Genomic DNA, 408,206 nt, shown 5'->3' with positions numbered 1-408,206 from the left:
CTGCGGTCAGCGTCGTTTTACCATGGTCAACGTGGCCAATCGTGCCGATGTTGACGTGCGGTTTTGTACGCTCAAACTTTTCCTTTGCCATGATGGCCTCCTTTGTCGGTAATGACAGGAGCCCGCTAACCGGGCTCCCTCAAATCTTCGCTTACGCGTATTTCGCCTGGATCTCGTCCGAGATGTTCTGCGGAACCGGATCGTAGTGGTCGAACTGCATGGTGAACTGGGCACGGCCAGACGACATCGAACGCAGAGTGTTGATGTAGCCGAACATGTTCGCCAGCGGAACGAACGCGTCGATCGCGATGGCGTTGCCGCGTGGTTCCTGACCAGAGACCTGGCCACGACGCGAGGTCAGGTCGCCGATGATACCGCCGGTATATTCTTCCGGGGTGATCACTTCGACCTTCATGATCGGTTCCAGCAGCTTGGCGCCAGCTTTGCGCATGCCTTCACGCATACACATCCGCGATGCGATTTCGAACGCCAGAACGCTCGAGTCAACGTCGTGGAACTTACCGTCCAGCAGGGCAACCTTGAAGTCGATCACGGGGAAGCCAGCCAGCGGGCCGCTGTCCATGACCGAGTTGATGCCCTTTTCAACACCCGGGATGTATTCCTTCGGAACGGCACCACCAACGATGCGGCTTTCGAACGAGTAACCTTCGCCCGGCTCGGTCGGCTGAATCTCAAGCTTGACTTCCGCGAACTGACCCGAACCACCCGACTGTTTCTTGTGGGTGTAGGTGTGCTCGACCGGCATCGAGATGGTTTCACGATAGGCCACCTGCGGTGCACCAATGTTCGCTTCAACCTTGAACTCGCGCTTCAGGCGGTCAACCAGGATGTCCAGGTGAAGTTCGCCCATGCCCTTCATGATGGTCTGACCGGATTCCAGATCAGTTTCCACACGGAAGGACGGATCTTCGGCGGCCAGACGGGCCAGACCCTGGGACATCTTCTCTTGGTCGCCCTTGGTTTTGGGCTCAACCGCGATCTCGATCACCGGATCGGGGAAGGTCATGGTTTCCAGAACCACCGGATCCTTCGCGTCACACAGGGTGTCACCGGTGGTGGTGTCTTTCAGACCCGCCAGCGCGATGATGTCGCCTGCAAACGCTTCTTCGATCTCTTCCCGGTTGTTCGAGTGCATCATCATCATACGACCGATGCGCTCTTTTTTACCTTTGGTCGAGTTCAGGATCGAGTCACCCTTGTTCATGGTGCCCGAGTAGATCCGGGTGAAGGTCAGCGAGCCAACGAAGGGGTCGTTCATGATTTTGAACGCCAGACCCGAGAAGGCCATGTCGTCGTCTGCGCGACGTGCGATGTCACGAACTTCTTCCTCGTCGCCGGGTTTGAAGCCCATGTAATCAACAACGTCCAGCGGGCTGGGCAGATAGTCGATCACAGCGTTGAGCAGGGGCTGAACGCCTTTGTTCTTGAACGCAGACCCACCCAGAACCGGAACGAACGCGATGTCCAGAGTGCCTTTGCGCAGCAGGGCGCGCAGGGTCGGAACGTCGGGCTCATTGCCTTCCAGGTATTCCATCATCGCGTCGTCGTCCATTTCGACGGCCGCTTCGATCATCTTGCCGCGCCATTCGTCAGCCATGTCTTTCAGGCTGTCGCGGATCGGAGCTTTGATCCAGCTTGCGCCCAGGTCTTCGCCCTGCCACAGCCATTCTTCCATGGTGACCAGGTCAACCAGGCCTTCCAGCTCGGACTCGGCGCCGATCGGAATACCAACCGGAACAGCACGTGCGCCGGTGCGGTCTTCGATCATGTTGACGCAGTTGAAGAAGTCTGCGCCGATCTTGTCCATCTTGTTGACGAAAACCATCCGCGGAACCTTGTAGCGGTCAGCCTGACGCCACACGGTTTCGGTCTGGGGCTCAACACCGGCGTTTGCGTCCAGAACGCAGACGGCACCGTCGAGAACCGCCAGCGAGCGTTCGACTTCGATGGTGAAGTCAACGTGGCCGGGGGTGTCGATGATGTTCAGGCGGTGCTTGGGGGTATCGGCGGTCTGACCGTCCTCGGTGCGCTCCCAGAAAGTGGTGGTCGCAGCCGAAGTGATGGTGATGCCGCGTTCCTGCTCCTGCTCCATCCAGTCCATGGTGGCTGCACCATCGTGCACCTCACCGATGTTGTGGGATTTACCAGTATAATACAGGATACGCTCCGAGCAGGTGGTCTTACCTGCGTCGATGTGCGCCATGATACCGAAGTTACGGTATAGTTCGAGCGGATATTCGCGTGCCATTTTTGATAAGCCTCTGAATTACCAGCGGTAGTGGCTGAAGGCCTTGTTCGCCTCGGCCATCTTGTGGGTGTCTTCGCGCTTCTTCACGGCGGTACCGCGGGACTGTACAGCGTCCAGCAGTTCACCGGCGAGGCGTTCTTCCATGGTGTTTTCGTTGCGGCCGCGCGCAGCAGTGATCAGCCAGCGGATGGCCAGTGCTTCGCGGCGCTCGGGGCGAACCTCGACCGGAACCTGATAAGTTGCACCACCAACCCGGCGCGAGCGAACCTCGACCGACGGTTTGATGTTGTCGAGCGCTTCGTGGAACACTTCGACCGGTGCGCGCTTGATCTTGTTCTCAACGCGGTCAAAGGCGTTGTAGACGATGCGCTCTGCGACCGACTTCTTGCCGTCGATCATCAGGTTGTTCATGAATTTGGTCAGAACCTTGTCGCCAAATTTGGCGTCAGGCAGGACTTCGCGTTTTTCGGCGGCGTGACGACGTGACATATCAGCCTCTCCTTCTTACTTGGGACGCTTCGCGCCGTATTTCGAACGGCGTTGCTTACGATCTTTGACGCCCTGAGTATCCAGAACACCGCGCAGGATGTGGTAACGCACACCGGGAAGGTCTTTCACACGGCCGCCACGGATCAGAACAACCGAGTGTTCCTGCAGGTTGTGGCTTTCACCGGGGATGTACGAGATGACCTCGAACCCGTTGGTCAGGCGCACCTTGGCAACCTTACGCATCGCCGAGTTCGGCTTTTTCGGTGTGGTGGTATATACACGGGTGCAGACGCCGCGTTTCTGCGGGCACTGCTCCAGGTGCATGGACTTCGAGCGTTTTACTTTGGGCTGCCGCGGTTTGCGGATCAGCTGTTGAATAGTTGGCATTCCGGTTTCTTCCCCGTTTTGCAACACACATGACATGCACGCGGGCTGCGTGCGGTTAAACTTCGCTGCACTCATGCGTCCACAAGCGCAAAACCCGCGAGCGTTCCCATTCCGAGGTGAACGTCGCGGTTTGTTATCAGAGGGCGCGAACTGCAAAATTGTCCGGGCCTTGACCAGTTCATTACTGAAATCGGTTATGGGGCGGCCCCCGGTACCGAGATGTCGCGCGTAATAGGGGGAGTCGGCGCGCGTGTCAACAGCACTTGGCACCGTGTGCCCCCTGGGCCGGATTGCGCTGATTTATCAAAGCCTGCAGGCCCCTTCCACCGTTGCGGGTTCCGGGCCGCCCCGGCATAGTGCGCGCAGACTTCGGACATTGGATGACGCATGCAAGTGATAGGGCTCTGCCGGTTTTCCTTTCCGGCCCTTGGCAGCTTTCAGACCGAACATGAAACGCTGAAGGACCGGCGGAGGTTTCTTTACAGCCCTGAGCGGCTGGAAGAGCGATTCCGCCTGTTTGAATCCTCGACCCTGCCCTGCTTTCGCGAACATACGGACGAGGATTTTGAGCTGCTGGTCGTGGTCGGCCACTGCCTGCCCAAACCGGCCTTTGACCGGCTGCAAGACCTGACCACAGACGTGAAACAGGTGCGGATTGTGCAAAGATCATCGGATACAGACAAACGCCACCGGCATGTCATGAAAGACATCCTGAACGAGGCCCGTACCCGTCCCGACCAGCCTTGCCTGCAATTCCGGCATGATGACGATGATGCCGTGTCCGTCGATTTTGTGGAACGCCTGCGCGAGGCAGCGCGGGACAGCAAGGCACTGATGGATCGGCATCGACTGGTCGGGATAGACTTCAACAAAGGGTTTTTCGCCCGCCTGAACGCCGAGGGGATTTTGGCGACCGAGACGTTCAAACCGCTACTCGGGGTCGGCCTCGGTATGCATGTCCGGGGGGGCTGCAAACAGACGATCATGAGCTTCACCCACCACAGGGTCGGTCGCTTCATGCCCGTTGTCAGCTACCCGGATGCGCCGATGTGGGTACGATCCCTGAACGGCTTCAACGACTCCAGAGGCGCGCGGAACAACACCAAGGAATTGCTGCCCCTGACCCCCGAGCAGGAGGGCGAGTTCATCGCTCGCTTCGCCATTGATCAGAACGTGGTCCGACAGGTTCACTCTGCCGCCTGATGTGAGCGTTCGCGGAACAGGGTGAACACCCCAGCGGCCACGACCAAGGCGGCCCCGAGCATGGTGATCACATCCGGCCACTCTCCGAAAACGGCCCAACCCAGCCCCAGCGCCCAAAGCAGGCTGGAATACCGGAAAGGGGCAATAAACCCAACGTCGCCTTCGCGCATGACCATGACGCTGCACAGATAAGCCACCAGAACAAACACCGCCGCCGAGGCCACAAGCACGCCGCCGCCGGGCGATACAGGTGACCACCCCTCGAAGACCGAGACGAAGCCGGCGGTTAGCGTGATCGACAATGATGCGGCCAGCGTAACGACCATCGAAGGCACCTGCGCCGACATCCGACGCGTGATCAGATCGCGCACTGTCACCGAAATCACCGCCGCCAGCGCGTAGGCGGCATAAAGGCTGAACCCGTCCGGCCCCGGGCGTACGATCAGCAGCATCCCGGCAAAGCCGACGCCAATGGCCAGTATCCGCCGCCAGCCGATCTGTTCCGAGAAAAACAGCGCCGCCCCCAGCGTGACCGTCAGCGGCAGGGCCTGCAAAACCGCCGTCACATTCGCCAGCGGCATGTTCTTCAGAGCGGTCAGAAAAAAGAAGGTGGCCGCCAGTTCGGCAACACAGCGGATGGCGATCAACCACTTGTCATGACTCGGAAAATTCAGATGCAGCGCACCAAGGTACCGAGCGAGAAAAAAGATCAACCCAGTGGCCAGAACCCCACGCATCGCAACCAGTTGGAACAGCGGCAATTCCTGCAGCGCCACCTTCACGAACGTGTCGTTCACGGTAAACGCGGCCATGCTGCCCATCATCAACAGGGCACCTTTGACGTTGGGGGTCATTCCGGTTTGGTCCGATCGCAAGTGAACAGGACCATTGGCCTGTCGGGTCGGCCTAATGTCAACTTATTAATGATCGCCCGCCCGACACAGCCTTTTCCAGCAAAGGGTGCCGCGCTCGGACATCAAAGCCAGGTCAGCTTTACGGGCTAAAGCTGCAGTTTGATCTTGAACGAATGCGTGTAAATTCAAGGATAATGGAGGCCGTTTTGATCCACATCTCGAAAACATCCGCCGCATCGACAATCACGCACCCTAAAAACTAACGCCACAGCCCCGGAGGACGACATGACAAAGATGACCAAGCTGGCCCTGGCTGCCTTACCCTTTTTGGCCATGAGCGGGCCGAGCCATGCACAAGATGTCACAATCACACTGCAATCGGCTTTTCCGACCAGCCTTCCGGTCGTCGACACGATCCGGCAGTTTGAAGCAGATGTCGAGGCAGCCTCCGGCGGGACGATCCAGATCGAGCTGGCGGAACCTGGCGCGATTGTCCCACCGTTCGACATTCAACAGGCGGTCTCTTACGGCGAGATCCAAGCGGGCTATACCGCTGCGGCCTACCTTCATGGGTCCTTGCCCGTCGCGTCGTTTTTCACGTCGATGCCGTTCGGGCCGCAGGCGCTCGATTATATGGCATGGTTCTACGAAGGCGGCGGGATCGAGCTCAATCAGCGCATGTATGACGATGCGGGCTTTGACCTCGTGACTATGCCAATCACCTTCACCGGCATGGAATCGGGCGGCTGGTTCAACACACCCATCCATGGGGCCAACGATTTTGCCGGGCTCAAGCTGCGCTGGACGGGGCTGGCCTCGGAAGTGCTGGCGAGCCTTGGGGCGGATACCGTGCTGAGCGCTGGCGGAGAGATCTTTCCATCGCTTGAAAGTGGCGACATCGACGGGACCGAGTTCAGCTTTCCCCAGGTGGATCTTGCGCTGAACTTTCCACAAGTGGCTTCGTACTACTATTTCCCCGGCTGGCACCAACCCTCGACCATGATTGAGTTGGTCATCAACCGCGACGTTTGGGACGGCCTGACAGACAGTCAACGCACGATCATCGACATGGCGGCCAGAACCAACGCAATGCGTTCGGTCTTGAAGATGGAATACTCACAAGCCGCTGCCGTCGCGCAAATGGCGGAACAGGGCGTGGAGGTCCGACTTTACAGCCCCGAGACCCTGGACAGCCTCCGGGTTGCCTGGGACGCGCTTGTCTCCGAGATGGCCGCGGCCGACCCCTTTGTGGCAGAGGTTTGGGACAGCTTGCAGGCCGCGCGAACGCAGGAAGACGCCTGGGACGCGTTAACCGAAACACCTATGCAGCGCCCATGATCTGCCGTCTTAGCGCGATTCTTGGGCTTCTGCGCCTCGGGGACTGAGTCGAACCTCTGCTCAACATGAGCCGGGCCACAATGGGCTCAGTGCCATCATTCGCTCTGCTTGGCGTGAACGGTCGCAATGCGAGCGAAGCAGTCGCTCGTGCTTACGGACAAATCTGCACTTCGCCCTCGATTTCCATCGCGAAACCCAACGGCAGCCCCGAAACACCAATTGCCGATCGCGCATGTCGGCCCACCTCTGGTCCAAACACTTCCACTACGAGATCGCTGAATCCATTTACCACCAAATGTTGCTCGGTGTAGCCGGGACTCGAGCTGACCATTCCGAAAACTCGTGTCCAGCCGACAATCCGGGACAGGTCACCAATTTCAGCTTTAATGTTTGCCAACACCGAAAGTGCAATTTCGCGAGCTGCATCATAGGCTTGTTCAGTTGTTAGCTCAGCACCGACCATGCCATATGGACCTGCAATACTGCCGTCCATTGCGGTCTTGGGGCTTCCAGAAAACAGGAGACGGTCACCCCGAATGTTAACGAATGCGAACGGCAGGTGCACGCCTACAGGCGGCTTGGCAGCGGCGGGCAAGCTCAATCCGAGTTCACGCAGTCTTTCTTCTGGCGCTGCCATCTCAATCCTCATGAGGTCAGCATCTCGGAAGCACCATATCAGACACCGGAGCACCTGTCTGCTTTGGGCTCGAAGTCGTTAATCACATTGAATCCATAGCCCGCAGCAAATCCCCTGCCGGCATCCTTCCAAATAAGAAAAGGCCCCACAAAACTGCGGGGCCCTTTGATCCGTTTGTGCCGCTGCGGTTATTCGCGGCTTTCCGGGGTTTCCACCAGAACGTCCAGCTCATCCCCGACCATATCGTCGTCCATGACCGGCGCAGCCAGAGCAGCGGCCGCTTCGGCCTCTTCCCGGCGGGCTTCGATGACCACATTGTCACGCGACTGCGCGATGTGGCGGACGGCTTGCGTGGCCCCACCGGTCCCGGCGGGGATCAGGCGACCAACGATGACGTTCTCTTTCAGGCCAACCAGCTTGTCCTTCTTGCCCTGTACTGACGCTTCGGTCAGCACGCGGGTGGTTTCCTGGAACGACGCCGCCGAGATGAACGAACGCGTCTGCAGCGAGGCCTTGGTGATCCCCAAGAGGATCGGCTCACCCTGTGCCGGGCGACCGCCACGGTCGAGGGTCTTCTCGTTGGCCGCGTCGAACTCTTGCTTGTCGACGTGTTCGCCTTTCAGCAGGGTGGTGTCGCCTGAATCCAGGATCTCCCACTTCTGCAGCATCTGGCGCACGATGACCTCGATGTGCTTGTCGTTGATCTTCACACCCTGCAGACGATACACGTCCTGCACCTCGTCGATCATGTAATCCGCCAGCGCTTCGACACCCATGATGGACAGGATGTCATGCGGAGCCGGGTTACCGTCCATCAGGTATTCACCCTTCTGGATGAAGTCCCCTTCGGCGACCGGGATGTGCTTGCCCTTGGGCACCATGTACTCGATGGTCTCCATGGACTCGTCCGCCGGTTCGATGCTGATGCGACGCTTGTTCTTGTAGTCGCGGCCAAAGCGCACGTAACCATCGGCTTCTGCGATGATCGCGTGATCTTTCGGGCGACGGGCTTCGAACAGTTCGGCCACACGCGGCAGACCACCAGTGATGTCCTTGGTCTTGGCGCCTTCACGCGGGATACGCGCGACAACGTCACCGGCTTCGATGGTTTGGCCATCTTCAACCGACAGGATCGCATCCACCGACATCGGATAGTGAACCGGGTTGCCCGCATCGTTGCGGACCGGCTCGCCATCTTCGCCGACCAGAATGATCTCGGGCTTGAGGTCGCTGCCTTTGGGGGCGGCGCGCCAGTCGATCACGATCTTCTGGGTCATACCGGTTGCATCGTCGGTCTCATCCCGGACGGCAAGGCCCGAAACAAGGTCAACGTATTTCGCGGTACCGGCTTTCTCGGCGATGATCGGCAGGGTGTAGGGATCCCATTCGAACAGCTTGTCGCCACGGGCCACTTTCGCGCCGTCCTTGACGAACAGCTTGGAGCCGTAGCCCAGCTTGAAGCTGGCGCGTTCCTCGCCGTGTTCGTCGTTGATCACCAGCTTCATGTTCCGGCCCATGACCAGGCTTTCGCCTGCGGCATTCACCAGGATCTGCGGGTTCTCGAACGCGACAACACCTTCCTGGTTTGCTTCCTGGAACGACTGCTGACCACCTTGCGCAACACCACCGATGTGGAAGGTCCGCATCGTCAGCTGCGTACCGGGTTCACCGATGGACTGCGCGGCGATAATGCCGACAGCCTCGCCTGTGTTCACCATGGTGCCGCGTGCAAGGTCACGACCGTAGCAGGTTGCACAAACGCCTTCCTCGGACTCACAGGTCAGAGGCGAGCGGATGCGCATCGACGCAACACCGGCTTCGTCGATGGTGTCAGCCATACGCTCGTCGATCAGCTGACCTGCAGCCACGATCACCTCATCGGTGCCCGGACGCAGAACATCGTCAGCGGCCACACGACCCAGCACACGTTCGGCCAGCGAGGCAACAACCTCACCGTCGTTTACGGCTGCTTCGGCAGTGATCGCACGCTCGGTGCCACAGTCGATCTCACGAACGATACAGTCTTGCGCCACGTCCACCAGACGACGGGTCAGGTAACCCGAGTTCGCCGTCTTCAGAGCGGTATCCGACAGACCCTTACGGGCACCGTGGGTCGAGTTGAAGTACTCGAGAACGGTCAGACCTTCTTTAAAGTTCGAGATGATCGGCGTCTCGATGATGTCACCGTTCGGCTTGGCCATCAGGCCGCGCATACCGCCCAGCTGTTTCATCTGAGTGACCGAGCCACGCGCGCCCGAGTGGGCCATCATGTAGACCGAGTTCGGTTCCTGCTCGGACCCGTCCTCTGCCCGATCCGACGACGAGATCGTCGACATCATCGCCTCGGTGACGCGGTCGTTACACTTCGACCAGGCATCGACAACTTTGTTGTACTTTTCGCCCTGAGTGATCAGGCCGTCCATGTACTGCTGTTCAAAGTCCTTCACCTGACCGCGGGTGTCATCAACGATGCCCCACTTGTCGTCGGGAATGACCATGTCGTCCTTACCGAACGAGATGCCCGCCTTGAACGCTTCTTTGAAGCCCATCGACATGATCTGGTCGCAGAAGATGACCGACTCTTTCTGACCGCAGTAACGGTAGACGGTGTCGATCACCTGCTGCACTTCTTTCTTCCGCAGCAGGCGGTTGACCAGCTCGAACGGCGCCTTGTTGTTCATCGGCAGCAACGCACCCAGCCGCAGACGGCCCGGCGTGGTTTCATAGCGCTTCTGAACTTCGTTGCCTTCGTCGTCGATCTGCGTGATCCGCGCGGTGATTTTCGAGTGCAGATGTACTTCACCCGCGTCCAGCGCGTGCTGAACTTCTTCGATCGAACCAAAGACCTTGCCTTCGCCAGGCATGCCTTCGCGTTCCAGCGTCACATAGTACAGACCCAGGATCATATCCTGCGACGGAACGATGATCGGCGCGCCGTTTGCTGGCGACAGAACGTTGTTCGTCGACATCATCAGAACACGGGCTTCCAGCTGCGCCTCAAGGCTCAGGGGCACGTGAACGGCCATCTGGTCACCGTCAAAGTCGGCGTTAAAGGCCGAACAGACCAGCGGGTGCAGCTGGATGGCTTTACCTTCGATCAGGACCGGCTCGAACGCCTGAATGCCAAGACGGTGCAGCGTCGGCGCACGGTTCAGCATGACAGGGTGTTCGCGGATCACCTCGTCGAGGATATCCCACACTTCGGGACGCTCTTTCTCGACCAGTTTCTTCGCCTGCTTAACAGTCGAAGACAAACCCTTGGCTTCAAGGCGCGAGTAGATGAACGGCTTGAACAGCTCCAACGCCATCTTCTTGGGCAGACCACACTGGTGCAGCTTGAGTTCCGGCCCGGTTACAATGACCGAACGGCCCGAGAAGTCGACGCGTTTCCCCAGAAGGTTCTGACGGAAGCGACCCTGCTTGCCTTTCAGCATGTCCGACAGCGATTTCAACGGACGCTTGTTGGCACCGGTGATCACGCGGCCACGACGGCCGTTGTCGAACAGAGCATCCACGGATTCCTGCAGCATCCGCTTTTCGTTGCGGACGATGATATCCGGCGCGCGCAGTTCGATCAGACGTTTCAGACGGTTGTTCCGGTTGATGACGCGGCGATACAGATCGTTCAGATCCGACGTTGCAAAACGGCCACCATCCAGCGGAACCAGCGGACGCAGTTCCGGCGGAATGACCGGGATCACGGTCATCACCATCCATTCGGGCCGGTTGCCCGACTCGAGGAAGGATTCAACAACCTTCAGACGCTTGATGATCTTCTTGGGCTTCAGCTCGCCGGTTGCTTCGGCCAGATCAGCGCGCAGCTGCTCGGCTTCGGCTTCCAGATCGATCTGGGCAAGCATTTCGCGGATGGCTTCGGCACCGATATTGGCGGTGAACGCGTCCATGCCATAGGCATCCTGCGCGTCCATGTACTCTTCTTCGGTCAGCATCTGGCCGTAGGTCAGGTCAGTCAGGCCGGGCTCGATGACGACGTAGTTTTCAAAGTACAGAACGCGTTCCAGATCGCGCAGCGTCATGTCCAGCATCAGACCGATACGGGACGGCAGCGATTTCAGGAACCAGATATGTGCGACGGGCGCGGCCAGTTCGATGTGGCCCATACGCTCGCGGCGGACTTTCTGCAGGGTGACTTCCACACCGCACTTTTCGCAGACAACGCCGCGATACTTCATCCGCTTATATTTGCCACACAGACATTCGTAGTCTTTGATCGGGCCAAAGATACGCGCGCAGAACAGACCGTCACGCTCGGGCTTGAACGTCCGGTAGTTGATGGTTTCGGGTTTCTTGATCTCGCCATAGGACCAAGACAGAATCCGCTCAGGGCTGGCCAGCGAGACCTTGATCTCGTCGAAAACCTTCGGGGGCGTCAGCGGGTTGAACGGGTTGTTGGTGATTTCCTGGTTCATTTGTTACCTCAAATCTTGCGGAAGGGGGGAGAGGGGAGCGGAAACTTTAAAAGTTTCCGCCCAAGAATTTTTTCAAAATTCTTATTCCTCAACCTCCGCATCCAGGAGTTCCATATTCAGGCCGAGGCCACGGACTTCTTTCACCAGAACGTTGAACGATTCCGGTACGCCCGCTTCAAAGTTATCCTCGCCCTTGACGATCGACTCATAGACCTTGGTCCGGCCCGCGACGTCATCCGATTTCACGGTGAGCATCTCCTGCAGGGTGTAGGCGGCGCCGTAAGCTTCCAAGGCCCAGACTTCCATCTCACCAAAGCGCTGACCACCGAACTGCGCCTTACCACCCAGCGGCTGCTGGGTGACCAGCGAGTACGGGCCAGTCGAACGCGCGTGGATCTTGTCATCCACCAGGTGGTGCAGTTTCAGCAGGTACTTGATGCCTACGGTCACCGGACGGGCGAATTGCTCACCGGTACGACCGTCGAACAGAACCGACTGACCGCTTTCCGAGAAGCCCGCACGCACCAGCGCATCGTTGACGTCAGCTTCTTTGGCACCATCAAAGACCGGGGTAGCGATCGGAACACCGCGGGTCACGTTGCCCGCAGCCTCGATCAGGCCATCCTCGTCCAGACCGGTGATGCCTTCTTCGTAGACATCTTCGCCATAGGCCAGCTTCATCGCTTCGCGTACCGGGGTCAGATCGCCGGAACGGCGGTATTCACCCAGCGCGTCGTCGATGTTCAGACCCAGACCGCGTGCGGCCCAACCCATGTGGGTTTCAAGGATCTGACCAACGTTCATACGCGACGGCACGCCCAACGGGTTCAGACAGAAGTCAACCGGAGTACCATCGGCCAGGAACGGCATGTCTTCCATCGGAACAACCTTGGAGATCACACCCTTGTTCCCGTGACGACCGGCCATCTTGTCACCCGGCTGCAGCTTGCGCTTCACGGCGATGAAGACTTTGACCATCTTCATCACACCCGGCGGCAGGTCGTCGCCACGACGGACCTTCTCAACCTTGTCCTCGAAACGGGCATCCAGAGCACGCTTCTGCACTTCGTACTGCTCGTTCAGAGCTTCGACGATCTGTGCGTCCTGCTCGCCTTCCAGCGCCAGCTGCCACCACTGACCACGGGTCAGGGTTTCCAGCAGGTCCTCGGTGATCACCGACCCTGCCTTGACGCCTTTCGGGCCTTTGACAGCGGTTTTACCCAGGATCAGGCCCTGCAGACGCGCATAGATGTTGCGGTCAAGGATCGCCAGCTCGTCGTCCCGGTCACGGGCCAGACGTTCGACTTCCTCACGCTCGATCTGCAACGCACGCTCGTCTTTCTCGACGCCGTGACGGTTGAAGACGCGAACCTCAACGACCGTACCGTAATCGCCCGGCTTCACGCGTAGCGATGTGTCGCGCACGTCAGATGCTTTTTCACCAAAGATGGCGCGCAGCAGCTTTTCTTCCGGGGTCATCGGGCTTTCGCCCTTCGGAGTGATCTTGCCGACCAGAATATCGCCCGGCTCAACATCCGCGCCGATGTAAACGATGCCCGCCTCGTCGAGGTTGCGCAGCGCTTCTTCACCGACATTCGGGATGTCGCGGGTGATCTCTTCCGGGCCCAGCTTGGTGTCACGGGCGGCGACTTCGAATTCCTCGATATGGACCGAGGTAAAGACGTCATCGCGCGCGATACGTTCCGAGATCAGGATCGAGTCTTCGTAGTTGTAACCGTTCCACGGCATGAACGCGACGACCACGTTCTTACCAAGGGCCAGTTCACCCATATCGGTCGACGGACCATCGGCAATGACCTCGCCCTTCTGGACGGTGTCACCCACCTTGATCAGCGGACGCTGGTTGATGCAGGTGTTCTGGTTCGAACGCTGGAATTTGCGCAGACGATAGATGTCAACGCCGGCATCGCCCAGTTCCAGATCTTCGGTGGCGCGGATAACGATACGCTGGGCATCGACCTGGTCGATGATACCGGCGCGTTTCGCCTGGATCGCAGCGCCCGAGTCGATCGCAACCTTTTCCTCGATCCCGGTGCCAACCAGCGGCGCTTCGGCGCGCAGCAGCGGAACCGCTTGACGTTGCATGTTCGAGCCCATCAGAGCACGGTTGGCGTCGTCATTTTCAAGGAACGGGATCAGCGATGCAGCGACCGAGACCAGCTGCTTCGGCGACACGTCGATCAGGTCCACATTCTCACGCGGGGCAAGGGTGTAGTCACCGGCCTGACGAGTCGAAACCAGATCGTTGATGAACTTGCCATCAGCATCCAAGGTCGCGTTCGCCTGCGCCACGGTGTGACGCATTTCCTCGGTCGCGGACATGTAGTGAACCTCATCGGTCACCTCGGCGTCTTTGACAACGCGATAGGGTGTTTCGATGAAGCCATACTTGTTCACACGGGCAAAGGTGGCCAGCGAGTTGATCAGACCGATGTTCGGACCTTCGGGCGTTTCAATCGGGCACATCCGGCCATAGTGGGTCGGGTGTACGTCGCGCACCTCAAAGCCCGCACGTTCACGCGTCAGACCACCGGGGCCAAGCGCCGAGAGGCGGCGTTTGTGGGTGACTTCCGACAGCGGGTTGGTCTGGTCCATGAACTGCGACAGCTGCGACGAGCCGAAGAATTCTCGAACAGCAGCCGCAGCCGGTTTCGCGTTGATCAGATCCTGAGGCATGACGGTGTCGATTTCGACCGACGACATACGCTCTTTGATCGCGCGCTCCATGCGCAGCAGGCCAACGCGGTACTGGTTTTCCATCAGTTCGCCGACCGAACGCACACGACGGTTGCCGAGGTGGTCGATATCGTCCACGTCGCCTTTGCCGTCACGCAGTTCAACCAGCGCCTTGATGCAGGCCACGATGTCTTCGCGGCGCAGCGTGCGCAGGGTGTCCGGCGCGTCCAGAGCCAGACGCATGTTCATCTTCACGCGACCAACGGCGGACAGGTCATAACGCTCGCTGTCGAAGAACAGCGTGTCGAACAGGGCCGAGGCCGCTTCGACGGTGGGCGGCTCACCCGGACGCATGACGCGGTAGATGTCCATCAGCGCGCTTTCACGGTTCAGGTTCTTGTCCTGAGCCATGGTGTTGCGCATGTAGGGGCCAACATTGACGTTGTCGATGTCCAGAACCGGGATGTCGGTGATGCCCGCATCCATCAGATCCTTGACGGTGCCACCGATCAGGTCGCCGTCTTTGTCATACTCAAGGGTCAGCTCATCACCGGCTTCGACATAGATCGCGCCGTTTTCTTCGTTGATGATGTCCTTGGCGACGTACTTGCCGACAATGTTATCGAAGGGCACCAGCAGGTCGGTGACAGCACCTTCGTCGATCAGCTTTTTAACTGCGCGCGGGGTGACTTTCTTGCCTGCTTCGGCAATCACTTCGCCCGACTTGGCGTCAATCAGATCATAGGTCGGACGGGTGCCGCGCACACGCTCGGGGAAGAAGGGCGTGACCCAGCCTTTCTTCTTGTCCAGCTTATAGGACACGGTGTTGTAATACGCGTCCATGATCGCTTCCTGATCCAGACCCAGCGCATACAGCAGGGTCGTCACAGGCAGTTTGCGGCGACGGTCGATACGGGCGAAGACGATGTCTTTGGCGTCGAACTCGAAGTCCAGCCAGCTGCCGCGATACGGGATGATGCGGCAGGCAAACAGCAGCTTGCCCGAAGAATGGGTCTTGCCCTTGTCGTGGTCAAAGAACACACCGGGCGAGCGGTGCATCTGGCTGACGATCACACGCTCGGTGCCGTTCACGATGAAGGTACCATTCGGCGTCATCAGGGGCATGTCGCCCATGAACACGTCCTGTTCCTTGATGTCTTTGACCGATTTCGCGCCGGTGTCCTCATCGACATCAAACACGATCAGACGCAGAGTGACCTTCAGCGGTGCGCTGTAGGTCATGTCGCGTTGCATGCACTCTTCGACGTCGTATTTGGGTTTTTCCAGATCGTATTTCACGAACTCCAGAACGGAGGTTTCGTTGAAATCCTTGATCGGGAAAACCGACTGGAACACACCTTTGATGCCTTCGCCGTCCGTGGGCTGTTCTGCATCGCCGGAGCGCAGGAAAAGATCATAAGAAGATTTCTGCACCTCAATGAGGTTCGGCATTTCCAAAACTTCGCGGATTTTGCCGTAATATTTACGAAGACGTTTCTGGCCAAGGAACGTTTGAGCCATGTCAGATGTCACCTTTCGATGTTCTCAGCGGGCAAAGACACCGTCGGGCCCCGGCATCTTGCACAATCGAGACAACACGTCCGGATCAATTCGTGGCCACCGTCCCGAAGGCGGCCTCCCGATCCGAAAACCGTGTCTTAGAAAACGCCCCCGGATTGAGGCCCTTTCTAAGACAGGTTCGGCTGGACCCGGATTTCTCCGGACCCAGCCTGAACTTTTGGGCACCAACCGGAGTTCGATACGAACTCCGGACCGCTTTCTTTGAAAGAAAGCGGGTCCCTGAGCAAAAGCGCTTAGGCCAGTTCGACCTCGGCGCCAGCTGCTTCCAGCTTGCCTTTGACTTCTTCGGCTTCGTCTTTCGACACGCCTTCTTTGATCTTGCCGCCAGCTTCGACCAGTTCCTTGGCTTCTTTCAGGCCCAGACCGGTGATGCCGCGAACTTCTTTGATCACGTTGATTTTCGAAGCGCCGGCGTTCTTCAGAACGACGTCGAATTCGGTTTTTTCTTCCTCAGCTGCGCCACCGGCGTCGCCACCGGCTGCGACCATTACGGCGCCACCAGCTGCGGGCTCGATGCCGTATTCGTCTTTGAGGATGGTTTTCAGTTCTTGTGCTTCCAGCAGGGTCAGACCCACGATGCTTTCTGCGAGTGCTTTCAGATCAGCCATTTTATCAGCTCTTTCCGTTTACAGTGTGTGTTCCAACGTCAGGGAGTGTTCCCTACGCAGATCATTCAGTGCCAACCGCTTACGCAGCTTCCGCCTTCTCTTCGATGGTGGAAAGGATGCTTGCGATGTTGCTTGCAGGTGCGCCAATCGCGCCGGCGATGTTCGAAGCAGGTGCGCCAATGCAGCCCACGATCGAAGCAATAAGCTCTTCACGAGACGGCATTTTCGAAACGGCTTCAACGCCTTTGCGGTCCAGAGCGTTCTCGCCCATTGCACCGCCAAGGATTTCGAACTTCTTGTTCTCCTTGGCGAAGTCCTCGGCCACCTTGGCTGCTGCCACGGGATCCTCGGAATAGGTCAGAACGGTCATACCCGTCAGCAGGTCAGCGATGCTTGCACAAGGCTTTCCGTCGAGGGCGATTTTGGCGAGCCTGTTCTTGGCAACACGCACGGCACCACCCGCGTCACGAGCACGTGCGCGAAGGTCCTGCATCTCGGCAACTGTCAGACCGGCGTAGTGCGATACCACTACGACGCCAGAGCTTTCGAAGATTTGGCCGAGTTCCTCGACCACTTTCTCTTTCTGGGCTCTATCCACAGTTCTCTCCAAGTTAGGGGCGATATCTCACCCCGGCTCATATTTGCCGAGGGGTTAACCCCGGCGTTCAGGTCCGTTGTTACGGGATTAGCCAAAATGCGCCCGAGGATCGTGACCCTCAGAATTCTTTGGTCTTACCCGTCTCAGGCAGGGAATTAAGGGGCCGGATGGCACCACCCACCGTCTTGGACGAAACAAAATAAAGCGCACGACGAATCGCACGCTTTATTCCGCAGGTCTTATTAGGGCAGATGGCAGGGGTTTCCAAGGGGTAAAATCACCGGTCGCGCCGATGTTTCTACCCCCGAATTTGAATGTCCTGACACCATAACACGTTCGCCTTGGCGCCAATAGAAAAAATTGCCCTGAACAACCGTATCGGATGCAGCCGCAATTGACTTGGGCATCGTCGTACAGTCCATTCAGGGCCACAGGATCCACAACACAGACACGCGTATTTCCCAAGATGCAGGCCCTGACCAAAGACGAGCACGCCCTGGCCGCGGCCTGCGCGAGAGAATTCGCGCAAAACGGCATCCACGGGGCCGTTCCCGGGTTCGAATGCGTCTACCGGTCTCACGATTTTCCGGAAACCCGCTTCCTGCTGCGGGTGACGACGGAGTCGCAGTACTATGCAATCAAGATCGACACCACATCTGCCGAGACCGGCAGGCTGCAAAAGGAATTCGCGCTTCTGCAGGAGCTGAGCACCTATTTCGAGCGCAACCAGACTTCGCGGGTCATTCGACCTGTTTACCTGTCACAGGACGGGACATTCTTTGCCTCGGAATTCATCGACCGACCGACCGCCGTCGATCTGATCTACAACAGCACCGACGCCGATCAGGTCGCCCAGATCTACCGCCGCGCCGGGGCCTGGCTGCACGATTTCCACAGCTTCCGCCCGCCAACGCAATACGGCTTTCGGCCAAGATGGATGACCGCCAGCTTTCAGGAGCTTGCCGCGTCCCTGCCCCACCCCCTCGCCCGCAAAAGCGAGGTCATGATCAACGTCATGCGGTCCGAGGCGGACCGGCTGAAAGGCCAGCCCGACCTGCGGGTCTTTGCCCATGGCGATTTCCACGGCCTGAACCTGATCGTAGGCCATGGCAAAACCATTGGCCTGGATTTCACCGAAACGCGCGAGAAACTCGCGGCTTATGACATCGTCGACTTCCTGAAGGCGGATATCTTCCTCGATGGCCCGGCCTCCGAGGTCGACCGCAGCGGCATCCTGAAAAGACACAAAGAGATGTTCTTTCGCCGCTATCGCCATCCGATCAACATCGACATTCTGGATTTCTGCATCCGGGGGCGGTTGCTGAAAGACTGGCTGTTTCTCAGCCGCAGCGACTATGCCTGCAGCCCGCAGGAAGACCACCGCCGCGCGCGGCTTGAGCTGAGGCTGCAACAGGCGTTCCGGCAGGCCGCCGACTAGTGCCAAAAATGAAAAACCCGGGCAGTTCGCACCGCCCGGGTCTGTTCTGTCTGACAGCTCAGAGCTTATTCGCCCGAAGCAGCCGCCACATCCAGCGTCACGCCCGGGCCCATGGTCGAGCTCAGCGCGATTTTTTTCATGTAGGTACCCTTGGCACCCGACGGTTTCGCCTTGGCCACGGCCGAGACAAAGGCACGGACGTTTTCAACCAGTTTGGCTTCGTCAAACGACGCTTTGCCAACACCAGCGTGCACAACGCCGCCTTTTTCCGCCTTGAACTGAACTTCGCCGCCCTTGGCTGCTTCCACGGCCGCTTTCACGTCCATGGTCACGGTGCCGACCTTGGGGTTCGGCATCAGGTTGCGGGGGCCCAGAACCTTACCCAGACGGCCAACGATGGGCATCATGTCCGGGGTGGCAATGCAGCGATCGAATTCGATGGTGCCGCCCTGAATGGTTTCCATCAGGTCCTCTGCGCCAACGATATCCGCGCCAGCTTCTTTTGCTTCGTCAGCCTTGGGGCCACGAGCGAACACAGCGACGCGCATCGCTTTGCCGGTGCCGTTGGGCAGGCCGACAACGCCGCGCACCATCTGGTCCGCGTGACGGGTGTCAACGCCCAGGTTCATCGCGATTTCGATGGTCTCGTCGAATTTCGAGGTCGCATTGCCCTTGACCAGAGCAACCGCTTCTTCAACCGACAGGTTTTCCTTGCCGGCGACAGCTTCGCGCGCAGCGCGGGTACGTTTACCGAGTTTTGCCATCTTACTTCACCTCGATGCCCATAGAGCGGGCCGAGCCCAGGATGATCTGCATTGCGCCTTCGACGTCGTTGGCGTTCAGATCTTTCATTTTGGCTTCGGCGATTTCGCGAACCTGCTTGGTGGTCACGGTGGCCACGGTCTCACGACCGGGGTTCTCGGCACCACGGGGGCGGTTCCGCTTGCCAACCGGCTTCAGGCCAGCTGCTTTTTTCAGGTAATAAGACGCGGGCGGCGTCTTGATGTCCATGGTGAAGGACTTGTCCTGATAATAGGTGATCACGGTCGGGCAAGGGGCACCCTGCTCCATATCTGCGGTCTTGGCGTTGAACGCCTTGCAGAATTCCATGATATTGATGCCGCGCTGACCCAGAGCGGGGCCAACTGGAGGCGACGGGTTCGCCTGACCTGCAGGAACCTGCAGTTTCATTGTACCAGCAAGCTTCTTGGCCATTTGGTTTTCCTTTCAACTCGGGCGAAACGCGTTTCGCCCAGACTATGTTGCGTGGTCCGGCCCGGGATCGCGATCCCGGCAACCTCCCACGAGAGAATCTCGCCCGAAGACGATAGAGGCGGCGTTTATAGGGGAATGTGGGGGTTGGCAAGGGGGCGGCTTGCAGTTTCGAAAGCTGAGTTATGCCCACTCCTGACAGCTTGTGTCACAAAACCGTCCAGATGGGTCTGCGGCGCGGCGGGCACCACAGACCGTTGGTTTCGCGCTTATGCTGCCGCGTTGTGCAAACGGTGCGTAAAGATGCCCCGGTCGGTCAAGGTCCGCAGGCCTTTCGCGCCAGCCAGAACGGCCAGGTCGGCCAGCGGCTCGATCAGGATCACCAGCAAGTACGCCATGCCAAAGCTTGTCACCGCCGAGATGTTCTCGGCCCCAACGCCTTGCCCGTAGATTGCCCAGAAGGCTACCCAGGCAACCACGCCACCCTGATACACAGCGGACAGTTTCAGCACGTCCGAATAGCGCAAATCGACATAGCTGATGGTTTGCGGGATGATTTTTCTGGCCAGCGCGTCCACTGCAAAAAGCGGAAAAAGCAGGGTCGAGATGTTGACGAAGTACATTGGTACATCAGACGGTGCAAACAAGAAACCCTGAATTGCCAGACCGCCCGCTAGACCAAGGGCTGCCGGACCGGCCCCGAGCAGCAGAAACAGGGTTGTACCAAGTATGAAATGCACCTCTGAGATGCCGACAGCAAAGTGCGGAAAGACTTCGAAGAAGATAAAAACGCCGATAGCGGCCACAACCGAGCGCACGCAAAATGACGCTATGGAATGAGTTTTCAAATCATCGCCAATCAACTTCAAAGAATAGCCAGCAGCGGCTGCAGCCGTACCATAGGCGAGGACCATTTTCGCGCCGTCGACGACGCCAGGTTCGATGTGCATTATAGAGTTCCTTTCGCGTCCACCCGACGCATATAGAAGGGCCGGATTTCCGGCGGTTGCATTAAGATGGCAGGTATCCTGACTCGTAGCTCTGATAGTTCGGCTACTTACAGTTGCGGGGGCAGTCCGGGCATCTCACCCGGTTCCCAATTAAGACCTCCTCTCGAAGGCCACCATCAACGCGACACTACATGACCGCAGGCTGCGGGCAAGCTCTGTCTGCGACATGTAAGCGTACGCCCGCGAATCTTAAAAAACATTTGGCGTGAACGTCTCGGGCAACGTAATTCCGTAACGCTGCCGACAAAAAAAGCCGCGATGCCCTAAACATCGCGGCCGAAAGCAATTCCTTGCGGGGCGCCTCAGCCCTGCTTCGTAACCTGCGTAAAGTCCAGTTCCACCGGCGTCTCGCGGCCAAAGATCGAAACCGAGACTTTCAGCTTCTGCGCCTCGTCGTCCACGCCTTCGACCATGCCGTCGAAATCCTCGAACGGGCCGTCGTTGACCTTGACCTTTTCGCCCACCTCGAAGGTGATCATCAGCTTGGGCGCTTCTTCGCCTTCCTGAACGCGGTTCAGGATCTGGTTCACCTCGGCATCGCGCATCGGCATCGGGCGACCCTGCGGGCCCAGGAAACCGGTGACGCGGTTGATCGAGTTGATCAGGTGGTAGCCCTGATCCGACATTTCCATATGCACCAGCACATAGCCCGGCATAAAGCGGCGCTCGGTGGTGACCTTCTTGCCCCGGCGCACTTCGATCACCTCTTCGGTGGGCACCAGAACCTCGTCGATATCGTCCTCAAGGCCCTGCTCGGCCACCGACGTGCGGATCTGCTCTGCGATCTTCTTTTCGAAATTCGAAAGAACGCTGACCGAGTACCACCGTTTCGCCATGAACCTGTCGTCCTTGTTTGCCTTCGGTCGCATCCTGTTGGCCGGATGCACCGGTATTGAAATCCTATCGCGTGACCCGGAATAAAAAGCGGCGCGCGGTCCGAATCGCCGCACGCCCATTCCGAATAGTCCCGCGTCACCTACTAGCACATTGCGCGGGGCGCAAGGGGGCAGTGGTGTTTGGGCGCTTAGCTGAATGCGCCCAGAATAAGCTGCAGACCGCCGCGAATGCCCAGATCGACCAGAGCGAAGAACACAGCCGTCAGCGCGGCCATGATGAACACCATAACCGTGGTCAACAGCACCTCGCGCCGGGTCGGCCAGACGACCTTGGAAACTTCGGCACGGACCTGCTGAATGAACTGGATCGGGTTGGTGGTAGCCATTTGGCGTATTCTCTCTGCTAGCGGATGGGCCGGACATAACCGGGCATTGCGGCAATTTCAAGGGCAGTCGGGACAACTGTGAAGTTCGGGCATGGCCCGGTTACGGCTTGGGCTTGTCGTCCCATTCATCGCTCAGAATCCGGCGGGCATCGCCCTCGGGGTCTTCGTACTGGTTCGAGCGCACTGTGTAGATGAACGCAACCAGTCCAACACCGCCCAGAAACAGGGAAATCGGGATCAGGTAGGCCAGCACTTCCATCGTTCACCTCAGCCGCAATGCGTTCAGGGATACGGTAATAGACGAGGTCGACATCGCCAATGCGGCAATCAGCGGGGTCGCCAGCCCGATCACCGCCAAAGGCACGGCGATCACGTTATAGACGGTGGCAATCTGAAAGTTCTCGCGAATCCGTTTGGTAGCTTTGACTGCCGTATCGCAGGCCTCCGCAATCGGGGACAGATCATTGCCCAGCAGCACAATGTCCGAGGCCACCCGCGCCGCATCCAGCGCCGAGGCCGGAGAGATCGACACATGCGCCGCCGCCAGCGCCGCCGTGTCGTTCAGGCCATCGCCGACCATCAGAACGCGGTGGCCCTGATCGGTAAGGTTTTGGATATGCCCGGCCTTGTCCTGCGGCAACGCCTCGGCAATCCAGTTGGTGATGCCCAACTTGTCGGCCAGCGCCTCGACGGCTCCGCGTGTGTCACCTGAGATCAGGATCACCTGCTTGCCGGACTTGGCAAATGCGGCGACCGCCTCAGCCGCGCCGGGGCGCAGGGCGTCGGTGAATTTGAAGGCGACAGGCGCGTTTTGCCCCACGGCTAGCCAGGCAGAGGTTTCAGCCCCCTGCTCACCACCCACCCAAGCCGCGCGGCCCAGACGTACGCGTTGACCGCGATAGGTGCCTTCGGTACCATATCCCGGCACTTCGGCAATATCGCGCAGGTTGGCTGGTTTGATCCCGGCGGCCCGCGCGGCAGAGGCCAGCGAGACCGACAGCGGGTGCGCAGAGGCCTCGGCCAAGGCCAGCGCGATTTCCAGATCGGCGCGGGAATGGTCGCTCAGGTTGGTCAATTCCGGCGTGCCCGAGGTCAGCGTACCGGTCTTGTCGAACACGACCGTGTCCACCTCGGCCAGACGTTCAAGCGCGGTGGCGTGTTTGATCAGCATCCCCTTGCGGAACAACCGGCCCGAGGCCGCTGTGGTCACCGCTGGCACGGCCAGACCCAGCGCGCAGGGGCAGGTGATGATCAGCACCGCCGCCGCGATGTTCAGGGCCGTCCTCAGATCACCGGAATAGATGTACCAGCCCACAAAGCTGAGCGCTGACAGGATATGCACGCCGGGCGCGTAAAGCTTGGCGGCCTTGTCGGCCAGCGAGGTATAGCGCGAGCGCCCGGATTCCGCGATCGCCACCAGATCGGCCATGCGGTGCAGCGAGGTATCTTCACCCACCGCCGTGGCGCGAATGGTCAGGGGGCCGGTCAGGTTCACCTCACCGGCGCTGACCGCCTGACCGGTTTCAACGAAGACCGGCAGGGTTTCCCCGGTCAGCAGCGACCGGTCCAGTTCGGATTGGCCTTGGACCACTTCACCATCCACAGGCATCCGCCCGCCGGGGCGCACAAGGATCAGGTCGCCGACAGACAGCGCCGACACCGCGACCTCTTCTTCATGGCCTTGAGTGACGCGAATGGCGCGGGGCACTTCCAATGCGGTCAGTTCCTCAGCCGCGGATCGGGCCGCAGCGCGGGTGCGGTAGTCCAGATAACGGCCCGCCAACAGGAAGAAGGTCAGGGTCAGGGCGGCGTCGAAATAGGCATGCTCGCCGCTCAGCGCGGTTTCCCACAGCGAGGTGGCCAGCGCCAGAAGGATCGCCAGCACAATCGGCACGTCCATGTTCAGACGGCGAACGCGCAGGGCACTCCAGGCGTTGGCGAAAAAGGGCTGGGCAGAAAACGCAATCGCCGGCAAGGCGATGGCTGCAGAGATCCAGTGGAACATGTCCCGCGTCGCATCCGACGCGCCGGACCAGACCGACACCGACAGCAGCATCACATTCATCGAGGCGAATCCGGCCACAGCCAGCCGCATTAGCAGATCGCGCCCCGCCTTGTCGGCGCTGGTGGCGGACAGGGCACCGGGGTCAAGCTCGTGCGCCTCAAAGCCTGCGCGTTCCAGAACCGGGATCAGGTCAGCGGCGCGCGTCTCGGGCGCGGCTTTGATCATGGCGCGTTTCAGGGTCAGGTTGACCCGCGCATCTTCGACACCGGGATGGGCGTTCAACTCGCGCTCGACAGTCGCGATACAGGCCGAGCAATGGATTCCCGGTAAAGACAGCGCAATCTGGACGTCCTGCGGGATAGGCCGCGCCGGTTCCGCCGGGGCCGCGATGCACCCCGGACAGGCCGCCGTGCCAGATGAAATCCGCGCCGTCACACCCCTAGCCTTTCACAAACAGGGGCACGCGCTGCGCAAATTCGGCCCCTTCGCTGTCGCGGGCCACAAGGCGGATGTTCCAGTTGCCCTTGCCCAGCGTGGCGGGTGTCGCATAAGCGGTGCCGTCAAAGGTGAAATCGGGCGAGAAATCCTCGCGCACATGGGTTGCACGGCCCACCACGGCCTGCAGGTCAGCGACCCGAACCGGGTCGCCGCTGGCATCGGTGATGTGCAGGATCAGCAACCCGCCTTTGGATTCGGCGCGCACCTCCCACCCCAGGGCCTGATGTTCCTGCAGGCGTTCATTGAACTCCTGACTGGCGACATACGAGTTCTTGACCTCCAGCCCCGGAAAGGTTTTGACCGCGCTGTAAGCCAACACCAGATTCACCGCGATGATCACGCCGAAAGCGCCCACAAACACCGCCAAGGCGTGTTTTCCCGTGAATTTACGTTCCGCCATAATCAGTTCCCCCGCCCGTTGAACGTGGTGTCCTTCGACGCGCGCTCACCACTGCTGAGGTCCTCGACCCAGATTCGTACCGGGGTCGTATCCGCCCCGGCAGGTACCGTGTCTCCGGAGGCCACGATGTAAACGCGGGTCAATTGTGCCGTATCTGCGGTGACATTCACAGTATCAATATCGGTGCCCTCAATCTCGATCCGCAGCGCCGGATCACCGGCCAGAGACAGTTTGAACAGCCGGTCTTCACCATGTTTGTTGCGCAGACGCACATCGTAAGTGTTGCGGATCGTACCATCCGACAGGGTCACGAAAGTCGGGTTGCGCACCGGCGCGACCGTCAGATCAATATCCGAGCGGATGAACAGGGCAAACAACAGGGCAATTCCCACCAGCGACCACAGGGCCGTGTACATGATCGTGCGCGGACGCAGGATATGCGTCCACACGTTTTTGGGCGATTTGCCCGCGCGTTCGTTGGCCTCATCGCTGAGCGCCATATAGTCGATCAGGCCGCGGGGCTTGCCGATCTTGGCCATCATGTCATCGCAGGCGTCGATACACAGGGCACAAGTGATGCATTCCAGTTGTTGGCCATCCCGAATGTCGATCCCCACGGGACAGACATTCACACAGGCCATACAGTCGATGCAGTCCCCAAGCTCGGAATCAGCCGTGCGCTTGCCCTTGCCGCGCGGTTCCCCCCGCCACTCGCGATAGCCGACGACCAGAGTGTCCTCGTCCATCATCGCCGCCTGAATGCGGGGCCAAGGGCAGGCATAGATGCAGATCTGCTCGCGGGCGAAGCCGCCGAAAAGGAACGTTGTGCCCGTCAGGATCAGCATCGTGGTATAAGCCACCGGATGCGCGTTGCCTGTCACCAGATCGCGCGCCAGCGTGGGCGCGTCGGCAAAGTAAAATACCCAGGCCCCGCCGGTGGCGAGGCCGATCAGAAACCAGGCGGTCCATTTGGTGACGCGTAGCCGGGCTTTGCGGAAGTCCAGTTTCTTTTGCCGGTGCAGCCGCAGACGGGCGTTTCTGTCGCCTTCGATCCAGCGCTCGACCAGAATGAACAGATCGGTCCAGACGGTCTGCGGGCAGGCATAGCCACACCACACCCGGCCCAAAGCCGAGGTGAAGAGGAACAGCCCCAGACCGGCCATGATCAGAAGACCGGCGACAAAGTAGAACTCGTGCGGCCAGATTTCGATCCAGAGAAAGTAGAACCGACGGTTTGCCATATCCAGCAGCACCGCCTGATCCGGCAGGCTGGGGCCGCGATCCCATCTGAACCACGGGGTTACGTAGTAGATGCCCAGCGTCACCACGAGGATGATCCATTTCAGGTTACGAAACGGGCCTGATACGCGCCTGGGGAAGATCGGTTCGCGGGCGGCATATAAGCTGGGGGCGGGGTCGGAATCGCTCACTGGCTGGCTCCAATACAGGGTCTTCTGAAAGCGAGTTGTTCCAGATCACGCCCGTTCGAACTTTGACATGGGTCAAAACGCGCATCGAGCAAACATCTTTTGTCAATCGCGCGCCAATTGCCTGAGCCATCCGACAAAGGCTTTAACCGCCGGTCTGAGCGGAGTTTTAGCGGTTACAATATGATAGCCGCGTGTATCGGGCTCGGCATACAGCTCGACAATGCGCCCGGCTTTGATATCCGCCTCGACGAAATGTCGCACGGTGACGGTGACGCCCTGCCCCGCCCGCAACCCGTCCAGCACCAAATTGCCCGGCAATTCCGTGCGCCCTGCCCCGCGCGCAGGCCCCGCGTCATGTTGGGCCAGCCAGGTGGTACCCTCAGTGGTGCCGATCTCTTCTAGCCAGGGCAATTGGGCCAGTTCGGCTGGCGTCCATGTGGTTTTGCCGCCCAGCAGCTGCGGGGCCGCGACGATCACCATGGGCGTTTGCAACAGCATATCGGCCTCAACCCCGGGCCAGCCGCCCGCGCCATACCGGATCGCGACATCGACGCCGCCGGGGCGCAACTCAACCATGTCCGGTGACGGGTCCAGCACCAGATCGATGTCCGGGTGCGCTGCCCGGAACATCGGCAGGCGTGGCATCAGCCACGAGGCCGCAAAGGACGGTGTCAGGGATACGTGCACCGGCCGCTCGGTCCCCGAGCGCGCGATGTCCCGAACTGCCGTGTCGATCGCGCCAAACCCCAGATGCAGGGCGCGGGCCAGATGTTCGCCATCCGCCGTCATGGTCAGGGCCTTGCCCGACCGATCCAGAAGCGCCACGCCAAGGTGCTTTTCCAGCGCCCGCAATTGCTGGCTGATCGCAGCGTGACTGACATTCAGCGCCGCGCCCGCCTCGACCACATTGCGGTGTTCGGCAAAGGCTGCAAACGCCCGGAGGGATGCCAAGGGGGGCAGTGCCAGCCAATTCATATGTAACCTCAGATTACATGACGGAATTCCAATTGAGTCGCATTCACCGCCGCAAAGGTCAATCCTGATGTCAGTGATTTCAGCGTATTGGAGACTGACGATGCTGAACGTTTTTGCACGATCCTTCATGACCGCAACCCGGATCGACGCCCCGCACATCCGGGACATGCCCAAGGCAAAACCCCGCAAGGCCCGCTGGTTGCCCGAAAGCCATTGGTGGAGACAGCCGCGCCGCGATGTCGATCTGAACAATCTGTGAAGCGTCGCAAACCGGTTCTGGACCGATCGGTGCCGGAACTCTAGTTTGGCAAAATCAGCACCGGCTGTTCAGGAAACGCGCGAACAGATGGAACAGCCGGTGCCTGGGCCTTCGGGCGGCGAACCGCCCGGAGGTTTTCTTTGACCCTTACTGACCGCCACCCAACTGGTGGACATAGGCCGTGACAGCACGGATCTGTGCGTCGGTCAGACGGTTTTCCCATGCGGGCATCACGCCAAAGCGGCTGTAGGTGATGGTCTCGGTCAGCGTCTCTTCGCTGCCACCGTAAAGCCAGATCGCGTCGGTCAGGTTCGGTGCGCCCTGGGCCAGATCACCCTTGCCATCTTCGCCGTGACAGGCCGCACAGTTGTCTTCGAACACGACCTTGCCCGCCTGGGCTGCCGCATCGTCAGTCTGCGCATTAGTCAGCGACATGACATACTGAACCACTTGCGTGATCTCATCATGCTCAAGGATTTCGCCGAAAGCCGGCATTTCGGAATAGCGCGCGTCGTCGCTTTCTTCGTTCCGAATACCGTGGGCAATTGTATATTCGATATCCTCAAGCGAACCGCCCCACAGCCATGCATCGTCCAGCAGGTTGGGGAAGCCCGGCGCACCCTGCGCGCCGGACCCATGGCACTGCGCACACCAGGTACGGAACACGGCGCTGCCTGCGTTCACTGCGTATTGCTGTAGATCGGCATCGGCAGAGACTTCCTCCAACGGAGTTTCCACCAGCTTGGCATTCCAGGGCGCGTTGGCTTCTTCGAAGGCCACCAGTTCCTGTTGCACTTCCCCACGCGAGGACCATCCGGTCACACCCGCCGTTGCGGATTGAACCAGCGGCCACGCAGGATACATGATCGTATAGATCACGCCCCAGAAGATCGTGACGTAGAAGGTCCATAGCCACCAGCGCGGCATCGGGTTGTCGAACTCTTCCAGACCGTCCCAGCTGTGTCCGGTTGTCTCAGGATCGCCCGGCAGTTTTTCAGGTGTATTGCTCATTGCCGCGCCTCCTTGGATGTGGCGGGTTTGTCGTCGCCCCCGAGGGGCGCTGGGGCATCAACGTGCCGAAACGGGATGTTGGCGGTGTCCTTGTATTCCTTGCTGGCACCGGGGCGGAACACCCAGATCACGATACCAACGAAGAAGGCAAAGAGCAGAAGCAGCATCCAGCTATCCGCGAACTGCCTTAGGAGTGTATATTCTTCCATCACACCCTCCTTAGCGGCTTGCGTCCGGGGTGAAGGTCGAGAAATCGACCAGCGTGCCCAGCATCTGCAGATAGGCGATCAGCGCGTCAGCTTCGGTCAGATCAGACTGACCATCGAAGTTGCGTATGTTGACCTTGTCGCCATAGCGTTCCAACAGCCCGTCATAGTCGCTGTCCGGATCGGCCTGCGCCCGGAAGTCGGCTTCGGCATTGGCCAGCATCTCTTCGGTATAGGGCGTGCCCACAACCGCGTTTGCCGCCATGATGTCGCCGATATACTTGCCGTCCAGCTTGCGGTGTTCGAGGAAGCCATATTTAGGCATCACCGATTCAGGCACCACGGATTGAGCATCGCGCAGGTGGCGCACATGCCAGTCATCCGAATAGCGGCCACCGACACGGGCCAGATCAGGCCCCGTGCGTTTGGACCCCCACTGGAACGGGTGATCATACATCGATTCAGCCGCCAGCGAGTAGTGGCCGTACCGTTCGACCTCATCCCGCATCGGGCGGATCATCTGACTGTGGCAGACATAGCAGCCTTCGCGCAGATAGATCTCACGGCCCGCCATCTCCAAGGGGGTGTAGGGGCGCATCCCCTCCACCTTTTCGATGGTGTTCTCAAGATAGAACAGCGGGGTGATCTGAACCAGGCCACCGATGGTCACGACCAGAAAGCTGAAGATCAGCAGGAGGGTCGCGTTGGTCTCGAGGATCTTATGTTTGTCGAGAATTGCCATTGCTCCGGCCCTCCCTCTATTCAGCCGGGACCGCGACGGACAGGCTGGCCTCTTTGGCCGGTGCCTTCCGCACAGTCATCCACAGGTTGTAGCACATGATCACCGAGCCTGCGACGAACAGGACACCGCCCAGCGCACGTACCACGTACATCGGGAACTTGGCGGCCACGGTGTCGGCGAACGAGTTCACCAGGAAGCCATTGGCATCCACTTCGCGCCACATCAGGCCCTCCATGATACCGGTGACCCACATCGACGCCGCGTAGAGCACGATGCCGATGGTGGCGAGCCAGAAGTGCCAGCTGACCAGCTGCAGCGAATACAGGCGTTCCCGCTTCCACAGGACCGGCACCAGGAAGTACAGCGCACCAAAGGTGATCATGCCGTTCCAGCCCAGCGCGCCCGAGTGCACGTGGCCAATGGTCCAGTCGGTGTAGTGGCTCAGCGAGTTCACCGCGCGGATCGACATCATCGGACCTTCGAAGGTGGACATGCCGTAGAAGCCGACCGAGATCACCATCATCCGGATCACCGGGTCAGTGCGCAGCTTGTCCCATGCGCCCGACAGGGTCATCAGACCGTTGATCATACCACCCCAGGACGGCATCCACAGAATGACCGAGAACACCATGCCCAGCGTCGAGGCCCAATCAGGCAGCGCGGTATAGTGCAGGTGGTGCGGACCGGCCCAGATATACAGGAAGATCAGCGCCCAGAAGTGGATGATCGACAGCTTGTAGCTGAAAACCGGACGTTCCGCCTGTTTCGGGATGAAGTAGTACATCATGCCCAGGAAGCCCGCGGTCAGGAAGAAGCCCACAGCGTTGTGGCCGTACCACCACTGGATCATGGCGTCTTGCACGCCCGACCAGACGATTACTGATTTCGAACCCCAGATGCTGACCGGGATGGTCATGTTGTTGACCAGGTGCAGCATGGCGACGGTGACGATAAAGGCCAGATAGAACCAGTTTGCCACGTAGATGTGGGGTTCTTTCCGCTTGATGATCGTGCCCAGATAGACGGCTAGGTAAGCTACCCAGACAACGGTCAACCAAAGGTCAACATACCATTCCGGCTCGGCGTATTCCTTGGACTGCGTTCCGCCCAGAATGTAACCGGTTGCTGCCAGCACGATGAACAACTGATAGCCCCAGAACACGAACCATGCGAGGTTTCCACCCCACAGGCGCGCCGCACTGGTGCGCTGAACAACGTAGAACGATGTCGCGATCAAGGCGTTGCCCCCAAAGGCAAAAATCACCGCCGAGGTGTGTAGCGGACGCAAACGCCCGAAATTCATGTACCCCTGTGCCCATTCGAAGTTCAGCACCGGAAAGGCCAACTGGAACGCAATGAAGGTTCCCGCCAGGAACCCGACCACACCCCAAAAGGCGGTTGCGATCACGCCATACCGGATCACGCTATCCATATACTCGCCAGAGCGATCAACAAGGATATCTGGCTCATCTGTGTTTCGCAGCGTCCAGATGAACAAACCACCGGCGATAAGCATCACCAGCAGAGCATGCACCTGATACGCCAAATCGCGTGCATAATTGGTCCCGATCGCTGCGAACAGCACAACGAGACCAAGCACGATCAGCTTGATATAATTCGACATATTGCGTCCCTTTGCCGTGCTCCGCGCAATTTCAATGTCGCGCGAAACCTTTTTGCCTGTGTGCTGTAATGAAGAAGAGCACGGAACCCTGCTTTGATCTGAGTCAAGACGACAATCCGTTTTCTATGACACGCATAGAATGAAGACAGAGGCCAAACGGACATCGCGAACCAGAGGCCCGAACCACGAGGTCGAAATGGCGTACAAATCTCTTCTCTCGATCATGACCGAAAGTCAGGGCACCCAGGCGGCGCTTGGCCAGATGGCGGCGCTGGCTAACGCGCAGGATGCCCATGCCGAGGTGCTGTGCCTGGGCGTCGACCGAAGCCAGACCGGCTATTATTATGCCGGGGCCAATGCCCTGATCCTTCAGGAAACGCTGAGCCGGGCCAATGCCGAAGCGGATGAGCTTTTGGGCTTTGCCAAGGACTATCTGGGCAAGACCGGCATCCGCTGGTCGGCCGAAAACGGGGTAGCTCAGATCGCGGATCTTGGCCGCCATGTTGCCCATCGCGCACGGTTCTCGGATCTGGTGATCCTGCCGCATCCCTATGGCGAGGATCGCGGGGCCGAGGCCGAACCCATCCTCGAGGCCGCCATGTTCGAAGGTCACGCGCCGGTACTGGTTGTTCCCAACGACAGCCGACCGTTTTCGGTGCCGCAAAATGTCATCGTTGCCTGGAACGAGAGCGTCGAGGCCATGCGGGCCGTGCGCCGCGCCCTTCCGTTCCTGCAACAGGCCGATCTGGTGCGTATCGTGGTGATCGACCCGCCGCGCCACGGCCCTGACCGCTCGGACCCCGGCGGGATGCTGTCGCAGATGCTGGCCCGGCACGGGGTGAAATGCGAGATTGATGTTCTCAGCAAGACCATGAGCCGCGTTTCGGACATTCTGAACCGTCACGCCACTGACACGGAATCGGACCTGATCGTGATGGGGGCCTATGGGCACTCGCGCTTTCGCGAAGCCATACTGGGCGGCGCGACCCGCAATATGCTGGAACAATCCGCAGTTCCGGTTTTCCTGACCCACTGATCGGTCAGGTACGACGGAAAAGCCGCCCCGCTCGGGCGGCTTTTTGCACTCAGCCTTTTCGGATCAATCCGATCACGAACAACAGGATGATCGCCCCAACAGTTGCGAAGAAGATCGAGGACAACAAACCGCCGCCCACTGCAAACCCGAGGGCCGGGAATATCAGCCCGGCCAGAAATGCTCCGACAATGCCGACGATGATATTGCCAAACAGGCCAAAACCACGGCCTTCCATGATCTTGCCCGACAGCCAACCGGCAATCGCGCCGATAAACAACATCGCCAAAAGGCTACTGAATTCCATGGCTTGCTCCTGCAGCTCGGTGTCTCAGTAACAGTAGATCACGATTGCAGCTTGGGGTCACGCAGGAAGGTGATCAGACCAGGAAACCACCATCCGAGTCGTCGCCTGCCTCTTCCATCAGCCGTCGCATATCCGGGATCGTGACGTGGCGCTTGCCCTCAAGTGCGATCACGCCTTCTTTCTTCAGGGCCGAAATCTGACGGCTGACGGTTTCCAGCGTCAGGCCTAGGTAATCCGCCATCGCCTCGCGCGTCAGCGGCAGGTCGAACACGATAGGGCCGGACAGGCCTTTCTGCCCGATCGTGGCATCCCGGCGCGCGATAATGGACAACAGGCTGGCAATCTTCTCGCGCGCGGTCTTGCGACCCAGCACCAGCATCCATTCCCGCGCTGCGTCCAGTTCGTCCAGCGTCATCTGCAACAAACGGTGCGCGATGTGGGGGGTCGAGCTCATCATCTCTTCGAACGGCTTCTTGCGGAAGCAGCACATCACCACGTCAGTGGTTGCCTGCACGTCATAGGGGGCCGATTCGCGCCCGGGGCGACCGACAAAGTCGCTGGGCAGCAGCAGGCCCACCATCTGGGTCCGTCCGTCCTCCATCGTCTGGGTCAGTGACGCGATGCCGGAAACGACCGAGCCCACAAAGTTCATCTGATCGCCTGACCAGATGATCGTCTGTCCCGCCTCGAAGCTGCGATAATACTTAATCTCTTCAAGGACTTCGAGCTCATCCGCATCACAACGGGCACAGACCGCCCGATGGCGTATCGGACAGTCTTCGCAGTTGGAATGATCGAAATGTGCTTTAACAATCATGCGCGTTTCCACTTGATCTCTGTCAATGCAGCCAAGTTACCCAATGCCTAAAGGTTTCTGTATGATAGTGAAACCTCAATTGGCACGGCTTGGACTATTTGACGCGAAAGTACCGCGTTATACAAGCTATCCCACCGCCCCCCACTTCAGCAATGACGTGGGGGCCGATTTGTTTGGCGATTGGATTTCGGGAATCAAACCCGGCAGCGCCATCTCGCTGTATATCCACGTTCCGTTCTGCCGCAGGCTGTGCTGGTTCTGCGCCTGCCGGACGCAAGGCACGCAAACCGACAACCCGGTGATCGCCTATGCGGACGTGCTGAAGACCGAGCTGGATCTGCTGGCCGCGCGCCTGCCCAAGGGCGTGGTTCTGTCCCGTCTGCATTGGGGCGGCGGCACCCCGACCCTGCTGCAACCGGACCTGATGCGGGATCTGGCGGGCCATATCCTTGGGATCGTGCCCTTGGGACAGGATGCCGAATTTTCGGTCGAGATTGACCCCAACGAGATTGACGAGGCCCGTCTGGATGCGCTGGCCGAGGCCGGGATGAACCGGGCCTCGATCGGGGTACAGGATTTCGACGACGAGATTCAAAAGACAATCGGGCGCATCCAGAGCTATGACACAACCCGCGATGCGGTGGATATGATTCGTGCCCGCGGCATCACCAGCCTGAACGCCGATATCCTCTATGGCCTGCCGCACCAGACCAAGACCCGGATGACCGAAAGCGTGCAAAAGCTGCTGTCGCTCAGCCCCGACCGGGTGGCGCTTTATGGCTATGCGCATGTGCCGTGGATGGCGAAACGCCAGCAATTGATCCCATCTGAGGCGCTGCCCACGCCCGAACAACGGCTGGACCTGTTCGATACCGCCCGCCGTCTGTTCATGTGGGACAACTACGCCGAGATCGGCATCGACCACTTTGCCACGCAGGATGACGGACTGACCCGCGCGCTGCGTGAGGGTCGGCTGAAACGGAACTTCCAAGGCTACACCGACGATCAGGCCCAGGTTCTGATCGGCATTGGCGCCAGTTCGATTTCGCGGTTCCCGCAGGGTTACGCGCAGAACGCGCCCGCAACCTCGGCGCATACCAAGGCAATCCGCGACGGCAGCTTCTCAACCTCGCGCGGGCATCTGTTCAAAGGTCAGGACATCCTGCGCGCGCGCCTGATCGAGGCGTTGATGTGTGATTTTCAGATCAACTCGGTTGAAATCCTGCGCGACTATGATGTGACGGCGGCAGAGCTGAACGCGATGTACCAGAGCGTAAACAACGCATTTGACGGGTTGCTGCGCGTCACCGATGACGGTTTGTTCATTCCGCACGAAGCGCGCCCGCTGACCCGCATGATCGCACGCCGTTTCGATGCCTATGACCTCAGCAAGGCCGGGCACAGTTCCGCAATTTGACCTCTTATCGGCGGGCCTGTTTTCCGGCCCGCCCTTCTCATACCGGCACAGGGGCTTGACGCAGGCCTCTGGTTTTCTCCACACTCGGGACGTGCCATTCGCACCCTGAGGCAGGCGAATTCGCAGACAGTTCTTGCCAGCGCATCCGTGCGCGGCAGCCCTTTTCGTGCAGGTATATCTGCAACCTGAAAGAGGGACAGCACTCATGCGCGTTTTCACCGTCCTCGGCCCCAGCCAATCGGGCAAAACCACTCTGGTCGAGGCTATCAGCCGCCTCGACGGGCGGCCCACCACATTCGATGTTTCCGGAACCGTGCATTTGCACGGTTTTTCTTACTTGGACGAGCCATGGTGCGCGATTGACGTGGATGGCGGCGGCGATGCACTGGCCTATGTCGGCCCGGCCATGGCGATCTCGGACGCCGCTGTCGTCGTCGTGCCGCCCGACCCGGACGCCGCCGTTCTGTGCGCGCCATATCTGCGGCTGGTCGAAGAGGCTGGCATTCCCTGTTTCCTGTTCATCAACCGGATGGACAGCCCCAACGGGCGAATCCGCGATATCATCGCCGCGCTGCAGACCTATTGCACCCATCACATCGCCCTGCGTCAGGTTCCGATCCGCGACGGCGACACGATCATCGGCGCGGTTGATCTGATCTCGGAGCGGGCATGGAAGTATCAGGAAGGGCAACCCTCGGCCCTGATCGAACTGCCGCAGTCGGTTGAGGATCGTGAACAGGAAGCGCGCACCGAGTTGTTGGAGACGCTGTCGGATTTCGACGATAACCTGCTGGAGCAACTGATCGAAGACAAACAGCCCCCCAGCGCCGAGGTCTATGATCTGGCCGCGCAGGTGCTGCAGAATCACCAGCTGATCCCGGCCTGTCTGGGTGCGGCGAGCCATGGCAACGGCCTGACCCGCCTGATGAAGGCCCTGCGGCACGAAGCACCCGAGTTCAACATCGCCGCAGATCGCGACGAGGCCGCCGAAAGCGCCCGCGCCATTGCCGGGTTTGCGGATGTCAAAAAGCACATCGGCAAGATCATCGTCCTGCGCGGTCTGGGCGACGGGGTGAAAGCGCATGAAAGCCTCGGCGGAGAAACCGTCGGCAACCTGAGCACGCTGGACGCCAAAACCCAGATCGGCGCGCTGGAGGCGGGCCAGATCGGGCTGGCGGTGAAGTCGGATCACCTGAACCCCGGTTTCCTCTATGACAGCAGTTCGGCAACGCCTCTGCCGGAATGGGCGGCCTCGCACCCAGTGGCGCATCGGCAGGTGGTGTCCCCGGCCCATGAACGCGACGATGTGCGCCTGTCGAACGCGCTGTCCCGGCTGGTCGAGATCGACCCGGGCTTGCATCTGGAACAGGACGAACTCAGCGGTCATGCGGTGCTGGGCTCGCAAGGGCCCCAGCACATGCGCCGCGTGACCGCCAAGCTGGACGAGGATTTCGGGATCGAGATCGAGGCCGCACCGGTCGAAACCGCCTATCGCGAAACCATTCGCTCGACCATCGAACACCGCCACCGGCACCGCAAGCAATCCGGCGGCGCGGGGCAGTTCGCGGATGTCGTGATCTCGATCGCGCCGATGCCGCGCGGGTCGGGGTTTCAGTTCGACGAAGTGGTCAAGGGCGGAGCGGTTCCCAGAAACTACATCCCCTCGGTCGAACATGGCGCAAAGGACGCGCTGGTCGAAGGCCCCGAGGGCTTCCCGGTCGTGGACGTCAAAGTCACGCTGAGCGACGGCAAGCACCACAATGTCGACAGTTCGGACTATGCCTTCCGAACCGCAGGCAAAAACGCCGTGCGCGAGGCGCTGCCGCAGGCCAAGCCGGTTGTGCTGCAACCGGTTCTAAACGCCGAGATTCACCTGCCCTCGGACTTCGTGGGCGATCTGGTGCCCACGATCAGTTCGCTGCAGGGTCAAGTTCTTGGGTTCGAGGGCAACCCCAACGCCTCGGGCTGGGAAATCTTCAACGCCCAGCTGCCCGCTGTGGCCGAGGATGAACTGCACCGAACGCTGGCCAGCGCCACTCGCGGCACCGGCTGGGTCAAGCTGACCTTCGATCATTATGAGGAATTGCGCGGACCAGTTCCCACATCGGCCAGAAACAAGGAAATGGCCTAAGTTCCAAGGCGCGGGCTGTTCTCAGCCCGCTGCCGCAATCAGTTCGCGGGTGTAGTCCGTCTGGGCATTCTCGAACAGGTCTTCGGCGGCCCCCATTTCAATCACATCGCCGTTCCGCATGACGATGACGTTGTGCGACATGGCCCGAACGACTTTCAGGTCATGGCTGATGAACAGATAGGCCAGCCCGTATTTCCGCTGCAGTTCACGCAGCAGATCGACGATCTGCACCTGGACCGTCATATCCAGCGCGCTGGTGGGTTCGTCCAGCACCAGCAGTTTGGGCCGCAGCACCATGGCGCGCGCGATGGCGATGCGTTGCCGCTGACCGCCCGAAAACTCGTGCGGATACCGGTCCATTGATGCGGGGTCGAGACCCACTTCGGTCATCACCTCGGCCACCAGTTCTCGGGGCGCGCGGTGGGGGTCCACCTTATGAATCGCCAACCCCTCGGCAATGATCTGCATACAAGTCATGCGCGGGCTGAGGCTGCCGAACGGATCCTGAAACACGATCTGCATATCCTTGCGCAACCGCCTGAGTTCGCGCGTCGACCAGCGGCGCACGTCCTTGTCGCGGAAGGTGATGCCGCCCTCGGACGCAATCAGCCGCATGATCGCCAGCGCCAGAGTCGTCTTGCCTGACCCGCTTTCGCCCACAATCCCCAGCGTCTCACCCGCGCGCACGCTGAGCGTCGCGTCGTTGACGGCCTTCACGTGGCCGACGGTCCGTTTCAGGAACCCGCGCTGGATCGGGAACCAGACTTTCAGGTGATCGGTGCGGGCGACTTCTTCGGCATCTGGCTGCACTGGATCGGGATGGCCCGAGGGTTCAGCCGCCAGCAGCTTGCGCGTATAAGGGTGCTTCGGGTTGTCGAAGATTTCGGTCGTCACGCCGGTTTCGACAATCTCGCCATCCTTCATCACACAGACCCGGTCGGCAATGCGGCGCACGATACCAAGGTCATGGGTGATGAACAGCATCCCCATATTCTCGGATTTCTGCAGCTCGGCCAGCAGTTCGAGAATCTGCGCCTGAATGGTGACGTCCAGCGCTGTTGTCGGCTCATCCGCGATCAGGATATCGGGCTTGTTCGCCAGCGCCATGGCGATCATCACCCGCTGCCGTTGTCCACCCGACAATTGGTGCGGATAGCTGTCCAGACGTTCTTTGGGGTCACGAATACCGACCTTGGTCAACAGTTCCACAATCCGGTCCCGCGCCGCGTCCCCGGTCAGCCCCTGGTGCAGGGCCAACGATTCAGCCATCTGTTTCTGGATCGTGTGCAGTGGGTTGAGCGAGGTCATCGGCTCCTGAAAGATAAAGCTGATATCGTTGCCGCGCACATCCATCAGACGCTGCTCGGATGCGCCGATCATTTCCTGCCCGTCATAGGTGACGGACCCTTCGACAATCGCGCTGTCGCCCAGCAACGACACGGTGGACAGCGCGGTGACGGATTTGCCCGACCCGGATTCGCCCACCAAAGCCACCGTCTCACCCCGATCCACGGTGAAGGACACGCCCTTGACCGCCGCCGACACCTGCCCATCCTGCCGGAACGAGACCTTCAGGTTGTTCACATCCAGCAGGCTCATGAGAAGGTCTTTCTGGGATCAAATGCATCGCGCACGCCCTCAAAAATGAAGACCAGAAGCGACAGCATGATGGCAAAGGTGAAAAACGCGGTGAAGGCCAGCCACGGAGCCTGCAGGTTTTGTTTCGCCTGCAAGGTCAACTCTCCCAAAGACGGGGCCGAGGAGGGCAGGCCAAAGCCAAGGAAATCCAGCGAGGCCAGCCCGCCAATGGTCCCGGTGACGATGAAGGGCATGAAGGTCAGCGTCGCAACCATCGCGTTGGGCAGCATATGGCGGAACATGATGGTCATGTTACCGACGCCCAGCGCCCGCGCGGCGCGCACATATTCAAGGTTGCGCGCCCGCAGGAATTCGGCCCGCACGACGCCGACCAAACCGGTCCAACTGAACAAGATCATCAGCGCCACCAGCAGCCAGAAACTTCGCCCCAGAATGGCGAACATGATGATGATCACGTAAAGCGATGGCGTCGCCGACCAGATTTCGATGATGCGTTGGAAGATCAGATCCAGCCAGCCGCCGAAAAAGCCCTGAATGGCCCCGGCGAAGATGCCGATCAGGCTGGCGGCCCCGGTGACGATCAGCGTGAACAGGATCGACAGGCGGAAGCCATAGATCACCCGCGCCAGCACATCGCGCTTGGTGTCATCCGTGCCCAGCAGGTTCTGCCCGTTTGGCGGCAGAGGGGCGGCTCCGGGGCGGTCCACGCTGGTATTGAAGGAATAGGGGATCAGCGGCCAGATCGCCCAGCCGCGTTCATATCCTTCGGCCTCGAACGTGCCTGCCTTGATCTCGTCGATGATGCCTTCGGGGTCGTCGAAACAGTCTTCCAGACCTCCGCTGTCGATCAGGCACATCACCTCGGGGTCTCGATAGATCGCTTCGGTCTGGAAATCACCGCCGAACTCGGTCTCAGCATAGAAGTTGAAGATCGGCGTGTAGAACTCACCCCGGTATTTGACGAGGATCGGTTTGTCATTGGCGATGAACTCGGCAAACAGAGACAGGCCGAACAGAACCGAGAAGATGATCAGCGACCAGAACGCCCGGCCATTGCGCCGGAAATTGCGCCAGCGGCGCTGGTTGAGGGGGGAAAGCGCCATCTACCCCTCCCGCTTTTCGAAGTCGATGCGGGGGTCGACCAGCACATACATCAGGTCGCTGATGATGCCGACGACCAGCCCCATCAGGCCAAAGATGAAGAGCGTGCCGAAGATCACCGGATAATCGCGCGCCACGGCGGCCTCGAACCCGAGACGGCCCAGACCGTCGAGCGAGAAGATGGTCTCGATAATGATCGAGCCACCGAAGAACACGCCGATGAACACCGCAGGAAAACCTGCGATCACGATCAGCATGGCATTGCGGAACACATGGCCATACAGCACCTTGCCCTCGCTCAGACCCTTGGCGCGGGCAGTCATGACGTATTGCTTCTTGATCTCATCCAGAAACGAGTTCTTGGTCAGCAGCGTCAGCGTCGCAAAGGCCGAGATCGTCAGCGCAATAATCGGCAGCGCGATGTGCCAGAAATAGTCGGCGACTTTACCAAACAGGCTCAGGCTGTCCCAATTGTCCGAGGTCAGCCCCCGCAGCGGGAAGATCTGCCAGTAGGATCCACCCGCGAACAACACCAGCAGAAGGATCGCGAACAGGAAACCGGGGATGGCATAGGCCACGATGATCGTGCCGCTGGTCCAGGTGTCAAAGGTCGACCCGTCCTTCACCGCCTTGCGAATACCAAGCGGGATCGACACCAGATAGGCGATCAGAGTCGACCACAGACCCAATGAGATCGACACGGGCATCTTTTCAAGCACCAGATCAATCACGCTGATCGAACGAAAATAGCTCTCACCAAAATCCAGCGTCAGGTAGTTGCCCATCATCTCAAAGAACCGCTGGACCGGAGGTTTGTCGAAGCCGAATTCTTTCTCGAGTTCCTCGATGAATTCGGGCGGCAGACCCCGGGCACCGATATAGCGGTCAGTGACGCCGCCGGTTTGCTGTTCGATATCACTGCCGCCTCCGGCGATGCCTTCGAACACGTCACCGCCGCCTTCCATCTGGGCGATGATCTGCTCAATCGGGCCGCCGGGGACGAACTGAACCAGCGTGAAGTTGACGATCATGATCCCAAGCAACGTTGGAATGATCAGTAACAGACGTCTTAGAATATAGGCTCCCATGAGGGCGGATTACCTCAACGCGCCCGAGGACTTCAACTCGGCTTCTTTCTCGGCATTGATCCACCACAGGTCTTCGACACCCAGCGCATAAGGCGGCAGGTTTTCGGGATGTTCGTACATGTCCCAATAGGCGACCCAGTATTTGCCCAGATACCATGTCGGCACCATGATCCGCTTGGCACGCAGCACGCGATCAAGGGCGCGGACATTGGCATAGAGTTCCTCGCTTTCGGTTGCGGCGACGATGTTGTCGATCAGCGGTTCAATATCGGGGCCATGCGCGCCCGAGGGGTTGAACACCGAATACGAGGCCGCCTCGGTCCCGAATTGCTGATACAGGCCGGTCGAAGGCTGCAGCGAGGTCGGGTATCCGCCAACGATCATGTCAAAATCGCGGTCGCGACGGCGCAGGGTAAACTGGGCATTATCCACCCGGTTGTATTTCGCGTCGATGCCCATGGCGCGCAGATTGTCTACGAAGGGCTGGATGATCCGATCCAGAGTCGGCTGATCCGACAGGAACTCAATCGACAGCACTTCGCCGCTTGCGTTGCGGCGTATGCCGTCATCGCCAACCAGCCAGCCGGCCTCATCCAGCAGTTTCATGGCGACCCGCAGGTTGCGGCGGTCGTTTTGCCGGCCCGGTCGGGATTCATGGGCCCTGACGGGTTCATCGGTCAGAACAGCCGGGTCCACCGCATCGCCGAGGGCCTGCAGCACCTCAAGCTCGCGCCCTTCCGGCAGGCCGGTCGCCTCAAGATGCGTGCCTTCCCAGAACGAGCTGCGCTGCTGGAACAACCCGTATTGCAGGCTTTCGTTGGTCCATTCGAAATTATAAGCAAGCTGAACCGCTTCGCGCACGCGGGGGTCCTGAAACTGCGGGCGGTCCAGGTTCATCACAAAGCCAGATGCTGTCGGGACGCTTCCATCCTCAAGCTCGGCGCGGATCACAAATCCATCCGACAGCGCCGGAAAATCATAAGCGGTGGCCCAGCTTTTCGAGTTGTTTTCCTGACGCAGAGTGAATGTCCCGGCCTTGAACCCCTCCATCGCGGCGATCGAGTCGCTGAAATACTCGATGCGGATGGTGTCATAGTTGTTTCGCCCGACATTTACGTTGATGTCATCGCCCCAATAGTCGGGGTTGCGCTTGTACACGATGCGTCGGTTGATGTCATAGCTGTCCAGAAGATACGGGGCCGATCCGATCCCCGGCACCAGACGGGATTTATCCAGACGGCGGTTTTCCGGGTCGGCTTCGAACCACGCTTTGGAAAACACCGGTGTACCGCCCACCTGCGAGATCAGCGCCCGGCGCGGAATGTCCGGGGCAAAGTAGAATTTCACCCGATGCTCATCCAACGCTTCGGCGCGGGGAATGCGCTTGCGCACGGCATCCGCGTAAGATTTCAGCCCCTGATCAAGCAAAAGGTCATGCGAGAACACAACATCCTCGGCAGTCACCGGTGTGCCGTCTGAAAACCGCGCCTCGGGGCGCATGTTGAAGATCACCCAATCCTGACTTTCCGGGTATTCCAGGCTTTCCGCCAACAGCCCGTAATAGGATGCGGGTTCGTCATAAGACGGAACCAGCAGGGATTCGTACTGATCCGCCGACCGCGCCCCGGCCCGGCCCTGCCGTGTGAAAGGGTTGAAGCTGTCAAACGTGCCCTGTGCGGCATAAGACAGCTCTCCGCCCCGTGGGGCGTCAGGGTTCACATAGTCGAAATGGGCGAAACCCTCGGGGTATTTCAGATCGCCAAATTCCGAGAAACCGTGACTTTTTATGATCTTTTCTTCGGCAAACACCTGCGTTGCAGCCAGCAAGACCAGGATCAGCCCAATCACCGATGCATGAGCCACCCTTCTGAAATCCAATACGCGCGCCTGTACGGAAACTCTGTCGGATCTCATGGTGCTCATCCCCTGCTTCGCCTTTGCCTTTAATCTTATAAGCGCCAGCTAAATGACCAGCACTGTCAGGTTCAAGTTTAGAATGCGTGAACGCTTTGTGAAGATGTGTAACAGACAAAAAAAGCCGCTGCACAAGGCAGCGGCTTAAAAACTTTCAAGCTCGGTCGCGCAATCAGTTGCCGATTGTCTGCAGATAAGCAATCAGATCGGCGCGCTCTTCCGGCTTTCTCAGACCGGCAAAGCTCATGGATGTGCCCGAGATATAGGCGCTTGGGCGTTCCAGGAAGGCGTCCAGTGCTTCGGGTGTCCAGTTGCCGCCATGCGCCTGCATCGCTGCCGAATAGCCGGTGAAGCCTTTGGCAGAGGCAACCGGGCGGTCCACGATGCCGAACAGGTAGGGGCCCGTGCCGTTGGCGCCGTCTTCCAGCTTGTGGCAAGCGGTGCATTTGCGGAACACGCGCGCGCCTTTTTCCGGGTCCGCTGCGGCCAGCATATCCTCGAACACCACTTCTTCGCCGTCAGCGCTTTCACCCGCGCTTTCGGTTTCGATAATGTAAGCGGCTTCGGCATCGCCATGACCACCGCCATGATAGAGGATGTCTGCCCCCCATTTGGCCAGAAGCAACACCAGGAAGGTGCCAAACAGGCCTGCGGCGGCCTTGGTAACTGTCATCGTGTCGAACATTGATCGCGAGTCCATTTCAGCTGTCTGCGGGGTGTCTAAGGCTTCCCCTGACAAGAGGCAAGGTATAGACACCGCGACTAAACGCCCAATTCAAGAACTTGTTGCACGGAATCGACCAAATGACCAAACGTATAGCCTTTCAGGGGGAACCCGGCGCCTATAGTCACGAGGCCTGCCGCAACGCACGTCCCGACATGGAGGCCCTGCCCTGCCGTACGTTCGAGGATGTGATCGAATCGGTCCGCTCGGGTCAGGCCGATCTGGCGATGCTGCCGGTCGAGAACACGACCTATGGCCGGGTGGCCGATATCCACCGGCTGCTGCCCCACAGCGGGCTGCACATTATCGACGAGGCTTTTGTGCGGGTTCACATCAACCTGCTGGCCGTGCCGGGCGCAAAACTGTCGGATATTACCGAGGCGCATTCTCACCTCGTCCTGCTGCCGCAATGCGCCGGGTTCCTGACCGAACACGGCATTCGCGGCCGGGTCAGCCCCGACAACGCCCGCGCCGCGCGCGAGGTGTCCGAGGCGGGCGACATCCACTCGGGCGCATTGGCCAGCGAATTGGCGGGTGAGATCTATGGGCTGAACGTTCTGGCACGCCATATCGAGGACCATGACGACAACACGACCCGCTTTCTGGTGATGTCGCGGCAGGCGAATCTGACGCGCCGGGGCGATCACGGCATGATCACCAGCTTCGTGTTTCAGGTGCGCAACATTCCGGCGGCGCTGTACAAGGCGATGGGCGGGTTTGCGACCAACGGTGTGAACATGACCAAGCTTGAAAGCTACATGCTGGATGGCTCGTTTACCGCGACCCAGTTCTATGCTGACATCGTCGGCCACCCGGATGATCGCAATGTGCAACTGGCGATGGATGAGCTGGCGCACTTCACGACAAATGTTGAGATTCTGGGGGTTTACCCGGCGGCGCAGCCGCGGGGGTGACAGCGTTTTTGTGCGTGCCAAAGCAAAGCCAGATCGACCCGCCAAACCGAAAATCCGGGTTGGGTCCAAATCATTAACCAGGCAGTTGACGGCGGGGCTGGAAGCAACGCTCTAGTCCTGAAGTCGAAAGGCCTTTGAAACCGTTCCCGCGCCCAGACGGTATTGCCTGAACCCCATTGCTTCGTAGTAAGCCAGCCCCTCGGCGTTACCCGCGCCAATTGTCGCGTCAATTGCAGGTAATCCCTGCTGCCGGGCTACCTCTAAGGTTCTTGCAAACAAAGCGCGCCCAACACCGCGTCGGGCTGCAGAAGGTCGGATATGTGTCCCGATCACACCCCAGCCGACCGGCGCACCATACGGGTTGTTCTCGGTCGCGTTCTTCATGGACTGAAATCCGAGGACGACCCCGCTTGCATCCGTTGCTACCGTGCATTGGATTTGGTCATCGTGACCAATGTAATGGGTCCGAGCGAACTCTGTCGTACTTGGCTTGTGACGTTTACCGGCTGTTACCAGTTCCTGAAGAACGTCAGCGATCCCTGCCGCGTCTTCCAAACTGGCTTGTCTTATGATCACGCGGTCCAAATGAATTTCCGTCCCGACTGAGGGCCTCAAGACCCATAAAGATGCCGCTGCTCCAGTTCCCTCGCAAACTCACTGAGCCGCACCTGAAACTGCTTGCGAAAGCGCGCCTGCCCCAGTTTCAGAGATTGCAGCAACAGCCGCGCGGGCAGGGATTTGGCGGCCAGGGACATCTCGACATTCAGCCGTGTTCTGCGCTGCGACAGGGCAAGGAAATCCACGGTCGTGACCCCGGCCATGCCTTTACTGTTGGCCTCGAACCGCATCTGGGTGGGCCGGTCGCAATCGGTCATCAGGACCGACATTTGCCGGGGTTTGCCGCGCAGTTTGAACTCGGTATGCCAGGCGGTTCCGGTGTCGAACGGCGCGCCGCCTGCCGTCCGCCGCACCTCGATCCCCCGGCGCATGGCCAGACGTTCGAACCGTTCGAAATCAGAAACCATCTCGAACACTGAATTGATCGGGGCCTCGATATCTTCGCGCGCTGAAAACTGCATGTTGTCCTTTGCCGCCCGTGCATTGGGGCCAGTTTTTCCTCAGTCCAGCGTATCTGCAAGCCAGTTTTGCAAAAGGAAATGCGCAATCGCGCCTTTGCGGGCGGGCAGCAGACTGGGATGCTCGCCCGCGAAGGCCTGCATCATCTCGGTTTTGCTGACCCACATCGCCTGTTCGATCTCGACCGGATCAATCTCGATCTCGCGCGACAGCGCTTCACCCGCGCAGCCGAACATCAGCGAGGCCGGGAACGGCCAGGGCTGGCTGGACAGGTACGACACCGCACCGACGGGCACGCCCGCCTCTTCCATCACTTCACGGCGCACGGCGGCTTCGAGCGTTTCACCGGGTTCCACAAACCCCGCCAGCAGGGAAAACATCCCCTCGGGCCAGCCGGGGGACCGCCCCATCAGGACGCAATCGCCATGGGTGATCAGCATGATCACAACCGGATCGGTGCGGGGAAAATGCTGACCGCCGCAGGACGGGCAACTGCGCTGCCATCCGGCCTGAGACAGCTCGCTTGGCGCACCGCAGCGGGCGCAAAAGCGATGCGTCTGATGCCAGCCGATCACGGCTTTGGCGGTCGCCGCCAGTTCCGCGTCGCGCGCGGACAGGCGGGTCATGATCCGGCGCAACTCGGCAAACACATACCCTTCGGGCAGGTCCGGGTGCTGCTGTTCGGACTTATCGACGAATTCGCCCAGCCCAGTCAGATCAAGCCCTTCCGCCGCCCAATCCGAGATATCGGCGGCAAAAACCGGCGCGCCCGCCTCGGTGCATCCCAGAAAAATTGGTGCTTCCACCACCCCGCCCGGACCATTGCAAATCAGATCATGGCTCATCGGGATCAGTGCAAGCTGATCCAGCCCTTCCCCCCGCACCAAAAGCTTTCCGCGCCAGACCAGCGCGCATCTGGCCATCGGATCACGACGCGCTGCATCCAGCTTGTCACCATCACCGCGAAGATGTGCCGCCCGGTTTAGGCCCGAGCCGCCAAATGTCACCAGTTCCGCGTTTTTCATTGAACGTCCTTTGGGTCTTGCGCACAGGGCTGCCACGTCTCACCCGGCGTTGCAATGGCAATTCACGGCCCCGAAGCCTCGGTATTGCCACGGAAAGGTCGCAAGGCAGCCCCGGAAAATTCATCTATTATACTTCCTAGTGAATTTGATTAAGAAACAGCATCCAAAAGTAGAAAATTGATATTAAACAAATCTTTAACTGGGCGAGAGCTCGAAAAAAAACTTCGGGCCAAAATCCGTATTCTTGCGACCACCGACCTGCATATGAACCTGACCGGCTTTGATTACTACGCCGACCGGCCCGATCCGGCGATTGGTTTCACGCGAACGGCCACGCTGATCCAGCAGGCCCGGGCGCAAGCGGGCGATGCCCTAACCCTGCTGTTCGACAATGGCGATTCCCTGCAAGGAACACCGCTGGGTGAATGGGCAGTGACCGAGGCGGAACGCCATCCGTTGATGCAGGCATTCGCGGTGCTAGGCTATGATGCAATCGGGCTTGGAAACCACGACTTTGAGTTTGGGTTGCCGGTACTCGACCACATTCTCGCGCAGGCCCCCTTCCCGGTGGTCTGCAGCAACATGCACCGCCGGGGCGCTCGGCAGGGTTGGGCAGACAGCACAAGTCTTGAGCGCACGGTATCCCTGAACGGAAAGCCTGCAACCATCCGGATCGGAGTGGTGTCCGTTCTGCCGCCGCAAACCACCCGCTGGGCCTCTCACTTGTTGCTGGACGAGGTTGTCGCCGAGGACATTCTGGAAGCAGCACGGAAGCAGGTGCAACTGCTGCGTGCTGAGGGTTGCGATCTGGTCATTGCGCTGTCGCATTCCGGCCTCGGCGGGTCAGAGGCCACGCCCGGATTGGAAAACGCCACCATCCCTCTGGCCGCGATTGACGGTATTGATGCGGTCATTGCCGGTCATACGCATCTCACCCTGCCCGGCCCGGCGCATGACGGGCTTGCGCATGTGGAACCTCTGGCCGGGCGCATCTATGGCAAACCTGCCGTCATGGCCGGATCGGCGGGCTCTTATTTGGGAGTGATCGATTTGTCGCTGTCTCAGGACCACCGGGGCATCTGGCGGGTTGAAGAAAGCCACGCCGACTTGCACCCGGTCTTGCCCGACACCGACCCCGTTCCCGAACACCCCGATTTGGTCCGGCTTTTTGCACCAGCGCATGAGGGGACGCGGGCCATGGTCGCCGAACCGGTCGCCCGAATTGCCGATGATCTACACAGCTATTTCAGCCTCTGCGCACCGGATCGGGGGCTGGCGTTACTGGCGGCGGCGCAGGCTGCAGCGTTGCGCCCGCACCTGATTGGCCCCGATCTGGCCTGCCTGCCGGTCCTGTCGGCTGTTGCGCCCTGCAAAAGCGGCGGGCGATCCGGCCCGCGCTGGTACAGTGACGTCCCCGCCGGGGAAATCTGCCTGCGCCACATCGCGGATCTGCATTTGTTTCCCAACGAATTGCGGGGGATCATCGCGACGGGCGCTCAGGTGCAGGAGTGGCTTGAGATGTCGGCGAGCGTCTTCAACCAACAGGCCCCCGGTCAAACCCGTGATCTGATCGATTCCCGGCGCGTGGGATACAATTTTGACGTTCTTTTTGGCCTCAGCTACCGGATCGACCTGTCCCAACCCGCGCGTTTCGATGCCGAGGGGGCCTTGACGGACCTCACCCACCAACGGGTCAGAGAGGTTGAGTTCCAAGGCAAGCCAATCGATCCGGACCAGAGATTTGTCGTCGCGCTGAACAATTTTCGCGCCAGCGGAGGCGGGAATGTCCGGGCGCTGTTAAATGCGCGACTCCTTGACCTGCCCAAGGTGGACATAAAAGAGGTTCTGCGGGCTTACCTGTCCAAAAACCTGCCGCAGGACCCGCTTGAAAATGCTCGGCACCCTTTCTCGTTTTCCCCTATTTCAGGAGCCTCTGCCATCCTCAGAACCGGTCCCGGCGCGATCAAGTATCTGGACGAGCTGGACATCTTTGCCCCTGAACAACTGGGGCGCGACGGGGACGGGTTCGAGCAGATACGCCTGACACTCTGACGGGTTGTCTTTTGCCCGGCACCTGCCTATACCGGGGATTGAGAGGTTGGCGCGGGCGAGCGCCTCGCCAACCTGGTCAGGTCCGGAAGGAAGCAGCCACAACGAGCCCCGCTTGGGTCGATGTCCAACCTCTCACTTATTCAAACCCGAGCCGCAGGAGGGCTTTTATGAGTGTAGCAAAGACCCTTCGGGCAGAGCGGTTCTGAACCCTATCCACGCGACTGCCTGAACCCATGACCGACGGATGCGCGCCCGCCATCTGTGGGTTTTGCTGTACCTGAACACAGGCAGACCAATGACTTTGACGCTTACGGATCTTGGATGGTCCTCTCACTTTGCCGCGCAGCACGCGGCCAATCCTTCGTGCAATCCCTATCGCATCACCGCCGTTCACCGCGACCGGCTGATCGGAGTGAATGCGGAGGGCGAAGCGCCTCTGCTGTCCCCGGATCGGCCCACGGGCGATTTCGCCGTTGGCGACTGGGTGCTTAGCGACGACCATAACCGAATCCGCCACCTGCTGGAGCGGCGTAGCACCCTGCAACGCCGCGCCGCAGGCACCGAGGCCGAGGCGCAGCTTATCGCCGCCAATGTGGACGTGCTGTTCATCGTCAGCTCGTGCAACGCCGATTTCAACCTGCCCCGGCTGGAGCGATATCTGGCTCTTGCCTATCAATCCGGCTGCTACCCAGTTGTGGTTCTGACCAAGGCAGACACCTGCGCCGATCCTTCGGACTATGCCGCCAAGGCACAGGGGTTGGCACCGTTTCTGACGGTTCTGACGGTGAATGCGCTGGAGGCTGATGACATGCAGCAGGTTCTGTCTTGGTGTCCAAAGGGACAAACAGCCGCGCTGGTCGGGTCGTCGGGCGTGGGTAAGACCACGTTAGCAAACGGGATGACCGGGCGACAGGACGGTACTGCCGACATTCGCGAGGACGACGCGCGGGGGCGGCACACCACTACCGCGCGCGCCCTGCACCGGATGCAAAACGGCGGTTGGCTGATCGACACGCCGGGCATGCGCGCCCTGCGCCTGCTGGACGCGCATGAGGGCGTGGATGAGGTGTTCTCGGACATCCTCGAACGTGCCGCCTTATGCCGGTTTTCGGACTGTCAGCACGAGGCCGAGCCCGGTTGCGCCGTGCAAGCGGCCATTGCAGACGGCACGCTGGATGCCGACCGGCTGGAGCGTTGGCGGAAGCTGCGGCGCGAGGATCAGAGGAACTCGGAAACCGTGGCGCAATCGCGGGCTCGCGACAAGGCGTTTGGCAAAATGGTGCGGTCCGTGATGCAGGACAAGAAATCCCGCAAAGGGCTATGACTGCAGGGGCACTGGGTTCCCGGTGCCCTTTCTCAGCCAATCAGGCGCGGCCAGACAGCTGCGTTACGCCGCGCAAAAACGCCGATATGGCCGATCTCGCGCAGTCCGAAATCCTGCGGGGACAGCAGATGCCGTTTTGCCTCAGGCCCGTACAGATCGGCCAGCCGCCAGACGGCTTGCGGCGGCACCATCTGATCGTCTTCAAATGTGAACAGATCCACCGGCACGCCTGAGCCGGCCCATTTGGCCTCTGGCAGCCCCTTGCCAATCTCGGGCACGTAGTTCAGCGGCGCCGTGCACCACCGACGCCACTGCCAATACACAGGCGCAGGTAAATCCGAACCAAACCCCAGCGCCTTGCCCGGCAGATAGCCCATCATCCGCACCGCCAACGGCGCGTGGCCGTACCAGAACAGCCCCGCCAGCGCCCGATAGGGCCAGGGGTGATCGGTCAGCGTGACCAGCCCAGAGCACACGCAGATCATGCGGTCGATCCGGTCGATATCCGGCTGCACCGGCCCCAGCATCGCGCCGACCGAATGGCCAATGGTCCAGTGCTGCGCGTTGGGAAAACGCCGCCGCATCTCGGCGCGGGCAGCGGGCATGTCGGTCAGAGCCCAATCCGCCATCGTGACCGTCGAGTGCTTCAGTGACCCCGACGCGGACGTCCCGAAATCGCGATAGTCATAGGTCAGGCAGGCCATGCCCCGCTCAGATGCCAGCCACTGCGCGAAATGCCGGTAATAGTCGCGCGGAACGCCGGTGGCGCTGTTCAGCGCGACAACCGTTTCCGGCTCGGTCACAGGCTGGTACAACCGCGCCGACAGCATCGCCGGGCCGGAGGGAAACTGAAAATCTTCGGTCAACACCGTCTGCTGCGCGTCCAACATGGCACCCTCGGAATCAATCTGAACCAATCGGTTCATTTTCTGATCAGGCGCTGAACGGCGCGCGCAAGTCAACAGCGAACCCGCATGACCAAACGTCCGCTTCGGGCGATCAGCGCAAAACTCGGATCAAGATCAGCTTGACTCGGGCCCCGGCCAACCGCTAGCGATTGTGTGATGGTTTCCGGCCCCCACAAGGGGTCGGGATGAAAAGGGAACTCGGTGCGGTTCTGCCCGGCTTTGCCGGAACGAACCAAGGCCGCGACTGCCCCCGCAACTGTAAGCGGTGAGCACTGCCGGAACACCACTGGCCGAAAGGCTGGGAAGGTCGGCAACGCTTTGACCCGCAAGTCAGGAGACCTGCCATCAAAAACTGAAACCGAAACTCGGGCGGGGTGTCCGGGCAGGTCCTGACAGCTTCGCGCAGTCCCGCCTGATCCGCATCCCCCGTCCGCCGCGCGGAGGGCGCAGGATGATCTGGAAGACGAAGACACATCAATTCACTGCAACCGTATGCCAGCGGACCGGCAAAACCTGCCCGGCGCTGGCCCAAATGGCGCGGGCGCTGACGCAAGCGGTTGCGCAGGCCGGGCCCGTAACCACCGATGAATTCGAAATCGAAGGCAGCAGCGAATTGAGTTTCTGTTCCGGCGGCTGCACCGCCTGGTTTCGGGCGCGCCCGGATCAGGTCCGGGTGTTTTGCGGCAAGGCGGCCGGGGATGATCTGGAAGCGCTGGACCGCTATGCCGACATGATCTTTGGCACCGGCTTGACCGCTTTGCCCTCAAGCGCAATCACCAGCCCGCCCTGCGCCATGCTTGAAGTCACCGCAATTGCCCCGCGCGAAGTGCCAGCGCAGGTTCATCAGGTTTCGGTCTGATTCACGCGTCACTCACCACCTGTGCCGTCCCGACGGCCCAGGCCATCTGCCCCTCGGTCTCGACCGCGCAGGCCCGGATGGCCCGCAACCGTGACAGTGCCTTGTCCGGGGCCTCTCCGCTTTCGACCATCAACCGCAGGACAACCATGCCCGACCGGCCACAGCCACCCCGGCAGTGAACCAGCACCCGCCCGCCACCGGACAGCGCTTGCCGCACCGTTGCGCTGACCGAGGGCCACGCGTCGACGACCTCCTGTGGCGGCGCACCAAAATCTTCAACCGGCAGATGCACCCAACGGCTGGCGCGGCCCTGAATATCGCTGCCAAAATCCTGCGCACCGTGCTGCAACAACTCAACCGCAGTAGTCATCGAAATCACCAGCCCCGGTTTCCAGTCCGAAATCAGGTCCAGATCGCCGGAATAATCCCCGCTGCAGCCTGGAATCGGCGTCAAAGCCAGCGTACCGCCCCCAACCTGCAGGGCATAGATTGCCATCTGAGACATAAACCGAGCCCCCTCGTACAATAATCGCCAAAAATACAGTCTCTGAAATAGGCTGAACCAGTTTACGCAAGGACCGGCGTTTTCCAAAACAAAAATCCTGACGACACGCTGTGGACGCGGGCGGCGGCGACCTCTACGCTGCGGCAGACCTCGAATCCGCGAAAGCAGACATGACCGACACGCCCAGCCCCGCCTATCAGGTTCTCGCCCGCAAATACCGCCCGGAAACTTTCGCCGATCTTGTGGGACAGGACGCGATGGTGCGCACGCTGAAAAACGCGTTCGAGGCCGATCGGATCGCGCAAGCCTTTGTCATGACAGGCATTCGTGGCACCGGCAAAACCACCACGGCCCGGATCATCGCCAAGGGGATGAACTGCATCGGGCCGGATGGTCAGGGCGGCCCCACGACAGAACCTTGCGGCCAGTGCGAGCATTGCCTAGCGATCATGGAAGGCCGCCATGTCGACGTGATGGAGATGGACGCCGCCAGTCGCACCGGCGTGAATGATATCCGCGAGATCATCGACAGCGTGCGCTATCGCGCGGCCTCGGCCCGTTACAAGATCTACATCATCGACGAGGTCCACATGCTCTCGACCAGCGCTTTTAACGCGCTGCTCAAGACGTTGGAAGAACCGCCCGAGCATGTGAAATTCATCTTCGCCACCACCGAGATTCGCAAGGTGCCGGTCACAGTCCTGTCCCGCTGCCAGCGCTTCGACCTGCGCCGGATCGAGCCCGAGGACATGATCGGCCTGCTGCGCAAGATCGCCGACGCCGAAGGTGCTCAGATCGCCGAGGACGCGCTGGCGCTGATCACCCGCGCCGCCGAGGGCTCGGCCCGTGACGCGACCTCGCTGCTGGATCAGGCGATCAGCCACGGCGCGGGTGAGACCAGCGCCGATCAGGTGCGCGCGATGCTGGGTCTGGCTGACCGGGGTCGCGTGCTGGACCTGATCGACATGATCCTGCGCGGCGATGCGGCGGGCGCGCTGACCGAACTCAGCGCGCAGTATGCCGAAGGGGCCGACCCGCTGGCCGTCCTGCGCGATCTGGCCGAAATCACGCATTGGGTGTCGGTGGTGAAAATCACGCCCGACGCCGCCGAAGACCCGACCGTTTCCCCCGACGAACGCGCCCGGGGCCAGCAAATGGCCGAGGCGCTGCCGATGCGCGTCCTGACCCGCATGTGGCAGATGCTGCTGAAAGCGCTGGACGAGGTCTCGGCCGCCCCAAATGCCATGATGGCCGCCGAGATGGCGGTGATCCGCCTGACCCATGTGGCCGACCTGCCCAGCCCCGAAGAGCTGATCAAACGCCTGCAGGACGCCCCGCCTCCGCCAAATGGCCCCGGTGGCGGTGTCCCTCTGTCCAACAATGGCGCACCGCCGGTTCAGGCCAGCGCCGCGCCTGCCACCTACACCCCTGCCCCGCGCGGATCGGGCAGCGCACCCGTGGCAGCGCTGGCGCAGGAGACACAAGCCGCGCTCGCCCGCTATCCGACCTTTGACCACGTGGTCGAACTGATCCGCGCCAACCGGGACGTGAAGCTGCTGGTCGAGGTCGAAACCGGCCTGCGTCTGGTGTCCTACCAGCCGGGCCGCATCGAATTCACCCCTGCCGCGCAGGCTCCAACGGACCTCGCCCCCCGGCTCGGCTCTGCCCTGCAACGCTGGACCGGCAACCGCTGGGCAGTGTCGATCGTCTCCGACGGCGACGCGCCAACCATTGCCGAAGTGCGGGACAAGGCCGAACTTGCCCTGAAAGCCGAGGCCGAGCAGCATCCGCTGGTGCAGGCCGTGCTGGCCCAGTTCCCCAAGGCAAAGATCGCCCGAATCGAAACTCCCGAAGAACGCGCGGCCAAGGTCGAAACCGAAGCCCTGCCCGAGGTCGAAGACGAATGGGACCCGTTCGAGGAGGATTAATTCTTTCGCTCGCGGCTTCAGAGGCGATGGCAGAAGTCTGCGACAAAGAGCGCGCACGTTGGGATCCTGCCTCTGGCCCGGCATCTATACTTGACGAGTTCCTAGCGCTTACCCTGAACCCAATCATTCTAGGTCTGTTAACACTGTCCGTCCTCGCAGCCTTTTCAAAGTGGCGCATTCCAAAGTGGATTTTCGCGTTTGTCTGGATTTTGCTCACCTTCATGATTGGAATAGATCATTATGGCCCTGTTCTGGACGATGTTCGTTGGGCAGCAATGCAAGAAGGCTGTATTGGATCACCCCTCTTGTTCCTCGCCCTCGCAATTGCGATATGTGCGAAACTCATACACGGCGCGCTGCGCCCCCGCATATAGGAGAATACCGATGCTCAAAGGACTAGGCGGTCTGGGCGATATGGCCAAGATGATGAAATCCGCGCAGGACCTGCAAACCAAGATGACCGAGATGCAGGAGGAACTGAACAATCTGATGGTTGTCGGCGAATCCGGTGCGGGCCTGGTCAAAGCCACCGCCACCGCCAAGGGCGAGCTCAAGGGTCTGGACATCGACCCATCGATCTTCAACGGCGACGACAAGGAAGTGGTCGAAGACCTGATCCTCGCCGCCATCAAGGACGCCCAGACTAAGGCCACCGAGCGCGCGCAGGCCGAGATGGCCAAGCTGACCGAAAGCATGGGCCTGCCTGCAGACATCAAGCTGCCGTTCTGATCTTTATCTTTTCAAAAATACTCCCGCCGGAGGCTCCCTCCGGCGTCACACAGGACAGCCCGTGAGTTCGAACAGCGACATCGACAATCTGATCGACCTGATGGCCAAGCTGCCCGGCCTCGGCCCCCGCTCGGCCCGCCGGGCGGTGCTGCACCTGATCCGCAAACGTGCCCTGCTGCTGACGCCCCTGTCCGACGCCATGCAGCAGGTCGCCATCACCGCCCGCGAATGTCTGAACTGCGGTAATGTGGGCACCACCGACATATGTGACATCTGCGATGCCGAGGCCCGCGCGACCGGCGAGCTCTGCGTGGTCGAAGACGTCGCCGACCTCTGGGCGATGGAGCGCGCAGGCGTATTCAAAGGCCGCTACCACGTGCTCGGCGGCACGCTCTCTGCGCTGGACGGCGTCGGCCCCGACGAATTGCGCATTCCCCGCCTCAAGGACCGGGTCACAGCCGAAGGCATCACCGAGGTCATCCTCGCCCTAAACGCCACCGTCGATGGCCAGACCACCGCCCATTATATCGCCGACCAACTGGAAGGTCAGGTCCGACTGACCTCACTGGCGCAAGGCGTACCGATTGGGGGCGAGTTGGACTATCTGGATGACGGGACGATTACGGCGGCGCTCAGGGCGCGGAAAGAACTCTGAACCTTTCAGAGGTTCCTTTCATTAATGCACGATCTAGGTTCTGGTAATATTGCAGCGTAGCAGCCATTCGCCAGGCAAAACGTTAACGGCCACGTTGTTCGGTAGTCTGTAAAATGACATGGTGCGATAGCTCCAAGCGTATGGAACGCATTCTTTTAGTGCCGCCGCATGCAAAAAGAACTGAAACTCCCTTGGAGCATTTCGTAGTGTATCAAAGAATGAGTTTCGAAACTCTGCCTCCGCACCAAATGCACTGATTTCTCTGTTGCGCAGGATGGTTGCGTAAGCGCCGACAAATACAGCCGACAGGACCATGGTCAAGACAACAAACATAGGCAAGATCACTGGGGATTTGAATGCAAGCCTTTGCAAAAACGCGCTGACCAAAAACCCAAGAAGACCGCCAAGTAACACGAAGACTGGCCAAAAAGGGGCACCCAATCGACCGTTCCAAAACGTAAGAAGAGCGATGGGCTGAAACACACCTCCGAAAAGGACGATTGCAGTTACGGAGTAAGCTAAAACGCCGAGCAGAGCGGTGAATAGTAGCTTCATTGGCTCCCTATCATCCTAATATTTCATTAAAATTACAGCTTTGTAATTCAAGAAAAGATCACTAACGTCAATAGATCGATATTAGTTTCAGAGTAGTTCAATGCACCGCCTTCTCGCCTTCACCCTCGCCGCTTTCACCGCAACCGCTGCCCTGTCGCAACAGCTCATCGACAAAGGCTTCGTCGAGGGCTGGAACATCATGATGGATCCCGCGCTTGGCAACGGGTGTCTTATCCAGACGGTGTATCAGGACCTCTCGGTGGTGCGCATAGGCTATGACGCGCTGGACAATCGTGGGTATTTCGCCGTTTACAACAAGGCCTGGGGCGACATTAAGCAGGGCGTGAGCTATCCGATCCGGTTTGACCTCGACGGGAAAAGCTTCGACGCCACCGCCATCGGGTTCAATGAACGCGACGTGCCGGGGGCGACTGTGTTCTTCACCGACCGCAATTTCGTCACTGCGATTGCGCAGAACAAGACCCTGACCGTTTACAACCCGGCAGGTGAGACCGTCATGGCGATTGATCTGAAAGGCACGGCCAAGGCGCTGGAATACGCGCGGGAATGCCAAAGCGGCGAGCTTTAACGAATCGGATCGAACAGCGCGTCCGTCGCAGTGCAGTCGCGGATCACGTCCCGGCCACAAGGCACTGGACCAAGCGCGCGGGACAGGCACAGGCGGACCTCTTCGATATAGCCCTGTTTGCAGGTGATGGTGATCATGTCGGGTTCAAGCGTCGGGTTCGCCTTCAGAAACGCCTCTTCCACTACCGAGGCGGGCAGTTTGACCGACTGGTCCAGCTTGCGGAACACCGGCGGGCGCTGGACGCCCTCATAGGCCCGCCGGGACAGCGCGAAATAGTCGGACGCAGAAAGCCCCGTGCACGTCCCGTGTTTCTTCCACTGATGCCACGCTAGGCCGGAAGACCCCTGAATATCCTCCATTTCGCGGGTCATGGCCCGCGATGGCGGGGCCTTTGGCGTGGGGCAGTACGAAGGCCAGCCCTGATGATATTGCGGCCAGAGCCCATGCAGGACCCAGCCGTGATCATGCCGGGCATCGCACTGGTCCGAGCCACGCGCATCGCCTGTCCGGGCACACCAATTGGGCGACCAGCTGAGCGACAGGATGTAGTAGTCGAATTCCCCGGCCTTCTCGCCCTCGGCCAGCGCCGCTACGGCGCTCAGCACCCACAACAAAACCCAGCGCATTCGCCTCTTCCCTTCTTACCCTGACGAGACTATATAGGCCCCAAGTTCCCCGACAACGGAAACCTGCCCCAAGACCTCGGGGCCGCCGAATTCCGGCGACGGGACAGATGTATTCATAGGAGACGGGCTGATGGCAAAACCCCTGATGGCCAAGGCAACCGCCGTATGGCTGGTGGACAACACCACGATCAGCTTCAAGCAGATCGCGGATTTCGTAGGCATGCACGAGTTGGAAGTGCAGGGCATAGCAGACGGCGACGTGGCCGCTGGCGTGAAAGGGTTCGACCCGATTGCCAACAACCAGCTGACTCAAGAAGAGATCGACACTGCGCAAAACAACCCGCTACACAAGCTGAAGCTCAAGTTCAATCCGTCTGCCGCTGGTGAAGAAAAGCGCCGTGGCCCGCGCTACACGCCCCTGTCCAAGCGTCAGGACCGCCCGAACTCGATCCTGTGGCTGGTCAAGTTCCACCCGGAACTCAGCGACGGCCAGATCGCCAAGTTGGTCGGCACCACCAAGCCGACGATCCAGTCGATCCGCGAGCGCACGCACTGGAACATCTCGAACATGCAGCCCATCGATCCTGTCGCTCTGGGCCTGTGCAAACAGTCGGAACTGGATGCCGTCGTTCAAAAGGCCGCCGCGAAGAAAGCCGCCGAGGGCGGTGTCATGAGCGATGATGAGCGCCGCAAGCTGGTTTCGACCGAGCAGTCGCTGGAAATGGACACCGCGCCCAAGATCCCGACCGCCATCGAAGGCCTAGAGACCTTCTCGCTGTCCGACGATTCCGAGGATGAGAAAGAAGACGAACCGATGGTCGACGCGGACAGCTTCTTCAACCTGCCCAAAGGCGGCGGTGAGGAAGAAGACGAAGAGACCCCGCGTTTCTGATGCTCTGACAGCCCCGGCCTGAACGGTCCGGGGCTTTTCTTACGGAAAACCCATGCTGAACGTTCTGTCCGCTGTTTTTGGCCCGCACCGCGCCGTTTCGATCTATGCCTTTTTGAAAACCTGGGGGCTGGGTCTGGCCGGAGGCGTGGTCATGATTGTCATCGTCACCAGCCTTTTTGTACTGGGCGATGACGGCGAGCACGAGCATCACTCCTTCATGACCGTCCCGGTCCTGTCGGCCACTGCAATCAACGGAGACCTGCGGAACGGCGTCATCGCCTCGGTCCGGTTGCCGGATGGTTCCGCTGCCTCGATCACCTCGACCGAGGCACCGGTGTCCCAGACCGTCGGCACCAGCGCCTGTGTGGAAAAGCGGGTTTACGTGGAAAGCGGCGAAGCGCGCTATCGGTTCAAGCTTCCACGCTTCTGCGAAGCGGGTTGAGTTATTGAATGTCTAAGAAAATACCGCCCGGCGACAGTGCCGGGCGGTTTTTTTTGTTTTCAGATCATCTGGAACAGGATGCCAGCGACGATTGCGCCGCCGACCCCCAGGCCCAGATAGGTGGCAAACACGCGTGGTTTGACCAGTGACCAGACCGCCGCCATGGCCGGTATCGAACTGACCGCCCCGGCGACCATAAAGGCCATCGCGGCACCTGCGCTCATGCCCTGTTCCATCAGGCCCGCCAACAGGGGCGGCGCGACGTAGGAGTTCAGGTAGGCGGGCATTCCGACCAGCGCGGCGGTGACGATAGGCAACACGCCTTCGCCTCCGACAACGCGGGCGATCAGATCGGCGGGCACGTAGCTGACCAGCAACGCCTCCAGAACATAGGCCAGCGCCAGCCATTTCAGCAGGAACAGACCGTTGTGGATGAATTCAGATTTGAAGCGCTGGATACGCTCGGGCTCTTGCCAAAACTTCCACACCGGTTTGTCATCCTGTTTTGGACCACAGCCGCAACATCCTGCAGGTTTGTAGACGCGCAAGGGCTGCGCAAAGGCCCCCTGCTTCATCAGCAGACGCACGGCGAAGCCTCCGAACAGGCCCAGCGCGACAGCTGCGACCGCTTTGCCAATGGCAAACGGCCAGCCCAACGCGCCTGCGGTGATCAGCAGGGTCGGCGGGTCGATCAGCGGTGAACTCAGCCAGAACGCCATGACAGCGGACAACGGAGCGCCTAGGGCCAGCAATCCGGCGATGAAGGGAATGACCTCGCAGGAACAGAACGGGGCCAGGCCGCCGAAGAGTGCGGCCAGAAAGATCATCCGCGTTTCGCGCCCTTCAAAGGCGCGCGCCACCATTACCTCGGCCCCGGTGGCCTTGAGGTAGGACAGCAGAAGAACGGCGAACAGGATGTACTGGCCGGTATGCGCCAGCGCTTTGGCAGCAAAGGTGATAACCTCGGTCCAGTTGCCCGGGTCCAGAACGGCCACCGCAGCAAGGATCGCGACGATCAGCGCCCAGGGGGTCTTGATCAGATCGACCAGAGCCTTTGCCGAGGCTTTGGGGTTTTGCGTCAACTCAGCCATCGTTCGCGGCCTTTCCCACTTCGTCAGCGCAGCATTCACTGAGGATGAACTGCGCTAGATTTCTAAGCTCGTCATAGCAGGCGCGGTTGATCGTGCTGCGCCCGTTTTTCTCTTGCTCGACAACGCCCCCGGCCGCGAGGAACCGCAGGTGATGCGCCAGCGTGGACGGCGCAATACCCGTCCGGTTTTGGATTTCTCCGACGGTCAGTCCGGCCTCACCAGCGCGGACCAGCGTTTTCAGAACCTTCAGCCGGGCCTCGGACCCCATGGCTGAAAAGCCTGCTGCGGCGGTTTCCCACATCTGATCTCTCCATAAAACTAATTTTCTGGTTATTTAGTTTAATGGTTCAAAGGCGTCAACCTGAATTCTTCGCCAGATGGAAAAATTACGTTAAGTCCAGATTGCCCAATGCATAAGTCCAACTTATAAGAAAGCTATGGGAATATCGGTCGATACCTTCTTTCTTGAGCTCAACGGACAAGGCACGCTGCAGGCGCAGATCCAGCAGATGATTGCCGAGGGCATCCTGTCGGGGCGCTTCCACGTGGGGGAAAAGCTGCCGTCGTCACGCAAACTCGCCGCGCATCTGGGCGTCAGCCGGATCACCGTCACGCTGGCTTATACCGAATTGCTGGCAAACGACTACCTGACCGCAAAGGGCCGATCGGGCTATTACGTTTCGCAAAACGCGCCGGTGCCACCCAAATACACCCCCGTCCAACGCGGGGATGAGACCGTGGACTGGGACAAAGCGCTGGCCCGCACCTATTCGGGCGGGGATGTTCTGCCGAAACCCACCGATTGGCGCAGCTATCGCTACCCGTTCATCTACGGTCAGGCGGATCGCACCCTGTTTGACCACGCCAACTGGCGGCTCTGCGCGGTGCGGGCGCTGGGGCACAAGGATTTCGACTCGCTGACGGCGGACTATGTGGATCAGGACGACCCGCTGCTGGTCGAATTCATCGCCCGCCACACCCTGCCCCGCCGGGGCATCGCCGCACGACCCGAAGAGATTCTGATCACGATGGGCGCACAGAATGCGCTGTGGCTGGCCTCGCGCATTCTTTTGAACAATGGGCGCAAGGCGGCGATTGAAGACCCGTGTTACTACGCGCTGCGCGATCTGCTGAACCATTGGGACTGCACGGTTGCGCCGTTGAAGGTGGATCGGGACGGGTTGCCACCGGATGCAATCCCGGACGATGTCGACGTCATTTTCACCACCCCCAGCCATCAAAGCCCGACAACCGCGACCATGCCGGTGGATCGGCGCACAGCGCTGCTTGACCGGGCCCGCGATCTGGATGCGATGATCGTGGAAGACGATTATGAGTTCGAGATGGCCTTTCTCGGCGCGCCCTCACCCGCGCTGAAATCCATGGATCGCGACGGACGGGTGATCTATGTGGGCAGTTTCTCAAAATCCCTGTTTCCGGGCCTTAGGCTTGGCTACATGGTCGGGTCCGAGCGGTTCATTCGCGAGGCGCGCGCCCTGCGATCGCTGGTCCTGCGCCACCCGCCCGGTCATATTCAGCGCACGGCGGCCTATTTCCTGTCGCTTGGCCATTACGACGCGCAGATCAGGCGCATGTCCAACGCGCTGGCGGACCGGCGCCGGGCGCTAGACGCCGCCATTGATCAGCACGGCCTGACGGTTGCCGGGCGCGGCATTCTGGGCGGTTCGTCCATCTGGATGGCCGCACCCGACAGCACTGACACAAGGCAGCTTGCGCGAGCCCTGCAAAGCCAGAGCGTTCACATCGAACCCGGAGAGCCGTTCTTTTCCGGCCCCGACAGGCCAAGCAACTTCTATCGGCTGGGCTATTCCTCGATTGCCACGGACCGGATCGAGCCCGGAATCAAGCTGATCGCCAAGGCCATTCGGGCGGGGTAAAACCTCCTCTGGATATAATCCGCCCCGCGTTCTGGCCCTAACGCCGCTCCGCCCCATGGGTCACAACCATATGCAACGGCGGGGCGGGGTGCCCGGCCTTTCCACATATGCGCGGAGAACACTCAGATGAAAATGACCACTGAAGAGGCTTTTGTTAAGGTTCTGCAAATGCACGGGATCGAGCATGCCTTCGGCATCATCGGTTCGGCCTTCATGCCCATTTCCGACATTTTCCCCAAGGCCGGTATCACCTTCTGGGACTGCGCGCACGAAGGTTCGGGCGGGATGATGGCGGATGGCTATACCCGCGCCACCGGCAAAATCTCGATGATGATCGCGCAAAACGGGCCCGGTATCTCGAACTTCGTGACCGCTGTGAAAACCGCTTACTGGAACCACACACCGCTGCTGCTGGTGACGCCCCAGGCCGCGAACAAGACCGTGGGTCAGGGCGGGTTCCAGGAAATCGAGCAGATGAACATGTTCGCCGACTGCGTCTGCTATCAGGAAGAGGTCCGCGATCCGTCGCGCATGGCCGAGGTTCTCAGCCGCGTGATCCAGAACGCAAAACGTTACAGCGCGCCAGCACAAATCAACGTGCCGCGCGATTACTTCACGCAGGTTGTCGACATTGAACTGCCCCGCATCGTCGATTTCGAACTGCCCTCGGGTGGCGAGGCCGCGCTGGATCAGGCCGCCGAACTGCTGTCGAACGCCCGCTTCCCGGTGATCCTCAACGGCGCGGGCGTGGTGCTGGCGGGCGCGATCCCATCCACCGTTGCGCTGGCCGAACGTCTGGATGCCCCGGTCTGCTGCGGTTACCAGCACAATGACGCCTTCCCCGGCTCGCACCCGCTACATGCTGGCCCCTTGGGCTATAACGGCTCGAAAGCCGGGATGCAGTTGATCTCGAAAGCCGACGTCGTTCTGGCGCTGGGCACCCGGCTGAACCCGTTCTCGACCCTGCCGGGCTATAGCATCGACTACTGGCCAACTGACGCGAAGATCATTCAGGTTGACGTAAAACCCGAGCGGATCGGCCTGACCAAGCCCGTCACCGTGGGCATCGTTGGTGACGCCAAAAAGGTCGCCGATACACTGCTTGCGAAACTCTCCGGTACCGCTGGTGACGAAGGCCGTCAGGCGCGCAAGGATCTGATCGCCACCACCAAATCGGCCTGGGCACAGGAACTGTCCTCGATGGATCACGAGCAGGACGATCCCGGCACCACATGGAACGAGCGCGCGCGCTCGGCCAAACCGGACTGGATGAGCCCCCGCATGGCGTGGCGCGCGATTCAGTCGGCCCTGCCGAAAGAGGCGATCATCTCGTCCGATATCGGCAACAACTGCGCCATCGGCAACGCCTATCCGTCCTTTGAAGAAGGCCGCAAGTATCTGGCGCCCGGCCTGTTCGGCCCCTGTGGCTATGGCCTGCCGTCGGTGATCGGTGCCAAGATCGGCTGCCCGGATACGCCTGTGGTTGGTTTCTCGGGCGACGGTGCTTTCGGAATCGCCGTGACCGAACTGACCGCGATTGGCCGCGAGGAATGGCCCGCGATCACCCAGATCGTCTTCCGCAACTACCAGTGGGGCGCGGAAAAGCGGAACTCGACCCTGTGGTATGACGACAATTTTGTCGGCACCGAGCTGGACACTCAGGTCTCTTACGCCGGCATCGCAAAAGCCTGTGGCCTGAAAGGTGTGGTCGCCCGCACGATGGACGAACTGACCGCCGCGCTGAATCAGGCGATCGAGGATCAGAAGAACGGCATCACCACCCTGATCGAAGCGATGATCAATCAGGAACTGGGCGAGCCCTTCCGCCGCGACGCCATGAAGAAACCGGTCGAGGTTGCCGGGATCAGCGCGGCGGACATGACCCCGCAGGCCGGGGCGTAACGGCTTGAAACCCCTGCGCGCAATACTCGGGGTTGCGACCAGCTCTGACAAGATCATCGCCCTGTCCGAGGGCGATGATCCGCGCGTTGTAGAGGGGGCAGTGAAAGCCATCAAAGAAGGCGTCGCACGCATTATTCTTGTGGGCGACATGGCCAGTGTCTCGGCCCTGTTGGAGGCGCATGACGGCTACGACCGGGACCGGATCGAGATTCACGACCCTCAGACCTCGACCCACGCTCCGGCCTTGGCACAGGTCTTGTATGAGTTGCGCCGCCACAAAGGCATGACGCCCGAGGACGCGCGCGAACAGGTGTCCAACCGCCTGGTCTATGCGGCATTGCTGGTGCAGCAGGGCCTGGCCGACGGCACGGTCGGCGGCGCGGTCGAGACCACTTCGGACACCGTGCGCGCGGCCCTGCAGATCATCGGCACCGCGCCCGATGCTGCCATGGTGTCCAGCTTCTTTCTGATGTTGTTCTGTCAGGATCATCACGAGGTCAAAGGCGCGCGCATCTTTGCCGATTGCGGCCTGATCGTGGACCCGGACGCGCAGGAAATGGCGGAAATCGCCCGGGCCTCGGCCGCGTCCTACACCGCCCTTACCGGTGGTACAGCGCGGGTGGCGATGCTGTCCTTTTCCACATCAGGCAGCGCGGACCACCCCAAAGTATCCAAGGTGGTCGAGGCCACGCAGATCGCGCGCGCCGCCGACCCGACCCTTCTGATCGACGGAGAGCTGCAGTTCGACGCCGCCTTCGTCCCCGAGGTCGCGGCCACAAAAGCAACCGATTCCCCGCTGAAGGGCGAGGCGAATGTCTTTGTCTTCCCCAGCCTGAACGCGGGCAATCTTGGCTACAAGATCGCGCAGCGGATCGGCGGGGTCGAAGCCATCGGTCCGGTGCTGCAGGGGCTGGCCAAGCCAGCGAACGATCTGTCGCGCGGTTGCTCCTCCGAGGATATCCTGCACATCATCGCAGTAACGGCGGTGCAGGCTCAGCAAGCGGGTCGATAAGAAAAAGCCGGACAAACCAAGCTCGCAAAATTGTTCTGATCCGGGCGAGATGCTGTAATGATCAGACCGACAGCCAAAGAGACGTATATGAACCAGCCAGTTATCGACACATCGCCAAAGGTCTCGGACGAGGTCCGCAAGACCACCTGCTACATGTGCGCCTGTCGGTGCGGCATCAATGTTCACATGAAAGACGGCAAGGTTGCGTACATCGAGGGCAACCGGGACCACCCGGTGAACAAGGGTGTTCTGTGCGCCAAGGGCAGTGCGGGCATCATGCAGGTCAACGCGCCCTCGCGCCTGCGCAAGCCTCTGCGGCGCGTCGGTCCGCGTGGGTCCGGAGAATTCCGCGAGATCGAATGGGACGAAGCGATCAGCACCGCCGTCGGCTGGCTGAACGAGCTGCACGAAACCGCCCCCCAGAAACTGGCCTTCTTCACCGGTCGCGATCAGAGCCAGAGCTTTACCTCGTTCTGGGCGCAGAATTTCGGCACCCCGAACTATGCAGCCCATGGCGGGTTCTGCTCGGTCAATATGGCGGCGGGTGGAATCTACACGATGGGTGGCGCGTTCTGGGAATTCGGCCAGCCTGATTGGGAGCATACCAAGCTGTTCATGCTGTTCGGCGTGGCCGAGGATCACGACAGCAACCCGATCAAGATGGGCATCGGCAAGATCAAGGCGCGCGGCGCGCGGGTGATCGGGGTAAACCCGATCCGTTCCGGCTATAACGCTGTGGCCGACGATTGGGTTGGCATCACGCCCGGCACCGACGGGCTGTTCATCCTGTCGCTGATCCATGTGCTAATGAAAGCCGGCAAGATCGACCTCGACTACCTTGCCCGCTACACCAACGCGCCGGTTTTGGTGAACGCCGCAGAAGGCCCCGAGAAAGGCCTGTTCCTGCGCGACACCGATGGCAAACCACTGGTGATCGACCGCATGACGGGCGAGCCAACCGCCTTCGACAAATCCGGCGTGCGCCCGGACCTGTCAGCCACCTACGACAAAGACGGCGTCACCCATCGCCCGGTCTTCCACCAGATGGCCGAGAAGTACCTCTCGGAGGATTACGCCCCCGAAAACGTGGCCGCGCGCTGCGGTGTCCCGGCAAAGAAAATCCGTGCCATCGCCGCCGAAATCGCCCGGGTCGCCTTTGACGAGGCCATCGAGCTGGATCACGAATGGACCGACTTCCGAGGCGAAAAGCACTCCAAAATGACAGGCCGCCCGGTCAGCTTCCACGCCATGCGCGGCATCTCGGCACATGCCAATGGCTTTCAGACCTGCCGCGCGCTGCATGTGCTGCAAATCCTGCTGGGCACGGTCGAGGTTCCCGGCGGCTTCCGCTTCAAGCCGCCCTACCCCAAACCGGTCGAGGCCCACCCCACCCCGCACGGAGACCGCCGCCCGGGCCGCCCGCTGGAAGGCCCCCACCTTGGCTTCCCACGTGGCCCCGAGGACCTGCTGCTGGACGAGAACGGCAACGCCCAACGCATCGACAAGGCGTTCACCTGGGAAAACCCGATGTCGGCCCACGGTCTGATGCATATGGTGATCTCGAACGCCGCCGCCGGTGATCCCTACAAGATCGATACGCTGTTCATGTACATGGCGAATATGTCGTGGAACTCCTCCATGAACACCAAGGGCGTGATGGAGATGCTGTCGGCCCGCAACGAAGACGGCAAATACGTCATTCCAAAGATCATCTATTCCGACGCCTATTCCTCGGAAATGGTCGCCTATGCCGACCTGATCCTGCCCGACACCACCTATCTGGAGCGCCACGACTGTATCTCACTGCTGGATCGCCCGATCTGCGAGGCTGACGCCGCCGCCGACGCCATCCGCTGGCCCGTCGTCGAACCCGACCGCGACGTGCGAGGGTTCCAATCCGTGCTGATCCAACTCGCCAACCGCATGAGCTTGCCCGGTTTCACCAACGACGACGGCACGCCAAAGTGGAAGGACTACGCCGACTACATCGTCAACCACCAGCGCAAGCCCGGCATCGGCCCGCTCGCCGGATTCCGTGGCGAAAACGGCGACAAGGAAGGGCGCGGAGAGGTCAATCCCGACCAACTCAACCGCTACGTCGAAAACGGCGGCTTCTACGTCGCCCATATTCCCGAAGGCGCGGATTACTACAAACCTTGGAACGCGGCCTATCAGGATTGGGCCGTTGGAATGGGCCTCTATGACAGCCCCCAACCCTACCTGTTCCAGCTATATTCCGAGCCGATGCGCAAATTTCAACTGGCCGCAGAAGGGCATGGCGACCGCCAGCCGCCCGACCACCTGCGCCAGCGCCTCAAAGACACGATGGACCCGCTGCCCATCTGGTACGAGACCGACCAGCAGGGGAACGACGGCTTCACGGTCAACGCCCTGACCCAGCGCCCGATGGCGATGTATCACAGTTGGGGCACCCAGAACGCATGGCTGCGCCAGCTACATGGGCGCAACCCGCTCTACGTGCCGACCAAACTCATGCGACAGCACAACCTGCAGGACGGCGGCTGGGCCAAAGTCACCTCTCCGCACGGAGAAATCACAGTGCCGGTCATGGAAATGGCCGCGCTGAATGAAAACACAGTCTGGACCTGGAACGCCATCGGCAAACGCAAAGGCGCTTGGGCTTTGCAGGAAGACGCCCCCGAGGCCACCAAGGGCTTCCTGCTCAACCACCTGATCCACGAGCTTCTGCCCCCAAAAGGCGACGGCATGCGCTGGGCCAACTCGGACCCCGTGACCGGGCAAGCCGCATGGTTCGACCTGAAAGTGAAGATCGAAAAGGCCCCCCCTCCGGCAGATGCCGAAAGCCAGCCCGAATTCGCCCCCATCAAATCCCCGGTAGGCACCGGCCCAAGGGACCTTGCATGGAAAGTCGGTAAATGACCCGATCCGCACTTCATCTGTCCAAAAATATCCCGGGGTCTGGGGCAGAGCCCCAGTCCGCCCTGACCACCCGCACAGATAGAAGGCAGCCATGACCCAGATTCCCCAATCCACTGACCGCAAAATGGGTCTGGTCATCGACCTGGACACCTGCGTCGGCTGCCACGCCTGCGTGATCTCCTGCAAAGGCTGGAACACCGAGAATTACGGCGTGCCGCTCAGCGATCAGGATGCCTACGGGGCCAACCCCTCGGGCACCTTCCTCAACCGGGTGCACTCCTACGAGGTGCAGCCAGAAAATGGCCACGCGCAACTGATCCATTTCCCGAAATCCTGCCTCCATTGCGAGGACGCGCCTTGCGTCACGGTCTGCCCCACCGGGGCCAGCTACAAAAGGGTCGAGGACGGCATCGTGCTGGTCAATGAAAGCGACTGCATAGGCTGTGGCCTCTGCGCCTGGTCCTGCCCCTATGGCGCGCGCGAGATGGATATGGCCGAGGGCGTGATGAAGAAATGCACCCTCTGCGTTGACCGGATTTACAACGAAAACCTACCGGAGGAAGACCGTGTGCCCTCATGCGTGCGCACCTGCCCCGCTGGTGCCCGGCATTTTGGCGATCTGGGCGACCCCGACAGCGATGTCAGCAAACTGGTGGTCGAGCGCGAAGGCATGGACCTGATGCCCGAAATGGGCACCAAACCGGTCAACAAATACCTGCCGCCCCGGCCCAAGGATCAGGTTGAGGATCAGATCGACATTCTGGCCCCCCTGCTGGCCCCGGTTGCCGAGGACCCCAAGGGCTTTCTCGGCTGGCTCGACAAAACTCTGGAGAAGCTCTGATGCACCCGTCCCCTTCTGTCATCATCTTCACAACCTTCTCCGGTCTGGGGTTCGGGCTGCTGTTTTTTCTGGGCCTCGGTCAACCTGCGGTGACCGGCTTTGTCGCGTTCGTCTTCTACGCCATCGCCTATGCGCTAGCAGTGGGAGGGCTTTTGGCATCGACCTTCCATCTGGGGCATCCCGAACGCGCCTGGAAAGCCTTTAGCCAGTGGAAATCAAGCTGGCTCAGCCGCGAAGGGGTCTGCGCCGTTGCGGCGCTTGTCTTTATGGGGCTGTACGCGCTGGGAGCGGTGTTTCTAGGCAGCCATTGGGCGCTGTTGGGGTGCATCGGGGCACTGCTTAGCCTTGCAACGGTGTTTACAACCTCGATGATCTACACCCAGCTCAAGACCATTCCCCGCTGGAACATGAGCCTGACGCCAGCAATGTTCCTGTCGTTCAGCCTTGCAGGCGGAGCTTTGCTGGCCGGGGCAGAGGCGCTGGCCCCTTGGCTGTTGGTCCTCGCCGGGGCCGTTCAGCTTGCATACTGGGCCAAGGGCGACGGCGCACTGGCACGCTCTGGCACCACGTTGGGCACCGCCACCGGGTTGGGGGGCCGGGGCACTGTCCGTGCCTTTGAGCCGCCACATACGGGCACCAACTACCTGCTGCGCGAATTCGTGCACGTGGTCGGTCGCAAACATGCGCAGAAGTTGCGGGTAATGTCTTTTGGTCTGGCTTTTGCCCTGCCCTTGCTGCTGATCCTGCTCCCGGTCGCAGGAGTTGCGATCAAGCATGTCTTTGCTCTGCTCGCCGTGTTGTCGCATCTGACCGGCGTCGTGATCTCACGCTGGTTGTTCTTTGCGCAGGCGGAACATGTGGTGGGGCTCTATTACGGCAAACGATGAGGGAGGGGGCCAGCCCCCTCCTTGGCCTTTCAGGCCAATTCCTCCCCCGGGATATTTTCGGCCAGATGAAGAGCGGATCCGGTTTGGGGCCGCGGTTTACAGCAGGCCCGCATGCGCCATGGCGGCGTCGATGGTGGATTTGGTGCCGTCCTCAAGCTCTGTCAGGGGCGAGCGGACTTCAGCACTGCAGCGGCCCAGTTTGCTGAGCGCGTATTTCGCGCCGACGAGACCGGGTTCGATGAAGATCGCCTCGTGCAGGGGCATCAGGCGGTCCTGATAGGCCAGCGCTTTGGCATAATCGCCCTCCAGCGTGGCCTGCTGGAATTCGGCGCAAAGTTTGGGTGCGACATTGGCCGTGACCGAGATGCAGCCGACCCCGCCATGGGCATTGAAGCCCAGCGCAGTGGCGTCCTCGCCGGAGAGTTGGCAGAACTCGGGCCCGCAGGCAGCACGCTGCTGGCTGACGCGCGCCAGATCGCCGGTTGCGTCCTTGACGCCGATGATGCGCGGCAGTTTCGACAGCTCTCCCATCGTCTCGGGCGTCATGTCGATGACCGAACGACCGGGGATGTTGTAGATGACGATCGGGATATCGGCGCAGTCGTGCAGGGTACGGTAATGGGCCAGCAGACCTTTCTGCGTCGGCTTGTTGTAGTAGGGCGTCACCACCAGCGCCGCATCTGCGCCGACTTTCTTCGCAAACTGGACAAAGCGAACCGCCTCGACCGTGTTGTTCGAGCCCGCACCGGCGATGACCGGAACCCGGCCCGCAGCGGCCTTCACAACTTCTGCCACAACGGTTTCGTGCTCTTCATGGCTCAGCGTCGGGCTTTCGCCGGTCGTGCCCACTGGCACCAAACCGGTCGAGCCTTCCTCTACGTGCCATTCTACCAGGTGTTTGAGCGTATCCAGGTCCAACTCGCCGTTTCTGAACGGGGTGACGAGGGCTGGCATCGAGCCTTTGAACATGACACGCTCCTTAAGGTGCAGTTTGTGGTTTTCACGCCCCGGTCCGCCTCGTTTGAAGGTTTGTGAGTTGATCCCGGCAGCGCACGCATTATCCTGCATGGCTGTATCCTCGGTTGGTTGGGAAATGCAAGGGATGACACGCGTTCTGGCTGCTGTGATGGCGGTGATTCTGACTTTGGCGCTGCCGCCGCAGCGGGCATCTGCCGATGCGGCGGGCGATTTGCGGGCCGGGCTGGCCGAAATGCGCAAGGGCGACTGGAACGAGGCGTTGCGGGTGTCGGGCGCACGCGGTTCGGTTTCGCGCGATATCATCGTCTGGCATTGGCTGCGCGAAGGGTTCGGCAGTTCCGGCGATGTGCTGGTGTTTCTGGACCGTCGCCCGGACTGGCCTGGGCTGGCCTGGCTGCGCCGGAAAAGCGAGCCGTCCTTTAGCGGTTCTGATGCGGACCGGGCATTGACCTTCTACGCCGATCAGCCACCGCAAACGGCGGAAGGTGCCCTGAACTACGCGATTGCCCTGATGGCGAAGGGCCGGCATGGCGAGGCCGAAGCCGATATCGTGACCGCCTGGCGCACCATGCCGATGGGGTCGGGGCTGCAGAAGGACTACATCGAAAACTTTTCAAAAGTGTTGAAACCGCACCACGCGGCGCGGCTGGACCGGATGCTGTGGGACGGCCATCTGGTCAGCGCCGGTCGCATGTTGCCCCTGGTCAGTGCCGACCAACGCAAACTGGCCGAGGCGCGGATTGCCCTGCAAAAGCGCGAACCGGGGGTGGACGGGAAGATCTCTGCGGTGCCGAAAGCGCTGGCGAATGCGCCGGGGCTGGCCTTTGACCGTTTTGTCTGGCGGGACAAGAAGGAACTGGATGACAGCGCTATTGATCTGATGCTGGCCCGGTCCACCGACCCCGATGCGCTGGGGGAACCGGACAAATGGGCCGAAGGGCGGCGCAGGCTGGCGCGGCTGGCGATGCGGCAGGGCGATGCGAACAGGGCCTATGATATCGCTGCGAACCATCACATGACACCGGAAATGGGCTATGGTTATGCGGATCTGGAGTGGCTGGCAGGCTTTCTTGCCCTGCGAAAGCTGGATGATCCGGCCACCGCGATCCGGCATTTCCAGAATTTCTCGACCGCCGTGCAGTCGCCTATTTCCAAGGGGCGCGGCGGCTATTGGCTGGGCCGGGCCTATGCCGCGCATGGCGATGCGGACAAGGCATATGAGGCCTATGCGATGGGCGCGGATTACCAGACCTCATTCTATGGCCTGCTGGCGGCGGAACAGATCGGACGGCCCTTTGACAGCGAACTCGCCAGCCCGCGCCGCGCACCGCATTGGAAAGAGGCCGAGTTTGCCGATTCCAGCGTGCTGGAGGCCGGGTTGCTGTTGCTGAAAGCGGGCGAGGACAATCTGGCCGAGCGGTTTTTGACCCATCTGGTCGAAAGCCTCGACCCGGTGCAGGCGACGCAACTGGGTGATCTGGTGATCGAGTTGAAAGAGCCGCATCTGGCGGTGATGATTGCCAAACGCGCGGCCACGACCGGAACCGTGCTGCCTGCCGCCTATTACCCAGTGCATCCGGTTGCCGATATGGGCCTGCCGATGGCCAAGGAGATGACGCTTGCCATCGCGCGGCGTGAAAGCGAATTCGATCCTGTCGTGATCAGTGGTGCAGGCGCGCGCGGGTTGATGCAGGTGATGCCAGCCACCGCCAAGCTGGTGGCGCAGGAACTGGGCATCCTCAGCGGGCATAAGACCGTGCGGCTGACCTCGGACTGGAAGTATAATGCCAAGTTAGGGGCCAACTACCTGTCGGGGCTAGCTGCAGACTTCAACGGCAATATCGTGATGATGGCTGCCGGGTATAATGCGGGGCCCAGACGCCCGATCTCGTGGATGCAGCGCTATGGCGATCCGCGCGCCGGTCAGGTGGATATGGTGGACTGGATTGAGACCATCCCGTTCAAGGAAACCCGCAATTACGTGATGCGCGTGGCCGAAAGCCTGCCGGTGTACCGCGCCCGTCTGGGCCAGCCTGCACTGCCGGTCCCGTTCTCGCAGGAACTGACGGGCTCAACGCTGGCGGCGTTCGCGCCATAGGGTAAAAAGGCCCGCACCCACCACCAGTGCTGCGCCTGCGACGACCTCGGGGCGCAGGGTTTCTCCGAAAACTGAGATGCCGAGGATCGCGCTCCAGATCAGATGGAAATAGGCAAAGGGCTGCACGGCGCTGGCCTCGGCCATTTCGTAGCATTTGATCAGCAGCCAGTGGCCCAGCACCCCGGACACGCACAACAGTCCCATCCAAAGCCAGTCGGCACGGGCCATCGGTTCCCAGAACCAAATGCCGACCAGTGTCATCGCCACCGCCCCGGCAACGCCGGTCCAGAAGAAACTGGTCAGAGACGTATCGCGGCGGGCGGCATAGCGGGTTAACAGGCCGTAGATGGCGAACAGCAGCGCCGAGATCAGCGGGATGATCGCCCACGGGTTGAAGACCCCGGCCCCCGGCTGCAGGATGATCAGAACCCCCACGCAACCGACCCCAATCGCTGACCAGCGCCGCCAACCCACTTGTTCTCCAAGGACCGGACCGCTGAGGGCCGCAACCAGCAGCGGGTAGCAGATGAACACGGCCTGACTTTCGATCAGGCCCAGAATGGTAAAGGCGTAGACCGCGACGCAGACCTCGGTGGCCAGAATGACGCCTCGGGAAATCTGCAGGCCAAGTTGGCTGGTTTGGGCCGTTGCCTTTAGCCCTCCGGGTGCGCGGGCGGCCAAGGCGATGACGAAGGCCGCGAAGAACCAATAGCGGACCATCACAACCATGTAAGTGTTATACGCCCCCGCCAGATGGCGCGAGATGCCGTCTTGCAGCGCGAATACAACGGTCGCGCCGATCATAAGCGCGATACCCGCGCTGATATTGTTTGTCTGGGTCACGTCTTCACCGCGCGGGTCATGTGGCGCTTGCGGCCATAGCCAGGGGTGCGGGTGACGGTGAACCCCGCGTTCTGCAGCCCGCGCCGCACAAAGCCTGCGGCGGTATAGGTGGCGGCAGTGCCGTTTGGCGCGGTGTGATCCGCGACCTGTTGCATCAGGTCCGCGCCCCAAAGTTCGGGGTTTTTGGCGGGTGAGAACCCGTCCAGAAACCATGCATCGGCAACGCCATCCCATGTGGGCAGGGTCTTACGGGCATCGCCGTGAATGACCCTCAGCGACAGCGTGTCCAGATCGCAGTTTTGCCCCGTCCACTGCGCAAGGAATCGATCTGTCCAAAGTTTCAACTCCGGAAACGCCGCCAGCGCACGCGCCATGTCCTCGGCCCCCATCGGGAAGGCTTCGAAACTGGTGAACTGCAACGGCCCGGTCTGGCCAGAGCTCTCCCACTCGGACCAGACGGTCAGCATGTTCAGCCCGGTGCCAAAGCCCAGTTCAGCGATGTGAAATCCCGGCGCAAAGCGCGCGGGCAGGTCATTGCCTACCAGAAACACATGACGCGTCTCTTCCAGCCCGTTCTGCAACGAGTAATAGGGATCGTCGAACCGGTCCGAGACCGGAATCCGATCCTCGGTCCAGGTCAGTTTGGCGCGCTGGTCTGCCATCGGGGAATCCTGTAGCTAAGCGGCGCGACACTGAACAAGGAAAAGGGGATTGGCAATGGTCGATGTGACGGTGCGGGGCGCGGGGATTTTCGGCCTGTCCATCGCCTGGACCTGCGCCCGACGCGGCGCGAAGGTTCAGATCGTCGATCCCTTTGGTCCCGGTACGGGCTCCAGCGGCGGGCTGGTGGGCGCTTTGGCCCCGCATGTACCGGAAAACTGGAACGCCAAGAAGGCGTTTCAGTTCGACAGTCTGATCATGGCCGAACCGTTCTGGGCACAGGTCGAGGCAACAGGCGGCGTGTCGGCAGGCTACGGGCGTCTGGGGCGCATTCAGCCGATCCCGGACCAGCGTGGGCTCGATTTGGCGCGACAGCGGCGGGAGACGGCGCGTGATCTGTGGCAGGGGCGTGCCGAATGGCGGGTGATCGAAACCGCCGAGGCTGGCGCGTGGTGCCCGCCCAGCCCGACGGGCTATGTCATTCACGACACCCTGACCGCGCGCTTGCACCCACGGCGCGCCTGCGCGGCGTTGGTTGCGGCGCTGGCGGTGAAGGGCATTGAAGTGGTTCCCGAAGCGCCCGACGCGGGGAGCATCATCCACGCAACCGGGCTGGCCGGTCTGCTGGACCTGAACGCGGCCTTTGGCAAAACTGTTGGCAACGGCGTCAAAGGACAGGCAGCCTTGCTGCGTTTCGATGCCGGTGACGCGCCACAGCTATTTGCCGACGCCATCCATATCGTGCCGCATGCGGACGGAACGCTGGCCATCGGTTCAACCTCCGAGCGGGAGTATGACGACCCAACCAGCACCGACGCCGCGCTTGATGACGTTCTGGACCGCGCCACCCGCGCGGTGCCGCTTCTGCACGGAGCCGAGGTGATCGAGCGTTGGGCGGGCGTCCGCCCCCGCAGCAAAAGCCGCGCGCCGATGCTGGGGGCGCATCCCCTGCACCAAGGCCAGTTTATCGCCAATGGCGGGTTCAAGATCGGCTTTGGCATGGCCCCGAAAGTGGCCGAGGTCATGGCCGATCTGGTCCTTGAAGACCGCGATACGATCCCCGAGGATTTCCGGGCCGAGGCGTCACTCTGACCGGGCCACGGCCTGCATGCATTGGCGGCCATCGGGGCCACGCACCCACAGGTTCGGGCCGTTTCTGCACGGTTCCGACGTTTCAAAATGCATCAAGGGCGCGGTGGCGCGGAAGGAAAACGCTGTCAAAGGCCCTGCCAGGTCCTCGGCAAACAACATCAGGAGCTGCGCCAGCAACGGTCCGTGCACGACCAGCCCGTCATAGCCTTCGACATCGCGGGCATAATCCAAATCGTAGTGGATCCGGTGCCCGTTGAACGTAAGCGCCGAATAGCGGAAGAGCAGGGTGGTGTCGAACCTGAGCTCTCGCCGGTCTGTCTCGTCCGTTCTGGCCACCGGAGGGGTCGGTTTGGCCGCGTTCTCGGACGGGTCGTCGCGATACACAAGGTCCTGCCATTCGGTCAGACGCAAGTTACCCGCCTGCCAGATTTCGTGCCGCAGGGTGACAAAGCCAAGCGGGCCGGACCGCCCGACCTTGGTGCTTTGGCTGTCCAGCACCGACCGCCGTTCAGCCGGAACCCCTGCGATCAGCGGGGCACGAAACTCCAACCTGCCCCCGGCCCACATCCGGCGGGGCAGGCCCATATCGGGGATCAACGCATCGCCGACACGGGGGTGGCCATCTCGGCCCAACTGTTCCGGCGCGCGGGCCGTCCAAAAATACAGGTGGTGGAAGAAGGGCGGCAGTGCAGACCCTTCGGTGATCACGCCATCCCGGCCCAGCGCCGCTTGCAGGGCGGCAGCCCGCGCCGGGTCCATCACATCGGTTTGCGCGTCACGAGGCATCGGGGCAGTTTTGACTCATGTCCCGCAGCTTCTCCATCAGCTTGTGCAGCGCTGTTTCGTAGCGATGGTTGGTCAGCCTGCCCTGCTCGTCAAACTCGTTCGAACTGCTGGCCAGATGAATCTCGGGCCCCTGCAGGATACGCGGCTGGAACGGCACCATATAGGCGCGCAGGATCATCTGCGCCCGTTCGCCCCCGGCCCGGCCCGCGGCGGCGGACATTACGGCTACCGGCTTATCGACCCACGGGTTGCCCTTGGTCCGGCTGACCCAGTCCAACGCGTTCTTCAGAACCCCGGACGGCCCTTTGTTGTATTCCGGCGTTGAGATAATCACCGCATCGGCCTGCACGATCTGGTCGGCCAGTGTCTGAACGGCGGCGGGGATGCCCTCGCCTTCCTCCAGATCGCCGTCATAGAGCGGCAGGTTCAAATCCGCCTCGATGAAGCTGGCAGGGTCGAACAGCCGCGCGGCTTCGCGCAGCAGTTTGCGGTTGGTGGCGTTTTGGCGCAAAGACCCGGACAGGCCAAGCAGGACCGGTTTGGACATCAGGGGAAACTCCGTTTCAGTGTTTCCCCATAGTAAACCGCGAACCGCCGGAACCAAACCCTGTTTGATACACAACCCCTGCGCAGGATCAGGCGTTGCCACTTGGAACCACGATGATCTCGACCCGGCGGTTCTGCGCCTTTCCAGCAGGCGTCAGGTTCGAGGCAATCGGATTGTTCTCGCCCTGACCGATGGTCGAGATACGGTTAAAGCTCACGCCATTTGCTTGCAGAATGTCTGCCACCGCATTGGCGCGGCGCACCGACAGGCCCTGATTATAGGACGCATCGCCGTCGCTGTCGGTATGGCCGATGATCTGCACGTTCGAGTTGGGGTAGTTCACCAGGTTCTGCCCCACCTTCACCAGATCGGACCGCAGCGCCGGACGCACGGTCGCGCTGTCGGTGTCAAAGGTGATGTCGTTGGGCACGGTCACGATCAGCCGATCACCTGCGTTTACGATGGTGATGCCGTCATTGGCCAGCTGCTGGCGCAGTTCTGCCGCCTGTTTGTCCAGTTGATTACCGATCAGGCCGCCTCCGGCAGCACCGATGGCCCCTCCGGCCAGCGCCCCCAGCAACGGGTCCGAGCCGTTTGCGATGGCCCCAACACCGGCCCCCACGAGGCCACCCAGAATCGCGCCTTGCTTGGTGTTCTGGTTGGGATCGCTCGGCACGCTCAGCGTTCCGGGATCGGTACATGCGGTCAGGGCCATGGCCGAGCACAGCCCGGTGGCCAGAAAAAACTTGGAAATCGTCATGATATCACCTTCTGCTCCTGTACCCGTTTGCCGGGTTTGGTTCGTTTGACCCAGTATATCACGCTGCGCTACGTCAGGCTCAAGCAACAATACGGTGAAATCGGCAAATACCTGCCAAATGGTTAGAAATCGGCAGAGGCGCGGAATTTCATCGAAATACCGCCCTCGGGGTGTTTCAGGCGCAATTCCTCGGAATGCAGCATCAGCCGGGGGAACTCCAGCGCCGGTCCGGTGGCATAGAACGGATCGCCAAGGATGGGATGCCCCAGCGCCTGCATGTGGACCCGTAACTGGTGGGACCTGCCGGTCTTGGGAAACAGACGCAAACGCGTGCTGTCGTCCTCATGCTTCACGACGTGCCAGTCGGTGACGGCGGGTTTGCCGGTGTCATGACACACCATCTGCCGCGGGCGATTGGGCCAGTCCACGATCAGAGGCAGGTCCACAGTCCCGGTCTTGGGCGCGACCTTTCCCCAGACGCGGGCAACATAGGTTTTACGTGTCTGGCGCTTTTCGAACTGAAGGCCAAGGTGCCGCTGCGCATGGGGTGTCTGGGCAAACACCATAATCCCCGAAGTATCGCGATCCAGCCGGTGCACCAGCAGCGCCTGCGGAAAGCTCGCCTGAACGCGGGTCAGCAGGCAATCGGCCAGATGGTCCCCTCGCCCCGGTACCGACAACAGGCCCGAGGGTTTGTTCACCACGATCAGCTGCGCATCTTCATGCAGCACGTCCAGCGGCGTTGTCGGGGGATCATAGGTCTCGGTCATGCGGGCCTGCCTATCGCAGCGCGCCGCTTCCCGCAACGTCGTCCTTGTCTGCGCGGCGGCCATCGGCAAATCTTGCGTTAAGGATAACGGAGGTGACATGCACCCAACAATCAAACGCTTGCAAGAAGTGGTCGCCAAGGGCGATGAAACCCTGATCCACGCGCTTCTGGCCGAGGATGTCCGGTTCCTGCCGCCAACCTATTACAGCACCTGGACAGGCCGCGCGCCGGTGGCGGCGGTGCTGGGCCATGTGGGTCAGGTCTTCTCGGACTTCCGCTATCGTCGCATTATGGGCGACGGCACCGACTGGGCGCTAGAGTTTCAGTGCAAGGTCGGCGATCTGGATGCGATTGGCGTCGACCTGATCACCCTGAACGACGAAGGCCTTGTTCAGACCTTCGAGGTCGTCATGCGCCCCTACAAGACCATCGGTGCCCTGCGCGAGGCGATGATGGCGCGGGTGATGAAAGACCCCCGCTTTCTGGAATACAAAGACGCGCTGAGTTGATCATGCCCGGACCGATTGCCGCCGACCAAATTCTCAGGGTGCCGCTGCTGCCGGTGCTAGCGGCCCAGGGCCTTTCCGTGCGCCGCAAAGCGCAGATGCTGCCGGAACCTTCGGGCCCGCGCGAAGGGCGCTCAGGCCGAGGTCCGCGCCTGCGTCTGCTGATCACCGGCGACAGCTCGGCCGCAGGGGTTGGGGCGGGCACGCAGGCGCAGGCCTTGTCGGGCCATCTGGTCGCACAACTGGGCCGCCACTATTCGGTCGAATGGCGGCTGGAGGCGACAACAGGGCACACCACGCAGGACGTTCTGAATCGGTTGGAGAAACTGGACGGTTCGTATGATGCGGTGGTGACAGCCCTTGGTGTAAACGATGTAACACGCGGCGTGACCCGTAACAGGTTCATCGCGCGGCAAACCCGTCTGATGGACCTGCTCACCGACGGATTCGGCGCGCGCAAGGTGGTTCTGACCGCCGTGCCGCAGATGAGCCGCTTCCCTGCCCTGCCTCATCCTTTGGCCTGGGTTCTAGGACGGCAGGCCGCGCGTCTGGATCAAGGCTTGCAGCAGGTCGTCGCGCGCTATCCGCAAGCCCGCCACTTGACGCTGGACTTGCCCGACGATCCGGCCTTGGCCGCGCCAGACGGCTATCACCCCAGCCCCAAAACCTATGAAATTTGGGCCAAAGAGGCGGCCCGGCTTCTGCATCAGGCCTGAGCCCGCGCCTGCCGGATCATCGGGATTGAGTAGACCACCAAAGCGGCCCAGATCAGCGGAAACGCAATCAAGCGGCCCCGGTCGATCTGCTCGCCAAACACGGTGACGGCGGTGATGAAGATCATCGTCGGTGCGATGTATTGCAGGATGCCCATGGTGGACAGGCGTACCAGCTTGGCCCCATTGGCATAGACCAGCAACGGAACCGCCGTCACGATCCCTGCCCCTGCCAGCAGCATGGTGTCACTCGCAGCGGCCCCGAAATGGCCCGTCCCTTTTGCGCCCAGCCAAGTCACATAGGTCAGCGCCGGGATCAGCAGGATCAGTACCTCAAGCAAAAACCCCTGATTGGGGCCGATTGGCAGCGAGCGCTTGAAGAAGGCGTAGAACCCCCAACTGACCATCAGTCCCAGCGCCGCCCAGGGCAGTTGTCCGGCCTCAACCACCAGAACAAGTACCCCCATCGCGGCCAGCCCAACGGCCACCAGTTGCGTCCGGTTCAGCGGCTCGCGCAGCAGGATCGCGCCCAACGCAATACTGAACAGAGGGTTGATGTAATACCCAAGCGCCGCATCCAGCGCATTGCCCGAGGAAATCGCCCAGACATAAATCGCCCAGTTCACCGAGATCAGCGCTGCCGTCAAAGCTGCCATCGCCAGCATCTTCGGATTGCCCAGCGCCGCCCGGATATCTCGCGTCCGCCCCAGCGCGACCAGAAGCAGGCCAGCCACCGGCACCGACCAGATGATGCGGTGCGCCACAATCTCGACCGGCCCGATATGCGCCATGGCTTTCATGTAAAGCGGCAGAAACCCCCAAAGGACATAGGCCGTCACGGCCAGCGCCAGCCCTTTCGGCGTGTCGGCATTGTTCGGTGGGACAGGTGCGTCAGCCACAGGTGGTCTCCGGTTGATACCGCGCCTGTTTAGGGCAGATCAGGGTGGGTTGGGAACTGCGAAAACCGTGAAGACCCACATCAAAATTTGTGAACTGTCACGCGCGTGGCTATGCGATCGCTTTGCGAGGCTCTGCCTCGCGCTCCGGGATATTTAGAGACAGATGAAGGAAGGATCCCCTGTTCATCTGTCTAAAAATATCCCGGGGGAGTCGCCCGGAACGGGCGGCGGGGGCAGAGCCCCCAACCACATGTCAAACCTTCACCCGTTCAGATTTGGGATCGTACATAGGCCTAAGCGATGCCTCGGCCTTGACCTTCACCCCACAGACATCAATCTCGTAGCCTGAGGCCAGAACGTCAGCCGCCTTTTCACCCTCGCACGGCACATAGCCCAGACCGATGGCGCCGCCCAGCGTGTAGCCGTAGTTGCCCGAGCTGAGGTAGCCTACATATTCGCCATCCCGTACAATCGGTTCGTTGTGGAATAGTAGCGGTTCTGGATCGCTAAGTTTGAACTGGACCAGGCGGCTCTTGGGGCCGCTTTCCTTGCGTGCGATCACCGCCTCGCGCCCGATGAAGTCACTGCCCTTGTCGGTTTTGACAGCAAAGCCGAGGCCCGCATCTACCACATGATCCTCGCAGGTGATGTCATGGCCGAAATGGCGGAAGCCTTTTTCGATCCGGCAGCTATCCATCATATGCATGCCGCACAGCTTCAGGCCCATGTCCTGCCCCGCCGCGTACAGGGTTTCGAACACATGCCCGGCCATGTCGGACGAGACGTAAATCTCCCAGCCCAATTCGCCCACATAGGTCACGCGATGCGCGCGGGCGAGGCCCATGCCGATCTCGATCTCCTGCGCGGTGCCAAAGGGATTTGTGGCGTTCGAGAAATCACTGGGTGAGACCTTTTCCAATAGCGCGCGCGCGTTGGGGCCCATGACGGCCAGAACACCCTCGCCTGCCGTGACATCCGTGATCACCACGTTGAAGCTGCCCTTGTGGCGCATCATCCAGGTTTGATCGGCCAGACGGGTGGCGGCGGGGGTGACAACCAGATAGGTGGTCTCGGACAGGCGGGTGACGGTGACGTCCGCTTCGATCCCACCCGTGCGGTTCAGGAACTGGGTGTAGACGATTTTGCCAGCAGGCACGGCATAATCACCGCCGCCGATATAGTTCATGAACTTTTCAGCATCCGGGCCTTCGACACGGATTTTGCCGAATGAGGACATGTCGTACATGCCCACATTCTCGCGCACGGCGCGGTGTTCGGCGGCCGAGTTTTCGAACCAGTTCTGACGTCTCCAGCTATACTGGTATTCGCGCTCCTGTCCTTCATTGGCAAACCAGTTGGCGCGCTCCCAACCGGCCAGTTCACCCATCACCGCGCCCTGTTCCAGCAGGTGTTGGTGGAACGGCGTCCGCCGCACCCCGCGCGCAGTGGCTTTCTGGCGATAGGGGTAGTGGTCGGCGTAGAGCAGGCCCAGCGTCTCTTTCGACCGTTCGAACAGATACTGCTTGTTGCCCTGAAACGGCTGCATCCGGCTGATGTCCACATCGCCCAGATCGAAGGGCTTCTCACCCGTATCCATCCATTCGGCCAACGCCATGCCCGCACCACCACCTGACTGGATACCGATCGAGTTGAAACCGGCCGCGACCCAGTAATTGTCCATCTCGGGCGCGAGGCCCAGATGGTAGGCATCGTCGGGCGTGAACGATTCCGGGCCGTTGAAGAAAGTGTGAATACCAGCCTCGGCCAGCATCGGCATGCGGTTGACCGCGGCTTCGAGGATCGGTTCGAAATGATCGAAATCTTCCGGTAGCTGATCAAATTCGAAACTGTCCGGGATGCCGTTCATCGCCCAGGGCTTGGCGTTGGGTTCGAACGCGCCCAGCAGGATTTTGCCTGCGTCCTCTTTGTAGTAAGCACATTCGTCCGGCACGCGCAGCACCGGGAGTTGCGACAGGCCGTCGATGGCCTCGGTCACGATATAGAAATGCTCGCAGGCATGGAGGGGCACGTTCACGCCAGCCATCCGACCAACTTCATGCCCCCACATGCCCGAGCAGTTCACCACCATGTCGCATTCGATATGGCCCGAGGCGCTGCCATCGTCCGCCACCCAATCCACGCCGGTCACGGTGCGGCCCTGTTTGGCGATGTCGGTGACCTTCACACGTTCCTTGATAATCCCGCCGCGCTGCCGCGCGCCTTTGGCTAGTGCCAGGGCGATATTGGCCGGGTCACCCTGCCCGTCCAGCGGCAGGTAAACGGCACCTTTGACACCGTCGACATTCAGATGCGGGTACATCTCTTTGACACGCTCGTTCGAGATTTCCTCGACCTCGACCCCAAAGGCGCGCGCCATCGCCGCCTGACGGTAAATCTCTTCCTTCCGCTCTTCGGTCAGCGCAACGGTGATGGACCCGCAGCGCTTGAACCCCGTCGCCACGCCGGTTTCTTCCTCAAGCGAATTGTAAAGTTCCTGAGTGTACTTTGCCAGTTTGGTCATGTTGGCCGTCGCCCGTAACTGCGCGATCAGGCCAGCTGCATGCCAGGTGGTGCCGCTGGTCAGTTGCTTGCGCTCCAACAGCACAACATCGCTCCAGCCCTTTTTGGTCAGGTGATAGGCCACCGAGCATCCGATGACACCGCCGCCGATGATGACCACGCGGGCCTTGCTGGGAAGATCGACCATCCTGATGCCTCCGCCGTTTCAGGTTTTTCCCTGAATGGCACGAAAGATCGGCAGGAAATCCATCAAAAACGTCAGAAAATGCGTAAAAATCACCCCTGCGCTGCCTGCCGCTTGCCGCGCCGCATGACAAACGGAGTGACGCCAAAGAAGCTTTTGTAGACCGAGGAAAACCCGTTCGGAAAACCGCAGGCCAGCCCGATCTCCCGCACGCTCATCGTGGTGTTGAGCAGCAGGTTGTTGGCCTTGGCCAGCCGCATTTCGCGATAGAAACCGTTGGGGGTCGTCCCAAAAAACGTCCTGAACTTGCGTTCCAGAGACCGGTTCGACAGATGCAACGTATCCACGATCTGCTGAATCGGCAGAGGGTCCTCGATATTGGCCTGCATCAGTTTGATGCACTGATCCAGCTTGGCGTCGCCAGTGACGGTGGTTTTGACCCCAGAGAACGGTTGCATCGACGAAAAGTCGCGGATGTTTTCGTGCAGCATGATATCGGCGACGGTCATCTTGGCGGGCCCCGAGACGTGCCGCCCGATCACCGCCAGAGCAACATCCGTTGTCGCCTCCATCCCGGCGCAGGTCACGACCGCGCCGTGTTCGGTGGCGATGGACAGCTTGGCCTCGAACCGCGCGCCGCGTTCGCGCAGGAATGAGGCGTTTTCCCAATGGGTCGCCAGATCAGCGGTGCCCTGTTCATCGATATACCGGCTGGCGGCTTCGGCCAGCAAAAACACCTGCGCGCCACGATAGGTGTAATCCGACACGATCCGGCCCAGCGACAGGTCGGGCTGGTCGGGATCTGAATTGCCGATGACGAACAGATAATCAGCCTTGGGCTGGGGCAGGATGGCTTGGGTCGAAACTGTCGCTTCACTGCTGCTGGTCACCGATCCGCCGCGCAGCGACCGGTAGGTGAAGCTGAACGGAGGGGTTGGGCACACCCGGTTGGCAACGCGCAACACCTCGACCAGAGACGCCAGTTCCAGCAGGACAAACCCGGGTGCGACCAGTATGTCGAAATGGCGGGTGCGGGGCTCGGGTGGGCTCATCGGTGCCCCTCAGACAACCCGATGCCCGGCAGACCGAAGCGCCTCGGCCAAGGCACCGATATGATCCGGGCCGATTTCGCAGCATCCGCCCACAATCGTCGCCCCTTGCGCAACCCAACGCATGACATGTTCCGTATAGGCCGCCGGGCCAAGGTCGATCCTCTGGTCTAGAGTGTCCACAGTGGGTGCATCCTGCAGGAACCCGTCAGAGATATGGGTGAAGCCATTGGCATAGGCCCCGAAGGGCAGCCCCATCCCCGACAGGATCTGCAACGCGGCCGGGATCGCCTCGGGGCGTGAGCAGTTGATCAGCAGGGCGTCGGGCCGGTACCGCTCTATCAACGGGGTGATATCGCCAAGCGCCTCGCCCGACCGCAGCCGGGTGCCGTCATCGTCCATGACCGACAGGGCCAGCCAGACCGGTTTGCCCCCGCCCTGAGTGCCACGCAGGGCTCCTTCCGCTTCGAGCACCGAGGATACGGTTTCGATCAGAAACAGGTCCACGCGATCCGACATGAGGCCAACCAGTTCGGCGAATTTCACGGCGGCCTCTGCCGGGTCGGGCTGCAGATCAGGGCGGTAGCTGGCCAGCAAAGGGCCAAGCGCCCCGGCGATCCGGCCTTGCGTACCCTGCCGCGCGGCCTGCGCTTGGGCCAGGGCGGCGTCGATCAGGGTGGCCAGTTGATCCTCCATCCCCGCACGCACAAGGCGCGAGCGGTGGATGGCATAGGTGTTGGTGGTGGCAACTGTCGCACCGCGGCGGAAGTATTCGGCGTGGACCTGAGCGACCAGTTCGGGATGGTCGATCATCACTCGAGTCGACCAAAGCGGTGTCGGCGTTTGCCCGCTGAGCTTAACCAGTTCCTGCCCGATTGAGCCGTCCAGAAGCGTGATATCTGCCATGTTAACTCTTTCTCATGGGATCAGGACAAGCTTTCCCGGAAACGCCTTGGATTGGAAGTCTTCCTGTGCGGTTACGATATCCCTCAGCGGATAGGTTTTGGAAACCAGGGGTTTGATCCGCCCCTGATTGATCAACTCGACCAGACGGCCAAACACTTCGGGCGACTGATGGGTGCAGCCATGGATGGTGATGTCGCGCAGGTAGATGTCGCGCAGATCGGCCTGAACGATCGGCCCGGCAATCGCACCCGAAACGGCATAGGCCCCGCCCGGTTTCAGGGACAGAACCAAATCCGGCCAGACGGGCCCGCCAACCACGTCGATGACCACATCGAAAATGTCCTGCGGCAGCGGCGCGCCCCGGTCGAACGTGTCAACAGCGCCTTGTTCCTTGACCACATCCGCCTTGGCAGCCCCCGTCACGCCCCAGACCGACGCCCCCCGCAACCGGGCCAGTTGCACAGCGGCCAGACCGACGCCGCCCGAGGCCCCGGTGATCAGCACCTTATGCCCGGCGGTCACGCCTGCGCGGGTCAGCAGGTTCTCGGCAGTGCCGAATGCGCAGGGAATGGCGGCGATTTCGACGTCTGAAAGCGGTGAGGCGGTCACATCATACAGGTCATCCGCCTGAACCAGACAGTATTGGGCAAACGCCCCGTCCATCTCGGACCCCAGAGCGATAAACCCGAACGGGTTACCGGGGCGCGGGCGTGGCAGGTTGATCGGGCAGGTCACGCGCTGACCGGGTTGGAACCCGGTCTCGGGGCCAGCCACCTCGACGATGCCGCACAGATCGCCGCCCTGAATGCGCGGGAAGTGTAGGGCCCCGCCCCAGCCCCCGGCCTCGACCTCTTGATCGACCGCATCGGTGGCCCCGGTCACGTCCGAGGAATACCAGCCAACCCGTGTGTTGATATCGGTGTTGTTGACCCCGGCGGCGGCCACCCGGACCAGCACCTGACCGGGCTCCGGTTTCGGCACCGGAATATCCGCGCGCCAGTCCAGCGCATCGGGGCCGCCGTGGTGGGTCAAATAAACGCCAGACATGGTGGTCGGGATCGTCATGCGTTAGCCCTCATCATCAGGATGGGGCGGGACGGGGCCCAAGGGGATGATGTCATAGCGGGCGTTCAGTTCGGCCATTTTGGCCTCTTCGGCGAAATCCGCCTCGGTCATCGTTGCCAGTTCCGCCAGAAAGCCGTCGAAGCCCGAAGGCTGAAAGATCATCAGCATCTTTGCTGGTGCATTTTCCGCAACGCGGCAGGCATGTGGCACACCCGCAGGGACATGCATCGTTGTACCAGCCGTGCAGCGGTGCCAGTCGCCATCGACGTAGAAATCCACCGCGCCATCCAGAAAATAGAATGTCTCGGCATGGTTGTCATGGCGATGAAGGCCAAGCGCGAAGCTGACCTTCAGATTATCTTCCATGAGCGTATAGGCCCCGCCCGTGTCATCGCCCGAGACCTTGACGAAGGTGTGGTCATTTTCCCAGTCGTAGTTGGGACCCTCACCGGGCCCCAGCATGGCGTATCGTTTGCTCATGGCCTTCCCTTTTGGGTGTTATGCGCGCAGCCGCTCGTTTGTGGGATCCCAGAGCGGCTGATCCTCCTGTACCACAGCGCGGCATTTTTGGCCGTAGATTTCAACCTCGAGCTCGGTTCCCGGGTTCGCCAGTTCCGCCCTGATCATCCCCAACGCGATGGATTTGCCGACGCGATAGCCCCATGCGCCCGAGGTGGTCTCACCAACGATCTGATCACCCTGCCAGATGCAGGACATATAGGGCGCATCGCACTCCCCCGCATCCACGGTCAGGGTGACGAAGGATTTCTTCACCCCCTGCTGCTTTTCGTTCAGGATCGCGGCCTTGCCGGGGAAGTCCTGCGGTTTGTCTAGCTTGACGAAGCGTTCCAGCCCGCCTTCGAGCAGAGAGTAATCGGTCGACAGATCACCCTTCCACGCACGGTATCCTTTTTCGATGCGTAGCGAGTTCAGGGCGTACATGCCGAACGGCTTGGCCCCAGCCTTAAGAATTGCGTCATAGATCGAGGGCATGTCTTCGTTCAGCGCGTGCACCTCCCAGCCCAGTTCCCCGGCAAAGGACACACGGATCAGATGGGCAGGCTGTCCGGCCACGGTCGCAAACTGATGGGTCAGCCAGCCGGAGGACAAATCGGCATCCGTCAGCCCCGACAGAACCTCACGCGATTTCGGGCCAGTGACGATCAAGGTGTCACGCGTGGTGGTGACATCCTCGACGCTGACACCTGCGGGCATGGCGTTCACAAGAATATCCCGGTCATGCCATTGTGCGGTGGCGGCGGTGATCATGACGAACACGTCCTCGTCCAGACGCAGGCAGGACATCTCGGTCAGAATCCGGCCGCGAACATCCGAGATATAGACCAGGTTGATGCGCCCGACCTTGGGCAAGCCACCGGTCACCAGACCGCGCAGAGCCTCGGCCGCACCATCGCCCTTGACCATGAAGCGCGAGAAGCCGGGCAGGTCCAGCACGCCGCAATGGTCGCGCACGGCCTCGCATTCCTCTTTCACCCGCCGCTCCCACGGACCCGAGCGGCCCCATGTATGCGTGGCCTCAAGCGAGATATCGTCGCCGGGTTTGGCGAACCAGTTGGCCCGCTCCCAGCCGTTATAGGCGCCCATGACGCCGCCCAGTTCCCTGACCTTGGCATGCACGGGCGAGACTTTCTTGTCCCGCGCCGCAGGCCATTCATGATGCGGGAAGTGCATGGCGTATTCGTTGCCATAGACCTCAATGCCTTTCTGGTTGCAGTAGTCCTGATCGGTGTAATCAGTGTAACGGCGCGGATCGACGGCCCACATGTCCCACTCGGTCACGCCATCGACGATCCATTCGGCCAGCACCTTGCCTGCGCCTCCGCCTTGCGCGATGCCGAAGGTAAAGCTGTGCGCCTCAAACGCGTTTTTCACGCCCGGCATCGGGCCGATCAACGGCAGACCATCGGGCGCATAGGGGATCGGGCCATTGATCACACGCCCCACGCCCGAGGTCGCCATCAGCGGCACCCGCTCCATCGCGTCGGTAACGATGTCTTCGATGCGGTCCAGATCATCGTTCCACAGCTGGAAGCTGAAATCCTCGGGCATCGGATCATCTTCGGTCATCCAATGACCCTTGCAGTTGGGCTCGTAAGGCCCAAGGTTGAAGCCGTTCTTCTCCTGCCGCAGGTAGTACGAGATATCCACGTCACGCAGCAGCGGCAGCTTGCCGCCGTGTTCCTTTGACCAAGCTTCGAGCTCGGGCACTTCGTCGGTCAGCAGATATTGGTGGCTCATGACCATGGCCGGAACGGTGCGCCCACCGAAGGGTTTGAACATCTCCCCCACGCGCTGCGCGTAGTAGCCAGCGGCGTTGACAACATAGTCGCAGGCGATATCGCCCTTGTCGGTGTGCACAGTCCATGTGCCATCGTCATGCTGGGTCACGCCCGTCGCCGGGCAGAAGCGGATGATCTTCTGGCCCATATCGCGCGCGCCTTTGGCCAACGCCTGCGTCAGCTGCGCCGGGTCGATATCCCCATCGGTCGGGTCGTACAGCACACCCTCAAGGTCATGGGTTTCAAGGAACGGATAGCGCTCTTTCGCCTGCTCCGGGGTCCACATCTCCATCGGGATGCCCTGATAACGGCCCATGGACATGGCGTGCTCGAACTCCTGCATCCGCTCTTTGCTGTGCGCCAGACGGATGGAGCCCGAGACGTGGTAGTTCATCGGGTAATCGACCTCATCCGCCAAACGCGAATACAGCTCGGTTGAATAGCGCTGCATATTCATGATCGCCCAGGAGTTCGAGAAGGTCGGCACGTTGCCCGCCGCATGCCAAGTGGACCCTGCCGTCAACTCGTTCTTTTCCAGCAGAACGCAGTCGGTCCAGCCCTTCTTGGCCAGATGATAAAGCGACGAGCAGCCGACAACGCCGCCGCCGATGATGACCACACGGGCCTTGGTTGGAAAATCACTCATGCGCTTGGTTCCCTGTCAATGTGCCCGCTGGGGCAGGTCGTCCTGAATGTCGTAGTAATCGCCCTTGTCGGCGACAAAGATGTGCTGGGCGAGTTTCAACCCGGTGGGCTCGTCCAGAGACCCCACAGAGATCGCGATCGTGTCCTCGTCATTGTGCTGCCAGAACAGGAACGAACCGCACGCGCTGCAGAACCCGCGCTTGGCGATATCCGAGGCGCGATGCCAGCCCAGCGTGTCGCTGGCGGTGAAGCTCAAGTTGTCCTGATGCGTCACGGTCGAGGCCCACAGATGCCCCGACTGCCTGCGGCACTGTCCGCAATGGCAGGCATTGGGCGGGGTGAGGTCTCCGTCAATGGTGAATGCGACCTTGCCGCACAGGCAGGAACCAGTGTGCATGTCTTTACCCCTTTGCACTGGGCGTTGTGCTGGTGCCCAGCAACACGCCGTAGATGATGAAACAGGCCGCCATCACGCGGCGGACCCAGATGTTGAACACGGCCCCCAGCGCCGCCTTGCCCATCAGCGCACCCAGAAGGGTGAACCCGGTGTAGCTGAGCGTTGTGATGACCAGCGCGGTCGGCATTATGACTGACATCTGCTGCCAGATCGGCACCTCGGGCTGTACGAATTGCGAGAAGGCCGCGAGGTATCCGGCGACGCTTTTGGGGTTGATCGTCGCCACCGCCAGAGCGTGTAAATAGACATGGCGTGCGGGGCGTTCCGAGGCGGGTGCGGGTTTCGACGCATTCGTCCAGCCGCGGATGCCCATCCAGATCAGAAAGCCCGCCCCGATCAGCTTGGCCATGAAAAACCCGGTGGGAGAGGCCGCAATCAGCGCCGTGATCCCCAGCGCCGACAGGATCAGAAACGCGCTGGCCTGTGTCAGAATCGCCAGAACGCCCAGCATGGCCTTGCCAAAGGGCAGGCTCATCCCGTTCGAGATACAGTTCACGGCATTCGGCCCCGGCGTGGTGACAAACACCACCCAGAACAGCGCGAATATGGTCCAGGCCTCAAAACTCATTCAATACACCGGCGGGGCGATGACCCAGATGGCCACGGCGGGTTCGTCATAAGGGTTGGCCCAGTGATAGGGCTCGTGCCGGATGCGGAAACTATCGCCAGGACCGACCGAGAACTGCCGTCCTCCGATCGTCAGGTCCAGCCGGCCCGAGACCAGATAACCGACCTCTTGCGTCGGGCGGTCGGCGGGGGTTTGCATGCGCGAGCGGGGTTTGAAGGTGGAATGCACCATCTCGAAATCATCGGTCAGATCAGGCGAGAGCAGTTCTTCGATCAGCCCTTCCTCGCCCGAGCCCATCGGTCGGCGCGAGCCTGCGCGCACCACATAACCCTGCTCCTCGGCCGGGGCGGCGGAATGGGCGAACAGCATCGACATCGGCACACCCAGACAATCCGCGATCTGCCGCAGATCCGAGATCGAGGGATCGGACTTGTCCCGCTCGACCTGGCTGAGCCATCCGACCGAGCGGTTCAGCTTTTCCGCAATCTCGGTCAGCGTCAAACCCCGCGCCTTGCGCAGGGCCCGGATATCCGCACCCAGGGTTGCGCTGTTGGGGGCTTGGGCGTTCACGGGGACTCCGACTCTTGTGAAAATTTCGTCACGATTTTCACGATGGGGCGAATCGGTGAAATTTCCAAGTGTTTTTTCATTTGCCGCCTGAAACCGGCTTGGCTATGGGTTTAGCATGTGGATTGCCGTGATGTACCTTTGGGCCATTAATGCCGTGACTTTGATCGCATTTGGCTGGGACAAAGCCCGCGCGGGACGACGCAAGCGCAGGATTGCCGAACGCAGGCTGCTGTGGTTGGCCGCGCTGGGGGGCAGCCCCGGCGCAGTGCTTGGGCGGTGGATGTTCCGGCACAAGACACGCAAGCGCGGATTTTCCACGTGGCTCTTCGTTATTCTGGGGTTTCAGGCCGTGCTATGTGCAGTGGTTGCGGACCCCACGTTGATTCAATGAACCGCGCAAGACTGCCTGTCTACGGAATGTGACCCGACGCAGAACCGGATATGCCCTTGAGGGCCATCAAGGCAATACTCCTGATGCCTGATCGGCGAGCAGGTCGGCCAGTCTCAGCGGGTCAAGCCCCGAAGACCTGCGCCAGAATAATGCTCAGTCGCTCTGCGTCCTCGTGTGTGAACGCATCCGGCTGGTCGCTGTCGATATCGAAAACAGCGATGATGTTTCCCGTCGCATCGCGCACCGGCAGAACCAGTTCGGACCGGGTTGAAGTGGCGCAGGCGATATGGCCCGGAAACGCGTCCACGTCCGGGACCAGCTGAACCTCGCCCGTTCGCGCCGCCGCGCCGCAGACGCCGCGATCAAAGGGGATGACGAGGCATCCGTGGCCGCCCTGATAGGGGCCGATCTTGAGCAGGTTGGGCTCGGTCACGCGGTAGAACCCGGTCCAGTTGAAGCGGTCATCGGCGTGGTGAACCTCGCAGGTGATTGTCGCCATCAGGGCGATCTGGTCGGTTTCGCCTTCGGTCAGAGCAGCGATGGTTTTGGTCAGCGTGTCGTAGTCAACGTTCATGGCAGGGTTTCTTGGTATCCGAGGGGTGGGGGCGCTGCCCCCTCTTGAGCCTACGGCTCAATTCACCCCCGCCGTATTTGAAACAAGAAGAAGGGTCAAATGCGTTCTATGGCGATGGCCGTGCCTTCGCCGCCGCCGATGCAGATGGCGGCGACGCCGCGTTTGAGGCCTCGTTTCTCCAGCGCGTTCAGCAGAGTGACCATGATCCGTGCGCCGGATGCGCCGATCGGGTGCCCAAGCGCGCAGGCCCCGCCGTTCACGTTCACCTTCTCGCGCGGCAGGCCCATTTCCTGCATGAAGGCCATGGGGACAACGGCGAAGGCTTCATTAACCTCCCACAAATCCACGTCGTCTTTTGTCCAGCCGATACGTTGCAGCAGTTTTTGTGCGGCCGGAATCGGGGCAGTGGTGAAGAGGCCCGGTGCCTGGGCGTGGGTTGCATGACCCAGAATGCGGGCGCGGATGGTCAGGCCCTGCGCCTGAGCGGTGTCGGCCGAGGCCAGAACCAGCGCTGCCGCGCCATCGGAGATCGACGAGGAGTTGGCTGCCGTGACCGTTCCGTCCTTGCGGAAGGCGGGTTTCAGGGTCGGAATTTTCTCGGGCCGGGCGGATTTCGGCTGTTCGTCGGCGTCCTGTGTAACCTCTCCCTTTCGGGTCTTAATGAGGACCGGCGTGATTTCATCGCCGAACGCGCCGCTTTCCTGCGCGGCAAGGGCGTTTGACAGGGATTTCAGGGCGTATTCATCCTGCGCCTCGCGGGTGAACTGATAGGTTTCGGCGCAGTCTTCGGCAAAGGTGCCCATCAGGCGGCCCTTGTCATAGGCATCCTCGAGCCCGTCGAGGAACATGTGATCGACCACCTGACCATGGCCGATGCGGGCCCCGCCGCGCATTTTGGGCAACAGGTAGGGCGCGTTGGTCATGCTCTCCATCCCGCCCGCGACCATCGTGTCCACGTGGCCCAGCGCGATCTGGTCAAAGGCGATCATCGCCGCCTTCATGCCCGAGCCGCACATCTTGTTGAGCGTCGTTGCGGGCACCTCTTCGCCAAGCCCCGCCGCAAAACCGGCCTGCCGCGCGGGGGCCTGGCCCTGACCGGCGGGCAGGACGCAGCCCATCAGCACCTCATCCACCGTTTGCGTTCCGGCCTGCTGCAGCGCTGCGCGGATTGCGGTGCCGCCCAGATCGGCGGCGGCGACCCCGTCGAACATGCCCTGAAACCCGCCCATCGGTGTGCGGGCCGCCCCTGCGATTACGACGTCTTTCATCCCGATTTTCCTCCTGCTTGTTCGGGCATGAATACCGAATGGTAAGATTTGCCGTCTAGCGTATTTCTACGACGCAAATTCAGATTGGGGGCGGTTGAACATGGGATTGACCAGCACAACGACCGGCACAACACAGATTATCAAGGTTCATACCGACCGAATTGATGCGGCGATGGCCATTCAATTCAAGGAAGACATGCGCAGCGAGACCGAAGCAGATGCGACACGGGTTGTGCTGGACCTGTCGGGGGTGGAATTCATCGATTCCAGCGGGTTGGGTGCGATTGTCGCCTCGATGAAGCAACTGGGACAAGATCGCAGGCTGGATCTGGCGGGCCTGCAGCCGGTTGTTGAGAAAGTGTTTCGCTTGACGCGCATGGACACGGTGTTCCGGCTGTTCGCCACATTAGACGACGCGGTGTCAGACCCTGTGGATTGATCTCGACAGGAGTGAGCGCGTGAAACCCATCTGTGACGAAACCTGCATGGAATTGACCTTTCCCGCCACAGCGGCAGAGGCCAGCGCCGGGATTGCGCAGCTCAGCGCCGGGCTGGCAAAGCATGGTCTGCCCGCGCATAAGGCCGGGGATGTCAGAATTGCACTGGCCGAGGCGATCAACAACGTTGTCGAACATGCCTATGCCGGAATCGCGGCGGCGAATGTGCAGGTGTCGTGCCGGCTGGACCAGGATCAGCTGGACATTCTGATCACCGACACCGGGAATCCACTGCCGGGGGGCCAGTTGCCGGATGGGGTTCCGGCGCGTATCGGGTCGTCTGTTCAGGACCTGCCGGAAGGCGGGTTTGGCTGGTTTCTGATTCACCAACTGACCAGCGATATCCGGTATGAGCGGCGTCAGGGATGCAACCTGTTGTCGATGCGTTTTGACTTCGACTGCCATGATTGACCGCAAATGGCCACAATAAGGCCTCTTTCGAACCATTGTAGCGCCCAAAACGAGCATCATACCTAGTCTTGTAGCTCAGATAGCTTCCCTCGGCGCCACTAATCACAGCCCCCACCCAGTGACCGGCGCCGAGGAACTTCTCCCCCCCCTGAAATTGCTGGACAATACCGGATCAGGTTTTACCCTCGCTCCGTTGCAGGTGACAGGAGGGGTAACATGCGGGATTTGCACAAACCGGGTCGGTCCGAAGTTCTGGCGACTGAGGGGATGTGTGCCACGTCTCATCCTGTTGCGGCAAAAGTTGCGCTCGACATTCTGGGGCAAGGTGGCAACGCGATGGATGCGGCGATTGCCGGGGCGGTAGTGCTGGGCATTTGCGAACCGCAGATGACCGGGTTGGGCGGTGATTGTTTTGTGCTGTTCAACCGTGCTGGCGAAAGCGATGTGCGCGCATTGAACGGCTCGGGCCGCGCACCGGCGGCGGCCAGTGCCGACAAGTTGCGGAACAGGGACTTGTCCGCCATACCCTTGAACAGCCCCGATGCCGTGACCATACCCGGCGCGGTTGATGCGTTTTGTCGGTTGTCCGAAACCGAGGGGCGTTTGGGGCTGGATGCGATTCTGCGGCCTGCCATTCGCTATGCGGAACAGGGTGTGCCAGTTGCCCCGCGCGTGGCGTTCGACTGGCAAAGCGGTGCCGATACACTGCAAGGAGCCGCGCGGCGGCACTATCTGATCGACGGCAAGGTACCGGGCACCGGTCAGATTTTCCGCGCCCCCGGTCAGGCCGAGGTTCTGCGCCAGATCGCCCGGCACGGGCGCGACGCGTTCTATTCGGGCGAGATTGCGCAGGACATGATCTCTGCCGTGACCGAACTAGGTGGCGAACACACGGCGGAAGATTTTCAGAACACCCGGTGCACTCCGACTGAACCGCTGAGCGGGGATTATCAAGGCATCGACCTAGTCGAGCATCCGCCCAACGGGCAAGGCGCGACGGCCATTTTGTTGCTGAATATCCTCAAACATTTCGACCTGTCCGGCATGGACCCGCTGGGCGCGGAACGGGTCCATATCGAAGCCGAGGCCACCAAGCTGGCCTATGATGCCCGCAACCGGTTCATTGCCGACCCCGATCATATGTCTCGGACTGAGCATTTCCTTGACCGCGATGTCGCTGCGCAATTGGCGGCCTTGATCGACCCGAAAAAGGCGATGCCCGCCGCCGCTCCGCTGACCGAAGCGATCCACAAGGACACGGTCTATATCACCGTGGTCGACCGGGAGAGAATGGCCGTGTCACTGATCTATTCGATCTTCCACAGTTTCGGATCAGGCATTGCCTCGGAGAAATTCGGCATTCTGCTGCAGAACCGGGGGGCGGGGTTCAATTTGCAGCCGGGTCATCCGAATGAGTTGGGCGGCGACAAGCGCCCCATGCACACGATCATCCCCGGCCTGCTGAAAAAAGGCGGGCGCGTACTGATGCCGTTTGGCGTCATGGGCGGGGCCTATCAGCCGACCGGCCATGCGCGGTTTGTCTCGAACCTCACGGATTTCGGGATGGACCTGCAGGAGGCAATCGATGCCCCCCGTGCCTTTGCCGACGGGCCGGTCCTAAAGCTCGAACGCGGTTTCCCGGAACAGGTCGCGAAACAATTATCGGACATGGGCCATACTATTGAGCAACCGGAAACCCCGCTGGGCGGCGCACAGGCGATCCGAATCCGCGAGGACGGCGTTCTTGAGGGGGCAAGCGACCCAAGAAAAGACGGCTGCGCGTTGGGATACTGAGAATCTGCCCGCCTAAAGGCGGAAGCCGGGATGAATCAATTCAGATGGAAATGCAGCGGGTAAGACCCGTCCTCGAACGGGCCGAACATATTGGGGATATCCGGGTGCTCGACCGGCTCGCCGGAATAGTCGGCGACCAGATTTTGTTCTGAAACATAAGCCACATAGAAGGATTGGTCGTTTTCCGCCAACAGGTGGTAAAACGGCTGTTCCTTGATGGGCCGGCTGTCTTCGGGAATAGCTTCGTACCATTCTTCGGTATTCGAAAACTCGGGGTCCACGTCAAAAATCACCCCTCGAAAGGGATGTTTCTTATGACGGACCACCTGTCCCAGGCCGTACTTGGCGCGTGTCTTTAGCATTTGTTTATGCCCCCAAAGCATTTACTACCTGTTTTCGGGCAGAAAATCCAATCATTGATCCGAAATTCGGGGAAACAGTCTGTGAACCTTCTACTGACAGTGTTCGAAATTGCGGCCCCAGTCTTTCTTTTGGCGGGCGTCGGGTTTGCCTGGGTCCGGCTGGGATTCGAGTATCGTCTTCAATTCGTTACGCGCTTCGGCATGACCCTCGCCCTGCCCAGCCTGATCTTCGTCGCCCTGATGCAATCCGAGATTTCGGGTGGCGATCTGTCGCGCTTCACGGTCGCAACCCTTGTCGCCAACCTGGCTTTGGTAGCCGTGTTCTGGGTGATCGTCCGGGTCCTGAAACTGGATCAGCGCACCTATCTGTCACCGCTGATTTTCGGCAATACCGGCAATCTTGGCCTGCCGCTATGCCTGTTTGCCTTTGGGCAGGCCGGGCTGGGTTATGCGGTGCTGTTTCTGGCCGTATCCATCCTGTTTTCATTCACTTACGGGATCTACCTTGTCGCCGGCAAAGGCGCGTTCGGGCAGGTTATGCGCCAGCCGATGGTCTGGGCGACCATCCTGGGGGCGCTGTTTCTGTGGCGCGGGTGGGAGACGCCTTTGTTCCTGACCAATACGCTTGATCTGCTGGGGCAAATGGCCGTGCCGCTGATGCTGGTGACGGTCGGCGTTGCGGTTGCGAGGCTCAGCACGCGCAGCCTGGGGCGGGCCGTTTGGCTGTCCCTGCTTAAACTGGCGGTGTGTTTCGGGCTAGGCTGGGCCGTCGCGGCAGCATTCGATCTGGACGCCATCGCCTTTGGCGTTCTGGTTCTGCAAATGTGTACCCCGGTCGCGGTGACCTCGTATCTGCTGGCCGAGCGGTTCGGAGCGGATGCCGACGCTGTGGCGGGGATGGTCATGGTCTCGACCCTGCTGTCCGTGGCGGCGCTGCCGATGGTTCTGGCTATGGTTCTGTAGCGATTGTGATTTCCTCAGCGCTCAATCTGCGCTAGAATGCGAAAAAAAAGGCACGAGGCACATGAGCAGAATTCTTATCGTACTCTTCGGGGTGCTGCTTTTGGCATCCTGTGGGGGTGGTTCGAAGCAGCCGCCCAGCAAGTTGAATGACGCGTGCAGCATTGCGCGCGAAAAGCCCGATTACATCAGGGCGTTCAAGAACACCGAGCGCAAATGGGGCGTTCCCGTCCACGTTCAGATGGCCACGATCTATCAGGAAAGCCGCTATCGCCACGATGCGCGCACGCCGCACCGCTATGTGCTGGGCGTCATTCCGATGGGCCGCCAAAGCAGCGCCTATGGCTATGGTCAGGCGCTGGACGGCACATGGGATGAATACCGCCGGGAAACCGGCAAACGCCGGGCCAAGCGAGATCGCATCCGGGATGCCTCGGATTTCATCGGCTGGTACATGAACAAAAGCTACGAGCGGAACGGAATCCATCCCGCCGACACTCGCAACCAGTATCTGGCTTACCACGAAGGCCACACAGGTTACGCGCGCGGCAGCCATAACGGCAAGTCTTGGCTTCTGAACGTCGCAAGTGATGTGGATGCGCGCGCGAACCTGTATCAGGCGCAGTTGGCGACCTGTCGGCACTAAGCCCGAAGGCGGGTCAGCGGTTGCCTGACCCGCTTCGTGCCCTGCTGGAAAACAGGCTCTGATCCAGAGAACCGCCTTCGTTCAGCGCGCCCAAAAGCACGGTTGTCTGGCTGCCCGCGTTGTCATGGATCACCCATTTGCGCAGTTCGACCGGGTTGTCGGTGAACATCAACTCGATCCGGCCCGAGTCGGGGTTCTTGGGGTCCTGCGCAGTCACGATAGTGGCGGTGCCGTCAAAATCGTGGCCCACAACCATATTCGCCTGCCCCAGATTCACATTCCGCGCCAGCACCAGCGACAGCGGGGTCCGTCTCAGCGGGTATTGCTCGGGCGGCTGGTTTGATTTGGGATCGAAGATTTTGACGCTTCCGGACCGCGCCAGAACCACCGCGCTGTTGGGCGGGTCGTATTCGAACCGCATCTTGCCCGGACGTTCCAGCCACAGCTTTCCGGTACTCAGCGAGCCATCGTCATTGACCTGAGTGAACGTCGTCTGAACGGTTTTCAACTCGTTCAGATAGTTGGATATCTGCGACAAGGGCAGTTTTTCAGCGGCCCAAGCGGCGGGCGCGGCCAGTGTCAAAGCAAGGGCAAAAGCAATCTGTTTCATGGCTCACAGATAGGCGCTCTGCCCTTGTTATTAAATATCCTATTGCTCGGGGACCAGGATTTCGCGTTTGCCGACGTGATTTGCCGCAGAAACAACGCCTTCGTCCTCCATCTGCTCCACCAGCCGAGCGGCCTTGTTGTATCCGATGGCGAGTTTCCGCTGAATGTACGAGGTCGAGCATTTGCGATCCTTGATCACAATCGCCACGGCCTGATCGTACAGCGCATCCTCGCCATTGGTGTTGCCACCGGTATTCAGACCCAGAACGGCGTCGATAATGTCGGCTTTTTCCTCAGCCGGGCCATCGACCACGCCGCTCATGTAATCTGGCGGGCCGAACTGTTTCAGGTGGTTGACGATTTCCTCGACCTCTTCATCCGACACGAACGGGCCGTGACAGCGGGTGATCTTGGCCCCGCCTGCCATATAGAGCATGTCGCCCTGCCCCAGCAGTTGCTCGGCGCCCATCTCACCCAGAATGGTGCGGCTGTCGACTTTCGAGGTCACTTGGAACGAAATCCGGGTCGGGAAGTTCGCCTTGATCGTGCCGGTGATCACGTCGACCGAGGGGCGCTGTGTGGCCATGATCAGGTGAATACCCGAGGCCCGCGCCATCTGTGCCAGACGCTGGATGCAAGCTTCGATTTCCTTGCCCGCGACCATCATCAGGTCGGCCATCTCGTCAACGATGACGACGATGTAAGGCATCGACTCGGGCGCGAATTCTTCCGTCTCGAACATCGGCTCGCCGGTTTCATCATCAAACCCGGTCTGGACGGTGCGGCTGAACATCTCGCCCTTGGCCAGCGCATCTTTCACGCGCCCATTGTAGCCTGCGATGTTGCGCACGCCCATCTTGGACATCTTGCGATAGCGGTCCTCCATCTCGCCCACGACCCATTTCAGGGCGACAACCGCCTTTTTCGGGTCGGTCACCACGGGCGAGAGCAGATGCGGGATGCCGTCATAGACCGACAGTTCCAGCATCTTGGGGTCGATCATGATCAGGCGGCATTCGTCCGGCGTCAGCTTATACAGCAGCGACAGGATCATGGTATTGATCGCCACCGACTTACCGGAACCGGTCGTCCCCGCGATCAGTAGGTGGGGCATTTTCGCCAAGTTGGCTACAACAGACTCGCCGCCGATATCCTTGCCCAACGCCAAGGGCAGCGCATGGTTGCCATCGCCAAAATCACGGCTGGCAAGGATTTCGCGCAGCACCACCATCTCGCGGTTTTCATTGGGCAGTTCGATCCCGATGACCGAGCGCCCTGGCAGGGTCGAAACACGCGCCGACAGCGCCGACATCGAGCGTGCGATATCGTCGGCCAGACCAATCACGCGGCTGGCCTTCAGGCCGGGGGCCGGTTCCAGCTCATACATGGTGACCACGGGGCCGGGGCGGACACTGACGATCTCACCCTTCACGCCGTAGTCGTCCAGAACGTTCTCCAGCATCCGCGCGTTTTCCTCCAGCGCCTCATCGCTCAGGTGATGACGCTGAATGGTGGCCGGGTTCGACAGCAAGCCCAGAGGGGGCAGTTCGAAATCGCTATGCTTGTCCTCGAATGACAGCGCGGGCTGCGCCTCGGCCTGTGCGCGGCGCGAGGGCGGCGGGGTGCGGCGCGCGGGCTGCGCGACCACCGGCTTGCGCGGCTCGGCCACCGGGATCTTCATCGCCGGGCGCTGCTGCGGCGCGGGTTCGTCGTCGAACACCGCGTCGTCGTCATAGTCGGGCTCGTAATCATCCTGCTCCGGCTCCTGCCATGCAGGGGCGAAATCTGCCGACAGCACCGGCTCGGGCGGCAAACCGTCAGAGGTCATCGGCGGTTCCGGCGGCAAGCCGTCTTCCACGCCCCGGTTCAGGATCAGCGGGTCCGGCCCCCTGCCCCGGCCTTTGGTCAGAGGCAGGTTCGGATCGGGTTCCGCGGCCATCTCACCCGTTGCAACCTTACGATTGCGTACGGCGGCAGAGATCTTGGACCGGATGCGATCCTCGCCCGGCATTTCGTCAAAGCCGTGCACCGGCTCGGGGTCGATCAATTCGGGTTCGGGCATCGGATCGGGGCGGCGGATCAGGCCCGGCATTCGGGCCAGCAGACCCATTTTGGGGGCGGGTTCCGGATCCTCATCTTCGGCGTCTTCAAACAGCGGGTCGGCATAGGTCATGTCGTCGCCAAACGCGGGCTCAAGACGCGCGGCACGGCGGTCCTCCCATTGGGCACGACGATCCCGCGCCGCCTGCGCGGTGGCCGAGGCCCCACGCCCCAAAGCCCTCATCAACAGATCGTAGGCCATGACAAGACCCAGCAGGAACGCGCGCAGCCCTTTGCGCACATCCGCTTTGCTAAAGCCCAAAACAAACACGCCCAGCGCCAGCATCCCAAACGCCATGGCCAGCGACATCAGCTTGACCAGAAAATGCGAGGAGATCGGCAACAGCGTCAGCAAAGCGCCCATAACCGTGTCACCAAACAACCCGCCCAACCCATAGCTGTGGGTCGCGCGCCAGGCATCGCCGGGCACCAGCGTTGCGGCATAGACGGAAACAACGGCGATCCAGATCGGCGCAAAGATCAACCGCGCTATGGCGCGATCTTCACCGAAATGACCCGCAAAGCGCAGGCCCCAGCCGATCAGAACCAGCGCGATGCCCCAGCTTCCCCAACCGACGATCATGAACAATGGCGCGGCGATCGAGGCCCCGATCCGGCCCATCCAGTTCTGTACGGCTGCGTCGGTCGACACCATCCAGTTCGGATCGTCCGGCGTGTAGGACCAGATCATCGCGGCGGCGGCCAGCCCCAGCAGGATCAGGGCAATCCCGATCAGTTCCTTGCTGCGCCGTTCGATGGCGGCCTGCGTGGTGCTGTCCAGCAACGGGTCGCGGTTGCGCGCGTTCAATGATGCCATTTTGCCCTCGTACCTCACGAATAGATGCAGTCACGAAGCTTGATCAGCCCCTGCTGCAACTCTTTTTTTGGAGCCACCAAAGCGGCCCGGATAAATTGCTCGCCCGGGTTCTGCCCCGGATCACCTTGAGAAAGATATGCGCCCGGCAGAACCCGAACACCGGTCTGCTGCCACAGCCGCAACGCGGTTTCTTCGCCGTTTTCCACCGGCAGCCACAGGAAGAACCCGGCCTCTGGCGGCATATAGCCTTGCACATTGGCAAAGACCTGATCCGCGATAGCGTATTTCTCCTGATAGAGCGCGCGGTTTTCCGCAACATGGGCTTCGTCCGCCCAAACCCTGGCCGCCGCAGCCTGTAACGGCAGAGGCAAGGGCGCACCCGCATAACTGCGCAACTGTTTGACACGCTTGATCGTTTCCGGCCCGCCCGCAATCAGGCCCGAGCGCAGCCCGGCCAGATTGGACCGTTTCGACAGCGAGTTGAACAGGGTGATCCGCTCCGGGTCGGCCCCAAGCTCTTGCGCCACGGTCAGCGCGCCTGTGGGAGCCTCATCCCGGTAAATCTCAGAGTAACATTCATCCGCGAAGATGCGGAAATCGTAGGTCTCGGCCAGACGGATCAGTTCCGCCCAATACTCGCGCGAGGCGACAGCCCCCTGCGGGTTGGCCGGTGAGCAGATATAGGCTACGGCGGTGCGGTTCAGCACCTCGGCGGGCAGTCCGGCATAGTCGGGCAGATGATCGGTCGCGGCGGTTGCGGGCACAAAAACCGGCTCGGCCCCGACCGAGATCGAGGCGACCATGTAGACCTGGTAAAACGGGTTCGGGCACAGAACGACCGGCTTTTGCCCGTTCTTCTGTTCAGGGCACAGCGCCATCGCGGCGTTATACAGCCCCTCACGCGTGCCGTTCAGGGCCATCACGTTGGTGTCGGGATCCATCGCCACGCCATAGCGGCGCTTGATCCAGTCTGTGATCGCGCCGCGCAGCTCGGGCGAGCCCTCGTTGGGCGGATAGCCCTGAAACCCGGCGGCATTTTCAGCGATGACATCCGGGACCCAAGCCGGGAAATCATGCATCGGCGCGCCGATGGTCATATGAATCACATCACCGCCCGGCTGGTGATGGTCCAACAGGGTGCGCAGACGCGGGAATGCATATTCCGGTAGGTCCGAAAACCGCTCGGGAAAATTCATAACAACTGCCTCAATATCGGGGTCATTATCGCCCCGTTTTTTTGGAAGATTACAGCCCAAGCCCCCCTTCGTCCAGACAAAGAGGTTCCGAATCAGGGGATTGTGGCATTCAGGCCAGTGCGGATTCCGCAGCTGAACCCAACCGCAAAAGCGCCTCTTCCGAGCCGGGGTAGCCCAGCATCATCAAGCCACAACCAGGGGTTCCGGTGGGCAAAGTCAGGGCGGCCAGGCCCATCAAATTGCCGATCCGGGTGTTGCGCAGGGACAGCAGGTTTTCGGTCACATAATAGTCGTGATCGCTCATCAGACGCTCGAGATTGGGCGGCAGAATCGGGGCGGTCGGGGCCAGGACCGCATCAAACCCGGCGGTGGCCGCATCCCAGGCGGTGCGGCAGGCCTTGAGCTTTGACCAGGCGGCCACGTAATCCGGCCCCGAAAACCCCTTGCCGATGCGGAACCGTTCGAGGATTTCGGGATACATCGCCTCGGGGTTCGCCTCGATCACGTCGCGCCATAGTCCATAGGCCTCGGTGGTGTAGAGAACCCCGGTCAGGCTCATCGCCTCAGCCAGTTCCGGTACTTCCAACGGGACGATTTCGGCCCCTTCGTCCTTGAGGCGGGTAAGAGCGCCCTCATAGGCCCGACCCGGCACGTCGCGCAGATCGTCTTTGACCACGTTTTGAAGATCGGCAAACCGACGGCCTTTCAGCGTTGCGCCCCGCAGATCCCCCGGGCTGCCGCCTTCGAGCGCCGCCAGCATATGGGCCGCATCTTCGACCGAGCGGGCAATCGGGCCCACGGTGTCAAACCGCAGGCACAGCGGCACGGTGCCTTCCAGACTGACCCGCCCGGCAGTGGTTTTCAAACCGACCAGATTGTTCCACGCCGCCGGTATGCGCACCGACCCACCCGTGTCCGAGCCGATGCCGCAGGCGGCCAGCCCCCACGCGACCGAGGCCGCAGCGCCGGAAGACGACCCCCCGGGCACCGCATCCTCATCATCAATACAGGGCGGGGTTTCAGTGATCGGGTTCAAGCCGAGCCCCGAGAATGCCAGTTCGCTCATATGCGTTTTGCCCAAACACACCGTGCCCATCGCCGTGGCGTTGTGCAGAACCACCGCATCTGCATCCGGAACACGGCCCTTCAGCAGGGTCGAACCGGCCTCGGTCCCGGCCCCGGCGGTGTCGAACAAATCCTTCCAACTTATCGGGACCCCATCCAGCAGGGACCGGCGCAGGCCCAGACCCGCCCTTTCTTTGGCGGCTTTGGCTTCGGCCCGTGCCCGATCATGAGTCACGAGGGCGTAGATGCGGTCGCGGTGGGGGTGGGCGTCAATCGCGGTCAGATAGGTCTCGGTCAGTTCGACCGGGTCGATCTGGCCCATGCCGATGCCGCGCCCCAGATCGCATGCTGTCATGGTCAGCCAATCCTGCATCTCGCCCCCCTTTCGGATTTTCCGTCTGATCCGGACGGTAGCGACAGGACCGCACATGGACAATCCCGAAAGGGCGCGCATAGTGCGGGGCATGACTAAGGCTTCGGATATCTTGATCGTTGGCGGTGGCCTGAACGGACCCGCACTGGCTCTGGCTTTGACGCAGACGGGGCATTCCGTCACCGTGATTGATTCTCTGGCCGAGAAAGTGCGCAAGAACGCCGCCTTTGACGGGCGGGCCTATGCGCTGGCGCTGGCCTCGCAAAGGTTGCTGGATGCGATTGGCGTGTGGGAGCGCGTCGCCAATCACGCCCAGCCGATGCTTGAGATCAAGGTGACCGACGGTCATGCAGGCACGGGCCCGTCGCCGTTTTTCATGCATTTCGACCATGCCGAGATCGAAGAAGGCCCGATGGGTTACATGGTCGAGGATCGCCACCTGCGCCGCGCCTTTCTGGACGCGATGGGGGAAGAAAAGCGCATCACCCAGCTCAGCGGCAAGACGGTTGTGTCGCAACAAACCGATGCAACAGGCGTGTCGCTGACCCTTGATGACGGGTCTACCGTTTTGGGCCAGTTGGTGATCGGCTGCGACGGACGGCGCAGCGGCACCGCCGCGCGGGCGAGGATCAAGCGCACCGGCTGGGATTACGGCCAGACCGCCCTTGTCTGCGCCATCGAACACGACCTGCCCCACCACAGCGTCGCGCATCAGTTCTTCATGCCGCCGGGGCCCTTGGCCATTCTGCCGCTGACCGGCAACCGCAGTTCCATTGTCTGGAGCGAACGGACCGAGACCGCGCAGCGCATCAATGCCCTGTCCGAGGCCGACTATCTGCAAGTCCTGCGCCCCCGCTTCGGCGATTTTCTGGGCGAGATCCGCTTGCAGGGCGACCGCTTCACCTATCCGCTGAACCTGACGATTGCCAATTCCTTCATCGCGGATCACCTCGCGCTGGTCGGCGACGCCGCTCACGGGATGCACCCCATCGCGGGGCAAGGCCTGAACGCGGGCCTGCGCGATGTGGGCGCGCTGGCCGAGGTTCTGACCCTTGCCGGACGGCGCGGCGAAGACATCGGATCAGCGCTGGTGCTGGAGCGCTATCAGGAGTGGCGGCGCTTCGACACCGCCTCGCTGGCGATGGCGACGGATGTGTTCAACCGACTGTTTTCCAACGACAATCCGCTTCTGCGGATGGGTCGCGACATCGGGATGGGGATCGTTGGATCATTGCCCGGATTGCGCCGTGGCTTCGTGCGCGAGGCCGCAGGGCTGACCGGAGACCTCCCGAAACTGCTGCAAGGCCGCCGGATTTAGTCCAACTCGCGCGCCTCATCTACCAGCATCACCGGAATTCCGTTGCGGATCGGAAAGGCCAGACCGGCAGCTTTGGACACCAGTTCCTGCTTGTCGGCATCGTAGTGCAAAGTTGTATGCGTCTGAGGGCAGATCAGCGCCTCGAGCATGTGGCGGTCAAAGGCGTGTTCGGGCGTGCTCATTGCAATGTTTCCTCGTTTGAGCCGCCGCGCAGGGCAAACTCGATCAGTGTTACCAAAGTCTCGCGCCGCGTGCGCAGGCACGGGGCCTCCAGCAGGGCCTGTTTGTCCTCGGGTTCGAAATCCAGCAGCATCGACAGCGAGTTAACCAGCAATTCGTCATCGGCATCCTTCAGCGAATCCCAATCGGTGTTCAGGTGGCGCGAGGAAAAGAAGCGTTCCAATAGGGTCAAGAACCGGGTGCGGTTGAAATTGTCGTCCTTCTCGGCCTTGCCCAGATCGCGGTCGAACCCGTCCCATACAACCTCGCAGCGACGATAGGGGGTGAACCCGTCCGACTCGGCCTTGATGCGGAATCGGGATACGCCGGTCAGGGTGATCAGATACCGCCCGTCTTCGGTTTCGGAAAACTGGGTGACACGCCCCGCGCAGCCAATCTGGTGCAGTTTACTGTCATCGCTGATCGACGGGTTGGGCTGGACCATGCCGATCAGACGCTCTTTGGTCCTGAGCGCATCGTCCAGCATCTGCAGGTAGCGCGGCTCGAAGATATGCAGCGGCAGGCGCGAACGGGGCAGCAACAGCGCCCCGGGCAATGGAAAAACGGATACCGTTTCCGGCAGGTCAGCGGGATGCATCATGTATCCGAGTGTAGCTCTGATCAGAAATTAGGCAAATATCATCGAGCTGAGCTTGCGCCGCCCGTTCAGAACAATCGGGTCATTGGGCTTGAGCGCGTCGAAGATCGTGAACAGCTGCGCCTTGGCTGCGCCATCATTCCATTCGCGGTCCCGGCGGAACAGTTCCAGCAACTGCGCCACGGAGTCCTCGACATCACCATTGGCGTGCAGCGCCTGCGCCAGATCGAAGCGCGCCTGATGGTTGTTAGGCTCGGCCTCGACCGCTGCGGTCAACTCGGCCACGGGGCCTGCATCGGCGGCCTGTTTCGCCAGTTCAAGCTGCGCATGAGCCGCCTCAAGTTCAGGCGCATCTGAAATTTCAGCCGGAGCACCGTTCAGAATTGCTTCGGCCTGATCCAGATCGCCCGCCGCGATATGCGCGCGCACCAGACCGCCATAGGCAGCAGCATGGTTCGGGTCCTCGCCGAGGATGGCCGAGAAGGTCTGCGCCGCGTCCACCGCCGCCCCTTCGGCCAGCATTTCCTCGGCGGCCTGCACCGCATCCTCTAACTGGCCACCAGGGCTTTCGCCGCCCGCCGCTTCGATCACGCGGTCGACAAAGGCCTTGATCTCGGACCCTGGCAAAGCGCCCTGAAACCCGTCCACTGGCTGGCCTTTGAAAAAAGCATACACGGTCGGGATCGACTGGATGCGCATTTGCGAGGAGATCATCTGCGCCTCATCCACGTTGATCTTGACCATCTTCACCGCGCCCTTGGCGGCGGTTACGGCCTCTTCCAGCATAGGACCCAGCGTCTTGCACGGGCCGCACCATGGGGCCCAGAAATCGACGATAACCGGCGTTTCCTGCGAGGTTTCCACGACGTCGGCCATAAAGGTGGCCTCGGACCCATCCTTGATCAGATCGGCGGTCTCAGGTCCGGCTGCGGGGTTCAGAAGGTCCATGGCAATCACTCTTTCGTTCGAATTTGGGCCCTATATGCAACCGCGTGGGGCAGAAACCAAGGGAAGAGTTGCACAATCACAGGTCGAATGTTGCAAAGACCGGGGCGTGATCGCTGGGTTTCTCCCATCCGCGCGCGTCGCGCAGGATGCGGCTGGAGTGACCGGCGTTCGAAACATCGGGCGTGGCCCAGACGTGATCCAGCCGCCGCCCCTTGTCAGCGGCATCCCAGTCGCGCGCGCGATAGGACCACCAGCTATATAACTGACCCTCGGGAATATCCTTGCGCGTGATATCGACCCAACCGCCCGCATCCTGCGTCTCGGCCAGCGTTTCGACCTCGATCGGAGTATGCGAGACCACTTTGAGCAATTGTTTGTGCGACCACACATCTTCTTCACGCGGGGCGATGTTCAAGTCGCCGACCAGGATCGATTTCTCGGGCTTTTCCGCATGGAACCAGTCGCGCATGTCGGTGAGGTAGTCCAGTTTCTGGCCGAACTTCTCATTCTTTTCACGGTCCGGGATATCGCCGCCTGCGGGGACATAGAAATTATGGATCGTTACACCGTTTTCCAACCGGCCCGCAATGTGCCGCGCGTGGCCAAGATCGGCGAAATCCTTATCACCCACCTCCTCCATCGGCAGGCGCGACAGGATCGCGACGCCGTTATACCCCTTTTGCCCCCGCGCGATCATGTGGGTGTAACCCAGCGCGGCAAACCCCTCGGTCGGGATCTTCTCGACCGGAGACTTGCATTCTTGCAGGCACAGGACGTCAGGGGCTTCTTCCTGAAGCAATTTCAACACGATAGGCTCGCGCAGGCGGACCGAGTTGATGTTCCATGTGGCAAGGGTGAACGGCATGTGCGGAATCCTCTGTCGCGGGTTGGCGCGAGGTTAGCGCGGGACGGATGGGGGTGCCATCGAAAAGCACCCGTTCAGTTCAAAGCCGCGACGCCCCCGATTGCAGCACCGCTTGGGCATCACTGAAAATCTCCTTCACGATCTCGGCAGCGGGCATGACCTTGCGCACCAAAGACACCCCCTGACCTGACCAAAGCGACATCGCTTCGATATCGCCATCGGTGCCTTGCAAAGGGGTATAGCTTTGATATCGCAGCAAAGCCTCTCCGTCAGGTCGGTGGCCGATCACCTGCTCTTCGTCCGGACGGTGACCGGGGCCCGCAGAACCCGCGGCCTTCCACGTTCGGGATGTCGAGTTTTGCAGCGCGCGATGTGGCGCTTGCGGCCATTTCACATCATAGAGGTTGTGATACCATTCCGTCTGCGCCTCGGTCGCGGTCAGGATGCGGCTGCGATAGTCGTCATGGATAGTCGCCTCGGCACTGGCCAGAAATCGGGTTCCGATCCAGACGGCGGACGCCCCCAACATCAAGGCCGCCGCCATGCCGCGCCCATCGGCAATGCCACCTGCCGCGACGACGGGGATCGAAACGGCGTCGACCACAGCCGGAATCAGCGCCATGGTCGAGACCTGCCCCCAGACATGGCCGCCGGCCTCCCAACCTTGCGCGACGATTATGTCCGCGCCAGCATCCTGCGCGATCCGGGCCTCGTCAGCGGTCCCGATGCTGGCCATCACAACCAAACCGGCCTGCTTGGCCTTGGCGATGGCAGATGGCTCCATGCCCCAGAACAGGGATACCGCATGAACCTGCTTGTCGATACAGACCTGCAGCTGATCGTCATATGGAAAGGCCAGGTTCAGGTTGACGGCAAAATTGCGGTCGGTCAGCGCACGGGTCTGATCAATTCCCGCCGCGACCTGTTCGGAGGGTTTACCCCAAAGGGGAATGACCCCATAGCCGCCCGCATTGCAGACCGCCGCAACAAGCGCGGGCCCAGCGGCCCCGCCCATCGGGGCCGAAAGGATGGGTTTCTCAATATTCAATAAGGTGCAGATATCGCCTACCATTTTCTGATCCTCCCCAAGTGCAGGAATGCATAGGCGCTGGTTCCTATGGACAAGTCAAGTCACCCGACCCGCGCCGCAAGTCTTGGCAAGAAGTGCCCGAAACGGGGTTCAAAAACAAAAAAAAGGCCGGGCCATCAGGCCCGGCAGTCCAACAGGGAGGTGCATGTCATAACCCGGACATGCGCGGGTTGGGAGTACCCTAAATATGTCTACAGAGTATCACTTTGATCCAGGTCAATCTACCGCTGATCAAGAGACAAGGCGATATCCGCCGGATTCTGTGACCAAAAGGCGTGCATTCGACGGATCGGGCTCGATCTTCTGCCGCAGTCGATAGATGTGGGTTTCAAGCGTATGGGTCGTGACCCCCGCGTTATAGCCCCAGACCTCGTGCAGCAGCACATCGCGGGCGACCACGCCGTCGGTGGACCGGTACAGGAACTTGAGGATATTCGTTTCCTTCTCGGTCAGGCGAATCTTGCGGTCTTCTTCGGTGATCAGCATCTTCATCGACGGTTTGAACGTGTAGGGGCCAAGCACAAAGACCGCGTCCTCGGACTGTTCGTGCTGACGCAGCTGAGCACGGATGCGGGCCAGCAGAACCGGGAATTTGAACGGCTTCGAGACATAATCATTCGCGCCCGCATCCAAGCCAAGGATCGTGTCGGCGTCACTGTCATGGCCAGTCAACATCAGGATCGGGCTTTTGACGCCTTGTTTGCGCATCAGGCGGCACAGCTCGCGCCCGTCGGTGTCGGGCAGGCCCACGTCGAGGATGACCAGATCGTAGATCGCCTCGCGCGCGCGTTCCATCGCGGATTGACCGTCTGATGCTTCGAACACGTCGAAATCCTCGGTCATAACAAGCTGTTCGCTGAGCGCTTCGCGCAGGTCTTCGTCGTCATCCACCAGCAGGATTTTCTTGAGCTGAGCCATTTCCCGGTCCTCCTAAGCCTTTTCCATCACTTGCGCGTCGAACATGCAATCAGCAAGATATGCTGCAATCGCCTCACGCCTTCGTGTCAGACCCGGAGGAATTGTTTCACATTTCCGTTTGAAAGCAGTACCAGTGGCGGTGGACGTTATAGGGTAACATAGATGAGTCTCATCCCCGATATAACTGAACTGCTTGCGCGCGCGCGCGCGGACCTGCGCATGGGCGTTCCGGTGGTTCTGACCGACGACGGCGGCGGCAGCGTGCTTGCGGTTCCGACCGAGACGCTCGCGGCCCAGCGATTGGCCGATCTGCGGGGTCTGGGCGGCGAGCCGGTGGTGGCGATCACCGGACGGCGGGCGGAAACGCTGAAGGCACGCGCCTATGACGGCGATCTGGCGCGGGTGCTGATCCCCTCGGACGCGGATATCGGCTGGGTGCAGGCGGTGGCCGACCCCTCGGACGATCTGAGCACCCCGATGAAGGGCCCGCTGATGACGGAACGGCAGGGCAATGCCAATCTGCACCGGCTGGCCATTGCGCTGACCAAATCCGCACGGTTGCTGCCTGCGGTGGTCGTGGTGCCGGTTGAAGCTGGCCGGACCTTTGCGTTGGACAATGGGCTGACATGTATCGATCACAGCCGCGCCGCGCCGCATCTGGCGGCGCGCAGCGCGTTGCACCCGGTGGTCGCCGCCCGGCTTCCAATGGAGGTGTCCGAGGCCGGGCGATTGCACGTTTTCCGCCCCGAAGACGGCGGAGAAGAACACTACGCCGTCGAGATCGGCCGCCCGGATCGCGACAAACCGGTTCTGGCACGGCTACATTCGGCTTGTTTCACCGGCGATCTGATGGGCAGTCTGAAATGCGACTGCGGCCCGCAATTGCGCGGGGCGCTGGCGCAGATGGGCACCGAAGGAGCCGGCGTTCTGCTGTATCTGAACCAGGAAGGGCGCGGCATCGGGCTGGCAAACAAGATGCGCGCTTATTTCCTGCAGGATCAGGGCTTTGACACGGTCGAGGCAAATCACCGGCTAGGGTTCGAGGATGATGAGCGGGATTTTCGGCTGGGCTCGGACATCCTGAAATCTCTGGGTTTCACATCAGTGAGACTGCTGACCAACAACCCCGCCAAGATCGCGATGATGGAGCGCACAGGCATCGCCGTGACCGAACGCGTGCCACTGAAAGTCGGGGAAACCGCCCATAACCGCGGGTATCTGGCGACGAAGGCAGCGAAATCCGGGCATTTGCTGTGACGCCTTATGATCTGGTTCTGACCTCCCAAGGGGCGCGGTTCCAGGGCCGTGTATATCCCTGCTCGATCGGGAAAGGCGGGTTGAGCAACTCCAAACGCGAAGGCGATCGCGCGACCCCAACAGGGGTGCATCGCATTGTCGGCATGCTCTACCGGCCCGATCGGATCGCGGCACCCGCCTACTGGGCCAGACCAATCGGACCGCGGGACCTATGGTCTGATGACGTGGCCGACCGGGACTATAATCAACTGGTCAGCGCGCCCTATCCTTGCAGTCATGAAAAGCTGCGCCGAGCAGACCCGCTTTATGATCTGGTGCTGATCACCGACTGGAACTGGCCAAATGCGGTGCCCGGCATGGGCTCGGCTATTTTTCTGCACCAATGGCGGCGTCCGGGCTATCCGACCGAGGGCTGTGTGGCATTCAGGCGCGAACATCTGCGCTGGATTGCAGGCCGGATTTCGCCGGGCACGCGCCTGATCATTCCTGCGGTTTAACCCGTTCTCCGAAGATGGCGGACCCGACCCGCACATGAGTTGCACCCAGGGCAATGGCCTGTTCGAAATCGCTGCTCATTCCCATCGACAGGCCCTTTAGCCCGTTGCGCGCAGCGATCTTGGCCAGCAGGGCGAAGTGCAGCGACGGTTCCTCTTCGACCGGAGGGATGCACATCAAACCGCGCACCGGCAGATCAAGGCCCTGACACTCGGCAATGAACCCATCCGCGTCTGCAGGCATGACGCCAGCCTTCTGATCCTCTTCGCCCGTGTTGACCTGAATGAACAGATCCGGACAGGCGCCGATCTCCTGCGCCAGTCGGGCCAGCGTTTTTGCCAGCTTTGGCCGATCGACCGAGTGGATCGCGTTACACAGCTCCATCGCCTGACGGGCCTTGTTGGTTTGCAAGGGGCCGATGAGATGCAGATCAATGCCCTCGAATTGCTCTTTGAAAGCGGGCCACTTACCAGCGGCTTCCTGCACCCGGTTCTCGCCGAAACAGCGATGGCCCTGTTCCAGAACTGCCTGCACCCTTTCATTGGGCTGCACTTTGGACACAGCGATCAGCCTGACGGACCCCGCAACCCGTCCGGCGCTGGCTTCGGCATTGGCGATACGGGCGGAGATGTCTTGCAGCGACATGGCTTTCCTCACTCAGTCTTGCGCGCAGGAAAACACCATGTTGGCGCAAAAGAAAAGGGCGGGTCCGAAGACCCGCCCCTGAACTCTGTGGTTCAGATCAACTTAGAAGTTGAACTGAGCACCGAAGTCAGCAACGATCTGGTCGCTCGAGCAGATGTCGCAGTCGTTGCGGCCAATACCGCCACGCAGCGATGCGCCGCCGCCCAGGTCGTAGGTTGCACCGATAGCAATCTGCTGCAGGTCAGCATCTGCCGAACCGTCACCGTAGGTGAACAGCAGGGTGGTTGCGGCGCCCAGGTTGTAGGCAGCCGACAGACCGTATGCGGTGCCGTCAGTTGCAGACACTTCGGTCTGGTCGTCAGCAACGAACAGAGTACCCGAGAAGTCGCCGAATTCTGCACCCAGGGTCAGAACAGCCAGGCTCGGGTTGCTGCCGAAGCCGCTCGGCAGGTCGGTTTGACCGTAAGCAACAGCTGCGGTGATGTTGTTGAAGGTGTAGGTCGCGCTGATGTCCCAGCGGTCAGCGTCGGTCGGAGCACCGTTCACACCAACGGTCAGCTGGTCATAGGATGCGCCGAAGGCGAAATCGCCAACTGCGTACTGGAAGAACACAGCGTTCGAGCCGGCACCGGTCGACGAGTAGGCCAGGAAGTCATAGTCAACACCCGAGTACTGACCAGCGAACAGTTCCAGACCGACTTCGTTACCGTAGTAGTTTGCCAGGTTGTCGAAGGCACCTGCAACGTTGCCCGCGTCAACACGCAGACCGCCGAAGATGACCGAGAAGCGTGCGCCGTTCAGGCCTGCTTCGTTGGCTTCGCCGTTGCCGCTGTCTTCGTCGGCTTGCAGACGAACACGACCTTCAAAGCGTACGCCACCGTCAGTTTCAACGATGCCGTCGATGTTCAGACGGAAGCGCGAGACCAGGATGGTGTCGTCGGTGTCAACAACTGCAGTGTTGGTGGCTGTTACAACGCCACCCGAAGTGGAGAAGTTGGTTACAGTACCGGAGCGGTCTTCTGCGTAACCCAGACCAAAACGGCCGTAACCGCTGAAGCGAACTTCAGCTGCTGCAACGCTTGCGGTCGCGATCAGCGCCGTCGTTGCGAAGAGAACTTTTTTCATCTTGTTTCCCTCGGTTTCAAAATTTCTACTCGACACATGCCTCTGCACATGTCTCAGCACGGACACCGTTTCGCTCTTTTTGCCCCCTTCACGCAAGCTTGGCATAAGTGCATTGGCTTCATTGGGAATAAATTGGTGCAAGGATGCCACAGTCCTTTTCCGCCCCGTTATCCGGTTGGGATGCGTATATTTCCTAAGAATAGGGTTGTTGCGCCATGGGTCCTTGTCTAGGAGTATCACCCGAACCACGCGTAAACAGCGAAACAGGACTGACAGACCATGCGCATGCCGAAGATTCTGGGTTTGATCGTGCTGACGGCGACAGTCTCGGCCTGCGGGCAGAATCGCCCTTCTCCGTCGGCCTACAATCCCAACCTGATCACAGGCGGCAATACGGACGAGCAGGAACTGAACGACCCGAACCGCTCGACCATCTGGGATGTTTTCGACCGCAGCAACGCGGAACAGACGACAAATGTGAACCGCTATCTCTGGTCCGCATCGCTGGATGTGCTGAGTTTCCTGCCCGTGCAAGAGGTCGATCCGTTTACCGGCGTAATTGTAACGGGTTACGGCACACCTCCGGGTGGGGGCCGATCCTATCGGGCGACCGTACACATCAGCGACCCGGCCCTTGCGGCGCGCTCTTTGTCGGTTGCGCTCCAGACCAGCGGCGGTGCCCCGGTCAGCGCCGCAACCACCCGCGCGGTCGAGGATGCCATCCTGTCGCGGGCGCGCCAGCTACGCATTGCAGACAGTAAGTTCTAGCAACCCGACGAAATTCACTCTAAGACCACGCCGGGCTCTGTCCCGGCGTTTTCATTCACGAAGGACCGCATGATGTCGCGCTACTCGGCCACCGAAATCGAAGCAAAATGGCAAGAGGCCTGGGACAAGGCCGGGCTCTTCACCGCCAACCACAAGGCGGACAAGCCGAAATACTATGTGCTTGAGATGTTCCCCTACCCGTCCGGCCGAATCCATATGGGGCATGTGCGCAATTATACTATGGGCGACGTGATCGCGCGGCACAAACTGGCGACCGGGCATAACGTGCTACACCCGATGGGGTGGGATGCATTCGGGATGCCTGCAGAAAACGCCGCGATGGCGATTGGTGGCCATCCAAAAGACTGGACCTATGGCAACATCGCTGACATGCGCGGGCAGATGAAGCCTTTGGGCCTGTCGATTGATTGGTCGCGCGAATTTGCCACCTGTGATCCCGAGTATTATGGCCAGCAACAGGCGCTGTTTCTGGATATGCTTGAGGCCGGCTTGGTCTATCGCAAGAACGCCGTGGTGAACTGGGACCCGGTCGACATGACCGTTCTGGCCAACGAACAGGTTGAAAACGGGCGCGGTTGGCGTTCGGGGGCTTTGGTGGAACGGCGCGAGCTGACTCAGTGGTTCTTCAAGATTTCGGAATATTCCGAGGAACTTCTGGACGCGCTGGATACTCTGGACAACTGGCCCGCCAAGGTGCGGCTGATGCAGGAAAACTGGATCGGCAAGTCACGCGGGCTTCAGTTTTCCTTTGACCGCACCGATGGTGGAGAGCCGATCACCGTCTATACGACTCGCCCCGATACACTGCTGGGCGCGTCTTTTGTCGGCATTTCTCCGGATCACCCGATTGCCAAGCAGCTTGAGGCCGAGAGCCCCGAAGTCGCTGAATTTGTTGCCGAATGCCGCAAGGGCGGCACCACCGAGGAGGCCATCGAAACTGCTGAAAAGCTGGGCTATGACACCGGCATCAAGGTCAAGCATCCGCTGGATCCGAATTGGGAACTGCCGGTCTGGATCGCCAACTTCATCCTGATGGATTACGGCACCGGCGCGATCTTTGCCTGCCCGGCGCATGACCAGCGCGATTTGGATTTCTGCCGCAAATATGGGTTGCCGGTTGTTGATACCTTCTTCGCACTCGACAATGACACGCCGGTCGACAAGATCGCATTCGTCCCGCCGAAAACCGAAAAAGTCCGCTGGGTGAACCATTTTGCGGGCCTGACCGAGGCCACCGGCGACGAGGCCATCAACACCACCGTCGATTTCGCCGAGAAAGCCGGTTGGGGTGAAGGCGTCACCAAATACCGCCTGCGCGACTGGGGCCTTTCCCGCCAGCGCTATTGGGGCTGCCCGATTCCCGTTGTGCATTGCGAAACCTGCGGCGTGGTGCCTGAGAAGAAAGAGAACCTGCCGGTCCGCCTGCCCGATGATGTGACCTTTGACAAACCCGGCAACCCGCTGGACCGTCACCCGACCTGGCGCGATTGCACCTGCCCGTCCTGCGGGGCTCCGGCCAAGCGCGAGACAGACACGATGGACACCTTCGTCGATTCGTCCTGGTATTTCGCCCGCTTCACCGCTCCACGCGCAGAAACGCCCACCGATTTGGCCGAAGCTGAATACTGGATGAATGTCGACCAGTATATCGGCGGGATCGAGCACGCGATTCTGCACCTGCTCTATTCCCGCTTCTTCGCGCGGGCGATGAACATCACCGGCCACCTGCCGAAAAAGGCCATCGAACCGTTCGATGCCCTGTTCACCCAAGGCATGGTGACGCATGAGATCTACCAGACCCGCGACGCCAATGACCGCCCGGTCTATCACCTGCCAGAGGACGTGACCGACGGCAAACTGGCCGACGGCACCGAGGTCGAGATCATCCCCTCGGCCAAAATGTCGAAATCCAAGAAAAATGTGGTCGATCCTGTCAGTATCATCTCGGCCTTTGGCGCAGATACCGCGCGGTGGTTCGTCCTGTCCGATTCGCCGCCCGAGCGCGACGTGGAATGGACCGCATCCGGCGCCGAAGCCGCATTCAAACACCTCAGCCGCGTTCATCGCATCGCGTCCGAGATTGCCGAATCGGACGCCCCGTCCAATGCCGAGGATGAAACTCTGCTGCGCGAGATGCACAAAGCCATCCACGATGTCTCGGGTGGGGTTGAATCCTTCGGCTTCAACGCCTCCATCGCAAAGCTTTATGCCTTTACCAACACGCTGGCGAAGTCCAAGGCGGGCTCTGCCGCGAAGCGTGAGGCCGCCAAGACGCTGGCGCAACTCATGTCGCCAATGACACCGCACCTGTCCGAGGAACTCTGGCACTTGCTGGGCGGCGAAGGTCTGGTCGCCACCGCCCCTTGGCCGGTCGCGGATGAGGCGATGCTGGTCGATGACACTGTCACCCTACCCATCCAGATCAATGGCAAGCGCCGTGCGGAAATCAGCGTGGCGAAAGACATGGCCAAGGACGAGGTTGAAAAAATCGCGCTCAGCACCGAAGCTGTGCAAAAGGCGCTGGATGGCGCTGCACCCAAGAAAGTAATCGTAGTCCCGGGCCGGATCGTGAATGTCGTCGTTTGAGCGCAGAACCCTATTGCTGATGCCCTTCGCGCTGGCCGCCTGCGGGTTCCAGCCAGTCTATGCTCCGGGCGGATCGGGATCAGAGCTTTATGGCAAAGTTGCCGTTTCGGCCCCGAATACAGTCGACAGCTTTCTTCTGGTGCAGAATCTGGAACAGCAACTGGGCCGCAGCGCGACTTCGGGCGGGACCTATAAACTGGACGTGAAGGTCTCGACCCAAATCCGCGCCGCCGCGATCACCACGACCAACGAAACCAACCGCTATTCCATCGACGGGCAGGCGCAATATGCGTTGCGGTCGAATGAAACCGGCCAGATCGTGGCGTCGGGCACTGTTTCCGACTTTGTCGGCTATTCCGCCGCAGGGTCCACCGTGTCGACACTGGCGGATGAGCGGGACGCGAAAGAACGGCTGATGGTGATTCTGTCGAGCCAGATCATGAATCGCCTCTACGCCACGCCGGGCCTGACCGCATGAAGCTGAGCCCGCGCGAGGCGGATGGCTATTTCGCCAAACCGGACGCGGACAAAACCGGCCTGCTGATCTATGGCGTGGATGCGATGCGCGTGGCCCTGAAACGCCAGCAAGTCCTCGCCGCGCTTCTCGGGGCCGGTGCCGAAGAGGAAATGCGCCTGACCCACCTGCCCGGCAGTGACCTGCGCGGTGATCCGGCTTTGTTGCTGGATGCAGTCAAGGCGGTTGGGTTCTTCCCCGGCCCCCGCGCGGTGTTTGTCGAGGACACGACCGATTCCGCCGCGCCGTCGATTCTTGCTGCGCTCGAGGATTGGGTGCCCGGTGATGCCCAGATTATCGTGACGGCGGGGCAGCTGAAGCCAAGTTCCAAGATTCGCAAGGCGTTTGAAGCACATGCCAACGCTTATGCCGTAGGCGTCTACGACGATCCGCCCTCGCGCGCCGAGGTCGAGCGGGTTCTGGCGCAGGCCGGGTTGCAGAACATCCCGCGCGACTCGATGTCGGCGCTGAGCGAGTTGGCCACCAGCCTCAGCCCCGGCGATTTCGGCCAGACGGTTGAGAAACTGTCGCTCTACAAACGCGGCGATTCTACGGAGCTGAACATCGAGGATATCGAAGCCTGCGCCCCCCGCTCGACCGAGGCCGCGCTGGACGATGTGCTGAACGTGGTCGCCGAGGGCCGCGCCGGTGAGATCGGGCCGTTGATCCGCCGTCTGCAGGCGCAGGGCACCAACGGAGTCACATTGTGCATCGGTGCCACCCGGCACTTTCGGACGCTCTACGCCTGCGCGTCGGACCCGGGCGGGGCGGCGCAGGGAATCGGCAAGCTGCGCCCGCCGGTCTATGGCAAGCGGCGCGACCGTATCCTGCGACAGGCGCAGGGCTGGGGCGCGCCCAAACTGCAGACCGCGCTGACGGTGCTGACCGATACCGACCTGTCGCTGCGATCTGCCGGGCAAACCGCGCCAGCCATGGCACTGGTAGAGAGGGCGATGATCCGATTAGCGATGCTGGCGCGGTCGCGCTGATCACCGGCCTTTGGGATTGGCCTGCACCCATTCCGCCGCTGCCCGGCTCGCCCATCGACCCGTCGCAAAACAGGCTGTCAGCAAGTAGCCGCCAGTCGGGGCCTCCCAATCCAGCATCTCTCCGGCGCAGAACACGCCCGGTCTGGCGGTTAGCATCAGGCCATCATCCACCGCATCGCGCCGCACGCCACCCGTCGTCGAGATCGCCTCATCGATCTGGCGCAGGCGCGCGCCAAGGATCGGAAGCCGTTTCAGCACCGCAATCTCCTGCCCCTTGGGCAAGGCCATTTGCTTGGACATCTCGTGAAACAGAGCGATCTTCTGCGGCGGCAGGTTCAGCGACTTTTTCATCCATTGCGTCAATGTGGTCTTGGGGCTCTTGGCCGCGAATCGCGCCTGCAGCGTCTGATTGTCCAGATCGGGCAGCAAATCGACGCATAAATCCGCACCAATGCGCATTGCCGGAGTCAGGGAATAAAGACCTCCCCCCTCCAACCCGGTCTCAGAGATCGTGGCCTCACCCCGGCTGTCGAACTCGCCCGCCATCCAACGCACCGATTTCAGCGCGGCCCCGAAATGCGGCCGCATATGGGCGCTCCAGTCAACCGAGAGCGCGGAGTTTGACGGGGCGAAAGGGGCAAGCGCCACGCCTTTGGCGGCAAGCGCCCCGGCCCAGCGCCCATCCGAGCCCAACCGCGCCCAACTGGCCCCACCCATTGCGAGGATCGTGACGTCCGCGTCCAACATCTGCGGCCCCTCCGGCGTCTCGAAGGTCATCGCGTCTGCGTCCCATCCGGTCCAGCGCCAACGGGTTCTGATCTCAGCCCCGGCCTCTGCCAGCCGCGCAAGCCACGCGCGCAAAAGCGGTGAGGCTTTCATGACCTTGGGAAACACCCGGCCCGTCGAGCCTGTGAACAGCTCCTGCCCCAAGCCCCGTGCCCAATCCTGAACGGCCCCGGCATCAAATTCGGCGATCATCGGGTGCAGCCACTCGGCCGCTTCGTCATAAGACCGGATCAAGGCATCAAACGGCTCATCCTTTGTCAGGTTCAGCCCCGACTTCCCTGCCATCAGAAACTTGCGCGCGACCGAGGGTTTGGCCTCGGCCACAATCACCGAATGACCAGCGGCGGCAAGCTGCTCTGCGGCCATCAAACCCGCCGGTCCTGCCCCGATCACCACTGCCTGCGCCATTCTCACCCTCTTGCCTTGGTCGCCCGTTGGCGCACATCCTTGCCCCATGACGACCAGCGATCCGATCTGTCCGCTCTGCGACCGCCCGATCCCCGACGGGTCGGGCAGCCTGCATCATCTGATCCCAAAACTCAAAGGAGGCAAGGGCGGGAAGACCGTCCTGCTGCACCAGATCTGCCATAAAGAGGTCCACGCCACCCTGACCGAGGCGGAACTGGCCCGCAATTTCAACACGGTCGAGGACCTGCGCGCTCATCCCCGGCTTGAGAAATTTCTGGACTGGGTCCGAAAACGCCCGCCCGGATTCCGGTCGAAAGTTCCGGGCAAGCGGCGAGGGCGGTGATCAGCCGGGCAGAACCGTGTCGCTAAAAGCGTCCTGCAGAGGTGACTCCAGCCCCTCAACCTCGATCCCTTTATAGTCGGGCACCGGGGCAAAACGCGCACCCGTCGCATGCTGGAATTCCAGCGTTGTGTAAGGGCGTTTCCACAGCCATTCGCGGTTTTTCACCGACCAGAGATCGCGGTCCGGCGGCGTGTCTTCGGTGAAGGCATAGAAATGCAGGTCAAACCCATAGGGGGCAACGTCCTGCACGGACAGAAGGCGCATACCTTGCGCGCGCCAGAACGAATCTTCAGCCGCGATATCCCCTGTCCGCAGGGTGATTTGGCCAATCCGTGCCTGCGCAAACGGGGCCTCAGAGTCCGCCGCGTTTTTGGGGCGATTGCCTTCGAAATCATGCTGGAGCAGTTCGATGACGAAGCCCTCGGGATCGCTCAGGTGGCACATATAGCCGATGTCCAGAAACTGGTTCGGCGCGCTGACGGTGACGCCCTGCTGGCGCAGGGCGGCGGCGGCCAGATCGACATCGGGCAGGGTCAGGCCGATCTTCCAATAGCGCTGCCCCCGGTCATGGGCATAGCCACCACCCCCGGGCATCAGCAGCAGGTCGGCATCCTGGCCCTTGTAGCCAACGCGACGGTTCGGCCCCTCGGCGCGCACCGACATACCGAGCACATCGCAGTAGAAAGCGGCCAGCCGCTCGGGGTCGGCCACACGCAGGCGCAGGGCAGACAGCCTCATCCGCAGAGCCTTGCAATGCCTGCGGCAATTTTCGGGTCCGCACCCAGGCTGTCAGCAACCAGATCGCGGGCCGTCTGCATCAGGTCCTCGGGTTCGACCACGCGGTCCACGAGGCCAAAGGTATACGCCTCCTGCGCAGTGATCTTCTGCCCTGCCATCAGGATCAGCCGGGTTCGGGCCGGTCCGATCAGCGCAGACATGCGTTTGGGATCAGAGGGTTGCGGCAGAAATCCCAGCTTCATGACCGGGTAGAAAAACTTGGCCGACGGCACCGCGATACGCAGGTCACAAGCCAACGCCATACCATTCGCCCCACCCGCCAGCGTGCCGTTCAGCGCCGCAACGGACAGGCAGGGCAGCGCGGCAATAGCACCGGACAGCCGCTCCCACACGTCCGAGGTGGCGAGCCCCGCCCGCGCCTCATGAAGATCGGCCCCAGCGCTGAACACCTTGCCTGCACCGGTCAGGATCAGCGCCCGCGCTTCTGTGGCGGCCTCGGCAATCTCGGCCAGTTCCGTCAGCATCGCCCCGGTCAGCGCATTGGCCTTGCCGGGATTGTTGATTGTGACGGTCCACAGACCGTCCTCTTGCGTCAGGTCGATCACGTCAGGCCAATCCTTGCGCGAATGTCCTCCTGCCTCAGCGAGATTTCCGTACCCAGAAACTCATCCGCATCGGCTGAGCACATCCACAGCAACGCCCGCGCGGGCCAGTCTGCCGGAATGTGCACATCCCAGTCCAACTGGCTGACCGGGTTGATGCCGCTGGCCTTGATCACCCGCTGCATATCCGTGGCAACCGTACCCGGCGACAGGCCCATGGCGCGGATGCCGTTATGCGCCTCTTCCAGATGCAGGCATTCGGTCAGCATCTTCGCCCCGGCCTTGGAGGCGCAATAATGGCTCCACGCCTCAACCGGGTTGGACGCCGCGCCCGAAGATACGGTCAGCACTGTCCCCCCGCCCGCTGCTCGCATCACCGGCAGGGCGGCGCGCATACCGTAGAACACGCCCTTGAGGTTGATGTCGATCGCCTGACTCCAGTTGGCGACATCGGCGTTGGACAGGTGAAAGATCGGCTCGATCACCCCTGCATTGCCGATCAGCACATCCAGTCCGCCAAAGCGCGCCACGCAATCGGCCACCGCTTGTTCGACCTGCGCGAAATCGCTGACATCGCAGGTCAGCGCGATGGCGTTGTCGCCCAGTGCTGCCGCCAGCGCGTTGATCTGATGGCCGCTGCGCGCCACCAGCGCGACATTGGCCCCGGCTGCGGCAAAAACGCGCCCCGCCTCGGCCCCGATGCCACGGCTGGCGCCTGTTATGAGTACCGTTTTCCCCTGCATGTGCCGCTCCTTCTCTGTTGTGCCGATCACTTTCTGCAGGGGTAGCGCGGAAACGGGGAACCGGTCTACCCCTTGCCCCTTGACGATGGCAGCCCCAGACCCGACGATGCGCGCAAAATTGATAACGAAGGGTATCCTATGTCTGTTTTTCTACGCCGCAGCTGTGGCGCAGCTCTGGCCTATGCCGTCGCCACCCAAGGCGCGCTGGCCGATCTGACCGCGGATGATGTCTGGTCCGACTGGCAGAGCTATTTCGAGTCGATGGGCTACACCGTCACCGGCGATCAGAGCGTGTCGGGCGATGTGACCACCATCTCGAACATGACGGTTACGCTGGATATGCCGGAAGAGGACGGGCAGTTCACCGTCACCGTGCCCGCGATGGACCTGACGGAAAACGGCGATGGCACGGTCAGCATCGGCCTGCCCAACAGTTTTCCGATGACCGTGTCCGGCGACGCCGAGGGTGAGGCGTTTTCGGTCGACGTCGTCTATTCCCATGACCAGCTTGATATGGTGGTGTCGGGCTCGCCAGACGACATGACCTATGATTACAGCGCCAACGCGCTGGGGATCGTGCTGGAGTCGCTTAAGGTCGAAGGCGAGGATCTGCCCGAAGACGCCTTGGGCGTCAGCTTCAACATGAGCGATCTGGCCGGAAGCTCGCGCATGCGCATCGGTGAAAACCGGGACGTCACACAGACCTTCAAGGCTGGTGAGATGGCCTATACCCTGCGTTTCAAAGAGCCTGAAAACGGGGATACCGGCCTGATCGACGGGTCGTTGAAAGAGCTGTCCTTCGAAGGCGACAACGTCATCCCGGCCGGGTTCGATCTGTCCGATCCGCAGGCGTTTTACGAGGCCGGTTTTTCCTTCTCGGGCAATTTCACCTATGCCTCGGGTGCCACGGATATCAGCGGCTCCAGCGAGGGTCAGGCCTTTTCCATGGGCAGCTCGTCCGAGGGCGGACGGTTCGCGGCCAGCATCGACGCCCAGCGCCTGGCCTATGACATCGAACAGAACAGCACCAAGCTGGCGGTGACCACTGCCGATCTGCCCTTTCCAATCGAGATTGCGATGGACAGCGCCGGTCTGAAGTTCGAATTCCCGGTTAAGCAATCCGAAGAGATTCAGCCCTTTGGCTTTGCTGTCAACCTGACCGACTTCACCATGTCCGACGTGTTGTGGAGCATCTTTGACCCTGCCGGTGCCCTGCCGCGCGATCCGGCAACCATTGCGCTGGACGCCACCGGCACCGCGAAGGTCTTGATGAACATCTTCGATCCCGAAACCGCCGCCCAGTTGGAAACCTCGGAAGAAGCGCCCGGTGAGCTGCATTCACTGAAAATCAACGAATTGCTGGTGTCGCTGGTCGGCGCGAAACTGAGCGGGGATGGGGATTTCACCTTCGACAACTCGAACACCGAAGAATTTGGCGGGATGCCTGCGCCCTCGGGCGTGGCGAACCTGCAGCTTTCGGGCGCGAACGCGCTGATCGACACGCTGATCGGCATGGGCGTGATCGGAGAAAGCGACGCGCTGGGGGCCCGGATGATGATGGGCATGATGGCGGTCCCAGGTGACGGGCCAGACACGCTGAATTCGACGATCGAGTTCAAGGAAAACGGCCAGATTGAAGCCAACGGTCAGCGCATCAAATAATGCGCCCCGGAAGAAGGCCGTGATCAGGCGGCCTTCTTCCCCCTGCACCCGGGGCCCCGGGTTTCCACAAGATTTGTTCATACTTCAATCGGTTCACAGGTCTTGCGGGACGGACGGTCCGGGGCTACGTCCTGTGCAACCACTCCGGAGGCGTCATGACCCGAACACCAGAAGAGATCAGCCAGAATTTGCTGGACGCGGCCCGCAAGGCGGGGGCCGAAGCGGCTGATGCAATTGTCCTTGACGGCTCTTCGGTCTCGGTCGAGGTGCGCGGCGGCGCGCTGGAGCATGCGGAACGGTCCGAGGGCACCGATCTGGGGCTGCGCGTGTTTCTGGGAAAACGGCAGGCCATCGTCTCAAGCTCGGACAGCCGCCCGGAAACGCTGACCGCGATGGCGGAACGCGCCGTTGCGATGGCGGGTGAGGCCCCCGAAGACCCGTTCACCGGGCTGGCCGACAGCGACCAACTGGCCACCGGTTGGGACATGCAAGCACTGGAAATGTACGACCCCACCCCCGAACCCACCGCCGAGGCGCTGATGCAAGACGCGCTGGCCGCCGAGGCAGCGGCGCTGGCGGTTCAGGGCGTGTCGCAGGTTTCCGACGCGGCTGCCAGCTATGGCACGCACCGGGTGCATCTCGCCGCAACCAATGGCTTTTCCGGCGGGTACGAACGCAGCAGCCGCTCGACCTCGTGCGTTGCGATCTCGGGCGAAGGCACCGGGATGGAGCGGGATTATGACGGCGACAGCCGGACCTTTCAGTCCGACCTGCGCAGCGCGGACGAGATAGGGCGCACCGCAGGCGAACGCGCCGTGGAACAGGTTGGCGCGCGCCAGCCTGCCACCGGCAGCTTCCCGGTTCTGTTTGACGAGCGTATCTCATCCTCGCTGATCGGGCACCTGCTGGCCGCCAGCAACGGCGCCGCCATCGCGCGCGGGGCCTCGTGGCTGAAGGACAGTCTGGGCGAACAGGTTCTGCCCGAACACCTGTCGCTGATCGAAGACCCGCACCGCCCGCGCATCGCAGGCTCGCGCCCCTTCGATGCCGAAGGGCTGCCGACCCGCCGTCGCGCCATTGTCGAAAACGGCGTGTTGACCGGCTGGACGCTGGATCTATCCAGCGCCCGCAAGCTTGAGATGACATCCACCGGCAACGCCGCGCGCGGGGTGTCCGGTCCGCCCTCACCCAGCAACTGGAACCTGAGCCTGACGCAGGGCGAGCGCAGCCGCGCCGATCTGCTGCGCGATATGGGCACTGGGCTGCTGGTGACCTCGATGATCGGGTCGACGATCAACCCCAATACTGGCGATTACTCCCGTGGGGCTTCGGGCTTCTGGGTTGAAAACGGGCAGATCACATATCCGGTCAACGAATGCACCATCGCGGGCAATCTGCGCGACATGCTGAAACGGATCATCCCGGCCAATGACGCGCGGACCTATCTGTCGCGCGTCGTGCCCTCGGTGCTGATCGAAGGGATGACACTTGCCGGCAACTGACCTGCCCTTGCTGATCGAAGCCGCGCTCGAATCCGGAAAGATCGCAACCCGATATTCCGGCGCGCAGGCGCAGCGCTGGGACAAACCCGGCGGGGCCGGTCCGGTGACCGAGGCTGATCTGGCCGTCAACGCGATGCTGGAACAACGCCTGCCTTCTGCCCGGCCCGGCTATGGCTGGCTGAGCGAAGAGACCGAGGATACCTCGGACCGTCTGACCCGCGACCAGGTTTTTGTCATCGACCCAATCGACGGCACCCGCAGCTTTGCCGAAGGGTCCCGCACTTGGGCCCATTCGCTGGCGGTCGCCGACAACGGCGAGGTTACCGCCGCCGTGGTCTATCTGCCCCAGCGCGACCTGCTTTACGCCGCCGCCAAGGATCAGGGGGCAACGCTGAACGGGCAGCCTCTGCGCGCATCGGACAGCGCTGTTTTAGCGCAAGCGGAACTGCTCGCCGCCAAACCCAACCTTGATCCGCATCACTGGCGGCAGGGTCAGCCTCCCGCCTTCAAACGCGCCTATCGCCCCTCGCTGGCCTATCGCATGGCGCTGGTGGCGCAGGGGCGGTTCGACGGGATGCTGACCCTGCGCCCCAGTTGGGAATGGGACATCGCGGCCGGCGATCTGATCATTCGCGAGGCCGGAGGCATTTGCACCGACAGAACCGGCCAGCCGCTGCGGTTCAACAATGCCCATCCGCGTCTGAACGGCGTGATCGGCACAGGCTCTGGCCTTCACGCTCAGATATCGGCGCAGCTCGACCCGAACGGTCCCGGGATCGGGGCATGAGCAAGCAACGCTCATTAAGCCTTGCGGCTTATCGGATTCTGTCCTGGAACAGACCCAACGCGGCTGGTCACTATGAACTGCCGCGCCCCGCAGGCGAGGTGCTGTGGGTGCATGTCGCCGCGCAGGACAGGCTGCGCGCGGTCTGCGATTTCTGTCTGCGCCTGCAGCAAACCCGACCCGGCATCTCGGTTCTTCTGACCGCACCGCCCGAAACCGATCTGACCGGCTGGACAGGCAACCCCTATCCGCTGGTCGCTCTGCCGGTGGACAATGCCCGAACCACGCGCGGGTTTTTGGACCATTGGCAACCCGACATGGCGCTTTGGGTTGGCGGCGGGCTGATGCCCAACCTGATCACCCGCGCCGATGAGCACGGCATCCCGATGATCCTGATCGAGGCGCAGCCGGATATCACCGTTCCGCTGGGCGTGCGTTGGCTGCCCGATATTGCCCGATGCACGTTCGACTGTTTCCAGACGATCCTTGCGCCAACGGCGGACGCCGCGCGTCAGATCCGGCGGCTGGGCGTCACCTCAACCAAAGTGGCCGAGGCCCCGCCGCTGCAGATCAGCCCGATCCCCCGGTCCTGGCCCGAGGACGAACTGATCGAGATCACTCACGCCTTTGCCGGGCGTCCGGTTTGGCTGGCCGCCGGGGTGATCGACAAAGAGTTCATCTCGGTCCTCAGCGCCCACCGTCAGGCCCTGCGGGTTCTGCCTCGGCTGGCGCTGATCCTGCACGTGGCCGACACCAGCGAGGCCGCGCCGCTGCACCGGCGGCTCGAGGCGATGGACCTGCGCTGCGCCAACTGGGATGACGGCGCACCGATCGAGGATACCACGCAGGTCATCCTGTCCTCGGAACCCGAAGACCTTGGCCTGTGGCACCGCGTGTCGTCGGTCAGTTTCATGGCCAGCTCATTGGAACGCGGCGCGGGCGGTCGCGATCCGCTAGAGGCCATCGCGCTGGGGTCGGCCATCATCCATGGCCCTTTTGTGCACCGCTATCAGGACATGTATGATCGCCTAAAACAGGCCCATGCAGCGCAGGAGGTGCGAACCGCCACCGAATTGGGCGACGCGGTCGAAGCGCTTCTGGCCCCGGACCGGTCTGCGGATATGGCGCTGGCCGGGTGGGAGATGATCACCGAAGGCGCACCACAGGCGGACCTGTTGATCGACAGGATACAGGAAGCGCTGGACCAACGGAGTGCACAAGATGCGGGCGCCTGAGTTCTGGAACACCGCCCCGGACCGGCTGGACCTGCGCGCGCGGCTTTTGGCGCCGCTGGGCAGGATTTACGCATTAGCCACGGCGCGGCGGGTGGCGTCTGAGCCGGACATACGGCCCGGTGTTCCGGTGATCTGCGTCGGCAATCTGAACGCAGGTGGAACTGGAAAAACCCCGACCGTGATTTGGGCGATTGAGCAGCTTGGCAGTGGCGGGCACGCGCCCCATGTGGTTAGCCGCGGCCATGGCGGTTCGCTGGATGGCCCGGTGCGGGTCGATCCGGCCAAACACACGGCGGCGCAGGTCGGGGACGAACCGCTGTTGCTGGCGATGTTCGCCCCGGTTTGGGTCGCCAAAGACCGCGCCGCCGGGGCCCGCGCCGCTGCGGCAGGCGGGGCGACGGTGATCGTTCTGGATGACGGGTTCCAGAACCCCTCGGTCGCCAAGGATTTCTCGATCATCGTGGTGGATGCTGGGCGCGGCTTTGGCAACGGCTTGTGCCTGCCTGCGGGCCCCTTGCGAGAACCCGTCGATACCGGGCTGCAGCGCGCCGATTTGGTCCTGTCGCTGGGTGACGCCCCGGCGCAGGGCGTGTTTGCCGACCACTGGGGCTCAAAGCTAACGGTGCCGCGTGCGATGGGCGCGGTGGAACCGCTGCAAACCGGAATGGACTGGGGTGATACGCGGGTTCTGGCCTTTGCCGGTATCGGGCACCCAGAGAAGTTCTTTCAGACCCTCCGCACGCTGGGGGCGGATGTTCTGCGGGCCGAAGCGCTGGATGATCACCAGCCGCTGACACAGGCACTCATGACTCGATTGGAAAACGACGCCCGGCTGTTAGGCGCGCAGATGGTCACGACGGAGAAGGACGCCGTGCGCCTGCCGCCTGCCTTTCGAAACAAGGTGCTGACCCTGCCGGTCCGCCTGCGTGTGGACGAGGCCGACCGGGTCAAAGACATTCTGCTGAAGGCGGCCCCTGCACCCTAGCAGGGACCGTTGGAAAAGGGCTTAGCTGCCCAGTTCCTCTTCGATCAGCGCCTTGAAGTCTTCGTAGGACTGGTTCGAGACCTTTTTGCCGTTCACAACGAAAGAGGGCGTCGCCTGCACCCCGTCGCGCTCGGCATTTTCCTGATACCAGGCCACCAGCGTCTGCGCGCGGGTGCCGTCCTGCAGGCAGGCCTCTAGCTGGTCATTGTCGATCCCGGCAAGACGTCCGATCTTGCGCAACTCATCCACGATCTCGGCCGGGCCACCGGCTTGGGTCCATTCGGACTGGCCTTCGTAGATCAGATCGGAAATGCCAAAGAACTTCTCGGGGCCACCACAGCGCGCCACCATCGAGGCCCACAGGCCATAGCGGTCAAAATACACCTCGCGATAGATGAACTTGACCTTCCCGGTATCGATGAAATCCTTCTTGAGCTGCTTATACGCCCCCTGATGGAAATTCGCGCAATGCGGACAGGTGTAGGATGCGTATTCGATGATCTCCACCGGCGCATCCTCGGCCCCCTGAACCATCTCGACGATGGTCGAGGTGTCCAGATCAGCCTCCTGCGCTTCGGCGCTGCTTACCAGCGGGTAAGCGGGGGAAGAGTTCGACTGCGACAGCCAGTAGCCGCCTGCGGCCACGGCGACAGCCGCACAGATTACGGTTGCAATACGGCTCATTCTCGGCCCTTTCTCAGCGTTTCCGTTTTGATAAAACGTTGCGTCCGAGGCGTTCAAGGGCGGCGCGCAAATCACTGTCGTTTACGTCGCGCGACACATTGTCAGCCTCGGCTGCGATTTCAGGTGCAATTTCAGGTTTCGCCTGTTTCGGCTTGTGGTCGAAACTGGCCTGCCCCTCGGCAAATCCGGTCGGAGCGGTCTGGGTGATGCGAATGCGGCTTATGGCGTTGTAGCCGTAGACCGCGTTCACCTTGTGGCGCAGCTGGTCCTTTTGCATCTCCAGCATCGGGGCCTGCGGCCCGGTGGTCAGCACGGTCAGCGTTGCGCCCATACCGCCCCGGCCATAGCCCACGTTCACCGGGCGGGCGATGGCGGCGGTGTCCTGTCCGACAATCTCGGCCCAATGGGTCAGCAGGCGCGATACGGCAAAGCCGCGGGTTTCCCCGGCGCGCCGAATCTGGTCGTTCAGCAAAGTCGCGGTGCGTTTGAACCCGCGGGTCGAAGAACGTCTGCGCTGCATCTGGTTTCCAACTCCTGCGCCACTATTGTAATGGGCAGACTGGCAGGTGCCAGCGAAACCCGACAGAGAGATGAATAAAACTTGCGTGACATCGGTGAATTTGACGTGAGCGGGGCTCTGCTCGACTGGTACGACCGCCATGCGCGAGACATGCCGTGGCGCGTGGGTCCGGCGGATCGCAGGGCCGGGATGCAGCCCGACCCCTATCGCGTCTGGCTGTCCGAGGTGATGTTGCAACAGACGACGGTGGCCGCCGTGCGCGATTACTTCACCCGCTTCACGACCCGCTGGCCAACCGTCGAAGCGCTTGCAGCCGCGCCAGACGATCAGGTGATGGGCGAATGGGCCGGGCTTGGATATTACGCCCGCGCCCGCAACCTGCTGAAATGCGCGCGGGTGGTGGCGGATGCGCATGGCGGGCGCTTCCCCGAAACCTATGATGCGCTGTTACAGCTTCCGGGCATCGGGCCTTACACCGCCGCTGCGATCTCGGCCATTGCCTTTGCCCGGCCCGAGACGGTGCTGGACGGCAATGTCGAGCGGGTCATGGCCCGACTTTTCGATATCCACGACCCTCTGCCGGGGTCAAAGCCTGTGCTCAAGGACAAGGCCGCAGCGCTGACCCCGGCGCAGCGGCCCGGCGATTACGCGCAGGCGGTGATGGATCTGGGCGCGACCATCTGCACGCCAAAATCCCCGGCCTGCGGTATTTGCCCGTTGCGTGATCCGTGCCTTGCGCGGGTGGCCGGGACTCAGGCTGATTTGCCCAAGAAAACTCCGAAAAAGCCCAAACCCACCCGGTTCGGGCATGTTTACATAGCCCGTAGCGCCACTGGCGCAATGCTGCTGGAACGCCGCCCCGACAAAGGTCTGCTGGGCGGCATGCTGGGCTGGCCCGGCTCGGACTGGTCCGACACCCCGTCCGAGGCACCGCCCTTTCCCGCCAATTGGCGCATTCTGCCGGGAGAGGTACGGCACACTTTCACGCATTTTCACCTTGTGTTAAGCATATGGACCGCAGAATTGCCCGAAGGTTTGCACCCCGAAGGCCTGACCTTTCTGGACAAACACAGTTTCAAACCCGGCGACCTGCCCACTGTGATGCGCAAGGCCCATGACCTCTGGCGCGGCCAATAGGCCGCTGTGCAAATCGGTTGGCCAAGGTTAGGCTGACTGCACTTTTCGGAGCATCGCAATGATCGCATCAGACACCCTGTCTCGCTGGCACTCGGCGCTGCCGTTCTGGCTGTCTTTTCTGCTGATCCCCCTGATCTGGGCAACAGCCGTGGCGGGCGGCGCTTGGGTGTTGCTGGTGCCCCTGTCCACGTGGTGGGCGTTTGCTGTGCTCGACCGTTTAACGGGGCTGAACCTGCAAAACGCGGACCCCGAGACACCCGATGGGGTTTTGCGCTGGTACATCCTGCTGACCAAGCTGTGGGTGCCGGTCCAGTTTTTGACCCTTTACGGCCTGATCTGGTACGCAACCCGCGCCGACCATCTGATAACCGCGGGAAAAATCGGGCTGTTCTTCGGCATGGGCGTGATCTCGGGCACGATCGGCATCAACTACAGCCACGAGTTGATGCACCAGAAATCCCGGTTCGAGCGCTGGCTGGGCGATATCCTTCTGGCCATGGTGCTTTATTCCCATTTCCGGTCCGAACACCTGCTGGTCCATCACCGCTATGTCGGCACCCCACGCGATCCGGTCACGGCCCGCTATAACGAGGGCTTCCACCGCTTCTACCCCCGCGTTCTGTGGCAATGTCTGACGTCGGCCTTCACCGCCGAGCAGGCCAAACTGGCGCGAAAAGGCTGCCCTTGGACCGACGCCGCGAACCCGTTCTGGCGATACTGGGCGCTACAAGGCGGAATGATGCTGCTGGCGCTGTTGGTCGGAGGCTGGTCGGGGTTGGGCCTGTTCCTACTGCAGGCCGGTGTCGCCATCTGGCAACTGGAACTGGTCAACTATGTCGAGCATTACGGCCTCACGCGGAAACATATGGGCGAGGGAAAATACGAACATGTCCTGCCGCGCCACTCGTGGAATGCCTCGCAAAAGGCCTCAAACTGGCTGCTGATCAATCTGCAGCGGCACTCAGACCATCATTACAAACCGAACCGCCGCTTTCCGCTGCTGCAACACCACGCGCCGGATGCCGCACCGCAACTGCCCTATGGCTATCCCGTCATGACCGTGGCCGCGATGATCCCGCCCCTGTGGCGTCGGGTCATGAACCCTCGGGTACGAGCATGGCGTCGGCACTACTACCCCGAGATCACAGATTGGCACCCGTACAACAAGGCGCTCAACCCGCAGCCAAATGCGTGACCGCAGCGCGCGCCAGCGCGCTGCCCGGCCCAACGGAAGGCGCCGCATCTGCAGATGCGGCTCTGACCGGCGGGAGGGGCTCAGATCACCCACACATCCATCGGGCCTTCGACGCCGCGCACATCCAGCGCAGCGCGAGACTCAAACCCCTCGATCAGTGCCTGCGCTGCCGGGCCTTCGCTGGCCGCCTGATCGCGCAGGGCGTCGCTGATGACAACACGGGTCCCCAGCGAACGCGTCATCGCCTCCAGCTTGGCCGCCACGTTCACCGCGTCGCCGATCACCGCAAATTCCAGTCGGTTGGCCCCTATGTCACCCAGCACGACAGGCCCGTAGTGAACGCCGATCCCGACGTTGATTTCAGGCTCTCCAGCCCGACGTCTCTCGGTGTTCCAACGCTCGATGGCCGCAACCATCGCCCGCGCGCAAGAGATCGCATTGGTCGCATCCTGTGGCGTCGGCACCGGTGTGCCAAAGGTCGCCATCAACCCGTCGCCCAAATATTTGTCCAAGGTGCCATGATGCCGGAACACCTCAGTCTCCATCCGAGCATGAAACCCGCGCAGAATCTCGATTACCTCATACGGATCGCGACCGGCTGAAAACCGGGTGAACCCGACGATATCGATGAACAGAACGGCGATGTTTTCCTTGCGCACCTGTTTCAGCGGCTCGTCATTCTGGCTCAGTTCCTCGACCACATTGGGTGAAAAATAGCGCGACAGGTTCGCCCTTTCGCGTTCCAGTCCTGCATTGGTCATCAGCAGGTTGTTCAGCCGCCGCAGCGAGACCCCAAGCGTCACCGCCACCATCACGAAGACGATGACCTGCTGAATGCGCTGAGACACCATGAAACTGTTCGGATCCATCAGGTCCGCCACATCCGGGTAGCCCTGCAACGCCTCTGCCACCCGCTCACTAATACCCGGGATCGGGGTCGCCACCCACCACGCGATGATGCAACCGGCGGTCCACATCATGGCGGTCCAGGAGCCAATGGCGATCACCGTGCGCCAGGAATAGGCCAGCGTACCCGCCGCCAGGATGATGAAGAAATACTGGAAGTTATCGAACCGGTACTGCATGGCCAGAGGCCGCACATCGTCACTGAACGGGTTGGGAACGATCATGCCCAGCGTCATGATCAGAAGATCGACGAAAATCAGCAACAGCTCGGTCCGCGATTGCCCGACCCGGCCCGCGCGACGGATAAGCCAGCCGTTGCCGCAGATCAGCAGCAGGATGAAGTGATACCACAACACCTCGGGGTGCGGGTTCAGATAGATCAGCAGAACCCCGGTCAAGCCCATCGCGATCCACCGGGCGCGCACGGCAAGCTCTAGCCCTTCGCGTTTGTGCCGTTCAAGGACCGCTTCGGTATATTTGTTGTCCAGGTTGTACTTGTCCGGCTGGGTGACAAAGAACCTGCCGAAGCGGGAGTCGCCTGCGGTGCTGTCAGTCATGGCCTGCGCCTTTCGCGGGGTCTGTCAGGGGTGCCTTATGCAATCACCAATAGGGCGAAAACAAAAGACCCCGCCGAGAACGGCGGGGCAAGGCGTAGTGCCTTGTGTCAGGCCACAGGCACCGGCGGTGTAAGTGAAATCAGTTGTGCATCTCGGCCCTTATCTGCTGGCGCAGCACGTCGATGGGCACGGTCTTGCCATCGCGCTTGAAGCACCAATAGGTCCAGCCATTGCAGGAGGGCGCGTTTTCCAGATGCGCGCCGACCTGATGGATCGAGCCCTTGACGTTGTCGCCCACCAGCGTGCCATCAGCGCGCACCTTGGCCTTGTGGCGCTGGTTCATGGAATAGAGTTCCTCACCCGGCCGCAACATTCCGCGTTCGACCAGCTGACCAAAGGGTACGCGCGGCTCGGCACGTTTGCTGGCGCTGACCTCCAGCGCCTCGCGGTCGAATTTGCGGACCTTGGCGATGCGCTTCTCGGCGACCTTGCGATAGCTCTTTTCGCGTTCGATCCCGATGAACTCACGCCCCAGCATCTTGGCGACGGCCCCGGTTGTGCCAGTGCCAAAGAACGGGTCCAGCACCACATCGCCGGGATTGGTCGAGCCGATCAGGACCCGATGCAGCAGCGATTCCGGCTTCTGCGTCGGATGCGCCTTGTCGCCGTTTTCATCCTTCAGGCGCTCATGCCCGGTGCAGATCGGTAGCACCCAGTCGCTGCGCATCTGTACGCCTTCGTTCAGGGCTTTCAGCGCTTCGTAGTTAAAGGTGTATTTCGCGCCTTCGCGCTTGCTGGCCCAGATCATCGTCTCATGCGCGTTGGTAAAGCGCTTGCCGCGGAAGTTCGGCATCGGGTTCGACTTGCGCCACACCACGTCGTTCAGAATCCAGTACCCGGCGTCCTGCAAGGCCGAGCCCACGCGAAAGATGTTGTGATACGACCCGATTACCCAAATCGCGCCATTGGGCTTCAGCAGACGATGCGCCGCTTTCAGCCACTCGCGGGTGAACTGGTCATAGGCCCCGAAGCTGGAAAACTGATCCCAATGATCGTCAACCGCATCCACCTGAGAATTGTCGGGCCGGTGCAACTGACCTTTCAACTGCAAATTATAGGGCGGGTCCGCGAAAATCAGGTCAACCGACGCCTCGGGTAGACTGTTCATCGCTTCGATGCAGTCCCCGGATAGGATCGTGTTTAAAGGGAGCGCTTTTGCGCCCTTTTTGGTGGTCGTTGTCATATCACTGCCTCAAGTGTCCACGGCGCTTTTGCGCTCATTTGGTTGAGACAAGGATGAGTCAAAGACGATTCGCCGTCAAATTCTTTTTTGAATCAGCGACTTACGATTTACTCTTGATACAAGATATTGTGGACCGGTTTGAAGGAACGTCTATGATGTGGGGTCACGCCGAGATTTCGCAGCGCCTCGCGATGCATTTTTGTCGGATAGCCTGCATTTGTCTCCCACCCGTAGCCGGGATGCTGTTGCGCTAAATCCACCATCAGGTCATCGCGCCAGTTTTTCGCGAGGATCGAGGCCGCCGCAATCGACACTGACCGCGCATCCCCTTTGACCACCGCCTGAGACGGGATCTTCATGCCGCGCGGAATCATGTTCCCGTCGATCAGCAGGAAATCCGGGGCCGGGTCCAGCGCCGCCACCGCCCGCACCATCGCCAGATGCGAAGCGCGCAGGATGTTCAACTCATCAATTTCCGCCACCGACGCCTCAGCCACGGCGAATTCGGACCGCGCGCGCAGGGCCTCGTCCAATGCCAGACGCCGCTTAGCGGTCAATGCCTTCGAATCGTTCAACCCTTCGGGAATGTCCTGCGGGTTCAGGATGACAGCGGCGGCCACCACCGGCCCGGCCAGAGGGCCGCGCCCGACCTCGTCCACCCCTGCGATGCGGGTATGGCCACGCGACAGCAACGCCTGTTCCAGATCAAAATTCGGCAAGCTCATACTCCGGGCAAACCGCGTTTCGCCCGGCATCGCAAGCAAAAAAGAGAGGGCGGCTTGCGCCGCCCTCTCCCATAACGGTGCTTCTGTGGCACCGCTCCTGCTCGAAAAGGGTACTAGTAAACCACACGGTATCCGTGATGGCGCAGGCATGCGGGTTCATATGCCCGCTTCACCTTGTGGCCATTCCAGAAACCGACCTTGCATTGTTGCGGCAGGCTGTTGGCATGTTTGTAATGCTTGTTCAGGCATTTCGTCCCCAGCAGCGGGCGATTGCCATATCCTTGGTAAGTGCGCAGGCAGCGCTGCGGGATGTTGTAGCGCTTCACGCGTTTGGGCAGCGGCTTGGCCTTGTGGCGCTTTATCTTGTGCGGCTTGTACACGTGATTGTGGTAGTGCCGCTCGACTTTGTCCTCACGCTTGTCTTTGCTGTAGTGGTTGACAGCAGCCCCCAGGATCGCAATCGCGGCCAGTCCGGTCAGGATATCCCCGGTATCCGCCGCCCGCGCTTGCGAGGCTGAAATCCCCGTTACGGCAACGGCCGCCGCGATGATCAGAGCGATAAATTTCTTATGCATGGCACCTGTCCTTTCGGGTGTTTGGGCGACCTGCCTCGGGCCGCATATGTGTTACCCCGACACTGGGCCCACCCCCGCCAGACAAGCAATAACGGGGATTTGTTATCCGATATCAGGCCCCGCAAACCCCTTGGGTTATTGAATATCCAGCCAACCCATGCGCAGGATGCGGCCTATGAAACAGATCATCTCTTCTCTGGCCGTGGTGGCGCTGATATCGGTTGGCTCTGCAGCCTCAGCCGCGGATTGCTATGCGGATTACAAGGCCAAGCAGGACAATCCGCTGCGCCTGCATTACGGCGTCATGCAGGTGTCGTCCTGCAACAAGGGGCAGGCAAAGAAAGAGGTCGCCCAGCGCCTGCGCGCATCCGGCTGGACCTTGCTGAACGTCCAGTCCGTGTTCGGGCCGGAAGGGTTGGATCAAAGGAAGGCCAATGCCGGAAAATTCTATCTCCGTTACTGAGGCGCGGCGATCCGGCGTTCGGCTGGTTGGTCTGGGTCTTGCCGCCATCGTCGTGATTCTAATCACCGCTGCGGTGTTCCTGTTCGCAACCCTGCCCGATGCCAACGCCTTCAACATGCGGGTCGAGCGGTTGTTCGTGGAAAGCGACCTGACCTCGCAGGCCGAGATCCGGTTGCTGGAAATTCTTGCGCAATCCGGCACCGCCTTTGCCGACACGCTGTCCAGCTATCGCATGGTGATTTACGTGCTGCTGGTTTTTGCCTGCGCCATGATGATCTCGGCGCTGGTGTTTCTGGTGATGCTGGTCCTGCTGAACCGACGCATGGCGCAGATCGAACGCACCGGCATTCAGGTCACCTCACTACTGATAAGCCGCGAGGAAAACACCGTTTACCTCAACAACATGGATTTCAAACTGACCTCTGCCGCGATGGAAACCCTGTCGGTTCTGGCCGAATCCCGACTGGATGATGAGGTGCTGTCCGGTGCCCAGATCGAGGCGATGATCTCGGGCCGCGATGCCGCCGATTGTGACGAGGCCGCCGGGGCCACGCGCATCAAGCGGCTGCGCGATGCGCTGGGGAACCAGATGGTCAGCGAGTTGCTGGTCAAGAATATCGCAAAAAAGGGCTATATGCTGTCCATCGAAAAGGACGTTATCCAAATGGTCTGACGGCGTGTTTCGCATCGGCTCCGTTTGGTAAATTTCGCAATTCACCCTTGGAATACCGGCCCCAAAGACCCATTCTAGAAAGACTCCGGGCAAGGGAGGTCGATGATGAACGTCCACGCCACACCTAAACTCAAAGGTTACGAGATTTCAGTAGAGCGGCTGAATGGCAGGATCGCCATCTACCGCAATGATATCCTGTTGGCCGAAAGCGAAGACGCCAAGGTGATGTATGAAACGCGGCTGCCGCCGACGATCTACATCCCGCGCAAGGACGTGCGCGTCGAACTGAGCGAAGAAACCGAGCTGCAGACCTTTTGCCCGTTCAAGGGCACTGCAACCTACCACGATATCGACCTGCCGGGTGAGCAACTGGCCAATTGCGTTTGGGCCTATGAAGAGGCGCTGCCCGAAAGCGTGGCCATTCAAGGCCATATCGGATTTCTATCCAGCGCCTATACCGAAATTGATCTGGGCGAAAACCGCCTGCGCGAACCCGATGACGGGAATATAAGCGGGCCTCTGATCGACTGGCTGATGCGCGGGGCGTCACTGTCCGACACGCCCGAGGCCTTTACCAAGGCGCTGGCCGAGAAGATGCTGGAACACGGCATCGCCATTCAGCGGCTGAGCATTCTGGCATGGTCTTTGCACCCTCTGATCGCGGGCAAACACTATATCTGGGAAAAAGATCAGGCCGAGATCCTGACCCGTGCGCCAACCTATGAGATTTACGATCACCCGGCTTTCATCAACAGCCCGCTGCGGCACGTCTCGAACGGGTTGGGCGGGGTCCGTCAGCGAGTGAACGACGACAATCCTCATAACAGCTTTCCCATCATCGAGGACCTGCGCGCCAAGGGGGCAACCGATTACGTGGCCATGCCGCTGCCGTTCTCGGACGGGCGAACCAATGTGCTGACCCTGACTTGCGACCATCCCGAGGGTTTCACCACCGAGAATCTGGGGCTGGTCTTTGAATGCTCGACCGTGATCGCGCGCTACTACGAGGTCTTCATGCAGCGCGAAAACGCGCAGGTTTTGCTGGAAACCTATGTGGGCAAACGCTCGGGCGCGCGGGTGCTGGGCGGTGAGATCCGGCGCGGCGACGGCGATGAGATCGACGCCGCGATCATGTTCTGTGATCTGCGCAACTCGACCAGTCTTGAGGAACGGCTGGGCCGCACCGCCTATATCAACGTGCTGAATGGGTTTTTTGAAACGGTGTCGGAAATCGTGCATGACAACGGCGGCGAGGTTCTGAAATTCATCGGCGACGCTGTGCTGGCGGTGTTCCCCTCGGGCGAAAACGAAGGCGCGGCGCGGGCCAATGCGCAACGCACAGCAATTGGAATCGTCGAAAAACTAGGCGAGCTGCGCGAAACCGGAGGCGACGTTCATTGCGATTGCTCGATCGGTGTCGCCTATGGCCGCGTGACCTATGGCAATGTGGGTTCGCGCGAACGTCTCGATTTCACAGTCATCGGTCAGGCCGCCAATATCGCCGCCCGGCTGGGGGAATATGGCAAAACCGTCAGCCACCGTATCGTTGTGTCCGAAGACATCGCGCCCGCGTGCTCCAACGCGTTGCCACTGGGCGAGGTCAAGCTGCATAACGTGTCACAACCCGTCACCAGCTATGCGTTGCGAACTTCCGCGGATGCGGTTCTTGACGCCTGACAGCAAGCAAGCCGCTTAGACCCGATTCACCGCCGGTTCGGAGGCCGAGGGCGTTTGTCACGGATGAGACACCTTGAGCGCGCATCTATCGCGCGCTTAACCTGCTGTCCCCAACAAAATCAAAGCCGTCTGCGCCGGGGAAACCGTGTTCTGCAATTGAGCGATCTGACTGCGCGCCAGATAGGTATCGGTGAATTTCCCGATAGCATCCTCATCCACAAACTGCGCCAGATCATCTGAGCCGGTGAGCCGCGATAACCTGTCTTTGAATTCAACCAACTGCGTATCGAGGTCCAGCTGCGCAAAAGACGGCGGCAGGCCGAGTGCGGTTTCCATCATGCTGCGCAGCGGCGGCAAGCCCATCAGATCGAACCACTTCGTATCCAAGCTTGTGTCACTCTGGGCCAGTTCAGCCAGCCTATGCTGAGCGTATAGCGAGATGCGCATCGTCTCATCCGACTCCCCTACCGAAACCTCGAACCGGGTGACCAGATTGTCCTGCGCGACCTTCTCCATGTTTGTGATCAAGCCGGTTTTCCTGACCTCACCGGGACCGAAACCAAACGCGTCGGAAAATTCACGATACCGTTTGTCCGACAACCGGTTGGCCAACGCGTCCTGCGCTTTTGTGCCATCTTCCAGGATCTTCTGAATGAAAAAGCGATTGTTGAGATCATCCTCCAACCCGAATGCACCCAGCGCGACCTGCAGCAACCGGCGATCTGAAACCATATCCTCTGCCGTCTCAACCTTGCTGATATTGTCCAGAAAATACTTGGTTTCGCGCTCGTTGACATTCGACGACGCAAAACTCTGAAGCTGTGCATCATAAGTCCGCTGCAGAAACCGCCAGCCGACCAGACCGCCCGATGGTATGACAGGCTGAAAATTCATTGCTGATAGGCCATCAGCCGCTCTTCCCGGGGCAAAAGCGACCGCAAGGATTTCAGGCATTTATAGTAGTGCTCTCCCACTAACGCATCGGTCGCTTCGGCCAGGGCGCGGCGACTGTCTGCATCGGTGAAAACCTGGCTCAGTTCCTCAACCCGGCGCAGCAATTGTTGCCGGGCCTGACCGGGCTCCATTTCTCCGGACAGGACAAGCTGAGCGGCATAGCACACGCGCCGGACCGGCGTGTTGACCTCATCCGGATGAATGGCATCTTTTAGCCGCAAGACATTCGCCTGCGGCGTCATGATCGAGAAGCGGCTGCGGCGGTCGCCGTTTTCAATCACCACCCCGTTGATCAGCACCCGTTCTTTCGGTGCAAGCTTAAGGACCAGACCGCTCATTACATGGCCCCCGCTTGGCGCAGCCCGCGCAGAACGGCGGTGTTGATTTCAAGCAAGGGATCAACCGTCGCGTTATTGGCCAGTATCTGACTGCTGTGTTGCTCCGTGAACTCGGCCAGATAGAAAATCCGTGCGCGCAGGTCATTGGGCAGCGCATTTGCGGAATCCGAAACACCGGTGGCCAGAATGGTCCACAGACGCCGGTTTTCATGCACGGCCTGAACAAACCCAGCGAAATCCGCCTTTTGTCGGGCAGCCGCTGCCTTCAGACGGCGGGTGATTTTTGAGATCGCCTCATATTCCGTGTCCCGCGGCGTGCGGATCGGGGCGGCGGTCTGTGCGTAGGCGTTAGGGGCGAGCGTTTGCGGTGTCACGTGCAATCCTTCCTATGGGCCGTCTTCAGGCGGTCAAAACCGGGGCGCGGTAGCCGCGCCCCGATCCGGTTCCAGATTTAGCGGAACAGCGACAGGATCGACTGCGGTGCCTGGTTGGCAATCGACAGCGATTGGGTCGCCAGCTGCTGCTGCACCTGCAACGCTTGCAGACGGGCCGAGGTCTCCTCCATATCGGCGTCGACCAGCGAGCCGATCCCCGATTTGAACGAATCCGCCAGGTTCGAGATGAACTCTTTCTGGGTCTCGATCCGGCCCTGCGACGAGCCAAAGGCGGCGGACGCGTCAATCGAGGTGTCGATCAGCGTTTCAATGGTTGCCAGAGCGGCCGTCGCCCCGGCACCGGTCGAAACATCAACACCGGTCAGCGCGCCCAGACCACCAGAGCCCGCGTTCACGTACTGAGCCGAGAACGAGATGTCGTCACCCGTACCGTTGGTGACCGACAACGTACCCTGCGTGCCCGAGTCGTAATCAACGGTCAGGCCGGTGATTCCCAACTCTTCGATTTTGGCTTTCAGACCAACGGCAACAAGGTCACCGGTTGTGGTCGCTGCAGCATCGGCTGCGGACACGGTGTAAGAGACAACCTGGTCGTCAATGGCCACGACAACCTTATCACCCGCCGCGAACGCACCGCTGGATTCATCCGTCACCAGAGCCGTTGCCGAGGTCGCTCCATTGTCGATGGTGGCCCCCACCCGGTCATTGCCGGTCGATGCGCCGGTCGAGCCATCAAAGACCTGCGCCGCCGTGTACCCCCCGGTGGACAGGTCTTGACCGGCCACGGTGATCGACGAGGCCGTGACCGTACCGGCGTTGTCCCGATCCAGCGAAGCAAGAATCGAGGCAGACCCCGCGGACCCGTCAACCAGATTCAGACCGTTGAACTGCGCTGCGCCGACAACCGAATTGATCTGATCTTTCAGAGCCGTCACGTCATCGTTGATCTTGCCGCGATCCACATTGTCTTCCTGCGCCGCGACGATCTTGCCTTTCATCTGGTTCAGAAGGTCCGTGACGGTTTCCGCAGCGTTCCGCGCCACGGCGACAGTCGATTCCCCCAGCGCGAGGCTGTCCTTGATGGCGTTGAAGCCCTTGACGTCCGACTCCATCACTTTCGAGATCGCCCAAACCGCCGAGTTGTCCTTGGCGGTCGCCACGTCCTTACCGGTCGAGATCGCGTTCTGGGTTGTCGCAAGGTTCTTGTTGACCGATTTCAGGGTCTGCAGCGCAACCATTGCGCCATTGTTTGTCAGAATGCTGGACATAGATGTCATCCTTTCAGATTTGGGCCATTTTGCCCGAGTTCACCCCGCGCGCTGCGCGGGCCTTGGCGTCTTTCTGACCTGTGCGACATGCCGTAAGGCCATTCGCGCCACCTGCTGTTTTCAGGTGCAGGCCCACTTTTGGCCCCGACCTCCTAACGGAGTGCTAAGACGCCCCGCCCGGAAATTTCAGATTTGAATCAAACCGGCCCCTATGCCCGTTTTTCCAGCTTGGGCGCGCCGCGCACGGTGAACCCACTGCGTTGCCCATCGGCCCCATAGGTGCTGAATTCCTGCCGAACCCGCCGCAACTCGGCCATCCGCGCGGCGATGGCGCGAATCCCTTCGGCGGCGCTGTTCAGCAGGGCCTGATTGCGTTCGACCTTTTTCTGCACCCGAATCAGCTGCGCGCTGTCCCGAACCTGCAGATCGTTGATCGCCCCGATCAGCTTTTCCTTTTCCGGCACCATGTGGGTGAGACGATCAAGATCACCATCGACAAGCGCCGTACGCTCCAAATCCAACAATTCTTCCAGCGACTTTATCAGTGTCAGATCGAGGTCAGCCGTCATTGGACTTCTCCATCAATGAGTTGAAAATGACCTCAGACAAACCGACGCCGCCGGATTGTGCCAGTTGCCGCGCCTGATGTTGCACCAGGAAGGACGCGAACTGATCTTCTCCAGCCCCGCCGCCGAAAGCCTGTCGCGTTTTGCCAAGACCAGCGGATTTCAACATTTCGGCCAGAAAAGCGGCCTCAAGCTCAACTGCTGCGGCGCGCAGCTTGTCCGGGGGGGATGGCATCAGCGCCATCGGAGGGGGGGCGGAAACCTTCATTGCTTTCTCCGAAAATTGCATCGAACTTTTTCGATCAAAGGCGAAAGCAGTTAAAATAAACGTAACTTCCTGCGGGCAGGTTTGCAGTCAGACCAGACGGAGCCGGAGCCAAATGCCCAACCCTCTTACACTGATGACAGCAGCACCAACCACGGCGGCGAAGCCCGCTGCGCCGCACCGGCACAATGGTGAGGGTGAAGCGTCCACAGATTTTCAGGGTTTGCTGGACCTCGAACCATTGTCGGGGTCTGTTGGAACCGAGGCAGAGACTGCGTTGCCGACCCTTGCGGACGCCGAAACCGAACCGGTAGAGCGTGACACCGCACCTGTTCCCGATGCGCTGACTGAGACGCAACCCATCCGGTCCGAGGTTGCGGCGGCGCCTGTAGCAATGCCTGGAGGCGATGATCAGCCCCCCGAGGTTCAGGGGCCGATTGAAGCAGCGACGGCGACTGGCCAGGCCGAGCCACCCATCCCATCAAACAAGCCGCGCGCCTACACGTCCGCGCCAACACAGACTGAGTCGGAAGCACCATTCATCACCGGTCTGACGCAGGCCGAAACCCTACAAAGGCCACAGGTTGAACTGGGTATGGTGAGCAATAAGCCCCTTCCCGCGAAGACTCTGGAGGGACCCGTCCCGGATGTCGACGTCAGGTCCGGCGGTCCACAGACCGCCGCGGCACAGGCCGCATCTCCCAAGGTCGCCATACCGGTTCACCCAGCGACAGCCGCGCAGTTGCAGCTGACCGCATCCCTGAAATCCGCAGAATCGGAAGACGCTCTACAGGTCTCCGAAGGTGAGGGGCTTGGCAACGCCCGCTCCGAGCCGACAACTCAGCACACGCGCGACATCGCCCCGCAACCGAACGCGGCCTCGGCGGTTGCGCGGGCGGAGATCTCGCGGGCAATTGCCGGTCAGATGGCAGCTGCAATCACTGCGCGGCCCGCGTCCGGCGCGGTCGAGATCGCTCTGAACCCCGAGGAACTAGGCAGGGTGTCGATTGTTCTGAACGGACGAGACGACGGGTTGCATCTGGCGATCACGGCGGACCGCCCGGAAACGCTGGACCTGATGCGCCGGCACATCGCGGTTCTGACGGCAGAGTTTCAGAAACTGGGATTTGGTGACATGTCACTGGATCTGGGAACCTCATCCTGGTCGCATCAGGATCACCCCGACTCCCGGCCGGGACAGGCCATAGAAACGGATTTCGCTGAGGCCAGCGGGCCCACCCATCCACAGCGCAGCACCCCGGGCACCGGTATTGATATGAGGCTTTAACACATGATCACACTAACCCATTCCGTCCAGCCAGCCGCTCAGCCCGGCCCTGCGTCTAAATCCGCAGCAGTGACCTCGGATTTTGAGACGTTCCTGCTCATGATGACAACGCAGGCGCAGAATCAGGACCCGTTAGAGCCGATGGATGCATCGGATTACGCATCGCAACTGGCGCAGTTCTCGATGGTCGAGCAGCAGGTCCAGACCAATGATCTGCTGTCCTCTCTGGCCACGGCACTGGGCAGCGTCAATCTTGAGGAACTGACCAACTGGGTCGGCATGGATGTGCGCAGCAGCGCAGGATTTCACTTTGACGCGGCCCCGATGACGCTGTTCGCCCAGCCCGACCCACAGGCGGAGGAGGTCACGCTGGTCGTGCGCGACGATCAGGGGAATGAGGTCAGCCGCACGACCCTGCCCGCCAGCCAGGCTGAATTTGTCTGGGCCGGGACGGATGCGCAGGGCAACCCTTTGCCTGAGGGCAATTTCACGGCGACTCTGGAAAGTTATCGCAACGGTAAGCTTGTGTCCGAAACCCCGGCTGCCGCCTATTCCAAAGTGATCGAAGCGCAGATCGCTGATGGTGCGGTGGTTCTGACCCTGCAGGGTGGTCTAGCGGTTCAGGCCAGTTCTGTGACCGGCGTCAAAACCGGCGCTTGATCTGCCGGGCAGGACGGTCCAAAGCTTGGCAAATCCCGACTCGCTTGATTGGTTACGCCGCTGTCCGACTTGCCCGATCCCCCGCACGACCTGACCCGGCAGCTTTTGTCGCGGAAGCTGGTCACATCAGCCGTGAGGTTCGAAACGCTCTACGGCGGGCGCACCAATCAGGTCTGGAAAGTTCTGGGCGAGGATGGCGACAAGGTCCTGAAACTCTACCGCACCGATCTGAGAAATCCGTTGTTCCGCAACGACGCCGAGCTTGAGGCCGGATGCCTGCAAGCGCTTGAGCCCACGGGTTTCGTGCCGCGCCTGCGCGCGACGGGGCAATATCAGACCGATCACTGGGTTTTATACGACCACGCGCCGGGTTCGCCGTGGCGCTCGGGACCCAATGCGGTAGGGGTCTTGCTGCGCAATCTACACTCGCAAGCGGTTTCGATTTCCCTGCCCCAAGGATGCAACGGCAGCGCGGATCTGGCAGATCATGGGGGCCGCATATTGGCGGATTGTACGTCGGACAGGTCCGAACGGCTTATGCATCAGCGTCCAGACATAGATGTGCCTCGGACATCGGAGACATGTCTGATACACGGCGACCCTGTGGCGGGGAATATTCTGGTCTCCGATGACCGGCTGACCCTGATTGACTGGCAATGCCCGGCAAGGGGCGACCCGTGCGAAGACCTCGCGTTGTTTCTGTCGCCTGCCATGCAGCGATTGTATCGGGGAACGCCTTTGACCCCAGCTGAGGTCCAGCAGTTCCTGATGGCCTATGACAATACAGAGGTCGTCGCCCGATATGAGGCTCTTCGTCCCTTATATGCATGGCGCATGGCGGCCTATTGTGTGTGGCGAGCCGAGCGCGGCGCGACAGATTATGAAGACGGTTTGCAACTGGAGCTGGCGCTGATTTAGGTGCCTCGTCACCGCAGATCGGCCAGCGTCATCAGCGCGTAGACCGGCGGCATCAGCGCCCTGCGCCATCGTCCAAGGGGAAAACGCCGGGGCGGTTGCGTCATGGGCGCGGGCAAGTGGCTGTCGTGACCCAGCACCAGCCGCGCCAAAGCCCGCCCGCAATAGGTGCCCATCGCAACTCCGTTTCCGTGATAGGCGAACCCGGCAAACATCCCTGCCCGTCCGGGAACCGGGCCGACATAGGGCAGCAGATCGCGGGACAGGCAGACCATGCCCGACCATATATGAGTCGTCTCGACCCCGGACCACGCGGGGAACATGCGCCGGAAGTCCTGCTGAACCTTGCGCCGGATCGCAGCCTCAGAGACCGAGGAAGACCGCAGCCCGCCGCGCATGCCGAACAGGAACCGCCCATCGGGCATCAGCCGGAAATAGTGCAGCAGGTTGCGGGTGTCGTAGCACATCTGATCCAAGGTCCAGCCCTGCGCCATCTGCTCGGCCCCCGTCAGCGGGCGCGTCACCAGAACCGTGGATTGTGCGGGCATGTAGCGGCCGGACATCCAATCCGGGATGTCCTCGCTGGAATAACCGTTTGTGCAGATCAGAGCCGTTTCGGCTTTGACACGGCCCTTCGATGTGCGCAGGTCAAACCCCAGCGCGGTTTTCCTGATCTTCAGAACCGGGCTTTTCTGAAATAACGCAGCCCCTTGGGACTGGGCCGCGCGGGCAAGGCCGAACAGGTACTTTCGCGGGTTCAGGCCGAATCCCACCGGCAGCGTGTAGCCTCCGTGAAACAGTCCGCTTAGCCCCAGCGCGGGTAGATCGCTGGCCTCGTGCAGGGTGCCGGTTTCATCTGCGTTGCGACGCAGCTTTTCCATCGCACGCAGGGAATGCGCCAACTGGGTTTCACCGTTGGAATGGGTGTCAGCATCAATCCGATGATGCGCCAGCAGGTCGGCGACCAGTTGCACGGCCTCAACCTCGGCTCTGAGATAAGCCTCGGCAGCAGCAGACCCAAAGCGGTGCACCAAAACCCCGTGATCCAGCTTTGATCCGCCCAGACAGCAAAACCCGCCGTTGCGACCCGAGGCCCCCCAGCCCGGTGTTTCCGCCTCGAACACCGCGACCGAGGCTCCGCTTTCGGCCAGATGCAGCGCAGCGGAGAGTCCGGTGAACCCGCCGCCGATAATCGCCACGTCGATACTTAGATCGCCCTGATGGACGGGCCAGTCCGGGCTGGCGATCGTCTCATCCCACCAGCAGCCGTCACGGGGCCCCGGACCATAGGTGTAGTCCGGGAAAATCCGCCTCATTCAGCGCGCGCTGCGGCCATTTCGTCCTGCCGCTGGCGCATCATTGCCCGTTTCGTCACCAGCGATGCGGTGATCACACCGACGGTGACAACCGCGATCATCAGGGTCGACAGGGCGTTGATCTCGGGGCTCACCCCCAATCGGACCTGCGAGAAGATCTTGATCGGCAGGGTCGTGGCAGACGGCCCCGAGGTGAACGACGCGATGACCAGATCGTCCAGTGACAGCGTGAAGGCCAGCAACCAGCCCGAGATCACGGCGGGTGCGATGATGGGCAGGGTCACCAGTCGGAAAGCCTGCGCCGGAGAGCAGCCGAGGTCCAAGGCAGCCTCCTCCAACGACCGGTCGAATGTCACCAGACGTGACGAAACGACGACCGACACGAAGCACATTGAAAAGGTCGTGTGCGCCAGAACGATGGTCAGAATACCCCGGTCCAGCCCGATGCCGATGAACAGCAGTAGCAGGGACAGGCCGGTGATCACCTCGGGCATGACCAGCGGAGCGTAGATCATGCCGGAAAACAGCGTGCGGCCAAAGAATCGCCCACCGCGTACCAGCACATAGGCGGCGGCGGTGCCCAGAATGGTGGCCAGCGTCGAGGAGAACACGGCCACACGGATCGTGACCCAGGCGGCATCCAAATAGGCCTCATTCCGGATCAGCTCGCCATACCATTTGGTCGAAAACCCGGCCCAGACCGTCACCAGCTTGCTTTCGTTGAACGAAAAGATGATCAGGATGATCATCGGGATGTACAGAAAGGCAAACCCCAGCGTCAGCGAGACCGCGTTGAACCAGCTTAGCCTGTTCATTGCTCGGCCTCCGTCTGTTTCTGCTGGTTGCGCTGGAACAGCACGATGGGGATGATCAGGATCAGCAGCAGAACCACGGCCACGGCGCTGGCCACCGGCCAGTCGCGGTTCGAGAAGAACTCTTCCCACAGCACCTTGCCAATCATCAGCGTGCCGGAGCCGCCCAGAAGCGAGGGGATCACAAACTCACCAATCACCGGGATCATCACCAGGAAGCAGCCGGCGATGATACCAGGGCGCGAGAGCGGGATTGTTACAAGCCAGAACGCCTGCAGGCGGGAACAGCCCAGATCCTCGGCCGCTTCGATCAGCGAACCGTCCATCCGTTCCAGCGCCGAGTAAATCGGCAGGATCATAAAGGGCAGATAGGTGTAAACGATGCCGATATAGACCGCCGTTTGGGTGTTCAGAATGGTCAGCGGCTCCGAGATGATGCCGGTCCACAGCAGCAGCTGGTTCAGGTAGCCTTCGTTCGACAGGATCCCCATCCACGCATAAACGCGGATCAGGAACGAGGTCCAGAAGGGCAGGATGACCAGCATCATCAGCGTCGGGCGCCACTCTTCCGGGGCGCGGGCCATGCCGTAGGCGATGGGATAGCCCACCAGAAGGGTCAGAATGGTCGAGATCAGCGCGATTTTGACGCTGGACAGGTAGGCCTTCCAATAGAGGTCATCTTCGGTCAGCCAGACATAGTTCTCGAAATCCAGTTGGCTGAAGAAATCCCGAATGCCCGCCCATCCCTGCGACAAGTCCAGCGTGGGCGTATAGGGCGGGATCGCGAGGTCAGAATCCGACAGGGAAATCTTCAAAACGATGAAGAACGGCACCATGAACAGCGCCAGCAGCCAGACATAAGGAACGGCGATCAGCAGGGCGCGGCGCATCAGTCGGCCAGCAGGACCGCGGCGGTTGCTGTCCAGGACAGCCAGACCGGGTCTTCCCATGTAAACGACCGGCGCGAGATGCGGCGGGTGTTGGCCGTCTGCGCCTTGATGATCGTGCCGTTGGCCAGTTCGACGTAATAGGTGGACAGGTTGCCCAGATAAGCGATGTCATGCACCTTGCCCTGAATGGCGTTTATCGCGTCGGCGGGCCGTTCGGCCGAGATCGTCACCTTCTCGGGCCGGATCGCCAGATGGCAGGCTTGGCCGTTCGACAGCCCAGTGGCCGAGGTCGCCGTCAGCGGGGCTTGACCTTCTGCCCAGTCAACGCGGTAGGTGTCCTCGCCATTTGCTGTAGCGCGGCCTTCGATGATGTTCACATCGCCGATGAAATCCGCCACATAGACCGAGTTCGGGTTTTCATAGATGCGGTCCGGCGTGGCCACCTGCATCAGCTTGCCCTGATCCATCACGGCGACGCGGCTGGCGACGGTCATGGCCTCTTCCTGATCGTGGGTGACGATGACAAAGGTGGTGCCGGTTTTCTCTTGAATATCCATCAGTTCGAACTGCGTGTCCTGCCGCAGCTTCTTGTCCAGCGCACCCAGCGGTTCATCCAGCAGCAACAGCTTGGGTGCTTTTGCCAGCGACCTCGCCAATGCCACGCGCTGTCTCTGACCGCCCGAGATTTGATGCGGCTTGCGGCGGGCGAATTGCTCCAGCCGGGTCAGGCGCAGCATCTCTTCGACCCGGTCTTCAAGGTCATGTTTGGGCATATTGTCCCGGCGCAAACCGAACGCGATGTTGTCCCAGATGCTGAGATGCGGGAACAGCGCGTAGGACTGGAACATCATGTTCACCGCCCGTTTGTTGGGCGGGATCGGGTCGATATCCTGCCCGGCCAGCAGAATATGCCCCTCGGTCGGGGTCTCGAACCCTGCCAGCATGCGCATCATGGTGGTCTTGCCACAGCCCGAGGGCCCGAGCAGGGCGAAAAACTCGCGCTCGAAGATGTCCAGCGACAGGTTATCGATTGCCGTGAAGGTTCCGAAACGCTTGGTGACATTCTGGAACTGGATCAAGGGTTTCGCCTGTGGGTCGTCCCACGGCGCAAAAACGTCAGAGTTCAAAGCGGCCCCCGCATGTCGGTCCGGACAGGAAAGGCGCGGGGCGATGGTCCGCCCCGCGCTGTCAGATCAGGTGCCTGACTTGATCTTGGTCCACATACGCGTCACGACGCGCTGCGTTTTCTGCGGATACGGGCCTTTGATATAGGTGTTGTTCATGGCCTCTTCCGACGGGTAAATCGCAGGATCACCGATCACGTCTTCGGCCAGAAACTCTTGCGAGGCCTTGTTGCCGTTGGCGTAATAGACATAGTTCGATGCCGCCGCCATGTTCTTGGCGTCCAGCATGAAGTCGATGAACTTATGCGCTCCGTCCGGGTTCGGCGCATCGACCGGAACCGCCATCTGGTCGAACCACATCTGCGATCCTTCCTTGAACGCGTTATAGGCAATCTCGACGCCGTTGTCGGCCTCAACCGCGCGGTCGCGAGCCTGCAGAACATCGCCCGAGAAACCCACGGCGACGCAGATATCCCCGTTGGCCAGCGCGTTGATGTATTCCGAGCTGTGGAACTTGTTCACGTAGGGTCGTACGGCGGCAAAGACCTCTTCCGCCTTGGCGATGTCGTCCTTGTCGTGGCTGTTGGGATCAAGCCCCGCATAGACCATGGCCGCCGGAACCATCTCATCCGGGGCGTCAAGGAAATAGACCCCGCACGAGGCCAGCTTTTCCATATTCTCCGGGTTGAAGATCAACTCCATCGAGTCGATGGGCGCATCTTCCCCCAGCACTTCTTTGACCTTGCCGACATTCACGCCCAGCCCGGTCGTGCCCCACATGTAGTTGACCGAATGCTTGTTGTCGGGATCGAACCGCGCCACACGCTCGGCGATAACGTCCCAAACATTGCCGAAATTCGACAGCTTGGCCGCGTCGATTTCCTGAAACGCACCGGCCTGAATCTGACGGCTCATGAAGCTGCCCGTCGGCACCACCACATCATAGCCCGAGCCCCCGGCCAGCATTTTGGTTTCCAGAACCTCGTTGCTGTCGAATACGTCATAGATCAGGGTCAGGCCCGTCTCTTCCTCGAATTTCTGCAGCAGTTCTTCGTCGATATAGTCGGACCAGTTATATACACGCACCTCTTCGGCGAACGCCGCCGAAGTCCCCAATGCGATGACCGCTGTCATGGTCAGCGTTTTGATTGACATTTTATTCTCCCTGCAAGTGTACGGGTATTTTCCCGTTTTTTTGGATTTGATCAAGTTTTGCGTTTTCCCCCGATCCGGCGTATGGTTTCACGAGGTCAGCGGCCTGACAAGTCAGGGTTATGTGAAACGGGGCGAACCAATTGGATTTGATCAAAAATAAAGCACCTAAGACGCAATCAGACGACGAAAAACGCCCGGCGCATGAGCAGGTATACCAAACGCTCAGGTCGCAGATTCTGTTTGGGGAACTGGTGCCAGGCCAGCCGGTAACGATCCAGGGGCTGACTGATTCTCTGAGCGTTGGCATGACGCCCGTGCGCGAGGCGATCCGCAGGTTGATTTCCGATGGCGCACTGGTGTTTCAGGGCAATCGCCGGGTCAGCGTTCCCCTGTTGTCGGCCGAGGATGTCGAGCAGATGATATTCGCCAGAAAGTCAATAGAATCAGAACTATCCAAACGCGCTGCAGCCAATCTGACGCCAACAGACATCGACCATCTGGAGCGTTTAGACACGCGCCTGGACCGCACCATCGCAGATGGCGATGTTGGTGGTTACCTGCGCTTGAATCAGGCCTTCCATGAAACGCTTTATGCCCACGCCAACGCCCCGATTCTCTGCGATCTGGCCGAGCGTCTGTGGCTGCGGTTCGGCCCTTCGCTGCGCGTTGTCTGCGGTCGATTTGGAACCCAAAACCTGCCGGACAGGCACAAGGATATCATCCGTGCTTTGCGTGATGGCGATGGGGAAAAGGCGGCGAAAGCCACCGCTCAGGACATCGAACAAGGGATGGAACTGATGGCCGGGGCGCTGTCACCCGCCTAGGGAAACGCGATTCGATTGACAGCTGTAAATTTGATCATATTGTGATCGCCAACCGCTTTTGCAGGAGAATCCCCGATGCCGACCATCACCAACCACATGCCAACCGCCGAACTGCAGGCGCTGGATGCGGCGCATCACCTGCACCCGTTTTCCACCAACGAAGACCTGGATAAGGAAGGCGTGCGGGTGATCACCCGCGCCAAGGGCGTGTACCTGACCGACAGCGAGGGCGAAGAGATTCTGGATGCCATGGCGGGGCTCTGGTGCGTGAATATCGGCTATGGGCGGGATGAATTGGCGGACGTGGCGGCACGCCAGATGCGCGAGCTTCCATATTACAACACGTTCTTCAAAACCTCCCACGCTCCGGCTATCGCGCTGGCGGCCAAGATCGCCGAACTGGCACCGGGCGACCTGAACCACGTCTTTTTCGCCAGCAGCGGGTCCGAGGCGAACGACACCAATATCCGCCTGGTGCGCACCTACTGGGCCGAAAAGGGTCAGCCCGACAAGAACATCATCATCAGCCGCCACAACGCCTATCACGGCTCATCGGTGGGCTCGGCCTCGCTGGGCGGTATGGGGGGGATGCACGCGCAGGGCGGCATCCCGATCCCAAATGTCCACCATATCAACCAGCCCAACTGGTGGGCCGAGGGCGGCGACATGACGCCCGAAGAGTTCGGCCTCGCCCGCGCGCGTGAGCTGGAAGAGGCGATACAGGAATTGGGCGAAGATCGCGTCGCGGCTTTTATCGCGGAACCGGTGCAGGGCGCAGGCGGGGTGATCGTTGCGCCCGATACCTATTGGCCGGAAATCCAGCGCATCTGCGACAAGTACAATATCCTGCTGATCGCGGATGAGGTGATTTGCGGCTTTGGGCGCACCGGCAACTGGTTCGGCTCGCAAACAGTGGGCATCCGCCCGCATATCATGACCATCGCCAAGGGCCTGAGTTCAGGCTACGCGCCCATCGGCGGGTCGATTGTGAATGACGAGATCGCCGAGGTGATCAGCGGTACCGAGTTCAACCACGGCTACACCTATTCCGGCCACCCGGTCGCCGCCGCCGTGGCGCTGGAAAACCTGCGCATCCTTGAAGAGGAACAGGTGCTCGACCACGTCCGCAACGTCGCCGCGCCCTATCTGAAGGAAAAATGGGAGGCTCTGACCGATCACCCTCTGGTCGGTGAGGCGAAAATCGTCGGCATGATGGCATCCATTGCGCTGACCCCGGACAAGGCCAACCGCGCCAAATTCGCCTCCGAGCCCGGAACAATCGGCTATATCTGCCGCGAGCGCTGCTTCGCCAACAACCTGATCATGCGCCACGTGGGCGACCGCATGATCATCTCCCCCCCGCTAGTCATGACGCCTTCGGATATCGACGAGATGTTCGTGCGGATCATCAAATCGCTGGACGAGGCGCAGGCCGAGATCAACGCTCAGGGGTTGATGAAGGCGGCGGCTTAATCGGCATGGTCTGTAACTAAGAGCAAGTGGCTGCGACAGCCGCCTTTTTTCTTTGGGATTTGTTGGGTGACAGTGTCTATTTTGAGCCCAAAGTTACTTCATCGGCTTGTTCAATTAGGAGTCAAATATTACTCTCTTAGCGGTTGAGAGGAGAGTCGAGAGATGGAAATTGTTTTGGGCTCTCTAATTGATTGGCTTCACAAAGTTCTAAAAAATCGAGCGCTTTTGAGATGGTGTTTGGTTGGTATTGTTTTTGTCCTTGGGTGTTGGTTCGCCTATGTTGAGTGGGCGCATTGATTTTTAGAGCCGGAAGCTTGCTGGCAGTAAGTCCGAATAGCCGTCGCTTAGATCAAGCCCGGTGAATGGCCGCTCCGAGCCCCTAACCTCCATTTGAATTCAGTGCGTCTCCAGTTCTTTCCGAACACGATGCTTTCACAGTCCATCCATCACTCAATGAAACAACAGTCTCACGCCACATTAGAATGTCAGCTCGAAGGTCAGAATTCAGACAAATTAAGTCGTTGAGTAAAACTGCAACCAAATACGTGGCATGCTCCGAAAGACCTTTTGATCTAATCGTCAGGTCGAATGGTTCGAAAAGGTCAGCATTATCATAGTTTGCGCTGTACTCTTGACCAAGAATTGATCCAGTAAATTCAGGCATCGCACCCGTGCTAGTGACGGGACTCACTGCGCTGAATGTCCGCGTGACAGCATCAACATGGACCGTGCCATCAGATAGCAGCGGCACTTCACCCGTATCAGCCTGCACAGCCGACCCGCATAAGAAAACAAGCAACGCGAAGAAACGAGTCATTTCTGCCATCCCAACATCACTAAGACACAGGATGATTAGCACCTACAGTTAGGCGAATGAAGGCCCGCTTCGTGTCCTAGCCAGCTCACGCAAAAAGCAGAAAACCTCCTAACCAGTCACCGCAACCGCTCCAGCACCTGCAAACTGACATACCCGTCCGGCACCAACCCCTGCGTCAGTTGATAGGCCCGAACCGCGTTGATCGTGTTCGGCCCGGTGCGTCCGTCGATGCCCTGCGTGTCGAAACCGGCCTCAGTCAGGCGGGTTTGTAGCTCTTTCTTTTCGGTGAAACTCAGAACCCGGTCGCTGCGCGGCCAGTTGGCTTGAAACGGGCTGCGGCCCGACAGGCGATCGGACAGGTGGCCGATCCCGATGACATAGGCGTCGGCCCCGTTATATTTCTCGATCACGCTGAAATTGTCGAAGATCATCAGCGCCACGCCCTGCCCGCCCGCTGGCAACAGGATTGCGGCGCGACCGTGATCGGGAACCGGTTGACCTTGTGTCGACACCACCCCGCGTCGCGCCCATTCAGACGGCATCAGCGTGAGACCCCGCCGGGCGGTGGAATAGTCGAACCCCTCGGGCAGGTGCACTTCAACCCCCCAGGGCTGGCCTTTGGTCCAGCCATGCCGCTGAAGATAGGCTGCTGCCGAGGCCAAAGCATCCGTCGGGTCGTCCGACCAGATATCGCGCCGCCCGTCGCGGTCGAAATCCACCGCATGATCCAGGTATGAGGTCGGCATGAACTGCGTATGCCCCATCGCCCCGGCCCAGCTTCCGACCATATCGGGGGCGCTTACATCCCCGGCCTGAATGATGCGCAGGGCGGCGATCAACTGCGTCTCGAAGAACGAGGCGCGGCGGGCATCAAATGCCAGCGTCGCCAGCGCGCGGATGGTCTGGCTGCTGCCTCGGTAGGTGCCGAATGAAGTCTCTAAGCCCCAGATCGCCGTCACCACCTCTTTCTCGACGCCGTATTGCGCTTCGATCTGCTCCAGCACCTGTTGGTGTTGGTCCAGTGCCGCACGACCATTTGCGACCCGCGTGTCCGAGACCGCGGCATCCAGGTATTCCCAGATCGGTTTCGAAAACTCAGCCTGATTGCGGTCGCGCTTGATGACATCCGAGTCGTAGGTCAGACCCGCCAACGCCCGGGTCAGGATCGGCTGGGAAATCCCCTGCTCGACCGCGCGTCTCTGAAAGGCCCCCAGCCAGGCCTGAAACCGCGCATTGCCAGTTGCTGCCACCCGCACCACTTTAGCCTGAGGTCGCGGAACCGGCCGGATCGAGACCGTGACATCCGCCGATGCCAGTTGAAGGGTGTCGACTTGCCCGACTGGCGTCTCTTTTGTCGGATTTGCCTGCACTATAGATGCCCATAATGCAGCGGTCATGACGCCGCTTATGCATTTACGCATTCCGATTTTCCTGATTACTGCTCGGGTCCTAGGGTAGCGCAAAATCGGCAATTCACAAAGCGCTCAGGTGGCGACCTCGCGCTCTTGTGCTTCGCGTTCAGCGCGGATGCGGGCCAGCGCCTCGCGCAGCAGGGGCACGCGATTGGGGCGAAAGCTTTGATCCGTCACCGACATTTCATCCATGCGGTCCAGCCGGAAGACGCGGAAATCCTGCCGCAGGTGGCACCAGCTGAGCAGAACATTCGACCGATCCATGTAGACAATGCTCAGCGGATCGACCCGCCTGCGCGTGGCGTCGCCCTTTGCGTCGATATACGAGAATTCGATTGTGCGCTCATCCCAGGTGGCCTGCCGCAAGGACGCAACAGGGATCGTGGGCGCAGGTGGGCGGTTGAACCGGGTCGCCGCCAGCACCGCGTGGCTCAGCCTGTGCGACTGTCGCGGCGGCAAGCGACCCTGCAACTTGCGCAGCGCCGCGCTGGCCGCATCGGACAGGGCCGGATCACCGATCACCTGAACCTCGCGCAGGCCCAGCACCAGCGCCTCAAGCTCATCATCGGTGAAGCCCAGCGGCGGCAGGGTCGCGTCTTCGATCAAGGTGAAGCCAAACCCGGCCTCGCCATCAATGACGGCCCCCAACCCGCGCAGCGCGTCGATATCGCGGTGGATCGTTCGGGGCGAGACACCCAGATCCCCGGCCAGCTGCACCGAGGTTTTCGGCGACTGGCCAGAGCGCAAGGCTTGCATCAGTTGGAACAGGCGGGCGGTGCGGGACATGATGCAGCCTAGCCTAACCCTGATGCCAAAAACTGTCATCAGCGTTTCGTACCTTCAAGGCACCCCAAAAACACCGGAGCCACCCGATGCTGACCCTTCTCACCTACCCCGCCGCCTTTGGCCTGTTCAGCGCCAGCCCGTTCTGCGTCAAGACCGCGTTGATGCTGCAGCACTCAGGCCAGCGTTGGCAGCGCTCCGATCTGCTGGACCCGCGCAAGATGCCGCACCAGAAGCTGCCGGTTCTGCGTACGCCGGAACGTCTGGTGCCCGACAGCGACCTGATCCGCGACTGGCTGGAACAGCAGGGCGCGGATTTCGACAGCGGCCTGTCGGATGTGGAAAAAGCACAGGCGCGCACCCTGATCCGCATGGCCGAGGAGCACCTGTACTTCCACGTCGTTCTCGACCGCTGGGGCAATGATGAAGTATGGCCGATCCTGCGCGAAACTTTCTTTACCGGCATCCCGGCGTTGATCCGCAAACCGGCATCGGGCGCGATCCGGAAATCGGTTCTGAAAGGGGTGAAGACGCAAGGCATCGGGCGGTTCTCGCAGACCGAACGGCTGGACCGGGTGGAACGCGATCTTGAGGCGATCTCGGCCTATCTGTGGCAATCGCCATTCCTACTGGGGGATCAGCCGACCTCGGCCGATATGAGCGTCGGGCCGATGCTGGCCGCGATGCGCGCCACGCCTGCCGATACGCCGCTGACGCGGCGCATCAAACAGGATACCTTGCTCAGCAGTTATGTGGACCGGATGGAGAAGGCTGTGCCGTTGTCATGACCGAATTTGACGACCCCACCGTGGCCGCAGCCTTCGCGGCGCTGCCCGAGGACACCCGCGCAGGGGCTTTGGCCTTGCGCGACCTGATCCTTGCAACGGCTAAGAGCCTGCCCGCAGCGCAACCGTTGCAAGAGGCTTTGCGCTGGGGTCAACCGGCCTATCTGGCCCCCAAAGGATCAACGATCCGGCTGGGCGGGCACAAGTCTGCGCGGTTCGCTTTGTTCGTGCATTGTCAAAGCCGGTTGATGGGCGATTTCACCTCGGCCTTCCCAAACGAGGACCGGTTGGATGGCAACCGGGCTGTGCTTTTTGACGACCCGGCACAGATCAACCCGACCCGCCATGGCTGGCTGATTGCGCGGGCGCTGACCTATCACCTCTGACGGCGTTTGCGTTCGACCTTGCGCTTGATCTTATCCTTCTTGCGCTTGCTGCTGACCGGCTTGCGCCGCGTTGCCCGTTTTGCGGGTCCGCGACCGCGTGGCAGGGCCTGGTCGTCGATGGACAGCAGTTCCAGTTCCAGGCCGCCCGTCACGGGCGTCGCTTCGGTCAACCGCACGGTGACGCGCTGGCCGATGGCGATGATCAGGCCTGTGTCTGAGCCCATCAGCGTCCCGGCCTCGCGGTCGAAATGGAAGAATTCACGCCCAAGGGAGCGCACGGGAACCAGCCCATCCGCGCCGGTTTCATCCATCTTCACGAAGGCCCCGAAACGTGCAATGCCGCTGATCCGGCCCGAGAACTCATTGCCCACACGTTCGCTGAGATAGGCGGCCAGATAGCGGTCGGTCGTATCCCGTTCCGCCATCATCGAGCGGCGCTCGGTGTCCGAGATATGGGTCGCCGTTTCTTCAAGCCGTCCGATTTCGTCCTCGGTCAGCCCGTCCTTGCCCCAGCCATGGCCCGAGATCAGCGCGCGATGCACGATCAGGTCTGCGTAGCGCCGGATGGGCGAGGTGAAATGCGCGTAATTCCGCAGCGCCAAACCGAAATGGCCAAAATTCTCGGGGTTGTAATAGGCCTGCGCCATCGAGCGCAGCGTGGTCAGGTTGATCAGTTCTGCATCCTCGGTCCCCGCAGCAGCGTTCAGCAGCGCGTTTATATGGCGGGTCTGCAGCACCTGTCCTTTGGCCAGATTCAACCCTGCGGCCTGAGCTGTTTCCCGCAGACTCTCCAGTTTCTCAGGCGCGGGTTCTTCGTGAACACGGAACAGCAGCGGACGGCGTTTGGCGATCAGGGTTTCGGCGGCGGCGACATTGGCGAGGATCATAAACTCCTCAATCAGCTTGTGCGCGTCCAACCGGTCGCGGAAGGCTACGCTGGTCACCTCGCCCGTGTCGCTGAGCACAATCTGACGCTCGGGCAAGTCGAGTTCCAGCGGTTGCCGCTCGGCTCGCGCCTTTTTCAGCGCAGCATAGGCGGCGTAGAGCGGTTTCAGAACGGGTTCCAACAGCGGCCCCGTGCGGTCATTTGGGCTGCCGTCGATGGCCTCCTGCACCTCGGCATAGTGCAGCGAGGCAGCCGAGCGCATCAGGCCGCGCACAAAGCGATGGCCGATCTTGTTGCCGTCTGCGTCGATCTGCATCCGAGCAGCGATACAGGCGCGCGGGACGCCTTCGTGCAGCGAACACAGATCACCCGACAGCCGATCCGGCAGCATCGGCACCACGCGGTCCGGGAAATAGCTGGAATTGCCGCGTTTGCGCGCCTCACGGTCCAGAGCCGTGCCGGGTTGCACATAGGCGGCAACATCGGCGATGGCGACCCAGATCACATGGCCGCCGGGGTTCTTGGAGTCATCATCGGCATGGGCATAACACGCATCGTCATGGTCCCGCGCATCCGAGGGGTCGATGGTCAGCAGCGGCATATCCCGCAGATCCTCGCGCCCTTTCAGGCCAACGGGTTTGGCCTTGTCGGCCTCATCGATCACCCTGTCGGGGAAGTCGTCCGGAATACCGTGCTGGTGGATCGCGATCAGCGAGACCGCCTTGGGCGCGGTGGGGTCGCCCAACCGCTCGACAATGCGCGCACGCGGCAGGCCCAGGCGGTTCTTTGGTCCGGCCTGCTCGGCCTCGACCAATTCGCCGTCCTTCGCCCCCAGCAGGGCCCCTTCGGGCACCAGCCACTCGGTTGAACCGGCCTTGTCGATGGGTACGATCCGCCCGCCCTCGGCCCCTTTGCGGAAAATGCCGACGATCTTGCGCGGGTTGGTGCCGATGCGGCGGATCAGGCGGGCTTCGTAGTTATGGTCTTCCTCATGCACCACGGTCAGGCGAGCCAGAATCCGGTCGCCCTCACCCAGCGCGGGATCGCTGGCGCGGGTGATCAGCAACACGGTGGGCTCAACCCCCTCGCCATGCCATTCCAAAGGCCGCGCGAACAGGTCGCCATCGGCGTTCGGAGCCTTCACCTGCAGCACGCTGACCGGAGGCAACCTGTCCGGGTCGCCATAGCTGCGCTTGCGCTTTTCCAGATGGCCCTCGGCCTCAAGTTCGCGCAGGATGCGCTTCAGGTCGATCCGCGCCGCGCCCTTGATCCCAAAGGCTTTGGCGATATCGCGTTTCGAGGTCAGGGTAGGGTTCGCCGAGATCCAGTCCAGGACCTCTTGCTTGGTGGGGATGCGAGTCATGTCTTCGGCCTAGCACGGGTGCGCGACCGCGTCATGACCAAAAAACAGCGCGTCGGACCAGCTGTGCAGATCGGCAACCGTATCGACATCGCGCAGCGGATCAATCATCGCCACACGGCAGCCGGGGACCGAGGCCAGAGTGTCGTTCAGCGCATGTTCCGTCGACCAGCGCACATTGCCAAAAAGCCCTGCGGGCAAGGCCGCAAAACGTTGCGCGCCGACCAGCCAGTAGCCGCCATCATGCGCCGGACCAAACACCAGTTGCGAGGACCCCAGCGCACCAAAGGCCCGCGCGATATGCGCCCGCGTGATGCCCGGAATATCCGCGCCGATCAGGCAAACCGGCCCTTTCCGCATGCCCCGCAACATCCGCGTCATGCGCTGCCCCAGATCGCCGCGCCCCTGCGGCGCGCGGGGCAGGTCCGCGGGCCATATCCGGCTGCTCAACCCCTCGCGATCCGGCGAGACCGCCAGCACGATCCGCCAGCGCGGGTCCCGCAACCGGCGGATCAGTGACCCGGCCTGCCTGCGAAACCACCAGGCCGCGCCAACCATGCCGATATCCCGCCCCAACCGTGTCTTGACCCGGCCGGGGCGCGGTTCTTTGACCATGATCACCAATGTCCGCTGCATGGATCAGGCGAAATAGTCCCGCAATACCCGCGAATAGATCGCCTTGAGTTGCCCGATCTGCGCAACCTCGACGCATTCATCGACCTGATGCATTGTGCGACCGACCAGACCAAATTCGACCACCGGGCAATGGTCTTTGATGAACCGCGCATCCGAGGTGCCGCCGGTTGTCGACAGATCGGGTTGCACCCCGGTTTCCGCCTGAACCGCCTGCGCCACCAGATCAGACAGCGGGCCCGGCGGGGTCAGGAAGCTTTCGCCCGAGATTTTGATCTGTGTGTCGATCTCAACGTCAAAGGCCTGCGCGGCCTGGTCGGCCTCGGCCAGCAGCCATTCGCTGAGGCTTGCGCCGGAATGCAGGTCGTTGAACCGGATATTCACCGCCCCACTGCATCCCGCCGGAATGACATTTGTCGCCGGGTTTCCAGTGTCCATCGTCACAATCGCCAGTGTGGAGGCATCGAAATGATCGCTGCCCTGATCCAGTTCGTAACTGGCCAGCCGATCCATCAGCCGCGCCAAGGCGGGCAGAGGGTTCTTGGCGCGATGCGGATAGGCCGAATGCCCCTGCACACCGGTCACCGTGAACCACGCGGTCATCGAGCCGCGACGGCCAATCTTCATCATCTCTCCCATCCGGTCCGGGCAGGTGGGTTCCCCCACCAGACAGACGGACATGCGCTCACCCGCGTTCGCCATATGATCCAATAAAGCGGTGGTGCCGTCTATGGCATCGCCTTCCTCATCCCCGGTTATCGCCAGGATGATCGCCCCGTCCGGCGGCGTGTCGCGGACAAAATCCACCGCTGCTGCGGCAAAGGCGGCGACACCAGATTTCATGTCCGTGGTGCCGCGCCCGTACATGATGCCATCGTGGACCTCGGCCCCGAAGGGCGGCTTGGTCCAGGCGGCCTCGTCCCCCACCGGGACCACATCGGTATGGCCGTTGAACCCAAAGGCGCGGGCATGCCCTTTCTGCCCCCAGCGCGCGAACAGGTTGCAGACGCCACCGCGGTCAACCCGCGTGCACTCGAACCCGGCATCGGACAAAAGCGCCTCGAGCAGAACCAGGGCTCCACCCTCGGCGGGTGTGACCGATGGGCAACGGATCAGGTCTGCCGTCAATTGAACTGGATCGGTCATTGGCGGGCCTTTCAGTTTGATTCCGCTGGGGTTCGCGCAGTGTTTCAACGAATTGGCCGGAATGCCAACCCCGAACGGCCAAAAAATCACACCCCGCTTTGCCCGTATCTCGCATTGAGACCCCTGAAAAACATAGGCCTTTACCCCGCGACGACCTTGCCGCGCGGTGTCTGTTTGCGCTACAGCGCCGCGAAACAGGTGATTTATCCATGAAGCGCGTTTTCTTCGCATTGATCTGCCTGACTTTCGCCGCGCTTGCCCAGCAAAGCCAGGCTCAGTCCTTGTCGGTCACGACGGTGACACGCCCTCCGTTTTCCTATGTGGAAGACGGGGCCGAAACCGGCTTTTCGATGGAGCTTCTGGAGGCCCTGGCCGAGGCGCTGAACTGGGACTACACGGTCAACCGTGTCGATGCTTTTGCCGACATGCTGAGCGCAGTTCAGGACGGCTCCGCTGATCTGGCGGTCGCCAATATCTCGATCACCGCCCAGCGCGAAACGCAGATGGATTTCAGCCAGCCGATTTTCGAGGCCGGGCTGCAGATCATGGTGCCATCCGACGCGGTACGCCGCCCATCCCTGATGCAGGCGCTGCTGTCGCGCGAACTGTTCATCGCTATCGGCCTTGCCTTTGCCATCCTTCTGGGCGGCGGCATGCTGATGTGGGGGTTCGAGCGCCGCGCCCAGCCCTATTTCGACCGAAAACTGAACGAGGCGTGGTTCCCCTCGTTCTGGTGGGCGCTGAACCTGGTGGTGAATGGCGGGTTCGAGGAGCGTATGCCCCGCACCCCGTTCGGCAGGATTCTGGGCGTGGTTCTGGTGGTGTCGTCCCTGTTCATTGTTTCGGTTTTCACCGCCCGCATCACCTCGGTCATGACAGTGGACGCGATCACCGGCAACGTGAACTCGGTGAATGACCTGTATGGCAAGAACGTCGGCACGATTTCGGGTTCGACAGCGGCCAATTTCCTGAGCCGCCGCGAGATCGAATTTGTGGGCTATCCGGGTCTGGACCAGATGCTCGACGCGTTCAAGGCCGAGGAGCTGGACGCGGTGGTCTTCGACGCGCCGATCCTGTCCTATTTCGCCGCGCATGAGGGACGTCGGATCGCCACCATGACCGGCGGCGTGTTCCTACGCGAGAATTACGGCATCGCCTTCCCGACCGGATCACCGCTGGTGGAGGAGGTCAATCAGGCGCTGCTCGCCCTGCGGGAAGACGGCACATATGATGAAATTTACCGCCGCTGGTTCGGCACGCGGAACTAGGCCTGATCTTCGAAAAACGGCGTCATCTGTGCTACGATGACCGCATTCTCATCCAGCGCGCGCTGCATCAGGTAACGTTCATCCGCGTCGATCTCGTGCCCCTGCGCCTCGCGCTCGGCCAGCGTGCCATAGCCGGTCACGTCCAGCGGCGCGGTATCGGCCTGTTTCAGGATCGCAACGGTTTCGCGCACGGCCTCGGCCTCATCCACGCCGCTGGCATAGCACATTAGCGCAGCCCCCGTGGCCCCGTCCGGCAGGCCGTCGCCATCCTTGCGGCCCACCTGAACCAAAAGGGTATAGACTTGCTGGCGCGAGGGTTTCTTTTGCTTTTCCATAGCGCTTGCCTTACGCGCGCCACCCAAAGGGGTCAACCAAATCCGACCGCCGAACCTGAACCCGCGTTTTATATTTCACTTGTTCAGGGGTTTAGCCAAAGCGCCTGCGGACCGAAATGGAATCGCCCCAACCCATCCGGCCCACCCCTTTCTCGGTTTAAGTGAATCATGCATTCCGGAATTCTTTTAAGTTGATTCCGGCATATATTTGCCACATTTCGGCCACATTTCGGCCAATTTTCGCTTGGGCGGCAGCACGCTCAGCGTTCCGTTTCGGCATCTCATACCGAGACCTAGGCTGACCGCACTAGCAAAGTCATTTTTCACAGGGGAAATTCAATGAGTATCTTGTCCAGACTTATGACGACCACAGCGAGTGTAATTGTTCTGGCCGGTGCACCGGCGGTTGCTGTTCTATCTTTTGTTTCGGTGGATGCGGCGTTCGCTCAGGAGAGTGAAGGTGAAGGCGGTGGCGAAAACGAAGGCGGCGAGACCGGCGGCGGCGAAAACGAAGGCGGCGGTGAGAGCGAAGGCGGTGAAGACTCCGGTGGCGATGACAGCGAAGGCGGAGACGACTCTGGCGGCGACGACAGCGAAGGCGGTGACGAGTCCGGTGGAGATGACAGCGAAGGTGGCGACGACTCCGACGGCGACGACGGCGAGAGCGACGGCAACTCCGGCGGCGATGACGGCGAAGGTGACGACTCCGGTGGCGACGATAGCGAAGGCGGCGACGAGTCCGGTGGCGATGATAACGAAGGCGGCGGCGACTCGGGTGAGGATGGCGGTGCTGAAGGTCCGGATGAATCCGGCGATGACGAGTCCGGTAGCGATGACAGCGACGACGACGGTGAAGGCAGCGGTGGCAACGGAACCGTTGACGACTTTGGCCGGGACGTTGACGGTGAAACGCCTGCCCGCGTGATCCAGTAACCGCGCGTCTGACGCCGCAAACCCCGAACGCCGATCTTGATTGCCGGAGTGCGGTCGTGTTCGAATAGCGTGACTTATGGGGTTTCAAGCAAAGAAAGGCCGGGGTAACCAACCTCGGCCTTTTTAGCGGGCTATAGCCCGAGCACGCTGAAACCTAACGTACCGCATCCAGCAGCATTTGGGCCGCCCTGCGCTGGGTGTCGCGCCACCCCTCGACCGGTCGCAAGGGCATGATGGCGTCGGTGTTGAAATAGATCGCGGACAGGCCCGACGCGGCGGCTTTGACAGCCCCTTCATCTGCGGCGGGTGTTTCTTTCAGGATTTCGGCCGCCACACGGGTTTCAAAACCATAGACGAAGCCAAGCAGGGGCTGGCGGATGTCCTCGTACCGATCCGAGGCCGCGACCAAGGCTGCGAAAACGGCGGCGTTGTCAGGCGAATAGGTATCCCGGTCAAAAAGGGCGTCCATCATGGCCTCGACCCGGCCCGTCTGCGGCAGGGCCCCGAACAGCTCCCGGACCCTGTCGTCGAACACCCTCAGCACATGGTCCAGCAGGGTGCGCACCATATCGTCGCGGTTGCCCAGGTAGTGGCGCAGCAAGGGGCGGCCCACCCCGGCTTCGTCCGAGATGCGCGCCAGAGTCGAGCCATCCAGACCGTATCGCGCAACGCAGCGCATGAAGGCATCCAGAATTTCCCCGGTCCGTGTGTCTTTCAGGCTGGGTCTGGGCATCTTGGCTTATCCGACAGGCAAGGAGGTGAGATCAGCAAGGATGTAAAGCGCCCCAAAAACAAACCACACCCCCGCCACCACAAGGAAGAGAAACGGGTTGTCCTGGCGGTCAATGGGCTCCAGCAGATAGGCCTGCCCCGATCTCAGGGCGGCAAAGCCCCAGAAAACGAACAATACGCCCCAGATTGAATAAAAACCCGCAACCGTGGTTCCCAGCAACACGATCAGCGCGCCAATGGTCAGCCATTTCTGGTGTTTCAGATTTTCGAAAAGGGTCATCCGATCGGCACCTGCAAAAAAATCTTTCCCTCGCATACTGGACATCGTACCATTTATTGTCAATATTGATTATTAATCATTTTTGACAATTTAAAGGAACCACGATGCCGCCCCCCGCATCCCTGCCCGATCACCCCAAACAACGCCTACCGCGTGCGGCCTATGTCTCGGACAGTTGGTTTGCGGCTGAGAAACGCGATCTGTTCAGCAAATGCTGGACCTTCGCCGGGGTCACGCTGGATTTCTCCGAAGCGGGCGACTTTCGCACGGTTCAGGCTGGCGGGCATGCGCTGATCGTTCTCCGGGATGCCACAGGCCAGTTGCGCGCCTTTCACAACATGTGCCGCCACCGGGGAACCGAGTTGCTAGAGGGCTGCGGCAACACGGGAAAGACCATCGTCTGCCCCTATCACAGCTGGGTCTACAATCTGGATGGCGCGCTGCGCGGCGTTCCGGCCCAGCGCGACTGCTTTCCCGATCTGGACAAGAAAACCACTCATCTGTTCGGGGCCTCGGTCGGGGTCTTCCGCAATCTGGTTTTTGTCCATCCCGACCCGAACCCCGAAGAAAGCTTTGACGACTGGCTCGGCGGGCTGGATCAGGTGCCATGGCCACACGATCTGACCTCGGACGAGTTGCAGGAAAATCCAGACGACGTGATCTATGAGATCAAGTGCAACTGGAAAGTCTTCTTCGAAAATGCGATCGACGGCTATCATCTGGCCTATCTGCACAAAGACACGCTGGGGGGCCCGCATCACGACAAGAACCTGTGGGAAACCTTCGGGCGCCACATGGTCTGGTGGTCGACCGAGCGGGAGGGCGTAAAACACCGCATTCCGCAATTCGTCGAGAACTCGGCCAAAGGGTCGGGGCTGAAAACCGTCAGGAACGCGGTCGAACCGGGCTATGGCGGCGTCTACATGCTGTTTCCCACAACGATCCTGACACCGAACCCCTGGGGGTTTTCGGTTTCGACCCTCGAGCCGGTGGATGCGAACACCACGCGCATGAAGGTGCGGAACTGGTCGCCCAAGGGCTGGTTCACCTACACCCACCGCGCGGCGGACATTCCCGGTTATGACGCGGACACCGGGCTGATCAAATCGTCCAACTGGACAAAGCATCCGCTTGAGACCGGGGATTTTCAGACCGAAGACGTCTGGGTCTGCGAAAAGATGCAGCGCGCGATGCAGTCTCCCCGGTTCGAGACTGGGCCTCTGGCGAAAGGGGCCGGAGGCGAGGCCGCCATCGATTTCTTCCAGCAGGTGGTGCTGGATTACATGGGGCAGACATGAAACAGGCCGCGAGCTCTACGCGCCGCGGCCCATTCAAATCACATCCGGTGTGGGTTCAGTCCCGCAGCAACTCGTTGATGCCTGTTTTCGAGCGGGTCTTTTCGTCGACACGCTTCACGATCACCGCGCAATACAGGCTGATATTGTTCTTCGACGGCATCGAACCGGCCACAACCACCGAATAGGGTGGCACTTCACCATAGGTGACCTCACCGGTCTCACGATCCACGATCTTGGTCGATTTTCCGATGAATACGCCCATCCCCAGAACCGAACCTTCGCGGACGATGCAGCCCTCGACGACTTCGGAACGTGCACCGATAAAGCAGTTGTCTTCGATGATGGTGGGGCCAGCCTGCATCGGCTCCAGCACGCCGCCAATGCCAACACCGCCCGACAGGTGCACGTTCTTGCCGATTTGTGCACAGGAGCCCACGGTGGCCCATGTGTCGACCATGGTGCCTTCATCGACATAAGCCCCGAGGTTCACGAAAGACGGCATCAGCACCACGCCCGGCGCGATAAAGGCCGATTTGCGGACCACGCAGTTTGGCACCGCCCGGAACCCGGCGGCCTGCCACTGGTTCTCGCCCCAACCGGCGAACTTGCTGTCCACTTTGTCCCACCAGCCACCGGCCTGCGGGCCACCGTTCTGAATTTCCATATCCTTAATGCGGAAGCCCAGCAGGACCGCTTTCTTCGCCCACTGGTTCACATGCCAGTCGCCGTTGTCCAGCTTTTCCGCCACCCGCAACGAGCCGCTGTCCAGCGCGTTCAACGTGTCTTCGATGGCCTCGCGGGTTTCACCAGTGGTGGCGGGGGTGATGGTATCGCGCGCCTCCCAGGCGGCTTCGATGGCGGCTTCCAGTTGCGCGTTGGACATTTGAGGGCTCCCTGCAGAATCTGTTCACGTTGGTCTTGCGTATAAGCGCGCGCAGAACTGGCCGCAATGCGACGCAGAACACACGGTTTGCGGCTGACAGGTGCGCGTTAACCGCCAAACGGGTCGGGCGAGACGTTGCCGCCGCAGATCAGCACCGCCACACGCTCGTCCGGTTCGGGCTGGTACGCGCCCGACAACAACGCGGCCAAGGCTGCCGCACCGGCGGGCTCGACCAGAATGCGATGCGACTGCCACAAGGCTTTTTGCGCCGCCGCAATCGCGTCATCCGAAACCAGGACCGAGGTTATCCCCCGCGCCAGATCGAAACAGATTGACCCGATCCGCCGCGCGCCCAGCGCGTTTGCGGCGATGCCCGAAACCGAGACATCTACCGGTTCACCGGCGCTCAACGCGACATGCAACGCGCAAGAGGTCTCGGGCTCCACCGCCACAACCTTGCGCGCGCCCTGCAGCCATGCCAGCGCACCGGCAATCAGACCACCGCCGCCGACTGCGACCAGAACGGTATCGGCCTGTAGGCCCTGCGCCTCCCACTCGGCAAAGCAGGTGCCCTGCCCGGCCACGGTGGCGGGCGCATCATAGGCATGGATTTGCATCGCGCCGGTTGAATCCTCATGCGCCTGCGCCGCCGTCAGTGCGTTGGCGTATTCACCCGAGACGACACTGAGATCCGCGCCGGTCTGTCTGATCAGCGCGATCTTGGACGGCCCGGCCAGTTCCGGCACGAAGATCTTCGCCGGATGGCCCAGCGCCCGCGCCGCATAAGCCGCCGCCGCACCGTGATTGCCGCCAGAGGCAGCCACGACCCCGGCATCGGGCACGTCCGCGCTAAGCAGCGTGTTGAAAGCCCCGCGCGCCTTGAAGCTGCCGGTGTGCTGCATATGCTCAAGCTTCATCTCAACCGGATAGCCCGGCAGGTTGCATTCCATCACCGGCGTCACCTGCGCGTAACCGGCGATGCGATCCCGCGCAGCGGATATTTCACTCTTCCAATCCATTCTTGTCTTTCCGTGACTGGCACTCTGCCTGCGAACCCTATAGCTGTTTGGAAAACACGCAAGCAGGGATGCCCCAGCCATGACAGAAGACCGCGTCAGCCCCTTCCGCGATGCGCAGACAGACCGTTCGACCGCAAGCGAGGTTCCGGACACGCCGCAAACCCGCTCGCCCGCCTATCGCCTGGCCTTTGCCGATGACGATTTCCTGTGCCGGGATGAGCTGCGCCCGGTGCGTCTGCAACTGGAACTGCTGAAGCCCGAGATGATCATGAGCGAACGCCAGATCACTTCGACCATCGTCATGTTCGGCGGCGCGCGCATTCCCGAGCCGTCGCAGAAACATACTGCGCGGACGGAAACACTGGCTGGCCTGTCGCAATATTACGACGAGGCGCGCGAGTTTGCCCGGCTGATGACCGAGAAATCCAATCAGACCGGCTGCCGCGAGAACGTCATTGTCACCGGCGGCGGCCCCGGCGTGATGGAGGCCGGGAACCGCGGCGCACAGGACGCAGGCGGGTGTTCGATCGGCTTGAACATCGTACTACCGCACGAACAGGCACCGAACCTCTATGTGACGCCCGATCTCAGCTTCAACTTCCATTATTTCGCCATCCGCAAGATGCACTTCCTGATGCGCGCCCGCGCCATCACCATTTTCCCTGGTGGCTTTGGCACCATGGACGAGTTGTTCGAGTCGCTCACCCTGATCCAGACCGGCCGGATGGAGCGTGTACCCTTCCTGCTGTTTGGCCGCGCATTCTGGGAAAAGGTCATCAACTGGGAAGCGCTGGCCGATGCGGGCACGATCTCGGAAGAGGACCTCGACCTGTTCCGCTTTGTCGACACGGCGCGAGAGGCAGCGGATATCATCGAGAACTGGGAACCCGCCCCACCCCGCGAAGAAATTCCGGGGCGCTGAGGAATGGCCCCCAAACCCGGAGAGATGTTGCACCTACGCGGGAACGCTCTGAACAAGGGCGAACCGGTGGCGATGCCGCTGACGCAAAGCAGCATGTACCACCTGCCCGGCGCGCCGGAGGGGCACGCCACCTATGGCCGGGTCGACAACCCAACCTGGGTGCAGCTGGAACATGTCCTGTCGCATCTTGAGGACGCGCCGTGCCTCAGCTTCCCCTCGGGCATGGGGGCGATTTCCGCAGCGCTGATTGCGACGGTCAAGGCCGGGTCTCGGCTATTGATCCCCTCGGACGGGTATTACGTCACGCGCCTGCTGGCTGATCGCTTCCTGTCGCGTCTGGGTGTCGAGGTCGAGGAACGCCCCACCACCGCCTTCACCCAAGGCGGATTTGACGGGTTCGATGGGGTGTTCGTCGAAAGCCCTTCGAACCCCGGCCTCGACATGATCGACCTTGCCGCCGTCGCGCGGCAGGTGCGGGCTGCGGGTGGCATCACGATTGCCGACAACACAACGATGACGCCTTTGGGCCAACGCCCGCTGGACCTGGGCATCGACGTGGTCGTGTCATCCGACACCAAAGCAATGGGCGGGCATTCCGACCTGCTGATGGGCCATGTGGCCAGCCGTAATGCGCAGATCATGAACCGGGTCGAGGAATGGCGAAAGGTCTCTGGCGCGATACCCGGCCCACATGAGGCGTGGCTGCTGCATCGCGGGCTGGAAACGCTGGACGTGCGGTTCGAGCGGATGTGTGCCTCGGCACAGGTTCTGGCCGAGCGGCTGGCGGCGCATCCCGCCGTGAAGCACATCCGCTATCCCGGCCTGCCGGATGACCCCTCGCACGCGCTCGCCAAGGCGCAAACCGCGCGGTTCGGGTTCCTGCTGTCCCTGACGCTGGACAGCGAAGACAAGGCCGAGGCTTTCATCAACACCTGCCCGCTGCTGCGCCCCGCCACCTCTTTCGGCGGTGTGCACAGTTCCGCCGAGCGACGCGCGCGCTGGGGCGATGCGGTAGACCCGGGTTTTGTCCGCCTGTCAGTGGGGTGCGAACCGGTTGAGGAGCTGTGGCAAGCCATCAAGGCCAGCCTGAACGCGCTGTAATTACTTCTTCTTTGGTTCACGCAATTCCGGAAACACGTAAATCGGCAGGACGATACTGCCGATCAGCGCCCCCAGCCACACCAGCAGCGTCGCCGCCAGCAGGTTCGCGATACCGCCGACCGTCAGCCCTGCGGTGATCCAATCCGTGACCAGCAGGCCCACAAAGGTCACGATCAAGGCGATCCCGCCCTTGATGGCCGGGGCCTTTTTTTCGCCGATCTTCAGGATCAGCGGCTCGGCCACCACCTGCACCAGCGTGAACACGATCACCACCACGATGAACGAGATCGGCCGGATTGCAAATTCCGACAGCAAGAGCGCGGCCAGCAGCAATCCAATGGCATTCCCGGCCAGCAGGGCCAAAGCGGACTTTATTCTGCGCGACATGATGGGATCTCCGGCAAATGACAATTCGAAACATGCAGATATTAGCAGGACAATCGGATTTTGCGAGGCAATTTGGCGGCGCTCTCATTTTGACCTGTTGAAATCACATGATAAAACACCTTCATCAGGAGAAGCCCTTTCCCCATCGACGAGAGGTGAGATGAGCGACGATCCCTATTCCGTCCTCGGCGTCGCCAAAGACGCCAGTGACGCCGATATCAAGAAAGCCTATCGGCGCATCGCCAAGGAGTGTCATCCGGATTTGAAACCGGGCGATGCCGAGGCCGAAGCGAAGTTCAAAGCCGCAGCCGCGGCCTATGACCTGCTGAAAGACCCTGAGAAGCGGGCACAGTATGACAGGGGCGAGATCGACGACTCGGGTCAGGAACGCCCTCAGCAGCAATATTACCGCGAATACGCCGAGGCCGCAGGGAACCCCTATCGCGGACGGGCGGCGGACCCCGACGATATGTCGGACATCTTTGCCGAGTTCATGCGAGGTCGTGGCGGATACGGCCAGCGCACGCACGAATTCCACGCGCCGGGGCACAACCTGAACTATTCCCTGCAGATCAGCTTTCTGGATGCGGTTTTCGGAGCCAGTCAAAAGCTGACCCTGCCAGACGGAAACCGGATCGAGGTGAAAATTCCGGCCGGCATCACCTCGGGCCAGACCATCCGTCTGCGAGGCAAGGGCGCTCCGGGCTATGGTGAGGGGCCGCCGGGGGATGCGCTGGTCACGATCTCGGTCACAGATCACCCCGTATTCGACCGGCAGGGGGATGATATTCATATCACGCTGCCGATCACGATTGATGAGGCTGTGCTGGGCGGAAAAGTGCACGCCCCAACCATCGACGGCGGCGTCAACGTCACCGTTCCGGCGGGCACGAGCAGCGGCAAAACCCTGCGCCTGCGGGGCAAAGGGGTCAAGAAACGCGGCTCATCCGAACGCGGGGATCAGTTGATCGAACTGACCGTCACCCTGCCCGACACGGTGGATGGCGACCTGAAACAGTTCATGGAGACATGGCGCGAGAGCCACCGCTATGATCCGCGGAAAGGAATGCCGTCATGAGCCTGACCGAGAAACAACTGATCGAAACCGTCGCCCGCCTGACCTCGGACCGGTTGACCGAATATCTGGCCGCCGAGATCGTGATCCCCGAGCAATCAGATGATGGGCTGGTTTATCAACGGATCGACGTTGCCCGCCTGGAACTGGCCTGCGAGTTGCATGACCAATACGACATGGAGGCCGATGCGTTGTCGATGATGATCTCTCTCATTGATCAAATGCACGGGCTGCGCGCCGAGTTGCGCGAGGTGTTGAACGCGGTCGAGGCGCAACCGGAACCCGTGCGCCAGCAGCTGATCGAGGTCATCGGCACAGCGCGGTTCCGTCGCAGCTGACGGGGTTTTGACGGCGAGGGATTTGGCGTAGAAGGCGCGCTTGATCCAATGCCCGGTAGTCCCATGACCCAGTCCCGATCCGAATTGCTGATGCCTGCGGGCAATCTGCGCAAGCTGAAACTCGCCATCCTCTATGGGGCCGACGCCGTGTATCTGGGCACGCCCGATATGTCGCTGCGCACGAAATCCGAGTTCTCGCTGGAAGAGGTGATCGAAGGGGTCGAATTCTGCCACAGCCATGGCCGGCGCGCCTATCTGACGCTGAACCTGTTCTCGCACAACAAGGATATCCCGAAGCTGGACGAATACATTGATACCGTCCGCAAGGTGAAACCCGACGGCCTGATCATCGCCGACCCCGGTGTGTTCCAATATGTCCGCGAACGCGCACCGGAACTGCCGCTGCATATATCGACGCAGGCCAATATCTGTTCGTGGCTATCGGTGAAATTCTGGCAGGATCAGGGGGCCGAGCTGGTGGTTCTAGCCCGTGAGGTGTCCTATCCCGAACTGGTCGAGATCCGCGAAAAATGCCCCGACATCAAGCTTGAGGCTTTCGTACACGGGGCCATGTGCATGACCTATTCGGGCCGCTGCCTGCTGTCGAATTTCATGGCCGAGCGTGGCGCCAATCAGGGCAACTGCGCCAATTCCTGCCGCTGGAACTATGGGCTAAAGCTGCGCCTCAAGGACGGAACCCATCAGGAGCTGCGCATCACAGACGAAAACGCCGATCTGTTCGAGTTTCTGCTGGAAGAGGGCTGCCGCCCCGGTGATCTGATGCCCATCGAAGAGGATGATCGCGGCTCGTATATCCTCAACTCCCGCGATCTGTGCATCATGCCCAAGCTTGATGAGTACCTGAAGATCGGCGTCGATAGCCTCAAAGTCGAAGGGCGCGGGAAGTCGGAATATTACGCCGCCATCGTCGCCCGGGCCTACCGGATGGCCATCGACGATTATCATACGGACCCCGAGAACTGGGACCCCAAGCCTTACATGCGGGAACTCGAAACCGTCGGGAACCGCGGCTATACGCTGGCTTTCCACGAAGGGCGGCTGACCAATTATGCCCATGATTACGAACACACCGCGGCCATCGCGCAGTGGGAATATGCCGGGATCGTCACCGAGGTGACTAAGGACGCCTTTCTGGTCGAGGTGAAGAACAAGCTGGAACCGGGTGATGTGCTGGATTTCGTCTCGCCCATCTCGCGTGAGACGGTTCTGCTGCGGGTCTACGATTTCGAACGGGCCCATGACAGCGCACGGCTAGAGGTGGTGCATGGCAGCACAAAAACCGTGATCCGTCTGCCCTTCACCCTGTTCGATCACGAGGACCCGGACGATCTGCGCGCCCGCTTCCCGGTCTATTCGGTGCTGCGCAAGGAGCGCGCGCTGACCGACGAACACTGGAGCCGCATCCGCTTTGACAAGCTGGTGCAGGGGCTTGAAACCTCGGGCCGTGACAATCCCAAAGCCTATGCCCGCCGCCGCGACGCGCTGGTGGAAAAGATCGGCGAGGACGGCAACAAACGTCGCTTCAAGACCAATCGCATCGGCACCGAGGGGTGCTGCGGCAAGGGTTGCAACGGCTGTCTGATCTTCTGGCAGGACGACAAATACGCCCTCGCGCGCGAGGCGCTTTCGAAACGCAAACAGGGCGAACAGCTTAGCCGCAGCGAGGCGACGGCTTTGAAACTGCCGGACGCTGCAGTCTAAATTACTCTGTGACCGCAAATTCTTCGGGAACGAAGAAAGTATAGTCCCGGTCCGCGACCGCTTCGTGGCACACGTGGCAATAGGCCACCGCCCCGGACCGCGCGCCCATCGTGTCGCCGAACAGGGACCCGTCCGGCAGCACCATGATGTAACGCCAGTCTGCCGTTTCGGGGCTGGCCCCGTCCGCAAGTTTCTCCATGATGAACATCGCACCGGGATGGACACGTCCTTCGTCCGTGACCGTCATGCTGTCCTTGGCCAGAACCGACCCTTTGGGCAGTTCCTCACCCGGCTGCAGCGTGCCGTAGTTATGCGCCATCCGGTTGGCATAGCTGTTCACGAACCGCTGCCCGTGTGTGGCCGAGATATAGGGCGCATCGTTGAACAGCGGCCAGTTCTGATAGTTCCGGATCAGGTCCAACTGCGCCGCCGCGTACCCCCGCGCCATGCGCCGCGCGAGCGAGCGGTAATGTGCCCGTGCTTCCTCCTTGGTCAGGTCTGCAGGATTTTCGATAGCGAGATGTGCGTCCTGCTCTTGCGCCGCTGACCCTGCGGCCAGTAGGGAAAGGCAGATCAAAGCCGCCGCTGCAGATTTGAGACTCTGCCGAATGTCATTAATCATAATATTGGCCCACCTAAAAACAGTTTGCCTTCACGCCGCTTACCGAGCCGAATACATGGTAGCGGTCAGGAAAAATCATTCCATATGCCGACCCGAAGCCTCACCCGTTTGTGCACAAAGGTGAGCCCCCCAAAAAACCGGGTCCGGCCTGTCGCAAACATACTAAATTGTGCATACAAAAAAAAGCGGCATAAACATTAAGTTTACAGCCGTAGCAGGTTTGAACCGGCTATGGGTTTAGACCGGCCTCGGATTCGATCTGTTTGCGCGATTTCCGGGCACGTTCCGTGGCCGATTTCAACTGACCGCAGGCGGCCATGATATCCTCGCCCCGCGTCTTGCGGATGGGTGAGGCATAGCCCGCCTGATAGATGATATTGGCAAACGCCCGGATGCGGTTGTTCGAACTGCGCTTATAGGGCGCGCCGGGCCATTCGTTGAACGGGATCAGGTTGATCTTGGCTGGAATATTGTGGCGCTTGATATGGGCGATCAGACGGTGCGCATCCTCGTCGCTGTCATTCACGCCGTCCAGCATCACATATTCGAACGTGATCCGTTCCGAGTTCGAGGCATTGGGATAACTTGCCAGCGCCCCCAGCAGTTCCTCGATATTCCAGCGCTTATTGATCGGAACCAGCACATCGCGGGTTTCGTCGGTCGTCGCATGGAACGAGATCGCCAGCAGGCAGCCGATTTCTTCCGCCGTGCGCGCAATCTCAGGCACCACGCCAGATGTCGACAGGGTAATCCGTCGACGGGACAAGGAAATCCCCTCAGGGTCCATCGCGATCTTCATCGCGTCACGCACGTTTTCGAAATTATAAAGCGGCTCCCCCATGCCCATCAGAACGATGTTCGACAGCAGGCGCGTTTCATCCTTGGGCGCGCCTGGGGTGGGCCATTCCTCAAGATCGTCTCGGGCCATCATCACCTGCCCGACGATTTCCGCCGCCGTCAGGTTACGTACCAGTTTCTGGGTGCCTGTATGGCAGAACGAACAGGTCAGCGTGCAGCCCACTTGCGATGAGATACACAGCGTGCCGCGATCTTCTTCGGGGATATAGACGACCTCGACCTCATGCCCACCCGCGATGCGGCACAGGTATTTGCGGGTGCCGTCCTCAGAGACCTGGCGCGTCACAACCTCGGGGATTTCGATGACAAAGCTTTCAGCCAGTTGCGCACGATAGGCCTTGGCCAGATTGGTCATCTGCGCAAAATCGCGCACGCCCCACTGGTAAATCCACTGCCAGATCTGCCCGGTGCGCATCTTGGCCTGTTTCTCGGGCGTACCATGCTCAATCAACGCCGCGCGCAACTGATCACGGGTCAAACCGACAAGGTTGATCTTCCCCTCGGACAGTTTGCGGGGGAGGGTCAGGACATCTTGCGTGATCGGCGCTTTGGGCGACATAGGGCTATCTCAACGGATTCTGGCTTGGGATGCGCCTCTATATAGGAACATCCGTAAAGATCAAAAGGAATCGTGCGTCACATAGAAAAAGCCCCGCCAACCGACGGGGCCACTTGCGGTCTGCAGCGCGCTTAGTTGGTACAGCGCGTTTCCGCATCCTCAATGGCTGCGGTGAACCCCAGCAGCGAGAATGTGTCTTTGGTCTGCGTACCACGTTCGGATCGCGCGGTCAAAACCGCCTCGGTCCCACGTTTCATGGCGGTGACGATCTTGGCATCGTCTGCAGCGGTTGCGGGCCACGCCCACTCGCCTTCGGTGAACAGTTCGAACTCACTGCCGTCAACGGTCAGGTTCACGGTGGACCCGGGCGCAAAGGGATAACCGCCGGTAAAAGTCACCTGACCTTTGACCTCGGCATTGGGGCGGTAGAACACGAACAGCAAGATATCGCTGCGCCGGACCGAGACCACGCGACCGCCGCGGGTGTTCACGGTTTCCTTGGGGGCTGAAACGCTCCAGCATTCGGTGGGATCATCTTCGACAAAAACGCTCCAATCCGTCTTTGCCGCCACACGGTTGGTGCTTGTCGCCTGTTGAGCGAGCGCAGTTGTGGCCATCCCTGCCATACAAAAGCCCGCGATCACGCGAACGAGCTTTGATCCCATCTGTCCAGCCTCCTAGCTCGACCTATACCTCATACCCATCGAAACGCCCCGCGAACCCTGCCGGTTCGTCTATAACATTGCGCATTCCGATGATTGCCGACATACACACACTAACGCAGGTTTCGCCACAGGCGAAAGGGCGATTGGCAGAATTTTGCGCATAAATCCGGAGGTCCAGATGACGCAGCCCGTAGCAATGACAGAACTGTGGCGCGGACCTTTGCTGGAAAGCCTGCATCTGGGTCATGCGGTGATCTGCGACGACACCGGCCAGATCGTGCGCAGCTGGGGCGACCCGAATGCAGTGATCTATCCAAGGTCCTCGGCCAAGATGATTCAGGGGCTGCCGCTGATCACCTCGGGCGCGGCAGCGAAATACGGGCTGAACAGCGAGCATCTGGCGCTGGCCTGCGCCTCGCATAACGGGGCGCATATCCACACCGACCGCGTGTCTGCCTGGCTGGATCACCTTGGACTGGGCGAACCCGATCTGCGCTGCGGCCCGCAGGAACCACAGGATATGGCCGCGCGGGATGGGTTGATTCTGGCCGATGACACGCCCTGTCAGCTTCATAACAACTGTTCGGGCAAACATTGCGGGTTCCTGACCGTCGCGCAGCATATGGGCGCGGGGCCGGAATATCTTGAGATCGACCACCCGGTCCAACAGGCCTGCCTGTCCGCCATCGAAGAAACCACCGGCGAGACCAGTCCCGCCTATGGGATCGACGGCTGCTCAGCCCCGAATTTCGCGACCTCTCTGGTTGGGCTGGCGCGGTCGATGGCGTGGTTTGCCTCGGCCGCCGACCGGTCGGACCGGGCCAGCGATGCGGCGCAGCAACTGACGGCGGCGATGATCAAACACCCGGAACTGGTCGCAGGCGAAACCCGCGCCTGCACCGAGTTGATGCGCGCCATGCAAGGCCGTGCCGCGATCAAGACCGGGGCCGAAGCGGTTTTTGTCGCCATCCTGCCTGAAAAACGCCTGGGCATTGCTCTGAAAATAACCGATGGCACCACCCGCGCCAGCGAATGCGCCATTGCTGCCATTCTGGTCAGCCTCGGCGTGCTCAAGGCCGATCACCCGGCCACCAAAAAATTCATGAACGCCACGCAATACAGCCGTCGCGGGCTGGAATGCGGCGTGATCAAGCCGGCGCCGGGGTTCCCCGGTTAAGGATCACATCTCGATCTCATGCACCTCGGCCACTTCGACCGAGCCGGACCCGTTCAGAACCATCGGACAGCCCTTGGCCATCTCGGTCGCGGCCTCGATGCTTTCGGCCTTGATCACCGTAAAGCCCGAAGCCGGGTTCGCGCCGCCATTGTCGACGACTCCGGTGCTGCTGACCGTATAGGACTGGCCCACCGGATTGCCGGGAATGTCGAGCGCATCGCCCATACCGCCAAACCATGCACCCCAGGCGGCCATGGTGGCTTCAACTTCGGCGGGGTCGGTTGGGGTGTGGCCGCCGTGATACACAAACAAATATTGGGGCATTTCAGTCCTCCTTGTTGAAAATCTATTTTGCCGCAACCTCCAGCTTGCGCAGAGAAGAGGTCCAGCCCTGATTGTGGTTCGCCGCGGCCTCGGCATCGGCCAGATCGCGGTGATCCAGCACGAGCCGCGACCCCGTGCCCGAGGGCGTGACCGTAAAGACTACATGGCTTTCCGCGCCGCGCTGGTCCTGATCGTCATGCCAGGCCCAGGTGAAGCCAACTGAATTGGGCGGATCGATATGGGTGACATGGCCCGAGACCTTGAACCGCTGGCCTTCGCCGTTTTCCATCACCGAATACCACGGGCCAAGGCGCGAGAAATCCAGATCATGCTCGGGCACATGCACGCCCTCGGGACCCCACCATTGCAACAGCTTGGCCCCGTCGCTGACCCATGCAAACAGAGTTTCGGGGGGGACGGGAAACTCCCGCTCCAGCTTTAGGTCGGCCATGAGTTTTCCCTTTCCAGTATATCCCCCAGACGATCAAGGCTGCTGTCCCAGAACTGCCGTTTCGAAATCGTCCATTCGGCAATCGCGCGCAGACCGTCGGGTTGAATTGAATACATCCGCTGCGCGCCCTGCACCCGCTGCCGGACCAGCCCTGCATTGCGCAGGATTTTCAGATGACGCGAAATGGCCGCGCCCGACATGCCTTTGCCTTCGATCAGGTCGCCAGCGGGCAGTTCGCCCTGTTCCATCAGCTGTTCGACAATCGAGAACCGCGTGGCATCCGAGAGCGCCGAAAATGTGTTCAATAAATCCGCCATGCTCAATATTTAACATCTACGTTAAATGATGGAAAGCCCGTTTTTTCCACGCCGTCACAGCGCCTAAGGGATTTAGTTCACTGACAGGAGCCAGAAATTCAAACTTTGATGGACAAGCGTCACGGACGCACAGTAGGATCATATGTGCATGTTTAATTGTATTAGTTTAGTGTTGAGGAGGCTTGAGATGCGTTGTGCGACCATTTCATTATTTGTTTTATGTACCGTTACTGTTGCCGGTTGCACGTCGCCCTGGTCACAGACAGAAACCGCTGAACCTGCGGCAGAGGTTCCGCAGCAGGCGGCTGCAACCACGTCATCGACAACGTCTGCAAGCTCAGGCAGTTCCACAACGTCCAGTTCTTCATCTTCCAATACAACGCAAAGCGGCGGTGAAGCCGATCGCGGCGAAGGCGGCGGTGGCGGCTCGGACGGCGGCGGAGGTTCTGGCGGTGGCGGAGGCGGTTCCGGCGGCGGCGGTGGTGGCTCCGGCGGTGGCGGCGGCGATAGCTGGGGTTGATCTGAAAGGGTCAAAACATGTCACGTCTCGGGCGTAAATCCAGACACGGCCATCTGCGCACAAGGTTTGCCGCAGTTCTTCTGAGCGCAGGCGTTTTCACCGCGCAGATGGCGGTCGCAAACAGCGACACATCCTTCCCTGCCAACCGGATCGCCATCGTCATCGGCAATCAGGACTACGCAAATGTCGGCGACCTGACCAACGCCCGCAAAGACGCCGAAGACATCGCCGAGATGTTGCGTGGCTTCAACTTCCGGGTTTTCGATGGCTATGACCTTGGCAAACGTGAGTTTGAGGAGTTGATCAGAACTGCCGTTCTGAACATCCCCGACTCGGCGGATGTGCTGTTTTATTATGCGGGCCACGGCATTCAGATCGGGCGGCGAAACTATCTGCTGCCCGTGGATGCCAAATTTGAAAGCGTCTATGATGTCCCGCTGGCGACCATGACGCTGGACCGTGTGATCGACACCTTGTCGGCACGCAGTTCGGCCCATGTCGCTATTCTGGACTCCTGCCGCGACAACCCCTTTCAGGACCTCAGGCTGGCCGCCGATCTGGATGCCAACCTGTTCGAAACCCGCGAAGGGTTCGACGTATTCAAGACACCCTTGAACTCTCTTGTGGCCTATTCGACCTCACCCGGTGCGGTGGCCAGCGATGGCGAGACGGGCCAGAACAGCCCCTATACGGCGGCGGTTCTGGAGACGGCTCAATCCTCGCCTTTCGAAAACATTCAACAACTGTTCCCGGTGATCCGGGAACGGGTCCACAGCTCGACCCAGGGACAGCAAATTCCCTGGGAAAGCTCGACCCTGGTGCGTCCGTTCTATCTGGCGCAACAACAGGTCGAGGTTGAGGACGGCCAGGTGCAGGAAGGCGCGCCGCAATCGCTCAACCTCAGCTATCAGTTCGACAAGTCCATCCCCCTGTCCCAGAGCCTGGAGCAAACGCTCGGAGGCGACATCCGGGGCCTGCGGCTGGTAGAAAACCCCGAACGGGGGGTCGTCAGCGTCCGCGATCAATCGACAAGCGACGGCCTGACATACTCGCCGGAAATCACCGACGCGCGAGCCGCTGAATTGGGTGATCTGCAATTCACCGACACCTTCTCGGTCGAGGTGATAACGGCGGATCAGAAAAAACAGAATGTTGAGGTTTCGCTCAATCTTCAGATGAATGCCTGCGATCTGGAGGCCGGGGATGCGCTGGACCTGAACGGTGTCGGTGTGTTTCGCCTGCCCAATGAATTGAACGTCTCCAAAGGTTTGGCGGCCTGTACGAAAGCCGTCGAAGACGATCCCGACAACCCTCGGTTTTTGTACCAGCTGGGTCGCCTGCAACAGGCGGCGGGCAACATAGCCGGGGCGTATGACAGCATCTCAAAAGCCGTGGACGGCGGTCATATCCGGGCAAAATACGCGCTGGCAACGCTGCTGCAGACCGACCGCATCGACCGCGCCGTTACCAAAACGCCGCGCGATCTGGACAAGGCGCGTGCCCTTTTGGAAGAGGCCGCGTCGGAAAAAGACCCGTTTGCCATGCACGGCCTTGGCAAACAATTGCTGCGCGAAGGCGAGACCGCCGAGGATAAAAAGCGCGGCTTTGAATTATTGGAACGCTCGGTGGAATTGGGCCACACCTATTCGATGAACGAATTGGGCCTGTATTTCCTGCGCGAAAACTCGGACCACTACATCCCCGAACGCGGCATGCGCTATCTGCGCGCCTCGGAACTGCGCAAGGATATCTATGGCTATGACAACCTGGCCTATGTGTCCCTGCTGGGTCTTGGCGGCAACCCCGTCAATCTCGACAAGGCCGAGGCGTATTTTCTGGCCGCCTCGAACGGCGGCCATCCGACGGCCCCGGCCAGTATCGCCCGCATGATCCTGAACGACCAGTTGCAGGGCCGCACCCGGACCGAAGCGCTGGAGTGGTACGATATCTCTCTGGCGCGCGGCGATGCCTGGGGCGGCGCGAACGGGGCCTATATCATTCTGGACGGGCAGGTGCCCCAGCGCGGTGCGGCGGATGCGGCGGTGCGCGCAGCCAAAGCGGCGCTGCTGCCAAATGAAGAACCCGCCGGTCAGGCAAGAGCCCAATTGGACAATATCTCGCGCTCCGATCTGGACCGGGCGTTGCAACTGGCACTGAATGAACTGGGTGAAAGCGTGACTGTCGATGGTCAGGTCGGGCCGGCCACGCTGAGCGCGCTGGAGAATATCAGCGCCAAATTCGGGGTCCCGGTTCCTTATGCGGCGGCGAACGATCCCAAGGAACGTTTGCTATTGGCTGCCCGCGTTTACTGGGCGCAGAATCCGGTGCGGTTCGATCTGTTCTGAGGGCGCTCAGCCCAGAAACTCGGCCTTTGAGTAACCTTGCAGGTACAGCAGCGCTGTCAAATCCCCGTGGTTGATCCGCACATCACATTGCGCCGCGACTGAGGGTTTGGCATGTAGCGCAACACCGGTTCCGGCGCGGCCCAGCATGCCCAGATCATTTGCCCCATCGCCAACTGCAATCACATCCGCCTCGGACAGGCCCAGATTTTTGGTGATACGCTCCAGAGACTCGACTTTGGCCTCGCGCCCAAGAATGGGCCGCTGCACGTCGCCGGTCAGCAGCCCGTCTTCCACCAATAACGTGTTGGCCCGGTTTTCATCGAACCCCAAAAGCGCGGCAACGCGCGCAGTGAAGGCGGTGAACCCGCCTGAAACCAGCGCAGCGTAGCCTCCGTTTGCGCGCATGGCGGCAACCAGTTCGCGCCCGCCGGGCATCAGAGTGATCCGTGTGTTCAGCACCTGATCAATCACCGCTTCGTCCAGACCTTTCAGCAGCCCGACCCGTTCGATCAGCGCGCCTTCGAAATCCAGCTCGCCATTCATAGCCCGCGCAGTGATGTCCTTGACCCGATCGCCAACGCCTGCTTCATCCGCCAGTTCGTCGATGCATTCCTGCTGGATCATGGTGCTGTCCATATCCGCCAGCAGCATCTTTTTCCGCCGCCCTTGGGCAGGCTGCACCACCAGATCGACGCCCATCCGCTGCAGGTCCGCCCAAACATCCCAGCGGTTGTCCGGCAGGCCCGGCAAAGCAAACTCAGCCGCCTCATCCGGGTTCAGCCAGACGATATCCTGCCCGCCCCACGCGTTCCGCAACGACTCGATCAGGGCACCGTCCAGCGAAGGCGCGGCGGGGTTGGTCAGCAAAGTGGCAACGTACATGTCAAGTCTCCGGCAAGTTGACTTGCGCATATCGCAGGTGCAGCATTTTCGCCAGTGCCGGTTTGCCTATGCGGCCTTGAAATTGTGCCATCCGGGGGCTTTACCCCCCTGCGTTTCCAAGCCAGATTCAAGGCGATTGAGCGCAAGGAGGAACAGGATGAGCAACCCGCTGTATGATCGTTTGTTTGGCATCCACGCGGGTAAGGACACCCCGTTCCTGTATTTGCCAGACGGCCAGATCCTGACCCATTCCGATTTTCTGGACATGGCCGCCCGCATCGCCAACGCCCTGACCGGGCTGGAACTGGAACCGGGCCACCGGGTTGCCGTTCAGGTCGAAAAATCCCCCGAGATGCTGGCGCTTTATGCCGCCTGCGCGCAGACCGGACTTATCTTTCTGCCGCTGAACACTGCCTACAAGACGGCGGAACTGACCTATTTCATCGAAAACAGCGGCGCGGCGCTGGTTGTATGCGATGCGGCCAGCGAGGCCGGTCTGGCACCCATCGCGCAGGCCCAGAACGCGCGGCTCGAGACGTTGAACGCCGATGGTTCAGGCAGCCTGATGCGCCGGGCCTTTGGCATGCTGCCAGCCTTCGAGCCGGTCAGACGAGCCGAGGATGATTTGGCCGCGTTCCTCTATACCTCGGGCACCACCGGGCGATCCAAGGGCGCGATGCTGACGCAGGACAACCTGCTGTCCAATGCGGAAACGCTGGTGCGCGAATGGCACTTCACAAGCGACGACGTTCTGCTGCACGCCTTGCCGATCTTTCACACTCACGGGCTGTTTGTGGCGACCAACGTGATCCTCGCCTCGGGCGGGTCGATGATCTTCCTGCCGAAATTCGACCTCGACGCGATCCTGCGCCTGATGCCGCAGGCAACCTCGATGATGGGGGTTCCCACCTTCTACACCCGCCTGCTGGGAGATGAGCGGTTCACCACCGACCTTGCGCGTCATATGCGGCTGTTCATCTCGGGCTCGGCCCCGTTGTTGGCGGAAACCCATGAGCAGTTCGAGGCGCGGACAGGTCATCGCATCCTGGAACGCTACGGGATGACCGAAACCAACATGAACACCTCGAACCCCTATGACGGGGACCGGCGCGCGGGTACGGTTGGCCTGCCCCTGCCCGATGTCGAGTTGAAAGTGACCGACCCCGACAGCGGTGAGCCCCTGCCCCAAGGCGAGATCGGCATGATTGAGGTGCGCGGCCCCAACGTGTTCAGCGGCTACTGGCAGATGCCCGAGAAAACCGCCGCCGAGCTGCGCGAAGACGGGTTCTTCATCACCGGCGATCTGGGCCGCGTGGATCAGGACGGCTATGTTCATATCGTGGGTCGGGGCAAGGACCTGATCATCTCGGGCGGGTTCAACATTTATCCGAAAGAAATCGAACTGCTGCTGGACGACCAGCCCGGCGTTCTGGAAAGCGCCGTAATCGGCGTGCCCCATCCCGATTTCGGAGAGGCCGTTCTGGGTATCATCGTGCCACAACCCGGCCAGACCCCCGATCTTGAGGCCATCATGGCCTCGGTTCAAAATGACCTCGCCCGGTTCAAGCATCCCCGCAAGCTGATCGTCTTGGACGAATTGCCCCGCAACACGATGGGCAAGGTGCAGAAAAACGCCCTGCGCGACGCGTACAAGGACAGTTTCATAACAGGCTGAAGGTTTGACCTGATCAGCCGCTACAAATGAAAAACCCGGGCCAAACTCGGCCCGGGTCCAAATGTCAGCAACATGTGCGACCCTCAGGCCACATCAAACTCCAGCGGCTTGATCTGGGTAAACAAACCGGTTTCCGCCAACTTGGCCCGCGCCTCGGCGGGAACGGGTTCATCGACATAGAGCAAGGCAATCGCCTCGCCGCCTGCTCCGGCGCGGCCAAGGGTAAAGTTGGCGATGTTTACGCCATTCTCGCCCATGGTCTGCCCCAGCGCCCCGATGATGCCCGGCACATCCTCGTTGGTGGTATAGAGCATGTGGCGACCGATCTCGGCATCGATATTGATGCCTTTGATCTGGATAAAACGTGGCTTGCCATCACTGAACACCGTGCCGCCGATAGACCGCTCACGCTTGTCGGTGACAACGGTGACCTTGATGTAGCCCTCAAAAGCGCCCGACTTGTCCTGATTGGTGGTCGACAGCTGAATGCCGCGCTCTTTGGCGACAACGGGGGCCGAGACCATGTTCACCTCGGGATTGAACTTTTTCATGATCCCGGCGATCACCGAACAGTTCAGCGCTGCCAGATTCATCTCAGCCGCCACCCCATCATAGAGGATGTTGATCGCCTTGACCGGCTCATCCGTCATCTGGCCGATAAAGCTGCCCAGATGGCCAGCAAGCTTGATCCACGGGCCCATGACCTTGGCCTCTTCCGCCGTGACGCTGGGCATGTTCAGCGCGTTTTCCACGGCACCGGTCAGCAGATAGTTCGAGATCTGTTCGGCCACCTGCAGCGCCACGTTTTCCTGCGCTTCGGTCGTTGCAGCACCTAAGTGAGGCGTGCAGACCACGTTGGGCAGGTTGAACAGCGGGTTCTCATTGGCTGGTTCTACGCTGAACACATCAAAGGCCGCACCGGCCACGTGACCCGATTGCAGCATTTCGGCCAGCGCCTCTTCATCTACCAAACCGCCTCGGGCGCAATTGACGATGCGCACGCCTTTCTTGGTCTTGGCCAAATTCTCGCGGCTCAGAACGTTGCGGGTCTGATCGGTCAGTGGCACGTGCAGGGTGATGAAATCGGCGCGGGCCAGCAATTCGTCCAACTCAACCTTTTCCACGCCCATTTGTGCGGCTTTCTCCTCGCCAAGATAGGGATCGTAGGCGACGACCTTCATCTTCAGCCCCAGAGCACGTTCGCAGACGATGCCACCGATATTGCCCGCCCCGATGACGCCGAGGGTCTTGTTGGTCAGTTCAATCCCCATGAACTTGGATTTTTCCCATTTGCCTGCCTGGGTCGAGGCGCTGGCCTCGGGGATTTGCCGCGCCACGGCGAACATCATCGCGATAGCGTGCTCAGCCGTGGTGATCATGTTGCCATAGGGCGTGTTCATCACGATCACACCCTTCTTGCTGGCCGCATCCTTGTCGATATTGTCCGTTCCGATCCCGGCGCGACCGATGACCTTCAGCTTGTCGGCTTTCTCCAGAATGGTCGGCGTCACCTTGGTGGCCGAGCGGATGGCAAGGCCGTCATACTGGCCGATCACCTCAGCCAGTTTGTCTTTGTCCTTGCCCAGATCGGGCATGAAATCCACATCGATGCCGCGGTCGCGGAAAATCTGCACGGCGGTTTCGCTGAGCTTGTCAGATACGAGTACTTTGGGGGCCATATTCTCTGGTCCTTGAACTTTTGGGAAGATGTCCGGGCCTCATGCGGCCCGTTGAAAGGTCAGGCGGCTGCCGTTTGCGCCGCGATCTCAGCCTCAAAGGCCCATGCCAGCCAAGGCAGCATCGCCTGAATGTCCGAGGTCTCGACCGTGCCACCGCACCAGATGCGCAAGCCCGCAGGCGCGTCGCGATAGGCACCGATGTCCAGCGCGATATTCTCGGTCTCAAGCCGCTTGGCGACAGCTTTGGCGAATGTTGCACCGTCCTGAATACGCGGATCGGTGAATTTCAGACACACCGAGGTGTTCGACTGCGTCGCTGCATCCTCGGCCAGATTGGCGATCCAGTCATTCTGGTCGCAGAACGCATGCACCGCACCTGCATTGGCATCCGCGCGGGCGATCAGACCTTGCAGCCCGCCCACCGAGCGGGCCCAGTCCAGCGCGAACAGGTAATCCTCGACCGCCAGCATCGACGGCGTGTTAATCGTGGCCCCAGTAAAGATGCCTTCGATCAGCTTGCCGCCTTTGGTCAGCCGGAAAATCTTAGGCAGCGGCCATGCGGGCGTGTAGCTTTCCAATCGCTCAACGGCACGGGGCGAAAGGATCAGCATCCCGTGGGCAGCTTCTCCACCCAGCACTTTCTGCCAGCTAAAGGTGGTCGCATCCAGCTTGTCCCATGGCAGGTCCATCGCAAAAGCGGCGCTTGTCGCGTCGCAAATCGTCAGACCCTGACGGTCATCCGCGATCCAGTCGCCATTCGGAACCCGCACACCCGAGGTCGTGCCGTTCCACGTAAACACCACATCATTGGCGAAATCGACCGAGGCCAGATCGACAATCTGCCCATATTCAGCTGTCTTCACCTCGGCGTCGATCTTCAACTGCTTGACTACGTCGGTCACCCAACCCGCGCCAAAGCTCTCCCACGCCAACATCTCGACCTTGCGCTCACCCAGCAGCGACCACAGCGCCATCTCAACCGCGCCGGTGTCCGAGGCGGGAACGATGCCAATCTTGTAGTCTGCCGGAATGCCCAGCACCTCACGCGTGCCTTCAATGGCTGCTTTCAGCTTGTCCTTGCCAACAGCCGCGCGGTGAGACCGACCCAGCGCGGCGTCGGCCAGTTTGGTCAGATCAAATTTGGGGGGTTTGGCGCAGGGGCCCGAGGAAAAACGCGGATTCGCCGGCCGCGTGACCGGTTGTTCGGTAGTCATGTGTATTACCCTTCCAGATACACGCCCCTCGTTGGGGAGGGGTGTCCCACCGCCACACCTAAGAACCCCGCCGCGACGCAGCAAGCAGAAAAGACGCTTGAAAGTCGGAAAACGACATCGCCCGTGGCCCCGCCCGCAGTCACAAGTTTCCGATAGGCGACAAATTTACGGGCGATTAAGACGATCCTGCGGGCATCTGACTGTTTTTTGAGCACCGCCAAGCGGGGCCGCAGCGGAATAACCCTGCAACCCTTGCGATCCTCGCGGTGCCCCGGTGAAAAGAGGCCATGCCTGACACCCTGACCATTGTCGTTGTCGAAGAAGAGCGGGATCGCGCGATTGCCATCGTGGATGCGCTGAAAGCGTCCGGGTCTTATAATGTGCATGTGATCGGCAATGCCTCGAGCCTGGCCCGCAAGATTGCGGCGCTGGTGCCGGATGTGGTGTTGATCGACATCGACAATCCAACCCGCGACATGCTTGAGGAACTGACGCTGGCCTCGGGCCCGCTAGAGCGCCCGGTGGCCATGTTCGTCTCGGGCGCGGCGGGCGATCTGGCCTCGACCGCGATTGAGGCGGGGCTGTCCGCTTACGTGGTCGACGGGATGCAGCCGGACCGCTTGAAACCGGTGTTGGATGCAGCGATCGCCCGGTTCCAGATCGTCCGGCAGATGCGCCGCGAGCTGGCTGAAACCAAGCGCGCTTTGGAAGAACGCAAAGTGATCGACCGTGCCAAGGGCCTGCTGATGAAGGCGCGCGGGGTCGAGGAGGAAGAGGCCTATGCCCTGTTGCGCAAGGCCGCGATGGATCAGGGCCGCCGCGTCGCCGATGTGGCCGAGGCGCTGGTGACGGCCTCGGGGCTGTTGTCATGAACGCGGTCACCTTGCCCGTCGCCTATGTGCCGCTGGTCGATGCCGCGCCTTTGATTGTCGCGCATGAGATGGGGCTGGCCCGTGCCGAAGGGGTCGAACTGGACCTGATCGCGGCACCCTCATGGTCATCCGTGCGCGACATGCTGGCCTTTGGTCGGGTGGATGCGGCGCATCTGCTGTCCCCGGTGCCGGTGGCGATGGCGCTTGGGTTGGGCGGGGTCACGCAGCCCTTATCTGCTGTATCCGTTCTGTCGGTAAACGGCGATGTCATCGGCATCAGCCGTGCTTTGGAAACCCGCCTGCGCGACGCAGGTTACGCGTTCGATTTCCACGATCCGTTCAAGGCCGCAGCAGCCTTGGCCTCGGTCGCGGATGGACCTTTGGTCTTTGGCGTGCCCTTCCCGTTCTCATTGCACGTGGAACTGCTGCACTGCTGGCTTGAGGCCACAGACCTGTCAAAAGTCGGCGTTGAAGTCCGCACCATTCCCCCGCCCTTGATGGCGCAGGCCTTGGCCGAGGGCGATGTGGATGCGTTCTGCGTGGGTGAGCCCTGGGGCTCGGTCGCGGTGGAATCGCAGGCGGGCGCATTGTTGTTACCCGGTCAGGCGATCTGGGCCTTTGCGCCGGAAAAGGTGCTGGCCGTTCGCACCGACTGGGCAGAGACCGAACCGCACCTGCTGGGAAAGCTGATGCGTGCCGTCTGGCGCGCCGGGCGCTGGTTGGGTCAGCCGGACAGCCACACGGCTGCCGCTGAAATCCTCGCGCGCGATGCGTATCTGAACCTGCCCTCGGAATTGATCGACCGGGCGCTGTCGGGGCGGTTCACCATCAGCGGCCATGCGGAACAGCGCGAGGTGCCGGGATTTGTCGAATTCCACGACGGGGCCGCAAACTTCCCTTGGCGCAGTCAGGCCAAGTGGATCGCGCATCGACTTGCCCACCGCTACGGTCTGGACCCGCATCTGGCACTGGCACAGGCGGGCGGTGTGTTCCGCAGCGATATCTACCGTACTCAGATGGCCGGGATCGGAGCCGACCTGCCCGGAGCCTCGGAAAAGCTGGAGGGCGCGATTCGCAGCACTACGCCTGTCGCCTCGCAGAACGGGCAGCTTTCACTGCAACGGGACGCGTTTCTGGACGGGCGCATTTTTGACCCGCAGGAGATTTGATGCCCAAGAAATAGGCATCCTGCCGGAGCGCACCGTGCGAAGGCAGCAATTTATGCCGCGTCGCAGCAAAATTCCTTGATCCGCGCCGAACCTTTTCTCACGATACCTCCATTGGCACGCAATGGCGTGTGCCTTCCGAATTCCTCCCAAAGTTTGGGAATGACCGAGCAAAGCCGCTCACACTCTGATCCCTCCTCCCGGTCAGAGCGTGCAGCGGCTTTTTTGTTTTTCACACCCGGATAGGCCGGGACCAAGAAAGGGACAAACCCAGATGACGCGATTCCTCGCAGGCCTTGTCGCCACCACCGCCCTGATCAGCCCGGCTTTGGCCGAACCGCTGGAACTGGAAAAAGACGAACTGACCTTTGGCTTTATCAAACTGACCGACATGGCCCCGCTGGCCGTGGCCTATGAGAACGGCTATTTCCTGGACGAAGGCCTGTTCGTGACGCTGGAAGCGCAGGCCAACTGGAAAGTACTGCTGGACGGCGTGATCGACGGACAACTGGACGGCGCACATATGCTGGCAGGGCAGCCTCTGGCCGCCACGATTGGATACGGCACCGAGGCGCATATCGTCACCCCCTTCTCGATGGACCTGAACGGCAACGGCATCACCGTATCGAACGAGGTCTGGGCAGAGATGAAACCGAACATCCCGGTGATGGACGATGGCCGCCCGCAGCATCCGATTTCGGCCGAGGCACTGGCCCCGGTGGTCGAGAAGTACAAATCCGAAGGCAAGCCGTTTAACATGGGCATGGTCTTCCCGGTCTCGACCCACAATTACGAACTGCGCTACTGGCTGGCCGCTGGCGGCCTGCATCCGGGCTATTACAGCCCCGACAACGTGACCGGCCAGATCGGCGCGGATGTGTTCCTGTCCGTGACGCCTCCACCGCAGATGCCTGCGACGCTGGAAGCCGGCACGATCTATGGCTATTGCGTCGGCGAGCCGTGGAACCAGCAGGCCGTGTTCAAGGGCATCGGCGTGCCGGTGATCACCGACTATGAGCTGTGGAAGAACAACCCCGAAAAGGTCTTTGGCATCACCGCCGAGTTTGCCGAGGAATACCCCAACACCGCCCGCGCCGTCACCAAGGCCCTGATCCGCGCCGCGATCTGGCTGGACGAGAATGACAATGCCAACCGCCCCGCCGCGGTCGAGATGCTGAGCCAGCCGGAATATGTTGGGGCCGATTACGACGTGATCGCGAACTCGATGACGGGCACGTTCGAATATGAAAAGGGCGACAAGCGCGAGGTACCCGATTTCAACGTGTTCTTCCGCTATAACGCGACCTACCCGTTCTATTCGGACGCCATCTGGTATCTGACCCAGATGCGCCGCTGGGGCCAGATCGCCGAGCCGCAGACCGATGCGTGGTATGATGAGGTCGCCAAGTCGGTCTATCGCCCCGACATCTATCTGGACGCCGCACAGATGCTGGTGGACGAAGGTCTGGCGAACAAGGCCGATTTCCCCTGGGACAGCGACGGCTACAAGGCCCCGACGCCCGCCGAAGATATCATCGACGGCATTCCCTATGACGCCCGCCAGCCCAACGCCTATCTGCAAAGCCTACCGATTGGCCTGAAAGGCGAGCAGGTCGTCATCGGCACCGAAGTTCAGGGCTAAACCCCTTTCTCCCGGCCCTGAGCGGCCGGGGTTTCCCACCCGACACAGAATTTCACCCCGCCCGGATCAAAGCCGGGTCAGGAGACCGCAAGATGACAGCCATCGACCACGATACGCTATCCACGGATGCTGAACGCGAGGCCCGCCGCGCCCGCCTGTTCACCCGGATCAACACCGCCGACAAATGGTTTCAGGTTCTGGGCCTGTCCTGGATCACTCCGGTTTTGAAGGCCGCTGCTGGCGATAACCCCCGCGCCCAGATGGGCGAGATTTGGCGTCTGCTGGCGGTACCGCTGCTGGCCATCTGCGCGTTCCTGCTGCTGTGGGGCACGCTTGCGCCCAAGGTGCAGACCTCGCTGGGGGCTGTCCCCGGTCCGGCTCAGGTCTGGTCCGAAGCGCTCAGCCTGCATCAAGACGCACAGGCCAAGGCCGCCAAGAAAGCCAAGTTCGAGGCGATGGTCGAAAAGCGCAACCAGAAGTTCATCGACGCGGGCCAATCTGAAAAGGTCAAAGAGGTCGCCTATACCGGCGCGCCGAGTTACTACAACCAGATCTGGACCTCGATCAAAACGGTCTTCTTCGGCTTTCTGATCGCCACCATCGTCGCCGTTCCGCTGGGCATCATGGCGGGCCTGTCGCCTACCGCAAATGCGGCACTGAACCCGCTGATCCAGATTTTCAAACCGGTCTCGCCGCTGGCGTGGCTGCCGATTGTAACCATGATCGTCTCGGCCGTTTACGTCACCAATGACGGCTGGTTCGCGAAATCCTTCCTGATTTCGGCCATCACTGTGACGCTGTGTTCCCTGTGGCCAACGCTGATCAACACCTCGCTGGGTGTGGCGTCGATCCACAAAGACTTGGTGAACGTCTCCAAAGTTCTGAAGATGAACACCTATACCAAGATCACCAAGCTGGTGCTGCCCTCGGCCCTGCCGTTGATCTTCACCGGCCTGCGTCTGAGCCTGGGTGTCGGCTGGATGGTTCTGATCGCGGCTGAGATGCTGGCGCAGAACCCCGGTCTGGGCAAGTTCGTCTGGGATGAATTTCAGAACGGCTCGTCCAGTTCGCTGGCCAAGATCATGGTGGCTGTCTTCACCATCGGCATCATCGGCTTCCTGCTGGATCGCGTGATGTACGCGCTGCAGTCGCTGTTCACCTTCTCGAACAACCGGTGACCGATATGGCTGTGATCGAGTTCAAAAATGTCAGCAAATCCTTCGGCTCCGGCACCGCCGCGACGGATGTACTGAAAGACATCAACCTCTCGGTTCAGGAAGGTGAGTTCGTGGTGCTGCTGGGCTTTTCCGGCACCGGCAAGACCACGCTGATCAACCTGATGGCGGGGATCGAGTTTCCCTCCAAAGGCAGTGTCACATTCCGCGACAACCCCATTACCGGCCCCGCGCCGGAACGGGGGGTGATCTTCCAGAACTACTCGCTGATGCCGTGGCTGACGGTGACGGGCAATGTGCAGCTCGCCGTGGATGCGGTCTTTCCTAAGATGCCGAAGGCCGAGAAAGAGGAAAAGGTTGCCCATTACATCCGCATGGTCGGCCTGAGCCACGCCGCCACCCGCCGCCCTGCCGAATTGTCGGGCGGAATGCGGCAACGGGTGAACGTGGCCCGTGCGCTGGCGATGGACCCCGAGGTTCTGCTGCTGGACGAGCCGCTGTCGGCGCTGGACGCGCTGACCCGTGGCAATCTGGCGGAAGAGATCGAAAAGATCTGGGAGGCCGACCGCAAGACCTGTGTCCTGATCACCAATGACGTAGACGAAGCGATCCTGCTGGCCGATCGTATCATCCCGCTGAACCCCGATGGCACGCTGGGGACCGAGTTCAAAGTCTCGATCCCCCGCCCCCGCGACCGGTCCACCATGAACCATGACGAGACGTTCAAGGCCTTGCGCGGTGAGGTCACAAAATACCTGATGGATGTCGGCATCGAGGCCAAGGTCGAAGGCACCCGCATCCTGCCCGACGTGACACCGATCCATGGTGTTCCGGCTGCGGTGAAACAGGCCCAGACAGGTCTGATCGAAGAGCGCTATCTGGATTTCAGCCAGCTGCACAAGGTCTACCCAACACCCAAAGGCCCGCTGACCGTGGTCGAGGATTTCAACCTGAAACTCAACCGGGGCGAGTTCATCTCGCTGATCGGCCACTCGGGCTGTGGCAAATCCACGGTGCTGACCATGGCGGCTGGACTGAACGAAATCTCCAAAGGCGCGATCAAGCTGGATGGCCGCCATGTGGAAGGCGCGGACCCCGAGCGCGCTGTGGTGTTCCAGTCGCCCTCGCTGTTCCCATGGCTGACCGCGAAAGAGAATGTCTCGGTCGGCGTCGACCGCGTGTATCCGCGCGCCAGTCAGGCCGAACGGCAGGATGTCGTGGAGTACTATCTGGAACGGGTCGGTCTGGCCGACGCGATGGACAAATCCGCCGCTGATATGTCGAACGGCATGCGTCAACGGGTTGGCATCGCGCGCGCCTTTGCGCTGTCTCCAAAACTATTGCTGCTGGATGAACCCTTCGGGATGCTCGACAGCCTCACGCGTTGGGAGCTGCAGGAAGTTCTGATGGAGGTCTGGTCCCGCACCAAGGTCACCACCATCTGCGTCACCCACGATGTGGACGAGGCGATCTTGCTGGCCGACCGCGTGGTGATGATGACCAACGGCCCGCAGGCCACAATCGGCAAGATCACCAATGTCGACCTGCCGCGCCCGCGCACCCGCAAGGCCCTGCTGGCCCATCCCGATTACTACGAATACCGGCAAGAGGTTTTGGATTTTCTCGAGGAATACGAGCATGGCGCAAAACCCAAGCCCAAAACCCCTTCCCCCAAAGCCATTGCTGCGGAGTGACCTGATATGAAACAGAGACTTGTGGTCATCGGAGCCGGTATGGCCTCGGGCCGGGTGCTGGAACACCTGACCGACGCCGCCCCCGATGCGTTCGACATCACCCTGTTCAACGCCGAGCCACGCGGGAATTACAACCGCATCATGCTGAGCCCGGTTCTGGCCGGGGATCAAACCTATGACGAGATCATCACCCATGACGACGCCTGGTATGCGGAACGCGGGGTCACCTGCCGGTTTGGCGAGAAGGTGGTCAAGATCGATCGCGAGTTGAAAGTGGTCGAGGGCGAAAACGGTCATGTGCCTTATGACAAGCTGATCTTCGGCACCGGATCGACCCCGTTCATGATCCCGATGCCGGGCCATGATCTGGACGGCGTCATCGCCTATCGCGATCTGGAAGACACCGAACAGATGATGGGCATGAGCGCAGGCAACAAAGTGGTCGTGATCGGCGGCGGCTTGCTGGGGCTCGAGGCCGCTGCAGGTATGGCCGCGCGCGGGGCCGATGTGACCGTGGTGCATATCATGGGGCACCTGATGGAGCGTCAGCTGGACCCGGCGGCAGGCTATCTGCTGAAGAAATCGCTGGAAGAAAAAGGCATCACTGTCCTGCTGAATGCCAAATCGACCGAGATCGCGGGCAAGGATGGCAAGGCCCGCGCACTGCTGCTGGACGACGGCACCGAACTGCCCTGCGACCTGCTGGTCATGGCGGTGGGCATCCGCCCCAATACCGCGCTGGCGCAGGACACGGGCCTTGCCGTCGGGCGCGGTATCCATGTGGACGATCAGATGATCACCTCGGACGCCGATATCTATGCCGTCGGCGAATGTGTCGAACATCACGGAGAGGTCTTCGGCCTTGTCGCGCCGCTTTATGATCAGGCCAAGGTGCTGGCACAAACCCTGCTGGGCGAAGAAGCGGCATTCAAACAGCGCTCCTTGTCGACCAAGCTGAAGGTCACTGGCTGCGACCTGTTCAGCGCCGGGGACTTTGCCGAGGGCGAGACGCGCGAGGACATCGTGTTCCGCGACCCGGCCCGGGGCGTCTACAAACGGCTGGTGCTGGAGGGCGACAAGCTGGTCGGCGCGGTCATGTATGGCGACACCTCCGACAGCAATTGGTTCTTCGGTCTGATCCGTGATGGCGAGGATGTGTCGGAGATGCGCGAGACGCTGATCTTCGGCCCGGCCTATCAGGGGGGCGGCTCTGCGGACCCTCTCTCAGCCGTTGCAGCATTGCCGCCTGAGGCGGAAATCTGCGGCTGCAACGGCGTGTGCAAATCCGACATCACCGCAGCCATTTCAGATGGCGCGACCGATCTGGGTGCGATCAGGGCGACCACCAAGGCCAGCGCCTCTTGCGGGACATGCACCGGACTGGTCGAACAACTGTTGCAGGTCACGCTGGGCGACGATTTCCAGATGCCCACCGCGCAACCGATCTGCGGCTGCTGCGACCTGACTCACGAAGACGTCCGCCGCCTGATCAAATCGCAGGAACTGAAAAGTCAGGAAGCCGTCTGGCAGGAACTGGGCTGGAAAACCCGCAACGGCTGCCATGTCTGCCGCCCGGCGGTGAACTTCTACTTGCTGGCCGACTGGCCGGTCGAATATCAGGACGATCCACAAAGCCGGTTCGTCAACGAACGCAAACATGCCAACATCCAAAAGGACGGTACGTTCAGCGTGGTGCCCCGCATGTGGGGTGGCATCACCAACCCGACCGAGCTGCGCGCTATTGCCAATGCGGCCGAGAAATACGATGTGCCAACCGTCAAGGTCACCGGCGGTCAGCGCATCGACCTGCTGGGCGTCAAGGGGGCGGACCTGCCCTACATTTGGTCCGATCTGAACAAGGCCGGTCTGGTCTCGGGTCATGCCTATTCCAAGGGTCTGCGCACGGTAAAAACCTGTGTCGGTACCGATCACTGCCGGTTCGGCACGCAGGACAGCACCGGGCTGGGTGTGAAGCTTGAGAAAATCCTTTGGGGCTCGTGGACCCCGCACAAGCTGAAGCTGGCAGTCTCAGGCTGCCCGCGCAACTGCGCCGAGGCGACCTGCAAGGATATCGGTGTGGTCTGCGTGGACTCGGGCTTCCAGATCAGCATCGGCGGAGCGGCGGGCATGGACGTCAAGGAAACCGAACTGCTGGTGCAGGTGCCCACCGAGGACGAGGCGATCGAGGTCGTCATGGCCGTCACCCAGGCCTATCGCGAGGGCGGCAAGTATCTGGATCGTCTGTACAAATGGATGGCGAAGGTCGGGCTCGACTGGATCAGGGAAACCGTGGTGGATGACCTCGACAACCGTCGTGCGCTGGTTGAGCGTTTCGAGCTGAGCCAGTCCATCTACCGCAAAGACCCATGGGCCGAGCAGGCCAAAGAGGCCCCGCGCTTTGCGCCGCTGGCCGATCTGACACTGGAGGCCGCAGAATGAGCTGGATCGACATCGGACATATCGACGACATCCCCCTGCGCGGCGCGCGGGTGGTGAAAACGCCAGTCGGCTGCATCGCCCTCTTCCGCACTGGCGCAAATGAGGTCTTTGCCGCCTCGGACACCTGCCCGCATAAGGGCGGGCCGCTTTCCGAAGGCATCGTGCATGGCCAATCCGTCACCTGCCCGCTGCACAATTGGGTGTTCGATCTGAACTCAGGTCAGGCGCAGGGCGCGGATGAGGGCCAGATCGCCACCTATCCAGTGCAGTTGGACGGAGACCGCATCCTGCTGGACAGTACCGCGCTGGCGCGAAGGAGCGCGGCGTGAAGGACCTGAGCGCCTGCGCTACGCGCTCGACCTGTCCCTATTGCGGGGTGGGTTGCGGTGTTCTGCTGCAACCGGATGGCGCGGGTGGCCTGACCGTCACCGGCGACCCGGATCACCCGGCCAATCAAGGACGGCTCTGTTCCAAAGGCTCGGCTTTGGCCGAAACGGTGGGTGTGTCGCAACGGCTGCTGTCGCCGGTTGTGTCGGGCGCTGAGACTGGTTGGGATGAGGCCCTGCAACTGGTTTCCGACCGGTTCAAGCAGACCATCGCCGAGCACGGGCCGGATTCCGTTGCCTTCTATGTCTCGGGCCAATTGCTGACCGAGGATTACTATGTCGCCAACAAGCTGATGAAAGGCTTCATCGGCTCGGCCAATATCGACACCAACTCTCGGCTCTGCATGGCCTCGACCGTCGCAGGCCACAAGCGCGCCTTTGGCTCCGACACCGTCCCCGGCACCTATGAGGATCTGGATCAGGCCGATCTGGTCGTGCTGGTCGGCTCCAACCTGGCCTGGTGTCACCCGGTTCTGTACCAACGCCTGATGGCCGCCCGGCAGGCGCGTGGAACAAAAATCGTGGTAATCGACCCGCGCCGCACGGCATCCTGCGACAGCGCCGATTTGCACCTGCCGCTGGCGGCGGGCAGCGATGTGGCGCTATTCAATCACCTGCTAACCCAGATTGAAGCGCGCGGGCTGGTGGATACGGATTTCCTGACCCATACCAACGGCTTTGCCGAAACCCTCGCCAGTGCTCAGGCTGACGACGTTTCGGTCACTGGACTGAACCCGGACGATATCGCCCGGTTCTGCGAAATATGGACCGGCACCGAGAAGGTCGTGACCATCTTCAGTCAAGGCGTGAACCAGTCGACTGCGGGCAGCGATAAGGTCAACGCAATCCTCAACTGCCATCTGATCACGGGTCGGATCGGCAAACCGGGCTGCGGACCTCTGTCCGTGACCGGTCAGCCCAACGCCATGGGCGGGCGTGAGGTTGGCGGGCTGGCCAATATGCTCGCCTGTCATCTGGAGATCGAAAACGCCGACCACCGTGCCGCCGTGCGCGATTTCTGGTCAGCCCCCGCGATGCCCGAGGCCCCCGGCCTCAAAGCGGGTGATATGTTCCGCGCTGTCGGAGACGGGCGGATCAAGGCGCTGTGGGTGATCCACACCAACCCGGCGGTCTCGATGCCCGAGGCTGACGCTGTGCGCGACGCCATCGCCGCCTGCCCGTTCACCGTTGTCTCGGACATCACCGCCCGCACCGATACGGCGCGGCTGGCCGATGTGCTGCTGCCCGCCGCCGGGTGGGCCGAGAAAGACGGCACCGTCACTAATTCCGACCGCACGATCAGCCGCCAGCGCGCGGTTCTGCCCGCACCTGGACAGGCTCGTCCAGACTGGGAGATTCTGGCCGAGGTCGGGCGGCGGATGGGTTGGACATCCACGTTCGACTATCAAACGCCCGGAGAGATTTTCCGCGAATACGCCGCCCTGTCCGGCGTGGCCGCAAAGTTCGGGCGGGATTTCGATATCTCGGGGCTCGCTGATCTGGATGCCGCCGGTTACGCAAACCTGAAACCCACTCGCTGGCCCGTTACCGCAACCCGGCAGGGCGAGCGTTTCTTTGAAGACGGTCAATTCTATCACCCGGATGGCAAGGCGCGTCTTCTGCCGGTCACATGGCGCGCACCTGCGGCGCAGCCCGGACCGCGCTATCCGCTCTGGCTGAACACAGGGCGGCTGCGCGATCAGTGGCACACGATGACCCGCACAGGGCTCTCTGCCCGCCTGTCCGCCCACCTGCCCGAGCCGTTTCTGGACATTCACCCCGAGGACGCACGCGCCGCCAAAATCAGCCCCGCCGATCTGGTCAAAGTCTGCAGCCCGCACGGCACATCCATCCTGCGCGCGCGGATCACGCGGGATGTCACCAAAGGTCAGGTCTTTGCCCCGATCCACTGGACCGCAGAAACCGCCCCCTCTGCGCGCATCGATGCCGTTGTTGCCGCCGCGACGGACCCGATCTCGGGCCAACCGGAAAGCAAGGCCTCGGTGGTCAACGTGGCGCGCTTCGACGCCGAATGGTACGGGTTCGCGGTGTCGGATCGCGAGATGACGCCCGCATGCGACTACTGGGCTCAGGTGCCGACCAAATCTGGCTATCGGGCAGAGTTGGCCGGGCTGGTCGCCGTCAGCGACTGGCAGGCGGTGGCGCGGGATCTGTTTGGACTGCCGGATGCTGAAATCAGCGCCGTCGAGGACCCGGCGCGCGGAATGGCCCGGCTGGCCTTTCACGAAAACGGACGGATGGTCGCCGCCCTGTTCGTCTCGCCCGAGCCGGTGGCGGTGATGCGCGACTATCTGGCGACGCTGCCGCAAGGCCCCGACCTGCTGTCCGGCCGCGCGCCCGCAGATCGGCCCGATCCCGGCCCGGTCCTATGTTCCTGTTTCGATGTGGGTGTGAACACCATCCTGACAGCAGTTGAAACCGGCGGTCTGATCACCGTCGAGGCCATCGGCGAGGCACTGCAGGCCGGAACCAATTGCGGATCGTGCCGCCCGGAACTGGCGGCGCTACTGGCATCGGCGCATCAGAAAGAGGCCGCCGAGTAACCTAGTCCGAGAACCGAACCGCTTCGCCGGTCTCCAACGCCTCTTGTGCGGCCAGCCCCATGCGCACGGCCCATATGCCGTCGTGCAATGTGACCTCGGGCGCGGGTTTTTCGCCCCGCAAGACCCCCAGAAACCCCTGATGCTGATAATAGGTCGAGCCGTTGTGATCCCCCGCCGCCAGCAGTTGCGGATCGACGGGGATATCCTTTGACACCGGCCCCTTGGGATCGCGTGGACTGACGATCAGTTGCGGCACCGGCGCGTCGCCCAGATGATCCGGCCAGAAGCGGGTCGGGCCAGGCACCAGCGCTTCGATTTTGGCGCTCGGACCGATGGCCGAGATTTCCTCCTGATAGCGCGATCCTTCCGCGAACATGCACAGCTCCAGCATCGCCCGCGCGCCAGAGGCGAAATCGACCATGACATAACCATGGTCGAGAATGTCGGGCACCTGACCGCCATACGCCTCGTCCAGATGATTGACCGCCTGCCCGCCGCTGGCGGTCACACGCACCGGGTCCGATTGCAGGATCAGGCGCATGAGGTCGAAGAAATGGCAGCACTTCTCGACGAAGGTCCCGCCAGTGTTACGGTTGAACCGGTTCCAGTTGCCGACTTTTTGCAGAAACGGAAAGCGGTGTTCGCGGATCGACAGCATCTTCACCCCGCCGGTCACCTGCGCCTGATCAATCAGGGCCGCGATGGGCGGCATATAGCGATATTCCATCGCCACCCAGATCGGATGTGGGTAGTTGCGCTGAATGGCATCCAGCCGCGCCGCATCCGCAGGATCAGTGAACAACGGCTTCTCCACCAGCAAGGGCAATGGGCGCGTGCGGGCGATCTGGTCGATCTGATCCACATGCAGGTGGTTGGGGCTGGCGATGACGATACAATCCAGATCCTCGACGGCCAGCAGGTCTGTGAGCGACGAGACAATCCGCGCCCCTGGCGCGATGGACTGCCCGATCTGCGCCATACCCGGGTCGGGCTCAAATATCGTCGAGACACGCGTGCCCTCGAGCAAGGCGATATTGTGCAGATGCTCCTGCCCCATCATGCCGCAACCGATCAGCCCGTAATGGATGGTCCGGGTCATGCGCGTTTCCTTTTACTTCAAACGTTGGACATAGGTGGCCCGATCCGGATCGAACCATGTTTTGGAGAACTCGACCGGCGCTGGCCCTTCGGACCAACTGAACCGCTCGATATACCCGGCCGGTTGCCCGGCGGGTCTGGTGAATCCGGGCGGCGTCCAGCCGGGCAAAGCGCGGACCGACACCCGGTCCTCGGCCCGTGTGATCCAGAAGCCAAGCTGCTGCTGGTAATAGCGGTAGAGCGAATCCGACAGCAGCGCCTGATCGATCTTTCCGGCGGAAGCATCCAGCCAGATTTCCTCGACCGCGATGATTGTGTCATTCAGATAGCGCATCCGCCGCACCCGCGAGCCCTTGGTTGAAGTGCCGAATTCCGGCAGGTCGGCGGGCTTTTCCAGATGATCCACCGACAGGATATCGGCGCGCGGCAGGCCGCCGCCTTCGGGCAGTTCCAGCCGGAACATCGCGTAGACGCTGTTCTGCGTCCCGGTTTCGCGAATGTAGTTCCCCGAGCCCTGAATCCGCTCCAACATCCCCTTTTTCTCAAGCTCGGCCAGCGATTTTCGCAAGGTCCCAACCGAGACATTCAGGTTCGCCGCCATGTCCCGTTCCGGCGGCAAACGCTCTCCGTCGATCAGCCGACCGGCGGCGATATCACGGATCAGAAGCTCGGCGATCTGGACATAGATCGGCAGGGCGTTGGGGTTGCGGTGCGTCGTTGCCATCGGGAATGCGCTTCACTGAGTCGCAGGAAAAATTGATACACTATTGATCTACATCAAAGTGATTGCTACGCAAGAGGAAAGTCAAAAGATGCACGGAGAACGAATCAAATGACCATCGTCCCCATCACATCCCCCGATCTGGATGCGGCCGAAGTGTCATGGTTCGCGGCGCTGTGCTCGGACGATTATCAGTTTCTGGGCGTGCCGGATGGCGATCTGCGATCAAGCTGGGATCATTGTTCCGGCATCGTGAAAGAGGCCGAGGCGCAGGGGTTCCGCAACATCCTGTGCCCATCCTCGTATCAGGTCGGGCAGGACACGCTCAGCTTTGTTGCCGGCTGCGCGCCGATCACCGATCGCATCAACCTGCTGGCCGCCGTGCGCTGTGGCGAGATGCAGCCGATCATGCTGGCCCGTACCATCGCGACGCTGGATCACATGCTGAAGGGGCGGCTGACGGTCAACATCATCTCGTCCGACTTCCCCGGCGAGAAAGCAGACAGCGCGTTCCGCTATCAGCGCTCGCGCGAGGTGGTGGAGATTCTGAAACAGGCCTGGACCCAGGACGAGATCAATCATTTTGGCGAGGTCTATACCTTCTCGGGCCTGACCGCTGACCCGGCAAAGCCGTATCAGACCGGCGGGCCGCTGCTCTATTTCGGCGGCTATTCTCCCTCGGCGCTGGAACTGTGCGGCGAACATTGCGATGTCTACCTGATGTGGCCTGAAACCAAGGACCAGTTGGCCGGACGGATGAAAGCGGTTCACGCGGTCGCCGAGAATTACAACCGCACGCTGGATTATGGCCTGCGCGTCCACATGATCGTGCGCGATACCGAGGCTGAGGCGCAGGAATACGCGGATTACATCGTCTCGAAACTGGATGACGAGTACGGCCGCGCGATCCGCGAGCGGGCGCTGGATGCGACCTCGCTGGGTGTGGCGCATCAGGCCGAAAACCGCGATCTGGCGGATGAATATGGCTATGTCGAACCGGGTCTCTGGACCGGTGTGGGCCGCGCGCGTTCGGGCTGCGGAGCGGCTCTGGTGGGATCGACCGATCAGGTCATGTCCAAGATCGAGGAATACCAGAAGATGGGCATCCGCGCCTTCATCTTCTCGGGTTATCCGCACATGGACGAGGCCAAGCACTTTGGCGCACGCGTCCTGCCCAATCTGAAAACCTGCTCGCTGCCCGAAGAATACGGGCGCGTGCCAAAGACGACCCCGGCCACCCCGCTGGGCAACGGAGAGCGCCGCTGATGCAACGCGTGAAACTGAACGACACGCTGGAGATGAGCCGTCTGGTCTATGGCATGTGGCGGCTGGGCGATGACAGCGACACCTCGGCGGGCCATGTCGAGGCCAAGATACAGGCCTGTCTGGATCAGGGCATCACCACGTTCGATCAGGCCGATATCTACGGCGATTACGGGGCTGAGGCGGTTCTGGGCAATGCCCTGCGCACCAATCCCGGTCTGCGCGCGAAGATGGAGATCGTCACCAAATGTGACATCGTCGCGCCCTGTGGCCGCTATTCGGACGTGAAGGTCAAATATTACGACACCTCGCGCGCGCATATTCTGCATTCGATCGAGACATCCCTGACCGAGATGGCCATCGACCATATCGACCTGCTGCTGATCCACCGACCCGATCCGTTCATGGATCATCATGAAACCGGCGCGGCGCTGGACGAGGCCGTGGCCAGCGGCAAGGTCCGCGCGGTCGGCGTGTCAAACTTCCGCCCGTGGGACTGGACCCTGCTGCAATCGGCGATGAAAACCCCGCTGGTGACAAACCAGATCGAGATTTCGCTGGCCGAGATCACCCCTTTCAGCAATGGCGATCTGGCCTTTCACCAGCAGCACGGGCATTCGGTTATGGCGTGGTCACCGCTGGGTGGCGGCGCGCTGATGGCGGGCAACCCGCTGGTCGGCGTCGTGGCGGATGAGATCGCGGCCGAGTTCGGCGTGGATCGCGCCGCTGTCGCTGTGGCCTTTCTGTTGGCGCATCCGGCGGGGATCCTGCCGGTCCTGGGCACCAACAATCTGGACCGGATCAGGGGCATCTCGGACGCTTTGAAGGTCAACCTGGATCGCGAAAGCTGGTTCCGCCTGTACGAGGCGGCGCTGGGGCATGAGGTACCATGATGAACGCAATCTCAAAGGACATGAGCCACACTTTCGTCCCTCATAAGGACGACACCCGCACCCTGCGCGACGCTTTCGGGCGGTTCGCCACCGGTGTCACCATCGTCACCTGCAACAGCGAAGATGGCCCCGTCTGCATCACCGCCAACAGCTTTTCATCCCTGTCGCTGGACCCGGCCCTGATCATGTGGGCGGGCGACCGCAACTCGCGACGTTTCCCCTATTTCCACAAGGCGCGTCATTTCAGCGTGCACGTGTTATCGTCGGAACAGGCCGAACTGTGCTTTGGCTGCTCGAAAGACGCGTTTGCGCTGCGGGACATTGCACATGACCACTGCCAGAACGGAACCCCGCTGCTGCCGGATTGTCTGGCACGGTTCGAATGCGAGCAGCACGCCTATCACGATGCAGGCGATCACGTGATCGTGGTGGGCAAAGTGCTCAAGGTCAGCATGGCGGACGGAGACGCGCTGACCTTTTACGCCGGAAAACTCGGCCAATTCGCGCAACACTAAGCGCGATATGACGACCGCGGGCCAAACCTGCGGCTGAACAAGGGAGGATCCGCATGAGCGGACTGGCATCGGCGCTTGCGCCGATTGCATTCGTGAACGAAACCGTGCTGCGTTTTGGCCGCGCGGTTGGAGTCGTTGCGATTGCATTGATGGTGATCGCAATCCTGATTCAGGTGTTCTTCCGATACGTTCTGGGTAACGCCCTGCCCTGGCCGGATGAGGCCGCGCGGTTCTGCATGCTCTGGATGACCGGCCTGATGGCCCCCACAGCCTTCCGGCGTGGCGGGTTCGTCGCCATCGACATGGTGCCCATGATGCTGCCGCGTGTGGTTGGTCAATTGCTGATGCTGTTCCTGCTGTTCGTCTCGCTGGCGGTGCTGCTGGTTGCAGTCAATATCGGCTGGTCCGAGGTCACGGGCTTTGGCGGTCGCTTCGCCACCGCTGCGCTGTATCTCCCCACCTCTTTCGGTTTCGACGAATGGTACCGCGTCCCGCGCAGTTGGATGATGGCGTCCCTGCTGGTCGGAGTGATCCTGCTGATCTCGGTGAATATCGAGCTGATCCTGCGCGCCATCGTCACCCTGATGGGCGGCGGCGATCTGCTGCCTGAAATTGCCGATGCACCGGTGGGGGCTGAATAGATGCTGATCTGGTTCCTGCCCACCTTCCTTGTCTTCCTGATGATCGGCCTGCCGGTCTTTTTCGCGCTGCTGGCCGCGCCCGGCATCCTGCTATGGCTGAACGGCCAGACCAACGACATCACGCTGCTCTATCGCAATGTCTATAACGGCATGGACAGCTTTCCGCTGATGGCGATCCCCTTTTTCATGCTGGCCGGAGAGTTGATGAACCGCGGCGGCATCACCATCCGTCTGGTCGAATTCTCTCAGGCCCTGATGGGCCATTTCCGGGGCGGTCTGGCGCATGTGAACGTGCTGAGTTCCATCCTGTTCGCCGGTCTGTCCGGCTCAGCCGTCGCCGATACCTCGGCGCTAGGATCGATGCTGATCCCGGCGATGGAGAAACAGGGCTACACCCGCAAATTCGCCGCAGCGATCACAGCAGCCAGTTCGGTGATCGGGCCGATCATTCCGCCCTCGGGCATCATGATCATCTACGCCTATGTCATGGGCGAAAGCGTTGCTGCCCTGTTCCTTGCAGGCATCGTGCCGGGCGTGATGGTGGGCGTTGGTCTGATGCTGATGATCAAGTTTATGGCCGACAAATACGACTTCCCCGTCGCCAGCCGCAAATACACCTGGGGCGAGCGCGGTCAGGCCAGCCTGAAAGCCTTCTTTCCCCTGCTGACCCCGGTGATCATTCTGGGCGGTATCCTGGGCGGCATCTTCACCCCCACCGAGGCCGCCGCCGTGGCCGTGGGCTATGCTTTCATAATCGGCTTCTTCGTCCTGCGCACCCTGACCCTGAAAGAGGTGCCGGAGATCCTCAGCAATGCGGGCCTGACCTCAGCCGTGGTTCTGCTGCTGGTCGGTGCGGCGATGGCGTTCAAGACCGTGGTCAGCCTCAGCCACGCGCCGGAACAACTGGCCTCGCTGATCCTCAGCCTGTCAGAAAACCCGCTGATCCTGCTGTTCCTGATCAACCTGCTTCTGTTCATCGTCGGCATGTTTCTGGATGCAGGCCCCGCGATCATCATCCTCGGCCCGATCCTTGGCCCCATCTTCACCAGCCTCGGCGTGGACCCGATCCATTTCGCCATTATCATGAGCGTCAACCTGACCGTCGGTCTGGCCACCCCGCCCATGGGGCTGGTCCTGTTCGTGGCGGCCGCCGTGTCGCGCGAGAAGGTCGAAACCATTGCCAAGGCGATCCTGCCGTTTCTGGCGGTCGAAATTCTGGTGATCTTCCTGATCACCTATATCCCCGCACTATCCATGACGATCCCGAGGATAACGGGATTTGCAAACTGAACTGAGTATCACAGGGAGGAAACGCATGCTCAGAGATTTCATCAAAACCGCAGCGGTGGCCACATCGCTGGTGGCCGCGTCTGCCATGGCCGCCACAGCCGCAGACTACACGTTGCGCGCCACCGCCAACTCGAACGAAAACGACGAAGACTATGACGGACTGGTCGTCTTCAAGAACTATGTTGAGGCCGCATCGAACGGCGCCATCGAGGTGGAACTGTTCATCGGCACCCAGCTGTGTTCGAACGGCGCGGAATGCCTTCAAGGCGTAGCCGATGGCACGATCGACATCTATATCTCAACCTCGGGCGGGGCCTCGGGCATCTTCCCTTATGTGCAGGTGCTGGACTTGCCTTACCTGATGGCGGACGACCGGATTGCCGAGCATGTTCTGTCCGGTGATTTCACCCGCAAGATGCGCGACATGGCGCTGGAGGATTCCGGTGGCGCGATCCGTCTGATGACCATCGGCAACACCGGCGGCTGGCGCAACTTCGCCAACACGCAGCGCCGGGTGGCCGAGCCTGCGGATATGGAAGGCTTGAAAATCCGCACCGTCGTCGCCGACCTGCCGCAGGAACTGGTCAAGGCGCTGGGTGCCTCGCCGACCCCGATCCCGTGGCCGGAACTGTTCACCAGCTTCCAGACCGGAGTTGTTGAAGGCTCGAAGAACGGCATCACCGACATCATGGGTATGAAATTCCCCGATGCAGGTCTGCAATATGTCACTCTGGATGGTCACGCCTATATGGGCGCGCTGTGGTGGATGAATAACGCCAAGTTCCAGGAGATGCCCGAGGATCTGCGCCGCGTGGTGGTCGACGGGTTCTATGCGCTGCAGCAGGCCACCTTTGCCTCGCCCAAGCGCAAGTCGATCCAGGCCTATGAGGATTTCGTTGCCGGTGGCGGTGACCTCTACGTGCCGACTCCCGATCAGAAAGCCGCGTTCAAAGAGGCCGCAACCCCGGTCTATGACTGGTTCCAGTCCAACGTGGCGCGCGGGGACGAAGTGTTTACCGCCCTGACCGAGGCTGTTGCGGCGGCAGAGGCCGACGTGAACGCGTCGCGCGATGCGGACCTGAACTAAGCGAACAGGGCCGGGCGTCGCGTCCGGCCCTTACCGAAACGGGTACATCCACCCTTTGTAGTCGTTGACCAGAACATGCGCCCTTTCGATCTGCTCCGGCGTCATTTTCTTGACCACTTCCTCAAGGCTGATCGCCGCGTCGGGATCGCCGCCAATCGCGCTGAGCGTGTACCACATATAGGCGCGCACCAAATCGGGCGCGGGCATGCCCAGCCCCAGTTCATAATACCAGCCCACACCCGACTGCGCGCCGGGATGCCCCTTCAGCGAGGCGCGCAGGTACCATTCGAACGCACGTTCATAGTCCTGCTCGACCCCGAGGCCCAACCCGTACATCACGCCGATCAACTCCTCAGCCTCGGCATTGCCCGACCGTGCCGCTGGCAGCAGTTCCTCGCGCGCGGCTTCAAATTCTCCGGCCTCCATCAGGTCGCGGGCCTGTTCCAACTCGGCCAGCGCCGGGGTCGCAATCAGGCAAAGGGCAAATACAAGCTGGCGCATGGGGTTTTCTTCCTCTTGGCCGGGGCAGCGGCGTCGCAAGAGTTGCCGCGACCACTGACCGATGATGACTTTATCCCCTTTGATAGGGAACAGGCCGCCATCGGTCATCAACTGTTTTATGACCCTATCCTGTCAGGCAATCAGAACATCGCCTGCGCCCACTGCCACCACCCGGAATTCGGCACGTCCGATGGGTTGTCGCTGGGCATCGGCGAGGGCGGTCAGGGTCTGGGGCCGGATCGCACGCCCGGCGTTGGTGCCCATAAAATCCGCAAACGCATCCCGCGGAATTCGCCAGGTCTGTGGAACCTTGGCGCGCGCGACCTTCATACCCTTTTCCACGATGGCCGCCTGAGTGTCTCGGACGTTTACGGAAACGGGTTCAACTCTCCGGCGCAGGAATGGCTGCCCGAGGGGCTGAATTCCCTGCTGGCGGCACAGGCGTTGTTCCCTCTGACATCGCAATTCGAGATGGCCGGAAATGTCGGCGAAAATCAGGTGACCGGCGCCGTGGCTGACCGGATCGATCTGGGCTGGCCCATCCTCGCCAAGCGCGTCCGCACCGATCCGCGCTACGGCCGCGCGATGGTTGACGCCTTCGAGGGGGTTGAGGCGACCGAGGACATCACAATCACCCAGATCGCCAACGCTCTGGCTGCCTTCATGGCGATCGAGTGGCGCAGCACCGACAGCCCGTTTGATCGCTACCTTGCGGGCGATCCCAAGGCGCTGACGCCGGCCCAGAAAGACGGCATGAACCTGTTCTATGGCAAGGCCAACTGCGCCGCGTGTCACTCCGGCCCGCTGATGTCGGATCAGCAGTTCCACGCTCTGGCCCTGCCCCCGTTCGGCCCCGGTCGCACCCGCCAATGGGACCCTTATGTGCGCGACGTGGGCCGCATGGGCGAAAGCAACCGGTTAGAGGACGCCTATCGCTTCCGCACCCCGATGCTGCGCAACGTGGCTCTGACCGCGCCTTATGGCCATAACGGGGCCTTCCCCGATCTGAACGCGATGATCCGCCATCACCTGAACCCAGAACGCAGCCTGTCGCGCTGGACCCGCGACATGGCGGCGCTGCCCAATGTGCCATGGCTGCAAAAGGCGGATTTCGTGGTATGGGACGACCGGTTGGAAATGGAGCGTCAGAGGCGCAGGATCGACATTGCGCCGATGGAACTGTCAGATGCGGAAATCGACGCGCTTGTTGCGTTTATGAACGCCCTAACGGGCACCAGCGTAGAAACGCCGCCCTTCGGCGTGCCCGAAGGGTTCGAACCTTAAGAAAAAACCCCGCGCTTGGCGGGGTTTTTAGATTACTCTGCAGCCTCTTCATATTCCGACATGGGCGGACATGTGCAGACGAGGTTTCGGTCTCCGTACGCGTTGTCGACGCGGTTGACGGGGGACCAGTATTTGTCGACGCCCATGGAACCCGGCGGGAAGCAGGCCTGTTCGCGGGTATAGGGACGGTCCCAGTCGCCGACCAGATCGCGCACCGTATGGGGTGCGTTTTTCAGCGGGTTGTTGTCCGCATCGATCTTGCCGTCGATGATGTCCTGCGCTTCGGCCCGGATCGAGAGCATGGCGTCACAGAAACGGTCCAGCTCGGCCATAGGTTCAGACTCGGTGGGTTCGACCATCAGGGTACCGGCTACTGGCCAGCTCATCGTCGGAGCATGGAAGCCTGAATCGACCAGCCGCTTGGCGACGTCATCGACGGTCACATGCGCCTCGGCGTCCAGCGGGCGGGTGTCGAGGATGCATTCGTGCGCCACCCGGCCCGTTTCGGAGGTGTAGAGGATCGGATAGACATCGGCCAGACGCGCGGCGATGTAGTTGGCGTTCAGGATCGCCACTTTGGTCGCTTGCGTCAGACCCGCGCCACCCATCAGCAGCACATAGGCCCAGCTGACCGGCAGGATCGACGGAGAGCCAAAGGGTGCTGCCGAGACCGGACCCACGGCGGTGCCGTATTCCGGGTGGCCGGGCAGGTGTTCCTCAAGATGCGCCTTGACGCCGATTGGACCCATGCCGGGGCCGCCGCCGCCATGGGGGATGCAGAAGGTCTTGTGCAGGTTCAGGTGGCTGACATCGCCGCCAATGTCACCGGGACGCGACAGGCCGACCATCGCGTTCATGTTGGCCCCGTCGATATAGACCTGACCGCCGTGATCATGAGTGATCTGGCAGACCTCTTGCACGGTGGTCTCGAACACGCCATGGGTCGAGGGGTAGGTGATCATGCAGCCGGCCAGATGGTCGGAGTGCTTTTCGGCCTTGGCGCGGAAGTCGTTCAGGTCGATATTGCCGTTCTCATCCGATTGCACCGGTACAACCTGCCAGCCCACCATCTGCGCCGAGGCCGGGTTGGTCCCGTGCGCCGAGGTCGGGATCAGGCAGACATTGCGGTGCCCTTCGCCGCGGGCGAAGTGATAGTTTCGGATGGTCAGCAGGCCCGCATATTCCCCCTGCGCGCCCGAGTTGGGCTGCTGGCTGATCGCGTCATAGCCGGTGATCTGGCACAGCTTGTCGTTCAGATCGGCAATCATCTCGTGATAGCCCTGCGCCTGATCTTCGGGGCAGAACGGGTGCAGGTTGCCGAATTCGGGCCAAGTGACCGGGATCATCTCGATCGTAGCGTTCAGCTTCATGGTGCAGGACCCCAGCGGGATCATCGCCCGGTCCAGCGCCAGATCGCGATCGGCCAGACGGCGCATATAGCGGGTGATCTCGGCCTCGGCCCGGTTCTTGTGAAAGATCTCGTGGGTCAGATATGCGCTTTCGCGCAGCGCGTAATCCGGCAGGCGGTAGGCCACGTTCGAGCTGTCATCCTTGCGGTCGATGCCAAAGGCCCCCCAGACGGCCTCGATGGTCTCGGGGCGGGTCTGTTCATCCAGGCTGATGCCCACTTTCGTGTCACCCACCTTGCGCAGGTTGACGCCGCGCGCCACGGCGGCCTCCATGACGGTTGTTTGCAGATGGCCGACCTCAACCGTGATGGTGTCGAAGAAGACTTCCGGTTCCACGGCAAAGCCCGCCTCTTCCAACCCGGCGGCCATGCGCGAGGTCTTGCGGTGCACCGATTGCGCGATGGCCTTGATGCCGTCGGGGCCGTGGTACACGGCATACATCGAGGCAATGACGGCCAGCAGCGCCTGCGCGGTGCAGACATTCGAGTTCGCCTTTTCGCGGCGGATATGCTGCTCGCGGGTTTGCAGAGCGAGGCGGTAGGCTTTGTTGCCACGGCTGTCGATGCTGACACCGATGATCCGGCCGGGCATCGCGCGCTTCAGCTTGTCGGTGGTCGCCATGTAAGCGGCGTGGGGCCCGCCATAGCCCATCGGTACGCCAAAGCGTTGGGTCGAGCCGATGGCGATATCCGCGCCCATCTCTCCGGGGGATTTCAGCAGCGCCAGCGACAGGATATCGGCGGCGACAATCGCGATGGCTTTGTGTTCATGCAGCGCCGCAATCTCGGCGGTGAAGTCGCGCACATGGCCGTGGGTGCCGGGGTATTGGAAGATCGCGCCGAAGACAGCGCCTGCTTCCAGTTGGTCGGGATCGCCAACCTGCACGTCGATGCCCAGAGGCTCGGCGCGGGTTTTGATCACCGCGATGGTTTGCGGGTGGCAGTTGCGGTCGACGAAGAAGGCCGCGTTGTTGGCCTTGGACCGGCCACCGCGCTTGGCCATCGCCATGGCTTCGGCGGCGGCGGTGGCTTCGTCCAGCAAGGATGCGTTCGCCACGTCCAGCCCGGTCAGGTCGCTGACCATGGTCTGGAAGTTCAGCAGCGCCTCAAGCCGGCCCTGGCTGATCTCGGGCTGGTAAGGCGTATAGGCGGTGTACCAGGCCGGGTTTTCCAGAATGTTGCGCAGAATCGGTGCGGGCGTGGTGGTGCCGTAGTACCCCTGACCGATCAGCGAGGTCAGAACCTTGTTCTTGCTCGCCACCTCTTTCATGTGGAACAGCGCATCGCGTTCGGTCATCGCCGGGCCCCAGTCCAGCGGATCCTTCTGCCGGATCGCGGGCGGTACGGTGGCGTCAATGAGTTCGTCCAGCGTCTTGAAGCCGATCACCTTGAGCATGTCGCGCATCTCGGTCGGGCTGGGGCCGATATGGCGGCGGTTGGCGAAGTCATAGGCTTCGTAGTCGGTCAGTTTGAAAGCCATCGTTGCGCTCCTCACGGATAGGTCAGACCCGGCGGAGACTGCGGGAGCCTCCGGCGGGGAGTAAGGGCCGTCTTGGAAACTGTCCGGGGGACAGTTTCAGGCCCGAACGGGCGGAGCCCCAAATCAGAAGCCCCGAATGAAGGGTGGATCCCGCGAAGGGGCCCACCGTTTGGGTTTAGCCGATGAACGCCTTGTAGCCGGCCTCGTCCATCAGATCTTCCAGCTGCGACGCGTCGGCGATCTTGATCTTGTAGATCCACGCCTCGCCTTCGGGGTCTTCGTTCAGCGCGCCGGGATTGTCGGCCAGTGTCTCATTGACCTCGATGATCTCTCCATCGACCGGGGCATAGAGCTCCGAGGCCGCCTTGACGGATTCGATCACGCCGATCTCGCCGTCTTTTTCAAACTCGTCGCCCGCTTCCTGCTGCTCGACAAAGACCACATCGCCCAGCTGCTCAGCAGCGTGTTTGGTGATGCCCAGTGTGGCTGTGTCGCCGTCAACGGTCAGCCATTCGTGCTCTTCGGAATAATAGGTTGCCATATGTCTCTCTCCTGACTTCAACGCTTGTAATTCTGGGTTACGAAGGGCAGTGCCACAACCTCAGCCGGTTGCGGCTTGCCCCGGATGATCAGGTCCACCACCTCGCCCGGCGTGCTGTGCGCGGTGGCGACATAGCCCATCGCAACAGGGCCGCCGACGGTGGGGCCGAACCCGCCCGAGGTGATCTGGCCGATTGTCGCGCCATCCGTGTTCTGGATTTCCACGCCTTGCCGCGCAGGCGCGCGCCCCTCGGGCTTGATGCCGACCAGTTTGCGCGCGGGGCCTTCGGCCAGTTCCTTCTGGATGCGCTCGGCCCCCGGAAAGCCACCCTCTTCCTTGCGGCGCTTCTGGATTGCCCAGCCCAAGGAGGCTTCAATCGGCGAGGTGCTCTGGTCGATGTCATTGCCATAGAGGCACAGGCCCGCCTCCAGCCGCAGGCTGTCGCGCGCGCCGAGGCCTGCGGGTTCGCAATCGTCATGCGCCAGGAAGGCCTTGGTGATCTCGATGGCTTTGTCTTCGGGGATGGAAATCTCATAACCATCCTCGCCCGTGTAGCCCAGGCGCGAGATGCGGCATTCCACGCCGTTGATATCCGCCACGGTGGTTTCCATGAATTTCAGGTCCCGCGCAGCCGGGCACAGATCGCCCACAACGTCTTCGGCCTTGGGGCCCTGCACCGCCACCAGCGCGCGGTCGAAAATCTCGGTCACTTCGACGCCGTCCAGATTGGCTTGCATGTGCGGAATGTCTTGATGACGCAGCGCCGCGTTGACCACCACGAAGTAATGATCGCCTGCGTTCGACACGATCAGGTCATCCATTATGCCGCCGTCGGCATTGGTGAAGAAACCGTAGCGCGCCTTGCCCTCTTTCAGGGTCGCATAGGCCTGCGGGCACAGCGCTTCTAGCTTCTCGCCCACATTCTCACCCTGCAGGATCACCTGACCCATATGGCTGACGTCAAACACCGCCGCCTTCTCGCGGCACTGCTTGTGTTCACCCATGATCCCCAAAGGATACTGAACGGGCATCTCCCACCCAGCAAAATCAACCATCTTACCACCCAACTCAACATGCAAGTCGTACAAGGGCGTGCGTCTAACGTCGGTCATGGCGGATACCTTCCTTTGTATCTAATGGTCGGAACGCATACCCGTCAGTCTGACCCAAGCCGCTTAGATTGCAACGATTCAGCCTAAATATTCGGCATTTCACTGTCGCCACGGCAGGCCTGCATACGGGTGTATGCACCAGCAATGTTCCTATAGGAAACTTTTTTCCGTTAGGCAACACTCCTTAAATCGCAGCAGGTCGAGCGCACCAAACCGCCCGAGTCCCACCACGCAGGCCTCGCTTATGCCAATGCAATCTGTTGGGAAATTTGTATTTTCGCTGTGTCTTAACGTGTGGATCAGCCCAGCGACGATACGGCATGATTCAGCGCATGGAGGCCGGTGATCAGGTCCTCTTCGGCCGTATCCTCGGCGAAATTGTGACTGATTCCGTTGATCGAGGGGACAAACAGCATCGCCACCGGCATCAGACGCGAGACATTGGTGGCATCATGCAGCGCGCCCGAGGGCATCGTGCGCCACTTGCCGGGTGCAACCGCCTGCGCGCCGGTTTCCAGCGCGGCGCGTAGGGCGGGGTCCATGCTGACGGGCTCCAGCCCCAGCATCGGGCCGAAACTGAGCGTCAGGCCCATGCCGTCTGCGACCTCTTGCGCGGTGTCGCGGATGATCTGCTCCATCCTCCGCAACCGGTCGCCTTCACCGTCGCGCCACTGCATCGAAAACCGGACGCGGCCCGGCACAATGGACGAGGCGTTGGGATGCAGGTCCACATGTCCGACGGTCCATACGGTCTGGGGCGTCACGACATTCTGGAACCGGGTATTGATCTGAGCGTTGAACAGCGACAGGGCCTGAAACGCATCGCTGCGCAGATGCATCGGCGTGGTTCCGGCGTGGTTCTGCTGGCCTTCGAAGCTGATCACCATGTCCCGGATGCCGACGATATCGGTCACAACGCCGATCACGTCGCCTTCGGTATCCAAGGCGGGGCCCTGTTCGATATGCATCTCGATGAAGCCGGTGAATTGACCGGGATCGACGAAATCCTGCGTCAGGTCCTGCATCGAGGCGCGCGCCGCCGCCAGCGTCATACCCGCATAATCGGTCAGCGTATCGGCCTTGTACAAGGGCAGCCCGCCAGACCAGATCGCGGAGCCCGTGGTGACACCGAACCGGCCTTCTTCGTCCTCAAAGCTGACGACCGATATGGGCCGGTCGCTGGCGCGCGCCACTTCCAGCGCTGCGATCACGCCCAACGCGCCATCCAGCCAGCCGCCCTCGGGCTGGCTGTCGGAATGCGAGCCCATCAGCAGAGACGGTCCTTGCGCCAGACCGAACAGGTTGCCGACCGGGTCGAAATGGGGCTGCAGCCCGGCCTCCTCCATCCGTCCGGCCAGCCAGCGGCGCGCGGCGATATCGGCCTCGGAATAGGCCGGGCGTACCACGCCCTTGCCGACGCCAGACGCCCCGAAGCTGCGCAGCTTGTGCAGATCGGCCAAAAACCGTTTCTCATCAATCGCCATCGCTTACCCCTATTTGCCGGATGTGCAGACCATAGCCGCGACGCGTGGCTGCGCAAGCGCCTTGCGGTGAATATTGACGCGACCGGGCAAACCCCTCTGGCCCCGGCCCGAAACCTGCCCTAAGACTTCGGCCCAAGAGGAACGCCATGTCACATATCACACTGGTCCGTCACGGACAGGCCAACACCGCCGCGCGGGACGAAAACGACTATGACAAGCTCAGCGCGCTGGGGCATCAACAGGCGCGCTGGCTGGGAGCGCATCTGCGCGATACCCAGCGCCACTATACGCGCGTCTATTGCGGCACCCTGCAGCGGCATATCGAAACCGCCGCCAGCATGGGCCTGCCCGATCCGATACAGGACGCAAGACTGAACGAGATCGAGTATTTCAACATCGCCAAACTGTTCGAGGATCAGCATGGCGAGGTTGTGCCCACCGACCGCGAGGGCTTTGTCGAACATCTGCCCAAGACCTTTGCCGCCTGGTCGCGTGGCGAGATCGAAAACACGCCGGAAACCTTCGCTGAATTCGAAACCCGCGTGTCCGAAGCGTTGCGGGACATCGGCACCGAGGGCGGGCCTGCGATCATCGTCACCTCGGGTGGCCTGATCTCGATGGTGGTGCGGCAGGCGATGGGGCTGGACATCCCGTCGATGGCCCGGGTGGCGCTTGCCATCATGAACACGTCGATGCATCGTCTGCACCCGATTGGCCCGCAGCTAAGCCCGGTTCTGTTCAACGCGGTGCCCCATCTGGAGGCACCCGACCGGCAGTTCGCCCAAACCCACCTGTAAGGAGGCCTTGATGCAGCTCTATTATGCCCCCCGCACGATCTCGGTCGCCGTGGCGATAGCGCTGGAAGAGGCCGGGCTGGACTATGAGGCCATCAAGCTGGACTTCGCCGGCGGCGAACAGACTCAGCCCGCCTATAGGCAGATCAACCCCAAGGGCCGGGTTCCAGCACTGGTGGTGGACGGGGGAATCCTTACCGAAACCGGCGCGCTGCTGGATTACATCGCAACACTTGCCCCGCAGGCCGGGCTGGTGCCCGATGATCCGGTGATGGCGGCGCGGATGCGCGAGGTTATGTATTACCTCGCCTCGACCATGCATGTGAACCACGCCCACAGGCTGCGCGGGCACCGCTGGGCGGACAAGGAAGCCAGTTGGCAGGACATGGCCGGAAAAGTGACCGAGACGATGACTGGCTCCTGCCGCTATATCGTATCCAACGGCTTGCGCGGACCATTTGTGCTGGGTCAGGCGTTCTCGCTGGCCGATGCCTATCTCTATGTGGCGTGCAGTTGGCTGGAAGGCGATGGCGTCGATGTCTCGGCCTTCCCCAAGATCATCGCCTTCCGCGACGCGATGGAGGCGCGGCCTTCCGTTCAGGCGGTGCGCGCCGCCGGAATGCTCTGACATAAAGGGAAAACACATGACACATCTCTGGGTCCGGGCCGAACAGCGCCAGAACGAGGAACGGGTCGGGCTGACCCCCGAAGGGGCCGCCGCGCTGCTCGCGGCGGGTCTGCGCGTGACGGTCGAAGAAAGTTCCGTCCGCGCCATTCCGATAAACGGCTACCAAGACGTGGGCTGTGAGATTGCCGCTGAGAATAGCTGGCCCGAGGCCCCGCTGGACGCGATCATTTTCGGCCTCAAGGAACTGCCCGAGGATGGTACGCCGCTACCCCATCGCCACATCATGTTCGGCCATGCGTTCAAGGGCCAGCATTCGGGCCGCGCGCTGCTGCAGCGGTTCAAGGCCGGGGGCGGCACGCTTTATGATCTGGAATATCTGGTGGACGAAGATGGCCGCCGTGTCGCCGCCTTTGGCTATTGGGCCGGGTATGCGGGGGCTGCGGTAACGCTTAAGACATGGGCCGCGCAGCAGCGGGGCGCGCAATGCCCCCCGGTTGGCGTTTATCCCAGTCAGGACGCGCTGAATGCGGAACTTCGGGCCGAACTTGACGCCACCGGCGCAGACCGCCCCACCGCCATCGTCATCGGAGCCCTGGGCCGCGTCGGCACGGGGGCCGCCGATCTGTGTCAGGCGATGGGCGTTGACGTCACCAAATGGGACATGGCCGAAACCGCCAGCGGCGGGCCGTTTCCCGAAATCCTGACCCACAATCTGTTCCTCAACTGCATCTTCGCCCGTCCCGGCACCCCCGTCTTTGTCCCGCGCGCGGCTTTGACCGCCCCGCGCACCCTGACCGCCATCGGCGACGTGGCCTGCGACCCGGACAGCGATTACAACCCGGTGCCGATCTATGACCGCGCAACCACATGGGACGCCCCCGCCCTGCGTGTGGCGACTGATCCGGTGATGGATGTCATGGCCATTGACAACCTGCCCTCGATGCTGCCGGTCGAAAGTTCGCAGGACTATGCCGCGCAACTGCTGCCGTCTTTGCTGACCCTGACCGATCCGGGCAGCGGCGTCTGGGGCCGGGCCGAGGCAACCTACAACACCCATATGAGAGGGATCTGAGCGATGACGATTCACTGGTGCGGCACCGGACTGTCCGCCATCCCCGGCCTGCGCCGCCTGATCGAGGGCGGGCACAAAGTCACCGTCTGGAACCGGACCATCGACAAGGCCCGCGCCGAGGTCGGAGACCTGACCGATGACATCCGCGCCTTCGACATCGACGCGCTTGGCGCGGTGCTGGGAAAAGGCGATGTCATCGTCTCGATGCTGCCCGGCGACTGGCATGTGCCCTTGGCGGACCTTGCGATCTCGAAACAAGCCAATTTCGTCTCGTCCTCCTACATCGCCCCTGAGATGCGCGCGCTGGACGATGCCGCGCGCGCGGCTGGCGTGGCGCTGGTCAATGAGGTCGGGCTGGACCCTGGCATAGATCACCTGATGGCTCATGCGCTGGTCGCGGATTACCGCGCCTCGGACGCGTTCGACGCGCAAAACCACCTAAGCTTCATCTCGTATTGCGGCGGCATCCCCAAGAACCCCAACCCGTTCCGCTACAAATTCAGCTGGTCCCCGCTGGGCGTGCTCAAGGCGCTGCGCTCGCCATCGAAATCCATCCGCGACTACGCCCCGCTGGACGTCGCCCGCCCGTGGGACGCGATCACCAGCTACACCGCACCGCTGCCCACCCCGGAAAGCTTCGAGGTCTACCCCAACCGCGATTCCCTGCCCTTCATGTCCGAATACCAGTTCGAGGATCACTGGACCGTCAAGGAATTCGTCCGCGGCACCCTGCGCCTGAACGGCTGGGCCGACGCATGGTCGGATGTGTTCACCGAGATTGAGACCCTTTCGGGACCAGAAGGCGATGCCCGCCTGAAAGAGATGTCGGACCAGTTCTGGGCCGAGAACGCCTATGACGAGGGCGAGCCCGACCGCGTGGTCCTGTGCGTGGGCCTAAAGGCCGAGCGCGACGGCATCCCCGTCTGGCACAAAACCTATGTCATGGACGCCTGGGGCGACGCGCGCGGCACCGCGATGGCGCGTCTGGTGTCGGTGCCGGTGTCACTGGCGGTCGTGGCCGTCCTGAACCGCGCCATCCCCGCAGGCGTCCACGCCGCCCCCAGCGATCCTAAACTGGTGCAGGAGTGGATGGGCGAGATCGACAGGCTGGCGCAGCATTTGCAGGTGGTGGATCATACGGTCTGATCAGTGCGTCGCCTCTGTAAACGGGGCGGCGCTACTGGTTCAACGCAGCATGTGCCAGATCGAGAAGGTTTGCGCGGACTTGCGGGGTATAGAGACGCTTGTTCGAATAGGTCTGTGCATCCCTGTCGGCCAGAGCTGCAGGACGAAGAAGTTCACCATTCAAGACGCAAGCGAAGACACGATCCCCGACAATGAACTTCTCTGCGAATTCAGATGGAAAGGTCCATGCCACGTCGTAAGTTGGTCCGATTTGCAGGAATCGCAGGTCGTCAAGGATCTGTACCTCGCCTCGGTCAAAGTAGTCATTTAGTGACCCAAACCCTTCTTCAGGCACGAACGTGTCGACAAATTTTGGATAAAGTTCACCCAATCGCGTAACCGCATCTTCACAACTAAGCTCGGAATAATCGCCGCGCTGGGCCGGAAAAAGCGGCGGACAATCCATGCCCGCGATAGAACACGCCCCAAAGAAGTTTCTAAGTGTTTCAGCATGGTTCAAATCTTCCAGCAAAGCTGCTTTGAAAACATCCGCTGCCACGTCATATTGCTCCACATCCAACAGCAATTCACCCAGCAGTCGCGCCATCCAAACACGGTTTTCCTCGTCAGTTGACTGATACTTCTCCACCAGTCCTGCGAGGAAAACCTTAGCCTCCTCCTGCCGATCAAGCGCTTTAAGAAGATAGAAACGCTGCCGGATCGTATATTCCGACGACGGGCAAAGCTCGTTGGCTTTCTCTATCGCATCAAACGCCGCCTGTGTCTGGTCAAGTTCGTCCAGAACATCGCTCTGCCATTGCCAAACGCGACAATAATCGGGATTGGCGAGTGCGGCTTGTTCGAAATCAGCCAGCGCCGTCGCGAAATCCTCGAGCTTCACATGCGCCCGCCCGCGGAACCGGTGGATCGCCGACAGGTCCTCTGAACTGTGGCCAGAGACCGCCAAAAGTTCCGTACAGTCGCGGATGGCGGCTTCGGGATCGGCCTCGGGTCGACCACAACCGGGGATCAATTCGGCAATCTCCGCTTTTCGCTGCTGCTGATGATACAAAAGACCAGCCGTGGCCAATATCAGAACCGCCGCCAGCAGCCTTACAATACGCGCTTGTTTCAATGTCTGCCCAATTCGCTCAATTCAACCTTTGGGCACATTACGTCTCATGGATTCGCGCGCATCTCAAGGCGATCAACCAAGAAAAAAGCCATCCCAGATTTGCTGGAATGGCTTTCATTGCTCTGCCTTGGGCATCTTCGCCTCATCCTTGGTTTCCCATTGCGGGGTTTCAGGAATATCGCTGGATCGTATCCTCGATATCGCTGCGGTTTATGCCCAGTTCGGCCAGTTGGGTGTCGCTCAGGCCGTCCAGATACTGGGCGGCGCGGACGATGTCCGAGCTGATGGCGCGGATGCGCATCGCGCGGTCAAACAGCAGCAGGGCGCTTGCGGTCGGGGCAGGCGCGTTGGCGGGTGGGATCACGTCAAACATGTCAGGAACCTCACGTTGAATGTTGGGTCAGGTCGCGTTGGGCGCCCGGTCACTGCTGGTAGGGTTTGTCGTGGTAGACGCTGTCATAGGCGCGCTGTTTGATCTCGTCCCGCGCCACACCGATATCCATCAGTTGCTGGTCGCTGAGCTGCTCCAGATCCCGCACGGTTTTGGAATAAATCCGACGACGAAAATGCTCGACCTTGGTGTCGGCATATCTGGCGAAAAGACCGTCAAAAAGACCGGTACGGGCTTCTGCTGTATGTGTATAGGCCATGTCTTTCTCCTCCGAAACTTGGTTGCGCTGTCGTTCTGACATTCAATAAAGGAACCCCGTCTTAACGAGACCAAAGCGGCTCATTAAGGTTTCTTAAGGTTCCAGTTCCGGAGAAAGCGCGGGCTGACCTTGCCGCTTCGGCAGGGTCAAAGATTTGCAGATGTCCTGCGGGCCTTGGCCCTTACATCAGATCGTTTTCGACATCCTCGGCCGAAATCCCAAGCGCATCCAGACCGTTTTCCAGATGGTCCGACAGATGCGGCGTGCCGATCAGATAGTCGGCGCAGGGGGTCGAGGCCTCGGACTTGGCGGTGGCGATGGCCTCGGCCAGATCTTCCGCGAAAAAGCTTTCGCGCCCGATCCACATGATGGCAACCAGTTCGGCCTGCTGATCCTCGCCCATACGGTCGATGAAAGCACGCAGTTCGCCCTCGGCCCGGTTCAGTTCGCGGCCCATCATGGCAACCTGGGCGACTTTTCTTGCCGAAATTTCCAACATGTTTCAGCTCCTCGTATTCGCGGTTCTGAGGTTATCTGAACCATCCTCAGGCGGCAGAGTCTTTGATCTTACGCAAACCGGCGCAGGCAATGTGCGCACCCGCGACACGGGGTGGTCTGGCACCGGGGCCTTGCGGAACGGGCGGAAGGTGGCTTTTTTGACCCAAAGTTTCAGCGCTTGCCAGACGATCAGCGCGAACGTCCGGCGGGCCCCGAACGGGCGGCGCAGCAGCGACCACAGGATTACGCGGTTGGTCAAAGGCTGGCGTGGCCCGGTCAGCGTGGCGATCAGGCCGCCCTTGTCGCGGCCATAGTCGATCCAGACGCCAACGCGGTCGAGGCGGAAATCGAAGCGAAACGTGTACTCGCCCTCGATCTTCTGGAACGGAGAGACATGCATCAGCTTGTCGGCCACCACCCGGTCCGAAGGTCCGATGGCTGCAAAACCGGGTTTGTGGCACAGATAGCTGTGGCGGGTGCCGTAGGTGTTGGTGACCTCGGCCACCACGGTGTAAAGCTGATCGTCCTTGTCGAAACAGAACCAGAAACTGACCGGGTTGAACACATGGCCCAGCACGCGCGGTTGGGTCAGCAGCAGAATACGGGCGGGCTGGGTGACGCCCATTTCGTCAAACCGCGCGCGCAGCCATGCGGCCCCGCGGCCCTGTCCGGGTTCGCCGCCATGATCGCGGGTGCGCCAGTTGGTGATGTTTGCCCGGTCGATGGAAAACAGCGCAGGCGTTGCCGGGTCGGCCTCGGGGTCCAGCAGGATATAGTCGACGGAATAGCGAAACGCGTTCTCAATCGCGCCCTTGCGTCCGTGATAGGTGTGACCCGCGACATGGTCGATATGCTTCATTCCGCCGAACTTCCCGCTGCGCCGTAAACTGTTCAAACGGCGATCTTTTCCGCAAACCAATCTACACAATGATACGAAAATTAGCGCGGATTGGATTTATTTGTCCCGACAAAGTGATCCGGCTTGGGTCGGCCCGCGTAAAGTGGTTATGTTTACCGAGATCGACTCCGTGACCTTGGACGAACCTGCGGCTGAACGTGCCGCCCCTCAGCCTTGGCGCGCACAGAAACGCATCAAGGGAAAGCCGGTGAACGGAACGAAACACAGTTGCGGCACCAGAACCGAGTGGGTGGACCATGTCAGGCGCATCCGGGACGCGCAGGATCAGGCGGCCTTTGCCGAGCTGTTCCAGCACTTCGCGCCGCGTATCAAGGCGTTCCTGATCAAATCGGGATCAGACGCCACGATGGCCGAAGAATGCGCGCAAGAGGTGATGGCGACCTTGTGGCACAAGGCCCATCTGTTCGATCCGGCACGGGCAACGGTGGCCACATGGGTGTTCACCATCGCTCGGAACAAGCGCATCGACGTCCTGCGCAAGCAACGCCGCCCCGAGCCCGAAGAACTGGGCTGGGGCCCCGAGGCAGAGCCGGAACAGGACGACGTGATCGCGCTGCAACAGGAAACCGCGCAGCTGCGCAGCGCCATTCTGGCCCTGCCCGAGGCGCAGAGAGAACTGATCGAGAAGGCGTATTTCGGGGATCTGAGTCACCGGGAAATCGCGTCTGAAACCGGGCTGCCGCTGGGGACGATCAAATCACGAATACGGCTGGCGCTGGACCGCTTGCGCCATGCGATGAACTGAGATGACGGATATGAGCGAGACGATCAAACATCACCTGACGGACGACCTGCTGATGGCCTATGCTGCGGGCAGCCTGCCCGAGGCGTTCGACCTGATGGTCGCCACCCACCTGTCGCTGTGCGACCACTGCCGCGCGCGGGCGGAAAGCTTTGACGCCGTGGGTGGCCACGTTCTGGAAGAACAGGCCGATACCGTCGATATGAGCGACACGTCTTTGGCGGCCACGATGGCCCTGATCGCGCAGGGCGCACCGACCCCCAAACCCGCGCGCCCGGGCTGCACTGTCTTGCCGACCCCACTGCAGGATTATGTGGGCGGAACCGTCGAGGATATCCGCTGGAAACCCATCGGCATGGGCGTGAAACAGGCGATCCTGCCGACCTCGAAAGAGGCGACGGCGCGGTTGCTTTTGATCCCCGCCGGCGTCGCTGTGCCTGATCACAGCCACAACGGCACGGAACTGACGATGGTTCTGCAGGGCGCGTTCTCGGATGAGGTCGATCACTTCGCCCGCGGCGATGTCGAAATTGCCGATGAAGACCTGCATCACACACCCACGGCGGATATGTCGGGCGATTGCATCTGTCTGGCCGTCACCGACGCGCCGCTGAAATTCAACAAACTGATGCCGCGCCTGTTCCAGCCCTTTCTGCGAATCTGACGGGCTCGCAGGCTTTGTGATATGCTGATTCGCGGTTTGGAACGGAGGGCAAGGCAATGATCAAAGCACTGGTGTATTCATTGGTACTGACCGGAGTCGCGACCATGGCCTCCGCGCAAATGTCGGCCGACGTGAAGTTCGAGGCCGGAAATTTCGGAACAATGGTGAGCGGGACAATCACCGGAGATGAATATTTCGACTATAAACTTGGAGCCGACGCTGGTCAGGAAATGTTCGCCGAGCTTAAGGTCAGCGACACCAACGGCAATGGTGTGATCTATTTTAACATCCTGCCACCCGGCAGCGATGGCGAAGCGATCTATATCGGCTCTATCAACGGCAACACCGCCCGCATCGACCTGCCCGAGGACGGGGACTATACCATCCGCGTTTACCTGATGGGCAATGACCGCGATACCGGCAAGACGGTCGGCTACAACCTGGATCTGTCGATTCAGTAGTCTTATAGCGTTTTACGTTTTGCCTGAGGCCGTTCTATCGAAATGCGCATTCGACCGAAGGGAGCGTCAGCGTATTTCGATTCAAATCAAACGCCAAGCGCTCTAGCCCTCGGATTTCCCTAGCGGCACCACGTTGTCGTGATCTTCCGGGGTCAGTTCTTCGAAATCGAAATTGTCCAGCCGCTGTGCCCGGCGCCCGGCCTTTTCGGCGCTGATCTTGATCTCGGAAATATCCTTGGCCGCCTGTCCGAAATGCCGGTCCAAGTTGGACACACGGTCGCCCAACCGGTCCACATCCTTGTGCAGCATCCCCAATTCCTTGCGGATCGCGCCCGCCTGTTCCCGCATCCGCGCGTCCTTCAGGATCGCGCGCATCGTGTTCAGCGTCGCCATGCAAGTCGTAGGAGACACGATCCAGACCCGCGCCGCGAACCCTTCGCGCACGACATCCGGTAAGCGCGCGTGCAACTCGGCATAGATCGCCTCGGACGGGACGAACATCAGCGCGCCATCGGCGGTTTCGCCATCAAGGATGTATTTCTCGGATATCGCCTTGATATGCACTTTCACCGCTGCCCCAAAGGCGCGTAGGCATTTGTCGACCTCTTCGCGGGTTTGGGCCGCGGCCAGCGCCTCAAAATCCTCCAGCGGGAATTTGGCGTCGATGACGATGGGCCCGGGCGGGTTGGGCAGGTGGATCAGGCAATCGGCGCGCTTACCGTTCGACAAGGTCGCCTGCAGCGAATAGCTGTCGGCAGGCAGCGCTTTGGACACGATATCGTTCAGCTGAATCTCACCAAACATGCCGCGCCGCTGCTTGTTCGACAGGATATCCTGCAGCGATAACACATCGCCCGACAGTTTGGTGATGTTGTCCTGCGCCTTGTCGATCGCGGCCAGACGCTCTTGCAATTGCGTCAGCGAGGTCGCGGTCTGTTTTGACGAACCGTGCAGGGTTTCCTTCATCCTCTCCTGCATCTCAGCCAAAGCGCGCGCCGATTTCATCGCGTTGTCCGCCAGCCGGTCGTTCATCTGTTGCTGGACCGAGGACAGGCGGGATTCCACCGTCTGGATCACCTGCACCTGCGCATTGGCCTGCGTGTCCGAAACGTGTTGCAACCCGCCCCGCAACTGCTCCTGACCCTGCCCCAACTGCTGCACATGCTGACCCAGATGGGCCATCTGCCGGGCAAGCGGCTCTGCCATCCGGGCCGAACGATTGGCCGCACGCAAGGATAGAAACAGCAGCAGCAGGATCAGCGCCACCACCCCGCCCGCAATCACGATCACCGGGTCGTTCAATGCGATTTCAGTGCCTGCAATCTGAATCATGGAAACCTTTATGTTCTCGTTTTGTTTCTATCTTCTTAATGCCAGCCCGAAACCAAATCAACTGCGCCCGAATAGACGTTCGATATCGGCCAGCTTGAGCTCCACATAGGTCGGCCGCCCATGGTTGCACTGACCGGAATGGGGTGTCGCCTCCATCTCGCGCAGCAGGGCGTTCATTTCTTCGGCCCGCATCCGTCGGCCCGACCGGACCGAGCCATGGCAGGCCACGCGGGACAGGATCGCCTCGATCCGCGCCTGAACGGTCTGGCTTTCGCCCTGATCCGCCAGCTCGTCGAGGATATCGAGGATCATCGCACGGGCATCAACCTCGCCCAGAATGGCCGGGGTTTCGCGCACGGCGATGGCTCCGCCGCCGAAAGGTTCCAGCGTCAGACCGAGGCGCGACAGATCGTCGGCAACGGCCATCAGACGGGCACAATCGCCCTCGGACAGCTCGACGATTTCCGGGATCAACAGCGCCTGCGCCGCGACGCCATTCTCGGCCATCTGGGTTTTCAGCTTTTCATAGACCAACCGCTCATGCGCAGCGTGCTGGTCAACGATGACCATGCCATCAGCGGTCTGGGCGATGATGTAATTCTCATGCACCTGCCCGCGCGCCGCGCCCAAGGGCAGATCGTCCGCCGGAGGCTCGGCGACGGGTACGGGGTCTGGCGCGGGTTCGACAATGCGGCCACTGTAATCCTGCGACAGTTCGGCAAAGCCCGGGGACTGCGCCCGGTATGCCGCCTGCCGTGCGGCGGGTGAGGGCCGGTCCATCTGATAGACCCGGGCGGGTGCTGGCCGCGCCGGTTCAGGCCGCATCGCTCCCAAGGTCGCATTGGCAACGGTTGAAGATGCCCGGTGCCCGGCCTCGGCCAACGCATGCCGCAGGGCCGATACGATCAGGCCCCGAGCAATGCCGGAATCGCGGAACCGGACCTCGGATTTCGCGGGATGGACGTTCACATCCACCAGCGTCGGGTCGCAGTCGATAAACAACGCCGCCGCTGGATGGCGGTCGCGGCTGAGGAAATCGAAATAGGCCGCCCGCAGCGCGCCGGTCAGCATCTTGTCTCGCACCGGGCGGCCGTTGACGAACAGGTATTGCGCCACCGCAGCGCCCCGCGAATAGGTCGGCAGGGCGGCGTAGCCATACAGCCGGATGCCGTCGCGGGTGGCGTCGATGCGCAGGGCGTTCTCGGCGAACTCGCGCCCGATCACGCGGGCAAGGCGGGCATGCAGGGCATCGAACAGGTCGCCGTTCTCGCGGTCGGCGCGGAAGGTCACGCGCCCCTCGCCCCCGCCCGACACATCGCGCAGGGTGAAGGTGATCGCAGGTTCCGCCATCGCCAACCGCTTGACCGTGTCCGAGATCGCCTGCGCCTCGGCCCGGTCGGTGCGCATGAATTTCAGCCGGGCGGGCGTGGCATAGAACAGATCGCGCAGTTCGACCACCGTGCCGGACCGCAGCGCGGCGGGTTTCACCGCCTCCATCTGCCCGCCTGCCACGCGGACCTGCGCGGCCTCACCCCCCGGCACCCGGCTTGTGATGGTCAGGCGGCCCACGGCACCGAGCGAGGGCAGCGCCTCACCCCGGAAGCCGAAGGTGTGGATGTTCAGCAGATCAGAGCCGTCGATCTTGGAGGTCGCATGGCGCGACAGGGCCAGCGGCAGGTCTTCGGCGGCGATCCCACAGCCATCGTCGGTCACGCGAATAAGGGTCTTGCCGCCATCGGCGATGTCGATGGCAATGCGCGTGGCCCCTGCATCTATGGCATTCTCGACCAGTTCCTTAACCGCCGAGGCGGGGCGCTCGACCACCTCACCCGCCGCAATCCGGTTGATCGCCGCGTCGTCGAGTTGCCGGATCACCGGTCGAATGTCGCTGATATTGGGGTTTGTCTGCGCCATACCGCTAGACCTAGCACAGTCGCGCACGATTCTGCCACAGGTTTGAGAGGGCTGAATTGGGGATGAGGGGGCGTCCGAACAGTCGTGGCAGGTCGCTACTATCAGTTCCCGCAGAATCACGACTGTCCGGACAAGCCGAAGTGAGTGGTGGTATTTCAGCTGTTAACGAATAATCATGTAGCACGGGTTCATATTAAAATCCCGTTAAGAAATCCGACTATTCGATCTGAGCAGAGTTTGGCCGATGCCGCCGCAGAGCGCTTGGCGGGAACATGCTGCATCACGCAGACGTGTTTGCGCCCACCCGCGTCCGGCAGGGGCCAAACACCGCCGCCAGCGCAAGGATCAGCCCCGACATCGTGGCAATCATTCCGGCGGCGCTGACCGCGTCCGCCCCGCCCAGCCACAACGGCCCGTAGCCCGCCAGCACATAGCCCGACACGGCAGAAGTGGTGGCAAAGACCACGCTCCAGGCGATCTGCGCCTCCAGCCGGTTGGTCATCATCCGCGCGGCAGCGGGCGGGCAGATGAACATGGCGATGACGATGATCGAGCCGACGGCGTCAAAAGCAGCCACCGCAGCGATCGCGGCGGTGAGGATCAACGCCAGACCCAGCGGGCCGGTGCGGATGCCGATGGTGCGGGCGAAACCTTCGTCGAAGGTGGAAATCTTCAAAGGCCGCCAGAACAGCCAGGTGAACAGGATCACGCCCACCAGCGTCAGCGCGATACGCGGCAACTCGGGCGGCAATCCGGCCAGCGCCTGCAGATCCAGCACCGAGGCCCAGCCGGTCGCATCCAGCCAGATCAGACTCTCCAGATTGCCATACAGCGCGTGTTCTACGTCCAGATGCACGGTCGATGTATCGGTCTGCTCCAGCAGCAGCACGCCGCCTGCGAACATGGTGGTGAACACGACCCCCATCGCCGCGCCGGGCTCGATGCGGCCCAGCCGCCGGATTGCGTCGATCATCACCACGGCGACCACGGCAGCGCCCGCCGCGCCCAGCATCATGGGCCAGGTCGAGATCGCTCCGGTCAGCAGAAAGGCCACCACGATGCCCGGCAGCACCACATGGCTGATCGCGTCACCGATCAGCGCCTGTTTGCGCAGCACCAGAAAGTTGCCCGGCAGCGCGCAGGCAATCGCCGCGAAGGTGCCAATCAGCAGCGGCGTCAGCGACAGGTGGACGAATTCTTCACCACTCATGGCAGAACCCCTTGCGGGCCGCCGATGCGGCGGTCGATTTCGGCAATCTGGTCGCGGGTCAGCACGGTCTCGATATCGCGCAGCCCGTCATAGAGCGCGGCGGTCGCCTCATGCGCCTGATCGGCGCGGACGATGTCCCAGCGTTTCTCATCCCGCAGGGCCTTGGCGGCGCGGGCCTTGCCCGCCTCGGTCGCCACGCCATCGGCGCGGGCCAGCCCGGCGCGGCGCAACAGGCGGATGGTGAGCGGTTCATAGATCGTCTGCCCCTGCGCCAGCGCCAGCAGCCCCTGCCGGATATGCACCCGGCGCTGAAACCGCAGGTGGCGTAGCACGGCGGCCAGCACGCCGCGTACAGGCGCCAACAGCAGCGACAACGCAAAGAAGCCAAAGCTGACCAGCACGATGATCGGCCCCGTGGGCAGGTTCGGGGCCGAGGCCGACAGCGCGGCCCCCAGATACCCGGCCAGACCGCCCGCCAGACCGGCCAGCAGCACCACCCGGTCCGAGCGTTCGGTCCAGAAGCGCGCAGTCACGGGCGGGATGATCAGCAGCGCGACGATCAGGATCAGGCCAACGATCTTGAGGCCCACCACCGTCACCGCCATGACCAGCCCCATCATCGCCAGGTCGATCCGGTGCACCGGAAGCCCCCGGGCGGCGGCATATTCGGGGTCGAACGCCACCAGCGTCATCGGGCGGCGCAGGATCATCACCAGCGCCAGCGTCGCCGCCCCTCCGATGGCGATGACCAGCGCGTCGGCCCACAGCATCCCGGCGGTCGAGCCCAGCAGAAACCCTTCGAGCCCCGCCTGACGGCCCACGCCCATGGTCTGAATGATCGTCAGCAATACGATGCCGAAGCCGAAGAATACCGACAGGACCGCTCCGATCGCGGCATCCTCGGCCAGACGGGTGCGGCGGGTCAGCCAGTTCAGGCACAGCAGCCCGACCCATGCGGACAGCGCAGACCCCGCCAGCAGGCCCGGCAGGTTGCGTCCGTCTCCGCCCAACGCGACCAGCGCCATGAAGGCCAGACAGACCCCCGGCAGGGTCGCGTGGCTGATCGCGTCGCTGACCAGCGCGCGTTTGCGCAGAAACAGGAACGTGCCGGTCACCCCGGCAGAGACGCCCAGCAGGCCCGCACCGATGGCGACCAGCGTGGCGTTATAGCCAAGCTGAAGGGTCAGCGCGTCCCACAGCATGCCCTAGCCCAGCGCGCGCGAAATCTGGTCGATCTGCGCGGTGGCCAGACGGCCCCCATACGCGGCTTGCAGGGTCTCGGCGGTGAAGGCCTCGGCCACGGGGCCTTCGGCCACCTTGCGGGTGTTGATCAGGAACACATGGTCGAAATAATCGGTCACCGTGGCCAGATCGTGATGCACCACGACAACGGTCTTGCCCGCCTCTTTCAGCGACTTCAGCACCGCGATGATGGCCTTTTCGGTCGCGGCATCGACCCCTGCAAAGGGTTCGTCCAGCAGATACAGATCAGCCCCCTGCGCCAACGCCCGGGCCAGAAACACCCGCTGTTGCTGGCCGCCGGACAACTGCCCGATCTGGCGGTCGGCGAAATCATGCATTCCGACGCGGTTCAAACAATCCATCGCCCGCGCCATGTGCCGGGCACGAACGCGGCCCAGCAGACCCAGCTCGCGCGACAGGCCCATCAGCACCACGTCGATCACGCGGGTCGGGAAATCCCAATCCACACTGGCGCGCTGCGGCACATAGGCGATGCGGGCGCGTTGCTGCCCGAGCGGCTTGCCATCAACCGTCACCTGCCCGGACAGAGGTTTGACGATCCCCAGCGCCGCTTTCAGCAGCGTCGACTTGCCCGCGCCGTTGGGGCCGATGATCGCGGTCATCGCGCCGGACTGCACGGTCATGTCAACCGAGAACACCGCCGGTTTCTGCCCGTAGGAAACAGTCAGGCCGCGAATGGCCAGCGGGCTGGTTTCAACGCCCTGCCCCGCGACCGCGATACCCTGATCCGATGCCAGTTCCAGCATGGCTTAAAACCCCGCCGCCAGTTTGCCGTCCATGCCGCCGCCCGGCGCATCCGCGCCCAGCGCAGCCGCAATCACGGTGATATTGTGGTCCAGCATCCCGATATAGGTGCCCTCATACGTGCCGGGCTCGCCCATCGCGTCCGAGAACAGCTCACCGCCGACGCGGACCTTGTGGCCCTTGGCCGCGGCCCCTTCGATCAGCGCGCGGATGGAGCGATCAGAGACCGAGCTTTCCACAAACACAGCCGAGACCTGACGGTCCACCAGCAGATCGACCAGTTCGCCGATCCGGTTCAGACCGGCCTCGGACTGGGTCGAGATGCCCTGAATGCCCAGAACCTCGAACCCGTAGCTGTCGCCGAAATAGCCGAACGCATCATGCGCCGTGATCAGTACCCGGGCCTTGTCGGGCACTGCGCCCAGCGTCCGCTGTGCATAGGCCGACAACCGGTCGAGATCGGCCAGATGCGCCTGCGCGTTGGCGGCAAAGCTGTCGGCGGCCTCGGGGCGCGCCTCGGTCAGCGCGGTTTGCACCTCGATCACCACATCGCGCCACAGATCAGGCGTCATCCACAGATGCGGGTCGTATTTGTCGGCGTAATCGTCATGGGCCCGCAACTTGCCGGGATCTACACCCTCAGCCACGGCCACCACGGCGCGTTTGCGACCTAGGTCATGGAAGAACCCCTCCATCTGCGCCTCAAGATACAGGCCATGCCACAGCACCAGATCGGCGCGGGTCATCGCCACGATGTCGCTGCGGGTCTGGCGATAGGCGTGGGGATCGACGCCGGGGCCCATCAGGCCTTTGACCTCAACCAGATCGCCGCCGACCTGACGGGCCGCATCGGCAATCATGCCGGTGGTGGCGACCACTTTCAGCGGCGCCTCGGCCCACGCGGCGGCGGGCAAGGTTACAGCAAAGGCCAAAGCCGCAAGGAAACTGCGACGAATCATGTTCAACCCCAAGTCATGTGATGTGGTAAGACTGAATATGCGAACCATTCGCAACTAAGTCAATGCTATTGAGAATTATTCGCAATAAATCGCCTATTTTTGTCCATTTGGTCAAAAAATATGCCCGTCGGTGGTGCCCTGTGTCTTCCATTCCACGGCGTGTCATGCGATTTTGGCGCAAACCTCCCAAAGGATGTGAAGATGGAAACGCAGAGCTCAGAAAGCCCCGTGCGCACCGCGCATCTGCCCCAAGTGACCGAGCCCCGCAATCCGGGCATGGCGCTGGATCTGGACTGGGTGCGCGCCGTGCAGGCCAACACCTCGGCCATTGAACGCCGCGCGGCGACCCTGCCGGGGCGGCGGTCGGTGAAGAAAGATTATCAGGCGGCGTGGCTGCTCAAGGCGATTACGATGATCGACCTGACCACGCTGGCGGGCGATGACACGGTGGGCCGCGTGCGGCGGCTTTGCGCCAAGGCGCGCCAACCGGTCGCGCCCGCGCTGTTACAGGCGATAGACATGCCGCCGATCACCACCGGCGCAGTCTGCGTCTATCACGACATGATCGAACCCGCCGTTGCGGCGCTGAAGGGCACCGGCATTCCGGTGGCCGCCGTCTCCACCGGCTTCCCGGCGGGCCTGTCGCCCTTCCATCTGCGCGTGGCCGAGATCGAGGAAAGCGTGAAAGCCGGGGCCGAGGAGATCGACATCGTGATCTCGCGCCGCCATGTGCTGTCGGGCGATTGGCAGGCTTTGTATGATGAGATGAAAGCCTTCCGTACCGCCTGCGGCGATGCCCATGTAAAGGCCATTCTGGCGACCGGAGAGCTGGGCAGCCTGCGCAACGTCGCCCGCGCCTCGGTCGTGTGCATGATGGCGGGGGCGGATTTCATCAAGACCTCGACCGGCAAGGAAAGTGTGAACGCGACGCTGCCGGTGTCGTTGGTGATGATCCGGGCGATCCGCGATTATTATGACCGCACCGGGTACCGCGTGGGGTACAAGCCCGCAGGCGGGATTTCGAAAGCCAAGGACGCGCTGGTTTATCTGTCGCTGATCAAGGACGAGTTGGGCGACCGTTGGCTGGAACCGGACCTGTTCCGGTTCGGCGCGTCATCTCTGCTGGGCGATATCGAGCGGCAGTTGGAACATTATGTCACCGGGGCTTACTCGGCTGGGTACAGGCATTCTATGGGGTGAGGCGCGCCCGGAAATCGCTCTGGTAGAGCGATTTCAGCGCCGAACGGGCGAAGCTCCGGGAAAAGGACAAAACAATGACAGTCAAAGAAATCTTCGACACCATGGATTACGGCCCCGCCCCCGAAAGCGCCGCCGAGGCGCTGGCTTGGCTGGTCGATCAGGGCGACCGGTTCGGGCATTACATCGACGGGGCCTTCACCAAGCCCGGCAAGGGCTTTGACAGCCGAAACCCGGCAACGGGCGAGGTTCTGGCCACGCTTACTCAGGCCACGCAGGCTGATGTGGATGCCGCCGTGGCCGCCGCGCGCAAGGCGCAGCCGAAATGGGCCGGACTGGGCGGCGCGGGCCGGGCGCGGTTTCTTTATGCGCTGGCGCGGCTGCTGCAGAAACACGCGCGGTTGTTCGCGGTGCTGGAAAGCCTGGATAATGGTAAGCCGATCCGTGAGGCGCGGGATATCGATATCCCTCTGGTCCAGCGGCATTTCTACTATCACGCGGGCATGGCGCAACTGATGGAGAGCGAGCTGCCCGATGCCGAACCTCTGGGCGTGTGCGGCCAGATCATCCCGTGGAACTTCCCGCTGCTGATGCTGGCGTGGAAGGTTGCGCCTGCGCTGGCGATGGGCAACACGGTGGTTCTGAAACCGGCTGAATATACCTCGCTGACTGCCCTGTTGTTCGCCGATATCTGCACACAGGCCGGGCTGCCCAAAGGCGTGGTCAATATCGTCACGGGCGACGGCGCAGTCGGCGAGATGATCGTGGCCTCGGATGTGGACAAGATCGCCTTTACCGGCTCGACCTCGGTGGGGCGGCGTATCCGCGAGGCGACCGCCGGATCAGGCAAGGCGCTGACGCTGGAACTGGGCGGCAAGTCGGCCTACGTGGTGTTTGACGATGCCGATATCGACTCGGCCATCGAAGGGCTGGTCGATGCGATCTGGTTCAATCAGGGGCAGGTCTGCTGCGCGGGCTCGCGCCTGCTGGTGCAGGAGGGCATTGCCGAGCGGTTCTATGACAAGCTGCGCGCGCGGATGGACAAGCTGCGGGTGGGCGATCCGCTGGACAAATGCATCGACGTGGGTGCGGTGGTGGACCCGATCCAGTTGCAGGCGATCACGCAGATGGTTGACGGCAACACCGTGGGCCAGATGCACCGCGCGGCCTGTGACATGCCCGAGAACGGGTGTTTCTATCCTCCGACGCTGATCACCGGGCTCGAGACCTCGGACCCGCTGATGCAGGAGGAGATCTTTGGCCCGGTGCTGGTGTCCTCGACCTTCCGCACCCCAGCTGAGGCGGTGGAACTGGCCAACAACACCCGCTATGGGCTGGCCGCGACGGTCTGGACCGAGAACGTGAATCTGGCGCTGGACATCGCACCCAAGCTGGTTGCGGGTGTGGTCTGGGTCAATGCCACCAACCTGTTCGACGCTGCTGCCGGGTTTGGCGGCGTGCGCGAAAGCGGCTTTGGCCGCGAGGGTGGTTGGGAAGGGCTGGCCGCCTATACCCGGCCCAAGGGCAAGGCCAAAGCTTTGACCAAGGTCGAGGCGGCGATGGGTCAGGGGGCCTCGGTTGATCCCATCGACCGGACCGCCAAGATGTATGTCGGCGGCAAGCAGGCGCGGCCCGATGGTGGCTATTCGAAACCTGTCTGGGGCAAGTCGGGCCTGCTGGGTCATGTCGGGCTGGCCAACCGCAAGGACGTGCGCAACGCGGTCGAGGCCGCGGCGGGCGCAAAAGGCTGGTCCAAGACCACCGGCCATCTGCGGGCGCAGATTCTGTATTACATCGGCGAAAACGTCTCGGCCCGCGCGGGTGAGTTCGCGGCGCGCATCGACGCCATGACCGGCAAGAAGGGCGGCGCGCAAGAGGTCGAGGCCGCGATCCAGCGTCTGTTCACCGCTGCCGCATGGGCCGACAAGTATGATGGTCAGGTGCATGGCGTTCCGATCCGGGGCGTGGCGCTTGCGATGAAGGAACCGGTGGGCGTGATCGGTGCGCTTTGCGCCGATGAAGCGCCGCTGCTGGGTCTGGTTTCGGTCCTCGCCCCGGCGATTGCGATGGGCAATCGGGTGGTGTTGGCGGCAAGTGAGCCTTACCCGCTGGCGGCGACCGATTTCTATCAGATTCTCGACACCTCGGACGTGCCCGCGGGCGTGGTGAACGTCCTCACCGGCAGCCATGCGGAACTGGCCGGGCCGCTGGCTTCGCATCTGAATGTGGATGCGGTCTGGTCCTTCTCGTCCACCGATCTGTCGGCGCAGATCGAAAAGGCGTCCGCCGGGAACCTCAAGCGCACATGGGTCAATAACGCGACGGCATTCGACTGGACCGTGGACCATTCGCGCCGCTTCCTGCAGGCTGCGACCGAAGTGAAGAACATCTGGGTGCCCTACGGCGAGTAGGGCTCCCGTCAGGGAGGCCCATATGGATTTTTCAGGACAGACCGTCATCGTCATCGGCGGCACCAGCGGTATCAACCGGGGCATTGCCGAGGCCTTTGCCGCCGCAGGCGCGAAGCTGGCCGTGGCCAGCCGGTCGCAGGAGAAGGTGGACGATACTGTTGCCGCGTTGAAAGCAGCAGGTGCGCCAGAGGCCATGGGGGCGGCGTTTGACGTGCGCGACTCCGAGGCCGTGGTCGCTGGCCTGAAACAGTTCCATGAAGCGTTTGGCAACTTCGACGTGCTGGTGTCTGGTGCGGCGGGAAATTTCCCGGCGCTGGCGGCCGAGATGTCGGTCAATGCGTTCAAGACCGTGGTGGACATCGATCTGATGGGCACCGTGCATGTCCTGAAAGGGGCGTATCCCTACCTGAAACGGCCCGGAGCCAGCATCATAAACATCTCGGCCCCGCAGGCTTTTTTACCATATGAAGGTCAGGCCCATGTCTGCGCCGCTAAGGCGGGGGTTGATCAGATCACCCGGACGCTGTCGATGGAATGGGGGGTCGAAGGCATCCGCGTGAACTCAGTCGTGCCCGGTTTCATCGAAGGGACCGAGGGCGCGCGGCGGCTGGCCCCAACCGAAAACGCCCAAGAGGAACTGCGCCGCGATGTGCCCTTGGGGCGTTGGGGCACCGCGAGGGACGTGGCCAATGCCTGCCTGTTCCTTTGCTCGGACATGGCCAGCTATATCAGCGGCACGGTGCTGTCGGTGGATGGCGCGCTGTATCAGCGCGGGTCCGGCAAGTTCGGGCAGATGATGGGGCAGATGCTGCGCGACGCATCGAAAAAGGGCTGAGCAGCGCGCTCAGCCCCTGATCGTTCAGTTTGTGGCTTCCAGCCCAACCGGCTTGCCAACAACGGTGAAATGCAGCCCGTCCGGGTCCAGCAATTCGCTGGCCACGCGGTTAACCTCGTCCAGCGTCACGGCGTTGACCTGATCGTTGCGGGTGGCGATGTAGTCGATGGGCAGGTCCTCCATCTGCATGCCGACCATGATCCCGGCGATCTGGCCGTTGCCATCGAAGCGCAGCGGATAAGCCCCGGTCAGATAGGTCTTGGCATCATCCATTTCCTTCTGTGTGACGCCCTCGGCGGCGGCGCGGGCCCATTCGTCGCGGATGACAGAGACCGCATCGGCGATCCGGTCATTGGCCGAAGACACCGAACCCAGATAGACCGAGGCCAGATCCTTGGGCACAAGGAAGGTTGACACGCCATAGGTCAGGCCGCGTTTTTCGCGCACTTCCTGCATCAGGCGGCTTTCGAACCCACCGCCGCCCAGGATGTGATTCAGGATGAAGGCGGCGAAGAAATCCGGATCGTCGCGGTCAATCCCGGCCTGCCCGAACAGAGCCACGGATTGCGGCGTGTCGAATTCAACAATGCTGACGCCGCCGGGGATGGTCACATCGGCGCGATCCGGGATCGGCTTGCCTGCCTCGGGCAGATCGGCCAGCAGCGTGTCCAGCAACGCGCCCAGTTCTTCCGGCGTGATGTCACCCACTGCCCCGACATAAAGACGGTCGCGGGCAAACACGCTGTCATAGGCTTCGACCACATCGTCGCGCGTCAGGGCCGAGACGCTTTCGATCGTGCCTTTCCCCTCGGACCCGTAGGGATGATCGCCATAGGCCATCGCCGCGAAACTTTGACCGGCAATGTCGTTGGGATCGGTCTGGTCGGAGCGCAGCCCCGACAGAACCTGCGCCTTGACCCGGTCGACCGCATCCTGATCAAAGCGCGGCTCGTGGATCGTGGTGCGCAGCAGGTCGATCACCTCATCCCGGTTCTCGGTCAGAAACCGCGCCGAGATCGACACGGTATCATCCGACGCGCGATAGCTGAACGAGGCCGCGAGCGATTCCAATTCGCGCGCATAGGTGCGGGCATCCATGTCGCCCGCGCCTTCTTCGATCAGGCCGCTCATCAGGTTGACTGCGCCGCGTTTGTCCGGGTCATCCAGCGAAGTGCCGCCGCGAAAGCGCAGCTCTAGCGCGGTGAAGGGGATCGAGTGATCCTCGACCAGCCAGGCGGTGATACCACCGGGCGAGGTGACCTCTTCAATCTTGATCTCGGCCCAAGCGGGTATCGCGATAACGAAAGCAATGAACGTTGCGAAAATTCGGGTCATTGCGTCACCTCATCGTCGCGCATCAGCCAGCCGGTCACGGATGTCTCGGGTTGCAGCACTTCGCGGGCGGCGGCGATGATCTCATCCCCGGTCACGGCCTGCAGGATGTCGGGCCAGGCCTGCACATCCTCGACCGTCAGCCCGCTGGTCAGGGCGCGGCCATAGCGGTTGCCGATCCCGTCCACATTGTCACGGGCATAGGTCTGCGAGGCACGCAATTGCATCTTGATCCGGTCGAGGTCTTCTTCGTTCACCCCTTCCACGATGAAATCGGCCACAGCCTTATCCATCGCATCTTCGGCCTCTTGCAACGAGACACCTTCGGCAGGCACCACGATCAGGTCAAAGGTTGTGTCATCCAGCGAAACGCCCCGGTAGAAGGCACCGGCATAGACCGCTTTCTGCGCCTCGAACTGCAGCTTTTCGTTCAGGTATGAGGTCGTGCCCCCGCCCAGAAGCTCGGCCAGCAGGTACAAAGCGGCGGCCTTTTCCTGCGCGCCTGCATCGCGTTCCGGCGCCAGATAGCTGCGTTGCACATAGGGCTGCGCCACGCGCGGGTCCTTGTAGGTCAGGCGGCGCTCGGCGGTTTGCGGCGGCTCTTGCGAACGGACGCGTTCGGGCAGGTCGGGATTGGCGGGGATCACACCGTAGTACTGATCGGCCAGCGCGCGGACCTCATCCGGATCGACATCACCGGTCACCACCAGAATGGCGTTATTGGGGGAGTAGTGGATTTCGTAGAAGGACAGCGCGTCCTCCATGTCCAGCGTCTCCATCTCGTGTTTCCAGCCGATAATGGGCACGCCGTAGCGATGATTCAGGTATTGCGCCGCATTCATCTGCTCGCCGAACAGGGCGCGGGGGTTGTTTTCGGTGCGCTGGTTGCGTTCTTCCAGGATCACGTCGCGCTCGGTGGCAATGTCCTCTTCAGTCAGCCGCAGGTTGCGCATCCGGTCCGCTTCCATCTGCATCATCAGTTCGAGCCGGTCAGCCGCAACGCGCTGGAAATAGGCGGTGTAGTCGTACGAGGTAAAGGCGTTGTCATTGCCGCCATTGGCGGCGACGGTGGCCGAGAACTCACCCGGGGCCAGCGTATCGGTGCCCTTGAACAGCAGATGTTCGAGGAAATGCGCCACGCCGGACGACCCAACAGGTTCGTCCGCCGATCCGGCGCGGTACCAGACCATATGCTGCACGACCGGGGCGCGGTGATCCTCGATCACCACAACGTCCATGCCGTTATCCAGCGTAAAGGTTGTGACCGCTTCCTTGCCATCCTCGGCAAAAACCGGGGTGGCGGCGATCAGGGCGGCAGACAATGCCAAAGCCCGAACCATGGGGCATCCTCCGTTTCGTTTCAGACCTTCAAACTACGGTGGTGCCCGCCGGGATCAAGAGAGATGACGGAAAGTTAAGAATTATTCATCGGGCGGAGAGGACGGTGTTTCCACACCGGCACGGCGGGCATTCTCGGTTTCTGCGTAGGGGTCGATGGACTGACGTTCATAGACCTGTTCATACCGGTCGACCGGGAACAGGCGCAGTCCGGTCCAGCGGCCACGGCGCTTGCGGAAAGCATCGTCATCGGCCTGCACGACCGCGCGCGTGTCTGCAGGCACGCCATAACGGCTTGAGGCGGTGACAAGCGCCGCGTCAGACGATGGAATCGCGGTGTTGGGGTTCAGCGCCCCCTCGTTCCCACCCAGCGCGACCACGGCATCGGCTTTGGGATTCGGGTCGGTCAGGTTGCTGCCACCCGGCGTTGGTGCGGGCAGGAATGCGTAATCCTGCGGCTGCGTCAGCGGCTTGACCGGCAGCACCGAAAACTCATCGGGTCCCGCGCCCGGAGGGTCGAAATCGCGCAGGCCGGGATTGCTGCACGCCGCGACGGCAGCAGCAGCTGTCAGAACAAATATGGCACGCGGCATCCGCATTATCGTCTCCAGCCAGTTTGAAGCGCTTTTATCGCATATCATCCGGCGCGTCACGAGGGCTTTTTCGCGTCGAACAGCACCAGCCCCAGCGCACCGGCAAAGATGAACACATCCGCCAGGTTGAAGACGAACGGGTTGTTTATGCCGCAGCAGGACATGTTGAGGAAATCCAGCACAAACCCATACAGGACCCGGTCCACCACATTGCCCAGGGCCCCGCCGATCAGCAGCCCGCCGCAAATCAGCATCAGCTTTGTCGGGGCCGCGCGCAGCAGCCAGACCAGCACGCCCGCCGATATGGCCAGAGAGATACCGATCAGCACCCAGCGCGCCGAGTCGCTGCCACCCTGAAACAAGCCGAAATTGATGCCGCGATTCTCGCCGTATTTGAACACCAGCAGGGGCGGCAGCACGTCGATATCGCCCTCGGCCACGCGCATCACGTGCACGACCAGATATTTGCTGATCTGGTCGATCGCAAACGCGGCCAACGCCGCCCAAAGCAGAAGCCGCGTGCGCATCAGTGCCGGAAATGGCGCATGCCGGTGAAGACCATCGCCAGACCCGCCTCATCGGCGGCTGCGATCACTTCGTCGTCCCGCATCGAGCCGCCGGGTTGGATGACACAGGTCGCACCGGCCTCAGCGGCCTCCATCAGGCCGTCGGGGAAGGGGAAGAACGCATCCGATGCCACGGCTGAGCCGATGGTCAGCGGTTGCGACAGGTCCAGCACATCGGCCATGCGTTCGGCTTTCTTGGCCGCGATCAGCGCCGAATCCACGCGGCTCATCTGCCCCGCGCCCACGCCGACGGTTGCGCCGTCCTTGACGTAGACGATGGCGTTCGACTTGACGTGTTTGGCGACTTTCCACGCGAACAGCAGGTCGCGCATCTGCTCGTCGGTCGGGGCTTTCTTGGTGACGACCTTCAGATCATCCATACCGACAAAACCGTTATCCTTATCCTGCACCAGCAGACCACCGGCCACCTGACGCACGGTCTTGCCACCGGCGGTCACATCCGGCAGGCCTTCGGTCGTCAGCAGGCGCAGGTTCTTCTTGGCGGCAAAGATCGCCTTGGCCTCGTCTGATGCTCCCGGAGCGATCACGACCTCGGTGAAAATCCCAGTGATCTCTTGCGCGGTTTCCGCATCCAGCGGCTGGTTCAGCGCCACGATCCCACCAAAGGCCGAGGTGCGGTCGCAGTCGAACGCGGCCTTGTAGGCCTCAAGCAGCGTTGCGCCTTTGGCGACGCCGCAGGGGTTGGCATGTTTGATGATGGCACAGGCGGCACCTTCCGCTGGGTCAAACTCGGCCACCAGTTCGAACGCCGCGTCAGTGTCGTTGATGTTGTTATAGCTCAGTTCCTTGCCCTGATGCTGCACGGCGGTCGCCACGCCGGGGCGACCCGTGCCATCGGTGTAGAAGGCCGCCGTCTGATGGCTGTTCTCTCCATAACGCAGGGTCTGCTTCAGCTCACCGGCAAAGGCGCGGCGTTTGGGGGCCGCAAGCGCCAGCGCGTCGGCCAGCCAGTTCGACACGGCGGTGTCATAAGCGGCGGTGCGGGCATAGGCCTTTTGCGCCAGCTTGCGGCGGAATTTCGGGCAGGTCGCGCCCTTGTGCTGGTCCATATCGCCCAGAAGCTTGTCGTAATCCTCGACATCAACCACAACGCTCACAAAGGCATGGTTCTTGGCGGCCGCGCGGATCATTGCGGGGCCGCCGATGTCGATATTCTCGACACATTCGTCATAATCGGCACCCTTCGCGACGGTCGCCTCGAACGGGTAGAGGTTCACCACCAGCAGGTCGATCGCGCCGATGCCATGTTCATCCATAGCCGCCACATGCGTGTCATTGTCCCGCAGCGCCAGCAATCCGCCATGCACCATCGGGTGCAGCGTTTTCACCCGGCCATCCATCATCTCGGGGAAGCCGGTGACCTCACTGACATCTTTCACCGCCAGCCCCGCGTCGCGCAGCGCCTTGGCCGTGCCACCGGTCGACAGCAGTTCGACCCCGCGCTCGGCCAGCACCTTGCCCAGCTCGATCAGCCCGGTCTTGTCGGAAACGGAAAGCAACGCGCGGCGCACGGGGTGAAGGTCGGTCATGGGTCCAAGGGTCCTTTTGGCGTCAGTCGAATTCGGGGTCGTCCCGGTGCAGATCGCGCACGGCGTAGGCTGTATCCTGTGCCTTGCTCAGCGTCCACCCGATGCGCGTCGCATACTCCATTGCGCGACCGGAGAGAACGATCTGTTTTGTCGCGCGTGGCTTCAGACGCCCTTTTTCAAGGTAAACGCTTGGAGTGACCGACAATTTTCCCACGCCATCATGGCGAAAAACCCAGATCTCACCGCTTTTGAGCGCCATCGACACCGCTGCCCCGCCCAGATCGAGCGCCGCATCCACGTCGGGATGCAGGTGAAACCGGATGTCGAACCCGATGCCGGACAGGCCCGAGGCATCCAGAGCCCGGTCAAACTGCCGCTTTGCCTTGTCGGTTGCGGTCAGCAGAATATCCTCGCCGGTCAGTTCCCGCCCGTCAAAGCGCAGTTCCAGCGTGCGGGCATGGGTCAGGCCGAAGACCTTGGCATAGCCGTCATGCCCGGCCATCAGCCGTACGCCCTCAAACGCGTCCTCGAACTGAACCGGCACGTCCTGCGGCGCATCGACCAGCGCCTGCGTTTCCCGGCCCGGGATCGCCCGCGCCAGCCGGGCGCTGGAATAGCCATCCAGACACAGGGTCGAATGCGACGGCGTGGCCCGCCCCGCGCGCCGCCATTCCAGCCCGAAACTGCCCCCGGACCCGCAATTGACGATCAAAGGCCGCCGCCCCGAGGTCAGTTCAAACGCCAGGGTCGAGGCATGGGCGTTGTACGAGGCCGCGCCGGTCGGTGGCGCGCTTGCGTCCAGCACCACCGTGGTCCGGGCGGCGGACAGGCGGGCATAGCCCATCGGCAACTCGGTCGCCGCCTTGTGTTTCACCCCACTTTGGGCCAGCGCCTGTTCCAGCCGGCCTTCAATGCCGCGCCCGCCGCCGTGGAACCGCGCCAGTGCGCCGTCGGCGTGGCGCAAGCTGCGCAGGGTCGGCGCAATGCGCTTGATCGCATTGGCCTGCGCCGCCGGGGTGCCGCGCCCCAGATCGTGCAACGCCGCCGAGGTCCAGCTGAGCAGGGTAAACACCTCAAGCAACTCTTCGGGGTTGCGGGTCGGAATGCCGCCCTGCGCATCCACCTGCCGGTCGCATTCCCCGGCCAGGGCGCGCAGGGCGGGATCAGCCATTTGCTCAAGCCCCTCCAACGCCAGACCGGATTGCACCAGACCGGTCAGAGCTTCAAATCGCGGCAGGCCCGGTGTCGCCGCCTGCCAGCGTTTCGACAGAAACCATGTCTGCTGCGCCAGCGAGCGGAAGAACAGCTTGCTTTGCGCCTCATCCACACCGCGCAGCAGAAACAGCGCGTGGTTGATCCAGCGCATCACCCGCCGCCCGGTCAGGTCCGGCACCCAGCCGGGGCCCTGCCCGCGGCCATGCGCCTCGATCCAGCCCCAGACCCAGCGCTGCGCCTTGTCCCGCGCGCGCATGTCGCCCACGGCGGCCAGATCGTCGAGCCAGGCAAAGCCGTGGCGGTCGTCATCAAATCCGGCGCTGGGGGCTGCGACCTCCCACAGCCCGGTATCCTGCGCCTCGACCAGATAGCCCGCAAACAGCAGGTTCCCGGCGACCAGCTGGCGACCGCGCGCGAACGATCCGACAGTGCGGGGTTCGGGCTGGGACACAAAGCCGTTGACCGCCTTTTGCCTTTGGCTCAGGCGCGCGTGGAACCGGTTCTGGAACCGCATCCACCGACTGGTCATGGTGTCCGACTGTGACATGACGCCCGTTACTCTGCCCCTTGCGCTCTGCTGGCGCCTGAGACCCAACGATAGACCGCCCCGATCGTCAAGTCATGGAAAAGCTGCGCTTAGGCGGATTTGGTCAAGCAGGCGATATAGAACCCGTCCATACCGCCCTTGTCGGGCCAGTAGTCGGGGCGCAGGCGCAACCCGCCTTCTTCGGTGATCCAGCCGCTTTCGATCCCCGTCAGGGCCAGCGCGGCGCGGTCGATACGCATTTCGGTGTGCAGGCCCAAAGCCTCTTCGATCTGCACCTCGCCTTCATCGGGCAGCAGCGAGCAGGTGCAGTAAACAAGCCGCCCGCCGGGTTTCAGCAAGGACCACGCATGGGCCAGCATCCGCGCCTGCAACTCGATCAGCCCGCCGAATTCCGAGCCGTCCTTGGCAAAGGGAAGATCGGGGTGACGCCGAATGGTGCCGGTGGCGGAACAGGGCGCGTCCAGCAGGATGGCGTCGTACTGGCCCTGATGGTCCAGCGCATCTCCGGCGATCACAGTGGCCTTGAGGCCCGTGCGTTTCAGGTTCTCATGCACCCGCGCCAGCCGCACCTCGGAGATATCCAGCGCCGTGACCTCAACCCCTGCTGCCGCCAGTTGCAGCGTCTTGCCCCCCGGCGCGGCGCAGAGGTCCAGCACAGTTTCCCCCGGCTTCGGGGCCAGAACCCGCACGGGCAAGGCCGCCGCCGCGTCCTGCACCCACCAGCCCCCGGCTTTATAGCCTGGCAGGGTCGAGACCTGCCCGGCCTCCTGCAACCGGACCGAACCGGTGGGCAGAGTGTATCCGCCCGGGGCCTCGGTGCCCGGTTTCAGGGTCACATCCAGGGGTGCGCCGCTGAAATGGGCCTGTTCCATGCCCTTCACCGCATCCTCACCCCACGCCATGATCAGCGGATCGCGCAGCCACTCTGGCAGGCGGGGTACGCGCATCTTCGGCCACGCATCTGGCCCATCAGCGGCGATCTTGCGCAGAACTGCGTTCACCAGACCCTTGAGCCGCCCATGCTTGCGCGACCGGCCCACGATCTCAACCATCGCGTTGACCACACCATGCGCGGCCTCGCCCTGACACAGCTCGACCGTGCCCAGCCGTAACGCGTTGTGAACGGTCAGCGCGGGTGTTTGCCGCAGGTGATCCGCCAGCAGGCGGTCGGCGCGCTCCAAGCCGCGCAGGGTTTCAATGGTCAACCGTTGCGCCCGCGCGCGGTCCTCGGGGGCCAGACGGTCCAGCGCGCCCGCCGCCAGACATTCGGGCAGCAGCCGCCCCTCGCCCAGTATCTGATCCAGCAGATAGATGGCGCTGCGGCGCGCGGCGGTTGCGGAATTTGACATGATGCTGGTTGCCCCTGATGACCTTTGCCCGCATTGCCTTGGGCGGACGAGGGCGTATATCAAGGCGTGGAACGGAAAGGAACCCGATGTCATGAGTGACGCGCGCAAAGACCTGCCCCCCGCCGCCCAACGCGCCTTGGCCGAGGCCGAGGCTCGTCGCAAGAAGGCCGAGGCGGAGGCAAAAGAGCAGCCCAAGGAACTGGGCGGGCGCGACGGCCTCGACCCCGCTCGCTATGGCGATTGGGAGAAGAAGGGCATCGCCATCGACTTCTAGGCCGCACCCCGCAGCGCTTGCAGAAAGTCATCAATCAAGGCCCGCTGACGTTTCGACCGCACTCGATCTTCGGGCCATGTCAGCCAGTAGCCATCTTTGGTCGGCAGCTCAGGCAAATCCAGCCTGCTCAACCGGCCGGTTTGCAGGTTGCCCGCCGCCAAAGGCACCGAGCCCAAGACGATCCCCATCCCTTGCCGCGCCGCTGTGATCGCATGGCCAATAGAATCGAAACTCAGCCGTCCTGTCGGCAAATCCTCGACCCCCGCAACCCGTGCCCAGTCCTGCCAGCCAGGGCGTTCTCCGCGCTGATCAATCAGCGGTGCACCCCATTCGACACCGGGCGCGGCCATTGGCGCCAGTACCTCGGGCGCGATCAGCTTGGCCTTGCGACCGGGCCAGGACCCGCGACCATAGCGAAGCTGTAGCCATGTGCGTTCCTCATCCAGCGAGGATCGGCGAGCCATAGAATCGGTCATCACCCGCACCTTGGGCCGGATTTCAAGGAACGCTGGCAAGGCAGGCAGAACAAGCGCATGAATTTGCGACGACAGACCTGCCACCCGCAATTGGCGGGGGGATTTGCCGAACAGGTCCTCGGTATTGCGTTCCAGCGCCTGCAAGCTGTCCTGCACCAGCGGCAGATAGCTTTCGCCCTCGATGGTCAGCGACACTCCGCGCGCCTCGCGCACGAACAGAGACCGGCCCAGCCAGGCCTCAAGGTTGCCGATGCGCTGGCTGACCGCCGCCTGCGTCAACCCGAACTCACGCGCGGCGGCGGAAAAGCCGCCCAAACGCCCTGCGGCCTCGAACACGCGTAGCCAGTCCAGCGGGGGCAATCCGATCTGTTTCTTAGCCATAAGGTTTTCCAAGCCTCAGTCGCAATAAGGATTAATTGTCGTAATGCCATGAACCGCGTATCTCCTCAACCAAAGCCCGCGCTGAACAGGAGAGACCATGCTGCGCTCCGCCACCTTCGATCCGTCCGTCGTCACCGTTGAATTCGCCGATGGCACACGTTCCCGCTTTCACGCCATCTGGCTGCGCGACAACGCGCTGGATCCTGAGACCCGCGCGCCGGGTAATGGGCAACGTCTGATCACCATCGGCGACATCCCCGCCGATACCGCGATCAGCGCCGCCGAAGTTCTGAACGGCGAACTGAGCGTCACCTTCCAGCCCGAAGACAAGACCGTCACCTTCCCCGCCGACTGGCTGGCCGCGCACAGCTATGACCGCGACCATGGCACCGAATTGGGGCGCATCGCCCCCGGCATCACCACATGGGCGCAGGGCATTGACGCCCCAAGCGGCGACTGGGCGCAGGTCCACGCCGATCCCGCCGCCAAGCGCAACTGGCTGGCCGCAGTTGTCGAATACGGTTTTGCCAAGCTGACGGGCGGCCCGACCGAACCGGAATCGCTGCTGCGGGTGGCCGACCTGTTCGGCTATGTCCGCGAGACCAACTATGGCCCCTATTTCGAGGTGCGGACCGAGGTGAACCCGACTAACCTCGCCTATACCGGGCTGGGTTTGCAGGCGCATACCGACAACCCCTACCGCGATCCGGTGCCGACGTTGCAAATCCTCTATTGCCTCGAAAACAGCGCCGAGGGTGGCGAGTCCATCGTGGTCGACGGGTTCCGCGCCGCCGAGACGCTGCGCGATCAAAACCCCGACGGTTTCGCCCTGCTGGCGGGCTATCCGGCCCGGTTCGAATACAAGGGCTCGGACGGGGTCTGCCTGCGGTCACGCCGCCCGATGATCGAACTGTCGCCGGATGGAGAGTTGATCGGTATCCGCTTCAACAATCGCTCGACCGCGCCGCTGGTCGACATCCCGTTCGACAAGATGCAGGCCTATTACGCCGCCTATCGCCAGTTGGCCGAGATCATCGATGACCCGGCCATGGGCGTGTCCTTCAAACTGGAACCGGGTGAGAGCTTCATCGTGGACAACACCCGCGTGCTGCATGCCCGTCTTGGGTACTCGGGCTCAGGCTCTCGCTGGCTGCAGGGGTGTTATGCTGACAAAGACGGGCTGCTGTCGACGCTGGCGGCGATGGAGATGACGCAACCGGAGGCGGCGGAATGAAACCCGATTTCTCAACCCTGACCCGCGACAACATCGTGGCCTTCATCGGCGATATCTTCGACCGCCGGGGCGGTGAGGAATATCTGGGCGAACCCGTCACCATGGCCGAACATATGCTGCAGGGTGCCACCATCGCCGAACAGAACGGCATGCCCGAGGAAATCATCGTCGGCGCGCTGCTGCATGACATCGGCCATTTCACCTCGGAATTCGGCACCTACCATCCCGACGACACCGAGGACCGCCATCACGAGGATGCAGGGGCCGAAGTACTGGAGCAGTTCTTCCCCTCGGTTATCACCGATTGCTGCCGCTATCATGTGGCGGCCAAGCGCTATCTCTGCGCCACAAAGCCCGAGTATTTCAACCGCCTGTCCGCCGCCTCGGTCCATACGCTTGAATTGCAGGGCGGCCCGATGAGCGCCGAGGAAGTCGCTGCGTTTGAAGCCAATCCGAACCTGAAAGAGATCATTCAGGTGCGATATCTCGATGAGGCAGGCAAGCGCGCCGATATGGACACCCCCGATTTCGCCCATTTCGCGCCGATGGTGCAGCGCATGGTCGACAAACATATGGAGGTCGCATGAACGCCCCCGAATATATCTTTGAAGCCAGCACCAAACCCTCGTTGCCTTGGCACGAGGTGCCGCTGATCCGGGCCACGGACACCTCTGTCAAAGGCTATGGCTGTCTGGTCGATGACCCCGAAGGCTTCGAGATCGAGATCGCCCGCTGGCCCCAACAGGGCTGGCGGCCCATCGACGAGGGCACCGGCGACGAAGGCGGCTGGGTCGAAGGCACCTTTCACGGCGAATGGAAGGGCGATGTGCTCTATGGCAGGAACGACGCGGTCGGCGGCCACTATGTTTTGGGCTGGTCCACCGACCCGCAACAGGCGCAGGCAGACCGGCAAACCGCGCCGCGCGATCAGGTCCTGCTGTGGCACATGAATTACCACCCCGATGGCGGTCAGATGTTCTGGCCGCTGGACAACAAGCCCTTCATCATCCCCGCTGCCCTGCCCGGTGACAACCTGACGCCCGACAAGGTGGTCGCCTTCTGGTGCGACGGCTCCAAAGGTCTCTACATCCATCCCGGCATCTGGCACGAGGGGATTTTCCCGGTCGAAGACACCCAGCGGTTCCTTGATCGTCAGGGTGCGGTGCATGCCCGGGTCAGCGCCGATATCGGCAAGGAATTCGGCGTCTACCTCGCCTGTCCGTTGCGCGCGGACAAGGTCAGGGACCTGTAAGGACACGCCCTGCGGGGCGTGTTTTCAGATTCCCTTAACCTTTGCCGCAAACTTCTGCGATGCTCTGCTTGAGCGTGTGCAACGGAGGCAAAGATGGCATTGAACCGACGCAAACTGGTGCAACTGGGAACCGCGGCCACCGCAAGCGCGGTGCTGCCGCGATTTGCCCTTGGCGCAACCGGCCAGAATGATGCGTTCGAGGCGCAATTTGCCGACACGCTTGATCGCCTGCGCGCGGCCTATGTTGCGCTTGGCTTCGCCGAATCTCAGCCTCTGCCCATCGCCACCGGGGATGCGGGTTACAACGGCGGCTTGCGGCACGATTTTGATCAGGACGCTCTGCCGACGAATGCGTTCATCATCCAACCTCTGGCTCGTGTCGGCGATGTCGACGAGAAAACCCGCCCCGATATCCTGCCTCTGTTTCACGAGGTCGGCTGCCATCCCGGCGGAGCGATCTCGGGCCGAGAGACAACGCAGCTTATGGTACGCCTGCTGACGCAGGATTTCGGCCTCGACCCAGCGCGCCTTGCCTTTGTCAGCGTCCCGCAGGCCGATGATATGCGCCCCGTTCTGGACGATTTGAACCTGCCCTTCGCCGAAAAGGTCCTGCTTCGCGATGAAGCCGAAGCGCTGGCCGCCCGCGACGCCTCGGGCTATTTCTTTCCCGACCCGTTCGGCGCGGATTATCTGGTCACGATGGGTGTCTATTACCGTGTCAGCGATGGGACCGAACCCGCCCCCACCGCCTATCCGCCATCCGCCAACTGGACCGAGATCGGAGAGATCATCATCGGCGGCGAAGTCGCGCCCTTGGGCATTTCCATTGGGGCCGAACGACTGACCTATGCGCTGACGGGGCAGTTCCCCACATGGGATCAGAGGCTGGGCGCACTGTTCGCGCAGGTCGAGCAGGACGGCGCGAAGCCGCCGGGGTTGGCAGCGTTTCGCTAATGTGAGTTGTATGTTTGCGAGGGTTAAACAGATATGGCTTTGCTGAACTTATTTTTAATTTTGTTTGGATTGTTACTTGTGCTCTGTTTCACGGCTCGTGTCGCCACGATTCTGCTGGCATCGGTTTTTCCAGTCTTCAACTTCAAAGATGAGTTTACTGAGTACTGGATCAGAACTCGAGGCTCACCGCCATCCCGCAGGCGGCTAGTTCTGAACGCCTATGGGGTGGCCAACCAATTTTTCATGCATGAAAGATGCCACGACTTAAATGTGTCCAATGGCATACGGATCGTCCCCAATGCCAATTATTTTCTTTTTTTCGCGCTAAGTTTCGCATCGCTTTTTGTAGCAGTGCTCTTTTGGGTCGCCGTGTTCTTTGTTTATGTTTTTGCCTACGCTCTTGTACGCACTTACTTCTAACTGCAGCGCCTACAACCCCAGCACATCCACCATATCATACTGACCCGGAGCCTTGCCCTGCCCCCACAGCGCCGCTTTCAGCGCGCCGCGGGCAAAGATGGCGCGGTCGGTGGCCAGGTGGCGCAGGACGATGCGTTCTCCGGGCGCGGCGAACAGGACGTCGTGCTCGCCCACGATGTCTCCGCCACGGATGGCGTGGAAGCCGATATGGCCGCGCTGCCGCGCGCCGGTGATGCCGTCGCGAGCGCGGTCGGACACGTCTGCCAGATTGACCCCGCGCCCTTCAGCGGCGGCTTCGCCCAGCATCAGCGCGGTGCCCGAGGGCGCGTCGACCTTGTGGTGGTGGTGGCCTTCGATCACTTCGATGTCGAAATCTTCGTCCAACGCGGCGGCCACCTTTTTGGTCAGTTGCACCAGCAGGTTGACGCCGAGGCTCATGTTGCCCGCCCGCACGATCACCGCATGGCGCGCGGCGGGTTCAAGCGCGGCGATCTGTTCGTCCGTCATGCCGGTGGTGCCGATTACATGCACGCAGCGGGCTTGCGCCGCCAGCGCGGCGAATTCCAGCGTCGCCTCGGGCGCGGTGAAGTCGATCACCGCCTGCGCCTGTGCGAAGGCCTCCAAAGGATCATCCGTGACCGTAACGCCCAGCGCGGGGCCGCCCATGGCCGTACCCACATCCTGACCGATCCAGTCATGGCCCGCGCGTTCAACAACGCCGACCAGACGCGCCTGATCGCTGTCGGTGACGGTTTTGATCAGCATCTGACCCATGCGGCCCGAAGCCCCTGTGATGACGATCCCCGGAATATGGGTCATTGCTGTGTTCCTTTTTTGCAGTCGGCTCAAAGCCTCCTACCCGGTTCGCGCCCGCTTGGCAAAGCCCCGCTTTGCGCTTAGATCGGGGATTATGGCAAAGAACAAATTCCACGATGGCCCCGGCCCGTCCCAACGGCAACTGCGTGTCGGCGAACTGATCCGCCGCACCCTGTCCGAGGTTCTGGCGCGCGGAGATGTCCACGACCCCGACCTGAACCGCATGTCGATCACTGTAGGTGAGGTGCGCACCTCGCCCGATCTGAAGATCGCCACCGCCTACGTGCTGCCCTTGGGCGGCAAGGGGCAGGAGGATGTGATCGAACTGCTGGCCCGCAACAAGGGAGAGCTGCGGCGCGTGATCGGCAAGAAGCTGAACCTGAAATTCTCGCCCGATCTGCGCTTCCGGCTGGATGACACGTTCGACCGTCTGGACGACACCCGCCGCATGTTCGAACAGGACGCGGTGCGCCGCGATCTGGACGAGTGATCCGCACGCTTGCAACGTTGGGCGCGGTCCTGTGGGCTGCGCAGGCTGGCGCGGTGACCTGCGAGAAGGTCACCCATGGGGACAAGCGGTATACCGTCTGCAAGGCGGACGCGTCCGAAGACCTGCGCCTGTTTCTGAACGATGCGGATGGCGATGTGCTGGGGCATTTTTCCTCGGTCAACGAAGTGCTGGCCGCACAGGGCAAACGTCTGGCCTTTGCGATGAATGCGGGCATGTATCACGACGACCGCTCGCCCGTCGGCCACTATGTCGAGAACGGTCAGGAACAGATGCGCGTCATCTCGAACCCCGGCCCTGGCAATTTCGGCCTGCTGCCGAACGGCGTGTTCTGTATCCGCGAGGGTCGGGCGGATGTGTTCGAGACGCTGGATTATGTCGACCAAGCCCCCGATTGCCGTTTCGCCACCCAATCCGGCCCCATGCTGGTCATCGACGGAGAGCTGCACCCCCGGTTCCTGCCCGATTCGACCTCGCTTTTCGTGCGCAACGGGGTGGGCACCAGCGATGATGGGACGCGGGTGGTCTTTGCGATCTCGGACGACTACGTCACCTTCCACGAATTCGGCCTGCTGTTCCGCGATGTGCTGCAGACGCCGAACGCGCTGTTCTTTGACGGCAATATCTCGCGCCTCTACGACCGCGCGGGCAACCGGTCGGATATCGGGTTCTCACTGGGGCCGATTGTGGGTGTGGTCGAAGACGCCCCTGCAAATTGACAGGGCTGAGGCGATCCGTTAGGCCGCGCGCCTTAACTGGAGTCTGGGTGAACTATGGGACGCAAACGCAAGGGCCGCGATATCTCGGGTTGGCTGGTGGTGGACAAGCCTGCGGGCATGACTTCGACCGCCGTGGTGAACAAGGTGCGCTGGGCGATGGACGCGAAGAAGGCAGGCCACGCGGGCACGTTGGACCCCGAGGCAACCGGTGTTCTGGCGGTGGCGTTGGGTGAGGCGACCAAGACGGTTCCCTATATCACCGACGCCTTGAAGGCCTACACCTTCACCGTGCGTCTGGGACAGGCCACAAACACCGACGATGCCGAGGGCGAGGTGATTGCGTCCAGCGATACGCGCCCGACAGATGAGGATATCAAACAGGCTCTGTCCCCGTTTCTGGGCGACATCATGCAGGTCCCGCCCAAGTTCTCCGCCGTGAAAATCGACGGCCAGCGCGCCTATAAACTGGCCCGCGATGGCGAGGATGTTGAACTGTCAGCCCGGCCCCTATGGGTCGAGGAATTGATCCTTGTCGACCGCCCCGACGCCGATCACGTGGTGCTGGAGATGACCTGCGGCAAGGGCGGCTATGTGCGGTCCATCGCGCGCGATCTGGGTGCGGCGCTGGGCTGTCATGGCCATGTCAAAGAACTCCGCCGCATCTGGTCCGGCCCGTTCGAGGCCGAAGATGGGCTGAGCATCGAGCAAATCGACGAGATGGCCAAGACCACGGCGCTGGATGAGTATCTGCACCCCTTAGAAACAGGCCTCGCCGACCTGCCCGAGTTGAAATGCACCCCCGAAGGGGCCACCCGCCTGCGCAACGGCAATCCGGGCATGGTGCTGGCGTCGGACGTGGAATATGGCGATGAGGCCTGGGCCTCGCTGGACGGTAAGGCGGTCGCAGTCGGCATCTACAAATCCGGCGTGCTACATCCCAGCAGGGTCTTTGTGGAACCGAACTGACCCGGACCTCAGGCCGCGAGCCGCAATGCGCGCCCTAGCCTTAGAATTTCGGACACCAGCAAGTCCAAATCCTCGGTCCGGGTGCGGTGGTTGTTGACCGCAACGCGCAAGCAATGAGAGCCGCGCACGGTGGTGTCGGACACGACGGCGGTGCCTTCCTCCTGCAGGTGCAACATGATTTCAGTGTTGATCTCGCGCAGGGCGTCATCGCTTAGCCCACCGGGATCGTAGCGGAAACAGACGATGTTAATCGAGGTCGGAAACATCAGCGTCAGATTGTCCTGCGCCTCGATCAGACCCGTCAGATACTGCGCCTTTTCGATGTCCTGATCGATGAGCCTGCCGAATTTCTGCACCCCATGTTCGCGCAGGGACATCCAGACCTTCAGCGCCCGGAACCCGCGCGTGGTCTGGATACCGTAGTCGTGCAGAAACGCGGCCCCGGCAACGCCCCGCGACTGTGGTTCCAGATATTCCGGCGTCAGCGTAAATGTCCCGTGATGCGCATCATGATCGCGGACAAGGGCACAGCCGACCTCGAACGGGGCGTGCAGCCATTTATGCGGGTCCAGCGCCACGGAATCCGCCCGATCGATTCCGGCGACGCGCCAGCCATTGTCAGGCGCAATCGCGATCAGCGCGCCGATACAGCCGTCAACGTGGAACCAGAGGCCCTCCTTCCGGCAGAAGTCACCGATTGCGGTCAGGTCATCCACCGCCCCGGTATTCACGGTTCCGGCAGTGGCGATGACGCAGGCGGAGTTCAGGCCGTCTTGGCGGTCCTGCGCGACCATCCGGGCCAGAGCCTCCAGATCCATCGTCAGATCGTCCCGCGTGGGCACCCGGCGCAGGGCGGCATTGCCAAGGCCAATCGTCTCAAGCGATTTCTGGTGGCAGCTGTGCATCTGTTCTGACCCGTAATAGCGCATGGGCCGATCCATCGCGGCCACGCCATCGTGCCGCATGTCGATCCCGGACTGCACATTGCGCGCAACGGTCAACCCGATCATGTTGGCAACGCTGCCGCCGCTGGTCAGCGTTCCGCTTGCGCCCTCGGGCAGCCCGATCATTTCACGCAGCCAGTCAACCACCTGCCGGTCTACCAGCGCCGCCGCGTGGTTGCCCCCGCCCAGGTTCGAGCCTTGCACGGCCGCCAGAAAATCCGCCATCGCGCCGGTGAAATTGCCCGCGCCCATGTACCACGCCCAGAACCGGGGATGGATATTGCCCATCGGATAGGCCATCACACGGGCATTGACGTCGTCCAGAACATCGCCCAGCGGCAGGCCCTGCTGCGGCGCGGGAGTTTCAAAGCTGGCGCGCACGTCCTGCGGCATGTCCTGCCAGATCGGTCGGTCACGCACATCCCGCGTGTGATCCAGCGCCATGTCCAGCATCTGATGCGCCAGTTTGCGCGTCTGCTCCCAATCCGCCGGATCGAGTGTTTCGAAAGTCATGAAAAGCCCCCCAATGCGTGTTCAAATGCAGGCAACCTAGCACATTTCTGCCAGCCGGACATCGGCCCTTGTCAACGGGTCCGAAACCGGACAAACCCGGACCATGATCACCCGAACGCATACCAAGGGCGACGCGCCCTCGACCGCCGTGTATTCCGATTGCGAGCACTACCGCTACAGCCTGACCCGCATCTGGGACCCCGACGGGCGCAAGGCGCTGTTTGTGATGCTCAACCCCTCGACCGCGACCGAGGTGCAGAACGACCCCACGGTCGAGCGCTGTGAACGCCGCGCGCGAGCGCTGGGTTTCGGGGCGTTTCAGGTGACCAACATATTTGCCTGGCGCGACACCGACCCGCGCAAGATGCGCGCCGCTGCCGATCCGGTGGGGCCTGCGAATGACGCCGCTATTCTGGAGGGCGTGAAATGGGCCGATCAGGTCATCGCCGCCTGGGGCACCCATGGCGCGCATCTGGACCGAGGCCCGGCGGTGGAAACCCTGCTGCGCGACACCGGCCAGCCGCTGTTTCATCTTGGGCTGACCAAGGACGGGCACCCGAAGCACCCGCTCTATATCGCCTATACCCAACAGCCCGAACCGTGGTGACAAAGGGTTAACCACAGACTCAACCTGGCTTTGACCAAAGGCTTGATCGCATGGGATATTTCCCACCGAGGCAGCACGCTTTCGGAGGGTTCCCATGTTTCTGGCCGGATTGCTTGGACTGGCCGCCATAGGCGGCGCGGCATACGCGATGAGCGACGTGTTCGTTTCAGAAGAAGACACCGATGACGACACACCAGAAGGTGAAACCGATGTCCCGGTGACCGAGGGCGAATATCTGGATATCGGCGAAAATGTCGACGAACCTGCAGACCCGGATGCCACTGAAGTATCAACCGGGACGATCCTGTCGGAATTCGAAGGCGATCTGGTCATTGCCGGCAGCGACGGGGCGGATGTACTGACCGGGCAGGACGGTGTCGATCAGATCAACGGCTTCGGGGGCGACGACTTCATCGCTGGCAACGGCGGGGACGACGTGCTGCACGGGGGCAGTGGGGCGGATGCAATCTCTGGCGGGCAGGGTGATGACGTTCTGCATGGCGACGCGGGCGATGATGCTCTTGCGGGGGAGGAGGGCGACGATACCCTCTACGGCCATTTCGGCGAGGATCATCTGAACGGCGGTGACGGCGACGATGCGCTCTATGGCGGGGCGGATGATGACACTCTGACGGGGGGTGAGGGCGAAGACGCGCTGCAGGGCGGCTTTGGCGATGACACCCTGTCCGGCGGTGCAGGCGAGGATACTTTGTTTGGTGGCGACGGTGACGACTTGCTACATGGGAACGAGGATGACGAGACCGATTTCCTGAACGGCGGCGCGGGGGACGACACGATTCTGGCCGGTGGCGGCGATGTCGTGGATGGCGGCCAAGGCGCGGATGAGATCGTGCTGGACGAGCAGCAGGAAGAGGTCACGGTTATGGGGTTTCAACCCGGGCAGGACAAGCTGCTGGTGACATGGGAAGATCAGGACGACCCTGAGATTCAGATCGAGACCGACGCAGAAAACCCCAACCTGACCCATGTTCTGATCGACGGTCAGAGGGTGGCCAACCTGTTCGGGGCCGAGGGGATTGCGGCGGGCGATATCCAACTGATCACCGAGGCGCAGCTGGCGCAATTCGGACAGGTGGGCTGACCCCGCAGAATCCCTTTGCCATTCCCGCCAAAAGCGCCTATACGCGCCCATCCGCATCGGAATCGGTGCGGTTTTCTCCATGGGCCTGTGCTGGACGACATCCCGGCCTGCGCCATCAACCTTAACCTTTTACAAGGAGACCCCGATGTCGATCACTGCCGCTGAAAAAGCACGTGTCATGAAAGAATTCGCAACCAAAGAGGGCGACACCGGTTCGCCTGAAGTCCAGGTTGCCATCCTGACCTCGCGCATCACCACCCTGACCGAGCACTTCAAGACCCACAAAAAAGACAACCACGGTCGTCGCGGTCTGCTGAAAATGGTCGCCCAGCGTCGTAAGCTGCTGGACTACCTGAAAGGCAAGGAAGAAGCGCGCTATCAGGACCTGATCAAAAAGCTGGGCATCCGCCGCTAAGCGAGATTTTCGCTCGGGCTTTCACGATCCGGCTTGTACAATTTGTACAGATCAAACACCCGCTGTTTCAGCGGGTGTTTTTCGTTTGAGACGGTTTTTGTGCGGAAATTCACCGCAACCGAGGTTCCGCCCATCTCAAAAACTAAACTCCGCCATAAGACGTAAGGTTGATGTCAAACTATTGCCTTAGTTGAGTCCTACGTCTTCGCCGATATGAAGATGCTATTTGCCAAACGCCTTGCTCGCGTCGCTTTACTTACATTCGCAGCCAGTTCCGCCGTCCCTGCCGAGGCCGCAGACGCACGCATCAGTTTGCATTTAGACCGGATATCGGCGCCATTGACGCCCATCACAACTGACGCTCCGTTTGACTGTGTCGCGCCTGCTGTGCCCGCCAAGATCGAGCTGAACCACGATCTGACAACAAATGGTCCCTACCTGTCCGCCTTCCTGAAATCGGAAAGCTCGACCAAGAAGATCGTTGTACGGCGTGGAGGGCAAGTTCAGCAGAACCAAGGCACGCGTGACTCACCCGCACGGTTTGTACAGAAGTTTTACAAGAAGGAAGAACAAGCCGAGCTTGCCGATATGAAACTGCGTGCAACGCTGTTCTTCTGCGATCATGCAGGCTTTCCCGAATTCGTCAAAGGTGACTTTAACCTTTTCGGTCAAATCGGAAACTTCGCTGCCGATATCCAACGATCGTTTGGCCCTGATGAGCGTGAGGTCCTGTCGATGCAATACAGTAGTCGAAACTGGACAACGACGAACGGGCGGCAATTCGTACCCTTGAACGGTTTTGGCTACGCCAACCAGCCGGACAACGTGATGGGAGAACTTCACCTAAGCCTGAAGCTGCCAGACGCGCCGTTCGATCTGAAGAAGGGCGAAGGGCAGATTTTGGTAAACGCGGGTTTTTATGGCAACATCCTGGTCACGGGTTCAGCGGTGCGGCCATGATAACACGCCAGCGATTCTGCCGTCTTGCGGCCCTTGTTATACTCGGCGTTGGCCTCATGTCCGCTTCGCACGAAACAGCATCGGCGCGGGGCTGGAACTTGGACTCCCGCCAGATGAACTACGTTACCGCGACCTTGAAACCTGCCAAGGGGGTCGGTGAGCAGGACATTTGCCCAAAGCACTTTCGCCCGATGCATCTTGTCAAAAACATCGACCTCAGCAGATATAGCAAACTGTCCGTCAAAGCATATGCCGCCGAAAATTTGTTATCCACACAGGCTGACGCAGCACGCGCAAACAAGTTAGTCGCGGTGCACATGCGGATTGACATAACAGGATGCAGTTTTCGGCAGCATTTCTTGCCGCAAAACGGCGTTGTGACGATTACCGGTGAACTTGGCATCGGAAAACTGCGCGAAACCAGATTGTCTTTTGTTCAGGGCGGTCGCGACAATTCACTTGAGGTGAAATACACCGCCAATCTTGCCGGTCCGGATGACACGGTTCCGCAACCCTCTTACCTGGGGTGTTGCAACACGTTAACAACGTGGCTGGATGGGCGCCGCGTGTTGGGGACTCTGCTTCTCAGGCCACGCGAAAACTGGGTCCCGATTGAGTCGTTCCGTCTTGATGGCGAAGCCGTTCATCTGGATTTTTGGCCCCCAAGGCTTTTCGTTCTCGCGCCAGATGAGTTGAACTGACGAACCCCTGGGAAGCAAAACGTGACTGGTTTGGGCCAACACGCTCCTGCGCCATCGGACGCAGCAGATGAGGCACTTCCTCCACCAAGCTCTGGGAAAACTCCAAAACGGCAACCGGCTACAAACCGGAAGAGGCCTTGACTCGCATGGCGCAAATTGCGCCTCATAAATTATCCGATTTCTCGCATGTGATTGATGAGGGCAAAGAACGGTGCTCGGCCATGAAATTCTGGAACTTCTGGGCGCCTCGTCACTGATCGTGATTATCTTGTCAGTGTTCTGGAAAGGCGACGATGCGGTCTCGCCCGCGTTCCGAGCCGACATTTCCGAATGGCTGCTGCGCCTGAAGGCCCCCAAGGCAAACAGCCCGGTGGGCACGGCGGTCATGGGTCTGTTCGTCCGAGTGTTCGGTCCGCGGCACTGGACCCTGCGATGTTTCCTTGCGTCCTGCCTGGTGTCCTGGCTGACCTTTGCCTTTTGCTACCTGTACTTCTTTGTCACCGAGGAACGCTACTTTGCCTCGGACGTCGAGCTGAACGTGATCGGCATTGGCGGAGTTTTGACGTTTTTCCTGATCATCAATCCGGTCATCGACTACCTGTCGCTGTTTTGCACCCGGTTCATTATTGGGAAGGTAGCCGCCGGGAAATTACCGGTCCTGATCGCGATCATCGTCGATTTCTTGGCCTCATATTTCTCGTACCTGATCATATTCGGACTGGCCGCTTTTGCGGTGCTTTCCTTCGATCCGGTTTACCTGCGCGGCATTCTCGATGCGCTGAACCAACATAATTTCGCCGAAGTACCATCGGTTCTTCAAAATCAGATCGGCGTTTTCATCGCCATCATTCTGCTTTCGTCTTACGTTTCCAGCATGTGGCTGTGGGCTGCAGCGCTCGGGACTTTGGTGATCAGAGTGCTATCCCGAAGCGCCAAACTGATTTCCACGCTTCAATACGTGCTGCCGGTCAGCGAAAAACCTGTCCGGTCAATGGGTATCGTCGCGTTTTTGTTCTGCCTGGTCACGATGATCGGTTTTTCGGTGGCGTCATGGGCGTCAGGATTTGTCTGACACCTTGCTACGTGCGCAGAGTTTCGCTGCAAAACCGCCGAACAAAAAACGCCCACCGCATGGGTGGGCGTTTCCCTAATGTTCAAAGACGTTGCTTACATCTTCGCCTTCTCAGATTTCAGCGCCAACCACAGGCAGTAGCACATGATCAGAACCACCAGCGTGAACGGGATGCCGGTTGACACCGCCGCGCCCTGTAGAGCCGACAGGCCTCCGCCCAGCAGCAGGGCGATGGCCACCAGGCCTTCCAGCGTGCACCAGAACACCCGCTGGATCACCGGCGCGTCCATCTTGCCGCCTGCGGTGATCGTGTCGATCACCAGCGAACCGGAATCCGACGAGGTGACAAAGAACACCACGATCAGGACCAGCGCAATGGGGGCCACGATGCTGTAAAGCGGCAGCTCTTTCAGGAAGCCGAACAGCGCGCCTTCGGGGGCGTAGCTGTCGATCACCGTGGCGCGAACACCCTCGGCTCCGCCTGCGTTCAGCATGTCGATGGCGGCACCGCCAAAGGTCGACATCCACAGCGCGCAGACAGCAGTCGGGGCCAGCAGCGCGCAGAGGATAAACTCACGCACCGTACGACCCTTGGAGATGCGGGCGATGAACATGCCCACAAAGGGCGACCACGCGATCCACCAGGCCCAGTAGAAGGTCGTCCAGCCGTGGAAGTAACTGGTATCCTCGCGCCCGAACGGGTTGGACAAGGCCGGTAAGTGCGTCACGTAATCCACCATGACGTTGAAATACCGCGCAATGGCCGTGCCGACGCCGGTGACGACGATCACGAAGATGAACAGGCCCACGGCCATGATCATGTTGATCTCGCTCAGCCGTTTGACACCAGCGTCCATACCCATCAAGACCGAGCCCAGCGCGATCAGCGTGATCCCGATGATCAGCAGGACGGTGACTGTGGGGCTGGGTTCGATGCCGAACACCTCATTCAGACCAGCCGCAACCTGCTGCGCGCCCAGACCCAACGAGGTGGTCAGACCGAACAGTGTGGCAAACACCGCCAGCGTGTCGATGAGGTGGCCCCACCAGCCCCAGACCCGCTCGCCCAGGATCGGGTAGAAAGCCGACCGCAGGGTCAGCGGCAGGTCCAGGTTATAAGCGAAGATCGCAAGGCTCAGGCCCACGGCAGCATAAACCGCCCAGCCTTCAAGGCCCCAGTGGTGGATGGTGCCAACGATACCGGCATACTCATTGCCCGGCACCGCGATATCGATGCCCAGAGGCACGGCATTTCCGCCTTCTGCGAAGTTGTAGTAGACTGGCTCCATGACGCCGAAGAACAGCAGCCCGATGCCGATACCGGCGGCGAACATCATCGCAATCCATCCGGCATAGGAATAATCGGGCTTGGCATCCTTGCCGCCGATCCTGACCTTGCCGACAGGCAAAACGATCAGCACCAGACAGAACAGGGTAATGGCGTCGACCGAAAGCACCAGGAACCAGTCAAACGTGCTGGTCAGCCAGGGCCGGAGCCATCCGAAGAAGGTCGCCGCAGCCTCCTGATTGGCCAATGCGATCAGGACGAACGCAAAGATCAGGATGCTGGAAATCAGAAAAACCGGGTTGTGAATATCAAGACCGAACGGCCGGACATTGTCCTGCCCCAACTCGTACTCGGTCTCGAAGTCATAGATGCGTGGATCGGGATCCAGCATTTTCTTGGTCTGAGCCATTCGCGCGCCCCTCTGTTCGCCAGGTGCAAACGCCAAGGTATTCGACCGGTCGACGGATATGAGTGTTCTACCGCCTTGGCGCGTTTCCGTCTCTTCGACCGCCGGGTCAGTGGTAACAGCCTACACCGACATCATATTTTCACAAAACGCATTCATTTTCAGATATGTTAGCGCCCAATTTCAGCCAACAATCCGGGCCCTGCCCAGCACGCTTCACGCCTGCCCGTCCGACCCGTCAAAGCGACCCGACCTCGGGCGTTGAGCCAGTCCACCCCTTGCAAATCGCACACCCTCAGGTAGTTTTCGGCAAAACAATACAACGCTACCGCTTTTTCACGGCTGGCGGACACCGGGCACCCATTTGATTGCAGGCAAATGCTTATGTTTCTTATCCTCAATTCCCTGATCCTGTCGTTCAGCGTAACGCCGCGGATGATTGGTCCGGTCATTTTGATCAGCCTCGCCTCGATCATAGTCTGGTTTTTTCTGGGTTTCGTCACACTTGGCTTCGCAAGCTATGTGAGCGAGCCGATCACCGCCGCCTTTATCAGCCTGTTCGGTATTCGGGTGGCTTTGGCGCTCAAGGGCGATACGCGCCAGACCGACCTCAAGATTCTGGCCCTTAACGCGACCCTGTACGGCGTGTTCTTTGTGGTCGTACTGGGCGGTCTGGCCCTCGTTGCTAATGTCGCCGGTGTTGTGTTTGCGCTTTGGCAACTGGGCCAGCCCATATCCCTGAGCGCGCTCGCCGAAGCTGCCGAGCCGGTTCAGGTGTCCTTCGCCTTTCTTGCCGTAGGCAGCAAGATGATCGTGGCCTATGTTCTTCTGGCGGCAATCTACACCGTCTTGGCCGTACCCATGGCAAGCGCCGCGCGCGAGGCCGGGTTTGGCGCATCGGGCCGCGGGTTCTTCAACGGGTTCGGGCGCAGCTTCATCCCCTTGTTCTGCGTCTTTTTCGTTTCCATTTTCTTGCAGTTCTTTTTCGGGCTGTTTACCGCCGTGTTTGCGATGTTGCCGCTGGTCATGTCAGCGGTTTCCTTGATCCTCACCCAATCGCTGCCTGATTTCGATCCCGCTTTTATTCTCAAAGGCATCGCATCGGCCGCAGGTTTGCTGTGGCTCAATTCGTGGATCTGGTCCGTATCTGCGCTGGCCCTTTTGAAATTCGACGACAGCGATGTGCAGCCCGCCCCTGCCCCATCCCCCGCTGCAGAACCGGCACCAGACATTCGGGCGTTGCGCAAATCCCGCGAGCGGTCGTACTGATCCCGGCACCCCAGCCATCAAGGCCGATGACCGCCGAGTAAACTCAGGCCCCTTCCCTTCGCGCGCAATCTCATGTATGCGCGCGGTATCTTGAGACGTTGTGCCCTGACCCCGGCACTCGAATGGAAGATAAACTGGGGTCGGCGGCAATGGGGCCGCCATGCAAACCGGAGACCCGCAGGGGCGGGAGTGCTCCGTTCTAGGATACGCATATGTTTGATGTAACAAAGAAATCTATGCAGTGGGGCGAAGAGACGCTGACACTGGAAACCGGCAAGGTTGCCCGTCAGGCCGACGGCAGCGTGATTGCCACGCTGGGCGAAACCAGCGTCATGGCAAACGTGACCTTTGCGCGGCAACAAAAGCCCGGTCAGGACTTTTTCCCGCTGACCGTCCACTATCAGGAAAAATACTATGCCGCCGGTAAGGTTCCGGGCGGCTTCTTCAAGCGCGAGGCGCGCCCGACCGAGAAAGAGACGCTGACCGCGCGTCTGATCGACCGTCCGATCCGCCCGCTGTTCGTTGACGGCTTCAAGAACGAAGTTCTGGTGATGTGCACCGTGCTGAGCCACGATCTGGTCAACGATCCCGATATCGTTGCGATGATTGCTGCCTCGGCTGCGCTGACTATCTCCGGCGCGCCCTTCATGGGTCCGATCGCCGGTGCCCGCGTTGGTTTCGAGGATGGTGAATACGTTCTGAACCCGACCGTCGACGACATGCAGGACCTGCGCCTGAACCCCGAACAGCGTCTGGATCTGGTTGTTGCCGGCACCAAAGACGCCGTGATGATGGTGGAATCGGAAGCTTATGAGCTGTCCGAGGCGGAAATGCTGGGCGCCGTGACCTTCGCGCATGAGCAGATTCAGCCGGTCATCGACCTGATCATCAGCCTCGCCGAAGACGCCGCGAAAGAGCCGTTTGACTTCCAGGCCCCCGACTATTCGGACCTGTACGCCGCGGTCAAAGCCGCCGGTGAAGAGCAGATGCGCGCCGCCTTCGCGATCACCGACAAGCAGGAGCGCACCGCCGCTGTTGCCGCCGCCCGTGAAGCGATCAAGGAAGCGCTGACCGAGGAACAGCTGGAAGACGGCAACCTCGGGTCCGCGATGAAAAAGCTGGAAGCCGGTATTCTGCGTGGCGACGTCGTCAAAGGCGGCAAGCGGATCGACGGTCGTTCGACCACCGATATTCGTTCCATCGTTGCAGAAACTTCGATGCTTCCGCGGACCCACGGTTCCGCCCTGTTCACCCGTGGCGAAACACAGGCGCTGGCCGTGACCACGCTGGGCACCGGTGATGATGAGCAGTTCATCGACGCGCTGCATGGCAACTTCAAATCGAACTTCCTGCTGCACTACAACTTCCCTCCGTATTCGGTTGGCGAAGTTGGCCGCGTGGGTGGCCCGGGCCGTCGTGAGATCGGCCACGGCAAACTGGCATGGCGCGCCCTGCAGGCGGTTCTGCCTGCGGCGACTGACTTCCCCTACACGATCCGCATCGTGTCTGAGATCACTGAATCCAACGGATCGTCCTCGATGGCGTCGGTCTGCGGCGGTTCGCTGTCGATGATGGATGCGGGTGTCCCGCTGAAAGCACCGGTTGCCGGTGTGGCCATGGGTCTGATCCTGGAAGATGACGGCGAATACGCCATCCTGTCGGACATTCTGGGTGACGAAGACCACTTGGGCGACATGGACTTCAAAGTGGCGGGTACCGAAAACGGCATCACCTCGCTTCAGATGGACATCAAGGTTGCGGGCATCACGCCCGAGATCATGGAGAAAGCCCTGGCGCAAGCCAAGGACGGCCGGATGCACATTCTGGGTGAGATGGGCAAGGCGCTGTCCGAGACCAACGAATTCTCGGTCCACGCCCCGCGCATCGAGACCATGAACATCCCGACCGACAAGATCCGCGAAGTGATCGGCTCGGGCGGTAAGGTCATCCGCGAGATCGTCGAGGTTTCGGGTGCCAAGGTCGACATCAACGACGACGGCGTCATCAAGATCGCCTCACCCGATGGGGAGTCGATCAAGAAGGCCTACGAGATGATCCACTCGATCGTCGCTGAGCCGGAAGAAGGTCAGATCTATACCGGTAAAGTGGTCAAGATCGTCGACTTCGGTGCCTTCGTGAACTTCTTTGGCAAGCGCGACGGTCTGGTGCACGTGTCCCAGATCGAAAACCGCCGCCTCAACCATCCGTCGGATGTTCTGAAGGAAGGTCAGGAAGTAAAGGTCAAGCTGCTGGGCTTTGATGATCGCGGCAAGGTCCGCCTGTCGATGAAAGTCGTCGATCAGGAAACCGGCGAAGAGATTGTGCCCGAGAAGAAAGAAAAGAAAGAGGAAAGCGCGGACTAATCTGCACTACCCTTATTCAACGCGAAAGACCCCGGTTTTGGCCGGGGTCTTTTTCTTTTGGGCCCCGCTTGCTCGGCGCTTAAGTAAACCAATTCTTAACACTTATAGGTTGAGTTGACACAAAATTAAGTACACCGCGTCATTTACGGGGATGCTGTTCGACCGTGGCCTCGATAACCGTCTTTGAAATCAGCGCTGATCCTTTCTCCAACCGCTCCGTTGATGTCCAGAACGGCTATAGCGTCGAGATTACCGACAATGACGCGCTGCTGCAGAAGTCCGACGGCGACGGGAGCCAGCAGATTGATCTGAGTGGGCTGCCCAATGCGCAAGGTTCAACCCAGTCGTTCAGCACCTTCGAAAGCTACAGTGGTGAGGTCAACGGTGCGCCGGTCACATTTATTCTGATCCAATTTTCGAACCCGCGCTACATCATCGTTACCTCGGGCAATGTCGCGCTGGGGGATACGATTTCCAACACCGGTTTCGTTGCCTCCAACGCCCCCTCCACCGGGTATAACACGCTGCCCTCCTTTGTCTGTTTCACCTCGGGGTCGATGATTCTGACGCCGTCGGGGGAGCGCCCGATCGACACGCTGCGCCCCGGAGATCTTGCCCTCACCGCAGATGGCACCGCCCGTCCCGTGCGCTGGATTGGTCGGCGTCACTTGTCGGCGCATGAGCTGCGGCGACAACCACATCTTCGCCCCGTGCGAATCCGGGCGGGCTGCCTGGGCGCGAACAGCCCAGACCGTGATCTTCTGATCTCCCCCCAGCACCGGATCGCGGTGTCCTGCCCTCAGATGGAGCTGATGTATTCCGAACCCGCGATGCTGGCCCCGGCCAAAGGGTTGATCGACGGGCATTCGGTAGTGCAACTGACGCCCGATCAGGGCGTCGAATACATCCACATCCTGTTTGACCGGCACGAGTTGGTGAATGTGAACGGGTGCTGGTCTGAGTCCTTTTACCCCGGCGCATGCACCCTTGGCGCCATGGCCCCAGCCACGCAACGCGAACTGTTTATGCTGTTTCCTGAGTTGGCAAACAGCCCAAAAGCATATGGCCCCACCGCCCTGCCCGTTCTCAAAACACCCGAGGCCCGTCTGCTGCGCCAGCATCTGATTACCGAGCCGGCTCGCGCCTACCCGCACCTGGAAAGCGCCCGCGCCGCGTGACGGCCGAACGGCATAAACCTTGGTCCAATTCCCCTGTTTTCAACCGAAATCCAATCGCAACGGCGCAATGGCCTCACCAGTTCGGTCGTATCGAACCGCACAAAACAGGAGATGCGATATGGAAAACCTCAAACTGCTGACACTCGCTGGTCTGATTGCAACCGCACCCGTTCTGGCGTTGGCCAATGTCGGGATCGGCGAAACGCTGGGCACGACCGAAGCTGAAATCCGATCCGTGCTGGAAGCGCAGGGATACACCGTCGAAGAGATCGAGTTCGAAGACGGCGAGATCGAGGTTGAATTCACCAAGGATGGCGTGGAAACTGAACTGGTCCTGAACGATGAAAGCGGCGTGGTGACGGCAATCGAAATCGAGCAGGACGACGACTGATCCCGCGACCCTGAAGGAGCCTCATGAAGATATCTCAGACGTCTTTGCTGTGGCTCCTGCTGGTGGTGCAGGCCCTCTGCGCCGCCTTTTTCCTGACCGACGCGCTGATGGACTGGACCGGAGGCGACAACGGGTTCCGGCATCTGCATCAGTTTGAACTGGTCCTCGCGCTGGCTTTGATGGCCGGGCTGGGAACGACGATTGCGCTAATCCGGGCGCAGGCCCGGCGGGTGGGCGACCTGCAGCGCCAGCTTGGCGTGGCCCGTGGTGCGATGGCGCAAATCATCGAGCATCAGTTCGACGAATGGCGGCTCAGCGCTGCCGAACGCGATGTCGCCCTGCTGGCCATCAAGGGCCTGTCCATCGCCGAAATCGCCCGGCTGCGGCAAACCAAAGAGGGCACAATCAAAGCCCAAAGCGCCGCCGTCTACCGCAAAGCCGGGGTAACGGGCCGCCTGCAGCTTCTCAGCTTTTTCGTGGAGGAACTGCTGTCCGACCCCTTGCTGGAACCGTCTGCCATATCCGAACGCTGACCGGCATTTTCAATCGCGAAATCGTGCTCTCACACAGGTCCAAAAACCTGTGACCCGACGTGATGGCCGCGCCCCTTTCCTTTGTTCCGGATTTCCCCAAGTCTCAATTAGGAACCTCACGGATCGAAGGACAAAATTATGGTTAACCGTCTCACTCTGGTCGCCGCAGCCCTGACCCTGGCAGCTTCGGCCGCAAGTGCCCAAAGCCTGACCGATGGGGCTTATGTGCAGGGATTCATCGGCTACAGCCAGCTTCAGGACAGCGATTTTTCCGGCTCCATCGGAGGTGCGAACCAGACCGTCGATACGGATTTCGACTCGGGCTTTGGCCTCGGAGTGGCGATCGGCCGGGAAATCCCGCAATGGTCGACCGATAACATCGGCACCCGGATCGAACTGGAACTGTCCTACCGCGACAATGACGTGGATGGCGTCAGCTTTTCCGGCAACGGCCCGGCCCCCGAAAATAATGTCTCGGGCGATGTGACGCAAACGTCCCTGTTTGCCAATATCCTGTTTGATTTCAAACGCGACGGCCCGCTGACCCCCTATGCCGGGTTTGGGCTGGGGGTGACCTATTCGGATTTCGACATTTCCTACGGGCCCGGTGTGCGGCTGGATGACAGCGACACCAATTTCGCAGCTCAAGCCATCGCCGGTGTTGCCTATGACATAAGCGCGAACACCGCGTTCACCGTCGACGCCCGCTATGCCCGCGCCTTTGACGTCTCAACCGACCGGCTGGCCCCCAACGGCGCGTCAACCGGGTCGGTCGAGGATGATCTGGACACGTTCAGCCTGAATTTCGGACTGCGCTATAACTTCTGATGCCACAGGGCGAAGTGTTTCTCTTCGGTTTCGCTTCCCCCTCATGCCCCCGTGTTCTATGCACGGGGGCATGCGATCTTTCATCATCCATATGTCCTCCAGTACGGCTCGGCGACCCAACGCCGAGCAACTGTGCCAAGACCTGCCAAATGCCGAACTGTTCGAGGCCGTGAACGGGCGTGACCCGGACCAGATCGCCGATACCCGCGTGCATCTGGGAACATTACACCGCCCCCAATACCCGTTCGCGCTGCGGCCTGCCGAAATCGGCGTGTTCGAAAGCCACCGCCGCATCTGGCGCAAAATGGTGGACGAAGATATCGATCTCGCGATCATAACCGAGGATGACCTGCGCATAGATCCCACCCGCATGGAACGGGTCCTGAAAATGCTGCAGCACATCGCAACCCCGGACCACTATATCCGCATTCCGGTCAAACAGCGCGAAATCGCGTCTAAAACCATTGCCGAACAAAACGGGCTGCGCCTGATCCTGCCGATGGTGATCGGCCTGCAATGCGTCTGCCAAATGATCGGACGCCGCGCCGCCGAACGCTTGCTCAAAGCCACAGAGGAGATCGACCGCCCAGTGGACACCTTTCTGCAAATGCACTGGCTAACAGGCCAGCCGATCCACGCCCTGCTGGGCAGCGGCAATCGGGAAGTGGCCGGAGAAATCGGCGGCTCGACCATTCAGACGCGCCCGCCTCTCAGCGACAAGCTCACGCGCGAATTCAAACGCGCCGCATATCGAAGCAAGCTGTTCCTCTACCCCCAACGCCCGCCTGCTTCATCTGTCTGAAAATATCCTCGGGGGGAATCGCGCCCCTCGGGCGCGATGGGGGGCAGACAGCCCCCCTGACCCGGCCCGCCTTAAGACGGAGCCTTGGTCTTGCGCAGATAGGGAAAGATCGTCTCGAACTCACCAAACTTCTCTTTCGCGTCTTCATTCGACACCGCAGGCGGAATGATCACATCCTCACCCGGCACCCAGTTCGCAGGCGTCGCAACACCCTTGGACGACATCTGCAGCCCGTCCAGCGCGCGCAGAATCTCGGCAAAGTTACGACCTACGGTCATCGGATAGGTCATCGACAGTTTCAACTGCTTGTCAGGTCCGATGATGAACACAGAACGTACCGTGGCGCTGTCCGCAGGCGTGCGGCCATCGGGCAGATAAGCCTCGGCGGGCAGCATGTCGAAGGCTTTGGACACGGCCAGCCCGTCATCGGCAATGATCGGGAAGCCGGGATTGGCGTTGCCGTAAGCCTCGATGTCTTTCTTCCACTTCTTGTGATCCTCAACGCCGTCAACCGAGACGCCGATCACCTTGGTGCCGCGCGCCGCCCATTCGTCGTTCAGCTGCGCAACGGCGGAAAACTCGGTGGTACAGACAGGGGTGAAATCCTTGGGATGCGAGAACAGAATGGCCCAGTTGTCCCCAATCCAGTCATGAAACTGAATGGTACCATGATCCGTTTCTGCTGTGAAATTTGGGACCGTGTCATTGATGCGCAAACCCATAGGGCATCTCCTCTCCTGATGAAAAACCGAGTCGGTTGACGACAAGGTAAACACTTTGCGCCATTGTTAAAGCACCCGGGTGCGAAAGGGCAGCCGATCATCATCACATTTCCGCCTCTTGCCTGGCCGATGGCCCGGTGACACATTGGCGCAAATTCCGGTTGGAGCCCAATTGGCGGGAGGAAACACCATGATCGACAAGCGCAGTTTCTACATCAACGGCCAATGGGTCGCCCCGGCGGCGGCCCATGATTTTGACGTCATCAACCCCTCGACCGAGGAGCCCTGCGCGATCATCTCCCTCGGGACCGAGGCCGACACCAACGCCGCCGTCGCCGCCGCCAAAGCCGCCCTGCCCGGCTGGATGGCCACCCCGGTCGCAGACCGTATCGCGCTGGTCGAGAAGCTGGTCGAGGTCTACCTGACCCGGTCCGAGGATCTGGCACAGGCCATGTCGCATGAGATGGGCGCGCCGATCGATATGGCCCGCACGCAGCAAGCGGGCGCAGGCGTTTATCACCTGAAAAACTTCATCCGCGCCGCCAAGGCGTTTGAATTCGAGCGCCCCTTGGGCGATCACGCCCCGAATGACCGGATCATCTATGAGGCCGTGGGTGTGGCCGCCCTGATCACGCCGTGGAACTGGCCGATGAACCAGATCACGCTCAAGGTCGGTGCGGCGGCGATTGCGGGCTGCACGATGGTGCTGAAACCGTCGGAACAAAGCCCGCTGAACGCGATGATCTTTGCCGAGATGATGGATGAGGCGGGTTTCCCTGCGGGCGTGTTCAATCTGGTGAACGGCGATGGCGTGGGTGTCGGTTCGCAACTGTCCGGTCACAAGGACGTCGATATGGTCAGCTTCACCGGCTCGACCCGCGCGGGCACGGCGATTTCCAAGAATGCCGCCGAGACGCTGAAGAAGGTGCATCTGGAGCTGGGCGGCAAGGGCGCGAATGTGGTCTTTGCCGATGCGGATGAAAAGGCGGTCAAGCGCGGTGTGCTGCATATGATGAACAACACCGGCCAAAGCTGTAACGCGCCCAGCCGGATGCTGGTTCAGCGCCCGATCTATGATCAGGCGGTTGAGACGGCAGCTGAGGTGGCGAACAAGGTCTCGGTCGGGCCTGCCATGGACGAAGGCCGCCATATCGGCCCCGTGGTGAATGAGGTCCAGTGGACCAAGATTCAGGACCTGATCCAGAAGGGTATCGACGAGGGCGCGCGTCTGGTCGCCGGCGGCACCGGGCGGCCCGAGGGGCTGAACAAGGGGTATTATGTGCGCCCCACGGTCTTTGCCGATGCCAACAACCAGATGACCATCGCGCGCGAGGAGATCTTTGGCCCGGTTCTGACCATGATCCCATTCGATACCGAGGACGAGGCCATCGAGATCGCCAATGACACGCCTTACGGGCTGACCAATTATGTGCAGACTCAGGATGGCGACCGCGCAAATCGGATGGCGCGGGCGTTGCGGTCGGGCATGGTTGAAATGAATGGCAAATCGCGCAGCGCGGGGTCCCCGTTCGGGGGGATGAAGCAATCCGGCAACGGGCGCGAGGGCGGTGTTTTCGGGCTGGAGGATTTCCTTGAGGTCAAGGCCGTCGGTGGCTGGGCTGCGGAATAGCCGCGTTCTGACGTGATCCAGTTGTGAGGCACCCTGCCGGGTGCCTCGCTTTATTCATTTCAGGCGGGGCGGACCACCAGCTGCGGCTCTCCGTCCGAGGTACGCCGGGTCGAGCGGCCGTCCCAGCCGATCTCTCCGGTGACGCGCTGACGCAGCGATGAGAAACTGTCGAACCGCACCACATCCACGGGGGTGTCGAACTGCAATGTCACCCGGCGCTGTTCCCCATTGCGCAGCTTTGTCATCCCGCGGATTTCGGCGGTGAAGGGCTGCCCCAGATACCGGCCTTGGACGCGGCCCCCGACCTGCAGGTCCGTCCTGTTGGCCGCCATGGCGCGCAGCGTGTTCCAGTCGCGCAGCCCGTGCTGATGCGCCAACAATTCAAGCGCCGCGCTATGCGACAGGGCAATGCCTTCAGTCTGCAATCGGGCGCGCAGCCGTTTGGCCTGCGTTTTCAGCTGTGCCACCGGAGCGATATCGTGTGATTTGGTCATACTATGCCTCGTTTCCTTGAACGGGCGCGACATCAGGACGGGGTTCGCATTGCCATCCGCGCGCCTGGAAAGGGCAACAGATGTCGTGTCATCGGGTTTCACCAAAGCCAAAGGGCCGCGAACGGCAGGAGACCCGAACCTGTCGCGGCTTGTGACATCCCGGTGCCTCTCTGTCAATCAGGCGTCGGCCTGCGCCGCCTCGTACGCCAGCATCGCGCGCTTGACGGGCAGGCCCCAGTGATAACCGCCCAAACCGCCGGATTTGCGCAAAGCCCTGTGGCAGGGGATCAGCCAGCTGACCGGGTTTCGACCCACCGCCGTGCCTACGGCGCGCACCGCCTGCGGCGAGCCCACGCGCTGCGCAATCTCGGAATAGGTGGTCACCTGACCCGAGGGGATGTGCATCAGCGCCTCCCACACTTTGATCTGCAGGGGCGAGCCGATCAGATGCAGCGGGGTTTCGGACCGGTCGGCGCCAAACGCGCCTTGCACCCATGGGTGCAGGCGCGCGGAATTTTCCAAAAATTCCGCTTTCGGCCAGCGTGAGACCATGTCCTCCATCGCCGCCGCTTCGCCGGTCTCGGACCCGAAGGCGATACCGCAGATACCCTTGTCGGTGCCCATGACCAGAGCGGGACCGAAGGGGCAATCGAACCAGCCCCAATAAATCGTCAGTCCTTCGCCCTTGCGGGCGTATTCGCCGGGGCTCATGGATTCCCATTTCAGGAACAGATCATGCAGGCGGCCGCTGCCCGAAAGACCCACGTTATGCGCGGTCTCCAGCGTGGTGAACCGTTCACGCAGCAACGCCTTGGCGTGGCCCAGCGTCAGGTACTGCTGATACCGCTTGGGCGACACACCAGTCCAGCGCGAGAACAGGCGCTGGAAATGGGCGGGGCTCATGTCCATCTGGCGGGCCAGCTCATCCAGGCTCAGCCCCTCGCCGCCCTGATCGATCAGGTCGATGGCGCGGCGCATGACGTTATAGTGATAACCGCTTTCGGGTGTCTGGACATTCATGGCGTTCACCTCGGTTCGTTTCCAAAACCATAGCGCGCGCACCGGCCCCCTGCGACCCGGAACTTGCGCATTGGCTTTGGGCTTGTGTCACGGCCCCTTGGTCGGCATTAAGGCGCGGATGGCAAAACAACTCGACTATCACACGATCCGCGAGATCTTTACGCGTTTCCATGACGCCGACCCCGAACCCAAGGGCGAGTTGGAGCATGTGAACGTCTATACTCTGGTCGTTGCCGTGGCGCTGTCGGCGCAGGCCACCGATGCAGGCGTCAACAAGGCCACGCGCGCGCTGTTCAAGATCGCCGACACGCCGCAAAAGATGCTGGATCTGGGCGAAGAAGGTCTGATCGAACATATCAAGACCATCGGCCTGTTCCGCCAAAAGGCCAAGAACGTCATCAAACTCAGCCGCATTCTGGTCGAGGACTACGGTGGCGAGGTGCCCAATTCCCGCGCTGCACTGCAATCGCTGCCGGGTGTGGGGCGCAAGACGGCCAATGTGGTGCTGAATATGTGGTGGCGGCAGCCGGCGCAGGCGGTCGACACCCATATCTTTCGCGTCGGCAACCGCACCGGCATCTGCCCGGGCAAGGATGTGGACGCGGTGGAACGCGCCATCGAGGATAACATCCCGGCCGACTTTCAACTCCATGCGCATCACTGGCTGATCCTGCATGGGCGGTACCATTGCAAGGCGCGCAAGCCGCAATGCCCGACCTGCATCATCCGTGATCTGTGTCAATTCGAGGACAAGACCCAATGAAGACCTATCAACTCACCGGTATCGGAAACGCCGTTGTGGACGTGATTTCGCAGGCCGATGACAGTTTTCTGGAACTGATGGGCATCGAGAAAGGCATCATGCAGCTGATCGAGCAGGAGCGCGGCGAGCTGCTGTATGCCTCGATGGAAGGCCGCGTGCAGACGCCGGGCGGCTCGGTTGCGAACACCATTGCGGGCGCAGGAGCACTGGGGCTTGAAGCGGCCTTTATCGGGCGCGTGCACGACGACGCGTTGGGTCGGTTCTATGCCGAGGCGATGAACGAGGACGGCGTGGATTTCGTGAACCCGCCGGTGCCGGGGAGCGAGCTGCCGACCTCGCGGTCGATGATTTTCGTCTCGCCCGATGGCGAGCGGTCGATGAACACCTATCTGGGGATTTCGTCCGAGCTGTCGTCGCAGGACGTGTCTGCCGAGGTCGCGGGCAACAGTCAGATCATGTTCCTTGAGGGTTATTTGTTCGACAAGGAAAAGGGCAAGGCCGCGTTTCTTGAGGCGGCGCGGAACTGTCACGCAGGCGGCGGCAAGGCGGGGATCGCAATCTCCGATCCGTTCTGCGTGGAACGTCACCGGGTCGATTTCCTGCTGCTGATCGAGAATGAGCTGGATTTCGTCATCGGCAACGAGGCCGAGATCAAATCGCTGTTCGAAACCGATGATCTGGAAGAGGCGCTGGCAAAAACCGCCGCGATCTGTCCGCTGATCGTGTGTACGCGGTCGGGCGACGGCGTGACCGTGCTGTCGGACGGGCAGCGATTTGACGTGGCCGTCGAAAAGGTGGTGCCGGTGGATGCGACCGGCGCGGGCGATCAGTTCGCCGCCGGGTTCCTGTTCGGCATGGCCACGGGGCGCGATTACGAAACCTGCGCGAAGATCGGCAATGTCTGCGCCCGCGAGGTGATCAGCCATATCGGCCCGCGGCCCGAGGCGAACATGCAAGAGTTGCTGCGCGCCGAAGGCTTGCTGTAAGCGCCGACCCGCGTCAGCGCCGACCCGCGGGGTGGCGCGTCCGAGGTTTGCGCGGGGCACTTTATGGTGCCAACGACTGATACACTGGTCTTGCGACAGACGTTGCAAAAGCGCCGCCCCATGGGGGCGGCGTCGTCCATTGGGCTTGAACCAATGGCGCTCAATGAACGACCGCTGGCGCGGCGGCCTGACGGCCTTGATTCCGCGCGTCTATGACCCCGCAGCCGCGTCGTTTAGGGCCCAGTCGTATTCATAAGCACTCACGCGGGCTGTGTTCTGTAGGCGGGCGCGCAACTCCGGCTCGGCTACCGTTTCCAGATAGGCAAGCACGGCCTTCTCATTCACCCCGAAATCCTCGCGGAACCAGATGTAGATTTTCGACAGGATCAGCCTGCCCCGCTCATCGAACCGCACGCCGCGCGGGTCGTTGACATAGGCGCGCTCGGCCGCGGCAAGGTCGCGTTCCAGCGTCTGCGCCTGCCATGCGCGGTCCATCAGGTTGGGGCAGCCTACCGCGGCGCAGTTCAGTGCATAGTGGATGCGCGGTTCGTCAAAACTGGGGCGGATGATGCGGTGTTCGATGTCGTTCAGCGTCAGGCTCTGCCCCGCGACCGTGGCCAGAGGGCGGCCCCACGGACCGATCGACAGCGGCCCGTCCTTGATGTCACGGATCGAGGCGACGGGGTAATTTTCCAGCACCACATCCACGGTCAGCGCGTTATAGAGGTTGATCCAATAGGCCAGTTGCTGATCGCGGGTCAGCCCCGCCGGATCAACCGATTGCAGCCGCGTCAGATACCCGTCCAGCTGCGCGCGGTCGGCCTGCGAGACCTGCCCATAGGCCACCCGGTTCACGCCCTGCGCATCCGGCGCGACATAGCGGTTCAGGAACACGGTCCAGTCGCGGTGATCCACCCGTTCGCCGGGGGGTGGCGCGGTGCGGGTCAGGGCCGCGTTCTCAAGCGGCGCGGCGGCGGGCAGGGCCAGACGTTCGACACTGGCGCAGGCGGCCAGAAGTGGCAGCAAGAGCAGGATCAGCAGCGCCCTCATGACGCGGCCTTCCGGGCCTTGCGCACTGCCCGCATCTGACCCTTGAGCCGTTTCAACGGCGCAAGCGCGGGGTTCGGTAACGCTGGCAGATCGGCGCTGGCGGACAGATCAGGAACCGCCGCATTCCACCATTGCGGGCCCGAAGGCCCCTCGATCCGGTCCGGGCGCGCCAGATGCTGATCGCGTTCGGCATTATGCGCGCACATCGACAGCGGGCCGTCAGCAGTGGCCACCATGAACACGCAGGACGCACAACGGTCTTCCTCCAAAGCGTCGGCAGCCATGAAGTTATGGATGAACACCGCCTGACGCCGTACAGGGCCACGCAGCAGCCCGGCACCCAGCCGCAATGCGCAGCCCGCAAGGTGCAGAGACGCGCGCAAGGCCAACAACGGGTTTCTGAAAGCCAACCGCCCAACGGCATCGCCAATATCAAGATGCCCGTCCGTCGAGCGGTCAGACCGTTGCAACGCGTCGATGACCGCATGCACCAGCCCGGGGTTTGACAGCACGGGCACGGCGCGACCGCCTGCGGTGAATACGCTGGCATATCGGTTGCATTTCGAATGACCCACCGAGGCGGTGTCAAAATGCAGCGGCGTCTCATAGCCCTGTTCCACGGCGCGGATCACACTGTCCTGCGTGAGCATCTCGGGCCGTTCGCGCAGCACCCCGCGCCCGGTATCAGCCTGCATCTGGAACGAGACAAAGGCCACCTCGGGCCGGTCCCGGAAGAAGCGGGCCAGTGCGGGCAGTTCGTCGAAATTGCCCTGGAACACCGTGGTGTTGAACAGAATGCGCAACCCCAGCCCCCGTGCCCGGCGGATATAGGCACAGCGCACAGTGTTCAGCTCGGCCTCGGATGTGAAATCCGGTCGCTCCTGCGTCAGATCAACGTGAAAGGCCACATCGTCTAGCCCCGCCGCCGCAAGACGCGCCAGAGCCGCCCGGCTGGCGCGGATCCCGTTGGTCATCAGGCAAGAGCGCATCCCCAGACGGCGGATTTCACGACACAGCGCCTCAAGGTCTGTGACCTTGCGCAGGGTGGGATCGCCGCCGGTCAGTTGAACCGACACCCCCGGCCCGTAATGGCTGTGAATCATCGCCAGCCGCGCGAACAGGACCGAGAGCGGTGGGTCATAGGTCATCTCGGCCCGGTCCGAGAGGTAGCAGAGCGTACAATCCAGATTGCAGCGCTGCGTCACCTCAAGCGCGACGCAAGCGATAGGATAAAACCGGCCCGCGGTCTGGCCGGGACCGTATTCCCCGCACGCCTGCAGACCCTGCCGCAATGGCGCGCGGCGATCAGAGCCATGAAACTGGCGACCGGCGGGGGCGCATCGCGGGTTGGTCGAGATTTGGGGGTCAACAGTGTCCTTCATGCCTCCGAGGCTAACCACGCCAAAAGCCCCGCGCCACGCCCCCTCACGGCGATTTGTCGCCAGGTGATTGTTCAGCAAACCCTGTTGCATTTCTGTGCGCGCCCTGCACTCTGCAGGCAAAGTCAAAAAGTGAGACATACGGATGCAATGGCTGCTTCAGGAATTTGAGGACACCCAAAAACTCGCCGATGCGCTGGATCGGCTGGACATCCCATATTCGTGGCACAAAGTCGTGCCGTTTGTCGGAGACTTGACCCCCGAACCAGATATTGCAGACGGGAGTTCCGTGGTTCTGTTCGGATCCTATACTCTTTGGCGGTTTGCAGCGTCTCGGGGCCTGAAGCCTGGAGTATTCAAGCTGCGGCCTTACGTGCACGAGCAAGCATGGCACCCGCATTTGTTAAATGGCGCGGGTTCGGTGTTCCTCACGCTGCGCGACATCCCTAACACGCTGTCCGATGACGGGCAGTTGTGGTTCTTTCGCCCTGTGGATGACAGCAAAGAAATCGCAGGGGCCGTCAAATCTGCTGACGAAATCATCGCAATTGCGCAAACCGTGCTTGCGTTGAATGAAGACGAGATACCAAATGGGTCGCTACGCCATGACACGCAACTGATGCTGAGCCGACCAGCCCGTATCCTCACAGAATGGCGGCTATGGGTGGTCGATGGGAAGGTGGTCACACATTCCCAGTATAAAGAGGGTACGCGCGTCGTGTACCGACATGAGATCGACGCCGACGCCTTGGCTTTTGCGCAACGGATGGTGGACCTCAATCCGGGTTACGCGCAGGCTTATGTCATCGACATCTGCCGCACGGGTGATGGGCTGAGAATGCTTGAGACAAACTGCATCAACGCAGCCGGGTTTTATGCGGCAGACCTGAAGCGGTTGGTTACAGCCATCGAGGCCTTGGGCGAGTAGCCTTCAGCCCAAGTGTTGCGCAAACGCGGCCACCACCTGCTTGTACACCTGACGCTTGAAGGGGACGATTTCGGCGATCAGGCGCGAGGGGTCCTGCCATTTCCAGCGGGTGAACTCGGGGTGATCGGTGGCGATGTTGATCTGATCGTCGCGGCCTGTGAAGCGCAGCAGGAACCATTTCTGTTCCTGTCCGCGATAGCGGCCTTTCCAGATTTTCGGCACGATGTCATGGGGCAGATCGTAGGTCAGCCAGCCGGGGGTCTCGGCGATGATCTCGACCAAATCGGGGGTGATGCCGGTCTCCTCCCACAGCTCGCGCAGAGCAGCGTCGCGGGGGTCTTCGCCCTTGTCCACACCGCCCTGGGGCATCTGCCAGGCATCGGCGTGACGGTCATTGCGCTGACCGACAAAAATCTTGCCCTCAGCATTCATCAGCATCAACCCGACGCAGGGGCGATAGGGCAGTTGGGCAATGTCTTCGGGGGTCATGCGCGGCCTCTTGGGTTGTTCGGACCCTCTGTATCAAGCGCCATCCGGGGGGCAAAGGGGGTGACGTTAGGTTTCGCGTGACAAAGGTAACGCGCACGTCAATCTAGGCGCCGAAACAGGGAGAGTTCGTCATGACCGCGTACCCAAACATGCTGGCCCCGCTGGATCTGGGCTTTACCACCTTGAAAAACCGCGTGCTGATGGGCTCGATGCATACCGGGCTTGAGGAAACCGGTGACTGGAACCGCGTGGCCGAGTTCTATGCCGACCGGGCGCGCGGCGGTGTGGCGCTGATGGTGACGGGCGGGATTGGTCCGAACCTTGAGGGCTCGGTCCTGCCGGGGGCGGCGATGATGACCAATGACACCGAGGTCGCGAACCACTCTATCGTGACGCAGCGGGTGCATGAGGCCGGGGGCAAGATCGCGATGCAGATCCTGCATGCGGGGCGCTATGCCTATGGGCCGAAATGCGTGGCACCCAGCCCGGTGAAATCGCCGATCTCTCCGTTCCCGCCCAATGAGCTGGATGAGGATGGGATCGAGAAACAAATCACCGACATCGTGAATTCGGCCCGGCTGGCGCAGAAGGCAGGGTATGACGGGGTCGAGATCATGGGGTCTGAGGGGTATTTCCTGAACCAGTTCCTTGTGACCCATACGAATAAGCGCGAGGACCGCTGGGGCGGGTCTTATGAGAACCGGATGCGCCTGCCCATCGAAGTCGTGCGGCGGGTGCGTGAGGCGGTGGGGACGGATTTCATCATCATCTATCGGCTGTCGATGATTGATCTGGTGCCCAATGGATCAACCCATGACGAAGTGGTGGAACTGGCGCAGCGGATCGAGGCCGCGGGGGCTACGATCATCAACACCGGTATCGGCTGGCACGAGGCGCGGATACCGACGATTGCAACATCCGTGCCCCGTGCGGCCTTTGCGTGGGTGACGAAAAAGCTGATGGGCAAGGTGGGGATTCCGATCATCACCTCGAACCGGATCAACACGCCTGAGGTCGCCGAAGAGGTTCTGTCGACCGGCTGCGCCGACATGGTGTCTTTGGCCCGTCCGATGCTGGCGGATGCGGATTTCGTGAACAAGGCGGTGGCGGGTGAGGCGGCGCAGATTGCGCCGTGCATTGCCTGCAATCAGGCCTGTCTGGATCATACGTTCAGCGGCAAGCTGACCTCGTGCTTGGTCAATCCGCGCGCCTGCCATGAGACCGAGTTGGTGATCGGCGACGCCGAGACCCGGAAGAAAGTCGCGATTGTCGGCGCGGGTCCTGCGGGGCTGTCCACCGCAATGACCGCCGCCCAGCGCGGCCATGACGTGACCCTGTTCGACCGCGCGGCTGAAATTGGTGGGCAGTTGAACATGGCCAAACAGGTGCCGGGGAAAGAGGAATTCTGGGGCCTTGTCGACTGGTACCGCACCATGATGGACGATCTCGACGTCAAGGTGGAACTGAACCGCGAGGTCAGCGCCGACGACCTGACCGGGTTTGACGAGGTGGTCATCGCCACCGGCGTCACCCCGCGCGATCCGCAGATACCGGGGCAGGATCGGGACAATGTGCTCAGCTATATCGACGTGCTGCGCGACAAGGCCGAGGTGGGCAAATCCGTGGCCGTGATCGGGGCAGGCGGGATCGGATTCGATGTCTCGGAATTTCTGCTGGAGGATGGTCAAAGCACAACCACCGACCTGCCGCTGTGGATGAAGGAATGGGGCGTGACGGACCCGGAACAGCATCGCTCGGGGCTGGCCCCGGAGGGGCCGCAGCCCGCAGCTCCGGCCCGTCAGGTCACGCTGCTGCAACGAAAGGCGCAGCGGCACGGCAAAGGGCTGGGTAAGACAACGGGCTGGATTCACCGCGCGACGCTGAAGATGAAGGGCGTCAATTTCGTGGGCGGCGTGAACTATGAACGCATCGACGACGCAGGCCTGCATATCAGTTTCGGCGAGGACCGGTCCGACCCCACCGTGATCGCCGCAGATACGATTGTGCTATGCTCCGGTCAGGTCTCCGAACGCAGCCTTGCGGATGCGCTGACCGACCGCGGCATCCCCTGCCACGTGATCGGCGGCGCGGATGTGGCCGCCGAACTGGATGCCAAGCGCGCGATCAATCAGGGGACGCGGCTGGCGGCAGAACTGTAAAGAGACCGGCCCCGTTTACACCGGACCGGTAGATCAGTTGGCGGGGTCAGTCAAAGACCCTGGCCGGTTACTCCACGGTAATCGTAATCACCTCTGACACAATCGGCGTTGCATGCGGCACGTGTCCCGCATCGCCCAGCACCAGTTGCAGCGTGCGTTCGCCTGGCGTCATCTCAAGCGTTACCTCGGTCTGGCCGCCACCGAAATGGATGTGGTTGTCATCGGCGGGCAGCCCATAGGCCAGCTCATCCGCGCCATCTTCGCCCTCGCCCAGCGGCGGGCGGTCGATCAGCAGGTGGTGATGGCCGGTGTTCTCGGCCTCGGTCCCGGCGGGTGCGACGCCCATGCCGCTTAGGCCAAAGACGATCGTCACCGGCGATTGCACCGTGTCGCCATCCGCCAGATTCACGAAGTAGACCTTCGCGTCAGGGTTGGATGGCGTCTCTCCTCCGGCCAGCGCAAACGTGGCAGACAGGCACAGCGCGGCAACGGTTAAAATGGCTTTCATGATTTCCTCCCACGTCACAAAAATGCCATTCTGATGATAGCACGTCGTCCAGAATGTCCAGAAAACCTGTTGTGAACGGGCAGACTGGCCGGTTGCGTTCAAACTGTTTCCGCGTTTCCCATCTGCAAACGATCCACTTTAAATCCCTGATATTATCCCATGTCTGCCCCGTTTCCGCCCAGATTGGGGGCCAAAGTCGGGACAATAACCAATGCCTGGGGTATTAGAATGGATCGACTGACGGAAATGGAAGCCTTTGCCAACGTGGTGGACCAGGGTGGCTTCACCGATGCGGCAAAAAAGATGGGCATCTCCAAATCAGCCGTGTCCAAGCACGTGTCGAGCCTTGAGGCCCGACTTGGCGCAAGGCTGCTGAACCGCACCACACGCCGTGTTTCACCGACCGAAATCGGGCTGGCCTATTATGACCGCGCCCGCCGTGTGCTGAATGACGCGGGCGAGGCGGATTCGCTGGTGACCTCCATGCAATCGGCCCCGTCGGGGCTGCTGCGGATCAGCGTTGCGACCGATTTTGGAGTCAATCACCTGTCGCCGGTGCTGTCGGATTTCCTGTCGGCCTATCCCGAAATCACCGTCAATATGGTGCTGAACAACCGCTACGTGGAACTGATTTCCGAAGGGTTCGACGTGGCCGTGCGCATTGGCGAGTTGGAAGACAGCACCCTGCGCGCCCGCAAGCTGACCGAAACCGTCAAACGGATGGTCGTGGCCCCCAGCTATGTCGAGAAATTCGGCCGCCCGCAGAAGATCGACGATCTGAACGAACACAAGCTGCTGCATTATTCCAGCCAGTCTTCGGGCAATGTCTGGAAACTGACCGCGCCGTCGGGCGAAAAACGGCAGGTCCGCACCGCCGGCTGGCTGAGCGTCAATGACGGCCAGTCTCTACTGAACGCGGCGATCTCGGGACTTGGGATCGCATATCTGCCCAGCTATCTCTACGCCTCGGCGATCAAATCCGGCGAGGTGGTGGATGCCATGCCCTCGCTCCCGGATGAGGTCCAGGGCGTCTACGCCGTCTACCCGCCCGGCCGTTTCACACAGCCCAAGGTCCGCGCTTTCATTGATTTCCTGGCCGAGGCCTTCCACGACCGAGGCCCGATGGATTGGTAATTTCTCCCGGTGAACTCAGACGGCCCGCACTTTCGTGCGGGTCTTTTTTTGTGGGCGGGGGAAACCTTCGCGCATTAAGGCTTTGAGCCGCTCGGTCGCGGATGCCACGGGACATATAGATAACAGGCTCACAATTCAGGAAAAACTGCACAAACTCCCATCAAATTCTGCCATCCAGACGTGGCAAATGAGTTTCATAAAAGTTCACAGACGTTTCTGTGACGACACCTGAGAACTTTGGCGATCCGGACATGATTCACGATATAGCTACTTTCTGCTACTCAGCCTTCCTTATCTTCGCGTTAATCAGCCCTTTTCTGCCCGCATTCCTTATGTGGAGACTGGCGGGCCTTTCCGTCACTGCCTACATAGCAGGAAAGCTCTTGGAAGGACCTGTTCATTGGTCCGATCAAAACTTTGGCTACATTATCGGCACGGCGATAATTGTTCTTTTTACATTCGTTATCGCACTCGCAATACTCATAAGATTGGCGGTTTCTGCGATACGTAAAACGCTGAACGTCAACAACTTGGCTGGCCCCAAAAGCCGCTTCAAGGATTGCTTCGATATTGCCGCTTTGGCAGCCGTAGGGTGCTGTGTTGGCCTGGCTCTGGCGATATCGCTTTCATATATGCTCTCGGGTGTGTCCGCGGGTGTGAACCTCGATATTGGTATCGCTATTCTGGCGTCTTCCGCCGCTGCCGTGATTCTTGCAATTTCAAGACGAAAACTGGCGATCACGCTGGCCGTCAGCTTTGTCGCTTTGGCGGTCGCCGCAACCATGGGTGCACAGCAACCCAACCGTATACTCACCGCCGCCGAAGCGCTTGCGGAAGGTGAGGCTTGGTGCTTGACAGCCTCAGATAGGTCAGGGCCTGTTTCTGAAATTCAACAGCTTGGTTTTTTCGCTCTGCCAAAGGGCCATACATACCCAAATCTCGGGCTTTTGAAACGCGTTGACAACCAGAGCTCGTTAATCGCGCATTGGTCGATACGGCGGCAAGAATTCGTCAAAAACGTCAAAGCAACCTGGGGCGTTCCAACCTGCTATCCTATCCAAAATTTCGCCGAAGCAATCAAAATCGGGGAGGTTGAGAACACCATCTACGGCGTGGGTCCTGATGTATACTCCATCGGGCCAGAGCTTTACCCAAGCGCCTACACGGATCGGCTTTCCATCCGCAGCAATAAACTGATCGGGTCAGACGGAACCTATTCTTCGATCACCGAAACAATGGAACTGATCTACAACCCACGTCAACCAGATGTGTTTGAAGATGCCATACCGCTGGAGATGATGCCCGACCCTGACGAGTTGAAAGCTGATGACTTGATGGGGAGAAACAGGATGATAGTCGATGGGTTTGACGAGAATACAGAACAACGCTTAATCCTGTATTGCCTAAGTGGGCCTTACGCTGATCAGGTTTGCCGCGCTCAGGTCTTTGAAGGATCGCTGGGCTACAGCTTCTACCTTCCACTGGGTGAAATAGACCAATGGCGTGAGGCAGCGGGTCACGTGAAAGCTTTATTCGCATCACTGCGCATAAACTCGCGTCAGTAGTTTACCTCAAGCGTGGGCCGCAGTCGATTTCGCACGTGAGATTCCCTTCAAATTAACACGCTAGCGCCCCGCCAGCTGCACCCCGCATCAATTCACCAGCAACACCGCCTCGACCCGGCGGTTCAGGTCGCGCCCCTCGGCGGTGGTGTTCGAGGTGAGGGGGGCCAGATAGCCCACGCCATCCGCCTCGATCCGATCCGCAGCGACGCCGTGCGCTTCGATCAGGCGCGCGCGCACCGATTGCGCGCGTTTGGTGCTGACATCGGTGTTGGCCTGCAATGTGCCGGTGTCATCCGTGTGCCCCACCAGCGCCAGCCGCAGATTAGGATTGTCGGACAGGAACCCGGCCAGCAATGACAGCGAGGCAAACGGTCCCTCGCCCAGCGTCACCTCTCCGGTGCGGAAATGCAGATCGTCGAGGATGACATGGCCGTTCTGTTGCAGGTCTTCCAGCAGGCCGCCCGCCTGATCCACGGTTTCCTCGATCACCATCGGGGCGGGGTCGGGGGCGTCCACCGGCGTGACGCGGATCAGTTGGACATAGCCGTCAGGCGGGTTGCGGCTGACCAGCAGGCTCAGCACCTCGGGGCCTTTGGTGGCCGACAGGAACCGGTAATCCTGAATGGCCACATACATGTCGGGGGTCGGGACGACCTCGGTGCCGAAGCGGAAATCGAAACCGCCGCAGTTGCGGGCCTCGCATTCAAAGAGGATGTCAAAGCCCTGCGCCTCGATCTGGTCGCGCAGGGGGGCCAGCAATTGCAGCGTGGTGCTGGAGCCTGCCTGCAGCCGCCAGGTATAGCGCTCGACCCGGCCCTCGACGGTGCGGGCGGGCACTGCGCCATCGGCAAAGGGGCCGGTGGGCAGGTCATAGCTGTCCAGCGGCGAGGTCCGGTCGCTGATCTGCCGGGCGCTGGACGGCAGGGCCAGGTCCTGCGCAGCGGCGGAACCTGCGATCAGCAGGGCACACAGGGCAAGACGTCGGATCATCGAAATTGCGCGTGGTATTCGGGGTTGGGAACCATGCCCGTGGCGCTGGCCACACGGTTCGACATGTTGAAAAACCCGGTCACGTTGGCAATGTCCCAGATATCCCGGTTGCTGAACCCGGCATCGCGCAGACGCTGGCGATCGGGCTCTTCAATCTCGGCACTGGCGGTGGTCATCTTGGCCGCGAAATCCAGCATCGCGCGTTGCCGCGTGTCCAGAGGTGCAACGCGGTAATTCATAACCAGCATCTCTCCCAACTGCGGGTCGCCGGAAAGCTGACGCACCGCCGCGCCATGCGCCACAAGGCAATAGAAGCATTTGTTGATCGCTGATACGACGACGGCAATCATTTCGCGGTCCAGTTTCGACAGATCGCTGTCGGCCAGCATCAGGTCGTTATACATGGTGGTGAATGCGTTCAACTTGTCGATATCGAACGCATAGGCCTTCAGCACATTCGGCACCATGCCCAGCTTTTCGACGCAGATATCGAAGTATTTCTGAGTCTCGGGCGGCAGCGGATCGACCATGGGCAGGTCCAGCGCGGTTGGCAGGTCTTTTGTGGTCACGTTGGTCCCTCTTGTCAGACACGCTGACGGTAGTGATATTCGCCCGCGATCTCCATCCCCAGAGCGCGGTACAGGCCGTTGGCCCCGGCATTGGCCTTGGTGCAGATCACGCTAAGGGTCTGCGCGCCATTGTCCAGAGCCCAGAAGGCCGCAGCGCGCATGCCCCATTGGCCGACGCCCTGACGGCGATGGGCGGGCAGGATTTCCAGCGCATGCACCATGGCGATGTCTTCGTGCAGGGCCACAAATGCGGTGCCGACGGGGTGGTTGTCATGGCGCAAGAGCAGGCCGGTTTTCGGGCCGGGCGCGCGTTCCATCACCGCGACCCGCTCGGGCCCGATACCGCCCTGCGCCCAAATCTCACGCATGATCGCAAGGGGTTCCCAGATGTCGAAGGCCACCAGCGGGGGTACGGGCGTGTCGGTCAACTGGCGGGCAGGACAACGATAGATATTAACTGGATCGAGGGTGTTATAGCCGCGCGCGGCCAGCTGTTCGTCCAGCGCCTCATCCCCCGGGCGCAGGCAAAAGATCCGTTTCTGACCCATTGCCAGCATTGCGGTCTCGGCACCTTCGATGTCGCTGTCGGTCGTTGGCCCCAGCGCGCTAGCGGCAGAGACGCGCGATCCCCCGCCCTCCCCCTGACGCAGTTGGAAGGGTCCGCAGGTGTCATACCGGGCGGCGGGCCAGGTGCCATCGACAACCTCGGCCCAGTTGACGTTCAAAGCTCAAGCTCCTTCGCCAACCGAGTCATGGCAGCGTCGATCTGAGCCCCGTCCGTACCGCGCACCACCACATTGGCCCCGAACACGCCGTTGATCTGGAACGGGTAACAGCCGATCGAAAGCTGCTCGAACGCATCCGCCAATGCCGACAGGGTGGCGGCGATGTCGCCCTCGCCCCGATCCACCCGCAGGGTCTGCGACAACAGAGGGCTGCCGCCGGTCAAGGTGGGCAGAACGCTGGCCACCATGGCCTGAAACACCAAAGGCACCCCGGCCATCACATGCACATTGCCAAGGGTGAAGCCCGGCGCGGTCGAGACCGGGTTGTCGATTAGAGCCGCCTCGTCCGGGATACGCGCCATGCGCAGGCGGGCGGCGTTCAGCTCGAGCCCGGATTTGTCGTAATGCGCCTGCAGCAAGGCGCGCGCATCGTCGCGGATGTCGATGGGCGTATCAAAGGCGCGGGCGATGCAATCGGCAGTGATATCGTCGTGGGTGGGCCCGATGCCGCCGCTAGTGAAGACATGGTCATGCGCGTCGGACAGCGCCTTGACCGCAGATTCGATCGCCGGGGCGTCATCGCTGACGATCCGCACCTCTTTCAGGTCGATGCCGTGTTTGGTCAGTTCCTGCGCCAGATAATGCATGTTGGCATCGCGGGTGCGGCCCGACAGGATCTCATCCCCGATCACCAGCATTGCGGCGGTTGGATTGGCCATGGCGCGCCCTCCCTCTTGATCGGCCCTTGGGGCAGGTATAGGCCCTTGGACATGCGATTTGAAACCCCCCTTGTCCCCGCCCGCCTGATCCGCCGCTATAAACGCTTTCTGGCCGATTGCACGTTGGAGGACGGGCGCGAGGTGACCGCCCATTGCGCCAACCCGGGCTCGATGATGGGGCTGGCGGAACCGGGTGAGAAAATCTGGCTGGAGCCCAATGACGATCCGAAGAAAAAGCTGAAATATGGCTGGCGGCTGGTCGATCATGAGAACGGGCATTTCACCGGGGTCGATACCTCGCTGCCGAACCGGGCGCTGCGGGCGGCGCTGATGGCGCGCGAGATCCCGGAACTGGCCGCCTATGAAACCGTCCGCCCCGAGGTGAAATACGGCGAGAACAGTCGCATCGATTTCCTGCTGACCCAACCGGGCCTGCCGGATGCTTATGTCGAGGTTAAAAGCGTCACCATGTCGCGCCAGCCCGGTCTGGCCGAGTTTCCCGACAGCGTGACGGCGCGCGGAACCAAGCATTTGGGCGAGTTGGCGACCATGGCGGCACAGGGGCACCGGGCGGTGATGCTGTATCTGGTGCAGCGCACCGATTGCGACCGGTTCGCGCTGGCTGCGGATATCGATCCGGCCTATGCGGCGGCATTTCAGGCGGCCAAGAGGGTCGAGCGGCTGATCGTCGGCACCAAGATCACCCCCGAGGGCGTCTGGGCCGATCCCACCCGGCGCTGGCAGGTGGGCTAGGCAAGATCAGTCCTGAAATCGGAATGTCCCCAGAAACACCCCGGATTTCGGGCTTTGCCCGCGATAGGTTCCGTCGCGGGTTTGGCCAACCAAAGCACATAATTTGCGCCCCTGCCGGAAACTCGTCCAGCGGCTGCAAATCTGATTGTCCTCCAGCCACCACTCTCCGGTATCCTGACCCAACCGGGGGATCGAAACCTCGAACGTCCTATTGGGGTGGAAATGGGCTGTGCCGCTGATGTGAAACCTGTCAAACGCGATCTGGCGGTCATCGGCCAGCAGGTTCGCCAGTTGAGGACCCGACAGCAAGGTGACTTCTTCCCGGCATCCGGTCAGGGCGACCATGATCAGGACAACGGCCCATTTTGGCATTGGTTTTCCCCGCTTCCTGCGTAGTGCTGGCTGTCACCCTAGCGCAATCCTGCGGCTGCCAAAGCTTGATCTCGGCCCCTTCAACGCCATTTGAACGATTGAAAACAGCACCCTCTGGTACTTTCTGCACAAGCAGCGTAAAAGGGGCGCTGCGCGAAACATTTGGAGCCTAGCGTCGATGAAAGAACATCGTGGCCGTCTGACCAAGGACGGTATCCGCATCTACGAACAGGGAGACTTTGCTGGCATGCACGCCGCAGGGGCCTTGGCCGCGCGGATATTGGACGACATCGCGGAGCATGTTTTTCCGGGCCAGAGCACCGGCGTCATCGACGGGCTGATCACTCAGATGGTCGAGGATGCGGGCGCGACTTCGGCCACTATTGGTTACAAGGGCTATCAGCACGCAAGCTGCATCAGCGTGAACCACGTGGTCTGCCACGGCATTCCCGGCGACAAGAAGCTGAAAGATGGCGATATCCTGAACATCGACGTGACCGTCATCGTTGACGGCTGGTTCGGCGACACCTCGCGCATGTATGTGGCGGGCAAGCTGCCTCGCAAAGCCGAACGCCTGATTCAGGTGACCCATGACGCCCTGTTCAAGGGCATCGAGATGGTCAAGCCGGGCAACACCTTCGGCGATATCGGCCACGCCATTCAGGCCTATGTCGAGGCGCACCGGATGTCCGTTGTCCGCGATTTCTGTGGTCATGGACTGGGCCGGGTATTCCACGCGCCGCCGAACGTACTGCACTATGGGCGTCCGGGGACGGGCTCGGTTCTGGAAGAGGGCATGTTCTTCACCATCGAACCGATGGTCAATCTGGGCCGCCCCGAAACCAAGACACTGGCCGATGACTGGACCGCTGTGACTCGCGACAAGTCGCTCTCGGCGCAGTTTGAGCATTCGGTGGGTGTGACAGCGGACGGGGTCGAGATTTTCACCCTGTCACCGGGCGACAAGTTTCATCCGACCTATTCGTCCTGATCCTGCGCCTGATCGCGCAGCAGCTTCAGCAACATCGTCTCGGACCCCCATGGCATTACAGCGTCATGGATGAACACAGGCGCGCGCCGGGGTTTCGGCGGCGGGCCGGTCACGGTGTCGGTTTCCGGTTCGAAAACCCAGAGCGGCGGAGATAAAGCGCGGTCCATGATGCGGACCATAGCATGTTTTTGGATCAGAGTCCCAAAAGCCGGGGAACCTCGGCCATGTCCGAAAACACTTCTGCGCCAATTTCCGTGAGTTTGGAACCGTCCCCGTGCGGTGCATAGGCCAGACAGCGCATATTGGCGCGGATTGCAGCGGTGACACCATTCTGGCTGTCTTCAATGACGACCGGCGCGGATGCGTCAAACTGTTCCGCCGCAAGCTGAAACATCTTGGGGTCCGGTTTCGCTGTCCCCAACTGGTGGGCCGAGAACATGGCACCTTGAAAGCGATCACACAGACCGTTCTGGCCCAGCGTAATCTCCATCTTGTCCGGGCTGCCGTTCGAGGCGACGCAGAATGGGATGCCGTGGTGGTCCAGCGTGTCCAGCAACTCGCGAATTCCGGGCATCAGCGACACGCCCTGCCGCAGACGCGCATAGGTTTCCGCATAGACCTGATCAACCCAATCCTCGGGCAGGTCCGCCCCCAAATCGCGGGCCTTGTCGCGCACGCCGGCCATCGTGCCGCCCAGAAAGAAACCGACGCTGTCCTCCAGCGTCAGGTCCAGACCGTAGCGGCCCAGGTTGTCGACAAGCACCTGATTGGACAGGGGCTCACTATCAACCAGAACGCCGTCGCAATCGAAAATGACCAGATCGTGCATGAGGGTCCCTGCCTTTTTCAGTCTGAAATATCACGCCACATCAATGAGATATGAGTGTCGCCGTATTTGCGCGTGTCGTGCTGGGTGAACCCGCTCGGTGCGGCCATCGGGGTGCTTTCTTCCCAGACCAGCAGCGCGTCATCGGCGATCCATCCGCCCGCAACAGCGGCCTCAACGGCCTTCTGGCCCAGTGCCTTGCCATATGGCGGGTCGAGGAAGATCAGGTCACAGGCCGGACCGGGATTTTCGCCCAGCTTTGTGGCATCCCGGCGGATCAGGCTCGCCCGGTCGGCGCTGCGGGTCAGGTCTATGTTCTTGCGAATCAGACCCTGCGCCACCCAACCGTCATCCACGAAGGTGGCATGATCCGCGCCGCGCGACAGCGCCTCGAGCCCCAGCGCACCGGTGCCCGCGAACAGGTCCAGAACGCGCAGGCCGTCGAACGCGATCAGGTGGGTGAGCACGTTGAACAGGCTTTCGCGTACCCGATCGGTGGTGGGGCGCAGATGCGCGCCTGCGTCCCCTTTGCCGACCGAAGCCAAGGCACGGCCCCGGAAGTCTCCGGCGATGATTCTCACGCTTTGAGCAGAGGTTTGAGGTCCGCATTCGGGTCGGCGACCACCGCCGGATCAGCGGTTTTGCCCGCGTCAATCAGGCGTTTGCCGACCATATAGGCACGCGGGTCGTTCATGGCGTCCACTGCGATCAACTGGTCCCCCTTGTAGTACCAGAAGGACACTGTTGCGCCCTCGCCCTTGCGGGTCACAACACGGTCATAGCCGGTGTTCAGGCCAGCGATCTGCAGTTTGACGTCATACTGATCCGACCAGAACCACGGTGTCGCGGTGTAACCCTTGGCCGCGCCCAGCATGTTCTGGGCCACGATCTCGGCCTGATCAATCGCGTTGGGCACGCTTTCCAGCCGGATACGCCCCTCGCCATGCGGAAAAGACGCGCAATCGCCCGCCGCCCAGATCGACGGGTCCGAGGTGCGGCCATGGGCGTCGGTTTTGATGCCGTTGTCCAGCTCCAGCCCCGCCATTTCGGCCAGTTGGGTCGCGGGCGCGATGCCGACGCCGACAATGACGAAATCCACCGCCAGTTCCGCGCCATCCGTCAGAACGGCCCCCGTCACATGGCCATCTTCCCCGATCAGACGATCCAGCCCGACCCCTTCGCGGATGTCTGCGCCGTATTCGGTGTGCAGCGCGCGGAAGTAATCGCTGGTCTCGGGGGCCGCGACCCGTTGCAGGATACGATCCGCCATCTCGACCAGAATCACTTTGACCCCGCGTTTGGCGCAGACGGCTGCGGCCTCGAGCCCGATATAGCCGCCGCCCACGATCAGGGCGCGCGCGCCGTCGGTGACGCGCGGCTCCATCTCGTCGATATGGGCCAGATCGCGCACCACATGCACGCCCGCCAGATCGCCGCCAATCGCGGCAGGCAAGCGGCGCGGGTCGGACCCGGTGGTCAGCGCCAGTTCGTCATAGGAAATGACCTCATTGCCCAGCGAAACCGTCTTGGCCTGCGGGTCGATGCCGGTGACGCGCTGACCCAGACGCAGGGTGATATTGTTGTCGGCATAAAAGCTCTCGGGGCGCAGGAACAGGCGTTCCAACTCCATCTCGCCCAGCAGATAGGCCTTGGACAAAGGCGGGCGCTGATAGGGCAGATGCGGCTCGGCCCCGATAAGGGTGATGTCCCCTTCAAACCCGTCCTTGCGCAGCCTTGCGACAAGCGATGACCCCGCCTGCCCCGCACCGATCACGACAATATGGCTCATGCTCCTCCCACCCTGTCGAATTCCCGTGGTTAACTGTGTTCGCTCACCTATATTGCGGCTAAGCCCGACTCTGCAAATCCAAACGACAGGAGGTTAAAAATGATTTCAACAGGTGACACTCTGCCCGATGCAACGCTGACCCGGATCGGGGCCGAAGGCCCGGAAGAGGTGCGGTTGTCCGACAAGGTCAAAGGGCGCAAAGTGGTGATTTTTGCAGTGCCCGGCGCCTATACCCCGACCTGCAGTTCCGCCCATGTGCCCAGCTTCATGCGCACCAAGGGTCAGTTCGACGCCAAGGGCGTGGACGAGGTCATCTGCATCTCGGTCAACGACCCCTTCGTGATGAAAGCCTGGGGCGAGGCCACCGGCGCAACCGATGCTGGCCTGACCATGCTGGCAGACGCCGCGTCCGAGTTCACCAAGGCTATCGGCATGGAATTCGACGCCCCGCCTGCGGGCCTGATCGCGCGGTCCAAACGTTATGCGATGCTGGTTGACGACGGCAAGGTCACGGCGCTGAATCTGGAAGAAAGCCCCGGCACCTGTGAGGTGTCCGCCGGTGAGACGTTGCTGGCCACCATGTGACCCGGCCCGGCCCCGGCAACACCGGGGCCGACCGAGCCGTATTTAACTTGCTAGAACGCCCCGATGCGCGAATACTCGGCGCAGATGAACCGGGGAGTTAGTTTATGAAACTCAAGGCTTTTTCACTTATCCTGACCGGCGCGGGGCTGTTGGCCGCCTGCGGACCGGCACCCACCCCGCAACAACAGGCGGCCCGCCAGCACGAGATTGCCTGCCTTGGCGGCACGCTGGGCGGCGCGCTGATCGGCGGGGCCATCGGCAATCAATTCGGCGGCGGATCGGGCAAAACCATCCTGACCGCAGCCGGGGCTGCTGCGGGCGGCTTTGAAGGTCAGAGATTCGCATGCTGAGGAGCGCCGCCATGAAACGTCAGATCATCGTCATCGCAGCAACCTTGCTGACCGGAGCAGCCAGTGCAGAAACCGTGGGCGAATTGCACGAGAACGAGTTGAAAGCCATCGACGCCAACAATGACGGCTTCCTGTCCAAGGACGAATTCAACGCCTTTTCTGACTATGCCTTTCAGGCCATGGACGAGGACAAAAACGGCACGCTGGGTCTGGATGAGGCCAAACCGTTTCTGGATATCAAACAGTTTGTAGATGTTGACCGCAACAAGGACAGCTTTATTTCCAGAGCTGAATATGACGCGCAGATGGACAGCGATTTCAACTCTGCGGATTTGGACGGCAACGGTCAACTGGACTAGGAGCGTGCAATGAACAAATGGATCGGTCTGGGGGCTTTGGCTCTGGTCGCGGCCTGCGATGTGCCGCAAGCCCCGGTTGTCACCGGGCCGGACGGGCAGCAGCGCATCCAGATCAATACCAGCGGGTTGACCTGTTACAACACGCGCTGTCTGGACATCAATCCGGCGGCGCGCAGTGTCCGGTCCATCGGCAATCGAGTCACGGGTATCCCGGGCAATATCGATGTCAGCGATGGTACGGTGACGCCGGATGAGTTCCGGCAACTGGGCATCACGGCCTCGCTGGCCGGTGGTGAGGGCTCGCAAAGCGACCGGGGTTAGACCAGACCGTCCATCTTGCGCGCCAGCTTGGCATCCAGCGCCGACAACCCGCCTACGTCGTGGGTAGAGAGCACCACCTCGACCGTGCGGTAAACGTTCGACCATTCGGGGTGGTGGTTCCACTTCTCGGCCCAGATCGCCACCTGCGTCATCCAGCCGAAGGCGGCGACAAAATTGTCGAAAATGAAGGTCTTGGTAATCGCGTCCCGGCCTTCAACCATGGTCCAGCCGTTCTTGAACAGCGGGTCCAGCAGCGGTCCGCGCGTCTCGGTCGACAAAAGTTCGGTCATTGGTGTTCCTCCGGGTTCGATTTTCTGAACGGTCCGTATTCGGTCAGAATCTCGATCTCTTCTCCCACCGCCCGGCCCTCGGCGTCCAGAAATTTCTGGACCGCATCGGCAAATCCGGGATCGGCAACCCAGTGCAGGCTATGCGTGCGCGTGGGCAGATAGCCGCGCGCCAGCTTGTGTTCGCCCTGCGCACCGGCCTCGACCCGATTCAGGCCCTGGGCGATGGCAAAATCGATCGCCCTATAGTAGCACAGTTCGAAATGCAGGCAGGCATGGTGTTCGACGCAGCCCCAATAGCGGCCAAACAGCGTCTCGCGCCCGATAAAGTTCAACGCTCCGGCAATCGGATAGCCGTTGCGTTCGGCCAGCACCAAGGCGATGTCATCGGTCATGGTTCCCTGAGCGATGTCAAAGAATTGTCGGGTCAGGTAGGGTGAGCCCCATTTGCGCGACCCGGTATCCTGGTAGAACCGCCAGAACGCATCCCAATGTTCGGGGCGCAAGTCGTCGCCCGTGAACGTGCGGATCTCACCGCCAAACCCGCAGGCCTGCGCCCGTTCCTTGCGGATATTCTTACGTTTGCGTGACGACAACGCCGCCAGAAACCCGTCGAAATCGGCATACCCGTCATTTAGCCAATGGAATTGCTGCGAATGGCGCACCATCAGGCCCATCTGTTCACCGGCCAACGCCTCATCCTCGGTGCAGAAGGTGGCGTGCAGCGAGGAGACCTGATTCTCGGCCGCCAGTTGCACCGCGCCCTGCGTCAGCGCCGACATGCCAATCGCCTCGTATCCGGGCCGTACCAGAAAACGGCGACCGGTGGCAGGGGTAAACGGCACCGCGATCTGCAGCTTGGGATAATACCGCCCGCCCGCGCTTTCATAGGCATGGGCCCAGCTATGGTCGAAGATATATTCCCCCTGAGAATGCGATTTGGCGTACATCGCGGCCGCCGCGATCAGCATCCCGTCCAGATAGGCGGTCAGGTATTGCGGCTGCCAGCCCGTGCCGCGCCCGACCGAGCCGCTTTCCTCAAGCGCCAGCAGAAACCGATGCGTGGTGAAGGGATCAAGCGGTCGCCCGCCATCAGCAACCTCGGGGCAGGCGCAGGCATCCCACTCTGCCGCAGATATCTGCGACAGGGATGCCATTACCTGAACCTCGATCTGTGCCTGATCCATATGCCCTCCGCGCCCCGTCTTTATCTGTGGTCCAAGCGGGTGGGATCAAGCCGGATGCGCGGCCATGTAGCGTTCGAAGGTCACATTATCGGCAACCTGGCGGGCCTCTGCCTCTTGTTCGGGCGAGCGGACGGTCCAGCAAAGGACTGGAACGCCGCGCGCTTTCAACTCGGCCACGCGGGGGCGGGTCAGGTCATGCACCTCGTGACTGATGAAGCTGGCCCCCACCCGGTCGAAATCAGGAATGTCACGCAGATAGTCGCAAATGTCTGGCGCCAACAGCTCGGCCTTGGGCCTGTAAGAACATGTCACCAGACCCCGCGGCAGATGCGGGGCCAGACGGGCCAGTTCGGCCACGCTGTTGGGGTTGAACGACATCACGGCCACGGGGCCGTCATAGCCCTGCAGCGCGCGGACGGCATCAGCCTCTAACGCGCCGATATCGGGGCCCATCGCGCCGTCCTGATCCTTGAACTCGATCAACAGCGGAACCTTGCCCGCCACAATCCCCAGCACTTCGTCCAGAGTCGGGATACCGTCATCCGCATGCAGCAGCGGCGTCGCCTGCGCCTGTGCCGATGAAACCTGCCGGATCGGTCCGGGCTGCCCGGTCAGTCGCCCCATGTCATAGTCGTGAAAGACCATCGCCCGGCCATCCGAGGTCAGTTGCAGGTCAATCTCAATCCCGTAGCCTGCGTCGACCGCCGCACGAATGGCCGCGCGGCTGTTTTCCGGACGGCCATCGGGGATATCATGCAGGGCCCGATGCGCAATCGGGGCTTGCAGGAATTCAGAAGGCAGGGGCGGTGTCATTGGACCTCGAATATACCTTCGATTTCGACCGCCACACCCAAGGGCAACGACGCAGCACTGACGGCCGAGCGGGAATGGCGACCCGCATCGCCCAGCGCCTCGACCAGAAAGTCCGACGCGCCGTTGATCACCTGTGGCTGGGCGGTGAAATCGGCGGTCGAGTTCACGAAACCGGTCAGCTTGATCACCCGCACCAGTTTCTCGATATCGCCGCCACACGCGGCCTTGACCTGCGCAAGCAGGTTGATGGCGCAGACCTTTGCCGCAGCAGCGCCTGCATCGACATCCATGTCATCGCCCAGTTTGCCGGTAATCAGCTCATCCGCCTTCGAGATCTGGCCCGACACGTAGACGATATTGCCCAAGCGCACGAAGGGCACATAGTTGGCCGCAGGCGCAGGCGCGTCCGGCAACGTGACGCCCAGGCTTTCCAGTTTTGCTGCGATGGTCATGTGATGCTCCTCACCCTGTGTTCGACTCGGGCGGACGCTAACCGGGAAGTGACGTTTGGAAAAGAAGGAAACCGTCATTTTGCCGACCGCCTGCGATCTGGGCATAACTTCTCTTATTGCGAACTGTTGAAGCTGTGTCACTTTACGGCGCGCCGACAGACAGGTTAAACGCTAGGTGTTTCATTCGAGGCGTGAACCATCTATGACTCAAAAACTTGTGCTCAACCGGCACAGGCGTATTGATTGAAAGCCCTGCATCCAAATCAAAGGGCAACTTTGGAGTAACGAGACCCGTGTCGAGCAGATTTGGCCTGAAGCACATTATTGTCCTGTCCCTGATGACCGTTTTGTCGGCCTGCGCGACCCGGCCCCCGGCAGACGCCCCCCCGGGCGAGGTTTTTGACCCCTATGAGGGCAATAACCGCGCGGTTCACAAGTTCAACCTTGGGGTTGACAGGTTCCTGTTCCGCCCGGCCTCGAAAGGCTATGTGAAAATCGTGCCCGACCCGATGGTGACAAGCTTCAGCACCTTCGCCGAGAATATTTCCCTTCCCGGTCAGGCGCTTGACTATCTGCTGCAGGGCAACCCGAAGCAGACCGGCAACGCTTTGTTGCGCTTTGTCATCAACATGACCGTGGGCGGGTTTGGCCTGTCTGCGCCCGCCGATGAGCTGAATCTGCCACCGGTGGACACCGATTTTGGCGAAACCCTGCATGTCTGGGGCGTTGGCGAAGGGGCTTATGTCGAATTGCCCTTCTACGGCCCCTCGACGCAACGCGACGCGATCGGCGTTGTGGTCAACCTGTTCTCGAACCCGATCAATTTCAGCCCGACCCGTCCCGTGGACAACATCGGCGTTTACGCCGAGGTTGTGCGGCGCATGGGCGACCGGGGCCGGTTCTCGGACACGGTGGATTCGATTTTGTATGACAGCGCGGACAGTTATGCGCAGGCGCGGCTGATCTATCTTCAAAATCGCCGCTTCGAACTGGCAAGAGATGATGAGGACGCCTATCTGGGGCTGTATGACGATCCCTACGCAGAAATTGGGACTGACCCAGTCAGAGACCCCTTTCTTGACCCCTACGAGGACCCATATGCCGAGTAACGCATTGAACCGACGTGGATTTATCGCCGCAGGCCTGGCATTGGCCGCCCTGCCCCTGCCCGCCTTCGCCCAGACCGAGGCCAGCGCCAAGGCTCTGGTGGACAGCGTGGTTGCCGATATCAACCGGGTGATCGCCTCCGGCAAATCCGAAAACGCCATGCTGCGCGATTTTGAGAAGATTTTTGTGCAATATGCAGACGTGCCGATCATGGCCCGCTATGCTTTGGGCGCGGATGCCCGTACGGCCACCCCGGCACAACTAAGGCGCTTCACCAATGCGTTTCAGGGCTATATCTCCCGCAAATATGGCCGCCGGTTCCGCGAGTTTATCGGGGGTGAAGTGAATGTCCGCAATGCCCGCAAGATCAAAGCGGGTTACGAGGTCAGAACCTCGGTCAAGCTGCGCGGATCTTCTCCGTTCGATGTGACCTTTCTGGTCTCGGACAAGTCCGGGCGCGACAAGTTCTACAACATGTTCATCGAAGGCGTGAACCTGCTGCTGACTGAGCGCACCGAGATCGGCGCGATGCTGGATGCGCGCAAGGGCAATCTGAACCAGTTGATCAAGGATCTGGACCGGACCAGCTGATCCGCTTGCACCGCGCTGGCAGAGGTTAGATTGATTGCCTTTGAGCAATGGTGCAGTTTTCGCACCAAATTCTCCGGGCTTACAGCATTTCGGATGCGCCGCTTCACTTTTGGACAGGCGCAATTCCTAGATTTCCACGCTTTGACGCGCCTGATCTGAGTACGGATCAGGCGAGCACCGCGCTGAAGAACTGCCCCTCCGCTAGCGTTGGAACCCGTCCAAACTCGACCCAACGCACCCCCGCGCTCAGCACGACCTAAGGCATATAACTGCGCACCAACGCACTGGCGATCAACGCCCACCCATCAGCAATCACGAAAAACGCTAGCTTGAATGGCAAGGACACGATAGCCGGCGGCACCATCATCATGCCCATCGACATCAGAACGGCAGCAACCACCAGGTCAATGATCAGGAAGGGCAGGAAAATCAGAAACCCGATCTGAAAGGCGCGGGCGATTTCTGACAGCATGAAAGACGGCATCAGAACCGACAGCGGGGCCTGCGGCGATAGGGCCAGCGCATCGCCTTCGGGGCGCAGGGCTGCCATTGCGTAGAACGTGTCCGCATCCAGCCTTGCGGCCATGAACTTCCGGAACGGGGTCAGGGTGCGTTCCAGCGCTGTTTCAACCTCCATCCGTTCTTCCAGCATCGGGCGGATGCCGCTGGTCCAGGCTTCAGTGAAAACGGGGTCCATTATGAAATAGGTCAGAAACAGCGCCAGGCTGACAATCAGCATATTGGGCGGCGATTGCTGCAGCCCGATCCCCTGCCGCAGGATAGCCAGAACGGTGATCAGAAACGGGAAGCAGGTGATCATGATCGCCAGCCCCGGCGCGAGGCTCAGCACTGTGATCAGTAGGATCAACTGAACCGTCCGGGCCGAGATCGACCCGCCCTCGCCCAGCGACAGCGTCACGTCCTGCGCCAGCGCCAGTGACGGCGTCAGGACGAGGACCGCGCATGCCAGCCAGATCATAGCGCGCATCAACCGATCCCGTTTTGCAGGTCGGCTATTTCCGTCAGGCGCACGGCCAGTTGACCGGCCTGCTCGCCCTCCATCTCTTCCAGCAGGCCGCGGGCGACCAGTTGATCCCCGACATACAGATCGACCGGGTCCTCGATCCGTTTGTCCAGCGTCAGCACGGCATTTTCGCCAAAGTTCAGCAAATCCCGGATCAACGGGCGGGCACGGCCGACCGAGACTGTCACTTCGATGGGAACCGAATCGAACGGGTTCGTTTTCTGCTGGGTCGGGGTCTGGGTGTCACTCATTTGCCAATGCCTCGTTTGCCTCAAATACGTACGCTTCAAATGCCCCGGCGATCGATGCCAGCAGGGCGCTGCAATCAACCTCGCGCCGCGACATGCCCACCTGCAGCCGTGCCTGACTGGCCTCCAGCGAGGGGTCTTCGATCACGCTGGGGGGCGGAGAGATTTCGCCGGGGATCAGGGATTGCACCGCCTCGCCCTGCCCCTCGGGAACCAGGATTTGTATAGGCTGCCCGATCTGCTCGCGGGCCATGCTGCACAACTGTTCCACAACCCGTGTGCCAAGGCCCTTTTCGATACTCTCGGGCAGAACAACGCGGACCAGGCTTTGAAACATGGGCTGCAGAGACAGCGTCATGCGCGACAGCGCCTCATGATGGGTGAAGGACATGTCCTGCAGGGTCTGCCCCAGCTCGGCAGAGACGTGGGTCCGGCTTTGCTCCTGCGCCTGAACCGCATCCTCCCAACCTGCGCCATAGCCTTGTTCAAAAGCCGCAAGCCGGTGTTCTTCGAGCGTGTCGTCGTTCAGAACGTGAACTCTGCCATCCGCCGATGCGGTCGCGAAATCCTCAAGAAGGTGAGCAATGGTCATCACACGCGCTCCTCACCCTCTTCCAGCCAGCTACGCAGAATCTCGACCGTCTCTTCCTGCTTGTCGCCGATCATCGCCCGCAGACGTTGCACCGGGTCTTCTGCAACCGCTCCCAAGGTCGGAACATCGGCCTGAGCCGGCAATTGCGCAAAGCTGGACACATCGTCCGTCGCGATCTCACCTGTCAGAACAGCGGTGTCCTCAGTACCTGAGCCTGCTGGCAGCAAGGCCGGGGCCACAGCCGGTTTCATCAGGATCGGGCGGATCACGAACAGGGCCAGCACCAGCGAGACAACCGCCAGAACCGCCATCTGGATCAGCGACATCGCATCCAGATGGATATTCTGCCACGCAGAGGCCGAGACCAGCGTCCCCTTAGGCTCAACCGCTGGCAGGTCGAGGGATTTCAACGTGATCACATCCCCCCGCGCCGCATCGAATCCGACTGCAGAGGCGACCAGTTCTTCCAGCGCCTCAAGCTCTGCCTGCGGCAACGGAGTGAAACTTTCCGCGCCCGTCGCATCCGCCGCACTTGTTCCGTTGACCAGAACCGCAACGGTCAGCCGCTTGATGGCACCGGGGGCGTTGTGAACCTCCAACTCGGTTTCCGAGACCTCATAATTCACCCGCTCGCGGGTCTCTGTGGCGGTCGAATTGGACTCATCCCCACCCGCGCCGTCCCCATCCGGCAGGTTCGATGCAACCGTGACGTCGGATGACTGATTCCGGGCGCTGTCGGAACGTTCTTCAACATCGGTGCTGATCGCCACACGCCCTTTCGGGTCAAACCGCCGCTCGCGGATTGATTCCGTTTTGGTCACCGTATCGACGCTGACCTCGACAACTGCATTGCCCGCGCCAACGCGCGCCTCAACCAGCCGCAGGACCCGTTCGCGCAACTGGCGCGACTTGTCGTCGGCGGTATCGGCGGCCACGGCGGTTTCCTGACCGCCAATCACGGACCCGTTCGAATCGACCACCGTGACGTTTTCCGGTGCCAGACCGCTGACGGCAGAGGCCACCAGAAACCGAATGGCCTTGGCCTGATCCCCGGTGATCTGCCCCCCCGAGGGCACCAGATAGACCGAGGCCGTGGGGGCCACGCTGCGCTGAAACGGGTTGGCCGATCCGTTGGCGATGTGAACCCGCGCCTGGCTGACATGAGGGCTGCCGACGATCGTGCGCGCCAGTTCACCCTCTTTCGCGCGCCAATAGGCGGCATCGAACATCTGCGACGTGGTGCCAAAGCCGCTGAGGGAATCCAGCAGCTCGTACCCCCGATTGCCATTCGCAGGCAGGCCCTCACTGGCCAAGGTCATGCGCAATTCGTCCCGCTGCCCGCCGGGAACGTAGATCGAGCCACCGCGAATCTCATACTGCACACCGCGCTGATCCAGCGACCGGACGATATCCCCGGCGGCACCGCTTTCCAGCCCCGCATATAACAGGGTCATCGACGGGGCCGTCGCCACACGCGACAGCCCGAGAACCCCCAAAAATACCAGCACAGCCGCACCGGCAACGATGATTTGTTTTCGCCTGTCCAACCCAGCCCAGACAGTTCCGATCTGCTGCACGCTCACCTCCGACTCACCGGCGTTCTGCCCAGTGCACCTCCTGTTTGGACGATTGCCCTTAACAATCGGTTAGTCCCTGCGGGGTTATGACGGATGCACCAGAAACGGATGAGGACGTCATGACAGACGCAACTGCCGAACAGGCTGAGGCCCCTGAAAAAAAGGGCAAAAAAGGATTGGTCGTCGGAGCGATTCTTGCCCTGATCGGGGCGGCAAGCGGTTACGGGCTGACGTCATTCGGGCTGCTTCCCTTTGCGGGAAAGGGCAGTAAAACAGACACTTATGAGGCTGAAACAGACACGCCGCCCAAGGCGCTTGCGGATGTCGACTTCGTCGATCTGCCACCGGTCGTCGTGTCGGTGAATGCGGGCGGGTCGCGCCATCTTAAGTTTCACGCACAGTTGGAAGTTAACGCCCCGTACATCGCTGATGTGGAAAAAATGATGCCGCGAATCATGGACGTTCTGAACGGCTATCTGCGGGCGATCGAGGTCTCGGATATCGAGGGACCTCTGGCGTTGATTCGCATCCGTGGGCACCTGTTGCGGCGCATCGCGATTGTTGTTGGCGAAGGCCGCGTGCGCGACGTGCTGGTCATGGAATTTGTACTGAATTAGGAGGCGGAATTGGAGCTGATTGCGGATATTTTGCTTGTCGCAGGCGCGCTGGGCGCAGGCCTTTACTGTTTTGTCCTGTCGCGGCGGCTCAGGCGGTTCACCGATCTGGAACAAGGGGTCGGCGGGGCCGTTGCGGTTCTGTCTTCGCAGGCGGACGAGCTGAAAAAATCCCTGGACAGCGCGCGGTTTGCGTCGGACCGGTCTGGTGACGCGCTGAAAGGTCTGACCGAGCGGGCCGAATTGGTGGCACAGCGGTTGGAGCTGATGATGGCATCGATGCATGACGTCATTCCGGAAGAGGAACCGGACCGGGTGCAGCCTGAAAAAGCGGACGAGTCCAATGAACAGGTCGAAAGCAAAAACGAACGGGCGGCAGCCCCGCAGGACTCGCTGGAAACCCCACCGGATACAGATGAACAAGCGGATGACCTCAGGACCGAACCCGCAGAACCGGTGGCTCCGGAACCGCTCGCAAAAGCCCCCGAAGGGCTGATGTTCTTCCGTCACGACCGAAAACGGCAAGAGGCGGCGGAATGACGGGTCGCCGGACCGCGAACAAGCGTCCGCGCAGCGGCGTCCTGACGTTGATCTCATTGCTGATGATCGGCTCTGCGGCGATTCGGGTGGGGCTGGAAGCCGGGCCCGCCCTGGCAAAAACGACCGAGCCGCAGAAGACCGAAAGCCCTCCGCCTGCGCAAGACAGCCGGGACCTTCAGGTGGTTCTGACGGAACTCCTGCGCCGCGAAGCACAGGTAAAGCAACGGGAAGACGCGCTGCGCGACAAAGAAAAAGCGCTGGAAATTGCGGATCAGGCCATCGAAACCCGCCTGACCGCACTGCAGGAGGCGGAGGACGCGCTGCGCGCGACGCTGGCCGTTGCCGACAAGGCCGCCGAAACCGATCTTACGCAGCTGACCGAGGTGTACCAGAGCATGAAGCCGAAAGATGCCGCCGAACTGTTCGAAAACATGGACCCGACATTTGCGGCAGGCTTCCTGTCGCGCATGCCTGCGGACGCGGCGGCCGGCGTGATGGCGGGCCTCAGCCCCGAAGCCGCCTATACGATCAGCGTTGTCATGGCCGGGCGCAACGCCCTTGTCCCGCAGGAGTAACGGCCCATGCCCTTCACATCTGAACTGCAAATCGCCGGAGATCACACATGATTGGACTTGTTGGGATTGTCGTCATTTTCGTAATGGTGTTCGGCGGTTATCTGGCCGCAGGCGGCAAGATGACCATCATTCTGAAATCCCTGCCCTTTGAGATGATGATGATCGGCGGCGCTGCGGTCGGCGCGTTTCTGATCAGCAACGACATCGGCGGCGTCAAACATACGATCAAGGACATGGGCAAAGTCTTCAAAGGCCCGAAATGGAAGCCCGAGGATTACCGCGACCTGCTCTGCCTGCTGTTCTCGCTAATCCGTATCGCCCACGCGAACCCGGTCGAGGTTGAGCAGCATATCGAAGACCCGCAATCCTCAAGCCTGTTTTCATCCTACCCGAAGATTCAGGCGGATAAAGAGGCCGTGGATCTGATCTGCGACACCATGCGCTCTGCATCGATGAACTACGACGATCCGCATCAGGTCGAGGAAGTTCTGGAAAAGCGGATGGAGGCGAATTTCCATCACGCCATGCATTCCAGCCACGCGTTGCAGACCGTTGCCGACGGCTTGCCCGCTCTGGGGATCGTCGCTGCGGTTCTGGGTGTGATCAAGACCATGGGCTCAATCGACCAGCCGCCGGAAGTGCTGGGAAAACTGATCGGCGGCGCGCTGGTGGGCACGTTTCTCGGCGTGTTTCTGGCCTACGGGTTGGTCGGCCCCTTTGCGGGCAAGCTGAAAACCGTCGTTGAGGAAGACAACCATTTCTACCAGCTGATCAAAGAGGTTCTGGTCGCAAACCTGCACAACCATAACGCTGCCATGTGCATAGAGGTGGGTCGCCAGAACACGCCAACCCATAACCGGCCGGGCTTTTCCGAGTTGGAGGATGCGTTGAAAGAACTCAAGCAGGCGGCGGCATGACGCGGCTTGGCGCACTGGTGACGGTCCTGATCGTTGCGGCGACAGGTGCCATGTCGCAGGAAGTAACGGTCCGTTCCGGTGAACATGACGGGTTTACCCGTTTGGTGGTGAACGTTCCACCGGATACGGGCTGGACACTGGCGCAACGAAAAAACGGGGCACGGCTGACGCTGGCGTTGGATGAGGTCACGTTCCGCACCGGTTCGGTCTTCAGCCGATTGACCACCGGTCGGCTGGATTCGGTATCGCAGACCCGGCCCGGAGCACCGCTTGAGTTGGAGTTCGGGTGCGACTGCGTGGCCTCGTCATTTTTGTTCCAGAACAGAATGATTGTGTTGGATATTGCACCGGGGAACCCGCTGCCACCAATTGCGGCAGACATTCCCCCGCCAGCATTCGGGCAGGGCGTGCCGCGGCAAGTGTCACAAAAAACACCCGACCCAATGTCGCAATTTGATCTGCCGCTCTTGAACCGGACACGGCAGGGTTTTGTGGATCAGCTATCCGCCCGGCTACTGCAGGGGGCGGACCGGGAAATCCTCGATTTGAACCTCACGCCCGTTGGGCCCCGGGCTTCCTTCGCGCCTGAAAACATCGCGGTGCCGGAGAAATTGGGGGGCAACATCAACATGTCCTCGATCCTAGATGAGCTTCCAGACCTGCTCGGCGCGGAGTTGCGGCAGCTCGACACCGAACCCGCCTGTATCGCGGACGCTGAGCTGGGAGTCGCAGGCTGGTCAGACAGGCGCCCCTTTCCCGATCAAACCTCAGAATTGAGGGCTGGGCTGTATCAGGAATTTGATCGCGTCGATCAGGCGCGGGCCGAAAAGCTTGCCAAGCTTTACGCGTTTCATGGTTTTGGGGTCGAAGCTGTCCGAGTGCTGGATCTGTCGCGGGCTCCGGCGCAAGAAACGCAATGGGTTTCAGCGATTGCCCGGATTGTCGATGAGCAACCGGTAACCGGGCAGTCCCCGTTCATTGGAATGCAGAAATGCGAAGGCGATGTGGCGCTTTGGGCGGTACTGGCAGAGCAGTCGCTGGCGCCGGACGCGCAAATGCAAGCCATCGAACAGTCGTTTGCGCGTCTGCCGGATCATTTGCGCCGCGCCCTTGGGGCACGGCTGGCGTCGATCCTTGTGGACGGGCAGCAGACCGAGGCCGCGCGTCGCGTGCTGCGCTCAGTCGACCGCCTTGAGGGCGAGACCCGGCCTAATGTCCAACAGGTCAAGGCACAGGTCGCAGAGGTGGAGGGGCAGGATGAGCGGGCTGAGTCCCTTTTGACGGAGGTTGTTACAGCATCGGATGCGTCCGTCGAAGCACCTCTGGCGCTGGCCCGGCTGATTGAGAAACGTTGGGTCGATCGCGGTTCGGTCTCGGCGCAAGAGCTTGGTCTGGCCGCCGCCTATGGCACCGAGTATCGACGATCAGAGCTTGGCGCGATAACGGCCAGAACGCATGCGATTGCTCTGGGTCTTAGTCAGGAGTTTGATCAGGCGTTTGATCTGATCCAGACCCTGTCCAAAGATGCCGGTTTCCCGGGCACCTTGAATAGGCACCTGCAGATATTGGCCGAACGGTCGGATGATATCACCTTTTTGCGGCAGACATTTGCGGTGCAGGCAGAGTTCCCAAATGACCTGTCCACAGACACAGCGGTTGCCCTGTCCGACCGCCTTGCGACGCTTGGTTTCCCAACGCGGGCCTTTTCCCTTGCCAACAGGCCGCAAGACCGCAACAGACGATTTGAACGGGCGCGGTTGCGGGCGCGGGCCGCAATTTTGAACGGCCGCCCGCATCAGGCGATGCTGGAGCTTGCCGATGATCTTTCAGAGGATGCGGCGCGGCTACGGGCGCAGGCTATGGCCTCGGCCCAAGACTACACAGGGGCCGGAAATCTGCTGCGCGATCTGGGCGACATGCCGACTGCCGACCGTTACTTTTGGCTGAGCGATTTGCCGGATCAGGTGGGCACGGTTGGGAAGTATGCTGAGATGACCGAAACCACACAAGCCCTATCCGAACTGCCGACCCGCCTGCCGGACACGCCGCTGGCGGATGCAGCGGGTCTGTTAGAGGACAGCCGGGAGACACGGCAAAGGATTTTGGACCTGTTTGCGGGTATCCAGCAAGACTAAGACCGCGAAACAGTTCGGGTGGGTCGTGAAACCTGCTGCAAAGTCAAGGTGCAGGTGGGGCATATAAGTGTTTGGCGAGGTCCGCATAGCGAGACCCATTTTCGGTCCAGCCAAGGATTGCCGCGCGAATGGCGTCGGCGCGCTCAGTGCCGATAACTGGGGATGCGAATTGCATGTATTTTGCCATGATCTCGTGTTTCGTCAGCGGATCTTCCAACCCGCCTCGGGCGGGAATATCACCTGATTTCAGAACGCGCCCATCGGTTGTCGTGATCTCGACATCTGCCCAGCGGCCCTCCGGGAACCGCGCGTTGTGGCGTTCGCTCTCAGCGACGTTGATCTTTGTCATCAAGTCCGCAACGGCTGGGTCCGAAAGGCCCATGCCCGAGATATGCTCGACCCCAATCCGCCCATGCACCGCTTGAACGGCAACGGCGAAGGGCAGAGAATACTGCGCCTGAGACGTGGTTTCCGGCTGGCCCGCAAACAGGCAGGCGGCTTGCCGGAAGCTGTTGATATGGATCGCACCGATCTGCGCCGCAGTCAGATCGTGATCACGCATCACGGCCCGGACACCGTCGATTGCGGCATGGGCCCAGCGGCAAATCGGATAGGGTTTGATGTACTGATCCTCGACCTGCCAGACCTGGCCCAGATCGACCCAATACAGCGCGGCCTCTTCCGCCTCAATGGTGATGGCGGGTGCGCCGGTAAAGCCTTGTTGGGCCAGAATGGCGGCGGACATCCCGGCCAGAGCCCCCCAGCCGGACCCGTCATGCAGCATGGTGGGGTTGGCAATCTCACGCATCATCTGGCTGCGGGGGCCGTGGTATTCGGCGATGCCCATCGCCTGCCGCATCTGACCCGGTGTCAGCCTGCGCAACCGCGCCGCCATGGCCACCACGCCCAGCGCGTTCCAGGCACCGGAGGTGTGATAATCGCTGACGCTGGCATGCAGCGACAGCCCGGCGCGCCCGGCGATCTCATAGCCGGTGACCACGGCTGCCAAAGCCTCGGGGCCGGTCAGATCGGGGCACTGCTCGGCCAGCGCGGCAAGGGCGGGCAGAACCACAACGCCAATATGGCCTTTGACCGGGTTGTACCCGTCATGCCCATCCAGATTGTCCGTCTGCGTGGCGGCGGCATAGGCCGCGCCCGTCATGCTGACCGCGCGCCCGTCAAACAACATACGCGCGGTGAACGCTGGATCAGAACTGCCGAAAAGCAGCGCCGCCGTGTTGCGCGCGATCACCCCGGCCTGCATCGGGCCCGAGGCGATCAGGATGCCCATCGTATCCAGCATCAACAGCGCGGCGGCTTCACGCGCGCTCTCGGGTATGTCCTCCACCGTCCGGTTGAGCGCAAACTCGGCAACGCGGGCGAAGGTGCCGGTCACTTAGCGGCCACCATCACCGGCTGGACATCGCGCAGGCGCAGGCCCTTGGGATCGAACGGAGGCTCAGACAGGAGTCTGGCCGTGTGCGGCTTGCCGAGGATGAAAATCTCAACCGCGTCGCCGGGACTGGCCACGTTCGGGTCGGCATATCCGATGGCCAGCGATTTTCCGACCGAATAGCCAAATGCGCCCGAGGTCACCCGCCCGACAGGTTTACCATCCGGTGTGAAAATCGGCTCACCCCCGGCGGCGTCGGCATCCACCGCGTCAACCTCGAAGATCGACAGAACCTCACGCGCGGGGTTGTCCTTGATGGACAGATAGGCGTCTTTGTGCAGGAAGTCCTTGTCCAGCTTGATCAGGCCGGACAGACCAACCTCTTGCGGCCAGTATTCCTGAGAATATTCCCGGCCCCACGAGCCATAGCCTTTTTCGATGCGCAGCGAGCCCAGAGCACGACCTCCGACCGGTCCGCCGCCCAGCGCCTTTGCAGCGTCCAAAAGCGCCGAATAGAGCCTGATCTGGTCGGCTTCGGCGCAGTGCAGCTCCCACCCCAGATCGCCAGTGAAACTGACGCGGATGGCCAGACAGGTGACCCCGGCGACGTCGATGGTTTGCGAGCGCATAAACCGGAACGCCTCGTTCGACAGGTCCGCATTGGTCAGTCTTTGCAGCAGATCGCGTGACTTGGGACCGGCAACGTTGAAGCCTGCGATGCGGTCGGTTGCGACCTCGAACGAGGTGCCTTCGGGCAGATCGACCATGTTGAAGAACCTTTGATGGTAACGCTCGGCCATGCCCGAGCCGATCATCATGTATTCGTCTTCGGCAGTCTTGGTGATGGTAAAATCACCCGCGACACCGCCCCGGACCGAGATCATCGGGGTCAAACAAGATCGCCCGACTTCGGTCGGCACATGGTTGGCGACAAGGCGATCCAGCCAGTCCCGTGCGCCGGGACCCTTGATCACGTAGTTGGCGAAGTTCGAGATATCGATGACGCCGACAACCTCTCGCAGCATGCGCACTTCACGACCCACTTGTTCCCACCAGTTCTGGCGGGTGAAGCCGTTGGTGTCGGTCACGCCGGGCTGATCGGCAAACCACAGCGGATGTTCCCAGCCGCAGTTCAGGCCAAAGACGCAGCCCATTTGCTTCTGCATCTCATAGGCCGGACGCAGGCGGGCGGGACGACCGGCGCTGCGCTCTTCGTTCGGGAAATGGATGGCGAAACGGTGGGTGTACTGATCCTCGACCCGCGCCTTGGTAAAGGCCTTGTCGGCCCAGTCACCGAACCGAGCCAGATCCCAGGCGAACATGTCATATTGTGGCTCGCCCTCGATCATCCATTGCGCCGCCAGCAGGCCGAGACCGCCGGATTGCGAAAACCCGGGGATGATCCCGGTGCAACAGAAATAGTTCTGCAACTCGGGCACCGGCCCCCACAGCGCGTTTGCGTCCGGCGACCAGATCATTGGACCGTTGATCACCCGCTTCACTCCGGCGGTGGCGGCCACCGGCACGCGTTCGGTGGCGCGGATGACGTTTTCCATGATGCGGTCCAGATCGTCGGGGAACAGATCGTGGGCAAAATTCAGTGGGGTGCCGTTTTCGGCCCAGAACCGCATGTCTTTTTCGTAAGCGCCGATCAGCAACCCGTTGCCTTCCTGCCGGAAGTAATACTCACCATCCCGATCAGCGATTGAGGGCAATCGGCGTCCGATCGCGGCGACCTCATCAATCGAATCCGTTACGAAATACTGATGCTCGGTTGGTTGCAGCGGCAGTTCAAGGCCCACCAGCGCCGCCACTTCGCGCCCCCACAGGCCCCCAGCATTCACCACCCATTGCGTGTGAATATCGCCCTTCTCCGTGCGCACGATCCAGCTGCCGTCGGGCTGCGGATCAGTGCCTATTACGGGGCAAAACCGCTCAACCGTTGCCCCCATCGCCCGCGCCCCTGCGGCATAGGCATGGGTCACGCCCGAAGGGTCCACATTGCCGCCATCGGGTTCAAACATGATACAGCGGATGTCGTCGAACTGCGCCAGCGGGTGAAGTTCCATGGCCTGTTCGCGGCTGATTTCGTGAAAGTTCAGGCCATAAAACCGCGCCTTGGCCTCCTGCAGGCGCAGTTGCTGTTCGCGCTCTTCGGTCTGCGCCAGATACAGCGAGCCGGGCTGGAACACACCGCAGCCCTGCCCGGTTTCCTGCTCAAGCTCTTTATACAGGTTCATCGTATAGTGCTGGATGCGGGTGACGTTGTTGTTGTCGTGCAGCCCGTGGATACCGGCGGCGGCGTGCCAGGTAGAGCCGCTGGTCAACTCGTCCCGTTCCAGCAGGACCACATCGGTCCAGCCAAGCTTGGCCAGATGGTACAGGATCGAGCAGCCGACCAGCCCCCCTCCGATCACAACGGCCTGAGCGTGGGTTTTCATGGGTTTGCTCTCCTCATGCGCAACATTGCCCTGTGGCAAAGTCAGCCACAGGCGTGCGACGGCTTATGCTCTGTTCCCGACGTGAAATGTCGGTAAAGGCGCCTTGGGCAGCGGAAACAAGCGCAGCGTCGGCGGAACATCGCCTTTCGCGACCCTGCGCACGCCGCGGTGAGCAGTTGTGAGTTGAAATGACCTGCGCTGATTCTTTCATTGACCTTAAGGCACGGAAAACCGTGTGGAACAGGTCGAAACGCGACGGGACAGGCTGGTTCAAAAAGCGGTGAAAACCGCCCGGATCAGTGAAAATCTTGAAAAAGTTCCTAAAATGTTCTATATTTGTTCCGCAGAGATATCCAAGGCGGAACGGAGGTATCTGAGCCATGACCAACGCTGCCCGTCAAAGCTGGTACGACGCACCCAGCAACGATTATCATATGCTGCCTGTCACCGACCGGCAGATGCGCTATGCCCGCGCCATTGCGCAGCAATCGGCGCTGGAGATTCCGGTTGAGGCGCAGCGCGACCGCCGCGCGCTGTCGAACTGGATTTCGGCGCACAAGCCCAGCGCCACCTCGCAATTCGACAATTACCCGACGGGCAAACAAGTGGCCTTTGCCGAGCGGATATCGCGCAGCAAGCGCCGCCCGGTTCCGTCCGAGTGCTTTCGCGACAAGCAGATGATGTCGCGCTGGATCGACCAGAATAAGTAAGGCGCTACTTGCCGTGGTTGCGCGCATAAAGCGCGACGGCGGCCGCCACGAACATGCCCAGCAGGATGTAGCCCGTCACCGCCTCGGACACCGCAAGCGCGCGGCACAGGCCGGTCGGGGCCATGTCGCCATAGCCCACGGTGGTGAAGGTGACGTAAGAGAAATACAGGATATCCGCAGGGCCGCGCGCACCGACGACGCAATTGTCGTTGTACCCAAACGCGCCGTAGACGGCGGCGAACAGGAAGGGCACGACCTGAATGAAGGACACGCCCATCAGAAACAGCAGCCGGCGCGGCGATTTCACCTGAGTCATGTAGAACCAGGATTGCGACACGATCCACAGCACCAGTCCTACGGACGCGATGGTGCCGATTGTGTCGCCTGCGGCGGCCTCGCTCAGGCGCGACAGGCCGAACCACGCCAGAAAACTGGCCACGATCATCCCAACCGCCGCTATCAGCGTCGATTTCCATTCTTCCAAGGTTACCGGTTCGCGGGACATTCCTGCTCCATCTTGCTGGCCTGCCCCGGATATTCCGGTTTCCGGCGCGGGCCCGCAAGCTGAATTCAGTCTGACCCCAGATGCTCCGAGCCGCGCGCACGGGCCAGCAGGATTTGCTTTTGCCGCTCGCGAAAGCGCATCTTGTCAGCCTCGGAGGTCTCGTTGAAGCATTGGTGGCATGCCACGCCATGCTCGTATTCCGGGCGTTTCACATCTTCGGGCAGGATCGGGCGGCGACAGCCGTGGCACAGCTTGTGCGGCCCCTCGACCAGTCCGTGCCCGACCGAAACGCGGTTGTCGAACACGAAACAGTCGCCCTGCCAGGTGCTGTCTTCGGCGGGCATCTCTTCGAGATACCGCAGGATGCCGCCTTTGAGGTGATAGACATCCTCGACCCCCTGCCCCAACAGGTAATTGGTGGATTTCTCGCAGCGGATACCGCCGGTGCAGAACATGGCAACGCGCTTGTTGTGGAAGCGGTCCTTGTTCTGCTCCCACCAGGCCGGGAAATCGCGAAAACTGGCTGTTTCAGGGTCTATTGCGCCTTCAAACGTGCCAATCGCCACCTCGTAATCGTTGCGGGTGTCAATCACCACCACATCGTCCTGACGGATCAAATCGTTCCAGTCCTGCGGTTCAACATAGTGACCGACGCTGGCGCGCGGATCGACGTCCGGCTGGTCCATGGTGACGATCTCTTTCTTCAGGCGGACCTTCATCTTGCCGAAGGGCGGGTGATCGGCGGTGGCCTCTTTCCACTCCAGCCCGTCGCAGCCCGGCACGGCGCGGATATGAGCCAGCACCGCGTCAATCCCCGCACGCGGGCCCGCGATGGTGCCGTTGATCCCCTCTTGTGCCAGCAAAAGCGTGCCTTTGACGCTCTGCGCGTGGCACAGGTTCAGCAGCGGGTCGCGCAGCGCAGCGGGGTCCGGGAAGCGGGTAAAGTGATACAGGGCAGCGATGGTGTACATCCGCGCGGTCTAAACCCGCCGGGCCAAAGTCGCAAGGCACCGCATTGACGCCCGGCCCGCGGCCCCCTACCGATACACCTGTGCAAGGAGGCCACTATGACCCACGCCCTGATCGTAATCGATGTCCAGAACGATTTCTGCCCCGGCGGCGCGCTGGCCGTGGCCGGAGGGGATGAGGTTGTCGCCCCGATCAACGCCATGATGGATGACTTCGATGCCGTGATCCTGACGCAGGACTGGCACCCGGCAAGCCATTCCTCTTTCGCCAGTTCACATGACGACAAAGACCCGTTCGAGATGACCGAGATGGACTATGGCCCGCAGGTCCTGTGGCCCGATCACTGCGTTCAGGGCACCAGCGGGGCCGATTTTCACCCCAATCTGCGCACCCATGCCGATCTTGTCATCCGCAAAGGCTTTCGACCGGGCATCGACAGCTATTCAGCCTTTTTCGAAAACGACCAGACAACGCCAACCGGGCTCAAAGGCTATCTGGACTCGCGCGGGATTACGGAATTGACCTTGGTCGGGCTCGCCACGGATTTCTGCGTGCATTTCTCAGCCGTTGATGCGGCAAGGCTCGGCTTTGACGTCACCGTCAGGATGGACGCCTGCCGGGCTATCGACATGGACGGCTCGCTCGAGGCCGCCAAACAGGCCATGCAAAAGGCCGGGGTGACACTGGCTTAGGGCGACGCACCCGCTGCCGCCAGATACTTCAGCAGCGCAAACAGCATGACAGCAATCCCAAGGGCGAACCCGATGCGCCCCGACAGGGGACGGCGTTTTGGTTTTGCCTCGGCACGTTGCGGCGGAACCCGGCGGGGCGCAGGGCGGATGACGCCAGTTGCAGGGCGCGCACGCCTGACATGGTCCAGAAACTGCGACAGGTCGAAATCGCCGCAATATTCGCCTTGCAGGCCCTGGTGTCTGATGTTGTCAAAAAGATCGTACAGAACTCCAATCCGGTCCGTCAGATCCTCGGCCGGATAAATGTCCGCCGCAATGCCGCTGCGCCGCGATTCCAGGCTGAACCCGGCGTCCAGAAACATGGCCCGGATTTTCGGCGACGTTCCCCGCAACGCATCCGCCGTCCGGATGTCGCGAAACACCGCGCGCACCGGGCGCTCTGTGTCAGGTTGATCCCCAGCCTTGGCAGGATCGGTCCGGTCCGGTGCAACCTTTACAATGTCAAAATCGTACTCGAGACCCATTCACAAACTCAGTTCCGTCTTTCCATCCCCCACCTCACTAACCTGTGAAAACAACACACAATATGCCCGCTTTGTGACTGGACATTGGCATTGTCACCAAATCAGCGACTCTTGCCATTCACCGTGCCGATTGATCTAACAACGGAAATCGCAGGAGTTCCCCATGGTCGATATCGCGACCCGTGTCTACAATCACAAATGGAAGATCGACCCGATTGTCCGGTCTTTGATCGACACGGACTTCTACAAACTGCTGATGTGCCAGTCAGTGTTTCGAAACAAGCCCCAAACCGATGTGGTGTTCTCGTTGATCAACCGCTCGAATCACGTGCCATTGGCCCGTTTGATCGACGAAGGAGAGCTGCGGGAACAGCTGGATCACATCCGCTCGCTCAGCCTCAGCCGGGGCGAAAGCACCTGGCTGCGGGGCAACATGTTCTATGGCAAACGGCAGATGTTCCGGTCGGATTTCATGGAATGGTTCGAGGATCTGCGCCTGCCAGCCTATCATCTGGAGCGCAAGGGCGATCAGTATGAACTGACGTTCGAGGGCAAATGGCACGAGGTCATGCTGTGGGAAATTCCGGCTTTGGCGGTGTTGATGGAACTGCGCTCGCGCGCGGTGTTGAACGACATGCGGCGGTTCGAGTTGCAGGTGCTTTATGCCCGCGCGATGACGCGAGTCTGGGAAAAGATCGAAACGCTGGGGCGCATCGACGGTCTTGGGATCGCCGATTTCGGCACGCGGCGGCGGCATTCGTTTCTGTGGCAAGACTGGTGCGTGCAGGCGATGATCGAGGGGCTGGGGCCCGCGTTCACCGGCACCTCGAACTGCCTGATCGCCATGCGTCGCGAGGTCGAAGCGATCGGCACCAACGCGCACGAACTGCCCATGGTCTATTCCGCGCTGGCCGATACGGATGAGGGGCTGGCGCAAGCGCCCTATGATGTTCTTAGCGACTGGCATGACGAACATGACGGCAACTTACGCATCATTCTGCCCGACACTTACGGCACCAAGGGGTTTCTGGATCATGCCCCCGACTGGCTTGCGGGCTGGACCGGCATCCGCATCGACAGCGGCGACCCGGCGGCCGGGGCCGAGATTGCCATCGACTGGTGGAAATCGCGTGGCGAGGACCCGGCGCAGAAACGGATTATCTTTTCGGACGGGCTGGATGTTGAGAAAATCCGGGAATTGCACAGCCAGTTTGCGGACCGTGCCAATATCTCGTTCGGTTGGGGCACCTTGCTGACCAACGATTTCCGAGGGCTTGTCCCGGATGATGCGCTGGCCCCGTTTTCGCTGGTGTGCAAAGCGGTTTCCGCCAATGGACGCCCGACCGTCAAACTGTCCGACAACCCGGAAAAGGCGATGGGTCCGGCAGACCAGATCAGCCGCTACAAACGGATATTCGGCGTGGGTGCCCAGGAACCGATCGAGGTGATCGTCTGATCAGTGAATCAGCCGTGATAGGCGGCAACCGTTTTGAGTTGGGAAAAGCCATACAAGGCCTCAAACCCCTTTTCGCGGCCATGCCCCGATTTGCCAACGCCGCCAAAAGGCAGTTCCACGCCACCCCCGGCCCCGTAATTGTTGATGAACACCTGCCCCGACCGCAGTTGTTTCGCCAGCCGCATCTGCCGCGCGCCGTCGCAGGTCCAGATGCTGGCGACAAGGCCATACTCGGTGCTGTTGGCTATGGTTAGAGCCTGTTCTTCGGTCTCAAATGGGATCAAGACCTGCACCGGGCCAAAGATCTCCTGCTGCGCCAGAATGTGATCCGGCGGCACGTCTGCGAACAAGGTGGGTAGAACGTAAGCGCCGGTTTCGGGCGTGTCGTCCACGATCTGCCCCTGCGCCGCAAGGGTCAGGTCCGCTCCTTGCGCCAGATACCCAGCGACAATCTCTTTCTGCCGGTTGGAAATCAGCGGCCCAACGCGCAGGTCAGTGGTGGCAGGCCCTACTGTCAGGTCAGAATAGGCCTCGGCCATGCGCATTTTGACCAGATCGTAGATACCGCGCTGAACCAGAATGCGAGACGAAGCGGAACAGGTTTGACCCGCATTCTGAATGCCCGCATTCACCAGAAACGGCAGCGCCGCATTCAGATCGGCATCGTCAAAAACCAGCTGAGGCGACTTGCCGCCAAGTTCCAGCGTCACCGGCACCACATTGCGCCCCGCCGCCTGTTGCACCAGCGCCCCGGTCGCGACTGAGCCGGTGAAGGAGATATGGTCGACACCCGGATGCCCCGACAGCGCCGCGCCCGCCTCGGCCCCCAAACCGGGCACCACATTCAACGCGCCTTCGGGCAGCCCGGCCTCTAACGCCAGATGGGCGAAGGCGAGCGCGGTCAGACAGGCCTCTTCCGCCGGTTTCAGAACGCAGGCATTGCCCATCGCCAGCGCCGCGCCGACCGAGCGACCGATGATCTGCATCGGGTAATTCCACGGTACGATATGGCCCGTAACCCCGTGTGGCTCACGCAGGGTGTAGACGGTGTAGCCCTCCAGATAGGGGATGGTCTGTCCCATCACCTTGTCCGCGGCCCCGCCGTAGAACTCGCAATAACGCGCCAAGGCCACCGCATCCGCCCGCGCCTGTGTTAACGGCTTGCCCACATCAAGCGCCTCAAGCAGGGCGAGGTCGTCCAGCCGTTCCAGCACAAGCTGCCCGAGACGGGTCAGGATGCGCCCCCGATCAAGCGCAGTCATACGCCCCCACGTCCCCTCTCGTGCCGATTGCGCTGCCGCAACCGCCGCGTCCACATCCGGCGCACCACCTCGGGCGATCCGGCACAGCTCAGTTCCGTCTGACGGGTTGATCAACGGTAAGGTTTCACCGGACGCGGGAGGCACCCACGCACCGCCGATCAGGCAGAGGCCGGGATCGAACCAAAGCGGGTCAGTCATGTGGTTCTCCTTCTCACACAGACTCTAAACAAGCGGTTTCGGTGTTCATGCGGCCCCCAGAGTGTCAGGCAAAACCGGCGCGGCGTCGATCAGGGATCGGGTGTAGGGATGCTGCGGGTCCGCGAAAACCTGCGCGGTCTCCCCCTGTTCGACGATCTGCCCGGCCTGCATCACCAGAACGCGGTCGGTGATCGTGCGGACAACGCTCAGGTCGTGGCTTATGAACAGATAGGTCAGATCATAAGCCGCGCACAGCTCGGCCAGCAAATCCAGTATCTGCGCCCGGACCGAGACATCGAGGGCCGAGACCGCCTCATCAAACAGGATCAGCTCGGGCCTGATGATCAGCGCCCGCGCGATGGCGATGCGCTGCCGCTGACCGCCCGAGAACTCGTGGATGTATTTCCCCGCGTCATCGGGGCTGAGGCCAACAGCGGTCAGCATTTCACCCACGCGATCCGCTTTCTCGGACCCAATCGGCGGGTTGTCCAGCAGATGAAACGGCTCGGTGATCAGGCGCGAGACCTTGTGGCGTGGGTTGAAGCTGCCGAACGGGTCCTGAAATACGACCTGCATCTTGCGGCGCACTTCAAGGTTGGGTTTATGACCGGTAAAAACCGGCTGTCCGTTCAGCAGAATCTGGCCCTGCTGCACCTCTTCAAGCCCCAAAATTGCTCGTGTTAGGGTCGATTTACCGCATCCGGATTCACCCACCAGCCCCAGACGCTCGCCTTTGTTGAGCGTGAAGCTGACCTGATCGACGGCGCGGTGATGGCCGTGCGGGCCGAACAGACCCGGACGCGGCAGGCGATAGTCGCGCACCACGTTTGCGACTTCGAGCAAGGGCACCGGCTCCGGCGGGGTGGGCAAGGCGACCTGATGGCCCGAGGCCTCGAACAACATCCGGGTATAGGGGTGCTGCATATGGCGCAGCAGGTGATCCGTTGCGCCGGTTTCCACCACCTCGCCCCGCCGCATCACCACGATCCGGTCCGCCATATCGGCCACCACCGCCAGATCGTGTGTGATCATCAACAGGCCCATCCCATATTCCGACACCAGCCCTTTGAGCAGGTCCAGAATCCGCGCCTGCGTGGTGACATCGAGCGCGGTTGTCGGTTCATCCGCGATCAGCAGCCGAGGGCGCAGGGCGATGGCCATGGCGATAACCACGCGCTGGCGCTGACCGCCAGACAGTTCATGCGGATAGCGGGACAGGGGGAACCGGTCCGGCGGCAGGCCGACGCGGCTCAGCACCTCTGCCGCGCGAGCGCGGGCCTGTGCAGGCGGCATGGCCTTGTGGATCAGGATCGTCTCGGTCACCTGATCGCCGATGGTTTTGACCGGGTTCAGTGCGGTCATGGGCTCCTGAAACACCATACCAATGGAAGCGCCGCGCAGGTCGCACATGGCACCCTCGGGCGTGGTCAGCAGGTCCTTCCCGTCCAGCCGGATCGCGCCTGTCGCCTCAGCCCCATTCGGCAGCAATTGCATCACCGCCAAGGCGGTCATGGATTTTCCCGACCCGCTTTCGCCTGTCACGGCGACGATCTGACCCGGCGCGATGGACAGGGTGACCTGTTTCAGGATCGGGGTGCCGTGGATCGATAACGACAGGTCTTTGACCTCAAGCAAACTCATGCGCGCGCCACCCGGATTCTTGGATCCAGCCAGTCGCGCAGCCCGTCGCCCAGCAGGTTCAGCCCCAGCACCGTAACGATGATCGCCAAACCCGGGATCAGAGCCAAATGCGGAGCAAAACTGACCATTGTCTGCGCGTCCGCCAGCATGCGGCCCCAGCTTGGCGTGGGCGGTTGTGCGCCCAGACCGACATAGGACAGGCCCGCCTCGGCCAGTATCCCCAGCGAAAACTGAATGGTCCCCTGAACGATCAGCAGGTTGGCCACATTGGGCAGGATATGTTCGACCGATATCCGCGCCGCGCCCTTGCCTGTGACGCGGGCGGCGAGGATGAACTCGCGCTCCCACAGCGACAGCGCAGCGCCGCGGGTGATGCGGGCAAAGACGGGGATGTTGAAGATACCGATGGCGATGATGGCATTGATCGCCCCGGCCCCAAAAACGGCGGTGATCAGGATCGCGATGACCAGCGAGGGGAAGGCAAAGACCAGATCGTTGCCGCGCATGATGACCTCATCCAGCCACGACCCTTTGCGCGCCGCCGCCGTCAGGCCAAGCGGCACGCCCAGCGCCATGCCGATGCCCACCGCCACCAGCGCCACCGCGATTGAGGTGCGCGCGCCCACCATGATCATCGAGAACATGTCGCGCCCAAAATGATCCGTTCCGAACCAGTTCTGCGCGCTTGGGGTCTGCAGCTTGGACGCAATATCCAGCGCCGCGTGATCAGCGGGGGTCCAGACAAAGGACACAAGGGCGGCCAGCAGAACCAGCGAGGATAGGAACCCGCCAAGGATCAGGTTCCGGCTCATGTGCGGCTCCTGAGGCGGGGATCAACGGCGGCATAGGCCAGATCGACCAGGAAATTCACTGTGATGACGGCAAAGACCAGTAGCATCACCACCGATTCCACCACGATCAGATCGCGGGCGGAAATAGCCTGAAACACCAGCCGGCCCAGACCGGGCAGGTAGAACACTTGTTCAATGATGATTGAGCCTGCCAGCAGGAAGGAAAACTGCAGCCCGATGATGGTCAGCACCGGGATCAGCGCATTACGCACCCCGTGCCGCCACAGCGCCTGACGGCGCGTCAGACCCTTGGCGCGGGCGGTGCGCATGAAATCCTCGCCCAGAATATCCAGCAGGGACGATCGCATGACCCGCGCCAGAATTGCCGCCTGTGGCAGGGCCAGCGCGATGGCTGGCAGGGTCAGGGAATGCAGCCCGGTCCAAAGGCCCTTGTCCCAGCCCGCGAACCCACCGGCATTGAACCAGCGCAGGTTGATGGCGAAGATCAGCACCAGCATCATGGCAAACCAGAAATTAGGCACCGCGATGCCCAGTTGCGTCGCCCCCATCACCGCTTGATCCCCCGCCTTGCCCCGGCGCGCGGCGGCGTAGATACCGGCTGGAAAGGCGATCAACGTGGACAGGGTCAGCGCATAAAGCGCCAGAGGCAGCGACACCCACAGCCGGTCCGCGATCATCTGCGACACCGGCGTGCGATAGGTATAGGAGGTGCCGAAATCCCCGGCCAGCAGGCCGCCGACCCAGTCGAAATACCGCTGCACCTTCGGCACATCCAAGCCAAGCTCAGCCCGCAGCGCGTTCAGTGTATCAGGCTGCGCATTCACACCCAGCATGAACGAGGCCGGATCGCCCGGCGCAATCTCGATCACCGCAAAAATCACCACCGAGGCGACCGCCAGGCTGAGGATCAATGAGATCAGGCGTTTGAGGGCATAGCGTAGCATCCCCGCCACGTTAGGGTCGCAGGCGGGGCGGGTCCAGCACCTAAGGCACCAGAAGATAGGCGAAAACCGCGTAGCCCACGATGGCCGCGTAGCCCAGCGGGTAGAACCACTTGATCGCGTAGTTGTCCAGCGTGCTGGCCAACCTCTCTCGCCCCGAAACCTTGAGCCTGCGCAGGGCTACGTTGAACACGATCAGCGCCCCGGTCATCAGGAACATCCATTGAAGGATGAAATCGAGGAAGGTCAGATAGCCCAGCTTGGGCAAATCCTCGGAAATCGCCCAGTTGAAGGCCACAAAAACCAGCAGATTGGCCCCGGCAATCTCGATCCGCTTGCGGTATTCATCCAGAAAGAACAGCGCCCAGCCGACCGTGATCAGGACCAGCATCGGCAGGAACACCCGGATGACGTAGTAGGTCTGATGCCGATTGCCCTGAAACGCCAGCGCGACCTGATCGCTGTCCCGCCCCGACAGCCCTTTGACCATCGATGTCTCAAGCTGGGCGTTGCCGAGGATCCATTCTTCCTCACCCAACAGATTGCCAAGGCCCGAGTGATCTTCGAGCGGGTAGTAGGTTACGTAGTCCGAGGGGAAAATCGAGACGACCTCAAAATAGAAATCCTGCGTGTCGAACGGGTATTTGCGGAAATTGAAATACGGGGCCTGCAGGGTGAGAGAGGATTTTTCGAGATAGACCACGCTCCCGTCAGATCGCAGCGAGGCTGCGGATTGGTGAATCCACTTGTTCGACTGCTGGTTCTGAATAACGAAGGCGGGCAGGACCGTCCCGATCTGCGCGGCATGATCGGCAAGGTCTTGTGGGTTGAAGACCCGGATGTCGCGGCCCAGCTCTTCAGCGTCGAAGGCCAGGGCGGGATCGGTCCATTCGACCCGCAGCACCACCACAGCCCCGTAGTTTTCGGCTTTTTGATCGACGCTGGTGATCTGGTCGATGCGGATGCCAATCCCGACCTCAAGCGGGTTTTCCGGCGTCCCGGTCAGAGCATCCAGCCGGGTCCCGAGCGCGTTCTGCGCGTCCGCCCGATCAGCCGATAGGGCTGTCAGACAGGCCGCAAAAACAATCAGACAAATGGCACGCAGAAAGAACATTGGGCAATCCGGGTCAGGCACGCTGGGGTCGGGGCCGCACAAACGGCCCCGCAAGAGTCATTCGGACCAGCTGATCGCGGTCAGATCAACGGCGGCCGTTGGCGCGTTTTTCCACAGGCCCTGCACACCGGCTTTGGCAACGCCCAACTTGGCCAGTTGGAACAGATAGCCGTTCACATAGTCGCTGGCGATCAGGCGCTGGGCCTCTCCCAATATCTTGGCGCGCTCATCTGGGTCGGTGGTGATGTTCAGCGTGTCCATCAACGCCTGAAAATCGGTGCTGTCATACTGGAAGTAATATTCCGGGCGGGCGTAGATGCCGATATCCATCGGCTCGGTATGGCTGACGATGGTCAGGCCAAAATCCTTGCCCTTGAACACCGATTCCAGCCATTGCGCCCATTCGACATTAATGATCTCGGCGGTGATTCCGACCTCGGCCAGTTGCGCGGCAATGATCTCACCCCCCCGGCGGGCATAGACGGGCGGCGGCAGGTGCAGCGTGGTCTCGAACCCGTTTTCAAAGCCCGCCTCGGCCAGCAGAGCTTTGGCTTTTTCCGGGTCATAGGCCGAGCCCGCCGTCAGATCGACATAGGCCGGGTTATGTGGCGCGAAATGGGTGCCGATGGGCGTGCCATAGCCGAACATCGCCCCGTCAACGATCGCCTGACGGTCGATGGCATGGGCCAGCGCCTGACGGACGCGGATGTCGTCAAAGGGGGCCTGCTTGTTGTTGGTGGACAGGATCGTCTCCCCCTCGGTCGAGCCGACAAGGACCTGAAAGCGTGGATCAGCCTCGAACTGAGGCAGATTTTCCGGCGCGGGGAAGTTGTCGAATACATCCACATCCTCGGCCATCATGGCGGCAAAGGCCGCCGTCGGGTCCGAGATGAACTTGAACGTCGCTGTCTCTAACGCGGGTTGGTCGCCCCAGTAATTGGGGTTGCGGTTCAGCGTGATGCTGTCGCCCTGCACCCATTCGCCAAAAGTGAACGCTCCGGTGCCAACCGGATTGGTCTTGATGTCGTCGATGCTCTCGGGCCCGACGATCACCGCATCCCCCCAGGCCATGTTGAACAGGAAGTTGCCATTGGGCTCGGACAGAGTGATTTTGACGGTCAGGGGATCAATGACCTCGACGCTTTCGATCCCAGCAAACAGGGCCTTCTGTGCGTTTGCGCTGTCTTCGGCGCGGGCGCGGTCGAGGCTGAATTTGACATCCTCGGCATCCATCGCATTGCCGTCGTGAAAGGTCACACCGTCATGCAGCTTGAAGGTATAGACCTTGCCGTCATCCGAAATCTCCCAGCTTTCCGCCAGCCCCGGCACGACCGAGCCATCGCCCATGAACCGGGTCAGACCTTCGAAGACATTGGTGTAAACCACCGAATCAATGGCCTGCGCGGCGGCGCTGGTCGGGTCCAGATGCGGCGGCTCAAGCTGCATCGCGATGGTGATTTCCGACCGGGCCAGCGCCTGACTGGCCATCACACTGACCCCCAGCGCCAGGGCCGAGGCAAAGGACCGAAACATCTGCTTTGTCATAAAAATCTCTCCCCGCTGAACGTGTCGTGCCTGCTTCGGGCGCAGGCTTTTCTGCCCTCAATGTCGCCATAAACCCTAGGTCAATCAAGGAAATGTTCGCGCAACCGGGGTTTCTATCACCCTGCCCGATCTGCTATGCCGCGCTGCAACATGAATGTCGCAGGAGCGAGCATGAGCGCCACCGCCCGCAAAAAAGCCCCAAATGCCGAGGATATTCGCGCCCGAAAAGGCAGCGATCCGCTGGTCTCGCTGACCGCATACACAACCCCGATGGCGCGGCTGATGGATGCCCATTGCGACTTTGTTCTGGTCGGCGACAGCGTCGGCATGGTGCTGCACGGGCTGGAATCGACCCTTGGCGTGACGATGGAGATGATGATCCTGCACGGCCAAGCCGTCGCGCGCGGGCTGGAAAGCGCCATGATGGTCATCGACATGCCCTTTGCCAGCTATGAACACGACCCGGCGCAGGCCTTTCGCAACGCCGCACGGCTGATGTCGGAAACCGGCGCGGGCGCGGTGAAACTGGAAGGCGGGGTTGAAATGGCCGAGACCATCCGCTTTCTGGTCAAACGCGGCATCCCGGTGATGGCGCATATCGGCCTGACGCCGCAATCGATCAACACTTTGGGCGGCTACAAGGTACAGGGCCGCGACGAGCAGGCCGAAGCGGTGCTGGCTGACGCCCGCGCCGTGGCCGAGGCAGGCGCGTTTTCCGTTGTATTAGAGAAGGTTCCGCAAGGCCTGGCCAACCGGATCACGGCCGAGGTTGCGATCCCCACCATCGGCATCGGAGCCTCGGCCGGGTGCGACGGGCAAATCCTGGTGGTGGATGACATGCTGGGCTTTTTTACCGCGTTCAAACCGAAATTCGTCAAACGCTATGCCGATCTTGGGCCGCAGGCCGAGGCCGCCATCGCCGAATATGCCGCCGAGGTCCGCGCACGCAGCTTCCCGACCGACGACCATGTCTTTGCCGATCAGGCCCCGGCCAAGGGGTCCCGGACATGACAGCCCCCATCCTGCTCCAGTTGGCAGAGCTGCGGGCGCTGACCTCGGAATGGCGCAACAGGGGCGAGGTCATCGGCGTGGTTCCCACAATGGGTGCACTGCATCAGGGCCACCTGTCGCTGGTCGAGACGGCCCGTCGTGATTGCGACCGCGTCATTGTCACGATCTTCGTGAACCCCAAACAGTTCAACAACCCCGAAGACCTTGCCGAATACCCCCGCACCGAAAACGAGGACGCAGAGAAACTGGCCCCCTTTGGCGTGGACGCGATTTATGTACCGGACCCTGACCAGATTTACCCCGAGGGATTCTCGACCACCGTCACGGTCTCGGGCCTGACCGATGTGATGGAGGGCCCCTTTCGACCGGGGCATTTCGAGGGCGTCGCCACTGTGGTGGCCAAACTGTTCCTGCAAACGCAGGCGGATCGGGCCTATTTCGGGAAAAAGGACTATCAGCAACTGATGGTCGTCCGCCGGATGGCCCGCGATCTGGACATTCCGATCGAGGTGATCGGCTGCCCGACGGTGCGGGAACCTTCGGGGTTGGCGATGTCCTCGCGCAATTTGTTGCTATCGCCCAAAGGGCTGAAGATTGCCGCGAAGAAAAATGAAATCATGCGGGGGGTCGCGGACCGCCTGGCCGCGGGCGACGCTTTTGCGCCGCTGGCGCAGCAGGCAAAGACAGACCTGATCGCCGCCGGGTTCACCGAGGTCGAATATATCGACCTGCGCTGCGCCGAGACGCTGGCGGCGCTGACCCATGCCACCTGCCCGGCCCGCCTGTTCATCACCGCCTGGGCCGATGGCGTTCGGCTGATCGACAATATCGCTGTTTCTGCGGCCTGATTTCCGCTCTGGCACCGGCGCGGTTGTTTGCGCTAAAGTCCCGCGAAACGACGCGGGCGGAGGAGCGCAGGCATGACCTATATTCTGGCAATCGATCAGGGCACAACGTCCTCACGCGCGATATTGTTCGACGCGCAGATGCGGCCTGCGGGCACCGCCCAGCACGAGTTTCCGCAGCATTTCCCACAGGAAGGCTGGGTCGAACACGACCCAGAGGACATCTGGACCAGTGTCCTGACCGTCTGCCGAGAGGTGATGGAAACAACCGGTGTGTCTGCCGGGCAGATCGCCGGGATTGGCATCACCAACCAGCGTGAGACCACGGTGATCTGGGACAAGACCACTGGCAAACCCATACACAATGCCATCGTCTGGCAAGACCGCCGCACTGCCGAGATTTGCGCCGGTCTGCGTCAGGCCGGGCACGAGGATGCTGTCACCGCCCAAACCGGCCTGCTGCTGGACCCGTATTTCTCGGGCACCAAGGTCAAATGGCTGCTGGACACAGTCCCGGGTGCCCGCGACAGCGCCGAGGCCGGAGAGCTTTTGTTCGGCACCATCGACAGCTTTCTGATCTGGCGGCTGACCGAGGGTCGCAGCCACGTGACGGATGCCACCAACGCCGCCCGCACCCTGCTGTTCGACATCCACAACGGCGCGTGGAGCGCCGAGATTTGCGATCTGCTGGGCGTGCCGGTGGCAATGCTGCCCGAGGTGAAGGATTGCGCGGCTGATTTCGGAAATACGACCCTATTAGGGGAAAATATCCCGATTTTAGGCGTCGCAGGCGACCAGCAGGCGGCCACCATCGGGCAGGCCTGTTTCCAGCCCGGCATGATGAAATCCACCTACGGGACGGGGTGTTTCGCGCTGCTCAACACGGGTGATAAACCGGTGGACTCGAAAAACCGCCTGCTGACCACGATTGGCTATCAGCTGGACGGCCAGCGCACCTATGCGCTGGAAGGCTCGATCTTTGTCGCCGGGGCGGCGGTGCAATGGCTGCGTGATGCGTTGAAAATCATTGATGCGGCCCCCGAGAGCGGTGATCTGGCGCAGCAGGCCGATCCGACCCAGCATGTGGTGCTGGTGCCTGCCTTTACCGGGCTTGGCGCGCCGTATTGGAAGCCTGACTGCCGCGGCGCGGTGTTTGGCCTGACCCGCAATTCGGGCCGGGCCGAGTTTGCCAAGGCGACGCTGGAAAGCATCGCCTTCCAGACCCGTGACCTGTGGCATGCAATGCAGGGCGACTGGGGCGCGGAAACCGATGTCACGCTGCGGGTGGATGGCGGGGCCAGCGCCTCGAACTGGGCGATGCAGGGCCTGTCGGATTATCTGGGGGCCGAGGTCGACCGCCCGGTGATGCAGGAGACCACCGCCCTGGGCGCGGCCTGGTTGGCCGGGATGCGTGCGGGGGTCTACCCGGATCAGCAGGGGTTTTCGGACACATGGGCGTTGGATCGCCGGTTCAAACCAGAGATGTCGGCCGAGGACCGCGACGCCGCCTATGCCCGCTGGCAGCGGGCTGTTCAGGCGGCGATGGCGTTTTGATTGGACTAGAAAGGGTGATGGGCTGTGTCTTTGGCACATTGAACATGCGCGTTGAGCGACACTGCGCGATGTCGGTTGTGGAGACGAAGTGATACTTTGTCACCCACACTTCATCTCTTTAGGTGCGGAGTAAAGTTCTTGGCGGAAATTCCAATCAGGTCATTCCTCGCATCGCTTGTTGCTATTCGAACAACTGAAACGCGGCACGAAGTTCTGCTTCTAAAGAGAACACAATCCCTTATAGGCGAATGGTGTCAGGTGGCGGGAGGCATCGAAGATGGTGAAACGGCTTGGCAAACAGCTATACGAGAGCTTTTTGAAGAGACTGGCTTGAAGCCTAAAACTCTTTACTCGGCCGATATTTGCGAACAATTTTATGAACCCGATCGCGACGCGATTACGATAGCGCCAGTATTTGTTGCATTCGTGGACGCTTCAGCGGCGGTAACACTGAATCATGAACACAGCGACTACCGATGGGTTAGTTTTCAAGATGCGATTGAGATGGTGGCCTTTGGTGGGCAGCGACGCGTACTTCGCTGGATAGAAGACGAGTTTGTCAATCGAACCCCGAGCAAGCACCTTCTGATTGAAACCATCTAGATCTTATTTGGAACGGCTTGATGCGAAAGGCTCACTGCCGGACGTTTGGCCAAAAGCCTTCGGGCTTTCTGCTGTCGAACATCATACACCTCACCCCAAAAGTGAACAATGTACGCAACTCTAGCTGTGATCCTTCATCAACCGTTGCTTCTGACGTGACCAGTCGCGCTTGGCCTGCGTTTCCCGCTTGTCGTGCAGCTTTTTGCCTTTGGCGATGCCGATCTTCAGCTTCGCCCGACCCTTGTGGTTGAAATACAGAACCAGCGGCACCAGCGTCATGCCCTTGCGCTGGGTCGCGTTCCAAAGGTTGGACAGTTCCTTGCGTGAGACCAGCAGCTTGCGGCGGCGACGTTCCTCGTGCTTGAAGACCTTGGCCTGCTCGTAGGGCGCGATGTAGCTGTTGATCAGCCATAGCTCTCCATCATCAACCGAGGCATAGCTTTCGGCAATGTTCGAACCACCCGCGCGCAGGGATTTGACCTCAGAACCCTCCAACACGATGCCGCATTCGAGATCGTCCTCGATCGCGTAATCGAAGCGCGCCCGCCGGTTTTCGGCGATCACTTTGTAATTCGGGTCTGTTTTCTGCTTCTGCTTGGCCATGACGCGTTGATTTAGGCGCGTTGCGCCGCCCTTGCAAGCGATTGCGCTCAGGTCTTGGCCGAGATGATAAGATCAGGGCCGAAAATCGTGTCAGCATGGTTGTGCAGATAGATCTTGAGCCAAGGCGTGAACCGGTCCGGGTGGCGGGCGACCTCGGCCAGCAGATCGTGGTAGTCGATCCAGCGGATATCCATCACTTCGCTTGGATTAGGCTCGATCTTCAGCGCTCCGCGCACATGGGCCAGAAACACATCGACCACTTCGTTTTCGACCATGCTGTTGCCCACGTCCGCGTGGTATTCCAGCCGATGCCGGTATTCAGGATAAAGACCGGTGATCCCCAGTTCTTCGCGCAGGCGGCGAACCGCGCAGGCGGATGAGCTTTCGTTCCAGTCGGGATGGGTGCAGCAGGTATTCGCCCAAAGCCCCGGCGTGTGATACTTGCCCAGCGCCCGGCGCTGCAAAAGTATCTCGGTTCCCCGCACGACGAAGACAGACACGGCCTTGTGCCTCAGGCCTTTCTCATGCGCCTCAAGCTTGTCTACGGGGGCCAGTTCTCCGTCCACCCAGGCCGGGATCATGATTCCCATCTGTTGTCTCCTGCTGCCGATCCGCCTGCCCGGCGGGAATGTAGGATTGTGCTGCGGCCGGATCGGCTTGGCGTTGCGGCGCATGATCTGTCGCGCCGTCGGGCCCAAAGTGGCCGCGATGCTGCATCAGATCAACCGCACGAAAGGCCGCAGGGGCTGCGGCCTTTCGTCCTTGTTCATAAGGGTCTTGAGGTCAGGCGTTATTCGCCGGACACGCTGACGATGTAGGCGTATACGTCCGCGCCGCCTTTTTTCAGCTTGAACGTCATTTTCGACTTGGCCGAGGTTTCGCCCAGATAGTCTTTCAGAAACGCTTTGGGGTCCTGCGAATAGGCGACAAAGGTTTCTTCGTCCCAGACCAGCCCGTTTTCACCGGCGGCCACGATGCTGTCGCCGTATTTGAACCCTTCATACGTACCTGCAGTGCGACCTTCGATACCAAAGAGGTTCGGGCCGGTCTTGCCGCCTTTGACAATCACTTCGCCAGCGGGATCGGCAATCATGTGGCAGGATTTGCACTTGTTAAAGGCTTTCTTGCCGGCTTCTGCGTCACCTTCGGCATAAGCGGGAACGGCCAACAGGCCGATAATGGCAGTAACAAGGATGCGATTCATGGTCATAGCTCCGATACAATTTGGCTGCCAAGACAGGACCGCCGAGACAGCAGAGAGTCAACGCGCGGATTGCCGCGTGGTGGCATATGGTAGCGGCGGTGATTGCCCGATCCTTAACTTTTGTCATGTAGATCCGACCAGCAGGGCAAAAGATCGCCCGCCGCCGGGGACGCCAGATAAACCGCCCGCGCAATCGCCCGCGCCAGACACAGCGAGGCGGCATGTCCGATAAGGCCCAACGCGCCCTCATCCGGGCAGGGGTGCTGCCCGGCGCTGACCCCGAACACCAGATCGCCGTCGCCGGGCGTATGCGACGGGACAACCGAGCGTGCGATACCGTCATGGGCAGCGACGGCCATACGGTGGCATTGGGCTTTGGTCAGCCGCGCGTCGGTGGCGACGATGGCGATTGTCGTGTTGCCGCGTTCGGCGCCCGACGGTCTGACCAGTTGCGCCTTGCGGCTGACATGGGTGCGGCCAAGGCCGGATGCGGGATCTGGCCCCAGCCCGCCGAATTCATCGCCGACCTCAAAGGGGGCGGCCCAGAAATGGCGGTCTCCGGGCGTTGTGACACTACCCAGAGGGTTTGCGGCCACCAGCGCGCCGACCGTTATGCCCGACGCCAGCACCAGCGAGGCCGAACCGAGCCCCCCTTTGTGCATCGCCGCAAGCGCCCCGGTTCCCGCGCCAACCGAACCCAGGGTGAAATCCTGAGCGGCGCTTTCAAATGCGGTTCCGCCCAGCGCACGATAAGGGTTTTCGGACCAGGTCTTGTCGCCTCCGTTCAACAGATCGAACAGGATCGCGCCCGGCACAATAGGCACTCGGACATCGCCAACCGGATAGCCCCGGCCATGCGCTCTGAGCGCATCCGACACCCCGGAACAGGCGTCCAGCCCAAAGGCCGATCCGCCGGACAGGGTGATCGCATCCACGTGTGAGACCGATTTGTCCGGGGCCAGCAGGTCAGTTTCCCGCGTGCCGGGCGCGCCGCCCATCACATGCACCGAGGCGGTAAAGGGCTGGTCTGCGGTCAGGACGGTAGTGCCGGATTTCAGCCCCTCGTCCTGCGCGTTTCCGACCTTCAGGCCGGGGATATCGGTGATCAGGTTTCGCGGTCCGGGGGTCATGTCGGTCTTTGGCGTTGGCGGGGGAGCGCGCTGATGCGCGCTGCCTCCGGCGGGGATATTTTTGGCCAGATGAAGGATGGATCAGATACAGCGGCCACCGTCCACCTCTAGGGCTGTGCCGGTGATCATGCTGGCCTCGTCCGAGCAGAGGAACAGGGCGGCGTTGGCCATGTCTTCGGGGGTGGAGAAGCGGCCCAGCGGGATGGTCGACAGGAATTTGGCGCGGATTTCGGGGGTGTCCTGGCCCATGAAGGATTTCAGCAGCGGGGTTTCGCCCGCCACTGGGCAGATGGCGTTGATCCGGACGCCCGACGGGGCGAGTTCGACGGCCATGGTTTTTGTCGCCGTGATCATCCAGCCTTTGGAGGCGTTATACCAGTTGAGGTTGGGACGCGGGGACAGGCCCGCCGTGGAGGCCACGTTCAGGATTGCTCCGACGCCCCGCTGTTTCATGGCGGGCACGAAGGCTCGGGCGGTCAGATAGACCGATTTCATGTTCACGTTGAAGACGCGGTCGAAATCGTCTTCGCTGACGTCTTCCAGCGGGGTCGGCAGGTGGGTGACGCCTGCGTTGTTGACCAGAATGTCGAGCTGTCCGTAAGCGGCATGAGCTGCGTCGGCCATCGCCTGAACCGAGGCCCTGTCGCCCACATCCACCTGCTGCGCGATGACGTTCGGGCCAAGCTGTGCGGCCATGTCTTGCGCGGCATCGCCGTTGATATCGGCGATCATCACGCGGGCCCCTTCAGTCAGGAATTTCTGCGCGATACCGGCCCCGAAACCGGACGCCCCGCCGGTGACGATTGCGGTTTTGCCCTCTAACCTCATGACCTTGCCCTCCGCTGCCCGGATCAGACTAGCAAGGCCGTGCGAAGTTACCAGATTATTCTTCCGAGACTTTCCCCCGCAGCGCCTTGACGTCCCCGCGCGCCTTTTTGGCCGCCAGCCTGCGTTTGACCGAGCCATAGGTGGGTTTCGTGGCGATCCGGCGTTTCGGCTTGACCAACGCGCGGGTGATGAGTTCGGCCAGCCGGGCGCGGGCAATCTCGCGGTTGCGGGCCTGAGACCGGGTTTCCTCGCATTGGATGATGATCGCGCCATCCTTGGTCCAGCGGCGACCGGCCAGACGTTTCAACCTGTTCTTGACCGGATCGGGCAGCGACGGTGAGCGCGCGGCCTCGAACCGCAGCTCAACAGCTGTGGACACCTTGTTCACGTTCTGCCCGCCGGGGCCGGACGATCGCACGAAGCTTTCCGTCATTTCCCAATCTTGCAGGGTGATATCGTCGGTGATGCGCAACATGAGGGCGACCATACCTGCCGCACGCAGAAACAAAAAGGGCCGACCCGGCGGGACGGCCCTTCGAAAGTTCAGGAGGTCGGGTCGGTTAGATCCGTTGACCAGCCGGGGCGAGCGCCCCACCAAGGGCTGCCCTAGCAGGCGATCCCCCCGGTTGTTCCGACACCTCTCTCCAATCTCTTTCTCGACACTGGATCACCTCCTTTTCTATCTGTTGCGGTTGATAGGGATGGTGACACAAGATGCGCCATTCTCAAAGAACTTTTTTATGCGGGCTGTGCGGCGGTCAGGCGGGCGACAATCACCTTGAAGGGGATCAGTGCGATCAGCGCCAGCGACAGTTTCACCAGCCAGTCGGCAAAGGCCAGCGTTACCCAGAGTGGCACCAACGGGCCAGACAGCATAAAGGGCACCGGCTCCCACGCCCAGTTGATCGCGGCGTCGGCATTGGCCCCGAAGATCGTGACCGAGGCCGAGAAGGCCAGCGTGAAGAAGATCGCCGTGTCCAGCGCCGATCCGACCAGCGTCGAGACCAGCGGCGCGCGCCACCAGCGGCCCCCACGCAGCGAATTGAACACGGTGACGTCGGTCAGTTGTGCGATCAGGAAGGCAGTGCCCGATGCCACGGCGATGCGCAACGGCACGGCGGCATAGGTGAAGCCGTCGCCCTGCAGCATGATCTGGCTGCCGATCAGCGAGCAGATGATGCCGGTGATGAAACCTGCAAACACCACCTTGCGGGCGGTGGCCACGCCATAGACGCGGTTCATGATGTCGGTGACCAGAAAGGCCAGCGGATAGGTGAAGGCACCCCAGGTCAACAGCCCGTCAAAGATCAGGAACTGGACCAGGATGTTCGAGGCCACGACGATGGCGGCCATGGCAAGAATGCCGGGAATAAAGCTGCGTTGCATGTTTTGATGCCCGTTTTGACAAGGTAGCGGCGACTTGGCCAAGGGGGAATCCCAAGGCAAGCCGTGCCTTTAGACCTTTGCCCAAGGCCTGTCAATCGGGCAGCAGATATTCCACCAGTTCGGTGCGCTGCAGGGCCAGAAAGTTATCGTCCGAGATCATCGTGGCGCGCAACCGGTCCTGATCATCGCGCCAGATCGACAGACCTTCGAGGTTGTCATGGGTGCCAGTGGTGGTTTCAAACAGAACTTCTTCGGCGCTCGGGTGATCGTCGGTAAGGTTCCAGCGCCGCAGGCGGGAGCGGAAGCCGGGCACGGACACTGCACGCTCCAGCACGTAGAACCGCCCGTCCGGGTCGAAATCGGCGGATACGGGCAGGAATTTGCCCCGGTGCGGCAGAACAAAGGGCGTGGACCATGCGTGCCCGTCCCAGCGGTACACGGGTATGTCGCCCTGTTCGGTGCGGCTTTTTTCGGTCAGGGTGTAAAGTCGGGCCTCGTCGTCGATGGCCAACCCCTCGAACGAGCCGTTGCCATCCAGCCGGTCAAACGCAGCTGGGCGTGGCAACACGCGGGCTTTTGCTCCCGGCTCCGCGTAATAGGCCACGCGGTGGACCCCTTCAAACGAGATGTAAAAGCCGCCATCCGGCGCAATCGCGATCCCCTCGGAATCGCCCACATAGCCTGGCAGTCTACGCCCGGTGCTGGAAAGAACCGGCCATTGGTCTGATATCCGAACGCCTGTGATCCGGTCCCCGTCTCGTTCAATCTGCGCCGAAGCCAGCAAGGCGCGGTCGCTCAGCACCATCGCGTTGCGCCCATCTGGTGAGAGATGCAGCGCCGAGAACCCTCCGAACCAATCGGCACTGTGGTGCCATGTGAAGCTGTCCAGAAGGGTCGCCGTTTTGACCTCAACCGCCTGCACCGGCAGGGCCAGAAGCAAAGCGGCAATCAGTTGGATTGCAAAACAGCGGCGCATTGCTGGGGCAAATCGGCCAACCGGTACTCCCGGCGTTTCTTGGGTGGAGGCGCGTTCGGGTCGGGCGGCGGCGGGTTCAGGATATTCTGCACCCATTGCTGCGCCTCGGCACAGCCATCACCCTTGGGCGGCGGGTCCTGATTGACACAACCGCGCGAGCCCTTGGGGCATTTCAGACGCACGTGGAAATGATAGTGATGCCCCCACCACGGCCTGATCTTGCGCAAGTAAGCCTTGTTGCCCTTTTCGTCATTGCACATCTGCACTTTCGCGCCGGGAAAGACAAAGATCCGGGCGACGCGCTTGTCCTTTGCGGCCTCACGCAACACCGCATGATGCTGTTTGGTCCAGTTGCCGTTTACATAAGCCCCGCCCGCGCGGCGCAGGGAGATCGACGAGATATTCTCGCGCGCCTTGCGGCTGAGGCGCATGTTGTCGCCGGGCAGCATCCAGATATCAATGTCCAGCCCCAACTGATGCGAACGATGGCCCGAGGTCATCGGCCCACCCCGCGGCTGGCTGATATCCCCAATATAGAGACCGTTCCATCCCGGTTGCCTGGCCGCAAACTTGCTGAGGTCCTGCACATAATCGATCGCCTGCGGATGCCCCCAGTTGCGATTGCGCGACAGGCGCATGGCCTGCCATGTGGGTCCCGTCTCGGGCAATTGCACCGACCCCGCCGCGCAGCCGCGCGAATAACTGCCGAACGCGGCTGATTTTTGCTGCGACCCGGCCTTTTGCGCCCCGAACAATTGCTTGGCCAGAGGTTGCGCCCCCGCTGTGCCTGCCAGTGTCAATGCGGCCAGAACGGCCAGAAAACGTAATAAAATCATCTGCTCTGATCTCCTTCCGGCCTCACCCAGCGCATCAGGATTAGCCCCAGAATAAACAACAGAATGATCGGTGACACCCCAAGACGGGCGTTGCCGGTGACAGTTGTTGCAATCCCGATCAGCAGCGGTGCGGCAAATGCGGTGGCGCGGCCCGACAGGCCGTAAAGGCCAAAGCTTTCCACCGGCGCGGCGGGATCAGTATGGCGCACCATCAGCGACCGGCTGGCCGATTGCAGGATGCCGCCCATCCCTCCGATCAACACGCCGCAGCCGAAGAACACGATATCCGGCAGGCCGGACCCTTCTGGCAGCGAGATGCCATAAATCTGCGTCCGGTCCATCGATACAACGGTCAGGCAGACGAAGATCAGCACCCAGATCGCCACCAAAATCACCGGTTTAGGGCCGAATTTCTTGTCGGCCTTGCCTCCGATCCAGGCAAAAACCGCCGAGGCCAGAACGCTGACAATCCCGAAGACGCCGATCTTGATCAGCCCCCATTCCAGCACCAGCCGCGCATAGACGCCGCCAAAACTGTAAAGCCCGTTCAGCGCATCGCGGTAGAACATGGACGAGCCCAGATAGCTGGCCAGACTGACCCGGTGGCGCAGGTCGGAAATGGATCTGCCCAGCAGCCGCAACGCCTCGCCTAGCGATCCATGCTTGCCGCTGTCCGGATCATCCCGCACCCAAAGGAAATAGGGCACCATGAACAGGACAAACCAACCGGCGGTGAATGGCCCGACGAACCGCGTGCCCTGCTGCTGCGCCGCGTCCAGTCCAAAGGCCGGATCAATCCCGATCAGGGTCTTGCCGTTGGGCTGCTCGACAAACAGCGTCAGCATGATCGCCAAAGAAATCAGCCCGCCGAAATAGCCAAAGGCAAAGCCCGAGCCGGAAATCTCACCCACCTCATCGTCATCGCCCAGTTCGGGCAGTTGCGAGTTGATGAAGATTAGCGCGTATTCGGCACCCACAAAGCCCAGACCAAACGCCGACAGCATCAGCCACATGTTCGACCCATCCGGCATCGTGTACCACAGCGCGGCAGAGCCCACGGCATACATCACCGAGAACGCGAAAATCCATGGAATACGCCGCCCCGAGACATCCGCCATTGCGCCCAGCAGGGGCGCTCCGAATGCGATGATCAGCCCGGTGATGGTCAGGCAATTCGCCCAGACCGTCTGCGCCCGCGCAGCCGCGGCCTGCGCATCCAGTCCGGTGCCCGCGAAATATCCCGCAGCCACCCCGGCGAAATACGGGCCGAACACAAATGTCACCAACAATGTGTGAAAGGGTTGCGACGCCCAGTCGAAAAACCACCAGCCCCAAATGCGCCTGCGCCTGGAAATCTCAGCCATCTCTGCCCCTGTTATCGTTGTTTTCATAAGACGGGGCTTTGGGGCAATTCGCAAGCGTTCTGTTGGCGCGCACTTGCTCTTTGACGCGGGGGCGCTTAGGTCTCTGGGCAATTGACGACCGGAGGGCCCATGCTGTCGCTGATCCAAATCCTGCTGCTGATCCTGGACATTGTCTGGTTCATCATCCTTGCTCATGTGATCATGAGCTGGCTGATCAACTTTCAGGTGCTGAACCTGCACCAGCAATTGGTGGCGCAGATCTGGTACGGGCTGAACCGCTTGTTGGAGCCTATCTATGGCCCGATCCGCCGCATCCTGCCCAATATGGGCGGGCTGGACCTGACACCTCTGGTGGTGCTGATCGCGGTCTACGCGCTGCGGATCATCCTGATCAACAATGCGGTCTATTTCGTCTGACCTCTTGTTCACCGAATCTTAGTATGTGATTGTCCTGTTTTAAGAGCAGATAATTCCTAATACAGGGCTTCCCGACGCATGTTCGACTCCGCACCCTTGTTGCGAGACGTCTTTGGATTCGACACCTTCCGCCCCGGGCAGGAGGAGATTGTCGATGCCGTCACGGCGGGCGAAAACGTGCTGGCGATCATGCCCACGGGCGGTGGCAAATCCCTGTGTTTTCAACTGCCTGCGCTGCTGCGCGACGGGGTGACGGTGGTGATCTCTCCGCTGATCGCTCTGATGCGCAATCAGGTGCGCGGGCTGCAGGAGGCGGGGGTTGAGGCCGGTGCACTGACCTCGGGCAACACCCCCGAGGAAACCGACGCGGTGTGGGAGGCGTTGGAGGCCGGGCGGCTGAAACTGCTTTACATGGCCCCGGAACGGCTGGCCGCCGGCTCCGCCTTGGGCATGCTGCGCCGGATCAATGTCAGCCTGATTGCCGTCGATGAGGCCCATTGCGTCAGCCAATGGGGCCATGATTTCCGCCCCGATTACTTGCGGATCGGAGAGCTGCGGCGCGCGTTGAATGTGCCTCTGGCGGCGTTTACGGCGACGGCAGACGCCGAAACGCAGGACGAGATCGTTCAAAAGCTGTTCGACGGCACCGAACCCCGGAAATTCCTGCGCGGGTTCGACCGGCCCAATATCCATCTGGCCTTTGGTGCCAAGGACGGGCCGCGCAAACAGGTGCTGGATTTCGCCGCCGCCCGTAAAGGCCAGTCGGGCATCGTCTATTGCGGCACCCGCAACAAGACCGAGGTGCTGGCGCAGGCCCTGCGCGCCGAAGGCCACGTGGCCTGCCACTATCACGGCGGTATGGACCCCGAAGATCGCCGCATCGTCGAAACCCGTTTCGCGCGCGAGGATGGGCTGATCGTGGTCGCCACCGTGGCCTTCGGCATGGGCATCGACAAACCCGATATCCGCTGGGTCGCCCATGCGGACCTGCCGAAATCGATCGAGGCGTATTATCAGGAAATCGGCCGCGCAGGCCGCGATGGTGGGCCAGCGGAAACCCTCACTCTTTTCGGCCCTGATGACATCCGCCTGCGCCGATCCCAGATCGACGAAGGCCTCGCCCCGCCCGAACGCCGCATGGCCGACCACGCGCGGCTGAATGCGCTGCTGGGACTCGCCGAGGCCCTGAAATGCCGCCGTCAGAGCCTGCTGGTGTACTTCGGCGAACAGGCCGAACCCTGCGGCAAATGCGATCTGTGCGACACCCCGCCAGAGGTGTTCGACGGCACCACGCCCGTCCGCATGGCCCTGTCCGCGATCCTGCGCACCGAGGAATGGTTCGGCGCGGGGCACCTGATCGACATTCTGCTGGGCAATGAAACCGACAAAATCCGCGCCCGTCGCCATGACGCTCTGTCCACTTACGGTATCGGCACGGACTGGTCGCGCGCCCAATGGCAGGCGATCTTCCGGCAGATGATGGGCCACGATCTGGTCCGCCCCGACCCCGAGCGTCACGGTGCATTGCGCATGACCCAGGCCGCCAAGCCGATCCTGAAGGGTGAGGCGCAGATCGACCTACGCAAGGACACGATCCGCAAGGCCACCCGCCGCCCCGCGGTCAAGGCGATGGTGTCCGAGGAAGACGCACCACTGCTGAGCGCGCTGAAAGCCAAACGACGTGCGCTAGCGGAATCCCAGCGCGTCCCGGCCTATGTCATTTTCCCCGACCGCACCCTGATCGAAATGGCCGAGAAACGCCCGATGACGCTGGACGACATGGCCCGGATCGGCGGCGTGGGCGCGAAAAAGCTGGAGCGCTACGGCGACACCTTCCTTGAAGTGATCGCCGGGGAGGCCGAAGCGGTCCACCCCGCCCGCCGCAAACTGGCGGGCCGGGAACAGGGAGATATCTACGATCAGTTGCTGGCCGTGCAAAACAACTTGGCACGCGGGCCAGATGGCATCGACAAGCCGCTGACCTGCACCGCTTCGCAACTGGCGAAGGTGGCACAACTGCGCCCCGATGATCCGCGCGGGATGGAACAGGTGCTGGGCGATCGTCGTCACGAAAGGTTTGGCTCAGCCTTTCTGGACGTGCTGCGGCAAGCGAGCTAGATACGGCCCAACAGGCAAGGAACGAGGGCGGATATGCTGACAGTGATTTCCCCGGCCAAGCGGCTGGACTGGGCCGAGCGGGATGTTGAGCTGACGCAGCCCGATTTTCAGGACGACGCGATCCGGTTGTCGAAAACCGCCCGCAACCTGACCTTGGGCGATCTGAAAAAACTGATGGACCTGAGCGATGATCTCGCCCGCCTGAACCGCGACCGCTATCGCGCTTTTTCCGATGCGCCGTGCGCGGATACCACCCGGCCCGCCGCGTTGGCCTTTGCAGGTGACACTTATCAAGGGCTGGAAGCCGCCTCGTTGGATACCGAGGAACTGGCCTGGGCGCAGGACCATCTGCGCATCCTGTCCGGCCTTTACGGTGTGCTCCGCCCGCTGGACGCCATTCAGCCCTATCGGCTTGAGATGGGCAGCAAGCTGAAAACCCGGCGCGGCAAGAACCTGTACGACTACTGGCGCGACCAACTGAGCAAAGCCCTGAACGCGCAGGCCAGCGAGATTGGCAGCGACGTGCTGATCAACTGCGCCAGTCAGGAGTACTTTGGCGCGGTCGACCTCAAGGCCCTGAAGCTCCGCGTGATCACTCCGGTCTTTATGGAAGACAAGGCGGGCACACCAAAGATCGTCAGCTTCTTTGCCAAGAAAGCGCGGGGCGCGATGGCGCGCTACATCATCCAGCACCGCCTGACAGACCCGAAAGGCCTGTTGGATTTCGACACCGGCGGCTATGCGTACCGCCCCGACCTGTCGGACGAGGACAAGCCGGTATTCCTGCGCCCCTATCAGGCCTGATCCAAGAGCGACGGATCGTAAGAGACCAGTTCGACCGTGTTGCCCTCGGGGTCCTCGGTGAATATCCCGCGCCAGCCGATCCAGCCGAAGGTTTCAACCCGGTAGGGTTGCCCGAGCGCGTCATACCAGCGCATCACGGCCTGCTGTTCCGCAAACGGCAGGGACAGGGCGATGTGATGCAAGGATGATCCGCCGCCAGTCACAGGCTGCGTTTCGCTGGTCGGATGCAAGCCGGAGCGCGGCCCTGTGTTGTGGTGAAACAGCGCCAGAACCTGCGTGTGCCCGCCGAACCCTTCGGCAATGCGAAAAAAGGTGATGGCGCTGTTGTGATCGCCGTGCAGACACTCAAGTCCGATGACGTTTTCATAGAACGCAACCATCGCCTGCATATCGGCGCAGCGGATGGCAATTTCGCCCAAGGCACGGGGGCGGAATTCGCGGGTTTTTGACATTGGCTCAGCCTAGGGCGCTTTGCGTTTGATTTGAATCGAAATACGCTGCCTCTTCTTTCGGTCGAACGCGCATTTCGATGAGTTTGCCCCAGACAAAACGCAAAACGCCCTAATCCGCCTGCTCGGTTTCGGAAATCAAAGGGCTGGCGTCCTTGGGCACATGCTGCCGGATCATCTGATGGATCAGGGTCTTGTGCAGCGGCTTTGTCAGGTAGTGGTCCAGCCCGGCGGCCAATACGCCCTGATCATCCCCGGCCTGCGCGTGCGCGGTCAGGGCCACGATGGGCACGTGACGCCCCGTCTCAACCTCTTGCCGCCGGATTTCGGTGGTGGCCTGCTTGCCATCCATGCCGGGCATCGAGATATCCATGAAGATCAGGTCCGGGTCGAACTCCCGATAGGCCTCAACCGCTTCGATCCCGTTATCGGCAAAGCGCAATTCAATGGTCAGGTCTTTGACCATCTTCTTCAGGATCAACTGATTGGTCCGGTTATCCTCGGCGGCAAGCACTCGCATCAGCCGTCTGCCAGCGGAGGGCTCGCCCGGCGGCGCGGGAGGGATGGCGGCATCGTCTTGCGCGACCAACTGCTCTGCAGGACCTTCGAACGTTTTCAGCTTTGCATATAGTTCCGCTCGAGAAATGGGTTTCTGCAGCACGCCCTCGATCAGGTGACGGACAGGATTTGCATGGATCAGAGCCGGATTTGCTGACATCAACACCACTGGCACCTCGCCCCATCCGCGCTCCTTAAGCAAGGTCGCCAACTCCAGCGCGTCCATGTCCGGCAGATCGTGATCGCAGAGCAGCAGTTCTACAGAAGCGCTCATCTGCGACAGAGCGTCCCGGCCAGATGCGCAGACCGTGACGCGGACGCCAAGGCGGCCCAGTTGCTTGGTCAGGATGGCGCGATTCACCACCATATCCTCGACAATCATGACGTGGTTCAGGTGCCCGACCAGATCGGGCGGCGCGGGCTGGGCGCCTTCGGCAATCGGCAGGGACACCCGGAACCCGAAACACGAACCCTGCCCCGGTTCGCTTTCAACCCAGACCGTGCCGTCCATCAAGGTGATCAGGCGTTTGGTGATGGCCAGCCCCAGCCCGGTGCCCTCAAAACGGCGGTTGCGTTCATCCTCGACCTGGTTGAACTCACCAAATATATGCCCGATCTTGTCCGCCTCGATCCCAATGCCGGTGTCTTCGATCGCCACGTGAATATCACAGCTTTGCCGGTCGGGATGCGGCACGCCTGTGACCCGCACCAGAACGTGGCCCTTGGCGGTGAACTTGACCGCATTGCCCATCAAGTTGGTCAGAATCTGCCGAATGCGCCCGGGGTCGCCCATGAACAGCGTCGGCATGAACAGGTCGTAATCCACCAGCACGTTCAACCCCTTGTCGCGCACGCTGGGCTGCATCAGCATCGCCACCTCAAGGATGCAGCGTTCAAGATCGAACCGTTCGGGGTGCAGGATCAGCTTGTCGGCCTCGATCTTGGAATAGTCCAGAACATCATTGATGATGACCAACAGCGCCTCGCCCGAGTTGCGGATCGTGTTCACATAGAGCCGCTGTTCTTCGTCCATGGGCGTTTCGGTCAGCAGTTCGGTCATGCCGACAATGCCGTTCATCGGGGTTCGGATCTCATGGCTCATATTGGCCAGAAAGGCCGATTTCGCCCGGTTTGCGGCCTCGGCCCGTTCGCGCGCGGCTTTCAACTCGGCCTCATGCCGGACCGAGGCGGTGATGTTGAGCGCTAGGCTGACCACATCGCCGCTGCTGCCGCGCTGGTCGATCAGGCGGATGTATTCGCCGTTCCACAGTTGGATCACCACCGGCGGAGGGTTCGGGCGGGCCCAGCGGTCGAGCATCGCCGCCTGCCAGTCCGCCGCCGGTTCATGGCCGATATCGACGATCCCCTCGGTCGTCAGCAGGTCCAGAATGCGGTTATAGGAAATACCCGGCGCGACCTCATCCAGCCCTTCGAACACGCTCAGATACGCCGCGTTGGCGCTGATTAGCCGGCTATTGCCGTCAAAGAACGCAAACCCGTCCTGAATGGTCTGGATCGAGTGCCACAGCCGCCGCTCGGCCAGTTCGATCTTGGCATTGGCTTCGGTCAGGTCGGATTTTACCTTTTCATTCTCATCCCGGACGGTTTCCACCTCGGCCTGGGTTTCACCGATGCGTTTGGTCAGGGCGATGGCGTGACGGCCCAGCTTGCGGTTGGCGGCGGACAGTTCCGCCTGTTTCAGATGCAACAACCGCTCAGCCGCCAGCCGCGCGCGTCGTTCCTGTGCCAGTTTGTTTGCAAGACTCATTTTTCGCGATTCCGGATCAGCCTGCTGTCACCATCTCGGCAGAGCATGAAAAAGTGTTTAAGCCGTTGCGCAATCGGCGCGCGCCATGCAAGGCTGATGACAAAGAGGAGGCCGCAATGCACCGCTTTGCCCTGATTTCAATCACTTACGTTTTTCTGCATCTCATTCTTCCCGCTGCCGTCTGGGCGCAAAACGCGGTGCCCGAGTTTCGCTATATCGCCACGCGGGATGCGGATTTCTACGGCTCGGATCTGGATGCTCTGTTCGATACGGACCTGAAATCCTGTATTCAGGCGTGCTCGGCCAATGATTTGTGCACGGCCTTCACGTATAACGCCCGGTCCAATGCGTGTTTTCCCAAAAGCGGCGTGAACCGTGAGGAAGCCTATGAGGGCGCGGTGTCGGCCCGAAAGGTTCTGACCACTGAATCGACCCTAACATTGGGCAAAACGCACGCAGATGCGCTGGACATCCTGCGAGACGCCGATCTGATCCAGGCCGGAAAACAGTCGCGGGATTTGGGCTTTGTTCATCCCGCTGGTGGATACGATCTGAAAACCGTTCTGGATGCGGCGCGCAGTGCAGGAAACGTGACTCAGGCAATGCAGTGGACCGGGGTTGCGGTTTCGCTCAGCGATGCGCCGGATTTGTGGGTCGAGTATGCGCGGCTGTTGCTGGCGATGAATTCCTCGGACTGGAACGAAAAACGCGCCCTCCGCACCCGCGCGCTGAACGCGGCGATCAACGGGTATCTGCGGGCCGAAGCCCCCGGCACTCAGATGGCCGCGTTAATGACGCTTGCACAAGCGCTGGAACAGGTCGAGCGTGGCCGCGACATGATCCCGGTTCTGCGGCTGGCCGAACAGTTGCAACCGCGCGAGGATGTGCTGGCCGCGCTGAATGACGCTATCGGGAAATACGGCTTCCGGGTGCTGGACAGCACGGTGGAAAGCAATGCCGAGGCTCCGCGCATCTGCGTCACATTCTCAGAACCGCTGGTCAAGGCGGGGGTCGATTACGATCCCTTCGTGCAGCGCGGTGACGAAGGGTTGATCGTGCAAGTCGACGGTTCAGGCCTGTGTGTCGACGGCGTGGCGCATGGTGAACGGTACCGGCTGACCCTGCGCGCGGGCCTACCTGCGGCCTCGGGCGAGGTGCTGAACCGAAATGTGGACCTGACCCATTACGTGCGCGACCGAGCGCCCTCGGTCCGATTTCCGGGGCGCAGTTATGTGCTGCCTAAATCCGCCGACGCTGCCCTGCCGGTGGAAACCGTCAACCTGTCAGAACTGGACCTGACCCTGCGGCGCGTCAGCGACCGCAACCTGCTGCGCGCGGTGCAACAGGATTTCTTTGGCCGCCCGCTCAGCCAGTGGCAAGAGCGCGAATTCTCGGACGAGATCGCCGAGGATATCTGGTCCGGCACCGCCGAAGTCCCCAACCAGCTGAACCAGACCATGACCGCCCGCCTGCCCATGGCCGAGGCGATCAAGGATCAACCTGCGGGCATCTATGCGCTGACCGCACGCGTTCCGGGGGCCGATCCCTATGACGACCCCGGCGCGACGCAGTGGTTCGTGCTGACCGATCTGGGTGTCAGCACGGCGCTGGGAACCGACGGCCTGCATGTCACCGTGCGCGGGTTGCACGATGCCCTGCCGCGCGCGGGGATCGAGGTCTCTCTGGTCTCCAAAGCCAACGCGGTGATTGCCAAATCTCGGACCGATGCCACCGGCTATGCAAGGTTCGAACCCGGCCTAACCCGAGGCACCGGGGCCAGCGCGCCTGCGCTGGTTATGGCCGCCGATGGCGATCAGGATTTCAGCTTCCTGTCCCTGACCGACCCGGCCTTTGACCTGTCCGATCGCGGCGTTGAAGGCCGCGCGCCTGCGGGTCCGGTCGATGTGTTCCTGACCACCGACCGGGGCGCATACCGTGCCGGAGAGGTGATCCACCTGACCGCCCTGTCCCGCGATGCCGAGGCGCAGGCCATCGAAGGCCTGCCACTAACCGCTATCCTGTATCGCCCGGATGGGGTGGAATACCGCCGCATCGTCTCGGATGGCGGCGTCGCCGGAGGGCATGTGTTTGCCCTACCCGTCGCGGCAGACGTGCCGCGCGGGGCCTGGAAGATCGAGGTCAAATCCGACCCTAAGGCAGACGCACTGGCCCGGCAAAAGGTTCTGGTCGAGGATTTCCTGCCGGAACGCATCGATTTCACCCTGTCCCTGCCCGACGCCCCCCTGCGCCCCGGCGACAGCCCGCCCTTGCAGATCGACGCGCGGTATCTGTTTGGCGCTCCGGGCGCGGATTTGAGCATCGACGGGCAGGTCATCGCCCGCGCCTCGGGCACAGTTCCGGGCTTCGAAGGCTACCACTTCGGCCGCTATGACGCGGACATCCAGACCAAGAGCAGCTATTTCGGCGATGCCCGCACGGATACCGCCGGTCAGGCAACGGTTGCGGTGAAAATCCCATTATTAGAGACTGAAGGCAGGCCCGTTGAGGCCACCGTGATCGCCCGCCTGGCCGACGGATCGGGCCGCCCGGTGGAACGCCGGTTGGTCGCCCCAGTTCAGCCCTCGCAACCCGTGATCGGCGTGAAACGCCTGTTTGACGACGTGATCCCCGAAGGCACCGAGGCTACGTTCCAGATCGTCGGCCTGTCCTCCGATCTGACCCCCAGCCCGATGCGCCTGCGCTGGACCCTGAACCGGGTCGAGACGCGCTATCAGTGGTATCAACTGTACGGCAACTGGAACTGGGAACCCACCACGCGCCGCACGCGCATCGCCACGGGGGAGGTCGACTATACGTCAGACCCGCTGACACTGACGCAACCGGTCGATTGGGGCCGGTATGAGCTGGTGGTGCAAAGCGTGGATGGGGCCTATGCCGAAACGGCGGTGGATTTCTACGCGGGCTGGTATCAGGGCGGCGACGCCTCGACCACGCCGGACCGGTTGGAGATGTCGCTGGATCGCGACACCTATCGTGCGGGCGACACGGCGCAGTTGCGCATCGTTCCGCGCATGGCGGGCGTCGCGCAGATCGAGGTTCTGTCGAACCGCCTGATCCAGCGCCAGATGATCGAGGTGCCCGAAGGCGAAACCGTGATCCCCATCGAAGTCACGCAGGACTGGGGTACCGGAGCCTATGTCACCGCGACCGTGATCCGGCCCATGGATGTCTCTTCCGGGCAGAACCCCGCGCGGACCCTGGGCGTGGCCCATGCCGCTGTTGATCCGGTGGGGCGCAAGCTGGACGTGACGATTAATGTCCCAGCCGTCACGTCCCCGCGCCAGATGCAAAAGGCCCGTATCAGGGTCGAAAATGCGCGCGAAGGCGACCCGGTCTGGCTGACGCTCGCTGCCGTGGATGTGGGCATCCTGAACCTGACAGGGTTCGAAAGCCCCGACCCGCAGGCGCATTACTTCGGCCAGCGGCGGCTGGGTGTTGACCTGCGGGATGTCTATGGCCGCCTGATCGACGGCATGAACGGCGCGATGGGCACGGTCCGTTCTGGTGGCGACGCCGATAACGGGCTGCGGCGTCAGTCTCCGCCGCCGACACAGGACCTGATGGCCGTGTTCCGCGGCCCCGTTCAGGTTAACGCCAACGGAGAGGCCGAGGTCGACATCCCCCTGCCCGCCTTCAACGGCACCGTGCGTCTGATGGCGGTGGCGTGGTCAAAGGCGGCGGTGGGACAGGCCGAGGCCGAGATGATCGTCCGCGACCCGGTGGTCGTCACCGCCAGCCTGCCGCGCTTTCTGGCCCCCGGTGATCAAAGCCGCATGCTGCTGGAAATCGTCCATACCGATGGCCCCGCCGGAGAGATGGCGCTGGGGCTGACCTCCTCGGGCGAACTGGAACTGGGACAGGCCCCCACCAGCTTCACCCTTGAAGAGGGCGGTAAGGCCGTGTTCGACATCCCGCTCCGCGCCACTGCGGTTGGCGATCCCGAAATCAGCCTGTCCATCACTACGCCGGACGGGCGCGACCTGAGTCAAACTTTGCGGATGCCAGTGCGCGAGAATGACCCGATTGTGGCTCTAACTAGACGGTTTTCGCTGGGCTCTGGCGACAGTTTCTTGCTCTCGCAGGATGTCTTTGACGGGTTCCGGCCCGGTTCAGCCAAAGCAATCCTGTCTGCCGGACCGCTGGCTAAATTCAACACACCCGGCCTGCTGGACCGGCTGGACCGCTACCCCTATGGCTGCACCGAGCAGATCACCAGCCAAGCGCTGCCGCTCTTGTACCTGTCCTCGGTCGCGCAGGCCTCGGGGCTCGGCGACGGACCGGCGATGGATCAGCGCATCGGTACTTCGATCCGCAGCATCCTGTCGCGGCAGGCCTCGAACGGGGCATTCGGCCTCTGGCGCGCGGGCAGCGGTGATTTCTGGCTGGACGCCTACGTGACCGATTTCCTATCCCGCGCGCGGGTGCAGGGACATACCGTCCCGGATCGCGCCTTTGCGCAGGCGATGGATAACCTGCGCAACCGGATCAACTATGCGCCCGATTTCGACACGGGCGGGCAGGACATCGCTTACGCGCTGATGGTTCTGGCGCGCGAAGGGGCCGCTGCCATGGGCGATCTGCGCTACTATGCGGATGTGAAGGGCGACGCCTTCGACACACCCCTTGCCGCTGCGCAACTGGGGGCTGCGCTGGCATCATATGGCGATCAGAGGCGCGCCGATGCCATGTTCACCCGCGCCGCGCAAATGCTGGCCCGGCAGCCCGATCAAACGCAGACCTACTGGCGCGCGGATTACGGCACGAACCTGCGCGATGCGGCGGGGCTGCTGACACTGGCCGTGGATGCCGGAAGCGAGGCGGTGGATCGCGACGCCCTGATCCAGCGGGTTGCCGCAGGCCGTTCGCATCTGTCGACGCAGGAAGCCGCGTGGTCGTTGCTGGCAGCGCATGCGTTGGTCTCGGACCCCGCAGGGTCGGGCCTGCTGATGAATGGCACGCCAGTCGATGGCCCCTTCGTACAGGTTCTGGACGCCGCCCACACGGAAGAACTGAACATCACCGCCGCAAACGGAAGCCCCACGGACATCACCCTGACCGTCACTGGCATCCCGGAAACCGCGTCTGCGGCGGGTGGCACCGGATATGCGATCCAGCGCGCCTATTACTCGATGGAGGGCGAACCGCTTGACCCGTCCGCTTTTGCGGTCGGCGACCGGTTCGTGACGGTTCTAACGGTCACACCTTTTGAGAACGGAGGGGCGCGGCTGATGGTGGATGACCCGCTGGCAGCGGGGATCGAGATCGACAATCCAAGCCTGCTGCGCTCGGGTGATGTGCGGTCGCTCGACTGGCTCGACCTGTCCGAAGCCACCCATTCCGAGTTCCGCTCGGACCGGTTTCTGGCCGCCGTCGATCTGTCGGATCGCCGCACGGTGACGCTGGCCTATGTGGCCCGCGCGGTCACGCCCGGAGAGTTCCATCACCCGGCCGCATCGGTCGAGGATATGTACCGCCCGCAAAACCGCGCCCGAACCGACACCAGTCGCGTCGAGGTCAGATGACTGGCAGAGCCGCAATAGCCACCGCCCATGGGCGGCGTCTGGACCGGCAGGACACTCTCGCGTGCAACCCGTCGCGGCTTGATCAGGTCTACACGCGGTTGAACGACGAAACGGTTCTCTGTGCTTCGGCAAACCACCGGGCGGAACTGACCGTCCACACCTCAGGCCTTGGCACCCACTGCCGGGATTTGTGGGAGGGATGGGTCGATGCCTAGACCCTCGCGCTGGCTACTGGCCCTTGCCGGGCTGCTCTACCTGGCCGGTTTCGCGCAGGACCGAGCCGAGGACTGGGTGAACGCGACCATCCTGCCCCCGGTTCTGGCCGAAACATCAGTTGAAATGCGCGACCGCACCGGGGCGCTGCTTCGTGTTTTTCCGGTTGAAGATGGCATCTGGCGGCTGCGATCCGGCCCGGTCGATCCGTCCTTCACCGACATGCTGATCCGGTACGAGGATAAGCGATTCCTGAGCCACGCAGGTGTCGATCCGGTTGCGATGCTGCGCGCCGCAGGGCAATCGCTTTGGAACGGGCGCGTGGTCTCGGGCGGATCGACCCTGACCATGCAGGTCGCGCGACTGATCGAGGATGGGTCAACCAGGCGGTGGAGCGGTAAAATCCGCCAGATTAGGGTCGCATTGGCGCTGGAGAGGCGGCTGAGCAAACAGCAGATTCTGAACCTCTATCTGACTCATGCGCCCTATGGTGGCAATCTCGAAGGCATCCGCGCCGGAACCCGCGCATGGTTCGGCAAAGACCCGGCGCGCCTGACACCGGCGCAGGCCGCGCTGCTGATCGCTCTGCCGCAATCGCCCGAGGCCCGGCGGCCCGACCGCAACCCCGATATAGCGCGCGACGCGCGGGATCGCGTGCTGGGCCGGATGCAGCGCTTTGGGGTTCTGTCGGCGTCCGAGACGCGCAGCGCGCTGACCGAAGCGATGCCCGCGCAGATGACCCCCTTCCCGCGTCTCGCCCCACATCTGACCGAGCGCGCGCATCGCCAACACCCCGAGGTCAGCACCCACGACCTGACCCTGAACGCGGACCTGCAGGCCCGGCTTGAACCGTTGGTCGCTCAGGCGGCATCGCGCGCTGGCCCCCGTGTGTCCGGCGCGCTGATGGTGGTGGATCATCAAAGCGGAGAGATTTTGGCCTCGGTCGGGTCGGCGGGCTATCAGGACGCACGGCAGGGGTTCGTGGACATGACCCGCGCGCTGCGCTCGCCGGGGTCGACGCTGAAGCCGTTGATTTACGGACTGGCCTTCGATCAGGGGCTGGCCCACCCCGAAACGCTGATCAGCGACAGCCCGGTGATGTTTGGACGCTATGCACCGCGCAATTTCGATGGTGTGTTTCGAGGCGATGTGCGGGTGCGGGAAGCATTGCAAATGTCGCTGAACATCCCCGTCGTGCGCTTGACGCACGAGCTGGGACCGGCCCGCGTGATGGCCGCGCTGCGGGACGCCGGGACCGATCCGCGCCTGAGCGGCGGTGCGCCGGGGCTGGCTGTTTCACTGGGCGGCGTGGGTCTGAGCCTGCACGATCTGGTCCAGCTTTATGCGGCACTGGCCGCGGGCGGGCAAAGTCCGACGCTGCGCTCTGACCTGCTGGCGGACACCGCGACAACCATGCGTGTCCTGTCCGAAACCTCTGCCTGGCAGGTCGGGGATATCCTCGCGGGCCTCACACCGCCGCCCGGCGCACCATCCAGCGGGTTGGCCTATAAGACCGGCACCTCTTACGGGCATCGGGATGCCTGGGCGATTGGCTTCGACGGGCAGCACGTGATCGGTGTCTGGCTGGGCCGCGCCGATGGAACCCCGGTTCCGGGCGCGTTTGGAGGCGACCTTGCCGCCCCCCTGCTGTTTGAGGCGTTCGGCCACCTGAAACCCACGATTGACCCATTGCCGCCCCCGCCGCCCTCAACCCTGATCGTGGGCGCGGCCCGATTGCCGCAGCCGCTGCAGCGCTTCCGCCCGCGCGGGGCCGCGTTTGAGGTTGATCCAGCCGCGCCCGACCTGCTGTTTCCCCCGGATCGTGCGGTGTTAGAGACCAACGGCGCGCCCCTGACGGTCAAACTGCGCGGTGGCGTCGGTCCGTTTTCAGTTCTGGCCGATGGGGTTCCGGTGCTGACCGGTCAGCGCCAGCGGGAGTTCGAAATTCCCAATCCCGGGCCCGGATTTGCCGCACTGGTGGTGGTGGATGCGCAGGGCCGGTCGGATCGCGTCTCGGTCCGGATCGAATAGGGCGTTTTATTTGAGCCAGCCTATCGAAAGGCGCGGTCGACCGAAGGCAGAGGCAGCGCATTTCGATTCACATCAAACGCAAAGCGCCCTAGCGACGCCCCTCTCGCAGCCAGCCGCCCAGCAGGAAGCCACCCGCCAGCAGCAGGACCAGCCAGGGCGGCAACAGCCCGGCCTGCGTGACATCGCGCGTCTCATAAGCGTTGCGCGGCGTCAGGCCGATCCAGCCGCGCCCCGCCGCGGGTCGCCCGGCGCGGACGTTGCGGATCGACGGCAACCCGTCCTCCAGCCGAATGACACCGCCGCGCATCGCGGCCAGAACCGGTTCCAGAACCTCTCCCGTCGCAATGGTGCGCTCAAATTCCCTAGGGGCTGCAGGGCCGAGGCCGATCACCGCCAAATGGTCGCCCTCTTGCAGGCGATAGAGGCCGATCTCGGGGCCGAAATACTGCGCTTCGAACCGGCCCGGCGAGACCTCATCCAGCGTCACCTCAAGCGTTTCGCCGTTCGGACGGGTGATTGTCACGGGGCCGACCTCATCCTCAAGGGTCTGGCGGATGATGCGCATGGACTGGCCGTTGGCGTCGGCCCACAGCGCCTCTTCCTCTAACTCGGGCTCTTTCATCATCCAATGGGCCAGACGGCGTAGCAGTTCCAGTTGTGGCCCGCCGCCCTCAAACCCCCGGCTCCATAGCCATGCATGATCCGAGGCCAGCATGGCGACGCGCCCCTGACCCACGCGGTCCAGAACCAACAGCGGGCGCTCGTCAACCCCCGTCATCAGAACCTCGCCCGAGCGATGTTTCACGTCGACCTGCCGCAGCCACGCGCCCCAATCCTCGGAATCGCCCAGATTGGTCGTCACCGGATGGCGATGGCCGAGGTCACTGACCATCGGCACATAGCGTTCTTCGATCACCCGCGCCGAAGGCTGGGCGGGCAGGATCGGGGCCAGAGGCGAGCGGAAGATACTGTCCGCCGTCGCGAAATCGGGCCCGGCGGCGATCAGCACGGCCCCGCCGTCGTTGATATAGTTGGTGACGTTGTCCAGATAGATCGCGGGCAGGATGCCGCGGCGTTTGTAGCGGTCAAAGATGATCAGGTCGAAATCGTTGATCTTTTCCAGAAACAACTCGCGCGTTGGGAAGGCGATCAGCGACAGTTCGTCCACCGGCACACCGTCCTGCTTTTCCGGTGGCCGCAGGATGGTGAAATGCACCAAATCGACAGAACTGTCGGATTTCAGCAGATTGCGCCATGTCCGCCCGCCCGGATGCGGCTCGCCCGAGACCAGCAGCACGCGCAATCGGTCGCGGACCCCGTTCATCTGGATCAGCGCGGTGTTGTTGCGGTCGGTCAGCTCACCCTCGGCCTGCGGCACCGAGAACTGGATCACGTTGCGCCCGCCATGGGGCAGTGTGATCGGCAATTCGACATCCAGCCCGATGGGGATGCTGAATTGGTCGGGCTCACCCCCGTCGACCGAGATTTCCAGCGGCGCGGTTGTAGCCCCGGCCGGGGCGGCCCCGCTGTCCTCGACGCGCAGGGTCAGCGTCACCGGCTCGCCGATAATGGCAAAGGCCGGGGCGTTGCGCACGATCAGGCGGCGGTCCCAATCGCTGTCGCGCCCGGTCTGCAGCAGATGCATCGGCGCGGGCAGGTCGGGGGCCTGATCGACATCATGCACGATGCCGTCCGAGACCACGAGAATACCCGCGATGCGTGCACGGGGTTCTTCGGCCAGTGCGGCGTTCAGCGCGGCCATGACCTGCGTGCCTTCATCCCCGTCGCTGTCGCCAACGCGGATGCGGCGCAGTTCGGTGTTGTCGCGGGATTCGATTTCAGCGGCCAAAGCCTCGGCGGCTTCAGCCGTCTGATCGGCGCGGTCGGCCAGCGTTTGGCTGGCGCTTTCATCCTCGATCATCAGGACGATGTCGGTCAGCGGCGCGCGGTCTTCGACCTGATAGACCGGGCCGGTCAGGGCGGCGATCACGACCAGCACCGCCAGCCCGCGTAAGGCCCAGCCGGACAAGCCGCGCCACAGGGCCAGAATTATGCCAGCGACCGCAATGGCCGCCACGATGGCCAGCACGGGCCATGGGATCAGCGGGTCAAAGATGACGGTTCCTGTCATTGTCCCAACCTGTCCAGAAGGGCGGGCACGTGCACCTGATCGGATTTGTAATTCCCGGTCAGCACATGCATCACCAGATTGACGCCAAAGCGGTTCGCCAGTTCGCGCTGGCGTTCACCGGCATAGCCGCGTCCGACCGGCAGCAGCGCCTGCCCGTTGCGGTCCACAGCCCAGGCGCCGGCCCAGTCATTGCCGCCGATCACCACCGGCGTCACGTTGTCGTTGAGGTTTCGAAACGGCATCCCTTCGATCTGTTCCGCATCCATCGGCGCGGCTTCGACCCAGACCTCGGTGCCCGCGTACCGGCCCGGGAAATCCTGCAGCAGGTAGAAGGTGCGGGTCAGCACGTGATCGCGCGGAATCGGCTCTAACGCAGGGATATTCAGCGGTGCTGCCAGTTGCTGCAACTTCCGCCCATTGGGGCTGGAGGCCCCGAACCCGGCGATATCCGCATCACGCGTGTCGAACAGGATCATCCCGCCCGAGCGCAGATAGGCGTTCAGCTTGGCATAAGCCTCGGACGAGGGTTGAGGCTGATCCGGGGTGATTGGCCAATAAAGCAGCGGGAAGAATGCCAACTCGTCACGTTCCAGATCGACGCCGATGGGGTCGGCGGGTTCGACCGAGGTGCGGTAAAACAGCGTCTGCGCCAGCCCGCGCAGCCCGGCCTGCGCGATGTCGTCCACCTGCGCGTCGCCGGTCAGCACATGGGCCAGAACCAGCTCATGCGTTGCCGCGAGTGCAAAATCTGTCTCATCCGGCGTTTGCGCCTGCGCCTCGGGCGCCAGCATCACAGCACCCAAAGCCACCGCCGCCGCGCGCGCCAGACCCAGCCGTCCGGACAGAACCAGCGAGGCGATCACATCCACTGTCAACAGGATCAGCGCCAGACTTAGAAGGATACCACCCAAGGGCGTTTCGGTCGTGACCTCCTGCCCCTTGATCGGCACGTCCGAAGGCCAGACCGCCGGTTGCAGCACCGCATCCTCAGCCAGGACATTCAGCGCCAGTTTCTGCTTGCCGCTTTCATAGAGGCCCGGTCGCAGGTCCGGCCCAAGCTGGCCGGACACCAGTTCCACGCCATCCACGCCGGCCAGATTGCCCGCATCGGACAGGGTGCCGAACCCGTCCATGATCTGCACCGGCTCCCATGTGGTGCCCTGCAACTGTGCCACCTGCCGGGATTTCGCGGCAGAGGCCACGGCCAGCCGGTCCAGCATTTCGACGAACAGCCCTGACAGCGGCAGGCTGGACCATTCCGCATCCGCTGTGACATGGAACAGCACCACCTGCCCCAGCCCCAGCGCCTTGCGCGTGACCAGAGGGGTGCCATCGGACAGCGACGCAATCACCCGATCCGCCAGATTAGGGTCTGGTTGCGCCATAACCTGCGTGGACACCACAACATCATCCGGGATCTGCAAGCCATAGAAAGGAGAGGTCTCGGGGAAGGGTGCAAGCGTCTTTGCCTCACCCCAGCTCATCGCGCCGCCGACCGTTCGGCCTCCGGTGCGCAGGCGGGCGGGCAAAAGCGTGTCTTCCTCGTCGCGGCCCAGATCGCTGGCGGCCATGCGCGGACCGGCGAAGCGCAGCAGCAGACCGCCCTGTTCGACCCATTCGATCAGCCCGGCCTCTTCGGTGTCGGACATCTGGGCCACATCGGACAGAACGATCACATCCGGGTTCGCGGGCAGCACGTCCAGCAACCCGCCTTCGACAAAATCCGCCGTGGGGATCAGGACCTGCGTCAGGTAGTGCAGCGGCGACAACAGTTCCAAGCCTTCGCGGTTCAGGGTCCCCGCGATCAGCGCAACCTCGCGCCGCCGCAGGCTGTCATCGGTCAAGGTCACTGCCCCGGCAGAGCGCTGGCCGCTGATCTCGAACCGGGTGATCCGGGCGCGCAGTTCCGAGGGCAGGGCAAGGTCGATCTGCGCCTCGGTCGCGCCTGCCTCGAAACTCACCTCGGCCGATTGCAGCACACGCGCCGTGCCTGCCGGGTCGCGGCCCTGCGCCAAAAGGGTAATGGTATCCATCGGCCCCGGTTCGGCGCGCAGAACCGTCAGCCGGATGACCCCGTCCTGATACACGGCGGGCAACACCGCCAATGCGGCCGAGGGCGCACGATACACCGTCACGCCACCGCGCGATTGCAGGGCTGAAACCAACCGGTCATGCCCGTCAAAACTTAGCCGGTCGCTGAACCAATGGGTATCGAACCCGCCATCGACCTCGTCCAATACGGTCAGCACCTGCGCGACCTGCGCCTCGGTCGGTTGCCACGGGTTCGGGGTCAGGCCCGGCAGACGGCTGCGCCATGCCTCCGCCGCCTGAAACACCGGCGTTTCCGGCTCGGTCAGGCGCAGGATCGACACCGGGCGACCCGCCCGGCCAGCCTCGGTCAGTTGCGCGTCGATCTGATCCAAGGTCGCCGACCACCGAGTGGCCCCGGCCCAGCTGGCATCCAGCACCAGCAGCAATGGCCCCGATCCGGTCTGATCGCGCGAGGGGTTCAGGACCGGCCCCGCCAGCCCGATAATGATCGCCGCTGCCGCCAGCATGCGCAGCAGCAGCAGCCACCACGGTGTGCGGTCCGAGACGCTTTCGTCGTCCTTCAGCCCCAGCAGCAATGTTACCGCCGGGAACAACCTGCGGATCGGGGCGGGTGGCACCGCGCGCAGGATCAGCCACAGGATCGGCAGGGTCAGCAGACCCAGCAGCACCCACGGCGCGGTAAAGCCGATGCCCGCCAGAACCGTCATCGCGTACCCCCGTCCAGCGCGCGATAGAGCCACAACAGAGCCGCCTGCGCGCTGTCGCCAGTGTGGTGCAAGCCCAACCGCCAGCCGGTCGCGCGGCAGAGTTGAGTCAGCGCGTCTTTGCGTTCCGCAAGGCGATCCAGATACCGCGCGCGCAATTCACCGGCCTTTAGGGTTTCGTGCCGCAGGGTGCCGCCAACGCTTTCGAAAATTGTGCGCCCGCGATAGGGGAAACCTTCTTCTCTGGGGTCCAGCACTTGCAAGATCACGCCGCGCACGCCCCGGTCCGCGGCCTTGGTCAGCGCCAGTTCGACCTCATCCATCGGGCCGAGGAAATCCGAGATGAAAACCGCCCGCGCATGTGGGATCATCGCGCGATGTTCAGGCGGGGCGTAGTCCGCCTGAACATCTTCGGACCAGGCCTGCGCCAGCCGGATGATCTGTGCATTGCCGCGCCGGGGCGGCAGGGTCGTGCCGGTCAGCCCAACGCGCTCACCGCCGCGCACCAGCAGGATGGCGGTGGCCAGCCCCAGCAACCGGGCGCGATCCGCCTTGGTCGGCAAGCTTTTGTCCGAGGCAAAGCGCATCGATGCGCCCTGATCGACCCACAGCATGATGGATTGCGCGATCTGCCATTCGCGCTCGCGCACAAATTGCTGATCCCCTCGCGCCGAGCGGCGGTGGTCTATCATCCGGCGGCTGTCGCCGATCTGAGCGGGGCGGTATTGCCAGAAATCATCGCCCATCCCCGAACGCCGCCGTCCGTGATCGCCCAGCAGCACTGTACCGGCCAGATGTTCGGCGCGCGCCAATAGGGGCGGCAGCCGGGACGCCTCGGCCTCGGACCGTTCGCGAAGGGTCAGCGCCGCATTCACGCCGCAGCCTCGGTGCGGATCAGACCGGCGGCGGTGGATTCGATTAGATCAGACAGGCTGTCGCCGCGCGCCCGCGCCGCGAAGTTCAGCGCCATCCGGTGGCTGAGCACTGGACGCGCCATGTCCAGCACATCCTCGGCATTGGGGGCCAGCCTCCCCTGCAACATCGCACGCGCCCGCACCGTCATCATCAGCGCCTGCGCCGCGCGGGGGCCAGGGCCCCAGGCCACGGTTTCGGCCACACGTTCGGACACACCTGCCTCTTCCGGGCGGAAGGCGCGAACCAGATCAAGGATCAGTTCGACCACCGACTCGCCCACCGGCATGCGCCGCAGCAGCACCTGCGCGTCCAGCAATTCCTCTTTGGTGAAAATCTGGTGGGCGTCTTCTTCCTCGACCCCGGTCGTGGCCAGCAGAATGTCCCGTTCGGTCTGGCGGTCGGGGTATTCCACATCGACCTGCACCAGAAAGCGGTCCAGCTGCGCCTCGGGCAGCGGATAGGTGCCCTCTTGTTCGATCGGATTTTGCGTCGCCAACACGTGGAACGGCACACCCAGCGAGCGATCCTCGCCCGCCACAGTCACGGTGCGTTCCTGCATCGCCTGCAGCAGCGCCGATTGTGTGCGCGGGCTGGCGCGGTTGATCTCATCCGCCATCAGCAACTGACAGAAGATCGGGCCGGAGATGAAGCGGAAATGGCGGCTGCCATCATCGGCAGTATCCAGAACCTCGGACCCCAGAATATCGGCAGGCATCAGGTCGGGCGTGAACTGGATGCGGTTGCCATGCAGCCCCATCACCGTCGACAGCGTTTCCACCAGACGCGTCTTGCCCAGACCGGGCAGACCGATCAGCAACGCGTGCCCGCCGCACAAAAGCGCGGTCAGGGTCAGATCGACAACCCGCTCCTGCCCGATAAAGCGACGGGTGATCGAGGTCTTGGCCTCTTGCAGCTTGTTTTCCAGCGCTTCGATCTCGGACACGAGGTCGGCGGGTTCGGTCATGACTTTCCCTTCCGTGGACTATTATGTTTGAAGTGTATCGCGCTGAGAGGAAATGGCAAAAGCAATGAGCGGACAAAAACCTGTGAAACCTTCGCCTGATGGTCTGGCCGCATCAGTCAAAGCCGCCAAAACACGAGGTTTGCCCCCTGTTCACCTGTGGAATCCTCCGTTTTGCGGCGATCTGGACATCCGGATCGCAAAAGATGGCACATGGAGTTATTTAGGCTCGCCCATCAACAGGTTCGAGCTGGTGAAGCTTTTTTCCTCAATTCTTAAGAAAGAAGACGGCAAGTTCTTTCTGGTTACGCCGGTCGAAAAGGTGGGAATCACTGTCGAGGACGCGCCGTTTGTGGCGGTGGATTTCGACCGGGATGGGGGTGGTGAGGGACAGACCCTGACTTTTACGACCCATGTGGGCGACACCGCTGATGCCGGACCGGATCACCCCATCCGCATTGTCACCCATCCCGAAACAGACGAGCCTGCGCCCTATATATTGATACGCGCCAACCTTGAGGCGCGCATCGACCGCAAAAGCTTCTACCGCCTTGTCGATATCGGCACCGAACATGATGGCTGGTTCGGCGTCTGGTCGGGCGGGCAGTTCTTTCCGTTGATTTCGGCTGAGGCGCTAAGCGGGCTGTGACAATTTCCGGTCCTGCGCTACCACCACGGCCAGGGCGACAATCGCCGCGCCCAGCGCCCGGGTCCAGTTCCATTCCTCCCCCAGCATAACCATGATTACCATCACGTAAAACGGCGCCACATTGATGTGGAACGAGGCCAGCGCCACCCCCAGCTTGCCGACCGAGGCGATGAACAGAACCTGGCTCAGCGCCATGGCGATCAGCGCATAGATCGCCAGCATACCCATCTGCGAGCCGTCGATGGGCGCTGATGGCATAACGTCCATCCCCATCTGGCCCGCGATCAGGACCAGAAGCCCCGCCATCACAAAACCGCCAATGAAGGTGATCGTTGCCCGCCCGATCTGGCTAAGTTCCGGGAAATCGCGGGCCGTGGCCATGCTGGCCCAGCAGAATAACCCCGTCGAGGCAATTGCGCAGGCCGCCCCCAAGCCAAGCTGTGCAGGCGCAACAGCACTGGTGGCAATCAACCCGCCAACAATGGAAACCACAACGCCCAGCGCAAAGTTCCACTGCAACCGGCGGGTGCGGGCCATCAGTTCCAGCAATGTGGCCACCAGCGGCGCGCAAGAGGCGATGATGGCCACCGTCACCGGATCGGTTAGCTTTTGCGCCAGAATAATCAGGAACATCCCAATCCCAAACCCAACTCCGCCAACAAACAGCGCGTGCCCCCAGCGGGCGCGCAAGACCTTTGCTGGTCCATCGACCAGCAGCCAGAGTGGCACCAGAATGACAACGGCCAGCCCCACACGGGCCAGCAGCAGCGCGACCGGAGGCCAGGTTTGCAGCAAAACCTCAGCCGCCGGAAACCCGGCCGCCCATGCCAGCATCGAGGCCACCGCCAGACCGTTGCCGGTCAGGGCGGAACCAGGTCCATAGGGCACAGCAACAACGGTGCCGCGCACGGGGTCAGGGCTCAGAGCCATCGGGATCAAACCTTTTGTTGGCACGGCGTCGTTAAAATGATTCGCCGCAGTGGCCCGATGCTGTCTGATCCGCACAAGGCGATCTGGCCGATTTTCGACAATCTGTCGTTTTCAGTCCCTTTCCTGAATCTGGCCTGCCCGCTAAGCTTCCTTCACCAGAAGACCGGGACCGCTCATGCCCAGATTTGCCGCCAATCTTTCGCTGCTCTTTACCGAGCTGCCCTATCTCGACCGTTTTGCCGCCGCTGCCGAGGCCGGTTTTGAGGCCGTCGAGATCCTGTTCCCCTACGATCTGGCCGCCAAGGAAACGCGCCGCGCGCTTATTGCCAATGGGCTCGAACTGATTCTGATCAATGCCCCGCCGCCCAACTATACCGGCGGCCAGCCGGGCTATGCCGCCATTCCGGGCAGCGAGGATCGGTTTCGGTCCGACATCCGCCGGGTTCTGCGCTATGCCGGGGTGCTGCGCCCAAGGCTGATCCACATCATGTCCGGCTATGCTGCGGGGCCGCAGGCCATGGCCAGTTTCATCGAGAACCTGCAATGGGCTGCCGACACTGCGCCGCAGCAGCAGTTCACCATTGAACCGCTCAACCCGGTCTCACAACCCGACTACTTTCTGAATGACTATGATCTGGCGGCCGAGGTTATGGACCAAGTCGATCGCCCCAATGTCGGCCTGCAATACGACAGCTTCCACGCCCATATGATCCACGGCGACGCGCTGGAGATTTGGCACCGTTTCCACCCAAGGGTCGTCCACGCCCAGATCGGAGCCGCCCCGGACCGATCCGAACCCGGTCGCGGGCCAACGGATTTCGCCTCGCTGTTCTCGGCCTTCGAAAATGCGGGCTATTCCGGCTGGGTCAGCGCCGAATACACACCCTCAACAGCCCGTACCCATGACAGTTTTGGCTGGATGCGTGTCTGAATGCTGGCCTTTTTGGCAAAAATCCCGCAGATGAAGACGTCCCTGTGTGAAGGATGCACTTTATGTTCCCAGCCCGTTACGCCCGCGCCGTGTTCAGCCTGATCATGTCGGGCCTGATGTCCTGTATCGTGACCGGCATCGCGACGGTGAAGGCCATCGGCTTTGGCCCCGGTACATTGGCTGACTGGATGGCGTCCTGGGCGTTCTGCTGGCCCATTGCGTTCATCGTGATCCTTCTGTTCGGGCCCACCGTGCAACGGCTGGTCAACCGCATGGTCAGGCCGTCGGACTGACCCGCTGCGAAGAGGGCCCGCCGGGCCTGATGAGCAGCGTCTTAATGGGCCTCGGCCCAGTTCGCACCTTGGCCTGCATCCACGCTCAGCTTCACATCCAGCTTCACCGCCGGATCGGATGCGCTCTCCATCACGTCGCGCGCCACGTCGATCACCTGATCCACCGCATCCTCGGCCACTTCGAACAGCAATTCGTCATGCACCTGCAGCAGCATCTTGGCTGGCAGCCCGTTGATCGCCCCCGGCATCCGGACCATGGCGCGCAGGATCACATCCGCCGCCGTGCCTTGGATTGGCGCGTTGATCGCCGCCCGGCGTGAGAACCCGGCATGGGGTCCTTTCGCGTTGATTTCGGGCGTATGGATTTTGCGACCGAACAGGGTTTGCACGTATCCGTTCTCTTTCGCAAAGGCGATTGTGTCGTCCATATACGTTCGGATTCCCGGGAAGCGTTCGAAATAGCGGTCAATGAAGCCCTGTGCCTCAGCCCGAGGGATGCGCAGGTTGCGCGCCAGACCAAAGCCCGAGATGCCGTAGATCACGCCAAAGTTGATCGCTTTAGCCTGTCGCCTGATGTCTGGCGTCATCTCGTCCAGCGGTACGTCGAACATCTCGGACGCGGTCATGGCGTGAATGTCCAAACCATCGGAAAACGCCTGTTTCAGGGTCGAAATATCCGCGATATGGGCCAGAATCCGCAGCTCGATCTGACTGTAGTCGAGGCTGACCAGCACATTCCCCGGCTCGGCAATAAACGCCTCGCGAATGCGCCGGCCTTCCTCGGTCCGCACCGGGATGTTCTGCAGGTTCGGATCGGTCGAGGCCAGACGCCCCGTGTTCGCGCCGGTGATCGAATAAGACGTATGTACCCGGCCTGTATCCGGGTTGATATGGGTCTGCAGCGCGTCCGTGTAGGTCGATTTCAGCTTGCTGAGCTGCCGCCAGTCCAGGACCCGGCGGGGCAGTTCATGTTCGGTGGCGAGGTCTTCCAGAATGTCAGCCCCGGTCGAATACTTGCCGGTCTTGCCCTTCTTGCCGCCCTCAAGCCCCATCTTGTCGAACAGAATCTCGCCCAGTTGTGCGGGGGAGCCGACATTGAAATTCTCGCCAGCCAGTTCGTGGATTTCAGCCTCTAACCCTGCCATTTTCTGCGCAAAGGCGTTGGACATTCGAGACAGGACATCGCGGTCGACCTTGATGCCATGCATCTCCATCTCGGCCAACACCGGCACCAAGGGCCGTTCCAGCGTCTCATAGACCGTCGTCACCTGCACCTGATGCAATTGCGGTTTGAACAGCTTCCAAAGACGCAGCGTGATATCTGCATCCTCGGCGGCATAAGCCGTGGCCTCGTCTATCGGCACCTTGTCAAAGGTGATTGCCGATTTGCCCGAGCCCAGCAGCGGTTTGATCGGGATCGGCGTGTGGCTGAGGTACCGCTCGGACAGGGTATCCATCCCATGCCCATGCTCGCCGCCATGCATCGCGTAGGACATCAGCATTGTGTCATCGATGGGGGCCACGTCGATGCCATAACGCGCGAAAATCTTGGCATCGTATTTCATGTTCTGCCCGATCTTCAGAATCGACGGGTCCTGGAACAAGGGTTTCAGCAGATTTAGAGCCTCATTCAGAGGCATCTGCCCCTCGGCCAGCGCGTCCGAGCCGAACAGATCAACGGTTGCGCTTTCGCGATGGGTCAGCGGGATATAGCAGGCCTCGCCCGCCTCGACACACAGCGAAATTCCCACCAGATCGGCGATCATTTCGTTCAGGCCGGTGGTCTCGGTATCGACGGCAATCCAGCCGCGCTCATAGGCTCGGTCGATCCATTTCTGCAGCGCATCCGCATCCCGCACGCATTCATACTTTTCAGCGTCAAACGGAATATCCTCGGCCTGCGGCTCATCCGCCGGCGCAGGCGCATCGGCAATGACCGGGGCTTCGGCCCCCAGCTTATCCGCGATGCGCTTGGTGAGGGTGCGGAACTCCATCTCGGCCAGAAACGCCAGCAGGGTATCTGGTTCGGGGTCGCGCACCTCAAGATCATCCAGCGTGAAGTCCAGAGGCGTCTGTTCGTCCAGTTGCACCAGCTTCTTCGACAGCTCGATCTGATCCCGTTTTTCGATCAGGGTCTGACGGCGCTTGGGCTGCTTGATCTCTTCGGCGCGGTCCAGCAGCGTTTCCAGATCACCATATTCGTTGATAAGCAAGGCGGCGGTCTTGATCCCGATCCCCGGCGCGCCCGGCACATTGTCCACCGAGTCCCCCGCCAGCGCCTGAACATCGACGACCCGTTCCGGACCAACCCCAAATTTCTCGACCACGCCATCGCGGTCAATGCGCTTGTTCTTCATCGCGTCCAGCATCTCGACGCCGTCGCCGACCAGTTGCATCAGGTCCTTGTCGGAACTGACGATGGTCACGCGGCCACCGGCCTCGCGCGCCTGAACGGCGAGGGTTGCGATGATGTCGTCGGCCTCATACCCCTCCAGCTCCTTGCAGGCGATGTTGAACGCTTTCGTCGCCTCGCGGGTCAAGGGCATCTGCGGGCGCAGGTCCTCGGGCATCGCCTCGCGGTTGGCTTTGTAAAGGTCATAAAGGTCGTTGCGGAAGGTGTGTGAGCCCTTGTCGAAGATCACCGCCACATGGGTCGGCGCGTCGGGCCCGGCATTCCCTTCGACATATTTCTGCAGCATGTTGCAGAACCCGGACACCGCGCCAATCGGCAACCCGTCAGATTTCCGCGTCAGGGGGGGCAGGGCGTGATAAGCCCTGAAGATAAAGGCCGATCCGTCGATCAGGTGCAGGTGACAGCCTTTTCCAAACCCACTCATGCGCGCGCTCCCCTGTGTTTGCCCATCCGTCCTGCCACGGAACGCAGATGGATACCAGTAGGAGAACGCGCCGATCAGGCCAGGCCGCGCATTCCGGCAGCCTTACGGATAAAACTCGCACCAGCCCGTGTGAATCCAGCCCCGAAACACCGATTCAACATTGTTGATCGCGCCGTTTTCCACATAGCACCACTTGCCATTGCAGGACCGGATATAGGCCGCGTCGCCATTCCGCAGGCTGCCGATCTGCTGGTAGTTCGAGCCCGGCCCGGTTCTGAGCGCCAGAAACCCGTCGCCATTTGGGTTCAGCCCCTTAACCAGACAGCCGGTATCGGTGATAACCGGGCCGGTGGGCGGAACGATCTGTTGAGAATAGGCCGCGGTTGCAAGGAAAACGCCAAAAGCTGCGCCGAGAAGTCGCTTCATTACACTTGTCTCCAAAATCATCGTTAAAAATATGTCGCACTGCGACCCTAACCCGCGACGCGGCCTCCGTCTACAAGGCAGGCCATCGGGCGATTGCAGCGTCGGAAAAGGCCTAGCCGCCGAACAGCCCCGAGAAAAAGTCGGAAAAACTGTTCAGCAACGCCATGATCACGAGCACGCCCAAAAAGGCGAAAAAGGCCATGGCAAAGAACTGAAACAGGATCGCGCCCACGCCGATGGCAACACCCGCAATCGCTGGGCGCATCTGTTCGTGGCGCAGGATACCGATGACCGACAGTACAATCGCCGCTCCGCCCAGCATGGCGACCCCGATCTGCAGAAAATCGTCCAGATCGCGGGTCTGGGCAACAGGCGCGGGCTGTTCCATGCCTGCTGCCGCGCGCAACGTGGATTTGCCGATCTCAGCGGCAAGCTCGCCCAGCGACACGCCGGTTGATTGCTGCGGCGCGAAGGGTCCGGCCCAGAACACAAACAGCGCGGCAAAAAGCGCGGCAGCACCGGCGCAGAACCCGATCCAGCCGAAAACCGGGCTGTTAATGTGTGTTGCTGTTGCGTCTGTCATCGCACTCCCTCGGTCCGTCGCCCGGATATCACCGAAACTGGGCGAGACTGAGGCATCGGATCAGGTTCCCTCAGGTAGTGTTAAAAACCCTAAGCGTTCTGTCCCAGATCAACCCGGTCTTTTCGGCAATACGCTGCATCTGTTTGTTCAGCGACCGGTCGTTCAGCCTGCGGCTGAGGGTGCGCAGGGGCACCAGATTGCGCTCTCCGTACCCGTCGATCAGAAAGAACATCCGGATGGGACCTCGACGCCCGTAGACGATATTGGTCTCGTGAATATCGCGCCCGACGATCTGAAGCTGAAACAGCCTTTGAACAAAGCTGTTGAGGTCGTTCAGAGCGTCATTGTTCAGCCCACCCTGTTCGCACAGGGCTGCAAGATGGTCGGCAAGCTGCCCATCATCGGATTGTATCCGTTCCACAACCACGCCTGGCCCGACATTGGTCTGTACCACGCCGAAGGATCGCGCCAAGGGCAGTTGTGCAATATCGGCCCCGATTTTCAGCGCCGCTTTCAACTCGCACTCGATCTCTTTCAGGGCATTGCGGTACACCGAATCCGGCAAAATGCGCCGGATCAGCCGCTTGGTGAAGGATCGGTTCGGGCGTTTGCGGGGCCGTGTCACCTTGATCAACAGTTCTGGCTGATCCGGGCAAGCGTAGACGTTCCGGTGGCCACCGCTTGCGACCAGATCCTGATCTGAAAGCTGCAAAAGCCCTGTTGCAAATGGCATCATGCCTTCGTTTTGCATCGAACAGACGACGTCAGCTTTGCGCCTCGGTGCCCTTCAGAACATATTTGCAGTCGCAATAGGGGCATTCGACCCAACCGGTATCTTCCGGGATCTGCAGCCACACGCGCGGGTGACCCAACGCACCTTCGCCGCCGTCACAGGCAACACGGGTGGTTTCGACGATCCTGGTTTCCGGCGCTTCGATGGTCACGGCTGGCGGTCCTTCTTCGGTTGTCGGCCTCGCGGGCATGTAATAGGTGCGTTTATGAGCGATGAGCAAACCGGGGGCAAGAGCCACATGAGCGATGCGGCAATCAGGATCGAAGGGCTGCGCAAGACCTATCGCGGCGGCAAGGGCCAACCCGAAAAACAGGCGCTCAAGGGGATTGACCTGACGGTGCCGCGCGGCTCGGTCTTTGGGCTTCTGGGGCCGAACGGGGCCGGGAAATCGACCCTGATCAACATTCTGGCCGGTCTGGTGGTGAAATCGGCCGGGTCCGTGTCGATCTGGGGCTTCGATCAGGACCAGCACCCGCGCCAGTCGCGCGCCGCCATCGGAGTGATGCCGCAGGAACTGAACCTCGACCCGTTTTTCACCCCGCGCGGCGCGTTGGAGGTGCAGGCGGGCCTGTATGGTGTACCCAAGGCCCAGCGCCGCAGCGACCAGATTCTGGACCTGGTGGGCCTAAGCGACAAAGCCGAGGCTTATGCCCGTACACTCTCGGGCGGGATGCGGCGGCGGCTGTTGCTGGCCAAGGCGCTGGTGCATCATCCCAAGGTCCTGGTGCTGGACGAGCCCACCGCAGGCGTGGATATCGAGCTGCGTCAGATGCTCTGGACCAATGTGCGCAAGCTGAATGAACAGGGCATGACCATCATCCTGACCACCCATTATCTGGAAGAAGCGCAAGAGATGTGCGACGAGATCGCGATCATCAACCACGGCGAAAAGATCGCGCAGGACAGCACCGCCAACCTGCTGGGCCGGATGGACAGCCGCACCATGGTGATCATCCCCGACAGCCCCTTGGCCAATTTGCCGGTGGCTGACGGTGTCGAAGCCACTCTGCGCGACGATGGCAGCCTTGTGCTGCAGTACCGCAGCGCCCAGACCAGTGCCGAGCAGGTGCTGGAGGCGGTCCGGGCCGTGGGCATCCGCATCCGCGATGTGCGCACCGAAGAGGCCGATCTTGAAGATGTGTTCCTCGCCCTGACCTCATCGCGCGAAGACGATACCCCGGCGGATGATCAGGATCAGCCGCGCCGGGGCATGCACCGGGTCAAGCTTTAAGCCCGGTCGATCCGCGCCTGATAGCAATTGTTCCGCGCTGATCGCACATGGATATAGGCGATGTCCGGGCGGGCGAAGATGTCCTTCACCGCCGCGCCGATCTGATCCGTGGGCGTGATCGCCCCGGTGCCATAGACGATGCGGTCATCCGCCCCGTACCCCTTGATCAGATAGTCCGGAGAGGTGGTCAAAATCTCGGGCAAAACCGCGCCCTCATACCGCTCGCATGGGGCTGCACACAGGAAAATCGGCCCTGTTTCGGCATAAGGATGTGTCTCTGAAAAAGGGCGATGAGCCAATATCAGCATCTCTTCGCCTTCCGGAATATTCTGCAGACAGTGACGGCAGGGGTTGCCAGCGCCCGTCGAAACGGCACGTTCGGGCGTGGCGCCATAGGCGTCCGGCCCTCCGGCTTGAAGGGCGCGGACTTCGGGTGTGGGTAAGGCGGTGATCTTGAACATCTCGGGTCTCCTTTTTCCTGACCCTGCCTGCCTGACCAGCCACAAGCGACCCGTTTCCTGCGCAAAGGACTCGGAAAAAGAACAAAACGTGAATATAATATGGAATCGCCATGTATGCCGAACTGTCGATCACGTCGAATTTCACCTTCCTCACCGGGGCCTCGCACCCCGAGGAGTATATGGAGCGTGCCGTCACCCTGGGCCTGCCTGCCATCGCGATTGCCGATGACAACTCGGTTGCTGGGATCGTGCGTGCGCATACTCAAGGGCGCGAGATCGCTCGCAAGGTGCGTGAACGACTGGAGTGGGAGGCGCAGAACACCTCCATCGGCCCGCCCTGCCCCGATCACATCCCGAAACCGCTCTCATACCCCGTCCACGCGGTGCCCCGCCTGATCCCGGCGGCGCGGCTGATCTTTACCGACGCACCCACCGTCACCGCCCTACCCCTGAACCGGCAAGGCTGGGGCAACCTGTGTCGTATCCTCTCCCGGGGTCGCCTGCGGGCCGAAAAGGGCGACTGCATCCTTCACCTGTCTGACCTGCTGGAATTCGCGGATGGTCTCCACTTGCTCCTTTGGCCACAGGCGAGTTGTTTGCAGGGCGGCGCGAGCCCTTGGCGGACACAGGCACAACAGCTGACGCGCCGCTTTGCTGGGCGGATGCATCTGCTGATGCATCCCCGGTACGATGGGGCCGACAGCGCGTATTTCAATGAATTAGAGACTGAATCAAAGCACCTCAGCATCCCCACCCTCGCCAGCGCCGCACCGATGATGCATCACGGCACCCGCCGTAAACTGGGTGATGTGCTGACCGCCATCCGCCTGCGCCGCAAGGTTGACGATCTGGGCCGCGACGCGCTGGCCAATGGCGAACAACGCCTGCGCTCGGAACCCGAGATGCTGCGCCTGTTCAAGGGTCATGAAGGGGCCGTCGCACGCGCACATGCGCTCAGCGAAGACCTGGCATTCTCGCTGGACGAGTTGCGCTACGAATACCCCAACGAAGGCAGCGAACAGGAAACCCCGACCCAGCGCCTGCACCGGCTGGCGCATGAGGGGTTGAACTGGCGCTATCCGGCGGGCGCGCCCGAAAAGGCGAAACAGATGCTCGCCCATGAACTCACCCTGATCGGCAAGCTGAAATACGAACCCTATTTCCTGACCGTCCGCGACATCGTCCATTTCGCCCGCTCACGCGATATCCTGTGTCAGGGGCGCGGTTCGGCGGCCAATTCGGTGGTCTGCTTCTGCCTCGGCATCACCGAGGTCAGCCCCGAGATGGGCACCATGGTGTTCGAACGCTTCGTCTCGGAAGCCCGCGACGAGCCGCCAGACATAGACGTCGATTTCGAGCATGAACGCCGCGAAGAGGTGATCCAGCACATCTATGACCGCTATGGCCGCGAACGCGCGGGCCTCTGCGCCACGGTCGTGCATTACCGCGGCAAGCGCGCCATCCGCGAGGTTGGCCGCGCCATGGGCCTGACCGAGGATACGATTTCGGGGCTCAGTTCCCAGCTTTGGGGGTTCTTCTCAGCCGGCGGGCTCGAAGCGCAGCGGATGCGCGAGATTGGCCTCGACCCGGAAGATCGCCGCCTGAAACAGACCCTAATGCTGGTTTATGAGATCGACGGCTTCCCCCGCCACCTGTCCCAGCATGTCGGCGGTTTCATCATCACCGAGGGACGTCTGGACGAGCTGGTCCCCATCGAAAACGCCACGATGGAGGGCCGCACAGTCATCTGCTGGGACAAGGACGACATCGACTCGCTGGGCATCCTCAAGGTCGATGTGCTTAGCCTCGGGATGCTGACCTGCATCCGCAAGGCCTTCGATCTGATCCAGCAGCACCACCGTACCGGCTATACGCTGGCGACCCTGCCGCCCGAGGATCCGGTGGTCTATGACATGCTCTGCAAGGCGGACTCTATCGGCGTGTTTCAGGTGGAATCACGTGCGCAGATGAACTTTCTGCCCCGGATGAAACCGCGCACCTTCTATGATCTGGTGATCGAGGTCGCCATCATCCGCCCCGGCCCGATTCAGGGCGACATGGTGCATCCTTACATCCGGCGGCGGAACGGCCAGGAGGAAGTCAGCTTCCCCTCGGACGCGCTGGGCGAGGTGCTGGGCAAAACGCTGGGCGTGCCGCTGTTTCAGGAACAGGCGATGCAGATCGCCATCGTGGGGGCGGGTTTCACCCCGGAACAGGCGGATCGGCTGCGACGGTCACTGGCGACCTTCAAGAAGCACGGCAATGTCAGCGAATTCCGCGCGCTCTTTTTACGCGGCATGAAAAACAACGGCTATGAAGATGACTTTGCCGAGCGCTGTTTCTCGCAGATTGAGGGGTTCGGATCCTATGGCTTCCCCGAAAGTCATGCGGCCAGCTTTGCGCTGTTGGTCTATGCCTCGGCTTGGATCAAATGCCACCATCCGGGGATCTTTGCCTGCGCCCTGCTGAATTCGCAGCCGATGGGGTTTTATGCCCCCGCCCAAATCGTGCGCGATGCGCGCGAACACGGGGTGCAGGTGCGGCCGGTCTGCATCAATGCCAGCTTCTGGGACAATGTGATGGAACCCGACGGGCGCGGTGGGCTGGCCCTGCGGCTGGGGTTCCGCCAGATCAAGGGGCTGAGCGAGGAGGACGCCAGTTGGTTAACGGCGGCGCGCGGCAACGGCTACCATCAGGTCGATGATGTCTGGCGGCGCGCGGGGCTGGGGCCGTCGGTGATCGAACGGCTGGCCGAGGCCGATGCCTTCGCCGCCTGCGACCTGACCCGGCGCGAGGCGTTGTGGCAAGCCAAGGCGATTGCAACCGCCGAACCCTTGCCCCTGTTCTCGCAGGATCTGGAGGGCGAGGCGCTGGATGAACCCGAAGCCCATCTGCCGCAGATGACGCTGGGCGAGCAGGTGGTCGAGGATTACGTGGCCACCCGCCTCAGCCTGCGGGCGCATCCGGTGGCCCTGTTGCGGCATATCCTGACACCCGAGCCGCGCGACAAAACCACGCCTGCTGCCTGACGCCGAAACCGGATATGACCGCTGAACAAAGTCACATTCGGAACGTTCATGACCAGACCCGCACTGCCCCCGCGCTTCCCCGCCACGCCCGCGCAGATCAACGCGCAGGTCCGCGCCTTTTACGCCCGCGTGCGCGAGGATACCGTCCTGGGGCCGGTCTTCAACAAACACGTGCATGACTGGCCTGCGCATGAGGCCAAGATCGCCGCATTCTGGCGCAACGCCATCCTGTATGAGCGCAGCTATGACGGTAATCCGCAGCGGGTTCATATCGAACGGCCCGACGTCAAACCGGAATTCTTCGCCCATTGGCTGGACCTGTTCGAAGAGGTCGCCACCCAGACCCTGCCCCCGGACACCGCAACCCCGTGGGTCGCTCTGGCCCGGCGCATTGGCGTGGGAATGAAGGCAGGCGTGCAATCGGCGCGCCAGCCCAAGGATGCGCCGCCGATCCTGCGTTGACCGCATCACATGGCCGCTTTGCGATGTTAGCGGTAAAATAGGGGCTATGCGCCCTGCCAAAATGGGGGTAGTCAGAGCAAGACGCCGCTGCGACGGCCCATACCCACCACACCGACATCGCCCGAGGCCATATCGATGAGCACTCAAAACACCACGCTCCGGGGACTTGGTTTCGCGTTTCTGGGATTCGCGGTCTTCGCCAGCCATGACGCGCTGATCAAGGTGCTGGGCGGGACTTATTCGGTGATGCAGATCATCTTTTTCGCGACGCTGTTTTCCTTTGTGCCGATGACGGTGACTATCCTGACCGACCGGACCACCGGGAATTTCCTGCCCCGCCACCCTTGGCTGGTGCTGCTGCGTTCAGCCCTGCTGGTGACGTCGATGGTCTGCGTGTTCTACGCCTTCTCGGTGCTGCCGCTGGCCGAGGTCTATTCGCTGCTGTTCTCGTTCCCGCTGATCGTCACGGTCCTGTCGATCCCGATTTTGGGTGAGGTCGTGCGCGCCCAACGCTGGGCCGCCGTGGGTGTCGGCCTGATCGGCGTGCTGATCGTCCTTCGCCCCGGCGCGACAGACATCACCCTCGGCCACCTTGCGGCCCTGACGGCGGCGTTTTGCAGTGCGTTTGGGTCTGTTCTGGTGCGCAAGATCGGGAATGAGGAACGATCCGCTGTGCTGATCCTCTACCCGATGCTGCTGGCCATCGCCGCCATGAGTGTGGCGCAACCGGCGGTCTATCAGCCGCCATCCCTGCCGCATCTGGGGATGATGGCGCTGGTGGGCGTGTTCTCGGTCATCGCCCAGCACCTGATCATTATGGCCTACCGCGCCGCGCCCGCCGGGGTCGTCGCCCCCAGCCAGTACAGCCAGATCATCTGGGCCACCCTGTTCGGCATGGTCTTTTTCGGCGAAAACCCCGACGGCTGGGTCGCCGTCGGAGCCAGCATCATCATCGCCTCGGGCGTGTTCGTGGTCTGGCGCGAGAGCCGGACAAACGCCTCGGCCAACACCCCGGTCCTACGGGTGCGATCCCCGCGGTCGGACACGGGGGCGACGCGGCCGGGGAAGTGATGCGCAGATTACTTCTCTGAACACCGCATCCGGAAGTTGCCGTGAACATCCGCCTCGTCGAAGCGGCCAAGACCTCGCACCAGGTCGCTCAGTTTGCTGTAGCCGTAGCTGCGCGGATCAAAGTCTGGGTAAATCTTACCCAATTGCCGTTCAACAAAGGCCAGCGTAGCCCACCCATCGGGGTCGTTTGTTGTGTTGACCACATTTCTAAGCAGTTGAAATGCATGATTTAGGCTCTGCTTTTCTTTGACATCGCCACCTTTAACGACGGTCAAGGCGGGTACCGGCGTCCGCTTTATGTTTTCGATGTAAATGAAGCGATTGCAGGCTGCGACCAGCGATTCCGGTGCCTTGCGCTCGCCAATTCCAAACACGTCGAGCCCCTGTTCGCGAATGCGGTTTGCCAGACGGGTAAAATCGCTGTCCGAGGACACCAGAACAAAACCGCTGAATCGTCCGGAATGCAGAATATCCATCGCATCAATAACCAGGGCAATGTCGCTGGAATTCTTGCCCGTCGTATTGGCAAACTGCTGATGCGCGACAATGGCATACTTGGCCAGAGATTTGGCATCCCACCCCTGCGGCGCGCCATTCGAAAAATCCCCGTAAATACGGCGTAGGCTTGCCTCGCCCAAGGTCGCAACTTCTTCAAAAATTTCCGCCGCGTATTTTGCCGGCACATTGTCCGCATCAATCAGAACCGCAAGGCGATCCGTAGTCTTTAAGGTCAATTCGATCCCTCAACTATGAGTTTTATTCTCGAAGAGGAATGTAACAACGAAAAGGGCGAGCAAAAGCCCGCCCACACAACTTATTTTAGATTTCTTAGTAAACAACCACAGACCGGATGCTCTCACCCTTATGCATCAGATCGAAGCCGTGGTTGATGTCGTCCAGACCCATGGTGTGGGTGATCATCGGGTCGATCTCGATCTTCCCTTCCATGTACCAGTCGACGATCTTGGGCACATCGGTCCGGCCACGCGCGCCGCCAAAGGCCGTACCGCGCCAGGACCGGCCGGTGACCAGCTGGAACGGACGGGTCGAGATTTCGGCCCCGGCAGGGGCCACTCCGATGATGATCGATTCACCCCAGCCCTTGTGCGCCGATTCAAGCGCATCGCGCATCACGCCCACATTGCCGGTGGCGTCAAAGGTGTAATCCGCGCCGCCCTTGGTCAGGTCGACCAGGTAAGGGACCAGATCGCCCTCGACCTCTTTGGGGTTCACGAAATCGGTCATGCCGAACTTGGTCGCCATCTCGACCTTGGCGGGGTTCAGGTCGACGCCGACAATCTGGTCGGCCCCGGCCAGACGCAGGCCTTGGATCACGTTCAAACCGATGCCGCCCAGACCGAACACGATGGCACGGCTGCCGATTTCGACCTTGGCGGTGTTGATGACGGCTCCGATACCGGTGGTCACGCCGCAGCCGATATAGCAGATCTTGTCGAAGGGCGCGTCCTCACGCACCTTGGCCAGCGCAATCTCGGGCAGAACCGTGTGGTTCGAGAAGGTCGAGCAGCCCATGTAGTGCAGGATCGGATCGCCATCCAGCGTCGAGAACCGCGAGGTTCCGTCCGGCATCAGCCCCTGCCCTTGTGTGGTGCGGATCGCCTGACACAGGTTGGTCTTGGGGTGCAGACAATATTCGCACTCGCGACATTCCGGCGTGTAGAGCGGGATCACGTGATCGCCCGGTTTCAGGCTGGTCACGCCGGGGCCGACCTCAACCACCACGCCCGCGCCTTCATGGCCCAGAATGGCGGGGAACAGACCCTCGGGGTCGGCACCTGACAGGGTGAATTCGTCCGTATGGCAGATGCCGGTGGCCTTGATTTCCACCAGAACCTCACCCGCTTTGGGGCCTTCGAGGTTCACCTCCATCACTTCCAAAGGTTTGCCCGCCTGAACGGCGACGGCGGCACGGGTACGCATGATCACTCTCTCCCTGTCTGTTTTGCCTGACCCTGCGTCAATTGCAGGGCGTTTTCAACTGCGCTTTGGTGACAGCCTGGCTAAACATCTGATATTGCAGAAGCGACATTGCCGGAAAGAGGAACGCCAATGCACCGCTTTATTCCCGCGCTGGCCCTGCTGGCCGCCTGCGCCGAGACATCGCCACCGCCCGAAGATGCCCGCCTTGCGCCCGAAGCCGCCCCTGTTGATCTGGCCTTTTGCGAGGGCGAGCCCTTTGGCAATTCCATCGGCCAGCCGGTGTCGACCATCCAAGGTCAACTGCCCGAACGGTCACGTGTACTGGGCCCCGATGGGATCGCCACGCAGGATTACCGGATCGACCGGCTGAATGTGTTCGTGGATGGCAGCGGCATCATTCAGCGGCTGACCTGCGGCTAGGCGTGGACTCGGAGGCCGATTCTCATATAAGAACAAAATGAGAACATTTTGATGCCTGCCGATGCCCAAACGCCGAATATTGTCCCTGTGGTTCCCCCGTCTGGGGGCTGAACGGCTGATCCGCGCCGCGCGGGGTCTGCAGGATGGGCCTTTGGCCGTGGTGGCCGAGCAGGCGAATATGCAGGTCGTCACCTCGCTGAACGCCGAAGCTCAGGCCGCGGGGCTGCGCGTCGGTCAGCCGGTGCGCGACGCCCATGCCATGTGCGCGGCGCTTGTCACCCGCCATCGCAATGCCCCGGCCGAGGCCGCGTTCCTGACCGCTTTGCGCCGTTGGGTGGGTAAGTTCAGCCCCTGGGTCGCCGAAGAAGCGCCGGATGGGCTGATCATCGACCTGTCCGGCTGCGCGCATCTGTTCGGCGGGGAGGAGGCGCTGCTGGGCGTGATCGAAACCGACTGTGCCGATATGGGCCTGACCGTGCAGATGGGCATCGCCGACACGCTGGGGGCCGCCTGGGCGCTGGCCCGCTATGCGGGGCAAGAGGCCACATCCGACCGCAACGGAGATGCCATCAGCCAAGAGGCCCGCGCCACCCGTGCCCGAGCCACCAAGCGGCGGCACTGGACCAAGGGCGGGGCCGCGCCGCAGGTGATGGCTTTGGGCGGCGGTGCCCGGATCGCCGCGCCGGGGCAGTCTTATGGCGCGCTCAGCCCCCTGCCCATCGCGGCGCTGCGGCTTGAGGATCAGGTGATGACGCAACTGAACCGTCTGGGCCTGCGCCGGATTGGCGATCTGCTGGGCCAGCCGCGCGCGTCGCTGGCGCGGCGCTTCGGGCGCGGGCTGGTGCTGCGGCTGGATCAGGCGATGGGCAGCGCGCCGGAACCAGTCTCGCCCGCCCGCCCGCCGCATCACTTTGCGGTGCGGATGACCCTGCCCAACCCGATCGGTCTGGTCGAGGATGTGATGGCCGCCATCGACCGGATGCTGCCGACGCTCTGCGCAAAGCTCGAGGAAAAGAGCCGCGGCGTGCGGGTGTTGCGGCTTGAAGCGCATCGCGCCGATCAAGCGGCTGAGGTCATCGAGGTCGGTCTGGCCCGCCCGACCTATGACAAATACCGCATTCGCCCTTTGTTAGAGATGAAAATTGACCAGATCGACGCGGGCTACGGCATCGACATGCTACGGCTTGAGGCGATCCAGACCGAGCCCATTCACGCGCGCACCATGACCGGCCATGCCGAGGCCCGCCGTGCCGTGCGCAACCGGTTAGAAGGCAATACCGCCGTTGAAGACCTGATCGGCAAGCTGGGCGCGCGGGTCGGGCTGGATGCGATCACGCGGCGACACCCCGCAGCCTCGCATATCCCGGAGAAGACCGCGCAGGTGCTGGCGGCGGCCTGGTCGGAACCGGCGCAGGACTGGCCTGCCCCGCCACGTCCGCGCCCTTTGCAGCTGTGGCAGCCCGAGCCGGTGATGGCCCCGGAAACCCCGGATGTTCCATCCGCCTTTCGCTGGCGCGGACGCGACTGGCAACTGGCGCAGGCCACCGGGCCGGAACGGATCGCGCCGGAATGGTGGCTGGACGATCCCAACTGGCGCAGCGGCGTGCGCGATTACTGGGTGGTGGTGACGGAACAGGGCGAGCGGCTGTGGTTGTTCTACGGCCATGGCGGCACGATGTCGGCGGGCTGGTTCTGTCAGGGACAGTTTTGCTGAATTGGCCTGATCAGGGTCTATTTTCCGCGATAGACCAGCCAATCCGGCAGATAATCAATCACCCGGATCACCCAGGACAGCGGGGCCGGGAAATCGGTGCGGAAGCGGCGGCGCGACATGGCTTTGACCACGCGGTCCGCCGCATCCTCGGGCGTCATCAGCATCGGCATCTTGAAATCGTTCTTCGCAGTCAGGCGGGTCTTGATGAAACCTGGATTGACGATCCGCACGGTCACGCCTGTTCCGGCCAGATCATGCCGCATGGTCTCGGCCAGCGACACCAGCGCCGCCTTGCTGGCCCCGTATCCGACCGCTGCAGGCAAGCCGTGATAGCCCGACAGCGATCCGATCAGAGTGATATCCCCCCGCCCCGCGCGGATAAAACCGGGCACGGTCTCACCCAGAACCCGCAGCGCGCCTGTGTAATTTACATCGGTCATGGCAAGAACGGCCTGCGTGTCCCACTCTGCTGTCCGCATCGGCTCATAGGCTCCGGCGTTATAGACCAGCCCATCGACCGCGCCGGCCTCGGCCACGGCGCGGCGCACGGCCTCTGTGTCGGTCACGTCAAAGGGAACGGCGCGGGCGTCAGGCAAGGCGGCGCACAGCTCGGCCAGCCGCTCGGCATTGCGGGCCGACAGGATCAGACGCGCGCCCTGACGGCTGAGCGCCTGCGCCAAAGCGCGGCCAAGCCCTTCGCTGGCACCGATGATCCAATAGGTTTTTCCGTCAAAGCTGCTCATGATCCGACCGTTTCAATCTTGTTTCGTGTTTTACGGCCCCGCCATTGCGTTGGATCACGCCCCTGAAGGATGTGACGCGAAGTCACAATATAGTGCATCATCGAAAAACTTCTAATCCGATTGATCCACCCCAGCCTATCCTGCGTATCCTATTGTAAAATGTCACATAACGAGGCTGGAATGTTTGACGAAACCCGGGGCGTACGGAAGAAAATCGCAGTAGTAGGTGCAGGCATTTCGGGTCTCTCCGCCGCGTATTACCTTTCAGAAGATCACGATATCACCCTGTTCGAGGCTGAGCCCCGGCTGGGCGGCCATGCCCGGACCGTGATGGCGGGCAAGAACGGGGATCAGCCGGTCGATACCGGGTTCATCGTGTTCAACTATGCCACCTACCCCTATCTGACCAAGCTGTTCGACGAGTTGAACGTGCCGGTGATCAAGTCCGAGATGAGCTTTGGCGCCACCATCGACAATGGCCGCATCGAATATGGGCTGAACAATCTGCGCACGCTGACCGCGCAAAAGCGCAATCTGGCACGCCCGGCCTATTACAAAATGATCGCCGATATCCTGCGGTTTTCCAAAGAAGCTCCGGATGCCGCACGTGACGACGACACCACGATCGGAGAATTGGTCGATCAGATGCGCCTCGGCCACTGGTTCCGCCACAATTACCTGATGCCCATGTGCGGCGCGATCTGGTCCACGCCGGTCGAGTTCGTGGATCAGTTCCCGGCGCGCTCGCTGGTACAGTTCTTCCGCAACCATGCTTTGCTGGCCTCGGGCCGCGCCAAGCAGCATCAATGGTGGACGGTCAAGGGCGGCAGCATCGAATATGTCCGCCGCATCGACGCCGCCCTGCGGGCCCGGGGCTGCGAGATCCGCCTTGGTGCACCGGTCGATCACATCCGGCGGGACGACGCAGGCGTAACACTCCACAGCCAGGGTCAGGCCGATCTGTTTGATGAGGTCATTCTGGCCACCCATTCCGATCAGTCTCTGGCCATTCTGGGTGGGGCCGCGACCCCTGCCGAAAAAGCCGCCCTGGGCGCGATCAAATACCAGCCCAACTCTGCCATCCTGCATTGCGACCCGCGCCAGATGCCCCGGCGACGCGCCTGCTGGTCCAGTTGGACCTATCGCTCGCAAGCCGGGAATGTGGGCGTGACCTATTGGATGAACCGGCTTCAGAACATTCCGGACAGCGATCCGCTGTTCGTGACGCTGAACGCGTCGTCAGAAATTCCCGTGGACAAAATCTATGATCAGGTCGAATTCGCCCATCCGGTGTTCGACAAGGCAGCCCTGAAAGCACAAGGGCAAATCCGCGAGATGCAGGGACAGAACCGAACATGGTTTGCCGGGGCGTATAACCGGCATGGGTTTCACGAAGACGGGATTGCCAGCGCGATGCATGTCGTTGACCGGATCAAAGGCACCCCGCACACCATCGGAGCTGACAATGGCATTCCTGCAAAAGACCCGGCCATCCCGGCCGCGGCAGACATTTGAATTGCTACGCGGCGCGCTGCTGTCAGCCGCGCTGCTGGTCCCGGTTGAACTGGCGGCCTCGTCAGGCCTGAACGCGCTGGACGATGCCCAGTTGCGCGGCACGGCCACCTTCCGGTATCTGGGCCTGCCCCTTTACGACGCGCAGCTGTTCACCCCCGGCGGTGCGCCGTTCAACTGGTCCGAGGATTTCGGGCTGGAACTGAAATACCGCCGCAAGGTGACGCAAAAAGCACTGATCAATTCGACACTGGACGAGATGGAGCGCATCGGCCTTGCCGCCCCGGTGCGCGATCAGCTTCAGACCTGTTTCAAACCCGTCAAGAAAGGCGACCGGTATCTGGCTGTCTCGGACGGGCCTGACACTGTTTCCTTCTGGCTGAACGGGCGCAAGACCTGCACGATGTCCTATCCGGGCATCAAACGCAGTTTCATGTCTGTGTTTCTGGGGGACAGGACCCGGTCCGCCGCCTTTACGCAGAAACTGCGCGGGCAATGATGCTGTACCCGCGAGTCAGCCTCTATGCGCTGATGCTCGCTGCGGCGGGTATTCCGCTTTATATCCACCTGCCGCGGTTTGCGGCGGTGAATCTGGGCATCGGCCTGGGCGTGATCGGGACCGTTTTGCTGGTGATCCGGCTGGTGGACCTGGTGCAGGACCCGGCGATTGGCTGGGCGATTGACCGCTGGCCTGGCGGGCAGGCCATGTTCGCAGCACTAGCGGCCATCGGTCTGGCCATTGGGTTCCCTTTGCTGTTTTCCCTGCCCCAAGGCGCAAGCGTCGCGGCGCTGGTTGCCATTCTGGTGCTGCTGTTTTCGGCCTATAGCCTCGGGACCATCCTGCTGTATGGCCGCAGCGCCACGCTGGCGAAACGCCCGGACCCGAAAGAGCTGATGACGCTGGCCGCCTATCGCGAGGGCGGGCAACTGACCGGTGTGATCATCGCCGCCAGCGCCCCCGCCCTGTTCGTGGCCTTTGGCGCGCAAGCGCAGGGCTATCCGGCCTTTGGGCTGTTTCTGGGCCTGCTCGCCGTTCTGACGCTGGTCCTGACCCGGCCGATCTGGCAGCGCACACCGATCACCGGGCAGGGCCTGACCTATGCCGAATTGGGTCAGGCCGGGGCGCTGCGCCTGCTGGCGCTGGCGCTGGTCAACAGCCTGCCGGTGGCGATCACCTCGACCCTGTTCCTGTTCTTCGTCGAAGACCGGCTGCAACTGCCCGGCAAAGCCGGACCTTTGCTGATCCTGTTCTTCCTCAGCGCCGGAGCCAGCGTACCGCTCTGGGCGCGGCTGAGCAACCGGATTGGCCCGAAACAGACCCTGATCATCGCCATGCCGCTGTCGATTGCGGGCTTTATCGGCGCGGCCACCCTGTCTGCCGGGAACCTTACAGGCTTCGCGGTGATCTGCCTTGCATCCGGGGCCGCACTTGGGGCGGATATGGTGGTTCTGCCCGCCATGTTCTCGGTGGTGCTGACGCGCGCAGGGCTGAACGCCTCGGCCGCGTTCGGCATCTGGTCTTTTGCAGGCAAGCTGGGCCTTGCGCTGGCTGCCTTTTTCACCCTGCCGCTGCTGGAACGCAGCGGCTTCACACCCGGTCAAACCAATTCCGCGCAAGCGCTAGAAACACTCAATCTGGCCTACGCGGTGCTGCCTTGCATCCTGAAACTGGGGGCGTTCGGGCTGGTTTTGACCCTGCCGACAGAGGTCACACGCACATGAACACCATCGTCCTTCTTCTGCTCGCCGTCCTTGCTGCCCTCATCGCCCGAAGCCGCCTGCTGAGCTTTCGCGCCCAGTCGCCGTCGGATTACACCGGCACCGGGCCGGAGTTTTCGCTCAGCACTCACCTGAACGGGGATATCCTGTCCGAGGGGCTGATCTATGGCCCCAATGGCAAGGTATCGAACAGCTTCGTGGCCCGCATGGTGGGCGAATGGGACGGCAACACAGGCACGCTGGCCGAGTATTTCACCTATTCCAACGGCAAGCAGATGACCCGCAAATGGTACCTGACCATGGGAACCGGCAACACGTTCATCGCCACTGCAGAGGATATCGTGGGCGAAGGCAGGGGCACGATTTCGGGCTCTACCGTCAAGCTGACCTACCGGATCATCCTGCCCAAGGATGCGGGCGGGCATACGCTGGATGTCACCGACTGGATGTACCTGACCGAAAACGGTGCGATCATGAACCGGTCCGAGATGCGGAAATTCGGCATCAAAGTGGCCGAACTGATCGCAACCATGCGCCCGGCCCCCGCCCCCAAAACGGCCCATCTGAACGGCGCAAACGGCTATGATGCCACCGCCGAGCAAAGACCGCTGCAATGAAAGCGCCCAGGTTCCTGATTGCCGCCGCAGCCATCGCGGGCCTTGCCCTTCTGGCGGCCTGTTCCGCCAAGCCGAAGGTGCCACAGACCTTTCTGTCCGACCGGCAACTGAACCTTGAAGAGTTCTTTGAGGGCCAAACCGTCGCCTACGGCCAGTTTCAGGACATCCTCGGCAATGTCCCGCGCCGCTTCACCGTCGAGATCGACGGCACCTGGGACGGCGAAACCCTGACGCTGGTCGAGGATTTCGTGTATGACGACGGCGCAACCGAACAGCGCATCTGGACGCTGACCAAAACCGGCGAGGATACCTGGACCGGCACCGCCCCCGGCGTTCTGGGCACGGCCACAGGGATCGAGCGTGGCGATACCTTCAACTGGACCTACAAGATCGACCTGCCAATCAAAGACGGCACCATGCGGGTGAATTTCGACGACTGGATGTGGCTGCTGTCCGACGACCGCCTGCTGAACCGCGCCTATGTCTCGCGCTATGGCATCCGTCTGGGTGAGGTCATTCTGTTCTTCGAAAAGAAGTAACGATCCGCCGTGGGCCGCCGATCCTGCTTACCGAAACACAAACTCGTCAATCGCCAAGGGCGGAGCATCGCCAGCCCCTGCGGCCGTGCTGGCCTCTGGCGTATCAACCGGATCGGACTGCCTTGGAAGCCCCAGACGCGCGCGCTCAAGCTCTGCCCACAGGAAAAAAAGACCGTCCCGCTTCCCTTTAAGGGGTTCGGGCACCGCTATCCGCACGACGCGCGGCGATCTTTTCAGGTTTGGCTCGATCTTCGCCTCCGGCGTTTTTTGCTCTTTTTTGGCATCTTATCAAACCCGCCGGGCGTAAACAAATTGATTGCGCCTTATGTTACTCGCCTTGCAATTGATTTGATTGCACTTTTCGTGCGCGCCGCACCGGCAGGTCGTTCTGTTTTTCGTCCAGCACGCTGCGAAACAGGGTCGTGAGTTCCGTTCTGCAAACCACCGGACGTTCGTCTGCAGGCTTGGGCTCATCCCGCGTCATTGGGCGGTCCGCTTTCGCGCTGTCAAAGCGTTTCAGGAATGATTTGATTTGCATCGTCATAGTCCTTCAACGTCAGAGTTTAGATTTTTGCCGCTGCGGACCCGATCCGAACCCGTGGTACAGGGCTCGAGGATCAGTAAACCCGTGAGTGGTAATCCGCAGCGACAGCGCTCATTTAGGAGATGGTTCCGCGAGCGTTAGGGGGAAGAAAACCATAAAAAACGTCACATTTAACCGGGCAGTAAAAATTTCCGAGCTTATTCGGCACCCTACGGATCAGCTTTAAAGTGTGGGCCGTTTTTGGCGACGTGGCGTCACAATAAAAACACCCGCCGAGGCACCGCCAATTTTTGCGACCGACCGGACCTGGACCTTGCGAATCCCCTTAACAAACGCTGAAAACCACTCTGCCGGGATCTGCGCTATGCCCACACAGCAGCGCTGCTTTCCGAACAAGTCTTAATGTCTACGAAGTGCCTCGTTCATCTCCGAACCCCACATTCCCGTCACAGCTTTTGCACGTAACGAACGGAGGTCCTGAGATGTCTTATGCAAACACCGGCGCTGGCAGCTTCTTCAAAGGTCTGTTCTCAACGTCGCCAGAAAAACGGGAGCGACGCAAACATCGGGCCGAGCAGCGCAGGAAGAAAAGAGAAGCTGACCTTAAATCCGCAAAAGCCCTTCGGGATACCGGTTACTTCGACGACCACCTGCCCGATGCCGTGTTCTATCGCCACTATTATTTCTGAAGCACAGCCACCCGGCGCAAGAAAGTCTTTCCAGACAAAAACGGGGCGCGCCACCACAAGCGCGCCCCAGTCACAGGGAGGATAATGAAATTCCGCGCCCAACAAACCAAACACGGGCGCAAACTAGTTAACAATTGTCACTCTGACACGCTTTCGCACACGGTTCAGTGATGCGGATCACATAACTCAAAAAACATACGGCGTTTTCCTTCGCGCCTGCGCTCAAGCCGACTTTCACGCCTGCATCCTAGGGCCGTAACACGCCGATCTGGCCGCGCGTCTGGCTGCAAATAACACACTCTGCTACGGGAATCCCCCAATTTCGCGCACCTGAATTGCCAGGTAGAGTTCAGGTAACGGACCACTCAACTCAATCCGTTGCAACATGATAAGGGGCTGACAAACCTACCCCCTCACTCTCGTCAGCCCCTCACATCATCCACCGATTTCCTGAGAACACTGCTGACGGTCTGGATTGTCCGCCCTCCGTTACAAACGCACGTTGCCCCGTGGGCCATCGGCTCGACTTGTCAGGGCTTGCCTGCGCGCAGGCCGATCTCGTCACCAACAATAACCTGCCACGCGCCTGCATTTGCTAGGTGTAAGCCGCACGGAACCCGAATTCTCCGTAATCATGACGCAGTTCGAAGACGGGGACGGAAACGTGAACGAAGAATAAATCTACCGTCTTCGCGCTTGTTAACTGGGGGCCGGGTCGATTTGCAAACGTTGGCCGGGACGGCGGCGAAAGCACTGTAGAGTTTGAAGCGAGACTAGACCGCTTAAAGCAATTCACCTGGGAGCAGGCAAGAGATCAACAGGGTTTGCAGAATTACGTTAGATAAATGGCACCCAGTTCTATTGCTGGTTTCGCGCGGTCTTGCGTTGCATCACAACCTCCAAACACACTGTCTTTCCGGGCGCGCTGACAATTATGGGGTTCAAACAGAAATCCAACGAATACCCTGCGATTACCACAAAGTCTCAGGCTTCGGCGATCATGGTTCCCCAACTGGAAAAACCACTGTCGGTCTCACAGATAATCGTTTCGGAACCAGTCACGGCATCGGTTCCGAAGTGGCAGTTCGCGAATGCCGGGGTGCTCAAGTAGGCTAAATTCAGGGCAACAAGACCCAAAGCAGCAATGTATTTCATGGTACTCACTCCTATTAGGTGAGCCTTATTTGGCTATGGATGCTATCTGAAAAATTGCGTGGGAATTAAGATTGCTTAATCCAGAAACTATACCTGCCGAGGAGGTGCCCCATAGTCCTGTGCCGGATCAGCGCCGCTCTGAATGCTCGTAGGTCAATCACCCGGATTCAACTTCATCACGCTCAGTGATTTTGTTCACTGAATCCAGCAAAGCCAACACCTACAACGATCCCCGCAATGTAGTTCCAACGAGGAAAAAGAAATGTCTGATGGGTCCGACAAGAAAGTCGAAGAGGCAAAAAAGAAAGTGCAAGCTGAGTTGCTTGCTTACCATAAATCACAAGCCGAACTGGAAAAGGCCAACAAGGAACTGAACAAGGTCGAGAAAGAACTCAAGAGCAGCGACGTGTCGAAGCTGCAGGCTGCGATGAACAAAATGGAGAGGATGAGCAAACAGATTGTTGCCCTCCAAAAGAAAGCGGCAGAAAAAAAGAAGAAAGTAACTGACGCCATGAAATCGCTCACCAAAACACTAAAGGGTAAATGAACCAGAGAAGGTTTAGGCTTTCTCAGGCTCCCAGCCGGCGCTGGGTGCGGCCCCGCCAACGCGGGGCTTTTACTATTTACACCGGTCAAAGAAATGCTGATGAAGCATCTCGCCAATGCGACTAATGCAAAATGTCCCCCAAGCGTCCCGCAGAATGCCCTCGGGAGGCGAAACCATCGATGCAAAACGAGCCCAACACAGGCTATCATGCTGCATCTAAGGAGAAAAAGTGGTGAGCCGTGCAGGATTCGAACCTGCGACCCACTGATTAAAAGTCAGTTGCTCTACCAACTGAGCTAACGGCCCACTCTTTTGTTGGATCTTGTCGATCCGTGGCGCTGTCTAAGGCATTTTCCCGATCGGGTTCAAGACCTTATTTTGCACCTCGTTTCGCCGGTCATCAGCTTGTACCCGGCGTCCCGATAGGCGGCCTAATTAGGCAGGTGGCGCGGGGGGGTCAAGACCTTTTTTCCGGAATCTGCGCTACAGGGTGGATTCATTCAAACGGCAGCGTTATATGCCCGCCATGCAACGAATACCGAACTCTGGTTTGCCCTTCATGAAGATGCACGGGCTGGGCAATGACTTTGTCATTGTGGATGCGCGCGCGCAGCCTGTTGGGGTTACGCCCGCCTTAGCGAAGGGAATCGGCCACCGGCAGTTCGGGGTCGGGTTCGACCAGCTTGCGGTGATCGAAAACGGCGAATCGGATGCGCATCTTGTTTTTTATAACGCGGACGGGTCGACCTCGGCCGCGTGCGGGAATGCCACGCGGTGCATCGCGCGGTTTCTGATGGATGAGACCGGCAAATCCGACCTGACCCTGACCACCGAACGCGGTACGCTGTATGCGCGCGATGCGGGCGATGGGCTGACCTCGGTCAATATGGGTCAACCGCAGACCGATTGGCGCGAGATTCCGCTGGCAGAAGAGGTCGATACGCTGGAACTGCCGATCGAAGGCGGCCCAACCGCGACCGGCATGGGCAACCCGCATTGTACGTTTTTCGTCGAGGATGCCGAGGCGATCCCTCTGGCCGAGTTTGGCGCGCGGTATGAGTACCATCCGCTTTATCCGGAACGGACCAATGTGCAGGTGGCCCAGATCATCGGCGCGGATCATATCCGCATGCGGGTCTGGGAGCGCGGCGTGGGGATCACTCTGGCATCCGGCTCATCGTCCTGCGCAACCGCCGTGGCCGCCGCCCGGCGCGGGCTGACCGGGCGCAAGGTGCAGATCGAACTGGATGGCGGCACGATCTGGATCGACTGGCGCGACGATGGTGTGTGGATGACGGGGCCCACGGCGCATGTGTTCTCTGGCACGCTGACGCCCGGATTTCTGGACACGCTCGGATGAACCCGCCCAAGTTTACCACGCTGGGCTGTCGTCTCAACGCCTATGAGACCGAGGCGATGAAAGAGCTGTCGCAGCAGGCCGGGCTCAGCAATGCAGTGGTGGTCAACACCTGCGCCGTCACGGCCGAGGCTGTCCGCAAGGCGAGGCAGGAGATTCGCAAGCTGCGTCGCGAAAACCCCGACGCCCGCCTGATCGTCACCGGTTGCGCCGCCCAGACCGAACCCGACACCTTTGCCCAAATGGACGAGGTCGACGCGGTCATCGGCAATACCGAGAAGATGCAGCCGGAGACCTGGAAAGACATGGCCGCAGATTTTATTGGCCAGACCGAGGCTGTGCAGGTCGATGACATCATGTCCGTGACCGAGACCGCAGGCCACCTGATCGACGGGTTCGGGACCCGCTCGCGCGCTTATGTGCAGGTCCAGAACGGTTGTGACCACCGCTGCACCTTCTGCATCATCCCCTATGGCCGTGGTAACTCGCGAAGCGTTCCGGCGGGCGTTGTGGTGGATCAGATCAAGCGGCTGGTGGACCGGGGCTACAATGAGGTTGTGCTGACCGGCGTTGACCTGACCTCATGGGGCGCGGACCTGCCCGCTCAGCCCAAGCTTGGCGATCTGGTGATGCGCATCCTCAAGCTGGTGCCCGATCTGCCGCGCCTGCGGATCAGTTCCATCGACTCCATCGAGGTGGATGAGAACCTGATGCAAGCGATCGCAACCGAACCGCGCCTGATGCCGCATCTGCACCTGTCCCTGCAACATGGCGATGACCTGATCCTCAAACGCATGAAACGCCGCCATCTGCGCGACGATGCCATCCGCTTTACCGAAGAGGCACGCAAGCTGCGCCCCGACATGACCTTCGGCGCCGATATCATCGCGGGCTTCCCGACCGAATCCGAGGCGCATTTCGAGAACTCGCTAAAGCTGGTCACCGATTGCGACCTGACCTGGCTGCATGTCTTCCCGTATTCCAAACGCAATGGCACGCCCGCCGCGCGTATCCCGCAGCAGGTCAACGGGACCATCATCAAGGACCGCGCCGCCCGCCTGCGCGTCGCTGGTGAGGCGCAGGTAAGAAAACACCTGTCCGCCCAGATCGGCAAAACCCATCATATCCTTATGGAAAACCCGCATATGGGCCGCACCGAACAATTTACCGAGGTGCGTTTCACGGCCCCTCAGACCGAAGGGCAGATCGTGCGGGCCGAGGTCTCGGGCCAGGCCAACGGGCAGTTGCTCGCTTGACCAACGGGTCTTAGCTGACAGCAGCGGCGACGGCGGCGGTGTCGTATAACTCTTCGTATTCGCAGACCAGACCATCCCGGAAGCGACAAATGACGACCACGCGGGTCTCGGCCAGTTTTCCGGTGGTTTTGTGGGTCCAGGCCGTGGTTCCGATTCCAACCACCCGGTCGCCCTGCTCGACCGTTTCCATCAGGGTCCAGTGCTGCATTTCGAACGTATCGGTCAGATCTTTCAAATAGGCGTGCATCTGCGCGCGGCCCTGTCGGCGGCAACTAAAGTCCAGACCGTAATCCCCCTCGCCCAACGAGCACATGCACAGATCTTCGGTTGTATACTGGTCCCACATCGTCAAATCCGCGCCCTTGCTGTCGTTCCATTTGGCATAGGCTTCGCGCAGTTTGTCCGCATTCGATTGAACGCTCATAATTCCCCCTCCTGAAATGTACTTGTTCAAAACGGCCCGGCCACAGGTGGGCGGGCTGAGGGTACTATAGCACCGATCGGTGCAGACAAAAAAAGCCCGGCGCTATTGGCCGGGCTTTTGCGTTTTGAGATGTGCAATGCCGTCAGACCGATTTCTTGCCTTTTACAGGCGCCCACAAGCGCTTGTTGACCAGGTACAGCAGCACCGACAGAACGGTCAGGAACAGAACACCGACAAAGCCTGCGTTCTTCCGATCCATCATTTTCGGTTCAGCAGCCCACATCAGGAAGGCGGAAACGTCTTTCGACATCTCTTCAACCGTGGCTGCATGGCCATCGGCGAATTCGACCTGATCATCAGACAGCGGCGGAGCCATCGAAATCCAGCCGCCCGAGAAGGCTTTGTTTTCGTACAGCGTCGCACCCGCTTCGGTTTTTTCCTCACCGGTATAGCCGTCCAACAGCGAGGCAATGTATTCCGCGCCGCCCATGCCTTTGACCAACTGGTTGATGCCCAGACCGTAAGGGCCATGGAAGCCCGCGCGGGCCTTGGCCATCAGGCTCAGGTCCGGTGCGCCGACGCCGGTATTGGCCGGGAAGTGGTCGGTTGGGATGGCCGGGCGGAAATCGTCCAGCTCGGGGTCGAACACTTCGAAATTGGCCGCCGCATAGGCGATGACTTCTTCTTCGGAATAGCCCAGCGCCTCAAGATCACGCAGGGGGACATATTGCAGGCCGTGGCAGGCTGCGCAGACCTCGGTATAGACCTGAAGGCCGCGCTGCAGCTGATGCTCGTCCCAGGTGCCAAAAGGCCCTTCGAACGAGAAGGCGAAGTCTTCGATGTGCTGCTCGCCGCCACCTGCCGCGAAGGACGCAGCAGGGGTAAAGGCCAGGGCAAACGCGGCACCGATTGCAAGTTTCTTGAACATGTTTCCGGTCCCTCTTCTTACTCGGCCGGCGTGGCGTCGGCGTTTGCCTTGCCATAATGCGCGTTGAAGTCTTCTTCGATGGTTTCCGGCGGAAGCTCGGGCTTTTCGATGACACCCAGGATCGGCAGGATCACGAAGAAATAGGCGAACCAGTAGGCCGACGCGATCAGCGAGAAGGTCGCATAGGGCTCCTCGGCAGGCATCGCCCCCAGCCACATCAGGGCGAAGAAGTCGATGATCAGCAGGTAGAACCACCATTTGAACATCGGGCGGTACTTGCCCGACCGCACGCTGGATGTATCCAGCCACGGGGCCAGCGCCATCGCCAGGATCGCACCGAACATCGCGATCACACCAAAGAACTTGGCGTCGATGATGCCGCCGGTGATGAAGCTGGCGAATTGCACCACCCAGACCTCACCGGTGAAGGCGCGCAGGATCGCGTAGAACGGCAGGAAGTACCATTCGGGCACGATGTGTGCGGGTGTGACCAGCGGGTTGGCCTCGATATAGTTATCGGGGTGGCCCAGATAGTTCGGCATGTAGCCGACGATGGCCCAGAACACGACCAGAATGACGGCCAGCGCGAACAGGTCCTTGATCACGAAGTACGGCCAGAACGGCAGCGTGTCTTTCTCGGCCTCGGCTTTCGAGCCACGGCGGACCTCAACACCCGTGGGGTTGTTGTTGCCGGTGGTGTGGAAGGCCCAGATATGCACGATCACCAGCGCCGCAATCACAAACGGCAGCAGGTAGTGCAGCGAGAAAAAGCGGTTCAGCGTGGCGTTGTCCACCGCCGGTCCGCCCAGCAGCCAGGTCTGGATCGCGTCGCCAACGAAGGGGATCGCGCCGAACAGGCCGGTGATCACGGTCGCACCCCAGAAGGACATCTGACCCCAGGGCAGAACGTAGCCCATAAAGGCGGTGCCCATCATCATCAGGTAAATCAGCATCCCGATGATCCACGTGATCTCACGCGGGGCTTTGTACGAGCCGTAGAACAGGCCGCGGAAGATGTGGATGTAAACCGCAACAAAGAACAGCGACGCGCCGTTCATGTGCAGATAGCGCAGCATATAGCCGCCATTCACGTTGCGCATGATGTGTTCAATGCTGGCGAAGGCCAGATCGACATGCGGGGTGTAGTGCATCACCAGAACGATACCAGTGACGATTTGCAGCGCCAGGCAGAACGCCAGAACGATGCCCCAGATCCACCACCAGTTCAGGTTCTTTGGCGTTGGGATCATGAGGGTGTCATACAGAAGGCCGACAATCGGCAGGCGGCTGTTCAGCCACTTTTCGCCATTTGTCTTCGGCTCGTAATGATCGTGGGGAATTCCGGACATCAGGCTCTCCCTTAGCCGAGTTTGATGGTGCTGTTGTCGACCCACTCAGCGGGCGGGACAGGCAGGTTTTCAGGCGCGGGGCCCTTACGGATACGACCGGCAAGGTCATAGTGCGAGCCGTGGCAGGGGCAGAACCAGCCGCCAAAATCGCCAGCGTCTCCCAGCGGCACACAGCCCAGGTGCGTACACACACCCATCTGAACGATCCACGCGCCCGGCGCTTCGCCTTCGGGCGAAGGCATCACGCGGTTGGCGTCGGTCGCAGGCGCATCGGCGCTCAGGTTGAAGTTGCGGGCCAGCGGGTCCGGCAGGGCGTCCACGCCTTCTGCGTCCTGATCCTTGGCTTCCTGAATCTCGGCACCGGTGCGGTGACGAATGAACACCGGCTTACCCAGCCATTTCACGGTCAGCTGCGTGCCCGGCTCGACCCCGCTCACGTCCACGCGAATCGAGGACAGCGCCTGCACATCCGCCGAGGGGTTCATTTGATTCACCAGGGGCCATACGGCTGCCCCCGTCGCAACGACACCTGCGCCGCCAGCGACGTAGTACAGGAAATCTCTGCGGGTGCCTTCGTGGTCTTCTGCGTGGGACACGAGGTTATCTCCGATTCTCTGGCGCCCGCGGACGGGCAAATAGCTCGCGCACCGCACGAATGCGGTGTCTTAACCGCGCTTACTATCGGGGAGAATAGAATTCGTCTAGCGGTCATAAACGCGCAATACGCCGCATCTGCGTATAATGTCACAAGGTCAGGGGCTTTTTTGATGATTCCGCGCCGCAAGTTTTGCCGGTCCCCCAGATCGGGCTGGCTTGATTCGGTCCCGGACCCCGGCACAGCCCAAAGGGGGCAGAGCGCCGTCCGCAGAACGGTTTGCACCGCAGCCAAACCGACCCGATTGATGCGCAATCTCGCAAGATGCACCCGGCCAACGCGGCTTTGTTCGCCCATAAATCATTACTGGAAAATAGATTTTTTCACACAGCAGGCGAGCAAACGTTTTTGATTGCACTTTATACGCGAATACCGGAATGCCCCGACTGCACGAATGCCAGCCCAGGAGCCCCCGATGTTCAAGACCCCTTTGGCCGCCATGCTTTTGCTGACCGCATTGCCCACCCAAGCCATCGCCGCCGGCGATCCTGCAAAAGGTGAAAAACTGTATAACCGCTGCTCGTCCTGCCACGCGATCATCAAAGATGGCGAGGTGCTGGTGAAAGGCGGAATCACCGGCCCGAATCTCTATGGTGTTGTGGGCCGTGTCGCCGGGACCGAAAACGACTATCGCTATGGCAGCGAACGCCTGCCCATCGGCATGTTCACCGACGACATGATCCGCGCGGGTGACCAAGGCCTGATCTGGACCGAAGAGACCATAGCCACCTATTCCAAAGACCCGATCGGCTTCATCAAGGCGTTTCTGGATGACGAAACCGCCCGCCCGAACATGAGCGTCAAGCTAAAGAAAGGCGCAGACGACATCGCCGCCTACTTGGCCACGTTCACTGCGCCTTAAGCGGCGTTGATCACGCGGGCGGGCGCGTTGCCACCATGCTGGGCCGCTCGCCGAACTCTGCAAACCATGCGGCAAGGGCGTCGTTGCCCTTGCGCCAGCCCCGCGCATCGTGGCGGAAGTCAACGTAACCCAGCGCACAGCCGACCGCCACCTGCCCCATATCCAGCGTGCCGGACAAATGCGCCATCCAGCGCTGGTTCAAAGCGGCACAGGCCCGTTCGATCTTGACCCACTGCGCCTCAACCCACTCGTCCCACTGCTTGTCTGCGGGCCGCAACCGGTCTTCATAGGTCATCAGCAGCGCGGCATCCAGAATGCCATCGGCCAGCGCCTCCAACGTCAGCACATCCCAGCGCCCCGGCCCGTCAAGATACAGGCCAGCCTGCGCCCGCGCATCCAGAAAGGCGCAGATCACCCGGCTGTCGAACAGGGTCGGCCCATCGGGCCGCTCCAGCGCCGGAACCTTGGTCAGCGGAGCTTTGCTGATCAGCGGCTCCGCCGGTGACACGGGTGTGCTGGCCACGGTCTGCAGTTCGACATCCTGCAACTGATCCGTTTCGTGCAGCAAAACCATAACTTTGCGGACATAGGGCGAGGTCGGGCTGTGATAAAGCTTCATATCCGGTCTCCTTGGTTATCGGGACCATGACAGCAGCCGGGGCAAAACAAAACCTGTCAGTTGTCTGACGAACCCGCCGCTCGCATCAAATCTCCGAGCGTATCCAGTTCGGCCCCAATCCCGTCTGCGATCCGTTCTGCCGCACGCATCCGAACCGGGTCGGGCTTGTTCTGATTCAGCTTCCATGTTCCCTGAATGTCGTCGATCCTCAAACGGCAGGGCACGATCATACGCATCATCCTCGCCAATGCATCGTCAGACATCTTCCCGGTCGTCCACGGGGGTTTGGGCAGCAACCGGGCCTCATAGAACGCAGACTGCCGATCCAGCACTTCCAGCAGTGCCTCCTGCGGCAACCTCTCAAGCTGCCCGATCAGATGCACGGCAACATAGTTCCATGTGGGCACCTGATCCTCGACCTCATACCAGTCCGGTGACACATACCCATCCGGCCCGGAAACGGCGATGGTCGCGCGGCATGGCTGCTGCAACATCCGAACAATGGGGTTCGAGCGCACAAGGTGCAGGTCCGCCGTAGCACCATCCTCCTCCAACAGAAAAGGCACATGGCTCAACGCCGGAGCTTCTGCGGCCGACGTTGCCAGAACCCCAAAGGCGCGGTCACGGGCAAAAGCAATGTGGCGCGCGCGGTCCTCGGCGCGGAAGGTGGGGTTGGGGTGCATGGCGATCCTCCTACGTTTCTCTTGCAGAACCGCCCGCAGCTTGGCAAGGTCTCCGCGTTCTCAGGGCGGGGCGAAATTCCCCACCGGCGGTATGCGGGCCATGACCCGTAAGCCCGCGAGCGGCCTCGGTTCATCCGGGGTGACAAGCAGATCTGGTGAGAGGCCAGAGCCGACGGTTACAGTCCGGATGAAAGAGAACGTGCAGCGTGCCCCTCAGGCGCGGCTGCTCGTGATCGCCTTGGGTGACGTGTCTGTAACTCAGGAGGTCCAAATGACACACACCCGCTACGCTTTCATCAAAGCCAACTGGCATGCCGATATCGTCGACCGCGCGCTGGACGGGTTCCAGCAGCTCATCCCCGCCGAGCAAATCGACGTCTTCGACGTCCCCGGCGCGTTCGAGATGCCCCTGCTGGCCCGCGATCTGGCCCAAACCGGGCGCTACGAAGCGGTGGCCTGCGCCGCCTTCGTGGTGGATGGCGGCATCTACCGGCACGATTTCGTGGCCCAAGCCGTGGTCGATGGGCTGATGCGTGCCGGAATGGACACAGGCGTGCCAGTCCTGTCCGTCTCGCTGACCCCGCACCAATATCAGGAAACCGACCACCACAACGCCATCTACCGCGACCACTTCGTGCAAAAGGGCCGCGAAGCCGCACAGGCCGCCCTTGCAATCACAAAAACCCGTCAGGCCCTGAAAGCGGCCTGATCCTTCTTCTGTTCGAAAATACCTCGGGGGAGTCGCGCCTGCGCGACGGGGGCAGCGCCCCCATCCCCGCTTTCTACCTGCAAATCCGCTTGAGGCCCAAGACACTCCCCGCTAAGCACAACGCGCAAAGGAGCATGCCCCATGTCGATGAACAGCTTTGGACACCTCTTCCGCGTCACCACCTGGGGTGAAAGCCACGGGCCCGCCTTGGGCGCGACTGTCGATGGCTGCCCTCCGGGCGTCGCAATTGACGAAGCGATGATCCAGCACTGGCTGGACAAGCGCAAACCGGGGCAAAACAAGTTCACCACCCAGCGACGCGAACCCGATCAGGTAAAGATCCTGTCCGGCGTGTTCGAAGGCCAGACCACCGGCACGCCGGTGCAACTGATGATCGAGAACACCGATCAACGCTCGAAAGACTACGGCGATATTAAAGACAAGTTCCGTCCGGGCCACGCCGATATCACCTATTGGCAGAAATACGGCATCCGCGACTATCGCGGTGGCGGGCGCAGCTCGGCCCGTGAAACCGCCTCCCGCGTCGCCGCCGGAGGGCTGGCCCGCGAGGCCATCAAACAGATCGCGCCGAATGTGCAGATCACCGGCTATATGACCCAGATCGGCCCCCACAAGATCGACCGCAACAATTTCGACTGGTCGCAAATCGAACAAAACCCGTTCTGGACACCAGACGCCCAAGCCGCTGAGGACTGGGCCACCTATCTCGACGACCTGCGCAAATCCGGCAACTCGGTCGGTGCGGTGGTCGAGGTGGTCGCCCGCGGCGTTCCCGCCGGGATCGGCGCGCCCGTTTATGGCAAGTTAGACACTGATCTAGCCGCCGCGATGATGTCGATCAACGCCGTCAAAGGCGTCGAGATCGGCGAAGGCATGGCCGCCGCCGAACTGACCGGTGAGGCCAATGCCGATGAGATTTTCATGGGCCAGAACGGCCCGCAATACAGTTCGAACCATGCGGGCGGCATTCTGGGTGGTATCTCGACCGGGCAGGACGTTGTCGTGCGCTTTGCGGTCAAACCGACCTCGTCTATCCGGACCACCCGCAAGACCATCACCAAGTCGGGTGAAGAAACCGAAATCATCACCAAAGGCCGCCACGACCCCTGCGTCGGCATCCGCGCCGTGCCCGTGGGTGAGGCGATGATGGCCTGCGTGATCCTCGACCACCTGTTGCTGCATCGCGGCCAGATCGGAAAGAACCGTGGACGGATCGGCTGATCTGCGCAGCCGGTTGCGCGGCATCGTCGCGCAGCGGATGGAGACCGACCCCGCCCATGATCTGGCCCATCTGGACCGGGTCTGGATCAACGCGCAGGCCATAGCGGATGACCGGATCGATCTGCCGGTGCTGCTGGCGGCAAGCTATCTACACGATCTGGTAAACCTGCCCAAGGACGATCCCGACCGGCATCTGGCGTCCCGCAAGTCGGCAGAGAAATCAGAGCCTATTCTGGGCGATCTGGGCTACAACTCCGACCAGATCCAAGTCATCCGCCACGCGATCGAGGCGCACAGCTTTTCGGCCAATATCACGCCCGAAACGGCTGAGGCACGCATCCTGCGCGACGCCGACCGGTTGGATGCGCTGGGGGCCATCGGCATCGCGCGCAACTTCTCGGTCTCCGGCGCTTTGGGGCGCACGCTGTATGACGCGGCGGATCCGTTCGCCCGAAGCCGGCCTCTGGACGATCTGCATTTCTCGCTCGACCACTGGAAGGTCAAGCTGCTTGGCCTGCCTAGCGACATGCTGACCGAGACCGGCAAACAGATCGCCGAACAACGCACCGCACGCATGATCCGCTTTCTCGAAGACTTCGCCGAGGAAATCGGTAGCCCTCTGCCTCAAACCTGGGTGACCGGCTGAGCCCAGCCGTTGATCTTTGCGCGGCAAAAGCGCAGGGTCGCGCCGATGGCAAAATCGTTAACATCGCATCGACCTGTTCTGGCCGTGACGCTGAAACTCGGCGCGCTGTTCCTGTTCACGGCGATGGCCGCGCTGGTAAAAGCGTTGTCCGAGGATTTCCCGCCGGGGGAGCTGGTGTTCTTCCGCTCGCTCTTTGCCATTCCCGTCATCCTCATCTGGCTGATTTCTCGCGGGGAACTGGCGCAGGGCTTTGTCGTCAAAAAACCCATGGGCCACTTCTGGCGCGGCGTATTGGGCACCAGCGCCATGGGCCTGACCTTCACCGGCCTCAGCCTGCTGCCCCTGCCCGAGGTCACCGCCATCGGCTACGCCACCCCCATCTTCACGCTGATTCTGGCAGCGGTGATGCTGGGCGAGCGCATCCGCATGATCCGCATCGGTGCGGTCGCCTTGGGGCTTCTGGGCGTTCTGATCATGATCTGGCCGCGCCTTGGCAGCACCGATATCGAAGTCGCCGCCACGCTCGGCGCGCTCTGCGTGCTGGCGGCTACCTTCGCCCGCGCCTTTGTGCAGATCCATATCCGGCAACTGGTTCAGGTCGATCATCCGGCGGCTATCGTTTTTTATTTTTGCTTAACGGGCACGCTGCTGTCGGGCCTGACCGCCTTTTGGGGCTGGACCCTACCCACGTGGGAACAGGCAGCGATTCTTGTCGGGATGGGGCTGACCGGGGGTGTGGCGCAAATCCTTGTGACCTCATCCTATCGGTTCGGGCAAGCTTCGATGCTGGCACCTTACGATTATACCAGCATGCTGTTCGCGATTGTCATCGGTTATGTCTGGTTTGACGAATGGCCAACGCTGGCCATCCTGATCGGGGCCGCGCTGGTGATTGCGGGCAATGTGGTGGTGATCTGGCGCGAGCACCAACTGGGGCTCGAGCGCGGCAAGGCCCGCTCGGTCACGGACCCCAAAGGGTGACTTTACCTTTCGCCAACTTCCCCTAGGTTGGGCCAGACAGAGAAAAAGGGTGCCCCCATGAGCGACGCGCAGGATCACAAGGAAAAGATGCAAAAGGTGCAGGCCAAGCACCGCAAAAAAGTGTCCGAGGCGGTCGATCCCGGTCGCGGTCTGGTTCTGATCAACACGGGCAAGGGCAAGGGCAAGTCCTCGGCCGCGTTTGGCGTGGTGATCCGGGCTTTGGGCTGGGGCCAGAAGGTCGCCGTGGTGCAGTTCATCAAGGGCAAATGGAAAACCGGCGAGCGGCGGTTCTTTCAAGAACGCGATCTGGTGACATGGCACACAATGGGCGAAGGGTTCACCTGGGATACACAGGACCGCGAACGCGACATTGCGGCGGCCACCTCGGCCTTTGGCAAGGCCTGCGATCTGATGGCAAGCGGAGAGTATGATCTGGTGGTGTTGGACGAGATCAACATCGCCCTGCGCTATGAATACCTTTCCGTGGATCAGGTGATCGACGGCCTGAACGCGCGGTCGGACAAAACCAGCGTCTTCCTGACGGGCCGTGATGCGCCGCAAGCGTTGCGGGACTATGCGGATCTGGTGACAGAAATGACCGAGGAAAAACACCCGTTCCAAGCCGGGATCAAAGCCCAGCGCGGGGTCGATTTTTGACCGCTCAGGGCCTTAGCGCCTGTTGATGCTCAAACTGATAGCGCAGCGATTTGCGTTGGCTCGCTGCGCTTCCGGGCAACGTTTCCCCTGCCCGTCCCGCGTCCCGCAACGCCTGACGTTTCTGCCGTTCGACATAGGCGCAGTAGTCGTCGTCGCAGCAATTGCACCCGCAGGCCGTGGCGGCATCGTGCCGCGCCATGATTTCGTCCAGCGAGTCGCTCATCTCGGACCTCATCAATCTTGTAACTTCCCCAGCCGGTTTCGTTTCCGGGGCGGTGGCTGGCCCTCGCACGACCACATGCTCAGCCAGCAGACCGCCCCGAAAGAAAGTGCTGGATGATCTGGCATCTGGCGCTTCCATATATCTGATGGTTTTTATCGGATATTTCAAGTGGGGAATTCTGTTGCTCTGCATGCTTCGGTTAACGCCGACAAACCCTGTATAGAGACAAAAAAGTGAGCCGCGCGTGGGCAACGCGCGGCTCGAAACAACGACAGCTTGATATTTTGGGATGCTCACGCCGCCGCTGTTTGCTCGGGCGCGCTCAGCGAGATGACGGCCACCACCGCCGCGCCGTTCAGCCAGTAGAACCACGCATCCAGGCCCGTGAACCCCAGCAGGCTGGGGGCCAGCAGGAACACGATGCCGACGGTCAGGTCCACCGCCAGATGAAACTTGTAGGGCAGCACTCGCCAGATCCCCAGATGATGATCGGTCAGCACCGTCAGCACAAAAGCGGCGACACCAGTGACCACAGACAGCCACAGCGCCAGCGGGTTGGACTGGCCCAGACCCAGCACAAAGGGCAGCGTCATCAGGGCAATGGCGACGGGGTAGTCGAGATAGGCGTGGATGTTACGGGTGATGAAACGGGCAGACATGGGACTTCCTTTCCTTGCTTGGCATGGCTCTAAGCTAGGGGAGGATTGCCGAACGTATCAGCCCGGATCGTTCGGGATACATTGCAGATCGTTCAGATCAACAGTCGGATCAGTGCATCGCCCGATACGCCGCCGGGGACAGCCCGACCTGTTTCTTGAACACGCGCGAAAACGCGGCTTCGGATGCATATCCAACCTCGGCAGCGGCATCGGCAACATTCCAGCGGCTTTCGGTCAGCCCGTGGCAGGCGATCTGCATCCGCCAGTCCGTCAGGTATTGCATTGGCGTGGTACCCATCTTCTCGGCAAAAAGCTGCGCGAAGGCGGTGCGGGACATGCCGGCCTCACGCGCCAGCCCCTCAACGCTCCAATCCTGCGCCGGGGCCTGATGAAAGGCGGTCAGGGCGCGCGATACGCGCCGGTCCGCGAACCCGGCCAGCGCGGATTCGCTGGGGCTTTGATGTTCCAGATGCGCTCGGATAGCCTGCGCGAACAGCACTTCGGACAGTTTCAGCGCGATCAGATCGCCGCCAATCCGCGCCCCGCTGACCTCGGACCCGATCATGCGCAGCGTGGATTCGATCCAGGCCCCGGCTTCTTCGCCGTAATTCTCGATCAGGATGTAGGGCGGCAGGCGGTCGATCAGCATATGCCCGGTACCCTGCCGCCCCGGCGGGCCGGTGAACGAGAAATGGCCGCAGATCAATTGCGTGTCGCGGCTTTTGTCCTCGCCGCCATAGATCAGGACGCCGTCGCCGGTATACCCGGCCTCGTCCAGCACCTGCTCGAGCGGCAATGCGTCCAGCGGTTTGACCTCGTTGCACAGCAGCGCATGGGCCGAGCCATGCGGGATCAGGATCAGATCGCCCTGCTTCAAACGCAGTGTTTCGCCTGTGTTAGAGACATAAACCTTCAGCTCACCGCGCTGGACGAAGTGAAACCGGGCGACGTTTTCAAAGGCCGGAACCTGGATGCCGAAGGGCGGCGTGAAGGACGTGCGGAAGTAAAACGTGCCGCGCAGGGACAGGCGGGTAAGGATATCGCTGAGAAGGTCTAACATGGCCATAATCTACACCCGAACGCGCACCCGTCCAGCAGGCTGAACGATCTGCAAGGTATTGCGGACGCTTGGCACAAAAAAACCCCCGCGAAAACGCGGAGGTTTCGTTTGTTGGTTGAGAATGATCAGGCGCGGACCAGCGCCTCATATTCTTCGGCAATCTCGCGGGTGATATCGCCGACCTCGAAGGTGTAGTCGCCGATCTGACCGACGGGCGTGACCTCGGCAGCGGTGCCGGTCAGCCAGCATTGTTCGAAATCGGCCATTTCCTCGGGCATGATATGGCGCTCAATCACGTTGATGCCCTTGTCTTTCAGCATCTGGATCACGGTCTGACGGGTGATGCCGTTCAGGAAGCAATCGGCCAGCGGGGTATGCACTTCACCAGCCTTGACGAAGAACACGTTCGCGCCGGTCGCTTCGGCCACATAGCCGCGATAGTCCATGAACAGCGCGTCCGAGCAGCCCTTGGCCTCGGCCTTGTGCTTTGAGATGGTGCAGATCATGTAGAGACCCGCCGCCTTGGCATGGACCGGGATTGTTTCGGGGCTGGGGCGTTTCCACTCGGCAATGTCCAGCTTGGCCCCCTGCATCTTGGCGTCACCGTAATAGGCACCCCACGGCCAGACCGCGACGGCCATGCGCACCGGGTTCTTGGCCGAGGCCACGCCCATATCCTCACCCGAGCCGCGCCAGACCAGCACACGCACATAGGCGTCCTGCAGCCCGCTGGCTTTCAGGGCTTCTTCCTTTGCCGCCTCGATCTCGTCAATCGAATAGGGCATCGGCATGTCCAGCGCTTCAGCCGAGGCAATCAGACGCTCGGAATGTGCCCGGCTTTTGAAGATCTTGCCGTTATACGCGCGCTCGCCCTCGAACACCGACGAGGCATAGTGCATTGCGTGTGACAGAATATGCACATTGGCCTCGCGCCAGGGCACCAGCGTGCCGTCCAACCAGATGACACCATCACGATCGTCATACCCAGCCATGCGAAACCTCCTGATCCGGGTTGATTTTCCGATTGTTGCGCTAGTTAGGTCCGAAGCGGACATAATGTTGCGCAAAAACTGAGAATCGATACCTGTCCGCCCTTGGAATGTCAATAACGCTGACATAAACTCGGCCCGGTGTAATGAATGAGGCATGATATGTCCGAAATCCGCCCCGCCCCGCTCTTTGGCGGCGAGAGCCTGTTGTTTCTGACCGACGAGCAATTGCGACAAGGTATCGAGGCCATGTTTTTCGCCTATCGCGGCTTCACCGCCGACCCGGACCGCATCCTGTCGGAAATGGCCTATGGGCGGGCCCATCACCGGGCGATTCACTTCATCAACCGCGCGCCGGGCACCACGGTCAACAACCTGTTGGCCATTCTGGGGGTGACAAAACAGTCTCTGAACCGGGTGCTTCGGACCTTGATCGATGACGGGCTGGTGCAAAGCCGGGTCGGCACCGTGGACAAGCGCGAACGGCACCTGTTTCTGACCGAACAGGGCCGCGCGCTAGAGGCGAAACTGTCAGACGCCCAACGCTCGCGCATGCGGGCCGCGTACAAGGATGCGGGGCCCGAAGCGGTGGCGGGGTTTCGTAAAGTGCTTGAAGCGATGATGGATGCTGATATGCGTCATGCCTACACTAAACTGCGGGATAGCACCTCATGAGCGATATGGACGCCCATCTTCTGATTGTCGACGATGACGAGCGCATTCGCGACCTGCTCAAGAAGTTTTTGATGCGGAACGGGTTTCTTGTGACCTCGGCCCGTGATGCGGCCCATGCGCGGCGGGTGCTGTCGGGGTTGGATTTCGACCTGATCGTTCTGGATGTGATGATGCCGGGCGAGGATGGAGTCAGCCTGACCAAGGCGCTGCGGGAAACGCACAGCACGCCGATCCTGCTGCTGACCGCCCGGGGCGAGACCGAACATCGGATTGCCGGGCTTGAGGCCGGGGCAGATGATTATCTGGCCAAGCCATTCGAGCCCAAGGAACTGCTGCTGCGCATCAACGCCATCCTGCGGCGGATGCCGGAAACGCCGGCGCAGGATACGGCCGCGAAAATCCTGACGCTCGGGCCGATCCGCTATGATATCGAGCGCGGAGAGATGTGGCAGGGCGAGGACCCGGTGCGCCTGACCGCCACAGAAAGCCAGTTGATGAAGATCTTCTCGGCCCAGCCCGGCGAGCCGATCAGCCGCGCCAAGCTGGTCGAGGATCTGGGCCGCGACAAGGGGCAAGCCCAGGAACGGGCGGTGGACGTGCAGATCACCCGCCTGCGCCGGAAGATCGAACAGGACCCGAAGCAGCCTCGGTATTTGCAGACCGTGCGCGGCGCAGGCTATATGTTGGCGCCGGATTGATTTTGCCGCTGCGCGGCGGTTTTTTGCCTTCGGCGAGGATATTTTTAGACATATGAAGATGGGACCCAGATGAAGACTGCGCTTTTGACCCATGCCGACTGTCTTGGGCATGTGACGCCGGACGGACACCCGGAGCGTGTGGCGCGGCTGGAGCATATCCTGCATGCGTTAGAGTCTCTGGATTTGCACCGGGTGACGGCCCCTTTGGCCGCGGATGACGATCTGCTGCGGGTTCATCCGGAAAGCTACATTCGGGATATCAAGGCCACGCGGCCTGCGAACGGGTTTGCGCAGATTGACGGGGATACCTTCATGTCCCCCGGTTCCGTCGATGCCGCCTACCGCGCGGCGGGCGCTGTCGTGCGTGCGGTCGATCTGGTGTTGGGAGGCGAGGCCCCGAACGCGTTCTGCGCTGTGCGCCCGCCAGGTCACCACGCTGAAACAGACACGGCGATGGGTTTCTGCCTGTTCGGCAATGCGGCTTTGGCCGCGAAACACGCGCTGGAGCATCATGGGCTCAGCCGCGTGGCGGTGGTGGATTTCGATGTGCATCATGGCAACGGCACGCAGGACCTGCTGTGGGACGAGAGGCGCGCTCTGGTGATCACCAGCCAGCAGATGCCATTGTGGCCCGGGTCGGGCCGCCCGGATGAGACCGGGGCGTTTGACACCGTTCTGAACCTGCCTCTGGCCCCCGGCACTGGCGGGGCCGAGATGCGGGCGGCCTATGAAAGCCAGGCCTTTCCGCGCTTGCGGGCGTTCCGGCCGGAACTGATCATCATTTCCGCCGGATTCGACGCCCATCAGGACGACCCATTGGCCAATCTCAACTGGTCCACCGGCGATTTCGCCTGGATCACGGCTGAGCTGTGCAGGATCGCCGATGAGGTGTGTGAGGGTCGTATCGTCTCGACTCTGGAAGGCGGTTATGATCTGAACGCACTGGCCGAGGCGACGCACGCCCATGTGGAAGAACTGATGAAGGCAGCCCGATGACTGACACCCCCGTTGACCAGATGACATTCGAACAGGCGATGAAAGAGCTTGAGGCCGTGGTCGGCCAGCTGGAACGCGGCGATGTGGCCCTGGATCAGTCGATTGCGCTGTACGAACGCGGCGCGGCGCTGAAGAAACGCTGCGAAGATGAGTTGAAGCGGGCCGAGGAAAAAGTAGCCGCGATCACTCTGGACGCCAATGGTCAGCCGACCGGGACCACGCCTGTCGAAGGGCTGTAGATGTTTCGCCAAAAGCTTGCGCAGGATGCGGCGCGGATTCAGAGCCAGTTCGATCTGGTTCTGGGCGCGCTGGACGATCTGGATGTGACCCGTGCGATGGCTTATGCCACCGAAGGCGGCAAACGGCTGCGCGGGTTTCTGGTGCTGGAGAGCGCCCGTCTGCACGGCGTCGATCCGGCCCGCGCGATCTGGCCCGCAACGGCGATCGAGGCGCTGCACGCCTATTCGCTGGTGCATGATGACCTGCCCTGCATGGATGACGACGATCTGCGCCGGGGGCGTCCGACCGTGCATGTGAAATGGGATCAGGGTACCGCCGTGCTGGCCGGGGATGCGTTGCAGACACTGGCCTTTGAGTTGTGCGCCCGACCCAAGGTTGGGGATGCAGACATCCGGGCTGAATTGACCCTAACACTGGCCAAGGCCAGCGGTGCGCAAGGGATGGTGCTGGGTCAAGCGCTGGATATTGCGGCGGAAACGGCGGCACCATTGACACTGGATCAGATCACCCGGTTGCAGGCCGGGAAAACCGGTGCGCTAATCGAATGGTCCGCCTGTGCGGGTGCGCTTCTGGCGCAGGCAGACCCAAACCCGTTGCGCCAATATGCCCAAGCCCTTGGCCTTGCTTTTCAGATCGCCGATGACATTCTGGATGTTGAGGGGGATGCCGAAAAGGCCGGTAAACGCTTGCAAAAGGACGCCGATGCGGGCAAGGCCACCTTTGTTTCGCTGCTGGGTCTGGATGCCGCCCGCGTCCGCGCTGCCGAACTAGTGGATCAGGCCTGCGTCGCGCTGGACGGGTACGGCGCTCAGGCGGAAACCTTGAAGGACGCCGCCCGCTTCGTTATTGCCCGGGACAGCTAAGCCAGGAACGCGCCAAATGTCTGACCGCCCGAATACGCCTCTGCTGGACCTTGTGAACCGCCCTGCGGACCTGCGGCAGTTCTCAGACGCCCAGTTGCATCAGGTGGCGCAGGAATTGCGGGCCGAGACGATCTCGGCCGTTTCCGTCACCGGCGGGCATCTGGGCGCAGGTCTGGGCGTGGTGGAACTGACAACGGCGCTGCATGCAGTGTTCGACACCCCGCGCGACAAGATCATCTGGGATGTGGGCCACCAGTGTTATCCGCATAAAATCCTGACCGAGCGGCGCGACCGCATCCGCACCCTGCGCATGAAAGATGGCCTCAGCGGGTTCACCAAGCGCAGCGAAAGCCCTTACGATCCGTTCGGGGCCGCGCATAGCTCGACCTCGATCAGCGCTGCGCTGGGGTTTGCTGTTGCACGCGATCTGGGTGGTGTGACGCCCGAGGGGTTGGGCGATGCAATCGCAGTGATTGGCGACGGGTCGATGTCGGCAGGCATGGCGTTCGAGGCGATGAATAACGCAGGCCACCTGAAAAAGCGGTTGATCGTCATTCTGAACGACAATGAGATGAGCATCGCACCGCCCGTGGGTGCCCTGTCCAACTACCTGTCGCGCATCTACGCGGAAGAACCCTTCCACGACCTGAAAGCCGCCGCCAAAGGCGCGGTGTCGCTGCTGCCCGAACCCTTCCGTGAAGGGGCCAAACGCGCCAAGGAAATGCTGAAAGGCATGGCTGTGGGCGGGACTTTGTTCGAGGAACTGGGCTTTTCCTATCTCGGCCCCATCGACGGCCACGATCTGGACCAGTTGCTGCCGGTGCTGCGCACGGTCAAGGCGCGCGCCACCGGGCCGATCCTGATCCATGTGCTAACCAAAAAGGGCAAAGGCTACGCCCCAGCCGAGCAAGCCCGCGACAAGGGTCACGCGACGGCGAAATTCGATGTGGTGACGGGCGAGCAGAAGAAAGCCCCGTCAAACGCGCCCTCCTACACCTCGGTCTTCGGTAAAACGCTGGTCGAGGAAGCCGCCCGCGATGACAAGATCGTCGCCGTCACCGCCGCGATGCCCGATGGCACAGGGCTGAACCTGTTTGCGGAACGCTACCCCTCGCGCTGTTTCGACGTGGCAATTGCCGAGCAGCACGGGGTCACGTTTTCTGCGGCCCTTGCGGCGGGCGGAATGAAACCGTTCTGCGCGATGTATTCGACATTCCTGCAGCGCGGTTACGATCAGGTCGTGCATGATGTCGCCATCCAGCGCCTGCCGGTACGGTTTGCCATCGACCGGGCCGGGCTTGTCGGCGCGGATGGCGCGACCCATGCGGGGTCTTTCGACATCGCCTACCTGTCCAACCTGCCCGGCATGGTCGTCATGGCCGCCGCAGATGAGGCCGAACTGATGCATATGGTCGCCACCGCCGCCGCCCATGACGACGGCCCCATCGCCTTCCGCTATCCACGTGGTGAGGGCGCGGGCGTCGACCTTCCCGAGCGCGGAAAGGTTCTGGAGATCGGCAAAGGCCGCCTGATCCAAAAAGGGGCCCGCGTGGCGCTGCTGTCCTTCGGCACCCGTCTGGCCGAGGTGCAGAAAGCCGCCGAGGCGCTGTCGGCCAAAGGCATAACCCCCACCATCGCCGATGCCCGGTTCGCCAAACCGCTGGATCGCGATCTGATTCTGGATCTGGCCGCAAGCCACGAGGCGCTGATCACCATCGAAGAAGGGGCCATCGGCGGTTTCGGCAGCCACGTGGCACAGCTTTTGGCCGAAGAAGGCGTGTTTGATTCCGGTCTGAAATACCGCTCGATGGTGTTACCGGATGCGTTCATCGACCAGGCCAGCCCTGCCGATATGTACGCGGTCGCTGGCATGAATGCGGACCAGATCGAGGCCAAAGTGCTGGACGTTCTGGGCGTTACCTCAATCGGCGAAAAACGCGCGTAAGAGCCCATTTAGGGCCAAATATCAGCGGTTAGTGTTCTGAGAGGTGGAAACTGGTGCCGCTGAAGGGCATCTAATACTTGTTTCATGGCGCTTCACCATGCCCTAAGAAATCACCGAATGATTTATTTACAGTGATTTAAGTGTGCCACTGTGTTCCACTATGCCTCACTGTATACTATATATAGAGGGTGGATAGAGAGGTGGTTGAGTGTCACGCCCTTTGAACAAGCTCAGTGCAGCAACCCTGAAGGCTTCCGCTCCCGGAAAGTACTCCGATGGTGGCGGGTTGTGGTTCCACCGCCGCGAAGATGGCGGGGCACAATGGTTCCTTCGTGTCACTGTCCACGGACGCAGGCGTGAAATGGGACTCGGGTCTTATCCCGAGGTATCGCTCAAGGAAGTTCGTCACCAAGCTGAGAACTGGCGGGCTGTTGCTCGGAAAGGCATAGACCCAATCAAAGAACGCGAACGTCTAAAGCGTGAGGAAGCCAGTAAGCTGCATTTGTTGAAGGACGTTGCCCTGGATGCGTTCGAGAGCCGGAAGGCCGAGTTGAAAGGCGATGGTAAAGCTGGTCGATGGTATTCACCGTTGGAGTTGCATGTGCTGCCCAAGCTTGGGAAGGTTCCAGTCGTTGAATTGGACCAAAAGGATATCCGGGATACGCTTGTACCCATCTGGCACACAAAGGCAGACACAGCCCGGAAAGCCATGAACCGGCTATCAATCGTGATGCGCCACGCTGCGGCGCTCGGCTTGGATGTGGACCTGCAGGCCACTGACAAAGCGAAGGCCCTGCTTGGAAAACAACGCCACAAGGCCAAGAACATTCCCGCAATGCCGTGGCAGGACGTCCCAGCCTTCTATCAAAGCTTGGACGGCGGAACGACAACCGAGCTTGCGCTACGTTTGCTGATACTTACAGCAGTGCGGTCTTACCCTTTGCGAAACCTGCACCTGGATCAGATTGACGGTGACGTATGGACTATACCGGCAGAAGCGATGAAGGGACGCAGGGACGCGACCCAAGATTTCCGGGTGCCACTATCCAATGAAGCCCTTTCTGTCATCGAGAGAGCCAAGCCCATGGCTCGGGACGGCTACCTTTTCCCAAGCGTTCGGCGGGGTGTGATTTCTGATATGACCATGAGCTCTTATATGAAGCGCCGTGGATTGGTCGAACGCCCGCACGGCTTCCGGTCATCGTTCCGAGATTGGGTAGCGGAGACACAGAGCGTTCCGTTCGAGGTCGCTGAGACTTGTTTGGGTCACGTTGTCGGAGGTTCCGTAGAGCGCGCGTACAAACGGACTGACTTTCTGGAACTGCGGCGCGAAGTTATGAACCGATGGGCGGACCATATGCTGCCCTCTTCTTCAGAGGTGGCCCAGTAGCAATGACGCGTTCTTTTCAAATCAATTTGCCAGATGGCAGTATAAGACCGACTACTGTCCAAAGCTTGGATATGTTGGCGTTCTTCGCGGACGATAAGAAAAGCGCACTGCAGGCATTGCAAATTCTGACAATGGAGTTTCATAGCTACAACGTTGATCCTGAAAATTGGGCATTTGGCGAAGTCGCCAAAATACTAATTGATGCTTTGAATAAGCGTTCCGCCCAGGTTTTTGTCTGTGGGTTGGTAACTCTGATAATGGCTCATCTAAACGAAGACGGCAGTCCCGCAAGCATTAACCAGGCCAGCCAAATCGCTTCCCAAATTGCCTATGATACAGGCGACATAAGCTTCAAATTGCTGAAGTCAGACGGTTGGAATGTTAAAACAAAGCCCGTGGTTGGCGATGTTCCAACAATTCAAAGATACTTTCGTAAGTACAGAGCTGCTGCGCACATTTGTGCTGCAAAAGCCGTTATTGGTGCTGACACCAATCAATCGCACCCAATGGTGCAGCCGCTACCTAAAACGCTTAGGTTAGCTTCAACTGTGATGCATTATCAAAAGGTTATTCGGTCCTGGCCCTCCTCAGCTAACTGGAACCTTTGGGATGTTTGGCATGATGGGGATCAGTTTGATGGGGCTTACCCACCAGCCTTACCTGATGAAGAATTTGTTCGCCAAATTCGAGCAATGAAGTAGGCCTAATACTCCGTTTTGCCCGAATATGGGAGTCACGCGCTCCCATAGGGAACTTCATGTTCCCAAATTTATTTCTCGACGCCTAAAGGCAATTCTCTTTGCACCAAGCAACAACACGGTGCACAGCAATGAAACTGCTTTCCTTCCAAGACCTGCAAGCCAAGCTGGGCGGTCGCAGCCGCTCTAGCGTCTACCGCGACGTTGAACTGGGCCGTCTCCCAGAACCCATCAAGTTCGGCTCTCGTCTCTATTGGAACGAGGCCGATATCGACGCTGCAATCGAGAAACAGGTTGCCGCCTAAAAGAAACCCCCACCCGAGGCACGGGCGGAGGCGAATTCTTTTAGGTGGTACTGAGAGAGTAGCCGAAAGCCCGATGTCTTTCAACAAAAGAAGGACAATAAATGGTTACTTTCGAGCAAAACCAAACAATCAAAACTGAACTCCCACCGTCAAACGCACTGCGCGTGTATCGCTGGGCGGACCTTCCCAACTTGACAGCCCCAGCGCTGTATCGGGTCACTGATCCGGGCCAGGAATCGCGCGAAATCTACGCATCCAAGCACAAGCGCCAAGTTCTTGAGGGCCTGATGCGGTCGCCACTCTACGCGGCCAGTTACTGCCGTCTGTCCGACCAGGTGCTGCCCCTGCGGCGCGATGACGGCGTTAACATCGAATGCAAGATGTATCGGGGCGATGCAGACACCGGACGCCAGAAGTTCGGCATCTATTTCCTCGTCAGCAAAGTGGAACTGATCCAGGCAAACGAGGTGGCGGCATGAGAACCCGGGACCTCCAAATCCACACTCTTCGTCGCAAGCACGGCCTGTCAGAGTCCGCTGCACGGCTGATTGCCGCCCTCTACTACGGGGAGCGTCGGTCATGATGGTTGTTGTTCCCTGCAACGGGCGCGAGGAAATCCGCATATCTCGCGCCCCTGTAGACGCAAAACCCCATCCGGGATTAGACATCGTAGATTTCCGAGTCTGGTCGAAAACGAAAGCAGGGCTGCGCCGTACCAATCGCGGCGTCATGTTCGAGGCCTCCTTACTGCCTTTTGTTCTGAGGGCTTTGTTGGATGCGTCCAACAGGGCAAGGGTCGAATAATGGGCCGTGACAAGCGAAACGAGAAGCGCGTCGAGCATTTCACAAAGCTTGTCCGCAACATGATGGAGGAGCCCGCCTGGCGGGCTCTCTCACCCGTCGCACAGGCGCTGTATCCGTGGCTCAAGCTGGAATGGCGTGGTCCACAGGCGAACAACAACGGAAAGATTCAGTTCAGCGTTAGGCAGGCTGCTGAAGCGCTGGGTGTGGCATCGCTGAATACCGCTGCGCGAGGTTTCCACGACCTACAGGCCAAGGGCTTTCTGGTGGTCACGAAACCGGCCCAGCTTGGTCTTGGCGGCGAAGCACGTTCACCCCAGTACGAACTCACAGAATTAGAACTGCCACACAGCGACCGCAGGGGTGGCCGAATGCTGTATCGGCAGTGGGCTCCCGACAACGATTTTCGCGTTCACAAAGCTGCTGCCCACAACCCCACGGGCAAGGGCGGGAAAACAAAACCCTGTCTCAATTTTGAAGACGTGACCGTCTTAGATTTTGAGACGTGTAAGCAAGGGACGTCTCAAAAATGAAGACAGCACGTCGCAATTTTGAAGACGTAAACGGCCATTTTCGGACCCTGCACGTCTCAATTTTTAAGACATCCTTAATCTACCAGGGGGTCTGGGGGAAACGGACACCTTCTGTACCAACAATCCAACACAGCGAGGAACGAGCATGACGGACGATTCCGAACGAAAAAACGTGGCCAATACGTACACAGACGAGAGCGGCAAGTTTGCGCAGGGCAACCCCGGCAAGCCCCGAGGAACCCGGCACAGGGTCACACGGGCGATTGAGGAACTGCTGGAGGGCCAATCTGAGCAAATCACGCAAAAGGCGGTCGAGATGGCACTTGAGGGCGACAGCACGGCCCTGCGTCTTTGCCTGGAACGGATAGCTCCCACGAGGAAGGACGCACCGGTCAGTTTCGACCTCCCACCCATCAAATCCGCTGAGGACGCCTCAGAGGCCGCTCAGGCGGTGCTACAGGCCGTTTCTCAGGGTGAGGTGACCCCGCTGGAAGGGGCAACCGTCATGGCATTGGTCGAGCAATTCCGGCGGGTACTGGAAACAACTGAACTTGAACGCCGGATTACAGCATTGGAGGCAGCAAAATGAGCATCAGGAATAGACTGGCAGCTTTGGAAGGCAGGAAAGCTGTGAGCGCCGTATCGAAGTCGGGCGCATCGGATCAGTTGACCAAGCAACTGCAAAACACCGCAGAACGGATGCGGGATACCCCACTGAACCAACTGACCGCTAAGGCATCACCCGTAGAGGTTGCCGCCCTCATATTGGATGGCCGGGTGGATGAGGAAGTAGCCCGGAAATGTATCGAGCTTTCTAAGCAAAATGCCCCGAGTGCGAAACTGTTCCAATGCTTCTTGGACGCAGCCGAGTGCACCCAAGCAAGCCTGACGGAGGAAGATTGATATGAGCATCAAAAATCGGTTGCGGAAGCTGGAGGCAAAATCGCCGGTCACTCAGGATCATCTCATCACCTTCTTTACGATTCACGGAATCAAGAAGGGCACTGAGGAAACCACCCGAATGGTCGAAAAGTCGCTTGGACCAGCAAGTATCCCTGGCCTCGGCTTTGAACTAATCGCCCCACATGACGGAGAGACCGAAAGGAACTTCAGGCGGCGTGTTCACGCCATTAGGGCGGGTGGCAAACTAACGGAAGACATGAACGCGGAAGAACTTACGGCTGCTTATGCCGTCGCAGACCAGGAACTGAAGGAATGCAGCGATGACGATTAAAAGCAGATTGAAGAAATTGGAAACCGCATCGCCGTCATCAGTTCCGAGCAAGATACTTTTTGTAGCCATTGTGAAGGCAAAGGACGGGCGTGAAGACGGCCCGCCAGATTACCATCATGCAATTGTCGCTGGGACTACCCTTGGGCGCATTATGCGCAATCCTGACGAAACTAACGAGGCATTTGCGCGCCGCGTTAAAGCCATCAAAGCAGGTGGAAAACACATTGAGGACATGACCGAAGATGAACGGATGGCGGCATTCGCTGCTGTAGACCTCGAAATGGAAGGAGGCAATCATGACGATAAGTAAGCGTATCAGCAAACTGGAACAGGCCGCACATGGGGGTACAGTCCTTTACTTCGTGGAAACGCTAGCCGTTGAAGAAGAAACCGACCTGATTGTTCATAGCGCCGCTGTGGGTGGGACGGTGATAGAGCGCCAGCCTGAAGAGACCCAAGAGGATTTCAAACAACGGGTAAATCCTAATTGGAGGCGACACACCTACCTTGAGCTAGACAGTGAGTACCTTTGAGAGCGCCTGAGCAAAAGAGCAGACTTGTGGCTGACAGACATGCTCTGTGGTCAATCTGACACCGGCGGCAAAAATAACAAACAATTTGGCAAAGTTTCACAATCCCAATTTACCCTGCGCCTTCAAAATCCGCGCAGGAGAAGCTGCATGCCCGGACCGAAAAAACCTAAAGGATATTGGAACAAGAAGCGGTGCCACGCGGTTGCCCTCATGTACGCCACCAGAGCAGAGTTCGCGCGAGGTGACAAAACCGCATACAACGTAGCAGCAGACGCGAGTTGGTTGGATGAAATTTGTTCCCATATGCCTAAAAACGTCAAAAGTAGCGGCAACGTCAGCCACGGAAACTAGATGTTTGAGGCGAAGCCAGAAATGGCGGAATCTCGGCAGAATGGGGTGCGACGCGCCAAACTCATACCCCCTCTTGGAAATCGTTAACCCCCTCAAGACGCGCCGCACCGCTTTGGTACCAGAGTAGAATGTTGGAATTGTGTCTGGGACAAGAAAACAAAAGGTCTAAGGGAAACCCCCAATGTCGGAAACATGAATCAGAGAGTAGTGTTTTTCAACGGACCACTTAACCCAATCCGTAGCACCCCCACTATATGAGGGGCTGGCCAAGACCCCCTCATCCAGCCCCTCACCCACCTTCAGTGTCAATTATTTTTGAGACAGTGGGCAACATTTGAAGTGCCGCAAAGGGTGGGCCTCTAGGAAAACACGCTTTCTGAGTTAATTCGCCTCGCCAGAAATGGGGGGGTAACTTCAGAGGAATCAGTCAATCAAAGCCTTTGGAACCCAAAAGCTTGGAAATGGCTTTCTTGCTTGACCACTTTCAGCTCTGTCTGTGCTGGCCTGGCAATTGAGCATGTTGACGTTGTCGAGAACATATTCATCTAAAACCTTTCGAATGGCATGAGCGGTGGCAGTCATACCTTCGGCTTCAAGCCTTAGCACCGCGTCCGTTGCGCGTTGTAAGAACTCATCATCCATTTCGACGGCTCCAATCCCAGTGATGAGGCTCAATCTGGACGGATTTCTTTAACGAAAGGTTAACTTTGTGCGGATGGGTTTTTTGCGAACCAAAGGGGCAGCAGGGAACTCGAAATTGCCCTCAAAGCTCATCCGGGTTTCGACAAAGTGCTTGGTGGATTTAGAGCCATACTCAACGCAGGATCTTTGATTCCGTCAACTATCGTGATCCCGGACGCATAGTCGCCGGGCTCAATCCACTCTTTCTTGAGTGTTCGAAAGTACTGTTTTGATATGAATGAGAACTTAGTCTCTGCATCACAAAGCAGACCACCCGCGAGCCCGCTCAGCTCTTTGTCAATAATGTCTCCAAGTACGACCAAGTTCCGGCACATATCAATGGCAACCGGAAGTCTGTTCCCGCCGCGATAGGGGACAAAAGCTGTCTTCTTAGAACCGCTAATCTCAGGGATCAGCTCTTCTCTAAGCTCGACGCCGTATGCTTCTTCTATCATTCGTTTCGTTTGATAGACAGCGCTGTCTGCATTAACGCTGATGTAGTAACGCGGGGGAACCAAAAACAACTTTAGGTCGGATTGCGTAAAATAGGACAAATAGTTTGCCCAATAGCCAGAAGCTAACCCGCTAATCAGCGCTTTTCTTTGTTTGCAGACAACAAACACGAATGGCCCTGAGAAAAACAACAAGGCGACAAAAAAGTTTCTCAAAAATTCTTCGAGGTCTCGATCCAGGTTCAGAAGAAAACCAAACCTTGAAGTTAGCCACACAAATAGCTGATGATCCGATTGATCTATCATTCTGAGAATGAGCGTACCCACTGTGACGACGGCACCAATGAGCGCAAAGCTGGCGACTATGAGCCACAAAATCTTCTGCAGTTTGAACCACTCAGACGTTGCGCAAAGTTGTTTTCTAACCACTGATTTCGAACACCATGTTGAATTTTCCACCCTGGCCAGTGTCCAAAAAGTAGTTGGCTATTTCCAGGTCAAGTTTGGAAGCCACATGCAAAATCACACGTGATACCGCATCAGCTTTTTCCTCAATCTCTTCTCGTTTGGGCTGTCGAGAACTTGGCAAGATATCCGACACCACGATCAATCGACTTGAAAACAATACGCCGAGCCTTTCAGCTTCCATGAAGGCCTCAGACACCAAATCAGCTTCGCCTTCTTGCCAGTTCAGGTCTGTGATGTTGGTTTTTGATCCCGAGTGCTCAATTCTAATGAAGAAGTGCTCATTGTCCTTACACGCGAACTGACTCGAAAACTCATCCTGCCGGGCCAAGAGAACCGGGCTTTCACCAACAGAGCTCCATCCACCTTGCACCATTGATTGGTTCCTAAACTATGTTGCTGCCGTGTACAGTATTAGTAATTCCTCGAGGTTCCAGAAACAATTTCATTCGTTTACTGAGTTCTTCTGTCAGAGTTCTCATCGTTTTCTATTTTTTTGCAAGAACCACTAGATAGAAGGCCGATGGCAAATCATCCGCGTTTCAGAGATGTTGAAAACAACTGAGGGTTTATCGCGTGCGCAACTCGTCCTCTTTGCCCCTCAGTTTAGTGACAACAGCCCCTGAGGCTCTACTTCGGTTCTTTTTTGGCCAGGACCAACTTGGCTCAGCTTTGCCCTGAAGAGTCATTCGCAATGCATTGAGCCGAGTATCTGACCGGGGTTCTCTAAGGGCTGCAAACCTGCGCGAAATTTCCGCTTCTATCGAGTCACAGCACAGATGGCCGTAGGTTCTGCTGACGGTATCAGTATTGGAGTGTCCGAGTTGCTTCGCGACAATCGCCAAAGGTGTTCCGGCTTGTACGAGCTGGCTGGCGTAGGTGTGCCGTAAGCCATGAAAAACAAACTCGTCTGGTAACCCAGCGCGCCGAACAGCATCTTTAAAGAGGTGCTTTTGGCTTCCAGACCACTGCTTTCCCGAAGACATTCGGAATAAAAGGTCTTCGTCGTCTAGGGACTCGGCTTGATCCAAAAAGAATGACATCCCTTCATCCGGGAGAATTACATAGCGGCTCCGATAGCTCTTTAAAGGCCCAATATATAATCCAAATACATGCCCACCCACATCGCGTGCTTTGAGGTTCGCCAATTCTGAGACTCGACATCCCGTATAGAGAGCAGCCTGAACGAGCAGAGCTAAGTCTGGTCTACAGCAGGCAATCAGACGCTTTGCTTGCGCCCGAGTAAGAAAGAACTGCCTTGGGGTATCCGAATGCGGAATCCTACGCAGTATCCGCCAAGAACGTTCACTTTCGACGTCACCGTTCTCCCAAGACATCTCGATGGCAGTTCTAAGGATGCTGATGACGGAGTTCAGGGTTTTCTTCCGCTTTCTTAGACGTTCGTGATCCAAAGCTTCAATGCGAATTCTTGGACCTTGTTTGCAGTTGCCTCGTTTTGGCGCTGCCTCAAGAACATCGACGCAAAACCGTTGGAAGGTCGCCTGATTGAGTTGTTCGACAGGCAGATACCCCAACCTGGGAATTATGTGGTGGTTTATCAGGGATAGTGATGTCTCGAAGTATGTCCTTGCTGCCGCGATGCGTTTCCATTCGACGAAACCATGCATGGCATCCCCGATAGTGAACGGTTCGCTGGTTTTTGAATAGTTTAATTTCGTATTCGCACCCAAAGGGTAAGGCTGAGCAGCAATTGCTAGGATTTCAGGGCTGTTGAACCATTCGTTGGCACAAGCCAGAGCCCGCGAGTAGTTAAAACCCTTTGGATGGAATGGTGACACTGTCCCCAGTCGCTTTTGGCTGTACTGCCCATCTTTTCTGCGAATTCGAGCCATCCAATTGCAGTCCCCGGACGGTTGTTTTTGCACACCGATGTGCCGACAGTATTCCAGGATGTTCCAATATGGGCTGCGTCTTGCTGGTAACTGGGCGATGTTTTCCAGGGATGACAAATCTGGCGCGTGTTTGGCTTTGTTCATTTGATAACTCACTTTTGTCGGATTTTTACCCCTTGAATGATGCCTTGAGCTGGTCTGGAGTTCGACTTGCTAAAGTCGTGCTGCATCCATCGGCGTTTTGGCTCACGCTCAATCGATTGGCGCTAAAAAGGAGGTGCTATTTTACCTCAATGTTCTGCTTACGAACCCGCTCCGTTCTTGCTTAGTTAGAGGTAATATGATACCTCTATGTCAATTAAACGAGGCGTAGCAGACGGCAATGTTGGACAGAAAACTTCGAGAGATAATGGTCGCGAGCATCCAGAGAGAAAAGGAAGCTCAGGAGGTCTATCGATGGCTGAACGGCGACCGTACGACACCTCTGCCGCCTGAACTGAAATCGCGCCTCGTGGACATGGTGGCTGACGAATTCGGTGACAACGCCGCCGCCGCAGCCATGGACCAAGTTGCCACCCAGAACATGCCGGAGGCAATGCAATGAGCAGAATGGATGCATCGATAGTATTGGCTGGCCGTCAGCCGAACATCATCAACGCGCTGGCCCAGGGTCAGGAGGCCCGCGAACGGGCTGACCAATACCAAAGCCAGAACGCACTGCGTCAAATGTATCAGACACACGGCCCGCAAATCACGGCCGGTGATCCGGCTGCGATGAATGTGCTAGCCCGGCATGATCCCGGCGCGGCGGTCCAAATTCAAGGTCAGCACCAGATTCAAGTGCAGCGCCGCCAAGTGCAGGCCCGCCTGAGCGCAGAGGAGCGGAGAAACGCTGAGGCGCATGTTGCCAGAATGGACGCAGCGGAGCGCGCAGCTACCGCAGAACGGATACAGACAGGCCTCAAGGCCGCGTATGGCGCGCAAACACCGGAGCAGTGGGATGCGATAGTTACGCAGTTCGGTGCGCAAGAGCTTGTAGGCGAGTTCGAAAACCGCGAAGCCCACGTTCGCCGTCACATGGAATTTGCCGAGATTTTGAAGGCAGCACAGCCGGACAAACCGGCAGACGAATATCAACGGTATGTCGCGGAAGAAACAGCGGCGGGTCGCCCACCTCTAAGCCGGATTGAATACGCGCAGGCCAAGAAGGGGCAAGGCTTCAACGTCACTACATCTGACGGCACCGTTGTCTCTTACGGCGGCGGGCAAC

413 protein-coding genes, 1 tRNA gene, 1 other RNA gene and 3 riboswitches are annotated in these 408,206 nt (G+C 61.2%); of the genes, 194 read left to right on the top strand and 221 right to left on the bottom strand.

Features of this window, described 5'->3' with window-relative positions:
* From ACR0NJ_RS04545 to rpsL, 4 genes are all read right to left on the bottom strand, one after another.
* A partial coding sequence (locus ACR0NJ_RS04545; protein WP_215675807.1) for a GTP-binding protein occupies nt 1-91 on the bottom strand: 91 nt, incomplete at its 3' end.
* A 60-nt stretch (nt 92-151) separates the two neighbouring features.
* Nucleotides 152-2,269, bottom strand: coding sequence for an elongation factor G (gene fusA, locus ACR0NJ_RS04540; protein WP_480815935.1), 2,118 nt, complete (start codon nt 2,267-2,269; stop codon nt 152-154).
* An 18-nt stretch (nt 2,270-2,287) separates the two neighbouring features.
* Complete coding sequence (gene rpsG / locus ACR0NJ_RS04535; protein WP_039529242.1) at nt 2,288-2,758, bottom strand: 30S ribosomal protein S7; 471 nt, start codon at nt 2,756-2,758, stop codon at nt 2,288-2,290.
* A 15-nt stretch (nt 2,759-2,773) separates the two neighbouring features.
* Complete coding sequence (gene rpsL, locus ACR0NJ_RS04530) at nt 2,774-3,145, bottom strand: 30S ribosomal protein S12 (RefSeq protein WP_005621086.1); 372 nt, start codon at nt 3,143-3,145, stop codon at nt 2,774-2,776.
* Nucleotides 3,146-3,532: 387 nt separating this feature from the next.
* Between rpsL and ACR0NJ_RS04525 the strand changes: the two genes are divergently transcribed.
* Nucleotides 3,533-4,348: a putative rhamnosyl transferase gene (locus ACR0NJ_RS04525; protein WP_480815934.1), complete on the top strand. Its 816-nt coding sequence runs from the start codon at nt 3,533-3,535 to the stop codon at nt 4,346-4,348.
* Here ACR0NJ_RS04525 and ACR0NJ_RS04520 read toward each other — a convergent pair.
* A complete protein-coding gene (locus ACR0NJ_RS04520) occupies nt 4,333-5,202 on the bottom strand; it encodes a DMT family transporter (protein ID WP_480815933.1) in 870 nt (289 codons plus the stop codon). The two genes, ACR0NJ_RS04525 and ACR0NJ_RS04520, sit on opposite strands and share 16 nt — an antisense overlap.
* A 285-nt stretch (nt 5,203-5,487) precedes the next feature.
* Between ACR0NJ_RS04520 and ACR0NJ_RS04515 the strand changes: the two genes are divergently transcribed.
* Complete coding sequence (locus ACR0NJ_RS04515; protein ID WP_480815932.1) at nt 5,488-6,540, top strand: TRAP transporter substrate-binding protein; 1,053 nt, start codon at nt 5,488-5,490, stop codon at nt 6,538-6,540.
* A gap of 151 nt (nt 6,541-6,691) precedes the next feature.
* Here the strand turns inward: ACR0NJ_RS04515 and ACR0NJ_RS04510 are convergent, their stop codons facing one another.
* From ACR0NJ_RS04510 to rplJ, 5 genes are all read right to left on the bottom strand, one after another.
* A complete protein-coding gene (locus ACR0NJ_RS04510) occupies nt 6,692-7,177 on the bottom strand; it encodes a RidA family protein (RefSeq protein ID WP_480815931.1) in 486 nt (161 codons plus the stop codon).
* Nucleotides 7,178-7,365: 188 nt separating this feature from the next.
* Entirely contained in the window at nt 7,366-11,607 is a 4,242-nt protein-coding gene (rpoC, locus tag ACR0NJ_RS04505) for a DNA-directed RNA polymerase subunit beta' (protein WP_480815930.1), read from the bottom strand.
* 81 nt (nt 11,608-11,688) lie between these two features.
* Complete coding sequence (rpoB, locus tag ACR0NJ_RS04500) at nt 11,689-15,825, bottom strand: DNA-directed RNA polymerase subunit beta (protein WP_170562470.1); 4,137 nt, start codon at nt 15,823-15,825, stop codon at nt 11,689-11,691.
* Between the two features lie 293 nt (nt 15,826-16,118).
* Nucleotides 16,119-16,493, bottom strand: a complete 375-nt coding sequence (gene rplL / locus ACR0NJ_RS04495) for a 50S ribosomal protein L7/L12 (protein WP_010441182.1) — start codon at nt 16,491-16,493, stop codon at nt 16,119-16,121.
* Nucleotides 16,494-16,572: 79 nt separating this feature from the next.
* Nucleotides 16,573-17,091 (bottom strand): 50S ribosomal protein L10, encoded by a 519-nt coding sequence (gene rplJ / locus ACR0NJ_RS04490; protein WP_480815929.1) that lies wholly within the window; start codon nt 17,089-17,091, stop codon nt 16,573-16,575.
* A gap of 466 nt (nt 17,092-17,557) precedes the next feature.
* Here rplJ and ACR0NJ_RS04485 point away from each other — a divergent pair, with 466 nt between their 5' ends.
* Nucleotides 17,558-18,529 carry a phosphotransferase gene (locus ACR0NJ_RS04485; RefSeq protein ID WP_480815928.1) on the top strand — a complete coding sequence of 324 codons (972 nt, stop codon included), beginning with the start codon at nt 17,558-17,560 and terminating at the stop codon, nt 18,527-18,529.
* 65 nt (nt 18,530-18,594) lie between these two features.
* On the opposite strand, the gene rplA is transcribed toward ACR0NJ_RS04485, so the two are convergent.
* The 10 genes from rplA to ACR0NJ_RS04435 form a co-directional block, all read right to left on the bottom strand.
* Complete coding sequence (gene rplA, locus ACR0NJ_RS04480) at nt 18,595-19,293, bottom strand: 50S ribosomal protein L1 (protein ID WP_480815927.1); 699 nt, start codon at nt 19,291-19,293, stop codon at nt 18,595-18,597.
* A gap of 1 nt (nt 19,294) precedes the next feature.
* Nucleotides 19,295-19,744 carry a 50S ribosomal protein L11 gene (rplK, locus tag ACR0NJ_RS04475; RefSeq protein WP_113791694.1) on the bottom strand — a complete coding sequence of 150 codons (450 nt, stop codon included), beginning with the start codon at nt 19,742-19,744 and terminating at the stop codon, nt 19,295-19,297.
* Between the two features lie 266 nt (nt 19,745-20,010).
* Nucleotides 20,011-20,691: an energy-coupling factor ABC transporter permease gene (locus tag ACR0NJ_RS04470; RefSeq protein ID WP_480815926.1), complete on the bottom strand. Its 681-nt coding sequence runs from the start codon at nt 20,689-20,691 to the stop codon at nt 20,011-20,013.
* 51 nt (nt 20,692-20,742) lie between these two features.
* Nucleotides 20,743-20,884: riboswitch (cobalamin riboswitch) on the bottom strand.
* A 169-nt stretch (nt 20,885-21,053) separates the two neighbouring features.
* Nucleotides 21,054-21,587, bottom strand: a complete 534-nt coding sequence (nusG, locus tag ACR0NJ_RS04465) for a transcription termination/antitermination protein NusG (protein WP_480815942.1) — start codon at nt 21,585-21,587, stop codon at nt 21,054-21,056.
* Nucleotides 21,588-21,775: 188 nt separating this feature from the next.
* The gene (gene secE, locus ACR0NJ_RS04460) at nt 21,776-21,973 is read right to left on the bottom strand and encodes a preprotein translocase subunit SecE (RefSeq protein WP_050605011.1); all 198 of its coding nucleotides are present in this window, start codon (nt 21,971-21,973) and stop codon (nt 21,776-21,778) included.
* Nucleotides 21,974-22,073: 100 nt separating this feature from the next.
* Nucleotides 22,074-22,232: a cbb3-type cytochrome oxidase assembly protein CcoS gene (ccoS, locus tag ACR0NJ_RS04455; RefSeq protein WP_170417043.1), complete on the bottom strand. Its 159-nt coding sequence runs from the start codon at nt 22,230-22,232 to the stop codon at nt 22,074-22,076.
* Between the two features lie 3 nt (nt 22,233-22,235).
* Nucleotides 22,236-24,413, bottom strand: coding sequence for a heavy metal translocating P-type ATPase (locus ACR0NJ_RS04450; protein ID WP_480815925.1), 2,178 nt, complete (start codon nt 24,411-24,413; stop codon nt 22,236-22,238).
* 4 nt (nt 24,414-24,417) lie between these two features.
* The gene (locus ACR0NJ_RS04445; protein ID WP_480815924.1) at nt 24,418-24,876 is read right to left on the bottom strand and encodes a FixH family protein; all 459 of its coding nucleotides are present in this window, start codon (nt 24,874-24,876) and stop codon (nt 24,418-24,420) included.
* A 2-nt stretch (nt 24,877-24,878) separates the two neighbouring features.
* The gene (gene ccoG / locus ACR0NJ_RS04440) at nt 24,879-26,306 is read right to left on the bottom strand and encodes a cytochrome c oxidase accessory protein CcoG (RefSeq protein ID WP_480815923.1); all 1,428 of its coding nucleotides are present in this window, start codon (nt 26,304-26,306) and stop codon (nt 24,879-24,881) included.
* 102 nt (nt 26,307-26,408) lie between these two features.
* Entirely contained in the window at nt 26,409-27,281 is an 873-nt protein-coding gene (locus ACR0NJ_RS04435) for a LysR family transcriptional regulator (protein WP_480815922.1), read from the bottom strand.
* A gap of 100 nt (nt 27,282-27,381) precedes the next feature.
* On the opposite strand from ACR0NJ_RS04435, the gene ACR0NJ_RS04430 reads away from it, so the two are divergent.
* On the top strand, nt 27,382-27,540 hold the full coding sequence (locus tag ACR0NJ_RS04430) for a hypothetical protein (protein ID WP_480815921.1): 159 nt from the start codon (nt 27,382-27,384) through the stop codon (nt 27,538-27,540).
* A gap of 147 nt (nt 27,541-27,687) precedes the next feature.
* Here the strand turns inward: ACR0NJ_RS04430 and ccoP are convergent, their stop codons facing one another.
* Genes ccoP through ccoN form a run of 4 tightly spaced genes read right to left on the bottom strand, consistent with a single transcriptional unit; the run spans nt 27,688 to nt 31,123 of the window.
* A complete protein-coding gene (gene ccoP, locus ACR0NJ_RS04425) occupies nt 27,688-28,551 on the bottom strand; it encodes a cytochrome-c oxidase, cbb3-type subunit III (protein WP_480815920.1) in 864 nt (287 codons plus the stop codon).
* Nucleotides 28,548-28,760 (bottom strand): cbb3-type cytochrome c oxidase subunit 3, encoded by a 213-nt coding sequence (locus ACR0NJ_RS04420; RefSeq protein WP_480815919.1) that lies wholly within the window; start codon nt 28,758-28,760, stop codon nt 28,548-28,550. The genes ccoP and ACR0NJ_RS04420 overlap by 4 nt, the downstream gene beginning before the upstream one ends.
* A gap of 10 nt (nt 28,761-28,770) precedes the next feature.
* Nucleotides 28,771-29,499, bottom strand: coding sequence for a cytochrome-c oxidase, cbb3-type subunit II (gene ccoO / locus ACR0NJ_RS04415; RefSeq protein WP_480815918.1), 729 nt, complete (start codon nt 29,497-29,499; stop codon nt 28,771-28,773).
* A 16-nt stretch (nt 29,500-29,515) separates the two neighbouring features.
* A complete protein-coding gene (gene ccoN, locus ACR0NJ_RS04410) occupies nt 29,516-31,123 on the bottom strand; it encodes a cytochrome-c oxidase, cbb3-type subunit I (protein ID WP_480815917.1) in 1,608 nt (535 codons plus the stop codon).
* A gap of 196 nt (nt 31,124-31,319) precedes the next feature.
* Between ccoN and ACR0NJ_RS04405 the strand changes: the two genes are divergently transcribed.
* Entirely contained in the window at nt 31,320-32,159 is an 840-nt protein-coding gene (locus ACR0NJ_RS04405) for a universal stress protein (RefSeq protein ID WP_480815916.1), read from the top strand.
* 49 nt (nt 32,160-32,208) lie between these two features.
* On the opposite strand, the gene ACR0NJ_RS04400 is transcribed toward ACR0NJ_RS04405, so the two are convergent.
* Both ACR0NJ_RS04400 and fnrL read right to left on the bottom strand, forming a co-directional pair.
* Entirely contained in the window at nt 32,209-32,463 is a 255-nt protein-coding gene (locus tag ACR0NJ_RS04400) for a GlsB/YeaQ/YmgE family stress response membrane protein (protein WP_480815915.1), read from the bottom strand.
* Nucleotides 32,464-32,536: 73 nt separating this feature from the next.
* Nucleotides 32,537-33,280 (bottom strand): transcriptional regulator FnrL, encoded by a 744-nt coding sequence (fnrL, locus tag ACR0NJ_RS04395; protein ID WP_480815914.1) that lies wholly within the window; start codon nt 33,278-33,280, stop codon nt 32,537-32,539.
* Nucleotides 33,281-33,341: 61 nt separating this feature from the next.
* Here fnrL and hemN point away from each other — a divergent pair, with 61 nt between their 5' ends.
* Both hemN and ACR0NJ_RS04385 read left to right on the top strand, forming a co-directional pair.
* Nucleotides 33,342-34,697, top strand: a complete 1,356-nt coding sequence (gene hemN / locus ACR0NJ_RS04390; RefSeq protein ID WP_480815913.1) for an oxygen-independent coproporphyrinogen III oxidase — start codon at nt 33,342-33,344, stop codon at nt 34,695-34,697.
* 205 nt (nt 34,698-34,902) lie between these two features.
* On the top strand, nt 34,903-36,828 hold the full coding sequence (locus ACR0NJ_RS04385; RefSeq protein WP_480815912.1) for an elongation factor G: 1,926 nt from the start codon (nt 34,903-34,905) through the stop codon (nt 36,826-36,828).
* Nucleotides 36,829-36,849: 21 nt separating this feature from the next.
* Here the strand turns inward: ACR0NJ_RS04385 and ACR0NJ_RS04380 are convergent, their stop codons facing one another.
* The 5 genes from ACR0NJ_RS04380 to ACR0NJ_RS04360 all read right to left on the bottom strand — a co-directional run bounded on the left by ACR0NJ_RS04380 (nt 36,850) and on the right by ACR0NJ_RS04360 (nt 43,215).
* Nucleotides 36,850-38,427: an ABC transporter ATP-binding protein gene (locus tag ACR0NJ_RS04380; RefSeq protein ID WP_480815911.1), complete on the bottom strand. Its 1,578-nt coding sequence runs from the start codon at nt 38,425-38,427 to the stop codon at nt 36,850-36,852.
* The gene (locus ACR0NJ_RS04375; protein WP_480815910.1) at nt 38,424-39,530 is read right to left on the bottom strand and encodes an ABC transporter permease; all 1,107 of its coding nucleotides are present in this window, start codon (nt 39,528-39,530) and stop codon (nt 38,424-38,426) included. The genes ACR0NJ_RS04380 and ACR0NJ_RS04375 overlap by 4 nt, the downstream gene beginning before the upstream one ends.
* Complete coding sequence (locus tag ACR0NJ_RS04370; protein ID WP_480815909.1) at nt 39,531-40,616, bottom strand: microcin C ABC transporter permease YejB; 1,086 nt, start codon at nt 40,614-40,616, stop codon at nt 39,531-39,533.
* 9 nt (nt 40,617-40,625) lie between these two features.
* Nucleotides 40,626-42,530 carry an extracellular solute-binding protein gene (locus ACR0NJ_RS04365; RefSeq protein WP_480815908.1) on the bottom strand — a complete coding sequence of 635 codons (1,905 nt, stop codon included), beginning with the start codon at nt 42,528-42,530 and terminating at the stop codon, nt 40,626-40,628.
* A gap of 172 nt (nt 42,531-42,702) precedes the next feature.
* A complete protein-coding gene (locus ACR0NJ_RS04360) occupies nt 42,703-43,215 on the bottom strand; it encodes a c-type cytochrome (RefSeq protein WP_480815941.1) in 513 nt (170 codons plus the stop codon).
* A 119-nt stretch (nt 43,216-43,334) separates the two neighbouring features.
* On the opposite strand from ACR0NJ_RS04360, the gene ACR0NJ_RS04355 reads away from it, so the two are divergent.
* On the top strand, nt 43,335-44,168 hold the full coding sequence (locus ACR0NJ_RS04355; protein ID WP_480815907.1) for a prephenate dehydratase: 834 nt from the start codon (nt 43,335-43,337) through the stop codon (nt 44,166-44,168).
* Between the two features lie 111 nt (nt 44,169-44,279).
* Here ACR0NJ_RS04355 and ACR0NJ_RS04350 read toward each other — a convergent pair whose 3' ends face one another.
* From ACR0NJ_RS04350 to nudC, 3 genes are read right to left on the bottom strand one after another with little or no spacing between them, the layout of a single operon-like run.
* The gene (locus ACR0NJ_RS04350; RefSeq protein ID WP_480815940.1) at nt 44,280-44,744 is read right to left on the bottom strand and encodes an N-acetyltransferase family protein; all 465 of its coding nucleotides are present in this window, start codon (nt 44,742-44,744) and stop codon (nt 44,280-44,282) included.
* A 35-nt stretch (nt 44,745-44,779) separates the two neighbouring features.
* Entirely contained in the window at nt 44,780-45,247 is a 468-nt protein-coding gene (locus ACR0NJ_RS04345; protein WP_480815906.1) for an SRPBCC family protein, read from the bottom strand.
* A 39-nt stretch (nt 45,248-45,286) separates the two neighbouring features.
* A complete protein-coding gene (gene nudC / locus ACR0NJ_RS04340) occupies nt 45,287-46,270 on the bottom strand; it encodes an NAD(+) diphosphatase (RefSeq protein ID WP_480815905.1) in 984 nt (327 codons plus the stop codon).
* A gap of 177 nt (nt 46,271-46,447) precedes the next feature.
* Here nudC and ACR0NJ_RS04335 point away from each other — a divergent pair, with 177 nt between their 5' ends.
* The 3 genes from ACR0NJ_RS04335 to rsgA all read left to right on the top strand — a co-directional run bounded on the left by ACR0NJ_RS04335 (nt 46,448) and on the right by rsgA (nt 49,646).
* On the top strand, nt 46,448-48,322 hold the full coding sequence (locus ACR0NJ_RS04335) for a bifunctional 2',3'-cyclic-nucleotide 2'-phosphodiesterase/3'-nucleotidase (RefSeq protein ID WP_480815904.1): 1,875 nt from the start codon (nt 46,448-46,450) through the stop codon (nt 48,320-48,322).
* A 39-nt stretch (nt 48,323-48,361) separates the two neighbouring features.
* Nucleotides 48,362-48,460, top strand: an RNA gene (ffs, locus tag ACR0NJ_RS04330) — signal recognition particle sRNA small type.
* A 157-nt stretch (nt 48,461-48,617) separates the two neighbouring features.
* A complete protein-coding gene (gene rsgA, locus ACR0NJ_RS04325; protein WP_480815903.1) occupies nt 48,618-49,646 on the top strand; it encodes a ribosome small subunit-dependent GTPase A in 1,029 nt (342 codons plus the stop codon).
* A 32-nt stretch (nt 49,647-49,678) separates the two neighbouring features.
* Here the strand turns inward: rsgA and ACR0NJ_RS04320 are convergent, their stop codons facing one another.
* On the bottom strand, nt 49,679-50,572 hold the full coding sequence (locus tag ACR0NJ_RS04320; RefSeq protein ID WP_480815902.1) for an alpha/beta hydrolase family protein: 894 nt from the start codon (nt 50,570-50,572) through the stop codon (nt 49,679-49,681).
* 122 nt (nt 50,573-50,694) lie between these two features.
* Nucleotides 50,695-50,915: riboswitch (cobalamin riboswitch) on the top strand.
* 90 nt (nt 50,916-51,005) lie between these two features.
* On the opposite strand from ACR0NJ_RS04320, the gene ACR0NJ_RS04315 reads away from it, so the two are divergent.
* Entirely contained in the window at nt 51,006-51,413 is a 408-nt protein-coding gene (locus ACR0NJ_RS04315; protein ID WP_480815901.1) for a hypothetical protein, read from the top strand.
* Nucleotide 51,414: 1 nt separating this feature from the next.
* On the opposite strand, the gene ACR0NJ_RS04310 is transcribed toward ACR0NJ_RS04315, so the two are convergent.
* Nucleotides 51,415-51,918, bottom strand: a complete 504-nt coding sequence (locus ACR0NJ_RS04310) for a protein-tyrosine phosphatase family protein (RefSeq protein ID WP_480815900.1) — start codon at nt 51,916-51,918, stop codon at nt 51,415-51,417.
* A 110-nt stretch (nt 51,919-52,028) separates the two neighbouring features.
* Between ACR0NJ_RS04310 and ACR0NJ_RS04305 the strand changes: the two genes are divergently transcribed.
* The 3 genes from ACR0NJ_RS04305 (at nt 52,029) to recR (ending at nt 55,230) form a co-directional block, all read left to right on the top strand.
* Nucleotides 52,029-53,846: a DNA polymerase III subunit gamma/tau gene (locus tag ACR0NJ_RS04305; protein ID WP_480815899.1), complete on the top strand. Its 1,818-nt coding sequence runs from the start codon at nt 52,029-52,031 to the stop codon at nt 53,844-53,846.
* 384 nt (nt 53,847-54,230) lie between these two features.
* Complete coding sequence (locus ACR0NJ_RS04300; RefSeq protein ID WP_480815898.1) at nt 54,231-54,575, top strand: YbaB/EbfC family nucleoid-associated protein; 345 nt, start codon at nt 54,231-54,233, stop codon at nt 54,573-54,575.
* Nucleotides 54,576-54,636: 61 nt separating this feature from the next.
* Nucleotides 54,637-55,230 (top strand): recombination mediator RecR, encoded by a 594-nt coding sequence (gene recR, locus ACR0NJ_RS04295; protein WP_170783035.1) that lies wholly within the window; start codon nt 54,637-54,639, stop codon nt 55,228-55,230.
* A gap of 33 nt (nt 55,231-55,263) precedes the next feature.
* On the opposite strand, the gene ACR0NJ_RS04290 is transcribed toward recR, so the two are convergent.
* Nucleotides 55,264-55,785, bottom strand: coding sequence for a hypothetical protein (locus ACR0NJ_RS04290; protein WP_480815897.1), 522 nt, complete (start codon nt 55,783-55,785; stop codon nt 55,264-55,266).
* A gap of 100 nt (nt 55,786-55,885) precedes the next feature.
* Between ACR0NJ_RS04290 and ACR0NJ_RS04285 the strand changes: the two genes are divergently transcribed.
* Nucleotides 55,886-56,374 (top strand): hypothetical protein, encoded by a 489-nt coding sequence (locus tag ACR0NJ_RS04285; protein WP_480815896.1) that lies wholly within the window; start codon nt 55,886-55,888, stop codon nt 56,372-56,374.
* On the opposite strand, the gene ACR0NJ_RS04280 is transcribed toward ACR0NJ_RS04285, so the two are convergent.
* Nucleotides 56,371-57,000: a ribonuclease T2 family protein gene (locus ACR0NJ_RS04280; protein ID WP_480815895.1), complete on the bottom strand. Its 630-nt coding sequence runs from the start codon at nt 56,998-57,000 to the stop codon at nt 56,371-56,373. The two genes, ACR0NJ_RS04285 and ACR0NJ_RS04280, sit on opposite strands and share 4 nt — an antisense overlap.
* Nucleotides 57,001-57,130: 130 nt before the next feature.
* Between ACR0NJ_RS04280 and ACR0NJ_RS04275 the strand changes: the two genes are divergently transcribed.
* Nucleotides 57,131-57,892: a DUF1013 domain-containing protein gene (locus ACR0NJ_RS04275; protein WP_480815894.1), complete on the top strand. Its 762-nt coding sequence runs from the start codon at nt 57,131-57,133 to the stop codon at nt 57,890-57,892.
* Between the two features lie 52 nt (nt 57,893-57,944).
* The gene (locus ACR0NJ_RS04270) at nt 57,945-58,334 is read left to right on the top strand and encodes a hypothetical protein (protein WP_480815893.1); all 390 of its coding nucleotides are present in this window, start codon (nt 57,945-57,947) and stop codon (nt 58,332-58,334) included.
* A gap of 59 nt (nt 58,335-58,393) precedes the next feature.
* On the opposite strand, the gene ACR0NJ_RS04265 is transcribed toward ACR0NJ_RS04270, so the two are convergent.
* Nucleotides 58,394-59,425 (bottom strand): permease, encoded by a 1,032-nt coding sequence (locus ACR0NJ_RS04265; protein WP_480815892.1) that lies wholly within the window; start codon nt 59,423-59,425, stop codon nt 58,394-58,396.
* A complete protein-coding gene (locus tag ACR0NJ_RS04260; RefSeq protein WP_480815891.1) occupies nt 59,418-59,726 on the bottom strand; it encodes an ArsR/SmtB family transcription factor in 309 nt (102 codons plus the stop codon). The genes ACR0NJ_RS04265 and ACR0NJ_RS04260 overlap by 8 nt, the downstream gene beginning before the upstream one ends.
* Before the next feature lie 136 nt (nt 59,727-59,862).
* On the opposite strand from ACR0NJ_RS04260, the gene pdxR reads away from it, so the two are divergent.
* The 6 genes from pdxR (at nt 59,863) to ACR0NJ_RS04230 (ending at nt 68,866) form a co-directional block, all read left to right on the top strand.
* Complete coding sequence (pdxR, locus tag ACR0NJ_RS04255) at nt 59,863-61,323, top strand: MocR-like pyridoxine biosynthesis transcription factor PdxR (RefSeq protein WP_480815890.1); 1,461 nt, start codon at nt 59,863-59,865, stop codon at nt 61,321-61,323.
* A gap of 126 nt (nt 61,324-61,449) precedes the next feature.
* A complete protein-coding gene (xsc, locus tag ACR0NJ_RS04250) occupies nt 61,450-63,225 on the top strand; it encodes a sulfoacetaldehyde acetyltransferase (RefSeq protein WP_480815889.1) in 1,776 nt (591 codons plus the stop codon).
* Nucleotides 63,226-63,229: 4 nt separating this feature from the next.
* Nucleotides 63,230-64,237, top strand: coding sequence for a phosphate acetyltransferase (pta, locus tag ACR0NJ_RS04245; protein WP_480815888.1), 1,008 nt, complete (start codon nt 63,230-63,232; stop codon nt 64,235-64,237).
* 87 nt (nt 64,238-64,324) lie between these two features.
* Complete coding sequence (locus ACR0NJ_RS04240; protein ID WP_480815887.1) at nt 64,325-67,138, top strand: molybdopterin oxidoreductase family protein; 2,814 nt, start codon at nt 64,325-64,327, stop codon at nt 67,136-67,138.
* A 91-nt stretch (nt 67,139-67,229) separates the two neighbouring features.
* Nucleotides 67,230-67,979 carry a 4Fe-4S dicluster domain-containing protein gene (locus tag ACR0NJ_RS04235; protein ID WP_480815886.1) on the top strand — a complete coding sequence of 250 codons (750 nt, stop codon included), beginning with the start codon at nt 67,230-67,232 and terminating at the stop codon, nt 67,977-67,979.
* Entirely contained in the window at nt 67,979-68,866 is an 888-nt protein-coding gene (locus tag ACR0NJ_RS04230; protein WP_480815885.1) for a dimethyl sulfoxide reductase anchor subunit family protein, read from the top strand. The genes ACR0NJ_RS04235 and ACR0NJ_RS04230 overlap by 1 nt, the downstream gene beginning before the upstream one ends.
* 96 nt (nt 68,867-68,962) lie before the next feature.
* On the opposite strand, the gene dapA is transcribed toward ACR0NJ_RS04230, so the two are convergent.
* Entirely contained in the window at nt 68,963-69,835 is an 873-nt protein-coding gene (dapA, locus tag ACR0NJ_RS04225; RefSeq protein ID WP_480815939.1) for a 4-hydroxy-tetrahydrodipicolinate synthase, read from the bottom strand.
* A 133-nt stretch (nt 69,836-69,968) separates the two neighbouring features.
* Between dapA and ACR0NJ_RS04220 the strand changes: the two genes are divergently transcribed.
* Complete coding sequence (locus ACR0NJ_RS04220; protein ID WP_480815884.1) at nt 69,969-71,942, top strand: lytic transglycosylase domain-containing protein; 1,974 nt, start codon at nt 69,969-69,971, stop codon at nt 71,940-71,942.
* Here the strand turns inward: ACR0NJ_RS04220 and ACR0NJ_RS04215 are convergent.
* Nucleotides 71,916-72,785 carry a DMT family transporter gene (locus ACR0NJ_RS04215; protein WP_480815883.1) on the bottom strand — a complete coding sequence of 290 codons (870 nt, stop codon included), beginning with the start codon at nt 72,783-72,785 and terminating at the stop codon, nt 71,916-71,918. The genes ACR0NJ_RS04220 and ACR0NJ_RS04215 overlap by 27 nt on opposite strands.
* Nucleotides 72,782-73,447 (bottom strand): tRNA (5-methylaminomethyl-2-thiouridine)(34)-methyltransferase MnmC2, encoded by a 666-nt coding sequence (gene mnmC2 / locus ACR0NJ_RS04210; protein WP_480815882.1) that lies wholly within the window; start codon nt 73,445-73,447, stop codon nt 72,782-72,784. Before mnmC2 ends, ACR0NJ_RS04215 begins: the two co-directional genes overlap by 4 nt.
* Nucleotides 73,448-73,502: 55 nt before the next feature.
* Here mnmC2 and ACR0NJ_RS04205 point away from each other — a divergent pair, with 55 nt between their 5' ends.
* The gene (locus ACR0NJ_RS04205) at nt 73,503-74,537 is read left to right on the top strand and encodes an NAD(P)/FAD-dependent oxidoreductase (protein ID WP_480815881.1); all 1,035 of its coding nucleotides are present in this window, start codon (nt 73,503-73,505) and stop codon (nt 74,535-74,537) included.
* Here the strand turns inward: ACR0NJ_RS04205 and ACR0NJ_RS04200 are convergent.
* The 4 genes from ACR0NJ_RS04200 to ACR0NJ_RS04185 form a co-directional block, all read right to left on the bottom strand.
* Nucleotides 74,529-75,323 (bottom strand): HTD2 family dehydratase, encoded by a 795-nt coding sequence (locus tag ACR0NJ_RS04200; protein ID WP_480815880.1) that lies wholly within the window; start codon nt 75,321-75,323, stop codon nt 74,529-74,531. The genes ACR0NJ_RS04205 and ACR0NJ_RS04200 overlap by 9 nt on opposite strands.
* Nucleotides 75,313-75,870, bottom strand: coding sequence for an NADPH-dependent FMN reductase (locus ACR0NJ_RS04195; protein ID WP_480815879.1), 558 nt, complete (start codon nt 75,868-75,870; stop codon nt 75,313-75,315). The genes ACR0NJ_RS04200 and ACR0NJ_RS04195 overlap by 11 nt, the downstream gene beginning before the upstream one ends.
* Before the next feature lie 88 nt (nt 75,871-75,958).
* A complete protein-coding gene (locus ACR0NJ_RS04190) occupies nt 75,959-76,630 on the bottom strand; it encodes a YiaD family glycine zipper/OmpA-like lipoprotein (RefSeq protein WP_480815878.1) in 672 nt (223 codons plus the stop codon).
* A gap of 122 nt (nt 76,631-76,752) precedes the next feature.
* The gene (locus tag ACR0NJ_RS04185; protein WP_480815877.1) at nt 76,753-77,400 is read right to left on the bottom strand and encodes an RluA family pseudouridine synthase; all 648 of its coding nucleotides are present in this window, start codon (nt 77,398-77,400) and stop codon (nt 76,753-76,755) included.
* A 97-nt stretch (nt 77,401-77,497) separates the two neighbouring features.
* Between ACR0NJ_RS04185 and ACR0NJ_RS04180 the strand changes: the two genes are divergently transcribed.
* Both ACR0NJ_RS04180 and ACR0NJ_RS04175 read left to right on the top strand, forming a co-directional pair.
* The gene (locus ACR0NJ_RS04180; protein WP_480815876.1) at nt 77,498-77,908 is read left to right on the top strand and encodes a nuclear transport factor 2 family protein; all 411 of its coding nucleotides are present in this window, start codon (nt 77,498-77,500) and stop codon (nt 77,906-77,908) included.
* 2 nt (nt 77,909-77,910) lie between these two features.
* Nucleotides 77,911-78,621 carry an SGNH/GDSL hydrolase family protein gene (locus ACR0NJ_RS04175; RefSeq protein WP_480815875.1) on the top strand — a complete coding sequence of 237 codons (711 nt, stop codon included), beginning with the start codon at nt 77,911-77,913 and terminating at the stop codon, nt 78,619-78,621.
* On the opposite strand, the gene rarD is transcribed toward ACR0NJ_RS04175, so the two are convergent.
* The 10 genes from rarD to ACR0NJ_RS04125 all read right to left on the bottom strand — a co-directional run bounded on the left by rarD (nt 78,612) and on the right by ACR0NJ_RS04125 (nt 89,781).
* Entirely contained in the window at nt 78,612-79,517 is a 906-nt protein-coding gene (rarD, locus tag ACR0NJ_RS04170) for an EamA family transporter RarD (RefSeq protein WP_480815874.1), read from the bottom strand. The genes ACR0NJ_RS04175 and rarD overlap by 10 nt on opposite strands.
* Before the next feature lie 253 nt (nt 79,518-79,770).
* On the bottom strand, nt 79,771-82,224 hold the full coding sequence (locus ACR0NJ_RS04165; protein ID WP_480815873.1) for a GcvT family protein: 2,454 nt from the start codon (nt 82,222-82,224) through the stop codon (nt 79,771-79,773).
* 89 nt (nt 82,225-82,313) lie between these two features.
* Nucleotides 82,314-83,273, bottom strand: a complete 960-nt coding sequence (locus ACR0NJ_RS04160; RefSeq protein WP_480815872.1) for a GlxA family transcriptional regulator — start codon at nt 83,271-83,273, stop codon at nt 82,314-82,316.
* A 9-nt stretch (nt 83,274-83,282) separates the two neighbouring features.
* Nucleotides 83,283-84,176 carry a homocysteine S-methyltransferase family protein gene (locus tag ACR0NJ_RS04155; RefSeq protein ID WP_480815871.1) on the bottom strand — a complete coding sequence of 298 codons (894 nt, stop codon included), beginning with the start codon at nt 84,174-84,176 and terminating at the stop codon, nt 83,283-83,285.
* A gap of 12 nt (nt 84,177-84,188) precedes the next feature.
* The gene (locus ACR0NJ_RS04150; RefSeq protein ID WP_480815870.1) at nt 84,189-85,241 is read right to left on the bottom strand and encodes an alcohol dehydrogenase family protein; all 1,053 of its coding nucleotides are present in this window, start codon (nt 85,239-85,241) and stop codon (nt 84,189-84,191) included.
* A 3-nt stretch (nt 85,242-85,244) separates the two neighbouring features.
* Nucleotides 85,245-85,721 carry a cupin domain-containing protein gene (locus ACR0NJ_RS04145; protein ID WP_480815869.1) on the bottom strand — a complete coding sequence of 159 codons (477 nt, stop codon included), beginning with the start codon at nt 85,719-85,721 and terminating at the stop codon, nt 85,245-85,247.
* A gap of 18 nt (nt 85,722-85,739) precedes the next feature.
* Nucleotides 85,740-88,187 carry a GcvT family protein gene (locus tag ACR0NJ_RS04140; RefSeq protein WP_480815868.1) on the bottom strand — a complete coding sequence of 816 codons (2,448 nt, stop codon included), beginning with the start codon at nt 88,185-88,187 and terminating at the stop codon, nt 85,740-85,742.
* Nucleotides 88,188-88,202: 15 nt separating this feature from the next.
* On the bottom strand, nt 88,203-88,583 hold the full coding sequence (locus tag ACR0NJ_RS04135) for a GFA family protein (RefSeq protein WP_480815867.1): 381 nt from the start codon (nt 88,581-88,583) through the stop codon (nt 88,203-88,205).
* Nucleotides 88,584-88,587: 4 nt separating this feature from the next.
* On the bottom strand, nt 88,588-89,211 hold the full coding sequence (locus ACR0NJ_RS04130) for a LysE family translocator (RefSeq protein ID WP_480815866.1): 624 nt from the start codon (nt 89,209-89,211) through the stop codon (nt 88,588-88,590).
* On the bottom strand, nt 89,212-89,781 hold the full coding sequence (locus ACR0NJ_RS04125; RefSeq protein WP_480815865.1) for a helix-turn-helix domain-containing protein: 570 nt from the start codon (nt 89,779-89,781) through the stop codon (nt 89,212-89,214).
* Nucleotides 89,782-89,896: 115 nt separating this feature from the next.
* Here ACR0NJ_RS04125 and ACR0NJ_RS04120 point away from each other — a divergent pair, with 115 nt between their 5' ends.
* Nucleotides 89,897-90,172 carry a DUF1294 domain-containing protein gene (locus tag ACR0NJ_RS04120; protein WP_480815864.1) on the top strand — a complete coding sequence of 92 codons (276 nt, stop codon included), beginning with the start codon at nt 89,897-89,899 and terminating at the stop codon, nt 90,170-90,172.
* Between the two features lie 121 nt (nt 90,173-90,293).
* Here the strand turns inward: ACR0NJ_RS04120 and ACR0NJ_RS04115 are convergent, their stop codons facing one another.
* Both ACR0NJ_RS04115 and ACR0NJ_RS04110 read right to left on the bottom strand, forming a co-directional pair.
* Nucleotides 90,294-90,746, bottom strand: a complete 453-nt coding sequence (locus ACR0NJ_RS04115) for a GAF domain-containing protein (protein ID WP_480815863.1) — start codon at nt 90,744-90,746, stop codon at nt 90,294-90,296.
* Nucleotides 90,747-90,841: 95 nt separating this feature from the next.
* A complete protein-coding gene (locus ACR0NJ_RS04110) occupies nt 90,842-92,014 on the bottom strand; it encodes a thiolase family protein (RefSeq protein WP_480815862.1) in 1,173 nt (390 codons plus the stop codon).
* 100 nt (nt 92,015-92,114) lie between these two features.
* On the opposite strand from ACR0NJ_RS04110, the gene ACR0NJ_RS04105 reads away from it, so the two are divergent.
* The 3 genes from ACR0NJ_RS04105 to ggt all read left to right on the top strand — a co-directional run bounded on the left by ACR0NJ_RS04105 (nt 92,115) and on the right by ggt (nt 94,716).
* Nucleotides 92,115-92,453: an STAS domain-containing protein gene (locus tag ACR0NJ_RS04105; protein ID WP_480815861.1), complete on the top strand. Its 339-nt coding sequence runs from the start codon at nt 92,115-92,117 to the stop codon at nt 92,451-92,453.
* A gap of 19 nt (nt 92,454-92,472) precedes the next feature.
* On the top strand, nt 92,473-92,922 hold the full coding sequence (locus ACR0NJ_RS04100; protein ID WP_480815860.1) for an ATP-binding protein: 450 nt from the start codon (nt 92,473-92,475) through the stop codon (nt 92,920-92,922).
* 216 nt (nt 92,923-93,138) lie between these two features.
* Complete coding sequence (ggt, locus tag ACR0NJ_RS04095) at nt 93,139-94,716, top strand: gamma-glutamyltransferase (RefSeq protein ID WP_480815859.1); 1,578 nt, start codon at nt 93,139-93,141, stop codon at nt 94,714-94,716.
* 35 nt (nt 94,717-94,751) lie between these two features.
* On the opposite strand, the gene hspQ is transcribed toward ggt, so the two are convergent.
* Nucleotides 94,752-95,078 carry a heat shock protein HspQ gene (gene hspQ, locus ACR0NJ_RS04090; RefSeq protein WP_480615732.1) on the bottom strand — a complete coding sequence of 109 codons (327 nt, stop codon included), beginning with the start codon at nt 95,076-95,078 and terminating at the stop codon, nt 94,752-94,754.
* A gap of 81 nt (nt 95,079-95,159) precedes the next feature.
* Here hspQ and ACR0NJ_RS04085 point away from each other — a divergent pair, with 81 nt between their 5' ends.
* Both ACR0NJ_RS04085 and ACR0NJ_RS04080 read left to right on the top strand, forming a co-directional pair.
* Nucleotides 95,160-96,041: an AEC family transporter gene (locus ACR0NJ_RS04085; RefSeq protein WP_480815858.1), complete on the top strand. Its 882-nt coding sequence runs from the start codon at nt 95,160-95,162 to the stop codon at nt 96,039-96,041.
* Nucleotides 96,042-96,102: 61 nt separating this feature from the next.
* Nucleotides 96,103-96,684, top strand: coding sequence for a transglycosylase SLT domain-containing protein (locus ACR0NJ_RS04080; protein WP_480815857.1), 582 nt, complete (start codon nt 96,103-96,105; stop codon nt 96,682-96,684).
* A gap of 13 nt (nt 96,685-96,697) precedes the next feature.
* Here the strand turns inward: ACR0NJ_RS04080 and ACR0NJ_RS04075 are convergent, their stop codons facing one another.
* The 4 genes from ACR0NJ_RS04075 to ACR0NJ_RS04060 all read right to left on the bottom strand — a co-directional run bounded on the left by ACR0NJ_RS04075 (nt 96,698) and on the right by ACR0NJ_RS04060 (nt 102,844).
* Nucleotides 96,698-97,294 carry a LolA family protein gene (locus ACR0NJ_RS04075; protein ID WP_480815856.1) on the bottom strand — a complete coding sequence of 199 codons (597 nt, stop codon included), beginning with the start codon at nt 97,292-97,294 and terminating at the stop codon, nt 96,698-96,700.
* Between the two features lie 39 nt (nt 97,295-97,333).
* The gene (locus tag ACR0NJ_RS04070) at nt 97,334-100,210 is read right to left on the bottom strand and encodes a DNA translocase FtsK (protein ID WP_480815855.1); all 2,877 of its coding nucleotides are present in this window, start codon (nt 100,208-100,210) and stop codon (nt 97,334-97,336) included.
* 14 nt (nt 100,211-100,224) lie between these two features.
* A complete protein-coding gene (locus tag ACR0NJ_RS04065) occupies nt 100,225-101,406 on the bottom strand; it encodes an aminotransferase class I/II-fold pyridoxal phosphate-dependent enzyme (protein ID WP_480815854.1) in 1,182 nt (393 codons plus the stop codon).
* 109 nt (nt 101,407-101,515) lie between these two features.
* On the bottom strand, nt 101,516-102,844 hold the full coding sequence (locus ACR0NJ_RS04060; RefSeq protein WP_480815853.1) for an amidase: 1,329 nt from the start codon (nt 102,842-102,844) through the stop codon (nt 101,516-101,518).
* Between the two features lie 91 nt (nt 102,845-102,935).
* Between ACR0NJ_RS04060 and ACR0NJ_RS04055 the strand changes: the two genes are divergently transcribed.
* Entirely contained in the window at nt 102,936-104,162 is a 1,227-nt protein-coding gene (locus tag ACR0NJ_RS04055) for an FAD-dependent monooxygenase (RefSeq protein ID WP_480815852.1), read from the top strand.
* Here the strand turns inward: ACR0NJ_RS04055 and ACR0NJ_RS04050 are convergent.
* The 6 genes from ACR0NJ_RS04050 to ACR0NJ_RS04025 all read right to left on the bottom strand — a co-directional run bounded on the left by ACR0NJ_RS04050 (nt 104,159) and on the right by ACR0NJ_RS04025 (nt 108,800).
* Nucleotides 104,159-104,344 carry a Trm112 family protein gene (locus tag ACR0NJ_RS04050; RefSeq protein ID WP_480615716.1) on the bottom strand — a complete coding sequence of 62 codons (186 nt, stop codon included), beginning with the start codon at nt 104,342-104,344 and terminating at the stop codon, nt 104,159-104,161. The genes ACR0NJ_RS04055 and ACR0NJ_RS04050 overlap by 4 nt on opposite strands.
* Nucleotides 104,341-104,982, bottom strand: coding sequence for an LON peptidase substrate-binding domain-containing protein (locus ACR0NJ_RS04045; RefSeq protein WP_480815851.1), 642 nt, complete (start codon nt 104,980-104,982; stop codon nt 104,341-104,343). Before ACR0NJ_RS04045 ends, ACR0NJ_RS04050 begins: the two co-directional genes overlap by 4 nt.
* 27 nt (nt 104,983-105,009) lie before the next feature.
* Complete coding sequence (gene trxA / locus ACR0NJ_RS04040; RefSeq protein ID WP_480815850.1) at nt 105,010-105,927, bottom strand: thioredoxin; 918 nt, start codon at nt 105,925-105,927, stop codon at nt 105,010-105,012.
* 76 nt (nt 105,928-106,003) lie between these two features.
* Nucleotides 106,004-106,792, bottom strand: coding sequence for an exodeoxyribonuclease III (locus ACR0NJ_RS04035; protein ID WP_480815849.1), 789 nt, complete (start codon nt 106,790-106,792; stop codon nt 106,004-106,006).
* A 79-nt stretch (nt 106,793-106,871) separates the two neighbouring features.
* Nucleotides 106,872-107,864 carry an NAD(P)H-dependent flavin oxidoreductase gene (locus tag ACR0NJ_RS04030; RefSeq protein ID WP_480815848.1) on the bottom strand — a complete coding sequence of 331 codons (993 nt, stop codon included), beginning with the start codon at nt 107,862-107,864 and terminating at the stop codon, nt 106,872-106,874.
* A 249-nt stretch (nt 107,865-108,113) separates the two neighbouring features.
* Nucleotides 108,114-108,800 carry a response regulator transcription factor gene (locus ACR0NJ_RS04025; protein WP_480815847.1) on the bottom strand — a complete coding sequence of 229 codons (687 nt, stop codon included), beginning with the start codon at nt 108,798-108,800 and terminating at the stop codon, nt 108,114-108,116.
* Between the two features lie 162 nt (nt 108,801-108,962).
* Between ACR0NJ_RS04025 and ribA the strand changes: the two genes are divergently transcribed.
* Nucleotides 108,963-110,057 (top strand): GTP cyclohydrolase II, encoded by a 1,095-nt coding sequence (ribA, locus tag ACR0NJ_RS04020; protein ID WP_480815846.1) that lies wholly within the window; start codon nt 108,963-108,965, stop codon nt 110,055-110,057.
* A complete protein-coding gene (locus tag ACR0NJ_RS04015; protein WP_480815845.1) occupies nt 110,054-110,554 on the top strand; it encodes a L,D-transpeptidase family protein in 501 nt (166 codons plus the stop codon). Before ribA ends, ACR0NJ_RS04015 begins: the two co-directional genes overlap by 4 nt.
* Here the strand turns inward: ACR0NJ_RS04015 and ACR0NJ_RS04010 are convergent.
* Together ACR0NJ_RS04010 and ACR0NJ_RS04005 are read right to left on the bottom strand one after the other, a co-directional pair.
* On the bottom strand, nt 110,538-111,197 hold the full coding sequence (locus tag ACR0NJ_RS04010) for a YggS family pyridoxal phosphate-dependent enzyme (RefSeq protein WP_480815844.1): 660 nt from the start codon (nt 111,195-111,197) through the stop codon (nt 110,538-110,540). The genes ACR0NJ_RS04015 and ACR0NJ_RS04010 overlap by 17 nt on opposite strands.
* A 102-nt stretch (nt 111,198-111,299) precedes the next feature.
* Nucleotides 111,300-112,322: a porin gene (locus tag ACR0NJ_RS04005; protein WP_480815843.1), complete on the bottom strand. Its 1,023-nt coding sequence runs from the start codon at nt 112,320-112,322 to the stop codon at nt 111,300-111,302.
* Between the two features lie 279 nt (nt 112,323-112,601).
* Here ACR0NJ_RS04005 and ACR0NJ_RS04000 point away from each other — a divergent pair, with 279 nt between their 5' ends.
* From ACR0NJ_RS04000 to holA, 4 genes are all read left to right on the top strand, one after another.
* Complete coding sequence (locus ACR0NJ_RS04000; protein ID WP_480815842.1) at nt 112,602-113,090, top strand: DUF3576 domain-containing protein; 489 nt, start codon at nt 112,602-112,604, stop codon at nt 113,088-113,090.
* Nucleotides 113,091-113,162: 72 nt separating this feature from the next.
* A complete protein-coding gene (leuS, locus tag ACR0NJ_RS03995) occupies nt 113,163-115,697 on the top strand; it encodes a leucine--tRNA ligase (RefSeq protein ID WP_480815841.1) in 2,535 nt (844 codons plus the stop codon).
* A complete protein-coding gene (gene lptE, locus ACR0NJ_RS03990; RefSeq protein ID WP_480815840.1) occupies nt 115,684-116,175 on the top strand; it encodes an LPS assembly lipoprotein LptE in 492 nt (163 codons plus the stop codon). The genes leuS and lptE overlap by 14 nt, the downstream gene beginning before the upstream one ends.
* Nucleotides 116,172-117,200, top strand: coding sequence for a DNA polymerase III subunit delta (holA, locus tag ACR0NJ_RS03985; RefSeq protein WP_480815839.1), 1,029 nt, complete (start codon nt 116,172-116,174; stop codon nt 117,198-117,200). Before lptE ends, holA begins: the two co-directional genes overlap by 4 nt.
* Here holA and ACR0NJ_RS03980 read toward each other — a convergent pair whose 3' ends face one another.
* Nucleotides 117,201-118,394: a TIGR03862 family flavoprotein gene (locus ACR0NJ_RS03980; protein ID WP_480815838.1), complete on the bottom strand. Its 1,194-nt coding sequence runs from the start codon at nt 118,392-118,394 to the stop codon at nt 117,201-117,203.
* A gap of 46 nt (nt 118,395-118,440) precedes the next feature.
* Here ACR0NJ_RS03980 and ACR0NJ_RS03975 point away from each other — a divergent pair, with 46 nt between their 5' ends.
* Nucleotides 118,441-118,737 (top strand): HNH endonuclease, encoded by a 297-nt coding sequence (locus ACR0NJ_RS03975; protein ID WP_480815837.1) that lies wholly within the window; start codon nt 118,441-118,443, stop codon nt 118,735-118,737.
* Here ACR0NJ_RS03975 and ACR0NJ_RS03970 read toward each other — a convergent pair whose 3' ends face one another.
* From ACR0NJ_RS03970 to ACR0NJ_RS03960, 3 genes are read right to left on the bottom strand one after another with little or no spacing between them, the layout of a single operon-like run.
* Nucleotides 118,738-119,475 (bottom strand): VOC family protein, encoded by a 738-nt coding sequence (locus ACR0NJ_RS03970; RefSeq protein ID WP_480815836.1) that lies wholly within the window; start codon nt 119,473-119,475, stop codon nt 118,738-118,740.
* Complete coding sequence (locus ACR0NJ_RS03965; RefSeq protein ID WP_480815835.1) at nt 119,472-120,080, bottom strand: enoyl-CoA hydratase/isomerase family protein; 609 nt, start codon at nt 120,078-120,080, stop codon at nt 119,472-119,474. Before ACR0NJ_RS03965 ends, ACR0NJ_RS03970 begins: the two co-directional genes overlap by 4 nt.
* On the bottom strand, nt 120,077-120,820 hold the full coding sequence (locus ACR0NJ_RS03960; RefSeq protein WP_480815834.1) for an SDR family oxidoreductase: 744 nt from the start codon (nt 120,818-120,820) through the stop codon (nt 120,077-120,079). The genes ACR0NJ_RS03965 and ACR0NJ_RS03960 overlap by 4 nt, the downstream gene beginning before the upstream one ends.
* Before the next feature lie 138 nt (nt 120,821-120,958).
* Between ACR0NJ_RS03960 and ACR0NJ_RS03955 the strand changes: the two genes are divergently transcribed.
* The 5 genes from ACR0NJ_RS03955 to lpxK all read left to right on the top strand — a co-directional run bounded on the left by ACR0NJ_RS03955 (nt 120,959) and on the right by lpxK (nt 126,988).
* Complete coding sequence (locus ACR0NJ_RS03955) at nt 120,959-122,482, top strand: DUF2125 domain-containing protein (protein WP_480815833.1); 1,524 nt, start codon at nt 120,959-120,961, stop codon at nt 122,480-122,482.
* A gap of 155 nt (nt 122,483-122,637) precedes the next feature.
* Nucleotides 122,638-123,984: a TldD/PmbA family protein gene (locus ACR0NJ_RS03950; protein WP_480815832.1), complete on the top strand. Its 1,347-nt coding sequence runs from the start codon at nt 122,638-122,640 to the stop codon at nt 123,982-123,984.
* A complete protein-coding gene (locus ACR0NJ_RS03945; RefSeq protein ID WP_480815831.1) occupies nt 123,971-124,771 on the top strand; it encodes an inositol monophosphatase family protein in 801 nt (266 codons plus the stop codon). The genes ACR0NJ_RS03950 and ACR0NJ_RS03945 overlap by 14 nt, the downstream gene beginning before the upstream one ends.
* Nucleotides 124,768-126,003: a 3-deoxy-D-manno-octulosonic acid transferase gene (locus tag ACR0NJ_RS03940; protein ID WP_480815830.1), complete on the top strand. Its 1,236-nt coding sequence runs from the start codon at nt 124,768-124,770 to the stop codon at nt 126,001-126,003. The genes ACR0NJ_RS03945 and ACR0NJ_RS03940 overlap by 4 nt, the downstream gene beginning before the upstream one ends.
* A complete protein-coding gene (gene lpxK, locus ACR0NJ_RS03935) occupies nt 125,990-126,988 on the top strand; it encodes a tetraacyldisaccharide 4'-kinase (protein WP_480815829.1) in 999 nt (332 codons plus the stop codon). Before ACR0NJ_RS03940 ends, lpxK begins: the two co-directional genes overlap by 14 nt.
* Nucleotides 126,989-127,009: 21 nt before the next feature.
* Here lpxK and ACR0NJ_RS03930 read toward each other — a convergent pair whose 3' ends face one another.
* Together ACR0NJ_RS03930 and ACR0NJ_RS03925 are read right to left on the bottom strand one after the other, a co-directional pair.
* Nucleotides 127,010-127,672 (bottom strand): DsbA family protein, encoded by a 663-nt coding sequence (locus ACR0NJ_RS03930; protein WP_480815828.1) that lies wholly within the window; start codon nt 127,670-127,672, stop codon nt 127,010-127,012.
* Nucleotides 127,673-127,685: 13 nt separating this feature from the next.
* A complete protein-coding gene (locus ACR0NJ_RS03925) occupies nt 127,686-128,192 on the bottom strand; it encodes a DUF721 domain-containing protein (protein WP_480815827.1) in 507 nt (168 codons plus the stop codon).
* An 81-nt stretch (nt 128,193-128,273) separates the two neighbouring features.
* On the opposite strand from ACR0NJ_RS03925, the gene mutY reads away from it, so the two are divergent.
* Together mutY and ACR0NJ_RS03915 are read left to right on the top strand one after the other, a co-directional pair.
* Nucleotides 128,274-129,329: an A/G-specific adenine glycosylase gene (mutY, locus tag ACR0NJ_RS03920; RefSeq protein WP_480815826.1), complete on the top strand. Its 1,056-nt coding sequence runs from the start codon at nt 128,274-128,276 to the stop codon at nt 129,327-129,329.
* 58 nt (nt 129,330-129,387) lie between these two features.
* Nucleotides 129,388-130,524 (top strand): alkane 1-monooxygenase, encoded by a 1,137-nt coding sequence (locus tag ACR0NJ_RS03915; RefSeq protein ID WP_480815825.1) that lies wholly within the window; start codon nt 129,388-129,390, stop codon nt 130,522-130,524.
* 80 nt (nt 130,525-130,604) lie between these two features.
* Here ACR0NJ_RS03915 and ACR0NJ_RS03910 read toward each other — a convergent pair whose 3' ends face one another.
* The 4 genes from ACR0NJ_RS03910 to ACR0NJ_RS03895 form a co-directional block, all read right to left on the bottom strand.
* Nucleotides 130,605-131,987, bottom strand: a complete 1,383-nt coding sequence (locus tag ACR0NJ_RS03910) for an adenylate/guanylate cyclase domain-containing protein (RefSeq protein ID WP_480815824.1) — start codon at nt 131,985-131,987, stop codon at nt 130,605-130,607.
* A 139-nt stretch (nt 131,988-132,126) separates the two neighbouring features.
* Nucleotides 132,127-133,230 carry a DNA methyltransferase gene (locus ACR0NJ_RS03905; RefSeq protein ID WP_480815823.1) on the bottom strand — a complete coding sequence of 368 codons (1,104 nt, stop codon included), beginning with the start codon at nt 133,228-133,230 and terminating at the stop codon, nt 132,127-132,129.
* A 107-nt stretch (nt 133,231-133,337) separates the two neighbouring features.
* Complete coding sequence (locus ACR0NJ_RS03900; RefSeq protein WP_480815822.1) at nt 133,338-133,955, bottom strand: ribonuclease HII; 618 nt, start codon at nt 133,953-133,955, stop codon at nt 133,338-133,340.
* Between the two features lie 113 nt (nt 133,956-134,068).
* Complete coding sequence (locus ACR0NJ_RS03895) at nt 134,069-134,530, bottom strand: hypothetical protein (protein WP_480815821.1); 462 nt, start codon at nt 134,528-134,530, stop codon at nt 134,069-134,071.
* A 175-nt stretch (nt 134,531-134,705) separates the two neighbouring features.
* Between ACR0NJ_RS03895 and ACR0NJ_RS03890 the strand changes: the two genes are divergently transcribed.
* The 3 genes from ACR0NJ_RS03890 (at nt 134,706) to ACR0NJ_RS03880 (ending at nt 137,343) form a co-directional block, all read left to right on the top strand.
* The gene (locus tag ACR0NJ_RS03890; RefSeq protein ID WP_480815820.1) at nt 134,706-134,993 is read left to right on the top strand and encodes a hypothetical protein; all 288 of its coding nucleotides are present in this window, start codon (nt 134,706-134,708) and stop codon (nt 134,991-134,993) included.
* Nucleotides 134,965-135,666 (top strand): winged helix-turn-helix domain-containing protein, encoded by a 702-nt coding sequence (locus ACR0NJ_RS03885; RefSeq protein ID WP_480815819.1) that lies wholly within the window; start codon nt 134,965-134,967, stop codon nt 135,664-135,666. Before ACR0NJ_RS03890 ends, ACR0NJ_RS03885 begins: the two co-directional genes overlap by 29 nt.
* Nucleotides 135,667-135,771: 105 nt before the next feature.
* Complete coding sequence (locus ACR0NJ_RS03880) at nt 135,772-137,343, top strand: DUF427 domain-containing protein (protein ID WP_480815818.1); 1,572 nt, start codon at nt 135,772-135,774, stop codon at nt 137,341-137,343.
* Nucleotides 137,344-137,439: 96 nt separating this feature from the next.
* Here the strand turns inward: ACR0NJ_RS03880 and ACR0NJ_RS03875 are convergent, their stop codons facing one another.
* The 6 genes from ACR0NJ_RS03875 to ACR0NJ_RS03850 all read right to left on the bottom strand — a co-directional run bounded on the left by ACR0NJ_RS03875 (nt 137,440) and on the right by ACR0NJ_RS03850 (nt 141,132).
* Nucleotides 137,440-138,237, bottom strand: a complete 798-nt coding sequence (locus ACR0NJ_RS03875) for a DUF1217 domain-containing protein (protein ID WP_480815817.1) — start codon at nt 138,235-138,237, stop codon at nt 137,440-137,442.
* Nucleotides 138,234-138,635, bottom strand: coding sequence for a flagellar biosynthesis repressor FlbT (gene flbT / locus ACR0NJ_RS03870; protein WP_480815816.1), 402 nt, complete (start codon nt 138,633-138,635; stop codon nt 138,234-138,236). The genes ACR0NJ_RS03875 and flbT overlap by 4 nt, the downstream gene beginning before the upstream one ends.
* Entirely contained in the window at nt 138,635-139,009 is a 375-nt protein-coding gene (gene flaF / locus ACR0NJ_RS03865) for a flagellar biosynthesis regulator FlaF (RefSeq protein WP_480815815.1), read from the bottom strand. The genes flbT and flaF overlap by 1 nt, the downstream gene beginning before the upstream one ends.
* 77 nt (nt 139,010-139,086) lie before the next feature.
* Nucleotides 139,087-140,298 carry a flagellin N-terminal helical domain-containing protein gene (locus ACR0NJ_RS03860; protein ID WP_480815814.1) on the bottom strand — a complete coding sequence of 404 codons (1,212 nt, stop codon included), beginning with the start codon at nt 140,296-140,298 and terminating at the stop codon, nt 139,087-139,089.
* A 209-nt stretch (nt 140,299-140,507) separates the two neighbouring features.
* Nucleotides 140,508-140,867, bottom strand: coding sequence for a flagellar biosynthesis protein FlgN (locus ACR0NJ_RS03855; protein ID WP_480815813.1), 360 nt, complete (start codon nt 140,865-140,867; stop codon nt 140,508-140,510).
* The gene (locus ACR0NJ_RS03850; RefSeq protein WP_480815812.1) at nt 140,857-141,132 is read right to left on the bottom strand and encodes a rod-binding protein; all 276 of its coding nucleotides are present in this window, start codon (nt 141,130-141,132) and stop codon (nt 140,857-140,859) included. The genes ACR0NJ_RS03855 and ACR0NJ_RS03850 overlap by 11 nt, the downstream gene beginning before the upstream one ends.
* A gap of 112 nt (nt 141,133-141,244) precedes the next feature.
* On the opposite strand from ACR0NJ_RS03850, the gene ACR0NJ_RS03845 reads away from it, so the two are divergent.
* Genes ACR0NJ_RS03845 through ACR0NJ_RS03835 form a run of 3 tightly spaced genes read left to right on the top strand, consistent with a single transcriptional unit; the run spans nt 141,245 to nt 143,995 of the window.
* On the top strand, nt 141,245-142,417 hold the full coding sequence (locus ACR0NJ_RS03845) for a flagellar hook-length control protein FliK (protein ID WP_480815811.1): 1,173 nt from the start codon (nt 141,245-141,247) through the stop codon (nt 142,415-142,417).
* 3 nt (nt 142,418-142,420) lie between these two features.
* Nucleotides 142,421-143,077, top strand: coding sequence for a flagellar hook capping FlgD N-terminal domain-containing protein (locus tag ACR0NJ_RS03840; RefSeq protein ID WP_480815810.1), 657 nt, complete (start codon nt 142,421-142,423; stop codon nt 143,075-143,077).
* A gap of 48 nt (nt 143,078-143,125) precedes the next feature.
* The gene (locus tag ACR0NJ_RS03835; RefSeq protein WP_480815809.1) at nt 143,126-143,995 is read left to right on the top strand and encodes a phosphotransferase; all 870 of its coding nucleotides are present in this window, start codon (nt 143,126-143,128) and stop codon (nt 143,993-143,995) included.
* 8 nt (nt 143,996-144,003) lie between these two features.
* On the opposite strand, the gene ACR0NJ_RS03830 is transcribed toward ACR0NJ_RS03835, so the two are convergent.
* The 5 genes from ACR0NJ_RS03830 to ACR0NJ_RS03810 form a co-directional block, all read right to left on the bottom strand.
* Complete coding sequence (locus ACR0NJ_RS03830) at nt 144,004-145,308, bottom strand: NAD(P)/FAD-dependent oxidoreductase (RefSeq protein WP_480815808.1); 1,305 nt, start codon at nt 145,306-145,308, stop codon at nt 144,004-144,006.
* A complete protein-coding gene (locus ACR0NJ_RS03825; protein ID WP_480815807.1) occupies nt 145,305-146,123 on the bottom strand; it encodes an ABC transporter permease in 819 nt (272 codons plus the stop codon). The genes ACR0NJ_RS03830 and ACR0NJ_RS03825 overlap by 4 nt, the downstream gene beginning before the upstream one ends.
* On the bottom strand, nt 146,120-147,010 hold the full coding sequence (locus tag ACR0NJ_RS03820; RefSeq protein ID WP_480815806.1) for an ABC transporter permease subunit: 891 nt from the start codon (nt 147,008-147,010) through the stop codon (nt 146,120-146,122). Before ACR0NJ_RS03820 ends, ACR0NJ_RS03825 begins: the two co-directional genes overlap by 4 nt.
* Entirely contained in the window at nt 147,010-148,137 is a 1,128-nt protein-coding gene (locus ACR0NJ_RS03815; RefSeq protein ID WP_480815805.1) for an ABC transporter ATP-binding protein, read from the bottom strand. Before ACR0NJ_RS03815 ends, ACR0NJ_RS03820 begins: the two co-directional genes overlap by 1 nt.
* Nucleotides 148,138-148,203: 66 nt before the next feature.
* On the bottom strand, nt 148,204-149,289 hold the full coding sequence (locus tag ACR0NJ_RS03810; RefSeq protein WP_480815804.1) for a polyamine ABC transporter substrate-binding protein: 1,086 nt from the start codon (nt 149,287-149,289) through the stop codon (nt 148,204-148,206).
* A gap of 140 nt (nt 149,290-149,429) precedes the next feature.
* Here ACR0NJ_RS03810 and ACR0NJ_RS03805 point away from each other — a divergent pair, with 140 nt between their 5' ends.
* The gene (locus ACR0NJ_RS03805; protein WP_480815803.1) at nt 149,430-150,113 is read left to right on the top strand and encodes a GntR family transcriptional regulator; all 684 of its coding nucleotides are present in this window, start codon (nt 149,430-149,432) and stop codon (nt 150,111-150,113) included.
* 75 nt (nt 150,114-150,188) lie between these two features.
* A complete protein-coding gene (locus ACR0NJ_RS03800) occupies nt 150,189-151,586 on the top strand; it encodes an aspartate aminotransferase family protein (RefSeq protein ID WP_480815802.1) in 1,398 nt (465 codons plus the stop codon).
* 379 nt (nt 151,587-151,965) lie between these two features.
* Here ACR0NJ_RS03800 and ACR0NJ_RS03795 read toward each other — a convergent pair whose 3' ends face one another.
* From ACR0NJ_RS03795 to ACR0NJ_RS03785, 3 genes are all read right to left on the bottom strand, one after another.
* On the bottom strand, nt 151,966-152,412 hold the full coding sequence (locus tag ACR0NJ_RS03795; protein ID WP_480815801.1) for a hypothetical protein: 447 nt from the start codon (nt 152,410-152,412) through the stop codon (nt 151,966-151,968).
* 107 nt (nt 152,413-152,519) lie between these two features.
* Nucleotides 152,520-153,824 carry a lytic murein transglycosylase gene (locus ACR0NJ_RS03790; protein ID WP_480815800.1) on the bottom strand — a complete coding sequence of 435 codons (1,305 nt, stop codon included), beginning with the start codon at nt 153,822-153,824 and terminating at the stop codon, nt 152,520-152,522.
* A gap of 63 nt (nt 153,825-153,887) precedes the next feature.
* A complete protein-coding gene (locus ACR0NJ_RS03785) occupies nt 153,888-154,601 on the bottom strand; it encodes a helix-turn-helix transcriptional regulator (RefSeq protein ID WP_480815799.1) in 714 nt (237 codons plus the stop codon).
* Between the two features lie 86 nt (nt 154,602-154,687).
* Between ACR0NJ_RS03785 and ACR0NJ_RS03780 the strand changes: the two genes are divergently transcribed.
* Both ACR0NJ_RS03780 and ACR0NJ_RS03775 read left to right on the top strand, forming a co-directional pair.
* Nucleotides 154,688-155,386, top strand: coding sequence for a glutathione S-transferase family protein (locus tag ACR0NJ_RS03780; RefSeq protein ID WP_480815798.1), 699 nt, complete (start codon nt 154,688-154,690; stop codon nt 155,384-155,386).
* The gene (locus ACR0NJ_RS03775) at nt 155,383-155,769 is read left to right on the top strand and encodes a DUF1801 domain-containing protein (RefSeq protein ID WP_480815797.1); all 387 of its coding nucleotides are present in this window, start codon (nt 155,383-155,385) and stop codon (nt 155,767-155,769) included. The genes ACR0NJ_RS03780 and ACR0NJ_RS03775 overlap by 4 nt, the downstream gene beginning before the upstream one ends.
* Here ACR0NJ_RS03775 and rnr read toward each other — a convergent pair.
* The 3 genes from rnr to dapE are packed head-to-tail and all read right to left on the bottom strand — an operon-like array spanning nt 155,760 to nt 159,794.
* Nucleotides 155,760-158,018 (bottom strand): ribonuclease R, encoded by a 2,259-nt coding sequence (rnr, locus tag ACR0NJ_RS03770; RefSeq protein WP_480815796.1) that lies wholly within the window; start codon nt 158,016-158,018, stop codon nt 155,760-155,762. The genes ACR0NJ_RS03775 and rnr overlap by 10 nt on opposite strands.
* 9 nt (nt 158,019-158,027) lie before the next feature.
* Nucleotides 158,028-158,651 (bottom strand): TIGR04282 family arsenosugar biosynthesis glycosyltransferase, encoded by a 624-nt coding sequence (locus ACR0NJ_RS03765; protein WP_480815795.1) that lies wholly within the window; start codon nt 158,649-158,651, stop codon nt 158,028-158,030.
* Nucleotides 158,652-158,654: 3 nt separating this feature from the next.
* Entirely contained in the window at nt 158,655-159,794 is a 1,140-nt protein-coding gene (gene dapE / locus ACR0NJ_RS03760; protein WP_480815794.1) for a succinyl-diaminopimelate desuccinylase, read from the bottom strand.
* Between the two features lie 209 nt (nt 159,795-160,003).
* Here dapE and ACR0NJ_RS03755 point away from each other — a divergent pair, with 209 nt between their 5' ends.
* Entirely contained in the window at nt 160,004-161,062 is a 1,059-nt protein-coding gene (locus tag ACR0NJ_RS03755) for a transporter substrate-binding domain-containing protein (RefSeq protein ID WP_480815793.1), read from the top strand.
* Here the strand turns inward: ACR0NJ_RS03755 and ACR0NJ_RS03750 are convergent.
* Nucleotides 161,059-161,397 carry a hypothetical protein gene (locus ACR0NJ_RS03750; RefSeq protein ID WP_480815792.1) on the bottom strand — a complete coding sequence of 113 codons (339 nt, stop codon included), beginning with the start codon at nt 161,395-161,397 and terminating at the stop codon, nt 161,059-161,061. The genes ACR0NJ_RS03755 and ACR0NJ_RS03750 overlap by 4 nt on opposite strands.
* Before the next feature lie 339 nt (nt 161,398-161,736).
* Here ACR0NJ_RS03750 and ACR0NJ_RS03745 point away from each other — a divergent pair, with 339 nt between their 5' ends.
* On the top strand, nt 161,737-162,330 hold the full coding sequence (locus tag ACR0NJ_RS03745; protein ID WP_480815791.1) for a hypothetical protein: 594 nt from the start codon (nt 161,737-161,739) through the stop codon (nt 162,328-162,330).
* Nucleotides 162,331-162,484: 154 nt separating this feature from the next.
* Here the strand turns inward: ACR0NJ_RS03745 and ACR0NJ_RS03740 are convergent, their stop codons facing one another.
* Nucleotides 162,485-163,063 carry a TetR/AcrR family transcriptional regulator gene (locus tag ACR0NJ_RS03740; protein WP_480815790.1) on the bottom strand — a complete coding sequence of 193 codons (579 nt, stop codon included), beginning with the start codon at nt 163,061-163,063 and terminating at the stop codon, nt 162,485-162,487.
* A 6-nt stretch (nt 163,064-163,069) separates the two neighbouring features.
* Entirely contained in the window at nt 163,070-163,342 is a 273-nt protein-coding gene (locus ACR0NJ_RS03735) for a hypothetical protein (protein WP_480815789.1), read from the bottom strand.
* A 104-nt stretch (nt 163,343-163,446) separates the two neighbouring features.
* Between ACR0NJ_RS03735 and ACR0NJ_RS03730 the strand changes: the two genes are divergently transcribed.
* Nucleotides 163,447-164,640, top strand: a complete 1,194-nt coding sequence (locus ACR0NJ_RS03730; RefSeq protein WP_480815788.1) for an aromatic ring-hydroxylating oxygenase subunit alpha — start codon at nt 163,447-163,449, stop codon at nt 164,638-164,640.
* A gap of 55 nt (nt 164,641-164,695) precedes the next feature.
* Here ACR0NJ_RS03730 and dapD read toward each other — a convergent pair whose 3' ends face one another.
* Complete coding sequence (gene dapD, locus ACR0NJ_RS03725; RefSeq protein WP_480815787.1) at nt 164,696-165,523, bottom strand: 2,3,4,5-tetrahydropyridine-2,6-dicarboxylate N-succinyltransferase; 828 nt, start codon at nt 165,521-165,523, stop codon at nt 164,696-164,698.
* Nucleotides 165,524-165,630: 107 nt separating this feature from the next.
* Nucleotides 165,631-166,542: a threonine/serine dehydratase gene (locus ACR0NJ_RS03720; RefSeq protein ID WP_480815786.1), complete on the bottom strand. Its 912-nt coding sequence runs from the start codon at nt 166,540-166,542 to the stop codon at nt 165,631-165,633.
* Between the two features lie 79 nt (nt 166,543-166,621).
* Between ACR0NJ_RS03720 and ACR0NJ_RS03715 the strand changes: the two genes are divergently transcribed.
* Nucleotides 166,622-167,464 (top strand): LOG family protein, encoded by an 843-nt coding sequence (locus ACR0NJ_RS03715; protein WP_480815785.1) that lies wholly within the window; start codon nt 166,622-166,624, stop codon nt 167,462-167,464.
* Nucleotides 167,465-167,467: 3 nt separating this feature from the next.
* Nucleotides 167,468-168,565, top strand: coding sequence for a cystathionine gamma-lyase (locus tag ACR0NJ_RS03710; protein WP_480815784.1), 1,098 nt, complete (start codon nt 167,468-167,470; stop codon nt 168,563-168,565).
* Here ACR0NJ_RS03710 and ACR0NJ_RS03705 read toward each other — a convergent pair whose 3' ends face one another.
* Nucleotides 168,566-168,952 carry a hypothetical protein gene (locus tag ACR0NJ_RS03705; protein ID WP_480815783.1) on the bottom strand — a complete coding sequence of 129 codons (387 nt, stop codon included), beginning with the start codon at nt 168,950-168,952 and terminating at the stop codon, nt 168,566-168,568.
* 160 nt (nt 168,953-169,112) lie between these two features.
* Between ACR0NJ_RS03705 and ACR0NJ_RS03700 the strand changes: the two genes are divergently transcribed.
* From ACR0NJ_RS03700 to ACR0NJ_RS03690, 3 genes are all read left to right on the top strand, one after another.
* Entirely contained in the window at nt 169,113-170,030 is a 918-nt protein-coding gene (locus ACR0NJ_RS03700) for a DnaJ C-terminal domain-containing protein (protein WP_480815782.1), read from the top strand.
* Entirely contained in the window at nt 170,027-170,365 is a 339-nt protein-coding gene (locus tag ACR0NJ_RS03695; protein WP_480815781.1) for a hypothetical protein, read from the top strand. The genes ACR0NJ_RS03700 and ACR0NJ_RS03695 overlap by 4 nt, the downstream gene beginning before the upstream one ends.
* Nucleotides 170,366-170,428: 63 nt before the next feature.
* A complete protein-coding gene (locus ACR0NJ_RS03690) occupies nt 170,429-172,087 on the top strand; it encodes a U32 family peptidase (protein ID WP_480815780.1) in 1,659 nt (552 codons plus the stop codon).
* A gap of 1 nt (nt 172,088) precedes the next feature.
* Here ACR0NJ_RS03690 and ACR0NJ_RS03685 read toward each other — a convergent pair whose 3' ends face one another.
* The 3 genes from ACR0NJ_RS03685 to ACR0NJ_RS03675 form a co-directional block, all read right to left on the bottom strand.
* Nucleotides 172,089-172,709 (bottom strand): cytochrome P460 family protein, encoded by a 621-nt coding sequence (locus ACR0NJ_RS03685; protein WP_480815779.1) that lies wholly within the window; start codon nt 172,707-172,709, stop codon nt 172,089-172,091.
* A gap of 229 nt (nt 172,710-172,938) precedes the next feature.
* Nucleotides 172,939-174,126: a dual-specificity RNA methyltransferase RlmN gene (gene rlmN / locus ACR0NJ_RS03680; protein WP_480815778.1), complete on the bottom strand. Its 1,188-nt coding sequence runs from the start codon at nt 174,124-174,126 to the stop codon at nt 172,939-172,941.
* Nucleotides 174,127-174,257: 131 nt separating this feature from the next.
* Nucleotides 174,258-174,791: an invasion associated locus B family protein gene (locus tag ACR0NJ_RS03675; protein WP_480815777.1), complete on the bottom strand. Its 534-nt coding sequence runs from the start codon at nt 174,789-174,791 to the stop codon at nt 174,258-174,260.
* Nucleotides 174,792-174,969: 178 nt separating this feature from the next.
* Here ACR0NJ_RS03675 and ACR0NJ_RS03670 point away from each other — a divergent pair, with 178 nt between their 5' ends.
* Entirely contained in the window at nt 174,970-175,968 is a 999-nt protein-coding gene (locus ACR0NJ_RS03670; RefSeq protein WP_480815776.1) for an asparaginase, read from the top strand.
* A gap of 3 nt (nt 175,969-175,971) precedes the next feature.
* On the opposite strand, the gene ACR0NJ_RS03665 is transcribed toward ACR0NJ_RS03670, so the two are convergent.
* The 3 genes from ACR0NJ_RS03665 to ACR0NJ_RS03655 are packed head-to-tail and all read right to left on the bottom strand — an operon-like array spanning nt 175,972 to nt 177,060.
* Nucleotides 175,972-176,292, bottom strand: a complete 321-nt coding sequence (locus ACR0NJ_RS03665; protein WP_480815775.1) for a YciI family protein — start codon at nt 176,290-176,292, stop codon at nt 175,972-175,974.
* A gap of 22 nt (nt 176,293-176,314) precedes the next feature.
* Entirely contained in the window at nt 176,315-176,743 is a 429-nt protein-coding gene (locus tag ACR0NJ_RS03660; RefSeq protein ID WP_480815774.1) for an SRPBCC family protein, read from the bottom strand.
* A complete protein-coding gene (locus ACR0NJ_RS03655) occupies nt 176,731-177,060 on the bottom strand; it encodes an ArsR/SmtB family transcription factor (protein WP_480815773.1) in 330 nt (109 codons plus the stop codon). The genes ACR0NJ_RS03660 and ACR0NJ_RS03655 overlap by 13 nt, the downstream gene beginning before the upstream one ends.
* Nucleotides 177,061-177,452: 392 nt before the next feature.
* On the opposite strand from ACR0NJ_RS03655, the gene ACR0NJ_RS03650 reads away from it, so the two are divergent.
* On the top strand, nt 177,453-177,617 hold the full coding sequence (locus tag ACR0NJ_RS03650) for a hypothetical protein (protein ID WP_480815772.1): 165 nt from the start codon (nt 177,453-177,455) through the stop codon (nt 177,615-177,617).
* Nucleotides 177,598-179,925: a caspase family protein gene (locus ACR0NJ_RS03645; RefSeq protein ID WP_480815771.1), complete on the top strand. Its 2,328-nt coding sequence runs from the start codon at nt 177,598-177,600 to the stop codon at nt 179,923-179,925. The genes ACR0NJ_RS03650 and ACR0NJ_RS03645 overlap by 20 nt, the downstream gene beginning before the upstream one ends.
* Before the next feature lie 6 nt (nt 179,926-179,931).
* On the opposite strand, the gene serB is transcribed toward ACR0NJ_RS03645, so the two are convergent.
* On the bottom strand, nt 179,932-180,807 hold the full coding sequence (serB, locus tag ACR0NJ_RS03640; protein ID WP_480815770.1) for a phosphoserine phosphatase SerB: 876 nt from the start codon (nt 180,805-180,807) through the stop codon (nt 179,932-179,934).
* A 157-nt stretch (nt 180,808-180,964) separates the two neighbouring features.
* Between serB and ACR0NJ_RS03635 the strand changes: the two genes are divergently transcribed.
* A complete protein-coding gene (locus tag ACR0NJ_RS03635; protein WP_480815769.1) occupies nt 180,965-182,482 on the top strand; it encodes a malonate--CoA ligase in 1,518 nt (505 codons plus the stop codon).
* A gap of 83 nt (nt 182,483-182,565) precedes the next feature.
* Here ACR0NJ_RS03635 and serA read toward each other — a convergent pair whose 3' ends face one another.
* Both serA and ACR0NJ_RS03625 read right to left on the bottom strand, forming a co-directional pair.
* Nucleotides 182,566-184,161: a phosphoglycerate dehydrogenase gene (gene serA, locus ACR0NJ_RS03630; protein ID WP_480815768.1), complete on the bottom strand. Its 1,596-nt coding sequence runs from the start codon at nt 184,159-184,161 to the stop codon at nt 182,566-182,568.
* A gap of 59 nt (nt 184,162-184,220) precedes the next feature.
* A complete protein-coding gene (locus tag ACR0NJ_RS03625) occupies nt 184,221-185,375 on the bottom strand; it encodes a phosphoserine transaminase (protein ID WP_480815767.1) in 1,155 nt (384 codons plus the stop codon).
* 287 nt (nt 185,376-185,662) lie between these two features.
* On the opposite strand from ACR0NJ_RS03625, the gene ACR0NJ_RS03620 reads away from it, so the two are divergent.
* The 8 genes from ACR0NJ_RS03620 (at nt 185,663) to ACR0NJ_RS03585 (ending at nt 197,313) form a co-directional block, all read left to right on the top strand.
* Entirely contained in the window at nt 185,663-186,247 is a 585-nt protein-coding gene (locus ACR0NJ_RS03620; protein ID WP_480815766.1) for an ANTAR domain-containing response regulator, read from the top strand.
* A complete protein-coding gene (locus tag ACR0NJ_RS03615; protein ID WP_480815765.1) occupies nt 186,244-187,416 on the top strand; it encodes a CmpA/NrtA family ABC transporter substrate-binding protein in 1,173 nt (390 codons plus the stop codon). The genes ACR0NJ_RS03620 and ACR0NJ_RS03615 overlap by 4 nt, the downstream gene beginning before the upstream one ends.
* Before the next feature lie 271 nt (nt 187,417-187,687).
* Nucleotides 187,688-189,055 carry a CmpA/NrtA family ABC transporter substrate-binding protein gene (locus ACR0NJ_RS03610; RefSeq protein ID WP_480815764.1) on the top strand — a complete coding sequence of 456 codons (1,368 nt, stop codon included), beginning with the start codon at nt 187,688-187,690 and terminating at the stop codon, nt 189,053-189,055.
* Between the two features lie 92 nt (nt 189,056-189,147).
* Nucleotides 189,148-190,233, top strand: coding sequence for an ABC transporter permease (locus tag ACR0NJ_RS03605; protein WP_480815763.1), 1,086 nt, complete (start codon nt 189,148-189,150; stop codon nt 190,231-190,233).
* A gap of 5 nt (nt 190,234-190,238) precedes the next feature.
* Nucleotides 190,239-191,924 (top strand): ABC transporter ATP-binding protein, encoded by a 1,686-nt coding sequence (locus tag ACR0NJ_RS03600; RefSeq protein WP_480815762.1) that lies wholly within the window; start codon nt 190,239-190,241, stop codon nt 191,922-191,924.
* Nucleotides 191,925-191,930: 6 nt separating this feature from the next.
* A complete protein-coding gene (gene nirB, locus ACR0NJ_RS03595) occupies nt 191,931-194,363 on the top strand; it encodes a nitrite reductase large subunit NirB (RefSeq protein WP_480815761.1) in 2,433 nt (810 codons plus the stop codon).
* Nucleotides 194,360-194,692 (top strand): nitrite reductase small subunit NirD, encoded by a 333-nt coding sequence (gene nirD / locus ACR0NJ_RS03590; RefSeq protein WP_480815760.1) that lies wholly within the window; start codon nt 194,360-194,362, stop codon nt 194,690-194,692. Before nirB ends, nirD begins: the two co-directional genes overlap by 4 nt.
* Nucleotides 194,689-197,313, top strand: coding sequence for a molybdopterin-dependent oxidoreductase (locus ACR0NJ_RS03585; protein WP_480815759.1), 2,625 nt, complete (start codon nt 194,689-194,691; stop codon nt 197,311-197,313). The genes nirD and ACR0NJ_RS03585 overlap by 4 nt, the downstream gene beginning before the upstream one ends.
* A gap of 1 nt (nt 197,314) precedes the next feature.
* Here the strand turns inward: ACR0NJ_RS03585 and ACR0NJ_RS03580 are convergent, their stop codons facing one another.
* Both ACR0NJ_RS03580 and ACR0NJ_RS03575 read right to left on the bottom strand, forming a co-directional pair.
* Complete coding sequence (locus ACR0NJ_RS03580) at nt 197,315-198,412, bottom strand: Gfo/Idh/MocA family protein (protein WP_480815758.1); 1,098 nt, start codon at nt 198,410-198,412, stop codon at nt 197,315-197,317.
* 12 nt (nt 198,413-198,424) lie between these two features.
* Nucleotides 198,425-199,135, bottom strand: coding sequence for a GntR family transcriptional regulator (locus tag ACR0NJ_RS03575; protein ID WP_480815757.1), 711 nt, complete (start codon nt 199,133-199,135; stop codon nt 198,425-198,427).
* A gap of 108 nt (nt 199,136-199,243) precedes the next feature.
* Here ACR0NJ_RS03575 and ACR0NJ_RS03570 point away from each other — a divergent pair, with 108 nt between their 5' ends.
* Genes ACR0NJ_RS03570 through ACR0NJ_RS03545 form a run of 6 tightly spaced genes read left to right on the top strand, consistent with a single transcriptional unit; the run spans nt 199,244 to nt 204,821 of the window.
* On the top strand, nt 199,244-200,398 hold the full coding sequence (locus ACR0NJ_RS03570; RefSeq protein WP_480815756.1) for an LLM class flavin-dependent oxidoreductase: 1,155 nt from the start codon (nt 199,244-199,246) through the stop codon (nt 200,396-200,398).
* Complete coding sequence (locus ACR0NJ_RS03565) at nt 200,398-201,288, top strand: aldo/keto reductase (RefSeq protein ID WP_480815755.1); 891 nt, start codon at nt 200,398-200,400, stop codon at nt 201,286-201,288. Before ACR0NJ_RS03570 ends, ACR0NJ_RS03565 begins: the two co-directional genes overlap by 1 nt.
* Nucleotides 201,288-201,803 (top strand): flavin reductase family protein, encoded by a 516-nt coding sequence (locus ACR0NJ_RS03560; RefSeq protein WP_480815754.1) that lies wholly within the window; start codon nt 201,288-201,290, stop codon nt 201,801-201,803. The genes ACR0NJ_RS03565 and ACR0NJ_RS03560 overlap by 1 nt, the downstream gene beginning before the upstream one ends.
* A gap of 53 nt (nt 201,804-201,856) precedes the next feature.
* Nucleotides 201,857-202,444: a TRAP transporter small permease gene (locus tag ACR0NJ_RS03555; protein ID WP_480815753.1), complete on the top strand. Its 588-nt coding sequence runs from the start codon at nt 201,857-201,859 to the stop codon at nt 202,442-202,444.
* Entirely contained in the window at nt 202,445-203,734 is a 1,290-nt protein-coding gene (locus ACR0NJ_RS03550; RefSeq protein ID WP_480815752.1) for a TRAP transporter large permease, read from the top strand. It abuts the gene before it with no gap.
* A gap of 25 nt (nt 203,735-203,759) precedes the next feature.
* On the top strand, nt 203,760-204,821 hold the full coding sequence (locus tag ACR0NJ_RS03545) for a TRAP transporter substrate-binding protein (protein ID WP_480815751.1): 1,062 nt from the start codon (nt 203,760-203,762) through the stop codon (nt 204,819-204,821).
* A gap of 30 nt (nt 204,822-204,851) precedes the next feature.
* On the opposite strand, the gene ACR0NJ_RS03540 is transcribed toward ACR0NJ_RS03545, so the two are convergent.
* Nucleotides 204,852-205,322, bottom strand: coding sequence for a tetratricopeptide repeat protein (locus ACR0NJ_RS03540; RefSeq protein ID WP_480815750.1), 471 nt, complete (start codon nt 205,320-205,322; stop codon nt 204,852-204,854).
* 42 nt (nt 205,323-205,364) lie between these two features.
* Between ACR0NJ_RS03540 and ACR0NJ_RS03535 the strand changes: the two genes are divergently transcribed.
* On the top strand, nt 205,365-206,606 hold the full coding sequence (locus ACR0NJ_RS03535) for a cytochrome-c peroxidase (RefSeq protein ID WP_480815749.1): 1,242 nt from the start codon (nt 205,365-205,367) through the stop codon (nt 206,604-206,606).
* A gap of 32 nt (nt 206,607-206,638) precedes the next feature.
* Here the strand turns inward: ACR0NJ_RS03535 and gcvP are convergent, their stop codons facing one another.
* From gcvP to ACR0NJ_RS03515, 4 genes are all read right to left on the bottom strand, one after another.
* Complete coding sequence (gene gcvP, locus ACR0NJ_RS03530; protein ID WP_480815748.1) at nt 206,639-209,494, bottom strand: aminomethyl-transferring glycine dehydrogenase; 2,856 nt, start codon at nt 209,492-209,494, stop codon at nt 206,639-206,641.
* A 175-nt stretch (nt 209,495-209,669) separates the two neighbouring features.
* Nucleotides 209,670-210,035: a glycine cleavage system protein GcvH gene (gene gcvH, locus ACR0NJ_RS03525; protein WP_480815747.1), complete on the bottom strand. Its 366-nt coding sequence runs from the start codon at nt 210,033-210,035 to the stop codon at nt 209,670-209,672.
* 17 nt (nt 210,036-210,052) lie between these two features.
* Complete coding sequence (gene gcvT / locus ACR0NJ_RS03520; RefSeq protein WP_480815746.1) at nt 210,053-211,147, bottom strand: glycine cleavage system aminomethyltransferase GcvT; 1,095 nt, start codon at nt 211,145-211,147, stop codon at nt 210,053-210,055.
* A 299-nt stretch (nt 211,148-211,446) separates the two neighbouring features.
* Nucleotides 211,447-212,631: a Zn-dependent hydrolase gene (locus ACR0NJ_RS03515; protein ID WP_480815745.1), complete on the bottom strand. Its 1,185-nt coding sequence runs from the start codon at nt 212,629-212,631 to the stop codon at nt 211,447-211,449.
* 146 nt (nt 212,632-212,777) lie between these two features.
* Here ACR0NJ_RS03515 and ACR0NJ_RS03510 point away from each other — a divergent pair, with 146 nt between their 5' ends.
* Genes ACR0NJ_RS03510 through ACR0NJ_RS03495 form a run of 4 tightly spaced genes read left to right on the top strand, consistent with a single transcriptional unit; the run spans nt 212,778 to nt 216,271 of the window.
* Nucleotides 212,778-213,428, top strand: a complete 651-nt coding sequence (locus tag ACR0NJ_RS03510; protein WP_480815744.1) for a histidine phosphatase family protein — start codon at nt 212,778-212,780, stop codon at nt 213,426-213,428.
* A gap of 10 nt (nt 213,429-213,438) precedes the next feature.
* Nucleotides 213,439-214,053 carry a glutathione S-transferase family protein gene (locus ACR0NJ_RS03505; protein ID WP_480815743.1) on the top strand — a complete coding sequence of 205 codons (615 nt, stop codon included), beginning with the start codon at nt 213,439-213,441 and terminating at the stop codon, nt 214,051-214,053.
* A gap of 16 nt (nt 214,054-214,069) precedes the next feature.
* A complete protein-coding gene (locus ACR0NJ_RS03500) occupies nt 214,070-215,125 on the top strand; it encodes a saccharopine dehydrogenase (RefSeq protein WP_480815742.1) in 1,056 nt (351 codons plus the stop codon).
* A 3-nt stretch (nt 215,126-215,128) separates the two neighbouring features.
* Entirely contained in the window at nt 215,129-216,271 is a 1,143-nt protein-coding gene (locus ACR0NJ_RS03495; protein ID WP_480815741.1) for a saccharopine dehydrogenase C-terminal domain-containing protein, read from the top strand.
* Nucleotides 216,272-216,302: 31 nt separating this feature from the next.
* On the opposite strand, the gene ACR0NJ_RS03490 is transcribed toward ACR0NJ_RS03495, so the two are convergent.
* The 5 genes from ACR0NJ_RS03490 to ACR0NJ_RS03470 form a co-directional block, all read right to left on the bottom strand.
* Nucleotides 216,303-217,385, bottom strand: a complete 1,083-nt coding sequence (locus ACR0NJ_RS03490) for a tetratricopeptide repeat protein (protein WP_480815740.1) — start codon at nt 217,383-217,385, stop codon at nt 216,303-216,305.
* A 169-nt stretch (nt 217,386-217,554) separates the two neighbouring features.
* Nucleotides 217,555-217,758 carry a hypothetical protein gene (locus tag ACR0NJ_RS03485; RefSeq protein WP_480815739.1) on the bottom strand — a complete coding sequence of 68 codons (204 nt, stop codon included), beginning with the start codon at nt 217,756-217,758 and terminating at the stop codon, nt 217,555-217,557.
* 49 nt (nt 217,759-217,807) lie between these two features.
* Nucleotides 217,808-218,035, bottom strand: coding sequence for a DUF1127 domain-containing protein (locus ACR0NJ_RS03480; protein ID WP_480815738.1), 228 nt, complete (start codon nt 218,033-218,035; stop codon nt 217,808-217,810).
* 181 nt (nt 218,036-218,216) lie between these two features.
* Nucleotides 218,217-218,534, bottom strand: coding sequence for a DUF3775 domain-containing protein (locus ACR0NJ_RS03475; protein ID WP_480815737.1), 318 nt, complete (start codon nt 218,532-218,534; stop codon nt 218,217-218,219).
* Between the two features lie 3 nt (nt 218,535-218,537).
* Nucleotides 218,538-219,392, bottom strand: a complete 855-nt coding sequence (locus ACR0NJ_RS03470; RefSeq protein ID WP_480815736.1) for a DUF1365 domain-containing protein — start codon at nt 219,390-219,392, stop codon at nt 218,538-218,540.
* Between the two features lie 148 nt (nt 219,393-219,540).
* On the opposite strand from ACR0NJ_RS03470, the gene ACR0NJ_RS03465 reads away from it, so the two are divergent.
* Genes ACR0NJ_RS03465 through ACR0NJ_RS03455 form a run of 3 tightly spaced genes read left to right on the top strand, consistent with a single transcriptional unit; the run spans nt 219,541 to nt 221,319 of the window.
* Entirely contained in the window at nt 219,541-220,197 is a 657-nt protein-coding gene (locus ACR0NJ_RS03465) for a sigma-70 family RNA polymerase sigma factor (protein WP_480815938.1), read from the top strand.
* 10 nt (nt 220,198-220,207) lie between these two features.
* A complete protein-coding gene (locus ACR0NJ_RS03460) occupies nt 220,208-220,858 on the top strand; it encodes a ChrR family anti-sigma-E factor (protein ID WP_480815735.1) in 651 nt (216 codons plus the stop codon).
* A gap of 56 nt (nt 220,859-220,914) precedes the next feature.
* Nucleotides 220,915-221,319 (top strand): hypothetical protein, encoded by a 405-nt coding sequence (locus ACR0NJ_RS03455; protein ID WP_480815734.1) that lies wholly within the window; start codon nt 220,915-220,917, stop codon nt 221,317-221,319.
* Between the two features lie 102 nt (nt 221,320-221,421).
* On the opposite strand, the gene ACR0NJ_RS03450 is transcribed toward ACR0NJ_RS03455, so the two are convergent.
* The 6 genes from ACR0NJ_RS03450 to ACR0NJ_RS03425 form a co-directional block, all read right to left on the bottom strand.
* A complete protein-coding gene (locus tag ACR0NJ_RS03450) occupies nt 221,422-222,651 on the bottom strand; it encodes a DNA recombination protein RmuC (protein ID WP_480815733.1) in 1,230 nt (409 codons plus the stop codon).
* 57 nt (nt 222,652-222,708) lie between these two features.
* Nucleotides 222,709-224,565 (bottom strand): DNA mismatch repair endonuclease MutL, encoded by a 1,857-nt coding sequence (mutL, locus tag ACR0NJ_RS03445; protein ID WP_480815732.1) that lies wholly within the window; start codon nt 224,563-224,565, stop codon nt 222,709-222,711.
* A 280-nt stretch (nt 224,566-224,845) separates the two neighbouring features.
* A complete protein-coding gene (locus ACR0NJ_RS03440) occupies nt 224,846-225,775 on the bottom strand; it encodes a metal ABC transporter permease (RefSeq protein WP_480815731.1) in 930 nt (309 codons plus the stop codon).
* Nucleotides 225,772-226,977: a metal ABC transporter permease gene (locus ACR0NJ_RS03435; protein ID WP_480815730.1), complete on the bottom strand. Its 1,206-nt coding sequence runs from the start codon at nt 226,975-226,977 to the stop codon at nt 225,772-225,774. The genes ACR0NJ_RS03440 and ACR0NJ_RS03435 overlap by 4 nt, the downstream gene beginning before the upstream one ends.
* 3 nt (nt 226,978-226,980) lie before the next feature.
* The gene (locus tag ACR0NJ_RS03430) at nt 226,981-227,784 is read right to left on the bottom strand and encodes a metal ABC transporter ATP-binding protein (protein ID WP_480815729.1); all 804 of its coding nucleotides are present in this window, start codon (nt 227,782-227,784) and stop codon (nt 226,981-226,983) included.
* Nucleotides 227,785-227,787: 3 nt separating this feature from the next.
* Entirely contained in the window at nt 227,788-228,741 is a 954-nt protein-coding gene (locus ACR0NJ_RS03425) for a metal ABC transporter solute-binding protein, Zn/Mn family (RefSeq protein ID WP_480815728.1), read from the bottom strand.
* 201 nt (nt 228,742-228,942) lie between these two features.
* On the opposite strand from ACR0NJ_RS03425, the gene deoC reads away from it, so the two are divergent.
* From deoC to ACR0NJ_RS03410, 3 genes are all read left to right on the top strand, one after another.
* Nucleotides 228,943-229,941, top strand: coding sequence for a deoxyribose-phosphate aldolase (deoC, locus tag ACR0NJ_RS03420; RefSeq protein ID WP_480815727.1), 999 nt, complete (start codon nt 228,943-228,945; stop codon nt 229,939-229,941).
* Between the two features lie 74 nt (nt 229,942-230,015).
* Complete coding sequence (locus ACR0NJ_RS03415) at nt 230,016-232,349, top strand: aldehyde dehydrogenase family protein (RefSeq protein WP_480815726.1); 2,334 nt, start codon at nt 230,016-230,018, stop codon at nt 232,347-232,349.
* A gap of 22 nt (nt 232,350-232,371) precedes the next feature.
* Nucleotides 232,372-233,184, top strand: a complete 813-nt coding sequence (locus ACR0NJ_RS03410) for an SDR family oxidoreductase (RefSeq protein WP_480815725.1) — start codon at nt 232,372-232,374, stop codon at nt 233,182-233,184.
* A gap of 24 nt (nt 233,185-233,208) precedes the next feature.
* On the opposite strand, the gene ACR0NJ_RS03405 is transcribed toward ACR0NJ_RS03410, so the two are convergent.
* The 7 genes from ACR0NJ_RS03405 to ACR0NJ_RS03375 form a co-directional block, all read right to left on the bottom strand.
* Nucleotides 233,209-234,519 carry a M16 family metallopeptidase gene (locus ACR0NJ_RS03405; RefSeq protein WP_480815724.1) on the bottom strand — a complete coding sequence of 437 codons (1,311 nt, stop codon included), beginning with the start codon at nt 234,517-234,519 and terminating at the stop codon, nt 233,209-233,211.
* Complete coding sequence (locus ACR0NJ_RS03400) at nt 234,516-235,856, bottom strand: M16 family metallopeptidase (protein ID WP_480815723.1); 1,341 nt, start codon at nt 235,854-235,856, stop codon at nt 234,516-234,518. The genes ACR0NJ_RS03405 and ACR0NJ_RS03400 overlap by 4 nt, the downstream gene beginning before the upstream one ends.
* 81 nt (nt 235,857-235,937) lie before the next feature.
* Nucleotides 235,938-236,453 (bottom strand): DUF3035 domain-containing protein, encoded by a 516-nt coding sequence (locus ACR0NJ_RS03395; protein ID WP_480815722.1) that lies wholly within the window; start codon nt 236,451-236,453, stop codon nt 235,938-235,940.
* A 50-nt stretch (nt 236,454-236,503) separates the two neighbouring features.
* On the bottom strand, nt 236,504-236,974 hold the full coding sequence (lspA, locus tag ACR0NJ_RS03390) for a signal peptidase II (protein WP_480815721.1): 471 nt from the start codon (nt 236,972-236,974) through the stop codon (nt 236,504-236,506).
* Nucleotides 236,974-238,563, bottom strand: a complete 1,590-nt coding sequence (purH, locus tag ACR0NJ_RS03385; protein WP_480815720.1) for a bifunctional phosphoribosylaminoimidazolecarboxamide formyltransferase/IMP cyclohydrolase — start codon at nt 238,561-238,563, stop codon at nt 236,974-236,976. The genes lspA and purH overlap by 1 nt, the downstream gene beginning before the upstream one ends.
* A gap of 22 nt (nt 238,564-238,585) precedes the next feature.
* Complete coding sequence (locus ACR0NJ_RS03380) at nt 238,586-240,325, bottom strand: heparinase II/III family protein (RefSeq protein WP_480815719.1); 1,740 nt, start codon at nt 240,323-240,325, stop codon at nt 238,586-238,588.
* Between the two features lie 89 nt (nt 240,326-240,414).
* The gene (locus tag ACR0NJ_RS03375) at nt 240,415-241,674 is read right to left on the bottom strand and encodes an RsmB/NOP family class I SAM-dependent RNA methyltransferase (RefSeq protein ID WP_480815718.1); all 1,260 of its coding nucleotides are present in this window, start codon (nt 241,672-241,674) and stop codon (nt 240,415-240,417) included.
* Nucleotides 241,675-241,765: 91 nt separating this feature from the next.
* Between ACR0NJ_RS03375 and ACR0NJ_RS03370 the strand changes: the two genes are divergently transcribed.
* A complete protein-coding gene (locus ACR0NJ_RS03370; RefSeq protein WP_480815717.1) occupies nt 241,766-241,948 on the top strand; it encodes a DUF1674 domain-containing protein in 183 nt (60 codons plus the stop codon).
* On the opposite strand, the gene ACR0NJ_RS03365 is transcribed toward ACR0NJ_RS03370, so the two are convergent.
* The gene (locus tag ACR0NJ_RS03365; RefSeq protein ID WP_480815716.1) at nt 241,945-242,805 is read right to left on the bottom strand and encodes a LysR family transcriptional regulator; all 861 of its coding nucleotides are present in this window, start codon (nt 242,803-242,805) and stop codon (nt 241,945-241,947) included. The genes ACR0NJ_RS03370 and ACR0NJ_RS03365 overlap by 4 nt on opposite strands.
* Before the next feature lie 97 nt (nt 242,806-242,902).
* Here ACR0NJ_RS03365 and tmpA point away from each other — a divergent pair, with 97 nt between their 5' ends.
* From tmpA to ACR0NJ_RS03340, 5 genes are all read left to right on the top strand, one after another.
* Nucleotides 242,903-244,039, top strand: coding sequence for a 2-trimethylaminoethylphosphonate dioxygenase (gene tmpA / locus ACR0NJ_RS03360; RefSeq protein WP_480815715.1), 1,137 nt, complete (start codon nt 242,903-242,905; stop codon nt 244,037-244,039).
* Nucleotides 244,036-244,626 (top strand): (R)-1-hydroxy-2-trimethylaminoethylphosphonate oxygenase, encoded by a 591-nt coding sequence (gene tmpB, locus ACR0NJ_RS03355; RefSeq protein ID WP_480815714.1) that lies wholly within the window; start codon nt 244,036-244,038, stop codon nt 244,624-244,626. The genes tmpA and tmpB overlap by 4 nt, the downstream gene beginning before the upstream one ends.
* A complete protein-coding gene (locus ACR0NJ_RS03350) occupies nt 244,623-245,291 on the top strand; it encodes an ureidoglycolate lyase (RefSeq protein WP_480815713.1) in 669 nt (222 codons plus the stop codon). The genes tmpB and ACR0NJ_RS03350 overlap by 4 nt, the downstream gene beginning before the upstream one ends.
* Nucleotides 245,292-245,384: 93 nt before the next feature.
* Complete coding sequence (locus ACR0NJ_RS03345) at nt 245,385-246,245, top strand: hypothetical protein (protein WP_480815712.1); 861 nt, start codon at nt 245,385-245,387, stop codon at nt 246,243-246,245.
* Nucleotides 246,246-246,278: 33 nt separating this feature from the next.
* On the top strand, nt 246,279-246,665 hold the full coding sequence (locus tag ACR0NJ_RS03340; RefSeq protein ID WP_480815711.1) for a hypothetical protein: 387 nt from the start codon (nt 246,279-246,281) through the stop codon (nt 246,663-246,665).
* A gap of 9 nt (nt 246,666-246,674) precedes the next feature.
* On the opposite strand, the gene dapB is transcribed toward ACR0NJ_RS03340, so the two are convergent.
* Entirely contained in the window at nt 246,675-247,484 is an 810-nt protein-coding gene (dapB, locus tag ACR0NJ_RS03335; RefSeq protein ID WP_480815710.1) for a 4-hydroxy-tetrahydrodipicolinate reductase, read from the bottom strand.
* A 91-nt stretch (nt 247,485-247,575) separates the two neighbouring features.
* Between dapB and rbfA the strand changes: the two genes are divergently transcribed.
* Genes rbfA through truB form a run of 3 tightly spaced genes read left to right on the top strand, consistent with a single transcriptional unit; the run spans nt 247,576 to nt 249,674 of the window.
* Complete coding sequence (gene rbfA / locus ACR0NJ_RS03330; protein ID WP_170453633.1) at nt 247,576-247,971, top strand: 30S ribosome-binding factor RbfA; 396 nt, start codon at nt 247,576-247,578, stop codon at nt 247,969-247,971.
* Nucleotides 247,968-248,708, top strand: a complete 741-nt coding sequence (locus ACR0NJ_RS03325; RefSeq protein WP_480815709.1) for a phosphodiester glycosidase family protein — start codon at nt 247,968-247,970, stop codon at nt 248,706-248,708. Before rbfA ends, ACR0NJ_RS03325 begins: the two co-directional genes overlap by 4 nt.
* Before the next feature lie 54 nt (nt 248,709-248,762).
* On the top strand, nt 248,763-249,674 hold the full coding sequence (truB, locus tag ACR0NJ_RS03320) for a tRNA pseudouridine(55) synthase TruB (protein ID WP_480815708.1): 912 nt from the start codon (nt 248,763-248,765) through the stop codon (nt 249,672-249,674).
* Between the two features lie 8 nt (nt 249,675-249,682).
* Here the strand turns inward: truB and ACR0NJ_RS03315 are convergent, their stop codons facing one another.
* Complete coding sequence (locus tag ACR0NJ_RS03315; RefSeq protein WP_480815707.1) at nt 249,683-251,131, bottom strand: pyridoxal phosphate-dependent decarboxylase family protein; 1,449 nt, start codon at nt 251,129-251,131, stop codon at nt 249,683-249,685.
* A gap of 103 nt (nt 251,132-251,234) precedes the next feature.
* Between ACR0NJ_RS03315 and ACR0NJ_RS03310 the strand changes: the two genes are divergently transcribed.
* From ACR0NJ_RS03310 to ACR0NJ_RS03285, 6 genes are all read left to right on the top strand, one after another.
* Nucleotides 251,235-251,738, top strand: a complete 504-nt coding sequence (locus ACR0NJ_RS03310; RefSeq protein ID WP_480815706.1) for a DUF1643 domain-containing protein — start codon at nt 251,235-251,237, stop codon at nt 251,736-251,738.
* 94 nt (nt 251,739-251,832) lie between these two features.
* Nucleotides 251,833-252,840, top strand: a complete 1,008-nt coding sequence (locus ACR0NJ_RS03305) for a calcium-binding protein (protein ID WP_480815705.1) — start codon at nt 251,833-251,835, stop codon at nt 252,838-252,840.
* A gap of 145 nt (nt 252,841-252,985) precedes the next feature.
* Nucleotides 252,986-253,255: a 30S ribosomal protein S15 gene (rpsO, locus tag ACR0NJ_RS03300; protein ID WP_039528663.1), complete on the top strand. Its 270-nt coding sequence runs from the start codon at nt 252,986-252,988 to the stop codon at nt 253,253-253,255.
* A gap of 219 nt (nt 253,256-253,474) precedes the next feature.
* Entirely contained in the window at nt 253,475-254,215 is a 741-nt protein-coding gene (locus tag ACR0NJ_RS03295; protein WP_480815704.1) for a hypothetical protein, read from the top strand.
* A 113-nt stretch (nt 254,216-254,328) separates the two neighbouring features.
* Entirely contained in the window at nt 254,329-254,916 is a 588-nt protein-coding gene (locus tag ACR0NJ_RS03290; protein ID WP_480815703.1) for a hypothetical protein, read from the top strand.
* Nucleotides 254,917-255,127: 211 nt separating this feature from the next.
* Nucleotides 255,128-255,988: a hypothetical protein gene (locus ACR0NJ_RS03285; RefSeq protein ID WP_480815702.1), complete on the top strand. Its 861-nt coding sequence runs from the start codon at nt 255,128-255,130 to the stop codon at nt 255,986-255,988.
* 95 nt (nt 255,989-256,083) lie between these two features.
* On the opposite strand, the gene ACR0NJ_RS03280 is transcribed toward ACR0NJ_RS03285, so the two are convergent.
* Nucleotides 256,084-257,685, bottom strand: a complete 1,602-nt coding sequence (locus tag ACR0NJ_RS03280; RefSeq protein ID WP_480815701.1) for a BCCT family transporter — start codon at nt 257,683-257,685, stop codon at nt 256,084-256,086.
* Between the two features lie 381 nt (nt 257,686-258,066).
* Between ACR0NJ_RS03280 and ACR0NJ_RS03275 the strand changes: the two genes are divergently transcribed.
* The 7 genes from ACR0NJ_RS03275 to ACR0NJ_RS03245 all read left to right on the top strand — a co-directional run bounded on the left by ACR0NJ_RS03275 (nt 258,067) and on the right by ACR0NJ_RS03245 (nt 265,046).
* Entirely contained in the window at nt 258,067-258,951 is an 885-nt protein-coding gene (locus ACR0NJ_RS03275) for a hypothetical protein (RefSeq protein ID WP_480815700.1), read from the top strand.
* Between the two features lie 212 nt (nt 258,952-259,163).
* Entirely contained in the window at nt 259,164-261,314 is a 2,151-nt protein-coding gene (gene pnp, locus ACR0NJ_RS03270) for a polyribonucleotide nucleotidyltransferase (protein WP_480815699.1), read from the top strand.
* Nucleotides 261,315-261,478: 164 nt separating this feature from the next.
* The gene (locus ACR0NJ_RS03265; protein ID WP_480815698.1) at nt 261,479-262,492 is read left to right on the top strand and encodes a Hint domain-containing protein; all 1,014 of its coding nucleotides are present in this window, start codon (nt 261,479-261,481) and stop codon (nt 262,490-262,492) included.
* Between the two features lie 118 nt (nt 262,493-262,610).
* Entirely contained in the window at nt 262,611-262,883 is a 273-nt protein-coding gene (locus tag ACR0NJ_RS03260; protein WP_480815697.1) for a PepSY domain-containing protein, read from the top strand.
* Between the two features lie 23 nt (nt 262,884-262,906).
* Nucleotides 262,907-263,416 (top strand): helix-turn-helix transcriptional regulator, encoded by a 510-nt coding sequence (locus ACR0NJ_RS03255; RefSeq protein WP_480815696.1) that lies wholly within the window; start codon nt 262,907-262,909, stop codon nt 263,414-263,416.
* A gap of 138 nt (nt 263,417-263,554) precedes the next feature.
* A complete protein-coding gene (locus ACR0NJ_RS03250) occupies nt 263,555-264,244 on the top strand; it encodes an outer membrane protein (RefSeq protein WP_480815695.1) in 690 nt (229 codons plus the stop codon).
* A gap of 70 nt (nt 264,245-264,314) precedes the next feature.
* Nucleotides 264,315-265,046 (top strand): glycosyltransferase family 25 protein, encoded by a 732-nt coding sequence (locus ACR0NJ_RS03245; RefSeq protein ID WP_480815694.1) that lies wholly within the window; start codon nt 264,315-264,317, stop codon nt 265,044-265,046.
* A gap of 71 nt (nt 265,047-265,117) precedes the next feature.
* Here ACR0NJ_RS03245 and ACR0NJ_RS03240 read toward each other — a convergent pair whose 3' ends face one another.
* Entirely contained in the window at nt 265,118-265,768 is a 651-nt protein-coding gene (locus ACR0NJ_RS03240) for a peroxiredoxin (protein ID WP_480815693.1), read from the bottom strand.
* Between the two features lie 190 nt (nt 265,769-265,958).
* Between ACR0NJ_RS03240 and ACR0NJ_RS03235 the strand changes: the two genes are divergently transcribed.
* On the top strand, nt 265,959-267,398 hold the full coding sequence (locus ACR0NJ_RS03235) for an aldehyde dehydrogenase family protein (RefSeq protein WP_480815692.1): 1,440 nt from the start codon (nt 265,959-265,961) through the stop codon (nt 267,396-267,398).
* A gap of 59 nt (nt 267,399-267,457) precedes the next feature.
* On the opposite strand, the gene ACR0NJ_RS03230 is transcribed toward ACR0NJ_RS03235, so the two are convergent.
* Together ACR0NJ_RS03230 and ACR0NJ_RS03225 are read right to left on the bottom strand one after the other, a co-directional pair.
* Nucleotides 267,458-267,892 (bottom strand): glyoxalase superfamily protein, encoded by a 435-nt coding sequence (locus ACR0NJ_RS03230; RefSeq protein WP_480815691.1) that lies wholly within the window; start codon nt 267,890-267,892, stop codon nt 267,458-267,460.
* A gap of 177 nt (nt 267,893-268,069) precedes the next feature.
* Entirely contained in the window at nt 268,070-268,912 is an 843-nt protein-coding gene (locus tag ACR0NJ_RS03225; RefSeq protein ID WP_480815690.1) for a methylated-DNA--[protein]-cysteine S-methyltransferase, read from the bottom strand.
* Nucleotides 268,913-269,030: 118 nt separating this feature from the next.
* On the opposite strand from ACR0NJ_RS03225, the gene nth reads away from it, so the two are divergent.
* Nucleotides 269,031-269,675, top strand: coding sequence for an endonuclease III (gene nth, locus ACR0NJ_RS03220; protein ID WP_480815689.1), 645 nt, complete (start codon nt 269,031-269,033; stop codon nt 269,673-269,675).
* Nucleotides 269,672-270,661 carry an adenosine kinase gene (locus ACR0NJ_RS03215; RefSeq protein WP_480815688.1) on the top strand — a complete coding sequence of 330 codons (990 nt, stop codon included), beginning with the start codon at nt 269,672-269,674 and terminating at the stop codon, nt 270,659-270,661. Before nth ends, ACR0NJ_RS03215 begins: the two co-directional genes overlap by 4 nt.
* A gap of 210 nt (nt 270,662-270,871) precedes the next feature.
* On the opposite strand, the gene ACR0NJ_RS03210 is transcribed toward ACR0NJ_RS03215, so the two are convergent.
* Both ACR0NJ_RS03210 and ACR0NJ_RS03205 read right to left on the bottom strand, forming a co-directional pair.
* Nucleotides 270,872-271,711 carry a DUF547 domain-containing protein gene (locus ACR0NJ_RS03210; protein ID WP_480815687.1) on the bottom strand — a complete coding sequence of 280 codons (840 nt, stop codon included), beginning with the start codon at nt 271,709-271,711 and terminating at the stop codon, nt 270,872-270,874.
* Complete coding sequence (locus ACR0NJ_RS03205; RefSeq protein ID WP_480815686.1) at nt 271,708-273,093, bottom strand: radical SAM protein; 1,386 nt, start codon at nt 273,091-273,093, stop codon at nt 271,708-271,710. The genes ACR0NJ_RS03210 and ACR0NJ_RS03205 overlap by 4 nt, the downstream gene beginning before the upstream one ends.
* Nucleotides 273,094-273,235: 142 nt before the next feature.
* Between ACR0NJ_RS03205 and ACR0NJ_RS03200 the strand changes: the two genes are divergently transcribed.
* Nucleotides 273,236-274,018: an ATP-grasp domain-containing protein gene (locus ACR0NJ_RS03200; RefSeq protein WP_480815685.1), complete on the top strand. Its 783-nt coding sequence runs from the start codon at nt 273,236-273,238 to the stop codon at nt 274,016-274,018.
* A 3-nt stretch (nt 274,019-274,021) separates the two neighbouring features.
* Here the strand turns inward: ACR0NJ_RS03200 and ACR0NJ_RS03195 are convergent, their stop codons facing one another.
* The gene (locus tag ACR0NJ_RS03195) at nt 274,022-274,507 is read right to left on the bottom strand and encodes an RNA pyrophosphohydrolase (protein ID WP_480815684.1); all 486 of its coding nucleotides are present in this window, start codon (nt 274,505-274,507) and stop codon (nt 274,022-274,024) included.
* Nucleotides 274,508-274,638: 131 nt separating this feature from the next.
* Here ACR0NJ_RS03195 and ACR0NJ_RS03190 point away from each other — a divergent pair, with 131 nt between their 5' ends.
* Nucleotides 274,639-276,666 carry an FAD-dependent oxidoreductase gene (locus ACR0NJ_RS03190; protein WP_480815683.1) on the top strand — a complete coding sequence of 676 codons (2,028 nt, stop codon included), beginning with the start codon at nt 274,639-274,641 and terminating at the stop codon, nt 276,664-276,666.
* Nucleotides 276,667-276,733: 67 nt separating this feature from the next.
* Here the strand turns inward: ACR0NJ_RS03190 and ACR0NJ_RS03185 are convergent, their stop codons facing one another.
* Nucleotides 276,734-277,174: a DUF4399 domain-containing protein gene (locus tag ACR0NJ_RS03185; RefSeq protein WP_480815682.1), complete on the bottom strand. Its 441-nt coding sequence runs from the start codon at nt 277,172-277,174 to the stop codon at nt 276,734-276,736.
* A gap of 228 nt (nt 277,175-277,402) precedes the next feature.
* On the opposite strand from ACR0NJ_RS03185, the gene ACR0NJ_RS03180 reads away from it, so the two are divergent.
* The gene (locus tag ACR0NJ_RS03180; protein WP_480612112.1) at nt 277,403-278,308 is read left to right on the top strand and encodes a LysR family transcriptional regulator; all 906 of its coding nucleotides are present in this window, start codon (nt 277,403-277,405) and stop codon (nt 278,306-278,308) included.
* Between the two features lie 218 nt (nt 278,309-278,526).
* Complete coding sequence (locus tag ACR0NJ_RS03175) at nt 278,527-279,873, top strand: hypothetical protein (RefSeq protein ID WP_480815681.1); 1,347 nt, start codon at nt 278,527-278,529, stop codon at nt 279,871-279,873.
* Between the two features lie 87 nt (nt 279,874-279,960).
* Here the strand turns inward: ACR0NJ_RS03175 and ACR0NJ_RS03170 are convergent, their stop codons facing one another.
* Genes ACR0NJ_RS03170 through ACR0NJ_RS03155 form a run of 4 tightly spaced genes read right to left on the bottom strand, consistent with a single transcriptional unit; the run spans nt 279,961 to nt 282,876 of the window.
* Nucleotides 279,961-280,863: an OmpA family protein gene (locus ACR0NJ_RS03170; RefSeq protein ID WP_480815680.1), complete on the bottom strand. Its 903-nt coding sequence runs from the start codon at nt 280,861-280,863 to the stop codon at nt 279,961-279,963.
* Entirely contained in the window at nt 280,860-281,432 is a 573-nt protein-coding gene (locus ACR0NJ_RS03165) for a peroxidase-related enzyme (RefSeq protein ID WP_480815679.1), read from the bottom strand. Before ACR0NJ_RS03165 ends, ACR0NJ_RS03170 begins: the two co-directional genes overlap by 4 nt.
* A 14-nt stretch (nt 281,433-281,446) precedes the next feature.
* On the bottom strand, nt 281,447-282,157 hold the full coding sequence (locus ACR0NJ_RS03160; RefSeq protein ID WP_480815678.1) for a GNAT family N-acetyltransferase: 711 nt from the start codon (nt 282,155-282,157) through the stop codon (nt 281,447-281,449).
* On the bottom strand, nt 282,154-282,876 hold the full coding sequence (locus tag ACR0NJ_RS03155; protein WP_480815677.1) for a competence/damage-inducible protein A: 723 nt from the start codon (nt 282,874-282,876) through the stop codon (nt 282,154-282,156). Before ACR0NJ_RS03155 ends, ACR0NJ_RS03160 begins: the two co-directional genes overlap by 4 nt.
* Before the next feature lie 51 nt (nt 282,877-282,927).
* On the opposite strand from ACR0NJ_RS03155, the gene sfsA reads away from it, so the two are divergent.
* Nucleotides 282,928-283,629, top strand: coding sequence for a DNA/RNA nuclease SfsA (sfsA, locus tag ACR0NJ_RS03150; protein WP_480815676.1), 702 nt, complete (start codon nt 282,928-282,930; stop codon nt 283,627-283,629).
* A 6-nt stretch (nt 283,630-283,635) separates the two neighbouring features.
* On the opposite strand, the gene ACR0NJ_RS03145 is transcribed toward sfsA, so the two are convergent.
* Complete coding sequence (locus ACR0NJ_RS03145; protein WP_480815675.1) at nt 283,636-284,001, bottom strand: hypothetical protein; 366 nt, start codon at nt 283,999-284,001, stop codon at nt 283,636-283,638.
* Between the two features lie 178 nt (nt 284,002-284,179).
* On the opposite strand from ACR0NJ_RS03145, the gene map reads away from it, so the two are divergent.
* Nucleotides 284,180-284,992: a type I methionyl aminopeptidase gene (gene map, locus ACR0NJ_RS03140; protein ID WP_480815674.1), complete on the top strand. Its 813-nt coding sequence runs from the start codon at nt 284,180-284,182 to the stop codon at nt 284,990-284,992.
* Here map and ACR0NJ_RS03135 read toward each other — a convergent pair.
* The 4 genes from ACR0NJ_RS03135 to ACR0NJ_RS03120 are packed head-to-tail and all read right to left on the bottom strand — an operon-like array spanning nt 284,980 to nt 287,607.
* Nucleotides 284,980-285,159 (bottom strand): hypothetical protein, encoded by a 180-nt coding sequence (locus ACR0NJ_RS03135; RefSeq protein WP_480815673.1) that lies wholly within the window; start codon nt 285,157-285,159, stop codon nt 284,980-284,982. The genes map and ACR0NJ_RS03135 overlap by 13 nt on opposite strands.
* A gap of 26 nt (nt 285,160-285,185) precedes the next feature.
* On the bottom strand, nt 285,186-285,821 hold the full coding sequence (locus ACR0NJ_RS03130; RefSeq protein WP_480815672.1) for an HAD family hydrolase: 636 nt from the start codon (nt 285,819-285,821) through the stop codon (nt 285,186-285,188).
* A gap of 17 nt (nt 285,822-285,838) precedes the next feature.
* Entirely contained in the window at nt 285,839-286,399 is a 561-nt protein-coding gene (rsmD, locus tag ACR0NJ_RS03125) for a 16S rRNA (guanine(966)-N(2))-methyltransferase RsmD (protein WP_480815671.1), read from the bottom strand.
* Nucleotides 286,396-287,607 (bottom strand): NAD(P)/FAD-dependent oxidoreductase, encoded by a 1,212-nt coding sequence (locus ACR0NJ_RS03120; protein WP_480815670.1) that lies wholly within the window; start codon nt 287,605-287,607, stop codon nt 286,396-286,398. The genes rsmD and ACR0NJ_RS03120 overlap by 4 nt, the downstream gene beginning before the upstream one ends.
* A gap of 99 nt (nt 287,608-287,706) precedes the next feature.
* Between ACR0NJ_RS03120 and ACR0NJ_RS03115 the strand changes: the two genes are divergently transcribed.
* The 4 genes from ACR0NJ_RS03115 to ACR0NJ_RS03100 all read left to right on the top strand — a co-directional run bounded on the left by ACR0NJ_RS03115 (nt 287,707) and on the right by ACR0NJ_RS03100 (nt 289,222).
* A complete protein-coding gene (locus tag ACR0NJ_RS03115; protein ID WP_480815669.1) occupies nt 287,707-288,192 on the top strand; it encodes a redoxin family protein in 486 nt (161 codons plus the stop codon).
* A gap of 104 nt (nt 288,193-288,296) precedes the next feature.
* Complete coding sequence (locus tag ACR0NJ_RS03110) at nt 288,297-288,542, top strand: glycine zipper 2TM domain-containing protein (RefSeq protein WP_480612099.1); 246 nt, start codon at nt 288,297-288,299, stop codon at nt 288,540-288,542.
* A gap of 11 nt (nt 288,543-288,553) precedes the next feature.
* Complete coding sequence (locus ACR0NJ_RS03105; RefSeq protein WP_480815668.1) at nt 288,554-288,901, top strand: EF-hand domain-containing protein; 348 nt, start codon at nt 288,554-288,556, stop codon at nt 288,899-288,901.
* A 9-nt stretch (nt 288,902-288,910) separates the two neighbouring features.
* The gene (locus ACR0NJ_RS03100) at nt 288,911-289,222 is read left to right on the top strand and encodes a hypothetical protein (RefSeq protein ID WP_480815667.1); all 312 of its coding nucleotides are present in this window, start codon (nt 288,911-288,913) and stop codon (nt 289,220-289,222) included.
* Here ACR0NJ_RS03100 and ACR0NJ_RS03095 read toward each other — a convergent pair.
* From ACR0NJ_RS03095 to ACR0NJ_RS03080, 4 genes are read right to left on the bottom strand one after another with little or no spacing between them, the layout of a single operon-like run.
* Complete coding sequence (locus ACR0NJ_RS03095; RefSeq protein ID WP_480612096.1) at nt 289,219-289,512, bottom strand: 4a-hydroxytetrahydrobiopterin dehydratase; 294 nt, start codon at nt 289,510-289,512, stop codon at nt 289,219-289,221. The two genes, ACR0NJ_RS03100 and ACR0NJ_RS03095, sit on opposite strands and share 4 nt — an antisense overlap.
* Nucleotides 289,509-290,696, bottom strand: a complete 1,188-nt coding sequence (locus ACR0NJ_RS03090) for a GNAT family N-acetyltransferase (protein WP_480815666.1) — start codon at nt 290,694-290,696, stop codon at nt 289,509-289,511. Before ACR0NJ_RS03090 ends, ACR0NJ_RS03095 begins: the two co-directional genes overlap by 4 nt.
* A gap of 45 nt (nt 290,697-290,741) precedes the next feature.
* Complete coding sequence (locus ACR0NJ_RS03085; RefSeq protein WP_480815665.1) at nt 290,742-291,509, bottom strand: glycerophosphodiester phosphodiesterase family protein; 768 nt, start codon at nt 291,507-291,509, stop codon at nt 290,742-290,744.
* Complete coding sequence (locus ACR0NJ_RS03080; protein WP_480815664.1) at nt 291,506-291,961, bottom strand: RidA family protein; 456 nt, start codon at nt 291,959-291,961, stop codon at nt 291,506-291,508. Before ACR0NJ_RS03080 ends, ACR0NJ_RS03085 begins: the two co-directional genes overlap by 4 nt.
* 338 nt (nt 291,962-292,299) lie before the next feature.
* Here ACR0NJ_RS03080 and ACR0NJ_RS03075 point away from each other — a divergent pair, with 338 nt between their 5' ends.
* Together ACR0NJ_RS03075 and ACR0NJ_RS03070 are read left to right on the top strand one after the other, a co-directional pair.
* The gene (locus ACR0NJ_RS03075; RefSeq protein ID WP_480815937.1) at nt 292,300-293,070 is read left to right on the top strand and encodes an MlaA family lipoprotein; all 771 of its coding nucleotides are present in this window, start codon (nt 292,300-292,302) and stop codon (nt 293,068-293,070) included.
* A complete protein-coding gene (locus ACR0NJ_RS03070) occupies nt 293,060-293,659 on the top strand; it encodes an MlaC/ttg2D family ABC transporter substrate-binding protein (protein ID WP_480815663.1) in 600 nt (199 codons plus the stop codon). Before ACR0NJ_RS03075 ends, ACR0NJ_RS03070 begins: the two co-directional genes overlap by 11 nt.
* A 256-nt stretch (nt 293,660-293,915) precedes the next feature.
* On the opposite strand, the gene fliP is transcribed toward ACR0NJ_RS03070, so the two are convergent.
* The 4 genes from fliP to fliF are packed head-to-tail and all read right to left on the bottom strand — an operon-like array spanning nt 293,916 to nt 297,100.
* Nucleotides 293,916-294,647, bottom strand: coding sequence for a flagellar type III secretion system pore protein FliP (gene fliP / locus ACR0NJ_RS03065; RefSeq protein WP_480815662.1), 732 nt, complete (start codon nt 294,645-294,647; stop codon nt 293,916-293,918).
* Complete coding sequence (locus tag ACR0NJ_RS03060; RefSeq protein WP_480815661.1) at nt 294,647-294,934, bottom strand: FliM/FliN family flagellar motor switch protein; 288 nt, start codon at nt 294,932-294,934, stop codon at nt 294,647-294,649. Before ACR0NJ_RS03060 ends, fliP begins: the two co-directional genes overlap by 1 nt.
* Nucleotides 294,927-295,523, bottom strand: a complete 597-nt coding sequence (locus ACR0NJ_RS03055) for a FliH/SctL family protein (RefSeq protein WP_480815660.1) — start codon at nt 295,521-295,523, stop codon at nt 294,927-294,929. The genes ACR0NJ_RS03060 and ACR0NJ_RS03055 overlap by 8 nt, the downstream gene beginning before the upstream one ends.
* The gene (gene fliF / locus ACR0NJ_RS03050; protein WP_480815659.1) at nt 295,523-297,100 is read right to left on the bottom strand and encodes a flagellar basal-body MS-ring/collar protein FliF; all 1,578 of its coding nucleotides are present in this window, start codon (nt 297,098-297,100) and stop codon (nt 295,523-295,525) included. The genes ACR0NJ_RS03055 and fliF overlap by 1 nt, the downstream gene beginning before the upstream one ends.
* Before the next feature lie 119 nt (nt 297,101-297,219).
* On the opposite strand from fliF, the gene ACR0NJ_RS03045 reads away from it, so the two are divergent.
* Genes ACR0NJ_RS03045 through ACR0NJ_RS03025 form a run of 5 tightly spaced genes read left to right on the top strand, consistent with a single transcriptional unit; the run spans nt 297,220 to nt 301,881 of the window.
* The gene (locus ACR0NJ_RS03045) at nt 297,220-297,717 is read left to right on the top strand and encodes a flagellar basal body-associated FliL family protein (RefSeq protein ID WP_480815658.1); all 498 of its coding nucleotides are present in this window, start codon (nt 297,220-297,222) and stop codon (nt 297,715-297,717) included.
* Between the two features lie 9 nt (nt 297,718-297,726).
* Nucleotides 297,727-298,254, top strand: a complete 528-nt coding sequence (locus tag ACR0NJ_RS03040; protein ID WP_480815657.1) for a hypothetical protein — start codon at nt 297,727-297,729, stop codon at nt 298,252-298,254.
* A complete protein-coding gene (locus tag ACR0NJ_RS03035; protein ID WP_480815656.1) occupies nt 298,251-298,829 on the top strand; it encodes a MotE family protein in 579 nt (192 codons plus the stop codon). The genes ACR0NJ_RS03040 and ACR0NJ_RS03035 overlap by 4 nt, the downstream gene beginning before the upstream one ends.
* A 47-nt stretch (nt 298,830-298,876) precedes the next feature.
* Nucleotides 298,877-299,746 (top strand): flagellar motor stator protein MotA, encoded by an 870-nt coding sequence (gene motA / locus ACR0NJ_RS03030; protein WP_480815655.1) that lies wholly within the window; start codon nt 298,877-298,879, stop codon nt 299,744-299,746.
* Nucleotides 299,743-301,881, top strand: coding sequence for a hypothetical protein (locus tag ACR0NJ_RS03025; protein ID WP_480815654.1), 2,139 nt, complete (start codon nt 299,743-299,745; stop codon nt 301,879-301,881). The genes motA and ACR0NJ_RS03025 overlap by 4 nt, the downstream gene beginning before the upstream one ends.
* Before the next feature lie 43 nt (nt 301,882-301,924).
* On the opposite strand, the gene ACR0NJ_RS03020 is transcribed toward ACR0NJ_RS03025, so the two are convergent.
* Nucleotides 301,925-303,277, bottom strand: coding sequence for an MmgE/PrpD family protein (locus ACR0NJ_RS03020; protein WP_480815653.1), 1,353 nt, complete (start codon nt 303,275-303,277; stop codon nt 301,925-301,927).
* Nucleotides 303,274-305,715: a GcvT family protein gene (locus ACR0NJ_RS03015; protein ID WP_480815652.1), complete on the bottom strand. Its 2,442-nt coding sequence runs from the start codon at nt 305,713-305,715 to the stop codon at nt 303,274-303,276. Before ACR0NJ_RS03015 ends, ACR0NJ_RS03020 begins: the two co-directional genes overlap by 4 nt.
* Nucleotides 305,716-306,095: 380 nt before the next feature.
* On the opposite strand from ACR0NJ_RS03015, the gene ACR0NJ_RS03010 reads away from it, so the two are divergent.
* Nucleotides 306,096-306,425, top strand: a complete 330-nt coding sequence (locus tag ACR0NJ_RS03010; protein ID WP_480815651.1) for a hypothetical protein — start codon at nt 306,096-306,098, stop codon at nt 306,423-306,425.
* 4 nt (nt 306,426-306,429) lie between these two features.
* On the opposite strand, the gene ACR0NJ_RS03005 is transcribed toward ACR0NJ_RS03010, so the two are convergent.
* Both ACR0NJ_RS03005 and trhO read right to left on the bottom strand, forming a co-directional pair.
* A complete protein-coding gene (locus tag ACR0NJ_RS03005) occupies nt 306,430-306,930 on the bottom strand; it encodes an ion channel (RefSeq protein ID WP_480815650.1) in 501 nt (166 codons plus the stop codon).
* Between the two features lie 65 nt (nt 306,931-306,995).
* A complete protein-coding gene (trhO, locus tag ACR0NJ_RS03000) occupies nt 306,996-307,901 on the bottom strand; it encodes an oxygen-dependent tRNA uridine(34) hydroxylase TrhO (RefSeq protein ID WP_480815649.1) in 906 nt (301 codons plus the stop codon).
* Between the two features lie 96 nt (nt 307,902-307,997).
* Here trhO and pncA point away from each other — a divergent pair, with 96 nt between their 5' ends.
* On the top strand, nt 307,998-308,591 hold the full coding sequence (gene pncA / locus ACR0NJ_RS02995) for a bifunctional nicotinamidase/pyrazinamidase (protein ID WP_480815648.1): 594 nt from the start codon (nt 307,998-308,000) through the stop codon (nt 308,589-308,591).
* On the opposite strand, the gene ACR0NJ_RS02990 is transcribed toward pncA, so the two are convergent.
* Nucleotides 308,588-309,115 (bottom strand): hypothetical protein, encoded by a 528-nt coding sequence (locus tag ACR0NJ_RS02990; RefSeq protein ID WP_480815647.1) that lies wholly within the window; start codon nt 309,113-309,115, stop codon nt 308,588-308,590. The genes pncA and ACR0NJ_RS02990 overlap by 4 nt on opposite strands.
* Nucleotides 309,116-309,278: 163 nt before the next feature.
* Here ACR0NJ_RS02990 and pncB point away from each other — a divergent pair, with 163 nt between their 5' ends.
* Complete coding sequence (gene pncB, locus ACR0NJ_RS02985) at nt 309,279-310,571, top strand: nicotinate phosphoribosyltransferase (protein WP_480815646.1); 1,293 nt, start codon at nt 309,279-309,281, stop codon at nt 310,569-310,571.
* 8 nt (nt 310,572-310,579) lie between these two features.
* Here pncB and ACR0NJ_RS02980 read toward each other — a convergent pair whose 3' ends face one another.
* Genes ACR0NJ_RS02980 through ACR0NJ_RS02955 form a run of 6 tightly spaced genes read right to left on the bottom strand, consistent with a single transcriptional unit; the run spans nt 310,580 to nt 318,084 of the window.
* Nucleotides 310,580-312,031, bottom strand: a complete 1,452-nt coding sequence (locus ACR0NJ_RS02980) for an aldehyde dehydrogenase family protein (RefSeq protein ID WP_480815645.1) — start codon at nt 312,029-312,031, stop codon at nt 310,580-310,582.
* Nucleotides 312,032-312,076: 45 nt separating this feature from the next.
* Nucleotides 312,077-313,672 (bottom strand): ABC transporter ATP-binding protein, encoded by a 1,596-nt coding sequence (locus ACR0NJ_RS02975; RefSeq protein WP_480815644.1) that lies wholly within the window; start codon nt 313,670-313,672, stop codon nt 312,077-312,079.
* Entirely contained in the window at nt 313,669-314,484 is an 816-nt protein-coding gene (locus ACR0NJ_RS02970) for an ABC transporter permease (protein ID WP_480815643.1), read from the bottom strand. The genes ACR0NJ_RS02975 and ACR0NJ_RS02970 overlap by 4 nt, the downstream gene beginning before the upstream one ends.
* Nucleotides 314,481-315,428, bottom strand: a complete 948-nt coding sequence (locus ACR0NJ_RS02965; protein ID WP_480815642.1) for an ABC transporter permease — start codon at nt 315,426-315,428, stop codon at nt 314,481-314,483. Before ACR0NJ_RS02965 ends, ACR0NJ_RS02970 begins: the two co-directional genes overlap by 4 nt.
* Nucleotides 315,429-315,468: 40 nt before the next feature.
* Nucleotides 315,469-316,539 carry a ligand-gated ion channel gene (locus ACR0NJ_RS02960; protein WP_480815641.1) on the bottom strand — a complete coding sequence of 357 codons (1,071 nt, stop codon included), beginning with the start codon at nt 316,537-316,539 and terminating at the stop codon, nt 315,469-315,471.
* Nucleotides 316,540-316,596: 57 nt separating this feature from the next.
* Nucleotides 316,597-318,084 carry an ABC transporter substrate-binding protein gene (locus tag ACR0NJ_RS02955; protein WP_480815640.1) on the bottom strand — a complete coding sequence of 496 codons (1,488 nt, stop codon included), beginning with the start codon at nt 318,082-318,084 and terminating at the stop codon, nt 316,597-316,599.
* Between the two features lie 171 nt (nt 318,085-318,255).
* Between ACR0NJ_RS02955 and panB the strand changes: the two genes are divergently transcribed.
* The 4 genes from panB (at nt 318,256) to ACR0NJ_RS02935 (ending at nt 322,097) form a co-directional block, all read left to right on the top strand.
* Nucleotides 318,256-319,095, top strand: coding sequence for a 3-methyl-2-oxobutanoate hydroxymethyltransferase (gene panB, locus ACR0NJ_RS02950; protein ID WP_480815639.1), 840 nt, complete (start codon nt 318,256-318,258; stop codon nt 319,093-319,095).
* Nucleotides 319,092-319,943: a pantoate--beta-alanine ligase gene (panC, locus tag ACR0NJ_RS02945; RefSeq protein ID WP_480815638.1), complete on the top strand. Its 852-nt coding sequence runs from the start codon at nt 319,092-319,094 to the stop codon at nt 319,941-319,943. The genes panB and panC overlap by 4 nt, the downstream gene beginning before the upstream one ends.
* Before the next feature lie 72 nt (nt 319,944-320,015).
* Nucleotides 320,016-321,494: a glycerol kinase GlpK gene (glpK, locus tag ACR0NJ_RS02940; RefSeq protein ID WP_480815637.1), complete on the top strand. Its 1,479-nt coding sequence runs from the start codon at nt 320,016-320,018 to the stop codon at nt 321,492-321,494.
* A 138-nt stretch (nt 321,495-321,632) separates the two neighbouring features.
* On the top strand, nt 321,633-322,097 hold the full coding sequence (locus ACR0NJ_RS02935; RefSeq protein WP_480815636.1) for an NUDIX hydrolase: 465 nt from the start codon (nt 321,633-321,635) through the stop codon (nt 322,095-322,097).
* Nucleotides 322,098-322,217: 120 nt separating this feature from the next.
* Here ACR0NJ_RS02935 and smpB read toward each other — a convergent pair whose 3' ends face one another.
* The 10 genes from smpB to ACR0NJ_RS02885 form a co-directional block, all read right to left on the bottom strand.
* Nucleotides 322,218-322,700: an SsrA-binding protein SmpB gene (gene smpB / locus ACR0NJ_RS02930; RefSeq protein WP_480612064.1), complete on the bottom strand. Its 483-nt coding sequence runs from the start codon at nt 322,698-322,700 to the stop codon at nt 322,218-322,220.
* A 47-nt stretch (nt 322,701-322,747) separates the two neighbouring features.
* A complete protein-coding gene (idi, locus tag ACR0NJ_RS02925) occupies nt 322,748-323,290 on the bottom strand; it encodes an isopentenyl-diphosphate Delta-isomerase (protein ID WP_480815635.1) in 543 nt (180 codons plus the stop codon).
* A gap of 200 nt (nt 323,291-323,490) precedes the next feature.
* Nucleotides 323,491-323,904, bottom strand: a complete 414-nt coding sequence (locus ACR0NJ_RS02920) for a c-type cytochrome (protein ID WP_480815634.1) — start codon at nt 323,902-323,904, stop codon at nt 323,491-323,493.
* Nucleotides 323,905-324,017: 113 nt separating this feature from the next.
* The gene (locus ACR0NJ_RS02915) at nt 324,018-325,034 is read right to left on the bottom strand and encodes a P1 family peptidase (RefSeq protein ID WP_480815633.1); all 1,017 of its coding nucleotides are present in this window, start codon (nt 325,032-325,034) and stop codon (nt 324,018-324,020) included.
* A gap of 81 nt (nt 325,035-325,115) precedes the next feature.
* On the bottom strand, nt 325,116-325,862 hold the full coding sequence (locus ACR0NJ_RS02910; RefSeq protein ID WP_480815632.1) for an SDR family oxidoreductase: 747 nt from the start codon (nt 325,860-325,862) through the stop codon (nt 325,116-325,118).
* A gap of 55 nt (nt 325,863-325,917) precedes the next feature.
* Nucleotides 325,918-326,337: an alternative ribosome rescue aminoacyl-tRNA hydrolase ArfB gene (gene arfB, locus ACR0NJ_RS02905; RefSeq protein WP_480815631.1), complete on the bottom strand. Its 420-nt coding sequence runs from the start codon at nt 326,335-326,337 to the stop codon at nt 325,918-325,920.
* 263 nt (nt 326,338-326,600) lie between these two features.
* Nucleotides 326,601-327,248, bottom strand: a complete 648-nt coding sequence (locus ACR0NJ_RS02900) for a queuosine precursor transporter (RefSeq protein WP_480815630.1) — start codon at nt 327,246-327,248, stop codon at nt 326,601-326,603.
* A 91-nt stretch (nt 327,249-327,339) separates the two neighbouring features.
* A complete protein-coding gene (locus ACR0NJ_RS02895) occupies nt 327,340-328,224 on the bottom strand; it encodes an esterase-like activity of phytase family protein (RefSeq protein ID WP_480815629.1) in 885 nt (294 codons plus the stop codon).
* Nucleotides 328,197-329,060: a penicillin-insensitive murein endopeptidase gene (gene mepA / locus ACR0NJ_RS02890; RefSeq protein ID WP_480815628.1), complete on the bottom strand. Its 864-nt coding sequence runs from the start codon at nt 329,058-329,060 to the stop codon at nt 328,197-328,199. The genes ACR0NJ_RS02895 and mepA overlap by 28 nt, the downstream gene beginning before the upstream one ends.
* Nucleotides 329,057-330,424: an MFS transporter gene (locus ACR0NJ_RS02885; protein WP_480815627.1), complete on the bottom strand. Its 1,368-nt coding sequence runs from the start codon at nt 330,422-330,424 to the stop codon at nt 329,057-329,059. Before ACR0NJ_RS02885 ends, mepA begins: the two co-directional genes overlap by 4 nt.
* 129 nt (nt 330,425-330,553) lie before the next feature.
* On the opposite strand from ACR0NJ_RS02885, the gene ACR0NJ_RS02880 reads away from it, so the two are divergent.
* The 3 genes from ACR0NJ_RS02880 to yaaA all read left to right on the top strand — a co-directional run bounded on the left by ACR0NJ_RS02880 (nt 330,554) and on the right by yaaA (nt 333,763).
* Nucleotides 330,554-330,841, top strand: a complete 288-nt coding sequence (locus ACR0NJ_RS02880) for a YggT family protein (RefSeq protein ID WP_480612054.1) — start codon at nt 330,554-330,556, stop codon at nt 330,839-330,841.
* Nucleotides 330,842-330,919: 78 nt separating this feature from the next.
* Nucleotides 330,920-332,959 (top strand): DNA helicase RecQ, encoded by a 2,040-nt coding sequence (gene recQ / locus ACR0NJ_RS02875; RefSeq protein WP_480815626.1) that lies wholly within the window; start codon nt 330,920-330,922, stop codon nt 332,957-332,959.
* A 33-nt stretch (nt 332,960-332,992) separates the two neighbouring features.
* Nucleotides 332,993-333,763, top strand: coding sequence for a peroxide stress protein YaaA (gene yaaA, locus ACR0NJ_RS02870; RefSeq protein ID WP_480815625.1), 771 nt, complete (start codon nt 332,993-332,995; stop codon nt 333,761-333,763).
* Here yaaA and ACR0NJ_RS02865 read toward each other — a convergent pair.
* On the bottom strand, nt 333,754-334,215 hold the full coding sequence (locus tag ACR0NJ_RS02865) for a VOC family protein (RefSeq protein WP_480815624.1): 462 nt from the start codon (nt 334,213-334,215) through the stop codon (nt 333,754-333,756). The genes yaaA and ACR0NJ_RS02865 overlap by 10 nt on opposite strands.
* A gap of 109 nt (nt 334,216-334,324) precedes the next feature.
* Nucleotides 334,325-336,538: a response regulator gene (locus tag ACR0NJ_RS02860; RefSeq protein ID WP_480815623.1), complete on the bottom strand. Its 2,214-nt coding sequence runs from the start codon at nt 336,536-336,538 to the stop codon at nt 334,325-334,327.
* A gap of 116 nt (nt 336,539-336,654) precedes the next feature.
* Here ACR0NJ_RS02860 and ACR0NJ_RS02855 point away from each other — a divergent pair, with 116 nt between their 5' ends.
* The 3 genes from ACR0NJ_RS02855 to pbpC are packed head-to-tail and all read left to right on the top strand — an operon-like array spanning nt 336,655 to nt 344,325.
* Complete coding sequence (locus ACR0NJ_RS02855) at nt 336,655-342,081, top strand: alpha-2-macroglobulin family protein (protein ID WP_480815622.1); 5,427 nt, start codon at nt 336,655-336,657, stop codon at nt 342,079-342,081.
* Nucleotides 342,078-342,296: a hypothetical protein gene (locus ACR0NJ_RS02850; RefSeq protein ID WP_480815621.1), complete on the top strand. Its 219-nt coding sequence runs from the start codon at nt 342,078-342,080 to the stop codon at nt 342,294-342,296. Before ACR0NJ_RS02855 ends, ACR0NJ_RS02850 begins: the two co-directional genes overlap by 4 nt.
* Complete coding sequence (gene pbpC, locus ACR0NJ_RS02845) at nt 342,289-344,325, top strand: penicillin-binding protein 1C (protein ID WP_480815620.1); 2,037 nt, start codon at nt 342,289-342,291, stop codon at nt 344,323-344,325. Before ACR0NJ_RS02850 ends, pbpC begins: the two co-directional genes overlap by 8 nt.
* 88 nt (nt 344,326-344,413) lie before the next feature.
* Here pbpC and ACR0NJ_RS02840 read toward each other — a convergent pair whose 3' ends face one another.
* The 4 genes from ACR0NJ_RS02840 to ACR0NJ_RS02825 are packed head-to-tail and all read right to left on the bottom strand — an operon-like array spanning nt 344,414 to nt 351,091.
* A complete protein-coding gene (locus ACR0NJ_RS02840) occupies nt 344,414-346,456 on the bottom strand; it encodes a hypothetical protein (RefSeq protein WP_480815619.1) in 2,043 nt (680 codons plus the stop codon).
* The gene (locus ACR0NJ_RS02835) at nt 346,453-349,215 is read right to left on the bottom strand and encodes a DUF4159 domain-containing protein (protein ID WP_480815618.1); all 2,763 of its coding nucleotides are present in this window, start codon (nt 349,213-349,215) and stop codon (nt 346,453-346,455) included. Before ACR0NJ_RS02835 ends, ACR0NJ_RS02840 begins: the two co-directional genes overlap by 4 nt.
* Nucleotides 349,212-350,087: a DUF58 domain-containing protein gene (locus ACR0NJ_RS02830; RefSeq protein WP_480815617.1), complete on the bottom strand. Its 876-nt coding sequence runs from the start codon at nt 350,085-350,087 to the stop codon at nt 349,212-349,214. Before ACR0NJ_RS02830 ends, ACR0NJ_RS02835 begins: the two co-directional genes overlap by 4 nt.
* Nucleotides 350,084-351,091, bottom strand: coding sequence for an AAA family ATPase (locus ACR0NJ_RS02825; RefSeq protein WP_480815616.1), 1,008 nt, complete (start codon nt 351,089-351,091; stop codon nt 350,084-350,086). The genes ACR0NJ_RS02830 and ACR0NJ_RS02825 overlap by 4 nt, the downstream gene beginning before the upstream one ends.
* A 52-nt stretch (nt 351,092-351,143) precedes the next feature.
* Here ACR0NJ_RS02825 and ACR0NJ_RS02820 point away from each other — a divergent pair, with 52 nt between their 5' ends.
* On the top strand, nt 351,144-351,737 hold the full coding sequence (locus ACR0NJ_RS02820; protein WP_480815615.1) for a DUF1285 domain-containing protein: 594 nt from the start codon (nt 351,144-351,146) through the stop codon (nt 351,735-351,737).
* Here ACR0NJ_RS02820 and ACR0NJ_RS02815 read toward each other — a convergent pair.
* A complete protein-coding gene (locus ACR0NJ_RS02815; protein WP_480815614.1) occupies nt 351,723-352,667 on the bottom strand; it encodes a DMT family transporter in 945 nt (314 codons plus the stop codon). The genes ACR0NJ_RS02820 and ACR0NJ_RS02815 overlap by 15 nt on opposite strands.
* Nucleotides 352,668-352,842: 175 nt before the next feature.
* Between ACR0NJ_RS02815 and ACR0NJ_RS02810 the strand changes: the two genes are divergently transcribed.
* Together ACR0NJ_RS02810 and ACR0NJ_RS02805 are read left to right on the top strand one after the other, a co-directional pair.
* On the top strand, nt 352,843-353,598 hold the full coding sequence (locus ACR0NJ_RS02810; protein WP_480815613.1) for a hydroxypyruvate isomerase family protein: 756 nt from the start codon (nt 352,843-352,845) through the stop codon (nt 353,596-353,598).
* Between the two features lie 62 nt (nt 353,599-353,660).
* Entirely contained in the window at nt 353,661-353,891 is a 231-nt protein-coding gene (locus tag ACR0NJ_RS02805) for a DUF2798 domain-containing protein (protein WP_480815612.1), read from the top strand.
* A 41-nt stretch (nt 353,892-353,932) separates the two neighbouring features.
* On the opposite strand, the gene polA is transcribed toward ACR0NJ_RS02805, so the two are convergent.
* From polA to ACR0NJ_RS02780, 5 genes are all read right to left on the bottom strand, one after another.
* A complete protein-coding gene (gene polA, locus ACR0NJ_RS02800) occupies nt 353,933-356,728 on the bottom strand; it encodes a DNA polymerase I (protein ID WP_480815611.1) in 2,796 nt (931 codons plus the stop codon).
* Between the two features lie 102 nt (nt 356,729-356,830).
* The gene (locus ACR0NJ_RS02795; RefSeq protein WP_480815610.1) at nt 356,831-357,154 is read right to left on the bottom strand and encodes an SH3 domain-containing protein; all 324 of its coding nucleotides are present in this window, start codon (nt 357,152-357,154) and stop codon (nt 356,831-356,833) included.
* Between the two features lie 112 nt (nt 357,155-357,266).
* Nucleotides 357,267-357,737, bottom strand: a complete 471-nt coding sequence (locus ACR0NJ_RS02790) for a hypothetical protein (RefSeq protein WP_480815609.1) — start codon at nt 357,735-357,737, stop codon at nt 357,267-357,269.
* Between the two features lie 70 nt (nt 357,738-357,807).
* Entirely contained in the window at nt 357,808-358,470 is a 663-nt protein-coding gene (locus ACR0NJ_RS02785) for a YrbL family protein (RefSeq protein WP_480815608.1), read from the bottom strand.
* A 31-nt stretch (nt 358,471-358,501) separates the two neighbouring features.
* Nucleotides 358,502-358,681, bottom strand: a complete 180-nt coding sequence (locus tag ACR0NJ_RS02780; RefSeq protein WP_480815607.1) for a zinc-finger domain-containing protein — start codon at nt 358,679-358,681, stop codon at nt 358,502-358,504.
* An 87-nt stretch (nt 358,682-358,768) separates the two neighbouring features.
* Here ACR0NJ_RS02780 and ACR0NJ_RS02775 point away from each other — a divergent pair, with 87 nt between their 5' ends.
* A complete protein-coding gene (locus tag ACR0NJ_RS02775; RefSeq protein ID WP_480815936.1) occupies nt 358,769-359,761 on the top strand; it encodes an ABC transporter ATP-binding protein in 993 nt (330 codons plus the stop codon).
* On the opposite strand, the gene ACR0NJ_RS02770 is transcribed toward ACR0NJ_RS02775, so the two are convergent.
* Nucleotides 359,758-360,222 carry a DUF1203 domain-containing protein gene (locus ACR0NJ_RS02770; protein ID WP_480815606.1) on the bottom strand — a complete coding sequence of 155 codons (465 nt, stop codon included), beginning with the start codon at nt 360,220-360,222 and terminating at the stop codon, nt 359,758-359,760. The genes ACR0NJ_RS02775 and ACR0NJ_RS02770 overlap by 4 nt on opposite strands.
* 110 nt (nt 360,223-360,332) lie before the next feature.
* On the opposite strand from ACR0NJ_RS02770, the gene ACR0NJ_RS02765 reads away from it, so the two are divergent.
* From ACR0NJ_RS02765 to ACR0NJ_RS02755, 3 genes are all read left to right on the top strand, one after another.
* Complete coding sequence (locus ACR0NJ_RS02765) at nt 360,333-363,251, top strand: error-prone DNA polymerase (RefSeq protein ID WP_480815605.1); 2,919 nt, start codon at nt 360,333-360,335, stop codon at nt 363,249-363,251.
* A gap of 48 nt (nt 363,252-363,299) precedes the next feature.
* Nucleotides 363,300-363,713: a group III truncated hemoglobin gene (locus tag ACR0NJ_RS02760; protein WP_480815604.1), complete on the top strand. Its 414-nt coding sequence runs from the start codon at nt 363,300-363,302 to the stop codon at nt 363,711-363,713.
* Between the two features lie 135 nt (nt 363,714-363,848).
* Complete coding sequence (locus tag ACR0NJ_RS02755) at nt 363,849-364,784, top strand: DMT family transporter (protein ID WP_480815603.1); 936 nt, start codon at nt 363,849-363,851, stop codon at nt 364,782-364,784.
* Between the two features lie 8 nt (nt 364,785-364,792).
* Here ACR0NJ_RS02755 and ACR0NJ_RS02750 read toward each other — a convergent pair whose 3' ends face one another.
* Together ACR0NJ_RS02750 and ACR0NJ_RS02745 are read right to left on the bottom strand one after the other, a co-directional pair.
* Nucleotides 364,793-365,518 carry an NYN domain-containing protein gene (locus ACR0NJ_RS02750; RefSeq protein WP_480815602.1) on the bottom strand — a complete coding sequence of 242 codons (726 nt, stop codon included), beginning with the start codon at nt 365,516-365,518 and terminating at the stop codon, nt 364,793-364,795.
* Between the two features lie 94 nt (nt 365,519-365,612).
* Entirely contained in the window at nt 365,613-366,725 is a 1,113-nt protein-coding gene (locus ACR0NJ_RS02745) for an S-(hydroxymethyl)glutathione dehydrogenase/class III alcohol dehydrogenase (RefSeq protein ID WP_480815601.1), read from the bottom strand.
* A gap of 129 nt (nt 366,726-366,854) precedes the next feature.
* Between ACR0NJ_RS02745 and ACR0NJ_RS02740 the strand changes: the two genes are divergently transcribed.
* Complete coding sequence (locus ACR0NJ_RS02740; protein ID WP_480815600.1) at nt 366,855-367,145, top strand: I78 family peptidase inhibitor; 291 nt, start codon at nt 366,855-366,857, stop codon at nt 367,143-367,145.
* Between the two features lie 61 nt (nt 367,146-367,206).
* Nucleotides 367,207-368,859: a DUF6504 family protein gene (locus tag ACR0NJ_RS02735; RefSeq protein ID WP_480815599.1), complete on the top strand. Its 1,653-nt coding sequence runs from the start codon at nt 367,207-367,209 to the stop codon at nt 368,857-368,859.
* A gap of 17 nt (nt 368,860-368,876) precedes the next feature.
* Here ACR0NJ_RS02735 and ACR0NJ_RS02730 read toward each other — a convergent pair whose 3' ends face one another.
* The gene (locus ACR0NJ_RS02730; RefSeq protein WP_480815598.1) at nt 368,877-369,602 is read right to left on the bottom strand and encodes an SDR family NAD(P)-dependent oxidoreductase; all 726 of its coding nucleotides are present in this window, start codon (nt 369,600-369,602) and stop codon (nt 368,877-368,879) included.
* Nucleotides 369,603-369,782: 180 nt separating this feature from the next.
* On the opposite strand from ACR0NJ_RS02730, the gene ACR0NJ_RS02725 reads away from it, so the two are divergent.
* Genes ACR0NJ_RS02725 through ACR0NJ_RS02705 form a run of 5 tightly spaced genes read left to right on the top strand, consistent with a single transcriptional unit; the run spans nt 369,783 to nt 373,989 of the window.
* Nucleotides 369,783-371,117 (top strand): NAD(P)/FAD-dependent oxidoreductase, encoded by a 1,335-nt coding sequence (locus tag ACR0NJ_RS02725; protein WP_480815597.1) that lies wholly within the window; start codon nt 369,783-369,785, stop codon nt 371,115-371,117.
* Nucleotides 371,068-371,613, top strand: coding sequence for a chalcone isomerase family protein (locus ACR0NJ_RS02720; protein WP_480815596.1), 546 nt, complete (start codon nt 371,068-371,070; stop codon nt 371,611-371,613). Before ACR0NJ_RS02725 ends, ACR0NJ_RS02720 begins: the two co-directional genes overlap by 50 nt.
* Nucleotides 371,613-372,836: an MFS transporter gene (locus ACR0NJ_RS02715; RefSeq protein ID WP_480815595.1), complete on the top strand. Its 1,224-nt coding sequence runs from the start codon at nt 371,613-371,615 to the stop codon at nt 372,834-372,836. The genes ACR0NJ_RS02720 and ACR0NJ_RS02715 overlap by 1 nt, the downstream gene beginning before the upstream one ends.
* Nucleotides 372,833-373,450, top strand: a complete 618-nt coding sequence (locus tag ACR0NJ_RS02710; RefSeq protein WP_480815594.1) for a DUF3833 domain-containing protein — start codon at nt 372,833-372,835, stop codon at nt 373,448-373,450. Before ACR0NJ_RS02715 ends, ACR0NJ_RS02710 begins: the two co-directional genes overlap by 4 nt.
* Nucleotides 373,447-373,989, top strand: a complete 543-nt coding sequence (locus ACR0NJ_RS02705) for a DUF3833 domain-containing protein (protein WP_480815593.1) — start codon at nt 373,447-373,449, stop codon at nt 373,987-373,989. The genes ACR0NJ_RS02710 and ACR0NJ_RS02705 overlap by 4 nt, the downstream gene beginning before the upstream one ends.
* Nucleotides 373,990-374,317: 328 nt before the next feature.
* On the opposite strand, the gene ACR0NJ_RS02700 is transcribed toward ACR0NJ_RS02705, so the two are convergent.
* The gene (locus ACR0NJ_RS02700) at nt 374,318-374,527 is read right to left on the bottom strand and encodes a hypothetical protein (protein ID WP_480815592.1); all 210 of its coding nucleotides are present in this window, start codon (nt 374,525-374,527) and stop codon (nt 374,318-374,320) included.
* Between the two features lie 488 nt (nt 374,528-375,015).
* Here ACR0NJ_RS02700 and ACR0NJ_RS02695 point away from each other — a divergent pair, with 488 nt between their 5' ends.
* On the top strand, nt 375,016-375,222 hold the full coding sequence (locus ACR0NJ_RS02695) for a hypothetical protein (RefSeq protein ID WP_480815591.1): 207 nt from the start codon (nt 375,016-375,018) through the stop codon (nt 375,220-375,222).
* Nucleotides 375,223-376,206: 984 nt separating this feature from the next.
* Here the strand turns inward: ACR0NJ_RS02695 and ACR0NJ_RS02690 are convergent.
* Nucleotides 376,207-376,377 carry a hypothetical protein gene (locus ACR0NJ_RS02690; RefSeq protein ID WP_480815590.1) on the bottom strand — a complete coding sequence of 57 codons (171 nt, stop codon included), beginning with the start codon at nt 376,375-376,377 and terminating at the stop codon, nt 376,207-376,209.
* A 262-nt stretch (nt 376,378-376,639) separates the two neighbouring features.
* Here ACR0NJ_RS02690 and ACR0NJ_RS02685 point away from each other — a divergent pair, with 262 nt between their 5' ends.
* Nucleotides 376,640-376,924 (top strand): hypothetical protein, encoded by a 285-nt coding sequence (locus ACR0NJ_RS02685; RefSeq protein WP_480815589.1) that lies wholly within the window; start codon nt 376,640-376,642, stop codon nt 376,922-376,924.
* Between the two features lie 230 nt (nt 376,925-377,154).
* On the opposite strand, the gene ACR0NJ_RS02680 is transcribed toward ACR0NJ_RS02685, so the two are convergent.
* Nucleotides 377,155-377,230, bottom strand: a tRNA-Lys gene (locus tag ACR0NJ_RS02680).
* A gap of 211 nt (nt 377,231-377,441) precedes the next feature.
* Between ACR0NJ_RS02680 and dapF the strand changes: the two genes are divergently transcribed.
* Nucleotides 377,442-378,284, top strand: coding sequence for a diaminopimelate epimerase (gene dapF, locus ACR0NJ_RS02675; protein WP_480815588.1), 843 nt, complete (start codon nt 377,442-377,444; stop codon nt 378,282-378,284).
* Nucleotides 378,281-379,537, top strand: a complete 1,257-nt coding sequence (gene mtaB / locus ACR0NJ_RS02670; protein ID WP_480815587.1) for a tRNA (N(6)-L-threonylcarbamoyladenosine(37)-C(2))-methylthiotransferase MtaB — start codon at nt 378,281-378,283, stop codon at nt 379,535-379,537. The genes dapF and mtaB overlap by 4 nt, the downstream gene beginning before the upstream one ends.
* A gap of 10 nt (nt 379,538-379,547) precedes the next feature.
* Here the strand turns inward: mtaB and ACR0NJ_RS02665 are convergent, their stop codons facing one another.
* The 4 genes from ACR0NJ_RS02665 to petA all read right to left on the bottom strand — a co-directional run bounded on the left by ACR0NJ_RS02665 (nt 379,548) and on the right by petA (nt 382,834).
* Nucleotides 379,548-379,961: a nuclear transport factor 2 family protein gene (locus tag ACR0NJ_RS02665; protein WP_480815586.1), complete on the bottom strand. Its 414-nt coding sequence runs from the start codon at nt 379,959-379,961 to the stop codon at nt 379,548-379,550.
* A 142-nt stretch (nt 379,962-380,103) separates the two neighbouring features.
* Nucleotides 380,104-380,889: a cytochrome c1 gene (locus ACR0NJ_RS02660; RefSeq protein WP_480815585.1), complete on the bottom strand. Its 786-nt coding sequence runs from the start codon at nt 380,887-380,889 to the stop codon at nt 380,104-380,106.
* A gap of 17 nt (nt 380,890-380,906) precedes the next feature.
* Nucleotides 380,907-382,238: a cytochrome b gene (gene petB / locus ACR0NJ_RS02655; RefSeq protein WP_480815584.1), complete on the bottom strand. Its 1,332-nt coding sequence runs from the start codon at nt 382,236-382,238 to the stop codon at nt 380,907-380,909.
* 11 nt (nt 382,239-382,249) lie between these two features.
* Nucleotides 382,250-382,834, bottom strand: coding sequence for a ubiquinol-cytochrome c reductase iron-sulfur subunit (gene petA, locus ACR0NJ_RS02650; RefSeq protein WP_480815583.1), 585 nt, complete (start codon nt 382,832-382,834; stop codon nt 382,250-382,252).
* Between the two features lie 474 nt (nt 382,835-383,308).
* On the opposite strand from petA, the gene ACR0NJ_RS02645 reads away from it, so the two are divergent.
* Entirely contained in the window at nt 383,309-383,755 is a 447-nt protein-coding gene (locus tag ACR0NJ_RS02645) for a c-type cytochrome (protein WP_480815582.1), read from the top strand.
* 10 nt (nt 383,756-383,765) lie between these two features.
* Here the strand turns inward: ACR0NJ_RS02645 and ACR0NJ_RS02640 are convergent, their stop codons facing one another.
* Together ACR0NJ_RS02640 and ACR0NJ_RS02635 are read right to left on the bottom strand one after the other, a co-directional pair.
* The gene (locus tag ACR0NJ_RS02640; protein ID WP_480815581.1) at nt 383,766-384,374 is read right to left on the bottom strand and encodes a glutathione S-transferase; all 609 of its coding nucleotides are present in this window, start codon (nt 384,372-384,374) and stop codon (nt 383,766-383,768) included.
* Between the two features lie 56 nt (nt 384,375-384,430).
* On the bottom strand, nt 384,431-385,057 hold the full coding sequence (locus tag ACR0NJ_RS02635; RefSeq protein WP_480815580.1) for an FMN-binding negative transcriptional regulator: 627 nt from the start codon (nt 385,055-385,057) through the stop codon (nt 384,431-384,433).
* A gap of 52 nt (nt 385,058-385,109) precedes the next feature.
* Nucleotides 385,110-385,260: riboswitch (FMN riboswitch) on the top strand.
* Nucleotides 385,261-385,328: 68 nt separating this feature from the next.
* On the opposite strand from ACR0NJ_RS02635, the gene ACR0NJ_RS02630 reads away from it, so the two are divergent.
* The 5 genes from ACR0NJ_RS02630 to cobO all read left to right on the top strand — a co-directional run bounded on the left by ACR0NJ_RS02630 (nt 385,329) and on the right by cobO (nt 389,292).
* Nucleotides 385,329-385,766 carry a 6,7-dimethyl-8-ribityllumazine synthase gene (locus tag ACR0NJ_RS02630; protein ID WP_480815579.1) on the top strand — a complete coding sequence of 146 codons (438 nt, stop codon included), beginning with the start codon at nt 385,329-385,331 and terminating at the stop codon, nt 385,764-385,766.
* Between the two features lie 141 nt (nt 385,767-385,907).
* Nucleotides 385,908-387,008, top strand: coding sequence for a chorismate synthase (aroC, locus tag ACR0NJ_RS02625; protein ID WP_480815578.1), 1,101 nt, complete (start codon nt 385,908-385,910; stop codon nt 387,006-387,008).
* Nucleotides 386,992-387,654 carry an HD domain-containing protein gene (locus ACR0NJ_RS02620; RefSeq protein WP_480815577.1) on the top strand — a complete coding sequence of 221 codons (663 nt, stop codon included), beginning with the start codon at nt 386,992-386,994 and terminating at the stop codon, nt 387,652-387,654. The genes aroC and ACR0NJ_RS02620 overlap by 17 nt, the downstream gene beginning before the upstream one ends.
* Before the next feature lie 45 nt (nt 387,655-387,699).
* Nucleotides 387,700-388,635: a DMT family transporter gene (locus ACR0NJ_RS02615; RefSeq protein ID WP_480815576.1), complete on the top strand. Its 936-nt coding sequence runs from the start codon at nt 387,700-387,702 to the stop codon at nt 388,633-388,635.
* A 57-nt stretch (nt 388,636-388,692) separates the two neighbouring features.
* Nucleotides 388,693-389,292, top strand: a complete 600-nt coding sequence (cobO, locus tag ACR0NJ_RS02610) for a cob(I)yrinic acid a,c-diamide adenosyltransferase (protein ID WP_480815575.1) — start codon at nt 388,693-388,695, stop codon at nt 389,290-389,292.
* A 4-nt stretch (nt 389,293-389,296) separates the two neighbouring features.
* Here cobO and ACR0NJ_RS02605 read toward each other — a convergent pair whose 3' ends face one another.
* The 4 genes from ACR0NJ_RS02605 to ACR0NJ_RS02590 form a co-directional block, all read right to left on the bottom strand.
* Entirely contained in the window at nt 389,297-389,515 is a 219-nt protein-coding gene (locus tag ACR0NJ_RS02605) for a hypothetical protein (RefSeq protein ID WP_480815574.1), read from the bottom strand.
* A gap of 293 nt (nt 389,516-389,808) precedes the next feature.
* Complete coding sequence (locus ACR0NJ_RS02600; protein WP_480815573.1) at nt 389,809-390,174, bottom strand: SPW repeat domain-containing protein; 366 nt, start codon at nt 390,172-390,174, stop codon at nt 389,809-389,811.
* A 109-nt stretch (nt 390,175-390,283) separates the two neighbouring features.
* Nucleotides 390,284-391,234: an AraC family transcriptional regulator gene (locus tag ACR0NJ_RS02595; protein WP_480815572.1), complete on the bottom strand. Its 951-nt coding sequence runs from the start codon at nt 391,232-391,234 to the stop codon at nt 390,284-390,286.
* A gap of 125 nt (nt 391,235-391,359) precedes the next feature.
* Nucleotides 391,360-392,226, bottom strand: coding sequence for a branched-chain amino acid aminotransferase (locus ACR0NJ_RS02590; protein WP_480815571.1), 867 nt, complete (start codon nt 392,224-392,226; stop codon nt 391,360-391,362).
* Nucleotides 392,227-392,385: 159 nt separating this feature from the next.
* On the opposite strand from ACR0NJ_RS02590, the gene ACR0NJ_RS02585 reads away from it, so the two are divergent.
* The 17 genes from ACR0NJ_RS02585 (at nt 392,386) to ACR0NJ_RS02505 (ending at nt 403,485) form a co-directional block, all read left to right on the top strand.
* Nucleotides 392,386-392,898: a MarR family winged helix-turn-helix transcriptional regulator gene (locus ACR0NJ_RS02585; RefSeq protein ID WP_480815570.1), complete on the top strand. Its 513-nt coding sequence runs from the start codon at nt 392,386-392,388 to the stop codon at nt 392,896-392,898.
* The gene (locus ACR0NJ_RS02580; RefSeq protein ID WP_480815569.1) at nt 392,895-393,596 is read left to right on the top strand and encodes a response regulator; all 702 of its coding nucleotides are present in this window, start codon (nt 392,895-392,897) and stop codon (nt 393,594-393,596) included. The genes ACR0NJ_RS02585 and ACR0NJ_RS02580 overlap by 4 nt, the downstream gene beginning before the upstream one ends.
* Before the next feature lie 69 nt (nt 393,597-393,665).
* A complete protein-coding gene (locus tag ACR0NJ_RS02575; RefSeq protein ID WP_480815568.1) occupies nt 393,666-394,592 on the top strand; it encodes a histone deacetylase family protein in 927 nt (308 codons plus the stop codon).
* Nucleotides 394,589-394,831 carry an exodeoxyribonuclease VII small subunit gene (locus ACR0NJ_RS02570; protein ID WP_155146860.1) on the top strand — a complete coding sequence of 81 codons (243 nt, stop codon included), beginning with the start codon at nt 394,589-394,591 and terminating at the stop codon, nt 394,829-394,831. Before ACR0NJ_RS02575 ends, ACR0NJ_RS02570 begins: the two co-directional genes overlap by 4 nt.
* Entirely contained in the window at nt 394,832-395,695 is an 864-nt protein-coding gene (locus ACR0NJ_RS02565; RefSeq protein WP_480815567.1) for a polyprenyl synthetase family protein, read from the top strand.
* Between the two features lie 16 nt (nt 395,696-395,711).
* On the top strand, nt 395,712-397,640 hold the full coding sequence (gene dxs, locus ACR0NJ_RS02560) for a 1-deoxy-D-xylulose-5-phosphate synthase (RefSeq protein WP_480815566.1): 1,929 nt from the start codon (nt 395,712-395,714) through the stop codon (nt 397,638-397,640).
* A gap of 220 nt (nt 397,641-397,860) precedes the next feature.
* The gene (locus ACR0NJ_RS02555; RefSeq protein ID WP_480815565.1) at nt 397,861-399,030 is read left to right on the top strand and encodes a tyrosine-type recombinase/integrase; all 1,170 of its coding nucleotides are present in this window, start codon (nt 397,861-397,863) and stop codon (nt 399,028-399,030) included.
* Between the two features lie 2 nt (nt 399,031-399,032).
* Complete coding sequence (locus tag ACR0NJ_RS02550) at nt 399,033-399,731, top strand: hypothetical protein (protein ID WP_480815564.1); 699 nt, start codon at nt 399,033-399,035, stop codon at nt 399,729-399,731.
* 128 nt (nt 399,732-399,859) lie between these two features.
* Nucleotides 399,860-400,033 carry a helix-turn-helix transcriptional regulator gene (locus ACR0NJ_RS02545; RefSeq protein WP_480518065.1) on the top strand — a complete coding sequence of 58 codons (174 nt, stop codon included), beginning with the start codon at nt 399,860-399,862 and terminating at the stop codon, nt 400,031-400,033.
* A 101-nt stretch (nt 400,034-400,134) separates the two neighbouring features.
* Entirely contained in the window at nt 400,135-400,512 is a 378-nt protein-coding gene (locus tag ACR0NJ_RS02540; protein WP_480815563.1) for a hypothetical protein, read from the top strand.
* A gap of 324 nt (nt 400,513-400,836) precedes the next feature.
* The gene (locus tag ACR0NJ_RS02535) at nt 400,837-401,367 is read left to right on the top strand and encodes a hypothetical protein (RefSeq protein ID WP_480815562.1); all 531 of its coding nucleotides are present in this window, start codon (nt 400,837-400,839) and stop codon (nt 401,365-401,367) included.
* 145 nt (nt 401,368-401,512) lie between these two features.
* On the top strand, nt 401,513-401,956 hold the full coding sequence (locus ACR0NJ_RS02530; protein WP_480815561.1) for a DUF5681 domain-containing protein: 444 nt from the start codon (nt 401,513-401,515) through the stop codon (nt 401,954-401,956).
* On the top strand, nt 401,953-402,270 hold the full coding sequence (locus ACR0NJ_RS02525) for a hypothetical protein (protein WP_480815560.1): 318 nt from the start codon (nt 401,953-401,955) through the stop codon (nt 402,268-402,270). The genes ACR0NJ_RS02530 and ACR0NJ_RS02525 overlap by 4 nt, the downstream gene beginning before the upstream one ends.
* Nucleotide 402,271: 1 nt before the next feature.
* A complete protein-coding gene (locus tag ACR0NJ_RS02520; protein WP_480815559.1) occupies nt 402,272-402,601 on the top strand; it encodes a hypothetical protein in 330 nt (109 codons plus the stop codon).
* Complete coding sequence (locus ACR0NJ_RS02515; RefSeq protein WP_480815558.1) at nt 402,591-402,911, top strand: hypothetical protein; 321 nt, start codon at nt 402,591-402,593, stop codon at nt 402,909-402,911. The genes ACR0NJ_RS02520 and ACR0NJ_RS02515 overlap by 11 nt, the downstream gene beginning before the upstream one ends.
* Nucleotides 402,898-403,134: a hypothetical protein gene (locus ACR0NJ_RS02510; RefSeq protein WP_480815557.1), complete on the top strand. Its 237-nt coding sequence runs from the start codon at nt 402,898-402,900 to the stop codon at nt 403,132-403,134. The genes ACR0NJ_RS02515 and ACR0NJ_RS02510 overlap by 14 nt, the downstream gene beginning before the upstream one ends.
* Nucleotides 403,135-403,158: 24 nt before the next feature.
* Nucleotides 403,159-403,485 (top strand): hypothetical protein, encoded by a 327-nt coding sequence (locus ACR0NJ_RS02505; protein WP_480815556.1) that lies wholly within the window; start codon nt 403,159-403,161, stop codon nt 403,483-403,485.
* 423 nt (nt 403,486-403,908) lie between these two features.
* Here ACR0NJ_RS02505 and ACR0NJ_RS02500 read toward each other — a convergent pair whose 3' ends face one another.
* The 4 genes from ACR0NJ_RS02500 to ACR0NJ_RS02485 all read right to left on the bottom strand — a co-directional run bounded on the left by ACR0NJ_RS02500 (nt 403,909) and on the right by ACR0NJ_RS02485 (nt 407,080).
* Complete coding sequence (locus ACR0NJ_RS02500) at nt 403,909-404,127, bottom strand: hypothetical protein (protein ID WP_480815555.1); 219 nt, start codon at nt 404,125-404,127, stop codon at nt 403,909-403,911.
* 128 nt (nt 404,128-404,255) lie between these two features.
* Complete coding sequence (locus ACR0NJ_RS02495; protein WP_480815554.1) at nt 404,256-405,077, bottom strand: hypothetical protein; 822 nt, start codon at nt 405,075-405,077, stop codon at nt 404,256-404,258.
* Nucleotides 405,040-405,459, bottom strand: a complete 420-nt coding sequence (locus tag ACR0NJ_RS02490) for a hypothetical protein (protein WP_480815553.1) — start codon at nt 405,457-405,459, stop codon at nt 405,040-405,042. Before ACR0NJ_RS02490 ends, ACR0NJ_RS02495 begins: the two co-directional genes overlap by 38 nt.
* A gap of 193 nt (nt 405,460-405,652) precedes the next feature.
* Nucleotides 405,653-407,080 (bottom strand): tyrosine-type recombinase/integrase, encoded by a 1,428-nt coding sequence (locus tag ACR0NJ_RS02485; protein ID WP_480815552.1) that lies wholly within the window; start codon nt 407,078-407,080, stop codon nt 405,653-405,655.
* 238 nt (nt 407,081-407,318) lie between these two features.
* Here ACR0NJ_RS02485 and ACR0NJ_RS02480 point away from each other — a divergent pair, with 238 nt between their 5' ends.
* On the top strand, nt 407,319-407,540 hold the full coding sequence (locus tag ACR0NJ_RS02480) for a hypothetical protein (protein WP_480815551.1): 222 nt from the start codon (nt 407,319-407,321) through the stop codon (nt 407,538-407,540).
* Nucleotides 407,537-408,206 (top strand): hypothetical protein (locus tag ACR0NJ_RS02475; protein WP_480815550.1); only part of this gene is annotated, 670 nt, incomplete at its 3' end. The genes ACR0NJ_RS02480 and ACR0NJ_RS02475, both read left to right, overlap by 4 nt.

Source organism: Ruegeria sp. F11 (assembly GCF_056533855.1).
This window is presented reverse-complemented; position numbering and strand designations above follow the sequence as displayed.

Bases quoted from the DNA above. Each gene is read 5' to 3' on its own strand.
- ACR0NJ_RS04360 (WP_480815941.1), bottom strand. From the start codon at position 43,215: ATGTTCGACACGATGACAGTTACCAAGGCCGCCGCAGGCCTGTTTGGC.
- ACR0NJ_RS02615 (WP_480815576.1), top strand. From the start codon at position 387,700: ATGGCAAAATCGTTAACATCGCATCGACCTGTTCTGGCCGTGACGCTG.
- flbT (WP_480815816.1), bottom strand. From the start codon at position 138,635: ATGAGCGGTCTGGTCCTTAAGCTTGCACCGAAAGAACGGGTGCTGATC.
- nirB (WP_480815761.1), top strand. From the start codon at position 191,931: ATGAAACAGAGACTTGTGGTCATCGGAGCCGGTATGGCCTCGGGCCGG.
- dapD (WP_480815787.1), bottom strand. From the start codon at position 165,523: ATGTCCAACGCGCAACTGGAAGCCGCCATCGAAGCCGCCTGGGAGGCG.
- nth (WP_480815689.1), top strand. From the start codon at position 269,031: ATGGCAAAACAACTCGACTATCACACGATCCGCGAGATCTTTACGCGT.
- ACR0NJ_RS02580 (WP_480815569.1), top strand. From the start codon at position 392,895: ATGAGCGATATGGACGCCCATCTTCTGATTGTCGACGATGACGAGCGC.
- ACR0NJ_RS03790 (WP_480815800.1), bottom strand. From the start codon at position 153,824: ATGCGTAAATGCATAAGCGGCGTCATGACCGCTGCATTATGGGCATCT.
- ACR0NJ_RS04055 (WP_480815852.1), top strand. From the start codon at position 102,936: ATGACTAAGGCTTCGGATATCTTGATCGTTGGCGGTGGCCTGAACGGA.
- ACR0NJ_RS02775 (WP_480815936.1), top strand. From the start codon at position 358,769: ATGAGCGATGCGGCAATCAGGATCGAAGGGCTGCGCAAGACCTATCGC.
- ACR0NJ_RS03480 (WP_480815738.1), bottom strand. From the start codon at position 218,035: ATGGCCTATACACATACAGCAGAAGCCCGTACCGGTCTTTTTGACGGT.
- ACR0NJ_RS02880 (WP_480612054.1), top strand. From the start codon at position 330,554: ATGCTGTCGCTGATCCAAATCCTGCTGCTGATCCTGGACATTGTCTGG.
- ACR0NJ_RS02745 (WP_480815601.1), bottom strand. From the start codon at position 366,725: ATGCGTACCCGTGCCGCCGTCGCCGTTCAGGCGGGCAAACCTTTGGAA.
- ACR0NJ_RS04230 (WP_480815885.1), top strand. From the start codon at position 67,979: ATGCACCCGTCCCCTTCTGTCATCATCTTCACAACCTTCTCCGGTCTG.
- pncA (WP_480815648.1), top strand. From the start codon at position 307,998: ATGACCCACGCCCTGATCGTAATCGATGTCCAGAACGATTTCTGCCCC.
- ACR0NJ_RS02725 (WP_480815597.1), top strand. From the start codon at position 369,783: ATGTTTGACGAAACCCGGGGCGTACGGAAGAAAATCGCAGTAGTAGGT.
- ACR0NJ_RS02590 (WP_480815571.1), bottom strand. From the start codon at position 392,226: ATGGCTGGGTATGACGATCGTGATGGTGTCATCTGGTTGGACGGCACG.
- ACR0NJ_RS03605 (WP_480815763.1), top strand. From the start codon at position 189,148: ATGACAGCCATCGACCACGATACGCTATCCACGGATGCTGAACGCGAG.
- ACR0NJ_RS03465 (WP_480815938.1), top strand. From the start codon at position 219,541: ATGTTTACCGAGATCGACTCCGTGACCTTGGACGAACCTGCGGCTGAA.
- ACR0NJ_RS02500 (WP_480815555.1), bottom strand. From the start codon at position 404,127: ATGGATGATGAGTTCTTACAACGCGCAACGGACGCGGTGCTAAGGCTT.
- ACR0NJ_RS04195 (WP_480815879.1), bottom strand. From the start codon at position 75,870: ATGTCCAAACCGGTCCTGCTTGGCCTGTCCGGGTCTTTGCGCCAAAAC.
- leuS (WP_480815841.1), top strand. From the start codon at position 113,163: ATGTCGCGCTACTCGGCCACCGAAATCGAAGCAAAATGGCAAGAGGCC.
- ACR0NJ_RS02740 (WP_480815600.1), top strand. From the start codon at position 366,855: ATGCACCGCTTTATTCCCGCGCTGGCCCTGCTGGCCGCCTGCGCCGAG.
- ACR0NJ_RS03290 (WP_480815703.1), top strand. From the start codon at position 254,329: ATGAACTACGTTACCGCGACCTTGAAACCTGCCAAGGGGGTCGGTGAG.
- ACR0NJ_RS03610 (WP_480815764.1), top strand. From the start codon at position 187,688: ATGACGCGATTCCTCGCAGGCCTTGTCGCCACCACCGCCCTGATCAGC.
- ACR0NJ_RS02640 (WP_480815581.1), bottom strand. From the start codon at position 384,374: ATGAAGCTTTATCACAGCCCGACCTCGCCCTATGTCCGCAAAGTTATG.
- ACR0NJ_RS03515 (WP_480815745.1), bottom strand. From the start codon at position 212,631: ATGGCGATTGATGAGAAACGGTTTTTGGCCGATCTGCACAAGCTGCGC.
- pnp (WP_480815699.1), top strand. From the start codon at position 259,164: ATGTTTGATGTAACAAAGAAATCTATGCAGTGGGGCGAAGAGACGCTG.
- ACR0NJ_RS03315 (WP_480815707.1), bottom strand. From the start codon at position 251,131: ATGACTTTCGAAACACTCGATCCGGCGGATTGGGAGCAGACGCGCAAA.
- ACR0NJ_RS03255 (WP_480815696.1), top strand. From the start codon at position 262,907: ATGAAGATATCTCAGACGTCTTTGCTGTGGCTCCTGCTGGTGGTGCAG.
- ACR0NJ_RS03245 (WP_480815694.1), top strand. From the start codon at position 264,315: ATGCGATCTTTCATCATCCATATGTCCTCCAGTACGGCTCGGCGACCC.
- ACR0NJ_RS03250 (WP_480815695.1), top strand. From the start codon at position 263,555: ATGGTTAACCGTCTCACTCTGGTCGCCGCAGCCCTGACCCTGGCAGCT.
- ACR0NJ_RS03045 (WP_480815658.1), top strand. From the start codon at position 297,220: ATGACAGACGCAACTGCCGAACAGGCTGAGGCCCCTGAAAAAAAGGGC.
- rpsO (WP_039528663.1), top strand. From the start codon at position 252,986: ATGTCGATCACTGCCGCTGAAAAAGCACGTGTCATGAAAGAATTCGCA.
- ACR0NJ_RS04345 (WP_480815906.1), bottom strand. From the start codon at position 45,247: ATGCAGTTTTCAGCGCGCGAAGATATCGAGGCCCCGATCAATTCAGTG.
- ACR0NJ_RS04445 (WP_480815924.1), bottom strand. From the start codon at position 24,876: ATGGCGGAACGTAAATTCACGGGAAAACACGCCTTGGCGGTGTTTGTG.
- ACR0NJ_RS02835 (WP_480815618.1), bottom strand. From the start codon at position 349,215: ATGACGGTTCTGGCGGGCATCGGCTTTACCGCGCCGTGGGTGCTGCTG.
- ACR0NJ_RS03410 (WP_480815725.1), top strand. From the start codon at position 232,372: ATGGATTTTTCAGGACAGACCGTCATCGTCATCGGCGGCACCAGCGGT.
- ACR0NJ_RS02570 (WP_155146860.1), top strand. From the start codon at position 394,589: ATGACTGACACCCCCGTTGACCAGATGACATTCGAACAGGCGATGAAA.
- ACR0NJ_RS02965 (WP_480815642.1), bottom strand. From the start codon at position 315,428: ATGCTACGCTATGCCCTCAAACGCCTGATCTCATTGATCCTCAGCCTG.
- ACR0NJ_RS03785 (WP_480815799.1), bottom strand. From the start codon at position 154,601: ATGTCCCGCACCGCCCGCCTGTTCCAACTGATGCAAGCCTTGCGCTCT.
- ACR0NJ_RS03645 (WP_480815771.1), top strand. From the start codon at position 177,598: ATGTCACGTCTCGGGCGTAAATCCAGACACGGCCATCTGCGCACAAGG.
- ACR0NJ_RS04320 (WP_480815902.1), bottom strand. From the start codon at position 50,572: ATGAACCGATTGGTTCAGATTGATTCCGAGGGTGCCATGTTGGACGCG.
- ACR0NJ_RS04265 (WP_480815892.1), bottom strand. From the start codon at position 59,425: ATGGCTGAGTTGACGCAAAACCCCAAAGCCTCGGCAAAGGCTCTGGTC.
- ACR0NJ_RS04130 (WP_480815866.1), bottom strand. From the start codon at position 89,211: ATGAGTTTTGAGGCCTGGACCATATTCGCGCTGTTCTGGGTGGTGTTT.
- ACR0NJ_RS02980 (WP_480815645.1), bottom strand. From the start codon at position 312,031: ATGACTGACCCGCTTTGGTTCGATCCCGGCCTCTGCCTGATCGGCGGT.
- ACR0NJ_RS03895 (WP_480815821.1), bottom strand. From the start codon at position 134,530: ATGCATAAGAAATTTATCGCTCTGATCATCGCGGCGGCCGTTGCCGTA.
- ACR0NJ_RS03825 (WP_480815807.1), bottom strand. From the start codon at position 146,123: ATGAACAGGCTAAGCTGGTTCAACGCGGTCTCGCTGACGCTGGGGTTT.
- ribA (WP_480815846.1), top strand. From the start codon at position 108,963: ATGAGTCTCATCCCCGATATAACTGAACTGCTTGCGCGCGCGCGCGCG.
- ACR0NJ_RS03960 (WP_480815834.1), bottom strand. From the start codon at position 120,820: ATGCAGGGGAAAACGGTACTCATAACAGGCGCCAGCCGTGGCATCGGG.
- hemN (WP_480815913.1), top strand. From the start codon at position 33,342: ATGATAGTGAAACCTCAATTGGCACGGCTTGGACTATTTGACGCGAAA.
- ACR0NJ_RS04180 (WP_480815876.1), top strand. From the start codon at position 77,498: ATGCACCCAACAATCAAACGCTTGCAAGAAGTGGTCGCCAAGGGCGAT.
- ACR0NJ_RS04070 (WP_480815855.1), bottom strand. From the start codon at position 100,210: ATGGCATCATTGAACGCGCGCAACCGCGACCCGTTGCTGGACAGCACC.
- ACR0NJ_RS03755 (WP_480815793.1), top strand. From the start codon at position 160,004: ATGAAGCGCGTTTTCTTCGCATTGATCTGCCTGACTTTCGCCGCGCTT.
- ACR0NJ_RS03625 (WP_480815767.1), bottom strand. From the start codon at position 185,375: ATGACTACCGAACAACCGGTCACGCGGCCGGCGAATCCGCGTTTTTCC.
- aroC (WP_480815578.1), top strand. From the start codon at position 385,908: ATGTCGATGAACAGCTTTGGACACCTCTTCCGCGTCACCACCTGGGGT.
- ACR0NJ_RS03930 (WP_480815828.1), bottom strand. From the start codon at position 127,672: ATGAGCCGTATTGCAACCGTAATCTGTGCGGCTGTCGCCGTGGCCGCA.
- ACR0NJ_RS03675 (WP_480815777.1), bottom strand. From the start codon at position 174,791: ATGGGATCAAAGCTCGTTCGCGTGATCGCGGGCTTTTGTATGGCAGGG.
- ACR0NJ_RS03005 (WP_480815650.1), bottom strand. From the start codon at position 306,930: ATGTCCCGCGAACCGGTAACCTTGGAAGAATGGAAATCGACGCTGATA.
- ACR0NJ_RS02630 (WP_480815579.1), top strand. From the start codon at position 385,329: ATGACACACACCCGCTACGCTTTCATCAAAGCCAACTGGCATGCCGAT.
- fusA (WP_480815935.1), bottom strand. From the start codon at position 2,269: ATGGCACGCGAATATCCGCTCGAACTATACCGTAACTTCGGTATCATG.
- ACR0NJ_RS04160 (WP_480815872.1), bottom strand. From the start codon at position 83,273: ATGAGCCCACCCGAGCCCCGCACCCGCCATTTCGACATACTGGTCGCA.
- ACR0NJ_RS04105 (WP_480815861.1), top strand. From the start codon at position 92,115: ATGGGATTGACCAGCACAACGACCGGCACAACACAGATTATCAAGGTT.
- ACR0NJ_RS03880 (WP_480815818.1), top strand. From the start codon at position 135,772: ATGAACGTCCACGCCACACCTAAACTCAAAGGTTACGAGATTTCAGTA.
- ACR0NJ_RS03230 (WP_480815691.1), bottom strand. From the start codon at position 267,892: ATGACCAAATCACACGATATCGCTCCGGTGGCACAGCTGAAAACGCAG.
- map (WP_480815674.1), top strand. From the start codon at position 284,180: ATGAAAGAACATCGTGGCCGTCTGACCAAGGACGGTATCCGCATCTAC.
- ACR0NJ_RS03340 (WP_480815711.1), top strand. From the start codon at position 246,279: ATGGCTTTGCTGAACTTATTTTTAATTTTGTTTGGATTGTTACTTGTG.
- ACR0NJ_RS02660 (WP_480815585.1), bottom strand. From the start codon at position 380,889: ATGTTCAAGAAACTTGCAATCGGTGCCGCGTTTGCCCTGGCCTTTACC.
- ACR0NJ_RS02735 (WP_480815599.1), top strand. From the start codon at position 367,207: ATGCCCAAACGCCGAATATTGTCCCTGTGGTTCCCCCGTCTGGGGGCT.
- ACR0NJ_RS03305 (WP_480815705.1), top strand. From the start codon at position 251,833: ATGTTTCTGGCCGGATTGCTTGGACTGGCCGCCATAGGCGGCGCGGCA.
- ACR0NJ_RS03075 (WP_480815937.1), top strand. From the start codon at position 292,300: ATGACCGTTTTGTCGGCCTGCGCGACCCGGCCCCCGGCAGACGCCCCC.
- purH (WP_480815720.1), bottom strand. From the start codon at position 238,563: ATGACCGACCTTCACCCCGTGCGCCGCGCGTTGCTTTCCGTTTCCGAC.
- dapA (WP_480815939.1), bottom strand. From the start codon at position 69,835: ATGTTCAAAGGCTCGATGCCAGCCCTCGTCACCCCGTTCAGAAACGGC.
- ACR0NJ_RS02595 (WP_480815572.1), bottom strand. From the start codon at position 391,234: ATGTTAGACCTTCTCAGCGATATCCTTACCCGCCTGTCCCTGCGCGGC.
- ACR0NJ_RS03090 (WP_480815666.1), bottom strand. From the start codon at position 290,696: ATGGATCAGGCACAGATCGAGGTTCAGGTAATGGCATCCCTGTCGCAG.
- ACR0NJ_RS03875 (WP_480815817.1), bottom strand. From the start codon at position 138,237: ATGAATTTTCAGCCTGTCATACCATCGGGCGGTCTGGTCGGCTGGCGG.
- ACR0NJ_RS03855 (WP_480815813.1), bottom strand. From the start codon at position 140,867: ATGACGGCTGACCTCGATCTGACACTGATAAAGTCGCTGGAAGAATTG.
- ACR0NJ_RS02900 (WP_480815630.1), bottom strand. From the start codon at position 327,248: ATGCAACGCAGCTTTATTCCCGGCATTCTTGCCATGGCCGCCATCGTC.
- ACR0NJ_RS03850 (WP_480815812.1), bottom strand. From the start codon at position 141,132: ATGAAGGTTTCCGCCCCCCCTCCGATGGCGCTGATGCCATCCCCCCCG.
- ACR0NJ_RS04240 (WP_480815887.1), top strand. From the start codon at position 64,325: ATGAACCAGCCAGTTATCGACACATCGCCAAAGGTCTCGGACGAGGTC.
- secE (WP_050605011.1), bottom strand. From the start codon at position 21,973: ATGGCTACCACCAACCCGATCCAGTTCATTCAGCAGGTCCGTGCCGAA.
- sfsA (WP_480815676.1), top strand. From the start codon at position 282,928: ATGCGATTTGAAACCCCCCTTGTCCCCGCCCGCCTGATCCGCCGCTAT.
- serB (WP_480815770.1), bottom strand. From the start codon at position 180,807: ATGTACGTTGCCACTTTGCTGACCAACCCCGCCGCGCCTTCGCTGGAC.
- ACR0NJ_RS03665 (WP_480815775.1), bottom strand. From the start codon at position 176,292: ATGCCCCAATATTTGTTTGTGTATCACGGCGGCCACACCCCAACCGAC.
- ACR0NJ_RS04400 (WP_480815915.1), bottom strand. From the start codon at position 32,463: ATGGAATTCAGTAGCCTTTTGGCGATGTTGTTTATCGGCGCGATTGCC.
- ACR0NJ_RS04430 (WP_480815921.1), top strand. From the start codon at position 27,382: ATGCTGAACGTTTTTGCACGATCCTTCATGACCGCAACCCGGATCGAC.
- ACR0NJ_RS03545 (WP_480815751.1), top strand. From the start codon at position 203,760: ATGCTCAGAGATTTCATCAAAACCGCAGCGGTGGCCACATCGCTGGTG.
- ACR0NJ_RS03910 (WP_480815824.1), bottom strand. From the start codon at position 131,987: ATGACTGACAGCACCGCAGGCGACTCCCGCTTCGGCAGGTTCTTTGTC.
- ACR0NJ_RS03715 (WP_480815785.1), top strand. From the start codon at position 166,622: ATGACAGAAGACCGCGTCAGCCCCTTCCGCGATGCGCAGACAGACCGT.
- mepA (WP_480815628.1), bottom strand. From the start codon at position 329,060: ATGATTTTATTACGTTTTCTGGCCGTTCTGGCCGCATTGACACTGGCA.
- ACR0NJ_RS02575 (WP_480815568.1), top strand. From the start codon at position 393,666: ATGAAGACTGCGCTTTTGACCCATGCCGACTGTCTTGGGCATGTGACG.
- ACR0NJ_RS02600 (WP_480815573.1), bottom strand. From the start codon at position 390,174: ATGTCTGCCCGTTTCATCACCCGTAACATCCACGCCTATCTCGACTAC.
- ACR0NJ_RS04120 (WP_480815864.1), top strand. From the start codon at position 89,897: ATGTGGATTGCCGTGATGTACCTTTGGGCCATTAATGCCGTGACTTTG.
- ACR0NJ_RS02760 (WP_480815604.1), top strand. From the start codon at position 363,300: ATGACCAGACCCGCACTGCCCCCGCGCTTCCCCGCCACGCCCGCGCAG.
- ACR0NJ_RS03405 (WP_480815724.1), bottom strand. From the start codon at position 234,519: ATGACCCGAATTTTCGCAACGTTCATTGCTTTCGTTATCGCGATACCC.
- ACR0NJ_RS04030 (WP_480815848.1), bottom strand. From the start codon at position 107,864: ATGGTAGGCGATATCTGCACCTTATTGAATATTGAGAAACCCATCCTT.
- ACR0NJ_RS04190 (WP_480815878.1), bottom strand. From the start codon at position 76,630: ATGACGATTTCCAAGTTTTTTCTGGCCACCGGGCTGTGCTCGGCCATG.
- ACR0NJ_RS04365 (WP_480815908.1), bottom strand. From the start codon at position 42,530: ATGAGATCCGACAGAGTTTCCGTACAGGCGCGCGTATTGGATTTCAGA.
- motA (WP_480815655.1), top strand. From the start codon at position 298,877: ATGATTGGACTTGTTGGGATTGTCGTCATTTTCGTAATGGTGTTCGGC.
- ACR0NJ_RS03380 (WP_480815719.1), bottom strand. From the start codon at position 240,325: ATGTCACAGTCGGACACCATGACCAGTCGGTGGATGCGGTTCCAGAAC.
- ACR0NJ_RS03580 (WP_480815758.1), bottom strand. From the start codon at position 198,412: ATGACCCGGACCATCCATTACGGGCTGATCGGTTGCGGCATGATGGGG.
- ACR0NJ_RS04185 (WP_480815877.1), bottom strand. From the start codon at position 77,400: ATGACCGAGACCTATGATCCCCCGACAACGCCGCTGGACGTGCTGCAT.
- ACR0NJ_RS03350 (WP_480815713.1), top strand. From the start codon at position 244,623: ATGAACGCCCCCGAATATATCTTTGAAGCCAGCACCAAACCCTCGTTG.
- lpxK (WP_480815829.1), top strand. From the start codon at position 125,990: ATGCGGGCGCCTGAGTTCTGGAACACCGCCCCGGACCGGCTGGACCTG.
- ACR0NJ_RS04310 (WP_480815900.1), bottom strand. From the start codon at position 51,918: ATGTCTCAGATGGCAATCTATGCCCTGCAGGTTGGGGGCGGTACGCTG.
- ACR0NJ_RS02510 (WP_480815557.1), top strand. From the start codon at position 402,898: ATGACGATAAGTAAGCGTATCAGCAAACTGGAACAGGCCGCACATGGG.
- arfB (WP_480815631.1), bottom strand. From the start codon at position 326,337: ATGTTGCGCATCACCGACGATATCACCCTGCAAGATTGGGAAATGACG.
- ACR0NJ_RS03205 (WP_480815686.1), bottom strand. From the start codon at position 273,093: ATGAAGGACACTGTTGACCCCCAAATCTCGACCAACCCGCGATGCGCC.
- ACR0NJ_RS03510 (WP_480815744.1), top strand. From the start codon at position 212,778: ATGTCACATATCACACTGGTCCGTCACGGACAGGCCAACACCGCCGCG.
- serA (WP_480815768.1), bottom strand. From the start codon at position 184,161: ATGGCCCCCAAAGTACTCGTATCTGACAAGCTCAGCGAAACCGCCGTG.
- ACR0NJ_RS03190 (WP_480815683.1), top strand. From the start codon at position 274,639: ATGACCGCGTACCCAAACATGCTGGCCCCGCTGGATCTGGGCTTTACC.
- ACR0NJ_RS03810 (WP_480815804.1), bottom strand. From the start codon at position 149,289: ATGTCAATCAAAACGCTGACCATGACAGCGGTCATCGCATTGGGGACT.
- ACR0NJ_RS04380 (WP_480815911.1), bottom strand. From the start codon at position 38,427: ATGAGCCTGCTGGATGTGAACAACCTGAAGGTCTCGTTCCGGCAGGAT.
- ACR0NJ_RS03775 (WP_480815797.1), top strand. From the start codon at position 155,383: ATGACCGAATTTGACGACCCCACCGTGGCCGCAGCCTTCGCGGCGCTG.
- truB (WP_480815708.1), top strand. From the start codon at position 248,763: ATGGGACGCAAACGCAAGGGCCGCGATATCTCGGGTTGGCTGGTGGTG.
- ACR0NJ_RS03970 (WP_480815836.1), bottom strand. From the start codon at position 119,475: ATGAGGCTGTCTGCCCTGCGCCTGCGTGTGGCCGACCCCGAGCGGCTG.
- ACR0NJ_RS03540 (WP_480815750.1), bottom strand. From the start codon at position 205,322: ATGCGCCAGCTTGTATTTGCCCTTTGCCTGATTGCGACCCCGGCGCTG.
- ACR0NJ_RS02990 (WP_480815647.1), bottom strand. From the start codon at position 309,115: ATGGGTCTCGAGTACGATTTTGACATTGTAAAGGTTGCACCGGACCGG.
- ACR0NJ_RS04205 (WP_480815881.1), top strand. From the start codon at position 73,503: ATGGTCGATGTGACGGTGCGGGGCGCGGGGATTTTCGGCCTGTCCATC.
- ACR0NJ_RS02605 (WP_480815574.1), bottom strand. From the start codon at position 389,515: ATGAGCGACTCGCTGGACGAAATCATGGCGCGGCACGATGCCGCCACG.
- ACR0NJ_RS04150 (WP_480815870.1), bottom strand. From the start codon at position 85,241: ATGACGATCCCGACCACCATGTCTGGCGTTTATTTGACCCACCACGGC.
- ACR0NJ_RS02705 (WP_480815593.1), top strand. From the start codon at position 373,447: ATGAAAGCGCCCAGGTTCCTGATTGCCGCCGCAGCCATCGCGGGCCTT.
- ACR0NJ_RS04000 (WP_480815842.1), top strand. From the start codon at position 112,602: ATGCGCATGCCGAAGATTCTGGGTTTGATCGTGCTGACGGCGACAGTC.
- ACR0NJ_RS04285 (WP_480815896.1), top strand. From the start codon at position 55,886: ATGCACCGCCTTCTCGCCTTCACCCTCGCCGCTTTCACCGCAACCGCT.
- ACR0NJ_RS03365 (WP_480815716.1), bottom strand. From the start codon at position 242,805: ATGGCTAAGAAACAGATCGGATTGCCCCCGCTGGACTGGCTACGCGTG.
- ACR0NJ_RS03120 (WP_480815670.1), bottom strand. From the start codon at position 287,607: ATGAGCCATATTGTCGTGATCGGTGCGGGGCAGGCGGGGTCATCGCTT.
- ACR0NJ_RS03685 (WP_480815779.1), bottom strand. From the start codon at position 172,709: ATGATTAATGACATTCGGCAGAGTCTCAAATCTGCAGCGGCGGCTTTG.
- ACR0NJ_RS04075 (WP_480815856.1), bottom strand. From the start codon at position 97,294: ATGAAACAGATTGCTTTTGCCCTTGCTTTGACACTGGCCGCGCCCGCC.
- ACR0NJ_RS04025 (WP_480815847.1), bottom strand. From the start codon at position 108,800: ATGGCTCAGCTCAAGAAAATCCTGCTGGTGGATGACGACGAAGACCTG.
- ACR0NJ_RS02535 (WP_480815562.1), top strand. From the start codon at position 400,837: ATGGGCCGTGACAAGCGAAACGAGAAGCGCGTCGAGCATTTCACAAAG.
- dapE (WP_480815794.1), bottom strand. From the start codon at position 159,794: ATGACCGATCCAGTTCAATTGACGGCAGACCTGATCCGTTGCCCATCG.
- ACR0NJ_RS02720 (WP_480815596.1), top strand. From the start codon at position 371,068: ATGGCATTCCTGCAAAAGACCCGGCCATCCCGGCCGCGGCAGACATTT.
- rlmN (WP_480815778.1), bottom strand. From the start codon at position 174,126: ATGTCGCCCAAAGCGCCGATCACGCAAGATGTCCTGACCCTCCCCCGC.
- ACR0NJ_RS02955 (WP_480815640.1), bottom strand. From the start codon at position 318,084: ATGACAAAGCAGATGTTTCGGTCCTTTGCCTCGGCCCTGGCGCTGGGG.
- ACR0NJ_RS02710 (WP_480815594.1), top strand. From the start codon at position 372,833: ATGAACACCATCGTCCTTCTTCTGCTCGCCGTCCTTGCTGCCCTCATC.
- ACR0NJ_RS03550 (WP_480815752.1), top strand. From the start codon at position 202,445: ATGCTGATCTGGTTCCTGCCCACCTTCCTTGTCTTCCTGATGATCGGC.
- hspQ (WP_480615732.1), bottom strand. From the start codon at position 95,078: ATGCTAAAGACACGCGCCAAGTACGGCCTGGGACAGGTGGTCCGTCAT.
- ACR0NJ_RS03170 (WP_480815680.1), bottom strand. From the start codon at position 280,863: ATGATCCGACGTCTTGCCCTGTGTGCCCTGCTGATCGCAGGTTCCGCC.
- ACR0NJ_RS02730 (WP_480815598.1), bottom strand. From the start codon at position 369,602: ATGAGCAGCTTTGACGGAAAAACCTATTGGATCATCGGTGCCAGCGAA.
- recQ (WP_480815626.1), top strand. From the start codon at position 330,920: ATGTTCGACTCCGCACCCTTGTTGCGAGACGTCTTTGGATTCGACACC.
- tmpA (WP_480815715.1), top strand. From the start codon at position 242,903: ATGCTGCGCTCCGCCACCTTCGATCCGTCCGTCGTCACCGTTGAATTC.
- ACR0NJ_RS03975 (WP_480815837.1), top strand. From the start codon at position 118,441: ATGACGACCAGCGATCCGATCTGTCCGCTCTGCGACCGCCCGATCCCC.
- ACR0NJ_RS04045 (WP_480815851.1), bottom strand. From the start codon at position 104,982: ATGATGCATCCCGCTGACCTGCCGGAAACGGTATCCGTTTTTCCATTG.
- ACR0NJ_RS02540 (WP_480815563.1), top strand. From the start codon at position 400,135: ATGGTTACTTTCGAGCAAAACCAAACAATCAAAACTGAACTCCCACCG.
- ACR0NJ_RS03435 (WP_480815730.1), bottom strand. From the start codon at position 226,977: ATGCTGTGGGACGCGCTGACCCTTCAGCTTGGCTATAACGCCACGCTG.
- ACR0NJ_RS02700 (WP_480815592.1), bottom strand. From the start codon at position 374,527: ATGCAAATCAAATCATTCCTGAAACGCTTTGACAGCGCGAAAGCGGAC.
- ACR0NJ_RS03100 (WP_480815667.1), top strand. From the start codon at position 288,911: ATGAACAAATGGATCGGTCTGGGGGCTTTGGCTCTGGTCGCGGCCTGC.
- ACR0NJ_RS03620 (WP_480815766.1), top strand. From the start codon at position 185,663: ATGCCTGACACCCTGACCATTGTCGTTGTCGAAGAAGAGCGGGATCGC.
- ACR0NJ_RS04110 (WP_480815862.1), bottom strand. From the start codon at position 92,014: ATGAAAGACGTCGTAATCGCAGGGGCGGCCCGCACACCGATGGGCGGG.
- ACR0NJ_RS03225 (WP_480815690.1), bottom strand. From the start codon at position 268,912: ATGAATGTCCAGACACCCGAAAGCGGTTATCACTATAACGTCATGCGC.
- ACR0NJ_RS03840 (WP_480815810.1), top strand. From the start codon at position 142,421: ATGATCACACTAACCCATTCCGTCCAGCCAGCCGCTCAGCCCGGCCCT.
- pdxR (WP_480815890.1), top strand. From the start codon at position 59,863: ATGGGAATATCGGTCGATACCTTCTTTCTTGAGCTCAACGGACAAGGC.
- ACR0NJ_RS03500 (WP_480815742.1), top strand. From the start codon at position 214,070: ATGACACATCTCTGGGTCCGGGCCGAACAGCGCCAGAACGAGGAACGG.
- dapB (WP_480815710.1), bottom strand. From the start codon at position 247,484: ATGACCCATATTCCGGGGATCGTCATCACAGGGGCTTCGGGCCGCATG.
- rsgA (WP_480815903.1), top strand. From the start codon at position 48,618: ATGACTTTGACGCTTACGGATCTTGGATGGTCCTCTCACTTTGCCGCG.
- ACR0NJ_RS02910 (WP_480815632.1), bottom strand. From the start codon at position 325,862: ATGAGGTTAGAGGGCAAAACCGCAATCGTCACCGGCGGGGCGTCCGGT.
- ccoS (WP_170417043.1), bottom strand. From the start codon at position 22,232: ATGGAAGTGCTGGCCTACCTGATCCCGATTTCCCTGTTTCTGGGCGGT.
- glpK (WP_480815637.1), top strand. From the start codon at position 320,016: ATGACCTATATTCTGGCAATCGATCAGGGCACAACGTCCTCACGCGCG.
- ACR0NJ_RS03110 (WP_480612099.1), top strand. From the start codon at position 288,297: ATGAAACTCAAGGCTTTTTCACTTATCCTGACCGGCGCGGGGCTGTTG.
- ACR0NJ_RS02485 (WP_480815552.1), bottom strand. From the start codon at position 407,080: ATGAACAAAGCCAAACACGCGCCAGATTTGTCATCCCTGGAAAACATC.
- ACR0NJ_RS03820 (WP_480815806.1), bottom strand. From the start codon at position 147,010: ATGCGCCGCGCCCTGCTGATCGCCGTTCCTTATGTCTGGCTGCTGGCG.
- ACR0NJ_RS03560 (WP_480815754.1), top strand. From the start codon at position 201,288: ATGAACGCAATCTCAAAGGACATGAGCCACACTTTCGTCCCTCATAAG.
- ACR0NJ_RS03260 (WP_480815697.1), top strand. From the start codon at position 262,611: ATGGAAAACCTCAAACTGCTGACACTCGCTGGTCTGATTGCAACCGCA.
- rpoC (WP_480815930.1), bottom strand. From the start codon at position 11,607: ATGAACCAGGAAATCACCAACAACCCGTTCAACCCGCTGACGCCCCCG.
- pncB (WP_480815646.1), top strand. From the start codon at position 309,279: ATGGTCGATATCGCGACCCGTGTCTACAATCACAAATGGAAGATCGAC.
- petB (WP_480815584.1), bottom strand. From the start codon at position 382,238: ATGTCCGGAATTCCCCACGATCATTACGAGCCGAAGACAAATGGCGAA.
- ACR0NJ_RS04165 (WP_480815873.1), bottom strand. From the start codon at position 82,224: ATGGTCGATCTTCCCAGCAAGGCCCGCGTGGTCATCATCGGCGGCGGT.
- ACR0NJ_RS03370 (WP_480815717.1), top strand. From the start codon at position 241,766: ATGAGTGACGCGCGCAAAGACCTGCCCCCCGCCGCCCAACGCGCCTTG.
- ACR0NJ_RS03695 (WP_480815781.1), top strand. From the start codon at position 170,027: ATGAGCCTGACCGAGAAACAACTGATCGAAACCGTCGCCCGCCTGACC.
- ACR0NJ_RS04525 (WP_480815934.1), top strand. From the start codon at position 3,533: ATGCAAGTGATAGGGCTCTGCCGGTTTTCCTTTCCGGCCCTTGGCAGC.
- ACR0NJ_RS03215 (WP_480815688.1), top strand. From the start codon at position 269,672: ATGAAGACCTATCAACTCACCGGTATCGGAAACGCCGTTGTGGACGTG.
- ACR0NJ_RS02970 (WP_480815643.1), bottom strand. From the start codon at position 314,484: ATGAGCCGGAACCTGATCCTTGGCGGGTTCCTATCCTCGCTGGTTCTG.
- ACR0NJ_RS03155 (WP_480815677.1), bottom strand. From the start codon at position 282,876: ATGGCCAATCCAACCGCCGCAATGCTGGTGATCGGGGATGAGATCCTG.
- ACR0NJ_RS03860 (WP_480815814.1), bottom strand. From the start codon at position 140,298: ATGTCCAGCATTCTGACAAACAATGGCGCAATGGTTGCGCTGCAGACC.
- rpsG (WP_039529242.1), bottom strand. From the start codon at position 2,758: ATGTCACGTCGTCACGCCGCCGAAAAACGCGAAGTCCTGCCTGACGCC.
- rnr (WP_480815796.1), bottom strand. From the start codon at position 158,018: ATGACTCGCATCCCCACCAAGCAAGAGGTCCTGGACTGGATCTCGGCG.
- ACR0NJ_RS03275 (WP_480815700.1), top strand. From the start codon at position 258,067: ATGTTTCTTATCCTCAATTCCCTGATCCTGTCGTTCAGCGTAACGCCG.
- ACR0NJ_RS03430 (WP_480815729.1), bottom strand. From the start codon at position 227,784: ATGCTGGAACTGGCATCGGATCAGGGTATCGCGGTCGCGGGGCAGGGC.
- ACR0NJ_RS02550 (WP_480815564.1), top strand. From the start codon at position 399,033: ATGACGCGTTCTTTTCAAATCAATTTGCCAGATGGCAGTATAAGACCG.
- ACR0NJ_RS02840 (WP_480815619.1), bottom strand. From the start codon at position 346,456: ATGACAGGAACCGTCATCTTTGACCCGCTGATCCCATGGCCCGTGCTG.
- yaaA (WP_480815625.1), top strand. From the start codon at position 332,993: ATGCTGACAGTGATTTCCCCGGCCAAGCGGCTGGACTGGGCCGAGCGG.
- deoC (WP_480815727.1), top strand. From the start codon at position 228,943: ATGGAAACGCAGAGCTCAGAAAGCCCCGTGCGCACCGCGCATCTGCCC.
- ACR0NJ_RS03460 (WP_480815735.1), top strand. From the start codon at position 220,208: ATGAGCGAGACGATCAAACATCACCTGACGGACGACCTGCTGATGGCC.
- ACR0NJ_RS03400 (WP_480815723.1), bottom strand. From the start codon at position 235,856: ATGGTTCGGGCTTTGGCATTGTCTGCCGCCCTGATCGCCGCCACCCCG.
- ACR0NJ_RS04385 (WP_480815912.1), top strand. From the start codon at position 34,903: ATGCGCGTTTTCACCGTCCTCGGCCCCAGCCAATCGGGCAAAACCACT.
- ACR0NJ_RS03425 (WP_480815728.1), bottom strand. From the start codon at position 228,741: ATGATTCGTCGCAGTTTCCTTGCGGCTTTGGCCTTTGCTGTAACCTTG.
- ACR0NJ_RS03095 (WP_480612096.1), bottom strand. From the start codon at position 289,512: ATGACCGAACTTTTGTCGACCGAGACGCGCGGACCGCTGCTGGACCCG.
- ACR0NJ_RS04140 (WP_480815868.1), bottom strand. From the start codon at position 88,187: ATGAGTGATTTTCCAACCAAGGCCCGTGTGGTCATCATCGGCGGCGGC.
- cobO (WP_480815575.1), top strand. From the start codon at position 388,693: ATGAGCGACGCGCAGGATCACAAGGAAAAGATGCAAAAGGTGCAGGCC.
- ACR0NJ_RS04145 (WP_480815869.1), bottom strand. From the start codon at position 85,721: ATGAGCAAACGATACGCCATGCTGGGGCCCGGTGAGGGTCCCAACTAC.
- smpB (WP_480612064.1), bottom strand. From the start codon at position 322,700: ATGGCCAAGCAGAAGCAGAAAACAGACCCGAATTACAAAGTGATCGCC.
- ACR0NJ_RS03375 (WP_480815718.1), bottom strand. From the start codon at position 241,674: ATGTCAAATTCCGCAACCGCCGCGCGCCGCAGCGCCATCTATCTGCTG.
- ACR0NJ_RS04275 (WP_480815894.1), top strand. From the start codon at position 57,131: ATGGCAAAACCCCTGATGGCCAAGGCAACCGCCGTATGGCTGGTGGAC.
- rbfA (WP_170453633.1), top strand. From the start codon at position 247,576: ATGGCAAAGAACAAATTCCACGATGGCCCCGGCCCGTCCCAACGGCAA.
- ACR0NJ_RS04420 (WP_480815919.1), bottom strand. From the start codon at position 28,760: ATGGAAGAATATACACTCCTAAGGCAGTTCGCGGATAGCTGGATGCTG.
- ACR0NJ_RS02790 (WP_480815609.1), bottom strand. From the start codon at position 357,737: ATGACAGACGCAACAGCAACACACATTAACAGCCCGGTTTTCGGCTGG.
- ACR0NJ_RS02785 (WP_480815608.1), bottom strand. From the start codon at position 358,470: ATGCCATTTGCAACAGGGCTTTTGCAGCTTTCAGATCAGGATCTGGTC.
- ACR0NJ_RS04270 (WP_480815893.1), top strand. From the start codon at position 57,945: ATGCTGAACGTTCTGTCCGCTGTTTTTGGCCCGCACCGCGCCGTTTCG.
- ACR0NJ_RS03200 (WP_480815685.1), top strand. From the start codon at position 273,236: ATGCAATGGCTGCTTCAGGAATTTGAGGACACCCAAAAACTCGCCGAT.
- holA (WP_480815839.1), top strand. From the start codon at position 116,172: ATGAAGCTGAGCCCGCGCGAGGCGGATGGCTATTTCGCCAAACCGGAC.
- ACR0NJ_RS02855 (WP_480815622.1), top strand. From the start codon at position 336,655: ATGCACCGCTTTGCCCTGATTTCAATCACTTACGTTTTTCTGCATCTC.
- ACR0NJ_RS04370 (WP_480815909.1), bottom strand. From the start codon at position 40,616: ATGGGAGCCTATATTCTAAGACGTCTGTTACTGATCATTCCAACGTTG.
- ACR0NJ_RS02685 (WP_480815589.1), top strand. From the start codon at position 376,640: ATGTCTGATGGGTCCGACAAGAAAGTCGAAGAGGCAAAAAAGAAAGTG.
- ACR0NJ_RS03295 (WP_480815704.1), top strand. From the start codon at position 253,475: ATGCTATTTGCCAAACGCCTTGCTCGCGTCGCTTTACTTACATTCGCA.
- ACR0NJ_RS02920 (WP_480815634.1), bottom strand. From the start codon at position 323,904: ATGAATCGCATCCTTGTTACTGCCATTATCGGCCTGTTGGCCGTTCCC.
- ACR0NJ_RS04235 (WP_480815886.1), top strand. From the start codon at position 67,230: ATGACCCAGATTCCCCAATCCACTGACCGCAAAATGGGTCTGGTCATC.
- ACR0NJ_RS02565 (WP_480815567.1), top strand. From the start codon at position 394,832: ATGTTTCGCCAAAAGCTTGCGCAGGATGCGGCGCGGATTCAGAGCCAG.
- ACR0NJ_RS02490 (WP_480815553.1), bottom strand. From the start codon at position 405,459: ATGGTGCAAGGTGGATGGAGCTCTGTTGGTGAAAGCCCGGTTCTCTTG.
- lspA (WP_480815721.1), bottom strand. From the start codon at position 236,974: ATGCGCACGCGGCTTCTGCTTTGGGCGGCGTTGGCCGCGTTTGCGATC.
- ACR0NJ_RS04515 (WP_480815932.1), top strand. From the start codon at position 5,488: ATGACAAAGATGACCAAGCTGGCCCTGGCTGCCTTACCCTTTTTGGCC.
- lptE (WP_480815840.1), top strand. From the start codon at position 115,684: ATGTCGTCGTTTGAGCGCAGAACCCTATTGCTGATGCCCTTCGCGCTG.
- ACR0NJ_RS03925 (WP_480815827.1), bottom strand. From the start codon at position 128,192: ATGCAGCGCAGACGTTCTTCGACCCGCGGGTTCAAACGCACCGCGACT.
- ACR0NJ_RS02820 (WP_480815615.1), top strand. From the start codon at position 351,144: ATGGCAAAAGCAATGAGCGGACAAAAACCTGTGAAACCTTCGCCTGAT.
- mutL (WP_480815732.1), bottom strand. From the start codon at position 224,565: ATGGCGCAGACAAACCCCAATATCAGCGACATTCGACCGGTGATCCGG.
- ACR0NJ_RS04280 (WP_480815895.1), bottom strand. From the start codon at position 57,000: ATGCGCTGGGTTTTGTTGTGGGTGCTGAGCGCCGTAGCGGCGCTGGCC.
- ACR0NJ_RS03440 (WP_480815731.1), bottom strand. From the start codon at position 225,775: ATGAGTGGTGAAGAATTCGTCCACCTGTCGCTGACGCCGCTGCTGATT.
- ACR0NJ_RS03505 (WP_480815743.1), top strand. From the start codon at position 213,439: ATGCAGCTCTATTATGCCCCCCGCACGATCTCGGTCGCCGTGGCGATA.
- ACR0NJ_RS04520 (WP_480815933.1), bottom strand. From the start codon at position 5,202: ATGACCCCCAACGTCAAAGGTGCCCTGTTGATGATGGGCAGCATGGCC.
- ACR0NJ_RS03705 (WP_480815783.1), bottom strand. From the start codon at position 168,952: ATGTCGCGCAGAATAAAGTCCGCTTTGGCCCTGCTGGCCGGGAATGCC.
- ACR0NJ_RS02960 (WP_480815641.1), bottom strand. From the start codon at position 316,539: ATGTTCTTTCTGCGTGCCATTTGTCTGATTGTTTTTGCGGCCTGTCTG.
- ACR0NJ_RS02975 (WP_480815644.1), bottom strand. From the start codon at position 313,672: ATGAGTTTGCTTGAGGTCAAAGACCTGTCGTTATCGATCCACGGCACC.
- ACR0NJ_RS03070 (WP_480815663.1), top strand. From the start codon at position 293,060: ATGCCGAGTAACGCATTGAACCGACGTGGATTTATCGCCGCAGGCCTG.
- ACR0NJ_RS04510 (WP_480815931.1), bottom strand. From the start codon at position 7,177: ATGGCAGCGCCAGAAGAAAGACTGCGTGAACTCGGATTGAGCTTGCCC.
- ACR0NJ_RS03700 (WP_480815782.1), top strand. From the start codon at position 169,113: ATGAGCGACGATCCCTATTCCGTCCTCGGCGTCGCCAAAGACGCCAGT.
- ACR0NJ_RS03345 (WP_480815712.1), top strand. From the start codon at position 245,385: ATGGCATTGAACCGACGCAAACTGGTGCAACTGGGAACCGCGGCCACC.
- ACR0NJ_RS03900 (WP_480815822.1), bottom strand. From the start codon at position 133,955: ATGAGCTTGCCGAATTTTGATCTGGAACAGGCGTTGCTGTCGCGTGGC.
- dxs (WP_480815566.1), top strand. From the start codon at position 395,712: ATGTCTGACCGCCCGAATACGCCTCTGCTGGACCTTGTGAACCGCCCT.
- ACR0NJ_RS03915 (WP_480815825.1), top strand. From the start codon at position 129,388: ATGATCGCATCAGACACCCTGTCTCGCTGGCACTCGGCGCTGCCGTTC.
- ACR0NJ_RS03085 (WP_480815665.1), bottom strand. From the start codon at position 291,509: ATGACACCGCCCCTGCCTTCTGAATTCCTGCAAGCCCCGATTGCGCAT.
- ACR0NJ_RS02860 (WP_480815623.1), bottom strand. From the start codon at position 336,538: ATGAGTCTTGCAAACAAACTGGCACAGGAACGACGCGCGCGGCTGGCG.
- trhO (WP_480815649.1), bottom strand. From the start codon at position 307,901: ATGTACACCATCGCTGCCCTGTATCACTTTACCCGCTTCCCGGACCCC.
- rplL (WP_010441182.1), bottom strand. From the start codon at position 16,493: ATGGCTGATCTGAAAGCACTCGCAGAAAGCATCGTGGGTCTGACCCTG.
- ACR0NJ_RS03450 (WP_480815733.1), bottom strand. From the start codon at position 222,651: ATGATTCAGATTGCAGGCACTGAAATCGCATTGAACGACCCGGTGATC.
- rpoB (WP_170562470.1), bottom strand. From the start codon at position 15,825: ATGGCTCAAACGTTCCTTGGCCAGAAACGTCTTCGTAAATATTACGGC.
- ACR0NJ_RS03655 (WP_480815773.1), bottom strand. From the start codon at position 177,060: ATGGCGGATTTATTGAACACATTTTCGGCGCTCTCGGATGCCACGCGG.
- ACR0NJ_RS04435 (WP_480815922.1), bottom strand. From the start codon at position 27,281: ATGAATTGGCTGGCACTGCCCCCCTTGGCATCCCTCCGGGCGTTTGCA.
- ACR0NJ_RS03180 (WP_480612112.1), top strand. From the start codon at position 277,403: ATGGATCGACTGACGGAAATGGAAGCCTTTGCCAACGTGGTGGACCAG.
- gcvP (WP_480815748.1), bottom strand. From the start codon at position 209,494: ATGGCTTTCAAACTGACCGACTACGAAGCCTATGACTTCGCCAACCGC.
- ACR0NJ_RS03565 (WP_480815755.1), top strand. From the start codon at position 200,398: ATGCAACGCGTGAAACTGAACGACACGCTGGAGATGAGCCGTCTGGTC.
- ACR0NJ_RS02695 (WP_480815591.1), top strand. From the start codon at position 375,016: ATGTCTTATGCAAACACCGGCGCTGGCAGCTTCTTCAAAGGTCTGTTC.
- ACR0NJ_RS03485 (WP_480815739.1), bottom strand. From the start codon at position 217,758: ATGTTTGACGTGATCCCACCCGCCAACGCGCCTGCCCCGACCGCAAGC.
- ACR0NJ_RS03210 (WP_480815687.1), bottom strand. From the start codon at position 271,711: ATGAGGGCGCTGCTGATCCTGCTCTTGCTGCCACTTCTGGCCGCCTGC.
- nusG (WP_480815942.1), bottom strand. From the start codon at position 21,587: ATGGCGAAACGGTGGTACTCGGTCAGCGTTCTTTCGAATTTCGAAAAG.
- ACR0NJ_RS03795 (WP_480815801.1), bottom strand. From the start codon at position 152,412: ATGGCAGAAATGACTCGTTTCTTCGCGTTGCTTGTTTTCTTATGCGGG.
- ACR0NJ_RS04065 (WP_480815854.1), bottom strand. From the start codon at position 101,406: ATGAATTTTCCCGAGCGGTTTTCGGACCTACCGGAATATGCATTCCCG.
- ACR0NJ_RS02645 (WP_480815582.1), top strand. From the start codon at position 383,309: ATGTTCAAGACCCCTTTGGCCGCCATGCTTTTGCTGACCGCATTGCCC.
- ACR0NJ_RS02765 (WP_480815605.1), top strand. From the start codon at position 360,333: ATGTATGCCGAACTGTCGATCACGTCGAATTTCACCTTCCTCACCGGG.
- ACR0NJ_RS03145 (WP_480815675.1), bottom strand. From the start codon at position 284,001: ATGCCAAAATGGGCCGTTGTCCTGATCATGGTCGCCCTGACCGGATGC.
- ACR0NJ_RS03080 (WP_480815664.1), bottom strand. From the start codon at position 291,961: ATGACCATCGCAGCAAAACTGGAAAGCCTGGGCGTCACGTTGCCGGAC.
- nudC (WP_480815905.1), bottom strand. From the start codon at position 46,270: ATGAAAAACGCGGAACTGGTGACATTTGGCGGCTCGGGCCTAAACCGG.
- ACR0NJ_RS04220 (WP_480815884.1), top strand. From the start codon at position 69,969: ATGACACGCGTTCTGGCTGCTGTGATGGCGGTGATTCTGACTTTGGCG.
- ACR0NJ_RS04260 (WP_480815891.1), bottom strand. From the start codon at position 59,726: ATGTGGGAAACCGCCGCAGCAGGCTTTTCAGCCATGGGGTCCGAGGCC.
- ACR0NJ_RS03310 (WP_480815706.1), top strand. From the start codon at position 251,235: ATGATCACCCGAACGCATACCAAGGGCGACGCGCCCTCGACCGCCGTG.
- ACR0NJ_RS03615 (WP_480815765.1), top strand. From the start codon at position 186,244: ATGAACGCGGTCACCTTGCCCGTCGCCTATGTGCCGCTGGTCGATGCC.
- ACR0NJ_RS03015 (WP_480815652.1), bottom strand. From the start codon at position 305,715: ATGAAAACCCACGCTCAGGCCGTTGTGATCGGAGGGGGGCTGGTCGGC.
- ACR0NJ_RS04010 (WP_480815844.1), bottom strand. From the start codon at position 111,197: ATGTCGCTGCAAGACATCTCCGCCCGTATCGCCAATGCCGAAGCCAGC.
- ACR0NJ_RS03730 (WP_480815788.1), top strand. From the start codon at position 163,447: ATGCCGCCCCCCGCATCCCTGCCCGATCACCCCAAACAACGCCTACCG.
- ACR0NJ_RS02525 (WP_480815560.1), top strand. From the start codon at position 401,953: ATGAGCATCAGGAATAGACTGGCAGCTTTGGAAGGCAGGAAAGCTGTG.
- ACR0NJ_RS02815 (WP_480815614.1), bottom strand. From the start codon at position 352,667: ATGGCTCTGAGCCCTGACCCCGTGCGCGGCACCGTTGTTGCTGTGCCC.
- ACR0NJ_RS03600 (WP_480815762.1), top strand. From the start codon at position 190,239: ATGGCTGTGATCGAGTTCAAAAATGTCAGCAAATCCTTCGGCTCCGGC.
- ACR0NJ_RS04155 (WP_480815871.1), bottom strand. From the start codon at position 84,176: ATGGCAGATATCACGCTTCTGGACGGCTCAATCGGGCAGGAACTGGTT.
- ACR0NJ_RS04135 (WP_480815867.1), bottom strand. From the start codon at position 88,583: ATGCACACTGGTTCCTGCCTGTGCGGCAAGGTCGCATTCACCATTGAC.
- ACR0NJ_RS03720 (WP_480815786.1), bottom strand. From the start codon at position 166,542: ATGGATTGGAAGAGTGAAATATCCGCTGCGCGGGATCGCATCGCCGGT.
- ACR0NJ_RS04035 (WP_480815849.1), bottom strand. From the start codon at position 106,792: ATGCCGTTCACCCTTGCCACATGGAACATCAACTCGGTCCGCCTGCGC.
- ACR0NJ_RS02795 (WP_480815610.1), bottom strand. From the start codon at position 357,154: ATGAAGCGACTTCTCGGCGCAGCTTTTGGCGTTTTCCTTGCAACCGCG.
- ACR0NJ_RS04375 (WP_480815910.1), bottom strand. From the start codon at position 39,530: ATGGCGCTTTCCCCCCTCAACCAGCGCCGCTGGCGCAATTTCCGGCGC.
- ACR0NJ_RS02515 (WP_480815558.1), top strand. From the start codon at position 402,591: ATGACGATTAAAAGCAGATTGAAGAAATTGGAAACCGCATCGCCGTCA.
- ACR0NJ_RS04300 (WP_480815898.1), top strand. From the start codon at position 54,231: ATGCTCAAAGGACTAGGCGGTCTGGGCGATATGGCCAAGATGATGAAA.
- ACR0NJ_RS03240 (WP_480815693.1), bottom strand. From the start codon at position 265,768: ATGGGTTTGCGCATCAATGACACGGTCCCAAATTTCACAGCAGAAACG.
- ACR0NJ_RS02865 (WP_480815624.1), bottom strand. From the start codon at position 334,215: ATGTCAAAAACCCGCGAATTCCGCCCCCGTGCCTTGGGCGAAATTGCC.
- ACR0NJ_RS03035 (WP_480815656.1), top strand. From the start codon at position 298,251: ATGACGGGTCGCCGGACCGCGAACAAGCGTCCGCGCAGCGGCGTCCTG.
- gcvT (WP_480815746.1), bottom strand. From the start codon at position 211,147: ATGACCGACGTTAGACGCACGCCCTTGTACGACTTGCATGTTGAGTTG.
- ACR0NJ_RS04200 (WP_480815880.1), bottom strand. From the start codon at position 75,323: ATGCCTCGTGACGCGCAAACCGATGTGATGGACCCGGCGCGGGCTGCC.
- gcvH (WP_480815747.1), bottom strand. From the start codon at position 210,035: ATGGCAACCTATTATTCCGAAGAGCACGAATGGCTGACCGTTGACGGC.
- ACR0NJ_RS03670 (WP_480815776.1), top strand. From the start codon at position 174,970: ATGACGCAGCCCGTAGCAATGACAGAACTGTGGCGCGGACCTTTGCTG.
- ACR0NJ_RS02755 (WP_480815603.1), top strand. From the start codon at position 363,849: ATGAGCACTCAAAACACCACGCTCCGGGGACTTGGTTTCGCGTTTCTG.
- idi (WP_480815635.1), bottom strand. From the start codon at position 323,290: ATGGGAATCATGATCCCGGCCTGGGTGGACGGAGAACTGGCCCCCGTA.
- ACR0NJ_RS03555 (WP_480815753.1), top strand. From the start codon at position 201,857: ATGAGCGGACTGGCATCGGCGCTTGCGCCGATTGCATTCGTGAACGAA.
- nirD (WP_480815760.1), top strand. From the start codon at position 194,360: ATGAGCTGGATCGACATCGGACATATCGACGACATCCCCCTGCGCGGC.
- xsc (WP_480815889.1), top strand. From the start codon at position 61,450: ATGAAAATGACCACTGAAGAGGCTTTTGTTAAGGTTCTGCAAATGCAC.
- ACR0NJ_RS03105 (WP_480815668.1), top strand. From the start codon at position 288,554: ATGAAACGTCAGATCATCGTCATCGCAGCAACCTTGCTGACCGGAGCA.
- ACR0NJ_RS02770 (WP_480815606.1), bottom strand. From the start codon at position 360,222: ATGTTCAAGATCACCGCCTTACCCACACCCGAAGTCCGCGCCCTTCAA.
- ACR0NJ_RS04115 (WP_480815863.1), bottom strand. From the start codon at position 90,746: ATGAACGTTGACTACGACACGCTGACCAAAACCATCGCTGCTCTGACC.
- ACR0NJ_RS02825 (WP_480815616.1), bottom strand. From the start codon at position 351,091: ATGACCGAACCCGCCGACCTCGTGTCCGAGATCGAAGCGCTGGAAAAC.
- ACR0NJ_RS04005 (WP_480815843.1), bottom strand. From the start codon at position 112,322: ATGAAAAAAGTTCTCTTCGCAACGACGGCGCTGATCGCGACCGCAAGC.
- ACR0NJ_RS03845 (WP_480815811.1), top strand. From the start codon at position 141,245: ATGCCCAACCCTCTTACACTGATGACAGCAGCACCAACCACGGCGGCG.
- ACR0NJ_RS02810 (WP_480815613.1), top strand. From the start codon at position 352,843: ATGCCCAGATTTGCCGCCAATCTTTCGCTGCTCTTTACCGAGCTGCCC.
- ACR0NJ_RS03575 (WP_480815757.1), bottom strand. From the start codon at position 199,135: ATGGCAACGACGCACCGCAACCCCAACGCCCTGCCGATCTATGTCCAG.
- ACR0NJ_RS02690 (WP_480815590.1), bottom strand. From the start codon at position 376,377: ATGAAATACATTGCTGCTTTGGGTCTTGTTGCCCTGAATTTAGCCTAC.
- ACR0NJ_RS03010 (WP_480815651.1), top strand. From the start codon at position 306,096: ATGACCAACGCTGCCCGTCAAAGCTGGTACGACGCACCCAGCAACGAT.
- dapF (WP_480815588.1), top strand. From the start codon at position 377,442: ATGCCCGCCATGCAACGAATACCGAACTCTGGTTTGCCCTTCATGAAG.
- ACR0NJ_RS02665 (WP_480815586.1), bottom strand. From the start codon at position 379,961: ATGAGCGTTCAATCGAATGCGGACAAACTGCGCGAAGCCTATGCCAAA.
- ACR0NJ_RS02585 (WP_480815570.1), top strand. From the start codon at position 392,386: ATGTCCGAAATCCGCCCCGCCCCGCTCTTTGGCGGCGAGAGCCTGTTG.
- ACR0NJ_RS02895 (WP_480815629.1), bottom strand. From the start codon at position 328,224: ATGCGCCGCTGTTTTGCAATCCAACTGATTGCCGCTTTGCTTCTGGCC.
- mtaB (WP_480815587.1), top strand. From the start codon at position 378,281: ATGAACCCGCCCAAGTTTACCACGCTGGGCTGTCGTCTCAACGCCTAT.
- ACR0NJ_RS02635 (WP_480815580.1), bottom strand. From the start codon at position 385,057: ATGCACCCCAACCCCACCTTCCGCGCCGAGGACCGCGCGCGCCACATT.
- ccoN (WP_480815917.1), bottom strand. From the start codon at position 31,123: ATGTCGAATTATATCAAGCTGATCGTGCTTGGTCTCGTTGTGCTGTTC.
- ACR0NJ_RS03660 (WP_480815774.1), bottom strand. From the start codon at position 176,743: ATGGCCGACCTAAAGCTGGAGCGGGAGTTTCCCGTCCCCCCCGAAACT.
- trxA (WP_480815850.1), bottom strand. From the start codon at position 105,927: ATGGACCTTCTGAACCCCGCAGCCGGACCTGAGACCGCCGATCTGATC.
- rplK (WP_113791694.1), bottom strand. From the start codon at position 19,744: ATGGCCAAGAAGCTTGCTGGTACAATGAAACTGCAGGTTCCTGCAGGT.
- ACR0NJ_RS03905 (WP_480815823.1), bottom strand. From the start codon at position 133,230: ATGACAACGACCACCAAAAAGGGCGCAAAAGCGCTCCCTTTAAACACG.
- ACR0NJ_RS03115 (WP_480815669.1), top strand. From the start codon at position 287,707: ATGATTTCAACAGGTGACACTCTGCCCGATGCAACGCTGACCCGGATC.
- ACR0NJ_RS03955 (WP_480815833.1), top strand. From the start codon at position 120,959: ATGTCTGTTTTTCTACGCCGCAGCTGTGGCGCAGCTCTGGCCTATGCC.
- ACR0NJ_RS03055 (WP_480815660.1), bottom strand. From the start codon at position 295,523: ATGACCATTGCTCACCTTCTTGAGGATTTCGCGACCGCATCGGCGGAT.
- ACR0NJ_RS04060 (WP_480815853.1), bottom strand. From the start codon at position 102,844: ATGCAGGATTGGCTGACCATGACAGCATGCGATCTGGGGCGCGGCATC.
- ACR0NJ_RS03635 (WP_480815769.1), top strand. From the start codon at position 180,965: ATGAGCAACCCGCTGTATGATCGTTTGTTTGGCATCCACGCGGGTAAG.
- ACR0NJ_RS03455 (WP_480815734.1), top strand. From the start codon at position 220,915: ATGATCAAAGCACTGGTGTATTCATTGGTACTGACCGGAGTCGCGACC.
- ACR0NJ_RS04485 (WP_480815928.1), top strand. From the start codon at position 17,558: ATGCAGGCCCTGACCAAAGACGAGCACGCCCTGGCCGCGGCCTGCGCG.
- ACR0NJ_RS03765 (WP_480815795.1), bottom strand. From the start codon at position 158,651: ATGCAGCGGACATTGGTGATCATGGTCAAAGAACCGCGCCCCGGCCGG.
- ggt (WP_480815859.1), top strand. From the start codon at position 93,139: ATGCGGGATTTGCACAAACCGGGTCGGTCCGAAGTTCTGGCGACTGAG.
- ACR0NJ_RS02715 (WP_480815595.1), top strand. From the start codon at position 371,613: ATGCTGTACCCGCGAGTCAGCCTCTATGCGCTGATGCTCGCTGCGGCG.
- ACR0NJ_RS03690 (WP_480815780.1), top strand. From the start codon at position 170,429: ATGACCCAGTCCCGATCCGAATTGCTGATGCCTGCGGGCAATCTGCGC.
- panC (WP_480815638.1), top strand. From the start codon at position 319,092: ATGACAGCCCCCATCCTGCTCCAGTTGGCAGAGCTGCGGGCGCTGACC.
- ACR0NJ_RS03890 (WP_480815820.1), top strand. From the start codon at position 134,706: ATGAAACAGATCATCTCTTCTCTGGCCGTGGTGGCGCTGATATCGGTT.
- ACR0NJ_RS03475 (WP_480815737.1), bottom strand. From the start codon at position 218,534: ATGTTGGAAATTTCGGCAAGAAAAGTCGCCCAGGTTGCCATGATGGGC.
- ACR0NJ_RS02850 (WP_480815621.1), top strand. From the start codon at position 342,078: ATGACTGGCAGAGCCGCAATAGCCACCGCCCATGGGCGGCGTCTGGAC.
- ACR0NJ_RS03800 (WP_480815802.1), top strand. From the start codon at position 150,189: ATGCCGACCATCACCAACCACATGCCAACCGCCGAACTGCAGGCGCTG.
- ACR0NJ_RS03470 (WP_480815736.1), bottom strand. From the start codon at position 219,392: ATGAAGCATATCGACCATGTCGCGGGTCACACCTATCACGGACGCAAG.
- ACR0NJ_RS04470 (WP_480815926.1), bottom strand. From the start codon at position 20,691: ATGCACATCGAACCTGGCGTCGTCGACGGCGCGAAAATGGTCCTCGCC.
- ACR0NJ_RS03750 (WP_480815792.1), bottom strand. From the start codon at position 161,397: ATGGAAAAGCAAAAGAAACCCTCGCGCCAGCAAGTCTATACCCTTTTG.
- mnmC2 (WP_480815882.1), bottom strand. From the start codon at position 73,447: ATGGCAGACCAGCGCGCCAAACTGACCTGGACCGAGGATCGGATTCCG.
- ACR0NJ_RS04315 (WP_480815901.1), top strand. From the start codon at position 51,006: ATGATCTGGAAGACGAAGACACATCAATTCACTGCAACCGTATGCCAG.
- ccoO (WP_480815918.1), bottom strand. From the start codon at position 29,499: ATGGCAATTCTCGACAAACATAAGATCCTCGAGACCAACGCGACCCTC.
- ACR0NJ_RS03885 (WP_480815819.1), top strand. From the start codon at position 134,965: ATGCCGGAAAATTCTATCTCCGTTACTGAGGCGCGGCGATCCGGCGTT.
- fliP (WP_480815662.1), bottom strand. From the start codon at position 294,647: ATGCGCGCTATGATCTGGCTGGCATGCGCGGTCCTCGTCCTGACGCCG.
- ACR0NJ_RS02520 (WP_480815559.1), top strand. From the start codon at position 402,272: ATGAGCATCAAAAATCGGTTGCGGAAGCTGGAGGCAAAATCGCCGGTC.
- ACR0NJ_RS03185 (WP_480815682.1), bottom strand. From the start codon at position 277,174: ATGAAAGCCATTTTAACCGTTGCCGCGCTGTGCCTGTCTGCCACGTTT.
- fnrL (WP_480815914.1), bottom strand. From the start codon at position 33,280: ATGATTGTTAAAGCACATTTCGATCATTCCAACTGCGAAGACTGTCCG.
- ACR0NJ_RS02915 (WP_480815633.1), bottom strand. From the start codon at position 325,034: ATGACCCCCGGACCGCGAAACCTGATCACCGATATCCCCGGCCTGAAG.
- ccoP (WP_480815920.1), bottom strand. From the start codon at position 28,551: ATGAGCAATACACCTGAAAAACTGCCGGGCGATCCTGAGACAACCGGA.
- ACR0NJ_RS03740 (WP_480815790.1), bottom strand. From the start codon at position 163,063: ATGCCCAGACCCAGCCTGAAAGACACACGGACCGGGGAAATTCTGGAT.
- tmpB (WP_480815714.1), top strand. From the start codon at position 244,036: ATGAAACCCGATTTCTCAACCCTGACCCGCGACAACATCGTGGCCTTC.
- ACR0NJ_RS03780 (WP_480815798.1), top strand. From the start codon at position 154,688: ATGCTGACCCTTCTCACCTACCCCGCCGCCTTTGGCCTGTTCAGCGCC.
- polA (WP_480815611.1), bottom strand. From the start codon at position 356,728: ATGAGTGGGTTTGGAAAAGGCTGTCACCTGCACCTGATCGACGGATCG.
- ACR0NJ_RS03950 (WP_480815832.1), top strand. From the start codon at position 122,638: ATGACCCGAACACCAGAAGAGATCAGCCAGAATTTGCTGGACGCGGCC.
- ACR0NJ_RS03235 (WP_480815692.1), top strand. From the start codon at position 265,959: ATGATCGACAAGCGCAGTTTCTACATCAACGGCCAATGGGTCGCCCCG.
- ACR0NJ_RS04355 (WP_480815907.1), top strand. From the start codon at position 43,335: ATGACCAAACGTATAGCCTTTCAGGGGGAACCCGGCGCCTATAGTCAC.
- ACR0NJ_RS02545 (WP_480518065.1), top strand. From the start codon at position 399,860: ATGAAACTGCTTTCCTTCCAAGACCTGCAAGCCAAGCTGGGCGGTCGC.
- ACR0NJ_RS03745 (WP_480815791.1), top strand. From the start codon at position 161,737: ATGAGTATCTTGTCCAGACTTATGACGACCACAGCGAGTGTAATTGTT.
- ACR0NJ_RS04405 (WP_480815916.1), top strand. From the start codon at position 31,320: ATGGCGTACAAATCTCTTCTCTCGATCATGACCGAAAGTCAGGGCACC.
- ACR0NJ_RS03025 (WP_480815654.1), top strand. From the start codon at position 299,743: ATGACGCGGCTTGGCGCACTGGTGACGGTCCTGATCGTTGCGGCGACA.
- panB (WP_480815639.1), top strand. From the start codon at position 318,256: ATGAGCGCCACCGCCCGCAAAAAAGCCCCAAATGCCGAGGATATTCGC.
- ACR0NJ_RS03060 (WP_480815661.1), bottom strand. From the start codon at position 294,934: ATGAGTGACACCCAGACCCCGACCCAGCAGAAAACGAACCCGTTCGAT.
- ACR0NJ_RS02530 (WP_480815561.1), top strand. From the start codon at position 401,513: ATGACGGACGATTCCGAACGAAAAAACGTGGCCAATACGTACACAGAC.
- ACR0NJ_RS04175 (WP_480815875.1), top strand. From the start codon at position 77,911: ATGCCCGGACCGATTGCCGCCGACCAAATTCTCAGGGTGCCGCTGCTG.
- rpsL (WP_005621086.1), bottom strand. From the start codon at position 3,145: ATGCCAACTATTCAACAGCTGATCCGCAAACCGCGGCAGCCCAAAGTA.
- ACR0NJ_RS03280 (WP_480815701.1), bottom strand. From the start codon at position 257,685: ATGGCTCAGACCAAGAAAATGCTGGATCCCGATCCACGCATCTATGAC.
- ACR0NJ_RS03980 (WP_480815838.1), bottom strand. From the start codon at position 118,394: ATGGCGCAGGCAGTGGTGATCGGGGCAGGACCGGCGGGTTTGATGGCC.
- ACR0NJ_RS03395 (WP_480815722.1), bottom strand. From the start codon at position 236,453: ATGCGGATGCCGCGTGCCATATTTGTTCTGACAGCTGCTGCTGCCGTC.
- ACR0NJ_RS04080 (WP_480815857.1), top strand. From the start codon at position 96,103: ATGAGCAGAATTCTTATCGTACTCTTCGGGGTGCTGCTTTTGGCATCC.
- ACR0NJ_RS04290 (WP_480815897.1), bottom strand. From the start codon at position 55,785: ATGAAGCTACTATTCACCGCTCTGCTCGGCGTTTTAGCTTACTCCGTA.
- ACR0NJ_RS03710 (WP_480815784.1), top strand. From the start codon at position 167,468: ATGGCCCCCAAACCCGGAGAGATGTTGCACCTACGCGGGAACGCTCTG.
- ACR0NJ_RS03570 (WP_480815756.1), top strand. From the start codon at position 199,244: ATGACCATCGTCCCCATCACATCCCCCGATCTGGATGCGGCCGAAGTG.
- ACR0NJ_RS02805 (WP_480815612.1), top strand. From the start codon at position 353,661: ATGTTCCCAGCCCGTTACGCCCGCGCCGTGTTCAGCCTGATCATGTCG.
- ACR0NJ_RS03495 (WP_480815741.1), top strand. From the start codon at position 215,129: ATGACGATTCACTGGTGCGGCACCGGACTGTCCGCCATCCCCGGCCTG.
- pbpC (WP_480815620.1), top strand. From the start codon at position 342,289: ATGCCTAGACCCTCGCGCTGGCTACTGGCCCTTGCCGGGCTGCTCTAC.
- ACR0NJ_RS03735 (WP_480815789.1), bottom strand. From the start codon at position 163,342: ATGACCCTTTTCGAAAATCTGAAACACCAGAAATGGCTGACCATTGGC.
- ACR0NJ_RS03135 (WP_480815673.1), bottom strand. From the start codon at position 285,159: ATGGACCGCGCTTTATCTCCGCCGCTCTGGGTTTTCGAACCGGAAACC.
- ACR0NJ_RS03830 (WP_480815808.1), bottom strand. From the start codon at position 145,308: ATGAGGCGGATTTTCCCGGACTACACCTATGGTCCGGGGCCCCGTGAC.
- ACR0NJ_RS03130 (WP_480815672.1), bottom strand. From the start codon at position 285,821: ATGCACGATCTGGTCATTTTCGATTGCGACGGCGTTCTGGTTGATAGT.
- ACR0NJ_RS04050 (WP_480615716.1), bottom strand. From the start codon at position 104,344: ATGAGCACGCCCGAACACGCCTTTGACCGCCACATGCTCGAGGCGCTG.
- ACR0NJ_RS02480 (WP_480815551.1), top strand. From the start codon at position 407,319: ATGTTGGACAGAAAACTTCGAGAGATAATGGTCGCGAGCATCCAGAGA.
- ACR0NJ_RS02885 (WP_480815627.1), bottom strand. From the start codon at position 330,424: ATGGCTGAGATTTCCAGGCGCAGGCGCATTTGGGGCTGGTGGTTTTTC.
- ACR0NJ_RS03195 (WP_480815684.1), bottom strand. From the start codon at position 274,507: ATGACCCCCGAAGACATTGCCCAACTGCCCTATCGCCCCTGCGTCGGG.
- ACR0NJ_RS03415 (WP_480815726.1), top strand. From the start codon at position 230,016: ATGACAGTCAAAGAAATCTTCGACACCATGGATTACGGCCCCGCCCCC.
- ACR0NJ_RS03940 (WP_480815830.1), top strand. From the start codon at position 124,768: ATGAGCAAGCAACGCTCATTAAGCCTTGCGGCTTATCGGATTCTGTCC.
- rplA (WP_480815927.1), bottom strand. From the start codon at position 19,293: ATGGCAAAACTCGGTAAACGTACCCGCGCTGCGCGCGAAGCTGTCGCC.